At 55.8% G+C, this 338,244-nt stretch carries 298 protein-coding genes, 2 tRNA genes, 1 rRNA gene, 5 pseudogenes, 1 riboswitch and 1 other annotated feature (2 of these 308 only partly in view); of the genes and pseudogenes, 169 read left to right on the plus strand and 137 right to left on the minus strand.

Features of this window, described 5'->3' with window-relative positions; genetic code table 11:
• The 3 genes from L362_RS02180 to L362_RS02170 form a co-directional block, all read left to right on the plus strand.
• Window positions 1–300, plus strand: partial view of a hypothetical protein gene (locus L362_RS02180; RefSeq protein ID WP_023345336.1) — the final stretch only. It extends 423 nt beyond the left edge of the window; the window shows 300 of its 723 coding nt (coding positions 424–723); its start codon lies off the left edge, out of view; it ends in the stop codon at window positions 298–300.
• 105 nt (window positions 301–405) lie between these two features.
• Window positions 406–490 (plus strand) — tRNA-Leu (locus L362_RS02175).
• 163 nt (window positions 491–653) lie between these two features.
• Window positions 654–1,916, plus strand: a complete 1,263-nt coding sequence (locus L362_RS02170; protein WP_007899414.1) for a tyrosine-type recombinase/integrase — start codon at window positions 654–656, stop codon at window positions 1,914–1,916.
• A gap of 49 nt (window positions 1,917–1,965) precedes the next feature.
• Here the strand turns inward: L362_RS02170 and L362_RS0123265 are convergent, their stop codons facing one another.
• From L362_RS0123265 to L362_RS02155, 4 genes are all read right to left on the minus strand, one after another.
• On the minus strand, window positions 1,966–4,719 hold the full coding sequence (locus tag L362_RS0123265; RefSeq protein WP_023345337.1) for a TrlF family AAA-like ATPase: 2,754 nt from the start codon (window positions 4,717–4,719) through the stop codon (window positions 1,966–1,968).
• Window positions 4,720–5,041: 322 nt separating this feature from the next.
• Entirely contained in the window at window positions 5,042–5,608 is a 567-nt protein-coding gene (locus tag L362_RS02165; protein WP_023345338.1) for a phage polarity suppression protein, read from the minus strand.
• Between the two features lie 16 nt (window positions 5,609–5,624).
• Window positions 5,625–5,870 carry an ogr/Delta-like zinc finger family protein gene (locus L362_RS02160; RefSeq protein WP_023345339.1) on the minus strand — a complete coding sequence of 82 codons (246 nt, stop codon included), beginning with the start codon at window positions 5,868–5,870 and terminating at the stop codon, window positions 5,625–5,627.
• Window positions 5,867–6,604: a hypothetical protein gene (locus L362_RS02155; RefSeq protein ID WP_023345340.1), complete on the minus strand. Its 738-nt coding sequence runs from the start codon at window positions 6,602–6,604 to the stop codon at window positions 5,867–5,869. Before L362_RS02155 ends, L362_RS02160 begins: the two co-directional genes overlap by 4 nt.
• A 538-nt stretch (window positions 6,605–7,142) precedes the next feature.
• Here L362_RS02155 and L362_RS02150 point away from each other — a divergent pair.
• The 6 genes and pseudogenes from L362_RS02150 to L362_RS0123275 all read left to right on the plus strand — a co-directional run bounded on the left by L362_RS02150 (window position 7,143) and on the right by L362_RS0123275 (window position 12,668).
• Entirely contained in the window at window positions 7,143–7,409 is a 267-nt protein-coding gene (locus L362_RS02150) for a helix-turn-helix transcriptional regulator (protein WP_023345341.1), read from the plus strand.
• A complete protein-coding gene (locus L362_RS0123270) occupies window positions 7,406–7,963 on the plus strand; it encodes a host cell division inhibitor Icd-like protein (RefSeq protein ID WP_032637939.1) in 558 nt (185 codons plus the stop codon). Before L362_RS02150 ends, L362_RS0123270 begins: the two co-directional genes overlap by 4 nt.
• Complete coding sequence (locus L362_RS02145; RefSeq protein ID WP_023345342.1) at window positions 7,960–8,187, plus strand: hypothetical protein; 228 nt, start codon at window positions 7,960–7,962, stop codon at window positions 8,185–8,187. Before L362_RS0123270 ends, L362_RS02145 begins: the two co-directional genes overlap by 4 nt.
• On the plus strand, window positions 8,184–8,504 hold the full coding sequence (locus tag L362_RS02140; RefSeq protein ID WP_001472077.1) for a DUF5375 domain-containing protein: 321 nt from the start codon (window positions 8,184–8,186) through the stop codon (window positions 8,502–8,504). Before L362_RS02145 ends, L362_RS02140 begins: the two co-directional genes overlap by 4 nt.
• Before the next feature lie 14 nt (window positions 8,505–8,518).
• The gene (locus L362_RS02135; RefSeq protein ID WP_023345343.1) at window positions 8,519–10,852 is read left to right on the plus strand and encodes a primase-like DNA-binding domain-containing protein; all 2,334 of its coding nucleotides are present in this window, start codon (window positions 8,519–8,521) and stop codon (window positions 10,850–10,852) included.
• Between the two features lie 551 nt (window positions 10,853–11,403).
• Window positions 11,404–12,668 (plus strand): annotated as a pseudogene (locus tag L362_RS0123275) (tyrosine-type recombinase/integrase).
• A gap of 344 nt (window positions 12,669–13,012) precedes the next feature.
• On the opposite strand, the gene L362_RS02130 reads toward L362_RS0123275, so the two are convergent.
• The 5 genes from L362_RS02130 to L362_RS02115 all read right to left on the minus strand — a co-directional run bounded on the left by L362_RS02130 (window position 13,013) and on the right by L362_RS02115 (window position 23,972).
• Window positions 13,013–14,299 (minus strand): hypothetical protein, encoded by a 1,287-nt coding sequence (locus L362_RS02130; RefSeq protein ID WP_230469175.1) that lies wholly within the window; start codon window positions 14,297–14,299, stop codon window positions 13,013–13,015.
• A 152-nt stretch (window positions 14,300–14,451) separates the two neighbouring features.
• The gene (locus L362_RS02125; RefSeq protein ID WP_023345347.1) at window positions 14,452–17,733 is read right to left on the minus strand and encodes a DEAD/DEAH box helicase; all 3,282 of its coding nucleotides are present in this window, start codon (window positions 17,731–17,733) and stop codon (window positions 14,452–14,454) included.
• 6 nt (window positions 17,734–17,739) lie between these two features.
• Window positions 17,740–18,867, minus strand: coding sequence for a restriction endonuclease subunit S (locus tag L362_RS23510; protein ID WP_023345348.1), 1,128 nt, complete (start codon window positions 18,865–18,867; stop codon window positions 17,740–17,742).
• Window positions 18,864–20,498 (minus strand): type I restriction-modification system subunit M, encoded by a 1,635-nt coding sequence (locus L362_RS02120; RefSeq protein WP_023345349.1) that lies wholly within the window; start codon window positions 20,496–20,498, stop codon window positions 18,864–18,866. The genes L362_RS23510 and L362_RS02120 overlap by 4 nt, the downstream gene beginning before the upstream one ends.
• 60 nt (window positions 20,499–20,558) lie before the next feature.
• The gene (locus tag L362_RS02115; RefSeq protein WP_023345350.1) at window positions 20,559–23,972 is read right to left on the minus strand and encodes a DEAD/DEAH box helicase family protein; all 3,414 of its coding nucleotides are present in this window, start codon (window positions 23,970–23,972) and stop codon (window positions 20,559–20,561) included.
• A gap of 344 nt (window positions 23,973–24,316) precedes the next feature.
• Between L362_RS02115 and L362_RS02110 the strand changes: the two genes are divergently transcribed.
• From L362_RS02110 to L362_RS02105, 4 genes and pseudogenes are all read left to right on the plus strand, one after another.
• Entirely contained in the window at window positions 24,317–24,850 is a 534-nt protein-coding gene (locus L362_RS02110) for a hypothetical protein (protein WP_023345351.1), read from the plus strand.
• Window positions 24,851–24,954: 104 nt separating this feature from the next.
• The gene (locus L362_RS24245) at window positions 24,955–25,725 is read left to right on the plus strand and encodes a hypothetical protein (protein WP_023345352.1); all 771 of its coding nucleotides are present in this window, start codon (window positions 24,955–24,957) and stop codon (window positions 25,723–25,725) included.
• 2 nt (window positions 25,726–25,727) lie between these two features.
• Window positions 25,728–25,988, plus strand: a pseudogene (locus L362_RS24995) (hypothetical protein); the annotation flags it as partial.
• Window positions 25,985–26,419 carry a hypothetical protein gene (locus tag L362_RS02105; protein ID WP_023345353.1) on the plus strand — a complete coding sequence of 145 codons (435 nt, stop codon included), beginning with the start codon at window positions 25,985–25,987 and terminating at the stop codon, window positions 26,417–26,419. The pseudogene L362_RS24995 and the gene L362_RS02105, both read left to right, overlap by 4 nt.
• On the opposite strand, the gene L362_RS02100 is transcribed toward L362_RS02105, so the two are convergent.
• On the minus strand, window positions 26,413–27,105 hold the full coding sequence (locus L362_RS02100) for a winged helix-turn-helix domain-containing protein (RefSeq protein ID WP_023345354.1): 693 nt from the start codon (window positions 27,103–27,105) through the stop codon (window positions 26,413–26,415). The genes L362_RS02105 and L362_RS02100 overlap by 7 nt on opposite strands.
• 25 nt (window positions 27,106–27,130) lie before the next feature.
• Window positions 27,131–28,003: a phosphorothioated DNA-binding restriction endonuclease gene (locus tag L362_RS02095; protein ID WP_023345355.1), complete on the minus strand. Its 873-nt coding sequence runs from the start codon at window positions 28,001–28,003 to the stop codon at window positions 27,131–27,133.
• 300 nt (window positions 28,004–28,303) lie between these two features.
• Between L362_RS02095 and L362_RS24480 the strand changes: the two genes are divergently transcribed.
• Complete coding sequence (locus L362_RS24480; protein WP_023345356.1) at window positions 28,304–28,771, plus strand: SymE family type I addiction module toxin; 468 nt, start codon at window positions 28,304–28,306, stop codon at window positions 28,769–28,771.
• Between the two features lie 58 nt (window positions 28,772–28,829).
• Here the strand turns inward: L362_RS24480 and L362_RS02090 are convergent, their stop codons facing one another.
• Both L362_RS02090 and trpS read right to left on the minus strand, forming a co-directional pair.
• Window positions 28,830–29,201, minus strand: a complete 372-nt coding sequence (locus L362_RS02090; protein ID WP_023345357.1) for a hypothetical protein — start codon at window positions 29,199–29,201, stop codon at window positions 28,830–28,832.
• Window positions 29,202–29,771: 570 nt separating this feature from the next.
• Window positions 29,772–30,776: a tryptophan--tRNA ligase gene (gene trpS / locus L362_RS02085; protein ID WP_023345358.1), complete on the minus strand. Its 1,005-nt coding sequence runs from the start codon at window positions 30,774–30,776 to the stop codon at window positions 29,772–29,774.
• Between the two features lie 199 nt (window positions 30,777–30,975).
• Here trpS and fosA point away from each other — a divergent pair, with 199 nt between their 5' ends.
• Window positions 30,976–31,401: a FosA/FosA2 family fosfomycin resistance glutathione transferase gene (fosA, locus tag L362_RS02080; protein WP_023345359.1), complete on the plus strand. Its 426-nt coding sequence runs from the start codon at window positions 30,976–30,978 to the stop codon at window positions 31,399–31,401.
• On the opposite strand, the gene L362_RS02075 is transcribed toward fosA, so the two are convergent.
• The gene (locus L362_RS02075) at window positions 31,387–32,394 is read right to left on the minus strand and encodes a LacI family DNA-binding transcriptional regulator (protein ID WP_023345360.1); all 1,008 of its coding nucleotides are present in this window, start codon (window positions 32,392–32,394) and stop codon (window positions 31,387–31,389) included. The two genes, fosA and L362_RS02075, sit on opposite strands and share 15 nt — an antisense overlap.
• Before the next feature lie 185 nt (window positions 32,395–32,579).
• Here L362_RS02075 and L362_RS02070 point away from each other — a divergent pair, with 185 nt between their 5' ends.
• Together L362_RS02070 and L362_RS02065 are read left to right on the plus strand one after the other, a co-directional pair.
• Window positions 32,580–33,668, plus strand: a complete 1,089-nt coding sequence (locus L362_RS02070; protein ID WP_023345361.1) for a cellulase family glycosylhydrolase — start codon at window positions 32,580–32,582, stop codon at window positions 33,666–33,668.
• A gap of 50 nt (window positions 33,669–33,718) precedes the next feature.
• Window positions 33,719–35,113, plus strand: a complete 1,395-nt coding sequence (locus tag L362_RS02065; RefSeq protein ID WP_023345362.1) for an MFS transporter — start codon at window positions 33,719–33,721, stop codon at window positions 35,111–35,113.
• Window positions 35,114–35,154: 41 nt separating this feature from the next.
• On the opposite strand, the gene L362_RS02060 is transcribed toward L362_RS02065, so the two are convergent.
• From L362_RS02060 to L362_RS02045, 4 genes are read right to left on the minus strand one after another with little or no spacing between them, the layout of a single operon-like run.
• Window positions 35,155–35,976, minus strand: a complete 822-nt coding sequence (locus tag L362_RS02060) for an alpha/beta fold hydrolase (RefSeq protein ID WP_023345363.1) — start codon at window positions 35,974–35,976, stop codon at window positions 35,155–35,157.
• A 30-nt stretch (window positions 35,977–36,006) separates the two neighbouring features.
• On the minus strand, window positions 36,007–37,626 hold the full coding sequence (locus L362_RS02055; protein WP_023345364.1) for an MFS transporter: 1,620 nt from the start codon (window positions 37,624–37,626) through the stop codon (window positions 36,007–36,009).
• Window positions 37,623–38,030 (minus strand): DoxX family protein, encoded by a 408-nt coding sequence (locus L362_RS02050; protein WP_023345365.1) that lies wholly within the window; start codon window positions 38,028–38,030, stop codon window positions 37,623–37,625. Before L362_RS02050 ends, L362_RS02055 begins: the two co-directional genes overlap by 4 nt.
• Window positions 38,030–39,901, minus strand: a complete 1,872-nt coding sequence (locus L362_RS02045) for an amidohydrolase (protein WP_023345366.1) — start codon at window positions 39,899–39,901, stop codon at window positions 38,030–38,032. The genes L362_RS02050 and L362_RS02045 overlap by 1 nt, the downstream gene beginning before the upstream one ends.
• Before the next feature lie 218 nt (window positions 39,902–40,119).
• Here L362_RS02045 and L362_RS02040 point away from each other — a divergent pair, with 218 nt between their 5' ends.
• The 5 genes from L362_RS02040 to L362_RS02020 all read left to right on the plus strand — a co-directional run bounded on the left by L362_RS02040 (window position 40,120) and on the right by L362_RS02020 (window position 47,342).
• On the plus strand, window positions 40,120–40,806 hold the full coding sequence (locus L362_RS02040) for a hydrolase (protein WP_023331928.1): 687 nt from the start codon (window positions 40,120–40,122) through the stop codon (window positions 40,804–40,806).
• Between the two features lie 61 nt (window positions 40,807–40,867).
• Complete coding sequence (locus L362_RS02035; protein ID WP_023345367.1) at window positions 40,868–41,089, plus strand: DUF1427 family protein; 222 nt, start codon at window positions 40,868–40,870, stop codon at window positions 41,087–41,089.
• On the plus strand, window positions 41,086–41,349 hold the full coding sequence (locus L362_RS02030) for a XapX domain-containing protein (RefSeq protein ID WP_008501347.1): 264 nt from the start codon (window positions 41,086–41,088) through the stop codon (window positions 41,347–41,349). The genes L362_RS02035 and L362_RS02030 overlap by 4 nt, the downstream gene beginning before the upstream one ends.
• A gap of 20 nt (window positions 41,350–41,369) precedes the next feature.
• Window positions 41,370–41,750, plus strand: coding sequence for a response regulator transcription factor (locus L362_RS02025; RefSeq protein WP_008501346.1), 381 nt, complete (start codon window positions 41,370–41,372; stop codon window positions 41,748–41,750).
• A gap of 9 nt (window positions 41,751–41,759) precedes the next feature.
• The gene (locus L362_RS02020; protein WP_023345368.1) at window positions 41,760–47,342 is read left to right on the plus strand and encodes a trifunctional serine/threonine-protein kinase/ATP-binding protein/sensor histidine kinase; all 5,583 of its coding nucleotides are present in this window, start codon (window positions 41,760–41,762) and stop codon (window positions 47,340–47,342) included.
• Between the two features lie 3 nt (window positions 47,343–47,345).
• Here L362_RS02020 and L362_RS02015 read toward each other — a convergent pair whose 3' ends face one another.
• Together L362_RS02015 and L362_RS02010 are read right to left on the minus strand one after the other, a co-directional pair.
• Entirely contained in the window at window positions 47,346–47,963 is a 618-nt protein-coding gene (locus tag L362_RS02015; RefSeq protein ID WP_023345369.1) for a response regulator transcription factor, read from the minus strand.
• A 179-nt stretch (window positions 47,964–48,142) separates the two neighbouring features.
• Window positions 48,143–48,529, minus strand: coding sequence for a VOC family protein (locus L362_RS02010; protein ID WP_023345370.1), 387 nt, complete (start codon window positions 48,527–48,529; stop codon window positions 48,143–48,145).
• A gap of 88 nt (window positions 48,530–48,617) precedes the next feature.
• Between L362_RS02010 and L362_RS02005 the strand changes: the two genes are divergently transcribed.
• On the plus strand, window positions 48,618–49,220 hold the full coding sequence (locus tag L362_RS02005) for an ATP-dependent Clp protease proteolytic subunit (RefSeq protein WP_008501342.1): 603 nt from the start codon (window positions 48,618–48,620) through the stop codon (window positions 49,218–49,220).
• A 136-nt stretch (window positions 49,221–49,356) separates the two neighbouring features.
• On the plus strand, window positions 49,357–50,478 hold the full coding sequence (locus L362_RS02000) for a ribosomal protein uL16 3-hydroxylase (protein WP_023326636.1): 1,122 nt from the start codon (window positions 49,357–49,359) through the stop codon (window positions 50,476–50,478).
• Window positions 50,479–50,568: 90 nt separating this feature from the next.
• On the opposite strand, the gene L362_RS01995 is transcribed toward L362_RS02000, so the two are convergent.
• Window positions 50,569–51,984, minus strand: coding sequence for an aminotransferase-like domain-containing protein (locus L362_RS01995; RefSeq protein WP_023293369.1), 1,416 nt, complete (start codon window positions 51,982–51,984; stop codon window positions 50,569–50,571).
• Window positions 51,985–52,160: 176 nt separating this feature from the next.
• Between L362_RS01995 and L362_RS01990 the strand changes: the two genes are divergently transcribed.
• Complete coding sequence (locus L362_RS01990) at window positions 52,161–52,322, plus strand: DUF1127 domain-containing protein (protein WP_023345371.1); 162 nt, start codon at window positions 52,161–52,163, stop codon at window positions 52,320–52,322.
• A gap of 86 nt (window positions 52,323–52,408) precedes the next feature.
• Here the strand turns inward: L362_RS01990 and L362_RS01985 are convergent, their stop codons facing one another.
• Window positions 52,409–53,797 (minus strand): MocR-like pyridoxine biosynthesis transcription factor PdxR, encoded by a 1,389-nt coding sequence (locus tag L362_RS01985; RefSeq protein ID WP_023345372.1) that lies wholly within the window; start codon window positions 53,795–53,797, stop codon window positions 52,409–52,411.
• A gap of 101 nt (window positions 53,798–53,898) precedes the next feature.
• Here L362_RS01985 and L362_RS01980 point away from each other — a divergent pair, with 101 nt between their 5' ends.
• Window positions 53,899–54,378: a carboxymuconolactone decarboxylase family protein gene (locus L362_RS01980; protein ID WP_008501331.1), complete on the plus strand. Its 480-nt coding sequence runs from the start codon at window positions 53,899–53,901 to the stop codon at window positions 54,376–54,378.
• Here the strand turns inward: L362_RS01980 and L362_RS01975 are convergent.
• Window positions 54,365–55,267, minus strand: a complete 903-nt coding sequence (locus L362_RS01975; protein WP_023345373.1) for a LysR family transcriptional regulator — start codon at window positions 55,265–55,267, stop codon at window positions 54,365–54,367. The genes L362_RS01980 and L362_RS01975 overlap by 14 nt on opposite strands.
• Before the next feature lie 100 nt (window positions 55,268–55,367).
• Here L362_RS01975 and L362_RS01970 point away from each other — a divergent pair, with 100 nt between their 5' ends.
• The 7 genes and pseudogenes from L362_RS01970 to L362_RS01945 all read left to right on the plus strand — a co-directional run bounded on the left by L362_RS01970 (window position 55,368) and on the right by L362_RS01945 (window position 60,793).
• On the plus strand, window positions 55,368–56,783 hold the full coding sequence (locus tag L362_RS01970) for an aldehyde dehydrogenase family protein (RefSeq protein ID WP_023345374.1): 1,416 nt from the start codon (window positions 55,368–55,370) through the stop codon (window positions 56,781–56,783).
• Window positions 56,784–56,934: 151 nt separating this feature from the next.
• On the plus strand, window positions 56,935–57,264 hold the full coding sequence (locus tag L362_RS01965; protein ID WP_023345375.1) for an antibiotic biosynthesis monooxygenase family protein: 330 nt from the start codon (window positions 56,935–56,937) through the stop codon (window positions 57,262–57,264).
• Window positions 57,243–57,359: pseudogene (locus L362_RS24255) on the plus strand (amino acid-binding protein); the annotation flags it as partial. The gene L362_RS01965 and the pseudogene L362_RS24255, both read left to right, overlap by 22 nt.
• Entirely contained in the window at window positions 57,352–58,047 is a 696-nt protein-coding gene (locus L362_RS01960; RefSeq protein WP_023345376.1) for an ArsR/SmtB family transcription factor, read from the plus strand. The pseudogene L362_RS24255 and the gene L362_RS01960, both read left to right, overlap by 8 nt.
• Before the next feature lie 145 nt (window positions 58,048–58,192).
• Entirely contained in the window at window positions 58,193–58,663 is a 471-nt protein-coding gene (locus L362_RS01955) for a MarR family winged helix-turn-helix transcriptional regulator (RefSeq protein ID WP_023345377.1), read from the plus strand.
• Complete coding sequence (locus L362_RS01950) at window positions 58,660–59,727, plus strand: HlyD family secretion protein (RefSeq protein WP_085930304.1); 1,068 nt, start codon at window positions 58,660–58,662, stop codon at window positions 59,725–59,727. Before L362_RS01955 ends, L362_RS01950 begins: the two co-directional genes overlap by 4 nt.
• Window positions 59,717–60,793 (plus strand): DUF2955 domain-containing protein, encoded by a 1,077-nt coding sequence (locus L362_RS01945; protein ID WP_023345378.1) that lies wholly within the window; start codon window positions 59,717–59,719, stop codon window positions 60,791–60,793. The genes L362_RS01950 and L362_RS01945 overlap by 11 nt, the downstream gene beginning before the upstream one ends.
• Here L362_RS01945 and L362_RS01940 read toward each other — a convergent pair.
• A complete protein-coding gene (locus L362_RS01940; protein ID WP_021240620.1) occupies window positions 60,790–62,061 on the minus strand; it encodes a DUF445 domain-containing protein in 1,272 nt (423 codons plus the stop codon). The two genes, L362_RS01945 and L362_RS01940, sit on opposite strands and share 4 nt — an antisense overlap.
• Before the next feature lie 169 nt (window positions 62,062–62,230).
• Between L362_RS01940 and L362_RS01935 the strand changes: the two genes are divergently transcribed.
• Both L362_RS01935 and L362_RS01930 read left to right on the plus strand, forming a co-directional pair.
• Window positions 62,231–62,518: a BrnT family toxin gene (locus L362_RS01935; RefSeq protein WP_023345379.1), complete on the plus strand. Its 288-nt coding sequence runs from the start codon at window positions 62,231–62,233 to the stop codon at window positions 62,516–62,518.
• A complete protein-coding gene (locus L362_RS01930; RefSeq protein ID WP_023345380.1) occupies window positions 62,505–62,810 on the plus strand; it encodes a BrnA antitoxin family protein in 306 nt (101 codons plus the stop codon). Before L362_RS01935 ends, L362_RS01930 begins: the two co-directional genes overlap by 14 nt.
• A gap of 26 nt (window positions 62,811–62,836) precedes the next feature.
• On the opposite strand, the gene L362_RS01925 is transcribed toward L362_RS01930, so the two are convergent.
• Window positions 62,837–63,475: a LysE family translocator gene (locus L362_RS01925; RefSeq protein ID WP_023345381.1), complete on the minus strand. Its 639-nt coding sequence runs from the start codon at window positions 63,473–63,475 to the stop codon at window positions 62,837–62,839.
• 47 nt (window positions 63,476–63,522) lie between these two features.
• Window positions 63,523–64,266, minus strand: coding sequence for a helix-turn-helix domain-containing protein (locus L362_RS01920; protein WP_023345382.1), 744 nt, complete (start codon window positions 64,264–64,266; stop codon window positions 63,523–63,525).
• 151 nt (window positions 64,267–64,417) lie between these two features.
• On the opposite strand from L362_RS01920, the gene L362_RS01915 reads away from it, so the two are divergent.
• Window positions 64,418–65,788, plus strand: coding sequence for an NAD-dependent succinate-semialdehyde dehydrogenase (locus L362_RS01915; RefSeq protein ID WP_023345383.1), 1,371 nt, complete (start codon window positions 64,418–64,420; stop codon window positions 65,786–65,788).
• A gap of 43 nt (window positions 65,789–65,831) precedes the next feature.
• Here L362_RS01915 and L362_RS01910 read toward each other — a convergent pair whose 3' ends face one another.
• Window positions 65,832–66,152: a hypothetical protein gene (locus L362_RS01910; RefSeq protein ID WP_008501314.1), complete on the minus strand. Its 321-nt coding sequence runs from the start codon at window positions 66,150–66,152 to the stop codon at window positions 65,832–65,834.
• Window positions 66,152–66,697 (minus strand): YfaZ family outer membrane protein, encoded by a 546-nt coding sequence (locus L362_RS01905; RefSeq protein ID WP_008501313.1) that lies wholly within the window; start codon window positions 66,695–66,697, stop codon window positions 66,152–66,154. Before L362_RS01905 ends, L362_RS01910 begins: the two co-directional genes overlap by 1 nt.
• Before the next feature lie 411 nt (window positions 66,698–67,108).
• Here L362_RS01905 and L362_RS01900 point away from each other — a divergent pair, with 411 nt between their 5' ends.
• Window positions 67,109–68,467, plus strand: coding sequence for an esterase-like activity of phytase family protein (locus L362_RS01900; RefSeq protein ID WP_023345384.1), 1,359 nt, complete (start codon window positions 67,109–67,111; stop codon window positions 68,465–68,467).
• A gap of 98 nt (window positions 68,468–68,565) precedes the next feature.
• Here L362_RS01900 and L362_RS01895 read toward each other — a convergent pair whose 3' ends face one another.
• From L362_RS01895 to hpaG, 15 genes are all read right to left on the minus strand, one after another.
• A complete protein-coding gene (locus tag L362_RS01895; protein WP_023345385.1) occupies window positions 68,566–70,413 on the minus strand; it encodes a 3'-5' exonuclease in 1,848 nt (615 codons plus the stop codon).
• 185 nt (window positions 70,414–70,598) lie between these two features.
• Window positions 70,599–71,552 carry a GTPase gene (yjiA, locus tag L362_RS01890; protein WP_023345386.1) on the minus strand — a complete coding sequence of 318 codons (954 nt, stop codon included), beginning with the start codon at window positions 71,550–71,552 and terminating at the stop codon, window positions 70,599–70,601.
• Between the two features lie 10 nt (window positions 71,553–71,562).
• On the minus strand, window positions 71,563–71,766 hold the full coding sequence (locus L362_RS01885) for a YbdD/YjiX family protein (protein ID WP_023345387.1): 204 nt from the start codon (window positions 71,764–71,766) through the stop codon (window positions 71,563–71,565).
• 96 nt (window positions 71,767–71,862) lie between these two features.
• A complete protein-coding gene (locus L362_RS01880) occupies window positions 71,863–74,016 on the minus strand; it encodes a carbon starvation CstA family protein (RefSeq protein WP_008501310.1) in 2,154 nt (717 codons plus the stop codon).
• A gap of 191 nt (window positions 74,017–74,207) precedes the next feature.
• Complete coding sequence (locus L362_RS01875) at window positions 74,208–75,125, minus strand: helix-turn-helix transcriptional regulator (protein WP_008501309.1); 918 nt, start codon at window positions 75,123–75,125, stop codon at window positions 74,208–74,210.
• 177 nt (window positions 75,126–75,302) lie between these two features.
• Complete coding sequence (locus L362_RS01870; RefSeq protein WP_021240611.1) at window positions 75,303–75,815, minus strand: 4-hydroxyphenylacetate 3-monooxygenase reductase subunit; 513 nt, start codon at window positions 75,813–75,815, stop codon at window positions 75,303–75,305.
• A 17-nt stretch (window positions 75,816–75,832) separates the two neighbouring features.
• A complete protein-coding gene (gene hpaB / locus L362_RS01865) occupies window positions 75,833–77,395 on the minus strand; it encodes a 4-hydroxyphenylacetate 3-monooxygenase, oxygenase component (protein WP_008501307.1) in 1,563 nt (520 codons plus the stop codon).
• Between the two features lie 195 nt (window positions 77,396–77,590).
• Window positions 77,591–78,481: a 4-hydroxyphenylacetate catabolism regulatory protein HpaA gene (hpaA, locus tag L362_RS01860; protein WP_008501306.1), complete on the minus strand. Its 891-nt coding sequence runs from the start codon at window positions 78,479–78,481 to the stop codon at window positions 77,591–77,593.
• Complete coding sequence (gene hpaX / locus L362_RS01855) at window positions 78,453–79,805, minus strand: 4-hydroxyphenylacetate permease (protein WP_023345388.1); 1,353 nt, start codon at window positions 79,803–79,805, stop codon at window positions 78,453–78,455. Before hpaX ends, hpaA begins: the two co-directional genes overlap by 29 nt.
• Window positions 79,806–79,826: 21 nt before the next feature.
• On the minus strand, window positions 79,827–80,624 hold the full coding sequence (gene hpaI / locus L362_RS01850; RefSeq protein WP_023345389.1) for a 4-hydroxy-2-oxoheptanedioate aldolase: 798 nt from the start codon (window positions 80,622–80,624) through the stop codon (window positions 79,827–79,829).
• Between the two features lie 9 nt (window positions 80,625–80,633).
• Window positions 80,634–81,437: a 2-oxo-hept-4-ene-1,7-dioate hydratase gene (gene hpaH, locus L362_RS01845; RefSeq protein ID WP_021240607.1), complete on the minus strand. Its 804-nt coding sequence runs from the start codon at window positions 81,435–81,437 to the stop codon at window positions 80,634–80,636.
• A gap of 106 nt (window positions 81,438–81,543) precedes the next feature.
• Window positions 81,544–81,924: a 5-carboxymethyl-2-hydroxymuconate Delta-isomerase gene (locus L362_RS01840; protein WP_008502110.1), complete on the minus strand. Its 381-nt coding sequence runs from the start codon at window positions 81,922–81,924 to the stop codon at window positions 81,544–81,546.
• A 9-nt stretch (window positions 81,925–81,933) separates the two neighbouring features.
• On the minus strand, window positions 81,934–82,785 hold the full coding sequence (hpaD, locus tag L362_RS01835) for a 3,4-dihydroxyphenylacetate 2,3-dioxygenase (RefSeq protein WP_008502109.1): 852 nt from the start codon (window positions 82,783–82,785) through the stop codon (window positions 81,934–81,936).
• 2 nt (window positions 82,786–82,787) lie between these two features.
• Complete coding sequence (hpaE, locus tag L362_RS01830; RefSeq protein WP_023345390.1) at window positions 82,788–84,254, minus strand: 5-carboxymethyl-2-hydroxymuconate semialdehyde dehydrogenase; 1,467 nt, start codon at window positions 84,252–84,254, stop codon at window positions 82,788–82,790.
• A complete protein-coding gene (hpaG, locus tag L362_RS01825) occupies window positions 84,251–85,528 on the minus strand; it encodes a 4-hydroxyphenylacetate degradation bifunctional isomerase/decarboxylase (protein ID WP_023345391.1) in 1,278 nt (425 codons plus the stop codon). The genes hpaE and hpaG overlap by 4 nt, the downstream gene beginning before the upstream one ends.
• Before the next feature lie 270 nt (window positions 85,529–85,798).
• Between hpaG and hpaR the strand changes: the two genes are divergently transcribed.
• Complete coding sequence (gene hpaR, locus L362_RS01820) at window positions 85,799–86,239, plus strand: homoprotocatechuate degradation operon regulator HpaR (protein WP_008502106.1); 441 nt, start codon at window positions 85,799–85,801, stop codon at window positions 86,237–86,239.
• An 83-nt stretch (window positions 86,240–86,322) separates the two neighbouring features.
• On the plus strand, window positions 86,323–87,987 hold the full coding sequence (tsr, locus tag L362_RS01815; RefSeq protein ID WP_021240604.1) for a methyl-accepting chemotaxis protein: 1,665 nt from the start codon (window positions 86,323–86,325) through the stop codon (window positions 87,985–87,987).
• 137 nt (window positions 87,988–88,124) lie between these two features.
• On the opposite strand, the gene L362_RS01810 is transcribed toward tsr, so the two are convergent.
• From L362_RS01810 to L362_RS01765, 10 genes are all read right to left on the minus strand, one after another.
• Window positions 88,125–88,640, minus strand: coding sequence for a GNAT family N-acetyltransferase (locus L362_RS01810; RefSeq protein ID WP_023345392.1), 516 nt, complete (start codon window positions 88,638–88,640; stop codon window positions 88,125–88,127).
• The gene (opgB, locus tag L362_RS01805) at window positions 88,640–90,931 is read right to left on the minus strand and encodes a phosphatidylglycerol--membrane-oligosaccharide glycerophosphotransferase (RefSeq protein ID WP_023345393.1); all 2,292 of its coding nucleotides are present in this window, start codon (window positions 90,929–90,931) and stop codon (window positions 88,640–88,642) included. Before opgB ends, L362_RS01810 begins: the two co-directional genes overlap by 1 nt.
• A gap of 270 nt (window positions 90,932–91,201) precedes the next feature.
• Window positions 91,202–91,684 carry a YjjA family protein gene (locus tag L362_RS01800; protein ID WP_021240596.1) on the minus strand — a complete coding sequence of 161 codons (483 nt, stop codon included), beginning with the start codon at window positions 91,682–91,684 and terminating at the stop codon, window positions 91,202–91,204.
• A gap of 83 nt (window positions 91,685–91,767) precedes the next feature.
• The gene (gene dnaC / locus L362_RS01795; RefSeq protein WP_008502094.1) at window positions 91,768–92,505 is read right to left on the minus strand and encodes a DNA replication protein DnaC; all 738 of its coding nucleotides are present in this window, start codon (window positions 92,503–92,505) and stop codon (window positions 91,768–91,770) included.
• Complete coding sequence (dnaT, locus tag L362_RS01790; protein ID WP_021240595.1) at window positions 92,502–93,047, minus strand: primosomal protein DnaT; 546 nt, start codon at window positions 93,045–93,047, stop codon at window positions 92,502–92,504. The genes dnaC and dnaT overlap by 4 nt, the downstream gene beginning before the upstream one ends.
• A gap of 148 nt (window positions 93,048–93,195) precedes the next feature.
• Window positions 93,196–93,624: an organic hydroperoxide resistance protein gene (locus tag L362_RS01785; protein ID WP_023310299.1), complete on the minus strand. Its 429-nt coding sequence runs from the start codon at window positions 93,622–93,624 to the stop codon at window positions 93,196–93,198.
• Window positions 93,625–93,708: 84 nt separating this feature from the next.
• Window positions 93,709–94,161, minus strand: coding sequence for a MarR family winged helix-turn-helix transcriptional regulator (locus L362_RS01780; protein WP_023293337.1), 453 nt, complete (start codon window positions 94,159–94,161; stop codon window positions 93,709–93,711).
• 41 nt (window positions 94,162–94,202) lie between these two features.
• On the minus strand, window positions 94,203–94,844 hold the full coding sequence (locus tag L362_RS01775; protein ID WP_008502090.1) for a TetR/AcrR family transcriptional regulator: 642 nt from the start codon (window positions 94,842–94,844) through the stop codon (window positions 94,203–94,205).
• Window positions 94,845–94,911: 67 nt separating this feature from the next.
• A complete protein-coding gene (locus tag L362_RS01770) occupies window positions 94,912–95,385 on the minus strand; it encodes a threonine/serine exporter (protein WP_020885295.1) in 474 nt (157 codons plus the stop codon).
• Complete coding sequence (locus tag L362_RS01765; protein ID WP_023345394.1) at window positions 95,376–96,152, minus strand: threonine/serine exporter family protein; 777 nt, start codon at window positions 96,150–96,152, stop codon at window positions 95,376–95,378. Before L362_RS01765 ends, L362_RS01770 begins: the two co-directional genes overlap by 10 nt.
• A gap of 410 nt (window positions 96,153–96,562) precedes the next feature.
• Here L362_RS01765 and L362_RS01760 point away from each other — a divergent pair, with 410 nt between their 5' ends.
• Together L362_RS01760 and bglJ are read left to right on the plus strand one after the other, a co-directional pair.
• The gene (locus L362_RS01760) at window positions 96,563–97,300 is read left to right on the plus strand and encodes a helix-turn-helix transcriptional regulator (protein WP_008502087.1); all 738 of its coding nucleotides are present in this window, start codon (window positions 96,563–96,565) and stop codon (window positions 97,298–97,300) included.
• Window positions 97,297–97,932: a DNA-binding transcriptional activator BglJ gene (bglJ, locus tag L362_RS01755; RefSeq protein ID WP_032622978.1), complete on the plus strand. Its 636-nt coding sequence runs from the start codon at window positions 97,297–97,299 to the stop codon at window positions 97,930–97,932. The genes L362_RS01760 and bglJ overlap by 4 nt, the downstream gene beginning before the upstream one ends.
• 38 nt (window positions 97,933–97,970) lie before the next feature.
• Here bglJ and L362_RS01750 read toward each other — a convergent pair whose 3' ends face one another.
• Window positions 97,971–98,429, minus strand: coding sequence for a YbaK/EbsC family protein (locus L362_RS01750; RefSeq protein WP_008502085.1), 459 nt, complete (start codon window positions 98,427–98,429; stop codon window positions 97,971–97,973).
• A gap of 328 nt (window positions 98,430–98,757) precedes the next feature.
• Here L362_RS01750 and L362_RS01745 point away from each other — a divergent pair, with 328 nt between their 5' ends.
• Complete coding sequence (locus L362_RS01745; RefSeq protein ID WP_008502084.1) at window positions 98,758–100,104, plus strand: PTS cellobiose transporter subunit IIC; 1,347 nt, start codon at window positions 98,758–98,760, stop codon at window positions 100,102–100,104.
• A gap of 83 nt (window positions 100,105–100,187) precedes the next feature.
• On the opposite strand, the gene fhuF is transcribed toward L362_RS01745, so the two are convergent.
• Together fhuF and L362_RS01735 are read right to left on the minus strand one after the other, a co-directional pair.
• Window positions 100,188–100,976: a siderophore-iron reductase FhuF gene (gene fhuF / locus L362_RS01740; RefSeq protein WP_023345395.1), complete on the minus strand. Its 789-nt coding sequence runs from the start codon at window positions 100,974–100,976 to the stop codon at window positions 100,188–100,190.
• Between the two features lie 95 nt (window positions 100,977–101,071).
• The gene (locus L362_RS01735) at window positions 101,072–102,136 is read right to left on the minus strand and encodes a GGDEF domain-containing protein (protein ID WP_023345396.1); all 1,065 of its coding nucleotides are present in this window, start codon (window positions 102,134–102,136) and stop codon (window positions 101,072–101,074) included.
• A 215-nt stretch (window positions 102,137–102,351) separates the two neighbouring features.
• Here L362_RS01735 and L362_RS01730 point away from each other — a divergent pair, with 215 nt between their 5' ends.
• A complete protein-coding gene (locus L362_RS01730) occupies window positions 102,352–102,621 on the plus strand; it encodes a DUF1435 domain-containing protein (protein WP_175441116.1) in 270 nt (89 codons plus the stop codon).
• Between the two features lie 39 nt (window positions 102,622–102,660).
• Here L362_RS01730 and L362_RS01725 read toward each other — a convergent pair.
• Together L362_RS01725 and rsmC are read right to left on the minus strand one after the other, a co-directional pair.
• Window positions 102,661–102,747, minus strand: a tRNA-Leu gene (locus L362_RS01725).
• A 172-nt stretch (window positions 102,748–102,919) separates the two neighbouring features.
• Window positions 102,920–103,948 carry a 16S rRNA (guanine(1207)-N(2))-methyltransferase RsmC gene (gene rsmC / locus L362_RS01720; RefSeq protein ID WP_008502080.1) on the minus strand — a complete coding sequence of 343 codons (1,029 nt, stop codon included), beginning with the start codon at window positions 103,946–103,948 and terminating at the stop codon, window positions 102,920–102,922.
• 102 nt (window positions 103,949–104,050) lie between these two features.
• On the opposite strand from rsmC, the gene L362_RS01715 reads away from it, so the two are divergent.
• From L362_RS01715 to L362_RS01680, 8 genes are all read left to right on the plus strand, one after another.
• Window positions 104,051–104,464 carry a DNA polymerase III subunit psi gene (locus L362_RS01715; protein ID WP_008502079.1) on the plus strand — a complete coding sequence of 138 codons (414 nt, stop codon included), beginning with the start codon at window positions 104,051–104,053 and terminating at the stop codon, window positions 104,462–104,464.
• Complete coding sequence (gene rimI, locus L362_RS01710) at window positions 104,433–104,876, plus strand: ribosomal protein S18-alanine N-acetyltransferase (RefSeq protein ID WP_008502078.1); 444 nt, start codon at window positions 104,433–104,435, stop codon at window positions 104,874–104,876. The genes L362_RS01715 and rimI overlap by 32 nt, the downstream gene beginning before the upstream one ends.
• 20 nt (window positions 104,877–104,896) lie before the next feature.
• Window positions 104,897–105,574 carry a pyrimidine 5'-nucleotidase gene (gene yjjG, locus L362_RS01705; RefSeq protein WP_008502077.1) on the plus strand — a complete coding sequence of 226 codons (678 nt, stop codon included), beginning with the start codon at window positions 104,897–104,899 and terminating at the stop codon, window positions 105,572–105,574.
• Window positions 105,575–105,665: 91 nt separating this feature from the next.
• Window positions 105,666–107,255 (plus strand): peptide chain release factor 3, encoded by a 1,590-nt coding sequence (gene prfC, locus L362_RS01700; protein WP_008502076.1) that lies wholly within the window; start codon window positions 105,666–105,668, stop codon window positions 107,253–107,255.
• Window positions 107,256–107,554: 299 nt separating this feature from the next.
• Window positions 107,555–108,172: a molecular chaperone OsmY gene (gene osmY / locus L362_RS01695; protein WP_023345397.1), complete on the plus strand. Its 618-nt coding sequence runs from the start codon at window positions 107,555–107,557 to the stop codon at window positions 108,170–108,172.
• Window positions 108,173–108,299: 127 nt separating this feature from the next.
• The gene (locus L362_RS01690) at window positions 108,300–108,461 is read left to right on the plus strand and encodes a DUF1328 domain-containing protein (RefSeq protein ID WP_003856556.1); all 162 of its coding nucleotides are present in this window, start codon (window positions 108,300–108,302) and stop codon (window positions 108,459–108,461) included.
• A gap of 120 nt (window positions 108,462–108,581) precedes the next feature.
• Window positions 108,582–109,634, plus strand: coding sequence for a patatin-like phospholipase family protein (locus L362_RS01685; RefSeq protein WP_008502074.1), 1,053 nt, complete (start codon window positions 108,582–108,584; stop codon window positions 109,632–109,634).
• Window positions 109,631–110,413 carry a TatD family hydrolase gene (locus L362_RS01680; RefSeq protein WP_155249610.1) on the plus strand — a complete coding sequence of 261 codons (783 nt, stop codon included), beginning with the start codon at window positions 109,631–109,633 and terminating at the stop codon, window positions 110,411–110,413. The genes L362_RS01685 and L362_RS01680 overlap by 4 nt, the downstream gene beginning before the upstream one ends.
• On the opposite strand, the gene L362_RS01675 is transcribed toward L362_RS01680, so the two are convergent.
• Together L362_RS01675 and L362_RS01670 are read right to left on the minus strand one after the other, a co-directional pair.
• Entirely contained in the window at window positions 110,408–111,268 is an 861-nt protein-coding gene (locus tag L362_RS01675) for a YjjW family glycine radical enzyme activase (RefSeq protein WP_023293330.1), read from the minus strand. The two genes, L362_RS01680 and L362_RS01675, sit on opposite strands and share 6 nt — an antisense overlap.
• A complete protein-coding gene (locus tag L362_RS01670; protein ID WP_023345399.1) occupies window positions 111,243–112,790 on the minus strand; it encodes a YjjI family glycine radical enzyme in 1,548 nt (515 codons plus the stop codon). Before L362_RS01670 ends, L362_RS01675 begins: the two co-directional genes overlap by 26 nt.
• Window positions 112,791–113,052: 262 nt before the next feature.
• Between L362_RS01670 and deoC the strand changes: the two genes are divergently transcribed.
• The 4 genes from deoC to deoD all read left to right on the plus strand — a co-directional run bounded on the left by deoC (window position 113,053) and on the right by deoD (window position 117,356).
• Complete coding sequence (deoC, locus tag L362_RS01665) at window positions 113,053–113,832, plus strand: deoxyribose-phosphate aldolase (RefSeq protein ID WP_003856543.1); 780 nt, start codon at window positions 113,053–113,055, stop codon at window positions 113,830–113,832.
• Between the two features lie 101 nt (window positions 113,833–113,933).
• The gene (deoA, locus tag L362_RS01660) at window positions 113,934–115,256 is read left to right on the plus strand and encodes a thymidine phosphorylase (RefSeq protein ID WP_021240582.1); all 1,323 of its coding nucleotides are present in this window, start codon (window positions 113,934–113,936) and stop codon (window positions 115,254–115,256) included.
• A gap of 53 nt (window positions 115,257–115,309) precedes the next feature.
• A complete protein-coding gene (gene deoB, locus L362_RS01655; protein WP_014882457.1) occupies window positions 115,310–116,533 on the plus strand; it encodes a phosphopentomutase in 1,224 nt (407 codons plus the stop codon).
• A 103-nt stretch (window positions 116,534–116,636) separates the two neighbouring features.
• The gene (gene deoD, locus L362_RS01650; RefSeq protein ID WP_003856538.1) at window positions 116,637–117,356 is read left to right on the plus strand and encodes a purine-nucleoside phosphorylase; all 720 of its coding nucleotides are present in this window, start codon (window positions 116,637–116,639) and stop codon (window positions 117,354–117,356) included.
• Between the two features lie 85 nt (window positions 117,357–117,441).
• Here deoD and lplA read toward each other — a convergent pair whose 3' ends face one another.
• Together lplA and L362_RS01640 are read right to left on the minus strand one after the other, a co-directional pair.
• Window positions 117,442–118,458 carry a lipoate--protein ligase LplA gene (gene lplA, locus L362_RS01645; RefSeq protein WP_023345400.1) on the minus strand — a complete coding sequence of 339 codons (1,017 nt, stop codon included), beginning with the start codon at window positions 118,456–118,458 and terminating at the stop codon, window positions 117,442–117,444.
• 39 nt (window positions 118,459–118,497) lie between these two features.
• The gene (locus L362_RS01640; protein WP_008502067.1) at window positions 118,498–119,142 is read right to left on the minus strand and encodes a YtjB family periplasmic protein; all 645 of its coding nucleotides are present in this window, start codon (window positions 119,140–119,142) and stop codon (window positions 118,498–118,500) included.
• A 117-nt stretch (window positions 119,143–119,259) separates the two neighbouring features.
• Between L362_RS01640 and serB the strand changes: the two genes are divergently transcribed.
• From serB to nadR, 3 genes are all read left to right on the plus strand, one after another.
• Window positions 119,260–120,228 (plus strand): phosphoserine phosphatase, encoded by a 969-nt coding sequence (gene serB, locus L362_RS01635; protein WP_023345401.1) that lies wholly within the window; start codon window positions 119,260–119,262, stop codon window positions 120,226–120,228.
• A gap of 74 nt (window positions 120,229–120,302) precedes the next feature.
• Complete coding sequence (gene radA / locus L362_RS01630) at window positions 120,303–121,688, plus strand: DNA repair protein RadA (RefSeq protein WP_003856523.1); 1,386 nt, start codon at window positions 120,303–120,305, stop codon at window positions 121,686–121,688.
• 35 nt (window positions 121,689–121,723) lie between these two features.
• Entirely contained in the window at window positions 121,724–122,956 is a 1,233-nt protein-coding gene (gene nadR, locus L362_RS01625; RefSeq protein WP_006810194.1) for a multifunctional transcriptional regulator/nicotinamide-nucleotide adenylyltransferase/ribosylnicotinamide kinase NadR, read from the plus strand.
• 54 nt (window positions 122,957–123,010) lie between these two features.
• Here the strand turns inward: nadR and L362_RS01620 are convergent, their stop codons facing one another.
• The gene (locus tag L362_RS01620) at window positions 123,011–124,012 is read right to left on the minus strand and encodes a zinc-binding alcohol dehydrogenase family protein (RefSeq protein ID WP_023345402.1); all 1,002 of its coding nucleotides are present in this window, start codon (window positions 124,010–124,012) and stop codon (window positions 123,011–123,013) included.
• A gap of 108 nt (window positions 124,013–124,120) precedes the next feature.
• Between L362_RS01620 and L362_RS01615 the strand changes: the two genes are divergently transcribed.
• Entirely contained in the window at window positions 124,121–125,020 is a 900-nt protein-coding gene (locus tag L362_RS01615; protein WP_023345403.1) for a LysR family transcriptional regulator, read from the plus strand.
• Between the two features lie 92 nt (window positions 125,021–125,112).
• Here L362_RS01615 and ettA read toward each other — a convergent pair whose 3' ends face one another.
• Window positions 125,113–126,780, minus strand: coding sequence for an energy-dependent translational throttle protein EttA (gene ettA / locus L362_RS01610; protein WP_021240576.1), 1,668 nt, complete (start codon window positions 126,778–126,780; stop codon window positions 125,113–125,115).
• A gap of 227 nt (window positions 126,781–127,007) precedes the next feature.
• Between ettA and sltY the strand changes: the two genes are divergently transcribed.
• Window positions 127,008–128,945, plus strand: coding sequence for a murein transglycosylase (gene sltY / locus L362_RS01605; RefSeq protein ID WP_023345404.1), 1,938 nt, complete (start codon window positions 127,008–127,010; stop codon window positions 128,943–128,945).
• Between the two features lie 55 nt (window positions 128,946–129,000).
• On the plus strand, window positions 129,001–129,327 hold the full coding sequence (gene trpR / locus L362_RS01600; protein ID WP_021240574.1) for a trp operon repressor: 327 nt from the start codon (window positions 129,001–129,003) through the stop codon (window positions 129,325–129,327).
• Here trpR and yjjX read toward each other — a convergent pair.
• Window positions 129,324–129,839 carry an inosine/xanthosine triphosphatase gene (yjjX, locus tag L362_RS01595; RefSeq protein ID WP_008502058.1) on the minus strand — a complete coding sequence of 172 codons (516 nt, stop codon included), beginning with the start codon at window positions 129,837–129,839 and terminating at the stop codon, window positions 129,324–129,326. The two genes, trpR and yjjX, sit on opposite strands and share 4 nt — an antisense overlap.
• Window positions 129,840–129,889: 50 nt before the next feature.
• On the opposite strand from yjjX, the gene gpmB reads away from it, so the two are divergent.
• Window positions 129,890–130,537, plus strand: a complete 648-nt coding sequence (gpmB, locus tag L362_RS01590) for a 2,3-diphosphoglycerate-dependent phosphoglycerate mutase GpmB (RefSeq protein ID WP_008502057.1) — start codon at window positions 129,890–129,892, stop codon at window positions 130,535–130,537.
• Here gpmB and robA read toward each other — a convergent pair.
• Window positions 130,534–131,403 (minus strand): MDR efflux pump AcrAB transcriptional activator RobA, encoded by an 870-nt coding sequence (gene robA / locus L362_RS01585; RefSeq protein ID WP_008502056.1) that lies wholly within the window; start codon window positions 131,401–131,403, stop codon window positions 130,534–130,536. The genes gpmB and robA overlap by 4 nt on opposite strands.
• Window positions 131,404–131,614: 211 nt before the next feature.
• On the opposite strand from robA, the gene creA reads away from it, so the two are divergent.
• Window positions 131,615–132,088, plus strand: a complete 474-nt coding sequence (gene creA / locus L362_RS01580) for a protein CreA (RefSeq protein ID WP_008502054.1) — start codon at window positions 131,615–131,617, stop codon at window positions 132,086–132,088.
• Window positions 132,089–132,133: 45 nt separating this feature from the next.
• Here the strand turns inward: creA and arcA are convergent, their stop codons facing one another.
• Window positions 132,134–132,850 carry a two-component system response regulator ArcA gene (gene arcA, locus L362_RS01575; protein WP_003856501.1) on the minus strand — a complete coding sequence of 239 codons (717 nt, stop codon included), beginning with the start codon at window positions 132,848–132,850 and terminating at the stop codon, window positions 132,134–132,136.
• 95 nt (window positions 132,851–132,945) lie between these two features.
• Here arcA and yjjY point away from each other — a divergent pair, with 95 nt between their 5' ends.
• The 7 genes from yjjY (at window position 132,946) to L362_RS01550 (ending at window position 139,805) form a co-directional block, all read left to right on the plus strand.
• Window positions 132,946–133,086: a YjjY family protein gene (gene yjjY, locus L362_RS24745; protein ID WP_085928893.1), complete on the plus strand. Its 141-nt coding sequence runs from the start codon at window positions 132,946–132,948 to the stop codon at window positions 133,084–133,086.
• A 399-nt stretch (window positions 133,087–133,485) separates the two neighbouring features.
• Entirely contained in the window at window positions 133,486–134,172 is a 687-nt protein-coding gene (locus tag L362_RS01570) for a tRNA/rRNA methyltransferase (protein ID WP_023345405.1), read from the plus strand.
• A gap of 211 nt (window positions 134,173–134,383) precedes the next feature.
• Window positions 134,384–134,452: a thr operon leader peptide gene (gene thrL, locus L362_RS24265; RefSeq protein ID WP_015572623.1), complete on the plus strand. Its 69-nt coding sequence runs from the start codon at window positions 134,384–134,386 to the stop codon at window positions 134,450–134,452.
• Window positions 134,391–134,508: a sequence feature (Thr leader region), on the plus strand. (Overlaps the previous gene by 62 nt.)
• A gap of 24 nt (window positions 134,509–134,532) precedes the next feature.
• Complete coding sequence (thrA, locus tag L362_RS01565; RefSeq protein ID WP_023345406.1) at window positions 134,533–136,995, plus strand: bifunctional aspartate kinase/homoserine dehydrogenase I; 2,463 nt, start codon at window positions 134,533–134,535, stop codon at window positions 136,993–136,995.
• Window position 136,996: 1 nt separating this feature from the next.
• Window positions 136,997–137,926 carry a homoserine kinase gene (gene thrB / locus L362_RS01560; protein ID WP_021240567.1) on the plus strand — a complete coding sequence of 310 codons (930 nt, stop codon included), beginning with the start codon at window positions 136,997–136,999 and terminating at the stop codon, window positions 137,924–137,926.
• A 3-nt stretch (window positions 137,927–137,929) separates the two neighbouring features.
• Window positions 137,930–139,216: a threonine synthase gene (gene thrC, locus L362_RS01555; RefSeq protein ID WP_023345407.1), complete on the plus strand. Its 1,287-nt coding sequence runs from the start codon at window positions 137,930–137,932 to the stop codon at window positions 139,214–139,216.
• Window positions 139,217–139,523: 307 nt separating this feature from the next.
• A complete protein-coding gene (locus tag L362_RS01550; protein ID WP_023345408.1) occupies window positions 139,524–139,805 on the plus strand; it encodes a DUF2502 domain-containing protein in 282 nt (93 codons plus the stop codon).
• Between the two features lie 32 nt (window positions 139,806–139,837).
• Here L362_RS01550 and yaaA read toward each other — a convergent pair whose 3' ends face one another.
• Window positions 139,838–140,611, minus strand: coding sequence for a peroxide stress protein YaaA (yaaA, locus tag L362_RS01545; RefSeq protein ID WP_008502047.1), 774 nt, complete (start codon window positions 140,609–140,611; stop codon window positions 139,838–139,840).
• A 66-nt stretch (window positions 140,612–140,677) separates the two neighbouring features.
• On the minus strand, window positions 140,678–142,108 hold the full coding sequence (locus L362_RS01540; protein WP_021240561.1) for an alanine/glycine:cation symporter family protein: 1,431 nt from the start codon (window positions 142,106–142,108) through the stop codon (window positions 140,678–140,680).
• Between the two features lie 262 nt (window positions 142,109–142,370).
• On the opposite strand from L362_RS01540, the gene tal reads away from it, so the two are divergent.
• From tal to L362_RS01525, 3 genes are all read left to right on the plus strand, one after another.
• The gene (gene tal, locus L362_RS01535) at window positions 142,371–143,324 is read left to right on the plus strand and encodes a transaldolase (protein ID WP_023345409.1); all 954 of its coding nucleotides are present in this window, start codon (window positions 142,371–142,373) and stop codon (window positions 143,322–143,324) included.
• 110 nt (window positions 143,325–143,434) lie between these two features.
• A complete protein-coding gene (mog, locus tag L362_RS01530; protein WP_008502044.1) occupies window positions 143,435–144,022 on the plus strand; it encodes a molybdopterin adenylyltransferase in 588 nt (195 codons plus the stop codon).
• 122 nt (window positions 144,023–144,144) lie between these two features.
• On the plus strand, window positions 144,145–145,467 hold the full coding sequence (locus tag L362_RS01525; RefSeq protein ID WP_023345410.1) for an MFS transporter: 1,323 nt from the start codon (window positions 144,145–144,147) through the stop codon (window positions 145,465–145,467).
• Here the strand turns inward: L362_RS01525 and satP are convergent.
• A complete protein-coding gene (satP, locus tag L362_RS01520) occupies window positions 145,444–146,010 on the minus strand; it encodes an acetate uptake transporter (protein ID WP_008502042.1) in 567 nt (188 codons plus the stop codon). The two genes, L362_RS01525 and satP, sit on opposite strands and share 24 nt — an antisense overlap.
• Window positions 146,011–146,306: 296 nt before the next feature.
• On the opposite strand from satP, the gene dnaK reads away from it, so the two are divergent.
• The 4 genes from dnaK (at window position 146,307) to nhaR (ending at window position 151,760) form a co-directional block, all read left to right on the plus strand.
• A complete protein-coding gene (dnaK, locus tag L362_RS01515) occupies window positions 146,307–148,220 on the plus strand; it encodes a molecular chaperone DnaK (protein ID WP_008502041.1) in 1,914 nt (637 codons plus the stop codon).
• Between the two features lie 87 nt (window positions 148,221–148,307).
• Window positions 148,308–149,453, plus strand: a complete 1,146-nt coding sequence (dnaJ, locus tag L362_RS01510; RefSeq protein WP_008502040.1) for a molecular chaperone DnaJ — start codon at window positions 148,308–148,310, stop codon at window positions 149,451–149,453.
• Between the two features lie 173 nt (window positions 149,454–149,626).
• Window positions 149,627–150,802 (plus strand): Na+/H+ antiporter NhaA, encoded by a 1,176-nt coding sequence (nhaA, locus tag L362_RS01505; protein ID WP_023345411.1) that lies wholly within the window; start codon window positions 149,627–149,629, stop codon window positions 150,800–150,802.
• 58 nt (window positions 150,803–150,860) lie between these two features.
• Window positions 150,861–151,760: a transcriptional activator NhaR gene (gene nhaR / locus L362_RS01500; RefSeq protein WP_008502038.1), complete on the plus strand. Its 900-nt coding sequence runs from the start codon at window positions 150,861–150,863 to the stop codon at window positions 151,758–151,760.
• Window positions 151,761–151,819: 59 nt separating this feature from the next.
• Here nhaR and rpsT read toward each other — a convergent pair whose 3' ends face one another.
• Window positions 151,820–152,083: a 30S ribosomal protein S20 gene (gene rpsT, locus L362_RS01495; protein WP_008502037.1), complete on the minus strand. Its 264-nt coding sequence runs from the start codon at window positions 152,081–152,083 to the stop codon at window positions 151,820–151,822.
• Window positions 152,084–152,198: 115 nt separating this feature from the next.
• On the opposite strand from rpsT, the pseudogene L362_RS25000 reads away from it, so the two are divergent.
• The 10 genes and pseudogenes from L362_RS25000 to L362_RS01450 all read left to right on the plus strand — a co-directional run.
• Window positions 152,199–152,405, plus strand: a pseudogene (locus L362_RS25000) (DUF2575 domain-containing protein); the annotation flags it as partial.
• Between the two features lie 7 nt (window positions 152,406–152,412).
• Window positions 152,413–153,339: a bifunctional riboflavin kinase/FAD synthetase gene (ribF, locus tag L362_RS01490; RefSeq protein WP_021240557.1), complete on the plus strand. Its 927-nt coding sequence runs from the start codon at window positions 152,413–152,415 to the stop codon at window positions 153,337–153,339.
• A 45-nt stretch (window positions 153,340–153,384) separates the two neighbouring features.
• Window positions 153,385–156,201 (plus strand): isoleucine--tRNA ligase, encoded by a 2,817-nt coding sequence (ileS, locus tag L362_RS01485; protein WP_023326675.1) that lies wholly within the window; start codon window positions 153,385–153,387, stop codon window positions 156,199–156,201.
• Window positions 156,201–156,701: a signal peptidase II gene (gene lspA / locus L362_RS01480; protein ID WP_008502034.1), complete on the plus strand. Its 501-nt coding sequence runs from the start codon at window positions 156,201–156,203 to the stop codon at window positions 156,699–156,701. The genes ileS and lspA overlap by 1 nt, the downstream gene beginning before the upstream one ends.
• Before the next feature lie 117 nt (window positions 156,702–156,818).
• A complete protein-coding gene (fkpB, locus tag L362_RS01475) occupies window positions 156,819–157,268 on the plus strand; it encodes an FKBP-type peptidyl-prolyl cis-trans isomerase (RefSeq protein WP_023345412.1) in 450 nt (149 codons plus the stop codon).
• 1 nt (window position 157,269) lies between these two features.
• On the plus strand, window positions 157,270–158,220 hold the full coding sequence (gene ispH, locus L362_RS01470; RefSeq protein WP_023345413.1) for a 4-hydroxy-3-methylbut-2-enyl diphosphate reductase: 951 nt from the start codon (window positions 157,270–157,272) through the stop codon (window positions 158,218–158,220).
• Window positions 158,221–158,425: 205 nt separating this feature from the next.
• Window positions 158,426–159,247, plus strand: a complete 822-nt coding sequence (dapB, locus tag L362_RS01465; RefSeq protein ID WP_023345414.1) for a 4-hydroxy-tetrahydrodipicolinate reductase — start codon at window positions 158,426–158,428, stop codon at window positions 159,245–159,247.
• Window positions 159,248–159,701: 454 nt separating this feature from the next.
• Window positions 159,702–160,850, plus strand: coding sequence for a glutamine-hydrolyzing carbamoyl-phosphate synthase small subunit (gene carA, locus L362_RS01460; RefSeq protein ID WP_010427050.1), 1,149 nt, complete (start codon window positions 159,702–159,704; stop codon window positions 160,848–160,850).
• An 18-nt stretch (window positions 160,851–160,868) separates the two neighbouring features.
• The gene (gene carB, locus L362_RS01455) at window positions 160,869–164,093 is read left to right on the plus strand and encodes a carbamoyl-phosphate synthase large subunit (RefSeq protein ID WP_008502028.1); all 3,225 of its coding nucleotides are present in this window, start codon (window positions 160,869–160,871) and stop codon (window positions 164,091–164,093) included.
• 139 nt (window positions 164,094–164,232) lie between these two features.
• On the plus strand, window positions 164,233–164,466 hold the full coding sequence (locus L362_RS01450; protein ID WP_021240552.1) for a YgdI/YgdR family lipoprotein: 234 nt from the start codon (window positions 164,233–164,235) through the stop codon (window positions 164,464–164,466).
• Window positions 164,467–164,514: 48 nt separating this feature from the next.
• Here the strand turns inward: L362_RS01450 and L362_RS01445 are convergent, their stop codons facing one another.
• Window positions 164,515–167,400 (minus strand): autotransporter family protein, encoded by a 2,886-nt coding sequence (locus L362_RS01445; protein ID WP_023345415.1) that lies wholly within the window; start codon window positions 167,398–167,400, stop codon window positions 164,515–164,517.
• A 351-nt stretch (window positions 167,401–167,751) separates the two neighbouring features.
• On the opposite strand from L362_RS01445, the gene kefF reads away from it, so the two are divergent.
• The 3 genes from kefF (at window position 167,752) to folA (ending at window position 170,734) form a co-directional block, all read left to right on the plus strand.
• Entirely contained in the window at window positions 167,752–168,282 is a 531-nt protein-coding gene (kefF, locus tag L362_RS01440; RefSeq protein ID WP_023345416.1) for a glutathione-regulated potassium-efflux system oxidoreductase KefF, read from the plus strand.
• Window positions 168,275–170,140, plus strand: coding sequence for a glutathione-regulated potassium-efflux system protein KefC (gene kefC, locus L362_RS01435; RefSeq protein WP_023345417.1), 1,866 nt, complete (start codon window positions 168,275–168,277; stop codon window positions 170,138–170,140). The genes kefF and kefC overlap by 8 nt, the downstream gene beginning before the upstream one ends.
• 114 nt (window positions 170,141–170,254) lie before the next feature.
• Window positions 170,255–170,734: a type 3 dihydrofolate reductase gene (gene folA / locus L362_RS01430; RefSeq protein ID WP_008502023.1), complete on the plus strand. Its 480-nt coding sequence runs from the start codon at window positions 170,255–170,257 to the stop codon at window positions 170,732–170,734.
• Window positions 170,735–170,775: 41 nt separating this feature from the next.
• Here folA and apaH read toward each other — a convergent pair whose 3' ends face one another.
• The 6 genes from apaH to lptD are packed head-to-tail and all read right to left on the minus strand — an operon-like array spanning window position 170,776 to window position 177,529.
• Window positions 170,776–171,624, minus strand: a complete 849-nt coding sequence (gene apaH, locus L362_RS01425; RefSeq protein ID WP_021240549.1) for a bis(5'-nucleosyl)-tetraphosphatase (symmetrical) ApaH — start codon at window positions 171,622–171,624, stop codon at window positions 170,776–170,778.
• Between the two features lie 4 nt (window positions 171,625–171,628).
• A complete protein-coding gene (gene apaG / locus L362_RS01420; protein ID WP_023345418.1) occupies window positions 171,629–172,006 on the minus strand; it encodes a Co2+/Mg2+ efflux protein ApaG in 378 nt (125 codons plus the stop codon).
• Between the two features lie 3 nt (window positions 172,007–172,009).
• A complete protein-coding gene (gene rsmA / locus L362_RS01415; RefSeq protein WP_008502020.1) occupies window positions 172,010–172,831 on the minus strand; it encodes a 16S rRNA (adenine(1518)-N(6)/adenine(1519)-N(6))-dimethyltransferase RsmA in 822 nt (273 codons plus the stop codon).
• Window positions 172,828–173,814: a 4-hydroxythreonine-4-phosphate dehydrogenase PdxA gene (pdxA, locus tag L362_RS01410; RefSeq protein ID WP_023345419.1), complete on the minus strand. Its 987-nt coding sequence runs from the start codon at window positions 173,812–173,814 to the stop codon at window positions 172,828–172,830. Before pdxA ends, rsmA begins: the two co-directional genes overlap by 4 nt.
• Window positions 173,814–175,100 carry a peptidylprolyl isomerase SurA gene (gene surA, locus L362_RS01405; protein WP_008502018.1) on the minus strand — a complete coding sequence of 429 codons (1,287 nt, stop codon included), beginning with the start codon at window positions 175,098–175,100 and terminating at the stop codon, window positions 173,814–173,816. Before surA ends, pdxA begins: the two co-directional genes overlap by 1 nt.
• 53 nt (window positions 175,101–175,153) lie before the next feature.
• A complete protein-coding gene (lptD, locus tag L362_RS01400; protein WP_023345420.1) occupies window positions 175,154–177,529 on the minus strand; it encodes an LPS assembly protein LptD in 2,376 nt (791 codons plus the stop codon).
• A 239-nt stretch (window positions 177,530–177,768) separates the two neighbouring features.
• On the opposite strand from lptD, the gene djlA reads away from it, so the two are divergent.
• Window positions 177,769–178,584: a co-chaperone DjlA gene (gene djlA / locus L362_RS01395; protein ID WP_023345421.1), complete on the plus strand. Its 816-nt coding sequence runs from the start codon at window positions 177,769–177,771 to the stop codon at window positions 178,582–178,584.
• Window positions 178,585–178,644: 60 nt separating this feature from the next.
• On the opposite strand, the gene L362_RS0123295 is transcribed toward djlA, so the two are convergent.
• The 7 genes from L362_RS0123295 to araB form a co-directional block, all read right to left on the minus strand.
• Complete coding sequence (locus L362_RS0123295; protein ID WP_023345422.1) at window positions 178,645–182,157, minus strand: autotransporter outer membrane beta-barrel domain-containing protein; 3,513 nt, start codon at window positions 182,155–182,157, stop codon at window positions 178,645–178,647.
• A 308-nt stretch (window positions 182,158–182,465) separates the two neighbouring features.
• Window positions 182,466–183,125, minus strand: a complete 660-nt coding sequence (gene rluA / locus L362_RS01390; RefSeq protein ID WP_023345423.1) for a bifunctional tRNA pseudouridine(32) synthase/23S rRNA pseudouridine(746) synthase RluA — start codon at window positions 183,123–183,125, stop codon at window positions 182,466–182,468.
• Window positions 183,126–183,137: 12 nt separating this feature from the next.
• Entirely contained in the window at window positions 183,138–186,044 is a 2,907-nt protein-coding gene (gene rapA / locus L362_RS01385; protein ID WP_023345424.1) for an RNA polymerase-associated protein RapA, read from the minus strand.
• 128 nt (window positions 186,045–186,172) lie between these two features.
• Window positions 186,173–188,530 (minus strand): DNA polymerase II, encoded by a 2,358-nt coding sequence (gene polB / locus L362_RS01380; protein WP_023345425.1) that lies wholly within the window; start codon window positions 188,528–188,530, stop codon window positions 186,173–186,175.
• 116 nt (window positions 188,531–188,646) lie between these two features.
• A complete protein-coding gene (gene araD / locus L362_RS01375; RefSeq protein WP_023345426.1) occupies window positions 188,647–189,342 on the minus strand; it encodes an L-ribulose-5-phosphate 4-epimerase in 696 nt (231 codons plus the stop codon).
• Between the two features lie 88 nt (window positions 189,343–189,430).
• Window positions 189,431–190,933, minus strand: a complete 1,503-nt coding sequence (gene araA, locus L362_RS01370; RefSeq protein ID WP_021240541.1) for an L-arabinose isomerase — start codon at window positions 190,931–190,933, stop codon at window positions 189,431–189,433.
• Window positions 190,934–190,943: 10 nt separating this feature from the next.
• On the minus strand, window positions 190,944–192,653 hold the full coding sequence (gene araB / locus L362_RS01365) for a ribulokinase (RefSeq protein ID WP_023345427.1): 1,710 nt from the start codon (window positions 192,651–192,653) through the stop codon (window positions 190,944–190,946).
• 337 nt (window positions 192,654–192,990) lie between these two features.
• Here araB and araC point away from each other — a divergent pair, with 337 nt between their 5' ends.
• Together araC and L362_RS01355 are read left to right on the plus strand one after the other, a co-directional pair.
• Complete coding sequence (gene araC, locus L362_RS01360; protein ID WP_023293301.1) at window positions 192,991–193,836, plus strand: arabinose operon transcriptional regulator AraC; 846 nt, start codon at window positions 192,991–192,993, stop codon at window positions 193,834–193,836.
• Window positions 193,837–193,964: 128 nt separating this feature from the next.
• On the plus strand, window positions 193,965–194,732 hold the full coding sequence (locus L362_RS01355; RefSeq protein WP_015572658.1) for a DedA family protein: 768 nt from the start codon (window positions 193,965–193,967) through the stop codon (window positions 194,730–194,732).
• A 28-nt stretch (window positions 194,733–194,760) separates the two neighbouring features.
• On the opposite strand, the gene thiQ is transcribed toward L362_RS01355, so the two are convergent.
• The 4 genes from thiQ to sgrR all read right to left on the minus strand — a co-directional run bounded on the left by thiQ (window position 194,761) and on the right by sgrR (window position 199,836).
• Entirely contained in the window at window positions 194,761–195,459 is a 699-nt protein-coding gene (thiQ, locus tag L362_RS01350; RefSeq protein WP_023345428.1) for a thiamine ABC transporter ATP-binding protein ThiQ, read from the minus strand.
• Window positions 195,443–197,053, minus strand: a complete 1,611-nt coding sequence (gene thiP, locus L362_RS01345) for a thiamine/thiamine pyrophosphate ABC transporter permease ThiP (RefSeq protein ID WP_023345429.1) — start codon at window positions 197,051–197,053, stop codon at window positions 195,443–195,445. Before thiP ends, thiQ begins: the two co-directional genes overlap by 17 nt.
• Window positions 197,029–198,012: a thiamine ABC transporter substrate binding subunit gene (gene thiB / locus L362_RS01340; protein ID WP_023345430.1), complete on the minus strand. Its 984-nt coding sequence runs from the start codon at window positions 198,010–198,012 to the stop codon at window positions 197,029–197,031. Before thiB ends, thiP begins: the two co-directional genes overlap by 25 nt.
• Before the next feature lie 31 nt (window positions 198,013–198,043).
• Window positions 198,044–198,144, minus strand: a riboswitch (TPP riboswitch).
• Between the two features lie 36 nt (window positions 198,145–198,180).
• Window positions 198,181–199,836, minus strand: coding sequence for an HTH-type transcriptional regulator SgrR (gene sgrR, locus L362_RS01335; RefSeq protein WP_008502003.1), 1,656 nt, complete (start codon window positions 199,834–199,836; stop codon window positions 198,181–198,183).
• Window positions 199,837–199,924: 88 nt separating this feature from the next.
• On the opposite strand from sgrR, the gene sgrT reads away from it, so the two are divergent.
• Both sgrT and L362_RS01325 read left to right on the plus strand, forming a co-directional pair.
• Window positions 199,925–200,077: a glucose uptake inhibitor SgrT gene (gene sgrT, locus L362_RS01330; protein WP_008502002.1), complete on the plus strand. Its 153-nt coding sequence runs from the start codon at window positions 199,925–199,927 to the stop codon at window positions 200,075–200,077.
• A gap of 120 nt (window positions 200,078–200,197) precedes the next feature.
• Window positions 200,198–201,376 (plus strand): sugar efflux transporter, encoded by a 1,179-nt coding sequence (locus L362_RS01325; protein ID WP_023345431.1) that lies wholly within the window; start codon window positions 200,198–200,200, stop codon window positions 201,374–201,376.
• A gap of 58 nt (window positions 201,377–201,434) precedes the next feature.
• On the opposite strand, the gene leuD is transcribed toward L362_RS01325, so the two are convergent.
• The 5 genes from leuD to leuL all read right to left on the minus strand — a co-directional run bounded on the left by leuD (window position 201,435) and on the right by leuL (window position 206,294).
• A complete protein-coding gene (leuD, locus tag L362_RS01320) occupies window positions 201,435–202,040 on the minus strand; it encodes a 3-isopropylmalate dehydratase small subunit (protein WP_023345432.1) in 606 nt (201 codons plus the stop codon).
• A gap of 10 nt (window positions 202,041–202,050) precedes the next feature.
• The gene (gene leuC / locus L362_RS01315; RefSeq protein WP_008501999.1) at window positions 202,051–203,451 is read right to left on the minus strand and encodes a 3-isopropylmalate dehydratase large subunit; all 1,401 of its coding nucleotides are present in this window, start codon (window positions 203,449–203,451) and stop codon (window positions 202,051–202,053) included.
• Between the two features lie 2 nt (window positions 203,452–203,453).
• Window positions 203,454–204,545 (minus strand): 3-isopropylmalate dehydrogenase, encoded by a 1,092-nt coding sequence (leuB, locus tag L362_RS01310; protein ID WP_021240531.1) that lies wholly within the window; start codon window positions 204,543–204,545, stop codon window positions 203,454–203,456.
• Window positions 204,545–206,116, minus strand: coding sequence for a 2-isopropylmalate synthase (leuA, locus tag L362_RS01305; protein WP_021240530.1), 1,572 nt, complete (start codon window positions 206,114–206,116; stop codon window positions 204,545–204,547). Before leuA ends, leuB begins: the two co-directional genes overlap by 1 nt.
• 91 nt (window positions 206,117–206,207) lie before the next feature.
• Window positions 206,208–206,294, minus strand: coding sequence for a leu operon leader peptide (gene leuL, locus L362_RS25140; protein ID WP_071530973.1), 87 nt, complete (start codon window positions 206,292–206,294; stop codon window positions 206,208–206,210).
• Between the two features lie 606 nt (window positions 206,295–206,900).
• Here leuL and leuO point away from each other — a divergent pair.
• The 23 genes from leuO to mutT all read left to right on the plus strand — a co-directional run bounded on the left by leuO (window position 206,901) and on the right by mutT (window position 234,087).
• Window positions 206,901–207,845: a transcriptional regulator LeuO gene (leuO, locus tag L362_RS01300; protein WP_025912169.1), complete on the plus strand. Its 945-nt coding sequence runs from the start codon at window positions 206,901–206,903 to the stop codon at window positions 207,843–207,845.
• A 380-nt stretch (window positions 207,846–208,225) separates the two neighbouring features.
• Complete coding sequence (gene ilvI / locus L362_RS01295; protein ID WP_008501995.1) at window positions 208,226–209,950, plus strand: acetolactate synthase 3 large subunit; 1,725 nt, start codon at window positions 208,226–208,228, stop codon at window positions 209,948–209,950.
• Between the two features lies 1 nt (window position 209,951).
• Window positions 209,952–210,443 carry an acetolactate synthase small subunit gene (ilvN, locus tag L362_RS01290; protein ID WP_008501994.1) on the plus strand — a complete coding sequence of 164 codons (492 nt, stop codon included), beginning with the start codon at window positions 209,952–209,954 and terminating at the stop codon, window positions 210,441–210,443.
• 179 nt (window positions 210,444–210,622) lie between these two features.
• Entirely contained in the window at window positions 210,623–211,630 is a 1,008-nt protein-coding gene (cra, locus tag L362_RS01285) for a catabolite repressor/activator (protein ID WP_008501993.1), read from the plus strand.
• 600 nt (window positions 211,631–212,230) lie between these two features.
• Window positions 212,231–212,689 carry a division/cell wall cluster transcriptional repressor MraZ gene (gene mraZ, locus L362_RS01280; RefSeq protein WP_021240528.1) on the plus strand — a complete coding sequence of 153 codons (459 nt, stop codon included), beginning with the start codon at window positions 212,231–212,233 and terminating at the stop codon, window positions 212,687–212,689.
• Window positions 212,690–212,691: 2 nt separating this feature from the next.
• On the plus strand, window positions 212,692–213,633 hold the full coding sequence (gene rsmH / locus L362_RS01275) for a 16S rRNA (cytosine(1402)-N(4))-methyltransferase RsmH (protein ID WP_021240527.1): 942 nt from the start codon (window positions 212,692–212,694) through the stop codon (window positions 213,631–213,633).
• Window positions 213,630–213,995 carry a cell division protein FtsL gene (gene ftsL, locus L362_RS01270; RefSeq protein ID WP_008501989.1) on the plus strand — a complete coding sequence of 122 codons (366 nt, stop codon included), beginning with the start codon at window positions 213,630–213,632 and terminating at the stop codon, window positions 213,993–213,995. The genes rsmH and ftsL overlap by 4 nt, the downstream gene beginning before the upstream one ends.
• 15 nt (window positions 213,996–214,010) lie before the next feature.
• Window positions 214,011–215,777: a peptidoglycan glycosyltransferase FtsI gene (locus L362_RS01265; RefSeq protein WP_008501988.1), complete on the plus strand. Its 1,767-nt coding sequence runs from the start codon at window positions 214,011–214,013 to the stop codon at window positions 215,775–215,777.
• On the plus strand, window positions 215,764–217,251 hold the full coding sequence (gene murE / locus L362_RS01260; protein WP_023326692.1) for a UDP-N-acetylmuramoyl-L-alanyl-D-glutamate--2,6-diaminopimelate ligase: 1,488 nt from the start codon (window positions 215,764–215,766) through the stop codon (window positions 217,249–217,251). Before L362_RS01265 ends, murE begins: the two co-directional genes overlap by 14 nt.
• A complete protein-coding gene (murF, locus tag L362_RS01255; RefSeq protein WP_023345433.1) occupies window positions 217,248–218,606 on the plus strand; it encodes a UDP-N-acetylmuramoyl-tripeptide--D-alanyl-D-alanine ligase in 1,359 nt (452 codons plus the stop codon). The genes murE and murF overlap by 4 nt, the downstream gene beginning before the upstream one ends.
• On the plus strand, window positions 218,600–219,682 hold the full coding sequence (gene mraY / locus L362_RS01250) for a phospho-N-acetylmuramoyl-pentapeptide-transferase (protein WP_008501985.1): 1,083 nt from the start codon (window positions 218,600–218,602) through the stop codon (window positions 219,680–219,682). Before murF ends, mraY begins: the two co-directional genes overlap by 7 nt.
• 2 nt (window positions 219,683–219,684) lie before the next feature.
• A complete protein-coding gene (murD, locus tag L362_RS01245) occupies window positions 219,685–221,001 on the plus strand; it encodes a UDP-N-acetylmuramoyl-L-alanine--D-glutamate ligase (protein ID WP_023345434.1) in 1,317 nt (438 codons plus the stop codon).
• A complete protein-coding gene (gene ftsW / locus L362_RS01240; protein WP_008501983.1) occupies window positions 221,001–222,245 on the plus strand; it encodes a cell division protein FtsW in 1,245 nt (414 codons plus the stop codon). Before murD ends, ftsW begins: the two co-directional genes overlap by 1 nt.
• Window positions 222,242–223,306 (plus strand): undecaprenyldiphospho-muramoylpentapeptide beta-N-acetylglucosaminyltransferase, encoded by a 1,065-nt coding sequence (gene murG, locus L362_RS01235; protein ID WP_023345435.1) that lies wholly within the window; start codon window positions 222,242–222,244, stop codon window positions 223,304–223,306. Before ftsW ends, murG begins: the two co-directional genes overlap by 4 nt.
• Before the next feature lie 56 nt (window positions 223,307–223,362).
• Window positions 223,363–224,838 carry a UDP-N-acetylmuramate--L-alanine ligase gene (gene murC / locus L362_RS01230; protein WP_023326695.1) on the plus strand — a complete coding sequence of 492 codons (1,476 nt, stop codon included), beginning with the start codon at window positions 223,363–223,365 and terminating at the stop codon, window positions 224,836–224,838.
• The gene (locus L362_RS01225; protein WP_023345436.1) at window positions 224,831–225,751 is read left to right on the plus strand and encodes a D-alanine--D-alanine ligase; all 921 of its coding nucleotides are present in this window, start codon (window positions 224,831–224,833) and stop codon (window positions 225,749–225,751) included. Before murC ends, L362_RS01225 begins: the two co-directional genes overlap by 8 nt.
• Before the next feature lies 1 nt (window position 225,752).
• A complete protein-coding gene (gene ftsQ / locus L362_RS01220; RefSeq protein WP_023293285.1) occupies window positions 225,753–226,595 on the plus strand; it encodes a cell division protein FtsQ in 843 nt (280 codons plus the stop codon).
• A complete protein-coding gene (gene ftsA / locus L362_RS01215) occupies window positions 226,592–227,848 on the plus strand; it encodes a cell division protein FtsA (RefSeq protein WP_006173845.1) in 1,257 nt (418 codons plus the stop codon). The genes ftsQ and ftsA overlap by 4 nt, the downstream gene beginning before the upstream one ends.
• Before the next feature lie 63 nt (window positions 227,849–227,911).
• A complete protein-coding gene (gene ftsZ, locus L362_RS01210) occupies window positions 227,912–229,063 on the plus strand; it encodes a cell division protein FtsZ (protein ID WP_008501978.1) in 1,152 nt (383 codons plus the stop codon).
• 101 nt (window positions 229,064–229,164) lie between these two features.
• On the plus strand, window positions 229,165–230,082 hold the full coding sequence (lpxC, locus tag L362_RS01205; protein ID WP_008501977.1) for a UDP-3-O-acyl-N-acetylglucosamine deacetylase: 918 nt from the start codon (window positions 229,165–229,167) through the stop codon (window positions 230,080–230,082).
• Between the two features lie 278 nt (window positions 230,083–230,360).
• Window positions 230,361–230,864, plus strand: a complete 504-nt coding sequence (gene secM / locus L362_RS01200; protein WP_074165536.1) for a secA translation cis-regulator SecM — start codon at window positions 230,361–230,363, stop codon at window positions 230,862–230,864.
• 58 nt (window positions 230,865–230,922) lie between these two features.
• Window positions 230,923–233,628, plus strand: coding sequence for a preprotein translocase subunit SecA (gene secA, locus L362_RS01195; protein ID WP_008501975.1), 2,706 nt, complete (start codon window positions 230,923–230,925; stop codon window positions 233,626–233,628).
• 57 nt (window positions 233,629–233,685) lie between these two features.
• Window positions 233,686–234,087 carry an 8-oxo-dGTP diphosphatase MutT gene (gene mutT, locus L362_RS01190; RefSeq protein ID WP_008501974.1) on the plus strand — a complete coding sequence of 134 codons (402 nt, stop codon included), beginning with the start codon at window positions 233,686–233,688 and terminating at the stop codon, window positions 234,085–234,087.
• Window positions 234,088–234,115: 28 nt separating this feature from the next.
• Here mutT and yacG read toward each other — a convergent pair whose 3' ends face one another.
• Genes yacG through coaE form a run of 3 tightly spaced genes read right to left on the minus strand, consistent with a single transcriptional unit; the run spans window position 234,116 to window position 235,680 of the window.
• A complete protein-coding gene (gene yacG / locus L362_RS01185) occupies window positions 234,116–234,307 on the minus strand; it encodes a DNA gyrase inhibitor YacG (protein ID WP_008501973.1) in 192 nt (63 codons plus the stop codon).
• Window positions 234,308–234,316: 9 nt separating this feature from the next.
• Window positions 234,317–235,060, minus strand: coding sequence for a cell division protein ZapD (gene zapD, locus L362_RS01180; protein WP_008501972.1), 744 nt, complete (start codon window positions 235,058–235,060; stop codon window positions 234,317–234,319).
• Window positions 235,060–235,680 (minus strand): dephospho-CoA kinase, encoded by a 621-nt coding sequence (gene coaE, locus L362_RS01175; RefSeq protein ID WP_023293283.1) that lies wholly within the window; start codon window positions 235,678–235,680, stop codon window positions 235,060–235,062. Before coaE ends, zapD begins: the two co-directional genes overlap by 1 nt.
• Window positions 235,681–235,908: 228 nt before the next feature.
• Between coaE and L362_RS01170 the strand changes: the two genes are divergently transcribed.
• Window positions 235,909–236,952 (plus strand): GMP reductase, encoded by a 1,044-nt coding sequence (locus tag L362_RS01170; RefSeq protein WP_008501970.1) that lies wholly within the window; start codon window positions 235,909–235,911, stop codon window positions 236,950–236,952.
• Window positions 236,953–236,993: 41 nt separating this feature from the next.
• Here L362_RS01170 and hofC read toward each other — a convergent pair whose 3' ends face one another.
• The 4 genes from hofC to nadC form a co-directional block, all read right to left on the minus strand.
• Window positions 236,994–238,178, minus strand: a complete 1,185-nt coding sequence (gene hofC / locus L362_RS01165; RefSeq protein WP_023345438.1) for a protein transport protein HofC — start codon at window positions 238,176–238,178, stop codon at window positions 236,994–236,996.
• Window positions 238,168–239,550: a type II secretion system protein GspE gene (gspE, locus tag L362_RS01160; protein ID WP_023345439.1), complete on the minus strand. Its 1,383-nt coding sequence runs from the start codon at window positions 239,548–239,550 to the stop codon at window positions 238,168–238,170. Before gspE ends, hofC begins: the two co-directional genes overlap by 11 nt.
• Before the next feature lie 10 nt (window positions 239,551–239,560).
• Entirely contained in the window at window positions 239,561–239,998 is a 438-nt protein-coding gene (ppdD, locus tag L362_RS01155) for a prepilin peptidase-dependent pilin (RefSeq protein ID WP_023345440.1), read from the minus strand.
• Between the two features lie 174 nt (window positions 239,999–240,172).
• Entirely contained in the window at window positions 240,173–241,066 is an 894-nt protein-coding gene (gene nadC / locus L362_RS01150) for a carboxylating nicotinate-nucleotide diphosphorylase (protein WP_021240514.1), read from the minus strand.
• Between the two features lie 87 nt (window positions 241,067–241,153).
• Here nadC and ampD point away from each other — a divergent pair, with 87 nt between their 5' ends.
• Complete coding sequence (ampD, locus tag L362_RS01145; protein WP_008501965.1) at window positions 241,154–241,705, plus strand: 1,6-anhydro-N-acetylmuramyl-L-alanine amidase AmpD; 552 nt, start codon at window positions 241,154–241,156, stop codon at window positions 241,703–241,705.
• Between the two features lie 9 nt (window positions 241,706–241,714).
• Window positions 241,715–242,569 carry a beta-lactamase regulator AmpE gene (gene ampE / locus L362_RS01140; protein WP_008501964.1) on the plus strand — a complete coding sequence of 285 codons (855 nt, stop codon included), beginning with the start codon at window positions 241,715–241,717 and terminating at the stop codon, window positions 242,567–242,569.
• 18 nt (window positions 242,570–242,587) lie between these two features.
• Here the strand turns inward: ampE and L362_RS01135 are convergent, their stop codons facing one another.
• The 4 genes from L362_RS01135 to L362_RS0123305 all read right to left on the minus strand — a co-directional run bounded on the left by L362_RS01135 (window position 242,588) and on the right by L362_RS0123305 (window position 246,755).
• Window positions 242,588–243,538 carry a glycoside hydrolase family 43 protein gene (locus L362_RS01135; RefSeq protein WP_008501963.1) on the minus strand — a complete coding sequence of 317 codons (951 nt, stop codon included), beginning with the start codon at window positions 243,536–243,538 and terminating at the stop codon, window positions 242,588–242,590.
• 10 nt (window positions 243,539–243,548) lie between these two features.
• Window positions 243,549–244,946, minus strand: a complete 1,398-nt coding sequence (locus L362_RS01130) for a glycoside-pentoside-hexuronide (GPH):cation symporter (protein ID WP_023345441.1) — start codon at window positions 244,944–244,946, stop codon at window positions 243,549–243,551.
• 164 nt (window positions 244,947–245,110) lie between these two features.
• Window positions 245,111–246,481 (minus strand): aromatic amino acid transporter AroP, encoded by a 1,371-nt coding sequence (aroP, locus tag L362_RS01125; protein WP_008501961.1) that lies wholly within the window; start codon window positions 246,479–246,481, stop codon window positions 245,111–245,113.
• 46 nt (window positions 246,482–246,527) lie between these two features.
• On the minus strand, window positions 246,528–246,755 hold the full coding sequence (locus L362_RS0123305) for a hypothetical protein (RefSeq protein ID WP_021240510.1): 228 nt from the start codon (window positions 246,753–246,755) through the stop codon (window positions 246,528–246,530).
• A 263-nt stretch (window positions 246,756–247,018) separates the two neighbouring features.
• Between L362_RS0123305 and pdhR the strand changes: the two genes are divergently transcribed.
• From pdhR to lpdA, 4 genes are all read left to right on the plus strand, one after another.
• Window positions 247,019–247,783 (plus strand): pyruvate dehydrogenase complex transcriptional repressor PdhR, encoded by a 765-nt coding sequence (gene pdhR, locus L362_RS01120; RefSeq protein ID WP_008501960.1) that lies wholly within the window; start codon window positions 247,019–247,021, stop codon window positions 247,781–247,783.
• A gap of 123 nt (window positions 247,784–247,906) precedes the next feature.
• The gene (gene aceE / locus L362_RS01115) at window positions 247,907–250,570 is read left to right on the plus strand and encodes a pyruvate dehydrogenase (acetyl-transferring), homodimeric type (protein WP_008501959.1); all 2,664 of its coding nucleotides are present in this window, start codon (window positions 247,907–247,909) and stop codon (window positions 250,568–250,570) included.
• A 14-nt stretch (window positions 250,571–250,584) separates the two neighbouring features.
• The gene (gene aceF / locus L362_RS01110; RefSeq protein WP_023326706.1) at window positions 250,585–252,480 is read left to right on the plus strand and encodes a pyruvate dehydrogenase complex dihydrolipoyllysine-residue acetyltransferase; all 1,896 of its coding nucleotides are present in this window, start codon (window positions 250,585–250,587) and stop codon (window positions 252,478–252,480) included.
• A 175-nt stretch (window positions 252,481–252,655) separates the two neighbouring features.
• Window positions 252,656–254,080, plus strand: a complete 1,425-nt coding sequence (gene lpdA / locus L362_RS01105; protein WP_003856313.1) for a dihydrolipoyl dehydrogenase — start codon at window positions 252,656–252,658, stop codon at window positions 254,078–254,080.
• A gap of 53 nt (window positions 254,081–254,133) precedes the next feature.
• Here lpdA and L362_RS01100 read toward each other — a convergent pair whose 3' ends face one another.
• Both L362_RS01100 and L362_RS0123310 read right to left on the minus strand, forming a co-directional pair.
• Complete coding sequence (locus L362_RS01100) at window positions 254,134–254,925, minus strand: DUF2950 domain-containing protein (RefSeq protein WP_032637949.1); 792 nt, start codon at window positions 254,923–254,925, stop codon at window positions 254,134–254,136.
• A gap of 10 nt (window positions 254,926–254,935) precedes the next feature.
• Window positions 254,936–256,488: pseudogene (locus L362_RS0123310) on the minus strand (DUF3300 domain-containing protein).
• Between the two features lie 398 nt (window positions 256,489–256,886).
• Between L362_RS0123310 and acnB the strand changes: the two are divergent.
• Together acnB and yacL are read left to right on the plus strand one after the other, a co-directional pair.
• Complete coding sequence (gene acnB / locus L362_RS01095; RefSeq protein ID WP_023345445.1) at window positions 256,887–259,484, plus strand: bifunctional aconitate hydratase 2/2-methylisocitrate dehydratase; 2,598 nt, start codon at window positions 256,887–256,889, stop codon at window positions 259,482–259,484.
• Window positions 259,485–259,691: 207 nt separating this feature from the next.
• The gene (gene yacL, locus L362_RS01090) at window positions 259,692–260,054 is read left to right on the plus strand and encodes a protein YacL (protein ID WP_008501954.1); all 363 of its coding nucleotides are present in this window, start codon (window positions 259,692–259,694) and stop codon (window positions 260,052–260,054) included.
• A 31-nt stretch (window positions 260,055–260,085) separates the two neighbouring features.
• Here yacL and speD read toward each other — a convergent pair whose 3' ends face one another.
• From speD to L362_RS01075, 3 genes are all read right to left on the minus strand, one after another.
• Window positions 260,086–260,880 (minus strand): adenosylmethionine decarboxylase, encoded by a 795-nt coding sequence (gene speD, locus L362_RS01085; protein WP_008501953.1) that lies wholly within the window; start codon window positions 260,878–260,880, stop codon window positions 260,086–260,088.
• Window positions 260,881–261,750, minus strand: a complete 870-nt coding sequence (gene speE / locus L362_RS01080; RefSeq protein WP_008501952.1) for a polyamine aminopropyltransferase — start codon at window positions 261,748–261,750, stop codon at window positions 260,881–260,883.
• Window positions 261,751–261,865: 115 nt separating this feature from the next.
• The gene (locus L362_RS01075) at window positions 261,866–262,213 is read right to left on the minus strand and encodes a YacC family pilotin-like protein (protein ID WP_014882582.1); all 348 of its coding nucleotides are present in this window, start codon (window positions 262,211–262,213) and stop codon (window positions 261,866–261,868) included.
• A gap of 145 nt (window positions 262,214–262,358) precedes the next feature.
• Between L362_RS01075 and cueO the strand changes: the two genes are divergently transcribed.
• Window positions 262,359–263,927 carry a multicopper oxidase CueO gene (gene cueO, locus L362_RS01070; protein ID WP_032637951.1) on the plus strand — a complete coding sequence of 523 codons (1,569 nt, stop codon included), beginning with the start codon at window positions 262,359–262,361 and terminating at the stop codon, window positions 263,925–263,927.
• An 86-nt stretch (window positions 263,928–264,013) separates the two neighbouring features.
• On the opposite strand, the gene L362_RS01065 is transcribed toward cueO, so the two are convergent.
• Entirely contained in the window at window positions 264,014–266,404 is a 2,391-nt protein-coding gene (locus L362_RS01065; protein WP_023293268.1) for a glucose/quinate/shikimate family membrane-bound PQQ-dependent dehydrogenase, read from the minus strand.
• A gap of 208 nt (window positions 266,405–266,612) precedes the next feature.
• On the opposite strand from L362_RS01065, the gene hpt reads away from it, so the two are divergent.
• The gene (hpt, locus tag L362_RS01060) at window positions 266,613–267,149 is read left to right on the plus strand and encodes a hypoxanthine phosphoribosyltransferase (protein ID WP_008501948.1); all 537 of its coding nucleotides are present in this window, start codon (window positions 266,613–266,615) and stop codon (window positions 267,147–267,149) included.
• Between the two features lie 91 nt (window positions 267,150–267,240).
• Here the strand turns inward: hpt and can are convergent, their stop codons facing one another.
• Window positions 267,241–267,903: a carbonate dehydratase gene (gene can, locus L362_RS01055; protein ID WP_008501947.1), complete on the minus strand. Its 663-nt coding sequence runs from the start codon at window positions 267,901–267,903 to the stop codon at window positions 267,241–267,243.
• A gap of 107 nt (window positions 267,904–268,010) precedes the next feature.
• On the opposite strand from can, the gene L362_RS01050 reads away from it, so the two are divergent.
• From L362_RS01050 to L362_RS01035, 4 genes are all read left to right on the plus strand, one after another.
• Window positions 268,011–268,937 carry an ABC transporter ATP-binding protein gene (locus tag L362_RS01050; protein ID WP_008501946.1) on the plus strand — a complete coding sequence of 309 codons (927 nt, stop codon included), beginning with the start codon at window positions 268,011–268,013 and terminating at the stop codon, window positions 268,935–268,937.
• Window positions 268,934–269,704: an ABC transporter permease gene (locus L362_RS01045; RefSeq protein WP_008501945.1), complete on the plus strand. Its 771-nt coding sequence runs from the start codon at window positions 268,934–268,936 to the stop codon at window positions 269,702–269,704. Before L362_RS01050 ends, L362_RS01045 begins: the two co-directional genes overlap by 4 nt.
• Window positions 269,705–269,808: 104 nt before the next feature.
• Complete coding sequence (locus L362_RS01040) at window positions 269,809–270,249, plus strand: PTS sugar transporter subunit IIA (protein WP_023345447.1); 441 nt, start codon at window positions 269,809–269,811, stop codon at window positions 270,247–270,249.
• 64 nt (window positions 270,250–270,313) lie between these two features.
• The gene (locus L362_RS01035; protein WP_008501943.1) at window positions 270,314–271,561 is read left to right on the plus strand and encodes a polysaccharide deacetylase family protein; all 1,248 of its coding nucleotides are present in this window, start codon (window positions 270,314–270,316) and stop codon (window positions 271,559–271,561) included.
• Window positions 271,562–271,564: 3 nt separating this feature from the next.
• On the opposite strand, the gene panD is transcribed toward L362_RS01035, so the two are convergent.
• The 9 genes from panD to thpR all read right to left on the minus strand — a co-directional run bounded on the left by panD (window position 271,565) and on the right by thpR (window position 278,504).
• A complete protein-coding gene (gene panD / locus L362_RS01030) occupies window positions 271,565–271,945 on the minus strand; it encodes an aspartate 1-decarboxylase (RefSeq protein WP_003856284.1) in 381 nt (126 codons plus the stop codon).
• 34 nt (window positions 271,946–271,979) lie between these two features.
• Window positions 271,980–272,831 carry a pantoate--beta-alanine ligase gene (gene panC, locus L362_RS01025; RefSeq protein WP_008501942.1) on the minus strand — a complete coding sequence of 284 codons (852 nt, stop codon included), beginning with the start codon at window positions 272,829–272,831 and terminating at the stop codon, window positions 271,980–271,982.
• 11 nt (window positions 272,832–272,842) lie between these two features.
• A complete protein-coding gene (gene panB / locus L362_RS01020; protein ID WP_023293249.1) occupies window positions 272,843–273,634 on the minus strand; it encodes a 3-methyl-2-oxobutanoate hydroxymethyltransferase in 792 nt (263 codons plus the stop codon).
• A gap of 123 nt (window positions 273,635–273,757) precedes the next feature.
• Window positions 273,758–274,237: a 2-amino-4-hydroxy-6-hydroxymethyldihydropteridine diphosphokinase gene (gene folK / locus L362_RS01015; protein WP_023345448.1), complete on the minus strand. Its 480-nt coding sequence runs from the start codon at window positions 274,235–274,237 to the stop codon at window positions 273,758–273,760.
• Entirely contained in the window at window positions 274,234–275,631 is a 1,398-nt protein-coding gene (pcnB, locus tag L362_RS01010) for a polynucleotide adenylyltransferase PcnB (RefSeq protein ID WP_072203850.1), read from the minus strand. Before pcnB ends, folK begins: the two co-directional genes overlap by 4 nt.
• 42 nt (window positions 275,632–275,673) lie before the next feature.
• Window positions 275,674–276,564 carry a tRNA glutamyl-Q(34) synthetase GluQRS gene (gluQRS, locus tag L362_RS01005; protein ID WP_023345449.1) on the minus strand — a complete coding sequence of 297 codons (891 nt, stop codon included), beginning with the start codon at window positions 276,562–276,564 and terminating at the stop codon, window positions 275,674–275,676.
• A 59-nt stretch (window positions 276,565–276,623) separates the two neighbouring features.
• A complete protein-coding gene (gene dksA / locus L362_RS01000) occupies window positions 276,624–277,079 on the minus strand; it encodes an RNA polymerase-binding protein DksA (protein ID WP_001155232.1) in 456 nt (151 codons plus the stop codon).
• A gap of 176 nt (window positions 277,080–277,255) precedes the next feature.
• Entirely contained in the window at window positions 277,256–277,960 is a 705-nt protein-coding gene (gene sfsA / locus L362_RS00995) for a DNA/RNA nuclease SfsA (protein ID WP_021240498.1), read from the minus strand.
• Complete coding sequence (thpR, locus tag L362_RS00990) at window positions 277,950–278,504, minus strand: RNA 2',3'-cyclic phosphodiesterase (RefSeq protein ID WP_023345450.1); 555 nt, start codon at window positions 278,502–278,504, stop codon at window positions 277,950–277,952. Before thpR ends, sfsA begins: the two co-directional genes overlap by 11 nt.
• A 73-nt stretch (window positions 278,505–278,577) precedes the next feature.
• Between thpR and hrpB the strand changes: the two genes are divergently transcribed.
• From hrpB to fhuB, 6 genes are all read left to right on the plus strand, one after another.
• Window positions 278,578–281,007 (plus strand): ATP-dependent helicase HrpB, encoded by a 2,430-nt coding sequence (hrpB, locus tag L362_RS00985; RefSeq protein ID WP_023345451.1) that lies wholly within the window; start codon window positions 278,578–278,580, stop codon window positions 281,005–281,007.
• Between the two features lie 142 nt (window positions 281,008–281,149).
• Entirely contained in the window at window positions 281,150–283,675 is a 2,526-nt protein-coding gene (gene mrcB, locus L362_RS00980; RefSeq protein ID WP_008501930.1) for a bifunctional glycosyl transferase/transpeptidase, read from the plus strand.
• Window positions 283,676–283,906: 231 nt separating this feature from the next.
• Window positions 283,907–286,117: a ferrichrome porin FhuA gene (gene fhuA, locus L362_RS00975; RefSeq protein ID WP_023345452.1), complete on the plus strand. Its 2,211-nt coding sequence runs from the start codon at window positions 283,907–283,909 to the stop codon at window positions 286,115–286,117.
• Between the two features lie 50 nt (window positions 286,118–286,167).
• On the plus strand, window positions 286,168–286,965 hold the full coding sequence (fhuC, locus tag L362_RS00970) for a Fe3+-hydroxamate ABC transporter ATP-binding protein FhuC (RefSeq protein WP_008501928.1): 798 nt from the start codon (window positions 286,168–286,170) through the stop codon (window positions 286,963–286,965).
• Window positions 286,965–287,855 carry a Fe(3+)-hydroxamate ABC transporter substrate-binding protein FhuD gene (gene fhuD, locus L362_RS00965; RefSeq protein ID WP_023345453.1) on the plus strand — a complete coding sequence of 297 codons (891 nt, stop codon included), beginning with the start codon at window positions 286,965–286,967 and terminating at the stop codon, window positions 287,853–287,855. Before fhuC ends, fhuD begins: the two co-directional genes overlap by 1 nt.
• Complete coding sequence (fhuB, locus tag L362_RS00960) at window positions 287,852–289,834, plus strand: Fe(3+)-hydroxamate ABC transporter permease FhuB (protein WP_023345454.1); 1,983 nt, start codon at window positions 287,852–287,854, stop codon at window positions 289,832–289,834. Before fhuD ends, fhuB begins: the two co-directional genes overlap by 4 nt.
• An 84-nt stretch (window positions 289,835–289,918) precedes the next feature.
• Here the strand turns inward: fhuB and hemL are convergent, their stop codons facing one another.
• On the minus strand, window positions 289,919–291,199 hold the full coding sequence (gene hemL, locus L362_RS00955) for a glutamate-1-semialdehyde 2,1-aminomutase (RefSeq protein WP_008501925.1): 1,281 nt from the start codon (window positions 291,197–291,199) through the stop codon (window positions 289,919–289,921).
• 176 nt (window positions 291,200–291,375) lie between these two features.
• Between hemL and clcA the strand changes: the two genes are divergently transcribed.
• Window positions 291,376–292,776, plus strand: a complete 1,401-nt coding sequence (gene clcA, locus L362_RS00950; RefSeq protein WP_021240492.1) for a H(+)/Cl(-) exchange transporter ClcA — start codon at window positions 291,376–291,378, stop codon at window positions 292,774–292,776.
• Between the two features lie 79 nt (window positions 292,777–292,855).
• Entirely contained in the window at window positions 292,856–293,200 is a 345-nt protein-coding gene (gene erpA, locus L362_RS00945) for an iron-sulfur cluster insertion protein ErpA (RefSeq protein ID WP_008501923.1), read from the plus strand.
• Between the two features lie 58 nt (window positions 293,201–293,258).
• Here erpA and L362_RS00940 read toward each other — a convergent pair whose 3' ends face one another.
• The 3 genes from L362_RS00940 to mtnN are packed head-to-tail and all read right to left on the minus strand — an operon-like array spanning window position 293,259 to window position 295,401.
• Entirely contained in the window at window positions 293,259–293,882 is a 624-nt protein-coding gene (locus tag L362_RS00940) for a TRIC cation channel family protein (RefSeq protein ID WP_008501922.1), read from the minus strand.
• 27 nt (window positions 293,883–293,909) lie between these two features.
• On the minus strand, window positions 293,910–294,710 hold the full coding sequence (btuF, locus tag L362_RS00935; protein WP_023345455.1) for a vitamin B12 ABC transporter substrate-binding protein BtuF: 801 nt from the start codon (window positions 294,708–294,710) through the stop codon (window positions 293,910–293,912).
• Window positions 294,703–295,401, minus strand: a complete 699-nt coding sequence (mtnN, locus tag L362_RS00930) for a 5'-methylthioadenosine/S-adenosylhomocysteine nucleosidase (protein ID WP_023345456.1) — start codon at window positions 295,399–295,401, stop codon at window positions 294,703–294,705. The genes btuF and mtnN overlap by 8 nt, the downstream gene beginning before the upstream one ends.
• 82 nt (window positions 295,402–295,483) lie before the next feature.
• On the opposite strand from mtnN, the gene dgt reads away from it, so the two are divergent.
• The 3 genes from dgt to cdaR all read left to right on the plus strand — a co-directional run bounded on the left by dgt (window position 295,484) and on the right by cdaR (window position 299,871).
• Window positions 295,484–296,998, plus strand: a complete 1,515-nt coding sequence (gene dgt / locus L362_RS00925) for a dGTPase (RefSeq protein ID WP_008501919.1) — start codon at window positions 295,484–295,486, stop codon at window positions 296,996–296,998.
• A 131-nt stretch (window positions 296,999–297,129) separates the two neighbouring features.
• On the plus strand, window positions 297,130–298,566 hold the full coding sequence (gene degP / locus L362_RS00920; protein WP_008501918.1) for a serine endoprotease DegP: 1,437 nt from the start codon (window positions 297,130–297,132) through the stop codon (window positions 298,564–298,566).
• A 147-nt stretch (window positions 298,567–298,713) separates the two neighbouring features.
• Window positions 298,714–299,871, plus strand: coding sequence for a DNA-binding transcriptional regulator CdaR (cdaR, locus tag L362_RS00915; protein ID WP_008501917.1), 1,158 nt, complete (start codon window positions 298,714–298,716; stop codon window positions 299,869–299,871).
• An 89-nt stretch (window positions 299,872–299,960) separates the two neighbouring features.
• On the opposite strand, the gene L362_RS00910 is transcribed toward cdaR, so the two are convergent.
• The 4 genes from L362_RS00910 to map form a co-directional block, all read right to left on the minus strand.
• Window positions 299,961–300,350, minus strand: coding sequence for a DUF3461 family protein (locus L362_RS00910; protein ID WP_008501916.1), 390 nt, complete (start codon window positions 300,348–300,350; stop codon window positions 299,961–299,963).
• A gap of 111 nt (window positions 300,351–300,461) precedes the next feature.
• On the minus strand, window positions 300,462–301,286 hold the full coding sequence (gene dapD, locus L362_RS00905; protein ID WP_023345457.1) for a 2,3,4,5-tetrahydropyridine-2,6-dicarboxylate N-succinyltransferase: 825 nt from the start codon (window positions 301,284–301,286) through the stop codon (window positions 300,462–300,464).
• A 32-nt stretch (window positions 301,287–301,318) separates the two neighbouring features.
• Entirely contained in the window at window positions 301,319–303,994 is a 2,676-nt protein-coding gene (gene glnD / locus L362_RS00900; protein WP_023345458.1) for a bifunctional uridylyltransferase/uridylyl-removing protein GlnD, read from the minus strand.
• A 62-nt stretch (window positions 303,995–304,056) separates the two neighbouring features.
• Window positions 304,057–304,851, minus strand: a complete 795-nt coding sequence (gene map / locus L362_RS00895) for a type I methionyl aminopeptidase (protein WP_008501913.1) — start codon at window positions 304,849–304,851, stop codon at window positions 304,057–304,059.
• Between the two features lie 321 nt (window positions 304,852–305,172).
• Between map and rpsB the strand changes: the two genes are divergently transcribed.
• From rpsB to tilS, 20 genes are all read left to right on the plus strand, one after another.
• Window positions 305,173–305,898: a 30S ribosomal protein S2 gene (rpsB, locus tag L362_RS00890; protein ID WP_003856207.1), complete on the plus strand. Its 726-nt coding sequence runs from the start codon at window positions 305,173–305,175 to the stop codon at window positions 305,896–305,898.
• A gap of 117 nt (window positions 305,899–306,015) precedes the next feature.
• Window positions 306,016–306,867, plus strand: coding sequence for a translation elongation factor Ts (tsf, locus tag L362_RS00885; protein ID WP_014830708.1), 852 nt, complete (start codon window positions 306,016–306,018; stop codon window positions 306,865–306,867).
• Window positions 306,868–307,017: 150 nt separating this feature from the next.
• Window positions 307,018–307,743 carry a UMP kinase gene (gene pyrH, locus L362_RS00880; protein ID WP_008501910.1) on the plus strand — a complete coding sequence of 242 codons (726 nt, stop codon included), beginning with the start codon at window positions 307,018–307,020 and terminating at the stop codon, window positions 307,741–307,743.
• Window positions 307,744–307,910: 167 nt separating this feature from the next.
• Complete coding sequence (frr, locus tag L362_RS00875) at window positions 307,911–308,468, plus strand: ribosome recycling factor (protein ID WP_008501909.1); 558 nt, start codon at window positions 307,911–307,913, stop codon at window positions 308,466–308,468.
• 93 nt (window positions 308,469–308,561) lie between these two features.
• Window positions 308,562–309,761, plus strand: coding sequence for a 1-deoxy-D-xylulose-5-phosphate reductoisomerase (ispC, locus tag L362_RS00870; RefSeq protein WP_023345459.1), 1,200 nt, complete (start codon window positions 308,562–308,564; stop codon window positions 309,759–309,761).
• Between the two features lie 186 nt (window positions 309,762–309,947).
• Window positions 309,948–310,706: a (2E,6E)-farnesyl-diphosphate-specific ditrans,polycis-undecaprenyl-diphosphate synthase gene (gene ispU, locus L362_RS00865; protein ID WP_021240487.1), complete on the plus strand. Its 759-nt coding sequence runs from the start codon at window positions 309,948–309,950 to the stop codon at window positions 310,704–310,706.
• Window positions 310,707–310,718: 12 nt separating this feature from the next.
• Window positions 310,719–311,576, plus strand: coding sequence for a phosphatidate cytidylyltransferase (gene cdsA / locus L362_RS00860; RefSeq protein ID WP_008501906.1), 858 nt, complete (start codon window positions 310,719–310,721; stop codon window positions 311,574–311,576).
• An 11-nt stretch (window positions 311,577–311,587) separates the two neighbouring features.
• On the plus strand, window positions 311,588–312,940 hold the full coding sequence (gene rseP, locus L362_RS00855) for a sigma E protease regulator RseP (protein ID WP_008501905.1): 1,353 nt from the start codon (window positions 311,588–311,590) through the stop codon (window positions 312,938–312,940).
• 31 nt (window positions 312,941–312,971) lie between these two features.
• Window positions 312,972–315,389 carry an outer membrane protein assembly factor BamA gene (gene bamA / locus L362_RS00850; protein WP_008501904.1) on the plus strand — a complete coding sequence of 806 codons (2,418 nt, stop codon included), beginning with the start codon at window positions 312,972–312,974 and terminating at the stop codon, window positions 315,387–315,389.
• Window positions 315,390–315,511: 122 nt separating this feature from the next.
• Window positions 315,512–316,006 (plus strand): molecular chaperone Skp, encoded by a 495-nt coding sequence (skp, locus tag L362_RS00845; RefSeq protein WP_008501902.1) that lies wholly within the window; start codon window positions 315,512–315,514, stop codon window positions 316,004–316,006.
• A 3-nt stretch (window positions 316,007–316,009) separates the two neighbouring features.
• On the plus strand, window positions 316,010–317,035 hold the full coding sequence (lpxD, locus tag L362_RS00840; RefSeq protein ID WP_023345460.1) for a UDP-3-O-(3-hydroxymyristoyl)glucosamine N-acyltransferase: 1,026 nt from the start codon (window positions 316,010–316,012) through the stop codon (window positions 317,033–317,035).
• Window positions 317,036–317,137: 102 nt separating this feature from the next.
• Entirely contained in the window at window positions 317,138–317,593 is a 456-nt protein-coding gene (gene fabZ / locus L362_RS00835) for a 3-hydroxyacyl-ACP dehydratase FabZ (protein WP_010426706.1), read from the plus strand.
• Window positions 317,594–317,596: 3 nt separating this feature from the next.
• A complete protein-coding gene (lpxA, locus tag L362_RS00830) occupies window positions 317,597–318,385 on the plus strand; it encodes an acyl-ACP--UDP-N-acetylglucosamine O-acyltransferase (RefSeq protein WP_008501899.1) in 789 nt (262 codons plus the stop codon).
• Entirely contained in the window at window positions 318,385–319,533 is a 1,149-nt protein-coding gene (lpxB, locus tag L362_RS00825; protein ID WP_023293232.1) for a lipid-A-disaccharide synthase, read from the plus strand. Before lpxA ends, lpxB begins: the two co-directional genes overlap by 1 nt.
• Window positions 319,530–320,126 (plus strand): ribonuclease HII, encoded by a 597-nt coding sequence (gene rnhB / locus L362_RS00820; RefSeq protein ID WP_008501897.1) that lies wholly within the window; start codon window positions 319,530–319,532, stop codon window positions 320,124–320,126. Before lpxB ends, rnhB begins: the two co-directional genes overlap by 4 nt.
• A gap of 38 nt (window positions 320,127–320,164) precedes the next feature.
• Window positions 320,165–323,647, plus strand: coding sequence for a DNA polymerase III subunit alpha (gene dnaE, locus L362_RS00815; RefSeq protein WP_023345461.1), 3,483 nt, complete (start codon window positions 320,165–320,167; stop codon window positions 323,645–323,647).
• Between the two features lie 12 nt (window positions 323,648–323,659).
• The gene (gene accA / locus L362_RS00810; RefSeq protein WP_008501895.1) at window positions 323,660–324,619 is read left to right on the plus strand and encodes an acetyl-CoA carboxylase carboxyl transferase subunit alpha; all 960 of its coding nucleotides are present in this window, start codon (window positions 323,660–323,662) and stop codon (window positions 324,617–324,619) included.
• A gap of 100 nt (window positions 324,620–324,719) precedes the next feature.
• Complete coding sequence (locus L362_RS00805) at window positions 324,720–326,852, plus strand: lysine decarboxylase LdcC (RefSeq protein WP_023345462.1); 2,133 nt, start codon at window positions 324,720–324,722, stop codon at window positions 326,850–326,852.
• Window positions 326,853–326,917: 65 nt separating this feature from the next.
• Entirely contained in the window at window positions 326,918–327,307 is a 390-nt protein-coding gene (locus tag L362_RS00800; protein WP_008501893.1) for a VOC family protein, read from the plus strand.
• A gap of 58 nt (window positions 327,308–327,365) precedes the next feature.
• Window positions 327,366–328,655 (plus strand): tRNA lysidine(34) synthetase TilS, encoded by a 1,290-nt coding sequence (gene tilS, locus L362_RS00795; RefSeq protein ID WP_023345463.1) that lies wholly within the window; start codon window positions 327,366–327,368, stop codon window positions 328,653–328,655.
• 28 nt (window positions 328,656–328,683) lie between these two features.
• Here tilS and rof read toward each other — a convergent pair whose 3' ends face one another.
• Window positions 328,684–328,944 carry a Rho-binding antiterminator gene (rof, locus tag L362_RS00790; protein ID WP_008501890.1) on the minus strand — a complete coding sequence of 87 codons (261 nt, stop codon included), beginning with the start codon at window positions 328,942–328,944 and terminating at the stop codon, window positions 328,684–328,686.
• Complete coding sequence (locus L362_RS00785) at window positions 328,931–329,131, minus strand: YaeP family protein (RefSeq protein WP_008501889.1); 201 nt, start codon at window positions 329,129–329,131, stop codon at window positions 328,931–328,933. The genes rof and L362_RS00785 overlap by 14 nt, the downstream gene beginning before the upstream one ends.
• A 196-nt stretch (window positions 329,132–329,327) precedes the next feature.
• Between L362_RS00785 and L362_RS00780 the strand changes: the two genes are divergently transcribed.
• The 3 genes from L362_RS00780 to nlpE are packed head-to-tail and all read left to right on the plus strand — an operon-like array spanning window position 329,328 to window position 331,025.
• The gene (locus L362_RS00780) at window positions 329,328–329,873 is read left to right on the plus strand and encodes a YaeQ family protein (RefSeq protein ID WP_021240481.1); all 546 of its coding nucleotides are present in this window, start codon (window positions 329,328–329,330) and stop codon (window positions 329,871–329,873) included.
• Window positions 329,870–330,292 (plus strand): alternative ribosome rescue aminoacyl-tRNA hydrolase ArfB, encoded by a 423-nt coding sequence (gene arfB, locus L362_RS00775; RefSeq protein ID WP_023345464.1) that lies wholly within the window; start codon window positions 329,870–329,872, stop codon window positions 330,290–330,292. Before L362_RS00780 ends, arfB begins: the two co-directional genes overlap by 4 nt.
• A 34-nt stretch (window positions 330,293–330,326) precedes the next feature.
• A complete protein-coding gene (gene nlpE, locus L362_RS00770; RefSeq protein WP_021240479.1) occupies window positions 330,327–331,025 on the plus strand; it encodes an envelope stress response activation lipoprotein NlpE in 699 nt (232 codons plus the stop codon).
• A 47-nt stretch (window positions 331,026–331,072) separates the two neighbouring features.
• Here nlpE and proS read toward each other — a convergent pair whose 3' ends face one another.
• The 6 genes from proS to metN all read right to left on the minus strand — a co-directional run bounded on the left by proS (window position 331,073) and on the right by metN (window position 336,652).
• Complete coding sequence (proS, locus tag L362_RS00765) at window positions 331,073–332,791, minus strand: proline--tRNA ligase (RefSeq protein WP_023345465.1); 1,719 nt, start codon at window positions 332,789–332,791, stop codon at window positions 331,073–331,075.
• A gap of 112 nt (window positions 332,792–332,903) precedes the next feature.
• Window positions 332,904–333,611 (minus strand): tRNA (N6-threonylcarbamoyladenosine(37)-N6)-methyltransferase TrmO, encoded by a 708-nt coding sequence (gene tsaA / locus L362_RS00760; RefSeq protein WP_023345466.1) that lies wholly within the window; start codon window positions 333,609–333,611, stop codon window positions 332,904–332,906.
• Window positions 333,608–334,012, minus strand: a complete 405-nt coding sequence (rcsF, locus tag L362_RS00755) for an Rcs stress response system protein RcsF (protein WP_008501883.1) — start codon at window positions 334,010–334,012, stop codon at window positions 333,608–333,610. The genes tsaA and rcsF overlap by 4 nt, the downstream gene beginning before the upstream one ends.
• A 106-nt stretch (window positions 334,013–334,118) precedes the next feature.
• Window positions 334,119–334,934, minus strand: coding sequence for a methionine ABC transporter substrate-binding lipoprotein MetQ (gene metQ / locus L362_RS00750; RefSeq protein WP_014168729.1), 816 nt, complete (start codon window positions 334,932–334,934; stop codon window positions 334,119–334,121).
• Window positions 334,935–334,974: 40 nt separating this feature from the next.
• Window positions 334,975–335,628, minus strand: coding sequence for a methionine ABC transporter permease MetI (locus tag L362_RS00745; protein WP_023345467.1), 654 nt, complete (start codon window positions 335,626–335,628; stop codon window positions 334,975–334,977).
• Window positions 335,621–336,652, minus strand: coding sequence for a methionine ABC transporter ATP-binding protein MetN (gene metN, locus L362_RS00740; protein ID WP_008501880.1), 1,032 nt, complete (start codon window positions 336,650–336,652; stop codon window positions 335,621–335,623). Before metN ends, L362_RS00745 begins: the two co-directional genes overlap by 8 nt.
• 188 nt (window positions 336,653–336,840) lie before the next feature.
• On the opposite strand from metN, the gene gmhB reads away from it, so the two are divergent.
• Window positions 336,841–337,407 carry a D-glycero-beta-D-manno-heptose 1,7-bisphosphate 7-phosphatase gene (gmhB, locus tag L362_RS00735; protein ID WP_008501879.1) on the plus strand — a complete coding sequence of 189 codons (567 nt, stop codon included), beginning with the start codon at window positions 336,841–336,843 and terminating at the stop codon, window positions 337,405–337,407.
• Between the two features lie 368 nt (window positions 337,408–337,775).
• Window positions 337,776–338,244, plus strand: a 16S ribosomal RNA gene (locus L362_RS00730) (it continues 1,073 nt past the right edge of the window).

The following is a 338,244-nucleotide window of genomic DNA, read 5'->3' on the forward strand; positions in this document are numbered from 1 at the left end:
GACCTGATGACGCGGCGAATGCAGGCCGATGCCGACATGATGCGCGCGGCCTACGGCAAAAACCGCCACACCGTGACCCAAGCCGAGCGCGAGGCGGCTGTCGAGGATGTGCGGCCGATTATGAAGCAACTTGCCGATAAGTACGGCGAGGACATCCAGCTGCTGCAGATGCCGGAAAAGGCGGCGGGCAAAGAGAAGCTCTCCTGCGATATGGTGCAGGAGATGTGGGCGAAGGTGCTGGCGCTGCCGGAGCAGAAGGCTGCGAGGGTGATTCGGCTGGCGGTGTCTGAGCTGGACTGACGGTAGCGCTGGTTTTTTGGGCACTTAGCGCGGGTTTAGCGCGTCGTCGCTTGCATGGCGGCGCGCGACAGGTATAATCCACAACGTTTCCGCATCCCCTTCAGTGCCGAAGTGGCGAAATCGGTAGACGCAGTTGATTCAAAATCAACCGTAGAAATACGTGCCGGTTCGAGTCCGGCCTTCGGCACCATTAGTACTTCCAAGATCATCCGAGAAAGTCCATAAAACCCTTTAAAATCAATGCTTGCAGCGATTTTTCCGTCCCGAGTTGTCCGAGGTCGTCCGTTGAAATCCGGATGTCATTGGGGGCATAATTGGGGGCATCTTAACTTCGATTAGAAATGTGCCCCCAAATGAAGCTCAACGCCAGACAGGTCGAGACCGCAAAGCCAAAAGACAAAACCTACAAAATGGCCGATGGCGGCGGTTTGTATCTCGAGGTTTCGGCCAAGGGTTCTAAATACTGGCGCATGAAATACAGACGTCCCTCTGACAAAAAAGAGGATCGCCTCGCTTTTGGTGTTTGGCCTACAGTGACGCTTGCTCAGGCAAGAGCAAAGCGCGATGAAGCTAAAAAGCTCTTAGTACAGGGCATAGACCCAAAAGCCGAACAGAAAGAAGCTCAGGCCGAGAATTCGGGAGCATATACTTTCGAAACCATAGCTCGTGAATGGCATGCCAGTAACAAGCGATGGAGTGAAGATCATCGATCGCGCGTTCTTCGCTATCTTGAGCTTTATATTTTCCCTCATATCGGTTCGTCCGACATTCGCCAGCTCAAAACCAGCCACCTGTTAGCTCCGATTAAAAAAGTTGATGCCAGTGGAAAGCATGACGTCGCTCAGCGCCTGCAACAGCGCGTTACGGCCATTATGCGTTATGCCGTACAGAACGATTACATCGACTCAAACCCAGCCAGTGATATGGCCGGTGCGCTATCGACAACCAAAGCGCGACATTACCCCGCTTTGCCCTCAAGCCGGTTCCCTGAGTTTCTTGCTCGTCTTGATGCATATCGTGGCCGTGTAATGACGCGGATCGCGGTCGAGCTCTCTTTACTCACTTTTGTTCGTTCCAGTGAGTTACGTTTCGCGCGATGGGATGAGTTCGACTTCGATAAATCTCTCTGGCGCGTACCGGCAAAACGAGAAGAAATTAAAGGCGTGCGTTACTCGTACCGTGGCATGAAGATGAAAGAGGAGCATATCGTTCCGCTTAGTCGGCAAGCGATGATTTTGTTAGAGCAGCTAAAGCAGATTAGTGGTGATAAAGAGTTACTTTTTCCGGGGGATCATGACGCAACAAAGGTTATGAGTGAAAACACAGTAAACAGCGCTTTACGTGCAATGGGTTATGACACGAAGACCGAAGTCTGCGGGCATGGTTTTAGGACGATGGCGCGTGGTGCATTGGGTGAGTCAGGGTTATGGAGTGACGATGCCATTGAACGACAGCTAAGCCATTCAGAACGCAATAATGTACGCGCTGCGTATATTCATACATCTGAGCATTTGGATGAACGACGTTTGATGGTGCAGTGGTGGGCTAACTATCTCGATGCCAACAAAAATGAATTTGTAACTCCATTCGATTATGCAAAACATCAAAAATATTGATGTTGAGAGTATTTACCTCTCTCTCTTTTCGAGAGAGAGGCAAATGCTTTTAAGCAGAAACAATCCTTCTATAGCGTTGACTAAATGCGTCTCTGCCCCCTTCCATTATGTCACAGATGTTTTTTCTTACTTCACGTTCTTGTAATCCTCCAAAGGAAAGGAAATCAGTGATACCTGACTGCTGGCTTAATGAAACAACTAGTTCAGAGTCTCCGTTCACAACAATGTTAGGATTGTGAGTTATTATAATTATTTGCCTTTTGCATTTGCTTTCTTTTATTTTTTTCACAATAAGCTCATAAACTAGTTGGTTATCTAAATCATCTTCAGGCTGATCTAAAATTATAGGGTCATCTCCATAGGAAAGTAAAAATGCGAGAACTGTTGCTGCCTTCTGGCCTGCTGAGCCCTGAGATAGATCTTTAAATCTTCGACCATCATTATATTTTACTGTGATTGAATCACTAGGGAACCAGCATATTAAGGCGGTGACCTCTTCTTCAGATAATGAGTTTTTAAAATCGAAGAAACGCTTGCTTAACTTCACATCCAATATTGTGTTAGCGGTTTTATCAAAAAATCCATTTTTTAGGTCTTGTATTTTATTTATAATCCCATCATTGTCCTCTGAAATTTCTTTAATCTTAGTATTTAATATATTTAAAAAACCATTATCATCTTCATTGTATATTTCATTGCTGAATGTAGTATCGTTTTTATCGATGGCGTTTCTAAAACTACTTTCAAGGAATTGTTTATCACCACAAAAATCAACATTAACTTTAAAGTTAGCATTATTATCATTTATGTCGACGAGGAATTGTCTTCTCCGGGCTGTGATTTCCTTACGAAGTTCAACTAATTTCTTGTAACTTTGAACAATTTCTGATTTTTTTTGTTCAATGGTTTTTTCATCGGCAGCGATTTTACTTAACCGTTCTGACAGTGCTTTCCTTGTACCAATAAGGCTTTCATACTCGCTTGGGTTATTAACCCCACTAGCTTGTAGGTTAGCTACTAATGTGGTGTATTGATTTTTATTGGCAATAATTTCTTGCTTCAATGCAGATGAGTCAAACCAATTGCTTAGACCTTTAATTTCGTCAGTGACATCATTGATGGTCTTATTGAATGTGATAATATTATCTTCAACTTTTTGTTGAAGCTCTAGGATTTTGTTTTGGGTAGTCGTTTCATTTTGATTGATAAAAAGTTCAGGATTGACTTCAAGTTTAATTGGTCTGGTTTGAGTAATGTAACTAGTTATATTTTCTAAGAAATCAACATTTCCTGTAATGAAATTACGTATCAAATTATCTTGGTTTAAAGATTTCTGATAATTTGCTAATATGCTAGCATGACTGGATCTTTCAATAGATGCTATTTTTTGATTGATATCATTTAATTGACCGGTTAAGGTACTTTTAGTGGATATATTTGACTTTAAATCTTTAACTTCTCTTCTTAACTGAAAAATTGTGCTAACTTCATTTTCCCATTTATAGTTCCATTCGGTTAAGTTAACAATGCTTGACTCATCAATCAGGTTTAAAAGATAATTTGGTGAGCGAGATATTTCATATATTTGCTTTTGACTAAATATTTTTACGGGGAATCTACTTATTACATCCCCTTCTTCTAGGATGACGTTTTGCCCATCAATTCGGTTTATAGATATTTGCTGGCCGCCATATCTCCATTCTAACTTATAATGATTTTCTCCTTTTAAGTACTCTACGTGAATGCTACTATCTTCTAAAAAGACACCATCATCATCTCTGCTCTGTGCTTTTTTGGCTAGTTTAGAATAAGAGTTAAACATTTCTTTGTTAGATGATAACTGCTCCAGTTCTTTCTCTCTTCCCAAAGCCGTTCTCATAAACTCTAAAATGGTTGATTTACCGCTTCCTCTCCCACCTATAATACAATTTAACCATGGGTGAAACTGTATTGAAAATTCATTTATTCTCCCGCAGTATTTAGTTTTGTTTATCTTTATGGATGTAATTCTGTTTTCCGCGTAAATATTTGGAGAATTTGGGTATTGATCTGACCTTTTTAATGAGTCATCACCGTCAAACAAAGCAAGCTTTAATCCATCAATTGATGGTGTACCCATTTTTACCCACGTAAAAGCTCTACCAACTCTGTTTGGGTGGTGAGAATCTGAACCAATTACCTCAGAAAGTCCTGTTTGTAACGAAACATACCCATGTAGTGGACTTGAACCTGGCTGGTTGGTTTCATATTCATCATGCGTTCTTATTATTTCAACTGCAGAAGCATTAGTAAGTATCTGCTTTAGGGTCGCACCTGAAGAATGAACGGTGCAAAGCCCGCTCGCTTTGTCAATATGTGCTGGAATCGCAACTCCCCCACGATTAATGATTAAGTCAATAACGTCTTGCGGACTGATTTGAGTTACTGCATCACTATCCCCTTCTGTACCGGAGTAGTTAGTTGCACCAATTATCTGAGATATAAAACTAGATGTTTTATCAATGTCGAATATACCTAAAATATGAATGTTACCATGTGCTGTAATCTCTATACTTGGAAATATGTATATTGAATGCCCTTCTGATCTTAAATTGTCTGCTTCTATCTTTAATCTGTCGATCCATGACCCAGTATTATGATCGGTCACTGCTATGCATTCAATTCCGTGTTGAATATAATCTAATAACCATTGCCTCGGGGTCATTGTTTGTTTTATTTGATGGTCTGCTTTACCGTAATCCATTGATGCGGGTGTATGTGTGTGGAAATCAAACTTCCACCACTTCGAACCTATTTGCTGCATGACATCCTCCTGTCAGATTAATGGTTCATTATGATTTTTTTGCTTTTCAGTGTTACCAGACCTACTTTAACCCTTTTTTATATCTCAAACATCCTACCAAAATATAATTAATTAATACTTATCGCGCGCAATGCTCTCCCCGCCCCGCCTGCCCGCTTAAGGGATCGCTTTTAATGCAGGTGCAAAGGTGGACTCAGGCCGCGCCGCGACTGGCGCGGGTCGGGAGTGTAGGAACGGGAAAACGCATGCAAAACCATGCACCCTTTGGATGCATGGCTTAATTCGGGAAAAATGACAAGATTTACAGGGATTTTTTGACAGGTTACTGCGCGGCCAGCCCGGCGCGTCGACGGGTGTAAATCATGTTCTGTGCAGGGGTGAATTTTTCACGATTATCATCCCGCGAAGGCGCGTCAGGCCTGTATCCGATGGCCGTTAAAATGTCGTTATCCTGTGCAGAATAATTAATTTCATTTCCTGCGGTCAGCCAGACGGAAAGAGCTTCTCGCAGGTAATCTACTGAACGGTCAAGCGCACGGTTTTTTATCATCGCGGGCTGGTTTTTAATCTCCATCAGCTCCGGTGCCAGTGCGGCGGCCAGCTCCGCGCCGTTCTGCTGCATAAAATCATGCAGCCGGTTACGGATGCTGATGCGCTGCACCTCCTCATGCGAGAAGATGTAGCGACCGGCGGCCTGATTAACTTCCCACTTTTTTACGTCAATCAGGTCACGCAGCGTCTGCAATCTGCGGGAGCCTGATGCATTGTCATCCAGCAATAATTCCTGATATTCCTGCATTGCGGCGGCCAGTTCGGTTTTACGGTTCAGCCACGCGGTTTTGTTCGTCTGACAGGCTTCATAGGCCTGCTGTAAGGTCAGGGTGGTCACGGGTTGTCTCTCCTGATTAGTGGCGGAACGGCGAGCTGTAGCAGCCTTTTACCCGGCGGGGGGCAACAGGGGCTGTCGGCACCGGCACGGGTTTCTCATCGACGACCGGCGAACGTATCACTTCAAAGATGGACTCATGCGTTTTGAATGTCGCCGAGCAGTGCACATTCTGGCACTGCAGGTAACTTTCTTTGACGCTGTCAGACATATAGCGGCTGGTGCGAACGTGGGCCGCCGTGCGGCAGAAAGGACAGCGCATCATGACAGTAACCCCCGTGCTTTCAGGTCGGCTTCACGTTCCCGCATTTTTTCCTGCCAGACTTTCCGCTGAACGGGTGTGGCCGCAACATCATGCTCCATATGCGGCAGCGTGGAGGCCGACAGTCCTGTTTTAAACAGCACCGGTTCATCGGTCAGACGGATATCGCAGCCTTTCACCGCCTGCTCAAGCCGGTCTTTCACCTGCTGCATAACGGCCTGTTCTGGCTGGATATAGCCCTGATGCCCGGTGGTATTGGCAAGCGGGTTATTCAGAACCAGTATGTTGAGTTTCATTGCCCTGACCAGCGCGTTACAGGTATCACGCAGGGCAGCATTAAGCTCATACTCTGCATACTGGCTGAGGACGCTGTGATGTGCCTGACGGTACGCTCTGGCCGTCTGGTCACAGGCTCCCCGGAGGCTATCCAGCTCGAAAGAAAGCACTTCAGCCATGTTGTCACATTCCTGCGCCAGTTCACGCCGTGTCACGCGCTCTATATGGCGTTGTCTCAGCTCATCGGTAATGACAGCACCACCGGCACGAAAGGCGGTACGCCATGCGCCGGAATCAGTGCCGTTTTCCTGCTCCAGTTCATTTTTTTGCGTTTGCACCTGGCTGATGGCCGTCGTGGTTTCATCCATACGGCTGGCACTGGCGAGATGCGCCGAGCGGGCAGTCTCAAGGCGTTCCATTGCGGGTTTAAGGTAGTCGGGAATAACAGCAGTCTGAGTCATGTCGGGTCTCCTCTTCGTTTCAATCTGAGGAGATTCTGCCGCGCCAGACACAACAACACGATTCATTGCCGTTGTGGCAAAAATGGCACAAACAGACCTTAAAACCCGGCTGGCCAGAGAAAGGTCTCAGGAAAACCTTACTCACTGTTTGTTTTTTTACTTATAACTATTCACTACTGTTCACTGAAAAGAAAAAGATAAGTAATACAGTAAGATAAAGGGTGAACAGTTGAGGGGGTAACTGTTCACCGACTGTTCACTACTGTTCACCTTTCTGATTTTGACTGACCAGCTCGCTTAGACTTTATTTCGATTAAAAAATGAAAATATATAAATAAAAGTAATCAGCGGTTTGCCATTTTGTTATCAGAGATTGTCAACGATTGTCACTGTTTGCCACTGTATGAAAATCGCTCTGTTGTGTGGTGAAGCACTACAAAATGACTTGTTGCCCTGAGGGAAAATATTCACAAAATAGAGAGCTACCCGAAGCCGGACGGACACGACCGGCACTGTATGGACTTTGTGAGGTAGCTCGATGCACACCGCTTTTTCTTCCCCGTCTTCTGCCCCTGCCGCGCCACTGTTGCCGGTCTCTGATGTCGTTCAGGAGCGCTTTATCCGCCTGCCTGAAGTGATGCATCTGTGCGGCCTGTCCCGCTCGACCATTTATGACCTCATCAGCCGGGAGGCATTCCCGAAACAAATCTCCCTTGGTGGTAAAAACGTGGCGTGGGCGCAGTCTGAAATCACGGCATGGATGACTGACCGCATTGCCGAGCGCAACCGGGGTTACGACGCATGATGATGACCGTTCAGCAAACAGCCCCTTTTTCTGGCTTGCTTCTTTTCGCCATTTCCAGGTATAGTTTTCCCGCTGTCGCAAAATCGGCAGCCGGAATTGGCGTTCCGAATAACTTCAAGGCGACACGACACGCGCTATGCGTGTTTTTTTATGTCGTTGCTCAGGCACACCCATTTTCAGGGCTGTGGTGTTTATTCGTGCACCAGAGTTCTTTTCTGATAATGGTAGTCCGGGCGGGGCAGCCTTCGGGCTGGCCGGTTTCCTTGAAGGCCGGTTACGCCAACCCCGTTCGGGCTGCCACCAGTGAAATTGGCGTTTCCGGTGGTAGTTTTTCAAACTACTTCAAGGAGGCTGCCATCATGGCTACTACCCTCACCCCGTCACACCCGCAGTTTGTCTTTGTGTTTGCCGCCGTTCGTCGCGCAGACCGTAAACCCCGTATTTGCATGCTCCGCACCGTTGCCGGTGATGAACACGCCGCACGGCTTTCCCTCGTTCGCGATTACGTCCTCTCGTTTGCTGGCCGTCTGCCGGTTGCGGAGGTGCGCGCATGAGAAACACCACCATTACCGCCCGTGACCTCGAATGTCTGGAGCATATGCGCAATGTCGGCCAGCTCGTCAATGAGCTGATGCAGGTGCAGGACTGCGCGACCGTTCGTCATGACCCTGCGCAGCAATTACAGCTCACCTCCGTGATTTATCTTATGACCGCACAGCTCGACGGCGTGGTCGAACGCTGCAATCAGCACTGGCTGACCGGGGAGGGCAACGTATGAAAAAGCCATTACCGCCCGTATTACGCGCCGCGCTGTATCGTCGCGCCGTGGCCTGTGCATGGCTGACCCTGTGCGAACGCCAGCACCGCTACCCGCACCTCACCCTCGACGCGCTGGAAAGCGCCATTGCCGCCGAGCTTGAGGGCTTCTACCTGCGCCAGCATGGCGAGGAAAAAGGCCGTCAGATTGCCTGTGCATTACTGGAAGATTTAATGGAAGCCGGGCCACTGAAAGCCGCGCCGTCGCTGTCCTTTCTCGGGCTCGCCGTGATGGATGAGCTTTGCGCCCGCCATATCACCGCACCGGTACTGCACTGAGGGAGAAAATAACAATGAAAATGAACGTATCAGAAACGGTAAAACAGGCGTGCGGCCACTGGCCGCGCATTCTCCCGGCGCTGGGTGTGAAGGTGATTAAAAACCGGCATCAGTCCTGTCCGGTGTGCGGCGGCTCCGACCGTTTCCGCTTTGACGATAAAGAGGGGCGCGGCACGTGGTTCTGTAACCAGTGCGGCGCGGGTGACGGACTTAAGCTGGTTGAGAAGGTATTCGACGTATCGGCCTCAGAGGCCGCCCAAAAGGTGAATGCTGTCACCGGCAACCTGCCGCCGGTTGCCCCGGAGGTGATTGCTGCCGCAGAGACAGAAACCGATGCCGACCGCAAAGCGGCGGCCGGGCTGGCCGCGAAACTGATGGAGAAAACCCGACCGGCCACCGGCAACGCCTACCTTACCCGAAAGGGCTTCCCCGCTCTGGAATGTCTGACGCTCACCGCCCAGCATAAAACCGGCGGCGTGACGTTCCGCGCCGGTGATGTGGTGGTGCCGCTGCATGACGATGCCGGGGCGCTGGTTAACCTTCAGATTATTAATGCTGACGGTCTCAAACGCACCCTGAAAGGCGGAGCGGTGAAAGGTACATGCCATATCATTGAGGGGCAGAAACAGGCCGGAAAACGCCTGTGGATTGCGGAGGGCTATGCAACCGCACTCACCGTGCATCACCTGACCGGCGAAACCGTCATGGTGGCACTCTCCTCCGTGAACCTTCTTTCTCTGGCGAGCCTTGCCCGACAAAAACACCCGGCCTGTCAGATTGTGCTCGCCGCCGACCGTGACCTTAACGGCGACGGCCAGAGCAAAGCTGCTGCTGCGGCAGACGCCTGTGAGGGCATTGTTGCCCTGCCGCCGGTGTTTGGTGACTGGAATGATGCGTTAATGCAGAAAGGCGAAGAGGCGACACGGAAAGCGATTTATGACGCCATCCGGCCACCGGCGCAAAGCCCGTTTGATACCATGAGCGAGGCGGAATTTACCGCCATGAGCGCCAGCGACAAGGCGATGCGGGTGCATGAGCATTACGGCGAAGCGCTGGCGGTGGATGCGAACGGCCAGCTCCTGTCCCGCTATGAGGCCGGTATATGGAAAATCATTCCGCCGTCGGATTTTGCCCGCGACGTGGCCGGGTTGTTTCAGCGTCTGCGCGCGCCGTTCTCGTCGGGGAAAATTGCTTCAGTGGTGGAGACCCTGAAACTGATTATTCCGCAGCAGGACGCCCCGGCACGGCGTCTGATTGGCTTTCGCAACGGCGTACTCGATACCGCCACCGGCACATTCAGCCCGCACCATAAATCGCACTGGCTGCGCACACTCTGTGATGTCGATTTTACCCCGCCGGTGGAGGGTGAAACGCTGGAAACTCACGCCCCGGATTTCTGGCGCTGGCTCGACCGCGCCGCCGGTGGCAGGCCGGAAAAGCGTGACGTGATTCTGGCCGCGCTGTTTATGGTGCTGGCGAACCGCTATGACTGGCAGCTCTTTCTCGAAGTGACCGGGCCGGGTGGCAGCGGGAAAAGTATTCTGGCCGAAATTGCGACCATGCTTGCCGGGGAAGATAACGCCACGTCGGCCACCATCGAAACGCTGGAATCACCACGTGAGCGCGCGGCGCTGATTGGCTTCTCACTAATACGCCTGCCTGACCAGGAGAAATGGAGCGGTGATGGGGCAGGGCTCAAGGCCATCACCGGCGGTGATGCGGTATCGGTCGACCCGAAATACAAGGATGCGTACTCCACCCATATTCCGGCGGTGATTCTGGCCGTGAACAATAACCCGATGCGCTTTACCGACCGCAGCGGCGGTGTTTCCCGTCGCCGGGTGATCCTGCATTTCCCGGAACAGATTGCCCCGGAGGAACGCGACCCGCAGCTCAGGAACAAAATCGCCCGCGAGCTGGCCGTGATTGTTCGACAGCTTATGCAGAAGTTCAGCGACCCGATGACTGCGCGCTCCCTGCTCCAGTCACAGCAGAACTCTGATGAAGCACTCAGCATCAAGCGCGACGCCGACCCGACATTTGATTTTTGTGGTTACCTTGAAGCGCTGCCGGAGCCTGAGGGGATGTATATTGGCAATGCAAACATCATACCGCGTCAGCCGCGCCTGTATTTGTACCATGCCTATCTGGCGTATATGGAAGCCCACGGCTACAAAAATACACTCAGCCTCACCATGTTCGGCAAGGGGCTGTCAGCGATGCTGAAAGAATACGGGCTGAGTTATGAGAAGCGCCGTAAAAATCAGGGCATACAAACCAACCTCGCGTTAAAAGAGGAAAGCAATGCCGACTGGCTGCCGAAATGTGATGACCCCATAGCGAAATAACCTGACCTGACCGGCAATCGCCGGTCTTTTTTTACCTGCAAAACGGCAATAGTGAACAGTAAAGTGTTCACTGTTCACCAACCGTTCACCTCATAACAATATGAATTTTATGAATAAAAATGTTTAGTGAACAGTGTGAACAGTTTTTCTGAAAAAAAGTTTTTTTCTGTTCTGGTTTGGATCCGTTACACGGATCCAAACCGAAGATGAATTTTTTAATCTTTTCCCATATAAACCAATTAGTTGAGCTAAAAATTATCATAATAAATGGAGGGGGCACAAAAGGGGGCACTTTGAAGTTGTATTTTTATTTTGTCTTTATATTTTATAGTGTTATGTCATGATTTGAGTCCGGCCTTCGCACCAAAAGCATGTAAATGGACCTCAACTGAGGTCTTTTTTATCTCTAAAATCCAGTATTTATCTACCTTTCCAGCTATATTAACTCTCTCAACCTCAACCGACATCAACGTACATCTACTAACACATGTTGGTATAGATGATGGTATTTCCGGTTCGATAATGCTTGTACCAACAGGGAGGGGATAAGCATGGCGTTAACAGATATCAAGGTCAGAACAGCCAAGCCGACGGATAAGCAATACAAACTGACCGATGGCAGCGGTATGCACCGGCTTGTCCATCCTGATGGTTCTAAATATTAGCGTTTGCAGTACCGTTTTGACGGCAAGTAAAAGATGCTAGCACTTGGGGTTTATTCTGAAATCACACTGGCGGAAGCAAGAACCCGTCGTGAAGAAGCTCGTAAACTGCTGACAAATAGCGTCATCTGGGAAATAAAAAGAAAAGTGATAAGGTCGAGCAGAGTAAAGTACATACCTTCAAAGAGTTGGCGCTTGAGTGGCATGGTACCAATAAAAAGTGGTCTGAAGATCACGCCCATCGTGTGCTAAAAAGTCTGGAAGATAATCTCTTTGCAGCGCTTGGTGAACGTAATATCACTGAGTTAAAAACGCGCAATTTATTAGCGCCTATTAAAGCCGTATAGATGGCTGGACGTCTTGAGGTTGCGGCTCGTCTTCTACAGCGCACTACGGCCATCATGCGTTATGCAGTACAAAGTGGGTTAATTGATTATAACCCGGCACAAGAGATGGCTGGGGCGGTTGCTTCCGGTAATCGACAACATCGTCCGGCGTTGGAATTAAAGCGCATCCCTGAGTTGCTTGAGAAAATAGATAGCTATACTGGCAGGCCGCTAACCCGCTGGGCGACAGAACTCACTCTGCTTATCTTTATTCGGTCCAGTGAGCTGCGTTTTGCTCGTTGGTCAGAAATCGATTTTGAAACGTCAATGTGGACCATCCCACCTGAGCGAGAGCCCTTTCCTGATTTGAAACATTCTCAGCGAGGTTCAAAGATGCGTACACCGCATCTGGTGCCGCTTTCAAAGCAGGCGCTGGCGATCCTGAAGCAGATAAAACAGTTCTGCGGCGAACATGAACTCATTTTTATTGGCGATCATGATCCGCGTAAACCGATGAGTGAAAACACCGTGAACAGTGCGCTACGGGTGATGGGCTATGACACTAAAGTTGAGGTGTGCGGCCATGGTTTCCGCACAATGGCCTGTAGTTCATTAATTGAGTCAGGGCTATGGTCGAAGGATGCGGTAGAACGGCAGATGAGCCATATGGAACGCAATTCGGTTAGGGCGGCGTATATCCATAAAGCGGAGCATCTGGATGAACGCAAGTTGATGTTGCAGTGGTGGGCAGATTTTTTGGATGCAAACCGGGAGAAGGGGATTACGCCGTTTGACTATGCGAAGATCAACCGGGGGAACGGCGTGTGAGTTGTTTTACATATTTGTTTAATTTGATGCATTCGTCCAGTCTTATAGTTAAGGCTAGTAGGTGACTTCTTCAAATTTGTATTACTAGTAAGAGCACCGCATTCACTTGTATCATCGGTAAGAACGATCCTCGAGATCTTTCACAAAGTAGATGGTTAGTTAGGTTTCTGAATTTTGTACTCAATTAACCATCAATGCTCTTATATAACGATTAAGTATTAAACTCGGTTGTCAATAGTGCGAGCCTCTTCAGGAAGCTAAAACGTACTATCAACTTATCTTTAGGGGTACCTGAAAAGTACCCCTCACTCTTTATTCTGGTTACTCTGAAATTGACCTTGAGATTAAATGTTTTTACTGTTTTGGTTAGTTTTTTTTCGTTCTGCTCTCAATTTTTTAAATATGTTGACTGTTGAAAAAAATATATTTCGAGAAAGTGTTACGCATTTTATTAAGATACTCTTTATAAATCTAAATACTGTTAAAATAATAAACTTAATTCTATGCTTTTCAGATGTGACACGATTCTCTACATTGCCTATTTTTGTCATTATATTAGCAATTTTTCCACCAATAAAAACAGACATAGCAATAAACCACATCCATCTATAATGAGGGGCATTTTTACTTAAGGATAGTCGAGCTTGTTTTTTCAATAAACCTTGGCGGTACATTAATAATGATGTAATTACACATTCATTGGCGACAGCGAAACGATCTGACATGCCCGTTTTAAATTTCCCCTCTTGAATGGCATTACAGTACGCTGGAGGGGGAGTTTGGCACCATCGGGAAGGTGGTGGCAATTGTGTTATTGCTTTTGAAAGAGCCTTATTTGGACATAGTTTTTTATTGTAGTTTTGAAATTCCCGTCTGATTTTATCCGGAGATACTTGATTGCCATAGTACTCAGGAATTCTGTAAAAGGTGTCAAGATTTTTAGGTATTACATATTCAATAACAGATGATTTCGTACTGGCAATATTTTCTAGCGTTTCTTGAATGTACGATGCCCACTGACAAGATGACATTTCGGAAAGCCCGCTATTGTCACACATGCGGCTGTAGTCTTTTACCTGAACAAGAAGATATTTGGCTGCATTATTAATATCTGTAACTGTTTCCTCATATGCTGTTTTACCGAGAGCTACCTCTCTGTCTGATACCCAGAAAATACCGTTACCAACCGCTGTTAAGATGAGGAAAATATCTGTCCACTGTCTGAATTTCTCTCCTGTAGCAAAAACATCACTAATGATTATTGCCAATATCCATCCGCACAATAGTCCTATGAAACTCAGACTTGCGAGTCCTGCTGCGTTACCCGTTACACCTGTCCCCCCTATTGCATAGGTCAATGGCAACCACTGAATAGCAGGAAGAAGGTGACAGAGTGATAGTAGTCCTGGGGTTATAAGAAGCACAAAGGAAATGATGAGCCCCTTTTTTCTGGCAAGTATCCATGAGCTCAAGAAAACGAAGGGTAATAATAAAATAAAGAGCTCAAGAAAACCGCCTCCTAAGACAACTGCAACTTTATTGGGAGACCAGTAACTGCTCAAAAGAGCACCTTGTGCGTTCGTTTCTACAAAGTTGGTACTAATCACTCCCATCCCATCCAGTGTTTGCAATAAGGCGTATCCAGCGCTGTAGCAAAGCATTATGTAGGGATAAAAGAATAGGATCATAATTTACTCTCTTTTCTTCCTTTTTCTATCGTTTTTATAGCATATTCGATTCGTTCTTTAATATGGCTAAAGTCGAACATTGTCAATTTTCAGCCCTATTTAGAACCAATAACAACTAAATCTGCCATCGTTGTTTTTTTGATAAACAGCGCTGTGCTGCCAAGTAGCTTAAGGCCTTCTTCATTAATTTTTCTTACTCTAATTCCTGGTTGAACAATAACAACTTGGAATTTAATAGGTGTGATTCTGGAACGCTCTTTCATAGCAGCAAGGTCTTTTATAGTGCCTTTCAGAAAGCGAGAATGACCACGCGATCGCCACTGTTCCTCGCGACGCTTAACGTGATGGTATAAATAGGAAAGATTCAGATGTTTCCAACGAATGCATCTCTGTGCCTGCCCACATACTTCGTAAAGATCTTTAAGTCTTGCTCCAGCTTCTTCTGAGCCTGAATACTTGCAATGGATTAAAGAGAGAACAATACAGTCATCAACTATTCTCAACCCCACTAAATCTGCTGACTCACCTTTACCATCATCATTAATAATGACATCGTAATTATCTTTAATTTCACTGTACCAACGCCATTGGATGGATAATGGATCACGAGTATAGCCCATTGATTCCACTCGAACATCAGTTCCGTTCCAATCAAAAGCTACAATTTCGTCTTTGTCATAAAGGCCAATATTTTGGCTTACATGAACTATATGAGCGTTGTATGAAAATGAGCCATCGGAGTAATGAATCATTACTGGATCAATTTCCATATACTCTGATAGTGATACCGGTTCAGATTCACCACGCTGTATAAAAACTTCAGGGCCAGATATCAATTGATAGGAATAACCTTTTGTTGTAGCACTTCCCGTGAGACATAATTTATATTCAGATGACGTTTCATCTGTAGAAAAAATGAGTCGCACATTACCATCTTCAAACTTTCCAGCAGTCCTAACCTCTACTAAATATAAATGAGCAGATATAGTATCAAAATGAAAAATAACTTTATCTTCAAACGCAGTAAGCAAATACTCACCCCATTGAGCTGATATTGGATATTCATTATAGGGCTCAAGTAATGGGACAGGACGCAAAAAGTTACGCGTAAGATTGTTTGGATCCGGTTCAGAACTAAAGATCTTGTCCCAGGCTTTCTTAACCCAGTTGCACCAATCAGCAATGCTGCCACCTTTTTGTGGTGACCAGACTTTACCTCTGCGTTGCGAGCATCCCCAGATTACACGGTTTCCGGATTCATAACCTAATGCAGCAATATTGCTTAAGCTTGATTGAGACGCTTCAATTAGTGATAGCCCCTCAGTGACATTTGGGCCAAAATATTGAGTAAAGCTGATTGCCCCAATTTGAGATGCGCCTAAATTTCTTGCCAAAGGATATTCAATACCATTAAATACATTAAAGACTTTTTCACCACTGACAACTTCAAATTTATCATCACAAATAGTACTGACTAGATTCTCAACTCGAAATGCTTTATAGTCATTTGAGAATACAAACAAGGCGGATCTGTCTTGATCCCAATGAGCAATTAGAATTTTATAATTGGTATCTTTAAGATCTTTGTAGCTTCCCCACCGGACTGAAGTTGCCTGGACAGCTAGCACAACAAGCAAATTCTCATCTTCTGCTATTGCATGCCAGGATTCATCGAATCTGGGCAGTTTTTCCTTGTATCTTTCAGGCTCCCAATTGTCACAGTATGTTTGAAATAACATGACTGAACAACTTGGCTCAAGATTCCATAGAGAAATCTGATCGTGTAAATCACCTTTCCTTTTTAAGGCATCCACGACCTCTTGTAACCTAATCTCTCTAGCAATTCGCCCTTCAGAGAGTCGCCTTAATACATTATCCCAATCGGCATCTGTTGAATATAGATGCTGTAATTCACCTTCAACATTCGGGTCTGCAATATTCATGACTACACTGGCTTGACCAATTTTCTGTGCTTTATTGACACGAGTAAAGCGGCCAATGAACTGCAAAGTTACGGCAAGAGACTTATGATGATCATGCAAAGCGGCAATTTTCAGGTTGGGTAGATCATATCCTTCTCCCAACATGTCTACGCAAATAACGATTCTTGAATGTCTTGATAATAATTTATTAAGACGTTTTTTTATTTCCGTTTTAGGATAATCAGAATGAACAACAATTGGATTAAAGTTTGGTGCAATTTTCTGATAAATAGTAAGTATTTCTTCTGCTCGCTGCTTATTGCTAGTACGCGCCATGAGCAAATGGTCAAGGTCATTATTTAAGTCTATACGCAGTTGACCTACAGCTGTATCCGCGATTGCATGATCCATAAGGTCAGAGTAATACTCCTCTACAGGCAGCAAATTTACATTTGTAAAATAGCCTGCTCGTTGGGCTTCCCCCATCGTATAGTTATAGATAATTTTTCCACCAAGGGACTTTTTATCATTCCTAAAGGGAGTAGCTGTAAACTGCACTACACGTTTGTCTATGAATCGTTCGCGAATTGTCTGCCATGATGAGGCTGAGATATGATGGGCCTCATCAACAAAAAGATGGCTACACGATTCGCAAAGTGCATTTAATGCTGCTTCGGAGCAGGCAGACAAAACGTTGGTCGTAGCAACCAAGACGTTTGATTCACAAACTAATTGCTTAGCTTCTTCCGCTACCTGAATTCCCTTCTTAATAATAGCGACATTAGGGAGGGCAATGTTAGGCGGAACGACTGTTAGCTCTGGCAAATATCCCAACTCAATGAATTTTTTTGATATTTGTGTTCGGAGAGAGTCAGATGGAACTATGAGCAAAATTCGCTCGCATCGCTGGTATATCATGGTAGCCAGCATTGTTTCCGTTTTTCCCGTTCCAGTGGGCAGTACGACGGTAGCAGGTTCTACCTGCAAATCAGTAGCGAAATAGCCTGCAATTGCATGAAGTGCACCCAGTTGGGGTTTTCTGAGACCTGGAGAACGGTGCTCTGGGTCGTCCTCTCTAAACTGAAATTGATGATACCATTGTTCATTAATCTCATTAGGCGAAGTGCTAAATACCTGCTCTGGAAATTGCTCCCAGCTTAACTCAGTATCTTCTCGCCATTTTTCGAATGTAAATGGTTCCTTCGCTTTAAGGGAAGCTACACCATCTGCGCATTTCCCCCTGGAATTTGGATCTTTCAGATAGATATAGTCTAGAGGGGGCTTTAGACCCGTAACAAGTTCAAAATATCCTTGGAAACGTGCATTTCTGACTTGAGCCGATACTGTTGTTGATCGGCAAAGTAATTTATGAACATAATTCCCACCCACTTTTCTTAAAGGGGCAGCTTTCGCGGGCAAGGTAAATCTAATTGTTAACAGGTCAAATAAGTCCATATGTACTTACCTCTTAAGATGTCCTGAAAAAGCCTGCTGACTTAACTTAGAGAAGAGGGCGTCGCTATCAATATCGCCTGACGCCATTTTATTTAAGCTATTATTGATTATTGATACAATCGAATGAAAATTAACCATAAGTTCGTCGGGCGGAATTAGAACTTCAAAATTTTTAAGTTCAACAGGAGATATATGTGGCACCGTTGTTTCTGTCGGGCAGCAATGCTTTTCGAAAGCTGGCGATTTAATACAACTGTAAATATAGTTTGTGTAAGATTCGCAACGAGGTCGTAACCTAGCTACACGCTGAACTAAGTACGTTTCTCGCTGATTTTCAGGGAATATGCATACTTTTAACCCGCTTGATATCCACGGACGGTCCATAGCAAGGATAATATCACCCGCCTTAATTAAATAATTATCTAGTTTTTCTAGTTTGTTTTTTGGCCAGAATTTTGTATCAGCCCAATCTAAATACCCCGTAAGTGTATTTGCCCCTCTGCAAAGCCGTACTGATTCTGGTGCATCACTAATGTACTCATTACTTTTGAATGCAAATCCGGTAATGACCTCTGCCAATTCAGTAATGGGAGCTTTTTTTAGATTTTTTGGATTTTCAACAGGATCGCCAAACATATTCAAAAACGTAGTACGCAAAAAATCGTTAGCCAGTTTCATGGCCTGCTCACGTTTTTGGCGTATATCATTGGCTTTATCAAGAATAGCTGCAATTCGTTTTTGTTCTAATAACGGAGGGAGAGGAATCTCTACCTTAGTTAAACCCTGGCCAGTAATTTGTGGTTGTGCTGAGCCAGAAATCACATCGTCAAATCCCCGTTTTAGAAAAAAATAGTACAAATACTTGATGTCAACCTTACTTCGGTCTATATCGTCCAATGCCATGGCATTCCCATTAATATATGCCATGGGCTCAGAAATGTGCACATTACCGCAAGTAGCTCCACGGCAAGTAATCATCAACGTTGGGAATTCATGCGTGAATTTAGAATAAAACCCTATTTTCCCATTTGCACCATAAACTGGGTAACCAGATTCAAGTAAACTACTGGCAGCTATAGTTTTCCACTGTTTTGGTCTACAAATATCATGAAGTTTCACCATCGGCCAACTCATAGCATCCCCTCCAGCTCATCTAAATCCGCCAGAATTTCTTTCTCCAAGTCCTTCAGCCGCTTCAGTATCACCTTTGGATCTTCATACTCCTCAGCCTGATACACCACTTCTTTATAACGATTAATAGAGAGGTCGTATTTCTGCGCAGCAATATCTTCTTTTGGCACTACAAATGCTGCCTGCGTGCGATCTTTAAAGTCAACACCAGCATCAATCCCTTCTGGATGCTGTTGTTTTAGTAACGAGGCTGATTTCTCACCCATAAAGTTATCAACCGGTAGCCCGCGCAAAGTACGGTAATGCTTCCAGCTTGCCAGCAAATGTGGCAAGTCGTTGGCTTTTATCGGGTTGCGCTTGTCATCCAGGCTGTAGCCGTCATTGTGCAGATCGTAGAACCAGACCTCATTCGTCTGGCCGCCTTTGGTGAAGATCAGGATTGCCGTCGCTACACCCGCGTAAGGTTTAAATACGCCGGAAGGTAGGTTGATCACCGCTTCTAACTGATTGTCTTCCACCAGCGTTTTACGCAGCGACTGGTGCGCCTTGCTGGAACCAAACAATACGCCCTGCGGCACGATAGTGGCACTGCGCCCGCCCACTTTTAACATTTGCAGAATCCGCGCCAGGAACAGCAGTTCGGTTTTTTTGGTTTTCACCATTGCCGAAAGCGTAGCGTCGATATCTTCCTCATCCAGTGAACCGGTAAACGGCGGGTTCGCAAGAATCAGGTTGAAAGCGTTTTTACTGGCCTGTGGGAAATTGGTGCTGAAGCTCTGGCTCATGGTGTCCTGATAGTGGATATCCGGTTCTTCCACGCCGTGCATAATCAGGTTCATGGCGGCGATACGCAGCATGGTGGTATCGAAGTCGTAGCCGTGGAACATATTGTTATCCACATGGTCACGCCACGGTGTCAGCAGATCGCCGGTAAAGATTTTTTGCTCTTCTAATTCGCCGCGTTCGTTGGTGCCAATCTCGGTATGAATGGACTCCAGTGAACTGTATTTCTCAAGCAGGTACTCATAACTGGTTGCCAGAAAACCGCCCGTACCACAGGCCGGATCGCAGATCGTTTCACCACGTGCCGGGTTTGGCTCCATCATTTCAACCATTGTGCGGATAATGTGGCGTGGCGTGCGGAACTGACCGTTGATTCCGGCGGTGGTCAGCTTGCTTAACAGGTATTCGTAGAGATCGCCTTTGGTGTCGCCACGATCCAGTGGCAGGTTTTTAATCACCTCCACGGCTTTGGTCAGCAGTGACGGTTTAACAATCTCCAGGCGAGCATCTTTCATAAAGTTGCCCAGCAGCGTCACTTTCGTATCTTCAGCTTGCCCAAGCTGACGGAAATGCTGGAATACGCCATCACGTACCACTTCCATCATCTCATCCGAGCCAAGATTGCTATAGTGACTGAAACGGAACTCCTGCTGTTCTGGCGTAAAACGTGGTTTAAAATTAATACCCGCGATTTGTTTACGCTTCTCGTCCCGTTGTTCCTGGGTATCCAACATCCGGGAGTACATCAGGTAAGTGATTTGTTCGATTACGGTAAGAGGGTTAGTGATGCCACCCACCCAGAAATCTTCCCACAAGCCGTCGATTTTACTTTTTAAGTCACCGGTGATCATTGTTACGTATACCCTTTTATAAATACAAAAGCCCCGCTGCCGGGGCTTGTCATGTGCGTATTATACCGTCGCTGCGTCGGTCACAACACCCAGCTCTTCGACTATCTTTTGCAACCGGGTGATCTGCTCTATGTCTGGGAAAACGCCGGTAACACCTTCGTTGTGGATATGGGTAAACGGCTGTTCAAAGAGCTGCCGCATTTCAATGGTGCCGTAATCGCGGATGTGGTTTTTCAGCAATGACAGGAAGCGCAGTTGCTGGCTGGTCAGGCTGTTGTCAGCGGCGAACTGGGCAAAGCGCACTTCCACTGCGTCGCTGTCCATCCCGATGATGGTACGCAAAAGTTTATCCAGGCTAGCTGTTGCCTGCGGATAGAACTCTTTCAGTGCCCGGATATCAACGTTCGGATTCTGGATCAGCACCAGCTTCGCCAGTTCATCCAGCTCGGCTTGCGTGACCGGCTCGCCGTTGCGGATTTTCTTCAGCACCGGGTTTTGCTGGAACAGCGGCTCCAGTGCCCCCTGAACCTGCTGACGATACAGTTTGAAATCAATCGAGCGGATATTGGTTTTACGGGTTTCAGTCTGGATCAGTTTTGCATCTTCGGTAATATCCACCTGTATCGAACCAAATTTCGGCGTCGCATCTTTCTCCATCAGGTGCATAATGCCGCGCAGATGAATGCGGATATCTTCCAGTTCTTCCAGACTGGCCTGCTTCCACCAGCCTAAATCACGAAGCTGATTAATCCGCTGTCCCTGCTGTTGCACCTGACTCAGATGCGGCGGCAGACGTTCCACTTTCTCGACGATGACCGGCCAGAGCACATCCAGCTCTTCCGGGTTGGTATAACGGGCAGTTTGCGCCGCCAGAATATCCATATCAAAGCGCATGGCATCGCTTTGCCCACGCACGTCCAGCCACTGCATCAGCGGGGCCAGGACAGATAGCAGATCCTGCTGTGTTTTAGGGGAAAGCTGACGCAGCACTTTTTCATCGCTGTACTGCGCTTTTTGCTGCCACTTTTCCTGTACAGCAATCGACTTTTCATCCAGCGCGTTGATCTGCTCGCGGAGCTGGTGAGCGACTAAATCCACCGCCTGTTTATCGAACTTACGCTGCGCAGCAGCCCCCAGCATAACCCACGCTTCGAAGCGTTTTTGCGCCAGCGATTTAGTAGCTGTGACTTCGGCCTCTTCGGTATGCAGCTCGTGATACTCGAAGTTGCCCCAGTGATCGAAGATGCGAAATTTCTGTTTATCCAGCGGCTTGCCGTTTTCATCGTTGCCGTACAGCCCTGAGCAAAGACGCGTACCACGGCCAATCATCTGCCAGAACTTCACTTTCGATTTGACCGGCTTGGCAAAGACCAGATTCACAATTTCCGGGACATCAATACCGGTATCGAGCATGTCAACAGAGATAGCGATGGTCAGCTCTTTGTTGGTGCTTTCATCCAACCCTTTAAAATCGTCAATCAGTTGTTCGGCGCGGGGATCGTAGTTGTCGATGACTTGGCAGAAGCGTCCGGCAAACTGCGGGTACATGTCGTCGAACAATGCATTCAACAGCATCGCGTGTTTGTGGTTACGGGCAAAAATGATGGTTTTACCTGGCAACTGGCCGTCCCGATCTTTCAAGCCATTTTCCATCAGGCTACGCAGGATATAGCGGTTGGTGTCTTTGTTGTAGATCGCCTCATCCAGCGCCTTGCCATCAAATTCCAGCGTATTTGGATCGATACCCTGTTCTTCCAGCTCGCGGATTTGTTCGTCGCTTAATTTCTCCCGTTTGATGCCTTCGCGCAGGAATTCTGTGGTGTGCGTGACAACCTCATAGGGAACTAAGTTGTTATCGGCGATGGCATCTTCCAGGCTGTAGTTGGCGGTAGGGATACGTCCTTCACAACCAAACAGGCCGAAAGTGGTTTTACTCACCATGTCGATCGGCGTGGCCGTCAGGCCAATCTGGAGGGCATCAAAATACTTAAACAGATCGCCGTAGACGTTGTAGATAGAGCGGTGGGATTCATCGGCGATAATCAGATCGAAATAACCAACATCAAAATGGTCCATGATTTTCATCATGCCGGGATAGGTGGCGATGTAGATCCTGGCATTCTGCCTGTCTGTTTTCTTCGATTTCCCGACCACATACAGTGGTTCATTGGTGAACTGATTGAAGGCATTCGCCGCCTGTTTACGCAGCTCTTTACGGTCGCAAAGAAACAGGACGCGTTTTACCCAGCGAGCATCAATCATCAGTTTGCTTAGTGCAATTGCCACGCGGGTTTTGCCTGTACCTGTAGCCTGAACAATTAACGATTGTCGGTACTTGTTAGTAAACCGTTCGCTGACGCGGGCAATGGTTTCAAGCTGATACAAACGTCCGGCAACGGCCTTACCTTCGTTGTCTTTTACATGCGGCACACTGTTCATTGGCAGACGGGTTTCACGCTGCTGAATAAGATATTGCAGGCTTTCCTTGCTGTAGAAACCAAATACTCGACGCGGCGGATAGCCATGAGTTTTATGGTCGTCCCACAGCCAGATATCGTAGCCGTTGGTGTAGAAAATGACCGGACGCTGACCATATTCTTTTTCCAGCCAGTCTGCATACAGTCGGGCCTGAATTCGTCCTTGTTCGGCATTGACGCTGGTTTTTTTTGCTTCCAGCACCGCCAGCGGTTTATGCGCCTCATCCCACAAGACATAATCCGCGTAACCGTCGCCGGTTGCAGTAGGCTGTTCTTTAACTGGGTGCTCCTGCGTAACCTGATCGGTATTCTTAAGTTCTTCACCTACATTCCAGTCAGCAGCAAGCAGACGAGAATCAATCAGACGGCGGCGGGTTTCCGCTTCATCAATAGAGAGAATATCAGCAACATGTTGGTTACGCGCCCTGGCTTCATTCAAGCGCTGAGTGAGGTGTTCGGCCTTTTCCTGCTCCTGTTGTAATGCGCGTTGTAATGCCAATTCGCGCTCACGGCTTTCATCCTGAGCCCTGATTGCATCTTCCAGACGTTTTTCATCTGCACGACCTGAAGATTGCGTTAACGGAGGGAGAGAAAATTTGGGGCAGTTATCAACATTACCGTGGGCGTAACGAACATATAGCCAGACACCTAATAAATACGCTTCCTTAAGCAGCCAGTAGGTATCTTTGGCTTTGATACGTCCACCGTGTGCGGCGCGGTTGCCGTGTATACGTAGCGCATCCATTTTCATGATGATGGCTTCCGGCATCATGCTGGTAAAGACATCGGCGTTCATTAAATCATACAGATTTGCTTTGATGCCTTCAGGCAGCCGTTCCTGACGATATAACCAACGCACCATCAATTCGGTGTAGTTACGCAGCTTAACCAGACAGCTTTCAGGATCGGAGTGAACATAGCGTTCCGCCATACACGCGAGTTCCGCCAGTTCCGGCCACTGGCTACGCAACATTTCAAAATTGAGAGACTGCTCCATCAATCATCGCCTTATGTTGTGGATACAACAGGATTTCTGGAAAGAATATCACATTATTTTGGCTGACGAAGTGAGCCGGATGGCATACGGTGGCTATGAATAAGCTTTCGTAACAATTTTAAGTAGATTAAGCATCTATTAATTACAGTCGATAGCGTGTTTTTTTTATACTATGGATTCAAAATAGTGCTTAAGACAGTTGCGCCATGAGTTCAGCCGATGGATGCAACTCACTGGCTAAAACGCTTCGCGGATGATTCAGTAAGTCTATTAAATGTTGTGCCAATGGGCACGGTAATATATTTGAATTCTACCTTTAGACTGACCATGCTAATGGAGACACAATGACTCGTATCGCTTGTCTTGGCTGGGGTTCCCTAATTTGGGAGCCAAAAGATTTACCTATTCCGGAGGGATGGTCTGAGGATGGCCCACTAATATCTGTAGAATTCGCCAGACAGTCACAAGATGGACGGATTACGCTTGTGCTAGTCGAAACTAAACGGCTAGTGCCTGCCCTATGGGCTGTAATGGAATCGGTAGATCTCGCCTCTAGTATTGAGGCTCTTCGATGCCGTGAAGGAATCCCGCTAAAAAATATTGAAAAGCATGTGTGCAGATGGTCTGCTGGTCATCCTTCTCCAAAGCTGATTCCGGGATTGTCTGAATGGGCTTGCACTAATGGTGTGGACCATGTGATATGGACCGGCCTGCCGCCAAAGTTCAACGGTGAAGAAATTATTCCCACAGCCGAACAGATTGTTGAATATTTAGAAAAACTTTCCGGGGAACAGAGAGAGAGGGCGGAACAATACATTCGTCGTGCTCCGCGTCAGATCGACACGATTTATCGTAGTACTATCGAGGCATCGCTATAGTGGCATCCTAAGGTCGGTGATTAGATTTTAAATTTCTATACAGGTGGTCAAATAAGTAAACCTCTTCAGTCGTTCAGGAGCAACATTATTGGGAAGTGTAACTTATGGATAAAGCAGAAATTCTGGATAAGAATGTTTGGGTTGAAACCAACATCAATGATTTTGCGAAAATAGTGAAGGGGATCTCTCGGGATAGTTATCCTCAATTACGTTGCCTTGCTTGTGAAAGACAAGTGCATGATAGTGGACTGGTAACCCCAAATTCTGAGTATCGCCCCAGGTTCTCGCATTCAGCGCCTCCAAAGAATGGAGAACTTTGCCCACTAAGTGCTGAAACTCGCCGTTTCAGCGGGTTAGCCGGAAATGACAGAACTGCAACATCAGAGTTAGCCAGAACACGTCGAGCTCAGTTTATGAACTTCACCAGTCTATGCCAAGCATGGATTGTATGCCGCTCATTACGGGGAGGGAATGGAAAGCTTGACCAAAATTCGTTTATTCGATTGATCAGGATAGCTGACAGCTTTGGAATCTGGCGCTATAGCTATCTCCCTGCATGGGGCATTCCCCTTCTTTTAATGCTAATGGACAATCATCCAACACCTAATGGTAAGTCTGCATTTTTTTATGTACTTAAGAAAGAAAGAGCTCGCCGGGGTGTTGCGTGGCAAAACCTAAATGTTCGGCTGGAGGCACATTGGGTAAGTAACGGTGAACTTATTGCTCCAAATCCTGAGAGACCAGCTTCATTTCTGCTGGAGATCCCATTCAAAGAGGATGTAGTAAATAACATCTTGGGAAAAGAGGACCTTTCGTGGTGTACGAGGGATGTACTTAGAAATTTGAATGCCTTTAGCATCAGTGAATTACGGTAAAATATCGTCTCAAGCCCGTGAGCTATGAATCTGCAGTTCGCCGCTTGGATTACTAGGGTGCTATCGGTTCCCATAAAAACCATGGCTTCCGTCGGATTCTCTTTTCTGATCCGCAGGGCTAGTGTGTGCGGCACAAACTGTATACAGTCAATCTTCCGCATTTTATGACCTGTATCAGGCCGTGGGACGATTTTGCATTCGGAGTGGTGAAGGTCATTACAAACGATGGGACATCGCTCTCATTCATGGGGGCTAAACGATGAAAAATCTTTTAAAAGTCCTGAAGTGGTGCGCATTTGCGGTTGTTACCGTCTTTATCCTCGGATGGCTGTTTGTCTGGCTCGTGGCATCGGGTTCTAATGAAACGACGGTTTACACCCAAAATGACTTTTTCCACTACCACACGCTGACTGACAAGGATATTGAAAACGCCCCGCGTATCACGAACGACTACTATTTCGAGGCGCATCCTGGCGATGGATATGCCCCTTCAAATAGCATTTTTTTTAAAGGGGCAACCGGGGCTGCGCCGTTGCGCGCGTATCTCGAAACGCTGGGATTCACAAAGGAAAAGCATTGCCTGGGGGAAAAGGAGATATGGTCAAAACCTGATCAGGTAAACGGGGACCTTTTCTATTTGTACTTCAACGCCGCTACGGGTGAAGTTGAACTGACCAAAGTGATGAATTACTGAGTTAACTTACTCTGTGCCGATTCATCTTCTTTTTGTGCTTTAGTCATCAAGGCCTTCAATTCCTCAATAGTAAGTGAGGGTTTTCGCCTGTGGATCATTGCATGGCAATTGGGACAGACAGGGCGAAGATCATTTACAGGATCGAGTTTGTAGCGCTCTCCAATCTCAGAGAGAGGGGTGATATGGTGGACGTGAATATAGTCCTTGCCGGTTTCACCATACGTTTTCTCAAAGTCCATATTGCATACGCTACATTGACAGCCGTAGTGGTCTATACATTTGTCTCTTGCTGTTTTGCTCCGTTCGTACTTGTTAACTTTAATCCGCTTTACAGCCCCCTCATAAAAGGTTTCGGACACATCATCTGGGTAGTCGATTTCTAACTTGGTTGAAAGCGATTCTGCTTTTTTGATGCCATCTTGAGTGAGTTTCCAGATGCCATGGCCCGATTCTTTTGCATTGTGAAGGTACTTGTAGTCAACAAGCTGATTGCGCGCCCATTGCACCATATTGTTCCACTGGAGACGGTTGCTGCCATCAGAAAGTAAAATGCTCATTTCTTCATCTGTAAGGTCGAATTCCTTACCAAGCGGTTCATAACATGAGGAAGAACTTACTTCTCCGCCCCGATTATAGATATTTAAAAGTAAGGGGATCTCTATCTCTTTATAACTAGGGAACGGCATCTTTGTGTTCTCCAAATTGTATCGATTACTTTCTGAAAATTTCGCGTATATGCCACTCTATATAACTAGCCTGCGGATAATTTTCTTTCTGTAGTGGGAGGTGAATTTGAGCTCCTGCGTTGTCCCAAAAGAATCTGGATACAACGCTATTGCCATTTACAGCGGAAGATATTTGAACGCGCATGTTTTCATCCACTCCAAGAGAGCCTTTATCAAAGGCTTTATGATGGATTGAGCAGAGAGCTAAACCATTCGCGATCTCACATGGTCCTCCATGTTGCTTCCACTTAATATGAGCGGCTTCAAGTGCGACAGAGGTATTATCATGTCGCATATTGAAACCACAAACGGCGCACTGATAGTTATAGGCTCGCAATACCTGCTGTCGAAATAAGGGATCGCGCTGTTTGCGAATTTGCAGGAGATCGAATCCCAACTCGTCGGCGAGTTCTTCCTGGATGCTTTCGGTAAAGTGCGCTTCGAGGATTTGCTGAGCTATAGAGTTAACCAGGTTCTTACTGTTGCTCAAACGAGTGTAATGCTGTTCGTCAAAACCGCCTGCAACATGATGTTCAACCAGCTCTCCTGCAGGAGGTTGTTTGCTGGTACCTGATGTGGAACAGCGCTCCGCATTACGTAGTTCCCAAAAGCCATCACCTTGTAAACGCCAGAAAGGCATATCAGGACGGTACTGTGCACGCTGTGGTCCAAAACGTTCCAGCAGGCTGTGCAGCTGATCGCGCACTTCCGTACCGTAATCAAACAGTCGCGCATGCCCCTGCTGATAGTTCGCCAGCACGTAAAGAAGCAATAATGGCTTATGCGGCGCACGCTGTTCGCCTTTGCGCCAGATGGTGATGTCGGCAATTGCCTGTTCGAGAGTTTTGCTGGAAGCCATCACGTTACGGAAGAAGGTAAATAATTGCGATGATGCTCGCAAAATCCAGACCAATCAACCCACAATCAACAAAAATATGACCTTAACGAACCCAACTCTATTTCCTGAATCCCCCTCGCAAATTCCAAATTTCCCCCACACCAAACCGCTGTATTTATATTCAGCCCTGTATAATGGTCCCCAGAAATTACGCCGAACGGCAAAGGAAGTATCAAAGAGAATTTAACCGAGAATTCGCGATATGAAGGTGCTGCAACACCCCCATACCGCTAACCACCAACAACTAAGATGGAGTTGAAAATGGCTGCGACGAATTTTAAGCCAGAGTTTACTGTTTGCAAAACAGAATCAGACGCTTTCACCGGCATGATTGAAAACCGCGAGCTGGTACGCAAAAACAGCGCCCGCCGACTTCACGGCAACCAGCTCAACGCGGCCCCCGTCCATCCCCGCGCTGAGACGCCGCAGGACAGTGCCGCTTGCTGCGAACTTTATTCCCGCATAGATATGAAATACCTTCTGCTGGGCGGCGAGTGGTTAACCCGTGCGGGCTTTATGGACGGCATGCCGGTGAAAATCCGCGCCATGAAAGACTGCATTGTGATTACGCCACAACATACAAGAGAATTATGGGGATGCCTGGAAGGTATGAGTGTGGTGAATATCAATAAACAGAAAGTCGCGCAGTGGCTGAAGACCTTTCCAGGAGCGCTGAATGATACAGGTGATGTTCCGGTGATTAAGCGTGGGAGTGGGAAGGCCGTTTAAACTTAAGACTAACGAGTGCGGGCATATGAGCACATGCCCGCACTATGCTAAAAATAACTCAATCATGATCTACCTGTTCTTTAACTGCCTTAACCAGCACAGCATGAAGCTCGCCAACGGTTAAATCGCGTATCACAGGTTCGGGAATGCCTCGCAACCTGCGAATCAGGCGGCAGATACCAAAGTAATCTATGCCCTCGGTGCTAAAAAGAAACTCGTTTTCAGCGAGGGAAAAAGTTTTCTCATAGCCATCTTCTTCAGTGACAAGCGTAACGCCAAACGCTTCCTCGCAGTCTTCTATCAGGGCATCGCCATCCATGCCGCAGATATCGAGGTCGGCTTCGATTAGGGTGTTCTCATCAATGCGCTTGCGATGATGTCCCGAGGACTGACGTACAACCTCAATGACCTGCGAAAGAGTGGGGTACATTATGTTGGATTCCGTGGGTGAAAAAATGACGTAGACACTTATTAATAGACCGACTTAACGCCTGGGACTGATTATTGATGGTACAAAGAAAATCAAAATAATCCACGCAAACATCCCAATGATTTTTAACGGCCAGGGTTCGAATACATCAAAGCACGCAATTGCTCCTATAACTAATAGTGGTCCTCCCAATAATTCCAGTATTCCTATCTAAGATAGATAACTTATGAGGCAATACACGATTCAGTAAAACGGCCATGAAATGTGCGCATCCTAAAGTGATGATTATAGCTATAGTGCATTCTTTCCAGTTATCAGTGACGCCCACGCATATGAGGCATAACACAATTACAAAAACACAAAGTAACGTATTCAGCATGGAAATAATAAACTTACTCATAGCAGTTGCCGTGGCGTTTAAAATATTAAGAGTCTATAAATATAGCGCTCTTAACAGAATAACAAACGACAATGGCTAATAATGCATTTCAGAATTTATTGCGCCTTGCTAATTTACGTAATAATCGAGTTAGCGGCTTCATGCCCATCCCACGCACTCCACCGCTAAACCTAACTTAACACCGGCACCCCCAGCCCCACCTTCACCTCCCTCAACGTCTCCTGCGTCACCCCCTGCGCCCGCTCGGTCCCGCGCTTCAGCATCGCCATCAGTTCCCCCTTATCCTGCATATACATCGCCCTCCGCTCCCGCATCGGCGCAATCAGCTCCTGCAGGCACGCCTCCAGCTCGTTCTTACACGCCCGGTCGCCCAGCCCGCCCGCCTGATAGTGCGCCTTCATCGCCGCCACTTTGTCCTTGTCCGGATGAAACGCGTCGAGGTAGGTAAACACCACGTTCCCCTCAATCTGCCCCGGGTCGCTCACCTTCAGGTGGTTCGGATCGGTGTACATGGCGCTCACCGCACGGTGAATGGTCTCTTCGCTGGCCGAAAGGTGCAGCGTGTTGCCGAGCGATTTCGACATCTTGGCGCTGCCGTCGATGCCGGGCAGGCGGCTGGTATCGCTCAGCATCGCCTTGCAGTGGCGCAGCACCGGGGCGGGCAGCAGGCTGTTCATCTTGTGCACAATCTCGTTGGTCTGCTCAATCATCGGCAGCTGGTCGTCGCCGACAGGCACGCACTCGGCCTTGAACGCGGTGATGTCCGCCGCCTGGCTGATGGGGTAGGCCATAAACCCGACCGGCAGCGAGCGGGCGAAGCCCTTCTGTGCAATCTCGTTTTTCACCGTCGGGTTACGCTCCACGCGGGCGACGGTGACGATGTTCATATACAGCATCGTCAGCTCGGCGAGGGCGGGCAGGGCGGACTGCAGGCAGATCGTGGTCAGGTTCGGGTCGATGCCCGCGGCGAGGTAGTCGGCCAGCACTTCGGGGATGTTGTCGCGAATTTTCTGCGGGTTGCTGCCGTTGTCGGTCAGCCCCTGCAGGTCGGCAATCAGCACAAACTGGTTGTGCGTGTGCTGGAGCGCCACGCGCTGGCGCAGCGATCCGACGAAGTGGCCGAGGTGCAGCGGGCCGGTTGGGCGGTCGCCGGTGAGGATGGTGGGTGCGTTCATAAAGACTCCTTAATGTGCAGTTGCCGAAAGGGGTCTTAGATGTGAGAAAGCCGCCTTTCGGCGGCTATCTGAAAATGGGGAAAACTACTCCGTGCCGCCTTTAAGAAGGCAGCCACCAGCGGTTTACGGTGAGCACGGCGTGGTTTATGTTCATCTCTTTACCGTACCACGTCCGGCGCGAAAAACAAAAGGGCACGTCATGCTTCAATCACTCAACCACCTGACCCTCGCGGTCAGCGACCTGCAAAAAAGCGTCACCTTCTGGCACACGCTGCTGGGGCTGACCCTGCACGCCCGCTGGAATACCGGGGCCTATCTCACCTGCGGCGATCTGTGGGTCTGCCTGTCGTACGACGAGGCGCGCCAGTACGTGCCGCCGCAGAAGAGCGACTACACCCACTACGCGTTTACCGTGGCGGAAGAGGATTTTGAACCGTTCTCGCAAAGGCTTGAGCAGGCGGGCGTCACCGTCTGGAAGCAGAACAAAAGCGAGGGGGCGTCGTTCTATTTTCTCGACCCGGACGGCCACAAGCTGGAGCTGCACGTGGGCAGCCTCGCCGCGCGGCTGGCGGCGTGTCGCGAGAAGCCCTATGCGGGGATGGTGTTTACCTCAGACGAGGCTTGAGGCGCGCACCTTTAGCCTGCCCGCCAGCGTCACGTGCGTGGCGGCATCTTCCTGATTGCACAGGTACTCCACCGCCAGCCGTCCCAGCTCGCTGTAGGGCAGCTGGATACTGGTCAGCGGCGGGGTGAGCTGTTCGGAAATCTTCTGGTCGTCGTAGCCCGCCAGCAGCATGTCCTGCGGGATGCGCACGCCGTTCACCGCCAATGCCTGATAGCAGCCAATCGCCAGCCAGTCGCTGGCGCAGAAGATGGCGTCCGGGCGCTCGGCCAGTTCCAGCAGGGAGGTGGTGGCGGTAAAGGACTCGCTGAACTGCCAGTTGGTCTGGCGCAGCAGGCCGTCGTCGCACGCGAGTCCGGCCTGCTGCAGCGCGGCCTGGTAGCCCGCCAGACGCTGGCGGGAGGCCTCCATCCAGCTCTCGCCGGTGATGTGGGCGATGCGCGTGGCCCCGCAGGCGATGAGGTGTTTCGTCACCTGGAAGGCGTTGGCGTAGTCGTCCGGGATAAACGACGGCAGCAGCGGCGAGCCGGGGTCGCGCTGGTTGAGCAGCACCAGCGGGATGCGGGTGCAGTCCTGGAACGCCGTCATGTCCACCAGCGTGGTGACCGGTGAGGCGAGGACAATCCCGATGCAGTTGCGCTTCTCCAGCTGGCGGATGATGTTCAGCGCCAGCTCGATGTCGTCGCCGTAGTCGTAGACGGTGAGCAGAGTCTCGTTGCGCCACGCCGCTTCCCGCGCCTGGCTGATGGCGTCGATAAACGGGTCGAAGCTCTGCAGCGAGCTGACCAGCAGGGCGATCTCTTCCTGGTTGCGCGGGGCGTGAACGGCGGGGAGGCGGTCGTAGCCGAGCTCGGTGGCGACGCTAACCACCCTATGACGGGTGTCGTCGCTGAGCTTGATGTTGCGGGACTGGTTAAGTACCAGCGATACCGTCGCCTGCGATACCCCTGCCGCCCGCGCAATATCGTTCATCGTCACTTTTGTTTTTCGCTTCATCCGTCCTCTCCCTTTCGCGACTTCGCATCATACCCTAACCGCACGCTTACGCGCCGTCGATCACGTTTCTCATTCATCGAAGCGCGAACTTTGTGAGGGACATCGCTTTTCTTCGTGCGGGAAATTGCGCATTTATCCCGCAGCTAATATTTATTAGCTAAATATTATCAGTAAGAGGACGCGTAATGAAAGAGCAGTGGAGCAGGGAGCAGGCACAGGCGTGGTATCAGCAGAAGGGCTGGCTGTGCGGGTTTAACTATCTGCCGTCGACGGCGGTGAACTGGACCGATATCTGGCAGGCAGAGACCTTCGACGCCGTGACGATTGACCGCGAGCTGGGCTGGGCGGCGGAGGCGGGCTACAACACCCTGCGCATCAACCTGCCGTTTATCGTCTGGGAGCACGACCGCGACGGGCTGATGGCGCGCATCGACCGCTTTTTGACGATTGCCGACGGCCACGGGTTCAGCACCATGCTGACCCTGATGGACGACTGCGGCTTCTCCGGCGACGAGCCGTACCTCGGCCCGCAAAAGCCGCCGGTGCCGGGCAAACACAACAGCCAGGCGGCGGCGAGCCCGGGGCGCGACAAGGTGTGCGATCCTGACTGCTGGGCAGACATTGAGCGCTATATCCGCGACGTTGTCCGCCAGTTCCGCGAGGATAAGCGCGTGCTGCTGTGGGATCTCTACAACGAGCCGGGCAACCGCGGCATTTTCGCGACCGGCACGCAGGAGGTGCAGTACGACGCGAAGCTGGAGACCTGCGCCCACGCGCTGATGAAGCTGGCGTTCCAGTGGGTGCGAGAAGAAGATCCAACCCAGCCGCTCACCGTCTGCGCGTGGCGCCTGCCGCCGGAAGAGGAGGGCGAGACGTTCTTCCAGCACCCGCTGGACCAGACCGCGCTGGCGCTCTCGGACGTGGTGAGCTTCCACGCCTACACCCACACCGGGCGCATGACGGCGATTATCCAGCAGCTGCAAAAGTTCGGTCGCCCACTGTTCTGTACCGAATGGCTGGCGCGCCACGTGGGCAGCACCATCGAAGAGCAGCTTCCGCTGATGTATGCGGCGAAGGTCGCGCCGTACCAGTGGGGGCTGGTGCGCGGCAAAACCCAGACGTGGCTGCCGTGGCCGGTGGTGATGAAGGAGTCCACGGACTACTGCCGCCTCTGGTTCCACGACGTGTTTGAGGAGAACGGTATTCCGTTCTCGCGCCGTGAAATCGCCCTGATGCAGCAGCTGCGCAAGATCGCCCCGCAGGCGCAGAACTAATAATATCGACCCGGCGGTCCACCGCCGGGCAACCAGGCAGGCATATAACAATGGCAACGACAATGAAAATACCGTCTCGCGAGCTGTGGTCTTATTTTGGTTATGGTTTAGGTCAGTGTTTTAGCTTTGGTTTAGTGGGTTCGTTTATTAACTATTTTTACACCGACGTGCTGGGGATCTCGGCGCTGGCGGCGAGCACCATCTTCCTGATTGCCCGCGCGTGGGACGCGGTTCACGATCCGCTGTTTGCCAGCATCATGGACACCATTAACAGCCGGTTCGGCAAGTTTCGCCACTTTTTGCTGATCGCCCCGCTGCTGATCACCGGCGTCACGCTGCTGTCGTTCTATAAAATCGAAGCGGACATGACCACCAAAATCCTCTACGCCGGGGTGACCTACATCCTGTGGGGGACGCTGTACGCCATCTCCGATATCCCATTCTGGTCGATGTCGTCGGTGATGACCAACGACTCCGGGCAGCGCACCCGCGCGGTGACGGCGGCGATGCTCGGGGTGAACGCCGGGATTGCCTGCGCCAACATCTTCTTCCCGAAGCTGGCGGCCTATTTCGCCCAGTACAGCAATGACAAAGGCTACTTTATGGCGGCGCTGGTGATGATGCTGGTGGGCCTGCCGCTGATGCTTAACGGCTTCATGCAGATCAAAGAGCGCGTGCCGCCGAGCCCGGAAAAGGTGACCATCCGCGACACCTTCCACTACCTGCGCCAGAACAAGCCGCTGTTTATCGTCCTGCTGTCGTTCTTCTTCTGCGTGTTCCACAACGTGGCGGGCGGGCTCTATATCTACTTCTTTATTAACAACCTGGGCGACGGCAGCCTGCAGATGGCGATTGGCGTGATGGGGATTGTGGCGGCGGTGCTGTGCCTGGTCGCCCCGATGCTGACGCGCCGGATGCAGAAGCGGAAGCTGTTTATGATCCTCTGCGGGCTGGACGTGGCGGTGCGCGTGGTGATGTGGTTTGTGGGCTATCAGCAGGTGACGATGCTGTTTATTCTGCTCGGCCTGAGCACGCTGTTCGTGATGATGACCAACATTCTCACCTCGTCGATGATTGCCGACACCATCGAGTACGCGGAGTACCACACTCACAAGCGCTGCGCGGCGATTACCTTCTCCGGGCAGACCTTTACCGGCAAGATGTCGGTGGCGGTGGGCGGCGGGTTAATCGGGGTGTTTCTGACGATGATCGGCTATGTGCCGCAGGCGCAAATCCAGAGCGAGAGCGTACTGTCGGGGCTGTTCTTCGGGATTTGCCTGCTGCCGGCAATAGGGTCGCTGATTCGAATGGGCTTCATGTCGCGCTTTACCTTTACCGAGGAGAAGCACGCGGAGATTTGTCGGCTGCTGGCGGAGCGGAACGCGTCTGCGAAAGCGCCGGGTGACGGCTGCGCCTTACCCGGCCTACAGGACCAGCCCTTGTAGGCCTGATAAGCGAAGCGCCATCAGGCTTCGCTTTTTAAAACTTACAGCGACTTCACAAACGCCAGCAGGTCTTCGTTGAGCTGATCCTGGTGGGTCAGCGCGAAGCCGTGCGGCGCGTTGTCGTACACCTTCAGCGTGGCGTTTTTGATCATCTCTGCCGCCAGCTTGCCGGTGCTTTCAAACGGCACGATCTGGTCGTTGCTGCCGTGGATCACCAGCGTCGGCACGTCGATTTTCGCCATATCCGGGCGGAAGTCGGTTTCGCCGAAGGCGGTCACGCAGTCGATGGTGCCCTTCAGGGACGCCAGCAGGGCGATGTTCAGCGTCTGCGTCAGGGCACCGGCGGAAACGGTCTGTCCGGCGTTGGTGCCGTAGAACGGGGTGGCGAAGTCGCTGATGAACTGGGCGCGATCTTTACGCATTCCGTCGCGAATGCCGTCGAACACGCTCTGATCCACACCCTGCGGGAAGGAGTCGGATTTGCCGAAGATTGGCGTGACCGCGCCCAGCAGCGCCAGACCGGCCACGCGCGCGCTGCCGTAGTTGTTGATGTAGCGGGTCACGTCGCCGCCGCCCATGGAGAAGCCCACCAGCGTCACGTCCTGCAGGTCCAGGGTGGTGATCAGGTCGTTGATGTCGGACGCAAAGGTGTCGTAGTCGTAACCGTTCCACGGCTGATCCGAGCGGCCAAACCCTCGACGGTCAAAGGCGATGGCGCGGAAGCCGCGCTCGGCCAGGTAGTTCAGCTGGCTGTCCCACATGTCGCCGTCCAGCGGCCAGCCGTGGCTGAAGAGAACCGGTTTGCCCGCGCCGCAGTCTTTGTAGTAAATCTGCGTGCCGTCTTTTGCCTTAAACGTTGCCATAGTGTGTTCCTGTGCAGGTGATGGTTGTGGTTATACCGGCGCGACCAGGTAGCGAATAGCCGGTGATGTTGTGCCCTGATGAAAAGCCAGAACGCGGCTCTGCAGCAGGAGGTCATTCATGGTGTGGCGCTCCTGCTGGCGCAGATGCTCAATCCAGGAGCCCATCAGGAAGGTCTCGATAAACAGTCCGGGACGTTCGATATCCTCATACACCGCCCAGCTCATCGCTCCGGCGCGGCGGCGTACCCGGCGCAGCTCGTGCACTGCCTGCAAAAACGCTTTCGCGTTGTGCGGGTCAATGATGTACTCATGCGACACCAGCACCGGGCCGCGCTCGTTCGGCAGGTCGATCTCCACGCCGTCCAGCGGCTGGCCGCTCAGGTCGAGGTTTAAATCAGGATCTTTCTCCAGCTTCCAGCGGAACACGGTGGCGCTTGCCAGCACCATCCCCAGCGTGGCGACCACCAGCGCGGTCGGGGTGCCGAACTGCGACGCGATCTGCCCCCAGATGGCGCTGCCCGTGGTCATCGAGCCGAAGAACACCGTCAGGTAGACCGCGAGCGCGCGGGCCTTCACCCAGCGGGCGGCGCTGCGCTGGGCGCCGAGGTTGAGGGTCGAGAGCACCGCAATCCACGCGAAGCCGGTAAAGAACTCAAACAGGTTGAGCAGCCAGACGTGGCGCACAAACGCCAGCGCCAGCATGGTGAGGGCAAAGACCAGGCTGGCGGCCACCATCAGCCGGTCGGCGTTCAGCCGCTGGCGCAGGCGCGGCAGCAGGATTGCCCCGGCAATGGCGCCCAGGCCAATGCACGCCAGCATCACGCCGTAGCCCGCCGGGCCCAGGCCCAGCTCGCGGCGCGCTACCAGCGGCAGCAGCGCCCAGCCCGCGCTGCCGAAAACGAAGAAAGCCACTGTGCGCACCAGCACGTTGCGCAGCACCGGGGCGGCGTGCACGTAGCGGATGCCGGTGCGCACCGCCGAGAAGAAGTGCTCCGGCGGCAGACGCTGAATGGACGGGGCCGGACGCCAGCGCCACAGCACCCACGCCACGCCCACCACGGACAGCGCGTTCAGGGCAAACACCATCCACGGCCCGGTGAGCGACAGCAGGAACCCCCCCAGCGCGGGGCCAATCGCCCGGCTGATGTTCACCCCGAGCGAGTTCAGCGCCACGGCGGCGCCCAGCTCCGGCTTGCTCACCAGATCGGGCACCACGGCCTGGAACGGCGGCGAGCTCATCGCCGCGCCCACGCTCAGCAGAAACGTCGCCACCAGCAGCACGGTGGGGGTGACGTGTCCGGTGAAGGAGAGCGCCGTCAGCCCGGCGGCGGCGATGAACACCCACAGCTGGGAGAAGAGCAGGTATTTACGTCGGTCGACGATGTCCGCCATCACCCCGGACGGCAGGGCGAAGAGGAACATCGGCAGGCTGCTGGCCGCCTGCACCAGCGCGATATCCAGCGGTTCGGCGCTCAGGGTCAGCATGCTCCAGTTGATGCCGACGTCGCTCATCCATGAGCCGACGTTAGAGACCACCGTGGCGATCCACAGCATGCGGAACACCGGCTGGCTCAGCGGCTGCCAGGGCGAAACCGCCCGCGCGGGCGTCGTCTCAACGTGTGCGTCGCGAACGTCGTTAACCTGGGTCATGCGAACCTCTCCGCTGCCTTACGCTGCAGCCGCCACTGGCCCGGCCCGGTGAGGGCAAGGGTGGTGAAGATAATCAGCAGCAGCCAGCCAAACTGCCCTTCGGCAATAGACCAGTTCGGGTGGACCGCGAGCATCGCCACCAGCAGCACGGCGATAATCGGCAGGCACGCCAGGCGGGTGTAGACGCCCGCAATGATCAACAGCGGGCAAATCACCTCGGCGACAATCGCCGGGATCAGGCTGGCGTAAGGCCCGAGGCCGAACGGATCTTCAATGCGCGTCAGCTCTTCGCTGAAGTGCAGCACCTTCGGCAGGCCGTGCACGTAGAGCAACAGCAGGCTGCCGCTGAGGCGCAGGAAGAACAGCCCCAGGTCGACCCGGGGCGGCATAGTGGTGTTTTTCATCAGAATGCAAAGCAGCTGCAGCCCAGCGCCCCCCAGAAAGCGTTATCGTCGGACACCGGCATCGCTGACGTGCGGGCGAAATCATGCTGATGGCTGTGAACCCCGCACGGTCCGCTGCAGTGGTGAGCCACACTCATGCCCACGCGGGCGGCCTGCGGCGGCGCGCTGCGGTAGTGACCCGGCACCTTCACCACCGGGGACCACTCGGGCAGGACCGGGATGGCCGGGGGCGCGAGCGGGCCAAAGCTGCCCGCGGCGTAGACGATATCGCCGTTCACCACCGTGAGAACGGACTCGATGCCCTTGATCTCCTCTTCCGGCACGCGGAAGTAGTCTTTGCTCAGCACCGCCAGGTCGGCGAGCTGGCCGACTTTAATCTGCCCCTTCTGGTTCTGCTCGCTGGAGAACCACGCGCTGCCCTGGGTCCAGAGCATCAGGGCGGTATCGCGGTCCAGACGGGCGCTGTGATCGTACATCTGCATCCCGCCGACGGTGCGGCCGGAGACCAGCCAGTAGAGCGCGGTCCACGGGTTGTAGCTCGCCACGCGGGTGGCATCGGTGCCTAAGCCAACCGGCACGCCGGTCTCCAGCATTTTCGCCACCGGCGGCGTGTGGCGGGTGGCTTCGATGCCGTAACGCTCGGCAAAGTACTCCCCCTGGAAGGCCATGCGGTGCTGCACGGCAATGCCGCCGCCGAGCGCTTTGATGCGGTCGATGTTGGCCTGGGTGACGGTTTCCGCGTGGTCGAAGAACCAGTGCAGGCCGTTGAACGGAATGTCGCGGTTCACCTTCTCGAAGACGTCCAGCATGCGGCTGATGGATTCGTTATAGGTGGCGTGCAGGCGGAACGGCCAGCGGTGCTCCACCAGATGGCGCACCACGCGCTCCAGCTCGTCCTCCATACCCGGCGCGAGGTCAGGGCGCGGCTCGAGGAAATCTTCGAAGTCGGCGGCGGAGAAGACCAGCATCTCGCCCGCGCCGTTGTGGCGGAAGAAATCGCTGCCCTGGCCCGGCGTGAGCATGTCGGTCCATTTTTCAAAGTCTTCCAGCTCGTGGCCCGGACGCTGGGTAAACAGGTTGTAGGCGATGCGGATGGTCATCTGCTTCTTCTCGTGCAGCTCGGCAATCACCTCGTAGTCTTCCGGGTAGTTCTGGAAGCCGCCGCCCGCGTCGATGGCGCTGGTCAGCCCCAGACGGTTGAGCTCGCGCATGAACTGGCGGGTGGAGTTCACCTGCTGCTCCAGCGGCAGCTTCGGCCCTTTGGCCAGCGTGGCGTAGAGGATCATGGCGTTCGGACGGGCAATCAGCATCCCGGTCGGGTTGCCGTTGGCGTCGCGCTGGATCTCGCCGCCCGGCGGGTTTGGCGTGTCTTTGGTGTAGCCGACCACCTTCAGCGCGGCGCGGTTGAGCAGGGCGCGGTCGTAGAGGTGCAGGATGAAGACCGGGGTGTCCGGCGCGGCATCGTTAATTTCGTCCAGGGTCGGCATGCGGCGCTCGGCAAACTGGAACTCGGTCCAGCCGCCCACCACGCGCACCCACTGCGGCGACGGGGTGCGCAGCGCCTGCTCTTTCAGCATCCGCAGGGCGTCGGCCAGGGACGGCACGCCTTCCCAGCGCAGCTCGAGGTTGTAGTTCAGCCCGCCGCGAATCAGGTGCAGGTGCGAGTCGTTGAGGCCGGGGATGGCGGTGTGGCCTTTTAAGTCGACCACTTTGGTGCCGTCGCCGTGGTGCTGCATCACCTCGGCGACGGTACCCACTTCCAGAAATTTTCCGTCGCGCACGGCAACGGCTTCCGCGACGGGGTTCTCGCGATCGACGGTGTGAAACTGGCCGTTAACCAGAATGAGATCGGCTTTACCGAGGGTAACCATAACTGCTCCTGACTGAGAGGGGAATGGTCAGGATTATGGGAACCGGTTTCGGCAAAGATCCAGTTATACAATAGGATAGGTATACCAAAGTATAACTATACCTAAGGTTAACTATACGAAGAGATAATTACGCGCGGAGAGAGAAAACCGCAGGATGAAGGTGACTTTATCGTCGCGGCGCTCGCGGCGATTTCTACCCTTAACCACTGGAAAATGCTATGACCTCTTCAAAGCTCGAAGTGTTAACCCCTGCGAACTGTCAGATCATCTTTATCGATCACCAGCCACAGATGGCGTTTGGCGTGCAGTCGATTGACCGTCAGGTGCTGAAAAACAACACCGTGGCGCTGGCGAAAGCGGCTAAGGTGTTCAACATCCCGACCATCATCACCACCGTTGAGACCGAAAGCTTCTCCGGTAACACCTATCCGGAGCTGCTGGACGTGTTCCCGGGCCAGGACATTCTGGAGCGTACCTCCATGAACTCCTGGGACGACCAGAAGGTGCGCGACGCGCTGAAGGCCAACGGCAAGAAGAAGGTGGTGGTGGCCGGCCTGTGGACCGAAGTGTGCAACAACAGCTTTGCCCTGTGCGCGATGCTGGAAGGTGACTACGAAATTTATATGGTGGCGGACGCGTCCGGCGGCACCTCCAAAGAAGCCCACGACTTCGCGATGCAGCGCATGATCCAGGCGGGCGTGATCCCGGTGACCTGGCAGCAGGTGATGCTGGAGTGGCAGCGCGACTGGGCGCGTAAAGAGACCTACACCGCGGTGATGGACATCGTGCGCGAGCACTCCGGCGCGTACGGCATGGGCGTGGATTACGCCTACACCATGGTGCACAAAGCGCCGTCTCGCCAGAAGAGCGAGCACCGCACCTTAGCGCCGGTTCCGGCTCGCTAAGTCCCGTCGGCGGGCTGGTCCCTCATCCGGCTCGCCGCTGCCTCTTTCTCTGGAGTTCACGATGAGTACTGGGCTGATATCCCTTGCGGCAGGCGTGTTGATTGGCCTGATGTATGCCGTGCTGAAGGTGCGCTCCCCCGCGCCGCCCGCGCTGGCGCTGATTGGCCTGCTGGGGATGCTGGCGGGTGAACAGGCGACGCGCCATCTCTTATCCCGCGACGGCGCGCCGCCGCCTCAGGCGATCGTTCCGCACGCCAGTTCGCAGACGGGAGCGTCGTCATGAAAGCATGGATAATTTCGCTGGTGTGCGGCGTGGGTGCTGGGGTAATTTACGCTCTGCTCGACGTCCATTCCCCGGCGCCGCCGGTTGTCGCCCTGCTTGGCCTGTTTGGCATGCTGGTGGGTGAACAGCTCATCCCGGTGGGACGGCGTTTACTGAGTCGCGAACCGCTTACCCTCGCCTGGTTTCGTCACGAATGCGTACCGAAAATCAGCGGCACGGCGCCCCCAGCGCCCGCGAAGGATACCCGCGACGTTAAATGACTGGTTAGAGGAATAACAGCATGACGCTGCCGTGGCGCATTGCCATCATTGATGACGAACGTTCCGTCCGCAGCGGGTTGAGTAATCTCCTGGAGTCGGAAGGCTATTCGACCGATACGTTTGATTCGGCAGAGGTATTTCTGAGCCATCCTCTCGCCCTGTCCGGCGCGGCGCTGGTGATCACCGATATCAAGCTGCGGGGCATGAGCGGACTTGAGCTGTTTGACAAGCTGCGGCTGCTGGCCGTACCGCCGCCGCCCGTGCTCTTTATCTCCGGTCATGCTGATGAAAATATGCAGCGGTACGCTCTCGGTCTGGGCGCCGCTGCTTTTTTGCGTAAGCCCATTAACATCGATATTCTGCTGGATCATATCCAGCGGGAGCTGGCCCGCCGACAATAAGGATCGCGGATGAACGAAAACGAGCAGCCTGCATTCTGGCCCGCCCAGGGGAATCTTCACCAGGGGCGGGTTTTTGTCCTTAAAGAGGATGTGATTTTTACCGTGCTGGCGCAGGAGGGCGGAATCGCCTGGATGCACGCGCGACATCCTCATTCCGGCGGCTCGTTCATTATCGCCACCGCGGTCAGCGACGAAGAGGAAGAGCGGGCTACCCGGCTGCTCAAAAACGAGTTTGCGCTGCGCGATATGCTGCAGGACAGCTGGGCCATTCGCGCCGTCGCCTCCACCCAGTACCGGGGACGCTTCGCGCTGGTGTACGCCCCGTTTTCCTTTGAGCTGCTGGCGCGGCGCGCGGGCAGGGCGATCTCGGGGATCGCGCGCTTTATCGAGCTGGCGATCCAGATCTGCGTCCCTCTGCGCCAGATGCATCTGCAAAACCTGATCCACGGCGATATCAAGCCCGGCAGCATTTTTGTTCAGCACGATGCCACCTGCCGTCTGGGCAGCTTTGGCCTCTCCTGCACGCTCTCCGATGCTTTCTCCCAGACCCGGCTTGCGGTTTCAGGCGGTACGCCTGCGTGGATGTCGCCGGAACACACCTCCCGCACCCAGCGTCCCGTGGATAACCGCAGCGATCTCTACAGCCTCGGCATGGTGCTGTATGAACTCCTGACCGGTCGCCTGCCGTTTGAGCTGGGAGAGGACGACCAGACCAACTGGGCGCATTACCACATCGCCTCGGCGCCGCTGGCCCCGGACGCGATACGCCCGGACGTGCCGGGGATGCTGTCGACCATCATCCTGAAGCTGCTGGAGAAGCACCCCGATAACCGCTACCAGACGGTCGACGGGCTGATTGCCGACCTTCGCCGCTGCCAGGCGACGTTGACCTGCGAGGGCGACATCGTCGCCTTTACCCCCGGCCAGCAGGACCGTACGCCGGCGATCCATCTGGCGGACTCCCTGTTCGCGACCCATCCGCAGGCGAACGACGTCATTGCCGCGTTTGAGCGGGTGGGGCAGAACCGCGTGCCGGAGCTGGTGACCATCGGCGGGCCGTCGGGGATCGGCAAATCCTCGATCATTGCGACGGCGCTTAAAACGCTGCAGCAGCGCACGGTGCTGCTGGCGGTGGGCAAAGTCGATCAGTTTTCACCGTCGCTGCCCTACGGCGTATTAAGCTCCGCGTTCCGCACCCTGACGCTCCACCTGCTGGGGCTGCCGGCAGACGAGGTGGCGAAGTGGAAAATCCGCCTCTCGCGCGCCCTTGAAGGCTATGAAGAACTGGCCGTCAGCCTGGTGCCCGAGCTGGGCCTGCTGCTTGAGAGCAAGCCGCGCTTCTCGGCGGATACGTTTTCAATTGATGCCCGGGCGCGCTTCAGCCATATGGTGCTGGCGCTGGTGAAAACCTTTGCCTCGCAGGGCTGCCCGCTGGTGCTGGTGCTGGACGATCTTCAGTGGAGCGATGCCGCCAGCCTGCAAACGCTCAACGCGCTGCTGGTGAACTGCGGCGCCATCCCGCTGCTGGTGGTTGTCGCTCACCGCGATATCGGCTCGTTGTCCGACCCCACGCTGCAACAGCAGCTGGCGAGCCTGCCGGAGGCGGCACAGCACGCGAGCGAGATTGTCCCGCAGGCCCTCTCGGTTAAAGCCGTGGCGCGCTGGCTGGCAACGGTGTTTCGCACCCGCAGCGCGGCGACGACCGACCTTGCCACCCTGATCCACGAGAAAACGGGCGGCAACCCGCTTTTTGTGCACGAGTTTTTCCGCCGCATCGTCGACGACGGGCTGGTGGTGCATAACAAATACCAGGACAAATGGCATTACGATCTGCAGGCGATCCGCGCCCGGCATTACACCGAAAACGTGGTCACCCTGGTGCTGGAGCAGCTCGAAGAGCTGCCCGACGAGACGCGCCGCCTGCTGGGCAGCATCGCCTGTCTCGGCGGCACGGGCGAGATGGAGATGATGTGCCGCGTGGTCGGCATGTCGATGGCGGAAATGCGCTATGCGCTGCACCCGGCGGTGATGGCGCAGCTTATCGTGCTGACGGAGAAAGCGTACTCCTTCACCCACGACCGGGTGCAGGAGGCCGCCTTTGCGCTGCTGGATCGGCATGAGAAAAGCCATCTTCACCTGACCACCGCCAGCCTGCTGGCCGACGCCGCGCGCCAGGCGGCGGGGAATGAGCTGTTGTTCCGCGCCGTACATCACGTCACGGCCGCGCTGGACAGCATCCAGCCCGCTCCGCAGCGCCAGAGGTTCCGCGAGCTGAGCCTGCTGGCCGCGCGACGCGCGAAGCGTTCGGGAGATTATCTTTCGGCGCTGAGCTATATCCAGACCGCCAGAGCGCTGGGCAACGCCGGGACGGTGTCGGACTTTATGCTCGATATCGAAGAGGCGGGCTGCGAGTTTGCGCTGGGGCACCTGGAGCGGACCCGCGAGCTGTGTGACGCCATCCTCGGCTGCCCCGGCGGGCTGACCGAAAAAGCGCTGGCGGCCAACCTGCTGGTGGAAGTCTACATTCGTCAGTCGGACAGCCGTCTGGCGCTGGAGGCGGCGCTCTGCTGGCTGGGGGTGTTTGGCATCCAGATTGGCCGCTATCCGGAAGATGCCGACTGCGACGAGGCCTGGGAACGCTTTTGCAACCGCGCAAATGACGCGCCGCAAAATCTCTTTGCCCCGCTCTCGCGGATGGAGAACCCGGAAACGGAAGCGGTGATGAACCTGCTCTACAGCGCCAGCATTTGCGCCAGCTTCATCTGCCCGCGCCTGCACTTTTTACTGCTCTGCCGCATGATGCACCTGACCCTCGATCACGGCATCACCGGCGCCTCCACCACGGCGATGGCCTGGTTTGGCGTGCTGATGGGTCACCGCTACGCCGAGTATCGCCTCGGGTTTCAGTACGGCACGCTGGCCCGCGAGCTGGTGACCCGCCACGGCTACGATGCCTTTGAAGCCAAGACCCTGCTGCCGCTCGACCAGCTCAGCGTCTGGACCCAGCCTTTGTCGTTCACCATCGAGTGCGCGAAAGCCTGCTTTACCTCGGCGGTGACCCACGGGGATATGACGATGGCCTGCTTTGCGGCCTGCCACCAGGTGATCAACTTCCTCTCGCGGGGCGATCACCTGGACGGGGTGCTGACCAGCATCGATCGCGGCCTGGCGTTCGTGCGTAAAACCCACTTCCAGGACGTGGAGACCATTTTGATGGTGCAGCGCGGCTACGTTGAGTTCCTGCGCACGCCGGTCATCGGCACCTGGACCGCGTCGCAGGTCTTGCCCGAGGCGCTGCTTCCCGCGTCGCCGGAGCAGGCCCCGGAGCAGACCTCCACCATGCTGTTCTGGTACTGGCTCTATCGCGGCATGGCGCACTTTACCTGTGGCGAGTACGCCGACGCGCAGGCGGATCTGGAGATGGCGGGGTGGTACGCGTGGTCCGCGCCGGGGCACGTCCATCTGCTGGATTACCATCTCTACAGCGCGCTGGCGCTTTCGCGTCAGCTGACGCCGGAGACCTTCTCGGCGAACTACCGCCGCAGCATTCACGCCCACTACGACAAAATCGCCCTCTGGGCGCGCATTAATCCCGGCACGTTCGCGGATAAAGAGGCGCTGATCTACGCCGAAATCGTGCGTCTGGACGGGATGAACAGCATCGCGCTTGAGCAGTACGAGAAGGCGGTCCGGCTCTCCCGCGAGGGCGGGTTTAATCCGATTAACGCTCTGGCCCACGAGCTGGCAGGGCGCTTTGCGCTGGCCTGCGGCTATCCAACCGCCTCGGACGCACACTTCCGCGGCGCCATTGCCGCCTGGGGCCGGGCGGGCGCGCAGGCCAAGGTGCGCCAGCTGGAGCAGGACTTCCCGCACCTGCTGGCCTCCGGGCAGGCGAGCGCCTACGACACGGTGGCATTTGCCCAGAACGAGACCATCCGCGATCTGCAGAGCGTCATCAAAGCCTCCCGCGCGCTGTCGGAAGAGATCAACCTTGAGCGCTTAATCGAAAACCTGATGACGATCCTCCTCGAACGCGCCGGGGCGCAGCGCGGGCTGCTGCTTCGCGTGAGCGATAGCCTGATTCCGGAGATTGAGGCCAGCGCCTGGACCAGCACCGACGGCGTGCGGGTGCGGATCCTGAAAGACGTGCCGACGGCGACCGACCTGCCGCTGTCGGTGCTCGCGGCGGTGATCCGCACCGGGCAGGAGATCCGCACCGGCAGGCCGGAGGAGTTTCACCCCTTCAGTCAGGACCCCTATCTGGTGACCTCGGGAGCGGCCGTTATGTGCGTCCCGATGTTCAAACAGGCGCGGCTGGTGGGCGTGCTGTACCTGGAAAACCGCCTGATGCCGGAAGTGTTTACCGCCGAGCACTCGCGCGTGGTCAGCCTGCTGGGCGCGCAGGCGGCGGTCTCCCTGGAGACGGCGCGGCTGTACGCCGAGCTGCTGGCGGAGAACATCCAGCGCCGCCGGGTGGAGAAAGAGCTGCGCGCCAGCCAGACCTCGCTAATGCTGGGCGAGCAGATCAGCCACACCGGCAGCTGGCGCTGGGAGCTGGAGCAGGATCTGATGTTTGTCTCGGACGAGTACGCCCGCATTCTCGGCCTGCCCGAGCAGCAAAAGACGATCTCCATGGCGGAGTTTTTGACCTTCGTCCATGAGGACGATTACGCCCGCATCAGCGCCATTGTTACCCAAAGCGTGCGCGACGGGCTCTCGATGCGCGCGGAGTTTCGCGTTAAGCGTCCCGACGGCTCAACGCGCTACATCCTCGGCATTGGCGATCCGGTGGGCGTGGGCAGCGAGGTGAACGAGTATTACGGCATCATCACCGATATCACCAGCCAGCGCGCCGCGGAGGATGCCATGCGGGTGGCGCAGGCGGATCTGGCGCGGGTGTCCCGGGCCACCACCGTCGGACAGCTGACCTCCTCCATCGCCCATGAGATCAACCAGCCGCTGATGTCGATCGTCTCGAACGCCGGAGCGAGCCTGCGTTGGCTCAGCCGCGAGCCCGCCCGGCTGGATAAAGTGCGGGAAGGGCTGGAGGAGATCGCCGCCGAAGGCGCGCGGGCGGGGGAGATCATTCGCAGCATTCAGTCCCTGACGCGCAAGCAGGATCCCACCTTCTCGCGCATCGACATGCACTCCCTGATCCACCATATCATCACGCTTTCGCGCAGCGAGCTGGAGCAGCGACACATAAGCGTTGATTATCTGTTGAACGCCAGCGACAGCTTTATCACCGGCGATAGCGTGCAGATCCAGCAGGTGCTGTTGAATCTGGTGATGAACGCGGTAGAGGCGATGGCCGAGGTGAAGGAGCGCGCCAGCACCATCACCCTCAGCACCAGCAACGCGGACGGGAAGGTGATCGTTGAGATCGCCGACACCGGCAGCGGCATTGAGCCCGAGCGGCTGGAGCAGATTTTTGACTCGTTCTATTCCACCAAGCCGCAGGGAATGGGGATGGGGCTGACCATCAGCGCCAGCATTATCGAGCGCCACTGCGGGAAGCTAAGCGCGCGCCGCCGGGAGCCGCACGGCACGATATTTGCCTTCGCGCTGCCGCTGGCCGCGCAGGAAGCGTAAACGTTACTCCGCGGGCTGGCTTTTGGTCAGGCGCTCAACGGCCCTGACCAGCTCGGCTACGGAGCGCACCTGCATTTTCTCCATCACGCGGCGGCGGTGCACCTTCACCGTGATCTCGCTGACGCCCAGCTCCGCGGCAATTTGCTTGTTCAGCATGCCGCTTATCGCCAGCGTCAGCACCTCGTGCTCGCGCGGCGTGAGGGACATGTGGCGCTGCTTCAGGGCGTAGTGCTCTTTATTGCGCACGGCGTTGTTTTCCGCCAGCTGCAGTGCGGATTCGATGGCGTCGATCAGTGCGTTAGATTCGACGGGCTTGGTGAGGAATTCGTACGCGCCGCCTTTGATGGCGCGCACCGACATCGGGATGGTGCCGTGGCCGGTGAGGAAAATAATCGGGATTTCGCGCCCGCTTTCCTTGAGGGCGTCTGCTACCTCAAAACCCGAAATGGCGGGCATTTGCATATCGAGGATCACGCACGACGGCAGATCCTCAAAGCGGTATTGCAGAAACGCTTCTGCCGATGAAAAGCCGATGGCGTTCAGGCCTGCCGAGTCCAGCAGCCCGATCACGGACTGTCTGACGGCGTCATCGTCATCTACCACATACACAATGTGTTCCATTCACCGCCCCGGTGCTGATTGACATGTCGAGGATGCAAACAGTCACTACGGCGACGTAAGAGACTGTTTATGCTGCCTTTCATCTTAACACATTAACTATCATTATCATTTAACAATATGATAACCGTATGAAGTATAGCGAGCCGGGGCGGGGGCGGTGAAGGAACGAAACGCTGTTTTTATGCACCGACAAGCTCAATGCGGTTGCCGTCCGGGTCCGCGATCACCGCCTCATAAAAGCCGTCTCCGGTCAGGCGCGGAGCGCTGAGCAGCGTGCCGTTGGCCTGGGCTCGCTCGGCCATGCTGTCCACTTTTGCCTTGCTGCCGACGTTGATGGCGATATGCGCCCAGCCGATAAACTCCGGGTGGGCAGGGGCGTCGGGCAGATCCGGTAGCGTCATCAGCTCGATGGTCGGCCCGTTATCCAGCGTAATAAAGTGTGATTCGAAACCGGGACGATTTTTACTGACGTAGCGTTCGTTACTGCGGCTATTAAAAACCGTTTCCCAGAACTGAACCTGCGCCTCGAGGCTGCGGGTCCAGAGTGCGACATGGGCAATATTCATATGCTCCCTCGTTATTTGTCTGTGAGGACTTTGATCGGTAAAACAGGCTACACTCTGGTTTTGAGCGCGACAAGCTGAGGAAATAACAATGCACTACACACTGAAAGAAAGCGACAAGGATAAAGCGGAAGGGTCAAACGGCGCGGGCGCTCTGCAGCAAAAACTGCTGGAGTCCCGTTCGATTGTGATCTCCGGTGAGATCAACCAGGAGCTGGCGCAGAAAGTGATCACCCAGATGATCCTGCTGCAAAGCGTCAGCAACGATCCGATCAAGCTGTACATCAACAGCCAGGGCGGCCACGTGGAAGCGGGCGACACCATCCACGACTTCATCAAATTCATTCGCCCGGAAGTGCACGTCATCGGCACCGGCTGGGTGGCGAGCGCCGGGATCACCATCTTCCTGGCCGCGAAAAAAGAGCACCGCTACTCGCTGCCAAATACCCGCTTTATGATCCACCAGCCGCTGGGCGGCGTGCGCGGTCAGGCGACGGATATTGAGATCGAAGCGCGCGAGATCATCCGCATGCTGGATCGCGTGAACAAGCTGATCGCTGACGCCACCGGCCAGCCGCTGGAAAAAGTGAAAAAAGACACCGACCGCAACTTCTGGATGTCCCCGGCGGAAGCGCTGGACTACGGCATCGTGGGCAAGCTGATCACCCATTATGACGAGCTGAAGCTGGACTAAGTTTTTACCGCCGTATACGTGTCGGGTGGCGGCTACGCCTTACCCGACCTACACGCCCTCGTTTGACCCATGACAAGTTCCCCCTCTGCTTTCTTACCTATAATCGCGCCTGTTTCCCCTCTCACTGGTGCTACCCATGGCGTATCAACTGAACCTGAACTGGCCGGAATTTCTTGAGAAATACTGGCAAAAACAACCCGTTGTGCTGAAAAATGCCTTCCCGAATTTTGTCGATCCGATTACCCCGGACGAGCTGGCAGGGCTGGCGATGGAGCCGGAGGTCGATAGCCGTCTGGTGAGCCATTTCAACGGTAAATGGCAGGCCAGCAATGGCCCGTTTGAGCACTTCGACGATCTGGGCGAAACCGGCTGGTCGCTGCTGGCGCAGGCGGTGAACCACTGGCATATGCCCGCCGCAGAGCTGGTGCGTCCGTTCCGCGTTCTGCCGGACTGGCGTCTGGACGATCTGATGATCTCCTTCTCCGTGCCGGGCGGCGGCGTGGGTCCGCATATCGATCAGTACGACGTGTTTATCATTCAGGGGATGGGCAGCCGCCGCTGGCGCGTGGGCGACAAGCTGCCGATGCGTCAGTTCTGCCCGCATCCGGCGCTGCTGCATGTGGATCCGTTCGAGCCGATTATTGACGAAGATCTGGCCCCGGGCGATATCCTCTACATCCCGCCTGGATTCCCGCACGACGGATTTACCCACGAAACGGCGCTCAACTACTCCGTCGGCTTCCGCGGGCCGAACGGTCGCGATCTGATCAGCAGCTTCGCCGACTACGCGCTGGAAAACGATCTGGGCGGCGAGCACTACAGCGATCCGGATCTGACCTGTCGCGAACACCCGGGCCGCGTGGAGCAGTACGAGCTCGATCGCATCCGTCAGATGATGATCGACATGATCGGCAAGCCCGATGATTTCACAAAATGGTTCGGCAGCTTTGTCTCCACGCCGCGCCACGAGCTTGATATCGCCGCCGCCGAGCCGCCGTACGCGCCGGAAGAGGTGCTGGACGCGCTGCAGGGCGGCGAAACGCTGTCTCGCCTGAGCGGGCTGCGCGTGCTGAATATCAACGGCAGCTTCTTCATCAACAGCGAACAGCTGGAGACGGTAGACGCGAAGGCGGCGGATGCGCTGTGCCGCTACACCGAACTCGGCCAGGCCGAGCTGGGCGATGCGCTGAAAAACCCGGCGTTTGTCGAGGAGCTCACCGGGCTGATTAATCAGGGGTACTGGTACTTCGACGAGTAGTGCGGCCTGTTGCCCAGTGGCGCTGCGCTTACCAGGCATACAACGGCGAGAACGTATGCCGGGTAAGGCGAAGCCGCCACCCGGCAAAAACTACTCCTCCATCGCAATCACAATCGCTTCACCCATCTTCTTCAACGCCTCGCGATGTTTCTCCGTTGGCGGCAGCGCCACGTTGATCCGCAGGCAGTTGCGGTACTTCCCGGAGGCGGAAAACAGCGACCCGGCCGCGGCCTGGATTTTCAGCCGGCACAGCTGCTTGCTGACGCACACCATATCGACCGTCTCCGGCAGCTCCACCCACAGCAGGAAGCTGCCCTGCGGGCGCGTGACGCAAATCTCTGCCGGAAAATACTGCCGCACCCAGCAGGTGTAGGTTTCCATATTCTGCTGATAAATCTGGCGCATGCGGCGCACGTGGCGATGGTAATGGCCGTCGCGGATAAACGCCGCCACCGCCATCTGCGTGCCCGGCACGTTAAACCCGCCCGCGGCGTATTTCATGTGCATCACCCGGTCGTAGTAGCGTCCCGGCACAATCCAGCCGACGCGCAGGCCCGGCGCCACGGTTTTGGTAAACGAGCTGCAGAGGATCACGCGGCCGTCGATATCCATGGAATGAATGGTGCGCGGGCGCGGGTACTCCGCCGCCAGCTCGCCGTAAATATCATCCTCGACAATCACGATATCGTGCCGCTGGGCGAGGGCCAGCACCTGCTTTTTCCGCGCCTCCGGCATGATAAACCCGAGCGGGTTATTGCAGTTGGGCACCAGGATCACCGCCTTGATCGGCCACTGCTCCATTGCCAGCTCTAGCGCTTCGATGCTGATCCCGGTTTCAGAGTCGGTGGGAATTTCAATCGCCTTGATGTCAAACCCGCGCAGCATCTGCATGGTGCCGTGAAACGACGGTGATTCCACCGCCACGATATCCCCCGGTTTGCACACCGACAGCAGGGCGATCGACAGCGCACCGTGGCAGCCGTTGGTGATCACAATGTCGCTTGCCGAGACGGTGGAGCCGCCGTCCAGCATCAGGCGGGCGATCTGCTCGCGCAGCTCCAGGCGCCCGTCAAGCACGTCATAGCTCAGCATCTCGCCGGGGTTATGCTGCGCGATGCGGCTCATCTCGCGCCACAGGGGCTTCAGGCTCGGCTGGTTAATGTCCGGCGAACCGCCGCCAAAGGAGATCATCTCTTTGTCGGCGCGGGCGTCCAGCAGCATCATCACCTCATCCCACTGGGTAACGTCCACCGGGCGCTGCACCGGGCGCGTCATTGCCGGGACGGGCGGCTGGGCCTTGCGCGGCGAGACAAAATAGCCGGAGCGCGGCTGAGGCGTGATCAGCTGGAGGTTTTCGAGGATCTGGTAGGCCTGCTGTATGGTGCTGATGCTCACGCCGTGCTCCTGACTCAGCGCGCGCACCGACGGCAGACGTTCGCCGCTGCGATACAGCCCTTGTTCAATGCGTTCTGCCAGAAGGTTGGCGAGATGTTGATAGCGCGTCATGCTGTATCCTCTGTTTTCATCATACAGATTATAAAACCAGTACAGATTGCTGCGAAAATTGCCATGCAGATACTGTTTTAGCGGATCTGTATGTTAAACAAAAGTAGTTTTTGCATCTGTATTGCACAGGCCGATTTCCGGGATGATAACCCCACTGACACAGTGAGGAGAGCATCATGGAATTCTACGAGAATCGTTCAAAACGTCCGTTTGTTGTGTTTGTCTGGATCGCGAAAACGCTGCGTAGCTGGTATCGCATCAACCGCACCCGCCGCATCCTGAGCCAGATGAGCGACGAGCAGCTCAAGGACGTTGGGTTGTCGCGGTATGATGTGTGATCCACGTCGTCGCCGGGTGGCGGCTGCGCCTTACCCGGCCTACTCGATCCCGTAGGCCCGGTAAGCGTAGCGCCACCGGGCGATGTTTAGCGCAACAGCGCAAGCGTCTGCCGCTTCGGCCTTTCCAGCAAATCCAGCGCCTCCTGATACGAGCGCACGTTGTTATAGCCCATCACCAGCCCGTAGCGTTTGCCCGACCCGCGATACCATTCCGAGAGCGCATTGACCTGCAGCTGATGTTCCTGCCAGCAGCGCGCCACTTCCCGGTCACGGCTCCCTTTGGTGAGAAACGCCACGATATGCATCCCGCCGTCGTTTTGCTCGGTGAAAAACAGATCGCCATACACCTCGCGCAGGGCGGCAATCATCCAGTCGCGGCGGGTCTGATACAGCGCGCGCATCTTTTTCAGGTGACGGAAAAAATGCCCTTCGTTGAGAAACGCGGTGAGGATCTTCTGCGTCAGCACCGGCTGGCCGCTGGTGGTGATATCCGCGCAGTCGGTAAAGGCCCCGACGGTGCTGGCGGGCATCACCACGTAGCCCATGCGCAGCGACGGCATGATGGTTTTACTGAAAGTGCCCATAAAGATCACCCGGTCGTGCTGGTCGAGGCTTTTCAGCGACGGCAGCACCTTGCGGGTGTAGTGAAACTCCCCGTCGTAATCGTCTTCGATGATCCACGCCTCGTTCTGGCTGGCCCAGTCGAGCAGCTGCTGTTTACGCGGCAGCGAGAGCGTGACCGCCAGCGGACTCTGGTGCGACGGGGTGACGATGGCAAAACGGGCGTCGCGATGGTGGCGGAGCAGGTAGTCCGTGTCGATGCCGCAGCGATCGACCGGCACCGTGTGCAGGCGCGGCACGATCCGCTTCAGCAGCTGCTGGCCCATAAAATAACCCGGATCCTCAAACACCACCTTGTCGCTGCGGCTGGCGAGGGTGTCGAGGATCAGCCGCAGGCTGCCGCTGTAGCCGCTGGTGATCAGCACCTGCTCGGCGGTGCAGGAGAGCCCGCGCGAGATGTTGAGGTAGCTGGCGATGGCCTGGCGCAGCGGATACCAGCCCAGCACCGGCGGGTTGAGCATCTCCTCCTGACGCATGGCCCGCGTCGCCTGGCCCGCCAGCAGCAGCCACTTTTTATACGGGAAGCTGTCGAGGGCGGGGATGCCGGGGCGCAGAAACCCCGCCCGCTCGCGCTGGCTGATGAGCGAGGCCGGAAGCGTACCGGTGGGCTGTTCCGCCGGGGCATGCTTGTCCGGCAGCAGGAGGTCCGGGTTAACCCGCGTGCCGCGCGCCCCCTGGCTCACCAGATACCCTTCACCCGTCAGAATGGCATACGCCGTTTCGACGGTTTTACGCGCCACCTTCAGCTCTTCCGCCAGCACGCGGATGGCAGGTACCTTATCGCCCGGCTTCAGCACGCCGAGCATAATGTTGTCGCGATAGCGGGAATAAATCTCGTGATAGCCCGGCTTCATGTCCTACCTCATTTCACGCTTTTTGTATCTTTTTACTATGTCATGAACGGCGTAGATTTGCCTCATCGCATGACACATGCCGCACAAAAAGAGGAAAGACCATGAGCACTCGCGTTAACCACCATAAAGCTACACCTGCCCTCGCCAACGCGCTGTCTGCCCTGAGCATGGAGGTGGCAAAAACCTCCATCGATCCGGCGCTGAAGCACCTGATCGACATTCGCGTGTCGCAGCTGAACGGCTGTACGTTCTGTCTCGATATGCACTCAAAAGAGGCGAAAATTGCCGGCGAGCGCGAGCTGCGCCTGTACCATCTGGCGGCCTGGCGCGAGTCCCCGCTGTTTAGCGCCCGTGAAAAAGCGGCGCTGGCCTTCACCGAAGCGCTAACCCAAATCGGCGTTCACGGCGTGAGCGATGCGCTCTACCGCAGCGTGGCGGAACATTTCTCCGACGTGGAGATTTCAGAGCTGAACTTCGCCATCGTGGCAATCAACGCCTGGAACCGTCTGGGGATCACCTCCCGCATGGCGCCCGGCTCGCTGGACGCGGCTTACGGGCTGAATAAGGCTAACCTGGAATAATCCCGCGCTCGCGGATCATCGCCACCAGCGCCCGCAACCCCGGCGGGACGTGGCGATGGCCAGGGTAGTACAGGCGCAGCCCGGCAAACGGCTGCGCCCAGTCGTTTAAGACGCTCACCAGCTCCCCGCTTTTCAGCTCGTCCTGAATATAGAGTTCCGGTAAAAATCCCACCCCTAACCCCGCTTTTACGGCGCGGATCGAGGCAAAAAGATCGGACGTCGCAAAGCGCGGCGGCACGGCAAGCGCGTACGTTTCACCCCGACGGGCCAGCTCCCAGCGGTAGATCCCGCCGTGGGCCATACGCATGCCGATCCCCTGATGTGAAAGCAGATCGTCCGGCGTCTCGGGTATGCCGTGACGGGCGAAATAGTCCGGCGTGGCGGTGACGAGCTGGCGGATCTCACCGGTCAGCGGCACGGCGATCATGTCCTGCGGAACGGACTCTTCGAGGCGGATCCCCGCGTCATAGCCTTCGGCGACGATGTCGATCATCCTCGCTTCGCTCACCGTTTCCACGCGCATTTTCGGGTAGCGGATCATGAAGTCGATCAGCAGCTGGTCCAGAAACAGCGTGCCGATATGGTTCGGCACGTTGAGGCGCAGCGTGCCGGCGGGTTCCCCGGTGTCGCTGTGGATCTCTTCCCCGGCGAGACGGATCTCCTGTAGCGCCGGGCCGATACGCGCCACGTAGCGCTGCCCGGCGTCGGTGAGCGCCACGCTGCGGGTGGTGCGGTTGAAAAGTCGCGTCTGAAGGCGGCTCTCCAGCCCGGCGATGGCGTTGCTGACCGCCGTGGCGGACATCCCCAGCTCCTGCGCCGCACCGCGAAAGCTGCCGCGCCGCACCACCGCCATCACCACTTCCAGCTCTGTCAGACCTGAACGATGCATAGATTATCCTGAAAATCGAAACAACCCTTGCAGCATAGCGTGGATTATCGCAACGGAGAAGCCGTGACAGACTGGTCTCACACAGCCTGAGGAGGTTTATATGCACACCATCGAACAGATCTTTATTAACGGCGAATTTGTTACCCCGCACGGTACCGAGTGGTTTGATTTGTACAACCCGGCGACGGCGCAGGTTATGGGCCAGGTGCGTCTGGCGGATGAGGTTGACGCTGAACGCGCTATCGCGGCGGCGATAGCGGCGTTTCCGGCGTGGTCCCGGACCACAAAGCAGGAACGCATCGCCGCGCTGAAGCGCATGCACGCCGCCGTGGCCGCCCGTCACGACGATCTGCTGGCAGCGGTCATTGAAGAGTACGGCGCGCCCGCCTCGCGCTCGGCATGGATGGCAAGCTATCCGGCAGAGGTGATTGCTCAGGCCATCGAGGCGCTGGAGGCGTTTGAGTTTGTCACCTCCGCAGGTGCCGCAACGGTGCAGATGACGCCGCTCGGCGTGGCCGGGTTGATTACGCCGTGGAACAGCGATGCGGGGTTTATCTGCGGCAAACTGGCGGCCGCGCTGGCGGCGGGCTGCACGGCGGTCATCAAGCCGAGCGAAATGAGCGCCCTGCAAACGCAGATTGTCACCGAAGCGCTGCGCGACGCCGCGCTGCCGCCGGGCGTGTTTAACATCGTCACCGGACGCGGCGAGACGGTGGGCGAAACCCTCAGCCGCCATCCGGACGTCGCGAAAATCTCGTTCACCGGTTCCACGAATACCGGCAAGGCGATCCTGCGCAACGCGGCAGAGAGTTTTAAGCGCGTCACGCTGGAGTTGGGCGGTAAATCGCCGACGATCCTGCTGGATGATGTGGATCTCGCGCAGGCGATCCCGCTGGTGATCCAGGCCGGGTTTATGAACAGCGGACAGGCGTGCGTGGCCGGGACGCGCATTCTGGTGCCTTACTCGCGCAAGGCGGAGATCGAAACCGCGCTGGCGCAGGCCGTGGCGGCAGTGAAATCCGGCGACCCGCGCAGCAGCGCGACAGACGTCGGCCCGATGGTCAGCGAAAAGCAGTGGCTGCGGGTGCAGGGCTATATCCGCAAAGGAATCGAAGAAGGGGCGCGCCTGCTGGCGGGCGGCGAAGGGCGACCGGACGGCACGCGGGACGGCTGGTTCGTGCGTCCGACGCTGTTTGCCGACGTGAACAACCGGATGACCATTGCCCGCGACGAGATTTTCGGCCCGGTGCTGTGCGTGATCCCCTATCGTGACGAGGCGGAGGCGATCGCCATTGCCAACGATACCGAGTACGGCCTGAGCGCGATGGTGCTGGGCGGCGATGTGGACCGCGCGCGACGCGTGGCACAGCAGATTGTTTCCGGTCGCGTGCTGGTGAACACCCTGGCTCATGAACCGAAAGCGCCATTTGGTGGCTTCAAACACTCCGGCGTGGGGCGCGAGATGGGCGAGTGGGGAATTCGGGCGTTTATGGAGCCGAGGTCGATGGTGGGCTAAAACCCGCCCGGTGGCGCTGCGCTTACCGGGCCTACATGAACCGTAGGCCGGATAAGCGCAGCGCCATCCGGCACAACGCTTCGCTCCTTGCCGAAGCATTGTATCTCTCCATTCTGCATTCTCTCCCCAACATCACAACGGAGAGAAAACCATGATCGCAGTCCTTTTCGAAGCCAAAGCCGAGCCTGCCCATCAGGCGCGCTATCTTCAGCTTGCCGCAGAGCTTAAGCCGCTGCTGGCGGACATCGACGGCTTTATTGATATCGAACGGTTCCAGAGCCTGACCACCGACGGCAAAATCCTCTCCCTTTCCTGGTGGCGGGATGAAGAGGCCGTCCGCCGCTGGAAGCAGAACGTCTTTCATCAGGCGGCGCAGGCCGAAGGGCGGGCGTCGATTTTTTCTTTCTACCGTATTCGGGTGGCGCAGCTGGTGCGGGAATACAGTTCCGAAACCGGAGGGCACGCGGCGTGTCTATCCTGACTCAGTACAGCGACCATGCGAATCACCTTATTCTGCTGACGGATGATGATAAGCTGGCCGCAGAGATCACCGAACCCTGGGCGGCCCATGCTTAAGACGAGTTTACCCCCCGATAACAGCGCGATGCTGGAAAAGGCGATTGCCGCGGTGGCGGCTGCCATGGCCGATCCGTCGCGCGTGAAGATGCTCTGTGCGCTAATGGACGGGCGGGCGTGGACGGCCACTGAACTGAGCGCGGCGGCAGACGTTGCGCCGTCGACCGCCAGCGGGCATCTTGCCCGGCTGGTTGAAGGACAGCTAATAACCTGCCTGTCGCAAGGGCGGCATCGCTATTATCGTCTTGCCGGGCACGACGTGGCGGCGCTGGTGGAACAGATGATGGGGCTTTCGTGGAGCCGCATTACCCCGCCGGAAACCAGCGCGCCGAAAGCCATGCGTGAAGCCCGGACCTGCTACGACCACCTCGCAGGCGCCGTGGCGGTGCAGATCTATGATTTCATGCAGGCGGAAGGCTGGCTGGAGGCTGACGGTTCCGCATTGACCCTCTATGGCCGGGAGCAGTTCCTGGCGCTCGGCATTTCGTTAAGCGCGCATCCGCGCCGGAAGGCCTGCTGCGCCTGCCTGGACTGGAGCGAGCGACGGTTTCACCTGGGCGGAGAAGCCGGTGCGTTGCTGCTCGACCATCTGGAAAGTAAAGGCTGGATCCAGCGGGTGGCGGGGTATCGGGAGGTGGTGGTGACGGCGTCGGGAAAGGCTGCTGTTAAGAGGCTTTTTTGCCGCTAAAAATGCCCGGTGGCGCTGCGCTTACCGGGCCTACATGTACATCGCCTCCAGTAACACCTTTCGCAATTCCTGCGCTTTAACTTCTCGTTTCTTGATAGTTACCCTGATAACTATTATCTTGACCGCGTGTGACGAGAGGTTCCCCATGAGTGAAGAAGAACTGTTCTGCCGCAGGCCGATGGGCATGCGGATGGCGATGATCGTGCGCCAGTGGCGTGCCGTCATCGACGACGCCATTCTCGATACCGGGTTAACCCAGTCGAGCTGGACGGTGATGATGCAGCTTCATCAGCTCGGGGATAACGTCTCAATGAGTGAGCTTGCGGAGGTGCAGGGCATTGAACTGCCGCCGCTGATGCGCACCCTCACACAGCTGGAAAATCAGGGTTACCTGCTGCGCACCACATCGCCTTATGACAAGCGCATCCGGCTTCTGACGCTGACGCCTGAGGGAAAAGCCATATTAAAAAGGCTCACTCAGGTGATTGAGACGTATCAGGCGCGGGTATCGCAAAACATCGCGCCGGAACATCTCGATATTTTCAGCGCCACGTTGAATCAAATCGCCTGCAATTTGCGGACAATCCGCGAAGAAGATAACAAGACCGAAAAATAATGACCCCTGAACAAAAGTTTGCCCGCTGGGTAAGGGTGAGTATTGCCTCTTTCCTGCTGATGTTTGTCTACTTTATCGTCGCGGATATCTGGATCCCGCTGACGCCGGACTCCACCGTGATGCGCGTGGTGACGCCGGTGTCTCCGCGCGTCTCCGGCTACGTGGCGGCGGTACATGTCCATAACAACAGCCAGGTGAAGAAAGGCGATCTGCTGTTTGAACTCGACGACACGCCGTTTCGCAATAAGGTGGAAGCGGCGCAAATCGCGCTCGAGCAGGCTCGCCTGTCTAACGAACAGCTGGATGCGCAGATCGCTGCCGCGCAGGCCAGCCTGAAAACCGCCGTGCTGACCGCGCGTAACGACAAAGTGACCTTTGATCGCTACCAGAAGCTGAGCACCCTGCAGAACGTCTCGCAGGCGGATCTGGATAAGGTTCGCACCACCTGGCAGAGCAGCGAGCAGTCCGTCAGCACGATTCAGGCCAACATCCGCAACCTGCGCATCCAGCGTGGTGAGCGCGAAGAACACCGCAACGTGACGCTGCAAAAATACCGCAACGCGCTGGATGAAGCAGAGCTGAACCTCGGCTGGACGAAGGTCTACGCCCAGGCGGACGGCACGGTCAGTAACCTGCAGCTGAGCCCGGGCTTCTACGCTTCCTCCGGTTCGGCCGCGCTGGCGCTGGTAAACAACCAGACCGATATCGTGGCCGATTTCCGTGAGAAGAGTCTGCGCCATACCCATCAGGGCACCGATGCGGCCGTGGTGTTTGACGCCTTCCCGGGACACGTTTTCCGCGCCCACGTCACCAGCAGCGACGCGGGGATCCTGGCAGGTCAGGAGGCCGTTAATGGCCAGCTCTCCGAGCCGGAAACCTCTAACCGCTGGGTACGCGATGCCCAGCGCATGCGCATTCACGTCTCGCTGGACGAGCCGCTGCCGAAGCATCTGCCGACCGGCGCCCGCGCGACCGTGCAGCTCTACAACAGCGAAGGGCCGTTTGCGCGCTTCTTCTCCGGGATGCAGATCCATCTGGTGAGCCTGCTTCACTATGTCTATTAGCACCCTGGCGCGGGTCTTTACCCCGCACGGCAACATCGTCTATACGGCAAACGACTTTCGCCAGACCCTGCGCATCGTCTTTGCCGGGATGATTGCGCTGAGCATCTCGAGCTTCTACAACACCCGCTACGGCGTCTTTTTCGTGGTCTATCCGATCATGCTGCTGTCGCTGGTGCCGGTGTTTAACCGCCACGTGGCGAAGCAGTTTATCTTCAGCGCATCGCTTAACTGCGTCGAAATGGTAATTATCATCGGCTATCTGTCGCAATGGCCGGCGATCATGACGCTGGTGGTCTTCGCCCTCTACGTGATGCGTTTTCGCTTTATGAGTAAAGGGCCGCTGTTTTTGTTCGGGTCCATGGGCGTGGTGTGCCAGAGCGTGATGCTCAACTTTATGAGCTACCCCACCACCAACTGGCATACGCTTTTGTTCTCGAACATCGAAGCCAGCGTGATGGCGGTGTGCCTGAGCGCGCTGATGAACTATCTCCTGCCGGACGTGGAGCCCCGCAAGCCGCCGCCGCTGATTGAGAAAGACGACGCCCGCGTGCGCCACGAGTCGCTGCTCTCCGGCACCGTCGCGACGCTGATATTCGTCGTGTTTCAGATTAGCGACTTAAGCGATTCGCTTTCGGCGCTGATGGCAGGGATTCTGATCCTGTTCCCGATGCACTATCGCGGCGCGGTGATGAGCTCCATCTGGCGCGTGGTCGGCGTGGTGCTGGGCTGCCTCTATATTCTGGTGGTGCAGCTGATCCTCTACGATCACAGCAGCCATATGCTGTTGATGATGCCGCTGATCGGCCTTGGGCTGGCGTTTGGTGCGCGACTCCACGTGATGGAGAAGGTCGGGGCGGGCGTAGGCTTCTCCAGCATCACCACCATCGGGATAATGTTCGGGCAGAACATGCACCCGGACACCGACCTGGTGTTCAGCGATCTGTACCGCATCACCTCCGTTACCTTTTCGCTGGTGGCGACGCTGACGATGGTCTTTCTGATGCACCTGATCCTCAACCGCTTCGAGGCAACGCGCTACGTCATCGCGCCGCCCAAAGCGGATTAATGTCCCAGCACGGCAGGCAGCTGCGAGAGTAAAAACAGGATCAGGCCAATCGTCCCGCCCACCAGCGTACCGTTGACGCGGATAAACTGCAGATCCTTGCCAATGTTCAGTTCAATCTGGCGGGACATGTCTTTGGCGTCCCAGCTTTTCACCGTGTCGCTGATGTGGCGCGTCAGGAACGCGGCAAAATCCGGCGCGAGGCGGTGCGCCGCCTGCTCCAGATGCTCGTTCAGAGATGCCCGCAGGCTGGCGTCGTTTGTCAGCGTTTCGCCAAACCACAGCCCGGCGTTGGCGATGCGCTGCTTCACGCGCGAGTCCTCACTCTGCATATCTGCCTTCAGCCACTGGCGCAGGTCGGCCCACATCTCCCCCAGATAGCGGTTAAACGCCTCGTCGTTTTTCAGGTAGTGCTTAATGTTGTCGGCTTTTGCCGCCATCTCCGGATCGTTTTTCAGGTTGTCGATAAGCTTCAGCGTGGCGCGGTCAAACGCCTGGCGGATCTGGTGCGTGCGGTCGTGGCTGATATCGTCCAGCAGCGTGTTGACCGCGTTCGATACCATCTCCGCGCTTTGATCGCCCAGCCACTCGGTGGGTAGCACCATCGCCTTGCGGGGATGCTCGGTCTTCAGCCAGTGGACAATCTGGTCGGCAATAAAGTCCCGCGTGCTTTCCCGCTGAATCAGGGTAATCAACCGGTTGATGATGGCGTCCAGCAGCACCTGGTGGCGGTTGTTTTTGGTCATGCTCTCCAGCATCACGGCGCTGGTTTCGGTGAAATCGACCTTGTCGATGGCCTTATGTACCGCGCGTTTTAGCAGGCGCTGAATGCGCCCGTCGTCGGTGAGTTCGAGAAAACCGCTCATCACCTGCATCAGATGCAGCCCGACGCGCTGGGCGTTGTCGGGCTTGCTGAACCAGGCGCCAATCATCTGTGCGGGCTCATAGCGGCGGATCAACGCCACCAGCGACTGGGTATCCAGAAACTTCTCCTGCACGAACTGGCCGAGATTGTCGCCGATCCGGTCCTTATTGCGCGGGATGATCGCCGTATGGCGGGAGATAAAGGGAATCGGCACCCGGCGGAACAGCGCGACCACCGCAAACCAGTCCGCCAGCGCGCCAACCATTGCCGCCTCGGCAATGGCCTTGACGCCGCGCACCCAAAAGGTCTGCGGCAGGAACAGGGTGGTGATAAAGGCCGCGGCGGCAACCAGCAGCAGCGACAGCGCCAGCAGCTTGGCGCGTTTGAGTTCAGCTATTTTTTCCATGGGTTAAGGATAGAGGGAAGCGGGGGGAAAGTGCAAAGCAGGGAGCGTTATGTCATTCCCGCTTCTGGAACCTGCCTTCCGGAATTAAACTCATCTTTTGCATATTTGGTTAAATCCTTGCGTAATTTGTATATGCTTTTTTGTATATACAATCAGGGAAGGGTACACTATGCCAACGGAGTATGAGTGGGATAGCAATAAGGCGAAAAGTAACCTGCAAAAACATGGCATACGCTTTGAGGATGCGGTTATGGTTTTCGACGATCCTTATCATTTGTCTGTTCAGAATCGCTATGAAAACGGTGAATTTCGCTGGCAAACCATCGGCCTTGTGCAAGGCCTTCTTGTTATTCTGGTCGCACATACGGTACGTTTTGAAAGCGGAGGAGAAATCATCCGTATCATTAGCGCACGAAAGGCGGACCGTAAAGAGAGGAGCCGTTATGAGCATCGTTAAACATAAACGAGGTAGTGCGCCTGAGGTAAGCGCTCGTCGTGTGGCTGAGCTCAAAGCATTAGCTGAAAAACCAGAAGCAGAGATTGATTACAGCGATATCCCCGCTACGGACGATGAACAGTGGTCAGGGGCGGTGCGAGGAAAGTTTTATCGTCCACTCAAAACTCAGGCATCTGTACGCATTGACGCCGATGTGATGGAGTGGCTTAAAAGGCCTGGGAAAGGTTACCAGACGCGGCTCAATGCTATTTTGCGAGAAGCGATGCTGCGCGATCAAAACAAAAATAAATAGCGGGCAGCGTTGGGCTGCCCGCTATCTCAGCGTATATTTTCCAGCAGCCGCCACAGCACCCACCCGCCAAACCCCATCAGCACCACCCCCGCCGTGCGCTCTATCAGCCACAGCGCACGGCTGAGCTTCTGCTGCACCGCCGATAGCCCCATCAGCGACACCAGCGCCAGATCCCACGCCAGCACCACCATTATCATCCAGACGCCGCACGTCGCCTGCTGAAGCAGCGTCACGTCCGGTCCCAGTAGCGCCGTCATCAGCGCCAGATAGAACAGCGCGTTCTTCGGATTAAGCAGCGCCGAGCCGAGCCCCAGCAGGATCTGCTTGCGCAGCGAGGGACAGCGCTGACGGGGTTCATTCAGCGCCAGTGCCTGCGGTTGGCTTCGCACCAGATGCGAGCCGATCCACAGCAGATACAGCGCCCCGCAAAGCTCTATCAGCGTAAACAGCCATGCAAACTGGCGCAGCGCACTCCAGCCGATAATCACCAGTAAGATATACAGCCCGTTACCCGCGGCGATGCCGACGCACAATCCGGCGCTGCCGCGCAGTCGGTAGCGCGCCGCGTAGCCCACCAGCAGGAAGAAGTCCGGCCCCGGGCTTAACAGGGCGACAAAATGCGCCAGCGCCAGGGCGAGAAAAGCGGAAGGGAAGAACAGTTCCATAGCAGCCTCGGTTAACAATCTGAGGTCAGGCTACGGTGATGCCAACGTTATTTATTGTCAGATATTGATCGGCCCGTCGCGTACTGGCGCGGCGTGGCGGCGGTATAGCTGACGAAGGTCTTATGAAAATGGCTCTGGTCGGCAAACCCGCTCTGGTAGCCAACGTCGGCGATGTCGTCCCCGGCACGCAGTCGCGCTTTGGCGAACTCCACGCGGGAGATGTTGAGGAAGCTGCCCGGCGTCAGGCCGGTATCCTGTCGGAAGGTGCGGATCAGCGTCTCCTTGCGCAGCGAGAATCGCTGGGCAAGTTCGTCAAGCGAAGGCGGTGCGGCCAGGTCGGCAAGAAACGCCTGCCGCACGTGCTGGCTGGTTGAGCGAAGCGCGTCTGCGTTTTCCACGCGGCGGGGCAGGGATGAAAGCAGCGTGTCCACGGATACAGGCGACATCGCCTCAACAATATCCAGGTAGCGCTTAAAGAGCGCAGGGTCGCGAATCACCTGTAACGCCAGAGGAATATCGGTGTCGATATAGAGCATATGGTAGCTGCGCGGTTGCCCGGCGACGGGGTTGCAGCTGTGCGGCGCAGAGGCCGGGATCACAATGAGGTCCCCGGGGTTAAGGATGTATTCTTTGTCATGACAAATGCAGCAGGTCTGGCCTTCCATAATCGCGCCGATAGAGAGCTGAGGGTGACTGTGGCGTTTGTACGCCTGCGTGCTCTGCCACGTGCTGCGCAGCTCAAGGCCTGAGGCACGGTGAAAAGTCTGCCGGATGTGTCGGGTATCGGTCATATGCACTCCTTCTGGACGTTTTTTATACCACGTCAGCGAACCGTCTTGCAGCGCTTCATTAAGAACCTTCCGGATATACCCAACTTTACGTCCACAGCCAGTCATGTTGACTACCCTTAATACCCTAAGCGGTAAAACAAGGAGATTCGACATGGCTTATCAGACAGTAAATCCTGCCACTAACCAGCTCATCAAAGAATACCCCTCGCATACCGACGCGGATATCGACGCGGCGCTGAAGGCGGCCGATGCGCTTTACCATTCGGACTGGGCGAAAGGCGACATCAATCAGCGCCTGCCGGTGCTGCATAAGCTTGCCGACCTGATCGACGAGCGCACCGAGGAGCTGGCGAAAATTGCCAGTCAGGAGATGGGCAAGCTCATCGAACAGAGCCGCGGCGAGGTGAAGCTGTGCGCGCAGATCGCCCGCTACTACGCCGACAACGCGAAGCAGTTCCTGGCCCCGGTGAAGTATCAATCCGAACTCGGGGAAGCGTGGGTGGAACATCACCCCATCGGCGTGCTGATGGCCGTTGAGCCGTGGAACTTCCCGTATTACCAGCTGATGCGCGTTCTGGCGCCAAACCTGGCGGCGGGTAACCCCGTTATCGCCAAGCATGCCAGCATCGTGCCGCACTGCGCCGAGACCTTTGCCCACCTGGTGCGCGAGGCGGGGGCGCCGGAAGGCGCATGGACCAACCTGTTTATCTCGTCCGAGCAGGTGGCGAACATCATTGCCGACGATCGCGTGCAGGGTGCCGCATTAACCGGCTCCGAAAAAGCGGGTAGCGTGGTGGCCGCGCAGGCGGCGAAGCACATCAAGAAATCCACCCTTGAACTGGGCGGTAACGACGTGTTCGTGGTGCTGGACGATGCGGACCTGGACAAAGCCGTCAGGATTGGCGTGAATGCGCGGCTCAACAACGCCGGGCAGGTCTGTACCGCGGCGAAGCGCTTTATCCTGCATGAAAAGATTGCCGACACCTTCCTGAGCAAATTCACCGAGGCATTTAAGCAGGTGAAGATTGGCGATCCGCTCGACGAAAGCACCACGCTGGGGCCGCTGTCGTCGAAAGATGCGCTGGAAACGCTGACCAAACAGGTCAACGAGGCGGTGAAAAACGGCGCGACGCTGCACTATGGCGGCAAGCCGGTGCAGCGTGAGGGGAGCTTCTTCGAACCGACGATCCTGACGAATATCTCGCGCGACAACCCGGCGTACTTTGAAGAGTTCTTCGGCCCGGTGGCGCAGATGTACGTGGTAAAAAACGACGACGAGGCGGTCGCGCTGGCGAACGACTCACACTACGGCCTGGGTGGGGCGGTATTCAGCCAGAATATCGAGCGCGCGAAAAAAATGGGGTCGCGGATTGAGACCGGGATGGTGTATATCAACTGGCTCACCGATACCGCGCCAGAGCTGCCGTTCGGCGGCGTGAAGCGCTCCGGTTACGGACGCGAGCTGTCGGATCTGGGGATCAAAGAGTTTGTGAACCAGAAGCTGGTGGTGGTGCGTCAGTAAGAGGCCATAAAAAAACCTGCCAACCGGCAGGTTTTTTATGGGGTTATTGCACTTCGATCTTGTCCCAGCCGCTTTTGAACATGCAGCTGTCAACCAGCGTATCCCGGCGATATTCATTCGCGTCTTCAACCGTGTAGCTCGTGGAAATATCCTTTTTCTTTTTCGATTTGTCCGTTTTTTCCGAGCTCGAACCGGTCACCACGTTATCCGGGGGAAGATCGATCAGCGCCTGCGCTTCGCATTCCGTGAGCTTTTTATTCATTTCCGCATCGCTGACGCCCGGTTTCACCCATTTGTACTGGACGCAGCCGGTGAGCATCAGCGTGAGGCTCAGAACGCAAAGCGCGGTCATGCGGTGTTTCATCAGAAGGTGACTCCACCGCCTACATATGCGCCGTCAATCAGCGTGTGGCCAGGGCGGCCGTCCTTGCCATCAACGCTCACGTGGCGGTAACCCACTTTCAGGGTCACAGGCGTAATTGGCGTCCAGCTTACGCCGCCGTTGGCTTCCACGTAGTTTTTCACGCTGTTGTTCAGCCCTTCTGGCGCCACGTAGCCTTCACCGTACACGTGGATGCTGTCGGTCAGGGCAACGTTCACACCGCCGCCGATCGGGAACGCCACGCCGTTATCGCCTTTCTTCGGGCCGATGTAGATGGCTTTGGCACCCGCATTCAGCATCACCGGGCCCACTTCCAGGTTGTAGCCTGCGCCCACGCCGCCGGTTTGGGTACCGTCATCGGTGTTTTTAAGCCAGTTGCTTTCGGCATACAGGCCGGATGAGGATTTCCCCATCTCGAGGTTGAGGTTGGTAAAGTTTTTACCCTGCTCAATGCTGCCGCCCATTGCCAGAGCGGAACCCGAGAGGGCGGTCAGAGCAGAAAGAAGAAGGATATTCAGTTTTTTCATGTTTTATGCCTCGTCATTAAATTCATCTGGGGGCACCTTAACAAGCGATGTTTATGACTGCAAATGTGATGAAGGTCGCTGTTTTATGCTGATATTGTTAACTTTTTTATTTGAAATGTTGCATCGATGTTTGATTGTCGAGGTGTCAACGCGTGATGTTCGGACGTTTAGGCACCGTTTAATTTTTTGACTAAACATAAACTGAACGAGGAAGGGATAGTGATTAGAGGTGAATTAATTGGGTTTCTAATAATTTCCAGAAGTATTTCAGATGTCACATAATACAACACAACCTTACATTTCAGGGCAATGAATATACGTTCACCCGCGCACGCCGGTTGCCTTTCTATGTCATTTTTCTGACACGTTTATTCTTTACGTTGTTGGCTTCACTCACTGGACACTAACAATATGAAAAGAAAAATTATTCCTGTGCTTATCGGTTGTGCGCTCTCTTTCTCTGGCCTGGCTGCGCAGCCTACCGCTGAGCGCTATATCGTCAGCTTCCCTGACGGCTCCCATGTGAAATACAGCGGCGCGTTTGCCGATGCGTTCCCGAACGGGCTCCCGGTGGGGATTGGTTCTGGCCTGCTGTTTACGGGCAAGCAGGGCGATGCCCTGACGTTTGCGACCGTGACCGATCGCGGTCCCAACGCCGATGCGCCAAAAATGGGTAAAAACGAAGCCAAAATCTTTGTTACGCCGGATTTCGCGCCGCTCCTGATGACCATCCGCGTCCAGAACGGCAAAGCGGAGGCGGTTGATGCCCGCCCGCTGCACGACGATAAAGGCGAGATTAACGGTCTCCCGCTGCAAAGCGGCGTGATTGGCTCCACCAATGAAGTGGCGTTCAGCGACACCCTCAAGGTCCTGAAAGGTGATAACCGCGGACTGGATACGGAAGGCATTACGCCGGACGGCAAAGGCGGCTACTGGCTGTGCGACGAGTACGGCCCGTTCCTGATTAACGTCGACAGCAAAGGGAAGATCCTCGCGATCCACGGGCCGCAGGCCGCGGAAGGGGAAAAATCTATCGCGGGCGGTCTGCCAAGCATCATCAAATGGCGTCAGCCCAACCGGGGCTTTGAAGGCCTGACCCGGATGCCGGACGGGCGGATTATCGCCGCCGTGCAAAGCACGCTGGACATCGACGGGAAGAGCAAAAAGCAGGCGCTGTTTACCCGTCTGGTAAGCTTCGACCCGGCGACCGGCAAAACCGCGATGTACGGTTACCCTATCGACAGCGCGGCCTACGACAAAAACAGCGATGCCAAAATCGGCGACATCGTGGCGCTCGATAATCAGCACATCCTGCTGATTGAGCAGGGAAGCGATAAAAACGACGGGATGCGCAACCTGATTTACAAGGTGGATCTCAGCAAGGCGAGTGACCTGACCGCCTTCGACAAGCCGGGCGAATATCCGGAGTTTGATGATGAGAAAACCCTGGCGCAGCGCGGCATTACCCTTGCGGCAAAAACGCAGGTGGTCGATCTCCGCGCGCTGGGCTGGCAGCAGGAGAAGGCTGAAGGACTGGCGCTGATCGACAGCAAAACGCTTGCGGTGGCGAACGATAACGATTTTGGCGTGAAGGTCGCGATGCAAAACCCGGTCGAGGGCAAGAAGCTTAAGGATTACCGGGTGAACGCGGAAGGCAAGCTGACGCTGAATGATAAACCGGTGGAAACCACGCTCAGCGTGAAGCCGCTGAAGAAGCCGGAGTCCGACAGCGAGTTATGGATTGTGACGCTGCCGGAGGCGGTGAAATAAGTTTACCGCTCACCACTCACCCTAACCCTCTCCCCGGACCGTACACCCCAAAGGGGAGAGGGGATTGTTCGGTGCAGATATTTATCAACGCGGAGCAGCTAGATCGTTTTAACGCTCTTTTCCCAAGTCTCGACCAGATGATCTCGCAAGCTTCCGGTTCCGTGCATTGTCACCAGAAGATTCTGTCGTGCGCGGGTAAAACCGACGTAAAGGCGCTTGATATCGTCACTCAGATCTTCACTATCCCTTTCCTTTGCCGCATCCATAATGGCGACTGAGTGAAATTCAAGACCTTTACTGCTTGGCAGCGGCATGATGCAAAGGAAATCATTCTGCGGTGACCAGTGCTTTTTATCATCGCTGGAGACAATCATCTGGTAGGGGATCTTGCGGGCTTCGAGCCGTGGTCCGAGCATACCTGAAATGCTGTAGGTGGAGGGGCACAGTATGGCGATTTCCGACCATGCAACCCCCTGCTGACGCTGCTCTGTGACCCAATCAAGGACGCGTGTAATCTCCTCGTCCTGATTATCAAAGCTGTCCAGCGCCGGATACTGCCCTGACAGTCCTCCTGCAGCAGGCTGCTGGTATTTGAGAGAGGCTTCTATGTGATTATTGAGATAATTAAATGCTACGCTGCTGGCAAAATGGAGTATTTGCCGGGTATTGCGATAATTGGTATCCAGAATCGTTGTGCGGCCCTGAGCCTTTATATCGACGCTGGAGAGGGTAAAATCGAGCGCTTTCTTTTTCTGATAAATTGACTGAGCGTCATCATACAGGAAAAGTAGGGAGCTATCTTTATTATCCGGCATCTTAGCGAGGATTCTTAGCCATTCCGGCTTAAAATCGTGTCCTTCATCGATCAGAACGGCGCTGTACTGCTCCGGTTTTATCACTCCCTCGTCAAATGCCACCGTCAGCGCATTTTCCATGAGCTCAATGAAGTTTTTGCTCTTGGGTGGAAGACGCCGATTCGCGTTTAATTGCTGATAACACCAGGCATGCAAATGGATAACTTCGACTGGAAGTCTGAGGCTATATTGTTCGAGCTGCGCTTTAAGTTTTTTGGCCAGCGTAATGTTGTAGCAAATCACGAGTATCGGTTTGGTATTTTCTATGTTGTTGGCAAGCTCAATACATCGGTGGTGCAAAATGAGCGTTTTGCCTGATCCTGCCACGCCGTGAATGACCCTGTGTCCTGCCCCCATACTTCTGGCGAGTTGTTCCTGATTCCTGTCCATCATGCAGACCACATCAGGGGTGTGGAACGTAAAATTATCCAGATCGACCCGCGTCACGGACGCGTTAATACGTACGTCGGGATAAAGATGCCAGCGAATGCGGTCGAGCTGTTGTGGGGTCGCGTGATGAACGAAGCGATATCTGAGAAGGGATTCGAGCCGGGCGGAGATCTGTTCCCGGGTCATAAACTCGCTGAGCTCGTCTTTGCAAATCACCTGGCTGGTGGGCAATATTTCATTCAGCTCGTCGGGTGTAAAATTCTTTTCCAGCTGCGCCCGGGTGATATTGCTCAAGTACACCCCGTATCCATACGGCATAATAAAGCTGCCCTCATAATCGCCCTGCTGCTGGCGAAGCAGAGGATCTTTTTTCAGGCTGTCAATGATGGGGAAGGTATATTGTCGAACCTGTTCGAGCGGGTTTTTTAGGGGCTCAATGCCGTTTTTGGTCTCATAATCAATATGCGTTTTATTCGCGGATTTTATTTTCGTGATAAACCAGTCTTTCACCTCAACAAACAACAAACCTTTTTCGGGTGCCAGAATCACAAAATCAGGATGCTCTTGCCTGTCTCCCATTCGAGTATCGTACCAGCAGGTACACTGTTCGCTGAGCCCACCCTCAAGAAGCCTTGCCAGCCTTTTTTCTCCGGCCGTTATCTTCTCGCTACAGCTGCTGATTGTGGGAATAATGATTGCCATATTACGCCTACCAATTCATGAAAATTATATAATTCCGTTCAATTAATATTTCAGAGAATATTAATTGAGACATGATTTTTATTATTAAGGACATTAACAGACAATATGGCAAACAGAAAGCGTGATACGAGGAAATCTGCCTCAGAAAAATACGCTCCCTTTCCCGCGGACAAGGGAGCGGCTATTTACTTTTTCAGCCCCGCAAACGCCGCCCGAATCTCCTCCTCCGGCAGCTGGATGCCAATAAACACCATCACGCTGTGCGGCGCTTCTTCGCCCCACGGTCGGTCCCAGTCGGCGCTGTACAGGCGCTGCACGCCCTGGAACAGCAGACGGTTGGGCTCGCCGTCAATCCACAGCATCCCTTTGTAGCGCAGCAGCCTGTTGGCAAACGACAGCAGCAGGTTCTCCATTACGCGGGAGACCTCGCTGATATCCACCGGGTAATCCAGCTCCACCACAATCGACGCCACGTCGTTTTGCTTGTCGGACATAAAGTGGAAGCGCGGTTTTGCGGTGACGTTCTCTTCCAGCATAAAGCCGCTGGTGTTGAACAGCTGAGACAGGTCGATATCGCCGTGCGTCACCGTGTAAATCGGCGCGCGGGAGTTGATGCGCGTCAGGCGCTCGCGAAGCTTTACACTTTCGCCCGCCACGTCGGTTTTGGTCAGCAGGATGCGGTCGGCGTAGCCCACCTGAGACTGGGCGATGGTGAACTGGTTCATCTGATCGTCGGCGTGGACCGCATCGACAAGGGCAATCACGCCGTCCAGCAGGTAGCGCTGGCAAAGGATCTCGTGCGAGAAAAAGGTCTGAATAATCGGGCCGGGGTCGGCCATGCCGGTGCACTCGATCACCAGGCGGTCAAAGTCGATGTCGCCGCGGTCGCGGCTGTCGAGCAGGTCCAGCAGGGCATCTTCCAGTTCATTAGAGCGGGTGCAGCAGATGCAGCCGTTGGTCAGGGTTTTGATCTGCGTGGCGCGATCGCCAATCAGCTGGTCGTCTACGGAGACTTCACCAAATTCGTTTTCGATGACGGCGATTTTGAAGCCGTGCTGCGCGTTCAGAATATGGCGCAGCAGGGTGGTTTTACCGGCGCCGAGGAAACCGGTCAGCAGGGTAACGGCAATCGGGGTCATGGTCTCTCCTTTAGCAGCAGCGGACGCCGCCTTCTCCACTTCCGCCGTAGCGCGCTTCCTGACGCTCGCGGAAGAATTCGGTGTAGGTCATGAACGGCTTATCCGGATGGTTGGTCTTCATGTGCTCAACGTAGTTGTCATAGTCCGGAATGCCAATCAGCATTTTCGCCGCCTGACCGAGGTATTTTTTTGCTTCGCCTAAGTTACCAAACATAACGTGTCCTGATAAGAAAAAGCCCGGTGGCGCGCAGCGATCCGGGCCTACAGTACCGTTGTAGGGCGGGTCAGCGCAGCGCCACCCGCCATTGCTTTAGTGGTGTGAAGAGGTCTTCACGCCGCCTTCCGGTACCGGCACGTACGGGGTTTCTTTATCCGTGCGGCCATCGATGTTGCGCACTTTCATCCAGGTTTTGATGCCGTAGAAGATGATGCTGTACACCACCACCAGGAACAGAATGCTCAGACCCGCGTTGGTGTAGTTGTTCACCACGATATGGTTCATGTTGGCAATCTGCTGCGCGGTTAAATCCGCGCCGCCTGCGGCAATCTTCTCTTTGTACTGGTTAGCCATGAAGAAGAAGCCTTCCAGCTGCGGGTTGGTGCTGAACAGCTTCAGACCCAGCGCCCAGGTGGTGCAGAGCAGCAGCCACAGCGCAGGCACCACGGTAACCCAGATGTATTTGGTACGTTTCATCTTCACGAGGACCACGGTACCCAGCACCAGGGCCACGGCCGCCAGCATCTGGTTAGAGATACCGAACAGCGGCCACAGGCTCTTCACGCCGCCGAGTGGGTCGACCACGCCCTGATACAGCAGGTAACCCCACAGGCCTACGCAGCCCGCGGTGCCGAGTACGCCCGCCACCAGAGAGTCGGTTTTCTTCAGGAACGGCACGAAGTTACCCAGCAGATCCTGCAGCATGAAGCGGCCCGCACGGGTACCGGCATCCAGCGCGGTGAGGATGAACAGCGCTTCGAACAGAATACCGAAGTGGTACCAGAAGCCCATGTCCGCCCACGGCAGCACTTTGTGGAACACGTGTGCGATACCTACCGCCAGCGTCGGCGCACCACCTGCGCGGTTCAGCACAGACGGTTCGCCGATGTCTTTCGCGGTCTGCATGATCTGCTCAGGCGAAATCACAAAGCCCCAGGAGCTGACGGTCGCCGCCGCGTGTGCGCTGGCCTCTTTCAGCTGCGCCATGATCAGCGCGGTATTTTCGCCGCCCATCTCATGCAGGTTAGGCATGGTGATGCCCAGACCCGCTGGTGGCGTGTTCATCGCGAAGTACAGGCCAGGCTCGATAATCGACGCCGCAACCAGCGCCATGATCGCCACGAAGGACTCCATGAGCATTGCGCCGTAACCGATGAAGCGCGCGTCGGTTTCATTGGCCATCAGCTTCGGCGTGGTGCCGGAGGAGATCAGCGCGTGGAAGCCAGACACGGCACCGCAGGCGATAGTGATAAACAGGAACGGGAACAGGGCGCCTTTCCACAGCGGACCGGTACCGTCAATGTACTGGGTGACCGCCGGCATTTTCAGCTCAGGGTTGATGATCACAATCCCGATTGCCAGCCCGACGATCACGCCGATTTTCAGGAAGGTCGCCAGGTAGTCGCGCGGAGCCAGAATCAGCCACACCGGCAGCAGGGCAGAAACGAATGCGTAACCGATCAGCGCGAAGGTGATGGTGGTGTCTTTAAAGGTCAGCGCCGGGCCCCAGTACGGGTCGTGCGCAATCACGCCGCCGAAGTAGATGGAGGCGACCAGCAGCACGATACCGATCACCGATACCTCGCCAACGCGGCCAGGGCGCAGGAAGCGCATGTAGATGCCCATGAACAGCGCAATCGGTACGGTAGAGCAGACGGTGAAGACGCCCCACGGACTTTCGGCCAGCGCTTTCACCACGATCAGCGCCAGCACCGCGAGGATGATGATCATGATCAGGAAGCAGCCAAAGAGGGCGATGGTGCCCGGCACGCGGCCCATCTCTTCTTTGATCATCTCACCCAGCGACGAACCGTTACGGCGCGAGGAGATAAACAGCACCATAAAGTCCTGCACCGCACCCGCCAGCACCACGCCCGCCAGCAGCCAGAGCGTACCCGGCAGGTAGCCCATCTGCGCGGCCAGTACCGGGCCGACCAGCGGGCCAGCGCCTGCGATGGCGGCAAAGTGGTGACCAAACAGCACGTAGCGGTTGGTAGGCACGTAGTTCAGGCCGTCATTGTTAATGACCGCCGGTGTGGCACGCGTCGGGTCGAGCTTCATGACCTTCTGCGCGATGTATAAGCTGTAGTAGCGATAAGCCACAAGGTAGACGGAAACCGACGCGACCACGATCCACAGGGCGCTGACGTGTTCGCCCCGGCGTAATGCGACAACCGCCAGACAGAAAGCACCGAGGATCCCGAGTAAGGCCCAGGGCACGTGCTTCAGTAGTTTTTTAGTATCCATAGTAAGACCTGGTTTTTTATGTAAAGAAAAAAGGGTCAGGGTTCGTTGTGAGGAGGTATTGATTAATGCTGGAGCGATCGTGCCAGATCCCCGCGCGCGTAAAGGACGGTAAATGAATGAGTGGTTGAAAGTGCCGGGTGAGCGGTCAAAGGCGGCGACGAGCGGTTTCGGTGTGCCGCCAGAGGGCGAAATTATGTGATTGAGATCACTTGATTATTCGGGTTGCGCTCCACGGCCAGATAGCTCTCCAGCGTCCTGATGAGTTTCTCCTTCAGCCAGCTCGGTTCCAGGATCTGAATATGGGGGAGCCAGTAGAACAGCAGCGGCAGGATCTGGTTCTCGTGGGCCGCCTGGCAGCGCAGCGTGACGCCGTCCTGCTGCTCCTCCAGCAGCTCCTGTTCCGGCAGAAGATCCCGGCGCAGGAAGTAATGTGAAATATTATCTTTGATGAATATTTTCACCGCGAAAGTATCTTCGGACACCCAGGGATCGAGGCTTTTCTCCAGCAGCTCAAGAACATTTTCTTCGGGAGTGAAGGTCGTTTTCTGAATATCAAACCAGCTAATCTGGCTCAATGAGAAGGATTTCAGCCGGCTATTTTCGGTGGCTTGTAAATACCATATATTTTTTTTGTTAATGAGTTTATAGGGATTAATCAGGCGGGTTTTACCCTTATAAACGATCTGGCAAACATTATGGTTTTTAATCGATTTCTCGATTTTCGTTAAATGACGGCGAATATCGCGTTCTACCGTATGTTCCGCTTCATTGCCAAGAATAAGAATATGGTTTTCGTCTACGCGCGTTTCAAGCTTTTGCCAGAATTCCATATTTCTTTCAGGGAAAAAGCTGTCGGCATTCAGAAAGTTAGCCAGAGTGTGATGCAATCCTTGCCCACCCGGCGATTGTGCGGAATGAATCAGCCGATATAGACCGTTACCGGTATGTTCAACAATGGGCGAGAGGGCATTTAAATCCCGGTAGACGGTGCGTTCGGTAATTTTAAATTTCTCCATTAGCGCACCGCGGTTTACCACACCGTTTAAATGTAGCTCAAGGAGAATATCGACCAGACGTTCAGCCGAGCGGCTCCGCGTCGTTTTAGCCATAAGGTCATCCTGTATATATAGGTATGCGCTGAATGATGCGGGTGCACTGACAGGCGGCGTCAGTATTCAGGCACAGAAAATTTCTCTTATGGGTATATAACGGCGTGATTTAGCGGAAACCTTAGGAGTTTTTGCAGAAAGCGGCGCTGGCCGGAAAAAAGGCCAGCGCGAGGCGGGTCACACGGCGACTTCCGTCTCCAGCATGACCGGGTGGAAGCGGCGTCTGAAGTAGATCAGGCCGTGGCCCGCGTCACTCAGAATGATGTTTTTAATTTCAACCAGATAAACCAGATGCGTGCCGATGGTTTGCACCTGGCTTATTTCGCCTTCAAGGCTGGCCAGCGCGCCCTTCAACACCGGCTGCGCCAGCGGCCCTTTCTGCCAGCAGGAGAGGGCAAAACGATCCTCCATCGTCATACCGGTCATCCCGGCGAAATGGCGCGCCATGATCTCCTGCTCGTGGTTCAGCACGTTAACGCACAGCCTGCCGTTGCCCTGGAATACCGGGTTCATGGCGCTGTTGGCGTTGATGCACACCATGACCGACGGCGGGGTGTCCGTGACCGAGCAGACGGCGGTGGCGGTGATGCCGCAGCGGCCCGCCTCGCCCTCGGTGGTGACCACGTTAACCGCCGCCGACAGGCTACTCATTGCGTCGCGAAAACGCAGGCGTTGTTCATCTGAATGCATTGCAACCTCCCGCTGCGCTATTTCAGCAGCTTGTCCAGCATGTTGATATCGCTGTTGTTGTGCAGGTGTGGCACCGTCCAGCCGTGTTGGTCGTATTCGGACATACAGCGGTCGACCATCGCCATCATCTTGTCCATATTGCCGGAGCTCTGCGCCTGGCGCAGACACTGCAGGCGAATTTCATCCTGGCTGCCGGAGTAGTTAATTTCGTACAGCTCGTGACGGCCGCCAAACTCGCTGCCGATGGCGTCCCACATCAGCTTCAAAATCTTGATGCGTTCGACGTGGTCCATGCCGTTGGAGCCGCGCACGTATTTCGCCAGATACTGGTCGATCTGCGGGTTGTTCAGATCCCGGGCGCTGGACGGCAGGTAGATCAGCCCGGAGGTGACGTTACGCTCGATGATGTTCTTGATCTTGGCGTAGGCCATCGGGGCCATCACGCGGTAGGTCTGCAACGCGGCGTGGTCAGGAAGATACGCACCGTTGACCCACGGGGTGGCTTCGGAGCACATGGAGTCGCTCAGCGCCCAGAACATGTTGCGCCAGGCCACCACTTCGCCGAGATCCGCCTGCACGCCGCGGAACTCCAGGGTGCCGGTACACTCCAGGGATTTCTTCAGCAGGGCGGTGATGAAGTCGAGCTTCACCGCCAGGCGCACGCAGGCCTGCAGCGGGTACATGCGGGCGAAACCGCCTTCCATCGTCCAGCGGCGGCAGCGGTCGAAATCGCGGTAGATCAGCACGTTTTCCCACGGGATCAGCACGTGATCCATTACCAGAATGGCGTCGTTTTCGTCAAAGCGGCTGGAGAGCGGGTAGTCGTACGGGGAGCCGGTTGCGCCTGCCACCATCTCGTAGGAGGCGCGGGAGATCAGCTTCACGCCCTCAGCGTCCATCGGCGCGACGAACATCAGCGCGAAGTCCGGGTTTTCGCCCATCACCTGCGCGGAGCCGAAGCCGATCATGTTGTAGTGGGTCAGGGCGGAGTTGGTGGCCACCACTTTCGCGCCGCTGACGATAATCCCGGCGTCGGTCTCTTTCTCCAGCTTGATGTAGACGTCTTTCACCTCGTCCGCCGGCTTGTGGCGGTCGATCGGCGGGTTAACGATGGCGTGGTTGAAGTACAGGCCGGTTTCCTGAATGCGGGTGTACCAGTTGCGGGCGTTCTGCTCGAACTGGCCGTAGAAGGCCGGGTTGGCGCCCAGCGCGCAGCCGAACGCGGCTTTGTAGTCCGGCGTGCGGCCCATCCAGCCGTAGCTCAGGCGCGACCACTCGGCGATGGCGTCGCGCTGCTGGCGCAGGTCGTCGGCGCTTTTCGCCACGCGGAAGAACTTGTGGGTATAGCCGCCGCTGCCGGTGTCGGTGCCCCAACACAGCGTGTCCTGCATGTCCGGCTTGTGCAGCGCGTCGTACATCTGCGCGATGGAGGCCGCCGCATTGCGAAACGCCGGATGGGTGGTGACGTCTTTGACGCGCTCGCCGTAGATGTAAATCTCGCGCCCGTCCTGCAGGCTTTTTAAATACTCTTCACCGGTTAACGGGCGTTTGGCATCAGCGCGGAACTCTTCAGGCTTCATAGGGACCTCGTATCGGAATTGTATTGTTAAATTTATGTTTTGTTTTTGTTGTTTAATTGAAGCCTGAGAGGGGCGTTACGTGAAGGGACGATTGGGACAACGACGGGTACTTTTCGGGTGGGTTGTGGTTTTGTGATCTGTGCGGCTTTTCGGCGGGTGGCGCTGCGCTTACCCGCCCTACGAACCGTGATGCGTTCAGGAAACCGGTACTTTCTGGGCCCGATATGCGCTCGGCGAGCACCCCACTAAGCGATTAAAAAAGCGGGCGAAATAGGCCGGATCTTTGAACCCCAGCTGCCAGGCAATCTCGCTGACGGTGCTGTCGGAGAAGAGCAGCAGGCGTCGGGCCTCGCGCAGCTGGCGGTCGAAGATCAGCCGTTTTGGCGGCCGGTTGGCGAAGCGGCGACAGATATCGGTCAGGCGGGATTCGGTCAGGTGCAGCTCGCTGGCGTATTCCGGCACCGTCCAGTGCTGGTGGTAGTGGGTGTCGATCAGCTGGGTAAACCGCTGGAACAGCTTCAGCTCGCCGCGCATGCCGCCTGACGCGTGGTCGTCGAGCTTCGCGTTGCGCAGCAGCAGGGTAAACACCGCCTGGGCCAGCAGGACCAGCGTATGCTCGCGCCCGGGCAGCTGCTCCGTGGATTCCCGGGCAATCAGCTGCCAGTAGTGCTTCAGCGCCGCCAGCTCGTCCGGCCTGTCGGCAAGCGAAAGGCAGATCCCCGGCAGGCCAAACGCCTCCCGCGTGCCGGGGTAGAGCACCTCAAGCAGCGGCCAGATCAGATCCTCGCGCACCGTCAGCACGTGTCCGTCGCTGTCGGATTCGGTGATAAACGCGTGCGGCACCGACGGCGGGGTGAGGACGAACAGCGGGGCCTGCACCGAATAGCGGTGATCGTCGAGCTGGAGCTCAATCTGCCCGGTATCGAGAAAGTGCATCTGAAAGTACTGGTCGTGACGATGCGCCTGCATGTCGCGGCCAAAAAAGGCCGCCATGCGGGCGAACGACTGGTAGTGCACATCGTCGGTGCCCAGGCTTTCGTCGTACTCCTTGCTGATATCAATGTTGGCGATAGGGCTCTGGCACATGATCGTTCCTCTGTTGATCCCGCTGCGTCATCGGAATGCGCGTCAGCACCAGCGCGCCGACCACCAGCAGCCCGGCCACAAACCACAGCCCCGAGCTGAAGCTGCCGGTCGCGTCGCGCAGGATCCCAATCAGCAGCGGGCTGACGGCGGAGCCGACGTTGCCGATGGCGTTGATCACCGCCAGCGCCACCGCGCGGGACTGCAGGCTAATCACCCGATCCGGCGTGGTCCAGAATATCGCCATGGCGGTAAACGATCCGGTTGAGGCCATGATGATGCCAAGCAGCTGGATCAGGCTGTGATCCGTCGCGGAGGCCAGCATCCATCCCGCCGCGGCGAACAGGTACGGCAGGATGGTGTGCTTTTTTCGCTCTTTCAGCCTGTCGGAGCGGCGGCTCCACCAGATCATCCCGAGGATGGTGCAAAACTGCGGGATCGCCGCCAGCAGGCCGATGACGATGTTGCTGCTCCCCGTGTTGAAGCTCTGCAGGATCTGCGGCGTCCAGATGTTGATCGCGCTCAGCGTATTGGTCAGGCAGAAGTAGGCCAGCGTGTAGAGCAGCACCGCCGGGGTCAGCACCTCGCGCAGCGTCGAGCGCGGCGTGACGGATTGGGCAATGGCAACCTCCTGCTCGCGGGCGATCATCGTTTTGAGCGCCTGCTTTTCGTCCTCATCCAGCCAGGTGGCCTGATCCGGCGTGTCGTTGAGGTAAAACCAGGTCACCACGCCGAGCACCACCGACGGCAGCCCTTCCAGCAGGAACAGCCACTGCCAGCCCTTGAGGTTCCACAGTCCGTCCATCGCCAGAATGTACCCGGAGAGGATCGAGCCGAGCATCATGGTCACCGGCATGGCGATCATAAACAGCGCGTTGGCGCGGGCGCGGTGATAGGCCGGGAACCACCAGGTGAGATAGACCAGAATACCCGGCAGAAAACCGGCTTCGGCAATGCCCACCAGCATGCGAAGGACATAAAGGGTTTCGGGACTGGTGGCGAACATGGTGCAGGTGGAGGCAATACCCCACACTACCATGATCCCGGCGATCCAGCGGCGCGCGCCGATCTTCGCCAGCATGATGTTGCTCGGGATCCCGCACAGCACGTAGGTGACGTAAAACAGCGTCGCGGCCAGGCCAAACATGGTTGAGGTGAGGCCCAGATCTTTGCCCATCGTCAGCCCGGCGAAGCCGATGTTAATGCGATCGAGGAACGAGAAAACAAACAGGATAAAGAGAAAGACGATCAGGCGTCGGAACAGCTTGTGAATGACGCGGTGTTCAACAGCTTTATTATCATGGGCTTGCAGGGTAGAGGTCGTCATGGTGCGCTCCAGGTCTTACGTTTAGTAGACGGATTTATTGTTATTAACTGACGTAACCGGTTGTTCGATAAAGCGTGCCGCCAGCGCTTCCGCGCCGCGGGCGAGCAGGGTCGTGTCGACCCCGACGGCGACAAACCGCGCGCCGAGTTCAAGATAGCGTTTTGCCAGCTGCTCGTTCGCCATCAGGATGCCGGGGGCTTTACCCGCAGCGCGTATCTGTGCGATCGCCTGTTCAATGGCGGCCTGCACCTCCGGGTGCTGCGGATTGCCGGCAAAGCCCATGTCGGCGCTCAGATCCGCCGGGCCGATAAACACGCCGTCGACGCCTTCCACGTCCAGGATCTGCGGCAGGTTTTTCAGCGCCTCACGGGTTTCGATCTGCACCAGCACGCACATGGCGTCGTTGGCCTGCTGCAGGTAATCCGGAATGCGGTTCCAGCGCGAGGCGCGCGCCAGGGCGCTGCCGACGCCGCGAATGCCCGCGGGCGGGTAGCGGGTGGCACGTACCGCCTGCCGCGCTTCGTCGGCGTTTTGCACCATCGGCACCAGCAGAGTTTGTGCGCCCACGTCCAGCAGCTGTTTGATCTGCACCGGGTCGTTCCACGCCGGGCGGACCACCGGCTGGCTGGGATAAGGGGCGATGGCCTGCAGCTGGGTCAGGACGGTCTGCACGCTGTTCGGCGCGTGCTCGCCGTCGATCAGCAGCCAGTCGAAGCCTGCTCCGGCCAGCAGCTCCGCGCTGTAGCTGCTGGTCAGCCCCAGCCATAGGCCAATTTGCGGGCGGCCCGCCTGCAGCGCCGCTTTGAATGCGTTTTGCATGGTTATCTCCTAGACAAAGCGGCAGCTGATGGAGCCCATGTTGCCGTAGTCGACGTGGAAGGTGTCGCCTCTGCTGGCGGGCACCGGGCGGGTAAACGAGCCGCCGAGAACGATCTGGCCAGGCTCCAGCTGCACGTCGTAAGGCGCAAGCTTGTTGGCCAGCCACGCCACGCCGTTGGCCGGGTGGTTCAGGACGCCTGCGGCGACGCCGGTCTCTTCGATCACGCCGTTGCGGTAGAGCAGGGCGGAGATCCAGCGCAGGTCCAGCTCGTCGGGCTTAATTGGACGGCCGCCGAGGATCACGCCCGCGTTGGCGGCGTTATCGGAGATGGTGTCGAACACCTTGCGCGGGCGCTGGGTGTCCGGGTCGACGTTGTGGCAGCGGGCGTCGATCAGCTCCAGCGCGGGGATCACGTAGTCCGTGGCGTTATAGACGTCGAAGATCGTGCAGTTCGGGCCGCGCAGCGGTTTTGCCAGCACGAACGCCAGCTCCACTTCAATGCGCGGGACGATAAAGCGGTCAACCGGGATGTCGCTGCCGTCGTGGAAGAACATGTCGTCCAGCAGCGCGCCGTAGTCCGGCTCGCTAATCTGCGAGCTGGCCTGCATCGCTTTGGACGTCAGGCCGATCTTGTGGCCCTTCAGCACGCGGCCTTCGGCGATCTTCAGGCTGACCCATTCGCGCTGGACGGCGTAGGCGTCGTCGATAGTGATCGTCGGGTAGTCGAGGGAGATCTGGCGGATCTGCTCCCGGGACTGCTCCGCCTGATGCAGACGATGGGCGATCAGGGTATGGGTGTGTTTATCGAGCATGGCGTATCCTTTATGCGGCTGTTGCCGGGTGGCGCTGCGCTTACCGGGCCTACGTTCGAGCCGTTGTAGGTCCGGTAAGCGAAGCGCCACCGGGCGAAAAAGATGTCTACTTAAACAACGCGTGCACGTTGTTTTGTTTGTAATTAAGCGTCGGGTGCAGCTCGTCCAGCTCAAACGACAGCGCCAGATAGCGGCTCGCCATCAGCGCCGCGAAGTGCGTTTTAATCAGCGCAAACAGCATTTCACCGACCTCTTCCCGGCTCTCCAGACTGCGCCCCGCGCCAATCTTCAGCGTCATATGGACAAAGGCGTAATCGTGCTTGCCGTCGGCCATCTGCCAGGTGTCCAGCCAGTGGGCGCGGCTGCGGATACCGCCGATAGGGAAGATGCCCGTGGCGGCGAGCGCCTCGTTCACTTTGGCGAACAGCCCTGGCAGGTCGGCCTGCTCGCGGATGTTGTCGGTACATTCAGCTATAAAGTGCGGCATGGTGGCTCCTTAGGCGGGCAGCGGGAAAACGGCGTTGACCTGGCCGGTGCCGGAGCTGGCGAACAGCTCGGTGAGAAACTCCACCTTGCCGTCGTATTTGTCCCAGCCGAGCATCCCCAGCAGCATCACCGTGTCGTGCATATTGCCCTCGCCGTAGCAGTAGTCGGCGTACTCCGGCAGCATGCTGCAGAATTCTTTGAACTGACCCTCGCGCCACAGCTTCACCACGCGCTCGTCCATCTGGCGGTCGAACTCCCGGGTGTAGCTGTTCATCCCTTCTTCCGCGCGCTGGTCGTCGATAAAGCGGTGCGACAGCGAGCCGCTGGCGAGCACCGCCACGGTGCCGTCATATTTTTCGATGGCGCTGACGATGGCCTCGCCCAGCCTGCGGCTGTCGGCGAAGTCGTGAACCGTGCAGAACGCCGAGATGGAGACCACTTTGAAGTGCTTATCCGCGTTCATGTAGCGCATTGGCACCAGCGTGCCGTACTCAAGCTTGAGGCTCGGAATGTTGTGCGCTTTGGCGCGCACGCCACGCTTCACCGCCTCGTCGGCGATCAGCTGGCCGAGTTCCGGGTTGCCGTCGTAGTCGTAGGTCATGTCGCGGATAAAGTGCGGCAGCTCGTTGCTGGTGTAGACGCCCGAAAAATGGTCCGCACAGTTGATGTGATACGCGCTGTTCACCAGCCAGTGGGTGTCGAAGACGATAATGGTGTCGACGCCCAGCTCCCGGCAGCGCTTGCTGATCTCTTTGTGTCCGTCGATGGCGCCCTGGCGGCAGCCGTGGTTTTTGCCCGGCAGTTCGGAGAGATACATCGACGGCACGTGGGTGATTTTTGCCGCTAACGCTAATTTGCCCATTTTCAGATCCCCCACTTTGGAATCGGATGGTCGCCCATGGAGATGCAGACGTTCTTCATCTCCGCGAATACCTCGAAGCTGTACTCGCCGCCCTCGCGGCCGGTGCCGGAGGCCTTCACGCCGCCAAACGGCTGGCGCAGGTCGCGCACGTTCTGGGTGTTGACGAACACCATGCCGGCTTCAATGCTGCGCGCCAGGCGCAGCACTTTGCTGACGTCCTGGGTCCAGATGTACGATGCCAGGCCGTACTCCACGTCGTTGGCCAGGCGCAGCCCTTCCGCTTCGTCCTTGAACGGCAGCAGGCAGGCCACCGGCCCGAAGATCTCCTCCTGCGCCACGCGCATGCGGTTGTCGACGTCCGCCAGCACGGTCGGACGCAGGAAGTTGCCGCCCTTCAGGTGCGCAGGCAGATCGGTCGGTTTGTCCGGGCCGCCCGCCAGCAGGGTTGCGCCTTCCTCAATGCCGAGGCGGATATAGCCGGAGACCTTTTCCCAGTGCTGTTGGCTGATGAGCGCGCCAATCTGGGTGTTCGGATCGGTCGGGTCGCCCACGCGCAGGCGGCTGGCGCGCTCGGCAAAGCGCTTGACGAATTCCGGGTAGATGCTCTGCTGGATAAAGATGCGCGAGCCCGCGGTGCAGCGCTCGCCGTTGATGGAGAAGATGGTGAACAGGGCGGCGTCCAGCGCGCGCTCGATATCCGCGTCTTCAAAAATCAGCACCGGGGATTTGCCGCCCAGCTCCATGGAGTACTTCTTCAGCCCGGCGTTTTTCATGATGTTGCGCCCGGTGGCGGTGCCGCCGGTGAAGGAGACGGCGCGCACGTCGTGATGCCGCACCAGCGCATCGCCTGCCGTCGCGCCGTAGCCCTGCACCACGTTCAGCACGCCCGCCGGAATACCCGCTTCGAGGGCCAGTTCGCCCAGACGGTCGGCGGTCAGCGGGGAGAGCTCGGACATCTTCAGCACCGCGGTATTGCCTAAGGCCAGACAGGGCGCGACCTTCCAGGTGGCGGTCATAAACGGCACGTTCCACGGCGACACCAGCGCGCAGACGCCCACCGGCTGCACCAGGGTGTAGTTGAGCATCTTGTCGTCGACCGGGTAGGTCTTGCCGTTCATCTGCTGGCACACCTCGGCGAAGAATTCGAAGTTGTGCGAGGCGCGGGGGATCAGCACGTTTTTGGTCTGGTGGATCGGCAGGCCGGTGTCGGCGGTTTCCATGGCGGCGAGCTCCGGCACGTTCTGGTCGATCAGATCGCCCAGACGACGCATCAGGCGCGCGCGCTCCTTCATCGGCAGGTTGGCCCACTTCGGAAACGCCTCTTTGGCGGCGGCAACGGCCTGATGGATTTCGGCTTCGCCGCCGGCGGCCACTTCTGCCAGGACCTCGCCGGAGGCCGGGTTAGTGGTGTGGAAGTAGTCGCTGCCCGCGACGTTTTTACCGTTGATCCAATGGTTAATCTTTTTCATTTTGCCGTCTCCTCACTCACAATTCGGTTCACCAGGCGTCCCACGCCTTCCACTTCCACCACCACCTCATCGCCCGGCACCACGTCGGACAGCCCCTTCGGCGTGCCGGTGGCAATCATGTCGCCCGGCTGCAGGGTCATAAAGTCGCTCAGGTAGGCGATCAGGTACGGGATGCTGAAGATCAGATCCGCCGTGGTGCCTTCCTGGCGCAGCTCGCCGTTGACGAAGGTGCGCAGGGCGAGGTTGTGCGGGTCGGGAATGGCCTCTTTTGGCACGATGTTGGGGGAAATGGGGGTCAGCCCGTCGCGGCTTTTCACCCGCAGGTTCGGGCGGTAGTAGTTTTCCAGGTAGTCGCGGATGGCGTAGTCGTTGCAGACCGTGTAGCCCGTAACATAGTCCATCGCCTCGGCTTCGCTCACCTTGCGGGCGGTTTTGCCGATGACCACCACCAGCTCCGCTTCATAGTGCATGTACTCGACGTTGTTCGGGCGCACCGAGGTCTGGTTGTCGCCGTTGAAGGTGTTCGGCGCTTTGATAAAGACCAGCGGCTCGGTGGGCGGCTTGAAGTCCAGCTCGCTGGCGTGATCGGCATAGTTCAGGCCGAGGGCAAACAGCGTGGCGTGCGGCGGCGTGCTGTGCGCAATAGTGACGTCGCGCTCGTCCACCACCGGGTTTTCCAGCGGCGGAAACCCTTCTGCCAGAATACGCACGCGATCGCCCGGGCGGATCTCAACGCGGCTGTGCGGGGTACCGAGCAGGATCGCATCGCCGGGATTAAGGGTGGCGAACTCGCTCAGGGCGCTCAGCAGTTCGGCAGCGTTACGCTGCAGATCGGCGGTGTTCCAGTGGTCCGCTTCGCGGCCGTTGATCTCGGTGATGATGGTCAGGCTATCCACGTTATCAATGGCGACCGGTTCGCCGAGCGGGCAGAATCCGTCGCGGCATTTGGCCTTGATGGCCGGGCGGTAGAAGCTCTCTTCCGGCAGGCTCACCTCGTTGGCCAGCGCATATCCGGCGATGTACGCCGCGGCGTCCTCCACGCGTACCTTACTGGCGGTTTTACCCACCACCAGCGCTACCGTGGCGCCGCTCAGCACCGTTTCCCCCTGCGGGAACGGAATGGGGTCGCCTGCACGGATCACGGTGTTATGCGGTTTGATAAACCACACCGCCGTTTTCGGCGGCGTGTTGTAGGGGGCTTTTTCAAACGCCTCTCGCCAGGCTTCGCGCTGGCTCTGATGGTTGAGGGCGACGGCAAAGACGGTACCTTTCATTCACATACTCCTCAGGCCGGAGGTCCGGTTTGGATTTCATTAATATGTTAATGATCTGGTTTTATGCTTTTGCTGATTATTTCGCAATCAGAAGTGAAAGATTTGTGATACGAATAACAATAAATTTACATGTTGGTGTTTATTGATATTAAAATCATAGAGTTAATAAACTTAGTGGGTTTCTGTTAGACTTTTTGACGGAAAACGTGTTGTTTATAAAAGCATCTTATATGAATTGTTTACGTGTTAATGATGTGAAGGGGAGAGGCTATGCATGATTCATTAACCATCGCGCTGCTGCAGGCGCGGGAAGCGGCGATGTCCTACTTCCGCCCGATCGTGAAGCGCCATAACCTGACCGAGCAGCAGTGGCGCATTGTGCGCGTGCTGGCTGAACATCCGTCGATGGATTTTCACGATCTGGCGTTTCGCACCTGCATTTTGCGCCCGAGCCTCACCGGCATTCTGACGCGCATGGAGCGCGACGGCCTGGTGCTGCGCTTAAAGCCGCTGAACGACCAGCGCAAGCTGTACGTCTCGCTGACCAAAGAGGGCAATGCGCTGTATGAGCACGCCCAGGCGCAGGTGGAGGAGGCGTATCAGCAGATTGAGGCGGAATATACGCCGGAGAAGATGAAACAGCTGACGGCGCTGCTGGAAGAGTTTATTGAACTCGGAAACCGACATAACGCAGCGCGGGAAGAAGAGTAAAAACCACAAATTTCAGGATGAATTTCGTAAAGTTTTCCCTTTCCAGGCCGAAAATTCTGTATCTGTCTGAGGAAAGAGAAAACATGTTAAACCGTATCAAGATTGTCACCAGCTTAATGCTGGTTTTAGCGATATTTGGCCTTTTACAACTCACATCCGGTGGTCTTTTCTTTAATGCTCTGAAGAATGACAAAGAGAATTTCACCGTCCTGCAAACCATTCGCCAGCAACAGTCCACGCTGAACGGCAGCTGGGTTGCGTTGCTGCAAACCCGTAATACCCTGAACCGCGCGGGTATCCGCTACATGATGGATCAGAGCAATATCGGCAGCGGCGCGACCGTGAACGATTTGATGCAAATCGCGTCTGCGTCTCTGAAACAGGCGGAAAAAAACTGGGCTGCCTACGAAGCCCTGCCGCGCGATCCGCGTCAAAGCGATGCGGATGCCATGGAGATCAAGCGTAACTATGATATTTACCACGGCGCGCTGGCGGAGCTGATCCAGCTGCTGGGCGCGGGCAAAATCAACGCCTTCTTCGACCAGCCAACCCAGAGTTACCAGGACGGTTTTGAGAAGCAGTACGTGAGCTACCTGCAGCAGAACGACAAGCTGTACCAGATGGCGGTCGAAGACAGCAACAGCTCCTACAGCCAGGCTATCTGGGTGCTGATGGGCGTCCTGATTGCCGTGCTGGTGGTGATTGTCGCCGTCTGGCTCAACATCAAGCAGACGCTGATCTCTCCGCTGAATCGTCTGATCGACAACATTCGCCATATCGCCAGCGGCGACCTGGTGAAGCGCATTGAGGTTCAGGGCACCAACGAGATGGGTGAACTGGCCGACTCGCTGCGCCATATGCAGGGCGAGCTGGTGCGTACCGTTGGCGACGTGCGTAACGGCGCGAATGCGATCTACAGCGGCGCGAGTGAAATCGCGATGGGCAACAACGACCTCTCCTCCCGTACTGAACAGCAGGCCGCTTCCCTGGAAGAGACCGCTGCCAGCATGGAGCAGCTGACGGCGACCGTTAAGCAGAACGCCGAGAACGCCCGTCAGGCGAGCCATCTTGCGCTGAGCGCCTCTGAAACCGCGCAGAAAGGCGGCAAAGTGGTGGACAACGTGGTGCAGACCATGCGCGATATCGCGGGCAGTTCGCAGAAAATCGCCGACATTATCAGCGTGATCGACGGTATTGCTTTCCAGACCAACATCCTGGCACTGAACGCGGCGGTAGAAGCGGCGCGTGCGGGCGAGCAGGGCCGTGGTTTTGCGGTGGTGGCAGGTGAAGTGCGTAACCTGGCCCAGCGCAGCGCCCAGGCGGCACGCGAGATCAAGAGCCTGATCGAAGACTCCGTGGGTCGCGTGGAAGTGGGTTCAACGCTGGTCGAAAGCGCCGGTGAAACCATGGGTGAGATCGTGAATGCGGTCACCCGCGTCACGGACATCATGGGTGAAATCGCCTCTGCGTCTGACGAGCAGAGCCGCGGTATCGACCAGGTCGGTCTGGCGGTAGCTGAGATGGATCGCGTGACCCAGCAGAACGCCTCGCTGGTGGAAGAGTCTGCCGCAGCGGCAGCCGCACTGGAAGAGCAGGCAAGCCGTCTGACCCAGGCCGTGGCGGTGTTCCGCATTCAGCAGGAGCAGATGAAAGCGCGTGAGTTCGCTTCTGCGAAAACCGTTGCAGCACCGGCGATGGCGCGTAAAACGGTTACCGCTGATGCTGGTGATAACTGGGAAACGTTCTAACGCCGTATGTTGTGCCGGGTGGCGGCTGCGCCTTACCCGGCCTACGGTTTGTGGTTTTGCCGGGTGGCGGCTGCGCCTTACCCGGCCTACGGTTTGTGGTTTTGTAGGCCCGGTAAGCGCAGCGCCACCGGGCGATATTACAGAGGCAGGCGCATGGCGCAGCGCGTTTCATACGCGAAACCGTGCGCCGTCTCTTCTTCCCTTTTCTGACGCAGTTCAGGCGTCAGGGTCGTCATTTTTTCAAACCCCAGCCGCGCATAGAATGGCGCATTCCACTGTACGTCCCTGAACGTCGTCAACGTCAGCGCTGTCATCCCCCTGTTACGGGCATGGTCTGCCACGCAGGCGATGAGCTGCCTGCCGATCCCTTTTCCCTGCCAGTCCAGATCAACCGAGAGTTCGACAATAAACAGTGAAGACGGATGGGCTTCGGCAAGGATAAACCCGACGGGCTGGTCGTTTGCCAGCGCCAGCCAGCTTAACCCGCGTTCGACATAGTCGAGGTGTTGCTCAGCGGAAATGACCTCGCCATCGGCAAGCCAGGCGAGTGCCGGGAAGTCACGGAAGCGCTCGGCCGCCGCGCGTTCAATGGCGGGCAGGGCGAAAACGTCGACAGGACGAGTGGGTCGAACGGTGATGTTAAGGTCGACCATTAGCCTGCACGACTCACAATTTTAATTTCAACCATGCCAATTCCGATCTCGCGCGGCGAATGCCCAAGGATATTTCCCTCATTCGTGGACTGCGGGTCCGGCGGTACAATCACCAGGGTATTGCTGCGCGAAGGGTTCTCAAAATGCAGCGTTTGTGTGCTCACGTCGTTTCCAAGCGTTAACGTCTGCTCCCGATCGCCCACGCGCACGGGTACGGGCTTGTTAGCATTAGGCCCATAAGCCCTGGCGGTGATCACCAGATCAAATTGTTCAGGCAGGGGATGGGTGTACTCAATTTTCACCTCATTGCCCAGCTGCGCGTTGGACCAGCGTCCCCAGGACTCCGGCCGCGAGATGCCGCTAAACTGTTTCACTTCTTCCGGCGCGCCGGCCACGTTAAAGATAAAGCTGTCCGCTTTGTAGCGAATATCGTTGTCGACGATTTTCAGCATGTCGACGTTACGCTGATAGCGCGCGGTATCTATCACCGTATCTTTAAAGGCGGTTTTGCCCTTCCACTGCGCCTTATCCACGTGCTGAACGGTTTGTTCTCCGCCAAGCTGGCCCTGCGAGACGCACCAGTCGGTCGAGAGCGCCAGCGGCTGCGACCAGAGCTGGCCCATTTTGTAGCACCGGTCGACCCAGACGAAGTTATCGCGTGGCGCAAAATCGGCCAGCTGGTAGCGCAGCGGCGCGGAATATTCGCTTTCCGGCAGCGGCTCAACGCGTCCTTCCGATACTCGCAGCAGCAGCGGCAGACGGAAGTTGCTGCCCGAGAAGGCAATGGTGTTTTTATCCCGATCGACGGTGAAGTCTTTCATCTCTTTCGGGAAGTTCCACAGGCGGATGATGTCTGGCTTCCAGGCGAGAATTTTTTCCTTCATGTTGAGGAACACTTCCGACAGGGATTGCCCCGACAGCGTGCTGCGGCCCAGGCCAATAAAGTTGTCGCCGCCCAGAATGTCCAGCACGGTGGCGCCGTTATCCATGGAGTTGCGTTTGGTGGCGATCTCCTCCTGCTGCGGCTTGTCGCCGCGCAGGACGAAGAACAGGTTGCTGCGATCCTGCTTGTTGAGCTGATCCCACGCGCTGTTTTTCATCGCCAGATGGTCAGATGAGACGACGATGACGGTATTTTTAAACCAGGGCGAGGCTTTGATTTTCTCGACCAGTGCGGCGATGTGCTCCTGACTGCAGGTGACGGCGCTGAACGATTTGTTGTTTTTGCCATCAATCTCATAGCTTTTGCGCTTACAGGTGCGCGAGACAAACCCGTCCGGATGGTGGGTATCCACCGTCAGCGCAAAGAGAGAGAAACGCTTGCCCGCGCGGGACAGCTCCTCGAATTTCTTCCAGGTTTCGTCGAGTACCGTATCGTCATAGAAGCCCCAGTCGTTGCGGTAGCTCGGATCGGCAACCGTCGTTTTTAACTCTTCTGAGCCGTACAGGTGGTCAAAACCGTGGGATTTCAGGAACACATCTTTTCCGGCGAAGCGCAGGTTTGCTCCCTGCATAAAATAGTTTTCGTAGCCGGAGTTTTTCAGGATATCGCCGAGGCAAATATTCTGCGGGAAGAAGGTCGACATGGAGGCTGAGGCGTTACCTTCAAAAGGCGCGAACAGCGGGATACCACACTGGGAGGCAACCATCCCGGCAATCGTATAATCCGTGCCGGGCAACTGCATGGTGTGGCTGAAATCGAGACCTTCATTTTTCAGCGCGCCCAAATCTGGCGTCAGGTCCGGGAAGGCATCGTTATCAAAGTAGGTGCGCTCCAGGCTTTCACCGTAGATATAGACCAGATTGAGCGTCGGGTTGGCGATCGTTTTCGACGGCTCTTTGTAGTAAGCCGCGAAATCCGGATCGCCATCGCGCGACTGGGATTTCACCAGCTCGGTGATCTGATGGAACGCCGGGCTGGCGTCGACGGAGGCCAGCGCCAGGAATAACGCCAGCAGGCTGTAGCCATGATGGTGTGGATGATGGCGACGGCGACGCAGCACCCAGGCCAGCGCGCCAAAAATCATCACCAGCGCGACGATAAGGCCGAGCCCCGGAAGTATGTACTTACCCACACCTGCGCCCGTCAGGCTGTTCGTCAGGGTGTAGAGCACCGCATCGTTAATACCGTCACCGGTAAAGTAATCGCTGGCGTATAAGGTAATGTTTAAAATAATAAAAATGCCGAGCACCACCAGCGTGGCGATAAACCACCAGGTGTGACGGCCGGCTTTCCAGGCGTAAACGCCGACAGAAGCCAGAAAAAGGATAAGAGACAAGAATTCTGACAACAGCATATCCTCATGACGCCAGGTGCTTCGCTGGCTAACTGTTTATTTTTTGGGTGATACAATGTAATTGCGATGTCGTTAAGCTGCAATTTTAGTGTCACGAAAGTGTGCTGTTGTTAGGATTTGGTTTAGAAAATCGTTTTTATGAAGATGTGCACATCCTGACAAACGGACGCTGAGACGGTGGCAGGCAGGAAAAACGCTCATTTAGCGCCGCGCTGCAAGACTATCGCACTAAACGCGGCGTGTTGTGGCAGAAAATGGGGTGGATCAGGAGATGAAATTAACGCCTTGTTTCAGCACCAGATCGCAGGCTTTGGTTTTCACCTGTTTGGCCAGAGAAGAGTTGCCGAGGGTGCTCAGGTTAAGCTGCTGACCGTTCTGCGCGTTAAGCAGGCCCTGAATGCCGTCCATGTAGTTGGTGTCCGCTTTTTGCTCCTGAGTATCCAGACCCAGTTTACCCAGCACCTGGTTTTTTACATTTTGCGCGTCGGTCACGGAGGCCAGCTTTTGCTTCGCGCAATATTCCAGAATCCCCGCCGCGTTGTTCATCGTCCCCGCGCTCAGGCTCTGGGAACTGTTGCCCAGCAGGCTGGTGAGGGAAGAGGCGGAGAGTCCGCCCTGCGTGCTGCTGCTCTCTTTGGTCAGCTCATTTGCTGCGCTTGACAGAGACTCCTGCCAGGACGCCGCCTGCGCTGCGCCGGTTACCAGCAGCGCGCCTAAAAAGGTGCTGATTAGAATCTGTTTTTTCATCATGGCTCTCTCAAAAAGGTCCGTTTTGGGCCGAAGGGGTTCCAGTATATACCTGCGACCTGTCGGCGATTCCTGGAACTGTCTTAATACTCTTTCCCGGTGACGCGGCTGCGGTAACTGTCCCAGTCGAAGATGACATACAGGCTGTTACCCAGCTTCATGCGGTCCATGACGCGTTCCCCCAGCAGGCGGGTCATCTCGTCGATGTTGTGGTTCGTCAGCATGCCGGTGGGGCGTTTGGACGAGGAGCGGCGATCGACAATCTGGTTGATGATGACTTTTTCATAGCGGGATTCCGTCTGAACGCCAATCTCATCGATGACCAGCAGGTCGACGTTACTCAGATCGTTAAGCAGCTGTTCTTCGCTGGTTTCACGGTTGCTGAAGGTGTCTTTCATTGCGGACATGATATCGGCCACGGTGATGATGAGGACCGATTTACCGCGCAGAAGCAGCTCGTTGCAGATGGCGGCAGCAAGGTGGTTTTTGCCGGTGCCCGGCTTGCCGCTAAAGATGAAGCTGGCGATATTGCCGTCGAATTCATCCACGTACTGCCGCGCGGCGGCGAGCGCGTTCATCTGCCCGGTAGTCTCAATTTTATAGTTATCGAACGAGCAGTTCTGGTGCAGGGGACGAATACCGGAACGGTTAAAGGTGCGCTGCATTTTCATCGCCCGATTTTCGCGGGCGAGCGCTGCGGCGCGGATCTTGCCTTGCTCTTTTTGCCACGCCAGCAGCTCTTCACCGGTGGTGAAAGCAGGCTTCACGTTGGCAGGCATCATTTTTTGCAGACGTTTCATCAGGTCGCCGACGTTCTTCATTTCGCACCTCGGAATCCGCTGGGGATCTGTTTATCCGGTTCTGAAAAGGCATTGATATCACGTTTTGGCTGGCCGTTGTTGCCGGCGCGGGTAATCTGGAGATGACGCGCGAGCTTTTGCTGCCACTGAATATGGGTGAACACTTTACCCTCCGCCTGCCACCAGGCGGTAAACGCGGCAAGCTCTTCCGCTGTGGCGGGTTGGGTTAACGCAATGCCCCACAGCGCGGCCTGCCGCTGAAAATCTGCATCTGGCTGCCAGCCCGCATAGAGGGCAAACTTACCCATCGGAACGGTCACGGGAACGTTAACCGGTTCATCAAAGAACTGGGTATCCAGCGTGACATCGCTTGCCGGGCGTGCCAATTGCGCTTCGATCTCCAGAAGCTGTGCCAGACGTTCCGGTGTGATTGCGTAAAACGCTGGCGCGTTGTCGGCAAAAACCGCAACCGTGCCGCCTTCGGCGTGGGTCAACACACCGCGTGGGTCGCGCATAAAGGCATCAATACCAGCAATGCTGGTGGTCAGAATTCTGGAGGACATAACGCTTACTCTACTGATTACTACGGGCGTGATAGGGGCTTATGGTAGCACAGAGAGGGGAAAGGAAAGGAGGGGATTTCCCCGGTGGCGCTGCGCTTACCGGGGCTACAGTCGTAGGCCGAATAAGCGCAGCGCCATCAGGCAGTTATCACGCAATGATGTTCAGCGTGACGTCGATGTTGCCGCGGGTCGCGTTAGAGTACGGGCAAACAATGTGTGCCGCATCGACCAGCTTTTTAGCTTCCGCAGGATCCATACCTTCAACATGGATGTTCAGTTTTGCTTCGATACCAAAACCGGTAGGCAGCGGGCCAATACCCACTTCGCCTTCAATAAAGGCATCTTTTGGCAGGGTAAATTTGTCGCGTGCGGCCACGAATTTCATCGCGCCCAGGAAGCAGGCAGAGTAGCCCGCGGCAAACAGCTGCTCAGGGTTCGTCACCTCTCCCCCCATGCCGCCCATCTCTTTTGGCACACCCAGTTTGACGTCCAGTACGCCATCGGAGGAGGTGGCACGGCCGTCACGGCCACCGGTGGCTTTTGCTTTGGCGGTATAAACAACTTTTTCTAAAGACATGGCAGGTTCCTCATCTTGTTTTAACGTGTGCTATTAAATAGCGTGCGATATATATGGGTAAATAATCACGCGTAAAGTATAGCGTTACGCGCGGTGTAGCTGTTGTCGCAAAAGTTCGAGCTGCTGTTTGAGCGCCAGCAAGGTGTCTGTATCACACTGCGCTGCGCAACCTACCGCATGGGGGATACCCAATGCCTGCTGCTGGAGTTCACGTCCCGCTTCACTCAGGGTGACGGCGACCTGACGCTCGTCTTTGCGCGAACGGTGGCGGTTGATGAGCCCGGCGCTTTCCAGACGTTTCAACAGCGGCGTCAGGGTCGCAGAGTCAAGGAACAGCCGTTCACCGATGTCCGACACCGTCATATCATCCTGCTCCCACAGCACCAGCATCACCAGATATTGCGGGTAGGTCAGGTTCAGCGGTGCCAGCAGCTGCCGGTACAGCTTGTTAAGCGCCAGGTTTGCCGAATAGAGGGCAAAGCAGAGCTGGTTATCCAGCTTGAGCGCAGCGGTTGCATCGTTCGTTTTCGCGTTCATGAGGTGAATATAGATAGTGTACGATTTAATTGCAAGCAATTTTATGGGCAGGTGTAACGGAGCGCCACCTGAACGGCCATTTTACGGTAGTGCTGGCGCTGCGCCTGCTCGTCTGCGCCTTCTTCAAACAGCAGCGTAAAGGTGTAGCTGTTGGCAACGTAGTGAAAGCTGAAGCTGCTTATCAGACGATGAAGATCGCGGGCGTCAACCGTCTCACTGAAGAGCTGTTTTTCTTTCCCCCGGCGCAGGATCTCCTCCAGCAGATCGAGCGCGCTGCGGTTGACCTGGCGGAGATAGCTCGACTGCTGCATAAAGCGGCCGCGCTGCATGTTTTCCATGCAGATAATCCGGATGTAGTCAGGGTGGTCGGCATGATAGTCAAAGGTGGCTTCAACCAGATTGACCAGCGCTTCGACCGGGGGCATTCCCGTCAGGCTTAGCGCTTTTTCGCTGGCGCGAATCTGGGTGTAAACATGTTCAAGTACGAGGAGATAGAGGTTCTCTTTATTCTTGAAATGGTAAACCACCATGCGTTTGGTGGTGCCCGCTTTCTCTGCGATCTGCTCCATCCGTGCACCGTTCAATCCATACTCGGCAAAAAGCGCGATGGCGCTCTGAAAGATTTTCTCTTTCAGGCTGGATTCTTCACTGTGCTCGGGGTGTTCGCTGCCAGGGTTAGCCACATCCTTTCCTTATTTTCACCAAACGGACCAGACGGATTATCTCCACGGCAGCGAAATAACACAAATATCAAACGCGTGGGCGTTTACGGTACAGCCACAGGCCGGGGATCGACAGCCCGATGGAGAGCGCGCCGACAATGGACGAGGCCTTAAGAAAGTTGCTGAGAAGAAGGATCATCTGAGGCTCGGTATAGCCAAAATGGCTGATTTTCACCGCGGAAATCATCGCGGTATAGGCCGATATCCCCGGAAACATGGGGATCACGGCCGCAACGGTGAATACTTTGGGATGCGCCAGATACCAGCGCGACCACTGGATGCCGATACTGCCGACCAGCATGGATGCCATAAATGTTGACCATTCGATGTTAAAACCCGCCGTCATCATCACCATTCGCGAGCCATGGCCAATCGCGCCCAGCAGCGCACACCACGGCAGCGCGCGTTGCGGTACGTTAAATACCATCGCGAAGCCGACGGCTGGAATGGCGGCCAGAAGCATGTCCTGCGCCAGCGCCAGCAGAAAATCGATCACGCCCATCCGCGTAATCCCCAAAGTGTCATGGCCATGACCACGCCGATGCAGGTCGCCAGCGTCAGCAGGCTGGCGATAGCCCAGCGAGCCAGGCCGGTATTGATGTGCCCTTTAAACATGTCGGCGACAGCGTTGATCAACGGAAAGCCCGGGACCAGCAGAAGCACGCTGGCGGCCATGGCAACGGTCGGCGTGTTGGCAAACAGCGGCAGGCGCAGCAGCAGACCGGAAACCGTAGTGGCGACAAACGCGGTAATGCAGAAGTTAATTTGCGGATGCAGCTGCCGATGCGTCAGCAGCTGGCGAACATACATGGCGATACTGCTGGCGAAAAAGGTGATGATTGCACCGTCCCAGCCGCCTTTGTTGAGCTTACAAAAGCAGGCGCACGAGAGCCCTACCATCACCACGACGAGCCAGCGCGGATAACGTAATGGCTTGATCTGGTTGAACCGTTTTTCAATGTCACTGAGATCGAGAAGCTTATGTTCTGCAAGGATGACAATGTGCTGCACTTCGGTCACGACGTGCATGTTGATGCCGCGGTCATGGTTTTTGCGCGTGGAGGTCAGGCACTGACCGTCCTTGATTGTGGTCAGCACAATGGCGTTGGATGAGATTGCGCTTTCGACGCTGTCCATCCCTAGCGCCAGCCCCAGCCGGGTGGAAAGCTCCTCAACCAGCGCGCTTTCCGCGCCGTGCTGGAGAAGAAAAAGACCGCACTGAATACATAGCCGCGTGATAGCACGCTGCGTTGACCGCTCTGCCTGCATGTATTGTCCTTGAAAAAGATGGATAGCTATCTGTTAACCCATAGTGGGTACTTTTAGCACAGAGTGCAGTCCCTCTTGCTGTGGGCCAGATCAAGGTTTGTGCAAACAGTTGCAGTCCGTGTCGTGGAAGGGGGAATGGATTAATTTATCAATACCGTGAATTATAAATACCAAAATATAAAATATTTGTATTTAGTTATTCTAATTTTATATTGTCGTTATTTTAATGTCTCCACAATTAATTTTTGTTTCGCTTTGTGAGATATTACTGCTGTTTAGGCATTTCTTAAACTAAGCATACATCTCATCTTCTGCTTGTATTAACCAGTCTTACACTCAGGGACGAAAATACTCATACGTTGATGCGTTTTAACGTTACTCATCAAATGAAAAATGGACACGGAGGGTCTATGTTGTCATTGCATGGTAAGCATGGCGTTGTCATTAGCCGGATGCCCGTGATGCAAAACGGGTTAGGGGGCCTGATGGCACGTCATTTCCCCGAATTTGAATTGAGCTATTGCCGCTCATTGCAGGAATTAACGCTGCTCCAGTTGCGCCGCGCGGACGTCATTATTGCCGATATTTCAGGCGAATACAGAAACCCTCGGGGAGCGCTTGAAGAGTATTACGGTTTATTAAATCAATACCGGGATATTCACTGGATCTTTTTAGTCTCGCGGCCGCTTTACCCTATTGCGGTTGAGTTACTTATGCGCCCGGAAAGCACATTGCTTTCTGACATGGAGCCTATTGAAGGCGTGGTTAACGCTATTCGGGCCGGTAGCGAGCGGGCAGAGCGGATTAGCCAGACGTTATTAACTCCGGAACCTCAGAGTACGGAGAATGAAAATGAACACGTTATCGCGCTCACGCACTCCGAACGTAAGGTCCTGCGTCTGTTAGGGAAAGGATGGGGGATTAACCAAATCGCCACATTGCTCAAGAAGAGCAATAAAACCATCAGTGCGCAGAAAAACAGTGCGATGCGACGGCTGTCATTACGAAGTAATGCGGATATGTATGCCTGGATCAACAGTACACAGGGAATGAGAGAGCTGAGTTTGCTATCAGCCTATGGAGAGTTCGAGGAATGGAAAAAACCGATTCAACAAGACATATCGCCATCATCGAAAATTGCGCGATGAGTGCCGTCGGGCTACAGCATCTTTTTGCGATGCCCGGCCTGAGCCATTATCAGCTACACCTGTTTAGTGAATTTGACAGTTTTAAGAATGCACTTCATCACGTTAATTTTTTCTCACTGATCTACTCCCTTTCCGATGCGCGAGAGGAGCGCCGTAACTGTCTGGCGCACCTGCGGGATCTGGCGTTTACGCACGGTCATATCCAGCGCATCATTTTGGTTTCTGACGAGATGGAAGCACGGCTAATTAGCCATCTTTCGCCATCGCGCCTGCACGGAGTTGTCAGTAAATCGGTGACGCTTGAGCATCTGCAGAAGGAACTCGTGGAGTTGCTCAGCGAAACGCTGCGCATCAATGACAATATGCTGAATCACTGGTACCGGAGTCAGAACAGGATGCTAAGCCCCACAGAACGGGCAATATTGCGTTATATGTCCTGCGGGTATTCCATCCCTGAAATCGCGGCACAGCTTGAACGAAATATTAAGACCATTCGGGCACATAAGTTTAATGCGATGGTGAAACTGGGCGTGAATTCAGACGTAGGGTTGCTCGATGCGGCGGATATTATTACGCATCTTCCTGCAAGAGAGCCGCAATGTTTGGCTCTCCTCACGCCCACATTTTTATAACCCGTCTTTTGCGCGCCAGATACACTCTGGCGCGTCAATCAGATACAGACATCCACCCATTTTGCGGAAGTCAGTTCTGCCATTCTGTCAGGTGAAATGCGCACAGCGCTGTGAATTGCGCCTGCGGCGGGCAGCACTTCGGCGTACTGCTTCAAAGAGATATCGCAATATACCGCGAGCGGGTTTTCCAGTCCGAACGGACATACACCGCCAACGGGATGACCGGTAATGGTCACCACTTCATCACTGCTGAGCATGCGCGCTTTGGCACCGAACGTGTCTTTGAGCTTTTTGTTATCCAGACGCGCGTCGCCTTTCGCCACCACCAGGATCACCTCATTTTTAACCTTGAGTGAAAGGGTCTTGGCGATTTGTCCCGGCTCGACACGATGGGCGGCAGCAGCCAACGCAACGGTAGCAGTACTTTGACTAAGCTCAATAACGTCTATATCCGGCGCGTTGTCGGCAAAAAACTGCTGTACAGACTGCAAACTCATTGTTTCCTCCTGACAAATATCCTGCGTAATCTTTCATAAGAATTTATGCTCTGTAAATATCTCTTAAGTAACAAATACCCCAAACGGCTGATTTCTGGATCCTCTTCACAATCACAGAAACCGGTTACAGTAACCGGTTGCAGAGCGCGGAGCGTAGATTAATACTGAGTACGTAACGTCCCCTGTATCCAATAATAAGAGCCAAATATGAAACCATTTCGTCTGAGCAGTACCGCTGGTTGGCAAGCCAGCAAGGTTGTGAAGCTGATGTATGGAACAACGTGCGGCGCGTATGTGCCCGTAACAAACGTCTGACAGGAGATCTGCCATGTCTGCCAACCATGCTGCGTTTAATCTGATATTCCGTTTCGTCGAAAATTACGTCAGCCCGATAGCCGGGCGGATCTCTTCCCAGCGTCACGTTATGGCGATTCGTGACGGGTTCATCTCCGCGATGCCGTTTATGATTGTGGGTTCTTTTTTGTTAGTCTTTGCTTACCCACCTTTTTCGCCTGATACCACCTGGGGTTTCGCCCGCGCCTGGCTGGATATGGCGAAGCAGTTTGAAGGCCAAATCCTGACGCCGTTTGATATGACGATGGGCATCATGTCCATTTATATCTGTGCCGCCATTGCCTATAACCTTGGCAAACACTACGTCAAATCTCATCAGCTGGACCCCTTTATGTGCGCCATGCTGTCGCTGATGGCGTTTCTGCTGGTCGCGGCACCAAAAACCAAAGGCACGCTCCCTGTCGACAGTCTGGGGGGAACGGGCATTTTTACCGCGATTCTGGTGGCGATTTATTGCGTTGAGATGATGCGTTTCCTCAAAGCGCATAACATCGGCATTCGTCTGCCGGACCAGGTCCCGCCGATGATCAAAAACTCTTTTGATCTGCTGATCCCGGTGCTGGTGGTGGTGGTGACCCTTTATCCTCTGAGCCTGGTGATTCAGTCTCAGTTTGGCATGCTGATCCCGCAGGCCATTATGTCGGTCTTTAAACCTCTGGTTTCCGCGGCAGATTCCCTGCCTGCGATCCTGCTGGCCGTGTTGATTGGTCATCTGCTCTGGTTCGCCGGGATCCACGGTGCCGCCATCGTCTCCGGGATGCTGCAGATGTTCTGGCTGACGAACCTTGGCGCAAACCAGACCGCGCTGGCCGCCGGTCAGCCTTTGCCGCATATTTTTATGGAAGCGTTCTGGACGTTCTTTATCGTGATTGGCGGGTCGGGCGCCACGATGGGATTGGTGATTTGCTATCTGCGTAGCCGTTCAGCGCATTTACGCTCTATCGGGCGTTTGAGCGTGGTACCCAGCTTCTTTAACATCAACGAGCCGGTCATTTTCGGTACGCCAATCGTGATGAACCCGGTGTTCTTTATCCCGTTCCTGCTGGCACCGATGGTTAACGCCGTGCTGGCGTGGGCGGCGATGACCTTTGATTTGATCGGCCGCGTCATCTCCGTGGTTCCCTGGACGGCACCGGCGCCGATAGGCGCAGCGTGGGCCCTGGGCTGGGATTTCCGCGCGGCGATTCTGGTTGTGGTTCTGGCCTGCGTATCGGCGATCATCTACTTCCCGTTCTTCAAAGTGTATGAGAAGCAGCTGCTGGAGCAGGAAGCGGAAGAAGCGCAGCGTAGCGCGGAAGAGGACAATCAGCAGGTGGCCTAGGTAAAAGCAAAACGGCAACGAAGGTTGCCGTTTTTTGTTTTTGTCGGCCCGGTAAGCGAAGCGCCACCGGGCAAATCACTGCTCTACTTCAGCGTGCAATCCCCACACTGCTTAACGTCCGGCAGGCGATAGCGCTGGCAGCAGGTGCGGCGAACCAGAAGCCCATCACGGAGCACGACGGTACGGAATAGCGGGTTGTCACGGCCATCGGAAAGCTGCCTGGCAAAGAAGCAGGACTGACGCAGGGCCTCAACGTTCTCATCACCGAGAAGCGGCTTCATTTCCGTTAAATACCAGTGGATTAAATAGCCCGTATTGCTCCAGATAAGCTTCCCATTAATCTCTCCCGTCGCTTCCAGCGCTTCCACCACCGGGATCAGGGCCTGCGTGATGAGCCGCCCCATACGTTCCTGAGCAGTGAGGCGTTCAGCGCTGTGGTCTTCGTGGAGATCAATCCAGAAACAGGCTGCACGTCCGGTTTCGTGAAACTCGACGTGGAAATTATCCGGCGAGAGTTGAAGCATGCTCTTCTGTGTTAACAGCGCCAGCATGAGCGGAGGCACCATCAGCCCGATATACCACTGCGCCCAGAGGGAGAGCAGGGGTTTATTTTCCCGCGTAAGGGTAGGCTGATTGCGATAAATATGGTCGGAATAGGTGGCCAGCAGCGATTGTAGCTTAGACGGTTGGCGCCACTCTGAGAGCGTCATCGCGTGGGACGGGGGCGCTTCATCAAGCCGGATAAAGTCCAGCAGGTGGGCGCGCGTTTCCGCAATCTTTTCCCGTATCGCATCTGCAAGCGAAGCATTCCCGCTGGTGAGCGGCGCTCGCCAGAGGAGAGGTTCGACGATGTGTGCGGTATGCGTGGCCATAGTATAGATAGAAATCTAAATGATAATGATTGCCAATCCTAACTATTGCTCATACCAATGGCAAGACTTTTGTCCTGGTGAACTCGTCGGTAGGGTTATGCCGTCTGAATCTCTTCGCTTAGCAGAATGTTATTGCGTCCCATATGCTTTGCTTCATAGAGGGCTTTGTCCGCTTTTTCCAGCGCGCCTTCCACGTCTTCATCCTCGAAAATGGCGATGCCAATGCTGATAGTGACGTTTGTCGCGACGCTTTCGTTAAACAGATGCGGGATTTTCAAATCATACACTTTCTGACGGATCCGCTCGGCCGTCTGGCGAGCGTGTTCGAGTGAAATGTTGGTCAGCAGCACCATAAACTCTTCCCCACCAAAACGCGCCACAATATCGCGAGAACGCACGGCGTCGCGGATTGCCGCAGAGACGCGCTTCAGCGCCTGGTCGCCCATCATATGGCCGTAATGGTCGTTATAGGCTTTGAAGTGGTCGATATCCATCAGCAGGACAAAGTGTTCGCCATTTTCTACCGTGGGCAGATTCTCCAGACGGCTTTGCAGACCGCGACGATTATAGAGCCCGGTAAGCGGGTCCATCATGCTGAGGTCGGTAAGGGGTTCTCGTTCTTCCAGAAGGCGAGAGAGCAGCTCCTGAGCGAAACGGTCGTTGCGTCTTTGCAAAATGTTATGAATAGCAATTGCCACCACAGGAAGTGCGAAAGAATAGGTCATTCGCAGCCATATATCGTGATCGCTTAACCACAGGCAGACAATAAAGGTGGGCAATGAATGCAGCGTAAACGCTTTGATATTACTGGCGAACGCCAGCGTGCCGATAAAAAGTACCGTTAAAAGAGCAATTAGCAAATACGTCGCATGGTCCTGAGTAATTAAGGCGAATTTGGAGACAATTTGCCAGGCCCATAAAATACCGAAGATCGCTGAAACGACAGGAATATTTATCTTCCGCGCGCGCTTTCTCCAGTGCCAGACGAACAGGCCAGTACTGATGGCGAAAATAGCAATCAGAGGGGCAGAAAACAGGCGTACAGAATTGAGCGGATTTGTTACCGAGAACACTGCCGAAGTTGCGTTCAGAAATAAAAATAAACGTAACGATAATTGATATTTTCTGTGAACCAAAGACCGCCAGGATTGTGATGTCATAGTCGCGTGTTTTTATTAAAATTTAATTAAAACAGATAAATAGGTGTTATTTCGCAATAAAATATGCAAAAAACTCAAAGAGTAATTATCAGAAAATCTTTAGACGTTGTTAACAGGTGCGCAATTTATCACCTTAGACAATTCCTGTCATTACGGGAAAGGTAAAGGTCGATGGATTTTGATTCATTCAGCTGGCAAATGATAATTTTTGTTATATGATATTGGTTATCATTATCGTTGATAGAGGGAAAAGCATGTTGAACAGAGCGCTGGGCAGTGGTTGGGGGGTACTGCTACCGGGAGCCATTCTCGGCGGTTTGACGTTTGCCGATCTCTCTCTCGATACCTGGAAAGTCATCATCGCGTCAGGACTGTTAGTCACGTCAGGCATGATCTGGCATAAGCAACTGCGTCACTTTGTTTTACTGCCATCCTGTGTCGCGCTGGTCAGCGGAATTCTGGTGATACTGATGAGTTTGAAATAACAGGGATAAAGAAGAAATTCAGAGGGGTTGTAAGATAATTGGTGCGAGGGGGGGGACTCGAACCCCCACATCCGTAAGGACACTAACACCTGAAGCTAGCGCGTCTACCAATTCCGCCACCTTCGCATACCATCGATACTGTAAAAGTATCGTAACCACGGAGGCGCATTCTAGATGTTTTCAGCTTTACGTCAACAGAAAAGTGCGCGTGATGCCTTGATTGATGCAAAAATGGCCGATGGACGCGCCGTGTATAGCCGGATGGCGCTTTCGCTTATCCGGCCTACAGGGGAGGCGATTACTTTTTGGCCTGACGCGTCATCACGGTGCGGTAGACCTTAAAGCGGCCGGTCTGGGCGATAACTTCGTGGAAGCCAAAAGTTTCATCCAGCACTTTCGGGTATGCCAGGAAGGCGTTCGCGACGATACGCAGCTCACCGCCGCTGTTGAGGTGACGAACTGCGCCACGGATCAGCGCTTGTGCCGCTTCCAGGCTGGTCTCCATACCGTCGTGGAACGGCGGGTTCGAGATGATCATGTCGAAGCGACCGGTGATGTCGGAGAAGACGTTGCTGGCAATGACTTCACCTTCAATGCCGTTTGCGGCAAGCGTTGCGCGGCTGGCTTCAACCGCCGGGGCGCTCACGTCACACAGGGTTAAGCGCACTTTTGGCGAATGGCTGGCGAGCACGGTAGAAAGCACGCCCGCGCCGCAGCCCACGTCCAGCACTTTGCCTTTGGTGTGCGGCGTCAGGGTGGAAAGCAGCAGCTTGCTGCCCGTATCCAGCGCATCGCGGCTAAACACGCCCGGCAGCGTTTTGATGGTCAGGCCGTCAAGCTGGTACTCGTCCCAGTATGCCTGCGCATCAAACGTTGTCTGTTTTTCCAGACGGCCATGGTACAGACCACAGCGGCGAGCGCTGTCGACTTTATTCAGCGGCGCGTAGCCTTCCAGCAGCTGTTCCGCGCTACGCACGCCGCTGCGGTTTTCACCGACCACGAAAATATCGCAGCCGACCGGCAGCAGGGAGAGCAGGTTCATCAGCTGGAACTGGGCTTCCGGTTTATTCTTCGGCCAGTAGTAGATCAGCGTATCGCAGTCGGCGATATCGCTCTGCTCTGCCACCAGGCTAAAGCGCGCGCGCTCGCCCATCTGGCGGCTCAGCACCTGCCAGTGGTGGTAGTATTGCGTATGGGCACGGCTTTCAGCACAGTCGAAACGCGCGGGCAGGTCATCCTGCATATCTCCGGCAAACAGAATACGGCTTTCTTCGAAATCATCACTGTGACGCAGCAAGACTTCACTTGCCGGGGTAAATGCAGACATGAATTGTTCCTCAATAAACTCAGGCGGGGATTATAGTAGGTAGATGGCGCACTTTCGACACATTTGCTATATTTGCGCGCCTGAGAGACAGGAGTTTTCCCTATGACATCCCGACGAGACTGGCAGTTGCAGCAGCTGGGCATTACCCAGTGGGCTTTGCGTCGCCCGACGGCGTTGCAGGGCGAAATCGCCATCTCCATACCGGCGCACGTTCGCCTGGTGATGGTGGCGGAAGAACTGCCTGCCCTGAATGACCCCCTGATCGGTGATGTCCTTCGCAGTCTGAAGCTGACGGCCGACCAGGTTTTACCGCTGACGCCAGAGCGTGTCGCGATGCTGCCTCCTGATAGCCGCTGTAACAGCTGGCGTATCGGAGAGGCAAATGAGATCTCTCTTCAGGGGAGCCAGATCTGCTCGCCAGCGCTGGACGAACTGAAAGCCAACCCAAAAGCGCGCAGCGCGCTATGGCAACAAATCTGCGAATATGAACACGATTTCTTCCCTCACGACGCCTGACCTGTCCACCGCGTTCGCGATTGAAACACGCGCCCACGCGTTTCCGTGGAGCGAAAAAACCTTCGCCAGCAATCAGGGCGAACGGTATCTGAACTACCGCCTGGACGTTGACGGCACCATGGCCGCTTTCGCGATCACGCAGGTTGTTCTTGATGAAGCGACGCTGTTTAATATCGCGGTTGATCCCGCGTTTCAGCGCCGCGGGCTGGGAAGAGAACTGCTTGAGCACCTCATCCGTGAGCTCGAAACCCGTGACGTTTTCACCCTGTGGCTGGAGGTGCGCGCGTCGAATGTCGCCGCCATCGCGCTCTATGAAAGCTTAGGCTTTAACGAGGCGACAATCCGCCGTAACTACTACCCCACCGCAGAGGGACGTGAAGACGCCATCATAATGGCTCTGCCGATTGGATAATAAAAAATAAGGTTGTAACGATGAAATGGGACTGGATTTTCTTTGATGCCGACGAAACGCTGTTTACGTTCGACTCGTTCGGCGGCCTGCAGCGGATGTTTCTCGACTATAGCGTAACCTTCACCGCTGAAGATTTTCAGGACTATCAGGCGGTCAACAAACCGCTGTGGGTGGATTACCAGAACGGTGCCATCACCGCGTTACAGCTTCAGCACCAGCGCTTTGACGTCTGGGCGGAACGCTTAAAGGTCAGTCCGGGAACGCTGAACGAGGCTTTTCTCAACGCCATGGCCGATATTTGTGCGCCCCTGCCGGGCGCGGTTTCCCTGCTGAATGCGTTGAAAGGTAAGGTGAAACTGGGGATCATCACCAACGGTTTTACCGCCCTGCAGCAGATCCGCCTTGAGCGCACCGGCCTGCGCGATCATTTTGACGCGCTGGTGATCTCGGAAGAGGTTGGCGTGCCGAAGCCGGATCCGCGAATTTTCGACTACGCGCTGGCGCAGGCCGGCAATCCCGACCGCGATCGTGTCCTGATGGTGGGGGATACCGCAGAGTCAGATATTCTGGGCGGCATGAAGGCTGGTCTGTCGACCGTCTGGCTCAATGCGCATGGCCGCGTGAAGCCTGAAGGCATCGAGCCGACCTGGACCGTGACGTCGTTGAACGAACTGGAGCAACTCCTGTGTAAACAATGATTGCCTGCCCCCCGTTGATGGGTAAAATAGCCGCAATTTTGTATTCCATGATGCGTGGCGTGCTGCCGCGCTTATAAAAGAAGATTTAATTATGACGTTGTCTCCTTATCTGCAAGAGGTGGCCAAGCGCCGCACTTTTGCCATTATCTCGCACCCGGATGCCGGTAAAACGACCATCACTGAGAAGGTGTTGCTGTTCGGACAGGCGATCCAGACTGCGGGTACCGTTAAAGGCCGTGGCTCCAGCCAGCATGCAAAATCCGACTGGATGGAGATGGAAAAGCAGCGTGGTATTTCGATTACCACCTCCGTGATGCAGTTCCCGTATCATGACTGCCTGGTGAACCTGCTGGACACCCCGGGTCACGAAGACTTCTCCGAAGATACCTACCGTACCCTGACGGCGGTGGACTGCTGTCTGATGGTGATCGACGCCGCGAAAGGTGTAGAAGATCGTACCCGTAAGCTGATGGAAGTCACCCGTCTGCGCGATACGCCGATCCTCACCTTTATGAACAAACTCGACCGTGACATCCGCGATCCGATGGAGCTGATGGATGAAGTGGAAAACGAGCTGAAGATCGCCTGTGCGCCAATTACCTGGCCAATTGGCTGTGGTAAGCTGTTCAAAGGCGTTTATCACCTCTATAAAGACGAAACCTACCTGTATCAGACCGGTAAAGGCCACACCATTCAGGAAGTGCGCATCGTGAAAGGTCTGGACAACCCGGATCTGGACGCGGCGGTCGGCGAAGAGCTGGCCGCGCAGCTGCGCGACGAGCTGGAGCTGGTCAAGGGCGCGTCTCACGAATTCGACAAAGAGCTGTTCCTGAGCGGCGAAATTACCCCGGTCTTCTTCGGTACCGCACTGGGTAACTTCGGCGTTGACCACATGCTCGACGGTCTGGTGGAGTGGGCGCCGCAGCCGATGCCGCGCAAAACCGACACCCGTGAAGTGGAAGCGAAAGAAGAGAAGTTCACCGGATTCGTGTTTAAGATTCAGGCCAACATGGACCCGAAACACCGTGACCGCGTGGCCTTTATGCGCGTGGTGTCCGGTAAATATGAAAAGGGCATGAAGCTGCGCCAGGTGCGTATCGGGAAAGACGTTGTCATCTCCGACGCGCTGACCTTTATGGCAGGTGATCGTTCCCACGTTGAAGAGGCCTATCCGGGCGACATCATCGGGCTGCACAACCACGGCACCATCCAGATCGGTGATACCTTCACCCAGGGCGAAATGATGAAGTTCACCGGTATTCCGAACTTCGCGCCGGAGCTGTTCCGTCGCATTCGTCTGCGCGATCCGCTTAAGCAGAAACAGCTGCTGAAAGGCCTGGTTCAGCTCTCCGAAGAAGGCGCCGTGCAGGTGTTCCGCCCGATTGCGAACAACGATCTGATCGTGGGTGCGGTCGGCGTGCTGCAGTTTGACGTGGTCGTTGCGCGCCTGAAGAGCGAATACAACGTAGAAGCGATTTACGAATCGGTGAACGTCGCGACCGCGCGCTGGGTTGAGTGTTCTGACGTGAAGAAATTCGAAGAATTCAAGCGTAAGAATGAAGTTCAGCTGGCGCTGGATGGCGGCGATAACCTGACCTATATCGCGCCAACGATGGTCAACCTGAACCTGACGCAGGAACGTTATCCGGACGTTCAGTTCCGTAAAACCCGCGAGCACTAATCCCCTCTCAGAGCACGGCATTCGCCGTGCTCTTCTTTATTTCCTGTCTTATTAATCCCTTGCGGAATGTTCTTAATTCAACGCAATTTCACGCTATTCGCCCATTTTTTACCCAATTCTGAAAGCGGCTCTGTGAGAGTGATCTATATTTAACTCAGTGTTTAACATCGGGCGTGGATAAATTAACTGTTCAATGCATGGCTTTAGGTTATCCATTTTGCTCGTGTGTTTATTCGCAATATATATCACTACTAAGGAAGTACGTAGCCCGAATAACGGGTCAACACAGGAATAGATCGATGAATATGACAAGACTGAAGATTTCTAAAACTCTGCTGGCTGTAACACTGGGTAGCGTTCTGGTGAGCGGCTCCGCCCTGGCGGAAAGCAGCACCGTGGATAAAGCACAATCCACGGCCGATAGCGCAGGGCAAAAAATCGATAGCTCTATGAATAAAGTCGGCAATTTCATGGATGACAGCTCTATCACAGCAAAAGTGAAGGCCGCACTGGTGGATGATGAAGCCATCAAGAGCACCGATATTTCCGTTAAGACCGACAAGAAAGTGGTCACGCTGAGCGGCTTTGTTGAAAGCCAGGCTCAGGCTGAACAGGCGGTGAAAGTGGCGAAAGGCGTCGAAGGCGTCGCCTCCGTCAGCGATAAGCTGCACGTCCGTGACGGCAAAAACGCGTCGGTGAAAGGTTATGCCGGTGATGCAGCCACCACCAGCGAAATCAAAGCTAAACTTTTAGCAGATGACATCGTGCCGTCCCGTAAGGTGAAAGTGGAAACCACCGATGGCGTGGTTCAGCTTTCCGGTACGGTAGATTCGCAGGTGCAAAGTGAACGTGCCGAGTCCATCGCGAAGGCGATTGATGGTGTGAAAAGCGTTAAAAACGATCTGAAAACGAAGTAAATCTCGACCATTCGCCCGTCTGGCTAAACCCTGCGGGCGAAATAAGAACGACTCTGGAAAAACGCCGGTGAGTGACCTGAGCGCTCACGTTTAGCGGCCGACATTAACTATGGTAAAGGAGAAGCTTATGTTTCGTTGGGGCATTATATTTCTGGTTATCGCGTTAATTGCCGCCGCATTGGGCTTTGGTGGACTGGCAGGTACAGCGGCATGGGCAGCTAAAATTGTCTTCGTTGTGGGTATTATTCTGTTCTTGGTCAGCCTGTTTACAGGGCGTCGACGTCCATAGCAAACGCAATATTCCGTCAACAAAATAAAGCCAGTCACTGTGACTGGCTTTTTCTTATTTGCGTAATAGGTCGGGTGCGTTACTGTGGTGTTATAAAATAATCAAAACAGGAAAGCAGAGGTGGGGCAACGAATTCCCGTTACGCTCGGCAACATTGCGCCGCTGACGTTAAAACCGTTTCGCGCGGGTCAACTCGCGCTGGTCTGCGAGGGTGGCGGACAGCGCGGCATTTTCACCGCTGGCGTGCTGGACGAATTTATGCGCGCGCAGTTCAACCCCTTTGACCTTTACTTCGGCACCTCTGCCGGGGCGCAGAACCTCTCTGCCTATGTCTGTAACCAGCCCGGCTACGCGCGAAAGGTCATCATGCGCTACACCACGGCGAAAGAATTTTTTAACCCGGTGCGGTTTGTGCGCGGCGGCAACCTGATCGATCTCGACTGGCTGCTGGAGTCAACCTCCAGCCAGATGCCGCTGGCCATGGATACTGCCGCCCGTCTGTTTGATAGCGGTAAAGAATTCTGGATGTGTGCCAGCCGGGGCGATGACTATTCGCCGGGCTATTTTTCGCCTCAGAAAGAGAACTGGCTGGACATTATCCGCGCCTCCAGCGCGATCCCCGGCTTTTATCGTACCGGTGCCCTGCTGGACGGTATTAGCTATCTGGACGGGGGGATCAGTGACGCGGTGCCGGTGCAGGAAGCCGCCCGTCGCGGGGCGAAAACCATTGTGGTGATCCGTACCGTACCGTCGCAAATGTATTACACCCCGCAGTGGTTTAAGCGAATGGAGCGCTGGCTGGGCGACAGCAGCCTGCAGCCGCTGGTGAACATCGCGAAGCAGCATGAAACCACCTACGGCGCGATGCAGCGCTTCATTGAGAAACCGCCGGGCAAGCTGCGTATTTTTGAAATCTATCCGCCTAAGCCGCTGCTGAGCATGGCGCTGGGCAGCCGCGTTCCTGCGCTGCGCATGGATTACAAAACGGGGCGGCTGTGCGGGCGCTACTTCCTGGCGACGGTGGGGAAAATGCTGGCGGAGCAGCCGCCGCTTCATCGCCATAAACGCATTATTACGCCGCCTGCGATTGTCGCCAACGACGCCCTGACGGTGCCCCTGGTGGACATTCCGCAGGCGAATGACGCTTTACTGGACAACGAGGATCTGGCGTGATGCACCGCTTTGTCGATACCCATTGCCACTTTGATTTCCCGCCGTTTACGGGAGATGAAGAGCAAAGCATTGCGAAAGCGGCCGAGGCAGGCGTTCAGGCCATTATTGTGCCTTCAGTGGAAGCGGCTTACTTTTCCCGCGTGCTGGATCTTTCCACGCATCACCCTGCGCTCTATGCGGCGCTCGGCCTGCATCCGATCGTGATTGAGCGGCATCGGAATGAGGACATTGAGCGACTTGATGAGATAGTGCAGACCGCAGGCGACAAGCTTGTCGCCATCGGTGAGATCGGCCTCGATCTTTATCGCGAGGATCCGCATTTTGAGCGCCAGCAGACGATCCTCGACGCGCAGCTCAGGCTGGCGAAGCGTCACGATCTGCCGGTGATCCTTCATTCAAGACGCACGCACGATAAGCTGGCAATGCACCTGAAGCGTATCGATTTGCCGCGTAAGGGCGTCGTGCATGGTTTCTCAGGAAGCCTGCAGCAGGCGCAGCGTTTTATCGAGCTGGGCTACAAAATCGGCGTTGGGGGCACCATCACCTATCCGCGCGCCAGCAAAACCCGGGACGTGATGGCACAGCTGCCGCTGTCGGCGCTTCTGCTGGAAACCGACGCGCCGGACATGCCGCTGAACGGTTTTCAGGGCCAGCCGAATCGTCCGGAACAGGCGGCGCGCGTATTTGCCACCCTGTGCGAACTGCGAAAAGAGACTGAAGAGGCCATAGCCGGTGCGCTGCTGGAAAATACGCGTTCGGTATTTGGCATCACGCTATAGATAAAGCGCCGGGCGGATCACCGTTATCTTCTGTTTTTCCAGCGCCCGCGCCAGCGGTTCAACGTCTTCCGGCGTGGCGCTGCGCCATGACGCCGCCTCGCCGTACACGCCATGCGCATGAAACGCGTTGAGGCGCACCGGCACGTTTCCCAGCCCGTGGATAAACGCCGTCAGCGGCTTCAGATGTTCCAGATAATCACACTGTTCCGGAATCACCAGCAGGCGGAGCTCCGTTAAACGATTACGATCTGCCAGCCAGCGGATACTCTGCTTGATCTGCGGGTTTTCGCGCCCGGTCAGGAAGCGGTGGTGTTCGTTCCCCCATGCTTTCAGGTCCAGCATCGCGCCATCCAGTACCGGCAGCAGCCTTTGCCAGCCGGTTTCGCTTAACAAACCGTTGCTGTCGACCAGGCAGGTCAGATGATTCAGGGCGGCATCGGCTTTGATCGCTGAGAATAGCGTCACTAAAAACGGTAATTGCGTTGTGGCCTCACCGCCGCTCACGGTGATCCCCTCGATAAACGGTGCGGATTTGCGGATCTGTGAAAGGATCTCCTCCACGCTCAGGCGGTGCGCCATAGGCGTTGCCTGCTGCTGGCACAGGTGCAGGCAGGTGTCGCACTGCTGGCAGTCACTCTCCTGCCACCAGACGCGTCCCGCCTGTATGGTCAGCGCGTCGTGCGGGCAGTGGGGCACGCAGTCCCCGCAGTCGTTGCAGCGGCCGATCGTCCACGGGTTGTGGCAGGTTTTACAGCGCAGGTTGCAGCCCTGCAGGAACAGGGCCAGGCGGCTGCCCGGCCCGTCCACGCAGGAAAAAGGGATGACCTGACTAACTAAAGCGCATCTGCTGTTCATGGCTTATCACGCGCGGCTGACGTTCCAGAATACGGGTATTGCGCGAGGCTTCTTCACCCAGCCAGGTGGTATTGGTGCGCGATCCGGCTTCCCGGTACTTCTCCAGATCCGACAACCGCACCATATAACCAGTGACGCGCACCAGATCGTTACCCGCGACGTTGGCGGTAAACTCGCGCATCCCCGCCCTGAACGCGCCGAGACAGAGCTGGACCACCGCCTGCGGGTTACGTTTTACCGTCTCATCCAGCGTCAAAATATCGCTGATCCCGGAAGCGTAGTGCTTGTGGTGCGGCGCCACCGCCAGCAGGTGGCTGATGGGATCCGGCTCGTCGCCGTAGGGCAGGCGCGCGCCCGGCGTGGTGCCCGAGTCAGAGCTGATCCCCGACTGCGCATGCAGCATCGCGCGCTGCTTCCAGCCGTGTTTCACCGGCGTGTTTTCGACAAACGCCGCAAGCTGTTCGCTGATGCGATAGCCCAGCGCGTTGGCCTGCTCGTCTTTGCCGTAACGCCCAGTCATCCCGGCTTTCTCACAGAGCACGTTTACCGCTTCTGCCAGGCCGTACATGCCAAACATCGGCACAAACCGATCGGCATCAATCAGCCCCTCTTTCACCAGGAAGCTATTCTCAAAGAAGCCGGATTGTTGATACAGGAAATCGCAGCGGGCATCGATGATGGCCATTTGCTGCTGGCAGTAATGCGGAAGGGCGCGGCTGAAGAAGTCTTCCATTGACGTACTGTGTTCGGCGATGGCCTTGAGGTTGAGGCGCACCAGGGTGCTGCCACCGCCTGCCAGAGGCAGGGAGTTGTAACAGCTCACTACGCCGTAATGGCCTTTTGTGAAAATTTTATCATTCACCGGGCCATTAGAAATATGCGGTTTGCTGCATTCACATATGTTTTTTGCCACCTCAAGCAGCAAATCATCCGGGGTGATCGCTGGATCATAAATAAAGGTCAGGTTCGGCGCGACCTGCTTCAGCTCTGCATCGGCACGCAGAATGGCACGCGTGACGGGGGTATCTTCCGGCCCGATATTGGCATGCATAAAGGCATCGGGAAGCGTACGGTCGAGATAGCGCCAGAAACGTTTTATTCGGCTATTGATTTCTTCTTGTGTTAGAATTCTAACATAAGGTTGCAGCAACACATCAAGCTGACCGAGATAGACCGGCATCGATGTGACGGACGGAACATGGTGGTAGAGGATGGTTAACAGTGAGAGGGCGTCGTCGAGATCTTTTGCCCCTTCCAGCTCCAGCCATTCTGAACCATTAGCCAGAAATTTTGCGTAATCCGGCAGAACGTAACGGGGTTTGTAAGGCGCATGGCCTTCGAACATGTCGCAGATGAACCCCTCGTCCAGCGCGGCGCGCGCAGCTTCAGGAAGTGCCGGATACGGCAGGTTGTTTTCCGCTTCCAGCGCCAGAAAATGACGTTTTTGTTCCGGGGATAACACCGGGCTTGTCACAATCTGCTGGCAACGTTGCTGCAGGGCGTCGGGGCTGGAGTGGGACATGTTCGCTTCCTTGAGTGTTCTGCGGATGATGAACGGATTGTAGAAAGCCTGCCTGTCGGCACTTTTGATCCGACAGGGGGTATCGCTGCTTTAGTCGGCAATGTGCACGCTAAAGTTTGAAGAAGATCTCATTACAGTAATGCAAATTTGCACGCAGTTTTCATTAACTGTGATGAATGTCGAAGTGTGGATGCGGGTGGATGTTAGAATACTCACAGACCCGCAAGGTAAAATTTATACGGCACTGCCGTTGGAGAATGTTATGACCGATTTAACTGCAAGCAGCCTGCGCGCGTTGAAACTGATGGACCTGACCACCCTGAACGATGACGACACCAATGAGAAAGTCATCGCCCTGTGCCATCAGGCGAAAACGCCGGTGGGCAACACCGCAGCCGTCTGTATCTACCCGCGCTTTATCCCGATTGCCCGTAAGACGCTGAAAGAGCAGGGCACCCCGGACGTGCGCATTGCAACCGTCACTAACTTCCCGCATGGCAACGATGATATCGAGATTGCGCTGGCAGAAACCCGCGCGGCGATTGCCTACGGCGCAGACGAAGTTGACGTGGTGTTCCCGTACCGCGCGCTGATCGCCGGCAACGAGCAGGTCGGTTTTGACCTGGTGAAGGCCTGTAAAGACGCGTGTGCGGCGGCAAACGTGCTCCTGAAAGTGATCATCGAAACCGGCGAGCTGAAAGAAGAGGCGCTGATTCGTAAAGCCTCTGAAATCTCCATCAAAGCCGGTGCGGATTTCATTAAAACCTCTACCGGTAAAGTACCGGTAAATGCGACCCCGGAAAGCGCGCGCATCATGATGGAAGTGATCCGCGACATGGGCGTGTCTAAAACCGTGGGCTTCAAACCTGCGGGCGGCGTGCGTACCGCGGAAGACGCGCAGCAGTTCCTGGCGATTGCCGACGAGCTGTTTGGCGCCGACTGGGCCGATTCCCGTCACTACCGCTTCGGCGCCTCCAGCCTGCTGGCCAGCCTGCTGAAAGCGCTGGGTCACGGCGACGGTAAGAGCGCAAGCAGCTACTAAGTTTGAATTGCCGGGTGGCGCTACGCTTACCCGGCCTACCCGGATCGTGGTCGGGTAAACCGTACCCGCCACCATTCACCCGATTCCTCATGGGGGTTACCGTGTTTCTCGCACAAGAAATTATTCGTAAAAAACGTGATGGTCATGCATTAAGCGACGAAGAGATCCGCTTCTTCATCAACGGCATTCGTGATAACACCGTCTCTGAAGGGCAGATTGCGGCTCTGGCGATGACCATTTTCTTCCACGATATGTCGATGCCTGAGCGCGTGTCGCTGACCATGGCGATGCGAGATTCAGGAACCGTTCTGGACTGGAAAAGCCTCAACCTTAACGGCCCGATTGTGGATAAACACTCCACCGGCGGCGTGGGCGACGTGACCTCCCTGATGCTTGGCCCCATGGTGGCAGCCTGTGGCGGTTATATCCCGATGATCTCCGGGCGCGGCCTGGGCCACACCGGCGGTACGCTCGACAAACTGGAAGCCATTCCGGGCTTCGATATCTTCCCGGATGACAACCGCTTCCGCGACATTATTAAAGACGTTGGTGTGGCGATTATCGGCCAGACCAGCTCTCTTGCTCCGGCAGACAAGCGTTTCTACGCGACCCGCGACATCACCGCGACCGTTGACTCCATCCCGCTGATCACCGCCTCTATCCTGGCGAAGAAGCTGGCAGAAGGGCTGGACGCGCTGGTGATGGACGTGAAGGTAGGCAGCGGCGCGTTTATGCCAACCTATGAACTCTCTGAGGCGCTGGCCGAAGCGATCGTTGGCGTCTCCAACGGCGCGGGCGTGCGCACTACCGCACTGCTCACCGACATGAACCAGGTGCTGGCTTCCAGCGCCGGTAACGCCGTCGAAGTGCGCGAAGCCGTCCAGTTCCTGACAGGCGAATACCGCAACCCGCGTCTGTTCGATGTCACCATGGCGCTGTGCGTGGAGATGTTAATCTCCGGCAAGCTGGCCAAAGACGACGCCGACGCCCGCGCGAAGCTACAGGCGGTACTGGACAACGGCAAAGCGGCGGAGATCTTTGGCCGCATGGTTGCGGCGCAGAAAGGCCCGACCGACTTCGTCGAAAACTATGCGAAGTACCTGCCGACCGCGACGCTCAGCAAAGCGGTGTATGCCGACAGCGAAGGGTTTGTCTCGGCAATGGATACCCGCGCGCTGGGTATGGCGGTCGTGTCTATGGGCGGCGGCCGTCGTCAGGCGTCAGATACCATTGATTACAGCGTCGGCTTCACCGATATGGCCCGTCTGGGCGACAGCGTTGACGGCCAACGTCCGCTGGCGGTGATCCACGCCAAAGATGAAGCCAGCTGGCAGGAAGCGGCGAAAGCGGTGAAGGCGGCTATTACGCTTGACAATAAAGCGCCGGAAACCACACCGACTGTCTATCGCCGTATCACCGAATAGCGGTATACTGATCTGATCGATAATTTTTGAAGCACTACGTACGGAGAACAATTATGAAACGTGCATTTATTATGGTGCTGGACTCATTCGGCATCGGCGCAACCGAAGATGCGGAACGTTTTGGTGACGTGGGTTCCGATACCATGGGTCACATCGCGGAAGCCTGTGCGAAAGGCGAAGCGGACAACGGTCGTAAAGGCCCTCTGACTCTACCTAACCTGACCCGCCTTGGGCTGGTGAAAGCGCATGAAGGCTCTACCGGTAAAATCGCAGCCGGTATGGACGGCAACGCGGAAGTGGTGGGCGCTTACGCCTGGGCGCACGAGCTCTCCTCCGGTAAAGACACCCCGTCTGGACACTGGGAAATCGCCGGTGTGCCGGTGCTGTTCGACTGGGGTTACTTCTCCGATCACGAGAACAGCTTCCCGCAGGAGCTGCTCGATAAGCTGGTGAAGCGTGCCAACCTGCCGGGCTACCTCGGTAACTGCCACTCTTCCGGTACCGTGATTCTGGACCAGCTCGGCGAAGAGCACATGAAAACCGGCAAGCCGATTTTCTACACCTCTGCTGACTCCGTGTTCCAGATTGCCTGCCACGAAGAGACCTTTGGCCTGGATAAACTCTACGAGCTGTGCGAAATCGCCCGTGAAGAGCTGACCGAAGGCGGCTACAACATTGGCCGCGTGATCGCGCGTCCGTTTATTGGCGACAAAGCGGGTAACTTCCAGCGTACCGGTAACCGTCACGATCTGGCCGTTGAGCCGCCGGCGCCAACCGTGCTGCAGAAGCTGGTCGATGAGAAAGACGGCCACGTGGTGTCCGTGGGCAAAATCGCGGATATCTACGCTAACTGCGGCATCACCAAAAAGGTCAAAGCGACCGGACTCGATGCGCTGTTCGATGCCACCATCAAAGAGATGAAAGAAGCGGGCGACAAGACCATTGTCTTCACCAACTTCGTCGACTTCGACTCCTCCTGGGGTCACCGTCGCGACGTAGCGGGTTATGCTGCGGGTCTTGAGCTGTTCGACCGCCGCCTGCCGGAGCTGATGGAGCTGGTGGGTGAAGATGACATTCTGATCCTGACCGCGGACCACGGCTGCGATCCAACCTGGACCGGTACCGACCACACCCGTGAGCACATTCCGGTGCTGGTGTACGGCCCGAAAGTGAAGCCGGGTTCGCTGGGTCACCGTGAAACCTTCGCGGACATTGGCCAGACCCTGGCGAAATACTTTGGTACGTCTGACATGGAATATGGCAAGGCCATGTTCTGATGTCATTGCCCGGTGGCGCTTCGCTTACCGGGCCTACGGTTTTGTAGGCCGGGTAAGGCGTAGCCGCCACCCGGCAAAAACAACAAGTTAAAAGGAACTGAAGATGGCAACTCCTCACATTAATGCAGAAATGGGTGATTTCGCTGACGTCGTATTGATGCCGGGCGACCCGCTGCGCGCGAAGCACATTGCAGAAACCTTCCTGGAAGACGTGCGTGAAGTGAACAACGTTCGCGGCATGCTGGGCTTCACGGGTACTTATAAAGGCCGCAAAATCTCCGTTATGGGCCACGGCATGGGTATCCCATCCTGCTCCATCTACACCAAAGAGCTGATCACCGATTTCGGTGTGAAGAAAATCATCCGCGTAGGCTCCTGCGGTGCGGTGCGCATGGACGTTAAGCTGCGTGACGTGGTGATCGGCATGGGCGCGTGTACCGACTCTAAAGTCAACCGCATCCGCTTTAAGGATCATGACTTTGCGGCCATCGCTGACTTTGACATGGTGCGTAACGCGGTTGACGCGGCAAAAGCGCTGGGCGTTGACGCGCGCGTGGGCAACCTGTTCTCTGCCGATCTGTTCTACTCGCCAGAAGGCGACATGTTCGACGTGATGGAAAAATACGGCATCCTGGGCGTGGAAATGGAAGCGGCCGGTATCTACGGCGTAGCGGCTGAATTCGGTGCGAAAGCGCTGACCATCTGCACCGTATCTGACCATATCCGTACCCACGAGCAGACTACCGCTGCCGAGCGTCAGACCACCTTCAACGACATGATCAAAATCGCGCTGGAATCCGTTCTGCTGGGCGATAAAGAGTAAGAGCTGTTGTGCCGGGTGGCAGCCTCGCCTGACCCGGCCTACGGTTTTGTAAGCCCGCTAAGCGCAGCGCAAGCGGGCTTTTTTACTAGCGCACGGCCTGTGCAACCCATGCTGACAAATCCCTTAACTCTTTTTCCTGCTCCGGAAAATCGCCGATCAGCGCATCACACTCCTGATGCAACATATCCGCCCGATACAAACAGCCCTGCAGACGAGCGGCTAACGCCTCTAACGGTGCCAGATTGAGACTATCCGTAAAGACCTGCGTGCGGGTGATATGGCCTTTCTCCACGTCGAAGTGCAGCTCCACGCCGCCCCAGGTAAACCGTTCGTCCAGCAGATGGGAAAAGGCAGGGGCCTGACCGAAGTTCCACTCCCAGCTGCTCTGGCGCGCAAAGGTTTCCGCGAAGTTGGGCAGGTCCGGTGTTTTGTCAGGGGAGATCGCTTCAGCTTCTACCCGCTCGCCGTAATGTTCGAAGAAGGCTTCACGAATCGCATCGCAAATCTGCTCGTGAGTAATCCCGGGCAGCAGTTCCACCAGATTCGCCACGCGCCCGCGCACGGAGGTGATGCCCTTAGCCTGTAGCTTTTTCTTATCTGGATTAAGGTAGTTAGCCAGACGGCTGAGATCGGCGTTCAGCAGCAGGGTGCCGTGGTGGAATCCGCGATCCATCGTTTCGCGATAGGCAGAGCCGGATACCTTGCGGTCGCCATCGGGTGTTTTGACCACCAGATCGTTACGTCCGGAGGCTTCAGCCGTCACGCCGAGCGAATTGAGCGCGTTGAGGACGATGGACGTTGAGATGGTTTTGTCGTATTCCGGTTTGCCCGCCATAAAGGTAAAGCAGGTATTGCCCAGATCGTGGAATACCGCGCCGCCGCCGCTGCTGCGGCGCGCCAGACGGACGTTGTCCTCTTCCATACGGCGGGTGTTGCACTCTTTCCACGGGTTTTGCGCACGACCAATAACCACCGTATCGGCATTGCGCCAGAGAAACAGTACGCGCTGGGTGGCAGGCATCTGGCGGAAGATGCACTCCTCCACTGCCAGGTTAAACCAGGGATCGTAAGAGTCAGAGATAAGCAGGCGTAACGTCGACATGGCAGAGTTCCTTTTCCGAATCATTCGCCTACTTTATCACTATTCTTTCTTCTCGCTCTCTTCGTCTTCGGGGACTGACCGGCTGGCGGTCAGCAGGAACGGGGATTGCTGCCAGCGCGTGCGCTTGCCCCGAAGCAGAGTGCGTGCCAGCACAACGCCGATGGCGAGTGAAAGCAGCAGCATCAGGCGCAGAATATTGGTGGTATTATCGACCTGTTTGGCTTCAGTGGGCAGGGTGTGGGTATCAAGGGTGAGGCGCAGATAGCCCAGCGGGCCATTCTTCCCCTGAATAGGTTCAACAAGCTGTTGGTTGAAATAGCCGCCGGCTTTTTTGCCGTCCAGCGCCAGCCTGTCTCGCACGTCGACGTGCTCACCCGCGCGGGCAATCAGGTTGCCTTGCTCATCATAGACACCGGCATCAAGAATGCGGCTGTTCTCCGTGAGCAGGCGTAAAACCTGGCCTATCCGCTTCTCGTCAGGCGTTTCGTTACGCATGGACGGCGCGACGTTGAGCGTGACCTGGCGTGCCAGCGTGCGGGCCAGCTCTTCAAACTGCGGGTTGCGTTGCCGTTGATGGTTCTGGCTAAACCACGATGCCCCTTGCATCAGCACCACTAAGAGTGCGAGACAGGAAAGGACAATCACGGCGCGATGGAGCCGGAATTTCAGTTTTGCGCGAGCCATATTCCACCTGCTGAAAATTTACGGCTTAATGTTGCCAGAAGTGATGGTTACAGGGTAGCCTCATGCGTTATTTTCCCTCTGCAACCTTCCGGCGCGAACGAAATTACAGGAGCTTTAATGCCGAACATTACCTGGTGTGACCTGCCAACGGATGTCTCTTTATGGCCAGGATTGCCGCTCTCTTTAAGTGGCGATGAGGTGATGCCTCTGGATTACCACGCCGGTCGTAGCGGCTGGCTGCTGTACGGACGCGGTCTGGATAAGCAACGCCTGACCCAGTATCAAACCAAACTGGGGGCCGCGATGGTCATCGTCGCCGCCTGGTGCGTGGAAGACTACCAGGTCATTCGCCTGGCGGGCTCTCTGACCCAGCGCGCCACGCGCCTGGCGCATGACGCCGGGCTGGATGTCGCACCGCTGGGTAAAATTCCGCACCTGAAAACGCCTGGCCTGCTGGTCATGGACATGGACTCTACCGCCATTCAGATCGAGTGTATCGACGAAATTGCGAAGCTGGCGGGCAGCGGCGAGCTGGTGGCTGAAGTCACCGAGCGTGCGATGCGCGGCGAGCTGGATTTCACCGCCAGCCTGCGACAGCGCGTGGCGACCCTGAAAGGGGCCGATGCCAACATTCTGCGTCAGGTGCGCGATGAACTGCCCCTGATGCCAGGGCTGACGCAGCTGGTGCTGAAGCTGCAGTCCCTCGGCTGGAAGGTGGCGATCGCCTCCGGTGGCTTCACCTTCTTCGCAGATTATCTGCGGGAAAAACTGCATCTGACCACCGTGGTGGCCAACGAGCTGGAGATCATGGACGGCAAGCTGACCGGTCAGGTGATCGGCGATATTGTGGATGCCCAGTACAAAGCCAATACGCTGACGCGCCTCGCGGAAAAATATAAAATTCCGGTTGTCCAGACCGTCGCCATCGGTGACGGCGCGAACGACCTGCCGATGATCAAAGCGGCCGGCCTGGGCATTGCCTACCATGCCAAGCCAAAAGTGAATGAAAAGACGGAAGTGACTATCCGTCACGCTGACCTGATGGGGGTGTTCTGCATTCTCTCCGGCAGCCTTAATCAGAAATAACGGTCTGCTTTGTAGGCCGGGTAAGCGTAAGCGCCACCCGGCTCGCAGGCCGCAGAGAAATAACGAGGTAAACCGTGGCGAAAGCTCCAAAACGCGCATTTGTCTGTAATGAATGTGGTGCGGATTATCCGCGCTGGCAGGGGCAATGCAGCGCCTGCCATGCCTGGAACACCATCACCGAAGTGCGTGGTGTGGCGGCTTCGCCGAGCGTGGCGCGCAATGAACGCCTGAGTGGCTATGCGGGCAATGCAGGCGTGTCGAAGGTACAAAAACTTTCAGACATCAGCCTGGAGGCGCTGCCGCGCTTCTCCACCGGCTTCAAGGAATTTGACCGCGTGCTCGGCGGCGGCGTGGTGCCGGGCAGCGCGATCCTGATCGGCGGTAACCCGGGCGCGGGTAAATCGACTCTGCTGCTGCAAACGCTTTGCAAGCTCGCCGAACAGATGAAAACCCTGTACGTCACGGGCGAAGAATCACTCCAGCAGGTGGCGATGCGCGCGCACCGTCTCGGCCTGCCGACCGGCAACCTGAATATGCTGTCGGAAACCAGCATCGAGCAGATCTGCATGATCGCCGAAGAAGAGCAGCCGAAGCTGATGGTGATCGACTCCATCCAGGTGATGCACATGGCGGACATCCAGTCCTCGCCGGGCAGCGTCGCGCAGGTGCGTGAAACCGCGGCCTACCTGACGCGCTTTGCCAAAACGCGCGGCGTGGCGATTGTGATGGTGGGTCACGTGACCAAAGACGGCTCGCTGGCGGGACCGAAGGTGCTTGAACACTGTATCGACTGCTCCGTGATGCTCGACGGCGACGCGGACTCTCGCTTCCGTACCCTGCGCAGCCATAAAAACCGCTTTGGGGCGGTTAACGAACTGGGCGTCTTTGCCATGACCGAACAGGGGCTGCGCGAAGTCAGCAACCCGTCGGCCATCTTCCTGAGCCGGGGAGATGAAATCACCTCCGGCAGCTCGGTGATGGTGCTGTGGGAAGGGACGCGCCCGCTGCTCGTCGAAATTCAGGCACTGGTGGATCACTCGATGATGGGCAACCCGCGGCGCGTGGCGGTCGGTCTGGAACAGAACCGCCTGGCAATCCTGCTGGCGGTGCTGCACCGTCACGGCGGGCTGCAGATGGCGGATCAGGACGTCTTCGTGAACGTGGTCGGCGGCGTCAAAGTCACCGAGACCAGCGCTGACCTGGCGCTGCTGCTGGCGATGGTCTCCAGCCTGCGCGACAGACCGCTGCCGCAGGATCTGGTCGTCTTTGGCGAAGTGGGCCTCGCCGGGGAAATCCGTCCGGTGCCGAGCGGCCAGGAGCGTATCTCCGAGGCGGCAAAACACGGTTTCCGTCGGGCTATCGTTCCCGCTGCCAACGTGCCGAAAAAAATCCCGGAAGGGATGCAGGTTTTTGGCGTGAAGAAACTCGCAGATGCGTTAAATGTCTTTGACGACTTATAATTACGTATTCGATTTTGCAGGAGGCACCGTAATTTATGTCATCATTTGACTACATCAAGACCGCTATCCGCCAGAAAGGCTGCACGTTGCAGCAGGTGGCAGACGCCAGCGGCATGACCAAAGGCTACCTGAGCCAACTGCTGAACGCCAAAATCAAAAGCCCCAGCGCGCAGAAGCTGGAAGCGCTGCACCGCTTTCTGGGGCTGGAATTCCCGCGTATGCAAAAGAACATCGGCGTGGTGTTCGGCAAGTTTTACCCGCTGCATACCGGGCATATCTATCTGATCCAGCGCGCCTGTAGCCAGGTGGACGAGCTGCACATCATCATGGGGTACGACGAAACCCGCGATCGTCAGCTGTTTGAAGACAGCGCCATGTCGCAGCAGCCGACCGTGCCGGACCGTCTGCGCTGGCTGCTTCAGACCTTCAAGTACCAGAAAAACATTCGCATTCATGCCTTTAACGAAGAGGGTATGGAGCCGTACCCGCACGGCTGGGACGTGTGGAGCAACGGCATCAAAGCGTTTATGGAAGAGAAGGGCATTGCGCCGAACTGGATCTACACCTCTGAAGAGTCCGACGCGCCGCAGTTCCGCGAGCATCTGGGCATCGAGACGGTGCTGATCGATCCGAAACGCACCTTTATGAACATCAGCGGGGCGCAGATCCGCGAAAACCCGTTCCGCTACTGGGATTACATTCCGACCGAAGTGAAGCCGTTCTTCGTGCGCACGGTAGCTATTCTGGGCGGCGAGTCGAGCGGTAAATCAACGCTGGTCAACAAGCTCGCTAACATCTTCAACACCACCAGCGCGTGGGAGTACGGCCGTGACTATGTCTTCTCGCACCTGGGTGGCGACGAGATGGCGCTGCAGTATTCCGACTACGACAAAATCGCGCTCGGTCACGCTCAGTACATTGATTTCGCGGTGAAATACGCCAACAAGGTGGCATTTATCGATACCGATTTTGTCACCACGCAGGCGTTCTGCAAAAAGTACGAGGGGCGCGAGCACCCGTTCGTGCAGGCGCTGATTGACGAATACCGCTTTGACCTGGTGATCCTGCTGGAAAACAACACCCCGTGGGTGGCCGACGGCATGCGCAGCCTCGGCAGCTCGGTGGACAGGCGGGAATTCCAGTCCATGCTGGTGGAGATGCTCAACGAAAACAACGTTGAGTTTGTGCACGTTGAAGAGTCAGACTACGACTCCCGTTTCCTGCGCTGCGTCGAGCTGGTGAAGGAGATGATGGGGGAGCAGGGGTAAGCGTTAACCGCCCTCTCCCTGTGGGAGAGGGCCAGGGTGAGGGCATCAAGCCACTCAGAACTCAACCACCACTTTCCCACGCATATGCCCGTCCAGCACCTTGCGGTGCGCCTCGGTAATGCTTTCCACGCTCAGCCCGTGCAGCGTTTCACTCAGTGAGCTTTCCACCACGCCGTTATCCACCAGCTTCGCGACCTCATTGAGGATCTCACCCTGACGCGCCATATCAGCGGTCTGGTACATGCTGCGGGTGTACATAAATTCCCAGTGCAGGGCGGCGGATTTGGACTTCAGCTTGTCCTGGTTCAGCGGGTGTTCATTCTCCACGATAGAACAGATATGCCCCTGCGGTGCAATCAGGTCGCTGACCGCATCCCAGTGCCCGTCGGTGTCGTTGAGGATGAAAATGTAATCCACAAAGGTCAGCCCGTGCTTCGCCAGTTCGCCTTTCAGATCGCGGTAGTTCACCACCACATCTGCACCGCGATCGCGGCACCACCGGGCGGAATCTTCACGGGACGCGGTTGCGATGACCTTTACCTTGCTGTTGTGCTTCGCAAACGGGATCGCCAGCGATCCCACGCCGCCCGCACCGCCGATGATCAGCAGGGTTTTGTCCGTACCGGCATCCTGAATATTCAGCCGTTCAAACAGGCCTTCCCACGCGGTGAGCGCGGTCAACGGCAGCGCGGCGGCAGCCGCCCAGCCGAGGCTTGACGGTTTGTGCCCGACAATGCGCGCATCGATCAGCTGATGTGTGGTGTTGCTGCCCGGACGGGTGATGTCGCCTGCGTACCACACTTCATCTCCCGGTTTGAATCCGGTCACGCCAGCCCCAACGTCTTTGACGATCCCGCTGGCATCCCATCCGAGAATACGCGGCTCGTTCAGCCCGTTCTTAGCAATGCCCGCGTGGACTTTGGTATCGACCGGGTTAACGGAGACGGCTTTCACCTCCACCAGCAGATCGTGCTCGCCGGGCTGCGGCATCGGTGGAGTGATTTCAATGAAAGTAGAGGGATTTTCAGGGTTAACGGCGATGGCTTTAACTGACATGGTGTGCTCCTCAATGGCATGCGTTTTGTTGAGGCTAGTCTATTAAGTGGCCATCTGCGTGATAAGATGGACAATTAAGAACTCAGCGTTCGTACAGGATGAACAATCATGTTTAAACAGCTGCAGGATATGGCGCTATTCGCGCTGGTGGCCGAGATGGGCAGCTTTACCGCGGCAGCCCAGAAGGCGGAGCTGCCAAAATCCAGCGTGAGCCAGCGGATTAGCCAGCTGGAGCAGCAGGTGGGCATTCGCCTGCTTAACCGCACCACGCGCAGGCTGAACCTGACGTTTGCGGGCGAGCACTATCTGGTGCACTGCCGTGAAATGCTGGCGGCCAGCGAGCGGGCGGAGTACGCCATCCAGCGCCTGCGCGAAAACCCCAGCGGGCGGCTGCGCATCACCTGCCCGGCGGGGATTGGCGCGACGCTGCTGGCGCATATGAATGCCGAGTTCCAGCTTCGCTATCCCGAGGTTTCGCTGGACGTGTCGATCTCTGATGACGTGGTGGATCTGGTCGAGGCCGGCTTTGACGTGGCGCTGCGTACCGGCAAGCCGCAGGACTCCTCCCTGATTGGCCGCATGATCGGGCACTGCCCGCGTTACATGCTGGCCTCGCCGGACTATCTGGCGCGCCGTGGGCCGCTAACGCATCCCCGTCAGCTGGTGGAGCACCGCAGCATTACGCACAGAGCCTGGTCGGAGTGGCTTCTGCGAAGCGAGAATGAGGACTATCGCTACCTGCCGGATAACGCGCATATGACCGATAATCTGGTGTACGCCCGCGAGTGCGCGATGGCCGGGGCGGGGATCACGCTGCTTCCTGCATTTCTGGTAGAAGATAAGGTTGAAAAAGGCGCGCTGGTGCAGGTACTGCCGGAGTGGAATGTTGAAGGAAACGACCTGTGGCTGGCCTATCCGAGCCGTAAGCTCAACTCACCCGCGCTGATGAGCTATATCGACTTTGCAATGCAGTTTGACGAGGTGAAGCGGTATTACGTGGGTAAATAAAAAAGCCGGGTGGCGGCTTCGCCTTACCCGGCCTACAAACTGCGCAGAACCGTAGGCCGGGTAAGCGTGAGCGCCACCCGGCTTTTGGGCACTTACTTAGAAATACGCTTGTACTTAATACGCTTCGGCTCCAGCGCGTCGGCGCCCAGCGTGCGTTTCTTATACTCTTCGTATTCGGTGAAGTTACCTTCGAAGAACTCCACTTTACCTTCATCCTGGTAGTCCAGAATGTGGGTCGCGATACGGTCGAGGAACCAGCGGTCGTGCGAGATAACCATTGCACAGCCCGGGAACTCCAGCAGGGCGTTTTCCAGCGCGCGCAGGGTTTCGATATCTAGGTCGTTTGTTGGTTCATCGAGCAGCAGAACGTTACCGCCCACCTGCAGCAGCTTCGCCAGGTGCAGACGACCGCGCTCACCGCCGGACAGCTCGCCCACGCGTTTGCCCTGGTCGGTGCCTTTAAAGTTAAAGCGACCAACGTAGGCGCGGCTTGGCATCTCGGTGTTGCCGATACGCATGATATCCAGACCGCCGGAAACTTCTTCCCACACGGTTTTGCTGTTATCCATCGCGTCACGGAACTGGTCAACGGAGGCCAGCTTCACGGTCTCACCCAGGGTGATAGAGCCGCTGTCTGGCTGTTCCTGACCGGACATCATGCGGAACAGGGTCGATTTACCCGCGCCGTTCGGACCGATGATGCCCACGATAGCGCCTTTCGGTACGGAGAAGGTCAGATCGTCGATCAGCACGCGGTCGCCGTAGGACTTACGCAGGTTGGTCACTTCAACCACTTTATCCCCCAGACGAGCTCCAGGTGGAATAAACAGTTCGTTGGTTTCGTTACGTTTCTGGTATTCGGTGTTGTTCAGCTCTTCAAAGCGTGCCAGACGGGCTTTGCCCTTAGACTGACGGCCTTTCGTGCCCTGACGCACCCACTCCAGCTCTTTCTCGATAGACTTACGGCGCGCCGCTTCCTGAGACGCTTCCTGAGCCAGACGCTGATCTTTCTGCTCCAGCCAGGAGGAGTAGTTGCCTTCCCACGGAATACCTTCACCGCGGTCCAGCTCCAGGATCCAGCCGGCGACGTTGTCGAGGAAGTAACGGTCGTGGGTAATCGCCACAACGGTGCCTTCGAAGTCGTGCAGGAAGCGCTCCAGCCACGCCACGGATTCCGCATCCAGGTGGTTAGTCGGTTCGTCGAGCAGCAGCATGTCTGGTTTTTCCAGCAGCAGGCGGCAAAGCGCCACGCGGCGGCGTTCCCCCCCGGAGAGGTTCGCGATTTTTGCATCCCAGTCCGGCAGACGCAGGGCATCCGCCGCGCGCTCCAGCTGCACGTTCAGGTTGTGACCGTCGTGCGCCTGGATGATCTCTTCATACTTGCCCTGCTGTGCGGCCAGCTTGTCGAAGTCCGCATCCGGTTCGGCATATTTGGCATACACTTCATCCAGACCTTTCAGGGCGTTAACCACTTCGGACACCGCTTCTTCAACGGATTCGCGAACGGTGTGTTCCGGGTTCAGCTGAGGTTCCTGCGGCAGGTAGCCAATCTTGATGCCAGGCTGCGGACGGGCTTCACCTTCGATGTCTGTATCAATGCCGGCCATGATGCGCAGCAGGGTGGACTTACCGGCACCGTTGAGACCCAGAACACCGATTTTTGCGCCCGGGAAGAAGCTCAGCGAGATATTTTTAAGAATATGACGTTTCGGCGGGACAACTTTGCCGACACGATGCATGGTATAAACGAATTGAGCCACGTTGGACTTCGCCTCTTTTATCGTAATGAGAAGGAATTTCAGCCTCGAAGTGTAGCCTTTTTCCCGCCCTAATCCCAGCCAGGAACGTCGGGAGTGTTAAAACGCGCAAGAAAGGTAAAAAAGTGTCCATGACGTGGCGCGTTGCAGGATGCCTGGTTAGCATAAGTTAATGAGACTTTGACGTGGCAAGACGCTGCAATTGACGAAAAAACAATGAGGAAGAGCTTGTGGAAAAAGCCAAACGGGTGGTCTGGCGTCTGCTGGCTGCCAGCGTATGCGTAATGGCGGTAAGCCAGGCGGTGCATGCCGATTCACTGGATGAACAACGTAACCGGTATGCCCAGATTAAACAGGCATGGGACAACAAGCAGATGGATACCGTGCAGGCGCTGATGCCGACGCTCAAGGATTATCCGCTGTATCCGTATCTGGAGTATCGTCAAATTACGGACGATCTCATGAATCAACCCACCGTTACCGTGAATAACTTCATTCAGGCGAACCCGACCCTGCCGCCAGCCCGGAATCTTCAGTCTCGTTTTGTGAACGAACTGGCGCGACGTGAAGACTGGCGCGGGCTGCTGGCGTTTAGCCCTGAAAAGCCGAATACCACCGAAGCGCAGTGTAACTACTACTACGCAAAATGGGCGACCGGCCAGCAGGAAGAGGCCTGGGCCGGGGCGAAAGAGCTCTGGCTGACCGGGAAAAACCAGCCGAACGCCTGTGATTCCCTGTTTGGCGCGTGGCGTGCTTCCGGCAAGCAGGATCCGCTGTCCTACCTCGAGCGTATCCGCCTGGCGATGAAAGCCGGTAATACGCGTCTGGTGACTGCGCTGGCGGGGCAGATGCCGTCCGATTACCAGACGATTTCCACGGCAGTTATCTCGCTGGCAAACGATCCCAACAGCGTCCTGACCTTTGCCCGCAGTACGGGCGCGACCGATTTTACCCGCCAGATGGCGGCGGTGGCTTTTGCCAGCGTGGCGCGTGACGATGTGGAAAACGCGCGGCTGATGATCCCGCAGCTGGTGCAGGCGCAGCAGCTTAATGAGGAGCAAACGCAGGAGCTGCGCGATATCGTGGCGTGGCGACTGATGGGCACCGATGTGACCGACGAGCAGGCGCGCTGGCGAGACGATGCGATTATGCGTTCGAACTCCACGTCGCTGGTGGAACGCCGCGTGCGAATGGCGCTGGGTACGGGCGACCGTCGTGGGCTCAATACCTGGCTCGCCCGGTTGCCTATGGAGGCCAAGGAGAAAGATGAATGGCGTTACTGGCAGGCCGATCTGCTGCTGGAGCGCGGTCGTGATGATGAGGCCAAAGAAATTCTTCATACGCTGATGCAGCAGCGCGGGTTCTACCCGATGGCGGCCGCGCAGCGCCTGGGCGAGGAGTACACCTTCCGCATCGATAAAGCGCCCGCTAACGCGAATCCGGCGCTGACCCAGGGGCCAGAAATGGCGCGCGTTCGCGAGCTGATGTACTGGAATATGGACAACACCGCGCGCAGCGAGTGGGCGAATCTGGTGACCAGCCGCACTACCGATGAAAAAGCTCAGCTTGCCCGCTATGCGTTTGATAACCACTGGTGGGATCTGAGCGTGCAGGCGACGATCGCCGGTAAGCTGTGGGATCATCTCGAAGAGCGTTTCCCGCTGGCTTACAAGGATCTGTTCGATCGCTACACCAGCGGCAAAGATATCCCGCAAAGTTACGCGATGGCGATTGCCCGTCAGGAGAGCGCCTGGAACCCGAAAGTCCGTTCCCCGGTGGGCGCCAGCGGCCTGATGCAGATCATGCCGGGCACGGCGACGCACACGGTGAAGATGTTTAACATCCCTGGATACAGTAGCCCGTCACAGCTTCTCGATCCGGATACCAACATCAACATCGGTACCAGCTACCTGCAGTATGTGTACCAGCAGTTCGGCAACAACCGCATCTTCTCGTCGGCGGCATACAATGCGGGACCGGGTCGCGTGCGCACCTGGCTCGGCAACAGCGCCGGACGCATCGACGCCGTGGCGTTTGTCGAGAGCATCCCGTTCTCGGAAACGCGCGGCTACGTGAAGAACGTGCTGGCTTATGACGCCTACTATCGCTACTTCATGGGGCAGAAAGATACCCTGATGAGCGATGCCGAGTGGCAGAGACGTTACTGATCGGCGTGGGTTGTGTTATGCTGTACTCGCTAATGAGTACAAGAGGCAGCATAACATGACCCAGCATTCCCCGTATTCCTCGGCAATGGCCGAACAACGTCATCAGGAGTGGCTTCGTTTTGTGGAGCTGCTTCGCCAGTCTTACGAGCAGGATTTGCATTTACCCCTGATGCAGCTAATGCTCACGCCGGACGAGCGTGAGGCGCTGGGCACGCGCGTGCGGATCATTGAAGAGCTGCTGCGCGGCGAGATGAGCCAGCGCGAGCTGAAAAATGAGCTCGGCGCGGGCATCGCGACGATTACCCGCGGATCGAACAGCCTGAAGTCGGCGCCCGTTGAGCTGCGCCAGTGGCTGGAAGCGGTGTTGTTGAAAAACGCCTAACGATAGATCGCGTTATGAAACGGGCTTAACGCCAGGATCACCGCCTGGTGATAAACGCCTGAACGCGTCAGCGCACCGGCGGTAAAGACGCCAATCGCTCCTTCTTTACGGCCAATCTCATCAATGCCGGTGTACTGCGACATCACCGGCCCGAGCGCTTCACCCGCACGCACTTTTTCCAGAATGATCTCTGGCAGGGGCAGGGTGGCCGAACGCGCCTCGCCGCGCTGCTCGCGGCTTTCGATCACCACCCAGCTAAAGGTTGCGCCTTCGTCGATACCGGCTTCAATCGCCACCCAAAAGTCCGCATCCGGGGCCGCAGCTCTGGCATTTGCCACGCGATTTCGTGCGCCAGCGCGCGTTTCCTCGCTGCCAAACGGCTGTTCAGGAACGCCACTCTCGACGCCGATGGCCTCAATATGGCAGGATCCTGCGCCGAAGATCTCGTCAAATGCCCTTAGAATTGCCTGAATTTTGGCAGGATTAGTGGTAGCAGAGACAACATGGTGCATAATTAAGCTCGATTCAAAAAAAACTCATCGCAGTATAACGGAAAAAAAGCATGTTACAGGTATACCTTGTTCGCCACGGTGAAACGCAGTGGAACGCCGAGCGACGTATTCAAGGCCAGTCAGACAGTCCTCTCACTGAGAAGGGTGTGCAGCAAGCGTGGCAGGTGGCGGAACGCGCCAGAACGCTGGGCATTACCCACGTCATTACCAGCGATTTAGGTCGCACACAGCAGACGGCGCGCATCATCGCGGACGCCTGCGGCTGTGACGTCATGCTTGAGCCGCGCCTGCGCGAGCTGGATATGGGCGTGCTGGAAAAACGCCATATCGATACGCTGACGGAAACGGAAGAGGGCTGGCGTCGCACGCTGGTGAACGGTACCGAAGATGGCCGTATTCCTGAGGGCGAATCCATGCAGGAGCTCAGCGTACGTATGCATGCCGCCCTGGCGGAATGCCTGAAGCTCCCGGCGGGAAGCCGTCCGCTGCTGGTGAGTCATGGGATTGCGTTGGGATGCCTGGTGAGCACCATTCTGGGACTACCGGCTTACGCTGAGCGCCGTTTGCGTCTGCGCAACTGCTCTATTTCCCGAATTGATTATCAGGAGAGCGCGTGGCTGGCGTCAGGTTGGGTGGTGGAGATGGCAGGGGACATTTCGCATCTCGATGCCCCTGCGCTTGACGAACTGCAGCGTTAACGACGTATCGGAATCAAGAATTCCATGCGCAGATTGATTGGGCCTTCTTCCGGTTTGGCATCCTGCGCCGGGTAGTAGCGCTCAATGTCCTGACCTTTACGGCGATTCAGATTCAGCATCGGCATGCAGGTTCCGTAAACGGTCAGGATGAACTCCTGAACGCCCGTTCCCAGCCCTTCATAGGCGAACATCACGTATTCACCGCCTTCCAGCACGACAGGTTTTGAACCCTGAATGTAGCCATTGGCCATCTCTGGCGTCAGCGCGGTGGTGTAGAACACCTCCTGCTCGTCGTCCTTTTCCTGGCTTGGGTGCGTTTCGTTGAGACCATACAGAATAGGCGGGATCGCCGGTGCGTGGCTCAGGAAGTCGCGCCAGAACTGGACGCGCATCTGATGACGGAACTCGGAAATCTGCTCCAGCGAACAGGAGTAGCTCTGCGTCGTGCCGATCAGATGGGTTTCCGGCAGGGTAATAATTTCATACTTCGGCATCGCGAACTCGCCCAGACGCAGCGGCGGACGCATGCCAAACGAGCTCCAGTCAGGCGAGCGACGATACAGCGCTGGCGTCAACGAGAACTGTTTTTTAAAGGCGCGGGTGAAGGTCTGCTGCGAATCGAAACGATATTGCAGGGCAATATCCAGAATCGGGCGCGCGGTCAGGCGCAGAGCCACAGCAGATTTCGATAAACGACGTGCGCGAATATAGGCCCCGATAGCATGACCGGTGACATCCTTGAACATCCTTTGCAGATGCCACTTGGAATAGCCTGCTTTAGCCGCCACATTATCCAGTGACAAAGGCTGGTCGAGATGACCTTCCAGCCAGGTGAGCAGGTCGCGAATAATTCCAGCCTGATCCATATACTATCCTCATCCTTAAAACAGCAGGTGCCTGATAACAGGTTAGCGGATAATAGCATTTTTTGATGTTTTAGCATTCAGTGTTTTTTTTGCGCATTCATGCTTTTTGTAGGGCATTATGGGCAAATATATTCTAATCCTGTGATCTTGCTACATTTTTGTCTAAAGTGTTGAATAATCGCTCAGTGTAATTTTAAAGAATGGTAACAATATGAAATACAAGACTTTGCTCTTCACCGCGCTGATGTTGATGGTCGGGCGCGTGGCACAGGCGGAACAGATTGGTTCTGTCGACACCGTGTTCAAAATGTTTGGCCCGGACCACAAAATCGTGGTGGAGGCGTTTGACGATCCGGACGTGAAAAACGTCACCTGCTATGTCAGCCGTGCGAAAACGGGCGGTATCAAGGGCGGTCTGGGGCTGGCTGAAGACACCTCCGATGCGGCGATCTCTTGTCAGCAGGTGGGCCCGGTTGAATTGAGCGATAAAATTAAAAACGGCAAAGCGCAGGGCGACGTGGTATTCCAGAAACGAACCTCGCTGGTGTTCAAAAAGCTGCAGGTTGTGCGTTTCTATGATGCCAAACGCAATACGCTGGCTTACCTGGCCTATTCCGATAAAGTGGTAGAAGGTTCACCGAAAAACGCGATCAGCGCGGTGCCGATTATGCCGTGGCGGGAATAAAAAAACGGCGCAAATGCGCCGTTTTTTATTGCGTTAACTGCGGGATTACTCCTGCAGGTCACCGCAGAAACGGTACCCTTCGCCGTGGATCGTGGCGATGATTTCCGGCGTATCTGGTGTAGATTCGAAGTGCTTACGAATACGACGGATGGTGACGTCTACGGTACGGTCGTGCGGCTTCAGCTCACGGCCGGTCATTTTCTTCAGCAGCTCTGCACGGGACTGGATCTTGCCCGGGTTTTCGCAGAAGTGCAGCATCGCACGGAATTCACTGCGCGGCAGTTTATACTGCTCGCCGTTCGGGCTAATCAGCGAACGGCTATTGATATCAAGTTCCCAGCCGTTGAATTTGTAGCTATCGACGCTACGACGCTCTTCGCTGACCGTGCCCAGGTTCATGGTGCGGGACAGCAGGTTGCGTGCACGAATGGTTAACTCGCGAGGGTTGAACGGCTTGGTGATGTAATCATCCGCACCGATTTCCAGGCCAAGAATTTTATCAACTTCGTTGTCACGGCCCGTCAGGAACATTAACGCGACGTTCGCCTGCTCGCGCAGTTCGCGCGCCAGAAGAAGACCGTTTTTGCCCGGCAGGTTAATATCCATGATCACCAGGTTGATATCATTTTCAGAAAGGATCTGATGCATCTCTGCGCCATCGGTCGCTTCAAAGACATCGTAGCCTTCTGCTTCGAAAATGCTCTTTAACGTGTTGCGTGTTACCAACTCGTCTTCAACGATAAGAATGTGCGGGGTCTGCATGTTTGCTACCTAAATTGCCAACTAAATCGAAACAGGAAGTACAAAAGTCCCTGACCTGCCTGATGCATGTCGCAAATTAACATGATCGGCTTAACGTGACTAAAGTACGTAATTGCGTTCTTGATGCACTTTCCATCAACGTCAACAACATCATTAGCTTGGTCTTGGGTACTTTCCCTTTGGACCCGACAGTGTCAAAAACGGCTGTCATCCTAACCATTTTAACAGCAACATAACAGGCTAAGTGACACCAGACACCCAATAAAACTACGCTTCGTTGACATATATCAAGTTCAATTGTAGCACGTTAACAGTTTGATGAAATCATCGTAGCCGAATGCTAGCCTTTGTCACAATTTTTCAATAAACCAACTAGTTGCGGACATTGATTTATAAACGAAGCGAACCCAATCAGAATAGAGTATTCATGTCACTATTATCATTATAAAACATAGGGATAATAGTGTTCTGTTAACATTCTAACTGATTGTTCAGACACAGAATAGTTTAGCGTTTTTAATTTGTTATGAAACGCTATTTCGGTGATTTGTGTTGCAATTTTGTAAATTCGCGCTGCGTAATATGTTGAAGTGCATCACATTTTTACCGGCTAACTGATTAAAAAGAGAGCATAAATGCATCTGTCGATTGTACTGGTTGCACCAGCCAGAGCAGAAAATATAGGCGCAGCGGCGCGTGCGATGAAGACCATGGGTTTTACCGATTTACGTATTGTGGACAGCACGGCCCATCTGGAGCCAGCCGCCCGGTGGGTGGCGCACGGTTCGGGAGATATTCTCGATAATATAACCACTTACGCTACGCTTGCCGACGCGCTGCATGACATTTCGTTTACCGTTGCAACTACCGCGCGCAGCCGGGCGAAGTTCCACTATTACGCCACGCCTGCTGAACTGGTACCCATGCTCGAAGAGAAAAGCCAGTGGCTGGAGAAAGCCGCGCTGGTATTTGGACGTGAAGATTCCGGATTAACCAACGAAGAGCTGGAATTGGCGGACGTTCTTACCGGTGTGCCGATGGTGGCCGATTATCCTTCCCTGAATTTGGGCCAGGCGGTCATGGTCTATTGCTATCAATTAGCCTCCCTAATGCAAATCCCTCAACCTCAGCCAGAAGCGGCAAATGAAAATCAGCTGGCCGCGCTGCGAACTCGCGTGCAGGGGCTGTTATCGAGCCTTGGCGTCGCGGACGATCAGAAAATGGCCGACTGGCTGCAGCAGCGTCTTGGTCGTCTTGAGCAACGGGACACCGCCATGTTGCACCGTTTGCTGCACGATATTGAAAAAAAATTGACCGAGTAAAATACTGCCATAAGTTTTTATTATGGCGAATAAGTCTGTCTGAACGGGTTGCGTTTGGGGGAATTGGATGAAAATAAAGCGGTACGCAGCGGGACGTGAGAGTCTTCCGAAATGTGATCAAATTAAAAATCCATTGACTTAAGGGGCCCGATCCTTTAACCCTAAAAGAATACAGCACAGACAGATAATAATGACAGAGTACACAACATCCATGAAACGCATCAGCATCACCACCATTACCACAACCATCATCATTACCACAGGTAATGATGCGGGCTGACGCGTACAGGAAAAACAGAAAAAAGCCCGCACCTGAACAGTGCGGGCTTTTTTTTCGGCTAAAGGAAACGAGGTAGAACCATGCGAGTGTTGAAGTTCGGCGGTACATCAGTGGCAAATGCAGAACGTTTTCTGCGTGTTGCCGATATCCTGGAAAGCAACGCCAGGCAGGGGCAGGTTGCGACCGTGCTCTCTGCCCCGGCAAAAATCACGAACCATCTGGTGGCGATGATTGAAAAAACCATCGGTGGCCAGGATGCACTTCCGAACATCAGCGACGCAGAGCGTATCTTCGCTGACTTACTGCAAGGGCTGGCAGAGGCGCTGTCTGGCTTCCCGCATGCGCAGCTGAAGTCCTTCGTTGAGCAGGAATTCGCGCAAATTAAACATGTCCTGCACGGCATCAGCCTTCTCGGTCAGTGCCCGGACAGCATCAATGCAGCGCTGATTTGTCGCGGTGAAAAACTCTCTATCGCCATCATGGCCGGCGTGCTGGAAGCGCGCGGCCATAGCGTGACCGTGATCGATCCCGTTGAAAAACTGCTGGCGGTGGGCCACTACCTCGAATCCACCGTTGATATTGCCGAATCAACCCGCCGTATCGCCGCCAGCAAAATTCCGGCTGACCACATGATCCTGATGGCTGGCTTTACCGCCGGTAACGAGAAGGGCGAGCTGGTGGTGCTGGGCCGTAACGGTTCCGACTACTCCGCCGCCGTGCTGGCCGCCTGTTTACGCGCGGACTGTTGTGAGATCTGGACTGATGTTGACGGCGTGTATACCTGCGATCCGCGCCAGGTACCGGACGCCAGGCTGCTGAAGTCGATGTCGTACCAGGAAGCGATGGAGCTTTCCTACTTCGGCGCCAAAGTACTTCACCCGCGTACCATCTCCCCGATTGCCCAGTTCCAGATCCCTTGCCTGATTAAAAACACCGGTAACCCGCAAGCGCCGGGTACGCTGATTGGCGCGAGTACCGATGAGGACGGACTGCCGGTGAAAGGCATCTCCAACCTGAACAACATGGCGATGTTCAGCGTCTCGGGTCCGGGGATGAAAGGGATGGTCGGCATGGCGGCACGCGTGTTTGCGGCCATGTCCCGCAACGGTATTTCGGTGGTGCTGATCACCCAGTCTTCTTCAGAGTACAGCATCAGCTTCTGCGTGCCGCAGGCTGACTGCCTTCGTGCCCGCCGTGCGCTGGAGGAAGAGTTCTATCTGGAGCTGAAAGAAGAATTGCTGGAGCCGCTCGCGATTCAGGAGCGTCTGGCGATCATCTCCGTGGTGGGCGACGGTATGCGCACCCTGCGCGGTATCTCCGCCAAATTCTTTGCCGCGCTGGCGCGCGCCAATATCAATATCGTGGCGATTGCCCAGGGCTCGTCAGAGCGTTCAATTTCTGTTGTTGTGGATAACGACGATGCCACCACCGGCGTTCGTGTGGTTCACCAGATGCTGTTCAACACCGATCAGGTTATCGAGCTGTTCCTGATTGGCGTGGGCGGCGTCGGCGGCGCGCTGCTGGAGCAGGTGAAGCGTCAGCAGGAATGGCTTAAGAAGAAACACATCGATCTGCGCGTCTGCGGGATCGCGAATTCCAGAGCGCTGCTGACCAACGTCCACGGCCTGAACCTGGAAAACTGGCAGGCCGAGATGAATGAGGCAAAAGAGCCGTTCAACCTGGGTCGCCTGATCCGTCTGGTAAAAGAGTATCATCTGCTTAACCCGGTCATCGTCGACTGTACCTCGAACCAGGCGGTGGCCGACCAGTACGCGGACTTCCTGCGCGAAGGTTTCCACGTGGTGACGCCGAACAAAAAGGCCAACACCTCGTCGATGGATTACTATCACCAGCTGCGCCTGGCAGCGAGCAAGTCGCGCCGCAAGTTCCTCTACGACACCAACGTGGGGGCAGGCCTGCCGGTTATCGAGAACCTGCAGAACCTGCTTAACGCGGGCGATGAGCTGCAGCGTTTCTCCGGCATTCTCTCCGGCTCGCTGTCGTTTATCTTCGGCAAGCTGGATGAGGGAATGAGCCTCTCGGAGGCCACCCGCGCCGCGCGCGAGCTGGGCTATACCGAGCCGGATCCGCGTGACGACCTTTCCGGTATGGACGTGGCGCGCAAGCTGCTGATCCTCGCGCGCGAAACGGGCCGTGAGCTTGAGCTTTCCGATATCGTGATTGAGCCGGTCCTGCCGGCAGAATTTGACAGCAGCGGTGACGTCAGCGCCTTTATGGCCAGGCTGCCGCAGCTTGACGACGCGTTTGCCGCCCGCGTGGCGAAAGCCCGTGATGAAGGTAAGGTATTGCGCTATGTTGGCAACATTGAAGAAGATGGCGTGTGCCGGGTGAAGATTGCCGAAGTGGATGGCAACGACCCGCTGTACAAAGTCAAAAACGGCGAAAACGCCCTCGCGTTTTACAGCCACTATTATCAGCCACTGCCGCTGGTGCTTCGCGGCTATGGCGCAGGGAACGACGTTACGGCGGCGGGTGTCTTTGCCGATCTGCTGCGTACCCTGTCATGGAAGTTAGGAGTTTAACATGGTCAAAGTTTATGCCCCGGCTTCCAGCGCGAATATGAGCGTCGGATTTGACGTGCTGGGTGCGGCGGTGACGCCGGTGGACGGTTCGCTGCTGGGCGATACGGTGACGGTGGAAGCGGCAGACAGCTTCAGCCTGAATAACGTGGGTCGCTTCGCCAGCAAACTGCCGTCTGAGCCACGCGAGAATATCGTCTATCAGTGCTGGGAGCGTTTCTGTCAGGAGATCGGTAAAAACGTGCCGGTCGCCATGACGCTGGAAAAAAGTATGCCGATTGGCTCCGGGCTGGGTTCCAGCGCCTGCTCGGTGGTCGCCGCGCTGGTGGCGATGAACGAGCACTGCGGCAAGCCGCTGAACAACAACCGCCTGCTTGCCTTAATGGGCGAGCTGGAAGGGCGTATCTCCGGCAGCATTCATTATGACAACGTCGCGCCATGCTTCCTCGGCGGCATGCAGCTGATGATCGAAGAAAATGGCATCATCAGCCAGCAGGTGCCAGGGTTTGATGAGTGGCTGTGGGTGCTGGCCTATCCGGGTATCAAGGTATCAACCGCGGAAGCGCGTGCGATCCTGCCCGCGCAGTATCGCCGTCAGGACTGTATCGCCCACGGGCGTCATCTGGCGGGCTTTATCCACGCCTGCTACACCCGTCAGCCGCAGCTGGCGGCCAAACTGATGAAGGACGTCATTGCCGAGCCGTACCGCACGAAGCTGCTGCCCGGCTTTAACGAGGCCCGACAGGCGTCCATGGATATCGGCGCGCAGGCGTGCGGCATCTCCGGCTCCGGCCCGACGCTGTTCGCCCTGTGCGACAAGCCTGACACTGCGCAGCGCGTGGCGGACTGGCTCTCTAAACACTACCTGCAAAATCAGGAAGGCTTTGTTCATATTTGCCGTCTGGACACGGCTGGCGCACGAGTACTGGGATAATTAATGAAACTCTACAACCTTAAAGATCATAACGAGCAGGTCAGCTTCGCGCAGGCGGTGACTCAGGGACTGGGCAAAAATCAGGGGCTGTTTTTCCCTCATGACCTGCCGGAATTCCAGCTGACCGAGATTGATGACCTGCTGAAGCAGGATTTTGTCACCCGCAGTACCAAAATTCTGTCCGCGTTTATCGGCGATGAAATTCCGCAGGAGCTGCTGGAAGAGCGCGTACGCGCGGCATTCGCGTTCCCGGCGCCGGTTCAGCAGGTTGAGCCTGATGTTGGCTGCCTGGAGCTGTTCCACGGTCCGACGCTGGCGTTCAAAGACTTCGGCGGCCGCTTTATGGCGCAGATGCTGACCCACATCAGTGGCGACAAGCCGGTGACCATCCTGACCGCGACCTCCGGGGATACCGGCGCGGCGGTCGCCCACGCGTTCTACGGCCTGAAAAACGTCCGCGTGGTGATCCTCTATCCGAAAGGTAAAATCAGCCCGCTGCAGGAGAAACTGTTCTGCACCCTCGGCGGCAACATTGAAACCGTGGCAATTGACGGCGATTTCGATGCCTGCCAGGCGCTGGTCAAGCAGGCCTTCGACGACGAAGAGCTGAAGGTGGCGCTGGGTCTGAACTCCGCCAACTCCATCAACATCAGCCGTCTGCTGGCGCAGATCTGCTACTACTTCGAAGCGGTGGCGCAGCTGCCGCAGGACGCGCGTAACCAGCTGGTGATCTCCGTGCCGAGCGGTAACTTCGGTGACCTGACGGCTGGCCTGCTGGCGAAATCCCTGGGTCTGCCGGTGAAACGCTTTATCGCCGCCACCAACGCCAATGACACCGTGCCGCGCTTCCTGAAAGACGGGAAGTGGGCGCCGAACGCCACGCAGGCGACCCTCTCCAATGCGATGGATGTCTCTCAGCCGAACAACTGGCCGCGCGTGGAAGAGCTGTTCCGCCGTAAGATCTGGCGCCTGGGTGACCTGGGCTATGCTGCGGTGACGGATGAGACCACCAAATCCACCATGCGCGAGCTGAAGGCGGTGGGGTATACCTCTGAACCGCACGCGGCAATTGCTTACCGCGCGCTGCGCGACCAGCTTAACCCGGGTGAATACGGCCTGTTCCTGGGGACCGCACATCCGGCGAAGTTCAAAGAGAGCGTGGAAGCGATCCTGGGCGAAACGCTGCCGCTGCCGAAAGAACTGGCCGAGCGTGCCGACCTGCCGCTGCTGTCCCATGAGCTGCCGGCGGACTTTGCGGCGCTGCGTAAGCTGATGATGACCCGTGCGTGATTTTTGTCGGGTGCGGCTACGCCTTACCCGACCTACAACTGATGATGATGCGTGCGTGATTGTGTTGCCCGGTGGCGGCTTCGCCTTACCGGGCCTACCAAGATGAACAAATCGTAGTCCGGGTAAGCGAAGCGCCACCCGGCTTTTTTGTGAACAAATTAAGGAGAAAAATAGCAGGGAAAAAGCAGAAATTCCCAATAAATGCGGTTACTTAGCGTTTAGGATTGCAGAGAATAACATCCCCCGTTCCCCTCGCGTACTCTCCTTACATCGGCCCACGTTGGGCAACGATAATAAGGAGTCACCGATGTCAAAACTGAAACCTGCGCTGATTGCGTTTTCACTGATGCTGGTCGCTCCCATGGCGGTTCAGGCATCCGAAATCACCCTCGTACCTGCGGTCAAACTGCAGATTGGCGACCGGGATAATAACGGGCACTACTGGGACGGTGGCCGCTGGCGCGACCATGACTGGTGGAAGGCGCATTATGACTGGCGCGATAACCGCTGGCGTCCCCACGATGAGCATCGCGAGCGTGACCACCATCATGACGATCATCGTCCAGGTCCGGACTGGAAACACCACTAATGCAAAACCCCGCCAGCCGGCGGGGTTTGTTTTTACTGCTCGTGGCGCTTAAATACCAGTTCGCCTTTCCCTGACGACGCCTCGTCAAAGAAATAGCCTTCGCTGTTGAAGGCGGTTAGCTGCTCCGGCTTCGTCAGGCGGTTCTGAATGATGTAGCGGCTCATCAGACCGCGCGCTTTCTTGGCGTAGAAGCTGATCACTTTGAACTTGCCGTTTTTCTCGTCGAGGAATACCGGCTTGATGATGTCGGCATCCAGTTTTTTCGGCTTCACCGACTTGTAGTATTCATCGGATGCCAGGTTAATCACCACGTTATCGCCCTGCGCGCGCAGCGCCGCATTCAGCTTATCGGTAATGATATCGCCCCAGAAATGGTACAGATCTTTGCCTTTGGCATTCTCCAGGCGAATCCCCATCTCCAGACGATAAGGCTGCATCAGATCCAGCGGGCGCAGTACGCCGTACAGGCCCGACAGCATGCGCAGATGCTGCTGGGCAAAATCGAAATCGGCTTCGCTAAAATCTTCCGCCTGCAGGCCGGTGTACACATCGCCTTTAAACGCCAGAATCGCCTGGCGAGCGTTGGCAGGGGTGAAATCCGGGTGCCACTCGTGAAAGCGGGTCGCGTTCAAATCGGCCAGCTTGTCGCTGATGCTCATCAGTGAGGCGATTTGCGGCGCTGAGAGCTTACGCGCTTCGCGGATCAGCTGTTGCGAGTAGTCCAGCAGTTCAGGCTGGGTATAGCGCTCGGTGGCGAGCGGGCTCTGGTAGTCGAGCGTTTTTGCAGGTGAAATCAGAATCAGCATATCCAGTCCTTGCAGGAAATTTAGAGCGACTTTAGCAAAAAATCGCCCTGAATTGATCGATAGCTGTTATTGCCGTGGCAAATCATCCCACGTGCCGGGGGCAAGCTGCGCCTTGATATCGGGATAGCGGGCGGGATCAAAGACCGGCGGAACGCCGAGTTTGCGCTGACGCAGATAGTCTCTGGCAATCAGGGTCACCACGGGCGAGAGCAGCAGGATCGCCGTGAGGTTAGTGATTGCCATCAGCGCCATAATGATATCGGCCAGCTGCCAGACCAGCGGCATACTGAGCAGGGAGCCTGCTACCACCATCAGGATAACCCCCAGACGCAGGGTTCCGATCGCGGCGCGGGAGTCGAGTTTCAGGAAAATAAGGTTATTTTCGGCGTAGAGGTAATTCACCACAATCGAGCTGAAGGCAAACAAGATCAGGATGAGAGAGACAAATCCGGCTCCCCAGCCGCCGGTCAGGGTCACCAGCGCCTGCTGGAGAAGCTGTATCCCGACGGTTCCCGACGCGTGGGGGACGGGGCCTGCCAGCAGCAAAATCATGGCGCTGGCGGAACAGATAATAATGGTATCGGTAAAGACGCCAATCATCTGCACAATGCCTTGTGCGGCCGGGTGTGGCGGCCAGGAAGAGGCGGCGGCTGCCGCATTGGGGGTTGACCCCATACCGGCTTCATTGGAGAACATGCCCCGCTGAAAACCCGCCATCAGCGCCTGGCTGAAGGTGTAGCCCAGCGCGCCGGATGCCACTTCGCGCCAGCCAAAGGCGCTTTTGACGATGGTGGCAAGCACGCCCGGCACCTGGTCGAGATGCAGTGCGGCGACGAACAGGCTCGCGGCAACCCAGAGCAGCGCCATAATGGGTACCAGCCACTGCATCAGGCGAGCGATACCCTTGAGACCGAATGAAATGGTAAGCAGAACGATCGAAGCTAAAGCGAGACCCGCGAGCCACTCGGGGCAGGAGAAGGCATAGCGCATGGCATGGGCGACCGAGTTCGCCTGGACGGTATTAAAAATAAGACCGTACGCGAGCAGTAAAAAAAGCGAGAACAGGACGCCCATCCAGCGCATCCCCAGGCCACGCGCCATGTACCAGGCTGGACCACCGCGAAACTGGCCGCGCTTATCTTTCTCTTTGTAGAGTTGCGCAAGCGAACTTTCGGCAAAGGAGGTGGCCATACCGAGAAGTGCCGTCATCCACATCCAGAAGACCGCGCCTGGCCCACCGGCGCTGATGGCCAGTGCTACCCCCGCCAGATTCCCGCTGCCCAGGCGTGCCGCAAGGCTGGTGCAGAGCGCCTGAAACGACGTTAATCCGCCCGGCTGGGGCGTGACGCTGTTTTTCAGACTTCTGCCAAACTTGCGAATATAGCGAAACTGGATAAACCCACTGCGTAGCGTAAACCAAATACCTGCTCCCAGAAGCAGGTAAATCATTATCGAACCCCAGAGGACTTCGTTAATAAAGAAAAAGAAATCAGGCATTAACGTCCCTCTTGTTGATGCCAACGTGAATATGTAAGCGCTACCACTGATTGGGCATGCTGTTGCTTAGCAGCCTGTTAATATTCTGAGTTTATCATACTCTGCCTAAGCGCACTGTCTGCGGTTGCGCTACCCCTCCGTCGTGTTATCATCAGGGCAGACCGGTTACATCCCCCTAACAAGTAAACCTGTCATTTTTCCGCTGCAGGCATGCTGTCGGTAGCGTGAATTATCCAGGGCACGTTAAAAGAGAAACACTATCATGACGGATAAATTGACCTCCCTTCGTCAGTTCACCACTGTCGTAGCTGACACCGGAGATATCGCGGCAATGAAGCTGTACCAGCCGCAGGATGCCACAACTAACCCTTCTCTGATCCTTAACGCCGCACAGATCCCTGAGTATCGCAAACTGATTGACGAGGCTGTGACCTGGGCTAAAGCGCATAGCAACGACCGCGCGCAGCAGGTTGTGGACGCTACTGATAAACTGGCCGTGAACATCGGTCTGGAGATCCTGAAACTGGTTCCGGGCCGTATCTCTACCGAAGTTGACGCGCGTCTCTCCTACGACACCGAAGCGTCTATCGCGAAAGCAAAACGTCTGATCAAACTGTACAACGATGCGGGCATCAGCAACGATCGTATCCTGATCAAACTGGCTTCTACCTGGCAGGGTATCCGCGCGGCAGAGCAGCTGGAAAAAGAGGGTATCAACTGTAACCTGACCCTGCTGTTCTCCTTCGCGCAGGCGCGTGCATGTGCAGAAGCTGGCGTATACCTGATTTCTCCGTTCGTGGGCCGTATTCTGGACTGGTACAAAGCCAACACCGATAAGAAAGAGTACGCACCGGCTGAAGATCCAGGCGTGATTTCCGTGACTGAAATCTACGAATACTACAAACAGCATGGCTATGAGACTGTGGTTATGGGCGCAAGCTTCCGTAACGTCGGTGAAATCATCGAGCTGGCTGGCTGTGACCGCCTGACCATCGCGCCTGCACTGCTGAAAGAGCTGGCAGAAAGCGAAGGCACCCTGGAGCGTAAACTGTCTTACACCGGTGAAGTGAAAGCACGCCCAGAGCGCATCACTGAATCCGAGTTCCTGTGGCAGCACAACCAGGATCCAATGGCGGTAGACAAGCTGGCGGACGGTATCCGTAAGTTTGCTGTTGACCAGGAAAAACTGGAAAAAATGATCGGCGACCTGCTGTAATCATTCCGCGTGACCGGGCTCCCGGTCACGCGACTGCTTTCGTACCCTGTCTGAATTTCCTCTCTGCGTGTATCATTCCCTTTAATCAGTACTCTTTGAATGGAATGGATATGAATACCTTACGCATCGGCTTAGTGTCGATTTCTGACCGCGCCTCCAGCGGTGTTTACCAGGATAAAGGCATCCCCGCTCTGGAAGCGTGGCTGGCCAGTGCACTGACTACCCCGTTTGAGATCCAGACTCGCCTGATTCCCGACGAACAGCCGATTATCGAGCAGACCCTGTGTGAGCTGGTGGATGAGATGAGCTGTCACCTGGTGTTAACCACCGGCGGAACCGGGCCCGCGCGCCGTGATGTGACGCCGGACGCGACGCTGGCGATTGCCGATCGTGAAATGCCGGGCTTCGGCGAACAGATGCGCCAGATCAGTCTACACTTTGTCCCGACAGCCATTCTTTCCCGCCAGGTAGGGGTGATCCGCAAGCAGGCGTTGATTCTGAACCTGCCGGGCCAGCCGAAGTCGATCAAAGAGACGCTGGAAGGGCTAAAAGCGGAAGACGGCAGTGTCATCGTTCACGGCATCTTTGCAAGTGTACCGTATTGTATACAGCTGCTTGACGGCCCGTATGTCGAAACCGATGAGAAAGTGGTAGCAGCTTTTCGTCCTAAAAACGCGCGTCGCGAAACAATCTCCTGAAATTAATCAATATGTGACATAAGCTGAAGCGGCGATAGCGTGGTAACGGTTTTACGGTATAGTAATTTTTTCTTTACGATTGCTGTAAAAATAAATCCACAATACACGCATAATGGTTCGCTATGTCACATAACACCCGACCTCTGAATCGACAGGACTACAAAACCCTCACGCTCGCGGCCTTAGGCGGTGCGCTGGAGTTTTACGATTTCATTATCTTCGTCTTCTTCGCTGCCGTAGTGGGGGAGCTCTTCTTTCCGGCCGATATACCGGAGTGGCTGCGTCAGGTGCAAACCTTCGGCATTTTTGCTGCCGGGTATCTGGCGCGTCCGCTGGGCGGCATTATCATGGCCCACTTTGGCGATCTGGTCGGGCGTAAAAAGATGTTTACCCTCAGCATCCTGCTGATGGCGGTCCCCACGCTGGCCATTGGTCTGCTGCCCACCTATGCCTCGATGGGCATTCTCGCGCCGTTGCTGCTGTTGCTGATGCGCGTGCTTCAGGGTGCGGCGATTGGCGGTGAAGTGCCGGGCGCGTGGGTGTTTGTCGCAGAGCATGTTCCGGCGCGCCGCATTGGTATCGCCTGTGGAACCTTAACCGCGGGGCTGACCATCGGGATCCTGCTCGGCTCGGTGGTCGCCACCATTGTGAATACCAGCATGACGCAGCAGGCCTTACACGACTGGGGCTGGCGTATTCCGTTCCTGCTGGGTGGGGCGTTCGGCCTGGTGGCGATGTACCTGCGCCGCTGGCTGCAGGAGACACCGATTTTCCTCGAAATGCAGCAGCGTAAAGCGCTGGCGCAGGAGCTGCCGGTGAAGGCGGTTGTGGTACGTCATAAAAAGGCGGTGGTGGTGTCGATGCTGCTCACCTGGCTACTCTCGGCCGGGATTGTGGTGGTGATATTGATGTCTCCGGTGTGGCTGCAAAAGCAGTACGGTTTCGCCCCTGCCGTGACGCTACAGGCGAACAGTATCGCGACAATCATGCTCTGCTTTGGCTGCCTGGCCGCCGGGCTGGCGGCAGATCGTTTCGGGGCCAGCGTTACCTTTATTGTCGGCAGCCTGCTACTGGCCGCATCAAGCTGGGCGTTTTACCATCTGGCAGGCAGCCATCCTGAACAGCTGTTCCTGCTGTACGGCGTGGTAGGGCTGTGCGTGGGCGTTGTCGGCGCGGTGCCGTATGTCATGGTGCGCGCGTTCCCGCCGGAGGTTCGCTTCACTGGGATCTCATTTTCCTACAACGTGTCGTATGCCATTTTCGGTGGGCTGACGCCGATTGCGGTGACGGTCCTGATGGGCGTCTCTCCCATGGCTCCGGCCTGGTACGTGCTGGCGCTGTCGGTGATGGGGCTGGTATTGGGATTTTGGCTTCGTCAGGCGGGGGGATGTCGTGCCCGCGAGGCGGGCACGACAGAGGGATCAGTGTTTTTCACCAATCGGTAGCACGGTGCGGTCAAACTGCTCGTTCAGCACTTCACCCATTGCCAGGTAGATAGCGCTTGCGCCGCAAACCAGACCAATCCAGCCGGCAACGTGAACGATGCCTTCGTTATCCACCAGGTGACCGATTGCCAGCAGGGCAAACAGCACGGTCAGGCTCAGGAAGACGAACTGCAGCATGCGGTTGCCTTTCAGGGTACCGAAGAACATGAACAGGGTGAAGACGCCCCACAGGCCCAGGTAGACGCCCAGGAAGTGGGCGTTTGCCGCGTCTGCCATGCCCATTTTAGGCAGCAGCAGAATGGCGACCAGGGTCAGCCAGAAAGAACCGTAAGAGGTGAAGGCGGTTAAGCCGAAGGTATTGCCTTTCTTATATTCCAGCAGGCCCGCAAAGATTTGCGCGATACCGCCATAAAAAATGCCCATCGCCAGGATGATGCCATCCATCGGGAACATCCCGATATTGTGCAGGTTCAGCAGAATAGTGGTCATGCCAAAACCCATCAGGCCCAGCGGAGCCGGATTAGCCAACTTAGTGTTGCCCATAAGTCCTCAAAAAAATCATCATTAATATGGTGAAATGGTTAAACCCGCGTCAGTTCTCCCTGACGGGGCGCGGCATCATAATGGGCGCAATCGATGGCGTCTATGATCTCATCAGGGTGAAATTAAAATTTTTTTTATGCTTGCCCCTTGATGGATGCCGTCGCGACCCCATCTTGTAGTCAACCGCAGTGTGTGGACCTGAAAAAAATCAAATCTGGGCAGTTGAAAAAGCACGTTCTGCCCTTATTACAGGTACACAACCACATGTTGACTGAATTTTTAGTGGAGACGTTTAGATGGGTAAAATTATTGGTATCGACCTGGGTACTACCAACTCTTGTGTAGCGATTATGGATGGCACTACTGCACGCGTGCTGGAGAACGCCGAGGGCGATCGCACCACGCCTTCTATCATTGCTTATACCCAGGACGGTGAAACTCTGGTTGGTCAGCCGGCTAAACGTCAGGCAGTGACAAACCCGCAAAACACTCTGTTTGCGATTAAACGCCTGATCGGTCGCCGCTTCCAGGACGAAGAAGTTCAGCGTGACGTTTCCATCATGCCTTACAAAATCATCGCGGCAGATAACGGCGATGCATGGCTTGATGTGAAAGGCACCAAAACAGCACCACCGCAGATTTCTGCTGAAGTGCTGAAAAAAATGAAGAAAACCGCAGAAGATTACCTGGGTGAGCCGGTAACTGAAGCTGTTATCACCGTTCCTGCCTACTTCAACGATGCTCAGCGTCAGGCAACCAAAGATGCTGGCCGTATCGCAGGTCTGGAAGTAAAACGTATCATCAACGAACCAACCGCGGCTGCTCTGGCTTACGGTCTGGATAAAGAAGTCGGCAACCGTACTATCGCGGTTTACGACCTGGGTGGTGGTACCTTCGATATCTCTATTATCGAAATCGACGAAGTTGACGGCGAAAAAACCTTCGAAGTTCTGGCAACCAACGGTGATACCCACCTGGGTGGTGAAGACTTCGATACCCGTCTGATCAACTACCTCGTTGACGAGTTCAAGAAAGATCAGGGCATTGACCTGCGTAACGATCCGCTGGCTATGCAGCGCCTGAAAGAAGCCGCTGAGAAAGCGAAGATCGAGCTGTCTTCCGCTCAGCAGACCGACGTGAACCTGCCGTACATCACTGCAGACGCGACCGGTCCTAAACACATGAACATCAAAGTGACCCGTGCGAAACTGGAAAGCCTGGTAGAAGACCTGGTGAACCGTTCTATCGAGCCGCTGAAAGTTGCTCTGCAGGACGCTGGCCTGTCCGTGTCTGATATCAACGACGTTATCCTCGTTGGTGGCCAGACCCGTATGCCAATGGTGCAGAAGAAAGTGGCTGAGTTCTTTGGTAAAGAGCCACGTAAAGACGTTAACCCGGACGAAGCAGTGGCTATCGGTGCTGCGGTTCAGGGTGGCGTACTGACCGGTGAAGTGAAAGACGTACTGCTGCTGGACGTTACCCCGCTGTCTCTGGGTATCGAAACCATGGGCGGTGTGATGACTGCGCTCATCAACAAAAACACCACCATCCCAACCAAGCACAGCCAGGTGTTCTCTACCGCTGAAGACAACCAGTCTGCGGTAACCATCCACGTGCTGCAGGGTGAGCGTAAGCGTGCGGCGGATAATAAATCTCTGGGTCAGTTCAACCTGGACGGTATTAACCCGGCACCGCGCGGCATGCCACAGATCGAAGTCACCTTCGACATCGATGCTGACGGTATCCTGCACGTGTCTGCGAAAGACAAAAACAGCGGTAAAGAGCAGAAGATCACCATCAAGGCATCTTCTGGTCTGAACGAAGCGGAAATCGAAAAAATGGTTCGCGATGCCGAAGCTAACGCGGAATCCGACCGTAAGTTCGAAGAGCTGGTTCAGACCCGCAACCAGGGTGACCATCTGCTGCACAGCACCCGTAAGCAGGTTGAAGAAGCAGGCGATAAACTGCCAGCGGAAGACAAGACTGCTATCGAAGCTGCACTGAGTGCGCTGGAATCCTCACTGAAAGGTGAAGATAAAGCGGACATCGAAGCGAAGATGCAGGAACTGGCACAGGCTTCTCAGAAGCTGATGGAAATCGCTCAGCAGCAGCACGCTCAACAGCAGGCGGGCGCTGACGCTTCGGCGAACAATGCGAAAGACGACGACGTTGTCGACGCTGAGTTCGAAGAAGTTAAAGATAAAAAATAATCGCCCTGATGCAGGGTAATTAATCGGCACGGGCGTAGGAGAACTCTCCACGCCCGTGCTCGCATGTTAAGGGGCTTAAAAAAACCAATGGCAAAGCAAGACTATTACGAGATTTTAGGCGTTCCGAAAACTGCGGAAGAGCGTGAAATCAAAAAGGCGTATAAGCGCCTGGCCATGAAATTCCACCCGGACCGTAATCAGGGTGACAAAGAGGCTGAAGCCAAATTTAAAGAGATCAAAGAAGCCTACGAAGTCCTGACCGATGCACAAAAACGTGCAGCCTATGACCAGTACGGTCACGCAGCCTTTGAACAGGGCGGCATGGGCGGCGGTGGATTCGGTGGCGGCGGCTTTGGCGGCGGTGCCGACTTTAGCGATATCTTTGGCGATGTCTTCGGCGACATCTTCGGCGGTGGGCGTGGTCGTCAGCGCGCGGCGCGCGGCGCGGACCTGCGCTACAACATGGATCTGACGCTGGAAGAGGCCGTTCGCGGTGTTACCAAAGAGATCCGTATTCCGACGCTGGAAGAGTGTGACGTCTGCCACGGCAGCGGCGCGAAAGCGGGTACCCAGCCTCAGACCTGTCCAACCTGTCACGGCTCCGGCCAGGTCCAGATGCGTCAGGGCTTCTTCGCGGTACAGCAGGCCTGTCCGCACTGTCACGGTCGCGGTACGCTGATTAAAGATCCGTGCACCAAATGCCACGGCCACGGTCGCGTTGAGAAAACCAAGACCCTGTCCGTTAAAATCCCGGCTGGCGTGGATACGGGCGACCGCATCCGTCTGGCGGGTGAGGGTGAAGCTGGCGAACACGGCGCACCGGCAGGCGATCTGTACGTTCAGGTGCAGGTGAAACAGCACGCTATCTTCGAGCGCGAAGGGAACAACCTGTACTGTGAAGTGCCGATCAACTTCGCGATGGCTGCTCTCGGCGGCGAAATCGAAGTGCCGACGCTGGATGGTCGCGTCAATCTGAAGATCCCGGGCGAGACCCAGACCGGTAAGCTGTTCCGCATGCGCGGGAAAGGCGTTAAATCCGTTCGCGGTGGTGCGCAGGGCGACCTGCTGTGCCGCGTCGTCGTGGAAACGCCGGTTGGCCTGAACGATAAGCAGAAACAGCTGCTGAAAGAGTTGCAGGAAAGCTTTGGTGGTCCGACGGGTGAGAAAAACAGCCCGCGTTCCAAAAGCTTCTTCGATGGCGTCAAAAAATTCTTCGATGATTTGACCCGCTAATCCGTTAGCTGGTTTTTATCTTCAAAAAGCCCGGAAGCGATTCCGGGCTTTTTTTATTTACGGTTATTGCTCGGTAAAAGTGAATCTATACTCAATATTAATCTGTTTTTGCCGAGCTATTTGGCTTGGTATTATGGTTTTATCGAGGTATTGTTGTAAAAGAGAGAACTTAAATGAAATTACTACACCGTTTCTTTAGCGGTGAGGCGTCCGGTGGCGTGCTCCTGATTATTGCCGCAGCGGCCGCGATGGTGCTGGCTAATCTTGGCATCACGCGGGATCTCTATCATGCATTTCTGGAAACGCCCGTTGAGCTGAAGGTCGGGGCGCTGGAAATTAACAAGAACATGCTGCTGTGGATCAACGATGCGCTGATGGCGGTGTTCTTCCTGCTGGTGGGGCTTGAAGTTAAGCGTGAGCTGGTTCTGGGCTCGCTTGCCAGCCGCCAGCGCGCGGCGTTCCCGGTCATTGCCGCGCTCGGTGGGATGGTGGTGCCGGCGCTGCTCTTCCTGGCGTTCACCTGGCAGGATCCGGTTGCACGTCACGGCTGGGCGATCCCGGCCGCGACGGATATCGCTTTTGCGCTCGGGGTGCTGGCCTTGCTGGGAAGCCGCGTGCCGGTTGCGCTGAAAATCTTCCTGATGGCGCTGGCGATCATCGATGATCTTGGCGCCATTGTGATTATCGCGCTGTTCTACACCAGCGATCTGTCGATCCTGTCTCTGAGCGTGGCTGCCGGAGCGATTGCGGTGCTGGCGCTGCTGAACATCTTTAACGTGCGCCGCATCGGTATCTACATCCTCGTGGGGATGGTGCTGTGGACGGCGGTGCTGAAATCCGGCGTGCACGCCACGCTGGCTGGGGTGATCGTCGGCTTCTTCGTGCCGCTTAAGCCGCAGGACGGCAAGTCGCCGGCCAAACAGCTGGAGCATGTGCTGCACCCGTGGGTCGCCTTTATGATCCTGCCCCTGTTTGCGTTTGCCAATGCCGGGGTTTCGCTGGGCGGCGTGACGCTGGACGGGCTGACGTCCGTGCTGCCGCTGGGCATTATTGCCGGTCTGTTTATCGGTAAGCCGCTGGGTATTAGCCTCTTTTGCTGGCTGGCGACGAAACTGAAGCTGGCGTCATTGCCGCACGGCACCACGTTTAAGCAGATTATGGCCGTCGGCGTGCTGTGTGGAATAGGGTTTACGATGTCGATCTTTATCTCGACGCTGGCATTTGGCGCGCATGCGCCTGAGCTGATCGTCTGGGCGAAACTCGGCATTCTCATCGGGTCATTACTGGCCGCCGTAATTGGTTATACCTTGTTGAAGGTGAAATTGTCCGGACAGGCCGTCCAGGCATAACGGAACACCGGGAGGAGGCGATCCTTCTCCCGAAACACACTCAAGGAGCGAAGACGCGATGTCTCATTTGAATTACAACCATCTTTACTACTTCTGGCACGTCTACAGACAGGGCTCGGTGGTCGGGGCAGCAGAGGCGCTCTACCTGACGCCGCAAACCATCACCGGGCAAATCAAGGCGCTGGAAGAACGTTTGCAGGGCAAGCTGTTCAAGCGTAAGGGGCGCGGGATTGAACCCAGCGAGCTGGGTGAGTTGGTTTTCCGCTACGCGGACAAAATGTTTACCCTTAGCCAGGAGATGCTGGATATCGTCAACTACCGCAAAGAGTCGAACCTGCTCTTTGATGTTGGCGTGGCGGATGCGCTGTCCAAACGGCTGGTGAGCGGCGTGCTGGATGCGGCGGTGGTCGAAGACGAGCAAATCCACCTGCGCTGCTTTGAATCTACCCACGAGATGCTGCTGGAACAGCTGAGCCAGCACAAGCTGGATATGATTATCTCGGATTGTCCGATCGACTCGACGCAGCAGGAAGGGCTGTTCTCGGTGAAAATTGGGGAATGCGGCGTGAGCTTCTGGTGCATTAATCCGCCGCCGGAGAAACCCTTCCCGGCCTGCCTGGAAGAGCGTCGACTGCTGGTGCCGGGAAGGCGTTCCATGCTGGGGCGCAAGCTCCTGAACTGGTTTAACTCGCAGGGGCTGAACGTGGAAATCCTCGGCGAATTTGACGATGCGGCGCTGATGAAAGCCTTTGGTGAAGCCCACAACGCCATCTTCGTTGCGCCGACGCTCTACGCGCACGATCTCTATTCGGACGACAAGATTACGGAGATAGGCAGAGTGGATAACGTGATGGAGGAGTATCACGCCATCTTTGCTGAAAGGATGATTCAGCATCCGGCGGTACAGCGAATCTGTAACCGTGACTACTCGGCGCTGTTTACGCCACCGGCAATCTGAAGATATAAAAAAACCCGCGTTAAGCGGGTTCTTTTAAAACAAGCAACAACAAGCGGCGATTAAGCCAGTTTGTTGATCTGCGCGGTCAGGTTTGCTTTATGACGCGCTGCTTTGTTTTTGTGGATCAGACCTTTAGCAGCCTGACGATCCACGATTGGTTGCATTTCGTTAAATGCGTTCTGCGCAGCAGCTTTGTCGCCAGCTTCGATAGCTGCGTATACTTTCTTGATGAAAGTACGCATCATAGAGCGACGGCTTGCATTGTGCTTACGAGCCTTTTCAGACTGAATAGCACGTTTCTTAGCTGATTTGATATTAGCCAAGGTCCAACTCCCAAATATGATCTATGTGGACAATTCAAAGGCCGAGGAATATGCCCTCTATACCTTCTTTTGTCAATGGATTTGTGCAAATAAGCGCCGTTAGTGTGGCGACGCTACGTTACGTAGTGATGGCGCAGGATTCTACCAGCTTGTTGTCCGTGAATACAGCTTTTCGGCATAAAAATCGCAGTTCGCGAGCAGATTTTTTCGCTGCGAAAGGTCAGCCTGATGAAATCATTACGGCTTTCTGTTTTGCACGAACAATCGCCGGTTAACCTTAACCGCTGTACAAGGTATACTTTGGCGATTTTCACTGTTTTGAGCCAGACATGAAGCTGATACGCGGCATACATAATCTCAGCAGAGCCCCGCACGGGTGCGTGCTGACCATTGGTAATTTCGACGGCGTGCATCGTGGTCATCAGGCGCTGTTGCAGGGATTGCGTAAAGAAGGGGAGGCTCGCGGCCTGCCCGTAGTAGTGATGATTTTCGAACCGCAGCCGCTGGAGCTGTTCGCGGGCGACAAATCTCCCGCCCGTCTTACACGCCTGCGCGAGAAGTTGCGCTATCTGGCTGAGTCCGGCGTGGACTATGTATTGTGCGTACGTTTCGATCGCCGCTTTGCCGCGCTGACAGCACAAAATTTCGTCAGCGACCTGCTGGTGAAGCGTCTTGGCGTGCAGTTTCTTGCCGTGGGCGATGATTTCCGCTTTGGCGCTGGTCGTCAGGGTGATTTCTTGCTATTACAGAAGGCTGGTCTGGAGTACGGTTTTGACGTCACCAGCGCGATGACCTTCTGTGAAGGCGGCGTGCGCGTCAGCAGCACGGCAGTGCGGCAGGCGCTGGCCAACGATGAACTGGATACGGCAGAAAACCTGCTGGGACATCCGTTCACCATCTCTGGTCGCGTGGTCCATGGCGATGCGCTGGGCCGCACGATAGGTTTCCCGACGGCGAATATACCGCTGCGTCGTCAGGTTTCCCCGGTTAAAGGGGTCTATGCGGTAGAAGTGGCAGGACTGGGCGATAAGCCGTTCTACGGCGTCGCCAATATTGGCACGCGTCCGACCGTTGCCGGTGTGCGTCAACAGCTAGAAGTGCACCTGCTGGACGTTGTAATGGACCTGTATGGTCGCCATATAGATGTGATACTGCGTAAAAAAATACGCAACGAGCAGCGATTTGGTTCGCTGGATGAACTCAAAGCGCAAATTGCGCGAGATGAATTAACAGCCCGCGAGTTTTTTGGGCTTTGAACCCGGCTTAACTGCCTACGTGATAAATACGGAACCGAGAATCTGATGAGTGACTATAAATCAACCCTGAATTTGCCGGAAACAGGGTTCCCGATGCGCGGCGATCTCGCCAAGCGTGAACCGGGAATGCTGGCGCGTTGGACCGATGATGACCTGTACGGCATCATTCGTGCAGCCAAAAAAGGCAAAAAAACCTTCATTCTGCATGATGGCCCTCCCTATGCGAATGGCAGCATTCATATTGGTCACTCTGTAAACAAGATTCTGAAAGACATTATCGTGAAGTCCAAAGGACTCGCGGGATATGACTCGCCTTACGTTCCGGGCTGGGACTGCCACGGCCTGCCAATCGAGCTGAAAGTTGAGCAGGAATTTGGCAAGCCTGGTGAGAAATTCACCGCCGCTGAGTTCCGTGCGAAGTGCCGCGAATACGCAGCCACCCAGGTTGACGGTCAGCGCGCTGACTTCATCCGTCTGGGCGTACTGGGCGACTGGTCGCATCCGTACCTGACCATGGACTTCAAAACCGAAGCCAACATCATCCGTGCGCTGGGCAAAATCATCGGTAACGGCCACCTTCACAAAGGCGCGAAGCCGGTGCACTGGTGCGTGGACTGCCGTTCTGCGCTGGCAGAAGCGGAAGTGGAGTATTACGACAAAACCTCTCCGTCTATCGACGTGGCGTTCCACGCCGTCGATCAGGATGCGGTGAAAGCCAAATTTGGCGTATCGTCCGTTAACGGCCCGATCTCGCTGGTGATCTGGACCACCACCCCGTGGACCCTGCCAGCCAACCGTGCGATCTCCCTGTCCGGCGAGTTCGAATACGCGCTGGTGCAGATTGACGGCCAGGCGGTTATCCTGGCGAAAGATCTGGTTGAAAGCGTGCTCAAGCGCGCGAATATCGCCGACTACACCGTGCTGGGTACCGTAAAAGGCGACGCGCTGGAGCTGATGCGCTTCAAACACCCGTTCCTGGACTTCGACGTTCCGGCGATCCTGGGCGACCACGTGACGCTGGACGCGGGTACCGGTGCGGTACATACCGCCGGTGGCCACGGTCCTGACGACTACAACATCAGCCTGAAGTACGGTCTTGAAATCGCTAACCCGGTGGGGCCGGACGGCTCCTACCTGCCTGGCACCTATCCGGCGCTGGACGGCATCAACGTCTTCAAAGCGAACGACATTATCGTTGACATGCTGCGCACCAGCGGCGCGCTGCTGCACGTTGAGAAAATGCAGCACAGCTATCCGTGCTGCTGGCGTCACAAGACGCCAATCATCTTCCGTGCGACCCCGCAGTGGTTCGTCAGCATGGATCAGAAAGGCCTGCGCGAGCAGTCTCTGAAAGAGATCAAAGGCGTGCAGTGGATCCCGGACTGGGGCCAGGCGCGTATCGAATCCATGGTGGCTAACCGTCCTGACTGGTGTATCTCCCGTCAGCGTACCTGGGGCGTGCCGATGTCGCTGTTCGTGCATAAAGAGACGCATGAGCTGCACCCGAACACCCTCGAACTGATGGAAGAAGTGGCGAAGCGCGTCGAAGTTGACGGCATCCAGGCGTGGTGGGATCTCGACGCCCGTGACATCCTGGGCGCTGATGCTGACAACTACGAGAAAGTGCCGGATACCCTGGACGTATGGTTCGATTCCGGGTCTACCCACTCCTCCGTGGTTGACGTGCGTCCGGAGTTTGCCGGTCACGCTGCCGATATGTATCTGGAAGGGTCTGACCAACACCGCGGCTGGTTCATGTCATCTCTGATGATCTCTACCGCCATGAAGGGTAAAGCGCCTTACCGTCAGGTACTGACTCACGGCTTCACCGTGGATGGTCAGGGCCGTAAGATGTCTAAATCTATCGGTAATACCGTTTCTCCGCAGGATGTGATGAACAAGCTGGGCGCAGACATTCTGCGTCTGTGGGTGGCGTCGACCGACTACACCGGCGAAATGGCGGTGTCTGACGAGATCCTGAAACGCGCTGCCGACAGCTATCGTCGTATCCGTAACACCGCGCGCTTCCTGCTGGCGAACCTGAACGGGTTTGATCCGGCAAAAGACATGGTGAAACCGGAAGAGATGGTGGTGCTGGACCGCTGGGCGGTAGGCTGCGCGAAAGCGGCGCAGGAAGATATCCTGAAGGCCTATGAGTCTTATGACTTCCACGAAGTGGTGCAGCGCCTGATGCGCTTCTGCTCCATCGAGATGGGCTCGTTCTACCTCGACATCATCAAAGACCGCCAGTACACCGCGAAAGCGGACAGCGTGGCGCGTCGCAGCTGCCAGACCGCGCTGTTCCATATCGCAGAAGCGCTGGTACGCTGGATGGCGCCGATCATGTCCTTCACCGCGGATGAAATCTGGGGTTACCTGCCGGGCGATCGTGAGAAGTACGTCTTCACGGGCGAGTGGTACGAAGGTCTGTTCGATCTCTCCAGCACCGAAGCGATGAACGATGCCTTCTGGGACGAGCTGCTGAAAGTGCGTGGCGAAGTGAACAAGGTTATCGAGCAGGCGCGTGCTGACAAGAAAGTCGGCGGCTCTCTGGAAGCGGCGGTGACCCTGTACGCGGAGCCAGAGCTGGCGGCGAAGCTGACGGCGCTGGGCGATGAATTACGATTTGTCCTGTTGACCTCCGGTGCGAAAGTTGCGGATTATGCCGAGGCTTCTGCTGATGCTCAGCAGAGCGAACTGCTCAAAGGACTGAAAGTCGCGCTGAGCAAAGCCGACGGTGAGAAATGCCCGCGTTGCTGGCATTACACCACCGATGTCGGCCAGGTGGCGGAACACGCAGACATCTGCGGACGCTGTGTAAGCAACGTCGCCGGTGACGGCGAAAAACGTAAGTTTGCCTGATGAGTAAAACTCTCTGTTCAACAGGACTGCGCTGGCTGTGGCTGGTTGTGGTGGTGCTGATTATCGATCTGGGCAGCAAGTTCCTGATCCTCCAGAATTTCGCTCTGGGGGAGACGGTGCCGCTGTTCCCGTCGCTTAACCTGCACTACGCGCGCAACTACGGTGCGGCGTTCAGTTTCCTTGCCGACAGCGGTGGCTGGCAGCGCTGGTTCTTTGCGGGTATCGCTCTCGGTATCTGCGTGATCCTGGCGGTGCTGATGTACCGCTCGAAGGCAACGCAAAAGCTGAATAACATCGCCTACGCGCTGATCATTGGCGGCGCGCTGGGCAACCTGTTTGATCGCCTGTGGCACGGCTTTGTGGTCGATATGATCGACTTCTACGTCGGCGACTGGCACTTCGCGACCTTTAACCTCGCCGATAGCGCCATTTGCATCGGTGCGGCGTTAATCGTGCTGGAAGGCTTCTTGCCTAAACCCGCTGCGAAAGAGCAGGCGTAAGCATCAATGCCGGGTGGCGCTACGCTTACCCGGCCTACCGAATTTGTGGCTTCCCGTAGGCCCGGTAAGCGTAGCGCCACCGGGCAACAGGTGACCCAAAACAAGCGAGCAATTTGCATGTCTAAATCCGTACAGAGCAACAGCGCGGTTCTCGTTCACTTTACGCTGAAGCTGGATGACGGCTCCACGGCCGAATCCACCCGCAACAACGGCAAACCGGCCCTGTTTCGTCTTGGCGATACCTCCCTGTCTGAAGGTCTTGAGCAGCAGCTTCTGGGTCTGAAAGAGGGTGAGAAAAAAGCCTTTTCGCTGGAGCCGGATGCCGCGTTTGGCGTGCCAAGCCCGGATCTGATCCAGTACTTCTCCCGTCGTGAGTTTATGGACGCGGGTGAACCGGAGATCGGGGCAATTATGCTCTTTACCGCTATGGACGGCAGCGAAATGCCTGGCGTGATCCGCGAAATCAACGGCGACTCGATTACCGTTGACTTCAACCATCCGCTTGCCGGGCGCACTGTCCATTTTGATATTGAAGTGCTGGAGATCGATCCGGCACTGGAGGCCTGAGATGCAGATCCTGTTGGCTAACCCGCGCGGCTTTTGCGCCGGTGTAGACCGCGCTATCAGCATTGTTGAAAACGCGCTGGAAATTTACGGCGCGCCGATTTATGTGCGTCACGAAGTGGTGCATAACCGCTACGTGGTCGACAGCCTGCGCGAGCGCGGCGCCATCTTTATTGAGCAAATCAGCGAAGTGCCGGACGGTGCGATCCTGATCTTCTCCGCGCACGGCGTCTCTCAGGCGGTACGGAACGAAGCGAAAAGCCGCGATTTGACCGTGTTCGATGCCACCTGCCCATTAGTCACGAAAGTGCATATGGAAGTGGCGCGCGCCAGCCGCCGTGGTGAAGAGTCGATCCTGATTGGCCATGCTGGCCACCCGGAAGTCGAGGGCACCATGGGCCAGTACAGCAACCCTGAAGGGGGTATGTATCTGGTGGAGTCGCCGGAAGATGTCCTGACGCTGAACGTGAAAAACGAAGCGCGCCTGTCGTTTATGACCCAGACCACGCTCTCCGTCGACGATACCTCAGACGTGATTGACGCCCTGCGTCAGCGCTTCCCGAAAATCGTCGGGCCGCGCAAGGATGACATCTGCTACGCCACCACCAATCGTCAGGAAGCGGTGCGCGCGCTGGCTGAACAGGCGGACGTGGTGCTGGTTGTCGGCTCTAAAAACTCCTCTAACTCCAACCGTCTGGCCGAACTGGCGCAGCGTATGGGGAAAGCGGCGTTTTTAATCGACGACGCGACGGACATCCAGGAAGCGTGGGTAAAAAATGCGACCTGCGTTGGCGTTACCGCAGGCGCTTCCGCGCCGGATATCCTGGTGCAGAACGTGATTGCTCGTCTGCAGGAGCTGGGCGGCGGCGAAGCGGTGCCGCTGGAAGGACGTGAAGAGAACATTGTTTTCGAAGTGCCGAAAGAACTGAGAATCGACGCCCGCGAAGTCGAATAGTCCCTTTTCTGATGAAAGGCCAGCACCTCCTGTGCTGGCCTTTTTTTTACCCGTTACTTTATCGTGACGACAAAATCATGTCTTTTACTGATATTTAAGTCGGTTTCACGTTAAATTCTAATTATTGGTGTTTTCAGTTGGCAGTGCTCAGAAAGGCTGGTTAATCTGAAAACGGTTTACATCATTTTAACGTAAGAGAATAACTATGCATGATGCACAGATCCGTGTCGCCATTGCGGGCGCGGGTGGACGTATGGGCCGTCAGCTGATTCAGGCGGCACTTCAGATGGATGGCGTAGCACTTGGCGCGGCGCTAGAGCGTGACGGTTCATCACTTCTGGGTACCGATGCTGGTGAGCTGGCGGGCGCGGGAAAGACCGGCGTCACCGTACAAAGCAGCCTGGAGGCGGTTAAAGAGGACTTCGATGTCTTCATCGATTTTACCCGCCCGGAAGGGACGCTCACGCATCTGGCATTTTGCCGCCAGCACGGCAAGGGGATGGTGATCGGCACCACCGGTTTTGACGATGCGGGCAAGCAGGCTATCCAGGATGCATCCAAAGAGATTGCGATTGTCTTCGCCGCAAACTTTAGCGTGGGGGTTAATGTCATGCTGAAGCTGCTGGAGAAGGCCGCGAAGGTAATGGGCAACTACACCGATATTGAGATTGTTGAAGCTCACCACCGCTATAAGGTTGATGCGCCATCCGGCACGGCGCTGGCGATGGGCGAAGCGATTGCTCATGTACTTAATAAAGATTTAAAAGACTGTGCGGTCTATGCCCGCGAAGGCCACACCGGGGAACGCGTGCCAGGCACCATTGGTTTCGCAACCGTCCGGGCGGGTGACATCGTCGGCGAACATACCGCGATGTTCGCCGATATTGGCGAGCGCGTCGAAATTACGCATAAAGCGTCCAGCCGAATGACGTTTGCCAATGGTGCCGTTCGGTCCGCTTTGTGGCTGAAAGAGAAAAAAAATGGTCTTTTTGATATGAGAGATGTGCTGGATCTCAACAATTTGTAAGCATTATTACCCATCGTGATGTGGTTATTGCAGTCGTAATCATTTGATTGCATAGGGCAATAATTTATTGCCCTTTTATTTTATCTGTTTCGTGCTCATTTTGTTTTTTTAGCCTTGAAAGTATAGTTATTCCCCTTGATTTTCGTTACTGAAATGTAAATTTTGACCATTTGGTCCACTTTTTGATGCTGTGCTGACTCATTTTTCATTAAACCCGGTGCGCAAGCGTTTTCCGCAGTGATTTACCTGATCTTTTTGTCGCTTAAGCTTCACTCAACTCGTCAGATACGCAAAAGACTAAACAAAATGTCGGTTTTAAGTTGACTTTTACCCACCAAATCTCCAGAATGCCGCCGTTTGCCAAAAATCCGCTGGCAACACATTTGCATTGATCCATGACATGGTTATGAATTAATATGCAAATAAAGTGAGTGAATATTCTCTGGAGGGTGTTTTGATTAAGTCAGCGCTATTGGTTCTGGAAGACGGAACCCAGTTTATCGGTCGGGCCATAGGGGCAACGGGTTCGGCGGTTGGGGAAGTCGTTTTCAATACTTCAATGACCGGTTATCAAGAAATCCTCACTGATCCTTCCTATTCTCGCCAAATCGTTACTCTTACTTATCCTCATATCGGCAATGTCGGCACCAATGCGGCTGACGAAGAATCCTCTCAGGTACATGCGCAAGGCCTTGTCATTCGTGACCTGCCGCTGATTGCCAGCAACTTCCGCAACACTGAAGATCTCTCTTCTTACCTGAAGCGCCATAACATCGTGGCGATTGCCGATATCGATACCCGTAAGTTAACGCGTCTGCTGCGCGAGAAGGGTGCACAGAACGGCTGCATCATCGCAGGTGATAACCTCGATGCGACGCTGGCGCTGGAAAAAGCGAAAGCTTTCCCGGGCCTGAACGGCATGGACCTGGCGAAAGAAGTGACTACCGCTGAAGCCTACAGCTGGACTCAGGGTAGCTGGACGCTGGAAGGCGACCTGCCGGAAGCGAAAAAAGAGAGCGAGCTGCCGTTCCACGTGGTGGCCTACGATTTTGGCGCCAAGCGCAACATCCTGCGCATGCTGGTTGACCGCGGCTGCCGCCTGACGGTAGTGCCTGCACAAACGTCTGCCGAAGACGTATTGAAGATGAATCCGGACGGTATTTTCCTGTCCAACGGTCCTGGTGACCCGGCGCCGTGCGATTACGCCATCGCCGCCATCAAGTCCTTCCTGGAAACCGATATCCCGGTATTCGGCATCTGCCTCGGCCATCAGCTGCTGGCGCTGGCGAGCGGTGCGAACACCGTCAAGATGAAGTTCGGCCACCACGGTGGTAATCACCCGGTGAAAGACATCGATAACAACACGGTGATGATCACCGCGCAAAACCACGGCTTTGCCGTCGATGAAGCCTCAATGCCGGCTAACCTGCGCGTGACCCATAAGTCGCTGTTCGATGGCACCCTGCAGGGGATTCATCGCACCGATAAGCCAGCGTTCAGCTTCCAGGGCCACCCGGAAGCGAGCCCAGGCCCACACGACGCCGCGCCGCTGTTCGATCACTTCATCGAACTTATCGAGCAATACCGTAAGACCGCTAAATAATCAGGAGCCGAGAAGACAATGCCAAAACGTACAGACATAAAAAGCATCCTGATCCTTGGCGCTGGCCCGATCGTCATCGGCCAGGCCTGCGAATTCGACTACTCCGGCGCGCAGGCGTGTAAAGCCCTGCGTGAAGAGGGTTACCGCGTTATCCTGGTGAACTCTAACCCGGCGACCATCATGACCGATCCGGAAATGGCTGATGCCACCTACATCGAGCCGATTCACTGGGAAGTGGTGCGTAAAATTATCGAGAAAGAGCGTCCGGACGCGGTGCTGCCAACCATGGGCGGCCAGACGGCGCTGAACTGTGCGCTGGAGCTGGAGCGTCAGGGCGTGCTGGCCGAATTTGGCGTCACCATGATTGGTGCGACCGCCGACGCGATTGATAAAGCGGAAGACCGTCGCCGCTTCGACGTGGCGATGAAGAAAATCGGCCTCGACACCGCGCGCTCCGGTATCGCACACAACATGGAAGAGGCGCTGGCCGTTGCGGCTGAGGTGGGCTATCCGTGCATCATCCGTCCATCGTTCACCATGGGCGGCACCGGCGGCGGTATTGCCTACAACCGCGAAGAGTTCGAAGAGATTTGCGAACGCGGCCTGGATCTTTCCCCAACCAAAGAGCTGCTGATTGATGAATCGCTGATTGGCTGGAAAGAGTACGAGATGGAAGTGGTGCGTGATAAAAACGACAACTGCATCATCGTCTGCTCCATCGAAAACTTCGATGCGATGGGTATCCACACCGGCGACTCCATCACCGTTGCGCCAGCCCAGACGCTGACCGACAAAGAGTATCAAATCATGCGTAACGCCTCGATGGCGGTACTGCGTGAAATCGGCGTGGAAACCGGCGGTTCTAACGTACAGTTCTCCGTAAACCCGAAAACCGGCCGTCTGATTGTTATCGAAATGAACCCGCGCGTGTCCCGTTCCTCCGCGCTGGCCTCTAAAGCGACCGGCTTCCCGATTGCGAAAGTGGCGGCGAAACTGGCGGTGGGTTATACCCTCGACGAGCTGATGAACGACATCACCGGTGGCCGCACCCCTGCGTCCTTCGAGCCGTCCATCGACTACGTTGTGACCAAAATTCCACGCTTCAACTTCGAGAAATTTGCCGGCGCCAACGACCGTCTGACCACCCAGATGAAATCCGTCGGTGAAGTGATGGCGATTGGCCGCACGCAGCAGGAATCCCTGCAGAAAGCGCTGCGCGGCCTCGAAGTGGGCGCGACCGGCTTTGACCCGAAAGTGAGCCTGGACGACCCTGAAGCGCTGACCAAAATCCGCCGCGAGCTGAAAGACGCGGGTGCGGAGCGCATCTGGTACATCGCCGATGCCTTCCGTGCCGGCCTGTCCGTCGACGGCGTGTTCAACCTGACCAACATCGACCGCTGGTTCCTGGTACAAATTGAAGAGCTGGTGCGTTTGGAAGAGAAAGTGGCCGAGCTGGGCATCAACGGCCTGGATGCAGACTTCCTGCGCATGCTGAAGCGTAAAGGCTTCGCCGACGCGCGCCTGGCTAAGCTGGCGGGAGTGCGCGAAGCGGAGATCCGCAAGCTGCGCGACCAGTATGACCTGCACCCGGTCTACAAGCGCGTGGACACCTGTGCGGCAGAGTTCTCAACCGACACCGCCTACATGTACTCCACCTATGAAGACGAGTGCGAAGCGAATCCGTCAGTTGACCGCGACAAGATTATGGTGCTGGGCGGCGGTCCAAACCGTATCGGCCAGGGCATCGAGTTCGACTACTGCTGCGTACACGCCTCGCTGGCGCTGCGTGAAGACGGTTACGAGACCATCATGGTCAACTGTAACCCGGAAACCGTCTCCACCGACTACGACACCTCTGACCGCCTCTACTTCGAGCCGGTGACGCTGGAAGATGTGCTGGAAATCGTGCGCATCGAGAAGCCAAAAGGCGTTATCGTGCAGTACGGTGGCCAGACGCCGCTGAAGCTGGCGCGCGCGCTGGAAGCGGCAGGCGTACCGGTTATCGGGACCAGCCCGGATGCGATTGACCGCGCGGAAGACCGCGAGCGTTTCCAGCAGGCGGTTGACCGTCTGAAGCTGAAACAGCCGGCGAACGCCACGGTGACGGCCATCGAACAGGCCGTAGAGAAGGCGAAAGAGATTGGCTACCCGCTGGTGGTGCGTCCTTCCTACGTCCTGGGCGGCCGCGCGATGGAAATCGTCTACGACGAAGCCGACCTGCGCCGCTACTTCCAGACGGCGGTGAGCGTCTCCAACGATGCACCAGTGCTGCTCGACCGCTTCCTCGACGATGCGGTAGAAGTGGACGTTGACGCCATCTGCGACGGCGAAATGGTGCTGATTGGCGGCATCATGGAGCATATCGAGCAGGCGGGTGTACACTCCGGCGACTCCGCCTGTTCTCTGCCAGCGTACACCCTGAGCCAGGAGATTCAGGACGTGATGCGCCAGCAGGTGCAGAAGCTGGCCTTCGAGCTGCAGGTTCGCGGCCTGATGAACGTCCAGTTCGCGGTGAAAGATAACGAAGTCTACCTGATTGAAGTCAACCCGCGTGCGGCACGTACCGTACCGTTCGTCTCTAAAGCCACCGGTATTCCGCTGGCGAAAGTGGCGGCGCGCGTGATGGCAGGCCAGACGCTGGCACAGCAGGGCGTGACCAAAGAGATCATTCCACCGTACTACTCGGTGAAAGAAGTGGTGCTGCCGTTCAACAAATTCCCGGGCGTTGACCCGCTGTTAGGGCCAGAAATGCGCTCAACCGGGGAAGTGATGGGCGTGGGCCGTACCTTCGCAGAAGCGTTTGCCAAGGCGCAGCTGGGCAGCAGCTCTACCATGAGAAAATCGGGCCGTGCGCTGCTCTCCGTTCGCGAAGGCGATAAAGAGCGCGTGGTTGACCTTGCGGCCAAGCTGCTGAAGCAGGGCTTTGAGCTGGACGCGACCCACGGTACGGCAATTGTGTTGGGCGAAGCGGGTATCAACCCGCGTCTGGTGAACAAGGTGCATGAAGGTCGTCCGCACATTCAGGATCGTATCAAGAATGGCGAATACACCTACATCATCAACACCACCGCAGGCCGCCAGGCGATTGAAGACTCCAAGCTGATTCGCCGCAGCGCGCTGCAGTACAAAGTGCACTACGACACCACCCTGAACGGCGGTTTCGCAACGGCCATGGCGCTGAATGCGGATGCTACCGAGAAGGTGATTTCGGTTCAGGAAATGCACGCGCAGATTAGCAAGTAAGTAAAAATGCCCGGTGCCGTTCGGTTGCCGGGCATTCACCCCATCTTCAGAACCTTCTGGTTTTTTATCTTCTTTCAGTAAGTTAGCCTAAAATTGTTAGGTCGATAACGAAATTCAACTGAGAGCAGGGGAAAACACCATGCAAAATAAATTACTGATCGCCACCCTTCTTGCCGCCACTGCAACGTTTACCGTCGCGGGCTGTTCCTCTAACCAGGCAGTGAAAACCACCGATGGCAAAACCATTGTCACCGACGGAAAACCACAGGTCGATGACGATACCGGTCTGGTGTCGTATAAAAATGCGGAAACGGGTCAGACCGAGCAGATCAACCGCGATCAGGTGAAATCAATGGGCGAGCTGGATAACTAATAAAAAAAGCCGTGGCGTTTGCCACGGCTTTTAGTCTTTCAGGAACGATTACCAGCGGTGGTTCAGCAGGATATGACCGCCATAAGCAGCATAGCTGTTCTCACCCCACTCGCCGCTGGCGCGCAGGGAGAGCGTCGTGGTTTCGTTCAGGTTGCCGGTGACGCCCAGCTCTAACTGACCGCGATCTTCCGGCGTATCGTTGCTGACGGTCTCGCCGTTAAACGCCAGATCGTTCTGACCTGCGCCTTTCAGCCAGTTCACGGCAACGTACGGCTGCCAGGCTTTCACGTCTTTCTGTTCGAAGTAGCTTGATTTGACGCCCAGACGACCAAACAGACCGTCGTTGTCCAGCGTGGTAATCCGCACGCCGTCGCGATCGGTATGGTTTTCCTGATCCAGATAGCTGTAGATAACCTGCGCCTGAGGTTCGATTTTCCAGGTGCGTTCATTTTCTGAATCAATCACCCATGCATGGCCCACTTCGACGGATGCCGCGAAGCCCTCACTGTTGTAATCTTCATCATTACGGTTGCTGGTCACTTTATTGTTGTACCAGCTATAGGCGGCCCAGGTATCAACGTAGCTGCCCAGACGCAGCTTCTGATCATCCTGCCAGGTTGCATACAGGCCGACGTTAAAGCCATCCACTTTGCCCTGCGCATCACGTACGTTGTGTTTTGCATCAGAGTGGGTCTTCGCCTGGCCTGCCCCGAACATGCCACCCGCACGCAGGATGCCGTTGTCCATTGGCTTACTCATGAAGTCGCTGCCTACCTGAAGGACAGTGGTGGTGGTGTCATAGCTGACTTTGTCACCGCCCGCATTGTTTTCATGGTAGCGGCCTTTGACGTACATCCAGGTGTTGAGATCTTCCTCGTTACGGAAGGTGATCTGATCGCGATCGTCACGCTTGTGCAGGAACATGCTCTGCGCGGCAAGGTAGTTACCTAAGTAAGCGCCGACCTCAGGAGCCATGACTTCGGGACCGCTATTGCTGCCGTTGTCGGTGTTACCACCGTTGTCAGTGTTACTGCCGTTGTCGGTGTTACTGCCGTTGTCGGTGTTACTGCCATTGTCGGTATTACCGCCGTTGTCGGTATTACCACCGTTGTCGGTATTACCACCGTTGTCGGTATCGTCTGCCGGAATGTCTGATGGCGTTGCCTTCGATTCCAGATACCAGTTTCCGTCGCCGTGCTGATAAAGATTATACTCATACGCACCCGCAACAACCGGTTTTGCCAGGGTGAGCTGAGCTTCTGAACTGCCGCCAACTCTGACAATTTCCATCCCGTTTACGGTTTGCGCGCCCAGCCCCCCCATGTTGCTGACGCTGACCCCGGATTGGCCAAAGCTGCTCCCGGTGATGGTGAGATGGTCGGTTGGTGCATTATCCTCACCGAGCGTACTGTTTAACACGATCTGGCTGCCCGCGGAGCCGGTATAGTCGCCGTTAATGGTGAAATTGTTGCCAACGCTGTTATTGGCGGCGCTGAGCAACAGTTTGCCGCCATTAGTCACGTTGCCGTTGATAGTATCAACGCCGGCAGCGCTGAGCGTGGCGTTACCCTGGACTGCATTCCATGCCGCCAGCGTACCGCCCGCCAGAACATGAATGTTATTGTTCACTTCACCTGCAGTAGCAAACGTAGCGCCATTTTCAATGGTGACGGTGGCGTTACTGTTCTTTACGCCGAGCGTAGCACCATTAGCGACCAGGGTGGTGCCGCCGTGCAGAACAGTATCGCCCGTGTAGCTGTTCTTGCCGGTGAGGGTCAGGGTGTGTGAATCTACTTTCTCAACCTTGCCGCTACCGGTCATATCGGTGGCGAAAGTGGAATTGTTGCCCTGATTAAATATTACCGTACCGTTGTTTTTCAGACCGCCACTGAGCGAAGCTGTTTTTTGGCCATTGCCTAATTGTAGAGAGGCATCTTTAGTAACCAGCGTATTGCCGCTATTAGAGACGGTTCCCGCCAGCGTTAAATCACCGCTGTTAACCTGAAGGGAATCGCCAGAACCGATCACGTCGAGATCACCCGTCAGCGTCCAGCTTTCACCCTCCATTTTGACAGAGGCAAAACCGTCTCCCTTATTCAGGCCAACAAAATTGCTGTCTTCTATTCCGGCACCAACCAGCGTGAGGCTATTTCCCGTTGAGCCGGTAGAGATCACATCACCGTTGAGCGAGGAGCCGGTATTGAGTACCAGCGTATTATTTTTATTACTGGCAAAGGAGATTGCCGTATTGCCGCCACCGATTGAACCACTGTTTATGATGTCGACTTTAGCGGTATTCGTTACGTTGATTCCGTGCTGAAGGCCCTCTACGGTACCCGTGTTCGTGAGCTTAATATTGCCATCGCTCAGGGTAATACCGTCAACTTCTGTACCCTTGATGGTGCCAGCGTTATGAATGGCAACACCTACTTCAGCATTAAGACCTGATTTGCCTTTAATAAGACCGGTAGCGGTATTGGAAATACTGACAGCAGATGAGTTTTTACTGACGAAAACACCATTTTCAGCCGCAGTAATATTCCCTTTGTTAATCAGGTCCCCTTGCATGGTATCAATATTAACACCTGTCGCTGAAGTAGAGGAAATTGTCGCCCCTTCCTCGTTATTCACTACTAAACGTTGTGCTCCAGTGCTAATATCAAGTCCATTCCCGTAACCAGAAATATTTCCCATATTTTCAACGTTTGAAACATCAATCCCATTGACCGACACGGCAGCTTCATTCCCGGAAGAGGTTATCGTAACGTCTTTATTAATGACGTATTCAGCGTCGGTGGAGAAGTTTTGTGGAATTGAGGTTGATTGGTCAATCGTGCTGGCAAAAGCGACGGCGGGGGTGAATAACAATAGGGCAGGAAAGAGACTTCCCAGAGTTTTAGTCGTTTTATTAAGTCTGAAATGTTTATTGCTCATTTACACATCCATTTGAATTAGAAAGGCGCGATACGACGTATTAAAATCACGTCAGTATGCGGAGAAAAAGAATGAGCTCGCTACAAAGAGCGTAAAATTATTATTTTTTCAATGTTTTATGTATAGATCGATTTATTAAATAATTATTTTAGATTTTCTTAAAATATCTCATTCCTATATGGATTGAAGTGAGATATTCACATCCTGGATTTTTTGGGGAGGAAAAATCGTCCAACGAATGATGATTACCAATAGCTGCGCTTTCCTTTTCATGGCTGCTGCGCCCCTTTCACCGGGCGGGTTAACTGTCTACACTCATTGCTAGAAGAAGAGAAGAAGACAGGCCATTTGATGATACTCATAATTTATGCGCACCCCTATCCGCAGCACTCGCATGCGAATAAGCGGATGCTTGAGCAGGTAAGGACGCTTGAAAACGTCGAGATACGTTCCCTCTATCAACTCTATCCCGATTTCAACATCGATATTGCCGCCGAACAGGAGGCGCTCTCCCGTGCCGATCTGATCGTCTGGCAGCATCCCATGCAGTGGTACAGCACGCCCCCGCTCCTGAAATTATGGATTGATAAAGTCTTCTCCCACGGCTGGGCGTATGGCCACAATGGCCATGCCCTAAAAGGGAAAAGCCTGATGTGGGCGGTCACCACGGGTGGAGGGGAAAGCCACTTTGATATTGGTTCCTTCCCGGGGTTTGATGTTCTGGCACAGCCGCTGCAGGCGACCGCACTTTATTGCGGGCTGAACTGGCTCCCGCCTTTTGCGATGCACTGCACCTTTGTCTGCGACGATGAAACGCTGCAGGCGCAGGCGCGCCATTATAAACAACGCTTACTTGAGTGGCAGGAGGCGCACCATGGATAGCCATACGCTGATACAGGCGCTGATATACCTCGGCGCGGCGGCGCTGATTGTACCCGTGGCGGTTCGCCTGGGACTGGGCTCTGTTCTCGGCTATCTGATTGCGGGCTGCGTCATTGGGCCGTGGGGCTTTCGACTGGTGACGGATGCAGAGGCAATCCTCCATTTCGCTGAAATCGGCGTTGTACTGATGCTCTTTGTGATTGGTCTGGAACTCGATCCGCAGCGCCTGTGGAAGCTTCGCGCCTCGGTGTTTGGCGGCGGGGCGCTGCAGATGGTGGCCTGCGGCCTGCTGCTGGGTGGGTTCTGCATCCTGCTGGGCATGGACTGGAAAGTGGCAGAGCTTATCGGCATGACGCTGGCGCTCTCCTCGACCGCCATTGCCATGCAGGCCATGAACGAGCGCAATCTGACGGTCTCCCAGATGGGACGCAGCGCGTTCTCGGTGCTGCTGTTCCAGGACATTGCCGCTATCCCGCTGGTGGCGATGATCCCACTGCTGGCGGCCAGCGGTTCCGCTACGACGCTGGGGGCGTTTGCGCTGTCGGCATTAAAAGTGGTGGGGGCGCTGGCGCTGGTGGTGCTGCTTGGTCGCTACGTCACCCGTCCGCTGCTGCGGTTCGTTGCCCGCTCGGGCCTTCGCGAAGTGTTCAGCGCCGTGGCGCTCTTCCTGGTGTTTGGCTTTGGTTTGCTGCTGGAGGAAGCCGGGCTGTCGATGGCGATGGGGGCGTTCCTCGCAGGCGTTCTGCTGGCGAGTTCCGAATACCGTCACGCGCTGGAAAGCGATATTGAGCCGTTCAAAGGCTTGCTGCTGGGGCTGTTTTTCATCGGCGTGGGGATGTCCGTCGACTTCGGCACGCTGGTGACGCACCCGCTGCGGATCGTCATCCTGCTGGTTGGCTTCCTGATCATTAAAATGGCGATGCTGTGGCTGATTGCGCGTCCGCTCAAGGTGCCGAATAAGCAGCGCAGCTGGTTTGCGGTTCTGCTGGGGCAGGGGAGTGAATTTGCGTTTGTGGTCTTTGGCGCAGCACAAATGGCAAACGTCCTCGACCCAGAGTGGGCGAAAGCGCTGACGCTCGCGGTCGCGCTGTCGATGGCCGCGACGCCTATTCTGCTGGTGGTGCTGACGCGTCTGGAAAAATCGGGTAGCGAGCAGGAGCGCGAAGCCGATGAAATTGACGAAGAGCAGCCGCGCGTCATTATTGCCGGATTTGGCCGCTACGGGCAGATCGTTGGCCGTCTGCTGCTGTCCAGCGGGGTGAAAATGGTTATCCTCGATCACGACCCCGACCATGTCGATACCCTGCGAAAATTTGATATGAAGGTGTTTTACGGCGATGCGACCCGCGTCGATCTGCTGGAATCTGCCGGGGCGGCAAAAGCGGAGGTGTTGATTAACGCCATTGACGATCCGGAGACCAGCATGCAGATGGTGGAAATGGCGAAAGAACATTTCCCGAATCTGACCATCATTTCACGCGCCCGCGATGTTGATCACTATATCCGGCTGCGGCAGGCGGGGGTAGAAGCACCGGAGCGTGAAACCTTTGAAGGTGCGCTGAAGTCTGGCCGCATGGCGCTGGAAAATCTGGGGCTCGGCGCGTACGAAGCGCGCGAGCGTGCGGACCTGTTCCGTCGCTTTAATACTGAGATGGTGGAAGAGATGGCGGCGATGGCGGGCAGTACGGCCACGGAGCGCGCGGCGGTGTTTAAACGCACCAGCGCGATGCTGACGGAAATCATTAACGAGGACCGTAATCACCTGTCGCTTATCCAGCGTCACGGCTGGCAGGGAACGGAAGAGGGCAAGCATACCGGGGATCCGGCTGACGAGCCGGAGAGTAAACCTTCCGCGTGAAGTGGAGTTGCCAGCAATAATAAAAAATTTCTTTATCTTTACCCTGCCGCCAGTCGACGAAAGATTAAGCTTTCCGTATAGTGGCGGCAATTTTTTGCATCCGGGAAATTTTCAATGATCAGTCTGATTGCAGCGCTGGCGGTGGACCGCGTTATCGGTATGGAAAATGCCATGCCGTGGAACCTGCCTGCCGATCTCGCATGGTTTAAACGTACTACGTTAAACAAGCCGGTAGTGATGGGCCGCCTGACCTGGGAGTCGATTGGTCGTCCATTGCCGGGCCGTAAAAATATCGTTATCAGCAGCCAGCCGGGTACTGACGATCGCGTCGAATGGGTAAAATCAGTCGACGAGGCGATTGCTGCATGCGGCAATGCCGAAGAGATCATGGTGATTGGCGGCGGGCGCGTGTATGAGCAGTTCCTGCCTAAAGCGCAGAAGCTGTATCTGACCCACATTGATGCGGAAGTGGAAGGGGATACCCATTTCCCTGACTACGATCCGGACGAGTGGGAATCGGTATTCAGTGAATTCCACGACGCGGATGCACAGAATTCTCACAGCTACTGCTTCGAGATTCTGGAACGTCGTTAAGTGATTTTTTCCCTCTCCCGGCCGGGAGAGGGAAGTGCATATCAGGAGGCAACCGCCTCGTCTTCCCCTAAGTCCAGCTGTCGGTTGGACGGCTGAACAAAGTAAGTTTTATCTTCCCAGCGTAAGCAGGTTAACTCTCCGCCCCAGCAGCATCCGGTATCCAGACCGTAGATCCCTTCCGGCGTTCCTTTTCCTTCCAGTGCAGCCCAGTGACCAAATACCACGTTGTACTCACTTGTCACCGGCCCCGGAATGGCAAACCACGGTTTGAGCGGAGCGGGCGCGCTCTCCGGCGTCTCTTTGGAATACATGTCCAGCTGTCCGTTCGGGAAGCAGAAACGCATGCGGGTGAAGGCGTTGGTAATAAAGCGCAGACGCGCCAGACCGCTGAGATCCTCGCTCCAGTGGTTCGGCATATCGCCGTACATGGCATCGAGGAAGAAAGGATAGGAGTCGCTCGCCAGCACCGCCTCAACGTCGCGCGCACAGGTTTTCGCCGTCTCAAGATCCCATTGTGGCGTGATCCCGGCATGCGCCATGACCAGCTTTTTCTCTTCGTCGACCTGCAGCAGCGGCTGACGGCGCAGCCAGTTAATCAGATCGTCGGCATCCGGCGCATCCAGCAGCGGGGTGAGGCGATCTTTAGGCTTGTTGCGGCTGATCCCGGCGAACACCGCCAGCAGGTGCAGATCGTGATTGCCCAGCACCATGCGCACGCTGTCGCCTAGCGATTTGACGAAACGTAATACTTCAAGGGAGCCGGGGCCACGCGCGACTAAATCGCCCGTCAGCCAGAGTGTGTCCTGTCCTGGCGTAAAGTCGACCTGTTTTAATAATGCGATCAGTTCATCGTAGCAACCGTGAACGTCGCCAATCAGATATGTAGACATTAGATTAATGAATGAGTGTGGTTACGGCGAGACGGAACACCGGAATGGCAACGCGGAAATCATTGCCATCGACGTCGACCATTTCATAATGGCCTTGCATGGTACCCATCGGCGTTTCAATCACCGCGCCGCTGGTGTACTGGTACTCTTCGCCAGGGGCGATATGAGGCTGTTCACCGACCACACCTTCCCCCTGGATTTCGATTTCGCGGCCATTGCCGTTGGTGATAAGCCAGTAGCGCCCGCGCAGCTGCACGGGCGTCCGCCCCAGATTGCGAATGGTCACGGTGTAAGCAAAGACAAAACGTTCTTCATCCGGTGAGGACTGTGATTCAACATAAACGCTTTGTACATGGACACATACGCGGGGCGAATCAATCATGGCTTAACTCTCCTTCGGCGGCGCATTTTCGCTGATGTAATTAGCCAGCTTGCAGTATTGCTCTACGGAGATGTTCTCCGCACGCATTGCCGGGTCGATCCCAAGCTCAGCTAACACCTCAACGGTGAAGGAATTGCTGAGGCTGTTACGGATCGTTTTACGACGCTGGTTAAAGGCTTCAGTGGTAATGCGGCTCAGTACACGCAGATCTTTTACCGGGTACGGTTTCGTTTTGTGCGGCACAAGGCGCACAACCGCTGAATCCACTTTCGGTGGTGGTGTGAACGCTGACGGCGGTACTTCGAGTACCGGGATCACGTTGCAGTAATATTGCGCCATCACGCTTAAACGACCATACGCTTTACTGTTCGGGCCTGCAACCAGGCGGTTAACCACCTCTTTTTGCAACATGAAGTGCATGTCGGCAATGGCATCAGTATAGCTAAAGAGGTGGAACATGAGCGGCGTGGAGATGTTATACGGCAGGTTGCCGAATACGCGCAGCGGCTGACCCATTTTTTCTGACAGTTCGCCGAAGTTCATGGTCATAGCGTCCTGCTGATAGATGGTCAGCTTCGGCCCGAGGAACGGGTGCGTTTGCAGGCGTGCGGCCAGATCGCGGTCCAGTTCGATGACGGTCAGTTCGTCGAGGCGTTCGCCTACCGGCTCGGTCAGTGCGGCAAGGCCCGGGCCGATTTCGACCATCGCCTGGCCTTTTTGTGGATTAATAGCCGAGACAATGCTTTCGATCACGAACTGATCGTTAAGGAAGTTTTGCCCGAAACGTTTACGGGCTAAGTGGCCCTGATGGACTCGATTAGTCATTGAGTATTAACAATCATTTTGATGGCGAGATTAAGCGCCGTAATAAAACTGCCGACATCCGCCTTCCCCTGGCCTGCCAGATCCAGCGCAGTACCGTGGTCAACGGACGTTCGAATAAAGGGTAAACCGAGGGTGATATTCACGCCGCGGCCAAAGCCCTGGTATTTTAGCACGGGCAGGCCCTGATCGTGGTACATCGCGAGCACGGCGTCGGCATTATCCAGGTATTTCGGCTGGAAAAGGGTATCAGCAGGCAGCGGACCGCTGAGATTCATCCCCTTCGCCCGCATTTCGTTGAGTACCGGAATGATGGTGTCGATCTCTTCGGTACCCATGTGCCCGCCTTCGCCGGCGTGCGGATTCAGGCCGCAGACCAGCACATGCGGCTGCGGGATCCCAAATTTTGTCTGCAGATCGTGATGCAAAATCCCGATGATCTCGCGCAGGAGTTCAGGCGTGATCGCATCCGGAATCGCTTTGATCGGCAGATGGGTGGTCACCAGCGCAACGCGCATTTCTTCCGTCGCCAGCATCATCACCACTTTCGGACTGTGCGAGCGCTCTTCAAAGAACTCCGTATGACCGGTAAACGGTATACCCGCTTCGTTGATGACGCCTTTGTGGACGGGGCCGGTAATCAGGGCGGCAAATTCGCCCTTCAGGCAACCGTCGCAGGCGCGCGCAAGGGTTTCAACGACATAATGGCCGTTTTCCGTGCTGAGCTGGCCAGGAATGACCGGCGTACGAAGGGGAACAGAAAGAAGGGTGAGGGTACCGGCTTGCTGCGGTGCAGGCTGTTGACCTTCAACGTAAGGGATGAGCGTTAAAGGCAGACCGAGCAGCGCTGCCCGGTCTTGTAACAGTGTTGCATCGGCGCAGACAACCAGTTCTACTGGCCAGCTGCGCTGGACAAGCTGGACAACGAGGTCAGGCCCAATCCCGGCGGGTTCGCCGGGCGTGATAACAACACGATGCTGTTTCATTAGTTGCTCAGCACTTTCACGTAAGCACTGGCGCGTTGTTCCTGCATCCAGGTGGCTGCTTCTTCAGAGAACTTACGGTTAAACAGCATGCGGTAGGCTCTGTCTTTCTGTGCTGCATCCGTTTTATCAACGTTACGAGTGTCCATCAGCTCGATCAGATGCCAGCCAAACGAAGAGTGTACCGGCGCGCTGATCTGGCCTTTGTTCAGCTTCATCAACGCGTCACGGAAGGCAGGATCGTAAATATCCGCCGCTGCCCAGCCCAGATCGCCACCCTGGTTAGCAGAGCCAGGATCCTGAGAGAACTCTTTTGCTGCTTTCGCAAACGAGGTTTTACCGCTCTTAATATCTGCCGCAATCTGTTCCAGCTTCGCACGCGCCTGATCGTCAGTCATGATTGGTGACGGCTTCAGCAGAATGTGGCGAGCGTGAACTTCGGTAACGGAGATATTTTGGCTCTGGCCGCGCAGATCGTTCACTTTCAGAATGTGGAAGCCCACGCCTGAACGGATTGGACCGACGATATCGCCTTTCTTAGCCGTGCTCAGTGCCTGAGCAAAGAGGGATGGCAGCTCCTGAATACGTCCCCAGCCCATCTGGCCGCCTTTCAGCGCCTGTTGGTCTGCGGAGTAGGTGATGGCCAGCTTGCCAAAGTCACCGCCGTTACGCGCCTGTTCGACAATTGAACGTGCCTGGCTTTCTGCTTCCGCAGCCTGATCGGACGTAGGGTTCTCTGGCAGTGGGATCAGAATGTGGCTCAGGTTCAGCTCTGTGCTTGCATCGTTCTGGTTACCCACCTGTTTTGCCAGCGCGTCCACTTCCTGAGGCAGGATAGTGACTCGGCGACGCACTTCGTTGTTACGCACTTCCGAAATCAGCATCTCTTTACGGATCTGGTTACGATAGGTAGCGTAGCTGATGCCGTCATAGGCCAGACGGCTGCGCATCTGGTCTAAAGACATATTGTTCTGCTTTGCGATGTTAGCGATCGCCTGATCGAGCTGCTCGTCAGTGACCTTCACACCCATTTTCTGCCCCATTTGCAGAACGATCTGATCCATGATCAGGCGTTCCAGGATCTGGTGGCGCAGCGTGGCGTCATCCGGAAGCTGCTGACCCGCTTCGCCCGAATTGAGCTTCACCGATTTCATCAGACCGTCAACGTCACTTTCAAGCACGACGCCGTTGTTAACCACAGCAGCGACTTTATCAACAACCTGGGGGGCCGCGAAGCTGGTATTCGCAACCATAGCGACACCGAGCAGCAGCGTTTTCCAGTTCTTCATACTTTTTCCATTTCAATTAACCGCAAAGCGGATTACGTTGCAAATCAAGCACATTACAAGGAACTGCGGTAAGGCAGAATGTTCGAGCGCAGCATTTTCTGCGTACCCAGACCGTAGTTGGAACTCAGGCCGCGTAACTCGAAGTTAAAGCCAATCACGTTATCGTATTTGCTCTGATTGTTTTCCCAGCCGTTAAGCTTACGTTCGTAACCGACACGCAGCGCGTAGCAGCAGGAGTTATATTGCAGACCTACCATCTGGTCAGCAGCTTTATTGGCGTTAGTGTCAAAGTAGTAAGCGCCTACGATTGACCAACGGTCGGCGATAGGCCAACTCGCTGCCGCACCGACCTGAGAAATACCATCCGAATATTGCGGTGATTTCCAGTAGTTGATGCTGTTCTGGTCATTGCTTTTCGGTAGCGTTGCCTGAATGTATTCCGGGCTAGCGTAGCGATAGCTTACCTGAATCATGCGATCTTCATCACGACGATACTCTATGGCGGCACTACTGTTAGCAACGTTGTCGAGACGAGTGTCATATTGCACACCGCCACGCAGGCCCCAACGGTCAGTCATACGCCAGTAGGTATCTCCCGCCCAAACTATCGATCCCGTTTTGTTGTCTTTCTCCCACTGAATATTGTCATCGCCCGTGCGAGACTCTGTGAAGTAGTAGATTTGACCCACAGAAACGTTAAAACGTTCAACGGCTGCATCATCATAAACACGTGTTGTGACGCCGGTCGTTAACTGGTTCGCTGAGGCGATACGGTCCAGACCACCGTAAGTACGGTCACGGAACAGACCACTATAGTCAGACTGCAGTAAAGAGGAGTCGTAGTTCTGAATGTTGCTCTGGTCGCGGTATGGCACGTACAAATACTGCATACGCGGTTCAAGCGTCTGGGTATAACCATCCGCCAGCAGGGCCATATCACGCTCGAAAATCAGCTTGCCGTCCATTTTAAACTGAGGGAGCGTTCGGTTGACCGACTCTTCCAGATGCGCACTGTTAGTTGAGTTGTAATTATCAAGATTTTTTTGCTGATAGTGAGTCGCCATCAGCTTGGCTTCGGTATTCAGGCTTGCCCAGTCGTTAGACCACGGCAGATTGATCGTCGGCTCAAGGTGAACACGCGTGGCTTCAGGCATATCCGAATCCGTGTTAACGAAATGCACCGCCTGAGCGTAAACATGGGTGTCGAATGGACCTACATCATTCTGATACCAGTTGACGTCCAGCTGTGGCTCAGCACCATAGGTAGGCGTGGACTGGTCAGAAAACACCTGGAATTTCTTGGTCGAGACGGTTGCATCAAAGCTCTGCACCGCATAGCCTACGCTGAATTTCTGCGTAGCATAGCCATCAGTACTCGAGCCGTATTTGGACGAAAAGTCATTAAAATAAGCCGAATCGCTGACTTTGGTGTAATCAACATTAAAGCGCCACACCTGATCCATCACCCCGGAATGCTGCCAGTAGTACAGCCAGCGGTGACGGTTATCACCAGAAACGTTTCTGGCGTCGTCCTTGTAAACGTTATCCGACGGCAGATAATCCAGCTCCATCAGACCCGCACCTGCCTGAGTCAGATAGCGGAACTCGTTCTCCCACATGACGTTACCGCGCTTGTGGATATAGTGCGGCGTGATCGTCGCATCCATGTTAGGCGCGATGTTCCAGTAATACGGCAGGTAGAACTCAAAGTAGTTCGTGGTGCTGTATTTGGCATTCGGGATCAGGAAACCGGAGCGACGTTTGTCACCCACCGGAAGCTGCAGATAAGGGCTGTAGAATATGGGGACCGGACCCACCTTGAAGCGAGCGTTCCAGATCTCTGCGACCTGCTCTTCGCGGTCATGGATAACTTCGCTCCCGACCACGCTCCAGGTATTTGAACCCGGCAGACACGACGTGAACGTGCCATTTTCCAGGATCGTATAGCGGTTTTCACCGCGCTGTTTCATCAGGTCTGCGTCACCGCGCCCCTGGCGACCCACCATCTGGTAATCACCTTTCCAGACGTTAGTGTCTTTGGTATTCAGGTTTGACCAGGCTTTCGGACCTTTCAGGATGACCTGATTGTCGTCATAGTGCACATTACCCAGCGCATCCACCGTTCGGACCGGCTCGGCCGCACCTTCCGGCTGCTTCTGGTGCAACTGCACTTCATCTGCCTGCAGGCGGCTATTGCCCTGGTTAATATCGACATTGCCTGTAAAGGTGGCATTGTCAGGGTAAGTCCCTTTTGAACTGTCGGCAGTAATGGTTACCGGCAAGCTATTTGTATCGCCACTCACCAGTGGGCGATTATAACTTGGGACGCCAAGCATGCACTGCGAGGCGAGATCGGCCGCCATCCCCTGTTGACTGTACAGGGCGGTGCCAATCATTGTGGCCAGGAGGGTGGGGATACGTTTTTTCATACGTTGTATTTTATTGTTCCGTCATCAGTGGCTACGGCTTACAAACGCTCAGAGACTATCTTACTCATCTGCGCAGTACCAGCGTTAATCCTGCCCGTTTGCGTGCCAGAGTGTTAGGCTCGCTATCGAATGACGAGTATGATAAAGCAAATTATAGGCGATGTCCTTCAATTGACCGTGACTTGAACACAGTGATGATGACGTTGCGTCGGCCAGGAATATGACTATCCGGGGAGTATATGCAGTATTGGGGTAAAATAATCGGCGTTGCGTTCGCCATCATCATGGGTGCCGGGTTCTGGGGAATAGTGCTGGGGCTTATTATTGGCCATATGTTTGATAAGGCGCGCAGCCGTAAAATGGCCTGGTTTGCCAACCAGCGCGAGCGCCAGTCACTCTTTTTCTCCACCACTTTTGAGGTGATGGGGCATTTAACCAAATCCAAAGGGCGCGTCACGGAAGCCGATATTCAGATTGCCAGCGTCTTTATGGATCGCATGAATCTGCACGGTGACTCCCGCCTGGAGGCGCAAAATGCGTTTCGCATCGGGAAATCCGATAACTACCCGCTTCGCGAAAAAATGCGCCAGTTCCGCAGCATCTGCTTCGGCCGTTTTGATTTAATTCGGATGTTTCTGGAAATCCAGATTCAGGCGGCCTTCGCCGACGGCTCGCTTCACCCTAACGAACGCGATGTTTTATACGTGATTGCGGAAGAGCTGGGTATCTCCCGTATGCAGTTCGATCAGTTCCTGCGCATGATGCAGGGTGGCGCGCAGTTTGGCGGCGGGGATCACCAGCAGTCTTCTGGCGGTGCCTGGCAGCAGGCGCAGCGTGGTCCGACGCTGGAAGATGCCTGCAACGTGCTTGGCGTAAAACCCTCTGACGATCAGACCACCATCAAACGTGCCTATCGTAAGCTCATGAGCGAGCACCATCCAGACAAGCTGGTTGCAAAAGGCTTACCGCCTGAAATGATGGAGATGGCGAAGCAAAAAGCGCAGGAAATTCAGAAAGCGTACGAGCTGATTAAAGAGAAGAAAGGCTTCAAATAAGCCCCTTTTTAGAATGATGAAGGGCCTGACGGCATGAGCTGCCAGGCCCTTTATACAGGGTTACCAGCTGTAGCGCACGTTCAGGCTACCGTTTACATCGCTGTAATCATTATCACCTTTCTGTCCGGAGACCTGGGCAATAACGCTCCATTGCTTGCTCACATTTGCCTGAATACCCGCTTTCAGCTCCGCACGATCGGCAGGAAGGTCCTGTTTGATCTGTATGTCACCAAAGTTGACTGCCGTGTCTTCAGAGGTATGCAGCCAGTTGGCCTCCGCAAACGGCTGGATAACCGCGTCGTTCGACTTATTCATCTTGCTGTCAATGCGCAGGCCTAAACGGGTGGTCCAGCTTTCGCCGTTTTGCCCATCAATCGTCGTGCCGCTGCTGTCTTTGATATCATCCGCACTGTAATCCTGCCAGACGACCTGTGCCTGCGGCGTAAGGCTCAGCGTGTTGTCGCCGAGTGCGATATCGTAGCGGTAGCCTGTTTCCAGCGAAACGGCGTTGGCGTTTGAATCGTAATCCGTTGAGCCAACGTCACCGTTATCTACGCTGTTGTGGTACATCCCATACTGATACCAACTGTCGACATAAAAACCCTGATGCTGTCGGGCATCGGCAAACCACGTTGCATAGACTCCGAGGTTATAGCCATCGACTTTACCGTCAGCGCTAAAGCGGCTGCCGTCAGCACCTTTATTGCCAGTGCTGTCGCTGCTGGCGTTGATATAGCTACCCATAACCCCGACCACCAGGCTTTGTTCGCCGTTGTTCCAGGCGGCAACATCGCCCCCAATCTGGAACTGCGAGTAGTTGCTGTCGATATCAATATTGCTCTCTGCCGCAGTAGACTGGTTCTTACCTGCTTTGAAACGCGCCCATGTTGTGCCGTTTTCCGATTTGAACTGACTGCCTTCTCGGTCTGACAGGGTCTGCATTTGCAGATCGCGAGCCAGCCACTGGTTGCTGAGGTATGAACCGATATCGGCACGATACTGAGGCGTTACGTCGCCATTATCACTCGTGGCCTGGGAACGAAGATACCAGTCCCCTGAGTCCTGATACAGGCGGTATTCGTAGGCGTTAATCTGGACCTGATTACCCTGAACAAAGGTACCGTTTGATGCACCGCCGACCTGAATCACTTCAATACCGTTTTGGGTCAGTGCGCCCTGACCACCAACGTTGTTAATGTACAGGGTGGTGTTCCCGGACGTATTCCCCGTAATGTTAAGCATATCGGTTGGAGACGTGTCGTCGCCTAACTGCGTATTTAGCGTCACAGAACCCTGGTTGCTGGTGTAATCGCCGTTTACGATCAGCGTGTTGCCGGTCGTCGCACCATTGGTTCCTTCAATATTGCCGCTGACAATGCTGCCTGCGTTGCTCAGATCGCCATTGATCGTTAGCGTGTCGTTGAACTGAACGGTGCCCTTGCTATTAACATTGCCGTTCACCACACCGTTGGAACCGCCAAACGTGGCGCCTGCCGCGACATTCACGGCCTGCTCGCTGTTTTGTACGCCGATAACGCCAGCCTCGTCCAGCCAGAGCGTGCCCTGGTTCACATCCGTTGTGCCGCTGTAACTGTTTGCGGCATTAAGGATCAGCGTACCTTGCCCCTCTTTGGTCAGCGATTTGCCGTCCCATCCGGTCGTGGCTTCGGCATTTTGATCGACAAGCGCCGTGCTCAGCGTAAAGCTGCCGTCAGGATTGTTCAGAGTGAATGTGCCGTGAGCCGCTGTTGCCGCTGGGTTCTGGCTGGCATACCAGGTTAATGACGGTGTCAGGACGTAATTGGTCACGTCGGCGGGATCAATGGTGCCGCTAAAGGTGATGAAGTCAACGGAGCCAGATGCCATGCCCGCGACGGTGAGGTTGGTAAAATTGCCATTAATTGCATTTTCAGCGTCAATCACCGTGAAGGCGCTATCCGCGGAAAGCGTGCTGGCACTACCGTAACCTGTAATATTTAGTGTGCCATCAAGCGTCGCATTCTGAGCGACAATAGGTGCACTGGTCGCGTTTGCGTCAAGATAGACATCAGTTTGGCTGTTAGCCAGAAGGGTGAAATTACCGACATTGAGTGTACCAGTACTGCCGTTTTCATCGCCGAGTGTGATGCGTCCGCTGCTGGTAAGATTACCGACGCTGGAATCGGCCGTCAGCAGCCATTGGCTGTTCGCATCCAGCGTCATGCTGACGTTATTACCGCTGGCCTTAACGGCGCCGGACAGCTTGCTGTTTTCAGCGCGAAGGGTGACTGCATCAGTAGTATTGGCCACGGTGAGCAGATTGTCTGCGTTCATCGTTTGCACATTCTTCACGTTAATTTCGGCAGATCCGGAATCCACCGCAAAAGCACTTCCTCCGGACGCGGTTGCCGTAATGCTCTCTCCGTCAATCGTAGCGACATTTTTTCCACCGCTGAACGAGAAGGCGACATTGCTACCGGAAACGTTGCTGTGGGTGACGGTCGCGCTGCTGGCGCTTTCTAAGGCAATGGCAGCAGATTGTTCGCTGGTGATATCTGTGCTGTTCGCCTCAAGGGCTCCACCGTGAGTCATCGCCACTGCCCGCGAATTTTCTCCGGACGCGATCGTTGAACCGTTATTCAGTACGAATGTGCTCTTTGCCCCGTCAGAGGATATTGCGTCAGCATTTTTCCCATGAGTGACGATATGAGTGTCAGTGAGTTCTGCGCGTCCGGTATTCATTATGCCAACTGACTGCTCACCGTAAGTTTCAACGTGGGATGCCGCTAAATTAAATGTGTTGGTATAGTTTTGAATACCAAAGCTCTGGCTTCCGGTAGTGGTAATCGTGACGTTTGAGCCGGTCAATTCACCGTCGTTATATATACCTGCATTACCAAAATCTCCCGTGGTGTTTATATTCACATTGTCTAATGAAAGGGTGGCATATCGGTTAACAATAGCCCGAGCCATGCCATACCCGGAAGTCGTAATGGTCGCGTTTTTTATCGTCAGGTCTGCGCCATTCAATATCTCAACACCATAAGAACCCTCTCCCGTCGCCGTATAACTCCCCCCGTCAATGCTGCCTTTTGCATTAGAGCTAAACAATACGGCAGATGCGATCTCGCCTTCCGTCGAAACGGTAAGGTTGTTCAACATGGCTTCTGAGTTATCACCGACAATGGTTATCGCATGACTGCCTTCCCCGGAAGTGCGGATTGTGGATCCCGAATCATCGAGCGTGATTTTCGCTCCATTCGACACGGATAGCCCCATGCCTGCATCCCCGGTTGTGGATATCGTTAAGGCGCCGTTATCGGTGACGATGACATCAGAGCCAGAGGCGGATACCGCCGAGGTATTAGGGCTCGTCGTTGAATATTCACCACTGATGGTATTACTACCCGGGACTGCAACAAACGTCGTGTCACTGGCGTGTGCGGTACCCACAACACCTGACAAGATAAACGTTGCGATCGCGCTTCCGGCGCGTACGCAGGATTTGACTTTGCTGTCCCCTTTTGAAAACTCCGAGGCAACGATGTACATATTTCTGGCGCAATTCCAGACGATGTTATACGAACGGTTCATACACTTCCTTGTGAATCAATGAGTAAACTAAGTGTGGCTGTTGAGTAGAAAAATAACTCCGTTTGGATAGGGTAGAGTTAGTATTTCCTTAAAATGAGCTGGATTATCAGTAATAAATTGCATCGTGTTCAATTTAATATTTTTTAATCCAAACCTTAGTCTTTCTAAAAATACTGAGTGTTATTTAAGGAAGAGATAATTATCGTGAATGAACTTGGGCGGGTTTTCAGATGAGCAGGGGAGATATATATGCTGTGTGAATATTTACCGTCGACAGTGAGCTAACAGTAAATATTCACATCAGGAATTTAAAAATCGACCGGGGCTTTAAACGTCATCGCGTTACCGAAGGCCGGATGGGTGATGGTAAGCGTCTGCGCGTGCAGCTGCAGACGTGGCGCTAAGGTCAGCGCTTCAGGCGGCGCGTAAAAGCGGTCGCCCAGAATCGGATGACCCAGCGCAAGCATATGCACGCGCAGCTGGTGTGAACGTCCGGTAATCGGCTTAAGCAGGACGCGCGCGGTATTATCCGGCGCGTACTCAAGCACTTCATACTCGGTTTGCGCGGCCTTGCCGGTTTCATAACACACCTTCTGCTTTGGCCGATTCGGCCAGTCGCAGATCAGCGGTAAATCCACCAGCCCTTCCGCCTGCGCCGGGTGACCCCAGACGCGGGCGACATACTGCTTCTTCGGCTCGCGCTCGCGGAACTGGCGCTTCAGCTCGCGTTCTGCCGCTTTGTTCAGCGCCACCACAATCACGCCGCTGGTCGCCATGTCCAGGCGATGGACCGACTCCGCCTGAGGATAATCGCGCTGAATGCGCGTCATCACGCTGTCTTTGTGCTCGTCCAGACGACCCGGCACGGACAACAGCCCGCTGGGCTTGTTGACCACCATAATGTGTTCATCCTGATACAGAATGACCAGCCAGGGATCCTGTGGCGGATTGTACGGCTCCATCACCATCTTGCGCTCCGTTTACTGATGCGTCACAACGATAAGACGCAGGGCATCCAGACGCCAGCTTGCCTGATCCAGGCTTTCCAGCACCTGCTGACGGTTGCTTTCAATCGCCGCCAGCTCGTCGTCACGAATGTTCGGGTTCACGGCCTTCAACGCCTCCAGACGCGACAGCTCTGCAGACAGTTTCTCGTCGGCTTCACTGCGCGCGGCGTCAATCAGCGCTCTGGCCGCTTTTTCAATCTGGGTTTCACCCTGCTGGAGAATGGCATGCACGTCCTGCTGCACCGCATTGACCAGCTTGCTGCCGGTATGGCGGTTCACCGCGCTCAGCTGGCGGTTGAAGCTCTCAAATTCAACCTGTCCTGCGAGGTTCGTGCCGTTTTTATCCAGCAGCAGACGCACCGGCGTTGGTGGCAGGAAGCGGTTGAGCTGCAGCTGTTTCGGCGCCTGCGCTTCCACAACGTAGATCAGCTCCAGCAGCAGCGTGCCTACGGGCAGCGCCTTGTTTTTCAACAGCGAGATGGTGCTGCTGCCGGTATCGCCAGAGAGGATCAGATCCAGCCCGTTACGGATCAGCGGGTGTTCCCAGGTGATGAACTGAGCATCTTCGCGGGACAGCGCCACATCACGCTCGAAGGTGATGGTGCAGCCATCTTCCGGCAGGCCCGGGAAATCTGGCACCAGCATGTGATCGGACGGGGTCAGGACAATCAGGTTCTCGCCGCGGTCGTCCTGGTTAATGCCAACGATGTCGAACAGGTTCATGGAGAAGCTGATGAGGCTGGTGTCATCATCCTGCTCTTCAATGCTCTCAGCCAGCGCCTGCGCTTTTTCACCGCCGTTGGAGTGGATCTCCAGCAGGCGGTCGCGGCCTTGTTCAAGCTGCGCTTTCAGCGCGTCATGCTTCTCACGACAGGACTTAATCAGATCGTCAAAGCCGTCGGTGTTTTCCGGCGCGGCCAGATAGCCGATCAGATCGCCGTGCACCTGATCGTAAATGGTGCGGCCCGTCGGGCAGGTATGTTCAAACGCATCCAGACCTTCGTGGAACCAGCGCACCAGCACGGACTGGGCCGTTTTTTCCAGATACGGCACGTGGATCTGAATATCGTGCGCCTGACCGATACGATCCAGACGACCGATACGCTGCTCCAGCAGATCCGGGTTGAACGGCAGATCGAACATCACCAGGTTGCTGGCGAACTGGAAGTTACGGCCTTCAGAACCGATTTCAGAACACAGCATAACCTGAGCGCCGCTGTCCTCTTCGGCAAACCACGCCGCAGCGCGGTCGCGTTCAACGATGGACATGCCTTCGTGGAACACGGCGGCGCGAATGCCTTCGCGCTCGCGCAGGACCTGCTCCAGCTGCAGCGCGGTGGCCGCCTTGGCGCAGATCACCAGCACCTTCTGGGAGCGGTGCGCGGTCAGGTAGCCCATCAGCCACTCTACGCGCGGATCGAAGTTCCACCAGGTGCCGGTATCGCCTTCAAATTCCTGGTAGATTTGTTCCGGGTAGAGCATGTCGCGGGCGCGCTCTTCCTGCGTTTTGCGCGCGCCCATGATGCCGGAAACTTTAATTGCCGTCTGATACTGCGTCGGCAGCGGCAGCTTAATGGTATGCAGCTCGCGTTTCGGGAACCCTTTCACACCGTTACGGGTGTTACGGAACAGGACGCGACTGGTGCCGTGGCGATCCATCAGCATGTCGATCAGCTCTTTACGCGCGGATTCCGCGTTGTCGCTGTCGCTGTTAGCGGCCTGCAGCAGCGGCTCGATATCCTGCTCGCCAATCAGATCGCTCAGGGTGTTGAGTTCGTCATCAGAAAGACGCTTGCCCGCCAGCAGCAGCGCGACGGCATCTGCAACCGGACGGTAGTTATTCTGTTCTTCCACAAACTGCCCGAAGTCGTGGAAACGGTTTGGATCGAGCAGGCGCAGACGGGCGAAGTGGCTTTCCAGACCCAGCTGTTCCGGCGTAGCGGTCAGCAGCAGGACGCCAGGCACGCGCTCGGCAAGCTGCTCGATAGCCATATATTCGCGGCTCGGCGCATCTTCGCTCCAGACCAGGTGGTGCGCTTCGTCGACGACCATCAGGTCCCACTCGGCATCGCACAGATGCTCAAGACGCTGCTTGCTGCGGCGCACGAAGTCGAGAGAACAAATCACCAGCTGTTCGGTTTCAAACGGGTTGTCCGCATCGTGCTGGGCTTCGGCGTAGCGTTCGTCATCGAACAGAGAGAAGCGCAGGTTAAAGCGGCGCAGCATCTCAACCAGCCACTGGTGCTGTAAGGTTTCTGGCACCACAATCAGCACGCGCTCGGCAGCGCCGGAAAGCAGCTGTTGGTGCAGGATCATGCCCGCCTCGATGGTTTTACCCAGGCCCACTTCATCTGCCAGCAGCACGCGCGGCGCATGGCGACGGCCCACGTCATGGGCGATGTTCAGCTGGTGGGGGATCAGGCTGGTGCGCTGGCCGCGCAGGCCGCTCCAGGGCATGCGGTACTGTTCACTCTGGAACTTACGCGCGCGATAGCGCAGGGAGAAGCGATCCATACGGTCGATTTGCCCGGCAAACAGGCGGTCCTGCGGCTTGCTGAACACCAGCTTGCTGTCGAGCAGCACTTCGCGCAGGATGACATTGGCCTCGTCGGTGTCCAGGCGAGTGCCGATGTAGGCGAGCAGTCCATTCTCTTCTTTTACGTCTTCAATCTTGAGCTGCCAGCCGTCGTGGCTGGTCACGGTGTCACCCGGATTAAACATCACGCGGGTTACAGGGGAGTCATTGCGGGAGTACAGGCGGTTTTCACCGGTGGCAGGGAAGAGGAGGGTAACCATGCGCGCATCAACGGCAACGACGGTTCCTAATCCAAGTTCGCTTTCTGTATCGCTGATCCAGCGTTGACCAAGTGTAAAAGGCATAGTTGTTCGGCTCTAATCTTTAATTGCAGGCAATAGTTCGACCACCGTCAAAAAAGACGGTCATCGAAAAATGGGTCCGGGAATGGAAAGGGCGCTATGGTACTGGATGGCAGCCATTTCGTCACGCGTCAAAATAGGCCAAGTTGCCCTGTCACTAGTGTAGCAAAATCATCGTCGATGAAGGGCAAAATTCCGTCGGCAACCGGCTGAAGCTGACGCGTCAGATAGTGTTCATAATCCAGAGGCGAGTGCTGATAATCCACCGGTTCCGGACCGTTTATCGTCCAGACGTATTTGATGGTTCCCCGATTCTGATACTGCGGCGCGCGGCCACGGCGGACGTTTTCTTCGTCCGCGAGGCGCGCGGCGCGAACGTGCGGAGGAACGTTACGCTGGTACTCCGCGAGCGGGCGGCGCAGGCGTTTGCGATACACCAGCTGCGCGTCAAGTTCGCCTGCCATCAGGCTGGCGATCGTCTCGCGCACGTAGTCCTGATACGGCTCATTGCGAAATACCCGCAGATAGAGCGTTTGCTGGAACTGCTGGGCCAGCGGCGTCCAGTCGGTACGCACTGTCTCGAGCCCTTTAAAGACCATCCGCTGCGCGTTGCCTTCCTGAATCAGCCCGGCATAGCGCTTCTTGCTGCCCTGATCGGTACCGCGGATGGTGGGCATTAAGAAGCGGGCAAAATGGGTTTCAAATTCCAGCTCCAGCGCGCTGGTTAAGCGCGCTTTCTGCAGATGTTCCTGCCACCAGTCGTTCACGAAGGCAACCAGCGCTTTGCCGATTTGCGCGGCACCGTCTTCGGAATGCGCGCCCTTAAGCCATACAAAGGTGGAGTCCGTGTCGCCGTAGATGACGTCATAGCCCCGGGATTCAATCAGCGCTTTAGTCTGACGCATGATCTCGTGCCCACGCATGGTGATCGACGACGCCAGCCGCGGGTCGAAGAAGCGACAGGCGCTGGTGCCCAGCACCCCGTAGAAGGCGTTCATGATGATTTTCAGCGCCTGTGAGAGGGGCTTGTTGCCGTGGCGCTTGGCCTCATCGCGGCCGTGCCAGATGTTGCCCACGATGTCGGGCAGGCAGTGTTTTTCCCGCGAGAAGCGTGCGCCGAGGAAGCCTTCGGTGCTGTGTTCATCATCCGGCTGGGCCAGGCCTTCCACCAGCCCGACGGGATCGATCAGGAAGGTGCGAATTATCGACGGGTAGAGGCTTTTGTAGTCCAGGACCAGAACGGAGTCATACAGTCCCGGTCGGGAATCCATGACGTAGCCGCCGGGGCTGGCCTGCGGCGGCACGTCCCCGAGGTTGGGGGCGACGTATCCTGCCCGGTGCATTCGGGGAAAATAGAGGTGGCTAAAGGCCGCCACGGAGCCGCCGTGCCTGTCGACCGCAAGGCCGTTTACCGTCGCGCGCTCCAGCAGGAAGGGCATGATTTCGGTTTTGTGGAAAATCCGCGTGACCAGCTCACAGTCTTTCAGGTTATAGGTGGCGAGCGCGGGCTTGTCTTCGTTAAAGCGCCGGTCGATCTCGTCCATTCTGTCCCAGGGGTTGTCGATGGATTTGCCTTCGCCAAGCAGCTCCTGCGCCACCGCTTCGAGGGCGAATGACGAGAAGTTCCAGAAGGCGGACTTGAGCGCCTCGATGCCGTCGATAATCAGGCGGCCGTTCGCCTGTGCGAAGAAAACGCCGTTCTTAAAACCGTGTTCGCGCCACTCAAGCTCGCTGTTGCCGCGCCCGAGCATCAGCGGGATGCGGTAACGCTCGGCGTGTTTTTGCAGCACGCGCAGGTCGAACTGCACCACGTTCCAGCCGATCAGAACGTCGGGATCGAAGTCGGCAAACCACTGGTTGAGCTTCTCCAGCAGCTGCGGCCGGCTGGTAACATACTCAAGCCGGAAATCCAGCGCGGAGGCATCACCATTCGGTGGCCCGAGCATATAGACAACCCGATCGCCGCAGCCTTCAAGTCCTATACAGTACAGTTCGCCGTGACGGGTGGTTTCGATATCCAGGGAGACCCACTTCAGCGGCGGACGGTAGTGCGGGTTCGGCTTTAGCCGCGCGTTGATGAGACCGCCATTTTGCGGAGAACCATCGACCCAGACGGGCGCGGTAATAAACCGCTCCATCAGAAAGCGTTCGGGTGGGCGGATATCCGCTTCGTAGAGCGTCACGCCTGCTTCACGGAGCAGTTTTTCATAGCGCATCAGCTGACGATGGGCGCGACAGTAGAGGCCATAAACCGGCTGACGGTGGAAATCTTTCAGTTCAAGCGGGGTAATGCGCCAGCCGTTTTCACCGCGCAGCAGCTGTTTCACTTTTTCGACGTCCGCTTCGGGAATAAACGCCACGGACTCCTGCGGCGGCAGCGTCACCTGCAGCGGGCCGTTGTCCGTTGCCAGCCAGAATTCAACCTCGGTACCCTGAGGCGTATCCCGCCAGTGTCGGGTCAGTAAAAAGCCTTCTTGCGCCTGCGCCACGCCGTTATCCCATAAAACAAAACCAGGCCTGATTATAGCCTGGTTGAGGTGGGTTTGCTGGGGTTTTATACAGTGCCTGTTTAGCCGGACGGCGCTGCACTTATCCGGCCTACAAGCTACTGCCCGTAATACGCTTTCGCGCCGTGCTTGCGCAGATAATGCTTATCCAGCAGGGTCTGCTGCATGTCCGGCAGCTGCGGCGCCAGCTGGCGGCAGAAGATCCCCATATAGGCGATCTCTTCGAGCACAATCGCATTATGCACCGCATCTTCCGCGTTTTTACCCCAGGCGAACGGGCCGTGGGAGTGCACCAGCACGCCGGGCATTTGCGCGGCATCGATTCCCCGTTTTTCGAAGGTCTCAACGATCACGTTGCCGGTTTCCCACTCATACTCGCCGTTGATCTCCGCATCGGTCATCAGACGCGTACAGGGAATGGTGCCGTAAAAGTAGTCCGCGTGGGTGGTGCCGGTCGCCGGGATGGACTGGCCCGCCTGCGCCCAGATGGTGGCATGGCGTGAATGGGTATGCACGATACCGCCGATGGTTGGGAATGAGCGGTAGAGCAGGCGGTGAGTTGGCGTATCGGAGGAGGGCTTTTTGTTCCCTTCCACCACTTCACCCGTTTCGATGCTGACCACCACCATATCGTCCGCCGTCATCACCGTGTAATCGACGCCGGAAGGCTTGATCACAAACACGCCTTTATCGCGGTCAACGGCGCTGACGTTGCCCCAGGTCAGGGTGACCAGATTATGTTTCGGCAGCGCCAGGTTGGCTTCGAGCACCTGGCGTTTGAGCTCTTCTAACATTGTTGTCTCCAGTGCCGGATGGCGCTTCGCTTATCCGGCCTACAGAACCGTAGGCCCGATAAACGCGGCGCCACCGGGCATTCAGGGCTTAGCGTTTTGAACCGTAATAGACTTCGTTCCAGCGCAGCGCGTCCTTGAAGGCGGGCAGGCGGGTATCGTTATCAATGACGGTCAGTTCGATATCGTGCAGCTCGGCGAACTGACGCATGTCGTTCAGATCCAGCGCGTGGCTGAAGACGGTATGGTGCGCGCCACCGGCCAGGATCCAGGCTTCTGACGCGGTCGGCAGATCCGGCTGTGCTTTCCACAGGGCGTTGGCGACCGGCAGTTTCGGCAGGGAGTGTGGCGTTTCAACCGCATCGACGCAGTTCACCAGCAGGCGGAAACGATCGCCCAGATCGATCAGGCTGGCGTTGATGGCCGGGCCCGTGCGGGTGTTGAAGATCAGACGCGCTGGATCGGCTTTACCGCCGATGCCGAGGTACTGCACGTCGAGGATCGGTTTTTCCTCTACCGCGATAGAAGGACACACTTCCAGCATGTGCGAGCCGAGCACCAGGTCATTGCCGTTTTCGAAGTGGTAGGTGTAGTCCTCCATAAAGGAGGTGCCGCCCTGCAGACCGGTCGACATCACCTTCATGATGCGAAGCAGAGCGGCAGTTTTCCAGTCGCCTTCGCCCGCAAAGCCGTAGCCCTGCTGCATCAGGCGTTGTACTGCCAGACCCGGCAGTTGTTTCAGACCGTGGAGATCTTCAAAGGTGGTGGTAAAGGCGTGGAAACCGCCCTGTTCCAGGAAGCGCTTCATGCCCAGCTCAATGCGCGCCGCGTCCAGCACGTTCTGGCGCTTGTCGCCGTTGATTTGTGCCGCAGGCGTCAGGCGGTAGCTGCTTTCGTACTCGTCCACCAGCGCGCTCACGTCGCCATCGCTGATGTCATTCACCACCTGCACCAGATCGCCCACCGCCCAGGTATTCACTGAGAAGCCGAACTTGATCTGCGCGGCCACTTTATCGCCGTCGGTGACCGCAACTTCACGCATGTTGTCACCAAAACGCACCACTTTCAGGTGGCGGGTGTCCTGCTTAGAGACCGCCTGACGCATCCAGGCGCCGATACGCTGTTGCGCCTTGCCATCCTGCCAGTGGCCGGTGACCACCGCGTGCTGCTGACGCATACGCGCGCCGATGAAGCCGAACTCGCGGCCGCCGTGTGCGGTCTGGTTCAGGTTCATAAAGTCCATGTCGATGCTGTCCCACGGCAGGGAGGCGTTGAACTGGGTATGGAACTGCAGCAGCGGTTTGTTGAGGATAGACAGGCCGTTGATCCACATTTTTGCCGGTGAGAAGGTGTGCAGCCACACCACCAGACCGGCGCATTTATCGTCGTAGTTGGCGTCGCGGCAGATGTGGGTGATTTCGTCCGGCGTCGTGCCCAGCGGTTTCAGCACCAGTTTGCACGGCAGTTTGGCTTCCGCGTTCAGCGCGTTAACGACGTGCTCCGCGTGTTTCGTTACCTGCTGCAGCGCTTCCGGTCCGTAAAGATGCTGGCTGCCAATCACAAACCACACTTCATAGTTATTAAAAATGGTCATCATCGTGTCCTTAATGGGTCAGGGTTGCCGTAGTGTCCGCGGTGCTTTTGGCCGGGGCGGCGACAGGGAGATAGTGAAGTTCGGCGCTTTTTGCCCATTGCTGGTAGCGCTGATAAAGCTGTTCAAAGCGTTGTGCCTGCTGGGCACGCGGCTGAAGGGTGTTTTCGACGGCACTCGCCATATGCTGCTGCGCGGTGGGGATATCCGCATGGACGCCAGCGGCTACGGCGGCGAAAATTGCCGCCCCCAGCGCGCAGCACTGATCGGAGGCCACAATCTGGAGCGGACGGTTCAGCACGTCGCAGCAGGCCTGCATGATCACCGGGTTTTTACGGGCGATGCCGCCCAGCGCCATCACGTTGTTCACGTCGATGCCCTGCTCGGTGAAGCACTCCATAATCGCGCGGGCGCCGAAGGCGGTGGCGGCAATCAGACCGCCGAACAGCGCAGGCGCGTCGGTCGCCAGGTTGAGGTCGGTAATCACCCCTTTCAGGCGCTGGTTGGCAAACGGCGTGCGGCGGCCGTTAAACCAGTCCAGCACCACCGGGAGGTGGTCGAGAGACGGATTTTTAGCCCAGGCGTCGGTAAGCTGCGGCAGGAGCTGCTTTTTGCTCTCGGCGATCTGGGTTTTCAGTTCAGGATGTGCCGCCGCCAGCCGATCCAGCGGCCAGCCGAGCACGCGGCCAAACCAGGCGTAGATATCGCCAAACGCGGACTGACCGGCTTCGAGGCCGATAAAGTCTGGCACCACGCTGCCGTCAACCTGGCCGCAGATGCCTTTTACCGCGCGGTCGCCGACGGTGGATTTATCTGCCGTCAGGATGTCGCAGGTGGAGGTGCCGATCACTTTGACCAGCGTGTTTGGCTGCGCGCCCGCGCCCACGGCGCCCATATGGCAGTCAAACGCGCCGCCGGAGATAGCTACGTTCTGCGGCAGGCCGAGACGCGTCGCCCACTCTTCGCAGAGGGTGCCGACGGGAATATCGGCGGTGAAGGTGTCGGTAAACAGCGGGTATGACAGGCTCTTGTTGATGATCGGGTCGAGCTCATCAAAGAACGCGGCCGGAGGCAGACCGCCCCAGCTTTCATGCCACAGGGATTTATGCCCGGCGCTGCAGCGGCCGCGGCGGATATCCTGCGGGCGCGTGGTGCCGGAGAGCAGGGCGGGAACCCAGTCGCATAGCTCAATCCATGACGCCGCTGCCTGTGCGACAGACGCGTCCGCGCGGGTGACGTGCAGGATCTTGGCCCAGAACCACTCGCTGGAGTAAATCCCGCCGATATAACGTGAGTAGTCCGTTTTGCCCGGCTGATGGCATAAGCGGGTGATGGCTTCGGCCTCTTCCACGGCGGTATGGTCTTTCCACAGCACGAACATGGCGTTCGGGTTGTCGGCAAACTCCGGGCGCAGCGCCAGCACGCGGCCTTCGGCATCCACAGGGGCAGGCGTAGAGCCGGTGCTGTCGACGCCAATCCCCACAACATCGGCCCGCTGGGCGTCGGTCAGTTCGGCCAGGACGGTTTTGATCGCCGCTTCCATCGACTCGATGTAATCCCGCGGGTGGTGACGGAACTGGTTGTTTGGCGCATCGCAGTAGCGCCCCTCTTGCCAGCGCGGATACCACTCAACGCTGGTTGCTATCTCCTGGCCGGACGTACAGTCCACTGCCAGCGCGCGAACTGAATCGCTGCCAAAATCGAGGCCAATCGCAATTGCCATGGTGTTGCTCCATCGAAAAAACAGGTATGGAAGAACATTAGAGACTGGGGACAAAAGTCGTCAGGCAGGATCCGCTAATCTTATGGACTAAATTGCTGTTACAACGGAAAGTGTGACGCCGTGCAAATATTCAATGTGGACATTTCTGCCGCACTTATAGACACTTTTGTTACTGGTTATCTGCCTGCTCTGGCGGAGAAATCAGGGGGAAAGGCTGAAACATGGCGGACGTAAAAGCGGCGTGACGCTTTTTGGATCTTTTCGCGGGCCATTTTTAACCTGCATTTAGTGATATGGACAATTGGTTTCCTTCAGGACCCTTGGGAGAACTGAATCTATGGCCGAAACGCAGAACGATCCCCTGCTGCCGGGATACTCGTTTAACGCGCACCTTGTGGCGGGGCTGACCCCTATCGAGGCTGAGGGATATCTCGATTTTTACGTCGACCGACCGCTCGGGATGAAAGGGTATATCCTCAACCTGACCGTGCGGGGGGAAGGGATCATCAAGAACGGTGACCAGCAGTTCGTCTGCCGCCCGGGGGATATCCTGCTGTTCCCGCCGGGGGAGATCCACCACTATGGCCGTCATCCGGATGCCAAAGAGTGGTATCACCAGTGGGTCTACTTCCGTCCGCGCGCCTACTGGCAGGAGTGGCTTTCCTGGCCGGCTATTTTTGCTCACACCGGGTTTTATCGCCCGGATGAGGTGCATCTGGCGCAGTTTCGCGAGCTTTTTGCCCAGATAATCGAGGCGGGGCAGGCTGGTGGACGCTATGCCGAACTGCTGGCGATAAACCTCCTTGAACAGCTGCTGCTGCGGCGGATGGAGGCGATTAACGCGTCGCTTAACCCGCCGCTGGATAACCGCGTGCGCGACGCCTGCCAGTACATCAGCGACCACCTGGCCGATAGCCAGTTTGATATCGCCAGCGTTGCCCAGCACGTCTGCCTGTCGCCGTCGCGGCTGTCGCACCTGTTCCGCCAGCAGCTTGGCGTTAGCGTACTGAGCTGGCGCGAGGATCAGCGGATCAGCCAGGCGAAGCTGCTGCTCAGCACCACCCGGATGCCCATCGCCACCGTGGGGCGCAACGTGGGCTTTGAGGATCAGCTCTATTTCTCCCGCGTATTTAAAAAATGCACCGGTGCCAGCCCCAGTGAATTCCGCGCGGGATGTGAATAAACGGTAAAAAAAGATAAACAAACAGGTGAATGCGGGAAGCAACCTGTAAACTATTCAGACAATTGTTGCCTTGACGCGGTGCGGGGCGCTAAGCAGAATCGCTGATTCGTTTTCTGACCGGAATAGTTATGCAGGCATTGCTGGAACACTTTATTACCCAGTCCGTTATGTACTCGCTCATTGCCGTGGCGCTGGTGGCGTTTCTGGAATCGCTGGCCCTTGTCGGGTTAATTCTGCCCGGCACCGTGATGATGGCGGGGCTTGGGGCGCTGATCGGCAGCGGTGAGGTCAATTTCTGGCAGGCGTGGATGGCCGGTATTATCGGCTGTTTGCTGGGGGACTGGATCTCCTTCTGGCTGGGCTGGCGCTTTAAGAAGCCGCTGCACCGCTGGTCGTTCATGAAAAAAAACAAAGCGCTGCTGGATAAAACCGAGCATGCGCTGCACCAGCACAGCATGTTTACCATCCTCGTGGGCCGCTTTGTTGGGCCAACGCGTCCGCTGGTGCCGATGGTGGCCGGGATGCTGGATCTCCCCGTCGCGAAATTTGTGGTGCCGAACATTATCGGCTGCGTCTTCTGGCCGCCGTTCTACTTCCTGCCGGGGATCCTGGCCGGTGCGGCGATTGATATTCCTGACGGCATGCAAAGCGGTGAGTTTAAGTGGCTGCTGCTGGGCACGGCGGTGCTGCTGTGGCTGGCGGTCTGGCTCTGCTGGCGGCTGTGGCGCAGCGCGAAAGCGAGCGTCGATCGCCTGACGCGCTATCTCCCGCGCTCTCGTCTTTTGTGGCTGGCCCCGCTGACGCTGGGTGTGGCCGTGGTAGCCCTGGTCGCGCTGATTCGCCACCCGCTGATGCCGGTGTATGGCGAGATCCTGTTGAAAGTTGTGAGCCGTTAAGCGCCGGGCGGCACTGCGTTTGCCCGGCCTACGGTTTTATACCCAATAATCCAGAAGCGCTTTCTTTTCCGCTCATTAATGCTTCTGTTGCTCCATCCCACAAAATGCGTCCCTCCGCGATCACCACCGATCGCGGCGCAATCCGTGCGGCATCTTCGATACTGTGCGAAACCATCAGCATCGTAAGCTGTTGGCGCTGACAGACGTCCTTCACCAGCGCCAGTATCTCCTGACGCAGCGCGGGATCGAGCGCCGAGAACGGCTCATCCAGCAGCAGCAGCGGCTGCTCGCGCACCAGACAACGCGCCAGCGCCACGCGCTGACGCTGGCCGCCGGAGAGCTCGCCCGGCAGCCTGTCGATAAATTCAGCGATCCCCATCTGTGCGGCAATCACTTCAAGTTTTTCGCGTTGGGCATCGTTCAGCCTGAGCCCCGGATGCATTCCCAGCGCGATGTTTTGCCGCACCGTCAGGTGGGTAAACAGGTTGTTTTCCTGAAACAGCATCGACACAGGGCGTTTAGCCGGAGGGGCGTTGGTGAAATCACGATTATCGATGGCTATCGACCCGCTGGCAGGTTGCAGAAAACCGGCGATCAAATTGAGCAAGGTGCTTTTCCCGGCACCGCTTGGGCCAAGCACCGCAATCCGCTCGCCCTGCTGAACGGAGAGCGTGAAGCGCATCGGCAGATGCTGATAGAGCCAGGTTACATCAGTCAGTTTTAACATCACGCCCCGGGAGTTTTTCGATAACGGTAAATAAGGCAAAGCACAGCAGCAGCAGTAACAGCGCGGTAACCGCGCCGTCCTGACTGCGGTAAGAGCCGATTTGCTGATAAAGCCAGTACGGCAGCGTGCGGAAATCGTCATTACCGAACAGCGCCACGACCCCAAAGTCTCCAATGGAGAGCACGCAGGCAAACGCCAGCGCCTGAGCCAGCGGACGTTTTAGCGCGCGCAGTTCCACAACCTTCAGCCGCTGCCAGCCCTGCATGCCCAGCGACTGACACAGCAAACCGTAGCGGCTGTTGACGTCGCGCATCGGGTTTTCCAGCACCTTAAGCGCGTAGGGGATGGCCATTAAGGCGTTAGTGAAAATCACAATGCCATCGGCCCTTTCCGGCAGGCCGAGGGTGCTGTTGAACAGTAAAAAGAAGCCCGTTGCCAGCACGATACCCGGCATCGCCAGTATCAGCATGCCCGTCAGTTCCAGCATTTGTCCGGCTTTTTGCGCCTGGCGGGCGTATAGCTCACGGCTGCTCCACAGCAGCATCATGGTCAGCATAACGCACAGCAATCCGGCAGCCAGCGCTATGCGTACCGAGGTCCAGGTCGCCTGCCAGAGAACGGGCTGTTGCAGGACGGACATAAGATTGAGGTTCAGGCCGTCAACGATAACGGCCAGCAGCGGCGGCAGCAACAGCAGCAGCGCCAGCGCGATCAGGATAACATCGCTGATGCGGCTGTGCAGGCTGTCCTGCGGATCGCGCCAGCCGGTTATTTGATGACTACCTGCGGGAATGGCTTTACTCAGCCGCTGGCTCAACAGCACCAGCACCAGACAGCACGCCATCTGGACTATCGCCAGCAGCGCGGCGCGACCGGGATCGTAGTCGTAACTCAGCGCCTGATAAATCGCCAGCTCAATGGTGGTGGCCTGTGGCCCGCCGCCGAGTGACAGCACGGTGGCAAAGCTGGCAAAGCAGAGCATAAAGATTAATGCCGCCACGGGCGGGAGCTGGCGGCGCAGCCACGGCCATTCGACAAAACGAAAGAACGACCAGCCGCGCATGCCGAGCTGGGCGGCAATCTGCCGCTGCTCGCCGGGAATGTTCTCCAGCGCCTGCAAAAAGAGGCGCGTTGCCATCGGCATATTGAAAAACACGTGCGCCAGCAGAATGCCCTGCAGTCCGTAAGGCGAGAATGACCACTCAATACCAAGCTGGCCGAACAGCGAGGCCAGCCAGCCCTGGCGGCCGTAAACGCTCAGAATACCAAATACCGCTACCAGCACGGGCAGGATCAGCGTCATGGCGCACAGGCGCAGCAGGGCCTGCCTGCCGGGGAAACGCCGCCGATAGAGCGCGCGTGCAAGAAAAATAGCCGGGATCGCCGACAGCAGGGCAGAAAGAGCCGCCTGCCAGAAGGAGAACCGGATAACGTGCCAGAGGTAGCTGTCGTGCCAGAGGGCGAGCAGGTCGCTCTCCGGTGCGTTAAACCACAGCGCAAGAAAGGCTCCCAGACTGACCGCCACCATCACGACGGCGGCGAGCAATCCGGGGAGTAACCAGCCGGGAATTAACGGCTGACGGCGCGTTGCCATTCACTTACCCATGCGGCACGCTGCGCGGCGACCTGCTGCGGCGTAAACTCCAGCGAGGTTTTCGGTTTGGTCAACTGCTCGAAACCTGCAGGCAGCGCAACGCTGGTGACCGGATACATCCAGTTGCCCGCTGGAATGGCGTTCTGGAATGCCGGTGAAACCATAAACTTCAGGAACTTCTCGGCCAGTTCCGGCTGTTTGCTGGCGGCGGTACGCGCGGCCACTTCCACCTGCAGATAGTGTCCTTCCGCAAAATCAGCCGCAGCATAGTTGTCTTTCTTCTCGGCGATAATGTGGTAGGCCGGGGAGGTGGTGTAGCTCAGCACCAGATCGCTTTCGCCTTTCAGGAACAGGCCATAGGCTTCGCTCCAGCCTTTGGTTACGGTGACGGTTTTGGCGGCCAGCTTCTGCCACGCTTCCGGCGCCTTATCGCCGTAGACTTTCTGCATCCACAGCAGCAGGCCCAGGCCCGGCGTGCTGGTCCGCGGATCTTCGTAAATCACGCGCCACTTCTGGTCGCTTTCCACCAGCTCTTTCAGGCTCTTCGGCGGGTTTTTCAGCTTGTTTTTATCGTAGACGAAAGCAAAGTAGCCGTAGTCGAACGGCACAAAGGTGTCGTTCTTCCAGCCGCCCGGCACGTTAACGGCCTCTGCCGCGACGCCGCTTTTGGCAAAGAGTTTGGTTTGCGAGGCGGCTTCCAGCAGGTTGTTATCCAGCCCGAGCACCACGTCGGCCTTGCTGTTTTTGCCTTCCATGCGCAGGCGGTTGAGCAGCGAAACGCCATCTTCCAGCGCCACGAACTTCAGCTCGCAGTTGCAGTCCGCTTCAAAGGCTTTTTTGACAACCGGGCCAGGGCCCCAGTCGGCGGAGAAGGAGTCGTAGGTGTAGACCGTCAGGACGGGCTTGGCTAAAGCGGGCAGCGCGAACAGCGCCAGCAGGGGGAGAACTTTTTTTAACACTTTGCACCTCAGGGTTGAGTGGCAAAGGATTTTGAGCGACAGCCTCAAATCCCTTCGCCGGCGTTATCCGGATCAGGTTCGACGGGTATTATCTCAGCGCACATCTGTGATGCAGCACCCCGTTGAGAACGGCGCTATTGTAATGATTTGGTGAATATTACGAAAGCGTTATGGCTCCGGGGGCGCAAACCAGGCGGATTTAAAATCAAACCAGCCCAGGGTGTTCATCCGCAGGCCGCGCATGCTGCGCTGGCCCTGGATCATCAGCCAGTGGTGGATCAGCGGGACGATCGCCTGCTCGGCCAGCAGCTGCTGGCACCATACGGCAAGATTCATCTCACCCGCACGCCACAGGGCGGCATCCTGCTGCCAGTCCCGGTCGATGCAGTGCTGGATCAGCGGGACTTCATACAAATGCGAGAAGAGGGAAAAATCGAGCGGCAGGGTAAAGTTAGCGCTGTTCAGCCAGATATCGCTGGCGATTTCCCCCTGATGCCATTCGTCATAGTCCACTTCCCTGATGTCCAGCCTGACTCCCTCCGCTGCCAGCAGTCGGGTCATGATCCTGGCGATAAAACGATGCTCAACATGATCGCGGTAGTATGTCAGGGTGATGGACTCCAGCCCTGCGGGTTTGTCGCAGCGCGTTGGTCGGGCATGGTGCCAGCGCGGAAGCAGGCCGTACGCCGGGAACCAGTATGTCTGGTATTGCTCTTCCGCATGGTAGATAAGATTGGAAGGAGACAGCACGTGGCTGATCCACTTGCGGACAGCCGGGTTTGCCCCACGGTGGGTGCGGCGGTCAAAGAGGAGATAGTAGCAGCCCTCCTCCAGGCGGCTCTCCACGGCCTTTTCTCCGGTGGTGGGGCCTTCAAGCGTCAGCCCGCAGCTCAGGTCTTCATTGAGATCCGGTAATACCCACACGTTCACTTCGTCGATCAGCGCCCGATAGCCAAAGTAGTCATCGAACGCGCGGATTTTCAGCTGGTTGCTGTTATTGCGGGAGACGGAGTAGGGCCCGGTGCCAATCGGCAGGCTTGCAAAATTGTTCAAGGATTCCCACTCGGCAGGCAAAATCATCGACGGCACATAGCCCAGCAGCCAGGGAAGCCACTTGTCCTGCTGCGCCAGCTCGATATCCAGCGTCCAGGCCGTGGGGGAGTGGATGCGCGAAATATGCGAGTAGAGCGGCAGCCTGCGGGCGCGTTCCAGAGAGGCGATGACGTCGTGCATTTCCAGTTCGCGACCGTGGTGAAAGTGGATGCCGGGGCGTAAGAAGAAGCGCCAGTGGCGCGGGGAAAGCTGCTGCCAGTGGTGCGCGATATCCGCCTCCAGTTCCCCGTTTTCCTCATTTATCCGCGTCAGGCCGCTGAAGATTTGTCGGGCCATGTGGGTTTCAGAACGCCGTAACGCCGTGCCGGGCAACAGATTTTTCATCGGACGGTAGTAGAGCACCCGCAGAATGTGTCGGCCCTGACGAAAACTGCGTCCGAGATGGGAGACCAGCATCTGGCGCACGGCGGCCTTGTCGCCCACCAGCTGGACCAGCTGATCGATACGGTCCTGCTCGAGCAGGTCTTCTGCACGCTGCTGCTGCAATGCCAGCCCGGTGTAGAGAAAGGTCAGCCGCGAGCGTTTACCGCGTCCCGCCTCCGCTTCCCAGCTTAACCACCCCTGCTGCTGCATGGTATTGAGCAGCGTGCGCATATGGCGGCGGGAACAGCTAAGCAGGTCAGCCAACTCGTTGAGCGTGGTTTCCTGCGATTGCCCCTCGCAGCACTGCCAGAGGCGGATAAATTGTTGCTGCAGACGACCGGAAGGCATAAAAGAGGAACTCCTGACAAAAAACCAGCAATTTATTAATCCCTATATTAGGCCAATAATGCTTCCCGATGAAGCGAGGAGGTAAATGATGAAGAGGTCTACCGCACGTCAGTTTTATCAGCAGTACTTTTCAGCGACAAAAGGATCGTCCTGGCTGGCCCGCCCGTGTGCAGAGCAACGGCTGAAAATGTTAGAAGAACTGATGCAGTGGGACGTTACGAAACCGGCCTCTTCTCGCTGACTCGCCTCGATCATGTGTGACTGAGTATTGGTGCTAATCACCCGCCAGCAAAATGTTTTTGCTGGCTTTTTTCGTTTATTCTTTCACCCAATTTCGATTCGCTTTCACAAGGACTTGCGCATGCTGTGGTTGATGACGATGGGGCGACGCCTGAACGGCGTGTATGCCGCTTTTATGCTGGTGGCCTTTATGATGGGCGTGGCGGGAGCGCTGCAGGCGCCGACGCTGAGCCTGTTTCTCAGCCGCGAGGTGGGGGCACAGCCGTTCTGGGTGGGGCTGTTTTATACCGTCAACGCGATTGCCGGGATCCTGGTCAGCCTCGCGCTGGCGAAACGATCGGACAGCCAGGGCGATCGCCGCAGGCTGATCCTCTTTTGCTGCGCCATGGCCGTGGGCAACGCGCTGCTCTTTGCCTTTAACCGCCATTACCTGACGCTCATTACCTGCGGCGTGCTGCTGGCCTCTCTTGCGAACACCGCCATGCCGCAGCTGTTCGCGCTGGCCCGCGAATACGCGGATAACTCGGCGCGGGAAGTGGTGATGTTCAGCTCGGTGATGCGTGCCCAGCTCTCGCTGGCGTGGGTCATTGGTCCGCCGCTGGCCTTCATGCTGGCGCTGAACTATGGCTTTACCGCTATGTTTTCCATCGCGGCCGGGATTTTTGTCATCAGTCTGGCGCTGATAGCCTTCGCACTGCCGTCCGTGGCGCGCGTCGAACAGACAGCGGATAAACCGCTCACCCAGGTGAGCGGCTGGCAGGACAAAAACGTCCGCATGCTGTTTATTGCCTCCACGCTGATGTGGACCTGCAACACCATGTACATCATCGACATGCCGCTGTGGATCAGCAGCGATCTGGGCTTACCGGACAAGCTCGCGGGGATCTTAATGGGCACCGCTGCCGGGCTGGAAATTCCGGCGATGATTCTGGCGGGCTATTACGTTAAGCGCTTTGGAAAGCGTCGGATGATGATCGTCGCCGTGGCGGCCGGGGTGCTGTTCTACGCGGGGCTGATCCTTTTCCATTCGCGCGAAGCGCTGCTGGCGCTGCAGCTGTTTAATGCTGTGTTTATTGGCATCGTTGCCGGGATCGGCATGCTCTGGTTCCAGGATTTAATGCCGGGCCGCGCCGGGTCGGCGACCACGCTTTTTACCAACAGCATTTCAACCGGAGTGATCCTGGCAGGCGTGATTCAGGGGGCGCTGGCGCAAAGTTACGGGCATGGCTCAGTTTACTGGGTGATTGCCGCGATTTCGGTGGTTACGCTTGGGCTGACTTGCCGGGTTAAGGATGTCTGATTCTGGAAGGCGGCTTCACGAAACAAGTCAATGGCCCGCTTTTTGCGGGCCATTGCCTTTAGCCCATAAACGCAGGCTGTTTTTTCTCGTACGCGGAGATGGCGTCTTCGTGCTGGAGCGTTAAACCAATGCTGTCCAGACCGTTCAGCATGCAGTGGCGGCGGAACGCATCAATGCTGAAGCTGTAGGTTTTATCCCCGGCTTTCACCACTTCCCCTTCCAGATCCACTTCAAACGCCATGCCCGGATTTGCCTTAACCAGCGCGAACAATTCATCGACCTGTTCGTCGCTCAGCGTCACCGGCAGCAGCTGGTTGTTGAAGCTGTTGCCATAAAAGATATCCGCGAAGCTGGGGGCAATGACCACTTTAAAGCCGTAGTCTGTCAACGCCCAGGGGGCGTGTTCACGCGACGAGCCGCAGCCAAAGTTTTCCCGCGCCAGCAGGATGGATGCGCCTTTGTACTCCGGGAAGTTCAGAACGAATTCCGGATTAGGCACCTCGCCTTTATCGTCCAGGAAACGCCAGTCGTTGAACAGGTGCGCGCCAAAGCCGGTGCGGGTCACCTTCTGCAAAAACTGCTTAGGAATGATCGCGTCCGTATCAACGTTAGCGGCGTCCAGCGGGACAACACGGCCCGTATGTTGGGTAAATTTCTCTGCCATGATTGTCTCCTTATTTCAGGCTGCGAATGTCGGCGAAATGACCGGTGACTGCCGCAGCGGCGGCCATTGCCGGGCTGACCAGATGGGTGCGCCCACCGCGGCCCTGACGGCCTTCAAAGTTACGGTTGCTGGTGGAGGCACAGCGCTCACCCGGATTCAGGCGATCGTTATTCATGGCCAGGCACATGGAGCAGCCAGGCAGGCGCCACTCAAAGCCTGCTTCGATAAAGATCTTATCCAGACCTTCGGCTTCCGCCTGGGCTTTCACCGGACCGGAGCCTGGAACCACCAGCGCCTGCACGCCCGGTGCGACCTTACGGCCTTTGGCAATCTCTGCCGCCGCACGCAAATCTTCGATACGGGAGTTGGTGCAGGAGCCGATAAATACCTTATCAATGGTCACGTCGGTCAACGGTACGCCGGGTTTCAGCCCCATATAGGCCAGCGCTTTTTCCGCACTGGCGCGCTCGACCGGATCGGCGAAGGAGGCCGGATCGGGAATGGCGTCGTTGACGGAAATTACCTGGCCCGGGTTGGTTCCCCAGGTCACCTGAGGGGCAATCTCTTCTGCCTGCAGCGTGACAACGGTATCAAACGTTGCCCCGTCGTCGGTTTTCAGGGTTTTCCAGTACGCTACCGCGTCGTCAAAATCCTGGCCCTTCGGCGCGTGCAGACGGCCCTTCACATAGTTGAAGGTCGTTTCATCTGGCGCGACCAGACCGGCTTTGGCACCCATCTCAATGGCCATATTGCACAGGGTCATGCGACCCTCCATGCTCAGCGCCTGAATCGCGTCGCCGCAGAATTCAACGACGTGGCCGGTACCGCCTGCGCTGCCGGTTTTACCGATGATCGCCAGCACGATGTCTTTCGCGGTAATGCCCGGTGCCGCTTTGCCCTTCACTTCAATCTTCATCGTTTTGGCGCGGCCCTGCTTCAGGGTCTGCGTCGCCAGCACGTGTTCAACTTCAGACGTGCCAATCCCGAACGCCAGGGCGCCAAACGCGCCGTGGGTTGCGGTATGGGAGTCGCCGCAGACGATGGTCATGCCCGGCAGGGTAATTCCCTGCTCTGGCCCCATCACGTGAACGATGCCCTGATAGGGGTGGTTCAGATCGTACAGCTCAACGCCAAATTCGTTGCAGTTCTTGATCAGCTCCTGCATCTGGATACGCGCCATCTCACCCGAGGCATTAATGTCTTTGGTCTGGGTGGAAACGTTGTGATCCATCGTCGCGAAGGTTTTACCCGGCTGACGTACCGGGCGCTTGTGCGCGCGCAGGCCGTCAAATGCCTGAGGAGAGGTCACTTCGTGTACCAGATGACGGTCAATGTACAGCAGTGGGGTTTCGTTTGGTGCCTCGTAGACAACGTGCGCATCAAACAATTTTTCGTATAACGTTTTGGCCATGATTACACCCCTTCAGCGACATAGCGGGCAATAATGTCGCCCATTTCATCGGTACTGACTGCCGCCGCGCCGCGTGATAAATCACCGGTACGAACGCCTTCTTCTAACGCCCGGTTAATGGCATTTTCAATTGCGGTTGCTGCATCGCCTGCATCCAGGCTGTAGCGCAGCAGCAGGGCCAGAGAGAGGATCTGCGCAATCGGGTTAGCGATGTTTTTGCCCGCAATATCCGGCGCGGAACCGCCTGCCGGCTCGTACAGGCCAAAACCTTCTTCATTCAGGCTGGCGGATGGCAGCATGCCCATAGAGCCGGTGATCATCGCGCACTCGTCTGACAAAATGTCGCCGAACAGGTTGGAGCACAGCAGGACGTCAAACTGAGACGGATCCTTGATCAGCTGCATCGTCGCGTTGTCGATGTACATGTGCGACAGCTCAACGTCCGGGTACTGCTTCGCGACTTCGCTGACGATCTCGCGCCACAAGATGGAAGACTGCAGCACGTTCGCTTTATCAATGGAGGTCACTTTATGGCGGCGCTTGCGCGCTGACTCAAAGGCGATATGGGCGATACGTTCAATTTCGAAGCGGTGATACACCTCAGTGTCGAACGCCTTCTCATGCTGGCCGCTGCCTTCGCGCCCTTTTGGCTGACCGAAATAGATCCCGCCGGTCAGTTCACGCACGCACAGAATGTCGAAGCCGTTGGCGGCGATATCCGCGCGCAGCGGGCAGAACTCTTCCAGGCCCTGATACAGCTTCGCCGGACGCAGGTTGCTGAACAGCTTGAAATGTTTACGCAGCGGCAGCAGCGCGCCGCGCTCTGGCTGCTCTGCAGGCGGCAGGTGTTCCCACTTCGGGCCACCGACGGAACCAAACAGCACGGCATCGGCATTTTCACAGCCTTCCACGGTCGCTTTCGGCAGTGGCGTACCGTGGTTATCAATCGCAATACCGCCCACATCGTAGTGGCTGGTGGTGATTTTCATCGCAAAACGCGCGCGAACGGCTTCCAGTACTTTCAGCGCCTGTGCCATCACTTCCGGGCCAATACCGTCGCCCGGTAACACAGCAATATGGTAATTCTTCGACATTACACGGTTTCCTTGTTGTTCTCTTTATTCTGAGCTTTGCGTTGCAACTCTTTTTCGACTTCGGCGGCGCGCCAGATGTTGTTCAGCACATGCACCATCGCTTTCGCGGAGGATTCAACGATATCGGTCGCCAGGCCCACGCCATGGAAACGGCGGCCATTGTGGGTCACAACAATGTCGACCTGGCCCAGCGCATCTTTGCCGTGGCCCTTGGCCGTCAGGTCATATTTCACCAGCTCAACGTCGTACTCGGTGACGCGGTTGATCGCCTGATAAATGGCATCCACAGGGCCGTTTCCGTTCGCCGCTTCGGCCTTAATTTCATCACCGCAGGCCAGCTTGACAGAGGCAGTGGCGATGTCGCTGGAGCCAGACTGCACGTTGAAGTAATCCAGACGGAAGTGCTCTGGCTCTTCCTGCTGCTTGTTAATAAAGGCCAGCGCTTCCAGGTCGTAGTCGAACACCTGACCTTTTTTATCGGCCAGCTTCAGGAAAGCGTCGTACAGCTGATCCATGTTGTAATCACTGTCCTTATAACCCATCTCTTCCATGCGGTGCTTCACCGCCGCACGGCCGGAACGCGAGGTCAGGTTCAACTGGACCTGATTCAGGCCAATGGATTCCGGGGTCATAATTTCGTAGTTTTCACGGTTCTTCAGCACGCCATCCTGGTGAATACCGGAGGAGTGCGCGAAGGCGCCCGTGCCGACGATCGCTTTGTTGGCCGGAATCGGCATGTTGCAAATCTGGCTGACGGTCTGGCTGGTGCGCCAGATCTCGTTGTGATTGATGCGGGTGTGCACGTCCATGATGTCTTTGCGCACTTTGATCGCCATGATCACTTCTTCCAGCGAGCAGTTGCCCGCGCGTTCACCGATACCGTTCATCGCGCCTTCTACCTGACGCGCGCCGGCGTGGACGGCTGCGATGGCATTGCCCACGGCCAGACCCAAATCATCGTGGGTGTGGACGGAGATAATCGCTTTATCAATGTTCGGTACGCGGTCATACAGGCCGGTGATGATATTGGCGAACTCAAACGGCATGGTGTAGCCGACGGTGTCCGGGATGTTGATAGTTTTGGCACCGGCATTGATGGCGGCTTCCACCACACGGGCCAGATCTTCAATTGGCGTGCGGCCCGCATCTTCACAGGAGAATTCAACGTCATCGGTGTAGTTGCGTGCGCGTTTCACCATATATACCGCGCGCTCAATCACCTCATCCAGCGTACTGCGCAGCTTGGTGGCGATGTGCATAGGTGAGGTGGCAATAAAGGTGTGAATACGGAACGCTTCGGCCACTTTCAGCGACTCAGCCGCGACGTCGATATCTTTTTCAACACAGCGTGCCAGACCGCACACGCGGCTGTTTTTAATGGTGCGGGCGATAGTCTGGACGGATTCGAAATCACCCGGAGACGAGACCGGGAAACCCACCTCCATCACGTCGACACCCATACGTTCGAGAGCCAGCGCGATCTGCAGTTTCTCTTTTACACTCAGGCTTGCCTGTAATGCCTGTTCACCGTCACGTAAAGTAGTATCGAAAATAATGACTTGCTGGCTCATGGGTTAGGTCCTTGTCAGTCTTAGGGCGCCTTGCTACGAGCATAAAAAAACCCGCGCAGTGGCGCGGGTTTTTAGTCTTACTGGTGACGATTCAACGCTGAATTTCGCCCGCCAGTCTACCGCGCACAGTGGATGCGTTTAGTAGTAGTAGACCGGTGAAACGAATGGTGCGAATCATGAATCGTGCTCCGTTAAATTCAATATGCTTTTAGTGGTACTGGATACGCCAGTTGATGTCAACCCCTGATGATAAAAACGGGCCCGTCGGGCGTAATCAGCAGGATAATTACTTTAGCTAATTGTGCTGGTTTTGGCTTTTACGACCCGACTAATTGTCTAATTTTGGACTGAAGAAAACAGTTGCAGAAACAAATAAATATAATTGTTTCAAATGAGTGACGCGCGTTACTGAGAATGTTCTGTACGTAAAGGGTTTTAATATCATTAAGTTATAATTATGGTGAATCTATTGCGCTTCAATGAAAAACGAAAAGAGATAACATGTTATTAACTAACTGCAGAGCGGTGGCGATAACAGTTTAATAATACTTAAGTCATCATTAACCTGGCGGTCATTGTGTATTTGTTTGGTTTATGGTTTCATTTGAATCCTAAAGTCAAACATATCATTTGCGCTATTTTCTTTTCGTTTATATAGCGTCTTTATATATTCTGAATTTTAAATAATTCTCTTTCGCTGATCGTATTTGCATGATAAATCATATTTTTCGAGATGATTAGCGTACGTTGGCAAAGGGAGTTTAGCGTGACAGTGGAGTCAGAAGTGCCAGAAAATAATATTAAACAACCTCAAGCTACTGATGGGATTAAACCGCAGTTACGCACGGTGGATCTTAATCTTCTGACGGTGTTTGATGCGGTCATGCAGGAACAGAATATCACCCGCGCCGCCCAGGCGTTGGGGATGTCGCAACCTGCTGTGAGTAATGCCGTTGCCAGACTCAAGCTCATGTTTAACGACGAATTATTCGTTCGTTACGGGAGGGGGATCCAGCCTACGGCACGCGCATTCCAGCTGTTCGGTTCCATCCGCCAGGCGTTGCAGTTGGTGCAAAATGAGCTGCCGGGATCGGGCTTTGAACCCTTGAGCAGCGAGCGCGTATTCCATCTTTGTGTCTGCAGTCCATTAGATAATTATTTAACGTCGATTATTTATAATAAAGTTGAAGAAATCGCACCAAATATCAATCTGGTTTTTAAATCATCCCTGAATCAAAACACGGAACATCAGTTACGCTATCAGGAGATCGAATTCGTGCTGGGGTATGAAGAGTTCCGTCGTCCGGAATTTTCCTGCGTGCCGCTCTTTAAAGATGAAATGGTTCTTGTCGCCAGTAAAAAACACCCACGTCTGAATTCTCCGCTGCGAGAACACGATGTTTATAACGAACAGCACGCCGTTGTTGCTCTCGACAGATATGCTTCCTTTAGCCTGCCGTGGTATGACACTGCGGATAAACAGGCGTGCGTGGCTTATCAGGGCATGGCTATGGTCAGCGTATTAAACGTGGTCTCCCAGACACAGCTGGTGGCGATTGCACCGCGCTGGCTGGCAGAAGAGTTTTCTGACCCATTAAATCTGCAAATTTTGCCATTGCCGCTTAAGTTAAATAGCCGAACCTGTTATCTCTCCTGGCATGAAGCGGCCGGACGGGATAAAGGACACCAGTGGATGGAAGAGTTGCTGGTTGGTATCTGTCGCCGGTAAACGCATCGGGATAAATCGCATCGGATCATGTGATTTATCCTGAGTTTTTTTGGATAGTTGCTATTTTGTTCTGTGAGTCTTTTTTTCGGGCGGCTCTTCGGCACGCAAAAATAGATGATTTCCTGCATTGTCCTGCTTTTCAGCGATGATTTATCACACCGTCCTCTATTCTCAGAGGAATTAACCATATCTTCTGTTAACGGCTGCGTTTTCTGCTTTACGCACCGTTTATCTCCCCGGGTTTGCTAATTGCCTGCCTCATAACGAGCGGTTAAGGTAAAGAACACTCTGCAAAATATAAGATTGGTTCATCCCAATCGTAAGACGGTGCGGAAATGAATTCGGCAGTCCGTCTATAACAAAATGCCTGGAGGCAAAGCATGGAGATGTTGTCTGGCGCGGAAATGGTCGTGCGGTCGCTGATCGATCAGGGCGTAAAGCAAGTGTTCGGCTACCCTGGCGGCGCGGTCCTCGATATTTATGATGCCCTCCATACGGTAGGGGGCATTGACCATGTTCTGGTACGTCACGAGCAGGCGGCGGTGCACATGGCCGACGGCCTGGCGCGTGCGACGGGTGAAGTGGGCGTGGTGTTAGTCACGTCCGGCCCCGGCGCGACAAACGCCATTACCGGCATTGCGACGGCGTATATGGACTCTATCCCGCTGGTGATCCTCTCCGGGCAGGTAGCCACCTCGCTGATTGGCTACGATGCTTTTCAGGAGTGCGACATGGTTGGGATTTCGCGTCCCGTGGTGAAGCACAGCTTCCTGGTTAAGCAAACCGAAGATATTCCCGGCGTACTGAAAAAAGCCTTCTGGCTGGCGGCAAGCGGACGCCCGGGACCGGTGGTGGTCGATCTGCCTAAAGACATTCTGAACCCGGCAAACAAGCTGCCTTACGTCTGGCCGGAATCGGTGAGCATGCGTTCTTACAACCCGACAACGCAGGGGCATAAAGGTCAGATCAAGCGGGCGTTGCAAACGCTTCTGGCAGCCAAGAAACCGGTCGTCTATGTCGGGGGCGGAGCGATCAATGCAGCCTGTGAAGCCCAGCTTCGTGAACTGATTGAAAAACTCAACCTTCCTGTTGCGTCGTCGCTTATGGGGCTGGGGGCGTTTCCCGCCACCCACCGCCAGGCGCTGGGTATGCTGGGTATGCACGGTACCTATGAAGCCAACATGACGATGCATCACTCCGATGTGATCTTTGCCGTCGGTGTGCGTTTTGACGATCGTACCACCAACAACCTGGCGAAATATTGCCCGAATGCCACCGTGCTGCATATTGATATCGATCCGACGTCAATTTCTAAAACGGTGTCGGCTGATGTGCCGATCGTCGGTGATGCCCGTCAGGTTCTGGAACAGATGCTGGAGCTGCTGGCCCAGGAGAAAGCGACCCAGCCGCTGGATGAGATCCGCGACTGGTGGCAGCAGATTGAACAGTGGCGCGCGCGTCAGTGCCTGAAATATGACACGCAGAGCGAAAACATTAAGCCGCAGGCGGTCATCGAAGCGGTGTGGCGACTGACGAAAGGTGAAGCGTATGTGACCTCAGACGTGGGCCAGCATCAGATGTTTGCTGCCCTGTATTATCCGTTTGATAAACCGCGACACTGGATCAACTCGGGTGGCTTAGGCACCATGGGCTTTGGTCTGCCTGCCGCACTGGGCGTGAAGCTGGCGCTGCCGGATGAAACCGTCGTCTGCGTGACCGGAGACGGTAGTATCCAGATGAACATTCAGGAACTGTCTACCGCGCTGCAGTATGAACTGCCGGTTCTCGTGCTGAACCTGAATAACGGCTACCTCGGCATGGTGAAGCAGTGGCAGGATATGATTTATTCTGGCCGTCACTCACAGTCATACATGAAATCGCTGCCGGATTTTGTTCGTCTTGCTGAAGCTTACGGCCATGTTGGCATGCGGGTAACCGATCCGGCCGAGCTGGAAACGAAGCTCGCACAAGCGCTTGAGCACGTTAAAAACAACCGCCTCGTCTTTATGGATGTGATTGTTGATGGAACCGAGCACGTCTATCCGATGCATATTCGGGGTGGTGGTATGGATGAAATGTGGTTAAGCAAAACGGAGAGAACCTGATATGCGCCGGATATTATCAGTTTTACTGGAAAACGAGTCTGGCGCACTGTCGCGCGTCATTGGCCTTTTTGCGCAGCGCGGTTATAACATTGAAAGCCTGACCGTCGCCCCGACGGAAGACCCAACGCTGTCGCGCATGACGATCCAAACCGTCGGCGACGCTAAGGTGCTTGAACAGATTGAGAAACAGCTGCATAAGCTGGTCGACGTGCTGCGCGTGAGCGAGCTGGGGCAAGGGGCCTACGTTGAACGTGAGGTCATGCTGGTGAAAATTCAGGCCAGCGGCTACGGGCGTGAAGAAGTCAAACGCAATGCGGATATTTTCCGCGGACAGATTATCGACGTCACGCCTTCTCTTTATACCGTTCAGCTGGTCGGGACGAGCGACAAGCTGGATGCGTTCCTGGCGTCCGTACGGGATGTCGCAAAAATTGTCGAGGTGGCGAGATCGGGGGTTGTGGGTCTGTCACGCGGCGAGAAAATCATGCGTTAGTTGTCAAAAAGGTTCGCCTCTTTCTGCCCGGTCACCAAAGCCGGGCTTTTTTTTGCGTAATCAGCCGACAACGCAGATAAAAGCGGTTGCCGCGAAGGCTTTTCTGCGTTTAGATGTTAAAAGATTTAACCATAACCTTGACAGGGCCATGGACTCTTTTCTTTTTTTAAGGGGCAATTGTGAAACTGGATGAAATCGCCCGGCTAGCCGGCGTGTCACGAACAACGGCCAGCTATGTGATTAACGGTAAAGCAAAGCAGTACCGTGTCAGCGACAAGACCGTTGAAAAAGTTATGGCGGTGGTTCGTGAACATAACTACCATCCGAATGCTGTCGCAGCCGGTCTGCGCGCCGGACGCACCCGCTCTATTGGTCTGGTAATCCCGGACCTGGAAAACACCAGCTATACCCGTATCGCCAACTATCTTGAACGTCAGGCGCGTCAGCGCGGCTATCAATTGCTGATTGCCTGCTCGGAAGACCAGCCTGATAACGAGATGCGCTGCATTGAACATCTGCTTCAGCGCCAGGTGGATGCCATTATTGTTTCGACCTCCTTACCGCCGGAGCATCCTTTCTACCAGCGCTGGGCGAATGATCCGTTCCCGATCGTTGCGCTTGACCGTGCCCTCGATCGCGAGCATTTCACCAGCGTGGTGGGTGCCGATCAGGATGATGCCGAAATGCTGGCCGCAGAGCTGCGGACGTTCCCGGCGGAAACGGTGCTGTATTTGGGCGCGCTGCCTGAACTTTCCGTGAGCTTCCTGCGCGAGCAGGGATTCAGAACGGCATGGAAAGACGATCCGCGCGAGGTTCACTACCTCTATGCCAACAGCTACGAACGTGAAGCCGCCGCGCAGCTGTTCGAAAAATGGCTGGAAACGCATCCGATGCCTCAGGCGCTGTTCACTACCTCGTTTGCGCTCTTGCAGGGTGTCATGGATGTGACCTTACGTCGTGAAGGTAAACTGCCTTCCGATCTGGCGATTGCCACGTTCGGGGATAATGAGCTGCTCGACTTCCTTCAGTGCCCGGTGCTGGCGGTTGCACAGCGCCATCGCGATGTGGCTGAACGCGTGCTGGAGATTGTGCTGGCGAGTCTGGATGAACCCCGCAAACCGAAGCCGGGCCTGACGCGTATCAAACGTAATCTCTACCATCGCGGAATTTTAAGCCGCCAAAAATGAAATGACCGGGGCGGCGAAATCTGCCCCTTTTTGCTGCAATAATTCGTGCAGATAATTCCCGGAGAGAAATTAGGATAATTCTTGGGAGATCATAATCGCCTATTTTTCTTTATTCATTTTGGCTTTTAAATTGCCCTTTAAACAACATCTCAGCGATTTTAAACGGCACTCTTTGTATTATTTTGTTACAAACCCTCTTCGGTCGATGAATATTCAGACGTTTTTTCCTCTTTCTTTGACAGCTTACGCGATAACCACTGCGCTTACCGCTCGCCTGAGTGAATCTGGCGCTGTCATCCCCTGAGAATCTGTCATAAAATGCTGCCCGCGTCGCAAACTGACACTTTATATTTATCTGCGATGATATTGAGTGAGCCTTAACGCTAGTGTGCATATTCGGTTTTTTTCTTACAAATATTCATAACGTTAATTTTGCCTCGCCAGTTGTGCAGTTATTAACCAGGACTGTTTATCTCTGTAAATAGAGGGCTTTCGAGTCCTTATGCCGAGAGTCCTGGCTTGACAAGCTTTTCCCTCGCTCCGTAAACTCCTTTAGGTGGGAATTTGTGGGTTAAAGTGGTGAGGAGGGGTGAGACTGGCATGTTCCGTGGAGCTACGTTAGTCAATCTCGACAGTAAAGGGCGTTTATCGGTACCAACCCGATACCGCGACCAGCTGATTGAGAACGCTGCGGGTCAAATGGTTTGCACCATTGACATTAACTCCCCCTGCCTGCTGCTTTACCCCCTGCCTGAATGGGAAATTATTGAGCAAAAGCTGTCGCGACTGTCGAGCATGAACCCGCAGGAACGCCGCGTGCAGCGGTTGTTATTGGGACATGCCAGTGAATGTCAGATGGATAACGCAGGGCGATTACTGATCGCGCCTGTGTTACGGCAACATGCCGGTCTGACCAAAGAAGTGATGCTGGTCGGGCAGTTCAACAAATTTGAACTGTGGGATGAAACGACCTGGTATCAACAGGTCAAGGAAGATATCGACGCTGAGCAGTCTGATTCCGCGACATTATCGGAACGGCTGCAGGACTTGTCTCTATAAATATGATGGAAAATTATAAACATAAAACGGTGTTACTGGACGAGGCCGTTAACGGCCTGAATATTCGTCCGGATGGCATCTACATTGATGGCACTTTTGGTCGCGGTGGTCACTCGCGTTTGATCCTCTCCCAACTGGGTGAGGAGGGGCGTCTGCTGGCAATCGATCGCGATCCGCAGGCAATTGCCGTTGCACAGACTATCAATGACCCACGCTTTTCCATCGTGCATGGACCCTTTTCTGCGCTCGCGGACTATGTGGCTGAGCGCGGCCTGACGGGCAAGATCGACGGGATTCTTCTCGATCTTGGCGTCTCTTCACCCCAACTTGATGATGCTGAACGCGGTTTCTCCTTTATGCGTGATGGTCCGCTGGACATGCGTATGGACCCGACTCGCGGCCAGTCTGCCGCCGAGTGGTTACAGACCGCTGACGAAGCGGATATTGCATGGGTCATCAAAACCTTCGGCGAAGAGCGCTTTGGCAAACGTATTGCGCGCGCCATTGTTGAGCGCAATCGCATTGAGCCGATGACCCGCACTAAAGAGTTGGCCGAGGTGATCGCGGCGGCAACACCGGTGAAGGATAAGCACAAACATCCCGCGACCCGTACCTTCCAGGCGGTTCGCATCTGGGTAAACAGTGAACTGGAGGAAATAGAGCTGGCGCTAAAAAGCTCGCTCGACGTGCTGGCCCCGGGTGGGCGGTTATCCATCATCAGCTTCCATTCGCTGGAAGACCGTATTGTTAAACGCTTTATGCGTGAACAAAGCCGCGGTCCACAGGTACCCGCGGGGCTGCCGATGACGGAAGAACAACTCAGGAAACTGGGTGGCCGTCAGTTGCGAGCATTAGGCAAGTTGATGCCGGGCGAAGAAGAGGTGGCAGAGAATCCACGCGCCCGTAGTTCAGTGCTGCGTGTTGCAGAGAGGACGAACGCATGATCGGCAGAGTGACAGAGACCCTAAGCAAAGTTAAGGATTCGTTAGGAAGCAACGAGCGCCATGCCTTGCCTGGCGTGATCGGCGACGATCTTTTGCGGTTTGGGAAACTGCCACTCTGTCTGTTCATTTGCATCATTGTCACGGCTGTGACGGTGGTCACCACCGCCCACCACACACGTTTATTGACTGCGCAACGCGAGCAGATGGTACTGGAACGCGATGCGCTGGATATTGAATGGCGAAATCTGATCCTTGAAGAAAACGCGCTCGGCGATCACAGCCGGGTTGAACGGATCGCAACGGAAAAGCTGCAGCTGCAGCATGTTGATCCTTCACAGGAAAATATCGTAGTACAAAAATAAGGGAAAACGCGACGCATGAAAGCAGCGGCAAAAACGCTAAAACCAAAACGTCAGGAAGAACAGGCCAACTTTATCAGTTGGCGTTTTGCGTTGCTTTGCGGCTGCATTTTACTGGCGCTGGGTTTTCTACTGGGCCGCGTGGCCTGGCTGCAAATCGTCGCCCCTGACATGCTGGTACGCCAGGGCGATATGCGCTCTCTGCGCGTTCAGGAGGTTTCCACGTCCCGCGGGATGATCACCGACCGCTCCGGTCGTCCGCTGGCGGTGAGCGTGCCGGTGAAAGCGATCTGGGCCGATCCGAAAGAGCTGCACGACGCCGGTGGCATTACCCTTGATAACCGGTGGAAAGCCCTCTCTGATGCGCTGAAAATGCCGCTGGATCAGCTGGCTTCCCGCGTTAACGCGAACCCGAAAGGACGTTTTATCTATCTGGCGCGTCAGGTTAACCCTGACATGGCGGACTACATTCGCAAACTGAAGCTGCCGGGTATTCATCTGCGTGAAGAATCCCGCCGTTACTATCCATCCGGCGAAGTAACCGCTCACCTCATTGGCTTTACCAACGTCGACAGCCAGGGGATTGAGGGCGTTGAGAAAAGCTTCGATAAGTGGCTCACCGGCCAGCCGGGCGAGCGAATCGTGCGTAAGGACCGCTACGGGCGCGTCATCGAAGATATCTCTTCCACGGACAGTCAGGCAGCGCATAACCTGGCCCTGAGTATCGACGAGCGCCTGCAGGCGCTGGTCTACCGCGAGCTGAACAACGCGGTGGCGTTCAACAAGGCGGAGTCAGGCAGCGCCGTGCTGGTGGATGTCAGCACCGGTGAAGTGCTGGCGATGGCCAACAGCCCGTCCTACAACCCGAACAACTTTACCGGCACCGCAAAAGATGCCATGCGTAACCGGGCAATTACCGACGTGTTCGAACCCGGCTCCACGGTGAAGCCGATGGTGGTGATGACCGCGCTCCAGCGCGGTATTGTCAATGAAAACACGGTCCTGAACACTGTCCCATACCGTATTAACGGCCACGAGATAAAAGACGTGGCGCGCTACAGCGAATTGACCCTGACCGGGGTGTTACAGAAGTCGAGTAACGTCGGTGTTTCAAAGCTGGCGTTAGCGATGCCGTCCTCAGCGTTAGTAGAAACTTACTCACGTTTTGGACTGGGAAAGGCGACCAATTTGGGGTTGGTCGGAGAACGCAGTGGCTTATATCCTCAAAAACAACGGTGGTCTGACATAGAGAGGGCCACCTTCTCTTTCGGCTACGGGCTAATGGTAACCCCGTTACAGTTAGCGCGAGTCTACGCAACGATTGGCAGCTATGGCGTCTATCGCCCGCTGTCGATTACCAAAGTTGATCCACCGGTCCCGGGCGAGCGTATCTTCCCGGAATCCATCGTTCGTACCGTGGTGCACATGATGGAAAGCGTGGCGCTGCCGGGCGGCGGCGGCGTGAAGGCGGCGATTAAAGGCTATCGTATCGCCATTAAAACCGGTACAGCGAAAAAAGTGGGGCCAGACGGCCGCTACATCAACAAATACATTGCCTATACCGCAGGCGTTGCGCCTGCAAGCAATCCGCGTTTTGCGCTGGTGGTCGTGATAAACGATCCACAGGCGGGTAAATACTACGGCGGCGCCGTCTCCGCGCCTGTGTTCGGGGCCATCATGGGCGGCGTGTTACGCACCATGAACATTGAACCGGATGCGCTGGCGACGGGCGAAAAAAGTGAATTTGTAATTAATCAAGGCGAGGGTACAGGTGGCAGATCGTAATTTGCGCGACCTTCTCGCTCCGTGGGTGCCAAATGCACCGGAGCGAGCACTGCGAGAGATGGTACTGGACAGCCGCGTAGCGGCTTCTGGCGATCTTTTTGTGGCGGTGGTCGGTCATCAGGCGGACGGGCGTCGTTATATCCCGCAGGCGATTGCGCAAGGTGTGGCTGCCATTATTGCTGAGGCTAAAGATGAGGCAACCGACGGTGAGATCCGTGAAATGCACGGCGTGCCGGTCATCTATCTCAGCCAGTTAAACGAACGTCTTTCCGCACTGGCGGGACGTTTTTATCACGAACCTTCCGACCAGCTGCGTCTGGTTGGCGTAACGGGTACGAACGGTAAAACCACCACCACGCAGCTGATGGCGCAGTGGGCACAGCTGCTGGGTGAAACCGGTGCAGTGATGGGAACCGTAGGTAACGGTCTGCTGGGCAAAGTAAGCCCGACGGAAAACACCACCGGCTCGGCGGTTGACGTACAGCACGTGCTTGCCGGTCTGGCAGGGCAGGGCGCAACCTTCGCCGCGATGGAGGTCTCTTCGCACGGTCTGGTACAGCACCGCGTCGCGGCGCTGAAATTTGCCGCGTCCGTATTTACCAACCTGAGCCGCGACCATCTTGATTATCATGGCGATATGGAGCACTACGAAGCCGCGAAATGGCTGCTGTTCTCTACTCACCATTACGGTCAGGCCATCATCAACGCCGACGACGAAGTGGGCCGCCGCTGGCTGGCGAAGCTGCCGGATGCAGTTGCCGTCTCGATGGAAGACCATATCAATCCGAACTGCCACGGCCGCTGGCTGAAGGCGGTTGAGGTGAATTATCACGACAGCGGGGCGACCATCCGCTTTGCCTCTTCCTGGGGGGAAGGCGAAATTGAAAGCCGCCTGATGGGGGCGTTTAACGTCAGCAACCTGCTGCTGGCCCTGGCGACGCTGCTGGCGCTGGGTTACCCGATGGCTGAACTGCTGAAAACCGCCGCGCGACTGCAGCCGGTTTGTGGCCGTATGGAAGTGTTTAGCGCGCCGGGTAAGCCGACCGTTGTGGTTGATTATGCCCACACGCCGGATGCGCTGGAAAAAGCGCTGGAAGCGGCGCGCCTGCACTGTACCGGTAAGCTCTGGTGCGTGTTTGGCTGCGGCGGCGATCGTGACAAAGGCAAACGCCCGCTGATGGGCGCGATTGCGGAACAGTTCGCGGATATTCCGGTTGTCACCGATGACAACCCGCGTACCGAAGAGCCGCGCGCCATCATTAATGACATTCTGGCGGGTATGCTGGACGCAGGCCGCGCGCGCGTCGTGGAAGGCCGGGCGGAAGCCGTGACAAACGCCATCATGCAGGCGCAGGAGAATGACGTTGTTCTGCTGGCGGGCAAAGGCCATGAAGATTATCAGATCGTTGGCAATCGCCGTCTGGACTACTCGGATCGCGTAACGGCAGCTCGCCTGCTGGGAGTTGTCGCATGATTAGCCTCTCCTTAAGCCAGGCCGCAGAAGTACTGCACGGTGACCTGCACGGGCAAGACCTGACCATCGATGCCGTGACGACGGACACCCGTAAAGTCACCGCAGGCTGTCTCTTTGTGGCGCTGAAAGGCGAGCGTTTTGACGCGCATGATTTTGCCGAGCAGGCCAAAGAGAACGGCGCCGGTGCGCTGCTGGTCAGCCGCAAGCTTGATATCGATCTGCCGCAGGTTGTGGTGAAAGATACGCGTCTCGCGTTCGGTGAGCTGGCTGCCTGGGTTCGTCAGCAGGTGCCGGCTCGCGTCGTCGCGCTGACAGGGTCATCAGGCAAAACGTCAGTGAAAGAGATGACGGCGGCGATCCTCAGCCAGTGCGGCAATACGCTTTTTACCGCGGGCAACCTCAATAATGACATCGGCGTGCCGATGACATTGCTTCGCCTGACCAAAGAGCATGACTATGCGGTGATCGAGTTAGGCGCAAACCACCAGGGTGAAATCGCCTGGACCGTAAGCCTGACTCGCCCGGAAGCGGCGCTGGTGAATAACCTCGCGGCTGCGCACCTGGAAGGCTTTGGCTCGCTGGAAGGCGTGGCGAAAGCGAAAGGCGAGATTTACACCGGCCTGCCGGATAACGGTATCGCCATTCTGAACGCCGACAACAACGACTGGCTGAACTGGCAGAGCATCATTGGTGCGCGTAAAACCTGGCGCTTCTCTCCAAATGCGGCCAACAGTGATTTTACGGCGACCAATATCCATGTGACGTCGCACGGCACCGAGTTCACCCTCACTACCCCAACGGGTGGCGTGGAGGTGCTGCTGCCGCTGCCGGGTCGCCATAACATCGCCAATGCCCTTGCGGCGGCGGCGCTGGCAACGGCGGTGGGCGCTTCACATGAGGCAATCAAAGCCGGGCTGGCGAACCTGAAAGCCGTGCCGGGACGCCTGTTCCCGATTCAGCTTTCGGAAAACAAGCTGCTGCTGGATGATTCCTACAACGCGAACGTTGGCTCGATGACGGCGGCGGTGCAGGTGTTATCTGAAATGCCGGGCTACCGCATCATGGTGGTTGGCGACATGGCAGAACTGGGCGACGAAAGCGAAGCCTGTCATACCCAGGTCGGTGAAGCGGCGAAAGCGGCGGGGCTGGACTGTGTACTGAGCACAGGAAAATTGAGCCAGGCGATTAGCCAGGCCAGCGGCGTTGGCGAGCATTTTGCCGATAAAGCCGCGATGATTGAGCGCCTTAAGGCATTAATGACAGAAAAACAAATTGTGACAGTGTTAGTGAAAGGTTCACGTAGTGCCGCCATGGAAGAGGTTGTGCACGCATTACAGGAGAACGGGACATGTTAGTTTGGCTGGCCGAACATTTGGTCAAATATTACTCAGGCTTTAACGTCTTTTCGTATCTGACGTTTCGCGCCATCGTCAGCCTGCTGACTGCGCTGTTCATCTCGTTGTGGATGGGCCCGCGCATGATTGCCCGTCTGCAAAAGCTCTCTTTCGGCCAGGTTGTGCGTAACGACGGCCCGGAATCGCACTTCAGCAAGCGCGGTACGCCGACCATGGGCGGGATCATGATCCTGACTGCCATCGTCGTTTCCGTGCTGTTGTGGGCGTACCCGTCCAACCCGTACGTCTGGTGTGTGCTGACGGTACTGGTGGGTTACGGGATCATCGGTTTCGTCGATGATTACCGCAAAGTCGTCCGCAAAGATACCAAAGGCCTGATTGCCCGCTGGAAGTATTTCTGGATGTCGGTGATCGCGCTGGGCGTGGCCTTCGCACTGTATCTTGCCGGGAAAGACACGCCAGCGACCGAGCTGGTCGTGCCGTTCTTTAAAGACGTGATGCCGCAGCTGGGTCTGTTCTACATTCTGCTGGCGTACTTTGTGATTGTCGGCACCGGTAACGCCGTTAACCTGACCGACGGTCTGGATGGCCTGGCAATCATGCCTACCGTCTTCGTGGCGGCCGGTTTTGCGCTGGTGGCGTGGGCGACCGGTAACATGAACTTTGCTAACTACCTGCACATCCCTTATCTGCGTCATGCGGGTGAACTGGTGATCGTCTGTACGGCGATTGTCGGCGCCGGTCTTGGCTTCCTGTGGTTCAACACCTATCCGGCTCAGGTCTTTATGGGTGACGTTGGTTCACTGGCTTTGGGCGGCGCGCTGGGCATTATTGCCGTGCTGCTGCGCCAGGAGTTCCTGCTGGTGATCATGGGCGGCGTGTTTGTGGTTGAGACGCTGTCGGTGATTTTGCAGGTCGGCTCCTTCAAGCTGCGCGGTCAGCGCATCTTCCGTATGGCGCCGATTCACCACCACTATGAACTGAAAGGCTGGCCGGAGCCGCGCGTCATTGTGCGCTTCTGGATTATTTCGCTGATGCTGGTGCTGATTGGCCTGGCAACGCTGAAGGTACGTTAATCATGGCAGATTACCAGGGCAAAAAAGTCGTTATCATCGGGTTGGGCCTCACGGGGCTCTCCTGCGTGGACTTTTTCCTCGCGCGTGGCGTGACGCCGCGCGTGATGGATACGCGTGTCTCTCCGCCGGGTCTGGACAAGCTGCCGGAACAGGTTGAACGCCACCTTGGTGGTCTGAATGATGACTGGCTGCTGGCAGCCGATCTGATTGTCGCCAGCCCGGGTATGGCGCTGGCGCATCCTTCCCTGAGCGCTGCCGCAGATGCGGGCGTTGAGATTGTTGGCGATATCGAGCTGTTCTGCCGCGAAGCGCAGGCTCCCGTTATCGCGATTACCGGTTCTAACGGTAAAAGCACCGTCACCACCCTGGTGGGGGAAATGGCGAAAGCGGCGGGCATGAACGTCGGCGTTGGCGGTAACATTGGTTTGCCTGCTCTGATGCTGCTGGATAAAGGCTGTGAACTGTATGTTCTCGAGCTTTCCAGCTTCCAACTGGAAACGACCTCCAGCCTGCATGCTGCCGCTGCGACGATCCTCAACGTGACTGAAGATCATATGGACAGGTATCCCTTTGGTCTGCAGCAGTACCGTGCCGCCAAGCTGCGCGTTTATGAGAATGCCAAAGTCTGCGTGGTGAACGCCGATGACGCGCTGACCATGCCGGTGCGTGGCGCAGACGAGCGCTGCATCAGTTTTGGCATCACCATGGGTGATTACCATCTGAACCGCCAGCTGGGTGAAACCTGGCTGCGCGTGAAAGGTGAGAAAGTGCTGAACGTGAAAGAGATGAAGCTCTCTGGTCAGCACAACTATACCAATGCGCTGGCGGCGCTGGCGCTGGCGGATGCCGTGGGGCTGCCGCGCTCCTCGAGCCTGAAAGCGTTAACCACGTTTTCTGGCCTGGCGCACCGTTTCCAGCTGGCGCTGGAGCACAACGGCGTGCGCTGGATCAACGACTCCAAAGCCACCAACGTGGGCAGCACGGAGGCCGCGCTGAACGGGCTGCACGTTGACGGTACCCTGCATCTGCTGCTGGGTGGCGACGGTAAGTCTGCTGATTTCTCGTCCCTGAAGCCGTATCTCTCCGGCGATAACATCCGTCTCTACTGCTTCGGCCGTGACGGCAGCGAGCTGGCTGAACTGCGCCCTGAGATCGCCGAGCAAACCGAAACCATGGAACAGGCGATGCGGCTGATTGCCCCTCGCGTGAAGCCGGGTGATATGGTGCTGCTCTCTCCGGCCTGTGCCAGTCTCGATCAATTCAAGAATTTCGAACAGCGTGGTGATGTCTTTACCCGCCTGGCGAAGGAGTTAGGCTGATGCGTTTATCTCTCCCTCGCCTGAAAATGCCGCGCCTGCCAGGATTTGGGATCCTGGTGTGGTTGTTTGCGGCGCTCAAAGGCTGGGTGATGGGCTCTCGTCAAAAAGATAACGACAGCCTGATCATGTACGACCGCACGCTGTTCTGGCTCACAATGGGGCTCGCGGCGGTCGGCTTTATTATGGTGACGTCAGCGTCAATGCCCGTCGGGCAGCGTCTGGCGAACGATCCTTTCCTGTTTGCCAAACGTGATGGTCTGTACATCATCCTGGCATTCTGCCTGGCGCTGGTGACCTTGCGTCTACCGATGGAGTTCTGGCAGCGGCACAGTACGGCGATGCTGATCGCCTCGATCATTATGCTGCTGATCGTTCTGGTGGTGGGGAGTTCCGTAAACGGGGCATCACGCTGGATCGCCTTTGGCCCGCTGCGTATTCAGCCTGCGGAATTTACCAAGCTCTCTCTGTTCTGCTACCTGGCGAACTACCTGGTGCGTAAAGTAGATGAAGTGCGTAACAACCTGCGCGGCTTCTTAAAACCGATGGGCGTGATTCTGGTGCTGGCGGTCTTACTGCTGGCGCAGCCTGACCTCGGTACGGTGGTTGTACTGTTTGTCACCACGCTGGCCATGCTGTTCCTGGCGGGCGCGAAGCTGTGGCAGTTCATCGCCATCATTGGGATGGGGATTTCAGCGGTTGTGCTGCTGATCCTCGCCGAGCCTTACCGTATTCGCCGCGTGACCTCTTTCTGGAACCCGTGGGAAGACCCGTTCGGCAGCGGTTATCAGCTGACGCAGTCACTCATGGCCTTTGGTCGTGGTGAGCTCTGGGGACAGGGGCTGGGTAACTCGGTACAGAAACTGGAGTATTTACCGGAAGCGCATACTGACTTCATCTTCTCCATTATTGCGGAAGAACTGGGTTATATCGGTGTGGTATTAGCGCTATTAATGGTATTCTTCGTCGCTTTCCGCGCCATGTCCATCGGCCGGAAAGCGCTGGAGATCGATCACCGTTTCTCAGGCTTCCTGGCCTGCTCAATTGGTATCTGGTTTAGTTTCCAGGCATTGGTTAACGTCGGGGCCGCAGCGGGTATGCTGCCGACCAAAGGTCTGACGTTGCCGTTGATCAGTTATGGTGGTTCCAGTCTGTTGATTATGTCGACGGCCATCATGCTGTTGTTGCGCATAGATTATGAAACGCGTCTGGAAAAAGCCCAGGCGTTTACACGAGGTTCACGATGAATCAACCGAAGCGGTTAATGGTGATGGCAGGCGGTACCGGCGGACATGTGTTCCCGGGACTGGCGGTTGCGCACCATTTAATGGATCAGGGCTGGCAGGTACGCTGGCTGGGAACCGCAGACCGCATGGAGGCCGACCTGGTACCGAAACACGGTATTGAGATCGACTTTATTCGTATTTCCGGCCTGCGCGGCAAAGGCCTCAAGGCAATGCTGCTGGCTCCGGTGCGCATTTTTAACGCCTGGCGTCAGGCGCGCACCATTATGAAGCGCTTTAAGCCCGATGTGGTGCTGGGCATGGGCGGCTATGTCTCGGGGCCGGGCGGGCTGGCAGCGTGGTCGTTAGGTATTCCCGTCGTCCTGCATGAGCAGAACGGTATTGCCGGTCTGACCAACAAATGGCTGGCGAAAATCGCCATCAAAGTCATGCAGGCGTTTCCCGGCGCGTTCCCGAAAGCGGACGTGGTAGGTAACCCGGTCCGTGTGGACGTGCTGGCGCTGCCGCTGCCGGACGCTCGCCTGGCGGGCCGTGAAGGGCCGGTTCGTGTGCTGGTCGTCGGTGGCTCTCAGGGGGCACGCATTTTAAACCAGACGATGCCGCAGGTTGCTGCAAAGCTGGGGGATGCCGTAACCATCTGGCACCAGAGCGGAAAAGGCGCTCAGCAGACCGTTGAGCAGGCTTACGCCGAGGCGGGGCAGCCGCAGCATAACGTGACGGAATTTATCGACGACATGGCTGCAGCCTATGCCTGGGCCGATGTCGTGGTCTGTCGTTCTGGCGCCTTAACGGTAAGCGAAATCGCTGCCGCGGGTCTGCCAGCCCTGTTTGTGCCTTTCCAGCACAAAGACAGACAGCAGTACTGGAATGCCCTGCCGCTTGAGAAAGCCGGTGCGGCGAAAATTTTTGAGCAGCCACAATTTACCGCTGACGCGGTCGCCACCACCCTGGCGGGCTGGAACAGAGACGTATTGCTTGAGATGGCTGAACGCGCGCGCGCGGCGGCTATCCCTGATGCGACGGAACGGGTGGCAAAAGAAGTGAGCCTGGCAGCCCAGGCTTAACCCTCGCAGCGCGTGAAGCGCGGCACGAATTTTAAGTAGTCGATGGCGTTTAGAGAATGAATACACAACAACTGGCAAAACTGCGTTCAATCGTGCCCGAGATGCGTCGCGTCCGGCACATTCACTTTGTTGGCATCGGTGGTGCCGGCATGGGCGGTATTGCCGAAGTGTTAGCTAACGAAGGCTATCAGATCAGCGGGTCTGACCTGGCGCCAAACCCTGTAACGCAGCAGCTGGCGTCGCTTGGGGCGACTATCTATTTCAACCATCGCCCGGAAAACGTGCGCGATGCGAGCGTGGTCGTGGTCTCGAGCGCCATCTCCTCTGACAACCCGGAAATCGTTGCCGCTCACGACGCGCGCATTCCGGTGATCCGCCGTGCCGAAATGCTGGCGGAACTGATGCGTTTCCGCCACGGCATCGCGATTGCCGGGACCCACGGTAAAACCACGACCACGGCGATGGTTTCCAGTATTTATGCAGAAGCGGGTCTCGACCCGACGTTCGTCAACGGCGGCCTGGTCAAAGCCGCGGGCGTACATGCGCGTCTGGGCCACAGTCGTTATCTGATTGCTGAAGCGGACGAGAGCGACGCGTCGTTCCTGCACCTGCAGCCGATGGTGGCGATTGTCACCAACATCGAAGCTGACCATATGGATACCTACCAGGGTGACTTCGAGAACTTAAAGCAGACCTTTATCAACTTCCTGCACAACCTGCCGTTCTACGGGCGCGCGGTGATGTGCGTGGACGATCCGGTGATCCGCGAGTTGCTGCCGCGCGTGGGTCGTCAAATCACCACCTACGGCTTCAGCGAAGACGCTGACGTCCGCGTGGAAGAGTACAAACAGATTGGCGCGCAGGGACACTTCACGCTGGCGCGTCAGGACAAAGAGCTGCTGCACGTGACGCTGAATGCGCCAGGGCGCCATAACGCGCTCAATGCCGCAGCGGCAGTGGCCGTCGCGACGGAAGAAGGCATTGATGATGATGCGATTCTGCGCGCACTGGAAAGCTTCCAGGGCACCGGGCGTCGTTTCGATTTCCTCGGTGAATTCCCGCTGGATGCCGTGAACGGTAAAGCCGGTACGGCGATGCTGGTGGACGACTATGGCCACCATCCGACCGAAGTGGACGCCACCATTAAAGCCGCTCGTGCAGGCTGGCCAGACAAAAATCTGGTGATGGTGTTCCAGCCGCACCGCTTCACGCGTACGCGCGATCTGTATGACGATTTCGCCAGCGTCCTGTCACAGGTAGACACCCTGTTAATGCTGGATGTGTACGCCGCAGGCGAGACGCCGATTCCTGGTGCAGACAGTCGTTCTCTGTGTCGCACCATTCGTGGACGCGGTAAAGTTGACCCTATTCTGGTTTCTGACCCTGCGCAGGTGGCGGAAATTCTGGCACCGGTTCTGACGGGTAACGATCTGATTCTGATTCAGGGCGCGGGAAATATCGGCAAAATCGCCCGTACCTTAGCTGAAATCAAACTGAAGCCGCAAAACCAGGAGGATGAGCATCATGGCTGATAAGATTGCTGTCCTGTCTGGCGGCACCTCCGCCGAGCGCGAGGTTTCCCTGAATTCAGGCGCCGCTGTACTGGCGGGCCTGCGTGAAGGTGGCGTCAATGCGCACCTCGTCGATCCAAAAGAGGTCGACGTGACGCAGTTAAAAGCCATGGGCTTCGATAAAGTCTTTATCGCTTTACACGGTCGTGGCGGCGAAGACGGCACCCTGCAGGGGCTTCTGGATCTGATCGGTCTGCCATACACCGGCAGCGGCGTGATGGCGTCTGCTATCTCTATGGATAAACTGCGCAGCAAGCTGCTGTGGCAGGGCGCAGGTTTACCTGTTGCGCCATGGGTGGCACTGACGCGTCGCGAATTTGAATTGGGCCTGCCGGATAGCGTTAATGCACGCATTGCTGAACTGGGCTTACCGGTTATTGTAAAGCCCAGCCGGGAAGGCTCCAGCGTGGGAATGTCCAAAGTCGACAAAGCTGACGATTTAGCGTCCGCTTTAGCGCTGGCATTTCAACATGATGATGAAGTTCTGATAGAAAAATGGCTTAGCGGGCCGGAATTTACCGTCGCGATGCTTGGCGAAGAAATTTTACCGTCAATCCGTATCCAACCCGCCGGAGTCTTCTATGATTATGAGGCGAAGTATCTCTCTGATGAGACGCAATATTTCTGCCCAAGTGGTCTTGAAGCTGAGCGTGAAGACGATTTACAGTCCCTGGTGCTTAAAGCCTGGCATGTTCTGGGTTGCCAGGGCTGGGGACGCATCGATGTGATGCAGGACAAAGATGGACAATTTTATCTGCTGGAAGCCAACACCTCTCCGGGTATGACGAGCCACAGCCTTGTGCCGATGGCTGCGCGTCAGGCGGGGATGAGCTTCTCGCAGTTAGTCGTACGCATTCTGGACCAGGCGGGCTGATATGTCTCAGGCTGCATTGAACACGCGCAACCGCGATGACGAGGAAGAATACACCTCTTCACGCCGCAGTAATGGAACGCGTCTTGCAGGCATCATTTTCCTGCTCGGGGTGCTGTGCACCGTGTTTATCAGCGGCTGGATGGTCCTGGGCTGGATGGAAGATGCGCAGCGGTTGCCGCTTTCTAAGCTGGTGGTCACCGGTGAGCGTCACTACACGCGTAACGACGATATTCGCCAGTCAATACTGGCGCTGGGCTCGCCTGGCACCTTTATGACGCAGGACGTCAATATTATCCAGAGCCAGATTGAACGTCTGCCATGGATAAAACAGGCGAGCGTAAGAAAGCAATGGCCTGATGAATTGAAGATTCATCTGGTTGAATATGTGCCCATTGCGCGTTGGAATGATCAGCACATGGTTGACGTCGACGGAAATTCCTTCAGCGTCCCGGCCGATCGTGTCAACAAGCAAAATTTACCGATGTTGTATGGCCCTGAAGGCAGCGAAAACGAAGTGTTACAGGGTTTTCGTGAAATGGGTCAGGTGCTGGCGAAGGACAGGTTTACGTTAAAAGATGCTGCAATGACGGCGCGCCGCTCCTGGCAGCTTACGTTAACGAACGGCATTAAGCTCAACCTGGGACGCGGGGACACCATGAAGCGTCTGGCGCGTTTTGTCGAACTTTACCCGGTTTTACAGCAGCAGGCACAGACTGACGGCAAACGGATAAGCTACGTTGATTTGCGCTATGACTCAGGCGCAGCAGTCGGTTGGGTACCGGCTCCGGTCGAGGAACCTAATCAGCAACAGAATCAGGCACAGGTACAGGCAGAACAACAATGATCAAGGCGACGGACAGAAAACTGGTAGTTGGACTGGAGATTGGCACCGCGAAGGTTGCCGCTTTAGTAGGGGAAGTTCTGCCCGACGGTATGGTCAATATCATTGGCGTGGGCAGTTGCCCGTCACGTGGTATGGATAAAGGTGGGGTAAACGATCTTGAATCGGTGGTGAAATGCGTCCAGCGCGCCATCGATCAGGCTGAATTGATGGCAGATTGCCAGATTTCTTCTGTCTATCTTGCCCTTTCTGGTAAGCACATTAGCTGCCAGAACGAAATCGGCATGGTGCCGATTTCCGAAGAGGAAGTGACGCAGGAAGACGTTGAAAACGTTGTGCATACGGCGAAGTCCGTGCGTGTTCGCGATGAGCATCGCGTATTGCACGTGATCCCGCAGGAATATGCGATTGACTACCAGGAAGGGATCAAAAACCCGGTTGGTCTGTCAGGCGTTCGTATGCAGGCAAAAGTGCACCTGATCACATGTCACAACGATATGGCGAAGAACATTGTAAAAGCCGTTGAACGTTGTGGCCTGAAAGTTGACCAACTTATTTTCGCCGGTCTGGCGGCAAGTTATTCCGTACTGACCGAAGATGAACGTGAACTGGGTGTCTGTGTGGTCGATATTGGTGGTGGTACAATGGACATGGCCGTGTATACCGGCGGTGCGCTGCGCCACACCAAAGTGATCCCGTACGCAGGGAACGTCGTGACCAGCGATATTGCTTACGCTTTTGGTACGCCACCGAGCGATGCAGAAGCGATTAAAGTGCGCCACGGCTGTGCGCTGGGTTCTATCGTTGGCAAAGATGAGAGCGTTGAAGTGCCAAGCGTCGGTGGTCGTCCACCGCGCAGCCTGCAGCGCCAGACGTTGGCAGAGGTGATCGAGCCGCGCTATACCGAGCTGCTCAACCTGGTCAATGAAGAAATTTTACAGTTACAGGAACAGCTTCGTCAGCAGGGTGTTAAACATCATCTTGCGGCGGGGATTGTATTAACCGGCGGTGCAGCGCAAATTGAAGGTCTTGCGGCCTGTGCGCAGCGCGTCTTCCATACGCAGGTACGTATTGGGGCGCCGCTGAATATTACCGGTTTAACGGATTATGCTCAGGAGCCGTATTATTCAACGGCTGTGGGCCTGCTCCACTACGGGAAAGAATCTCATCTCAGTGGTGAAGCGGAAGTGGAAAAACGCGTCTCAGTGGGGTCGTGGGTCAAACGACTGAACAACTGGTTGCGAAAAGAGTTTTAATTTTTTTAAGAGACCGGAGAGAATTAGCGGTCTCGGGCGACAGGCACAACGGAGAGAGAAATTATGTTTGAACCTATGGAACTGACCAACGACGCGGTGATTAAAGTCATCGGCGTCGGTGGCGGCGGCGGTAACGCCGTAGAGCATATGGTGCGTGAACGCATTGAAGGTGTTGAATTCTTCGCGGTTAACACCGATGCGCAGGCACTGCGTAAGACGGCGGTAGGCCAGACTATCCAGATCGGCGGTGGTATCACCAAAGGGCTGGGAGCTGGGGCTAACCCGGAAGTGGGTCGCAATGCGGCTGAAGAAGATCGTGAAGCCCTGCGCGCTGCACTGGAAGGTGCGGACATGGTCTTCATCGCAGCAGGTATGGGTGGCGGTACCGGTACCGGCGCAGCACCTGTTGTGGCTGAAGTAGCTAAAGATTTAGGTATCCTGACCGTTGCTGTCGTGACCAAGCCTTTCAATTTTGAAGGCAAGAAGCGTATGGCCTTCGCGGAGCAGGGTATCACCGAGCTGTCCAAGCATGTGGACTCGCTGATCACCATCCCGAACGACAAACTGTTGAAAGTTCTGGGTCGTGGTATCTCCCTGCTTGACGCCTTCGGTGCAGCAAACGACGTGCTGAAAGGCGCGGTTCAGGGTATCGCTGAACTGATTACCCGTCCTGGCCTGATGAACGTTGACTTTGCAGACGTTCGCACCGTGATGTCCGAAATGGGCTACGCGATGATGGGCTCTGGCGTGGCGAGCGGCGAAGACCGTGCAGAAGAAGCGGCTGAAATGGCTATCTCTTCTCCACTGCTGGAAGATATCGACCTGTCTGGTGCGCGCGGCGTGCTGGTCAACATTACCGCTGGCTTTGACCTGCGTCTGGATGAGTTCGAAACCGTGGGTAACACCATCCGTGCGTTCGCCTCTGACAACGCTACCGTGGTAATCGGTACTTCACTTGACCCTGAAATGAACGACGAGCTGCGTGTTACCGTTGTTGCAACCGGTATCGGTATGGACAAGCGTCCTGAGATCACCTTAGTGACTAACAAGCAGACTCAGCAACCGGTAATGGATCGTTACCAGCAGCACGGTATGTCTCCGCTGACTCAGGAGCAGAAACCGGCCGCGAAAGTGGTGAACGACCCAACGCCGCAAACGGCGAAAGAGCCAGATTATCTGGATATCCCGGCGTTCCTGCGTAAGCAAGCTGATTAAGAATTGGCTGGAATTAGGGGATTTGCGCTCTTTGTGCTAAACTGGCCCACCGTTAGTGATATACACTCTCGGTTGGATAGTTAATTTGGCGAGATTATACGATGATCAAACAAAGGACACTTAAACGTATCGTTCAGGCGACGGGTGTCGGTTTACATACCGGCAAGAAAGTCACGCTGACGTTACGCCCTGCGCCGGCCAATACCGGGGTCATCTATCGTCGCACCGACTTGAATCCACCGGTAGATTTTCCGGCCGATGCCAAATCTGTGCGTGATACTATGCTCTGTACTTGTCTGGTGAACGAGCATGACGTGCGGATTTCTACCGTAGAGCACCTGAACGCCGCCCTGGCGGGTCTGGGTATCGACAACATTATTGTTGAAGTCGATGCGCCAGAAATCCCGATTATGGATGGCAGTGCTGCACCGTTCGTCTATCTGTTGCTGGATGCTGGCATCGAAGAACTGAACTGCGCGAAGAAATTTGTCCGCATCAAAGAGACCGTTCGCGTCGAAGATGGCGACAAGTGGGCTGAATTTAAACCGTACAATGGTTTCTCGTTGGACTTTACCATCGACTTTAACCATCCGGCGATTGATTCCAGCACCCAGCGCTATGCGATGAACTTCTCTGCCGATGCGTTTATGCGCCAGATCAGCCGAGCCCGTACGTTTGGCTTCATGCGTGATATCGAATATCTGCAGTCCCGCGGCTTGTGCCTGGGCGGCAGCTTCGATTGTGCCATCGTTGTTGACGATTATCGCGTACTGAACGAAGACGGCCTGCGTTTCGAAGATGAATTCGTTCGTCACAAAATGCTGGACGCTATCGGCGACCTGTTCATGTGTGGTCACAACATCATTGGTGCATTTACCGCGTTCAAATCCGGTCATGCGCTGAACAACAAACTGTTGCAGGCCGTCCTGGCAAAACAGGAAGCCTGGGAATATGTGACCTTCGAAGACGAAGCAGAACTGCCGTTGGCTTTCAAAGCGCCAAGCATGGTTCTGGCGTAACGGTTCACGCCGTTTCGTAAAAAATCGACTGGTTAACCTGGTACTCTCTCCGGCCAGGAAGACCAGTTGTTTTTATTTTTACCCTTCTTTGTTTGCCCCAGCGTTATTTCTAGTCTGTCTTGCGCAGAAAGTGTGTGCGTTAGCTGCATTCTTGACCGTTTTTCCCCGCGGCGGCACCTCATTCCTGCTGATGTGTATTGGCTTTAGTGGTAATATCTGGGCGCTTAAAAAAATAACTGAAGATAGCCTGTAGCAGGCTGGCTTATGTGGTGGAGCAAGTGAGCGGAATACTGACGCGCTGGCGACAATTTGGCAGACGTTACTTCTGGCCGCATCTCTTATTAGGGATGGTCGCGGCGAGTTTCGGCTTGCCTGCGCTCAGCAACAGTGCCGAAGCGGCGACGCCGACGAAGACGTCTACCAGCAAACACGATCTCAATACGCGGGTTAACTTTACAAATCTCGCCTGGCTTGAAGCCAGTCGCCGCCCGAATTTCTCCGTTGATTACTGGCACCAGCACGCTATCCGCACGGTTATCCGCCATCTCTCCTTCGCGATGGCGCCGCAGGCAATGCCTGTTGCGGAAGAGGCGCTGCCGGTGCAGGCGCAGCATCTTGCCCTGCTGGACACGCTCAACGCGCTGCTCACGCAGGACAGCCAGCCGCCGGTCATGGTTCGCCAGACGGCGCAACGCGCGCTCGTTCCTCCTGTTTCATTCTCTGTTTCAACCTGGATTAGCCAGGTTCACGGCATTCGCGCCGGGCCTCAACGCCTCAGCTAAATTAACTTTTTCAATACCTTAATTTATCTGCCCATGATGGGGCGTTTGAGAATTTATTATGCTAATCAAATTATTAACTAAAGTTTTTGGTAGTCGTAACGATCGTACCCTGCGCCGTATGCGCAAAGCTGTTGCCGTCATCAACGGTATGGAACCGGCGATGGAGAAGCTCTCTGATGATGAGCTGAAAGCGAAAACGGCGGAATTCCGTGCGCGTCTGGAAAAAGGTGAAACCTTAGAAAGCCTGATCCCGGAAGCATTTGCGGTCGTGCGTGAAGCAAGTAAGCGCGTGTTCGGCATGCGTCACTTCGACGTTCAGCTGCTGGGCGGGATGGTGCTTAACGAACGCTGCATCGCGGAAATGCGTACCGGTGAAGGTAAAACCCTGACCGCAACGCTGCCGGCTTACCTGAATGCGTTGACCGGTAAAGGCGTTCACGTCGTTACCGTCAACGACTATCTGGCGCAGCGTGACGCCGAAAACAACCGTCCACTGTTCGAATTCCTCGGCATGACCGTCGGCATCAACATGTCTGGCCTGCCTGCACCAGCCAAGCGTGAAGCGTATAACGCGGACATTACCTACGGTACCAACAACGAATACGGCTTCGACTACCTGCGTGACAACATGGCGTTCAGCCCCGAAGAGCGCGTCCAGCGTAAGCTGCACTACGCGCTGGTGGATGAGGTGGACTCCATCCTGATCGATGAAGCGCGTACTCCGCTTATCATCTCCGGCCCGGCTGAAGACAGCTCCGAGATGTACCGTAAGGTCGACAAAATCATTCCACACCTGCTGCGCCAGGAGAAAGAAGACTCGGATACCTTCCAGGGTGAAGGTCACTTCTCCGTGGATGAAAAAGCGCGCCAGGTGAACCTGACCGAGCGTGGTCTGGTGAAAATCGAAGAGCTGCTGGTGGCTGAAGGCATTATGGAAGAGGGCGAGTCTCTGTACTCTCCGAGCAACATCATGCTGATGCACCACGTGACCGCAGCGCTGCGTGCCCACGCGCTGTTCACCCGCGACGTCGACTACATCGTAAAAGACGGCGAAGTGATCATTGTCGATGAGCACACCGGTCGTACCATGCAGGGCCGTCGCTGGTCAGACGGTCTGCACCAGGCTGTAGAAGCCAAAGAAGGCGTGGATATTCAAAACGAAAACCAGACGCTGGCCTCTATCACCTTCCAGAACTACTTCCGTCTGTACGAGAAGCTGGCGGGCATGACCGGTACAGCCGATACCGAAGCGTTTGAATTCAGCTCTATCTACAAGCTGGATACCGTGGTCGTTCCAACCAACCGTCCGATGATCCGTAAGGATATGCCGGACCTGGTGTACATGACTGAAGCGGAAAAAATTCAGGCGATCATCGAAGATATTCGCGAGCGTACCGCGAAAGGCCAGCCGGTACTGGTGGGGACCATCTCCATCGAGAAGTCCGAAGTGGTGTCTAACGAGCTGACTAAAGCAGGCATCAAGCACAACGTTCTGAACGCCAAGTTCCACGCTAAAGAAGCAGATATCGTTGCGCAGGCAGGTTATCCGGCTGCGGTAACCATCGCCACCAACATGGCGGGTCGTGGTACCGATATTATGCTGGGCGGTAGCTGGCAGGCCGAGGTGGCTGAGCTGGAAAACCCAACGCCTGAACAGATTGCTCAGATTAAGGCCGACTGGCAGGTGCGTCACGACGCGGTGCTGGCATCCGGCGGTCTGCACATTATCGGTACCGAGCGTCACGAATCGCGTCGTATTGATAACCAGCTGCGTGGTCGTGCAGGTCGTCAGGGTGATGCCGGTTCTTCCCGCTTCTACCTGTCGATGGAAGATGCGCTGATGCGTATTTTCGCCTCCGACCGCGTGTCCGGCATGATGCGTAAGCTGGGCATGAAGCCGGGTGAAGCCATTGAGCACCCGTGGGTTACCAAAGCGATCGCGAACGCACAGCGTAAAGTGGAAAGCCGCAACTTCGATATTCGTAAGCAGCTGCTGGAATACGATGACGTGGCTAACGATCAGCGCCGTGCGATCTACACCCAGCGTAACGAACTGCTGGACGTGTCCGACGTGAGCGAAACCATCAACAGCATTCGCGAAGATGTGTTTAAAGCCACGATTGATGCGCACATTCCGCCGCAGTCTCTGGAAGAGATGTGGGACATCGAAGGCCTGCAGGAACGCCTGAAAAACGACTTCGACCTCGACCTGCCAATCAAAGAGTGGCTGGATAAAGAGCCTGAGCTGCACGAAGAGACCCTGCGCGAGCGTATCTACGAAACCGCGCTGGACGTCTACAAGCGCAAGGAAGAGGTCGTTGGCGCTGAGATGATGCGTCACTTCGAAAAAGGCGTGATGCTGCAGACGCTGGACTCCCTGTGGAAAGAGCACCTGGCGGCGATGGACTACCTGCGTCAGGGTATCCACCTGCGTGGCTATGCGCAGAAAGATCCGAAGCAGGAATACAAGCGTGAGTCCTTCTCCATGTTTGCCTCTATGCTTGAGTCGCTGAAGTATGAAGTCATCAGCACCCTGAGCAAGGTTCAGGTGCGTATGCCGGAAGAGGTGGAAGCGATGGAACAGCAGCGTCGTGAAGAAGCCGAGCGTCTGGCACAAATGCAACAGCTGAGCCATCAGACCGACGACAGCGAAGCCGCAGCGGCGATCGCCGCGCAAACCGGCGATCGTAAAGTGGGTCGTAACGATCCATGCCCGTGCGGTTCTGGTAAAAAGTACAAGGCGTGCCACGGCCGTCTGAGCTAAGTTCATAAAAAAACAAAAAGGCGCAGATTTCTGCGCCTTTTTTATGGAAGTGACAATATGAAAATACTGCAAATTGCCGTCGGGATTATTCGCAACCCGCAAAATCAAATCTTCATCACCCAGCGCGCTGCCGACGCCCATATGGCGAACAAGTGGGAGTTTCCAGGCGGTAAAATCGAGTCAGGTGAAACGCCGGAAGCGGCGCTGGTTCGCGAGCTTCAGGAGGAGGTGGGGATCACCCCGCTTGGCGCAACGCTGTTTGATAAGCTTGAATACCAGTTTCCGGACAGACACATCACGCTGTGGTTCTGGCTGGTGGAAAACTGGGAAGGTGAACCCTGGGGGAAAGAGGGGCAGCCGGGTAACTGGGTGGAGCTTCAGGCAAGTGATGCCGAAAAATTCCCGCCAGCTAATGAGCCTGTGATCCTGCGGTTAGTCGAACAACCGAAGGCCTGCTAAGCGACGCGCCAGCAGGCTTTACAGATTACTACTGGCTTTCACTCCAGTCATCGCTGTCCGAAAGATCGCCTTTACTCGGAATGCGTTTTTCTTCCGCCGCCCATTCGCCCAGGTCAATAAGCTGGCAGCGTTTGCAGCAGAATGGGCGGAATGGACTCACTTCGCCCCAGACAACGGTTTTGCCACAGGTCGGGCAGTTTACGGTGGTGACATCAGACATCGGCACTCCTTAACAACAGGCCAGTTCAAAATCGAGGCGTTCCGGCACGGTGCCATTTTCGCTGTCCAGCGGCATAAAGCGAATCGCAAAGCGGCTCTTATGCCCGGAAATTTGCGGATAAAGCTGTTCGCCAAGCGATAAATTCAGGCGCAGAAGATCGGCATCATCACCGTTGTCCTGGTAGAAACCGTTCAGGCTGGTTTGCTTGCGGAACGGCGCTGAGTTACGGATCAGATCGAGGATCAGCGACAGCGTCTGGTGCATCGGCTCCAGGCTTGCCAGCCAGCTGTTCACCTGCGCGTCACGCTGCGCTTGTGGCATATGGAGCCACATATGCAGCGTCGGCAGGTCGAAGCTGCAGCAACCGCCAGGGATGCTCAGGCGCTGGCGCACCAGGCCAATCAGGCGGTCCTCACGCAAAAACTGCCCGACGCGCGGTGCGGCCATCAGGATGCTGCTGCTGGTTTTAAGCTGCTGACGAAGGGAATCGATACGGCTTACGTCCACCCCCGGAACCTCAGCCCATGCCTGCAATTTACGCTGCTGGCGCTCCAGCTCTTTAAGCAATTCTGTGCGGACATCGCCGCGTTCAATCACATCCAGCAGATCGCCTACATTGCGGAAGAAGTGCAACGCCGTAGCGTGATCGTTAACCGGCAGATGTTGTGAAAGCTGCTGAATGAGGAATTCGATGCGTAGCCAGGTACGCATTTTTTCGTTGAGCGGATGCTCAAAAAGGATGTGAGTCGACATTATGGTTTTTCCTGTGCAACGGCCTGCCCGGCTAACGTCAGATACTGCGCGTGCAGACGGGCAACATCCGATGCAATAGCATCTGGTGCGCCGTTATTATCAATAACATCATCCGCCACGGCAAGGCGCTGAGCGCGCGTGGCCTGAGCGGCGAGAATATGTTCAGCATGCTCGCGCGAGACATGGTCTCGCATCATGGTTCTCTGGATTTGCGTCTCGGGTGTGACATCAATCACCAGTACCCGATCGGCTTTCTGATGCAGCTGATTTTCCACCAGCAGCGGAACCACCCACAAGACATAGGGCGAGCGGGCTTCGGCTATCTGACGCTGTGTTTCCTGGTGGATAATGGGATGGAGCAGGGCATTAAGCCAGGCTTTTTCCGCTGAATCGGAAAAAATGCATTCGCGAAGCTGACGGCGATTTAGCGTGCCATCGGCATTGATGATTGCCTGGCCAAAATGTTCTGCGATGGCCTTAAGCGCGGGTGTATTGGGCTCTACCACCTGGCGGGCAATAATATCGGCATCGATAATCGTGATACCCAAACGAGAAAACGCGTCTGCAACGGTACTTTTGCCACTACCGATGCCACCGGTTAATGCAACGATATACCCCATTAAATCAAATCCTGGGAATTATTCATTATTAAAATCAGTTGATTAAAACTCTCAGGTGCGCCAGCAACTGTTTAGCCCTGTTTACCGGCTTTTTACCAGGTAAATTTATAGGATTGTAGCGTAAAAAAAGAGAATTTCGCAGTCTTGCGGAGCAGGTATTAGTGCGTATGATAGCGTCACTGGAGTTGTGCTTTTAACATATTTGCCTCTAACCCCAGGAATCCGCACATGCGTATCGAAGAAGATCTGAAGTTAGGTTTCAAAGACGTTCTTATCCGCCCTAAACGCTCTACACTGAAAAGTCGCTCAGACGTTGAACTCGAACGTCAATTCACCTTTAAGCATTCCGGTCAGACCTGGTCTGGCGTGCCGATCATCGCTGCCAACATGGATACTGTGGGAACCTTTGAGATGGCAACCGCGCTGGCACAGTTCGACATCCTCACCGCCGTACACAAACATTACAGCCCTGAAGAGTGGAATGCGTTTGTGGCGTCCGCCTCTGCTGATGTGGTGAAGCACGTGATGGTCTCCACCGGCACCTCCGATGCGGATTTCGAGAAGACCAAACAGATCCTGAAGGCTAACCCGGCGCTGAACTTCGTTTGTATTGATGTGGCGAACGGTTACTCCGAGCACTTCGTACAGTTCGTCAGCAAGGCGCGTGAGGCCTGGCCGACGAAAACCATCATCGCGGGCAACGTGGTGACCGGTGAAATGTGTGAAGAGCTGATCCTCTCCGGTGCCGATATCGTGAAAGTGGGCATCGGTCCGGGCTCCGTATGCACCACGCGCGTCAAAACCGGCGTCGGTTATCCGCAGCTCTCTGCCGTCATTGAATGTGCCGATGCGGCGCACGGGCTGGGCGGCCAGATCATCAGCGACGGTGGTTGCACCATGCCGGGTGATGTCGCAAAGGCCTTCGGTGGCGGCGCGGACTTCGTGATGCTCGGCGGTATGCTGGCAGGCCATGAAGAGAGCGGCGGTACCGTAGTAGAAGAGAACGGCGAGAAATTTATGCTGTTCTACGGTATGAGCTCTGAGTCTGCGATGACCCGTCACGTCGGCGGCGTGGCAAAATACCGTGCGGCAGAAGGTAAAACCGTCAAGCTGCCTCTGCGCGGCCCAGTTGAAAACACCGCACGCGATATCCTCGGCGGCCTGCGCTCTGCCTGCACCTACGTTGGCGCCTCCCGCCTGAAAGAGCTGACAAAGCGTACGACGTTTATTCGCGTTCAGGAACAAGAAAACCGCGTATTCAACAGCCTGTAATGGCTATCGCTGGCGCATGCCCGTGCGCCAGCCCTGTTGTACTATCCCGCGCTCATCGCATCTCCCAGGTGGAATATCGGCAGGTACATTGCCACCACCAGCGTACCGATAATGACCCCCGTCACTATCAGAAGCACTGGCTCCAGAAGCGCCGCCAGATTCTCTGCACGTTGAAAGGTCTGTTCCGTATGATGGCGGGCAAGGTTTGCCAGCATGATATCCAGCGCACCTGACATTTCACCGGTTCGTAAAAGCTGAACACACAGCGGGGTAAAGATTGCCGCTCTTTGAAAGGATGACCAGACGGGAAGGCCTTTTTCAATGTCCTCCCGCACGCCGCGCAGCATTCCCTGCCAGTACTGACTTTCAACGGTCTCCTCGGCACTCTCCAGGCCCTGTAAAAAGGGGATACCTGCCTGTTGCGTGAGTGACAGCACGGTAAAGACGTGTCCCAGCTTTTGACCTTTTGCCAGTGCGCCCATCACGGGCGTATGCAGCAGGATGCACTGCCAGCGAGGATTCTGCCGCAGAGCCCAGGCGACGGCTAAGGGGGCTAATAGCAGGACGAACAACGCAAGGGCATATGACTGCATAAAGGCGGCCATCCCCATAACCATCTGTGTCAGCACGGGAAGCGGGGTATTAAACGTTTTGTAGATCGCGGCAAACTCGGGCAGGACCAGAGTGACCATCGCCAGCACGACGAGCACAGCCAGCGTCAGGACGATCGCCGGGTAGCGCAGCGCCTTTTTCACTTTTGCACTGAGCTGCTGCTGCGCTTTTTGTTGCTGCGCGAGCTGACGACAGCACACCTCCAGCTTCCCGGTCAGCTCTCCGGTTTTCACCATCGAGACATGCAGCGGGCTAAAAACGGCTGGCCACTTTTTTAGCGACTCAGAAAACGGGCATCCTTCACTGAGCTCATCGGCAATGCTTTGCAGCAGCGCCTGCCACGGTTTTAACGGATGTTGCTCTGCCAGCATTTGCAGGCTGTGGGACAGCGTCAGCCCAGCCTGCAGAAGCGAGGCGAGCTGATGAAACATCTCGTCGCAGTGGTGTGGCCGCCAGCGGTGTCGCTGCGCGCATCGGGTCAGCGTCAGAGGATGGAGGTCGTTACGCATCAGCCGGGTGAAGGCCGCATTGCGGTCTGTGGTCCAGAGTGTCCCGCTTCGGGGTTCTCCATCTTTGGTGAGCGCACGCCAGCGCCAGAGCTGATTAGCCGCCATTGGGCATTCCCAGGACGCGCAACAACTCTTCAATCGTGGTTAGCCCTTGTTCGACGGCCCTGCAGCCGTGTTCAAAAAGAGAAACCATCCCCGCCTGCCGGGCGCTCGCCTCTATGACGTCAGTTCCCGCCCCGCTGGCAATGGCCTGCTGCAGGGCATTGTCGATGGCGAGTACTTCAAAAATGGCCACGCGGCCATAAAAGCCGTGATAACAGCGATCGCAGCCGGTGGGCTGCCAGCGTGGAAGCGGCCTGGGCCATACTGAGCGAGGTAGTTGAGCCTGATCGCGGGTTTCCCGGCGACAATGTGGGCACAAACGCCGGACCAGTCGCTGGGCAATCACCATCGTCAGCGCGGAAGAAATCATCCAGCGCGCGACGCCCATCTGCTCCAGGCGAATGAGCGTTTCCGTCGTCGAGTTGGTGTGCAGGGTCGACAGCACCAGATGCCCGGTCTGGGCAGCATTAATGGCAATCCCGGCCGTTTCTCCGTCACGGATTTCGCCGACCATAATGATGTCGGGATCCTGACGTAGCAGTGCGCGCAGCACGTTCTGGAAGGTTAAACCCGCCCGGGGATTAATCTGCGTCTGGTTTAATCCGGCAAGGGGGATCTCAATAGGATCTTCCACGCTGCAGATGTTGACGTCAGGGGTGTTACGCGACTGCAGCGCGCTGTACAGCGTCACGGTTTTGCCGCTGCCGGTAGGGCCGGTGACCAGAATCAGCCCCTGCGGCTGGTGGAGAACCGCATTAAAACAGGCCAACTGTTCAGCATTCAAGCCAAGCGCTTTCGGCTCAAGGGCCTGCGGAACCTGATGCAGGAGGCGCAGCACAATTTTTTCGCCGCCGCTGCAGGGAAGCGTCGCGATCCGAAACGAGACCGGCTCATTGGCCAGTTCAATCGTAAACTGGCCGTCCTGAGGCAGCCGGCGTTCTGCAATATCCAGGTTACCCAGCACTTTTAAACGTGCGCTTAACAGGTTAGCCAGTTCAGCGGCAAGCGGAGGCTGCGGACAAAGTACGCCGTCGATACGTAAACGAATCTGGCACGCGTGCTCCATCGGTTCGATATGAATATCAGAGGCGCGCTGGTTGATTGCCTGCTGCAGCGTGTGGTTAAGGACATCTACCGTAGAGTGTGTTTGCGAAACGCCGGGCAGATGCGATTGAGACGTCAGCTGCCGGTGTTTTTCCATGCGCTCCGCGCTCCAGCACTCAATATCAATCCGTTTCTGGGTCGCGAAACGCAGCGCCTCCATGAGTTCGGTCGCGGGCTTTCCCACGACGGCAATGTTGATCCTCTCACTGTCGCTGGATAGCAGCAGTGCGTGATGGCGAAGACAAAGCGCCACGAGTTGATCGGTATTCATTCTCCGCTCCTCAGTTATTGTTGAAGCGGAAAACGTCTTCGCAGGCCTGCTTCAGAGCGCTATCAGCACTGATGTTGCAGACACGTGTCCAGCCCGTCATACCGTTACCATCGCTCCACTGCGGCGTCATGACCACTTCCAGCCCGTTAAGACTTTCCTGTCCTGTTAAGGTCACGATCCCTTTCGCTACGCTCATTCCGGAAACGTAGCGTGTCGTGGTGGGGGAAGGGATGCCGTTGCTGTTGGCATCGCAGCTCTCCACACCACCGTGATCCAGCGCGCAAAGTTCAATGGCGGTGCGGTAGGGAACGAAGGTTTGCAGCATATCGGTCAGCGCCGCTTTGCGCAGGTAGTTCTGATAGGCAGGTATGCCGATGGCGCTCAGAATCGCAATAATGCCGATGACCACCATCAGCTCAATAAGAGTGAATCCGTGTTGTCTGTTCATATCTGCTCCTTACGTTAAGTGGCGCTACTCTGTCAGCGCAAAAGGGCAGAAACGAGGGGCAAAAAAGGGAACGGGAAAGCGCGTTCAGAGAATTAATGCGGTGTTGCAGGAAAGAACAGAGGATTTGCGAGCGGGGCTGAAATTCCCCTCTCCAGGCGGAGAGGGGAGGAATCACTATTTAAAACGCATCGAGAGGTCGAGGGCGCGAACGTGCTTGGTCAGCGCGCCGACGGAGATGTAATCCACGCCGGTTTCGGCGAATTCACGGATCGTTTCGAAGGTGACGTTCCCGGAGACTTCGAGCTGGGCCCGGCCATTGGTCAGTTTTACCGCCTCACGCATCTGCTCGGTTTCGAAGTTATCGAGCATGATGATATCGGCCCCGGCCTTAATCGCCTGCTCCAGCTCGTCCAGGTTTTCCACTTCTACTTCAACCGGCACATCCGGATGCAGCCAGAAGGCCTTCTCCACCGCCTGACGTACAGAACCCGATGCAATAATGTGGTTCTCTTTAATCAGAAAAGCGTCGGACAGGCCCAGACGATGGTTTGCGCCGCCGCCGCAGAGCACCGCGTACTTCAGCGCCGTGCGCAGGCCCGGCAGCGTTTTGCGGGTATCCAGCAGCTGGGTTCGGGTGCCGGCCAGTAGGTCAACGTAACGACGCACTTCGCTGGCGACGCCAGAGAGCGTTTGTACAAAATTGAGCGCGGTACGTTCGCCGGTCAGCAAGACGCGGGAAGGGCCGTCCAGCTCGAACAGCGGCTGATTTGGCGTGACGCTGTCGCCGTCCTCCACGTGCCATGTTACCTGCACATCATCGCCCGCCAGCTGGGTAAAGACCTCTTCAACCCAGCGCTTACCGCAAAAAACCCCTTCTTCGCGGGTGATAATGACCGCGTGGGAGCGCGTCTCTTTCGGCAATAATTGTGCGGTAATATCTTTATCGGCATTGACGTCACCGCCCAGATCTTCTTTCAAAGCATGGGCAACGCTTGCCGGAATATCCATATTAATACGTTCCAGAAGCGCTTCACGTCGGTGGTCGGGGTTGTAGCGGCGAGGCGGCATGATAAAACTCCAAATTGGTAACGAATCAAAATATTGAAACATGCTACTCTGAACCGAGTAACAGCACCATACATAAGGAGTTCCAGCATGTTGTTAGAAAACGGATGGCTGGTGGATGCGCGGCATGTGCCTTCGCCGCACCACGACTGCCGCCCGGAGGATGAAAAGCCCACACTGCTGGTGGTTCATAATATTAGTCTCCCGCCGGGGGAATTTGGCGGCCCGTGGATCGATGCGTTATTCACGGGAACGATAGATCCCGATGCCCATCCTTTCTTTGCTGAGATTGCGCATCTACGCGTGTCGGCTCATTGCCTGATTCGTCGCGATGGTGAAGTGGTTCAGTATGTTCCCTTTGATAAGCGCGCCTGGCATGCCGGGGTGTCGATGTATCACGGGCGCGAACGGTGCAACGATTTTTCTATCGGGATCGAACTGGAAGGCACGGATACCACGCCCTACACCGATTCACAGTATCAACAGCTAGCGGCTGTGACCCGCACGCTTATCGGACTTTACCCGGCCATCGCCGACAATATTACCGGGCACAGCGATATCGCTCCGGCGAGAAAAACCGATCCCGGCCCGGCATTTGACTGGCCGCGGTTCCGCGCCATGCTCACCGCGTCGTCAGAATAAGGAGATACCATGACGTTGTTTACCATGCTGCTGGTTATCATCGCTGAACGCCTGTTCAAGCTCGGTGAGCACTGGCATCTGGATCACCGGCTGGAGGTGTTATTCCGCCGTATCAAGCACTTTTCCATGCTGCGCACGCTGCTGATGATGGCGGGCGTGATGGTGATTACGTTCCTGCTGCTGCGCGCGCTGTATGGACTCTTTTTCAACGTGCCGCTGCTGGTGGTGTGGATCCTGCTCGGCGTGCTGTGCATTGGTGCGGGCAAGGTGCGTTTGCACTATCACGCGTACCTTAAAGCTGCCTCCCGTGACGATGCCCATGCGCGCAATGCCATGGCGAGCGAGCTGACGATGATCCACGGCGTGCCGCCGGACTGCGACGAGCGCGAGTTCCTGCGCGAACTGCAGAACGCGCTGCTGTGGATTAACTTCCGTTACTACCTGGCGCCGCTGTTCTGGTTTGTGGTGGGCGGCCCGTGGGGGCCGGTACTGCTGATGGGGTATGCGTTCCTGCGCGCCTGGCAGACCTGGCTTGCTCGCTATCTGACGCCGCACGAGCGTTTGCTGTCCGGCATTGATGCCATCCTGCACGTGGTTGACTGGCTTCCGGTGCGTCTGGTGGGCGTGGTGTACGCGTTAATTGGCCACGGTGAAAAAGCGCTGCCCGCGTGGTTCGCCTCGCTTGCCGACCGCCATACGTCGCAGTATCAGGTGTTAACGCGTCTGGCGCAGTTCTCGCTGGCGCGCGAGCCGCATACCGACAAGATTGAAACGCCGAAAGCCGCTGTCTCCATGGCGAAGAAAACGTCGTTTGTGGTCGTGGTTATCGTGGCGCTGCTGACAATCTACGGCACGCTGGTGTAAGCCAGCGCGCCGTAACGATTAAAGCGTGTCCGCAGGCGGGATGCCGAAATCAGGCATCCCGTTTTCGTCCCAGCGGACGCGCTTCAGGCGGGTATGGCGGTTTGGATCGTACAGCGGATCGCCCTCAATTTCGGTGTAGTTCCGCGCGTGATACACCAGCACATCTTCCCCTTCCGGCGTTTGCGTAAAGCTGTTGTGTCCCGGGCCGTACTGGCGATTTTCGTAGCTGGTGGCGAATACGGGGCGCGGGGATTTGTGCCAGTTCAATGGGTTTTGCGGATCGGCATTCAGGTCTATCCACAGCAGCCCCATGCAGTAGTTCTCGTCGGTGGCGCTGGCGGAATAGCTGATAAACAGTTTGTTGCCATGGAACAGCACCGCCGGGCCTTCGTTGACCCAAAACCCGCGACACTCCCAGTCATACTCCGGCTTGCTGAGCATCACAGGCTCGCCTTTCAGCGTCCACGGGTTCGCCATTTCACACAGATAAAGGTTGGAGTTCCCGGAGATGTCCGGCGCTTTTTGCGCCCACAGATACCAGCGTTTTCCCTGATGCACAAAGGTGGTGGCGTCCAGGGCGAAGGTGTCGAATGGGGTTTCGATCTGGCCTTTTTCTACCCACCTGCCGGTGAGCGGATCGTCGTCGGTACATTCAATGGCAAACATGCGGTGCTGGAACATCCCGAGCGCGTCGAGCGCCTGGGTGTGCGTCGCGGCAAAATAGATGTACCACTTTCCGTCAATGTGGTGCAGTTCCGGCGCCCATATCAGCTGGCTCATTGGGCCGGCGTCGGGTTTACGCCAGACCACCACCTCTGCGGCATGACGTAAGCCTTCCAGCGAGTCCGCGCGGCGGATCGCCAGCCTGTCGTACTGCGGCACGGAGGCGATAAAGTAATATTGCCCATCGTGGCGCAGGATATACGGGTCGGCGCGTTGTTCAATAAACGGGTTTGGCCAGGTTTGCATTCGGCTTTCCTTATTTAGTCTCAGCGGCTTTCAGTTCCTGATAATCGTTCAGCTCGTGGTAGTTGTTGCGGCGTTTTTCCAGATCGAGCTGGATCTGCTTCATGGTTTCACGATCCACCTTCAGCAGACGCACCACGCCCGCGGTAATCAAATAACCCACCCCCGGGATAACTGTAAACAGCAGCACAATCCCGTTGATGGCGTCTGCGCTTTGCGCTTTCGCCCCCGCGTCGTAGCCGTACCAGGAGAGCAGAAAACCGACCATCGCCCCGGCAATCGCCAGCCCCAGCTTCAGGAAGAAGATGTTGCCCGAGAAGCTGATGCCGGTGATGCGCTTCCCGGTTTTCCACTCGCCGTAGTCATCCACGTCGGCCATCAGCGACCAGTGCAGCGGAGACGGGATCTGGTGCAGGATGTTCAGCAGGACGTAGAGCACCACGATGGTGACGGTCGCTTTCGGGTCGAAGAAATAAAAGGCGCAGGAGAAAATCCCCAGCACGATGTTGGTCCAGAAGAAGACCTTCAGCTTGCACCAGCGGTCGGTCAGCACTTTTGCCAGCACGCTGCCGAGCATCATGCCGACAACGCCCAGGCTGATAAACAGCGTGGCGAAGTGGGTGCTCTGGCCCATCACCCAGGTGACGTAATACATGGTGGCCGCCATGCGGATAAAGCCCGGGCAGACGTTGCAGAGCGTCAGGAGCAGAATGCGCACCCACTGGTCGTTCTTCCACACGTCTTTCAGGTCGTTTTTCAGCTCGTCATTGGTCTGGACTGCCGGGCGCACGCGCTCGCGCACGGTGGCGAAGCAGAACAGGAACATGCAGGTACCAATCAGCGCCAGCACGGTCATGGCCATCTGGTAGCCTTTGGCTTTGTTGTCCCCGCCAAACCAGTCGGCCATCGGCAGCAGCGTCAGGGATAGCAGCAGCGTGGCGATGCCGACCAGCACGAAGCGGTACGACTGGCAGGCCACACGTTCTTTTGGATCGTTAGTGATCACCCCGCCCAGCGAGCAGTAGGGGATGTTGATGGCGGTGTAGGTGAGCGACAGCAGGAAGTAGGTGACAAAGGCATAGATAACTTTGCTGTTATAGCTCCACTCCGGGGTGGTAAACATCAGGATGCTGAACAGCGCGTACGGGAAAGCGATCCACAGCAGCCATGGACGAAACCGGCCATATTTACTGCGGGTGCGGTCGGCAATTGCGCCCATGATCGGGTCCGTTACGGCGTCAATCACGCGGACAGACAGCAGCAGCGCGCCGACCAGCGCAGGGGCCAGTCCAAAAATATCCGTATAAAAATAGTTAACAAACAGCATGATGGCGCCGAAGATGATGTTACATCCGGCGTCGCCCATCCCATAGCCGATCTTTTCTTTTACTGACAGCTTTGCGTTATCCATAGACAGCTCTCCGGTTTACGGTATGGAGAGAATTATTCGCTGGCGAAGGGATATATGCGTTGCAGTATCAGGGCGGTGATATGGATAAATGCGCTGTGGGCGTGAAAGTGTGAAGGAGGTAACAACGCGCGGCACCCGCAAAAGCAGGCACCGCGGTGGGAGGCTTAGTGCGCCTTCATGGCATTACGGCTTTTCTGACTGAAGAGATAGCCAACGCCGAGTACTGCAATCCAGACCGGGATCAGGTAGACGGAAATCGCCATACCTGGGGTGATCAGCATGATCACCAGCACGGCCGCCATGAACAGCAGGCAGATCCAGTTACCCAGCGGATAGAGCAGGGCAGGGAAGCGCGTGGTGACGCCCTGCTGCTGCTTCGCGCGGCGGAACTTCATGTGCGCCAGGCTGATCATCGCCCAGTTGATGACCAGCGCAGAGACCACCAGCGCCATCAGCAGGCCAAACGCCGATTCCGGTGCCATGTAGTTAATGAGCACGCACAGGGCGGTCACGATGGCGGAAACAATGATGGTATTCACCGGCACGCCACGTTTATCAACGTTAAGCAGCATCTTCGGCGCGTTACCCTGCTGGGCGAGGCCGAACAGCATGCGGCTGTTGCAGTATACGCAGCTGTTGTAAACGGAGAGCGCTGCGGTCAGCACCACGATGTTCAGCGCGTTGGCGACAAAGGTGTCGCCCAGCTCGTGGAAGATCAGCACAAACGGGCTGGTGTCAGCAGTCACGCGCGTCCACGGCAGCAGGGAGAGCAGCACCGCCAGTGAGCCCACATAGAAGATCAGGATGCGGTAGATAACCTGATTTGTGGCTTTCGGGATGCTCTGCTCCGGGTTGTCGGCTTCAGCAGCGGTGATGCCCACCAGTTCCAGGCCGCCGAAGGAGAACATAATGATCGCCATCATCATCACCAGGCCGGTCATGCCGTGAGGCAGGAAGCCACCCTGCTCCCAGAGGTTGCGCACCGTGGCCTGCGGGCCGCCGTTGCCGCTGAACAGCAGCCAGCCGCCGAAGATAATCATCGCCACCACCGCAATGACCTTGATGATGGCAAACCAGAACTCCATCTCCCCGAACACTTTAACGTTGGTCAGGTTAATGGCGTTGATAATGACGAAGAAGGCCGCAGCGGAAGCCCAGGTTGGGATTTCGGGATACCAGAACTGAATGTATTTCCCGACGGCGGTCAGTTCGGCCATGGCAACCAGAACGTACAGCACCCAGTAGTTCCAGCCCGAGGCGAAACCGGCAAAGCTGCCCCAGTACTTATAGGCAAAGTGGCTGAAGGAGCCTGCGACCGGCTCTTCCACGACCATTTCGCCCAGCTGGCGCATGATCAGAAAAGCAATGAAACCCGCAATCGCGTAACCTAAAATAATGCCCGGACCGGCAGACTGGATAACGGATGCGCTGCCCAGAAACAGGCCGGTACCAATCGCACCGCCCAGTGCGATGAGCTGAATATGGCGGTTTTTAAGCCCGCGCTTTAGCTGATCGCCGTGCTGTTGAGCTTCCATTTGAAACCTCGTGTGTGGTTGTTATGTTCACGCTGAGCGTGTGTAATTATGAAAATCCATATTCTGTATTTATTTCTTTACGGTTAACGAGACCGAAAAAAGCGGAGATGACTTCCGTAAGCGCCAGAATAGTGGTAAGTGCCTGCGAATGCACCTGCTTTATGAAGGGGTGATGACGACTTGAATAAAAAGAAAGCATTTGTAAATCGGCCCGCTCGTTGTTCCTCACCCAACCTATAGAATAGAAATGCGCCTTAAGTGGGCGAATTTTCATTATTTGCCTTGTTGAATCGCTTCAGATTGCAAAAACCCTCGTTTCATTATGGTTAAAACTCCCTCTTTGGGAGTAATCAACTCATTTGTGCAAAGTTACATTTCTGAAACGTTATTTCTGTAAGGTTGTTAAAATGTGCAGGGTTTACTGATTTCAATCAAAACCAATATGGACAGAAGGTGAATACTTTGTTACTTTAGCGATACGAAATAGAAATTGGTAAGACCAATTGACTCCGGGCAAAAAGGCGTAAGACAGGGAATATGGCCTACAGCAAAATTCGCCAACCAAAACTATCTGATGTGATTGAGCAGCAGCTGGAGTTTTTAATCCTCGAAGGGACTCTGCGCCCGGGTGAGAAACTTCCGCCAGAACGCGAGCTGGCAAAACAGTTCGACGTTTCACGTCCCTCTCTGCGTGAGGCGATTCAACGTCTCGAAGCAAAGGGCTTGCTGCTTCGTCGCCAGGGCGGCGGAACCTTTGTGCAAAACAGCCTGTGGCAGAGCTTCAGCGATCCGCTGGTAGAACTTCTCTCTGACCACCCAGAATCCCAGTTTGACCTGCTTGAGACCCGTCACGCGCTGGAAGGTATTGCGGCCTATTACGCCGCCCTTCGCAGCACTGATGAAGATCGCGTGCGTATCCGCGAGCTGCATCAGGCCATTGAACGGGCACAGCAGTCCGGCGATTTAGACGCCGAGTCCAGCGCCGTCGTCCAGTATCAAATTGCCGTCACCGAAGCGGCCCACAACGTGGTGCTCCTCCATCTGCTACGCTGCATGGAGCCGATGCTGGCCCAGAACGTTCGTCAAAATTTTGAATTGTTGTATGCCCGTCGGGACATGCTCCCACTGGTAAGCAACCATCGCACCCGAGTATTCGAGGCGATAATGGCCGGGGAACCGGAGCAGGCGCGCGAAGCGTCGCACCGCCATCTGGCTTTCATTGAGGAAATCTTGCTGGACCGCAGCCGTGAACAATCGCGTCGCGAACGTTCATTACGCCGCATACAGCAACGAAAGGATTAAGCGCCAGGTACTTTTAGAGCGCGGCAACTAAACGCAGAACCTGTCTTATTGTGTTCTTGCCCAAGAGCACAATGGGACAGGTTCCAGACAAATCAACGTATTAGATAGATAAGGAATACCCCCATGTCAGAACGTCTCCAAAATGACGTGGATCCGATCGAAACTCGCGACTGGCTACAGGCGATCGAATCGGTCATCCGTGAAGAAGGTGTTGAGCGTGCTCAGTATCTGATTGATCAGCTGCTTTCTGAAGCCCGCAAAGGCGGCGTGAAGGTTGCTTCAGGTGCAGGGGCTAGCAACTACGTAAACACGATTGCCGTTGAAGACGAACCGGAATACCCGGGCAATCTGGATCTGGAACGTCGTATCCGTTCTGCCATCCGCTGGAACGCCATCATGACCGTTCTGCGCGCATCCAAGAAAGACCTGGAACTGGGTGGCCACATGGCGTCCTTCCAGTCTTCTGCGACCGTTTACGAAGTGTGCTTCAACCACTTCTTCCGTGCAGCGAACGAGAAAGACGGCGGCGATCTGGTGTACTTCCAGGGCCACATCTCTCCGGGCATCTATGCACGTGCATTCCTGGAAGGTCGTCTGACTGAAGAGCAGATGAACAACTTCCGTCAGGAAGTTCACGGTAAAGGTCTGTCTTCTTACCCGCACCCTAAACTGATGCCTGAATTCTGGCAGTTCCCGACCGTATCCATGGGTCTGGGCCCAATCGGTGCGATCTACCAGGCGAAATTCCTGAAGTATCTGGAACACCGTGGTCTGAAAGACACCTCTGAGCAGACCGTATACGCCTTCCTGGGCGACGGCGAAATGGATGAGCCAGAATCTAAAGGCGCGATCACCATCGCGACCCGTGAGAAGCTGGACAACCTGTGCTTCATCATCAACTGTAACCTGCAGCGTCTGGATGGTCCGGTAACCGGTAACGGCAAGATCATCAACGAACTGGAAGGCATCTTCGCAGGTGCTGGCTGGAACGTGATCAAAGTCATGTGGGGTTCCCGTTGGGACGAACTGCTGCGTAAAGACACCAGCGGTAAACTGATCCAGCTGATGAACGAAACCGTTGACGGTGACTACCAGACCTTCAAATCCAAAGACGGTGCCTACGTGCGTGAGCACTTCTTCGGCAAATATCCAGAAACCGCAGCCCTGGTTGCAGACTGGACTGATGAGCAGATCTGGGCCCTGAACCGCGGTGGTCACGATCCGAAGAAAATTTACGCTGCACTGAAAAAAGCGCGTGAAACCAAAGGTAAAGCGACTGTAATCCTGGCCCACACCATCAAAGGTTACGGCATGGGTGATACCGCAGAAGGTAAAAACATCGCTCACCAGGTTAAGAAAATGAACATGGACGGCGTGCGCTATATCCGCGACCGTTTCAACGTTCCAGTGACCGATGAGCAGGTCGAAAACCTGTCTTACATCACCTTCCCGGAAGGCTCCGAAGAGCACAAGTACCTGCACGAACGTCGTCAGGCGCTGAAAGGCTACCTGCCAGCTCGTCAGCCTAACTTCACCGAGAAGCTGGAACTGCCAGCGCTGGAAGACTTCTCTCAGCTGCTGGAAGAGCAGAACAAAGAGATCTCTACCACTATCGCTTTCGTTCGTGCCCTGAACGTGATGCTGAAGAACAAGTCGATCAAAGATCGCCTGGTGCCAATCATCGCCGACGAAGCGCGTACTTTCGGTATGGAAGGTCTGTTCCGTCAGATCGGTATCTACAGCCCGAACGGCCAGCAGTACACCCCGCAGGACCGTGAGCAGGTTGCATACTACAAAGAAGACGAGAAAGGTCAGATCCTGCAGGAAGGTATCAACGAGCTGGGCGCAGGCGCATCCTGGCTGGCTGCTGCGACCTCTTACAGCACCAACAACCTGCCGATGATCCCGTTCTACATTTACTACTCCATGTTCGGGTTCCAGCGTATCGGTGACCTGTGCTGGCAGGCAGGCGACCAGCAGGCTCGCGGCTTCCTGATCGGTGGTACTTCTGGTCGTACGACCCTGAACGGTGAAGGTCTGCAGCACGAAGATGGTCACAGCCACATTCAGTCTCTGACTATCCCTAACTGTATCTCTTACGACCCGTCTTACGCGTATGAAGTGGCAGTCATCATGCATGACGGTCTGCAGCGCATGTACGGTGAAGCGCAGGAGAACATTTACTACTACATCACCACCCTGAACGAAAACTACCACATGCCGGCAATGCCAGCAGGTGCCGAGGAAGGTATCCGTAAAGGTATCTACAAACTCGAAACCATCGAAGGTAGCAAAGGTAAAGTTCAGCTGCTGGGCTCCGGTTCTATCCTGCGTCACGTTCGTGAAGCAGCGCAGATCCTGGCGAAAGACTACGGTGTCGGTTCCGACGTGTACTCTGTGACCTCCTTCACTGAACTGGCGCGTGATGGCCAGGATTGTGAGCGCTGGAACATGCTGCACCCACTGGAAACCCCACGCGTACCGTACATCGCTCAGGTGATGAACGACGCGCCAGCGGTGGCGTCTACTGACTATATGAAACTGTTCGCTGAGCAGGTTCGTACTTACGTTCCAGCTGATGATTATCGCGTTCTGGGTACTGACGGCTTCGGTCGTTCTGACAGCCGCGAAAACCTGCGTCACCACTTCGAAGTTGATGCTTCTTACGTGGTTGTAGCAGCACTGGGCGAACTGGCTAAACGTGGCGAAATCGATAAGAAAGTGGTTGCGGACGCAATCACCAAATTCAACATCGATGCAGAAAAAGTTAACCCGCGTCTGGCGTAAGAGGTAAAAGAATAATGGCTATCGAAATCAATGTACCGGACATCGGGGCTGATGAAGTTGAAATCACCGAGATCCTGGTCAAAGTAGGCGACAAAGTTGAAGCTGAACAGTCGCTGATCACCGTAGAAGGCGACAAAGCCTCTATGGAAGTCCCGTCTCCTCAGGCTGGCATCGTTAAAGAGATCAAAGTCTCTGTTGGCGATAAAACCGAGACTGGCAAACTGATCATGATTTTCGATTCCGCCGACGGTGCAGCCGCTGCTGCACCTGCGCAGGAAGAGAAGAAAGCCGCTCCGGCCGCCGCTGCTCCAGCAGCTGCCGCGAGTGCGAAAGAAGTGAACGTGCCTGACATCGGCGGTGACGAAGTTGAAGTGACTGAGATTCTGGTGAAAGTGGGCGATACCGTTGCGGCAGAGCAGTCACTGATCACCGTAGAAGGCGACAAAGCTTCTATGGAAGTGCCAGCACCGTTTGCGGGTACCGTTAAAGAGATCAAGATCAACACCGGTGACAAAGTGTCTACTGGCTCCCTGATCATGATCTTCGAAGTGGCAGGTGCTGCACCTGCTGCCGCGCCTGCACAGGCCGCTGCTCCGGCTCCGGCCGCTGCACCAGCCGCTGCTGGCGGCGCGAAAGACGTTAACGTACCGGACATCGGCGGTGATGAAGTTGAAGTCACCGAAGTGATGGTAAAAGTGGGCGACAAAGTTGCCGCGGAACAGTCACTGATCACCGTTGAAGGCGACAAGGCTTCTATGGAAGTCCCTGCGCCGTTCGCGGGTACCGTTAAAGAGATCAAAATCAGCACCGGCGACAAAGTGTCTACCGGCTCTCTGATCATGGTCTTCGAAGTGGAAGGCGCTGCGCCTGCCGCAGCTCCGGCTGCCGCGGCTGCTCCAGCACCGGCTGCTGCACCGGCTCAGGCTGCTAAACCAGCCGCTGCCCCTGCTGCAAAAGCAGAAAAATCAGAGTTCGCTGAAAACGACGCTTACGTCCACGCGACGCCGCTGATTCGTCGCCTGGCGCGCGAATTCGGTGTGAACCTGGCGAAAGTGAAAGGGACCGGCCGTAAGGGTCGTATCCTGCGCGAAGACGTTCAGACCTACGTGAAAGACGCCGTGAAACGCGCCGAAGCTGCTCCAGCTGCAGCCGCTGGTGGCGGTATCCCGGGCATGCTGCCATGGCCGAAAGTGGACTTCAGCAAGTTCGGCGAAATCGAAGAAGTGGAGCTGGGCCGTATCCAGAAAATCTCTGGTGCGAACCTGAGCCGTAACTGGGTGATGATCCCGCACGTTACGCACTTCGATAAGACCGATATCACCGATCTGGAAGCGTTCCGTAAACAGCAGAACGCCGAAGCTGAGAAGCGTAAACTGGACGTGAAATTCACCCCAGTGGTCTTCATCATGAAGGCGGTTGCTGCGGCTCTGGAACAGATGCCACGCTTCAACAGCTCCCTGTCCGAAGACGGCCAGAAGCTGACGCTGAAGAAATACATCAACATCGGTGTTGCGGTTGATACGCCAAATGGTCTGGTTGTTCCGGTCTTCAAAGACGTGAACAAGAAGAGCATCACTGAGCTGTCCCGTGAACTGACCACCATCTCCAAGAAAGCGCGTGATGGTAAGCTGACTGCCGGCGAAATGCAGGGCGGCTGCTTCACCATCTCCAGCATCGGCGGCCTGGGTACTACCCACTTCGCACCGATTGTTAACGCGCCGGAAGTGGCTATCCTCGGTGTGTCCAAGTCCGCGATGGAGCCGGTGTGGAATGGCAAAGAGTTCGTGCCGCGTCTGATGATGCCAATCTCTCTGTCCTTCGACCACCGCGTGATCGACGGTGCTGATGGTGCGCGTTTCATCACCATCATCAACAACATGCTGAGCGACATTCGCCGCCTGGTGATGTAATCGAAAAGCCGGCCAGTCGGCCGGCTTTTTTCTGATAATCTCATGGCGTTTGTGAGGTTATTGGCGAAAGCGACAATTCGTGAGCCGTTTGTTGTTTCAAAATTGTTAACAATTTTGTAAACTGCGGGCGGATAGAACGACCCGGTGGACGACGGGTATAAACTAAGAGGTCATGATGAGCACAGAAATCAAAACTCAGGTCGTAGTACTTGGGGCAGGCCCGGCAGGTTACTCCGCAGCATTTCGCGCAGCGGATTTAGGTCTGGAAACCGTCATCGTAGAACGTTACAGCACCCTCGGCGGTGTTTGTCTGAACGTCGGCTGTATCCCTTCTAAAGCGCTGCTGCACGTAGCGAAAGTTATCGAAGAAGCCAAAGCGCTGGCTGAACACGGTATCGTCTTCGGCGAGCCGAAAACCGACATCGACAAAATTCGTACCTGGAAAGAGAAAGTTATCACTCAGCTGACCGGCGGTCTGGCGGGCATGGCCAAAGGCCGTAAAGTGAAAGTGGTAAACGGTCTGGGTAAATTCACCGGTGCGAACACCCTGGAAGTGGAAGGCGAAAACGGCAAAACCGTGATCAACTTCGACAACGCGATCATCGCGGCAGGCTCACGCCCAATCGAACTGCCATTCATTCCACATGAAGATCCACGCGTGTGGGATTCCACCGATGCGCTGGAGCTGAAAACCGTTCCTAAGCGTCTGCTGGTGATGGGCGGCGGTATCATCGGTCTGGAAATGGGTACCGTGTACCACGCGCTGGGTTCAGAGATCGACGTGGTTGAAATGTTCGACCAGGTTATCCCGGCTGCTGACAAAGACATCGTTAAAGTCTTCACCAAGCGCATCAGCAAGAAATTCAACCTGATGCTGGAAACCAAAGTGACTGCCGTTGAAGCGAAAGAAGACGGTATTTACGTTTCCATGGAAGGCAAAAAAGCCCCATCCGAACCACAGCGTTACGACGCCGTGCTGGTGGCGATCGGCCGTGTGCCGAACGGTAAGAACCTCGACGCGGGCAAAGCTGGCGTGGAAGTGGACGACCGTGGCTTCATCCGCGTTGACAAACAGCTGCGCACCAACGTGCCGCACATCTTTGCTATCGGCGATATCGTCGGTCAGCCAATGCTGGCGCACAAAGGTGTTCACGAAGGTCACGTTGCCGCTGAAGTTATCGCCGGCATGAAGCACTACTTCGATCCGAAAGTGATCCCATCTATCGCGTATACCGAGCCAGAAGTGGCATGGGTGGGTCTGACTGAGAAAGAAGCGAAAGAGAAAGGCATCAGCTACGAAACCGCCACCTTCCCGTGGGCTGCTTCTGGCCGTGCTATCGCGTCCGACTGCGCAGACGGTATGACCAAACTGATCTTCGACAAAGAGACTCACCGCGTGATCGGTGGTGCGATTGTCGGTACCAACGGCGGCGAGCTGCTGGGTGAAATCGGTCTGGCTATCGAAATGGGCTGCGACGCGGAAGACATCGCGCTGACCATCCACGCTCACCCAACTCTGCACGAGTCCGTGGGCCTGGCGGCAGAAGTGTTTGAAGGCAGCATCACCGACCTGCCAAACGCGAAAGCGAAGAAGAAATAAGTTTCTTCAGATGAAAAAAAGCGGCCTGAGGCCGCTTTTTTTATGCGCTGCGTTCAGGGAGCCACGGGTTGCCAGGTTTTATCCGGGTTATAGGCGGTTAACGCCCGGGCTTTCTGCTCAGAATCCTTGCCGAGATCGGACTGATACACCTTGTCTTCCTGATTTATCACAAAGCTCATCACGCCCGTTTGACCGTAGCTGACCGGCCACGCCACCATCGCGAAACCGTTATTATCCGGCAGGATCCGGAAGCGATAGCCGTGATAGCCGGTACCCGGCTCTTTCGGGCTAAATGCCGGTCCGAGCGGACTGGGCGTTTCGCCGGGTGAGACGGGCCAGTACAAACCGTCTTTCTTCCCTTCCGAGCTGACAATCTTCTGCGCGTATTTCTGGTTCATCGCAAAGTAGCTTTGCTGCGCATCGACATAGGCATGCAGGGCTTCAATGGCGGCAAGTTCGTTACGCCCGATTTCACGGGTCAGGATCTCTTCAGCCCCTTCTTTGATATCGAATTGCCAGCCGGCGGCGGTTTTGATCACCGGGATGGGAAGCTGCCAGTCGTTGTCTCCAACAACAAGATGCGCCGTATCTCCTTCGACAACGGTGTTATGACGAACTTTCCAGTCGCGCAGGAAACGATCGACGGCATCCGGATCAACGCCTTCGGGGGGGAGAAAATCGCGCCAGTTCTCTCCAAGCAGATTGCTCATCGCGCGCTCATTATGCTCACTAATGGCGCTGGCCAGCGCATCGGTCGCCTGGTCGGGCGTGCTAAAGGACTGCTGCGCCATCGCCGAGGCCGAAAGCATGAACAACACCATTCCACTGAGTAGTTTACTTTTCATGTCGATTCCCTTAGCGATGTCTAAATTCACGGCGTTCAGCGCGTCCACCAGATACCTGACGGGGCTGCTGCTGGCGAGCCGCAAGCTGCCTGCTTTGCGCACCGCGCTGCTGCTGCGCCTGCCAGTTCGCGGAACGGCTGTCGTTGCCGCTCAGCGCATTGGCCCGGGGCTGACCGTTTCGCTGCTGCAGAGCGCGTTGCTGCGCGGGCTGTGAAACGCGTTTCTCCTGTCTTTGGGTTACAGCCTGACGATTTTCTCGCTGCTGCGTGGTGGTCCGCTTCGCCGTCTGCGGTTTGGTGTCGTAGCCACGGTAGTTGTTGCGCTGCGAAATTTGCTTCAGCTGTTCACTCGAGGCCTGACGCTGCACATCTTTCGTGCCGGGACGTGCCGTTTGCGGGAAGGTTTTCCCCGTGGATTTCTCCATCTGGCTCAGGGCCGCCTGACGCTGGCTATCCCGGTTAACCGGTTTTTGCTGCGTTGAGCTTAGCCCGGTGACTGTGCTGGTGGAGTGGAAACGGGTGTTAAGCTGGTTAGTCGGATAGGGCACACCTTCCCGGTAGGCCGGGTTATGCTGCCAGGTACGGTTGGCGTCCGTCAGACGCTGTCCGCTGATTTTATTGAAGTTCTCAACGTTGATATTGATGTTGTTATCACCGTTGCGGTTATAGCCGCCGTGATTATCCCAGTCACCGTCATGGTGGTGGTCCCAGTCATCGTCGTCATCCCAGTCGATATTGCTGAAAATGGCATAGGTTGTGGCAACGCCCAGGCTGAAGCCTAAGCCGTTGACGAAGCTGTTGCCAAACTGCTCTCCGGGCGTGGGCGGGAGATAGGTGGGAGGATAGGCGGTGTTGGGCCAGGTCCCGTAAACCGTATTGGGGTTATAGGTGGGAACATAAACGACCTGCGGATCGGCAGATTCAATTTTGATCACCGTTGGGGCGGGCGCAGACGCGGTTGTTGTCGTTGCCTCGGTGGCGCGGGTTTTCGCTGGTGCTGGCTTTGTCACGGTGGTGACCGTCTGCTGAGGCGTAGATTGTAAAGCACCGGTCTTCTGTGCCAGCGCGCGCAGGCGTTGAACGGAATCCATCACGTCTTTCGGCTGCGCGAGAAACGCATCCCCCAGATTTTGTACCCACGGCGGGTTTTCACCCATCAGCGACATAAGCTGAGGAAACGCGACCAGCGATTTTACGCTCGGATCCCAGGGCTGGCTGGCAACGGCCTGAATGGCGGCGTCCCCTTCCATTTTAGGGTTGTCTTTTGACCACTGAGCGCCTGAATCACGTTGGCCGGGTAAGTCGAGGCCATCAGAATTTGTGAAAGCAGGGCGTCAGGGTAGAGCGCAATGGGGGCAACCCACTGATCGATTTGCGCGGCAGTGTAGGTCGGCGCGACCACAGGGGCGGGCTGGGCTACGGCAGGTGCCGCCGGTTGTTGAGCGACGGGGGCTGGCGCAACGGGTTCCGTTGCACGACTTTTGACAAACAAGACGCCTGAGGCGGCAAGCAGCCCGGCACTGCACAGAAGGATGAGCAGATGTGGCTTAAAGGGCAACTTCATAAAATGACTCCAACGAGACCAGCGCTGTGCCGTGAGGCGTTACGGTTGGCGTGAGTATTATTCACCCGTCTTTTACTGTTTTGACTTTTATTGGGAAGCGTCCGGTACGTCCGGATAAAGAGTGTGAGTATTTATTACACAATTATATCTGATGAAGAAAAAACTGAAGCGTCACGGTGCAGAAGAACCGCAAAATGATGCCCTAAATCCCCGCTACACCATGCTTAACGATTCAGCAAACTTTTTAATGTTGCTTTTTTGTAAACGGATTAACACTGTGCAGAAATCCTGCTATGCTGCCCGACGCGGTATCGGGCATTTACCCTACAAACTGCTGTCTCACAGGAGCGTGAAGAGAACGCCCGCCGCATATGACAATGAGAGCGAGGAGAACCGTCGTGCTAGAAGAATACCGTAAGCACGTAGCAGAACGTGCCGCCGAGGGAATTGTACCCAAACCTTTAGATGCAACCCAAATGGCCGCGCTCGTCGAGCTGCTGAAGAACCCGCCTAAGGGCGAAGAAGAATTCCTGTTAGATCTGCTGATCAACCGCGTACCGCCTGGCGTAGATGAAGCTGCCTACGTAAAAGCCGGATTCCTTGCTGCTATCGCCAAAGGCGAAGCCACCTCCCCACTGGTTACTCCTGAAAAAGCCATCGAACTGCTCGGCACCATGCAGGGTGGTTACAACATTCATCCGCTGATTGACGCGCTGGATAACGACAAGCTGGCACCGATTGCCGCTAAAGCGCTCTCGTCTACGCTGCTGATGTTCGATAACTTCTACGATGTGGAAGAAAAAGCCAAAGCTGGCAACGTCTATGCGAAACAGGTGATGCAGTCCTGGGCCGATGCCGAATGGTTCCTGAATCGTCCAGCGCTGGCTGAAAAAATTACCGTTACTGTTTTCAAAGTGACCGGTGAAACCAACACCGATGACCTCTCTCCGGCACCGGACGCGTGGTCTCGCCCGGATATCCCGCTGCACGCCCTGGCGATGCTGAAAAACGCCCGTGAAGGCATTGAGCCGGATCAGCCGGGCAGCGTCGGCCCGATCAAACAGATCGAAGCCCTGCAGAAGAAAGGTTTCCCGCTGGCTTACGTGGGTGACGTTGTGGGTACCGGCTCTTCCCGTAAGTCCGCCACCAACTCCGTCCTCTGGTTTATGGGTGACGACATTCCGCATGTGCCGAACAAGCGCGGCGGCGGCCTGTGCCTGGGCGGTAAGATTGCCCCAATCTTCTTCAACACCATGGAAGATGCGGGCGCACTGCCGATCGAAGTGGATGTCTCTAACCTGAACATGGGCGACGTGATTGACGTTTACCCGTACAAAGGCGAAGTCCGTAACCACGAAACCAACGAGCTGCTGGCAAGCTTCGAGCTGAAAACCGACGTGCTGATTGACGAAGTGCGCGCCGGTGGCCGTATTCCGCTGATCATCGGCCGCGGCCTGACCACCAAAGCGCGTGAAGCACTGGGTCTGCCGCACAGTGATGTATTCCGTCACGCGAAAGACGTTGCGGAAAGCAACCGCGGCTTCTCGCTGGCACAGAAAATGGTGGGTCGCGCCTGCGGCGTCGCCGGTATCCGTCCTGGCGCCTACTGCGAGCCGAAGATGACCTCCGTAGGCTCTCAGGACACCACTGGCCCAATGACCCGTGACGAACTGAAAGACCTGGCGTGCCTGGGCTTCTCTTCCGATCTGGTGATGCAGTCCTTCTGCCACACCGCGGCGTATCCGAAGCCGGTTGACGTGACCACGCACCACACGCTGCCTGACTTCATTATGAACCGTGGCGGTGTCTCCCTGCGTCCGGGCGACGGCGTTATCCACTCCTGGCTGAACCGCATGCTGCTGCCGGATACCGTGGGTACCGGCGGTGACTCCCATACCCGTTTCCCAATCGGTATCTCCTTCCCGGCGGGCTCCGGTCTGGTGGCGTTTGCTGCCGCGACCGGCGTGATGCCGCTGGATATGCCGGAATCGGTGCTGGTGCGCTTCAAAGGTAAAATGCAGCCGGGTATTACCCTGCGCGACCTGGTTCACGCGATCCCGCTGTATGCGATTAAACAGGGTCTGCTGACCGTTGAGAAGAAAGGGAAGAAAAACATCTTCTCTGGCCGCATTCTGGAAATTGAAGGTCTGCCGGATCTGAAAGTTGAGCAGGCGTTCGAGCTGACCGATGCCTCCGCCGAGCGTTCGGCTGCGGGCTGTACCATCAAGCTGAACAAAGAGCCGATTATTGAGTATCTGAACTCTAACATCGTGCTACTGAAGTGGATGATTGCAGAAGGCTACGGCGACCGTCGTACGCTGGAGCGTCGTATCCAGGGCATGGAAAAATGGCTGGCCGATCCGCAGCTGCTGGAAGCCGATGCTGACGCAGAGTACGCGGCGGTGATCGACATCGATCTGGCGGATATCAAAGAGCCAATCCTGTGTGCACCGAACGATCCGGACGACGCGCGTCCGCTGTCTGAGGTCCAGGGCGAGAAGATCGACGAAGTGTTCATTGGTTCGTGCATGACCAACATCGGTCACTTCCGCGCGGCCGGTAAGCTGCTGGATACCCACAAAGGCCAGCTGCCAACCCGTCTGTGGGTGGCGCCGCCAACCCGTATGGACGCGGCTCAGCTGACCGAAGAGGGCTACTACAGCGTGTTTGGTAAGAGCGGGGCGCGTATCGAAATCCCTGGTTGCTCCCTGTGTATGGGCAACCAGGCGCGCGTAGCCGACGGCGCGACGGTGGTTTCCACCTCTACCCGTAACTTCCCGAACCGTTTAGGTACCGGTGCGAACGTCTACCTGGCCTCTGCGGAGCTGGCGGCGGTTGCGGCGCTGATTGGCAAACTGCCAACGCCGGAAGAGTACCAGACCTTCGTGGCGCAGGTGGATAAGACCGCGGTGGATACCTATCGCTATCTGAACTTCGACCAGCTCTCTCAGTACACCGAGAAGGCCGACGGGGTGATCTTCCAGACGGCAGTATAAATGCTACCCTCTCCCGTGGGAGAGGGGCTGGGGGTGAAGGCACCAGACCGCACCTGACCCATTGCCCGGTGGCGCTACGCTAACCGGGCCTACAAAACCCATCGCAACTACGGTGGGTTTTTTATTTTCATTCCTCCCACCTCCCACGCTTTTTTTCTTCCTCGCTGCTGCGATAATTACCTTAATGGCTTTGCAGAGGAAAACACTATGGATTACGAATTTCTGCGCGACATCACCGGAGTGGTGAAAGTGCGTATGTCGATGGGCCACGAAGCCGTTGGACACTGGTTTAACGAAGAGGTGAAAGAAAATCTCTCCCTTCTTGATGAGGTTGAACAGGCGGCAAAGACGGTGAAAGGCAGTGAGCGCTCCTGGCAACGCGCCGGGCACGAATACACGCTGTGGATGGACGGTGAAGAGGTCATGGTGCGTGCCAACCAGCTCGAGTTTTCAGGCGACGAGATGGAAGAGGGGATGAGCTACTATGACGAAGAAAGCCTGTCGCTGTGCGGCGTAGAAGACTTCCTTCAGGTGGTGAATGCCTACCGCGAGTTCATGAAACAGCGGTAATTTCCCGAAGCATCCCTGCTCCGGGCAACACTTACACGGCCGGAATGTTGCGGCCGTAGTAGATCTCGCGCATCTCTTTCCAGAGCAGGTCAGTAATCGCCTTACGCTCTTCTTCGCTCAAATCTTCCGGCTTCGTGTGGAACATATAGTGCTTAAGGTCGAACTCCTTAAGTAACATCTTGGTATGGAAGATGTTTTCCTGATACACGTTCACGTCCATCATGTCGTACAGCGACTTCATGTCCTCGGACATAAAGTTCTGAATAGAGTTAATCTCGTGGTCGATGAAGTGCTTCATGCCGTTGACGTCACGGGTAAAACCGCGCACGCGGTAATCAATCGTGACGATATCCGATTCCAGCTGGTGGATGAGATAGTTCAGTGCGTTCAGTGGGGAAATCACGCCGCAGGTCGACACTTCAATATCGGCGCGGAACGTACACAGCCCGCCTTCCGGGTGACTCTCCGGGTAGGTATGGACGCAGATATGGCTTTTATCCAGGTGAGCAACCACCACTTCCGGCAGCGGGCCCGGATGTTCCGTTTTGTCGATAAGCTTCGGATCGACCGGCTCTTCGCTGACCAGTATGGTCACGCTGGCGCCCTGGGGTTCATAATCCTGTCGGGCAATATTCAGGATGTTGGCGCCGATAATGGAACAGGTTTCGGACAGGATCTCGGTCAGACGGTTGGCGTTGTAGAGTTCGTCGATATAGGCGATGTAACCATCGCGTTCTTCCGCTGTTTTGGCATAGCAGATATCGTAAATACAAAAACTCAGGCTTTTGGTCAGATTGTTAAAGCCATGCAGTTTAAGCTTTTTCAATTAGCTCACCCCCTTAGTGGATAATGCGTCTTGCAGGTACTGCGGCAGAGCAAACGCTGCGGTATGAATAGCCGGATTGTAGTATCGGCACTGTAGACCTGCCTGATGGAAGCGGGCCTGAATAATTTCGGTGGAAAGATGACGTAATACGTCGTTATCCGTCGCCCAGGCAAAGGTCATGATCCCACCGTAGTACGTCGGAATGGCCGCCTGATAGAAGCTGACATCCTCGAAATAGGTGCTGAGCTTGCGATGGCTATCCAGCGCTTCATCCTGTTGCAGGAAGCAGACGCCGTTTTGGGCGACGAAGATCCCGCCCGGGTTCAGGCAACGCTTGCAGCCTTCGTAGAACGAGGAGGTAAACAGCGACGCGCCAGGGCCGATAGGGTCGGTGCAGTCGGAGATAATGACGTCAAAGGTCTGGGTTGTCTGGTTAACAAAGTTAACCCCGTCATCAATCACCAGATTAAAACGCGGATCGTCATAGCTACCGGCATTGTGGTTGGGCAGGTACTGGCGGCAGAACGAGACGACGCCCGCATCGATTTCCACCATGGTGATGGTTTCAATCGAGCGATGGCGGGAAACCTCGCGCAGCATTGCACCGTCGCCACCGCCGATAATCAGGACATGCTTTGCATGGCCGTGCGCCAGCAGCGGGACGTGGGTCATCATCTCATGATAGATAAACTCATCTCGCTCGGTCGTTTGCACCACGCCGTCCAGCGCCATCACGCGGCCAAAGGCAGCATTCTCGAAGATGATGAGATCCTGGTGATCGGTTTTTTCATGATAGAGCACGTTATCAACGGCAAAGTACTGACCAAACTGGTCATGCAGTGTTTCATGCCACAACGTGTGGTCGGCCATACGCGGACTCCTCCTTTGTTAACATCCGTTACGCTCACAAAAAATGAGCGAAACATGATAGCTAACTCTAACCGTGGTTGCACGGCTATAGGTTTAACAGGAGGCGTCGGGAAGGTTATTTGACGTAGGCGAGCAGGCTGAGCGAATCGCGAGCCAGCGCTTTGCATTTTTTAGCCGTGGGAATGCCAATACCGCTTAGGTCACGGTAGCTGTCTTCGCCGAGCGCCTTCATGTCAAAGCTGTCGTAGTTGCTGAGATCCCACTGGTTCTGCTGGGCAAAAAAGACCAGCGCGCGGCGAATTTGCCCGTTGGGTAAATTCTGGTAGCCACAATCATTTTTCAGGAATACAAAAACCGCCGTTAAATCGGCCATATCTTCCGCTTCATTTTCACTGAGCGCATAGCTGTTCGCACACATTGCCATCAGGCTACCGAACAAAATTGTCCTGAAAAACGTCTTCATTGCTTCTACCACTTCTTCACGGAAAATTAACGTTAGCATACTTGGTGCCAGTGCGACGATCTTTATTATTGCCGCTTTACTTGACCTTCCGGTAAGGGGAGGGTTTATGCTCAAAAGATCGCCTGCTGGAAATAAGGAAATGAACATGCAACGTCGTGATTTTTTAAAATATTCCGTGGCGCTGGGGGCTGCCAGCGCCTTACCCCTCTGGAGCCGTGCGGTTTTCGCGGCTGACAGGCCTACCTTACCCATCCCTGATTTGCTGACCGCTGACGCCCGCAGCCGTATCCAGCTTGTCGTTCAGTCCGGTAACACGCTGTTCGGTGCGCACAACGCGACAACCTGGGGCTATAACGGCAATCTTCTCGGTCCTGCGCTACAGCTGCGCAAAGGTAAAGCGGTGACGGTGGATATCCACAATACGCTTGCTGAAGAGACGACGGTGCACTGGCACGGACTGGAAGTGCCGGGCGAGGTAGACGGCGGGCCGCAGGGCATCATCATAGCGGGCGGCACGCGCAGCGTCACCTTTACGCCCAACCAGCGCGCCGCGACCTGCTGGTTCCATCCGCATCAGCATGGCAAAACGGGCCATCAGGTAGCGATGGGGCTGGCGGGGCTGGTGCTGATTGAAGACGACGAAAGCCGACTGCTGCGCCTGCCGAAGCAGTGGGGCATCGATGATGTGCCGGTGATTGTGCAGGACAAGAAATTCACCGCTGACGGGCAAATTGACTACCAGCTGGACGTGATGAGCGCGGCGGTAGGCTGGTTTGGCGACACGCTGCTGACCAACGGCGCCATTTATCCTCAGCACGCCGCGCCGAAGGGCTGGCTGCGCCTGCGTCTGCTTAACGGCTGTAACGCGCGTTCCCTCAACTTCGCCACCAGCGATAAGCGTCCGCTGTACGTGGTCGCCAGCGACGGCGGGCTGCTGCCTGAGCCGGTGAAGGTCAACGAACTGCCGATGCTGATGGGGGAGCGCTTTGAGGTGCTGGTGGATATCAGCGACGGCAAGCCGTTCGATCTTGTGACCCTGCCGGTTAGCCAGATGGGGATGGCGGTCGCGCCGTTTGACAAGCCGCATCCGGTGCTGCGTATCCAGCCGTTACGGGTGACCGCTTCCGGCACGCTCCCTGATACGTTAACCACGCTGCCGGCACTTCCGTCGCTGGATGGGCTTACGCAACGGAAACTGCAGCTCTCCATGAATCCGATGCTCGATATGATGGGCATGCAGGCGCTGATGGCGAAATATGGCGATAAGGCGATGGCGGGGATGCATCACGGGCAGATGATGGGTCACATGAACATGGACCACGGCAACATGGGCGGCATGGGGAACATGAATCACGGCGATCATGGCTTTGATTTCCACAACGCCAACATGATCAACGGCAAAGCGTTCGATATGAACATGCCGATGTTTGCTGCGACAAAAGGGCAGCTTGAGCGCTGGGTGATTTCAGGTGAAGGGGACATGATGCTGCACCCGTTCCACATCCACGGCACGCAGTTCCGCATTCTCTCTGAGAACGGCAAAGCCCCGGACGCGCATCGCGCGGGCTGGAAGGATACGGTGAAGGTGGAAGGCAGCGTCAGCGAGGTGCTGGTGAAGTTTGACCACGACGCGCCGAAGGAGTTTGCCTATATGGCGCACTGCCATCTGCTGGAGCATGAAGATACGGGGATGATGCTGGGCTTTACCGTATAAAAAAAGCCGGGTGGCGGCTTCGCCTTACCCGGCCTACATAGCGTATCCATAGGCCCGGTAAGCGTAAGCGCCACCGGGCTTTTCAGTTACTTGTTTTCGTCAGGCAACGCATACGCGACAATATAGTCGCCCATCTTCGTGCCAAACGAACCGTGACCGCCCGCAGAGATGACAACGTACTGCTTGCCATTCACTTCATAGGTCATCGGCGTGGCTTGTCCACCCGCTGGCAGACGGCCTTGCCACAGTTTTTCACCGTTGGTCATGTTGTACGCGCGCAGGTAGTTATCTGCGGTTGCCGCGATGAACAGCACGTTACCGGCGGTGGAGATTGGGCCACCCAGCATTGGCATACCCATATTGAACGGCACCGGAACCGGCATTGGGAACGGCATGCTGTCCTGTGGCGTACCAATACGTTTTTTCCACACGATCTGGTTAGTTTTCAGATCCAGACCGGAGATATAACCCCAGGCAGGCTGTTTACACGGCAGACCGAACGGCGACAGGAACGGATTCAGCGTTACGCCGAACGGTACGCCATACTGCGGCTGGATACCGGCTTCGGTACCGCTGCCTTTCGCGTCTTTCGGCTGCTCCATTGGGTTGCCCGGACCGCGTGGGATCAGACGGGAAACGAACGGCAGCGCCATTGGGTTGGCAATCGCGACCTGACGGTTAGGGTCAACGGAGATCCCACCCCACTCGAACATCCCCAGGTTACCCGGGAAGACCAGCGTGCCCTGCTCAGAAGGCGGCGTGAAGATGCCTTCATAGCGCAGCTGATGGAACATCACGCGGCACACCAGCTGGTCAAACATCGTGGCACCCCACATGTCTGCCCCGCTGAGGTCTTTCTTCGGACGGAAGCTCAGATCGGAGAACGGCTGGGTTTTGCTAACGTAATCGCCTTTCGCCGCACCCTGCGGAACCGGTTTTTCCGGTGCAGGCACAACCAGCTTGCCGTTGCTGCGATCCAGCACGAAGATGTTGCCGGTTTTCGCTGGAGCGTAAATCACCGGTACGGTTTTGCCGTTAACGGTAATGTCCGCCAGCGTCGGCTGGGACGGCATATCCATATCCCACAGATCGTGGTGAACGGTCTGGTAGCTCCAGGCCAGCTTACCGGTGGTCGCGTTCAATGCCACGATAGCGCTGGCATAACGTTCCTGCTCCGGCGTGCGGTTACCGCCCCAGATATCTGGCGTAGTAACGCCCATCGGCAGGTAGACCAGGTCCAGCTTCGCGTCATACGCCGCTGGCGCCCAGGAGTTTGGCGAGTTAAAGGTAAAGGTGTGTTCGTCCGACGGGATCGCGTTCGGATCTTTCGCGCCCGGGTCGAAGGCCCACAGCAGTTTACCGGTGTTCACGTCGAAACCACGGATAACGCCGGAGGTTTCACGTGTGGAGAAGTTATCCGTTACCGAACCGGCAATCACGATGGTTTTATCGGTGATGATGGGCGGGGAGGTCGGCTCATACAGACCCGGCGTGGTGTCCGGCATATTGGTCTGCAGATTCAGGATACCTTTGTTGGCAAAGGTTTCGCACAGCTTGCCCGTTTCGGCATTGATGGCGAACAGACGACCATCGTTCACCGGCAGCATGATGCGGCGAGGACAGTCGGCAATGACTTCCGGGCTCGCATTATCCGGGCGCGCTTCGTGATAAGAGACGCCACGGCAGGTCACGTGCTGGAAGGATGGGTTGGAGTTCAGCTGCGGATCGAAGTGCCATTTCTCTTTACCGGTGGCCGCGTCGAGCGCGAACAGACGCTGGTGCGCCGTACACAGATAAAGCATATCGCCGACTTTAATTGGCGTCACTTCGTTGGTCAGTTCACCCGGATCGTTCGGCATCTTCAGATCGCCGGTACGGAATACCCAAGCTTCTTTCAGGTTTTTAACGTTGTCCGCGTTGATCTGCTTCAGCGGAGAGTAGCGCTGACCTTCCTGGTTGCGGCCATAGGCAGGCCAGTCCCCGTCAGCAACCTGAGAGATCGCCGCCGCAGGCGTCGATTCTGCGTTCAGCGTACCGTTGATCTCCTGCGGATCGTTGAAGCCAGCCCAGGTCAGGATACCGCCGCTGATTAACAGCGCTACCACCAGCGCCGCGACCGCACCGCTGGACGGCACGATCAGGCGACGCCAGACGAACGGCAGGATCAGCCAGATGCCGAAGAAGACCAGGATGTCACTGCGCGGCGTCAGCGCCCAGAAGTCAAAGCCGACTTCCCAGACGCCCCAGATCATGGTGGCAAGAAGGAGTGCGGCATACAGCCACAGTGCAGATTGTTTTCTACGCCAGAGCAGGACGGTTACGCCAAGCATAACCAGGCCCGCAATCGGGTAGTACCAGGAGCCGCCGATCGCGACCAGCCAGACGCCACCGATTAACAGGTACAGGCCGCAGAAGGCGGCGAATAGCGCTGTTAATGTCACCAGTAGACGCGGCTGTTTAGAGTTTGTTTCAGCCATAGAAAGTGTACTCGTCAGTTTTTGTTAATAATTTGCTAGCAACTAATTATAGGTATTAACAAGTGTGATCGGAATCACAATATTTGCTTTTTATAACTCATACGCCAGGGTTATCCATTTGCTGATATAATGGCTGGCTTGCGTATCAGTGCTGGATATTAACTCATCCGTATTGAGAGATTTTCATTAAAATCATTTGGTTAGTAATATGAAACATACTGTTGAAGTGATGATCCCGGAAGCCGAGATCAAAGCGCGTATCGCCGAACTGGGTCGTCAAATCACCGAACATTACAAGGACAGCGGCAGCGAAATGGTGCTGGTCGGTCTGTTGCGCGGCTCTTTCATGTTCATGGCAGACCTGTGCCGTGAGGTGCATGTGCCCCATGAGGTCGATTTTATGACCGCCTCCAGCTACGGCAGCGGCATGTCCACCACCCGTGATGTGAAAATCCTGAAAGATCTGGATGAAGATATTCGTGGCAAAGATGTGTTGATCGTTGAGGACATCATCGACTCCGGCAACACGCTGTCAAAAGTGCGCGAGATCCTGAGCCTGCGTGAGCCAAAATCGCTGGCGATTTGCACCCTGCTGGATAAGCCTGACCGCCGTGAAGTGCAGGTGCCGGTGGAGTTCGTCGGTTTCTCTATCCCGGACGAGTTCGTCGTCGGTTACGGTATTGACTACGCACAGCGTTATCGTCATCTGCCGTATGTTGGGAAAGTGGTATTGCTGGACGAGTAATTGCGGTTTGTTGCCCGGTGGCGCTGCGCTTACCGGGCCTACGAATGGGCACATGTAGGCCGGGTAAGGCGCAGCCGCCACCCGGCTTTGTTTATTTATGGTTTACGTGCTTAAGCTGAAGGTTGGCAATTCCTGAACGGTAACGCTGCTCCAGCGTTTCGCGGTTGGTGGCGGTCACTTCCAGGTTGCGCAGCAGACCATCGTGAATACCGTACGCCCAGCCGTGGATCGAGACCTTCTGCCCGCGCTTCCACGCCGATTGCATGATCGTTGAGTGGCCCAGGTTATACACCTGCTCCATCACGTTGAGTTCGCACAGGGTATCCATGCGGCGCTCCTGCGGCATTTCGCCCAGCAGTGAGCTATGTTTGAACCAGATATCACGGATGTGGAGCAGCCAGTTATCAATGAGCCCCAGCTCCGTGTTTTCAACCGCCGCCTGCACGCCGCCGCAGCCGTAGTGGCCGCAGATGATGATGTGCTCGACTTGCAGAACGTCAACGGCATACTGAACAACAGAAAGACAGTTGAGATCGGTGTGAATCACCAGGTTGGCAACGTTGCGGTGAACAAACAGTTCGCCGGGCTCGAGGCCGGTCAGGCGCTCCGCCGGTACGCGGCTGTCGGAGCATCCAATCCAGAGAAAGCGTGGGTTTTGCGCCTGCGCGAGTTTTCCAAAAAATCCGGGGTCTTCCTCCACCAGCATTTTTGACCATAGTGCATTGTTGCTGATGAGTGTATCTATGTTGTTCATGGAGGTTAGCGACCTGTAACCGAGTAATTGCGTTGCGCTACTATAGGGTAACCCGACTTTTAATGAAACCACACAACGTGTGTCAGAACTGAAGGTAAGTTAATTTCATGGCAATTGCACTGGAGCTTGAGCAGCTTAAAAAAACCTATCCGGGCGGCGTTCAGGCGCTGCGCGGAATAGATCTTAAAGTAGAGGCCGGTGATTTTTACGCGCTTCTGGGGCCGAACGGGGCGGGGAAATCGACTACCATCGGCATCATTAGCTCGCTGGTGAACAAAACCTCCGGCCGCGTCAGCGTGTTCGGATACGACCTGCAAAAAGATGTGGTCAACGCCAAGCGCCAGCTGGGTCTGGTACCGCAGGAATTCAACTTCAACCCGTTTGAGACGGTGCAGCAGATCGTCGTTAACCAGGCGGGTTATTACGGCGTTGAGCGTAAAGAGGCCCTGGAGCGGAGCGAAAAATACCTCAAGCAGCTCGATCTGTGGGAAAAGCGTAACGAACGCGCCCGGATGTTATCCGGCGGGATGAAGCGCCGCCTGATGATTGCCCGTGCGCTGATGCACGAGCCAAAGCTGCTGATCCTCGATGAGCCGACGGCGGGCGTAGACATTGAGCTGCGCCGCTCCATGTGGGGCTTCCTGAAAGACCTCAATGACAAAGGCACCACCATCATTCTGACTACCCACTACCTGGAAGAGGCGGAAATGCTGTGCCGCAACATCGGCATCATTCAGCACGGCGAGCTGGTGGAAAACACCTCGATGAAGAACCTGCTCTCCAAGCTGAAATCAGAAACCTTTATTCTCGATCTGGCGGCAAAGAGCCCGCTACCGAAGCTTGAAGGGTACCAGTATCGTCTGGTGGATACCTCGACGCTGGAAGTGGAAGTGCTGCGCGAGCAGGGGATTAACAGCGTGTTCTCCCAGCTGAGCGCGCAGGGTATTCAGGTTTTAAGTATGCGTAACAAAGCGAACCGACTGGAAGAGCTGTTTGTCTCTCTGGTGCAGGATAAACAAGGAGACAAGGCATGACGCATCTTTACTGGGTCGCGCTGAAAAGTATCTGGGCGAAAGAGATTAACCGTTTTATGCGCATCTGGGTGCAAACCCTGGTGCCGCCAGTCATCACGATGACGCTCTATTTCATCATCTTCGGTAACCTGATTGGTTCCCGGATTGGTGAGATGCACGGCTTTACCTATATGCAGTTTATCGTGCCTGGCCTGATCATGATGGCGGTGATCACCAACGCCTATGCCAACGTGGCGTCGTCCTTTTTCAGCGCCAAGTTCCAGCGCAATATTGAGGAGCTGCTGGTGGCACCGGTGCCAACGCATGTGATCATTGCCGGTTACGTCGGTGGCGGCGTGGCGCGCGGTCTGTGTGTTGGGATCCTGGTGACGGCCATTTCGCTGTTCTTCGTGCCGTTCCAGGTGCACTCCTGGCTTTTCGTGGCCCTGACCCTGCTCCTGACGGCGATCCTCTTCTCGCTGGCCGGTCTGCTGAACGCCGTGTTTGCCAAAACGTTTGACGACATCAGCCTGATCCCGACCTTCGTGCTGACGCCGCTGACCTATCTCGGCGGGGTGTTCTACTCCCTGACGCTGCTGCCGCCGTTCTGGCAGGCGCTGTCGCACCTGAACCCGATCGTCTACATGATCAGCGGTTTCCGCTTTGGCTTCCTCGGCATCACCGATGTGCCGCTGTTTACCACGGTGGCGGTGCTGGTGGTGTTCATCATTGTCTTCTACCTGCTGTGCTGGTATCTGATCCAGCGTGGACGCGGTCTGCGCAGCTAGCCCTCAGCCCGGCGACATTCTGTCTGCCGGGCACTTTCTTTGACAGTTATCACCGAAAGCTAACCTTCACTCCGCTAAACTACTTGCCTGCTAAGGAGAGAGTTATGCTGGGATGGGTTATCACCTGCCACGATGAACGGGCGCAGGACATGCTGCTGAAGCTGGAAGCCAGGTTTGGTCCGCTGCCACAGTGTCGCGCGGTTAACTACTGGCGCGGCTTGAGTACCAACATGCTTGGCCGGATGATGTGCGATGCCCTTCATGAAACCGACACCGGAGACGGCGTGATTTTCCTTACCGATAAATCCGGCGCGGCGCCGTACCGTGCTGCGGCCCTGATGAGCCATAAGCACGACTGCTGCGAGGTGATCTCCGGTATTAGCTTGCCACTGCTTGAAATGATGTATCCCCATCGCGAGACCTTAACCAGCGCAGCGTTCCGTAACGCTATCGTTTCGCTGGGTACCCCGGGCGTCAGCAGCTTGTGGCATCAACAGCAAAAAAATCCTCCCTTTGTCCTGCTGCATGACCTGTATAAGAATTAAACATTGGTATTGATGTCGCTTTTGCTACAATGGCGTAAGTATTTCCGCTTCGAATAAGACCCTCATGTTCACGCGTATTGTTTTCCTGCTATTGATGTTCGTGTCCGGCACTGTTTCTGCCAGTTTATTAAGTCAGCAAAGACTGCCTGCTCAATATATGCAAACCACCGAAGATGCGGCGATTTGGGCGCAGATCGGCAACAGCGTCATTAACGTTGGCAACGTGCGGGCAGGGCAGATCCTCGCGGTGGTGCCTGCGGCGGCGGACTACTATGAATTTCGCTTCGGATTTGGCACGGGCTTTATCGACAAGGGGCATCTGGAGCCGGTTCAGGGCAAACAGCGCGTCGAGGATGGCCTGGGGGATTTGAATAAACCGCTGAGCAATCAAAACCTGATAACGTGGAAAGACACGCCCGTTTATAACGCCCCGAACAACGGCAGCGCACCCTTCGGCACCTTAAGCGCCAATCTTCGCTATCCGATCCTGAACAAACTTAAAGACCGTTTAAACCAGACCTGGTTTCAGATCCGCATCGGTAATCGTCTGGCGTGGATCAGCAGCCTGGATGCGCAGGAAGATAACGGCCTTCCTGTTCTGACCTACCATCATATTTTGCGCGATGAAGAAAACACGCGCTTTCGACATACGTCCACGACGACCAGCGTACGTGCGTTCAATAACCAGATGGCATGGCTTCGCGATCAGGGCTATACCACCCTGACGATGTACCAGCTGGAAGGGTACGTGCGTAACAAAATGAACCTGCCTGCGAAATCGGTGGTGATAACCTTTGACGATGGCCTGAAATCTGTCAGCCGCTATGCTTATCCAGTGCTGAAAGAGTACGGCTTCAAGGCTACCGCGTTTATTATCTCTTCCCGCATAAAAGGCCATCCGCAGAAGTGGGATCCTAAATCCCTGCAGTTTATGAGCGTGCAGGAGATTAAGGGGATTCAGGATGTGTTCGATATTCAGTCTCATACCCACTTCCTGCACCGCGTGGATGCCAATAAGCATCCGATTTTACTGAGCCGCAGCTATCACGTGATTTTGTTTGATTTTGAACGCTCGCGTCGCGCGCTGGCGCAGTTTAACCCGCGCGTGCTGTATGTCTCTTACCCCTTCGGCGGCTACGACAATAAAGCGATAAAGGCGGCGAATGATGCCGGTTTCCATTTGGCGGTGACGACGGTGAAAGGAAAGGTGAAGCCGGGGGATAATCCGTTCTTACTGAAACGCCTGTACATCTTAAGAACGGATTCGCTGGAGACGATGTCGCGGCTGATCAGCAATCAGCCGCAGGGGTAGTGCTTATGCAACCTGAACCGGAATCGCCTTTGCGGTGCGCTTCATTTCATTGTCGCCTTCGAAGTAGGCCACTTTAGGCTGCCAGCGGCGGGCTTCTTCGTCAGACATCATCACGAAGCTGGCGATGATCACGATATCACCCACGTCCGCGCAGTGCGCGGCTGCGCCGTTAACGGAGATGATTTTAGAACCTCGCTCGGCGGCAATCGCGTAGGTGGAGAAGCGTTTACCGTTGTTCACGTTCCAGATATCAATCGCTTCGTTTTCGAGGATACCTGCTGCATCAAGGAAATCCTGATCAATGGCGCAGGAGCCTTCATAGTGCAGGTCGGCCTGCGTGACTTTCACACGGTGAAGCTTACCTTGCAGCATTTTGCGAATCATTACGTTTACCTATCATTATCAGGGGTGAAGGCAACTACGCCAGCTCAACCACTTTATTGTCGATCAGACGCGCCTGACCTAGCCAGGCCGCCACCAGGATGACTGCGCGCTTGCTGTTCTGGGTTAATTCCAGCAGCGTATCAGCATCACGAATTTGTACGTCGTCAGCACGAAGGCCTTTATCGTTAAGCGCCTGCTCGGCAAGGGCGATAATCTCTTCTGCTGTTAACTCTTTTGCCAGCATCTGCTCTGCCATGGTGTTCATGACCTTGCTTAAGCCCGGCGCGATTTTACGCTGTTCGGCAGTCAGGTAGCCATTTCGCGAGCTGAGTGCCAGACCGTCTTTGGCGCGTACAATCGGTACGCCGACTATCTCGATATCGTAACCCATATCCGCAACCATCTTGCGGATCAGCGCCAGCTGCTGGAAATCTTTCTCGCCAAAGCAGGCTACGTCCGGCTGTACCAGGTTGAACAGCTTGCTGACGATGGTGGAAACGCCGCGGAAATGGCCCGGGCGGCTCGCGCCTTCGAGCATGGTGGAAATGCCCGGGACGTCAACGTAGGTTGCCTCTTCGGTACCCTGCGGGTAAACATCCGCCGGTGCAGGTGAGAAAACGATATCCGCGTGGCGTTTTTTGAGCTTCTCGCAATCTTCCTGCAGGGTGCGCGGGTAGCGTGCCAGATCGTCTGCGCGGTCAAACTGCATGGGGTTCACGAAGATACTGACCACCACGATATCTGCCCGTGCACGGGCTTCGTCGACGAGCTTCATGTGGCCGTCATGCAGATTGCCCATGGTCGGGACCAGTGCGATACGTTTACCTTCCTGTCGCGCGCGGCGGATATGCTGGCGAAGCAGCGGCAGGGTTTCAATGATTAGCACAACGAGACTCCTTAATGGAAACTGTGTTCTTCACCCGGGTAAACACCGGATTCAACGTCGGCAATATACTGCCTGACCGCAGCGCGCATGTCGCCCGCTTCGGCGAGGAAATTTTTGGCAAATTTCGGGATGTGTCCGCCGGTGATACCGAAGGCGTCGTGCATCACCAGAATCTGACCGTCGGTGACGTTGCCTGCACCAATACCAATCACCGGAATGGACAGCGCGTCGGTGATGCGTTTCGCCAGCTCAACCGGCACGCACTCCAGCACCAGCAGCTGGGCACCTGCGGCTTCCAGCGCCAGGGCATCATCCAGCAGCGTCTGGGCGGCATCGCCACGGCCCTGCACCTTATAGCCGCCAAAGATATTGACGGACTGCGGCGTCAGGCCTAAATGCCCACACACCGGCACGGCGCGCTCGGTGAGCCTCTTCACCGTATCCACAAGCCAGGCGCCGCCTTCAATTTTGACCATATTGGCACCGGCACGCATCACTGCCGCCGCATTTTCGAATGCCTGTTCCGGCGTGGCATAGGCCATAAACGGCAGATCGGAAAGCAGCAGGCAGGCTGGGGCGCCACGGCGCACGGCGCGGGTATGGTAAGCGATATCCTCAACCGTTACCGGCAGGGTGGAATCATGTCCTTGTACCGTCATCCCTAACGAGTCCCCGACCAGCATGACGTTGATCCCCTCTTCGGCAAACAGTTTGGCGAAGCTGTAGTCATACGCGGTGATGGTGGCGAAGCGTTTTTTTTCCTGTTTGCATTTCTGCAGTAAGGAGATGGTGGTTGGTTTCATACTGTTTCCTGATAGCCCAAAAGCGAATCTTTGCGCATTCTAACAGTAACATTCGAGGGAACAATGATTTTAGGTAAACGATTAACCATAAATATTTTATGGTTAATCGCTAAAAAAACAGCCTTACCAGCGGGCGGGTTTCTCCGCACCGAGACTGTTGAGAACGGCCTCTAGCGAGAGCCCGTCAGGGAAGGTAAGGGAAGGGGCAACTTCATACAGTGGCCAGAGCATAAACCCGCGATTTTTCATGTCGTAATGCGGAACGGTGAGGCGTTCAGTGTTAATCGTCTCGTGACCAAACAGCATAATATCGAGGTCGAGCGTGCGGGGGCCCCAGCGTTCAGCTTTGCGTACGCGGCCCTGCTGAAGCTCAATACGCTGGGTATTGTCCAGCAGCGCTTCGGGACCCAGCTCAGTCTCAAGAACCACGGCGGCGTTGAGGTAGTCTGGCTGATCCTGCGGCCCCAGCGGCGGGGTGCGATAGAACGAGGAGACCGCCACGATGCGGCTTTGCGGGATCTCACCCAGCGCCTCTACGGCAGCATTCACCTGCTCCAGCGGTGAGGCTAAATTGCTGCCGATGGCGATATACGCGAGGGTCATGCTGTCCCTTCACGACGCGGCGCGCGTTTGCGCGGACGACGATGACGGCGACGCGGTTCCGGCTCTTCATCCAGCCCGGTCAGCATATCTTTCTGCTCTGGCGGGGCGGAGACCTGGAATTCAGCCCACCACTGCGCCAGACGCTGCAGCTCCTGGTTGCGTTCAATTTCAGCGCGCAGCGACAGGAGATCGAAGGCGGCACGGAACTTAGGATGCTCCATCAGCTTCCAGGCGCGTTTGCCCTGACGACGGGACATGCGCAGCTGAAGCTGCCAGATGTCGCGCACCAGAGTGGTAATACGTTTCGGAATGGCGAGCGTGCGGCAGCCTTCGTCCAGCACGTCGTTGGCGGCCAGCGCGAACGCATCGTAATAGGCGAGCCCGCTCTCCTGGGTAATACGCTGGGCCGTTTCCAGCAGCGGATACCAGAACATCGCGGCAAACAGGAACGCCGGGTTCACGCGCATGTCGTTGCGAATGCGGGTATCGGTATTCTTCAGCACCTGCGCAATCATCCGCTCCATTGGGCTATCACCGTTTTCGGTGAAGTAGCGGGTAATGGTCGGGAACAGCGGCTGGAACAGGTTGTATTCGCGCAGAAGATTATAGGTTTCAAAACCGTGGCCGGCCTGCAGCAGCTTCAGCGCCTCTTCGAACAGGCGAGCAGGCGGCACGTCGTTAATCAGCGTCGCCAGACGCGGGATCGGCTCGGCCGTTTCCGGGCTGATGCGCATATTGAGCTTGGCGGCAAAACGCACGGCGCGCAGCATACGCACGGGATCTTCACGGTAGCGCGTTTCCGGCGTGCCGATCAGGCGGATCAGACCTTCTTTCAGGTCCTGCATGCCGCCGACGTAATCGCGCACGGTGAAATCCGCCACGCTGTAATAGAGGCTGTTGATGGTGAAGTCGCGACGCTGGGCATCTTCTTCGATAGAGCCGAAGATGTTGTCGCGCAGCAGCATACCGTTCTGGCCGCGCTGCGACGTGGTGCGATCGGATGCGCCCGCTTCGTGGTGGCCGCGGAAGGTCGCCACTTCGATAATTTCCGGCCCAAACATCACGTGAGCCAGACGGAAGCGGCGGCCAACGAGACGACAGTTGCGGAATAATTTGCGCACCTGCTCAGGCGTGGCGCTGGTCGTCACGTCGAAATCTTTCGGTTTTTTGCCCAGCAGTAAATCACGCACCCCACCGCCGACGAGATAGGCCTCGTAGCCCGCTTTATTCAGACGATAGAGTACCTTGAGGGCATTTTCACTGATATCTTTGCGGGAAATAGAGTGCTGCTCACGCGGAATAACCGACATGTGTGGCTGTGCAATAGCATCATTCGCCATGCTCTCTTCGCGGCTTAGCACTTTACGGCAAAAATTAGCGACTCGGGTAAAAATGGTACACCTCGTAGTGTGTTTTGTTATGAAAAAAGCGGCTAATCATAGCTCAGCGCAACGCATTTGAGAATGCTGGATTTTTGGCACAGCCCTGAGCGTCCAGTTGGCGATGGCCATTTTCAGCAGTTCGTCAATACGCAGATCCTGCCATTCGTTGGTTACATTCTGGTTGAGAAAACGCAGCGCGTCGATCAAAACAGGACGCGGATCGCCGTCTGGCAGGGCCGGGGCGTGGTTCTGCTTTGATAATTTTAAGCCCTGCGCATTAACCGCCAGCGGCAGATGAATGTAGTCCGGTGCCGTCCAGCCAAACTGGTGATACAGCGAGATTTGCCGTACGGTCGGCTCGACCAGATCCGCCCCGCGCACAATTTCCGTCACGCCCTGGAAATGATCGTCCACCACCACGGCCAGGTTGTAGGCGAACAGCCCATCGCGACGGTGAATAATAAAATCCTCACGCGCCAGACGTTCATCGGCATGAATTTCACCGGAGAGTAAATCGTTAAAGCGCGTCACCGGTGAGCGCTGCAGTATTCGCACGGCGGCATTTTCAGGACCGTTGTTCAACGTGCGGCAGTGGCCGTCATAGACGCCGCCTGCGCTCTGGATACGCGCGCGGGTGCAGGTGCAGTTATAGGAAAGCCCCTGAGCGCGAAGCCAGGCCAGACGTTCCCGATACGCCTCGTGACGTGTTGACTGCCACAGAACCTCGTCATCCCAGTGAAGACCGTAATGTTCCAGCTGACGCAGAATCGTCTCTGCTGCACCGGGAACTTCACGCGGAGGGTCAATATCTTCAATGCGGACGAGCCATTTTCCCTGACGGGCGCGAGCCTGCAGGTAGCTGCCGAGCGCGGCAATTAATGAGCCGAAGTGTAATTCACCGGAAGGAGATGGCGCGAAGCGCCCAATATAGTGTGATTCAGACATATCAACAGTAACAAGGCGGGAGAGACTCCCGCCTTTGGAGTGTGTAAACAGCGCTGGTGTTAACCGGCCATCTGTTTTTCGCGGATTTCGGCCAGCGTTTTACAGTCGATGCACAGATCGGCGGTTGGACGCGCTTCCAGGCGACGAATGCCAATTTCAACACCGCAGGATTCGCAGTAGCCAAAATCTTCGTCTTCGACTTTTTTCAGCGTTTTCTCGATCTTTTTGATCAGTTTGCGTTCGCGGTCACGGTTACGCAGTTCGAGGCTGAACTCTTCTTCCTGAGCGGCACGGTCTACCGGATCCGGGAAGTTAGCAGCTTCATCCTGCATATGAGTAACGGTGCGATCGACTTCATCCCTGAGTTGATTACGCCATGCTTCAAGAATACGCTTGAAGTGCGACAGCTGGGCTTCGTTCATATACTCTTCGCCCGGTTTCTCTTGATACGGCTCCACCCCAGCGATGGCGAGAATACTCAGGGACGATGTTTTACGGTTTTGCCCTTCTTGCATGTTGCTTCTCCTTAACACGCACTATCGATCCCCGTGTTGGGGGAAAAATCAGGTCGCTATAAATAGCAGATGCTTTTCCGTATGGCAATTATCTAAACGTAACACTTGACAAGCCTGTGAGGAAAAGCGTATTTGCGCACGCGGCCAGAACACTTAATAGTCAATCGTCTAATCCCTTATAAGACAATGGGAAGAGAGGATCTCAGAGTCATATTATCGGCAGAAAGTTCCGCTTTATAAGCGAAAACCTCTACCCCCTGCTTTTGTGCCTCATTCAACAATTGCGCGTATTTAGGATCAATATGGCGGGCAGGGGAGAAACGTTCAATGGCTGAATGCAATACCGCAAACAGCAATACGGCGCGTTTGCCCGCCGCCGCAACACTCATTAGCTCTCGCAGATGCTTCTGGCCACGTAGCGTTACCGCATCCGGGAAGTAGCCATTTTCCTGTTCCGCTAACGTCACTGATTTTACTTCAATATAGCACTCCGGCCTGTCTTCCGCCTGTAACATGAAGTCAATTCTGCTGCCTTCATCGCCATATTTCACTTCGCTTTTATGCGTGCCATAACCAACCAGTTCGGGAATAACGCCATGGGTCAGCGCTTCCTTAACTAACTGATTGGCGCGCAGGGTATTAACGCAAATAAATGCCCCGTTTTGGGTTTCGGTCATTTCCCAGGTATGAGCATATTTGCGTTTAGTATTTTCTGATGTGGAATACCAGACCCTGTCACCCGGCGTCGCACAGCCCGTCATGGCACCGGTATTGGGGCAGTGCAGGGTGAGCTGTTCGCCTTCTGGCGTGATCACATCGGCGAGGAAGCGTTTGTAGCGTTGGACAAGCGTAGCGTGCTGCAGGGGAGGACTAAACTTCATCAGAATTCCTTTCGGTGTTGCCCAGCGTCCAGCGCTGTAGCGGCGTATAGCGGGTGCGTCCCTGTGCAAAGACGGATTCGTAAAGCGCGAATCCGTTGACCGGAAAGGCCCAGTGAAAACCCGGCGGCGGGATAGCAACGGCCTGACCGGCATCGCGCAGCAGGGTGATGTGCGGATGAAACGGCTGTGGGCTTTGATAACAGCCGCTGCGCGCCGCCTGCGCGCGCAGCATGTTCGCCAGCTGTAATAATCCGCGCGGAGGCTGTCGCGTACCCAGCCAGACCACGCGCGAACGCAGCCACTGGCCCGCGTCGTCGAGGTGCAGCGTAAATTCCGGCTGGGCAATACGCCCTGCCAGGGCGGCTAGCGCCCGCTGTTTTTCGGCACTGACGTCGCCCAAAAAGGCCAGCGTCAGGTGCAGGTTGGCCGCCGCGACAGGGCGACCGGCCTCCGGCGGGAAGTGGTCAGCGCGCCAGCGAACAATTTGACGCTGTAAGGGGGGGGGCAATTCAATGGCAAAAAACAGCCGTTTCGACTCAGGCATACGGAGGACTCGGTAATGATATGCGCCGATGCTACAATGTACGCCGACGAATGTTAACCCTCTGGAGCTGTTAGTGTCCTCATTGCCGGTCGCCGTTGTTCTTCCTGACCTTCTCGCTGCCTTACGCCATTCCCCGCAGGTTTTGCTGAATGCCCCGACGGGGGCGGGTAAGTCCACCTGGCTGCCGCTGCAGATTCTGAAAGAGGGGAACATCAGCGGGAAAATTATCCTGCTGGAGCCGCGCAGGCTGGCCGCGCGCAACGTGGCGCAGCGCCTGGCGGAACTGCTGAAAGAAAAACCGGGCGAAACGGTAGGGTACAGGATGCGCGCCGAGACCTGCGTGGGTCCGACAACGCGCCTTGAGGTGGTCACCGAGGGCATTCTCACCCGCATGCTGCAAAACGATCCGGAGCTGACCGGCGTCGGGCTGGTGATCCTGGATGAATTTCACGAGCGCAGCCTGCAGGCGGATCTGGCCCTCGCGCTGTTGCTGGACGTTCAGCAGGGACTGCGTGACGATCTCCGGCTGCTGATAATGTCGGCCACGCTGGACAATGCGCGGCTACGGCAGGCGCTACCCGATGCGCCTGTCATCAGCTCTGAAGGGCGGGCGTTTCCAGTTGAACGCCGCTATCAACCGCTTCCCTCCCATCAGCGTTTTGACGAAGCGGTCGCCATTGCCACCGCAGAACTGCTGCGTCAGGAACCCGGCTCGCTGCTGCTGTTTTTGCCGGGCGTCGGGGAGATCCAGCGCGTGCAGGAGCAGCTTTCCTCTCGCGTAGGCGGTGATGTACTGCTCTGCCCGCTCTACGGCGCGCTGTCGCTGCAGGAGCAGCGTAAAGCTATCCTTCCTGCCCCGGTGGGACAGCGCAAGGTGGTACTGGCAACCAATATTGCTGAAACCAGTTTGACCATCGAAGGTATTCGCCTGGTGGTCGATAGCGCGCAGGAGAGGGTGGCAAGCTTTGACCCGCGCACCGGGCTGACTAAACTCCTGACGCAGCGCATCAGCCAGGCATCAATGGTGCAGCGCGCGGGCCGCGCGGGGCGACTTGAGCCGGGTATCTGCCTGCATTTGACCAGCGCAGAGCAGGCGGAACGCGCGGCGCAGCAAAGCACACCGGAAATTTTACAAAGCGATTTGTCTGGCCTGGTGATGGATCTGCTGCAGTGGGGCTGCCCGGAGCCTGGACAGCTTACCTGGCTTGATTCCCCGCCAGCCGTGAACCTCACCGCTGCGCGCAACCTGTTGACCCAGCTTGGTGCGCTGGAAGGCGAACGTCTGACGGTACGCGGCCAGAAAATGGCGGCACTGGGCAACGATCCGCGTCTGGCCGCGATGCTGGTGGCCGCGCAGGGGGAAGATGAGATTGCCACGGCAGCCAAACTGGCGGCTATCCTTGAGGAGCCGCCGCGCGGAGGCAGTAGCGATCTGGGGCAGGCGTTTTCGCGCAATCAGGGGAACTGGCAGCAGCGGGCCCAGCAGCTCTGTAAGCGGCTTAACAGCCGCGGCGGCGTGCCAGACAGTGAGAGCATCTCCCGGCTGTTAGCGCAGGCGTTTCCGGACCGGATTGCGCGTCGGCGCGGGCTGGACGGTCGCTACCAGCTGGCAAACGGTATGGGGGCGATGCTGGACAGCGATGATGCCCTGACGCGTCATGAGTGGCTGATTGCGCCGCTCCTGCTGCAGGGGAGCAACTCCCCGGATGCGCGTATCCTGCAGGCGATTGCCGTCGATATTGACGCCCTGACCCGTACCTGTCCGCATCTGCTCCAGCAATCGGACATCGTCGAGTGGGATGACGCCCAGGGCACGCTGAAGGCGTTTCGTCGCAGCCAGATTGGCAAACTGACACTCGGAACGAAGCCGCTGGCGAAGCCGTCGGAAGACGAGCTCCATCAGGCTATGCTGAACGGCATTCGGGAAAAAGGGCTGAGCGTGCTGAACTGGACACCGGAGGCTGAGCAGTACCGCATTCGCCTGCACTGCGCCGCTCGCTGGTTGCCGGAGTACGCCTGGCCAGCGGTGGATGACGAAACGTTACTCGCGTCGCTGGAGACCTGGCTACTGCCGCAGATGAGCGGCGTACACTCCCTGCGGGCGCTGAAAGCGCTTGATGTTAAGGTCGCGTTACAGAATTTACTGGACTGGTCATTGCGTCAACGTCTGGATAGTGAACTGCCAGGGCATTACACTGTGCCGACCGGAAGCCGGATTGCCATCCGTTATCATGAGGATAATCCGCCGGCGCTGGCGGTTCGAATGCAGGAGATGTTTGGTGAGGCAACCACGCCGTCTATCGCTGAAGGGCGCGTGCCGTTGGTGCTTGAACTGCTGTCGCCCGCGCATCGACCCTTGCAGATCACTCGCGATCTGGGGGCGTTCTGGGCGGGGAGCTACCGTGACGTGCAAAAAGAGATGAAAGGGCGGTACCCCAAACACGTCTGGCCGGACGATCCGGCAAATACGGCGCCGACGAAGCGGACGAAGAAGTATTCCTGAAAGGGATGTGCGGCCTGATGCCCTCACCCCGGCCCTCTCCCACAGGGAGAGGGAGAACTAATTTTGAGAGATTTCTTCTTTCACAGACCGGTGGAAGAAAAGAGAATCGGGCCTTTGCGCCTGAAAGTTGCGGAGAAAAAGCATGGCGGGGAATGACCGCGAGCCAATAGGACGTAAGGGAAGACCAACGCGTCCGGCGAAAGAAAAGGTAAGCCGTCGTCGCCTCAGAGATGAGGACTATGACGATGACTATGAAGACGATGATGAGGATGAAGAACCGATGCCGCGTAAAGGGAAAGGCAAAGGGCGCAAGCCTCGGGGCAAACGCGGCTGGTTCTGGCTGCTACTGAAGCTCTTTATTGTTTTTGTTGTGCTGATGGCAATTTACGGCGTCTATCTGGATCAGAAGATCCGCAGCCGTATCGACGGTAAAGTCTGGCAGTTACCTGCGGCAGTGTATGGCCGCATGGTGAACCTTGAGCCAGATATGTCCATCACGAAAAACGAAATGGTAAAACTGCTGGAAGCCACCCAGTATCGTCAGGTGTCAAAAATGACGCGCCCTGGCGAATTCACCGTGCAGGCCAACAGCATTGAGATGATCCGCCGTCCGTTTGATTTCCCGGACAGCAAAGAGGGTCAGGTGCGCGCGCGTCTGACCTTTGACGGCGATCGTCTGGATACCATCGAGAACATGGATAACAACCGTCAGTTCGGTTTCTTCCGTCTCGATCCCCGCCTGATCACCATGCTCTCGTCGGCGAACGGCGAACAGCGTCTGTTCGTGGCGCGTAACGGCTTCCCGGATCTGCTGGTTGATACGCTGCTGGCGACCGAAGACCGTCACTTCTACGAGCACGACGGCATCAGCCTCTACTCGATTGGTCGTGCGGTGCTGGCGAACCTGACCGCGGGCCGTACCGTGCAGGGGGCAAGTACGCTGACCCAGCAGCTGGTGAAGAACCTGTTCCTCTCCAGCGAGCGCTCTTACTGGCGTAAAGCGAACGAAGCGTATATGGCCGTGCTGATGGATGCGCGCTACAGTAAGGATCGTATCCTTGAGCTGTATATGAACGAGGTGTACCTCGGTCAGAGCGGCGACAACGAAATCCGCGGCTTCCCGCTGGCGAGCCTGTACTACTTTGGTCGTCCGGTCGAAGAGCTGAGTCTGGATCAGCAGGCGCTGCTGGTGGGCATGGTGAAAGGGGCGTCCATCTATAACCCGTGGCGTAACCCGAAACTGGCCCTGGAGCGTCGTAACCTGGTGCTGCGTCTGCTGCAACAGCAGCAGGTGATTGACCAGGAGCTGTACGACATGCTGAGCGCACGTCCGCTTGGCGTGCAGCCGCGCGGTGGGGTGATCTCGCCTCAGCCTGCGTTTATGCAGCTGGTGCGTCAGGAGCTGCAGAGCAAGCTTGGCGATAAGGTGAAAGATCTCTCCGGCGTGAAGATCTTTACGACCTTTGACTCCGTGGCGCAGGATGCGGCAGAAAAAGCGGCGGTGGAAGGCATTCCGGCGCTGAAGAAACAGCGTAAGCTCTCCGATCTTGAAACCGCGATGGTGGTGGTTGACCGTAACTCCGGCGAAGTTCGTGCGATGGTGGGCGGTGCCGAGCCGCAGTTTGCTGGCTATAACCGTGCCATGCAGGCGCGTCGCTCGATCGGCTCTCTGGCAAAACCGGCAACCTATCTCACTGCCCTGAGTCAGCCAAACCAGTATCGTCTCAATACCTGGATTGCGGATGCGCCGATCTCCCTGCGCCAGCCTAACGGCCAGGTGTGGTCACCGCAGAACGACGACAAGCAGTTTAGCGGTCAGGTGATGCTGGTGGATGCGTTGACGCGCTCCATGAACGTGCCGACGGTGAACCTGGGCATGTCGCTGGGTCTGCCAGCGATTGTCGATACCTGGCAGAAGCTGGGCGTGGCGAAAGATCAGCTGCACCCGGTACCGGCGATGATCCTGGGGGCGCTCAACCTGACGCCGATCGAAGTGGCGCAGGCGTTCCAGACGATCGCCAGCGGCGGTAACCGCGCGCCGCTCTCCGCCCTGCGTTCAGTGATTGCCGAAGATGGCTCCGTGCTGTATCAGAGCTTCCCGCAGGCGGAACGTGCCGTTCCTGCGCAGGCAGCCTATATGACGCTGTGGACGATGCAGCAGGTGGTGCAGCGCGGTACCGGCCGTCAGCTGGGGGCGAAGTATCCGGGCCTGCATCTGGCGGGTAAAACCGGGACCACCAACAACAACGTTGATACCTGGTTTGCCGGTATTGATGGCCGTGAAGTGGTGATCACCTGGGTAGGCCGCGACAACAACCAGCCGACGAAACTGTACGGCGCGAGCGGGGCGATGTCGATTTACCAGCGCTATCTGGCGAATCAGTCCCCGGTGCCGCTGAACCTGGTTGCGCCGGAAGATATCGTCGATATGGGCGTGGACAGTTCCGGTAACTTCGTCTGCGGCGGCGGAATGCGTACTCTGCCAGTCTGGACAACCAACCCGGATTCCCTGTGCCAGCAAAGCCAGCCAGAACAGCCAACGGGTAACCCGTTTGAGCAGTCTTCTCAGCCACAGCAGCCGCAGCAGCAACAGCCGCAGCAGCAGAACGAGAAGAAAGACAGCGACGGTGTCGCAGGCTGGATTAAAGATATGTTCGGCGGTAACTAACCGCGTGAGGTCCCCCCGCAAGGGGGGATTTTTTTACCCATTCCCCCCCTTTTTTTAACCCTCTTTTTAATATTGATTAACCCTTCGTTCTCTCCTGGTTATTTCTTAAACCCTTAATTCTCGTAGGGCCGCTTACTGCTTGCTATGCAGTCAGCGTTTCGCCTATTATGCTGCGGTCATAATAATAATTCTCGTTTACGTTATCATTCACTTTTCCATCAGAGATACACCATGGCGCTTTCCAATACTGCTCAGCCAATCAATACGTCGCTGCGTAAAATCGCGGTCGTCGTCGCCACAGCGGTTGCCGGCATGTCGGCTTATACACATGCTGCCGAAACCCCGAAAAAAGAAGAAACCATTACGGTAACCGCAGCACCTGCGGCACAGGAAAGTGCCTGGGGACCGGCACCCACGATTGCGGCTAAACGCACCGCCACCGCAACCAAGACCGATACCCCGATTGAGAAAACCCCGCAGTCTATTTCTGTCGTCACCCGTGAAGAGATGGACATGAAGCAGCCGGGGACGGTTAAACAGGCGCTGGCCTATACGCCGAGCGTGTTCGCAACACGCGGGGCGTCTACAACGTATGACGTTGTTTCTATTCGTGGGTTCACCACCTCCAGTACCGTGAATACTAACCAGTATCTGGACGGGATGAAGCTGCAGGGAGATAACTATTCTGAAGCGTCCATGGATCCGTATTTCCTTGAGCGCGTCGAGCTGCTGCGTGGCCCAACGTCCGTTCTGTACGGTAAAAGCCACCCGGGCGGCGTGGTCAGCATGGTCAGCAAGCGCCCAACCACCGAGCCACTGAAAGAAATTCAGTTCAAAATGGGTACCGATAACCTGTGGCAGACCGGGTTTGATTTCAGCGATGCGATTGATGATGACGGCGTGTGGTCATACCGTCTGACCGGTCTGGGGCGCAGCGAAAATGCGCAGCAGGAGATGGTGAAATCTTCCCGCTACGCCATTGCACCTGCTTTCAGCTGGCGTCCTGACGATAAAACCGATTTTACTTTCCTGAGCAACTTCCAGAGCGATCCGGATGCAGGCTATTACGGCTGGCTGCCGCGGGAAGGTACCGTTGTGCCTTACTACGATGCCAACGGCAAAGCACACAAGCTGCCGACCGATTTCAACGAAGGTGAAGAAGATAACAAGATCTCCCGTCGTCAGAAAATGGTGGGTTACAGCTTCTCGCATCAGTTTGATGACACCTTTACCTTGCGTCAAAACCTGCGCTACACCAAAATCAATACGCTTTACCGTTCCGTCTACGGTAACGGCTATATTGCACCGGCTCAGATCAGCCGCGCGTATGTGCGCTCCGATGAGGACCTCAACTCGTTTACCGTTGATACTCAGCTTCAGTCCAAATTTGCGACGGGTGCAGTGGATCATACCCTGTTGACGGGCGTTGATTACCTCCGCATGCGTAATGATATTGATGCTGACTACGGCACGGCCGATCCCATCAGTATGACGAAGCCTGCGTACGGCAATCCAAATGTCGACGTTTACTACCTTTACAAAGTGCTCAACCGTCAGGAACAAACCGGCCTTTATGCGCAGGATCAGGCTGAATGGGATAAGTGGGTACTCACAATGGGTGGCCGCTATGACTTTGCGAAAACCTCAGCACTGACGCGTACAACCGGTACTACCGCGGAAATCAACGATCAGGCATTCACGTGGCGCGGCGGGATTAACTACCTGTTCGACAACGGCATCACGCCTTATTTCAGCTATAGCGAATCGTTCGAACCGATTTCGGGTACCACTCAGGGCGGCAAACCGTTCGATCCTGCACGCGGCAAGCAGTATGAAGCGGGCGTGAAGTACGTACCGAAAGATCTGCCTGTTGTGGTCACGGCTGCTGTTTATCAGTTAACCAAAAACAACAACCTGACGGCCGATCCGGCGAACCCAACCAGCGGCTTTAGCGTGCAGGGCGGTGAAATTCGCTCTCGCGGTTTCGAACTGGAAGCGAAAGCTGCCGTCTCTGCCAACGTGAACGTGACGGCTTCCTATAGCTTTACTGATGCCAAATACACCCACGATACCTGGTATGAAGGCCGTCGTCCGGCGGAAGTGCCGCGCAATATGGCGTCTCTGTGGGCAGATTACACCTTCCACGAGACGGCGTTGAGCGGTCTGACGGTAGGGGCTGGCACCCGTTACATCGGTAACACCGTGTCCTATTACTCTGCCTCGTCGCCAAAAGCCTACCAGTCATTCAACGTCGCGGGCTATGCCCTGGCGGATGCCACCGTGAAATACGATCTGGCACGCTTTGGACTTCCCGGCTCTTCTGTCGGCGTCAACGTGAACAACATCTTCGATCGCGAATACGTCTCCAGCTGCTACAGCGAATATGCCTGCTACTGGGGAGCAGGACGTCAGGTTGTTGCTACCGCGACCTTCCGCTTCTAATCTCTCTTCGGGCACGGTTCGCCGTGCCCTTTTTATTTAAGTTGGCTGATATGCAGGATAATCAAACGCAACCCGACACCACCTTTACGCTCAACCATCTCTCCTTTCGCGTACCCGGGCGCACCTTGCTGCATCCGCTCTCTTTGACGTTTCCCGCAGGTAAAGTCACTGGCCTGATTGGTCACAACGGTTCCGGTAAGTCCACGCTGCTCAAGATGCTGGGACGACATCAGCCGCCGTCAGAAGGCGACATCCTGCTGGATGACCAACCGCTGGAGAGCTGGAGCAGTAAAGCCTTTGCCCGCAAAGTGGCGTATCTGCCGCAGCAGCTGCCGCAGGCGGAGGGGATGACGGTGCGAGAGCTGGTGGCGATTGGGCGTTATCCGTGGCATGGCGCGCTTGGGCGCTTTGGCGTGGCCGACAGAGAGAAAGTGGAAGAGGCGATTGCGCTGGTCGGGCTTAAGCCGCTGGCGCACCGTCTGGTGGATAGCCTGTCCGGCGGTGAACGCCAGCGCGCGTGGATTGCAATGCTGGTGGCCCAGGACAGCCGCTGCCTGCTCCTCGACGAACCCACCTCCGCACTTGATATCGCCCATCAGGTCGATGTTCTGGCGCTGGTGCACCGCTTGAGCCAGCAGCGCGGTCTGACGGTGATTGCGGTGCTGCATGATATCAACATGGCGGCACGCTACTGCGATTACCTTGTTGCGCTGCGCGGCGGCGAAATGATTGCGCAGGGAACGCCGTCCGAGCTGATGCGCAGCGAAACGCTGGAACAGATTTATGGTATTCCGATGGGTATTCTGCCTCACCCGGCCGGGGCTGCACCGGTGAGCTTCGTGTACTGATGCTGGACAACATGCGCATTAGCCGCCGTCGCCTGCTGACGGCGATGGCCCTCTCACCGCTGCTGTTAAAAATGAATACGGCGCGTGCCGCCGCCGTCGATCCGCACCGCATAGTGGCGCTGGAGTGGTTGCCGGTCGAGCTGATGATGGCGCTCGGCGTTACGCCCTACGGCGTCGCGGACATTCCCAACTATAACCTCTGGGTGAACGAGCCGAAGCTGCCGGACTCGGTGATCGACGTCGGCCTGCGTACGGAGCCAAACCTCGAGCTGCTCACCCAGATGAAACCGTCGTTCCTCTTCTGGTCCGCGGGCTACGGTCCGTCAGAAGAGGTGATGGCGCGCATTGCGCCCGGGCGCGGATTCGCTTTCAGCGACGGTAAAAAACCGCTGGCCGTAGCGAAAAATTCGATTGGCGAGATGGCGCATTTCCTTAACCGGGAAGCGGAGGCCAAACGGCATCTCGCCGAATTTGATGCCCTGATCGACTCCCTCAAGCCGCGTTTTGCTCACCGGGGCGATCGTCCGCTGCTGATGGTGACGCTGCTGGATGCCCGCCATATGCTGGTCTTTGGTAAAAACTGCCTGTTCCAGGAGGTGCTGGACAGCTTCGGCATTCGCAACGCCTGGGAAGGGGAGATGACGTTCTGGGGCAGTACCGCTGTGGGTATCGATCGCCTCGCGGCGTTTCGCGATGTGGATGTGCTGTGCTTCGATCACGGCAACGAGCGCGACATGCAAACCCTGATGGCGACTCCGCTCTGGCAGGCGATGCCGTTTGTGCGCGAGCGGCGCTTCCAGCGCGCTCCGGCGGTCTGGTTCTACGGCGCGACGCTGTCGGCGATGCATTTTGCCCGCGTGCTGGATAACGCCCTGGGAGGTAAAGCATGAGTACGTGTATTGCCCGTTTCCCGGCGCTTCTGCTGATGCTGATTTTTCTTGCCGCGCTGGCGTTAACCGGGTTCAACCTCTCTGCCGCGTTACCGCGCGCGCAATGGGGAGCCGCGCTGGCCTCGCCGGATATCGACAATATTCAGCAGATGCTGTTCCACTACAGCCTGCTGCCGCGTCTGGCAATCTCCCTTTTAGTCGGTGCCGGTTTAGGGCTGGTGGGCGTGCTGTTCCAGCAGGTGTTACGTAACCCGCTGGCGGAGCCAACCACGCTCGGCGTCGCGACCGGCGCACAGCTTGGGATCACTATCACCACGCTGTGGGCGCTGCCGGGAGCGTTAACCTCGCAGTTTGCGGCACTCGCGGGGGCGTGCGTAGTGGGCGCACTGGTCTTTGGCGTGGCCTGGGGTAAACGCCTTTCTCCGGTAACGCTTATCCTGGCCGGGCTGGTGGTGAGCCTCTACTGTGGCGCGATTAACCAGCTGCTGGTGCTTTTCCACCACGATCGGCTGCAAAGCATGTTCCTGTGGAGTACCGGCACGCTCACCCAGACCGACTGGAGCGTTGTGCTGCGCCTGTGGCCGCAGCTGGCTGGCGGTGTCGTGCTGACGCTGCTGCTCCTGCGCCCTCTTACGCTGATGGGACTGGATGATGGCGTGGCGCGTAACCTGGGGCTGGCGCTGTCGCTGGCTCGACTGGCGGCGCTGACGCTGGCTATTGTATTGAGCGCCCTGCTGGTGAATGCGGTTGGCATCATCGGGTTTATCGGCCTGTTTGCGCCGCTGCTGGCGAAAATGCTTGGGGCGCGTCGTTTGCTGGCGCGTCTGCTGCTGGCCTCGCTGATTGGGGCGCTGATCCTCTGGCTTTCCGATCAGCTTATTCTCTGGCTGGCGCGGGTGTGGCGGGAAGTCTCTACCGGCTCGGTCACGGCGCTTATCGGTGCGCCGCTGCTGCTTTGGCTGCTGCCGCGTCTGCGCAGCATGAGCGCGCCGGCGATGGATGTGGGCGATAAAGTCCATGCTGAACGTCAGTCGGTACTGTGGTTTAGCCTTGCCGGGCTGGCGGTGCTGATTATTGCCTCGTTCGCGGCGCTCTCATTCGGTCGCGATGCCGCGGGCTGGCACTGGGCAACGGGCGATTTACTCAACGACCTGCTGCAGTGGCGCTGGCCGCGTATCTTTGCTGCGCTGATTGCAGGGGTAATGCTGGCGGTGGCGGGGTGCATTATTCAGCGTCTGACCGGCAACCCGATGGCGAGCCCGGAAGTGCTTGGGATCAGCTCTGGCGCCGCCTTTGGCGTGGTGCTGATGCTGTTCTTTGTGCCGGGCAATGCGTTTGGCTGGCTGATGCCTGCCGGCAGTCTCGGGGCGGCGGTTACGCTGCTGATTATCCTGATTGCCGCCGGTCGAGGCGGGTTTTCACCGCACCGCATGCTGCTGGCGGGGATGGCGCTCAGCACCGCGTTCACCATGCTGCTGATGATGCTGCAGGCAAGCGGCGATCCGCGTATGGCGAAGATCCTGACCTGGATATCCGGCTCAACGTACGGCGCGACCGGCAGCCAGGCGATCGGGTCCGGGATCGTGATGGTCGTGCTGCTGGCGATGGTGCCGCTGTGCCGACGCTGGCTGACTATTCTGCCGCTCGGCGGTGAAACCGCACGTGCGGTGGGAATGGCGCTGACGCCAGCGCGTGTAGCGCTGCTGCTGCTCGCCGCGTGCCTGACGGCGACGGCCACCATGACGATTGGCCCGCTGAGTTTTGTGGGGTTAATGGCGCCGCATATCGCCAGAATGATGGGGTTCCGCCGGACGATGCCGCATATTGTCATGTCGGCCCTCACGGGCGGCGTGATGCTGGTGTTTGCAGACTGGTGCGGAAGAATGGTGCTGTTCCCGTATCAGATCCCGGCGGGGCTGCTGTCGACCTTTATTGGTGCGCCGTATTTTATTTATCTGTTGAGGAAGCAGAGTCGGTAGTCAGGTGCGGCCTGATGCCCTCTCCCACGGGGAGAGGGACAACACCGTAGGCCGGGTAAGCGTTAGCGCCACCCGGCAATGCTCTTAGAGCTTCGCAAACACCTTACGCGCCGCGTCGATGGTGTTATTGATATCTTCTTCGCTGTGCGCCACGGACATAAAGCCCGCCTCGAATGCGGACGGTGCCAGGTACACGCCTTCTTCCAGCATCAGGTGGAAGAAGCGCTTGAAGCGTTCAACGTCGCACTTCACCACGTCCTGATAGCGGGTCACGGTTTTCGCCTCGGTGAAGAAAATCCCGAACATCCCGCCTACGTGGTTAACCACCAGCGGAATACCGGCCTCTTCTGCCGCTTCCAGCAGGCCGTTTGCCAGCTGCGTGGTCCGGTCGGTCAGGGTTTCGTGAATACCTGGCTGAGCCACTTCGGTCAGGCAGGCAAAGCCCGCCGCCATGGCGATAGGGTTACCGGAGAGCGTGCCCGCCTGGTAAACCGGGCCGGTTGGTGCCAGCGCTTCCATGACGTCCTTACGACCACCGAACGCGCCGACCGGCATGCCGCCGCCGATGATTTTACCCAGACAGGTGAGGTCCGGCTCCACGCCGTAATAAGACTGGGCGCCCGCCAGCGCCACGCGGAAGCCGGTCATCACTTCGTCGATGATCAGCAGCGCGCCGAACTCATCGCACAGGGCGCGCAGGCCCGGCAGGAAGTCAGGCTGCGGTGGGATACAGTTCATGTTGCCCGCAACTGGCTCAACGATGATGCAGGCGATCTCCTGCGGATACTGCTCGAACGCCGCGCGAACGGTGTTCAGATCGTTATAGGTGCAGGTCAGGGTATGCTTCGCGAAATCCGCAGGTACGCCAGGCGAGTTTGGCTGGCCGAGGGTCAGCGCGCCGGAACCGGCTTTCACCAGCAGGCAGTCCGCGTGGCCGTGGTAGCAGCCTTCGAACTTGATGATTTTATCGCGGCCGGTAAAACCGCGCGCCAGGCGGATGGCGCTCATGGTGGCTTCGGTACCGGAGTTCACCATGCGCACCATGTCCATGGTCGGAACCAGCTCGGTGACCAGTTCCGCCATCTTCACTTCCATTTCGGTAGGCGCACCGAAGCTCAGGCCGCGCTGAGCGGCTTCAATCACGGCGTTACGAATGGCCGGGTGGTTGTGCCCCAGCACCATCGGTCCCCAGGAGCCGACGTAATCGATATAGGCTTTGCCATCGACATCATACAGATACGCGCCGTCAGCACGTTCGATAAACAGCGGCGTGCCGCCCACGCCGGTAAAGGCGCGCACAGGTGAGTTCACGCCACCCGGAATAAGCTCGCGGGCTGCACTGTAGAGGTTTTCAGACTTGCTCATGGCGTCGTTCCTGGTTCGTATAAAATGATTAAGCCCACTATTCTAAGTGATTCGGGGAAGGTTATGAAATTTTTAGCCTGGTAATGCTTTAAGATTTGTTAAGTAATTTTCAGGAGACGGTGGGGCAGTCTCTGGTAAAATCCACGCGGCTTTTGTATGACGAATAAGTACAGGACATGAAATCAGATTCTCCGTCTTTTGAAGAACAACAGTTTACGCGCGCCCAGCATCGAATCAGTATTCGACGGCTGCTCAATCGCGATAAAACGCCGCTGGCGATCCTGCTGGCCGCTGCCGTGGTGGGAACGCTCGCCGGTCTGGTGGGCGTGGCGTTTGAAAAAGCGGTTAATGCCGTGCTCAACTGGCGAGTGGGAACCGTGGCCGGTTTCGCCGACAGCCGATGGCTGGTCTGGGTTGCGGCGTTCGGGCTGTCGGCGCTGTTTGCCATGGTGGGGTATTTTCTGGTGCGTAAATTCGCGCCAGAGGCGGGCGGGTCCGGCATCCCGGAAATTGAAGGGGCGCTGGAGGAGCTGCGTCCTGTGCGCTGGTGGCGAGTCATTCCGGTGAAATTTATCGGCGGCATGGGTACGCTGGGCGCGGGAATGGTGCTCGGCAGGGAAGGGCCCACGGTTCAGTTGGGCGGGAACGTCGGCCGCATGGTGGGCGATCTCTTTCGGATGCGCAGCGCCGAAGCGCGCCATACGCTGCTGGCTACCGGTGCGGCGGCGGGGCTATCGGCGGCCTTTAACGCGCCGCTGGCGGGCATTTTGTTTATCATCGAAGAGATGCGCGCGCAGTTTCGCTACAACCTGATCTCCATTAAAGCGGTGTTTACCGGCGTCATTATGTCGAGCATCGTGTTTCGCCTCTTTAATGGCGAAGGGGCGGTCATTGAGGTGGGTAAACTGACCAATGCGCCGGTTAACACCCTGTGGCTTTACCTGATCCTCGGCATGATTTTTGGCGTGGTGGGACCGCTGTTTAACACCTTTATCCTGCGCGCTCAGGATATGTTCCAGCGTATTCACGGTGGGAATACGACTAAATGGGTGCTGATGGGCGGCCTGCTTGGCGGAATCTGTGGTGTGCTCGGGTTTATCGAGCCAAATGCTGCGGGCGGCGGCTTCGGGCTGATCCCCATTGCGGCGGCGGGGAACTTCAGCGTGGGTCTGCTGCTGTTTATGTTTATCTCCCGCGTCATCACCACGGTATTGTGTTTTTCCTCCGGCGCGCCCGGCGGGATTTTCGCCCCGATGCTGGCGCTGGGAACCTTGTTGGGCACCGCGTTTGGTATGGCGGCTGAAGCGGGCTTTCCCGCCTATCACCTTGATGCAGGGACCTTTGCGGTAGCCGGAATGGGGGCGCTGCTGGCCGCCTCCCTGCGCGCGCCGTTGACCGGTATCGTGCTGGTGCTGGAGATGACGGACAATTACCAGCTCATTTTGCCAATGATCATTACCTGTCTCGGGGCGACACTATTAGCCCAGTTCCTGGGTGGAAAACCGCTATACTCCACCATCCTCGCGCGTACCCTGGCAAAACAAGAGGCGGAGCGGGCCGCCGCGCAGAATACTTGAATGAATTACCAGGGTATTAGATAATGACGAAAAGAATTGGGTGAATTTTGCCCAATAGCAGTATTCATGGGAGCATAAGATGAGTGATGACGTAGCTGTGCCGCTGGAATTTACCGAAGCAGCAGCCAACAAAGTGAAAACCCTGATTGCCGACGAAGACAATCCGGATCTGAAACTGCGTGTCTATATTACCGGTGGCGGCTGCAGCGGCTTCCAGTACGGTTTTACTTTTGACGATCAGGTTAACGATGGCGATATGACCATTGAGAAACAGGGCGTCGCGCTGGTGGTTGACCCGATGAGCCTGCAGTATCTGGTAGGTGGTTCTGTCGACTACACCGAAGGTCTGGAAGGTTCACGCTTTGTGGTCACCAACCCGAACGCAACAAGCACCTGCGGGTGTGGGTCTTCGTTCAGCATTTAAGCCTGAATGCGGATTGTAGGCCCGGTAAGCGAAGCGCCACCGGGCTTATAAACGACGCCTATCTTGAAGTTTCATCCAGCGCAAACGTCGGCAGCTTCAGGTGCCAGCGTATCGCCGCTAAACGTATCGCCAGCGTCACGATCATCCCCAGCATCGCGGCGTTTTCCAGCGGAATGGCAAAGGTGTAATACGCGGTCGCGTGGACAATGCCGCCCGCAATACAGGCCGTTGCGTAAATTTCAGTACGCAGGATCATCGGCACCTCACGTGCCAGAATGTCGCGAATGATCCCGCCGCCCACGCCGGTTAATACGCCCATGCAGATCGCCACCATCGGACCGGTGCCCGCATTAAACGCCTTATTGACGCCAATACCGACAAACACGGCCAGACCGACGGCATCCAGTACCGGCAATATCCATTTTGGTAATCGACGGGGCTGGCGAACCAGCACAATGGTTAACAGACAGGTGACCATCGCGACCACCAGGTCGGTTGGATCTTTCACCCAAAACACCGGGCCATTGGCCAGCGCCATATCGCGGATTGTCCCGCCGCCCACGGCGGTCACCACGCCCAGCACCAGCACGCCAAACGGATCCATGCGAAGTTTTCCGGCGAGCAGGACGCCGGAGATAGCAAAAACGGCTGTGCCAAGAATATCCAGCCAATAAACGAGCATCGTTAAATCCTCGAAAAGGGTCTTATGTTAGTGACTCTCTGCCAGCGCGGCACAGAGCTGTTTTGCGGCGAGGATAATACGCGGGCTGGCGCGTTCAAACCAGTCGCTGTTGAGGGGTATTACCGGTATTTTTAGCTGCTTTTGCCAGAATTGCTCGATTTTGGGAATTTCGCTCGCATTTCCGACCACCACGATGGCCTGTGGCTGGCGCGCCAGAACCTGCTCACGGCTTACCTGAGGCCACGGTACCCGGCTGACTGCAAAGATGTTTTCACCGCCACAGACTTCCAGTACCTGATTCTGAATCGACCCTTTACCGGTGGTGAACAGCGGCTGGCTGCCAAACTGCAGGAAGATGCGCTTTTTAACAGGGGTATCGTATCGGGATTTCAGCGCGGCATAGTCGCTGAGCATCTGTTTCGCTGCAGCCTCGGCTTTTTTGGGCGTAGGGCTATATGGTGCCAGGGCCTGTAGCGCCTGAGCGACCTGCTCAATGCTGACGGCATCAATCCACATGATCTTGATGCCAAGGGAGGTAAGCTGGTTAACCTGCCGCTCGGCGTTTCCGCCGCGCCAGGCCAGCACGAGATCCGGTTTCAGCGCCACGATGCGCTCAAGGTTCATCCCTTGCCAGGTTGCCACCTGTTCAATGCCCGCAGCCTGTGGGGGATAATCCGAAAAGCTGCTCACGCCAACGGGCGTGATCCCGGCGGCAAACGCCAGTTCGGTATTGGCGGGAGAGAGGGTAATCACACGCGGCGCGGCAAAAAGCCATGCCGGTGCGAGCAGAAGCAGGGCGGCCAGCGCCCTGAGGGGATGTTTAGCCACGTGCCAGGTTCTGCACCAGGCGTTCCACCATCACGGTGGACTGTTTTGCCGCAACGGTCAGGAACTCGTCGAAGCTGATGTGGGACTGCTGATCTGCCACGTCAGAGATGGCGCGAACCACTACAAACGGTACGTTGAAATTATGGCAAACGTGCGCGATCGCGGTCGCTTCCATCTCAACGGCCACCGCCTGAGGGAAGTTATGACGGATTTTCGCCAGGCCAACGGAGCCGTTGATGAACGCATCACCGCTGACAATCAGACCGCGTACCGCGTTGAGGTGGAGCTCCGCAATGCAGGTCTCTGCCGCCGCAATCAGTTTGTCGTCCGCTTTAAACCCTGCTGGGCAGCCCGGAAGCTGGCCGTACTCGTAGCCGAACGCGGTGACGTCCGCATCGTGATAGCGCGCTTCGTCGGAAACAACGATGTCACCCACTTTCAGCGTCGGCGCCAGGCCGCCCGCAGAGCCGGTATTCACGATCACGTCCGGCTTGCAGCGCTCAAGCAGCAGGGTGGCGCCCAGTGCCGCAGCGACTTTACCGATGCCTGATTTCAGCAGAGCCACGTCAACACCGTTTAGCTGACCGGTATAGATCTCACAACCTCCCAGAGAAAGGGTCTGACGGTTCTCAATTTTGTCACGCAGAAGCGTAACTTCTTCTTCCATTGCACCAATAATGCCGATTTTCATAGATTTACTCGCGATGTGCCTTGTTAAGATGCATAGTCTATCATGCGGTTAAGGGGAAACGCATTCTCACGCGGGGGAGCACATGTCACCAATCGATTTTCGCACCAAAATTAACTGGCACCGACGTTTCCGTTCGCCGCAGGGCGACAAGAGCGAACATGAGATCCTGCGTATCTTCGAAAGCGATCGCGGGCGGATCATTAACTCGCCCGCCATCCGCCGTCTGCAGCAAAAGACCCAGGTCTTTCCGCTGGAGCGTAACGCCGCGGTGCGCACGCGCTTAACCCACTCCATGGAGGTGCAGCAGGTCGGGCGCTACATCGCCAAAGAGATTTTAAGCCGTCTCAAAGAGCAGCGCTTACTGGAAACCTATGGTCTGGACGAGCTGACGGGGCCTTTTGAAAGCATCGTTGAGATGGCCTGCCTGATGCATGACATCGGCAACCCGCCTTTCGGTCACTTTGGAGAAGCGGCTATCAATGACTGGTTTAAGCAACGGCTTTACCCTTCGGATGCGGTAAGCCAGCCGCTGAGCGACGACCGCTGCATCGTACGCGATTTACGCCTGCGTGAAGGTGAAGAGGGGCTGAACGATCTGCGCCGCAAGGTGCGCCAGGACCTCTGTCACTTTGAGGGTAACGCGCAGGGGATCCGGCTGGTGCATTCCCTGATGCGTATGAACCTGACCTGGGCGCAGGTCGGCTGCATTCTTAAATATACGCGTCCCGCGTGGTGGATGGGGGAGACGCCCGCGTCCCACAGTTATTTAATGAAAAAACCGGGCTATTACCTTTCCGAAGAGGCTTATATTGAACGGTTACGTAAAGAACTTTCATTGACGCCAAACGGCCGTTTTCCATTGACCTGGATTATGGAAGCCGCCGATGATATTTCCTATTGCGTGGCCGATCTGGAAGACGCCGTTGAGAAAAGAATTTTCAGCGTCGAGGAGCTTTATCAGCATCTTTATACGGCCTGGGGCACCCATGAAAAAGGCTCGCTGTTTGCGCAGGTTGTCGAAAATGCCTGGGAAAAATCACGCTCAAATACATTAAGCCGCAGTACGGAAGACCAGTTCTTTATGTATTTGCGGGTCAATACATTAAATAAGCTGGTGCCGTACGCGGCGTCACGCTTTATTGATAATTTGCCGCTGATTTTCAGCGGGGAATTCAACCACGCCCTGCTGGAAGATGACAGCAGTTTCAGCCAGCTCCTCGAGCTTTATAAACATGTGGCGATGCGGCATGTATTCAGCCATCCGGATGTCGAACAGTTAGAGCTGCAGGGATATAGAGTGATCAGTGGGTTACTGGAAATTTATGCTCCGCTGCTCCAGCTGTCGGTCGACGAATTCAGCGAGCTGGTAGAACACGAGCGCGTGCGCCGTATTCCCATTGAATCACGACTTTATCAAAAACTTTCTACCCGACACCGTCTGGCGTATGTCGAAGCGATTGGCAAGCTGGATCGCCAGTCACCGCAGTGGCCGGTGATGGAATATTATTACCGCTGCCGTCTTATCCAGGACTATATCAGCGGCATGACGGATTTGTATGCCTGGGATGAATACCGCAAGCTGATGGCGGTGGAATAATTCCGGAGTTTTGTAAAGACGGCCAATAAATTTTTACCTTTTCCATAAACTTATCGCCGGAACTAAGCGGTATAAAACGAATCTGAGTTACACAGCAATTTTGCGTTACCTGTAAATCGAGATTGAGAAACATGAAAAAAACCACATTAGCAATGAGTGCACTGGCTCTGAGTTTAGGTTTAGCGCTGTCTCCTCTGACTGCTACTGCAGCCGAGACCGCGTCGTCGGCAGCAACCGCGCAGCAGATGCCAAGCCTGGCACCGATGCTCGAAAAAGTGATGCCATCGGTGGTGAGTATTAACGTTGAGGGTAGCACGACCGTCAATACGCCGCGCATGCCGCGTAACTTCCAGCAGTTCTTCGGCGACAACTCGCCGTTCTGCCAGGACGGTTCGCCATTCCAGAGCTCTCCGTTCTGTCAGGGCGGTGGCGCAGGGGATGACAGCCAGGGCGGCGGCCAGCAGCAGAAATTCATGGCGCTTGGCTCGGGGGTAATCATTGATGCAGCGAAAGGCTATGTCGTCACCAACAACCACGTTGTCGATAACGCGAGCAGTATTAAGGTTCAGCTGAGCGATGGCCGTAAGTTTGACGCCAAAGTGGTCGGCAAAGACCCGCGCTCCGACATCGCGCTGATCCAGATTCAGGATCCGAAAAACCTGACGGCGATTAAAATTGCCGACTCCGACGCGCTGCGCGTGGGTGACTATACCGTGGCGATCGGTAACCCGTTCGGTCTGGGTGAAACCGTGACCTCGGGTATCGTCTCTGCACTGGGCCGTAGCGGCCTCAATGCTGAGAACTATGAGAACTTCATCCAGACGGATGCGGCGATCAACCGCGGTAACTCCGGCGGCGCGCTGGTGAACCTGAACGGCGAGCTGATCGGTATCAACACCGCGATCCTGGCACCGGACGGCGGCAACATCGGGATCGGCTTTGCTATCCCAAGTAACATGGTGAAAAACCTGACCGCGCAGATGGTGCAGTATGGCCAGGTGAAACGCGGTGAGCTGGGTATCCTGGGTACGGAACTGAACTCCGAACTGGCTAAGGCAATGAAAGTTGACGCCCAGCGCGGGGCATTCGTCAGCCAGGTGATGCCGAACTCCTCTGCGGCGAAAGCGGGCATTAAAGCGGGGGATGTGATCACCTCCCTGAACGGTAAACCGATCAGCAGCTTTGCTGCCCTGCGTGCGGAAGTCGGCTCTATGCCTATCGGCAGCAAAGTGACCCTTGGTCTGCTGCGCGACGGCAAGGCGGTTAACGTCAGCCTGGAGCTGCAGCAGAGCAGCCAGAATCAGGTGGACTCCAGCACCATCTTCAGCGGGATTGAAGGTGCCGAGATGAGCAACAAAGGCGCAGATAAAGGCGTAGTGGTGAATAACGTGAAGGCGAATTCACCGGCAGCCCGTATTGGCCTGAAAAAAGGCGATGTGATCATGGGCGCTAACCAGCAGCCGGTGAAAAACATCGCTGAACTGCGTAAGATCCTCGACAGCAAACCTTCCGTGCTGGCGCTGAATATCCAGCGTGGGGACACCTCTATTTACCTGCTGATGCAGTAATCCTCTGAAGCCCCTGTTCGCAGGGGCTTTTCTCGTTTCTGTGACCTTTCACACAAGTCCACACTTCTTCCTCTCTCTTTGTGCATCTGCACAATGCGGGCGCCGCTGAACTTCCCTATGCTTGAGCTCTGCTCACGGGAGGGTTCTATGGCTGGCTGGCATCTTGATACCAAAATGGCGCAGGATATTGTGGCGCGCACCATGCGCATCATTGATACCAATATCAACGTAATGGATGCCCGCGGGCGCATTATTGGCAGTGGCGATCGCGAGCGTATTGGGGAATTGCACGAAGGCGCGCTGCTGGTGCTCTCCCAGGGGCGCGTGGTTGATATAGACGATGCGGTAGCGAAACACCTGCACGGCGTCCGTCAGGGCATCAATTTACCGCTGCGCCTTGAAGGCGAGATTGTGGGGGTCATCGGCCTCACCGGCGAGCCCGAGTCGCTGCGAAAATACGGTGAGCTGGTCTGCATGACGGCGGAGATGATGCTGGAGCAGTCGCGGCTGATGCACCTGCTGGCTCAGGACAGCCGCCTGCGCGAAGAGCTGGTGATGAACCTTATTCAGGCAGAGGAGCATACGCCTGCGCTGAGCGAGTGGGCGCAGCGTCTGGGGATCGATCTGAACCAGCCGCGCGTGGTGGCGGTCATTGAGGTCGACAGCGGCCAGCTGGGCGTAGACAGCGCGATGGCCGAGCTGCAGCAGCTGCAAAATGCACTGGCGACGCCGGAACGCGACAACCTGGTGGCGATCGTCTCTCTGACGGAGATGGTGGTGCTCAAACCGGCGCTCAATGCGTTTGGCCGCTGGGATGCGGACGATCATCGCCGTCGCGTGGAGCAGTTAATTTCCCGTATGAAAGAGAATGGTCAGCTGCGTTTTCGCGTTGCGCTGGGCAACTACTTTACCGGTCCGGGCAGTATCGCCCGCTCCTGGCGAACCGCGCGCACCACCATGATGGTGGGTAAGCAGCGAATGCCGGAAAGCCGCAGCTATTTCTATCAGGACCTGATGCTGCCGGTGCTGCTCGACAGCCTGCGCGGTGGCTGGCAGGCCAATGAGCTGGCGCGGCCACTGGCGCGCCTGAAAGCCATGGACAATAACGGCCTGCTGCGCCGGACGCTGCAGGCGTGGTTCCGTCATAACGTGCAGCCGCTGGCGACGTCAAAAGCGCTGTTTATCCACCGCAATACCCTGGAGTATCGGTTAAATCGAATTTCAGAGCTGACGGGGCTGGATCTGGGAAATTTCGACGACAGGCTGCTGCTGTATGTGGCGCTGCAGTTGGATGAACAGAGATGATGCTGTTTGCCGGGTGGCGGCTTCGCCTTACACGGCCTACATGCGTTCGTAGGCCCGGTAAGCGAAGCGCCACCGGGCAATAAAACGGCTTATTTGTTGCGGGTTAACTTCTCAAGATCCGCTTCAATCTCGCTGATCTTATTGGTAACAACGCTTTCAAGGTGACGCAGGTCGTCAAGGATCTTGCGCTTGAGATCGACTTCGGTGCGGTCGCGCTGGCAGATCTGATCGAGTTCATCGATCACATAGCGCAGGTTAGGGCTGATTTCCTGTACTTCTTTGTATCCCTGTCCTACACCGTCAGCAACAACGGTCTTACGCTGGCGTGGGTATTTAAACTTCACGCTTTTGGCGAAAAACTCTCCTTTGTCCTTGTGAAAATAGATTTTCAAAATATCGTTATTGGCTTCCTGGCGGAGGCTGTAACGATCAATTTCATCAGGATTGGTAATGCCCAGACTTTTCAGATTATCGTACATAGCGGTACCCTTGATCTCAACATAACCTTTGAATAATTAACGAAAAAATCTATTTTCGCCACCCTCAGATATAAAAAAAGCGGGGTTGCCCCCGCTTTTTGTTATACCCGATTAATCGATGGTGCGCAGCAATTCGTTGATGCCCACTTTACCGCGCGTTTTCGCATCCACTTTCTTCACGATAACCGCACAGTACAGGCTGTATTTGCCATCTTTTGACGGCAGGTTGCCGGAAACCACCACGGAGCCCGCCGGAACGCGACCGTAATGCACTTCACCGGTTTCACGGTCGTAAATACGGGTGCTCTGGCCGATGTAAACGCCCATGGAGATCACGGAACCTTCTTCCACGATCACGCCTTCCACCACTTCTGAACGCGCGCCGATGAAGCAGTTATCTTCGATGATGGTTGGGTTAGCCTGCAGTGGCTCCAGAACACCGCCGATGCCCACGCCGCCGGACAGGTGAACGTTTTTACCGATCTGTGCGCAGGAACCAACCGTTGCCCACGTATCCACCATGGTGCCTTCATCAACGTAGGCACCGATGTTAACGTAGGATGGCATCAGCACGGTGTTGCGTGCGATGAAGGCACCCTGACGCACCGCCGCAGGCGGCACCACGCGGAAACCTTCTTTCTGGAAACGCGCTTCGTCGTAGTCAGCGAACTTCATGGGCACTTTATCGAAGTAGCGGCTTTCTGCTCCGTCGATAACCTGGTTATCGTTGATGCGGAAAGAGAGCAGCACGGCTTTCTTCAGCCATTGATGAGTGACCCACTGACCGTCGATTTTTTCTGCCACGCGCAGTGCGCCGGAATCCAGCAGGGAAATCACCTGGTTTACCGCTCCACGGGTCACGGTATCCACATTTGCCGGGGTAATCTCGGCGCGACGCTCAAAAGCGGACTCAATAACGTTCTGTAACTGCTGCATTGTTTACTCTTTCCATTTCACTAAAAAACATATCACCCTTTATCGTTTGGATTGAGGGCTGCTGTCAACCGTTGTTGCACTTCAAGCTGCAGGTCATTATTAAGGGCACGCCGGTCGGCGGTGGCGATTATAAATAAATCTTCTACTCGCTCGCCAATCGTTGTAATTCGGGCCCCATGAAGCGAAATTCCCAGATCGGCAAAAACCTGGCCGACGCGGGCGAGCAGCCCTGGCTGGTCGAGCGCGATCAGCTCCAGGAACGATTTACGATCGGTGTGGGTCGGCAGGAAATTGACCTCGGTATCCACGGTAAAGTGGCGCAATTTTGCCGGCTGGCGACGCGGCTGCGGGGGCTGCCAGCTGCGCTGGGTAATCGCCTGCTCCAGACCAAAACGTATCCCTTCATGCCTGTCCGACGACAGCGGGCTGCCGTCCGGCTCCAGCACGATAAAGGTGTCCATGGCCATGCCGTCGCGGGTGGTGAAAATCTGCGCGTCATGCACGCTCAGGTTACGCCTGTCCAGCTCGGCACAGACGGCAGCAAACAGATAAGGCCGGTCCGGGCTCCAGATGAAAATCTCCGTTCCGCCGCGCGTGGCCTGCGGGCTTAGCAGGATCATCGGCTGGGACAGATCGTGCTTGAGCAGATGCCGCGCGTGCCACGCCAGCTGGTTTGGGCTGTGGCGGACAAAATAGTTGGCGCGGCAGCGGGCCCAAATCTGATGTAGCGCCTCTTCATCAATGTTATCCATCCGCAGCAGCGCCAGCGCCTGAAGCTGGTGGTGACGCACGCGCTCGCGCATGTCCGGCGTGTTCTGCATCCCGCGACGCAGCTGTTTTTCGGTAGCGAAGTACAGCTCGCGCAGCAGGCTCTGCTTCCAGCTATTCCACAGGGTTTCGTTGGTGGCGCAAATATCCGCCACCGTCAGGCAGACCAGATAGCGCAGGCGGTTTTCCGTCTGAACTTCTTCCGCGAACTGCTTAATGACTTCCGGGTCCTGAATGTCCCGACGCTGCGCGGTGACCGACATCAGCAGGTGATGGCGCACCAGCCAGGCCACCAGCTGTGTTTCACGTGAGTTCAGGCCGTGCAGTTCGGCAAATTTCAGCACGTCCTGGGCGCCCAGTACCGAGTGGTCACCGCCGCGGCCCTTGGCGATGTCGTGGAACAGGGCGGCAATCAGGATCAGTTCCGGATGGGTCAGGCGCGGCCACAGCTCGACGCACAGCGGGTGGCGGGAGCGCGTCTCTTCTTTGGCAAAGCTCTCCAGCTTGAGCATCACGCGGATGGTGTGTTCATCCACCGTGTAGGCGTGGAACAGGTCGAACTGCATTTGGCCGACAATGTGCGACCACTGCGGCATATAGGCCCACAGCACGCTGTGGCGGTGCATCGGCAGCAGCCCGCGGCTGACGGCACCCGGATGGCGGAGCATGCTCAGGAACAGCGAGCGCGCTTCCGGGATGTAACACAAAGGCTGCGTCAGATGGCGGCGCGCGTGGCGCAGATGGCGCAGGGTGGTGGAGTAGATCCCGGTGATGGTGCTGTTGCGCACCATGGTGTAGAACATCCGCAGGATCGCTTCCGGCTCGCGGATAAACAGCGTTTCGTCGCGCAGATCGATAAGCGTGCCGCGCAGCTGGAATTCATCGTCAATCGGGCGCGGCTTTTCGTCGGCAGTCAGGGCCAGAATGGCCTCGTCGAACAGCTGCAACAGCATCTGGTTCAGCTCGGTGACCCGGCGGGTGACGCGGAAGAAATCCTTCATCATCTGCTCAACCGGCTCGTTGCCTTCGCCCTGATAGTTCAGCCGCTGCGCTACGCTGAGCTGACGGTCAAACAGCAGACGGTTATCGTAGCGGGTGACCTCCAGATGCAGGGCAAAGCGGATGCGCCACAGCAGGTGCAGACACTCGTTGAGCTCGTTACGCTCCGCCTCGGTTAAAAAGCCGAAGCCAACCATCTCGTCCAGCGAGGTGGCGCCGAAATGGCGACGGGCGACCCACTGTAACGTGTGGATGTCGCGCAGGCCGCCGGGGCTGCTTTTAATGTCCGGCTCAAGGTTATAGCTGGTGCCGTGGTAGCGCTGGTGGCGCTGGTTTTGCTCCTCGACCTTCGCGGCGAAGAACTTTTCTGACGGCCAGAAGCCGTCGCTGAAGATGTGTTTTTGCAGCTCCAGGAACAGCGCGACGTCGCCAATCAGCAGACGGGTTTCAATCAGGTTGGTGGCAACGGTCAGGTCCGATAGCCCTTCCAGCAGACACTCTTCCAGGGTGCGCACGCTGTGGCCGACTTCCAGCTTCACGTCCCAGAGCAGGGTCAGAAGCTCGCCGATTTTTTGCGCCTGTTCGTCCGGCAGCTTTTTGCGGCTCAGGATCAGGAGATCGATATCGGAAAGCGGATGCAGCTCACCGCGGCCATAGCCCCCGACGGCAACCAGCGCGACGTCGCTAACCTGCCCGAAACCGTAGTCGATCCACAGACGCTGCAGGAGCTGGTCGATAAACTCGGTGCGCGCCTCAATGAGCTGCTCGGCAGACACGCCTGCATCGAACGCGCTACCCAGCCAGCGATGGAAAACATCCATATGGGCTTTAATATGCGCGCAGGTCAGTTCGTGCGGCGGCCAGACGCCCGGGTTATCGGGCTGGTCGGGGAGGGTGGGAAGGGCTGTGTTAGCATACTGTTCGGGTAAAAGATTACTCATCGTGCGCCACCCATAAGAAAAAGCTATCGCCATTAAAAAAGCCGGCATTTGCCGGCTTCTTATCACTCAATGTTCGTCAGTATCGCCGGGATGGTGTCATCCTTGCGCAACGTCATAATTTCGCAGCCGTTGTCTGTTACCACAATAGTATGCTCGTACTGGGCAGACAAGCTTCTGTCTTTGGTTTTCACCGTCCAGCCGTCTTTCATGGTGCGGATGCGGTAGTCACCGGCGTTGACCATTGGCTCGATGGTGAAGGTCATGCCCTTTTGCAGCACAACGCCGCCGTCGTCTGCATCGTAGTGCAGAACCTGCGGCTCTTCATGGAAGACGCGGCCAATACCGTGACCGCAGTATTCGCGCACCACGGAGAACCCTTCCGCTTCCACAAATTTCTGAATTGCGGCGCCGATAGTACGCAGGCGAATACCCGGCTTCACCATTTTCAGCGCCAGGTAGAGGCTGTCCTGGGTGACTTTGCACAGACGCTCGCCCAGGATGGTCGGCTTGCCAACGATGAACATTTTTGAGGTGTCACCGTGGTACTCGTCTTTAATGACGGTCACGTCGATGTTGACGATATCGCCGTCTTTCAGCAGTTTTTCATCGTCAGGAATGCCGTGGCACACCACTTCATTAATAGAGATGCAGACGGATTTCGGGAAACCGTGGTAGCCGAGGCAGGCGGAAACCGCGTGCTGCTCGTTCACGATATAGTCGTTACAGATGCGGTCCAGTTCACCCGTGCTGACGCCCGGCTTCACGAACGGCTCGATCATTTCCAGCACTTCCGCGGCCAGACGACCGGCGACGCGCATCTTTTCAATTTCTTCAGGTGTCTTAATAGAGATAGCCATGTAATCTGTCCATCGGTGTCGATTTTTTCGACAATACTAGTCTAAGTGTCGTCAATGGTATCAGTCAGGCACGCTCCGTGCCAAATTGAGAATCATTAACAGCACACTCCGCCAACAACTGTTGGTTTCTGGTCGTGTTTTGTGGTATAAAGCGCGCCGGACTTCCGATCCATCTCAGATACACAGGCTGGACGGGAGCGACAAATCTCACTTTGTGTAACAACACACACGTATCGGCACATATTCCGGGGTGCCCTTCGGGGTCGGTAATATGGGATACGTGGAGGCATAACCCCAACTTTCAATATAGAGGTTTTAAACATGGCAACTGTTTCCATGCGCGACATGCTCAAGGCTGGTGTTCACTTTGGTCACCAGACCCGTTACTGGAACCCGAAAATGAAGCCTTTCATCTTCGGCGCACGTAACAAAGTTCACATCATCAACCTTGAGAAAACTGTACCAATGTTCAACGAAGCCCTGGCTGAGCTGAACAAGATCTCTTCCCGTAAAGGTAAGATTCTGTTCGTTGGTACTAAGCGCGCTGCAAGCGAAGCTGTGAAAGATGCTGCTAACAGCTGCGACCAGTTCTTCGTGAACCATCGCTGGTTGGGCGGCATGCTGACCAACTGGAAAACTGTTCGTCAGTCCATCAAGCGCCTGAAAGATCTGGAAACCCAGTCTCAGGACGGTACTTTCGACAAGCTGACTAAGAAAGAAGCGCTGATGCGCACTCGTGAACTGGACAAGCTGGAAAACAGCCTGGGCGGTATCAAAGATATGGGCGGCCTGCCAGACGCGCTGTTCGTAATCGATGCAGACCACGAGCACATCGCTATCAAAGAAGCTAACAACCTGGGTATCCCGGTATTCGCTATCGTTGATACCAACTCCGATCCGGACGGTGTTGACTTCGTTATCCCGGGTAACGACGACGCAATCCGTGCTGTTAGCCTGTACCTGAGCGCTGTAGCTGCTACCGTTCGTGAAGGCCGTTCCCAGGATCTGGCTTCTCAGGCGGAAGAAAGCTTCGTAGAAGCTGAATAATAAGGTTTTACCCCTTATTAGTACCGTGTATGAATAGGGGCCCATTACCGGCCCCTTTTTTCAATTTACACTGTTTGGCCCCCGGCCGGGCAGTTCACATCTCCCGAGGATTTAAGAATGGCTGAAATTACCGCATCCCTGGTAAAAGAGCTGCGCGAGCGTACTGGCGCAGGCATGATGGATTGCAAAAAAGCGCTGACTGAAGCGAACGGCGACATCGAGCTGGCAATCGAAAACATGCGTAAATCCGGTGCGATCAAAGCAGCTAAAAAAGCAGGCAACGTTGCTGCTGACGGCGTGATCATCACTAAGATCGACGGCACCTACGGCATCATTCTGGAAGTTAACTGCCAGACTGACTTCGTTGCTAAAGATGGTGGTTTCCAGGCATTTGCTAACAAAGTTCTGGACGCAGCGGTTGCTGGCAAAATCACTGACGTTGAAGTTCTGAAAGCACAGTTCGAAGAAGAGCGTGTTGCGCTGGTTGCTAAAATCGGTGAGAACATCAACATCCGTCGCGTTGCTTCTCTGGAAGGCGACGTTCTGGGCTCTTACCAGCACGGTGCTCGTATCGGTGTTCTGGTTGCGGCTAAAGGCGCTGATGAAGAGCTGGTTAAACAGCTGGCAATGCACATCGCTGCAAGCAAGCCAGAATTCGTTAAGCCAGAAGACGTGTCTGCTGAAGTGGTAGAGAAAGAGTACCAGGTTCAGCTGGACATCGCGATGCAGTCTGGTAAACCAAAAGAAATCGCAGAGAAAATGGTTGAAGGCCGCATGAAGAAATTCACCGGCGAAGTTTCTCTGACTGGCCAGCCATTCGTAATGGACCCAAGCAAATCTGTTGCTCAGCTGCTGAAAGAGCACAACGCTGACGTAACTGGCTTCATCCGCTTCGAAGTGGGCGAAGGCATCGAGAAAGTTGAGACTGACTTCGCAGCAGAAGTTGCTGCAATGTCCAAGCAGTCTTAATGATTGAAAAGGAGCCGCCTGAGGGCGGCTTCTTTTTGTCACCCGTCACAGGAAATCAGACAGGCTCCAGTATCGCTGTACTGATTTGCGGCATATCATGTCGCCAGAATTAACCCCCATCTTAATCGTTGACAGTCTCAGGAAAGAAACATGGCTACCAATGCAAAACCCGTGTACAAACGCATTCTGCTTAAGCTGAGTGGCGAAGCGCTGCAGGGATCGGAAGGCTTCGGTATTGACGCAAGCATCCTTGATCGCATGGCACAGGAAATCAAAGAACTGGTCGAACTGGGCATCCAGGTTGGCGTGGTCATTGGCGGTGGCAACCTTTTCCGTGGTGCTGGTCTGGCGAAAGCGGGGATGAACCGCGTTGTGGGCGACCACATGGGTATGCTGGCAACCGTGATGAATGGCCTGGCGATGCGTGATGCGCTCCATCGCGCCTATGTGAACGCCCGCCTGATGTCCGCGATCCCCCTGAATGGCGTATGCGATAATTACAGCTGGGCAGAAGCTATCAGCCTGCTGCGCAACAACCGCGTGGTGATCCTCTCCGCCGGTACGGGTAACCCGTTCTTTACGACCGATTCCGCTGCCTGCCTGCGCGGTATCGAGATCGAAGCTGATGTGGTACTGAAAGCGACCAAAGTCGATGGCGTGTTTACTGCCGACCCGGCAAAAGATCCTTCTGCCACCATGTACGATCAGCTGAGCTACAGCGAAGTGCTGGATAAAGAGCTGAAAGTGATGGATCTTGCCGCCTTCACGCTGGCTCGCGACCACAAATTGCCAATTCGTGTCTTCAACATGAACAAACCTGGCGCACTGCGTCGCGTGGTCATGGGCGAAAAAGAAGGCACTTTGATCACGGAATAATTTCCGTTGACGATAAATACAGGTAAGATTCCGCTTTATTTTGTAGTGGTATCTTACCCGGGCGCGCCTTTGGCGTTGTCATGAATTAAACGCGACTATACTTAGCACACCTGTAGCGCTGTGCTGGCGGATAGTCTGCCTGAGACAAGTTTTCAAGGATTCGTAACGTGATTAACGACATCAGAAAAGATGCTGAAGTACGCATGGAAAAATGCGTAGAAGCGTTCAAAACCCAAATCAGCAAAATCCGTACTGGCCGTGCTTCCCCAAGCCTGCTGGATGGCATCATCGTCGAGTACTACGGTACGCCAACCCCTCTGCGTCAGCTGGCGAGCGTGACGGTAGAAGATACCCGTACGCTGAAAATCAACGTATTCGATCGTTCTATGGGCCCGGCGGTTGAGAAAGCGATCATGGCGTCTGACCTCGGTCTGAACCCAAGCTCTGCGGGGGCTGACATCCGCGTTCCACTGCCACCGCTGACCGAAGAGCGTCGTAAAGACCTGATCAAAGTGGTACGTGGCGAAGCTGAGCAGGGTCGTGTATCCGTGCGTAACGTCCGTCGCGACGCGAATGATAAAGTCAAAGCGCTGCTGAAAGAAAAAGAGATCAGTGAAGATGACGATCGTCGTTCTCAGGACGACATTCAGAAAATGACTGACGCTGCCATCAAGAAAATTGATGCGGCGCTGGCAGATAAAGAAGCGGAACTGATGCAGTTCTGATTTCTGTCGTACACTGATAAACGCCGTTCAGAGGGACTTTGGGTCTTGCTGGCGGCGTTTTGCTTTTATCTGGTCTAACTTTTCGGGCATCTCATGAAGCATTTAACACTCCTTGGCTCAACCGGCTCTATTGGTTGCAGCACTCTCGACGTTGTTCGCCATAATCCTGAACTTTACACCGTGACAGCGCTGGTGGCCGGTAAGAATGTGCAGCGAATGGTTGAGCAGTGCCTGGAGTTTACGCCCCGCTATGCGGTGATGGATGACGAAGAGAGAGCGCGCCTGCTGAAAGCACAGCTGCTTGAGAAGGGCAGTCGAACCGAGGTGCTGAGTGGCCAACAGGCGGCCTGCGAGATGGCGGCGCTGGATGAGGTGGATCAGGTGATGGCGGCCATTGTCGGGGCGGCAGGATTATTGCCGACGCTTGCCGCGATTGATGCCGGTAAGGACGTTCTGCTGGCCAATAAAGAGTCGCTGGTCACCTGCGGACGCCTGTTCATGGAGGCGGTGAAGCAGCGCGGCGCGCGTCTTTTGCCCGTCGACAGCGAGCACAACGCGATTTTTCAGAGTTTACCGCAACCTTTTCAACAGAACCTGGGGTACGCTGACCTGGAGCAGAATGGCGTCGTGTCGATTCTGCTTACCGGGTCTGGTGGCCCGTTCCGTGAAACGCCACTGTCTGAACTGCGTGCGATGACGCCGGATCAGGCGTGCCGTCATCCGAACTGGTCAATGGGGCGTAAAATCTCCGTTGACTCTGCCACCATGATGAACAAAGGTCTGGAATACATTGAAGCGCGCTGGCTGTTTAATGCGTCAGCGAAACAGATGGAAGTACTGATTCACCCGCAATCGGTGATTCATTCGATGGTGCGTTATCAGGATGGCAGCGTGCTGGCGCAGCTGGGCGAACCGGATATGCGTACGCCGATTGCCCATTCCATGGCGTGGCCGAATCGAGTGAAGTCCGGCGTGAAGCCGCTTGATTTCTGCAAGCTAAGTTCCCTGACGTTCAGTGAACCAGACTACGACCGCTACCCTTGTCTGAAGCTTGCAATGACGGCCTTTGACCAGGGGCAGGCGGCGACAACGGCACTGAATGCAGCCAATGAAATTACCGTTGAAGCATTTCTGAATCAGCAAATTCGTTTTACCGATATTGCGGCGTTAAATTTATCGGTACTGGAGATGATGGATTTGCGCGAACCACAGAGCGTGGAAGAGGTGCTAACGGTGGATGCAGCTGCGCGTAATATTGCGCGCCAACAGGTGACACGTCTCGCAAGCTGGTGATAAAGCAACCACTAGTCGTCGTGCTATTTGTTAGCGTTGGGCTTCAGTGATATAGTCTGCGCCACCTGATCGCAGGTATTTGACTTTACGTGGTCAGGTGAGCCGTGGTTTGACACGGCTTTTTTATGTATCGGCTTCAGTATTCCTGAGTACCGTTAAATCCTTTTCAGGGACAAAAAACGCGTTATGTTGTCTGCGAATCAACCAATAAGCGAAAACTTGCCAGCTCATGGCTGCCGTCATGTAGCAATCATTATGGATGGCAATGGCCGCTGGGCGAAAAGACAAGGGAAGATACGAGCCTTTGGGCATAAAGCTGGGGCGAAATCCGTTCGCCGCGCCGTTTCTTTTGCCGCCAATAACGGCATTGATGCGTTAACGCTCTATGCTTTTAGCAGTGAAAACTGGAATCGACCGCTGCAGGAAGTGACTGCGTTGATGGAATTGTTTGTGTGGGCGCTAGACAGCGAAGTAAAAAGCCTGCACCGCCACAACGTCCGCCTGCGTATCATTGGCGATACCAGTCGTTTTAACTCACGTTTGCAGGAACGGATTCGTAAAGCAGAGGCGCTGACTGAAAATAATACCGGTCTGACGCTGAATATTGCGGCGAATTACGGCGGACGCTGGGATATTATCCAGGGCGTTCGGCATCTCGCCGAACAGGTTCAGGAAGGGCTGTTGAGACCCGACCAAATTGATGAAGAAGCGCTGAGCAAGCAAATCTGCATGAATGAACTGGCACCTGTGGATTTAGTAATTAGGACAGGGGGAGAACATCGCATAAGTAACTTTTTGATATGGCAAATTGCCTATGCCGAACTTTACTTTACAGATGTTCTTTGGCCCGATTTTGATGAACAAGACTTTGAAGGTGCGCTGCATGCCTTTGCCAATCGAGAGCGTCGTTTCGGCGGCACCGAGCCTGGTGGCGACAACGCCTGATGGGGGTAGCTTTTGCTGAAGTATCGCCTGATTTCCGCTTTTGTATTAATACCCATTGTCATTGCGGCGCTGTTTTTACTGCCCCCGGTGGGATTCGCTATTGTTACGCTGGTGGTGTGCATGCTCGCCGCGTGGGAATGGGGACAGTTTAGCGGCTTTACCTCGCGTACGCAGCGAGTATGGCTTGCGGTACTTTGTGGCTTTATTCTGGCCGTAATGCTGTTCACGTTGCCTGAATATCATCATGATATTCATCAGCCTCTGGTGGCTGGTTCCTTGTGGATATCGTTGGCCTGGTGGGTTGCCGCGCTGTTGCTGGTGCTGTTTTATCCCGGCTCCGCGGCGTTGTGGCGTCATTCAAAAGTGCTGCGACTGATTTTTGGTTTGCTCACTATTATTCCTTTTTTCTGGGGTATGGTTGCGCTGCGCGCCTGGCACTACGACGAAAACCACTACAGCGGTGCGATCTGGCTGCTTTATGTGATGATTCTCGTCTGGGGGGCTGACTCCGGGGCCTATATGTTTGGTAAACTGTTTGGCAAACATAAGCTGGCACCGAAGGTTTCTCCGGGCAAAACCTGGCAAGGATTTATCGGCGGTTTGTTTACGGCCGCGATCATCTCCTGGGGCTACGGCGTCTGGGCGAATCTTGAAGTGGCACCATCAATACTGCTGGTGTGCTCGATTTTTGCTGCGCTTGCCTCCGTGCTCGGTGATTTAACCGAAAGTATGTTCAAGCGTGAAGCAGGGATTAAGGACAGTGGACACCTGATTCCAGGGCATGGCGGTATACTGGATCGCATTGATAGCCTGACAGCGGCTGTTCCAGTGTTTGCGTGTTTGCTTTTACTGGTATTCGGGACGATTTAACGGAAGGTTTTATGCTGAGCATTCTCTGGAATCTGGCGGCGTTCATAGTTGCACTGGGTGTACTGATTACCGTGCATGAATTTGGCCATTTCTGGGTTGCTCGCCGCTGTGGCGTGCGCGTAGAGCGATTTTCCATCGGTTTTGGTAAATCACTCTGGACGCGCACCGACCGCCACGGTACGCAATTTGTCATCGCCCTTATCCCGCTGGGCGGCTACGTCAAAATGCTCGACGAACGCGTCGAGCCTGTCGCGCCTGAACTGCGACACAGCGCATTCAACAATAAAACCGTTGGACAACGCGCCGCCATCATCGCTGCCGGACCGGTAGCCAACTTCATCTTTGCAATTTTCGCTTACTGGCTGGTGTTTATCATCGGCGTCCCTGGCGTGCGTCCGGTAGTAGGTGACATTGCCCCCAACTCCATCGCGGCGAGTGCGCAAATTACATCCGGGATGGAACTTAAAGCGATTGATGGCATCGAAACCCCTGATTGGGATGCCGTGCGACTGCAGCTGGTTGCTAAAATTGGCGATCCGCAGACCACCATCAGCGTATCGCCATTTGGGTCAGACGCCCGTCAGGACAAAGTGCTCGATTTACGTCAATGGCGTTTCGAGCCAGACAAAGAGGATCCCGTCGCTGCGCTGGGCATTCGTCCGCGCGGCGCGCAGATCGAGCCGGTATTAGCCGAAGTACAGGCAAACTCGGCGGCGAGCAAAGCGGGTTTGCAAGCAGGCGACAGGATCGTTAAAGTCGATGGTCAACCATTAACAGAGTGGATGACCTTTGTTACTCTGGTGCGCGATAATCCGGGTACGTCTCTCGCGCTGGAAGTTGAAAGGCAGGGCAGTCCGCTTTCGCTGACGCTGATCCCGGATACGAAGTCGGTCGGCAAGAAGGCAGAAGGGTTTGCAGGCGTTGTGCCAAAAGTGATCCCGCTGCCAGATGAGTACAAGACAATACGCCAGTATGGGCCGTTCAGCGCCATCCTTGAAGCCACGGATAAAACATGGCAACTGATGAAGCTGACGGTCAACATGTTGGGGAAATTGATAACCGGTGATGTGAAACTGAACAACCTCAGTGGGCCAATTTCGATTGCCCAGGGGGCTGGGATGTCAGCGGAATTCGGGGTGATTTACTATCTCATGTTCCTCGCGCTCATTAGCGTGAACCTTGGGATAATCAACCTGTTCCCGCTTCCCGTTTTAGACGGGGGTCATCTGCTGTTTTTAGCGATTGAAAAGCTAAAAGGCGGGCCGGTATCCGAGCGAGTTCAAGACTTTAGTTATCGCATTGGCTCGATTTTGCTGGTGCTGTTAATGGGGCTTGCACTTTTCAATGATTTCTCTCGGTTGTAAGAGAGTTAGTTAGGAAGAACGCATAATAACGATGGCGATGAAAAAGTTGCTCATAGCGTCGCTGCTGTTTAGCAGCGCCACCGTATACGGTGCTGACGGGTTCGTAGTGAAAGACATTCATTTCGAAGGCCTTCAGCGTGTCGCCGTTGGTGCGGCCCTCCTCAGTATGCCTGTGCGCCCCGGCGATACGGTTAATGATGATGATATCAGTAATACCATCCGTGCTCTGTTTGCCACCGGCAACTTCGAGGATGTCCGCGTCCTGCGTGATGGTGATACCCTGCTGGTACAGGTAAAAGAACGTCCAACGATCGCCAGTATCACTTTCTCCGGCAACAAGTCGGTGAAAGATGACATGCTCAAGCAAAACCTTGAAGCATCCGGTGTTCGTGTGGGTGAGTCTCTGGACCGCACAACCCTTTCAGACATTGAAAAAGGTCTGGAAGACTTCTACTACAGCGTCGGTAAATACAGCGCCAGCGTGAAAGCGGTTGTGACTCCGCTGCCGCGTAACCGTGTTGACCTGAAGCTGGTCTTCCAAGAAGGTGTCTCTGCGAAGATCCAGCAGATCAACATTGTGGGTAACCACGCGTTCAGCACCGACGAACTGATCTCCACCTTCCAGCTGCGCGATGAAGTGCCGTGGTGGAACGTGGTGGGCGATCGCAAATACCAGAAACAGAAACTGGCGGGCGACCTTGAAACCCTGCGCAGCTACTATCTGGATCGTGGTTACGCGCGTTTCAACATCGACTCGACGCAGGTGAGCCTGACGCCGGACAAGAAAGGCATCTACATTACGATCAACATCACGGAAGGCGATCAGTACAAGCTTTCGGGTGTTGAGGTGAGTGGTAACCTGGCGGGGCATTCTGCTGAAATCGAATCGCTGACCAAAATTCAGCCAGGCGATCTCTATAGCGGATCCAAAGTCACCAAAATGGAAGACAGCATTAAGAAGCTGCTCGGCCGCTATGGTTATGCCTATCCGCGCGTACAGACTCAGCCGGAAATCAATGACGCGGATAAAACCGTTAAGCTGCACGTGAATGTTGACGCGGGTAACCGTTTCTACGTGCGTAAGATCCGCTTCGTCGGTAACGACACCTCCAAAGACTCCGTTCTGCGTCGCGAAATGCGTCAGATGGAAGGCGCATGGTTAGGTAGCGATCTCGTTGATCAGGGTAAAGAGCGTCTGAACCGTCTGGGCTATTTTGAAACGGTTGATACTGATACCCAGCGCGTACCGGGCAGCCCGGATCAGGTTGATGTCGTTTATAAAGTGAAAGAGCGTAACACCGGTAGCTTTAACTTTGGTGTGGGCTACGGTACTGAAAGCGGCGTCAGCTTCCAGGTTGGCGTGCAGCAGGATAACTGGCTGGGTACGGGTTACTCTGTCGGAATTAACGGTACCAAAAACGACTACCAGACCTACTCTGAGTTCTCTGTAACGAACCCATACTTCACCGTTGACGGTGTGAGCCTGGGCGGTCGTATCTTCTACAACGACTTTAAAGCCGACGATGCGGATCTGTCCTCCTACACCAACAAGAGTTACGGTGTGGACGGTACGCTTGGCTTCCCGATTAACGAATACAACACCCTGCGAGCGGGCTTAGGTTACGTGCATAACGACCTGTCCAATATGCAACCGCAGGTGGCCATGTGGCGTTACCTGGATTCTATTGGCCAGTCGGCGAGCAAAAACAGCGATAACAACGGTTTCGCTGCAGATGACTTCACCTTCAACTACGGCTGGACCTATAACCGTCTCGACCGTGGTTACTTCCCAACGGAAGGTTCTCGCGTCAACCTGAACGGTAAAGTTACCGTCCCGGGTTCCGATAACGAGTTCTATAAGGTGACGCTGGATACTGCGTCCTACTTCCCGATCGATGACGATCACAAGTGGGTGGTTCTGGGTCGTACCCGTTGGGGCTATGGTGATGGTTTAGGCGGCAAAGAGATGCCGTTCTATGAAAACTTCTATGCCGGTGGTTCCAGTACCGTTCGTGGCTTCCAGTCCAACAACATTGGTCCGAAAGCGGTTTACTACGGCGGGAACGACAAAGATAACTGCGATAAGTCTTCCTCATCAGAAGTCTGTAGTTCTGATGACGCAGTCGGCGGTAACGCTATGGCCGTTGCCAGTCTGGAGTTCATCACGCCAACGCCGTTTATTAGTGATAAATATGCGAACTCCGTCCGTACATCCTTCTTCTGGGATGCGGGTACGGTGTGGGATACCAACTGGGAGAACACTGCCCAGATGCGTGCAGCTGGCGTTCCTGACTACAGCGATCCGAGCAATATTCGCATGTCTGCCGGTATCGCATTACAATGGATGTCACCGCTGGGGCCGTTGGTCTTCTCTTACGCCCAGCCGTTTAAGAAATATGATGGAGACAAAGCGGAGCAATTCCAGTTTAACATTGGTAAAACCTGGTAATAATCCGCTGCAAAGGAATGCGTTGGCAGTGTAGCGCTGACAACTGGCGATCGGTAAAACGGTCGCCTTGCCACGCAAAGAACGGTACCTTCTGGTGCCAATGGGATGGTAAGGAGTTAATTGTGAAAAAGTGGTTATTAGCTGCAGGTCTCGGTTTAGCGATGGCAACTTCTGCTCAGGCAGCAGACAAAATTGCAATCGTCAACATGGGTAATTTGTTCCAGCAGGTTGCACAGAAAACAGGTGTTTCTGCGACTCTGGAAAACGAATTCAAAGGCCGTGCAAGCGAACTGCAGGGTATGGAAAACGATCTTCAGTCCAAAATGCAGCGTCTGCAGCGTGATGGTTCTACCATGAAGGCAAGCGACCGCAGCAAGCTGGAAAAAGACGTAATGGCTCAGCGCCAGGCGTTCTCCCAGAAAGCGCAGGCTTTCGAGCAGGATCGTCAGCGTCGTTCTAACGAAGAACGCGGCAAGCTGGTGACTCGCATTCAGACCGCTGTTAAAGCAGTGGCTGCCGATCAGAGCATCGATCTGGTTGTTGATGCGAACGCCGTCGCTTTCAACAGCAAAGATGTTAAAGACATCACTGCTGACGTTCTGAAACAGGTTAAATAAGTAATGCCTTCAATTCGACTGGCTGATTTAGCTCAGCAGTTGGATGCAGAATTACACGGTGATGGCGATATCGTCATCACCGCTGTTGCGTCCATGCAATCTGCTAAAGCTGGCACGATTACCTTCATGGTAAGCCCTAAGTACCGTGAGCAACTGGCTCAATGCCAGGCGTCAGCTGTTGTTCTGACGCAGGACGATCTTCCATTTGCCACTGTAAGCGCGCTGGTAGTGAAAAACCCCTACCTGACGTATGCACGCATGGCTCAAATTCTTGATACCACGCCGCAACCGGCCCAGAACATTGCTGCCAGCGCAGCGATAGATGAGACGGCCAGGCTGGGTAACAACGTCGCCGTTGGGGCGAATGCGGTTATCGAATCCGGCGTTGTGCTGGGCGATAACGTCGTCATTGGCCCGGGTTGCTTCGTTGGGAAAAATACGAAAATCGGCGCCGGGACCCGTTTATGGGCGAATGTGTCCGTATACCATGACGTTGAAATTGGCGAAAACTGCCTCGTCCAGTCCAGCACCGTGATTGGTTCTGATGGCTTTGGTTACGCTAACGATCGCGGTAACTGGGTTAAGATCCCGCAGCTTGGTCGCGTTATTATTGGCGATCGCGTGGAGATCGGCGCCTGTACCACCATTGACCGTGGCGCGCTTGACGACACGATCATTGGCAATGGTGTTATCATCGATAACCAGTGCCAGATTGCGCATAACGTTGTGATTGGCGACAATACCGCGGTTGCGGGTGGCGTCATCATGGCGGGCAGCCTGAAAATTGGCCGTTATTGCATGATTGGCGGTGCGAGCGTGATTAATGGCCATATGGAAATCTGCGACAAGGTAACCGTGACGGGAATGGGCATGGTAATGCGTCCTATCACTGAACCTGGCGTCTATTCCTCCGGCATTCCGCTCCAGCCCAACAAGGTATGGCGTAAAACAGCAGCTCTGGTGATGAACATTGATGATATGAGCAAGCGCCTCAAGTCTCTTGAGCGCAAGATCGATCAACAAGACTAAGCGTCATCCGTTTAACGCTATTTTTCCCGGCCTGTCGGCTTTCTAATAAACCGGCAGGCCGTGTTATTATTGTTATCAGTACATTTTGACAGGAAGAGTATTTTGACTACTGACACTCATACTCTGCATATTGAAGAGATTTTAGAACTTCTGCCGCACCGCTACCCGTTTCTGCTGGTAGACCGTGTGCTGGATTTTGAAGAAGGTCGTTTTCTGCGCGCAGTGAAAAATGTTTCCGTGAATGAGCCGTTCTTCCAGGGGCACTTCCCTGGTAAACCTATCTTCCCGGGTGTGTTGATTCTGGAAGCGATGGCTCAGGCTACCGGTATTCTGGCGTTTAAAAGCGTCGGTAAACTGGAACCCGGTGAGCTGTATTACTTCGCAGGTATTGACGAAGCGCGCTTTAAGCGCCCTGTCGTGCCTGGTGATCAGATGATCATGGAAGTCACTTTTGAAAAAACGCGTCGTGGCCTGACTCGCTTCAAAGGCGTAGCGCTGGTTGACGGTAAAGTTGTTTGCGAAGCGACGATGATGTGTGCTCGTAGCCGGGAGTCCTGATACGTGATTGATAAATCCGCCTTTATTCATCCTACCGCCATTGTGGAAACGGGTGCCATCGTTGGTGCTAACGCCCACATTGGCCCGTTTTGTATTGTTGGACCCCATGTCGAAATTGGTGAGGGTACAGTACTGAAATCTCACGTTGTGGTGAATGGTCACACGACCATTGGCTGCAATAACGAGATCTATCAGTTCGCCTCCATCGGCGAAGTTAACCAGGATCTGAAATATGCTGGTGAGTCGACCCGTGTGGAAATCGGCGATCGTAACCGTATTCGCGAAAGCGTCACCATTCATCGTGGAACAGTACAGGGTGGTGGGTTGACGAAGGTGGGCAGCGATAACCTGTTTATGGTGAATGCGCATATCGCGCACGACTGTACCGTGGGTGACCGCTGTATCCTTGCCAACAATGCCACGCTGGCAGGACACGTATCAGTTGATGACTTCGCAATTATTGGCGGCATGACCGCAGTCCATCAGTTCTGCATCATTGGTGCGCACGTGATGGTCGGCGGATGCTCCGGTGTGGCGCAGGACGTCCCACCGTATGTGATTGCGCAGGGCAACCATGCCACGCCGTTTGGCGTGAACATCGAAGGCCTCAAGCGTCGTGGTTTTAGTCGCGAAGCGATTACTGCCATCCGCAACGCGTACAAACTGCTGTACCGTAGCGGTAAAACGCTGGAAGAGGCGAAGCCGGAAATTGCCGAACTGGCGAAAAAGCACCCGGAAGTGGACGCGTTCATGGAGTTCTTTGACCGTTCAACAAGGGGTCTGATTCGTTAATGGTCGACAGTCGTCCGCTTACGATAGCCCTGGTCGCCGGAGAAACCTCCGGCGATATTCTTGGTGCTGGTCTCATCCGTGCGCTTAAGGCACGCGTACCCAATGCTCGCTTTGTCGGTGTTGCTGGCCCGCTGATGCAGGCCGAAGGCTGTGAAGCCTGGTATGAAATGGAAGAGCTGGCCGTGATGGGGATCGTTGAGGTGCTGGGACGGTTACGCCGTTTGCTGCACATCCGTGCCGACCTCACCCGCCGCTTTACCGAACTCAAACCCGATGTGTTTGTCGGTATCGATGCACCTGATTTCAACATTACCCTCGAAGGGAACCTGAAAAAGCAGGGCATTAAAACGATTCACTATGTCAGTCCGTCCGTCTGGGCGTGGCGACAGAAACGCGTTTTCAAAATCGGACGGTCCACCCACCTGGTGCTGGCTTTCCTGCCTTTCGAAAAAGCGTTTTACGACAGATTTAATGTTCCGTGCCGTTTTATCGGTCATACCATGGCGGATGCGATGCCACTGGATCCGGATAAAAACGCGGCGCGCGACGCGCTGGGCATCCCGCATGATGTGCACTGTCTGGCCTTACTGCCAGGCAGCCGTGGCGCAGAAGTTGAGATGCTGAGCGCCGATTTTCTTAAGACTGCGCAAATTCTTCGCCAGACCTATCCCGATCTTGAAGTGGTCGTGCCGCTGGTGAATGCCAAACGCCGCGAGCAGTTTGAGCGCATCAAAGCTGACGTCGCCCCGGATCTTCACGTCCGTCTTCTGGACGGGCAGGGGCGGGAAGCGATGTATGCGAGCGATGCCGCACTGCTGGCCTCCGGCACGGCGGCGCTGGAGTGTATGCTGGCGAAATGCCCGATGGTGGTCGGTTACCGCATGAAGCCGTTTACCTTCTGGCTGGCAAAACGTCTGGTGAAAACAGATTACGTCTCCCTGCCAAACCTGCTTGCGGGTCGCGAGCTGGTGAAAGAGCTCTTGCAGGATGAATGCCAGCCACAGGCGCTGGCGGAGGCCCTGCTGCCGCTGCTCGCCAACGGTAAAACCAGCCACCAGATGCACGATACCTTCCGCGAACTGCATCAACTGATCCGCTGTAATGCTGATGAGCAAGCGGCCGATGCGGTGCTGGAGTTAGCAAAATGATGGAATTTGTTTATCCTCACACCCACCTTGTGGCGGGTGTGGACGAAGTGGGTCGTGGTCCGTTAGTGGGAGCCGTGGTGACCGCTGCGGTGATCCTCGATCCGGCTCGGCCGATCGTCGGGCTGAACGACTCAAAAAAATTGTCTGAAAAGCGCCGGCTGGCGCTGTTTAGTGAGATTCAGGAGAAAGCGCTGGCCTGGAGCCTCGGGCGCGCTGAACCGCATGAGATAGACGAGCTGAATATTTTGCATGCCACGATGCTGGCGATGCAGCGTGCGGTGGCGGGGCTGAAAATTTCCCCTGAATATGTCCTGATTGACGGCAACCGCTGTCCGGCATTGCCCATGCCTTCAATGGCAGTGGTCAAAGGCGATAGCCGGGTCGCAGAAATTAGCGCAGCTTCTATTATTGCCAAAGTGACACGCGACGCCGAAATGGCCGCGCTGGATCTCACTTACCCTCAGTATGGTTTCGCCCAGCATAAGGGATATCCCACACCTTTCCACCTGGAGAGGCTGGCTGAACATGGCGCAACCGAACACCATCGGCGCAGTTTTGGCCCGGTAAAACGCGCCCTGGGACGGGTGTCCTGAATCATTACGCAAGCAATTAAGTAACGCGGAATCTGAAGATGGCTGAACCACGTTTCGTACACCTGCGGGTGCATAGCGACTACTCCATGATCGATGGGCTGGCGAAGACCGGGCCGCTGGTAAAAAAGGCGGCCTCGCTTAGCATGCCTGCGCTAGCGATCACCGATTTTACCAACCTGTGTGGCCTGGTGAAGTTCTACGGAACGGCGCATGGCGCGGGGATGAAGCCGATCGTCGGCGCAGATTTCCACGTGCAGAGCGACCTCATCGGGGATGAACTGACGCAAATCTCCGTGCTGGCGATGAACAACACGGGTTACCAAAACCTCACGCTGCTTATCTCAAAAGCCTATCAGCGCGGATATGGTGCGCTGGGGCCGTGGATAGATCGTGACTGGCTGGCCGAGCTCAACGAAGGGCTGCTGCTGATCTCCGGCGGCCGCATGGGTGACGTCGGAAAATCCCTGCTGCGCGGTAACAGCGCGCTGGTGGATCAATGCGTCTCGTTCTATGAAGAATATTTCCCGAATCGTTATTACCTGGAGTTGATCCGTACCGGCCGTCAGGATGAAGAGAGCTATCTTCATGCCGCGGTGGCGCTCGCAGAAGAGCGCGGGTTGCCCGTAGTGGCCACCAACGACGTGCGGTTCCTTGAGGCGGGCGATTTTGACGCTCACGAAATTCGCGTGGCGATCCACGATGGCTTTACCCTCGACGATCCGAAGCGGCCGCGCAATTACTCCGCACAACAGTACATGCGCAGCGAGGAGGAGATGTGTGAGCTCTTCTCCGATATCCCCGAAGCGCTGGAAAACAGCGTAGAGATTGCCAAGCGCTGCAACGTCACCGTCCGCCTTGGCGAATACTTCCTGCCGCAGTTCCCGACGGGTGACATGACTACGGAAGATTTCCTGGTCATGAAATCGAAAGAAGGTCTGGAAGAGCGTCTGGAATTCCTGTTCCCGGATGAAGAAGAGCGTAAAAAGCGTCGTCCGGAGTATGACGAACGCCTGGACATTGAACTCCAGGTGATCAACCAGATGGGCTTCCCGGGCTACTTCCTGATCGTTATGGAGTTCATCCAGTGGTCGAAGGATAACGGCGTGCCGGTTGGACCGGGGCGTGGCTCCGGCGCAGGTTCGCTGGTGGCGTACGCGCTGAAAATTACCGACCTCGATCCGCTGGAATTCGACCTGCTGTTCGAACGTTTCCTCAACCCGGAACGTGTCTCGATGCCCGACTTCGACGTCGACTTCTGCATGGAGAAACGTGACCAGGTGATCGAGCACGTGGCCGACATGTACGGTCGTGATGCGGTATCGCAGATCATTACCTTCGGTACGATGGCGGCGAAAGCGGTTATCCGCGACGTGGGCCGCGTGCTGGGCCACCCGTACGGGTTTGTCGATCGCATCTCTAAACTGGTGCCGCCCGATCCGGGCATGACGCTGGCAAAAGCCTTTGAGGCTGAACCGCAGCTGCCGGAAATCTATGAAGCGGACGAAGAGGTCAAAGCGCTGATCGACATGGCGCGCAAGCTGGAAGGCGTCACGCGTAACGCCGGTAAGCATGCAGGGGGCGTGGTTATCGCCCCGACCAAAATCACCGACTTCGCGCCGCTGTATTGCGATGAAGCGGGCCAGCATCCGGTCACCCAGTTCGACAAGAACGACGTAGAATACGCCGGGCTGGTGAAGTTTGACTTCCTTGGCCTGCGTACGCTGACCATCATCAACTGGGCGCTGGAGATGATCAACGCCCGCCGCGAGAAGAACGGCGAGCCGCCGCTGGATATCGCGGCCATCCCGCTGGACGACAAGAAAAGTTTCGACATGCTGCAGCGCTCGGAGACCACTGCTGTCTTCCAGCTTGAATCCCGTGGCATGAAAGATCTGATTAAGCGCCTGCAGCCAGACTGCTTCGAAGATATGATCGCGCTGGTGGCCCTGTTCCGTCCGGGCCCTTTGCAGTCAGGGATGGTAGATAACTTTATCGACCGTAAGCACGGGAGAGAAGAGATTTCCTACCCGGACGTTCAGTGGCAGCACGAAAGCCTGAAGCCGGTACTGGAGCCAACCTATGGCATCATCCTGTATCAGGAACAGGTGATGCAGATCGCCCAGGTGCTTTCCGGCTATACGCTCGGCGGCGCGGACATGCTGCGTCGTGCGATGGGTAAGAAAAAGCCGGAAGAGATGGCCAAGCAGCGTTCGATCTTTGAAGACGGGGCGAAGAAAAACGGCGTCGACGGCGAGCTGGCGATGAAAATCTTCGACCTGGTGGAAAAATTCGCCGGGTACGGATTTAACAAATCTCACTCAGCCGCCTATGCTTTGGTGTCGTATCAAACGCTGTGGCTGAAGGCACACTATCCTGCGGAGTTTATGGCTGCGGTAATGACCGCCGATATGGACAACACCGAGAAGGTGGTGGGCCTGGTGGATGAGTGCTGGCGCATGGGGCTGAAGATCCTGCCGCCGGATATTAACTCAGGTCTTTACCATTTCCACGTCAATGACGACGGGGAGATCGTTTACGGGATCGGCGCGATCAAGGGCGTGGGCGAGGGGCCGATCGAGGCGATCATCGAAGCGCGCAACAACGGCGGGTATTTCCGCGAGCTGTTCGATCTTTGCGCCCGTACCGATACCAAAAAGCTGAATCGCCGCGTGCTGGAAAAACTGATCATGTCCGGCGCGTTCGACAGGCTGGGGCCGCACCGCGCCGCGCTGATGAACTCGCTGGGCGACGCCCTGAAAGCGGCGGATCAGCACGCGAAAGCGGAAGCCATTGGCCAGGCGGATATGTTCGGGGTGCTGGCGGAAGAGCCGGAGCAGATTGAACAGTCGTATTCCAACTGCCAGCCGTGGCCAGAACAGGTGGTGCTGGACGGCGAGCGTGAAACGTTAGGTTTGTACCTGACGGGTCACCCGATCAACCAGTACATTAAAGAAATTGAGCGCTATGTCGGCGGCCACAGGCTAAAAGACATGCATCCGACAGAACGTGGTAAAATCACCACGGCTGCGGGGCTCGTGATTGCTGCAAGGGTTATGGTCACCAAGCGCGGCAATCGTATCGGCATCTGTACGTTGGATGACCGTTCCGGGCGTCTGGAGGTGATGTTGTTCACCGATGCGCTGGATAAATACCAGCAATTGCTGGAAAAAGACCGCATACTTATCGTCAGCGGACAGGTCAGCTTTGATGACTTCAGTGGGGGGCTTAAAATGACCGCCCGCGAAGTGATGGACATTGACGAAGCCCGGGAAAAATATGCTCGCGGGCTTGCTATCTCGCTGACGGACAGGCAAATTGATGACCAGCTTTTAAACCGACTCCGTCAGTCTCTGGAACCCCACCGCTCGGGGACAATTCCAGTACATCTCTACTATCAGAGGGCGGATGCACGTGCGCGGTTGCGCTTTGGTGCAACGTGGCGTGTCTCTCCGAGCGATCGTTTACTGAACGATCTCCGTGGCCTCATTGGTTCGGAGCAGGTGGAACTGGAGTTTGACTAATACAGGAATACTATGAGTCTGAATTTCCTTGATTTCGAACAGCCGATTGCTGAGCTGGAAGCGAAAATCGATTCTCTGACAGCGGTAAGCCGTCAGGATGAAAAACTGGATATTAACATCGACGAAGAAGTGCATCGTCTGCGCGAGAAAAGCGTAGAACTGACGCGCAAAATCTTTGCCGATCTCGGCGCATGGCAGGTAGCCCAGCTGGCACGCCATCCACAGCGTCCGTACACCCTGGATTATGTCCGCCTGGCGTTTGACGAATTTGACGAACTGGCAGGCGATCGCGCATACGCTGACGATAAAGCTATCGTTGGCGGTATCGCGCGTCTGGATGGACGCCCGGTGATGATCATTGGTCATCAGAAAGGCCGTGAAACCAAAGAGAAAATCCGTCGTAACTTTGGTATGCCAGCACCAGAAGGCTACCGTAAAGCCCTGCGTCTGATGGAGATGGCTGAGCGTTTCAACATGCCAATCATCACCTTCATCGACACCCCGGGTGCATACCCAGGCGTGGGCGCGGAAGAGCGCGGTCAGTCTGAAGCTATCGCGCGCAACCTGCGCGAGATGTCTCGTCTGAAGGTGCCGGTCATCTGTACCGTTATCGGTGAGGGTGGTTCCGGTGGCGCGCTGGCGATTGGCGTGGGTGATAAAGTGAATATGCTGCAGTACAGCACCTATTCCGTAATCTCCCCGGAAGGCTGCGCGTCTATTCTGTGGAAGAGTGCCGACAAAGCGCCTCTGGCTGCCGAAGCGATGGGCATCATTGCGCCACGCCTGAAAGAGCTTAAGCTGATCGATTCCATCATCCCGGAACCGCTGGGTGGGGCTCATCGTAAGCCGGAAGTGATGGCTGCGTCCCTGAAAGCGCAGCTGCTGGCCGATCTGGCAGACCTGGACGTGCTGAGCAAAGAAGATCTGCTCAACCGCCGTTACCAGCGTCTGATGACTTACGGCTACGCGTAAGCTTCACAATTATCTGAAAAGCCGCACAATGTTGCGGCTTTTTTTATACCTGCGGTTTAGCCGGACTATGCTTAGCTAATGTTTTTTAAGGAGGAAGCCCATGAATATCATTGCCGTTATGGGGCCACACGGCGTCTTTTATAAAGATGAGCCGATTAAGGAGCTGGAGCAAGCCCTGCAGTCGCGTGGGTATCAGCTAATCTGGCCGCACAACAGCGCCGATCTGCTGAAGTTCATCGAGCATAACCCGCGTATCTGCGGCGTGATCTTCGACTGGGATGAATATGACCTCGAACTGTGCAGCGATATCAACAAGCTGAACGAATATCTCCCGCTGTACGCGTTTATTAATACCCACTCAACCATGGACGTCAGCGCCAATGATATGCGTATGGCGCTGTGGTTCTTTGAATATTCCCTCGGCGTGGCGGAAGACATTGCGACCCGAATTCAGCAATACACGAATGAATATCTCGATAACATTACGCCGCCCTTTACCCGGGCGCTCTTCACCTACGTGAAAGAGGGGAAATATACCTTCTGTACGCCTGGGCATATGGCGGGAACGGCCTACCAAAAAAGCCCGGTGGGCTGCCTGTTCTATGATTTCTTTGGTGGCAACACGCTGAAAGCGGACGTGTCCATTTCAGTCACCGAACTAGGCTCGCTGCTGGATCATACCGGACCGCATCTGGAAGCCGAAGAGTATATCGCCCGCACCTTTGGGGCCGAGCAGAGCTATATGGTGACCAACGGCACCTCGACCTCGAACAAAATCGTCGGGATGTACGCCGCGCCTGCGGGGAGCACCCTGCTGATTGACCGTAACTGCCATAAATCGCTGGCGCACCTGCTGATGATGAGCGACGTCGTACCGCTCTGGCTGTCGCCCACGCGCAACGCGCTCGGTATTCTGGGCGGTATTCCGCGGCGGGAGTTCACGCCTGAAGCCATTGAAAGCAAGGTCGCGGCAGTGCCCGGCGCAGGCTGGCCTGTCCATGCGGTGATCACCAACTCGACCTATGACGGTCTGCTGTACAACACGGACTGGATCAAAAAGACTTTGGACGTGCCGTCGATCCACTTCGATTCCGCGTGGGTACCGTACACCAATTTCCACCCGATTTACGCGGGTAAAAGCGGCATGAGCGGTGAACGCGTGCCGGGTAAAGTGTTCTTCGAAACGCAGTCGACGCACAAAATGCTGGCCGCGTTTTCCCAGGCTTCGCTGATTCACATCAAAGGCGAATACGACGAAGAGACCTTTAACGAAGCCTTTATGATGCATACCACCACCTCACCAAGCTATCCGCTGGTGGCGTCTATCGAAACGGCTGCGGCGATGCTGCGCGGCAATCCCGGTAAACGTCTTATCAATCGCTCTGTGGAGCGCGCACTGCATTTCCGTAAAGAGGTTCAGCGGCTGAAAGAGGAAGCCGACGGCTGGTTCTTTGATATCTGGCAGCCGGAAGAGATTGATGAAGCAGAATGCTGGCCGGTTTCGCCCGCCGAAGACTGGCATGGCTTCCGGGATGCCGATAGTGACCATATGTTCCTCGATCCGGTTAAGGTGACGATCCTGACGCCGGGTATGGATGAGCAGGGCAAGATGGGTGAGGAAGGGATCCCGGCTGCGCTGGTGGCGAAGTTCCTTGATGAACGCGGCGTGGTGGTGGAGAAAACAGGCCCCTATAATTTGCTGTTTCTGTTCAGTATCGGGATCGATAAAACCCGGGCGATGGGGCTGCTGCGCGGTCTGATGGAATTTAAGCGCGCCTACGATCTCAACCTGCGGGTGAAGAACATGCTGCCGGATCTCTACGCGGAAGATCCTGACTTCTACCGCAATATGCGTATTCAGGATCTGGCCCAGGGGATCCACAGGCTGATCCGTCAGCACGATCTGCCGCGTCTGATGCTACAGGCGTTCGATGTGTTGCCGGAGATGAAGTTTACCCCGCACAAGGCATGGCAGCGCCAGGTGAGGGGGGAGGTCGAAACCGTCGAGCTGGAAAATCTGGTTGGGCGCGTATCGGCCAACATGATCCTGCCGTATCCGCCGGGCGTACCGCTCCTGATGCCGGGAGAGATGATTACCGAAGAGAGTCGGGCCGTGCTCGATTTCCTGCTGATGCTCTGTTCGGTAGGGCGTCACTATCCCGGTTTTGAGACGGATATCCACGGTGCGAAGCGCGACGAAAACGGCGTGTACTGGGTGCGAGTCCTAAAATAAGAGTGACCGCTTGCCAGGTGCGGGTTTTCGGTTGTAACGTTCAGGCATCATAAAAAGGAGAAGCTATGCTGGGTTTAAAAGCTGTTCATCATATTGCGATCATTGCGACCGATTACGCGAAGAGTAAGGCCTTCTACTGCGACATTCTCGGCTTTACGCTGTTGAGCGAGGCCTACCGTGAGGAGCGCGACTCCTGGAAGGGCGACCTGGCGTTAAACGGGCAGTATGTGATTGAACTGTTCTCTTTTCCTTTTCCGCCTGCGCGTCCGTCCCGCCCGGAAGCCTGTGGCCTGCGCCATCTTGCCTTCAGCGTCGATGACCTGGATAGCGCAGTAAAACATCTGGAAGCGCACGGCGTGACGTGTGAAGCAATCCGCGTCGATCCGTTTACCGACAAGCGCTTTACCTTTTTCAACGACCCGGACGGCCTGCCGCTGGAGCTTTATCAGCAGTAATCTTCGTCCTGTGTGATAATGCCCGCTCAGTTCGGGCATTTTTTATGTGTAATTCCCTATGACCTTACCCGCTATCGCACACGCCGTTTCACCGTACCGCCAGCTGCTGGTGGGGTTTAGCGGTGGCCTGGATTCCACCGTTCTGCTCCATCGTCTTAAACGCTGGCGCGACCAGGAGCCTGACGTCCAGCTGCGGGCGATACATATTCATCACGGATTAAGTCCTCACGCAGAGGAGTGGGTGGCGCACTGCGAAGCCTTGTGTGCGGCGTGGGCGATCCCGCTTCTCGTCGAGCGCGTCACGCTTGCGGAGGAAGGGCTGGGCATTGAGGCGCAGGCGCGTAAAGCCCGCTATGCCGCCTTTGCCGGGGCATTGCGTACAGGAGAAGCCCTGGTCACAGCCCAGCACCTGGACGATCAGTGTGAAACCTTTCTGCTGGCGCTTAAGCGGGGCAGCGGACCGGCAGGGCTTTCAGCCATGCCTGAGCGTTCTGAGTTTGCCGGTACAACGTTACTGCGTCCGCTGCTTGGCGAGACGCGCGCCTCGCTTGAGGCCTGGGCGCGAGAACATCAGCTGAACTGGATTGAAGATGAGAGCAACCAGGATGACGGCTATGACCGTAACTTTCTGCGTCTGCGCGTCCTCCCGCTATTGAGCGAGCGTTGGCCGCATTTCGCCGACGCGACGGCAAGAAGCGCTATGCTGTGCGCCGAACAGGAATCGCTGCTGGACGAGCTGTTGAGTGACGAGCTGGCTGAACTGATTTCTGAAGACGGAGCGCTGGCGATTGCACCGCTGGCAGCGATGAGCCCGGTGCGCCGCGCCGCGCTGCTACGGCGCTGGCTGGCCTCTCATCACGCCGCGATGCCGTCGCGAGCGATGCTAAACCGTATCTGGGACGAGGTTGCCCTGGCGCGGGAGGATGCTTCCCCGTGCGTCCACCTGAACGGTTTTGACGTAAGGCGCTACAAAGGGGAACTCTGGTGGGTAAAATCAACGCCCTCACTGACCAATGTGGTGCTCGACTGGCTTTCACCTGCGCTTCCGCTGATATTGCCCGCTGACGCTGGACGTGTCTCTCTTATACCGTCTGGTCATGTGAGGCTGCCAGAGGCAGGAGAACCGGTAACGGTACGCTTTAAGGCTGGCGGCATGCTGCATATTGTCGGGCGCAACGGGGGACGCAAGCTGAAGAAAATCTGGCAGGAGTGCAACGTGCCGCCGTGGCTGCGCGACACCACGCCGCTGCTGTTCTATGGTGAAACATTGATTGCTGCTGCGGGCATTTTCATCACGGAAGCGGGATGGGCGGAAGAGGGGGTCAGGTTTGAGTGGCAGAAAGCGTAACGGGCAGCCAGGCTGCCCGTTAATGTCATCAGGATTCGCTCACCACGACGGTGCCGATTTGCGGGTGGCTGAAGCTGGCTATTTTATCCAGGCGCAGCTCACGCGTCGCACCGGCATCTTCCACTATCAGGTATTCCACATTCTTACGTGAAACCAGATCGCTGGCCTTCGCTTTCAACACTTCGCCATCTTTTAGCTCCAGCGTCAGTAATAAATGATGCTGGCAGGCGAGTTCGAGGTTGTCATAGTCATCACAATTGATGGGTTGATAAGTATCATTCATCGACATAATCGCTCACCAGTAAATTCGCCGCAGCATACGCTGCTTTTTCCCTGACCGACTCTGAAAGGCTCTCATCAGAGGCCACTTCATTAAGCACTTTCAATACACAGCCCAACGCGTCCGGGACATACCCCAGATCTCCGCTGGCGATTTCCGCATACCGTTTGCGAATTAACTCACAATAATTATTCACATCCCCTCCCGCCAGCGCACTGACTTACTGTGAGATATCATTAAGCCTACGAAGATAAACTCGGTTTAGCAAGGTGACTATACCATACTCATTTAAGCAATATCAGCGCCTTGATAGCGGTGTATTTATCACCCTACAACAGCCTTTTGCCGCGGTTTTCGCTACAATGAGCGCCTGATTCGAATGGAGTTCTCTCATGGCGCTGAAAGCGACAATTTATAAAGCAGTGGTCAATGTGGCCGATCTTGATCGCAACCAGTTCCTGGACGCCTCGCTGACGCTGGCTCGCCACCCCTCCGAAACCCAGGAGCGCATGATGCTGCGCCTGCTGGCGTGGATTAAGTACGCTGACGAGCGTCTGCAGTTTACCCGTGGGTTAAGCGCAGAAGACGAGCCAGAAGCCTGGCTGCGCAACGATCATCTGGGTATCGATTTGTGGATCGAACTTGGACTGCCGGACGAGCGCAGAATTAAGAAGGCCTGCACTCAGTCCGCTGAAGTGGCCTTATTCGCGTATAATCAGCGCGCTGCGGAGATTTGGTGGCAGCAAAACAAGAGCAAGTGCGGACAGTTTAAAAATCTCACGGTCTGGTATCTGGATGATGAGCAGCTGGCGCAGCTGAGCGACTTTGCCAGCCGGACCATGGTGTTGCAGGCGACGATTCAGGACGGTGCCATCTGGCTCTCTGATTCTCAGAATAATCTGGAAATTCATTTGACGGCGTGGCAACCGGCCTCATGATCGTCCTGTCCCGAAAGGTCAGCATTCCGGACAACGAGCTGGAGATCACCGCCATCCGTGCTCAGGGGGCAGGTGGGCAGCACGTCAACAAGGCCTCAACGGCAATCCATTTGCGTTTTGACATTCGGGCCTCAAGCCTGCCAGAGTATTATAAAGAAAGTCTGCTTGCTGCCAGCCATCACCTGATCACCAGCGATGGCGTGATGGTGATCAAAGCCCAGGAATACCGCAGCCAGGAGCTTAACCGGGAAGCGGCGATAGCCAGGCTGGTGGCAGTCATCAAAGAATTAACGGCAGTACAAAAAAGCCGCCGGGCAACGCGGCCAACCCGCGCATCGAAAGAGCGTCGGCTGGCCTCGAAGGCCCAAAAATCCACAGTGAAAGCACTACGCGGTAAAGTTCGTCGCCCCACAGAGTGACGAAAGGGAACACACTTTTCATAAGGAATTCATTGTGAAAAAAGCATTATGGTCAGCGCTGGCAGTGAGTACGCTGTTTGCGCTTTTCGGGTGTAACAACCGCTCCGAAACGCAGGTTTTACAACCCACGCAGACGGAAGAATTAAAACCGATGCAGCAGAGCTGGCGCGGCGTATTGCCTTGCGCGGACTGTGAAGGCATTGAAACGTCCCTGTTCCTGCAAAAAGACGGCACCTGGGTGATGAACCAGCGCTATCAGGGCGCAAAAGAGCCTTCTTCTTTTGCAACTTATGGAACATGGGCGCGAACGGCGGAGAAGCTGGTTCTGACGGATACCGCTGGCGAGAAAACTTATTTCCGCGCCAAAGGCGAGGGGATGGAGATGCTGGATCGTGAAGGCAATCCAATTGAATCCCAGTTTAACTACACGCTGGCGCCGGTAAAAGCGGCTCTGCCCGCGACGCCGATGGCGATGCGGGGGATGTACTTCTACATGGCGGATGCGGCGATCTTTACCGACTGCGCAACCGGTAAGAAGGTCAGCGTGGCAAACAATGCGCAGCTTGAACGTGATTACGCGGTGGCGCGCGGCAATGACAGCAAGCCGGTATTGCTGACGGTTGACGGTCACTTTACACTGGAGCCAAACCCGGATAGTGGAGAGATGGTGAAAACGCTGGTGGCGGATAAAGACGCGAAGTTTGTTGCGGGTAAAGACTGTAACAGTAAATAAGCTGACGCTGAGCCATTAAAAAACCCCGCCTGAGCGGGGTTTTTTGTTTAGCCTTTGATGGCTTTCACCAGGTAATCAAGAATGTCGCCGGTCTTGATCATCTGTTTTTCGCCGCTGCGACGGTATTTGTATTCAATCTCGTCGCTGTCGAGGTTACGGTCGCCGATCACGACGGTGTGTGGGATACCGATCAGTTCCATATCGGCAAACATCACGCCCGGACGCTCTTTACGGTCATCCATCAGCACTTCGATACCCTGCGCACGCAGCTCGGCATACAGCTTCTCGGCCAGCTCCTGCACGCGGTAAGACTTGTGCATGTTCATTGGCAGAATCGCAACCTGGAACGGCGCGATGTTGTCTGGCCAGACGATGCCGCGCTCGTCATAGTTCTGCTCAATGGCGGCAGCTACCACGCGCGTCACCCCGATACCGTAGCAACCCATGGTCAGGATCTGGTTACGGCCATCTTCACCCTGAACAGCGGCGTTCAGCGCGCGCGAGTATTTATCGCCCAGCTGGAAGATGTGACCGACTTCAATGCCACGCTTGATCATCAGGGTACCCTGACCGTCCGGGCTTGGATCGCCTGCGACCACGTTACGGATGTCTGCTACTTCCGGCGTCGCCACGTCGCGATCCCAGTTGATGCCGAAGTAGTGTTTACCGTCGATGTTCGCACCGGCGGAGAAGTCGCTCATCGCGGCTACCGTGCGGTCAATAACAACAGGAACCGGCATATTCACCGGACCGAGAGAACCTGGGCCAGCATTGACCACGGCGCGGATTTCCGCTTCCGTGGCGAACGTCAGCGGGCTGGCGACCTGCGGCAGCTTCTCAGCTTTCACTTCGTTCAGCTCGTGATCGCCACGCACCAGCAGGGCAACCAGCGGGTAAGCGCTCCCTTCGGTGGCTTTCACCAGCAGCGTCTTCACGGTTTTTTCGATCGGCAGGTTGAACTGCTCAACCAGCTCGGCAATGGTTTTCGCGTTTGGCGTATCAACCAGCGTCACCTCTTGCGTTGCCGCAGCACGTGGTTCTTTTGGTGCCAGCGCTTCTGCGAATTCGATGTTCGCCGCGTAATCGGAAGAGTCAGAGAAGATCACATCGTCTTCACCGCTCTGCGCCAGTACCTGGAATTCATGAGATGCGCTACCGCCGATGGAGCCGGTATCGGCCTGCACAGCACGGAAATCCAGCCCCATGCGGGAGAAAATTTTGCTGTACGCCGCGTACATTGCGTCGTAGGTCTCTTGCAGGGATTCCTGAGAGGTATGGAAAGAGTAGGCGTCTTTCATCAGGAATTCGCGAGAGCGCATGACGCCGAAACGTGGGCGAACTTCGTCACGGAACTTAGTCTGGATCTGGAAGAAGTTCAGCGGCAGCTGTTTGTAAGAGCTCAGCTCATTACGAATCAGGTCGGTGATGACTTCTTCATGCGTTGGGCCGAGAACGAACGGACGCTCGCCACGATCGACGAAGCGCAGCAGTTCAGGACCATACTGTTCCCAACGACCGCTCTCCTGCCACAGGTCAGCGGGCTGAACCACGGGCATGGACACCTCGATAGCACCGGCGTTGTTCATCTCTTCACGCACGATGTTTTCGACTTTTTTCAGGACGCGCACGCCGGTCGGCAGCCAGGTGTATAACCCGGAGGCCAGCTTGCGGATCATCCCGGCGCGCAGCATCAGCTGATGGCTGATCACTTCGGCGTCGGCAGGCGTCTCCTTCAGAGTGGAGAGCAGATATTGGCTAGTACGCATGTTGTTACGGTTCCATTTCGACGATTGGAACAGGCTGAAACACCAGCCTGACACAAAAAAAGTGGTTTAGTTTACCAGTGTGGCAAAGATGCCAAAAGAGAGGAGAACAAAATTACCTGGGTTCAAGGGCAAACACTTCAAAACCTGCCTCGGTGACGCGCCAGCGAACGTTAAAATCCAGCAGCCAGACGGCGTACGTTTTACCTGCTTCCTCTTCTTTACGGTAGGCCGGACGCGGGTCCTGTGCCAGAACTTCGGTGATGAAATCCCGTAAGCGAGGATAGCGTTTCTCCAGTTGGCCGAACTGAGCGGTTATCTCAGGCGTAAAATATACAGGCATGTCCGCCTGTGGGGCGTCCTGAGCATAGCTTGCACGCGCGTCCGGAAGGGCTTCGGCGAAGGGCAAATAGGGTTTGATGTCGATCACCGGCGTGCCGTCTACCAGGTCCAGGCTACCTAACTCCAGTATCACCCGATCTTTCTGGCAGCGTATGCCTTTCAGTTCAACCAGCGACATGCCAACCGGGTTTGGACGGAAGGTCGAGCGCGTCGCAAACACCCCCATTCTCGCATTGCCGCCAAGACGAGGAGGACGCACGGTAGGACGCCAGCCGCCTTCCATCGTCTGGTGAAACACGAACACCACCCACAGGTGGCTGAACGCCTCAAGCCCGCGTACCGCATCGGCCTGATTGTAAGGCGCAATCAGGTGAAGCTCACCGCGTCCGCTGGTGACAAGACCGGGCTGGCGGGGGACGGCGAACTTCTCTTTGTAAGGAGAGTGGATAACGCCTATCTGCTCGAACTGAAATGCACTCATTTCGCCGTGATGTTCAGCGCAGAACCGATGCACACCGCCTGACGGTAGCAGCCCGGCGTGCCGCTGGTGACTTCACAGCTGTGCAGCAGGACCGCGTTGGCTTTCATTTTTGCGGCATTAATCTGCATGCGTTTACGCGCTGTCGGGATATTCGGTGGTGAGTCCTGATTGGTCGCCTGACAGGATTCGCCGCTCACTTCGCCCAGTTCACGGAACGGTTTACCGACGAGTTCATCCGCTTTCGTGATAATGCGAACCGGCGCAGGGCGAACCACTTTCGGTTTCGCAGGCTCGGTCTTTGGCGGGGTTGCCGTGCTTTGAACAGGTTCAACGGGAGATCTGCTTAGCATAGAACAGCCGCTCAGCATGAGTGCTAAAAGACAGATCGGTAAAGCACGCATAATATTTCCTCAATGGATAATCAAAACGTCAGATATTGAATCAGTTGACTGCACAAATGACAAGACGGGCATAAGCCCGTCCTGATGATATTACACTGAGGTGAGATTACCAGCCCTTAACAGCGCCGCCGTTAAACACTTTGTTGGCTTCCTGGTAAACTTCGTCAGACTGATAGGCCTGTACGAATTTCTTCACGTTTTCCGCGTCTTTGTTGTCTTCGCGAGTCACGATCAGGTTTACGTATGGAGAGTCTTTATCTTCAACGAAGATACCGTCTTTAGCTGGGGTCAGGCCAATCTGACTGGCGTACGTGGTGTTGATAACGGCGAGGGCAATCTGCGCATCGTCCAGAGAACGTGGCAGCTGCGGTGCTTCCAGCTCAACAATTTTCAGATTTTTCGGGTTCTCGGTGACGTCCAGAACGGTTGGCAGCAGGCCAACACCGTCTTTCAGTTTGATCAGGCCCACTTTCTGCAGCAGCAGCAGGGAACGACCAAGGTTAGTTGGGTCGTTAGGGACGGCAACCTGAGAGCCCGGCTGCAGTTCGTCCAGGGATTTAATTTTCTTAGAGTAACCGGCAATTGGATAAACGAAGGTGTTACCCACGCCCACCAGTTTATAGCCGCGATCTTTGATCTGCTGGTCCAGGTATGGTTTATGCTGGAAGGCGTTCGCGTCGATATCACCTTTGCTCAGCGCTTCGTTCGGCAGAACGTAATCGTTGAAGGTCACCAGCTCCACGTCCAGGCCATATTTCTCTTTCGCCACTTTCTGAGCAACTTCTGCAACCTGCTGTTCTGCACCTACGATAACGCCCACTTTAATGTGGTTCGGATCTTTTTCATCCTGACCGCAACCCACCAGTGCCAGAGAGCCGATCAGCGCGCCTACTGCTGCGAAGGTCTTTAATTTAAACGCCATGTTTTATCCTTAACTCGTAGAGTTTATGTTGTGTGTAACGTTATTTGTGCGTAACAGCCCTGACGATGCGATCGCCAGAGAACTGGATGAAGTAAACCAGAACAACCAGCAATACCAGAACGGTATTCATCACGGTCGCGTTATATCCAATATAGCCGTACTGGTAACCAATCTGACCTAAACCGCCCGCGCCTACGGCACCGCCCATCGCGGAATAACCGACCAGGGTGATAAGCGTAATGGTTGCCGCATTCACCAGCCCTGGCAGTGCCTCAGGCAGCAGAACCTTGCGGACGATCTGCATCGGCGTGGCGCCCATCGCGCGGGACGCTTCGATCAAACCGGTTGGGATCTCCAGCAGGGCGTTTTCCACCATACGGGCGATAAACGGCGCAGCGCCAACGGTCAGCGGAACGATCGCCGCCTGCAGACCGATAGACGTTCCGACGATCACGCGGGTAAATGGAATCATCCACACCAGCAGAATAATGAACGGGATAGAACGGAAGATGTTCACCAGCGCAGAGAGCGTACGGTACAGCTTCGCGTTCTCAATGATTTGACCCGGACGCGTCACGTACAGCAACACGCCGACCGGCAGGCCAATCACAAAACCAAAGAAACCAGAGACGAAGGTCATTGCCAGCGTTTCCCAAACGCCGCGAACCAGCAGCCACATCATCGGCTCAGACATAACCCAGTACCTCTACTTTTACGTGATGTTCTTGCAGCCAGGCAATGGCTGCCTGGGTTTCTTCTTGTGTGCCGTGCATTTCTGTCAGCATGATGCCGAACTTCACGCCACCGGCGTAATCCATCTGCGCGCTGATGATGTTGTTATTCACGTTAAAGCGACGTGCGGTTTCGGAAAGCAGGGGAGCATCAACGGACTGACCGGTGAACTCCATGCGCAGCATCGGGACGCTGTCAGCTGTTGCTTCTGTTTTCAGACGTTCCAGATAGTCTTCCGGAATATCCAGATGCAGCGTGGACTGGATGAACTGCTGCGCCAGCGGGGTTTTCGGATGCGAGAACACTTCGCTTACCGTGTCCTGCTCGATCAGTTCACCGTTACTGATGACCGCCACGCAGTCGCAGATGCGTTTCACCACATCCATCTCGTGCGTAATAAGGAGGATCGTCAGGCCCAGGCGACGGTTAATGTCTTTCAGCAGTTCCAGAATCGAACGCGTGGTTGCCGGATCCAGTGCGCTGGTGGCTTCATCACACAGCAGTACCTTAGGATTGCTGGCCAGCGCGCGGGCAATGGCCACACGCTGTTTTTGCCCACCGGACAGATTTGCCGGGTAGCTATCCTGTTTGTCGCCCAGACCTACGAGGTCGAGCAGCTCGGTGACGCGACGCTTCACTTCTTCTTTCGGCGTGTTATCCAGCTCAAGCGGTAAGGCAACGTTGCCGAACACGGTGCGGGAAGCCAGCAGGTTAAAGTGCTGGAAGATCATGCCAATCTGACGACGCGCTTTGGTGAGTTCTTTCTCTGAAAGGGCGGTAAGTTCCTGGCCGCCAACTTCTACGCTGCCCTGGGTTGGGCGCTCAAGCAGGTTAACACAACGGATCAGCGTACTTTTACCTGCACCCGATGCGCCAATGACGCCATAAATTTGACCAGCAGGAACATGCAGGCTGACGTTGTTCAGCGCCTGAATGGTTCGGTTCCCCTGCTGGAACACTTTGGTGATATTGGAAAGTTTAATCATTAGATTATTTTTATCGTATGTAAGTTAGCCGTGGCATTTTCTTCTGCCAGATACGGGTGATGACCGTAAACAAAACGGATGTTAAGGCATCCAGACGTCTAAATCAATCCAACTCTGTACGATGAGCACTTTATTGCGCTGCGATTCATGAGATACTAGCTGAACATGCCTTTTTCAGGAGCAAACCGGTGGCAAAATCAGTACCCGCAATTTTTCTCGATCGTGACGGCACTATTAATGTGGATCACGGTTATGTCCATGAGATTGATGAGTTCGAGTTTATCGAGGGCGTAATAGATGCCATGCGCCAGCTGAAAGAGATGGGCTATGCGCTGGTGGTGGTGACGAACCAGTCTGGTATTGCACGCGGTAAATTCACCGAAGCGCAGTTCGAGACGCTGACCGAATGGATGGACTGGTCACTTGCCGACCGCGGTGTGGATCTCGATGGCATCTACTATTGTCCGCATCATCCGCAGGGAACCGTAGAAGCGTATCGTCAGACCTGTGATTGCCGTAAGCCGCATCCGGGGATGTTTATCTCTGCGCAGGAGTTCCTGCACATTGATATGGCGGCTTCTTATATGGTGGGCGATAAACTGGAAGATATGCAGGCAGCCGCAGCCGCGGGTGTAGGGACTAAAATATTAGTGCGTACCGGCAAGCCAGTGACGCCAGAAGCTGAGAATGCGGCGGATTGGGTGATTAATAGTCTGGCCGATCTGCCAAAAGAGATTAAAAAGCACCAAAAATAGCCTTTTTGGTGAAAAGGTGAGCGGTTGAAATAAAAATGCATTTTTCCGCTTGTCATTCCTCGGCGGCTCCCTATAATGCGCCTCCATCGACACGGCGGATGTGAATCACTTCACAAACAACCCGGTCGGTTGAAGAGAAAAAATCCTGAAATAACGGGTTGACTCTGAAAGAGGAAAGCGTAATATACGCCACCTCGCAACGGTGAGCGAAAGCCGCGTTGCACTGCTCTTTAACAATTTATCAGACAATCTGTGTGGGCACTCAAAGTGACATGGATTCTTAACGTCCTCGGACGAAAAATGAATACCAAGTCTCTGAGTGAACATACGTAATTCATTACGAAGTTTAATTCACGAGCATCAAACTTAAATTGAAGAGTTTGATCATGGCTCAGATTGAACGCTGGCGGCAGGCCTAACACATGCAAGTCGAGCGGCAGCGGAAAGTAGCTTGCTACTTTGCCGGCGAGCGGCGGACGGGTGAGTAATGTCTGGGAAACTGCCTGATGGAGGGGGATAACTACTGGAAACGGTAGCTAATACCGCATAATGTCGCAAGACCAAAGAGGGGGACCTTCGGGCCTCTTGCCATCAGATGTGCCCAGATGGGATTAGCTAGTAGGTGGGGTAACGGCTCACCTAGGCGACGATCCCTAGCTGGTCTGAGAGGATGACCAGCCACACTGGAACTGAGACACGGTCCAGACTCCTACGGGAGGCAGCAGTGGGGAATATTGCACAATGGGCGCAAGCCTGATGCAGCCATGCCGCGTGTATGAAGAAGGCCTTCGGGTTGTAAAGTACTTTCAGCGGGGAGGAAGGCGTTGTGGTTAATAA

Source organism: Enterobacter sp. MGH 16, from assembly GCF_000493175.1.
Taxonomy (GTDB): Bacteria; Pseudomonadota; Gammaproteobacteria; order Enterobacterales; family Enterobacteriaceae; genus Enterobacter; species Enterobacter roggenkampii.

Bases quoted from the DNA above. Each gene is read 5' to 3' on its own strand.
- murG (WP_023345435.1), top strand. From the start codon at position 222,242: ATGAATCAACCGAAGCGGTTAATGGTGATGGCAGGCGGTACCGGCGGA.
- rimI (WP_008502078.1), top strand. From the start codon at position 104,433: ATGAACACGATTTCTTCCCTCACGACGCCTGACCTGTCCACCGCGTTC.
- L362_RS02110 (WP_023345351.1), top strand. From the start codon at position 24,317: ATGACTCGTATCGCTTGTCTTGGCTGGGGTTCCCTAATTTGGGAGCCA.
- yjjX (WP_008502058.1), bottom strand. From the start codon at position 129,839: ATGCACCATGTTGTCTCTGCTACCACTAATCCTGCCAAAATTCAGGCA.
- L362_RS01675 (WP_023293330.1), bottom strand. From the start codon at position 111,268: ATGAACAGCAGATGCGCTTTAGTTAGTCAGGTCATCCCTTTTTCCTGC.
- mrcB (WP_008501930.1), top strand. From the start codon at position 281,150: ATGGCGGGGAATGACCGCGAGCCAATAGGACGTAAGGGAAGACCAACG.
- deoD (WP_003856538.1), top strand. From the start codon at position 116,637: ATGGCAACTCCTCACATTAATGCAGAAATGGGTGATTTCGCTGACGTC.
- hpaI (WP_023345389.1), bottom strand. From the start codon at position 80,624: ATGCAAAACGCATTCAAAGCGGCGCTGCAGGCGGGCCGCCCGCAAATT.
- ftsW (WP_008501983.1), top strand. From the start codon at position 221,001: ATGCGTTTATCTCTCCCTCGCCTGAAAATGCCGCGCCTGCCAGGATTT.
- dnaT (WP_021240595.1), bottom strand. From the start codon at position 93,047: ATGTCCTCCAGAATTCTGACCACCAGCATTGCTGGTATTGATGCCTTT.
- L362_RS01995 (WP_023293369.1), bottom strand. From the start codon at position 51,984: ATGACGCGCTATCAACATCTCGCCAACCTTCTGGCAGAACGCATTGAA.
- folK (WP_023345448.1), bottom strand. From the start codon at position 274,237: ATGACCCTCGCGTATATCGCCATCGGCAGCAATTTAGCCTCACCGCTG.
- L362_RS01925 (WP_023345381.1), bottom strand. From the start codon at position 63,475: ATGGAACTGTTCTTCCCTTCCGCTTTTCTCGCCCTGGCGCTGGCGCAT.
- thpR (WP_023345450.1), bottom strand. From the start codon at position 278,504: ATGCCTGAGTCGAAACGGCTGTTTTTTGCCATTGAATTGCCCCCCCCC.
- trpS (WP_023345358.1), bottom strand. From the start codon at position 30,776: ATGAACGCACCCACCATCCTCACCGGCGACCGCCCAACCGGCCCGCTG.
- mog (WP_008502044.1), top strand. From the start codon at position 143,435: ATGAATACCTTACGCATCGGCTTAGTGTCGATTTCTGACCGCGCCTCC.
- L362_RS01920 (WP_023345382.1), bottom strand. From the start codon at position 64,266: ATGACCGATACCCGACACATCCGGCAGACTTTTCACCGTGCCTCAGGC.
- yjjG (WP_008502077.1), top strand. From the start codon at position 104,897: ATGAAATGGGACTGGATTTTCTTTGATGCCGACGAAACGCTGTTTACG.
- deoC (WP_003856543.1), top strand. From the start codon at position 113,053: ATGACCGATTTAACTGCAAGCAGCCTGCGCGCGTTGAAACTGATGGAC.
- L362_RS01760 (WP_008502087.1), top strand. From the start codon at position 96,563: ATGTTGTCATTGCATGGTAAGCATGGCGTTGTCATTAGCCGGATGCCC.
- ileS (WP_023326675.1), top strand. From the start codon at position 153,385: ATGAGTGACTATAAATCAACCCTGAATTTGCCGGAAACAGGGTTCCCG.
- ribF (WP_021240557.1), top strand. From the start codon at position 152,413: ATGAAGCTGATACGCGGCATACATAATCTCAGCAGAGCCCCGCACGGG.
- creA (WP_008502054.1), top strand. From the start codon at position 131,615: ATGAAATACAAGACTTTGCTCTTCACCGCGCTGATGTTGATGGTCGGG.
- rseP (WP_008501905.1), top strand. From the start codon at position 311,588: ATGCTGAGCATTCTCTGGAATCTGGCGGCGTTCATAGTTGCACTGGGT.
- sgrT (WP_008502002.1), top strand. From the start codon at position 199,925: ATGAAGAGGTCTACCGCACGTCAGTTTTATCAGCAGTACTTTTCAGCG.
- hpaB (WP_008501307.1), bottom strand. From the start codon at position 77,395: ATGAAGCCTGAAGAGTTCCGCGCTGATGCCAAACGCCCGTTAACCGGT.
- surA (WP_008502018.1), bottom strand. From the start codon at position 175,100: ATGAAGAACTGGAAAACGCTGCTGCTCGGTGTCGCTATGGTTGCGAAT.
- L362_RS02140 (WP_001472077.1), top strand. From the start codon at position 8,184: ATGAAAAAGCCATTACCGCCCGTATTACGCGCCGCGCTGTATCGTCGC.
- sgrR (WP_008502003.1), bottom strand. From the start codon at position 199,836: ATGCCTTCCGGTCGTCTGCAGCAACAATTTATCCGCCTCTGGCAGTGC.
- araD (WP_023345426.1), bottom strand. From the start codon at position 189,342: ATGTTAGAAGAGCTCAAACGCCAGGTGCTCGAAGCCAACCTGGCGCTG.
- L362_RS01045 (WP_008501945.1), top strand. From the start codon at position 268,934: ATGACGCATCTTTACTGGGTCGCGCTGAAAAGTATCTGGGCGAAAGAG.
- L362_RS00745 (WP_023345467.1), bottom strand. From the start codon at position 335,628: ATGTCTGAGCCGATGATGTGGCTGCTGGTTCGCGGCGTTTGGGAAACG.
- murC (WP_023326695.1), top strand. From the start codon at position 223,363: ATGAATACACAACAACTGGCAAAACTGCGTTCAATCGTGCCCGAGATG.
- thrB (WP_021240567.1), top strand. From the start codon at position 136,997: ATGGTCAAAGTTTATGCCCCGGCTTCCAGCGCGAATATGAGCGTCGGA.
- hpaD (WP_008502109.1), bottom strand. From the start codon at position 82,785: ATGGGCAAATTAGCGTTAGCGGCAAAAATCACCCACGTGCCGTCGATG.
- carB (WP_008502028.1), top strand. From the start codon at position 160,869: ATGCCAAAACGTACAGACATAAAAAGCATCCTGATCCTTGGCGCTGGC.
- L362_RS02020 (WP_023345368.1), top strand. From the start codon at position 41,760: ATGAACGAAAACGAGCAGCCTGCATTCTGGCCCGCCCAGGGGAATCTT.
- zapD (WP_008501972.1), bottom strand. From the start codon at position 235,060: ATGTCGACTCACATCCTTTTTGAGCATCCGCTCAACGAAAAAATGCGT.
- L362_RS01050 (WP_008501946.1), top strand. From the start codon at position 268,011: ATGGCAATTGCACTGGAGCTTGAGCAGCTTAAAAAAACCTATCCGGGC.
- L362_RS02035 (WP_023345367.1), top strand. From the start codon at position 40,868: ATGAGTACTGGGCTGATATCCCTTGCGGCAGGCGTGTTGATTGGCCTG.
- L362_RS02025 (WP_008501346.1), top strand. From the start codon at position 41,370: ATGACGCTGCCGTGGCGCATTGCCATCATTGATGACGAACGTTCCGTC.
- mraY (WP_008501985.1), top strand. From the start codon at position 218,600: ATGTTAGTTTGGCTGGCCGAACATTTGGTCAAATATTACTCAGGCTTT.
- satP (WP_008502042.1), bottom strand. From the start codon at position 146,010: ATGGGCAACACTAAGTTGGCTAATCCGGCTCCGCTGGGCCTGATGGGT.
- dnaC (WP_008502094.1), bottom strand. From the start codon at position 92,505: ATGAAGAACGTCGGCGACCTGATGAAACGTCTGCAAAAAATGATGCCT.
- fosA (WP_023345359.1), top strand. From the start codon at position 30,976: ATGCTTCAATCACTCAACCACCTGACCCTCGCGGTCAGCGACCTGCAA.
- leuA (WP_021240530.1), bottom strand. From the start codon at position 206,116: ATGAGCCAGCAAGTCATTATTTTCGATACTACTTTACGTGACGGTGAA.
- gspE (WP_023345439.1), bottom strand. From the start codon at position 239,550: ATGAATACCGATCAACTCGTGGCGCTTTGTCTTCGCCATCACGCACTG.
- L362_RS02145 (WP_023345342.1), top strand. From the start codon at position 7,960: ATGAGAAACACCACCATTACCGCCCGTGACCTCGAATGTCTGGAGCAT.
- fhuB (WP_023345454.1), top strand. From the start codon at position 287,852: ATGAGTACGTGTATTGCCCGTTTCCCGGCGCTTCTGCTGATGCTGATT.
- kefF (WP_023345416.1), top strand. From the start codon at position 167,752: ATGATACTCATAATTTATGCGCACCCCTATCCGCAGCACTCGCATGCG.
- nhaR (WP_008502038.1), top strand. From the start codon at position 150,861: ATGTCTCATTTGAATTACAACCATCTTTACTACTTCTGGCACGTCTAC.
- lptD (WP_023345420.1), bottom strand. From the start codon at position 177,529: ATGAAAAAACGTATCCCCACCCTCCTGGCCACAATGATTGGCACCGCC.
- L362_RS01730 (WP_175441116.1), top strand. From the start codon at position 102,352: ATGATATTGGTTATCATTATCGTTGATAGAGGGAAAAGCATGTTGAAC.
- ampD (WP_008501965.1), top strand. From the start codon at position 241,154: ATGTTGTTAGAAAACGGATGGCTGGTGGATGCGCGGCATGTGCCTTCG.
- fhuC (WP_008501928.1), top strand. From the start codon at position 286,168: ATGCAGGATAATCAAACGCAACCCGACACCACCTTTACGCTCAACCAT.
- L362_RS00910 (WP_008501916.1), bottom strand. From the start codon at position 300,350: ATGTACGATAATCTGAAAAGTCTGGGCATTACCAATCCTGATGAAATT.
- L362_RS01985 (WP_023345372.1), bottom strand. From the start codon at position 53,797: ATGAAGCCGGGCTATCACGAGATTTATTCCCGCTATCGCGACAACATT.
- L362_RS01670 (WP_023345399.1), bottom strand. From the start codon at position 112,790: ATGTCCCACTCCAGCCCCGACGCCCTGCAGCAACGTTGCCAGCAGATT.
- nadC (WP_021240514.1), bottom strand. From the start codon at position 241,066: ATGCCGCCTCGCCGCTACAACCCCGACCACCGACGTGAAGCGCTTCTG.
- L362_RS01075 (WP_014882582.1), bottom strand. From the start codon at position 262,213: ATGAAGACGTTTTTCAGGACAATTTTGTTCGGTAGCCTGATGGCAATG.
- tilS (WP_023345463.1), top strand. From the start codon at position 327,366: ATGACCTTACCCGCTATCGCACACGCCGTTTCACCGTACCGCCAGCTG.
- L362_RS02090 (WP_023345357.1), bottom strand. From the start codon at position 29,201: ATGTACCCCACTCTTTCGCAGGTCATTGAGGTTGTACGTCAGTCCTCG.
- L362_RS01265 (WP_008501988.1), top strand. From the start codon at position 214,011: ATGAAAGCAGCGGCAAAAACGCTAAAACCAAAACGTCAGGAAGAACAG.
- cueO (WP_032637951.1), top strand. From the start codon at position 262,359: ATGCAACGTCGTGATTTTTTAAAATATTCCGTGGCGCTGGGGGCTGCC.
- aceE (WP_008501959.1), top strand. From the start codon at position 247,907: ATGTCAGAACGTCTCCAAAATGACGTGGATCCGATCGAAACTCGCGAC.
- mtnN (WP_023345456.1), bottom strand. From the start codon at position 295,401: ATGAAAATCGGCATTATTGGTGCAATGGAAGAAGAAGTTACGCTTCTG.
- L362_RS01840 (WP_008502110.1), bottom strand. From the start codon at position 81,924: ATGCCGCACTTTATAGCTGAATGTACCGACAACATCCGCGAGCAGGCC.
- deoB (WP_014882457.1), top strand. From the start codon at position 115,310: ATGAAACGTGCATTTATTATGGTGCTGGACTCATTCGGCATCGGCGCA.
- speE (WP_008501952.1), bottom strand. From the start codon at position 261,750: ATGGCCGACCACACGTTGTGGCATGAAACACTGCATGACCAGTTTGGT.
- leuB (WP_021240531.1), bottom strand. From the start codon at position 204,545: ATGTCGAAGAATTACCATATTGCTGTGTTACCGGGCGACGGTATTGGC.
- hpaG (WP_023345391.1), bottom strand. From the start codon at position 85,528: ATGAAAGGTACCGTCTTTGCCGTCGCCCTCAACCATCAGAGCCAGCGC.
- apaH (WP_021240549.1), bottom strand. From the start codon at position 171,624: ATGTCTACATATCTGATTGGCGACGTTCACGGTTGCTACGATGAACTG.
- rcsF (WP_008501883.1), bottom strand. From the start codon at position 334,012: ATGCGTGCTTTACCGATCTGTCTTTTAGCACTCATGCTGAGCGGCTGT.
- ampE (WP_008501964.1), top strand. From the start codon at position 241,715: ATGACGTTGTTTACCATGCTGCTGGTTATCATCGCTGAACGCCTGTTC.
- yaaA (WP_008502047.1), bottom strand. From the start codon at position 140,611: ATGCTGATTCTGATTTCACCTGCAAAAACGCTCGACTACCAGAGCCCG.
- L362_RS01770 (WP_020885295.1), bottom strand. From the start codon at position 95,385: ATGGGCGTGATCGATTTTCTGCTGGCGCTGGCGCAGGACATGCTTCTG.
- lpxC (WP_008501977.1), top strand. From the start codon at position 229,165: ATGATCAAACAAAGGACACTTAAACGTATCGTTCAGGCGACGGGTGTC.
- L362_RS0123265 (WP_023345337.1), bottom strand. From the start codon at position 4,719: ATGCAGCAAATAGGTTCGAAGTGGTGGAAGTTTGATTTCCACACACAT.
- L362_RS01955 (WP_023345377.1), top strand. From the start codon at position 58,193: ATGAGTGAAGAAGAACTGTTCTGCCGCAGGCCGATGGGCATGCGGATG.
- yacG (WP_008501973.1), bottom strand. From the start codon at position 234,307: ATGTCTGATGTCACCACCGTAAACTGCCCGACCTGTGGCAAAACCGTT.
- L362_RS01885 (WP_023345387.1), bottom strand. From the start codon at position 71,766: ATGTTTGGTAACTTAGGCGAAGCAAAAAAATACCTCGGTCAGGCGGCG.
- L362_RS01810 (WP_023345392.1), bottom strand. From the start codon at position 88,640: ATGGTCGACCTTAACATCACCGTTCGACCCACTCGTCCTGTCGACGTT.
- L362_RS02030 (WP_008501347.1), top strand. From the start codon at position 41,086: ATGAAAGCATGGATAATTTCGCTGGTGTGCGGCGTGGGTGCTGGGGTA.
- L362_RS0123295 (WP_023345422.1), bottom strand. From the start codon at position 182,157: ATGAACCGTTCGTATAACATCGTCTGGAATTGCGCCAGAAATATGTAC.
- ftsA (WP_006173845.1), top strand. From the start codon at position 226,592: ATGATCAAGGCGACGGACAGAAAACTGGTAGTTGGACTGGAGATTGGC.
- L362_RS01910 (WP_008501314.1), bottom strand. From the start codon at position 66,152: ATGAAACACCGCATGACCGCGCTTTGCGTTCTGAGCCTCACGCTGATG.
- ilvI (WP_008501995.1), top strand. From the start codon at position 208,226: ATGGAGATGTTGTCTGGCGCGGAAATGGTCGTGCGGTCGCTGATCGAT.
- L362_RS01065 (WP_023293268.1), bottom strand. From the start codon at position 266,404: ATGGCTGAAACAAACTCTAAACAGCCGCGTCTACTGGTGACATTAACA.
- L362_RS00805 (WP_023345462.1), top strand. From the start codon at position 324,720: ATGAATATCATTGCCGTTATGGGGCCACACGGCGTCTTTTATAAAGAT.
- L362_RS01445 (WP_023345415.1), bottom strand. From the start codon at position 167,400: ATGAGCAATAAACATTTCAGACTTAATAAAACGACTAAAACTCTGGGA.
- L362_RS00780 (WP_021240481.1), top strand. From the start codon at position 329,328: ATGGCGCTGAAAGCGACAATTTATAAAGCAGTGGTCAATGTGGCCGAT.
- L362_RS00800 (WP_008501893.1), top strand. From the start codon at position 326,918: ATGCTGGGTTTAAAAGCTGTTCATCATATTGCGATCATTGCGACCGAT.
- hpt (WP_008501948.1), top strand. From the start codon at position 266,613: ATGAAACATACTGTTGAAGTGATGATCCCGGAAGCCGAGATCAAAGCG.
- L362_RS01135 (WP_008501963.1), bottom strand. From the start codon at position 243,538: ATGCAAACCTGGCCAAACCCGTTTATTGAACAACGCGCCGACCCGTAT.
- thiP (WP_023345429.1), bottom strand. From the start codon at position 197,053: ATGGCAACGCGCCGTCAGCCGTTAATTCCCGGCTGGTTACTCCCCGGA.
- hpaH (WP_021240607.1), bottom strand. From the start codon at position 81,437: ATGCTCGATAAACACACCCATACCCTGATCGCCCATCGTCTGCATCAG.
- rsmH (WP_021240527.1), top strand. From the start codon at position 212,692: ATGATGGAAAATTATAAACATAAAACGGTGTTACTGGACGAGGCCGTT.
- L362_RS02105 (WP_023345353.1), top strand. From the start codon at position 25,985: ATGAAAAATCTTTTAAAAGTCCTGAAGTGGTGCGCATTTGCGGTTGTT.
- arcA (WP_003856501.1), bottom strand. From the start codon at position 132,850: ATGCAGACCCCGCACATTCTTATCGTTGAAGACGAGTTGGTAACACGC.
- L362_RS01745 (WP_008502084.1), top strand. From the start codon at position 98,758: ATGTCTGCCAACCATGCTGCGTTTAATCTGATATTCCGTTTCGTCGAA.
- L362_RS01170 (WP_008501970.1), top strand. From the start codon at position 235,909: ATGCGTATCGAAGAAGATCTGAAGTTAGGTTTCAAAGACGTTCTTATC.
- L362_RS01690 (WP_003856556.1), top strand. From the start codon at position 108,300: ATGTTTCGTTGGGGCATTATATTTCTGGTTATCGCGTTAATTGCCGCC.
- L362_RS02055 (WP_023345364.1), bottom strand. From the start codon at position 37,626: ATGACCCAGGTTAACGACGTTCGCGACGCACACGTTGAGACGACGCCC.
- L362_RS01930 (WP_023345380.1), top strand. From the start codon at position 62,505: ATGAGCATCGTTAAACATAAACGAGGTAGTGCGCCTGAGGTAAGCGCT.
- lpxD (WP_023345460.1), top strand. From the start codon at position 316,010: ATGCCTTCAATTCGACTGGCTGATTTAGCTCAGCAGTTGGATGCAGAA.
- cdaR (WP_008501917.1), top strand. From the start codon at position 298,714: ATGGCTGGCTGGCATCTTGATACCAAAATGGCGCAGGATATTGTGGCG.
- L362_RS01970 (WP_023345374.1), top strand. From the start codon at position 55,368: ATGCACACCATCGAACAGATCTTTATTAACGGCGAATTTGTTACCCCG.
- L362_RS01905 (WP_008501313.1), bottom strand. From the start codon at position 66,697: ATGAAAAAACTGAATATCCTTCTTCTTTCTGCTCTGACCGCCCTCTCG.
- L362_RS01980 (WP_008501331.1), top strand. From the start codon at position 53,899: ATGAGCACTCGCGTTAACCACCATAAAGCTACACCTGCCCTCGCCAAC.
- hpaX (WP_023345388.1), bottom strand. From the start codon at position 79,805: ATGACGACCTCTACCCTGCAAGCCCATGATAATAAAGCTGTTGAACAC.
- L362_RS01525 (WP_023345410.1), top strand. From the start codon at position 144,145: ATGTCACATAACACCCGACCTCTGAATCGACAGGACTACAAAACCCTC.
- fhuD (WP_023345453.1), top strand. From the start codon at position 286,965: ATGCTGGACAACATGCGCATTAGCCGCCGTCGCCTGCTGACGGCGATG.
- L362_RS0123305 (WP_021240510.1), bottom strand. From the start codon at position 246,755: ATGAAAATTCGCCCACTTAAGGCGCATTTCTATTCTATAGGTTGGGTG.
- L362_RS01900 (WP_023345384.1), top strand. From the start codon at position 67,109: ATGAAAAGAAAAATTATTCCTGTGCTTATCGGTTGTGCGCTCTCTTTC.
- gpmB (WP_008502057.1), top strand. From the start codon at position 129,890: ATGTTACAGGTATACCTTGTTCGCCACGGTGAAACGCAGTGGAACGCC.
- hpaE (WP_023345390.1), bottom strand. From the start codon at position 84,254: ATGAAAAAGATTAACCATTGGATCAACGGTAAAAACGTCGCGGGCAGC.
- panB (WP_023293249.1), bottom strand. From the start codon at position 273,634: ATGAAACCAACCACCATCTCCTTACTGCAGAAATGCAAACAGGAAAAA.
- dnaJ (WP_008502040.1), top strand. From the start codon at position 148,308: ATGGCAAAGCAAGACTATTACGAGATTTTAGGCGTTCCGAAAACTGCG.
- L362_RS01040 (WP_023345447.1), top strand. From the start codon at position 269,809: ATGCTGGGATGGGTTATCACCTGCCACGATGAACGGGCGCAGGACATG.
- L362_RS01800 (WP_021240596.1), bottom strand. From the start codon at position 91,684: ATGAAAAAACAGATTCTAATCAGCACCTTTTTAGGCGCGCTGCTGGTA.
- accA (WP_008501895.1), top strand. From the start codon at position 323,660: ATGAGTCTGAATTTCCTTGATTTCGAACAGCCGATTGCTGAGCTGGAA.
- L362_RS02070 (WP_023345361.1), top strand. From the start codon at position 32,580: ATGAAAGAGCAGTGGAGCAGGGAGCAGGCACAGGCGTGGTATCAGCAG.
- L362_RS02125 (WP_023345347.1), bottom strand. From the start codon at position 17,733: ATGGACTTATTTGACCTGTTAACAATTAGATTTACCTTGCCCGCGAAA.
- rsmC (WP_008502080.1), bottom strand. From the start codon at position 103,948: ATGTCTGCATTTACCCCGGCAAGTGAAGTCTTGCTGCGTCACAGTGAT.
- metN (WP_008501880.1), bottom strand. From the start codon at position 336,652: ATGATTAAACTTTCCAATATCACCAAAGTGTTCCAGCAGGGGAACCGA.
- thrC (WP_023345407.1), top strand. From the start codon at position 137,930: ATGAAACTCTACAACCTTAAAGATCATAACGAGCAGGTCAGCTTCGCG.
- L362_RS02135 (WP_023345343.1), top strand. From the start codon at position 8,519: ATGAAAATGAACGTATCAGAAACGGTAAAACAGGCGTGCGGCCACTGG.
- L362_RS01940 (WP_021240620.1), bottom strand. From the start codon at position 62,061: ATGGAAAAAATAGCTGAACTCAAACGCGCCAAGCTGCTGGCGCTGTCG.
- L362_RS02015 (WP_023345369.1), bottom strand. From the start codon at position 47,963: ATGGAACACATTGTGTATGTGGTAGATGACGATGACGCCGTCAGACAG.
- L362_RS02150 (WP_023345341.1), top strand. From the start codon at position 7,143: ATGCACACCGCTTTTTCTTCCCCGTCTTCTGCCCCTGCCGCGCCACTG.
- L362_RS02075 (WP_023345360.1), bottom strand. From the start codon at position 32,394: ATGAAGCGAAAAACAAAAGTGACGATGAACGATATTGCGCGGGCGGCA.
- L362_RS01540 (WP_021240561.1), bottom strand. From the start codon at position 142,108: ATGCCTGATTTCTTTTTCTTTATTAACGAAGTCCTCTGGGGTTCGATA.
- L362_RS02170 (WP_007899414.1), top strand. From the start codon at position 654: ATGAAGCTCAACGCCAGACAGGTCGAGACCGCAAAGCCAAAAGACAAA.
- L362_RS01875 (WP_008501309.1), bottom strand. From the start codon at position 75,125: ATGGCTAAAACGACGCGGAGCCGCTCGGCTGAACGTCTGGTCGATATT.
- glnD (WP_023345458.1), bottom strand. From the start codon at position 303,994: ATGAGTAATCTTTTACCCGAACAGTATGCTAACACAGCCCTTCCCACC.
- gluQRS (WP_023345449.1), bottom strand. From the start codon at position 276,564: ATGTCTGAATCACACTATATTGGGCGCTTCGCGCCATCTCCTTCCGGT.
- pdhR (WP_008501960.1), top strand. From the start codon at position 247,019: ATGGCCTACAGCAAAATTCGCCAACCAAAACTATCTGATGTGATTGAG.
- L362_RS02155 (WP_023345340.1), bottom strand. From the start codon at position 6,604: ATGACTCAGACTGCTGTTATTCCCGACTACCTTAAACCCGCAATGGAA.
- L362_RS01570 (WP_023345405.1), top strand. From the start codon at position 133,486: ATGCATCTGTCGATTGTACTGGTTGCACCAGCCAGAGCAGAAAATATA.
- L362_RS01450 (WP_021240552.1), top strand. From the start codon at position 164,233: ATGCAAAATAAATTACTGATCGCCACCCTTCTTGCCGCCACTGCAACG.
- dapD (WP_023345457.1), bottom strand. From the start codon at position 301,286: ATGCAGCAGTTACAGAACGTTATTGAGTCCGCTTTTGAGCGTCGCGCC.
- L362_RS01355 (WP_015572658.1), top strand. From the start codon at position 193,965: ATGCAGGCATTGCTGGAACACTTTATTACCCAGTCCGTTATGTACTCG.
- arfB (WP_023345464.1), top strand. From the start codon at position 329,870: ATGATCGTCCTGTCCCGAAAGGTCAGCATTCCGGACAACGAGCTGGAG.
- nadR (WP_006810194.1), top strand. From the start codon at position 121,724: ATGTCATCATTTGACTACATCAAGACCGCTATCCGCCAGAAAGGCTGC.
- hemL (WP_008501925.1), bottom strand. From the start codon at position 291,199: ATGAGCAAGTCTGAAAACCTCTACAGTGCAGCCCGCGAGCTTATTCCG.
- L362_RS01870 (WP_021240611.1), bottom strand. From the start codon at position 75,815: ATGCATTCAGATGAACAACGCCTGCGTTTTCGCGACGCAATGAGTAGC.
- L362_RS02160 (WP_023345339.1), bottom strand. From the start codon at position 5,870: ATGATGCGCTGTCCTTTCTGCCGCACGGCGGCCCACGTTCGCACCAGC.
- L362_RS01620 (WP_023345402.1), bottom strand. From the start codon at position 124,012: ATGTCAGTTAAAGCCATCGCCGTTAACCCTGAAAATCCCTCTACTTTC.
- L362_RS23510 (WP_023345348.1), bottom strand. From the start codon at position 18,867: ATGAGTTGGCCGATGGTGAAACTTCATGATATTTGTAGACCAAAACAG.
- L362_RS02040 (WP_023331928.1), top strand. From the start codon at position 40,120: ATGACCTCTTCAAAGCTCGAAGTGTTAACCCCTGCGAACTGTCAGATC.
- L362_RS01130 (WP_023345441.1), bottom strand. From the start codon at position 244,946: ATGGATAACGCAAAGCTGTCAGTAAAAGAAAAGATCGGCTATGGGATG.
- rof (WP_008501890.1), bottom strand. From the start codon at position 328,944: ATGTCGATGAATGATACTTATCAACCCATCAATTGTGATGACTATGAC.
- dnaK (WP_008502041.1), top strand. From the start codon at position 146,307: ATGGGTAAAATTATTGGTATCGACCTGGGTACTACCAACTCTTGTGTA.
- dapB (WP_023345414.1), top strand. From the start codon at position 158,426: ATGCATGATGCACAGATCCGTGTCGCCATTGCGGGCGCGGGTGGACGT.
- L362_RS02095 (WP_023345355.1), bottom strand. From the start codon at position 28,003: ATGGCTTCCAGCAAAACTCTCGAACAGGCAATTGCCGACATCACCATC.
- L362_RS0123270 (WP_032637939.1), top strand. From the start codon at position 7,406: ATGATGATGACCGTTCAGCAAACAGCCCCTTTTTCTGGCTTGCTTCTT.
- yjiA (WP_023345386.1), bottom strand. From the start codon at position 71,552: ATGACCCCGATTGCCGTTACCCTGCTGACCGGTTTCCTCGGCGCCGGT.
- serB (WP_023345401.1), top strand. From the start codon at position 119,260: ATGCCGAACATTACCTGGTGTGACCTGCCAACGGATGTCTCTTTATGG.
- lpxB (WP_023293232.1), top strand. From the start codon at position 318,385: ATGGTCGACAGTCGTCCGCTTACGATAGCCCTGGTCGCCGGAGAAACC.
- L362_RS02000 (WP_023326636.1), top strand. From the start codon at position 49,357: ATGGCGTATCAACTGAACCTGAACTGGCCGGAATTTCTTGAGAAATAC.
- fhuA (WP_023345452.1), top strand. From the start codon at position 283,907: ATGGCGCTTTCCAATACTGCTCAGCCAATCAATACGTCGCTGCGTAAA.
- rluA (WP_023345423.1), bottom strand. From the start codon at position 183,125: ATGGTGATGGAGCCGTACAATCCGCCACAGGATCCCTGGCTGGTCATT.
- coaE (WP_023293283.1), bottom strand. From the start codon at position 235,680: ATGGGGTATATCGTTGCATTAACCGGTGGCATCGGTAGTGGCAAAAGT.
- L362_RS01325 (WP_023345431.1), top strand. From the start codon at position 200,198: ATGCTGTGGTTGATGACGATGGGGCGACGCCTGAACGGCGTGTATGCC.
- kefC (WP_023345417.1), top strand. From the start codon at position 168,275: ATGGATAGCCATACGCTGATACAGGCGCTGATATACCTCGGCGCGGCG.
- L362_RS01895 (WP_023345385.1), bottom strand. From the start codon at position 70,413: ATGGCAATCATTATTCCCACAATCAGCAGCTGTAGCGAGAAGATAACG.
- folA (WP_008502023.1), top strand. From the start codon at position 170,255: ATGATCAGTCTGATTGCAGCGCTGGCGGTGGACCGCGTTATCGGTATG.
- hpaA (WP_008501306.1), bottom strand. From the start codon at position 78,481: ATGTGCCAGAGCCCTATCGCCAACATTGATATCAGCAAGGAGTACGAC.
- lplA (WP_023345400.1), bottom strand. From the start codon at position 118,458: ATGTCGACGTTACGCCTGCTTATCTCTGACTCTTACGATCCCTGGTTT.
- mraZ (WP_021240528.1), top strand. From the start codon at position 212,231: ATGTTCCGTGGAGCTACGTTAGTCAATCTCGACAGTAAAGGGCGTTTA.
- robA (WP_008502056.1), bottom strand. From the start codon at position 131,403: ATGGATCAGGCTGGAATTATTCGCGACCTGCTCACCTGGCTGGAAGGT.
- panD (WP_003856284.1), bottom strand. From the start codon at position 271,945: ATGATTCGCAAAATGCTGCAAGGTAAGCTTCACCGTGTGAAAGTCACG.
- bglJ (WP_032622978.1), top strand. From the start codon at position 97,297: ATGAGTGCCGTCGGGCTACAGCATCTTTTTGCGATGCCCGGCCTGAGC.
- proS (WP_023345465.1), bottom strand. From the start codon at position 332,791: ATGCGTACTAGCCAATATCTGCTCTCCACTCTGAAGGAGACGCCTGCC.
- murD (WP_023345434.1), top strand. From the start codon at position 219,685: ATGGCAGATTACCAGGGCAAAAAAGTCGTTATCATCGGGTTGGGCCTC.
- pyrH (WP_008501910.1), top strand. From the start codon at position 307,018: ATGGCTACCAATGCAAAACCCGTGTACAAACGCATTCTGCTTAAGCTG.
- L362_RS01945 (WP_023345378.1), top strand. From the start codon at position 59,717: ATGTCTATTAGCACCCTGGCGCGGGTCTTTACCCCGCACGGCAACATC.
- ispH (WP_023345413.1), top strand. From the start codon at position 157,270: ATGCAGATCCTGTTGGCTAACCCGCGCGGCTTTTGCGCCGGTGTAGAC.
- osmY (WP_023345397.1), top strand. From the start codon at position 107,555: ATGAATATGACAAGACTGAAGATTTCTAAAACTCTGCTGGCTGTAACA.
- ilvN (WP_008501994.1), top strand. From the start codon at position 209,952: ATGCGCCGGATATTATCAGTTTTACTGGAAAACGAGTCTGGCGCACTG.
- prfC (WP_008502076.1), top strand. From the start codon at position 105,666: ATGACGTTGTCTCCTTATCTGCAAGAGGTGGCCAAGCGCCGCACTTTT.
- thiQ (WP_023345428.1), bottom strand. From the start codon at position 195,459: ATGTTAAAACTGACTGATGTAACCTGGCTCTATCAGCATCTGCCGATG.
- tsf (WP_014830708.1), top strand. From the start codon at position 306,016: ATGGCTGAAATTACCGCATCCCTGGTAAAAGAGCTGCGCGAGCGTACT.
- mutT (WP_008501974.1), top strand. From the start codon at position 233,686: ATGAAAATACTGCAAATTGCCGTCGGGATTATTCGCAACCCGCAAAAT.
- L362_RS01990 (WP_023345371.1), top strand. From the start codon at position 52,161: ATGGAATTCTACGAGAATCGTTCAAAACGTCCGTTTGTTGTGTTTGTC.
- aceF (WP_023326706.1), top strand. From the start codon at position 250,585: ATGGCTATCGAAATCAATGTACCGGACATCGGGGCTGATGAAGTTGAA.
- L362_RS02050 (WP_023345365.1), bottom strand. From the start codon at position 38,030: ATGAAAAACACCACTATGCCGCCCCGGGTCGACCTGGGGCTGTTCTTC.
- lpdA (WP_003856313.1), top strand. From the start codon at position 252,656: ATGAGCACAGAAATCAAAACTCAGGTCGTAGTACTTGGGGCAGGCCCG.
- dksA (WP_001155232.1), bottom strand. From the start codon at position 277,079: ATGCAAGAAGGGCAAAACCGTAAAACATCGTCCCTGAGTATTCTCGCC.
- L362_RS00940 (WP_008501922.1), bottom strand. From the start codon at position 293,882: ATGCTCGTTTATTGGCTGGATATTCTTGGCACAGCCGTTTTTGCTATC.
- erpA (WP_008501923.1), top strand. From the start codon at position 292,856: ATGAGTGATGACGTAGCTGTGCCGCTGGAATTTACCGAAGCAGCAGCC.
- lspA (WP_008502034.1), top strand. From the start codon at position 156,201: ATGAGTAAAACTCTCTGTTCAACAGGACTGCGCTGGCTGTGGCTGGTT.
- can (WP_008501947.1), bottom strand. From the start codon at position 267,903: ATGAACAACATAGATACACTCATCAGCAACAATGCACTATGGTCAAAA.
- L362_RS01960 (WP_023345376.1), top strand. From the start codon at position 57,352: ATGCTTAAGACGAGTTTACCCCCCGATAACAGCGCGATGCTGGAAAAG.
- fhuF (WP_023345395.1), bottom strand. From the start codon at position 100,976: ATGGCCACGCATACCGCACACATCGTCGAACCTCTCCTCTGGCGAGCG.
- leuC (WP_008501999.1), bottom strand. From the start codon at position 203,451: ATGGCCAAAACGTTATACGAAAAATTGTTTGATGCGCACGTTGTCTAC.
- L362_RS02115 (WP_023345350.1), bottom strand. From the start codon at position 23,972: ATGGAGCAGTCTCTCAATTTTGAAATGTTGCGTAGCCAGTGGCCGGAA.
- trpR (WP_021240574.1), top strand. From the start codon at position 129,001: ATGACCCAGCATTCCCCGTATTCCTCGGCAATGGCCGAACAACGTCAT.
- L362_RS02045 (WP_023345366.1), bottom strand. From the start codon at position 39,901: ATGGTTACCCTCGGTAAAGCCGATCTCATTCTGGTTAACGGCCAGTTT.
- tal (WP_023345409.1), top strand. From the start codon at position 142,371: ATGACGGATAAATTGACCTCCCTTCGTCAGTTCACCACTGTCGTAGCT.
- L362_RS02010 (WP_023345370.1), bottom strand. From the start codon at position 48,529: ATGAATATTGCCCATGTCGCACTCTGGACCCGCAGCCTCGAGGCGCAG.
- araC (WP_023293301.1), top strand. From the start codon at position 192,991: ATGGCCGAAACGCAGAACGATCCCCTGCTGCCGGGATACTCGTTTAAC.
- L362_RS01785 (WP_023310299.1), bottom strand. From the start codon at position 93,624: ATGTCTTTAGAAAAAGTTGTTTATACCGCCAAAGCAAAAGCCACCGGT.
- bamA (WP_008501904.1), top strand. From the start codon at position 312,972: ATGGCGATGAAAAAGTTGCTCATAGCGTCGCTGCTGTTTAGCAGCGCC.
- leuD (WP_023345432.1), bottom strand. From the start codon at position 202,040: ATGGCAGAGAAATTTACCCAACATACGGGCCGTGTTGTCCCGCTGGAC.
- L362_RS01965 (WP_023345375.1), top strand. From the start codon at position 56,935: ATGATCGCAGTCCTTTTCGAAGCCAAAGCCGAGCCTGCCCATCAGGCG.
- L362_RS01765 (WP_023345394.1), bottom strand. From the start codon at position 96,152: ATGCAGGCAGAGCGGTCAACGCAGCGTGCTATCACGCGGCTATGTATT.
- L362_RS01880 (WP_008501310.1), bottom strand. From the start codon at position 74,016: ATGGATACTAAAAAACTACTGAAGCACGTGCCCTGGGCCTTACTCGGG.
- ispU (WP_021240487.1), top strand. From the start codon at position 309,948: ATGTTGTCTGCGAATCAACCAATAAGCGAAAACTTGCCAGCTCATGGC.
- L362_RS02065 (WP_023345362.1), top strand. From the start codon at position 33,719: ATGGCAACGACAATGAAAATACCGTCTCGCGAGCTGTGGTCTTATTTT.
- rnhB (WP_008501897.1), top strand. From the start codon at position 319,530: ATGATGGAATTTGTTTATCCTCACACCCACCTTGTGGCGGGTGTGGAC.
- ispC (WP_023345459.1), top strand. From the start codon at position 308,562: ATGAAGCATTTAACACTCCTTGGCTCAACCGGCTCTATTGGTTGCAGC.
- L362_RS01780 (WP_023293337.1), bottom strand. From the start codon at position 94,161: ATGAACGCGAAAACGAACGATGCAACCGCTGCGCTCAAGCTGGATAAC.
- apaG (WP_023345418.1), bottom strand. From the start codon at position 172,006: ATGATTGATTCGCCCCGCGTATGTGTCCATGTACAAAGCGTTTATGTT.
- L362_RS02060 (WP_023345363.1), bottom strand. From the start codon at position 35,976: ATGGCAACGTTTAAGGCAAAAGACGGCACGCAGATTTACTACAAAGAC.
- fkpB (WP_023345412.1), top strand. From the start codon at position 156,819: ATGTCTAAATCCGTACAGAGCAACAGCGCGGTTCTCGTTCACTTTACG.
- tsr (WP_021240604.1), top strand. From the start codon at position 86,323: ATGTTAAACCGTATCAAGATTGTCACCAGCTTAATGCTGGTTTTAGCG.
- L362_RS01915 (WP_023345383.1), top strand. From the start codon at position 64,418: ATGGCTTATCAGACAGTAAATCCTGCCACTAACCAGCTCATCAAAGAA.
- sfsA (WP_021240498.1), bottom strand. From the start codon at position 277,960: ATGAAGTTTAGTCCTCCCCTGCAGCACGCTACGCTTGTCCAACGCTAC.
- thrA (WP_023345406.1), top strand. From the start codon at position 134,533: ATGCGAGTGTTGAAGTTCGGCGGTACATCAGTGGCAAATGCAGAACGT.
- degP (WP_008501918.1), top strand. From the start codon at position 297,130: ATGAAAAAAACCACATTAGCAATGAGTGCACTGGCTCTGAGTTTAGGT.
- dnaE (WP_023345461.1), top strand. From the start codon at position 320,165: ATGGCTGAACCACGTTTCGTACACCTGCGGGTGCATAGCGACTACTCC.
- araB (WP_023345427.1), bottom strand. From the start codon at position 192,653: ATGGCAATTGCGATTGGCCTCGATTTTGGCAGCGATTCAGTTCGCGCG.
- metQ (WP_014168729.1), bottom strand. From the start codon at position 334,934: ATGGCGTTTAAATTAAAGACCTTCGCAGCAGTAGGCGCGCTGATCGGC.
- secA (WP_008501975.1), top strand. From the start codon at position 230,923: ATGCTAATCAAATTATTAACTAAAGTTTTTGGTAGTCGTAACGATCGT.
- map (WP_008501913.1), bottom strand. From the start codon at position 304,851: ATGGCTATCTCTATTAAGACACCTGAAGAAATTGAAAAGATGCGCGTC.
- nhaA (WP_023345411.1), top strand. From the start codon at position 149,627: ATGAAATTACTACACCGTTTCTTTAGCGGTGAGGCGTCCGGTGGCGTG.
- L362_RS01615 (WP_023345403.1), top strand. From the start codon at position 124,121: ATGTTTAAACAGCTGCAGGATATGGCGCTATTCGCGCTGGTGGCCGAG.
- murF (WP_023345433.1), top strand. From the start codon at position 217,248: ATGATTAGCCTCTCCTTAAGCCAGGCCGCAGAAGTACTGCACGGTGAC.
- ftsQ (WP_023293285.1), top strand. From the start codon at position 225,753: ATGTCTCAGGCTGCATTGAACACGCGCAACCGCGATGACGAGGAAGAA.
- L362_RS24480 (WP_023345356.1), top strand. From the start codon at position 28,304: ATGGCTGCGACGAATTTTAAGCCAGAGTTTACTGTTTGCAAAACAGAA.
- hpaR (WP_008502106.1), top strand. From the start codon at position 85,799: ATGCATGATTCATTAACCATCGCGCTGCTGCAGGCGCGGGAAGCGGCG.
- ppdD (WP_023345440.1), bottom strand. From the start codon at position 239,998: ATGAACAGACAACACGGATTCACTCTTATTGAGCTGATGGTGGTCATC.
- L362_RS01640 (WP_008502067.1), bottom strand. From the start codon at position 119,142: ATGGCTCGCGCAAAACTGAAATTCCGGCTCCATCGCGCCGTGATTGTC.
- L362_RS02100 (WP_023345354.1), bottom strand. From the start codon at position 27,105: ATGCCGTTCCCTAGTTATAAAGAGATAGAGATCCCCTTACTTTTAAAT.
- L362_RS01735 (WP_023345396.1), bottom strand. From the start codon at position 102,136: ATGACATCACAATCCTGGCGGTCTTTGGTTCACAGAAAATATCAATTA.
- L362_RS02005 (WP_008501342.1), top strand. From the start codon at position 48,618: ATGCACTACACACTGAAAGAAAGCGACAAGGATAAAGCGGAAGGGTCA.
- L362_RS01035 (WP_008501943.1), top strand. From the start codon at position 270,314: ATGTTCACGCGTATTGTTTTCCTGCTATTGATGTTCGTGTCCGGCACT.
- L362_RS01750 (WP_008502085.1), bottom strand. From the start codon at position 98,429: ATGAGTTTGCAGTCTGTACAGCAGTTTTTTGCCGACAACGCGCCGGAT.
- rsmA (WP_008502020.1), bottom strand. From the start codon at position 172,831: ATGACTAATCGAGTCCATCAGGGCCACTTAGCCCGTAAACGTTTCGGG.
- rpsB (WP_003856207.1), top strand. From the start codon at position 305,173: ATGGCAACTGTTTCCATGCGCGACATGCTCAAGGCTGGTGTTCACTTT.
- tsaA (WP_023345466.1), bottom strand. From the start codon at position 333,611: ATGAGTGCATTTCAGTTCGAGCAGATAGGCGTTATCCACTCTCCTTAC.
- L362_RS01715 (WP_008502079.1), top strand. From the start codon at position 104,051: ATGACATCCCGACGAGACTGGCAGTTGCAGCAGCTGGGCATTACCCAG.
- leuL (WP_071530973.1), bottom strand. From the start codon at position 206,294: ATGATTCGCACCATTCGTTTCACCGGTCTACTACTACTAAACGCATCC.
- dgt (WP_008501919.1), top strand. From the start codon at position 295,484: ATGTCACCAATCGATTTTCGCACCAAAATTAACTGGCACCGACGTTTC.
- rapA (WP_023345424.1), bottom strand. From the start codon at position 186,044: ATGCCTTTTACACTTGGTCAACGCTGGATCAGCGATACAGAAAGCGAA.
- L362_RS01935 (WP_023345379.1), top strand. From the start codon at position 62,231: ATGCCAACGGAGTATGAGTGGGATAGCAATAAGGCGAAAAGTAACCTG.
- L362_RS24245 (WP_023345352.1), top strand. From the start codon at position 24,955: ATGGATAAAGCAGAAATTCTGGATAAGAATGTTTGGGTTGAAACCAAC.
- djlA (WP_023345421.1), top strand. From the start codon at position 177,769: ATGCAGTATTGGGGTAAAATAATCGGCGTTGCGTTCGCCATCATCATG.
- hofC (WP_023345438.1), bottom strand. From the start codon at position 238,178: ATGGCGGCTAATCAGCTCTGGCGCTGGCGTGCGCTCACCAAAGATGGA.
- clcA (WP_021240492.1), top strand. From the start codon at position 291,376: ATGAAATCAGATTCTCCGTCTTTTGAAGAACAACAGTTTACGCGCGCC.
- araA (WP_021240541.1), bottom strand. From the start codon at position 190,933: ATGACCATTTTTAATAACTATGAAGTGTGGTTTGTGATTGGCAGCCAG.
- L362_RS02120 (WP_023345349.1), bottom strand. From the start codon at position 20,498: ATGATCACCGGTGACTTAAAAAGTAAAATCGACGGCTTGTGGGAAGAT.
- ftsL (WP_008501989.1), top strand. From the start codon at position 213,630: ATGATCGGCAGAGTGACAGAGACCCTAAGCAAAGTTAAGGATTCGTTA.
- L362_RS01550 (WP_023345408.1), top strand. From the start codon at position 139,524: ATGTCAAAACTGAAACCTGCGCTGATTGCGTTTTCACTGATGCTGGTC.
- yacL (WP_008501954.1), top strand. From the start codon at position 259,692: ATGGATTACGAATTTCTGCGCGACATCACCGGAGTGGTGAAAGTGCGT.
- L362_RS01100 (WP_032637949.1), bottom strand. From the start codon at position 254,925: ATGAAAAGTAAACTACTCAGTGGAATGGTGTTGTTCATGCTTTCGGCC.
- ftsZ (WP_008501978.1), top strand. From the start codon at position 227,912: ATGTTTGAACCTATGGAACTGACCAACGACGCGGTGATTAAAGTCATC.
- pdxA (WP_023345419.1), bottom strand. From the start codon at position 173,814: ATGAAACAGCATCGTGTTGTTATCACGCCCGGCGAACCCGCCGGGATT.
- aroP (WP_008501961.1), bottom strand. From the start codon at position 246,481: ATGGAAGCTCAACAGCACGGCGATCAGCTAAAGCGCGGGCTTAAAAAC.
- L362_RS01225 (WP_023345436.1), top strand. From the start codon at position 224,831: ATGGCTGATAAGATTGCTGTCCTGTCTGGCGGCACCTCCGCCGAGCGC.
- L362_RS01975 (WP_023345373.1), bottom strand. From the start codon at position 55,267: ATGCATCGTTCAGGTCTGACAGAGCTGGAAGTGGTGATGGCGGTGGTG.